This is a genomic window from Pseudophaeobacter arcticus DSM 23566, from assembly GCF_000473205.1.
GTDB lineage: Bacteria > Pseudomonadota > Alphaproteobacteria > Rhodobacterales > Rhodobacteraceae > Pseudophaeobacter > Pseudophaeobacter arcticus.
Window position 1 is genome coordinate 2339166 of the sequence record NZ_KI421507.1, and the last position, 454530, is coordinate 2793695.

The 454530-nt window shown below is 59.2% G+C and carries 430 protein-coding genes, 11 tRNA genes, 3 rRNA genes, 1 other RNA gene, 2 pseudogenes and 1 riboswitch (2 of these 448 running past the window's edge); of the genes and pseudogenes, 185 read left to right on the top strand and 262 right to left on the bottom strand.

The window, feature by feature from the left end; all coding sequences use genetic code 11:
• A protein-coding gene (gene mgtE, locus ARCT_RS0115455) for a magnesium transporter (RefSeq protein ID WP_027240875.1) crosses the window boundary here: on the bottom strand, positions 1–749 show its 5' portion. 643 nt of this gene lie to the left of the window's left edge; 749 of the gene's 1392 nt are visible here — the first part of the coding sequence; its start codon is at positions 747–749; the stop codon falls past the left edge of the window.
• A gap of 138 nt (positions 750–887) precedes the next feature.
• On the opposite strand from mgtE, the gene guaD reads away from it, so the two are divergent.
• On the top strand, positions 888–2174 hold the full coding sequence (gene guaD / locus ARCT_RS0115460) for a guanine deaminase (protein ID WP_027240876.1): 1287 nt from the start codon (positions 888–890) through the stop codon (positions 2172–2174).
• A 235-nt stretch (positions 2175–2409) separates the two neighbouring features.
• On the opposite strand, the gene ARCT_RS0115465 is transcribed toward guaD, so the two are convergent.
• The 3 genes from ARCT_RS0115465 to ARCT_RS0115475 form a co-directional block, all read right to left on the bottom strand.
• Positions 2410–3765, bottom strand: coding sequence for an 8-oxoguanine deaminase (locus ARCT_RS0115465; RefSeq protein ID WP_027240877.1), 1356 nt, complete (start codon positions 3763–3765; stop codon positions 2410–2412).
• A 218-nt stretch (positions 3766–3983) separates the two neighbouring features.
• Positions 3984–4796 (bottom strand): histidinol-phosphatase, encoded by an 813-nt coding sequence (gene hisN / locus ARCT_RS0115470; RefSeq protein ID WP_027240878.1) that lies wholly within the window; start codon positions 4794–4796, stop codon positions 3984–3986.
• A 229-nt stretch (positions 4797–5025) separates the two neighbouring features.
• Complete coding sequence (locus ARCT_RS0115475; protein WP_027240879.1) at positions 5026–5394, bottom strand: helix-turn-helix domain-containing protein; 369 nt, start codon at positions 5392–5394, stop codon at positions 5026–5028.
• A gap of 350 nt (positions 5395–5744) precedes the next feature.
• Here ARCT_RS0115475 and ARCT_RS0115485 point away from each other — a divergent pair, with 350 nt between their 5' ends.
• A complete protein-coding gene (locus ARCT_RS0115485; RefSeq protein WP_027240880.1) occupies positions 5745–6701 on the top strand; it encodes an NADPH:quinone oxidoreductase family protein in 957 nt (318 codons plus the stop codon).
• 278 nt (positions 6702–6979) lie between these two features.
• Here ARCT_RS0115485 and ARCT_RS0115490 read toward each other — a convergent pair whose 3' ends face one another.
• Complete coding sequence (locus ARCT_RS0115490) at positions 6980–7861, bottom strand: LysR family transcriptional regulator (protein WP_027240881.1); 882 nt, start codon at positions 7859–7861, stop codon at positions 6980–6982.
• A 124-nt stretch (positions 7862–7985) separates the two neighbouring features.
• Between ARCT_RS0115490 and ARCT_RS0115495 the strand changes: the two genes are divergently transcribed.
• The 3 genes from ARCT_RS0115495 (at position 7986) to ARCT_RS0115505 (ending at position 9830) form a co-directional block, all read left to right on the top strand.
• On the top strand, positions 7986–8207 hold the full coding sequence (locus tag ARCT_RS0115495; RefSeq protein ID WP_027240882.1) for a DUF1127 domain-containing protein: 222 nt from the start codon (positions 7986–7988) through the stop codon (positions 8205–8207).
• A gap of 266 nt (positions 8208–8473) precedes the next feature.
• Entirely contained in the window at positions 8474–9250 is a 777-nt protein-coding gene (locus ARCT_RS0115500; RefSeq protein ID WP_027240883.1) for a Bax inhibitor-1/YccA family protein, read from the top strand.
• 106 nt (positions 9251–9356) lie between these two features.
• A complete protein-coding gene (locus ARCT_RS0115505) occupies positions 9357–9830 on the top strand; it encodes a GNAT family N-acetyltransferase (RefSeq protein ID WP_027240884.1) in 474 nt (157 codons plus the stop codon).
• 356 nt (positions 9831–10186) lie between these two features.
• Here the strand turns inward: ARCT_RS0115505 and ARCT_RS0115515 are convergent, their stop codons facing one another.
• The 7 genes from ARCT_RS0115515 to gatC form a co-directional block, all read right to left on the bottom strand.
• Entirely contained in the window at positions 10187–10627 is a 441-nt protein-coding gene (locus tag ARCT_RS0115515) for a hypothetical protein (protein ID WP_161631329.1), read from the bottom strand.
• 304 nt (positions 10628–10931) lie between these two features.
• Positions 10932–11099 carry a 50S ribosomal protein L33 gene (rpmG, locus tag ARCT_RS0115520; protein WP_008206879.1) on the bottom strand — a complete coding sequence of 56 codons (168 nt, stop codon included), beginning with the start codon at positions 11097–11099 and terminating at the stop codon, positions 10932–10934.
• A 208-nt stretch (positions 11100–11307) separates the two neighbouring features.
• Positions 11308–11730, bottom strand: an RNA gene (rnpB, locus tag ARCT_RS27295) — RNase P RNA component class A.
• Positions 11731–11905: 175 nt separating this feature from the next.
• Entirely contained in the window at positions 11906–12634 is a 729-nt protein-coding gene (locus ARCT_RS0115530; RefSeq protein ID WP_051360802.1) for an N-acetylmuramoyl-L-alanine amidase, read from the bottom strand.
• Positions 12634–13443, bottom strand: coding sequence for a hypothetical protein (locus ARCT_RS0115535; RefSeq protein WP_027240889.1), 810 nt, complete (start codon positions 13441–13443; stop codon positions 12634–12636). The genes ARCT_RS0115530 and ARCT_RS0115535 overlap by 1 nt, the downstream gene beginning before the upstream one ends.
• A 39-nt stretch (positions 13444–13482) precedes the next feature.
• Positions 13483–14970: an Asp-tRNA(Asn)/Glu-tRNA(Gln) amidotransferase subunit GatA gene (gene gatA, locus ARCT_RS0115540; protein ID WP_027240890.1), complete on the bottom strand. Its 1488-nt coding sequence runs from the start codon at positions 14968–14970 to the stop codon at positions 13483–13485.
• Positions 14971–14973: 3 nt separating this feature from the next.
• Positions 14974–15261 (bottom strand): Asp-tRNA(Asn)/Glu-tRNA(Gln) amidotransferase subunit GatC, encoded by a 288-nt coding sequence (gene gatC, locus ARCT_RS0115545; protein WP_027240891.1) that lies wholly within the window; start codon positions 15259–15261, stop codon positions 14974–14976.
• Positions 15262–15556: 295 nt separating this feature from the next.
• Here gatC and ARCT_RS0115555 point away from each other — a divergent pair, with 295 nt between their 5' ends.
• On the top strand, positions 15557–16249 hold the full coding sequence (locus tag ARCT_RS0115555) for a metal-dependent hydrolase (protein ID WP_027240893.1): 693 nt from the start codon (positions 15557–15559) through the stop codon (positions 16247–16249).
• Positions 16250–16418: 169 nt separating this feature from the next.
• On the opposite strand, the gene ARCT_RS0115560 is transcribed toward ARCT_RS0115555, so the two are convergent.
• Positions 16419–17048 (bottom strand): DNA-3-methyladenine glycosylase I, encoded by a 630-nt coding sequence (locus tag ARCT_RS0115560; protein WP_036785004.1) that lies wholly within the window; start codon positions 17046–17048, stop codon positions 16419–16421.
• Positions 17049–17202: 154 nt separating this feature from the next.
• Positions 17203–17649 carry a nucleoside deaminase gene (locus ARCT_RS0115565; RefSeq protein ID WP_027240895.1) on the bottom strand — a complete coding sequence of 149 codons (447 nt, stop codon included), beginning with the start codon at positions 17647–17649 and terminating at the stop codon, positions 17203–17205.
• An 81-nt stretch (positions 17650–17730) separates the two neighbouring features.
• On the opposite strand from ARCT_RS0115565, the gene ARCT_RS26290 reads away from it, so the two are divergent.
• The 5 genes from ARCT_RS26290 (at position 17731) to ARCT_RS0115590 (ending at position 23540) form a co-directional block, all read left to right on the top strand.
• The gene (locus ARCT_RS26290) at positions 17731–18993 is read left to right on the top strand and encodes a pseudouridine synthase (protein ID WP_036785006.1); all 1263 of its coding nucleotides are present in this window, start codon (positions 17731–17733) and stop codon (positions 18991–18993) included.
• A 171-nt stretch (positions 18994–19164) separates the two neighbouring features.
• On the top strand, positions 19165–20100 hold the full coding sequence (locus ARCT_RS0115575) for a 5-bromo-4-chloroindolyl phosphate hydrolysis family protein (RefSeq protein ID WP_027240896.1): 936 nt from the start codon (positions 19165–19167) through the stop codon (positions 20098–20100).
• Between the two features lie 38 nt (positions 20101–20138).
• Entirely contained in the window at positions 20139–21329 is a 1191-nt protein-coding gene (locus ARCT_RS0115580) for a toxic anion resistance protein (RefSeq protein ID WP_027240897.1), read from the top strand.
• A gap of 3 nt (positions 21330–21332) precedes the next feature.
• Entirely contained in the window at positions 21333–22298 is a 966-nt protein-coding gene (locus ARCT_RS0115585) for a DUF2927 domain-containing protein (protein ID WP_084300886.1), read from the top strand.
• A 54-nt stretch (positions 22299–22352) separates the two neighbouring features.
• Positions 22353–23540 (top strand): SPFH domain-containing protein, encoded by a 1188-nt coding sequence (locus ARCT_RS0115590; RefSeq protein WP_027240899.1) that lies wholly within the window; start codon positions 22353–22355, stop codon positions 23538–23540.
• A 78-nt stretch (positions 23541–23618) separates the two neighbouring features.
• Here the strand turns inward: ARCT_RS0115590 and ARCT_RS0115595 are convergent, their stop codons facing one another.
• The gene (locus ARCT_RS0115595) at positions 23619–24155 is read right to left on the bottom strand and encodes a CZB domain-containing protein (protein WP_161631330.1); all 537 of its coding nucleotides are present in this window, start codon (positions 24153–24155) and stop codon (positions 23619–23621) included.
• Positions 24156–24261: 106 nt separating this feature from the next.
• On the opposite strand from ARCT_RS0115595, the gene ARCT_RS0115600 reads away from it, so the two are divergent.
• A complete protein-coding gene (locus ARCT_RS0115600; protein WP_036785010.1) occupies positions 24262–25371 on the top strand; it encodes a TFIIB-type zinc finger domain-containing protein in 1110 nt (369 codons plus the stop codon).
• Between the two features lie 39 nt (positions 25372–25410).
• On the opposite strand, the gene ARCT_RS0115605 is transcribed toward ARCT_RS0115600, so the two are convergent.
• Positions 25411–25830, bottom strand: a complete 420-nt coding sequence (locus tag ARCT_RS0115605) for an Hsp20/alpha crystallin family protein (RefSeq protein ID WP_027240902.1) — start codon at positions 25828–25830, stop codon at positions 25411–25413.
• Between the two features lie 152 nt (positions 25831–25982).
• On the opposite strand from ARCT_RS0115605, the gene ARCT_RS0115610 reads away from it, so the two are divergent.
• From ARCT_RS0115610 to ARCT_RS0115650, 9 genes are all read left to right on the top strand, one after another.
• A complete protein-coding gene (locus ARCT_RS0115610; RefSeq protein WP_027240903.1) occupies positions 25983–26657 on the top strand; it encodes a nitroreductase in 675 nt (224 codons plus the stop codon).
• 103 nt (positions 26658–26760) lie between these two features.
• Positions 26761–27207, top strand: a complete 447-nt coding sequence (gene dtd / locus ARCT_RS0115615; protein WP_027240904.1) for a D-aminoacyl-tRNA deacylase — start codon at positions 26761–26763, stop codon at positions 27205–27207.
• A gap of 531 nt (positions 27208–27738) precedes the next feature.
• A complete protein-coding gene (locus ARCT_RS0115620) occupies positions 27739–29322 on the top strand; it encodes an ABC transporter substrate-binding protein (protein ID WP_027240905.1) in 1584 nt (527 codons plus the stop codon).
• Position 29323: 1 nt separating this feature from the next.
• Positions 29324–30280 carry an ABC transporter permease gene (locus ARCT_RS0115625; protein WP_027240906.1) on the top strand — a complete coding sequence of 319 codons (957 nt, stop codon included), beginning with the start codon at positions 29324–29326 and terminating at the stop codon, positions 30278–30280.
• Positions 30277–31134, top strand: a complete 858-nt coding sequence (locus ARCT_RS0115630) for an ABC transporter permease (RefSeq protein WP_027240907.1) — start codon at positions 30277–30279, stop codon at positions 31132–31134. Before ARCT_RS0115625 ends, ARCT_RS0115630 begins: the two co-directional genes overlap by 4 nt.
• Positions 31131–32768: an ABC transporter ATP-binding protein gene (locus ARCT_RS0115635; RefSeq protein WP_027240908.1), complete on the top strand. Its 1638-nt coding sequence runs from the start codon at positions 31131–31133 to the stop codon at positions 32766–32768. The genes ARCT_RS0115630 and ARCT_RS0115635 overlap by 4 nt, the downstream gene beginning before the upstream one ends.
• Positions 32769–32910: 142 nt before the next feature.
• Positions 32911–34140, top strand: coding sequence for a TsoY family (seleno)protein (locus ARCT_RS0115640; RefSeq protein ID WP_027240909.1), 1230 nt, complete (start codon positions 32911–32913; stop codon positions 34138–34140).
• A gap of 146 nt (positions 34141–34286) precedes the next feature.
• Positions 34287–35123, top strand: a complete 837-nt coding sequence (locus tag ARCT_RS0115645) for an alkaline phosphatase family protein (RefSeq protein ID WP_027240910.1) — start codon at positions 34287–34289, stop codon at positions 35121–35123.
• A gap of 78 nt (positions 35124–35201) precedes the next feature.
• The gene (locus ARCT_RS0115650) at positions 35202–35780 is read left to right on the top strand and encodes a DUF4453 domain-containing protein (RefSeq protein ID WP_027240911.1); all 579 of its coding nucleotides are present in this window, start codon (positions 35202–35204) and stop codon (positions 35778–35780) included.
• 42 nt (positions 35781–35822) lie between these two features.
• Here the strand turns inward: ARCT_RS0115650 and ARCT_RS0115655 are convergent, their stop codons facing one another.
• The 5 genes from ARCT_RS0115655 to ARCT_RS0115675 form a co-directional block, all read right to left on the bottom strand.
• Positions 35823–36755 (bottom strand): alpha/beta hydrolase fold domain-containing protein, encoded by a 933-nt coding sequence (locus ARCT_RS0115655; protein ID WP_027240912.1) that lies wholly within the window; start codon positions 36753–36755, stop codon positions 35823–35825.
• A gap of 152 nt (positions 36756–36907) precedes the next feature.
• Positions 36908–38815 (bottom strand): acyl-CoA synthetase, encoded by a 1908-nt coding sequence (locus ARCT_RS0115660; protein WP_027240913.1) that lies wholly within the window; start codon positions 38813–38815, stop codon positions 36908–36910.
• A gap of 166 nt (positions 38816–38981) precedes the next feature.
• Entirely contained in the window at positions 38982–40781 is a 1800-nt protein-coding gene (locus ARCT_RS0115665) for an ABC transporter transmembrane domain-containing protein (protein WP_027240914.1), read from the bottom strand.
• 467 nt (positions 40782–41248) lie between these two features.
• The gene (locus tag ARCT_RS0115670) at positions 41249–42286 is read right to left on the bottom strand and encodes a TRAP transporter substrate-binding protein (protein ID WP_027240915.1); all 1038 of its coding nucleotides are present in this window, start codon (positions 42284–42286) and stop codon (positions 41249–41251) included.
• 35 nt (positions 42287–42321) lie between these two features.
• Positions 42322–43512: a cytochrome P450 gene (locus tag ARCT_RS0115675; RefSeq protein ID WP_036785015.1), complete on the bottom strand. Its 1191-nt coding sequence runs from the start codon at positions 43510–43512 to the stop codon at positions 42322–42324.
• Positions 43513–43619: 107 nt separating this feature from the next.
• On the opposite strand from ARCT_RS0115675, the gene ARCT_RS0115680 reads away from it, so the two are divergent.
• The gene (locus ARCT_RS0115680; protein WP_027240917.1) at positions 43620–44522 is read left to right on the top strand and encodes a LysR family transcriptional regulator; all 903 of its coding nucleotides are present in this window, start codon (positions 43620–43622) and stop codon (positions 44520–44522) included.
• An 85-nt stretch (positions 44523–44607) separates the two neighbouring features.
• On the opposite strand, the gene ARCT_RS0115685 is transcribed toward ARCT_RS0115680, so the two are convergent.
• From ARCT_RS0115685 to ARCT_RS0115695, 3 genes are all read right to left on the bottom strand, one after another.
• Positions 44608–44681, bottom strand: a tRNA-Gly gene (locus ARCT_RS0115685).
• Between the two features lie 194 nt (positions 44682–44875).
• Positions 44876–45634, bottom strand: a complete 759-nt coding sequence (locus ARCT_RS0115690) for a hypothetical protein (protein WP_027240918.1) — start codon at positions 45632–45634, stop codon at positions 44876–44878.
• A gap of 1 nt (position 45635) precedes the next feature.
• Complete coding sequence (locus ARCT_RS0115695; protein ID WP_051360804.1) at positions 45636–46637, bottom strand: GSCFA domain-containing protein; 1002 nt, start codon at positions 46635–46637, stop codon at positions 45636–45638.
• Between the two features lie 687 nt (positions 46638–47324).
• Here ARCT_RS0115695 and ARCT_RS0115705 point away from each other — a divergent pair.
• The 4 genes from ARCT_RS0115705 (at position 47325) to ARCT_RS0115720 (ending at position 49752) form a co-directional block, all read left to right on the top strand.
• Positions 47325–47771: a DUF2852 domain-containing protein gene (locus tag ARCT_RS0115705; RefSeq protein WP_027240921.1), complete on the top strand. Its 447-nt coding sequence runs from the start codon at positions 47325–47327 to the stop codon at positions 47769–47771.
• 86 nt (positions 47772–47857) lie between these two features.
• A complete protein-coding gene (locus tag ARCT_RS0115710) occupies positions 47858–48289 on the top strand; it encodes an RDD family protein (RefSeq protein WP_027240922.1) in 432 nt (143 codons plus the stop codon).
• A gap of 234 nt (positions 48290–48523) precedes the next feature.
• Positions 48524–49348 (top strand): arginyltransferase, encoded by an 825-nt coding sequence (locus tag ARCT_RS0115715; protein ID WP_027240923.1) that lies wholly within the window; start codon positions 48524–48526, stop codon positions 49346–49348.
• Positions 49345–49752: a VOC family protein gene (locus ARCT_RS0115720; RefSeq protein WP_027240924.1), complete on the top strand. Its 408-nt coding sequence runs from the start codon at positions 49345–49347 to the stop codon at positions 49750–49752. The genes ARCT_RS0115715 and ARCT_RS0115720 overlap by 4 nt, the downstream gene beginning before the upstream one ends.
• Before the next feature lie 46 nt (positions 49753–49798).
• Here the strand turns inward: ARCT_RS0115720 and ARCT_RS0115725 are convergent, their stop codons facing one another.
• The 4 genes from ARCT_RS0115725 to ARCT_RS0115740 all read right to left on the bottom strand — a co-directional run bounded on the left by ARCT_RS0115725 (position 49799) and on the right by ARCT_RS0115740 (position 55068).
• Entirely contained in the window at positions 49799–50452 is a 654-nt protein-coding gene (locus ARCT_RS0115725) for a hypothetical protein (RefSeq protein ID WP_161631331.1), read from the bottom strand.
• Between the two features lie 81 nt (positions 50453–50533).
• On the bottom strand, positions 50534–52888 hold the full coding sequence (locus ARCT_RS0115730; protein ID WP_027240926.1) for a TRAP transporter large permease: 2355 nt from the start codon (positions 52886–52888) through the stop codon (positions 50534–50536).
• Positions 52889–52905: 17 nt separating this feature from the next.
• Positions 52906–53832, bottom strand: a complete 927-nt coding sequence (locus ARCT_RS0115735) for a TRAP transporter small permease subunit (protein WP_027240927.1) — start codon at positions 53830–53832, stop codon at positions 52906–52908.
• A gap of 153 nt (positions 53833–53985) precedes the next feature.
• Complete coding sequence (locus tag ARCT_RS0115740; protein ID WP_027240928.1) at positions 53986–55068, bottom strand: TRAP transporter substrate-binding protein; 1083 nt, start codon at positions 55066–55068, stop codon at positions 53986–53988.
• 249 nt (positions 55069–55317) lie between these two features.
• Here ARCT_RS0115740 and ARCT_RS0115745 point away from each other — a divergent pair, with 249 nt between their 5' ends.
• From ARCT_RS0115745 to ilvN, 4 genes are all read left to right on the top strand, one after another.
• A complete protein-coding gene (locus tag ARCT_RS0115745) occupies positions 55318–56757 on the top strand; it encodes a cache domain-containing protein (protein ID WP_027240929.1) in 1440 nt (479 codons plus the stop codon).
• A gap of 56 nt (positions 56758–56813) precedes the next feature.
• On the top strand, positions 56814–57458 hold the full coding sequence (locus tag ARCT_RS0115750) for a response regulator transcription factor (RefSeq protein WP_027240930.1): 645 nt from the start codon (positions 56814–56816) through the stop codon (positions 57456–57458).
• A gap of 470 nt (positions 57459–57928) precedes the next feature.
• Positions 57929–59680: an acetolactate synthase 3 large subunit gene (locus ARCT_RS0115755; RefSeq protein ID WP_027240931.1), complete on the top strand. Its 1752-nt coding sequence runs from the start codon at positions 57929–57931 to the stop codon at positions 59678–59680.
• Positions 59681–59757: 77 nt separating this feature from the next.
• On the top strand, positions 59758–60318 hold the full coding sequence (gene ilvN / locus ARCT_RS0115760) for an acetolactate synthase small subunit (RefSeq protein WP_027240932.1): 561 nt from the start codon (positions 59758–59760) through the stop codon (positions 60316–60318).
• Positions 60319–60490: 172 nt separating this feature from the next.
• On the opposite strand, the gene ARCT_RS27180 is transcribed toward ilvN, so the two are convergent.
• Complete coding sequence (locus ARCT_RS27180) at positions 60491–61000, bottom strand: hypothetical protein (RefSeq protein WP_051360806.1); 510 nt, start codon at positions 60998–61000, stop codon at positions 60491–60493.
• A 202-nt stretch (positions 61001–61202) separates the two neighbouring features.
• Between ARCT_RS27180 and ARCT_RS0115770 the strand changes: the two genes are divergently transcribed.
• On the top strand, positions 61203–62033 hold the full coding sequence (locus ARCT_RS0115770) for a helix-turn-helix domain-containing protein (protein WP_240476326.1): 831 nt from the start codon (positions 61203–61205) through the stop codon (positions 62031–62033).
• Between the two features lie 65 nt (positions 62034–62098).
• Here the strand turns inward: ARCT_RS0115770 and ARCT_RS0115775 are convergent, their stop codons facing one another.
• The 3 genes from ARCT_RS0115775 to prfB form a co-directional block, all read right to left on the bottom strand.
• Entirely contained in the window at positions 62099–62824 is a 726-nt protein-coding gene (locus tag ARCT_RS0115775) for a DUF2189 domain-containing protein (RefSeq protein WP_205855561.1), read from the bottom strand.
• A gap of 151 nt (positions 62825–62975) precedes the next feature.
• Complete coding sequence (locus ARCT_RS0115780) at positions 62976–64373, bottom strand: amidase (protein ID WP_027240935.1); 1398 nt, start codon at positions 64371–64373, stop codon at positions 62976–62978.
• 300 nt (positions 64374–64673) lie between these two features.
• The gene (gene prfB, locus ARCT_RS0115785; RefSeq protein ID WP_027240936.1) at positions 64674–65798 is read right to left on the bottom strand and encodes a peptide chain release factor 2; all 1125 of its coding nucleotides are present in this window, start codon (positions 65796–65798) and stop codon (positions 64674–64676) included.
• 300 nt (positions 65799–66098) lie between these two features.
• On the opposite strand from prfB, the gene ARCT_RS26300 reads away from it, so the two are divergent.
• Positions 66099–67946 carry a Hint domain-containing protein gene (locus ARCT_RS26300; RefSeq protein WP_051360808.1) on the top strand — a complete coding sequence of 616 codons (1848 nt, stop codon included), beginning with the start codon at positions 66099–66101 and terminating at the stop codon, positions 67944–67946.
• A gap of 158 nt (positions 67947–68104) precedes the next feature.
• Positions 68105–68614, top strand: coding sequence for an AAA family ATPase (locus ARCT_RS0115795; protein ID WP_027240937.1), 510 nt, complete (start codon positions 68105–68107; stop codon positions 68612–68614).
• 67 nt (positions 68615–68681) lie between these two features.
• Here ARCT_RS0115795 and ARCT_RS0115800 read toward each other — a convergent pair whose 3' ends face one another.
• The 3 genes from ARCT_RS0115800 to ARCT_RS0115810 all read right to left on the bottom strand — a co-directional run bounded on the left by ARCT_RS0115800 (position 68682) and on the right by ARCT_RS0115810 (position 73923).
• Positions 68682–71186 carry a penicillin-binding protein 1A gene (locus ARCT_RS0115800; protein WP_027240938.1) on the bottom strand — a complete coding sequence of 835 codons (2505 nt, stop codon included), beginning with the start codon at positions 71184–71186 and terminating at the stop codon, positions 68682–68684.
• Positions 71187–71437: 251 nt separating this feature from the next.
• Positions 71438–72673: an N-acetylmuramoyl-L-alanine amidase gene (locus tag ARCT_RS0115805; RefSeq protein ID WP_027240939.1), complete on the bottom strand. Its 1236-nt coding sequence runs from the start codon at positions 72671–72673 to the stop codon at positions 71438–71440.
• A 104-nt stretch (positions 72674–72777) separates the two neighbouring features.
• Positions 72778–73923, bottom strand: coding sequence for a pyridoxal phosphate-dependent aminotransferase (locus ARCT_RS0115810; protein ID WP_027240940.1), 1146 nt, complete (start codon positions 73921–73923; stop codon positions 72778–72780).
• On the opposite strand from ARCT_RS0115810, the gene ARCT_RS0115815 reads away from it, so the two are divergent.
• The gene (locus tag ARCT_RS0115815; protein ID WP_240476327.1) at positions 73886–75298 is read left to right on the top strand and encodes a M48 family metalloprotease; all 1413 of its coding nucleotides are present in this window, start codon (positions 73886–73888) and stop codon (positions 75296–75298) included. The two genes, ARCT_RS0115810 and ARCT_RS0115815, sit on opposite strands and share 38 nt — an antisense overlap.
• Entirely contained in the window at positions 75295–76065 is a 771-nt protein-coding gene (locus tag ARCT_RS0115820) for a DsbA family protein (protein ID WP_027240942.1), read from the top strand. Before ARCT_RS0115815 ends, ARCT_RS0115820 begins: the two co-directional genes overlap by 4 nt.
• Before the next feature lie 144 nt (positions 76066–76209).
• Here the strand turns inward: ARCT_RS0115820 and ispG are convergent, their stop codons facing one another.
• From ispG to hemA, 3 genes are all read right to left on the bottom strand, one after another.
• A complete protein-coding gene (ispG, locus tag ARCT_RS0115825) occupies positions 76210–77337 on the bottom strand; it encodes a flavodoxin-dependent (E)-4-hydroxy-3-methylbut-2-enyl-diphosphate synthase (protein WP_027240943.1) in 1128 nt (375 codons plus the stop codon).
• Positions 77338–77507: 170 nt separating this feature from the next.
• Positions 77508–78722, bottom strand: a complete 1215-nt coding sequence (locus ARCT_RS0115830; protein WP_027240944.1) for a helix-turn-helix domain-containing protein — start codon at positions 78720–78722, stop codon at positions 77508–77510.
• Positions 78723–78853: 131 nt separating this feature from the next.
• The gene (gene hemA, locus ARCT_RS0115835) at positions 78854–80077 is read right to left on the bottom strand and encodes a 5-aminolevulinate synthase (protein WP_027240945.1); all 1224 of its coding nucleotides are present in this window, start codon (positions 80075–80077) and stop codon (positions 78854–78856) included.
• Between the two features lie 534 nt (positions 80078–80611).
• Here hemA and ARCT_RS0115840 point away from each other — a divergent pair.
• A complete protein-coding gene (locus tag ARCT_RS0115840; protein WP_027240946.1) occupies positions 80612–82000 on the top strand; it encodes a M20/M25/M40 family metallo-hydrolase in 1389 nt (462 codons plus the stop codon).
• A gap of 215 nt (positions 82001–82215) precedes the next feature.
• Entirely contained in the window at positions 82216–82437 is a 222-nt protein-coding gene (locus ARCT_RS0115845; RefSeq protein ID WP_027240947.1) for a hypothetical protein, read from the top strand.
• A gap of 213 nt (positions 82438–82650) precedes the next feature.
• Here ARCT_RS0115845 and ARCT_RS0115850 read toward each other — a convergent pair.
• The 6 genes from ARCT_RS0115850 to ARCT_RS0115875 form a co-directional block, all read right to left on the bottom strand.
• A tRNA-Asp gene (locus ARCT_RS0115850) sits at positions 82651–82727 on the bottom strand.
• Positions 82728–82773: 46 nt separating this feature from the next.
• Positions 82774–82850 (bottom strand) — tRNA-Asp (locus tag ARCT_RS0115855).
• A gap of 93 nt (positions 82851–82943) precedes the next feature.
• Positions 82944–83020: transfer RNA gene (locus tag ARCT_RS0115860), tRNA-Asp, on the bottom strand.
• 424 nt (positions 83021–83444) lie between these two features.
• Positions 83445–84188 carry a hypothetical protein gene (locus ARCT_RS0115865; protein ID WP_154665376.1) on the bottom strand — a complete coding sequence of 248 codons (744 nt, stop codon included), beginning with the start codon at positions 84186–84188 and terminating at the stop codon, positions 83445–83447.
• A gap of 151 nt (positions 84189–84339) precedes the next feature.
• A tRNA-Val gene (locus tag ARCT_RS0115870) sits at positions 84340–84415 on the bottom strand.
• Between the two features lie 73 nt (positions 84416–84488).
• Positions 84489–85061: a histidine phosphatase family protein gene (locus ARCT_RS0115875; protein WP_027240949.1), complete on the bottom strand. Its 573-nt coding sequence runs from the start codon at positions 85059–85061 to the stop codon at positions 84489–84491.
• 190 nt (positions 85062–85251) lie between these two features.
• On the opposite strand from ARCT_RS0115875, the gene ARCT_RS0115880 reads away from it, so the two are divergent.
• Positions 85252–85869 (top strand): glutathione S-transferase, encoded by a 618-nt coding sequence (locus ARCT_RS0115880; RefSeq protein ID WP_027240950.1) that lies wholly within the window; start codon positions 85252–85254, stop codon positions 85867–85869.
• A gap of 30 nt (positions 85870–85899) precedes the next feature.
• Here ARCT_RS0115880 and ARCT_RS0115885 read toward each other — a convergent pair whose 3' ends face one another.
• Positions 85900–86466, bottom strand: a complete 567-nt coding sequence (locus tag ARCT_RS0115885) for a TetR/AcrR family transcriptional regulator (RefSeq protein ID WP_084300888.1) — start codon at positions 86464–86466, stop codon at positions 85900–85902.
• A 161-nt stretch (positions 86467–86627) separates the two neighbouring features.
• Between ARCT_RS0115885 and ARCT_RS0115890 the strand changes: the two genes are divergently transcribed.
• On the top strand, positions 86628–87212 hold the full coding sequence (locus ARCT_RS0115890) for an NAD(P)H-dependent oxidoreductase (protein ID WP_027240952.1): 585 nt from the start codon (positions 86628–86630) through the stop codon (positions 87210–87212).
• A gap of 67 nt (positions 87213–87279) precedes the next feature.
• Here ARCT_RS0115890 and ARCT_RS0115895 read toward each other — a convergent pair whose 3' ends face one another.
• From ARCT_RS0115895 to metZ, 11 genes are all read right to left on the bottom strand, one after another.
• Entirely contained in the window at positions 87280–88899 is a 1620-nt protein-coding gene (locus ARCT_RS0115895) for an AMP-binding protein (protein WP_027240953.1), read from the bottom strand.
• A gap of 1 nt (position 88900) precedes the next feature.
• A complete protein-coding gene (locus ARCT_RS0115900) occupies positions 88901–90061 on the bottom strand; it encodes an acyl-CoA dehydrogenase family protein (RefSeq protein ID WP_027240954.1) in 1161 nt (386 codons plus the stop codon).
• A gap of 83 nt (positions 90062–90144) precedes the next feature.
• Positions 90145–90963: an enoyl-CoA hydratase family protein gene (locus ARCT_RS0115905; RefSeq protein WP_027240955.1), complete on the bottom strand. Its 819-nt coding sequence runs from the start codon at positions 90961–90963 to the stop codon at positions 90145–90147.
• Entirely contained in the window at positions 90960–91421 is a 462-nt protein-coding gene (locus ARCT_RS0115910) for a MarR family winged helix-turn-helix transcriptional regulator (RefSeq protein ID WP_027240956.1), read from the bottom strand. Before ARCT_RS0115910 ends, ARCT_RS0115905 begins: the two co-directional genes overlap by 4 nt.
• A complete protein-coding gene (locus ARCT_RS0115915) occupies positions 91418–92173 on the bottom strand; it encodes an SDR family NAD(P)-dependent oxidoreductase (RefSeq protein ID WP_027240957.1) in 756 nt (251 codons plus the stop codon). The genes ARCT_RS0115910 and ARCT_RS0115915 overlap by 4 nt, the downstream gene beginning before the upstream one ends.
• A complete protein-coding gene (locus ARCT_RS0115920; protein ID WP_027240958.1) occupies positions 92170–94464 on the bottom strand; it encodes a bifunctional salicylyl-CoA 5-hydroxylase/oxidoreductase in 2295 nt (764 codons plus the stop codon). The genes ARCT_RS0115915 and ARCT_RS0115920 overlap by 4 nt, the downstream gene beginning before the upstream one ends.
• Before the next feature lie 617 nt (positions 94465–95081).
• Entirely contained in the window at positions 95082–97322 is a 2241-nt protein-coding gene (gene ptsP / locus ARCT_RS0115925; RefSeq protein WP_027240959.1) for a phosphoenolpyruvate--protein phosphotransferase, read from the bottom strand.
• A 47-nt stretch (positions 97323–97369) separates the two neighbouring features.
• The gene (locus ARCT_RS0115930) at positions 97370–98608 is read right to left on the bottom strand and encodes an aspartate kinase (RefSeq protein WP_027240960.1); all 1239 of its coding nucleotides are present in this window, start codon (positions 98606–98608) and stop codon (positions 97370–97372) included.
• A 157-nt stretch (positions 98609–98765) separates the two neighbouring features.
• Complete coding sequence (locus ARCT_RS0115935) at positions 98766–100214, bottom strand: TrkH family potassium uptake protein (RefSeq protein WP_027240961.1); 1449 nt, start codon at positions 100212–100214, stop codon at positions 98766–98768.
• Between the two features lie 146 nt (positions 100215–100360).
• Positions 100361–101464 (bottom strand): GTP cyclohydrolase FolE2, encoded by a 1104-nt coding sequence (gene folE2 / locus ARCT_RS0115940; protein ID WP_027240962.1) that lies wholly within the window; start codon positions 101462–101464, stop codon positions 100361–100363.
• 160 nt (positions 101465–101624) lie between these two features.
• Positions 101625–102815 (bottom strand): O-succinylhomoserine sulfhydrylase, encoded by a 1191-nt coding sequence (gene metZ, locus ARCT_RS0115945; protein ID WP_027240963.1) that lies wholly within the window; start codon positions 102813–102815, stop codon positions 101625–101627.
• A gap of 59 nt (positions 102816–102874) precedes the next feature.
• A riboswitch (SAM riboswitch) is annotated at positions 102875–102953 on the bottom strand.
• Between the two features lie 166 nt (positions 102954–103119).
• Here metZ and ARCT_RS0115950 point away from each other — a divergent pair.
• Positions 103120–104193, top strand: a complete 1074-nt coding sequence (locus tag ARCT_RS0115950; RefSeq protein WP_027240964.1) for a site-specific integrase — start codon at positions 103120–103122, stop codon at positions 104191–104193.
• Positions 104194–104208: 15 nt separating this feature from the next.
• Here the strand turns inward: ARCT_RS0115950 and ARCT_RS0115955 are convergent, their stop codons facing one another.
• The 32 genes from ARCT_RS0115955 to ARCT_RS0116115 form a co-directional block, all read right to left on the bottom strand.
• Positions 104209–104640, bottom strand: a complete 432-nt coding sequence (locus ARCT_RS0115955) for a hypothetical protein (protein ID WP_027240965.1) — start codon at positions 104638–104640, stop codon at positions 104209–104211.
• Positions 104637–106076 carry a hypothetical protein gene (locus tag ARCT_RS0115960; protein ID WP_027240966.1) on the bottom strand — a complete coding sequence of 480 codons (1440 nt, stop codon included), beginning with the start codon at positions 106074–106076 and terminating at the stop codon, positions 104637–104639. The genes ARCT_RS0115955 and ARCT_RS0115960 overlap by 4 nt, the downstream gene beginning before the upstream one ends.
• The gene (locus ARCT_RS0115965; protein ID WP_027240967.1) at positions 106076–106339 is read right to left on the bottom strand and encodes a spike base protein, RCAP_Rcc01079 family; all 264 of its coding nucleotides are present in this window, start codon (positions 106337–106339) and stop codon (positions 106076–106078) included. The genes ARCT_RS0115960 and ARCT_RS0115965 overlap by 1 nt, the downstream gene beginning before the upstream one ends.
• 29 nt (positions 106340–106368) lie before the next feature.
• Positions 106369–106557 carry a hypothetical protein gene (locus ARCT_RS26305; RefSeq protein WP_154665377.1) on the bottom strand — a complete coding sequence of 63 codons (189 nt, stop codon included), beginning with the start codon at positions 106555–106557 and terminating at the stop codon, positions 106369–106371.
• A gap of 4 nt (positions 106558–106561) precedes the next feature.
• Entirely contained in the window at positions 106562–106909 is a 348-nt protein-coding gene (locus ARCT_RS0115975) for a hypothetical protein (protein WP_154665378.1), read from the bottom strand.
• Positions 106906–107631, bottom strand: a complete 726-nt coding sequence (locus ARCT_RS26310; protein WP_036785027.1) for a lysozyme — start codon at positions 107629–107631, stop codon at positions 106906–106908. The genes ARCT_RS0115975 and ARCT_RS26310 overlap by 4 nt, the downstream gene beginning before the upstream one ends.
• A 77-nt stretch (positions 107632–107708) precedes the next feature.
• Positions 107709–108023: a phage holin family protein gene (locus tag ARCT_RS0115985; RefSeq protein ID WP_027240970.1), complete on the bottom strand. Its 315-nt coding sequence runs from the start codon at positions 108021–108023 to the stop codon at positions 107709–107711.
• Positions 108023–108457 carry a hypothetical protein gene (locus ARCT_RS0115990; protein ID WP_027240971.1) on the bottom strand — a complete coding sequence of 145 codons (435 nt, stop codon included), beginning with the start codon at positions 108455–108457 and terminating at the stop codon, positions 108023–108025. The genes ARCT_RS0115985 and ARCT_RS0115990 overlap by 1 nt, the downstream gene beginning before the upstream one ends.
• A gap of 4 nt (positions 108458–108461) precedes the next feature.
• Positions 108462–108803 carry a hypothetical protein gene (locus tag ARCT_RS26315; protein WP_036785030.1) on the bottom strand — a complete coding sequence of 114 codons (342 nt, stop codon included), beginning with the start codon at positions 108801–108803 and terminating at the stop codon, positions 108462–108464.
• Positions 108804–108815: 12 nt separating this feature from the next.
• Entirely contained in the window at positions 108816–109325 is a 510-nt protein-coding gene (locus tag ARCT_RS28415) for a hypothetical protein (RefSeq protein WP_027240972.1), read from the bottom strand.
• A 12-nt stretch (positions 109326–109337) separates the two neighbouring features.
• Complete coding sequence (locus ARCT_RS27190; RefSeq protein ID WP_051360809.1) at positions 109338–110249, bottom strand: hypothetical protein; 912 nt, start codon at positions 110247–110249, stop codon at positions 109338–109340.
• A complete protein-coding gene (locus ARCT_RS27195; RefSeq protein WP_027240974.1) occupies positions 110249–115420 on the bottom strand; it encodes a hypothetical protein in 5172 nt (1723 codons plus the stop codon). Before ARCT_RS27195 ends, ARCT_RS27190 begins: the two co-directional genes overlap by 1 nt.
• Entirely contained in the window at positions 115421–115726 is a 306-nt protein-coding gene (locus tag ARCT_RS26330) for a hypothetical protein (protein ID WP_036785033.1), read from the bottom strand.
• Positions 115727–115737: 11 nt separating this feature from the next.
• Positions 115738–116124 (bottom strand): hypothetical protein, encoded by a 387-nt coding sequence (locus ARCT_RS0116025; protein ID WP_027240975.1) that lies wholly within the window; start codon positions 116122–116124, stop codon positions 115738–115740.
• A complete protein-coding gene (locus ARCT_RS0116030) occupies positions 116121–116561 on the bottom strand; it encodes a phage tail protein (protein WP_027240976.1) in 441 nt (146 codons plus the stop codon). Before ARCT_RS0116030 ends, ARCT_RS0116025 begins: the two co-directional genes overlap by 4 nt.
• Positions 116562–116614: 53 nt before the next feature.
• Positions 116615–116977, bottom strand: coding sequence for a hypothetical protein (locus tag ARCT_RS0116035; protein ID WP_027240977.1), 363 nt, complete (start codon positions 116975–116977; stop codon positions 116615–116617).
• Positions 116974–117459 (bottom strand): hypothetical protein, encoded by a 486-nt coding sequence (locus tag ARCT_RS0116040; protein ID WP_027240978.1) that lies wholly within the window; start codon positions 117457–117459, stop codon positions 116974–116976. The genes ARCT_RS0116035 and ARCT_RS0116040 overlap by 4 nt, the downstream gene beginning before the upstream one ends.
• Position 117460: 1 nt before the next feature.
• Positions 117461–117796: a phage head closure protein gene (locus ARCT_RS26335; RefSeq protein WP_051360810.1), complete on the bottom strand. Its 336-nt coding sequence runs from the start codon at positions 117794–117796 to the stop codon at positions 117461–117463.
• Complete coding sequence (locus ARCT_RS0116050) at positions 117796–118371, bottom strand: head-tail connector protein (protein ID WP_027240979.1); 576 nt, start codon at positions 118369–118371, stop codon at positions 117796–117798. Before ARCT_RS0116050 ends, ARCT_RS26335 begins: the two co-directional genes overlap by 1 nt.
• Before the next feature lie 12 nt (positions 118372–118383).
• Positions 118384–118836, bottom strand: a complete 453-nt coding sequence (locus tag ARCT_RS0116055) for a hypothetical protein (RefSeq protein ID WP_027240980.1) — start codon at positions 118834–118836, stop codon at positions 118384–118386.
• Between the two features lie 74 nt (positions 118837–118910).
• Positions 118911–120209 carry a phage major capsid protein gene (locus ARCT_RS0116060; protein WP_027240981.1) on the bottom strand — a complete coding sequence of 433 codons (1299 nt, stop codon included), beginning with the start codon at positions 120207–120209 and terminating at the stop codon, positions 118911–118913.
• A 111-nt stretch (positions 120210–120320) separates the two neighbouring features.
• A complete protein-coding gene (locus ARCT_RS0116065) occupies positions 120321–121244 on the bottom strand; it encodes a S49 family peptidase (RefSeq protein WP_027240982.1) in 924 nt (307 codons plus the stop codon).
• Entirely contained in the window at positions 121241–122521 is a 1281-nt protein-coding gene (locus tag ARCT_RS0116070; protein ID WP_051360813.1) for a phage portal protein, read from the bottom strand. Before ARCT_RS0116070 ends, ARCT_RS0116065 begins: the two co-directional genes overlap by 4 nt.
• Positions 122518–124185: a terminase large subunit gene (locus ARCT_RS0116075; RefSeq protein WP_027240984.1), complete on the bottom strand. Its 1668-nt coding sequence runs from the start codon at positions 124183–124185 to the stop codon at positions 122518–122520. The genes ARCT_RS0116070 and ARCT_RS0116075 overlap by 4 nt, the downstream gene beginning before the upstream one ends.
• The gene (locus tag ARCT_RS0116080) at positions 124172–124612 is read right to left on the bottom strand and encodes a phage terminase small subunit P27 family (protein WP_027240985.1); all 441 of its coding nucleotides are present in this window, start codon (positions 124610–124612) and stop codon (positions 124172–124174) included. Before ARCT_RS0116080 ends, ARCT_RS0116075 begins: the two co-directional genes overlap by 14 nt.
• A 110-nt stretch (positions 124613–124722) precedes the next feature.
• On the bottom strand, positions 124723–125103 hold the full coding sequence (locus ARCT_RS27615) for an HNH endonuclease (RefSeq protein ID WP_027240986.1): 381 nt from the start codon (positions 125101–125103) through the stop codon (positions 124723–124725).
• Positions 125104–125206: 103 nt separating this feature from the next.
• Positions 125207–125989 carry a hypothetical protein gene (locus tag ARCT_RS26340; protein ID WP_051360817.1) on the bottom strand — a complete coding sequence of 261 codons (783 nt, stop codon included), beginning with the start codon at positions 125987–125989 and terminating at the stop codon, positions 125207–125209.
• Positions 125986–126513, bottom strand: coding sequence for a hypothetical protein (locus ARCT_RS0116095; protein ID WP_161631332.1), 528 nt, complete (start codon positions 126511–126513; stop codon positions 125986–125988). Before ARCT_RS0116095 ends, ARCT_RS26340 begins: the two co-directional genes overlap by 4 nt.
• Positions 126514–126757: 244 nt before the next feature.
• On the bottom strand, positions 126758–127414 hold the full coding sequence (locus ARCT_RS26345) for a hypothetical protein (protein ID WP_051360819.1): 657 nt from the start codon (positions 127412–127414) through the stop codon (positions 126758–126760).
• Positions 127402–128649 (bottom strand): helix-turn-helix domain-containing protein, encoded by a 1248-nt coding sequence (locus tag ARCT_RS28685; protein ID WP_036785036.1) that lies wholly within the window; start codon positions 128647–128649, stop codon positions 127402–127404. The genes ARCT_RS26345 and ARCT_RS28685 overlap by 13 nt, the downstream gene beginning before the upstream one ends.
• The gene (locus ARCT_RS0116110) at positions 128649–129086 is read right to left on the bottom strand and encodes a hypothetical protein (protein ID WP_027240988.1); all 438 of its coding nucleotides are present in this window, start codon (positions 129084–129086) and stop codon (positions 128649–128651) included. The genes ARCT_RS28685 and ARCT_RS0116110 overlap by 1 nt, the downstream gene beginning before the upstream one ends.
• Complete coding sequence (locus tag ARCT_RS0116115; RefSeq protein ID WP_027240989.1) at positions 129083–129415, bottom strand: HNH endonuclease signature motif containing protein; 333 nt, start codon at positions 129413–129415, stop codon at positions 129083–129085. Before ARCT_RS0116115 ends, ARCT_RS0116110 begins: the two co-directional genes overlap by 4 nt.
• Before the next feature lie 217 nt (positions 129416–129632).
• Here ARCT_RS0116115 and ARCT_RS0116120 point away from each other — a divergent pair, with 217 nt between their 5' ends.
• Positions 129633–129983, top strand: coding sequence for a hypothetical protein (locus tag ARCT_RS0116120; protein WP_027240990.1), 351 nt, complete (start codon positions 129633–129635; stop codon positions 129981–129983).
• Positions 129984–129988: 5 nt separating this feature from the next.
• On the opposite strand, the gene ARCT_RS0116125 is transcribed toward ARCT_RS0116120, so the two are convergent.
• A complete protein-coding gene (locus ARCT_RS0116125; protein ID WP_027240991.1) occupies positions 129989–130312 on the bottom strand; it encodes a hypothetical protein in 324 nt (107 codons plus the stop codon).
• A complete protein-coding gene (locus ARCT_RS0116130; RefSeq protein ID WP_240476329.1) occupies positions 130309–130560 on the bottom strand; it encodes a helix-turn-helix domain-containing protein in 252 nt (83 codons plus the stop codon). Before ARCT_RS0116130 ends, ARCT_RS0116125 begins: the two co-directional genes overlap by 4 nt.
• A gap of 49 nt (positions 130561–130609) precedes the next feature.
• Here ARCT_RS0116130 and ARCT_RS0116135 point away from each other — a divergent pair, with 49 nt between their 5' ends.
• From ARCT_RS0116135 to ARCT_RS0116145, 3 genes are all read left to right on the top strand, one after another.
• Entirely contained in the window at positions 130610–130969 is a 360-nt protein-coding gene (locus ARCT_RS0116135; RefSeq protein ID WP_027240993.1) for a helix-turn-helix domain-containing protein, read from the top strand.
• Positions 130970–131093: 124 nt separating this feature from the next.
• Positions 131094–131558: a hypothetical protein gene (locus ARCT_RS0116140; protein ID WP_027240994.1), complete on the top strand. Its 465-nt coding sequence runs from the start codon at positions 131094–131096 to the stop codon at positions 131556–131558.
• A 173-nt stretch (positions 131559–131731) separates the two neighbouring features.
• Complete coding sequence (locus ARCT_RS0116145; RefSeq protein WP_027240995.1) at positions 131732–132013, top strand: hypothetical protein; 282 nt, start codon at positions 131732–131734, stop codon at positions 132011–132013.
• 381 nt (positions 132014–132394) lie between these two features.
• On the opposite strand, the gene ARCT_RS28065 is transcribed toward ARCT_RS0116145, so the two are convergent.
• Both ARCT_RS28065 and ARCT_RS28070 read right to left on the bottom strand, forming a co-directional pair.
• Positions 132395–132544 (bottom strand): hypothetical protein, encoded by a 150-nt coding sequence (locus tag ARCT_RS28065; RefSeq protein ID WP_154665380.1) that lies wholly within the window; start codon positions 132542–132544, stop codon positions 132395–132397.
• A 46-nt stretch (positions 132545–132590) separates the two neighbouring features.
• Positions 132591–132863 carry a hypothetical protein gene (locus tag ARCT_RS28070; RefSeq protein ID WP_154665381.1) on the bottom strand — a complete coding sequence of 91 codons (273 nt, stop codon included), beginning with the start codon at positions 132861–132863 and terminating at the stop codon, positions 132591–132593.
• A 146-nt stretch (positions 132864–133009) separates the two neighbouring features.
• On the opposite strand from ARCT_RS28070, the gene ARCT_RS0116155 reads away from it, so the two are divergent.
• The 8 genes from ARCT_RS0116155 (at position 133010) to ARCT_RS0116190 (ending at position 137379) form a co-directional block, all read left to right on the top strand.
• A complete protein-coding gene (locus ARCT_RS0116155) occupies positions 133010–133270 on the top strand; it encodes a hypothetical protein (RefSeq protein ID WP_027240997.1) in 261 nt (86 codons plus the stop codon).
• Between the two features lie 20 nt (positions 133271–133290).
• Positions 133291–133707 carry a hypothetical protein gene (locus ARCT_RS0116160; protein WP_027240998.1) on the top strand — a complete coding sequence of 139 codons (417 nt, stop codon included), beginning with the start codon at positions 133291–133293 and terminating at the stop codon, positions 133705–133707.
• 41 nt (positions 133708–133748) lie between these two features.
• Positions 133749–134741, top strand: coding sequence for a DUF2303 family protein (locus ARCT_RS0116165; protein WP_027240999.1), 993 nt, complete (start codon positions 133749–133751; stop codon positions 134739–134741).
• 92 nt (positions 134742–134833) lie between these two features.
• Positions 134834–134995: a hypothetical protein gene (locus ARCT_RS28275; protein WP_161631333.1), complete on the top strand. Its 162-nt coding sequence runs from the start codon at positions 134834–134836 to the stop codon at positions 134993–134995.
• A 21-nt stretch (positions 134996–135016) separates the two neighbouring features.
• On the top strand, positions 135017–135391 hold the full coding sequence (locus tag ARCT_RS26355; RefSeq protein ID WP_205855533.1) for a hypothetical protein: 375 nt from the start codon (positions 135017–135019) through the stop codon (positions 135389–135391).
• Between the two features lie 40 nt (positions 135392–135431).
• A complete protein-coding gene (locus ARCT_RS26360) occupies positions 135432–136103 on the top strand; it encodes a recombinase family protein (RefSeq protein ID WP_051360824.1) in 672 nt (223 codons plus the stop codon).
• Positions 136100–136360 (top strand): pyocin activator PrtN family protein, encoded by a 261-nt coding sequence (locus ARCT_RS0116185; RefSeq protein ID WP_027241000.1) that lies wholly within the window; start codon positions 136100–136102, stop codon positions 136358–136360. The genes ARCT_RS26360 and ARCT_RS0116185 overlap by 4 nt, the downstream gene beginning before the upstream one ends.
• A gap of 320 nt (positions 136361–136680) precedes the next feature.
• Positions 136681–137379: a glutathione S-transferase N-terminal domain-containing protein gene (locus ARCT_RS0116190; protein WP_027241001.1), complete on the top strand. Its 699-nt coding sequence runs from the start codon at positions 136681–136683 to the stop codon at positions 137377–137379.
• Between the two features lie 38 nt (positions 137380–137417).
• Here ARCT_RS0116190 and ARCT_RS0116195 read toward each other — a convergent pair whose 3' ends face one another.
• The 4 genes from ARCT_RS0116195 to ARCT_RS0116210 all read right to left on the bottom strand — a co-directional run bounded on the left by ARCT_RS0116195 (position 137418) and on the right by ARCT_RS0116210 (position 140896).
• Positions 137418–138038 carry an inner membrane-spanning protein YciB gene (locus tag ARCT_RS0116195; RefSeq protein WP_027241002.1) on the bottom strand — a complete coding sequence of 207 codons (621 nt, stop codon included), beginning with the start codon at positions 138036–138038 and terminating at the stop codon, positions 137418–137420.
• Positions 138039–138089: 51 nt separating this feature from the next.
• Complete coding sequence (locus tag ARCT_RS0116200; RefSeq protein WP_027241003.1) at positions 138090–138992, bottom strand: EamA family transporter; 903 nt, start codon at positions 138990–138992, stop codon at positions 138090–138092.
• Between the two features lie 103 nt (positions 138993–139095).
• Positions 139096–140172: a signal recognition particle-docking protein FtsY gene (gene ftsY / locus ARCT_RS0116205; protein ID WP_027241004.1), complete on the bottom strand. Its 1077-nt coding sequence runs from the start codon at positions 140170–140172 to the stop codon at positions 139096–139098.
• Between the two features lie 76 nt (positions 140173–140248).
• Positions 140249–140896: a lysoplasmalogenase gene (locus tag ARCT_RS0116210; protein WP_027241005.1), complete on the bottom strand. Its 648-nt coding sequence runs from the start codon at positions 140894–140896 to the stop codon at positions 140249–140251.
• A 185-nt stretch (positions 140897–141081) separates the two neighbouring features.
• Here ARCT_RS0116210 and ARCT_RS0116215 point away from each other — a divergent pair, with 185 nt between their 5' ends.
• A complete protein-coding gene (locus tag ARCT_RS0116215; protein WP_027241006.1) occupies positions 141082–141483 on the top strand; it encodes a hypothetical protein in 402 nt (133 codons plus the stop codon).
• Positions 141484–141504: 21 nt separating this feature from the next.
• Here the strand turns inward: ARCT_RS0116215 and xseA are convergent, their stop codons facing one another.
• The gene (gene xseA / locus ARCT_RS26365) at positions 141505–143007 is read right to left on the bottom strand and encodes an exodeoxyribonuclease VII large subunit (protein ID WP_379573736.1); all 1503 of its coding nucleotides are present in this window, start codon (positions 143005–143007) and stop codon (positions 141505–141507) included.
• 189 nt (positions 143008–143196) lie between these two features.
• Between xseA and purD the strand changes: the two genes are divergently transcribed.
• The 3 genes from purD (at position 143197) to ARCT_RS0116235 (ending at position 146318) form a co-directional block, all read left to right on the top strand.
• On the top strand, positions 143197–144462 hold the full coding sequence (gene purD, locus ARCT_RS0116225) for a phosphoribosylamine--glycine ligase (RefSeq protein ID WP_027241007.1): 1266 nt from the start codon (positions 143197–143199) through the stop codon (positions 144460–144462).
• Between the two features lie 256 nt (positions 144463–144718).
• Positions 144719–145600, top strand: coding sequence for a bestrophin family protein (locus tag ARCT_RS0116230; RefSeq protein ID WP_027241008.1), 882 nt, complete (start codon positions 144719–144721; stop codon positions 145598–145600).
• Positions 145601–145700: 100 nt separating this feature from the next.
• Entirely contained in the window at positions 145701–146318 is a 618-nt protein-coding gene (locus ARCT_RS0116235) for a LuxR C-terminal-related transcriptional regulator (protein WP_027241009.1), read from the top strand.
• A 273-nt stretch (positions 146319–146591) separates the two neighbouring features.
• Here the strand turns inward: ARCT_RS0116235 and ARCT_RS0116240 are convergent, their stop codons facing one another.
• Complete coding sequence (locus ARCT_RS0116240) at positions 146592–147419, bottom strand: FG-GAP repeat domain-containing protein (RefSeq protein ID WP_027241010.1); 828 nt, start codon at positions 147417–147419, stop codon at positions 146592–146594.
• A complete protein-coding gene (locus tag ARCT_RS0116245) occupies positions 147419–147742 on the bottom strand; it encodes a 2Fe-2S iron-sulfur cluster-binding protein (protein WP_027241011.1) in 324 nt (107 codons plus the stop codon). The genes ARCT_RS0116240 and ARCT_RS0116245 overlap by 1 nt, the downstream gene beginning before the upstream one ends.
• 613 nt (positions 147743–148355) lie before the next feature.
• Here ARCT_RS0116245 and ARCT_RS0116255 point away from each other — a divergent pair.
• Positions 148356–148874 carry a peptidoglycan-binding domain-containing protein gene (locus ARCT_RS0116255; protein ID WP_027241012.1) on the top strand — a complete coding sequence of 173 codons (519 nt, stop codon included), beginning with the start codon at positions 148356–148358 and terminating at the stop codon, positions 148872–148874.
• Positions 148875–149175: 301 nt separating this feature from the next.
• Positions 149176–149844 carry a Crp/Fnr family transcriptional regulator gene (locus ARCT_RS0116260; protein ID WP_027241013.1) on the top strand — a complete coding sequence of 223 codons (669 nt, stop codon included), beginning with the start codon at positions 149176–149178 and terminating at the stop codon, positions 149842–149844.
• 63 nt (positions 149845–149907) lie between these two features.
• Here ARCT_RS0116260 and ARCT_RS27210 read toward each other — a convergent pair whose 3' ends face one another.
• The 6 genes from ARCT_RS27210 to rpiA form a co-directional block, all read right to left on the bottom strand.
• Positions 149908–150474, bottom strand: a complete 567-nt coding sequence (locus tag ARCT_RS27210) for a thermonuclease family protein (protein ID WP_084300890.1) — start codon at positions 150472–150474, stop codon at positions 149908–149910.
• Positions 150475–150901: 427 nt separating this feature from the next.
• Positions 150902–152407, bottom strand: a complete 1506-nt coding sequence (locus ARCT_RS0116270; RefSeq protein ID WP_027241014.1) for a Do family serine endopeptidase — start codon at positions 152405–152407, stop codon at positions 150902–150904.
• 470 nt (positions 152408–152877) lie between these two features.
• A complete protein-coding gene (gene hflC, locus ARCT_RS0116280) occupies positions 152878–153759 on the bottom strand; it encodes a protease modulator HflC (protein ID WP_027241015.1) in 882 nt (293 codons plus the stop codon).
• Positions 153759–154919, bottom strand: a complete 1161-nt coding sequence (hflK, locus tag ARCT_RS0116285) for an FtsH protease activity modulator HflK (RefSeq protein WP_027241016.1) — start codon at positions 154917–154919, stop codon at positions 153759–153761. Before hflK ends, hflC begins: the two co-directional genes overlap by 1 nt.
• A 69-nt stretch (positions 154920–154988) precedes the next feature.
• Positions 154989–156344 (bottom strand): glutathione-disulfide reductase, encoded by a 1356-nt coding sequence (gor, locus tag ARCT_RS0116290; protein ID WP_027241017.1) that lies wholly within the window; start codon positions 156342–156344, stop codon positions 154989–154991.
• A gap of 14 nt (positions 156345–156358) precedes the next feature.
• Positions 156359–157147: a ribose-5-phosphate isomerase RpiA gene (gene rpiA / locus ARCT_RS0116295; protein WP_027241018.1), complete on the bottom strand. Its 789-nt coding sequence runs from the start codon at positions 157145–157147 to the stop codon at positions 156359–156361.
• A gap of 190 nt (positions 157148–157337) precedes the next feature.
• Here rpiA and ARCT_RS0116305 point away from each other — a divergent pair, with 190 nt between their 5' ends.
• From ARCT_RS0116305 to ARCT_RS0116315, 3 genes are all read left to right on the top strand, one after another.
• Entirely contained in the window at positions 157338–158045 is a 708-nt protein-coding gene (locus ARCT_RS0116305) for a glutathione S-transferase family protein (RefSeq protein WP_027241019.1), read from the top strand.
• Positions 158045–159418, top strand: coding sequence for an L-serine ammonia-lyase (locus ARCT_RS0116310; RefSeq protein WP_027241020.1), 1374 nt, complete (start codon positions 158045–158047; stop codon positions 159416–159418). The genes ARCT_RS0116305 and ARCT_RS0116310 overlap by 1 nt, the downstream gene beginning before the upstream one ends.
• Positions 159419–159490: 72 nt before the next feature.
• Positions 159491–160441 carry a DMT family transporter gene (locus ARCT_RS0116315; protein ID WP_027241021.1) on the top strand — a complete coding sequence of 317 codons (951 nt, stop codon included), beginning with the start codon at positions 159491–159493 and terminating at the stop codon, positions 160439–160441.
• Here ARCT_RS0116315 and ARCT_RS0116320 read toward each other — a convergent pair.
• Entirely contained in the window at positions 160422–161078 is a 657-nt protein-coding gene (locus tag ARCT_RS0116320) for a thiamine diphosphokinase (RefSeq protein WP_027241022.1), read from the bottom strand. The genes ARCT_RS0116315 and ARCT_RS0116320 overlap by 20 nt on opposite strands.
• A gap of 139 nt (positions 161079–161217) precedes the next feature.
• On the opposite strand from ARCT_RS0116320, the gene ARCT_RS0116325 reads away from it, so the two are divergent.
• On the top strand, positions 161218–163572 hold the full coding sequence (locus tag ARCT_RS0116325; RefSeq protein WP_027241023.1) for a hypothetical protein: 2355 nt from the start codon (positions 161218–161220) through the stop codon (positions 163570–163572).
• A 115-nt stretch (positions 163573–163687) separates the two neighbouring features.
• Here ARCT_RS0116325 and ARCT_RS0116330 read toward each other — a convergent pair whose 3' ends face one another.
• The 5 genes from ARCT_RS0116330 to nthA all read right to left on the bottom strand — a co-directional run bounded on the left by ARCT_RS0116330 (position 163688) and on the right by nthA (position 167046).
• The gene (locus ARCT_RS0116330) at positions 163688–163924 is read right to left on the bottom strand and encodes a DUF2842 domain-containing protein (protein ID WP_027241024.1); all 237 of its coding nucleotides are present in this window, start codon (positions 163922–163924) and stop codon (positions 163688–163690) included.
• On the bottom strand, positions 163924–165237 hold the full coding sequence (locus ARCT_RS0116335) for an adenylosuccinate synthase (RefSeq protein ID WP_027241025.1): 1314 nt from the start codon (positions 165235–165237) through the stop codon (positions 163924–163926). Before ARCT_RS0116335 ends, ARCT_RS0116330 begins: the two co-directional genes overlap by 1 nt.
• Positions 165238–165377: 140 nt before the next feature.
• Positions 165378–165710, bottom strand: coding sequence for a nitrile hydratase accessory protein (locus ARCT_RS0116340; RefSeq protein ID WP_027241026.1), 333 nt, complete (start codon positions 165708–165710; stop codon positions 165378–165380).
• Positions 165707–166402: a nitrile hydratase subunit beta gene (gene nthB, locus ARCT_RS0116345; protein ID WP_027241027.1), complete on the bottom strand. Its 696-nt coding sequence runs from the start codon at positions 166400–166402 to the stop codon at positions 165707–165709. Before nthB ends, ARCT_RS0116340 begins: the two co-directional genes overlap by 4 nt.
• On the bottom strand, positions 166399–167046 hold the full coding sequence (nthA, locus tag ARCT_RS26380) for a nitrile hydratase subunit alpha (RefSeq protein ID WP_036785988.1): 648 nt from the start codon (positions 167044–167046) through the stop codon (positions 166399–166401). Before nthA ends, nthB begins: the two co-directional genes overlap by 4 nt.
• 195 nt (positions 167047–167241) lie before the next feature.
• On the opposite strand from nthA, the gene secG reads away from it, so the two are divergent.
• From secG to ARCT_RS0116365, 3 genes are all read left to right on the top strand, one after another.
• Complete coding sequence (gene secG, locus ARCT_RS0116355) at positions 167242–167613, top strand: preprotein translocase subunit SecG (RefSeq protein WP_027241028.1); 372 nt, start codon at positions 167242–167244, stop codon at positions 167611–167613.
• Between the two features lie 165 nt (positions 167614–167778).
• Positions 167779–169422 carry a CTP synthase gene (locus tag ARCT_RS0116360; RefSeq protein ID WP_027241029.1) on the top strand — a complete coding sequence of 548 codons (1644 nt, stop codon included), beginning with the start codon at positions 167779–167781 and terminating at the stop codon, positions 169420–169422.
• 205 nt (positions 169423–169627) lie between these two features.
• Complete coding sequence (locus ARCT_RS0116365) at positions 169628–170524, top strand: fructose bisphosphate aldolase (protein ID WP_027241030.1); 897 nt, start codon at positions 169628–169630, stop codon at positions 170522–170524.
• Between the two features lie 235 nt (positions 170525–170759).
• Here ARCT_RS0116365 and ARCT_RS0116370 read toward each other — a convergent pair whose 3' ends face one another.
• Positions 170760–171653, bottom strand: coding sequence for a LysR substrate-binding domain-containing protein (locus ARCT_RS0116370; protein ID WP_027241031.1), 894 nt, complete (start codon positions 171651–171653; stop codon positions 170760–170762).
• A gap of 110 nt (positions 171654–171763) precedes the next feature.
• Between ARCT_RS0116370 and ARCT_RS0116375 the strand changes: the two genes are divergently transcribed.
• Positions 171764–172768 (top strand): NAD(P)-dependent oxidoreductase, encoded by a 1005-nt coding sequence (locus ARCT_RS0116375; protein ID WP_154665382.1) that lies wholly within the window; start codon positions 171764–171766, stop codon positions 172766–172768.
• 144 nt (positions 172769–172912) lie between these two features.
• Here ARCT_RS0116375 and ARCT_RS0116380 read toward each other — a convergent pair whose 3' ends face one another.
• Together ARCT_RS0116380 and ARCT_RS0116385 are read right to left on the bottom strand one after the other, a co-directional pair.
• The gene (locus tag ARCT_RS0116380; RefSeq protein WP_027241033.1) at positions 172913–173698 is read right to left on the bottom strand and encodes a crotonase/enoyl-CoA hydratase family protein; all 786 of its coding nucleotides are present in this window, start codon (positions 173696–173698) and stop codon (positions 172913–172915) included.
• 125 nt (positions 173699–173823) lie between these two features.
• Entirely contained in the window at positions 173824–174906 is a 1083-nt protein-coding gene (locus tag ARCT_RS0116385) for an SMP-30/gluconolactonase/LRE family protein (RefSeq protein WP_027241034.1), read from the bottom strand.
• Between the two features lie 92 nt (positions 174907–174998).
• Here ARCT_RS0116385 and ARCT_RS0116390 point away from each other — a divergent pair, with 92 nt between their 5' ends.
• The gene (locus ARCT_RS0116390) at positions 174999–176120 is read left to right on the top strand and encodes a pyridoxal phosphate-dependent aminotransferase (RefSeq protein WP_027241035.1); all 1122 of its coding nucleotides are present in this window, start codon (positions 174999–175001) and stop codon (positions 176118–176120) included.
• A 124-nt stretch (positions 176121–176244) separates the two neighbouring features.
• The gene (locus tag ARCT_RS0116395) at positions 176245–176472 is read left to right on the top strand and encodes a hypothetical protein (protein ID WP_027241036.1); all 228 of its coding nucleotides are present in this window, start codon (positions 176245–176247) and stop codon (positions 176470–176472) included.
• Positions 176473–176652: 180 nt separating this feature from the next.
• On the opposite strand, the gene ARCT_RS0116400 is transcribed toward ARCT_RS0116395, so the two are convergent.
• Positions 176653–177882, bottom strand: coding sequence for a pyridoxal-phosphate-dependent aminotransferase family protein (locus ARCT_RS0116400; RefSeq protein ID WP_027241037.1), 1230 nt, complete (start codon positions 177880–177882; stop codon positions 176653–176655).
• A 274-nt stretch (positions 177883–178156) separates the two neighbouring features.
• Here ARCT_RS0116400 and ARCT_RS26385 point away from each other — a divergent pair, with 274 nt between their 5' ends.
• On the top strand, positions 178157–180016 hold the full coding sequence (locus tag ARCT_RS26385) for an ABC transporter ATP-binding protein (protein ID WP_036785049.1): 1860 nt from the start codon (positions 178157–178159) through the stop codon (positions 180014–180016).
• A gap of 39 nt (positions 180017–180055) precedes the next feature.
• Here ARCT_RS26385 and ARCT_RS0116410 read toward each other — a convergent pair whose 3' ends face one another.
• Positions 180056–180745 carry a TIGR04283 family arsenosugar biosynthesis glycosyltransferase gene (locus ARCT_RS0116410; RefSeq protein ID WP_027241038.1) on the bottom strand — a complete coding sequence of 230 codons (690 nt, stop codon included), beginning with the start codon at positions 180743–180745 and terminating at the stop codon, positions 180056–180058.
• Between the two features lie 154 nt (positions 180746–180899).
• On the opposite strand from ARCT_RS0116410, the gene ygfZ reads away from it, so the two are divergent.
• Positions 180900–181634 carry a CAF17-like 4Fe-4S cluster assembly/insertion protein YgfZ gene (gene ygfZ, locus ARCT_RS0116415; RefSeq protein WP_027241039.1) on the top strand — a complete coding sequence of 245 codons (735 nt, stop codon included), beginning with the start codon at positions 180900–180902 and terminating at the stop codon, positions 181632–181634.
• A 165-nt stretch (positions 181635–181799) separates the two neighbouring features.
• Positions 181800–182360 carry an invasion associated locus B family protein gene (locus ARCT_RS0116420; RefSeq protein ID WP_027241040.1) on the top strand — a complete coding sequence of 187 codons (561 nt, stop codon included), beginning with the start codon at positions 181800–181802 and terminating at the stop codon, positions 182358–182360.
• Between the two features lie 54 nt (positions 182361–182414).
• Here the strand turns inward: ARCT_RS0116420 and ARCT_RS0116425 are convergent, their stop codons facing one another.
• The 6 genes from ARCT_RS0116425 to ARCT_RS0116450 are packed head-to-tail and all read right to left on the bottom strand — an operon-like array spanning position 182415 to position 188223.
• Positions 182415–182879 (bottom strand): phosphatase domain-containing protein, encoded by a 465-nt coding sequence (locus ARCT_RS0116425; RefSeq protein WP_027241041.1) that lies wholly within the window; start codon positions 182877–182879, stop codon positions 182415–182417.
• A complete protein-coding gene (locus tag ARCT_RS0116430) occupies positions 182869–183435 on the bottom strand; it encodes a histidine phosphatase family protein (protein WP_027241042.1) in 567 nt (188 codons plus the stop codon). Before ARCT_RS0116430 ends, ARCT_RS0116425 begins: the two co-directional genes overlap by 11 nt.
• Positions 183432–184502 carry an MBL fold metallo-hydrolase gene (locus ARCT_RS0116435; protein WP_027241043.1) on the bottom strand — a complete coding sequence of 357 codons (1071 nt, stop codon included), beginning with the start codon at positions 184500–184502 and terminating at the stop codon, positions 183432–183434. Before ARCT_RS0116435 ends, ARCT_RS0116430 begins: the two co-directional genes overlap by 4 nt.
• Entirely contained in the window at positions 184503–185564 is a 1062-nt protein-coding gene (locus ARCT_RS0116440) for an ABC transporter ATP-binding protein (RefSeq protein WP_027241044.1), read from the bottom strand.
• On the bottom strand, positions 185552–187255 hold the full coding sequence (locus ARCT_RS0116445) for an ABC transporter permease (protein WP_027241045.1): 1704 nt from the start codon (positions 187253–187255) through the stop codon (positions 185552–185554). Before ARCT_RS0116445 ends, ARCT_RS0116440 begins: the two co-directional genes overlap by 13 nt.
• The gene (locus ARCT_RS0116450) at positions 187255–188223 is read right to left on the bottom strand and encodes an ABC transporter substrate-binding protein (protein WP_027241046.1); all 969 of its coding nucleotides are present in this window, start codon (positions 188221–188223) and stop codon (positions 187255–187257) included. The genes ARCT_RS0116445 and ARCT_RS0116450 overlap by 1 nt, the downstream gene beginning before the upstream one ends.
• A gap of 166 nt (positions 188224–188389) precedes the next feature.
• Between ARCT_RS0116450 and ARCT_RS0116455 the strand changes: the two genes are divergently transcribed.
• Positions 188390–189169 carry a DeoR/GlpR family DNA-binding transcription regulator gene (locus tag ARCT_RS0116455; RefSeq protein WP_027241047.1) on the top strand — a complete coding sequence of 260 codons (780 nt, stop codon included), beginning with the start codon at positions 188390–188392 and terminating at the stop codon, positions 189167–189169.
• 68 nt (positions 189170–189237) lie between these two features.
• Here the strand turns inward: ARCT_RS0116455 and efp are convergent, their stop codons facing one another.
• Complete coding sequence (gene efp, locus ARCT_RS0116460; RefSeq protein ID WP_027241048.1) at positions 189238–189801, bottom strand: elongation factor P; 564 nt, start codon at positions 189799–189801, stop codon at positions 189238–189240.
• Positions 189802–190019: 218 nt separating this feature from the next.
• On the opposite strand from efp, the gene ARCT_RS0116465 reads away from it, so the two are divergent.
• Both ARCT_RS0116465 and ARCT_RS0116470 read left to right on the top strand, forming a co-directional pair.
• Positions 190020–190337, top strand: a complete 318-nt coding sequence (locus ARCT_RS0116465; protein ID WP_009811619.1) for a DUF6280 family protein — start codon at positions 190020–190022, stop codon at positions 190335–190337.
• 253 nt (positions 190338–190590) lie between these two features.
• Positions 190591–192051, top strand: coding sequence for a cobyric acid synthase (locus tag ARCT_RS0116470; RefSeq protein WP_027241049.1), 1461 nt, complete (start codon positions 190591–190593; stop codon positions 192049–192051).
• Positions 192052–192250: 199 nt separating this feature from the next.
• Here the strand turns inward: ARCT_RS0116470 and ARCT_RS27215 are convergent, their stop codons facing one another.
• From ARCT_RS27215 to lepA, 6 genes are all read right to left on the bottom strand, one after another.
• Complete coding sequence (locus ARCT_RS27215; RefSeq protein ID WP_051360829.1) at positions 192251–193354, bottom strand: hypothetical protein; 1104 nt, start codon at positions 193352–193354, stop codon at positions 192251–192253.
• Between the two features lie 121 nt (positions 193355–193475).
• Entirely contained in the window at positions 193476–194891 is a 1416-nt protein-coding gene (locus ARCT_RS0116480) for a TolC family outer membrane protein (RefSeq protein WP_027241050.1), read from the bottom strand.
• Between the two features lie 307 nt (positions 194892–195198).
• Entirely contained in the window at positions 195199–195852 is a 654-nt protein-coding gene (locus ARCT_RS0116485) for a protein-L-isoaspartate O-methyltransferase family protein (protein ID WP_027241051.1), read from the bottom strand.
• A 113-nt stretch (positions 195853–195965) separates the two neighbouring features.
• On the bottom strand, positions 195966–196475 hold the full coding sequence (locus tag ARCT_RS0116490; RefSeq protein WP_027241052.1) for a PhnA domain-containing protein: 510 nt from the start codon (positions 196473–196475) through the stop codon (positions 195966–195968).
• Between the two features lie 144 nt (positions 196476–196619).
• Positions 196620–196934, bottom strand: a complete 315-nt coding sequence (locus ARCT_RS0116495; RefSeq protein WP_027241053.1) for a TraR/DksA family transcriptional regulator — start codon at positions 196932–196934, stop codon at positions 196620–196622.
• A gap of 429 nt (positions 196935–197363) precedes the next feature.
• Positions 197364–199163, bottom strand: coding sequence for a translation elongation factor 4 (gene lepA, locus ARCT_RS0116500; RefSeq protein WP_027241054.1), 1800 nt, complete (start codon positions 199161–199163; stop codon positions 197364–197366).
• A gap of 361 nt (positions 199164–199524) precedes the next feature.
• Here lepA and ARCT_RS0116505 point away from each other — a divergent pair, with 361 nt between their 5' ends.
• Both ARCT_RS0116505 and ARCT_RS0116510 read left to right on the top strand, forming a co-directional pair.
• On the top strand, positions 199525–199866 hold the full coding sequence (locus ARCT_RS0116505) for a hypothetical protein (protein WP_027241055.1): 342 nt from the start codon (positions 199525–199527) through the stop codon (positions 199864–199866).
• A 258-nt stretch (positions 199867–200124) separates the two neighbouring features.
• Entirely contained in the window at positions 200125–201096 is a 972-nt protein-coding gene (locus ARCT_RS0116510) for a LysR family transcriptional regulator (RefSeq protein WP_027241056.1), read from the top strand.
• An 87-nt stretch (positions 201097–201183) separates the two neighbouring features.
• Here the strand turns inward: ARCT_RS0116510 and ARCT_RS26395 are convergent.
• From ARCT_RS26395 to meaB, 5 genes and pseudogenes are all read right to left on the bottom strand, one after another.
• A pseudogene (locus ARCT_RS26395) lies at positions 201184–201656 on the bottom strand (low molecular weight protein-tyrosine-phosphatase).
• A 198-nt stretch (positions 201657–201854) separates the two neighbouring features.
• Complete coding sequence (locus ARCT_RS0116520; protein WP_027241057.1) at positions 201855–202334, bottom strand: copper chaperone PCu(A)C; 480 nt, start codon at positions 202332–202334, stop codon at positions 201855–201857.
• 109 nt (positions 202335–202443) lie between these two features.
• On the bottom strand, positions 202444–202794 hold the full coding sequence (locus ARCT_RS0116525; protein WP_027241058.1) for a hypothetical protein: 351 nt from the start codon (positions 202792–202794) through the stop codon (positions 202444–202446).
• 119 nt (positions 202795–202913) lie between these two features.
• Positions 202914–203204, bottom strand: coding sequence for a 50S ribosomal protein L28 (gene rpmB / locus ARCT_RS0116530; RefSeq protein WP_027241059.1), 291 nt, complete (start codon positions 203202–203204; stop codon positions 202914–202916).
• A 273-nt stretch (positions 203205–203477) separates the two neighbouring features.
• A complete protein-coding gene (gene meaB, locus ARCT_RS0116535; RefSeq protein ID WP_027241060.1) occupies positions 203478–204458 on the bottom strand; it encodes a methylmalonyl Co-A mutase-associated GTPase MeaB in 981 nt (326 codons plus the stop codon).
• Between the two features lie 157 nt (positions 204459–204615).
• On the opposite strand from meaB, the gene hrpB reads away from it, so the two are divergent.
• Positions 204616–207090, top strand: a complete 2475-nt coding sequence (gene hrpB, locus ARCT_RS0116540) for an ATP-dependent helicase HrpB (RefSeq protein ID WP_027241061.1) — start codon at positions 204616–204618, stop codon at positions 207088–207090.
• A gap of 184 nt (positions 207091–207274) precedes the next feature.
• On the opposite strand, the gene ARCT_RS0116545 is transcribed toward hrpB, so the two are convergent.
• Entirely contained in the window at positions 207275–208024 is a 750-nt protein-coding gene (locus ARCT_RS0116545; protein WP_027241062.1) for an SDR family NAD(P)-dependent oxidoreductase, read from the bottom strand.
• Between the two features lie 323 nt (positions 208025–208347).
• On the opposite strand from ARCT_RS0116545, the gene ARCT_RS0116550 reads away from it, so the two are divergent.
• Both ARCT_RS0116550 and ARCT_RS0116555 read left to right on the top strand, forming a co-directional pair.
• Positions 208348–208806, top strand: coding sequence for an NUDIX hydrolase (locus ARCT_RS0116550; protein ID WP_027241063.1), 459 nt, complete (start codon positions 208348–208350; stop codon positions 208804–208806).
• A 93-nt stretch (positions 208807–208899) separates the two neighbouring features.
• Positions 208900–210384: an inorganic phosphate transporter gene (locus tag ARCT_RS0116555; RefSeq protein WP_027241064.1), complete on the top strand. Its 1485-nt coding sequence runs from the start codon at positions 208900–208902 to the stop codon at positions 210382–210384.
• A 59-nt stretch (positions 210385–210443) separates the two neighbouring features.
• On the opposite strand, the gene ARCT_RS0116560 is transcribed toward ARCT_RS0116555, so the two are convergent.
• The 4 genes from ARCT_RS0116560 to ARCT_RS0116575 form a co-directional block, all read right to left on the bottom strand.
• On the bottom strand, positions 210444–211481 hold the full coding sequence (locus ARCT_RS0116560; RefSeq protein ID WP_036785054.1) for a 2-dehydropantoate 2-reductase: 1038 nt from the start codon (positions 211479–211481) through the stop codon (positions 210444–210446).
• Entirely contained in the window at positions 211478–212026 is a 549-nt protein-coding gene (locus tag ARCT_RS0116565; protein WP_240476330.1) for an isochorismatase family protein, read from the bottom strand. The genes ARCT_RS0116560 and ARCT_RS0116565 overlap by 4 nt, the downstream gene beginning before the upstream one ends.
• A gap of 179 nt (positions 212027–212205) precedes the next feature.
• The gene (gene argF / locus ARCT_RS0116570; protein ID WP_027241067.1) at positions 212206–213132 is read right to left on the bottom strand and encodes an ornithine carbamoyltransferase; all 927 of its coding nucleotides are present in this window, start codon (positions 213130–213132) and stop codon (positions 212206–212208) included.
• Positions 213133–213224: 92 nt separating this feature from the next.
• Positions 213225–214430, bottom strand: coding sequence for an aspartate aminotransferase family protein (locus ARCT_RS0116575; RefSeq protein ID WP_027241068.1), 1206 nt, complete (start codon positions 214428–214430; stop codon positions 213225–213227).
• 355 nt (positions 214431–214785) lie between these two features.
• On the opposite strand from ARCT_RS0116575, the gene ARCT_RS0116580 reads away from it, so the two are divergent.
• Positions 214786–215703: a DMT family transporter gene (locus ARCT_RS0116580; RefSeq protein ID WP_036785997.1), complete on the top strand. Its 918-nt coding sequence runs from the start codon at positions 214786–214788 to the stop codon at positions 215701–215703.
• On the opposite strand, the gene ARCT_RS0116585 is transcribed toward ARCT_RS0116580, so the two are convergent.
• Positions 215693–216523, bottom strand: coding sequence for an ABC transporter permease (locus ARCT_RS0116585; protein WP_051360831.1), 831 nt, complete (start codon positions 216521–216523; stop codon positions 215693–215695). The genes ARCT_RS0116580 and ARCT_RS0116585 overlap by 11 nt on opposite strands.
• Positions 216524–216684: 161 nt before the next feature.
• Between ARCT_RS0116585 and ARCT_RS0116590 the strand changes: the two genes are divergently transcribed.
• Entirely contained in the window at positions 216685–217275 is a 591-nt protein-coding gene (locus ARCT_RS0116590) for a GcrA family cell cycle regulator (protein WP_027241071.1), read from the top strand.
• Positions 217276–217901: 626 nt separating this feature from the next.
• Here the strand turns inward: ARCT_RS0116590 and ARCT_RS0116605 are convergent.
• The gene (locus ARCT_RS0116605; protein WP_027241073.1) at positions 217902–218417 is read right to left on the bottom strand and encodes a YHS domain-containing (seleno)protein; all 516 of its coding nucleotides are present in this window, start codon (positions 218415–218417) and stop codon (positions 217902–217904) included.
• A 296-nt stretch (positions 218418–218713) separates the two neighbouring features.
• Between ARCT_RS0116605 and yghU the strand changes: the two genes are divergently transcribed.
• On the top strand, positions 218714–219595 hold the full coding sequence (yghU, locus tag ARCT_RS0116610; protein WP_027241074.1) for a glutathione-dependent disulfide-bond oxidoreductase: 882 nt from the start codon (positions 218714–218716) through the stop codon (positions 219593–219595).
• A gap of 275 nt (positions 219596–219870) precedes the next feature.
• Here the strand turns inward: yghU and ARCT_RS0116615 are convergent, their stop codons facing one another.
• The gene (locus ARCT_RS0116615; RefSeq protein ID WP_027241075.1) at positions 219871–220677 is read right to left on the bottom strand and encodes an SseB family protein; all 807 of its coding nucleotides are present in this window, start codon (positions 220675–220677) and stop codon (positions 219871–219873) included.
• Entirely contained in the window at positions 220674–221264 is a 591-nt protein-coding gene (locus ARCT_RS0116620; RefSeq protein ID WP_027241076.1) for a uracil-DNA glycosylase family protein, read from the bottom strand. Before ARCT_RS0116620 ends, ARCT_RS0116615 begins: the two co-directional genes overlap by 4 nt.
• Positions 221265–221650: 386 nt before the next feature.
• Between ARCT_RS0116620 and ARCT_RS0116625 the strand changes: the two genes are divergently transcribed.
• From ARCT_RS0116625 to ARCT_RS0116640, 4 genes are read left to right on the top strand one after another with little or no spacing between them, the layout of a single operon-like run.
• Complete coding sequence (locus ARCT_RS0116625; RefSeq protein ID WP_027241077.1) at positions 221651–222310, top strand: ABC transporter ATP-binding protein; 660 nt, start codon at positions 221651–221653, stop codon at positions 222308–222310.
• Positions 222288–224009: a capsule biosynthesis protein gene (locus ARCT_RS0116630; RefSeq protein ID WP_027241078.1), complete on the top strand. Its 1722-nt coding sequence runs from the start codon at positions 222288–222290 to the stop codon at positions 224007–224009. Before ARCT_RS0116625 ends, ARCT_RS0116630 begins: the two co-directional genes overlap by 23 nt.
• Positions 224010–224012: 3 nt before the next feature.
• Positions 224013–224846 (top strand): 3-deoxy-8-phosphooctulonate synthase, encoded by an 834-nt coding sequence (gene kdsA, locus ARCT_RS0116635; RefSeq protein ID WP_027241079.1) that lies wholly within the window; start codon positions 224013–224015, stop codon positions 224844–224846.
• Positions 224847–224868: 22 nt separating this feature from the next.
• Positions 224869–226365, top strand: coding sequence for a phosphomannomutase/phosphoglucomutase (locus ARCT_RS0116640; protein WP_027241080.1), 1497 nt, complete (start codon positions 224869–224871; stop codon positions 226363–226365).
• Between the two features lie 288 nt (positions 226366–226653).
• Here ARCT_RS0116640 and ARCT_RS0116645 read toward each other — a convergent pair whose 3' ends face one another.
• A complete protein-coding gene (locus ARCT_RS0116645; protein ID WP_027241081.1) occupies positions 226654–228594 on the bottom strand; it encodes an AsmA family protein in 1941 nt (646 codons plus the stop codon).
• 321 nt (positions 228595–228915) lie between these two features.
• On the opposite strand from ARCT_RS0116645, the gene rimO reads away from it, so the two are divergent.
• On the top strand, positions 228916–230319 hold the full coding sequence (gene rimO, locus ARCT_RS0116650) for a 30S ribosomal protein S12 methylthiotransferase RimO (RefSeq protein WP_027241082.1): 1404 nt from the start codon (positions 228916–228918) through the stop codon (positions 230317–230319).
• Positions 230320–230553: 234 nt separating this feature from the next.
• Complete coding sequence (locus ARCT_RS0116655; RefSeq protein WP_027241083.1) at positions 230554–230799, top strand: CDGSH iron-sulfur domain-containing protein; 246 nt, start codon at positions 230554–230556, stop codon at positions 230797–230799.
• 124 nt (positions 230800–230923) lie between these two features.
• Here the strand turns inward: ARCT_RS0116655 and ARCT_RS0116660 are convergent, their stop codons facing one another.
• The 3 genes from ARCT_RS0116660 to ARCT_RS0116670 all read right to left on the bottom strand — a co-directional run bounded on the left by ARCT_RS0116660 (position 230924) and on the right by ARCT_RS0116670 (position 231971).
• Positions 230924–231202 (bottom strand): DUF6455 family protein, encoded by a 279-nt coding sequence (locus ARCT_RS0116660; RefSeq protein WP_027241084.1) that lies wholly within the window; start codon positions 231200–231202, stop codon positions 230924–230926.
• 45 nt (positions 231203–231247) lie between these two features.
• Positions 231248–231556 (bottom strand): DUF6455 family protein, encoded by a 309-nt coding sequence (locus ARCT_RS0116665; protein WP_027241085.1) that lies wholly within the window; start codon positions 231554–231556, stop codon positions 231248–231250.
• A gap of 79 nt (positions 231557–231635) precedes the next feature.
• Positions 231636–231971 (bottom strand): YigZ family protein, encoded by a 336-nt coding sequence (locus ARCT_RS0116670; RefSeq protein ID WP_036786000.1) that lies wholly within the window; start codon positions 231969–231971, stop codon positions 231636–231638.
• Between the two features lie 359 nt (positions 231972–232330).
• Here ARCT_RS0116670 and ARCT_RS0116675 point away from each other — a divergent pair, with 359 nt between their 5' ends.
• Positions 232331–232582 carry a hypothetical protein gene (locus tag ARCT_RS0116675; protein ID WP_027241087.1) on the top strand — a complete coding sequence of 84 codons (252 nt, stop codon included), beginning with the start codon at positions 232331–232333 and terminating at the stop codon, positions 232580–232582.
• 108 nt (positions 232583–232690) lie between these two features.
• Here ARCT_RS0116675 and ARCT_RS0116680 read toward each other — a convergent pair whose 3' ends face one another.
• The gene (locus ARCT_RS0116680; RefSeq protein ID WP_027241088.1) at positions 232691–232972 is read right to left on the bottom strand and encodes a DUF167 domain-containing protein; all 282 of its coding nucleotides are present in this window, start codon (positions 232970–232972) and stop codon (positions 232691–232693) included.
• A 232-nt stretch (positions 232973–233204) separates the two neighbouring features.
• Between ARCT_RS0116680 and ARCT_RS0116685 the strand changes: the two genes are divergently transcribed.
• The gene (locus ARCT_RS0116685; protein ID WP_027241089.1) at positions 233205–233798 is read left to right on the top strand and encodes a nitroreductase family protein; all 594 of its coding nucleotides are present in this window, start codon (positions 233205–233207) and stop codon (positions 233796–233798) included.
• On the top strand, positions 233795–234487 hold the full coding sequence (locus tag ARCT_RS0116690; RefSeq protein WP_027241090.1) for an EI24 domain-containing protein: 693 nt from the start codon (positions 233795–233797) through the stop codon (positions 234485–234487). The genes ARCT_RS0116685 and ARCT_RS0116690 overlap by 4 nt, the downstream gene beginning before the upstream one ends.
• A 348-nt stretch (positions 234488–234835) precedes the next feature.
• Here the strand turns inward: ARCT_RS0116690 and ARCT_RS0116695 are convergent, their stop codons facing one another.
• Both ARCT_RS0116695 and mce read right to left on the bottom strand, forming a co-directional pair.
• On the bottom strand, positions 234836–235111 hold the full coding sequence (locus ARCT_RS0116695) for a DUF1467 family protein (protein WP_027241091.1): 276 nt from the start codon (positions 235109–235111) through the stop codon (positions 234836–234838).
• A gap of 68 nt (positions 235112–235179) precedes the next feature.
• Positions 235180–235584: a methylmalonyl-CoA epimerase gene (gene mce / locus ARCT_RS0116700; protein ID WP_009811569.1), complete on the bottom strand. Its 405-nt coding sequence runs from the start codon at positions 235582–235584 to the stop codon at positions 235180–235182.
• A gap of 237 nt (positions 235585–235821) precedes the next feature.
• Here mce and ARCT_RS0116705 point away from each other — a divergent pair, with 237 nt between their 5' ends.
• Positions 235822–236541: a response regulator gene (locus tag ARCT_RS0116705; protein ID WP_027241092.1), complete on the top strand. Its 720-nt coding sequence runs from the start codon at positions 235822–235824 to the stop codon at positions 236539–236541.
• 2 nt (positions 236542–236543) lie between these two features.
• Entirely contained in the window at positions 236544–236696 is a 153-nt protein-coding gene (locus ARCT_RS28075; protein WP_154665384.1) for a hypothetical protein, read from the top strand.
• A gap of 51 nt (positions 236697–236747) precedes the next feature.
• On the opposite strand, the gene ARCT_RS0116715 is transcribed toward ARCT_RS28075, so the two are convergent.
• The 5 genes from ARCT_RS0116715 to ARCT_RS26400 form a co-directional block, all read right to left on the bottom strand.
• Positions 236748–237986 (bottom strand): DUF1501 domain-containing protein, encoded by a 1239-nt coding sequence (locus ARCT_RS0116715; RefSeq protein ID WP_027241093.1) that lies wholly within the window; start codon positions 237984–237986, stop codon positions 236748–236750.
• A gap of 22 nt (positions 237987–238008) precedes the next feature.
• On the bottom strand, positions 238009–239394 hold the full coding sequence (locus tag ARCT_RS0116720; protein WP_027241094.1) for a DUF1800 domain-containing protein: 1386 nt from the start codon (positions 239392–239394) through the stop codon (positions 238009–238011).
• Positions 239395–239817: 423 nt separating this feature from the next.
• Entirely contained in the window at positions 239818–241671 is a 1854-nt protein-coding gene (gene aspS, locus ARCT_RS0116725; RefSeq protein WP_027241095.1) for an aspartate--tRNA ligase, read from the bottom strand.
• A 442-nt stretch (positions 241672–242113) separates the two neighbouring features.
• Positions 242114–242803, bottom strand: coding sequence for an aminotransferase class IV family protein (locus ARCT_RS0116730; RefSeq protein ID WP_027241096.1), 690 nt, complete (start codon positions 242801–242803; stop codon positions 242114–242116).
• Complete coding sequence (locus ARCT_RS26400; protein WP_379573700.1) at positions 242737–243984, bottom strand: aminodeoxychorismate synthase component I; 1248 nt, start codon at positions 243982–243984, stop codon at positions 242737–242739. The genes ARCT_RS0116730 and ARCT_RS26400 overlap by 67 nt, the downstream gene beginning before the upstream one ends.
• Positions 243985–244227: 243 nt before the next feature.
• On the opposite strand from ARCT_RS26400, the gene carB reads away from it, so the two are divergent.
• Positions 244228–247596, top strand: coding sequence for a carbamoyl-phosphate synthase large subunit (gene carB / locus ARCT_RS0116740; protein WP_027241097.1), 3369 nt, complete (start codon positions 244228–244230; stop codon positions 247594–247596).
• Between the two features lie 110 nt (positions 247597–247706).
• On the opposite strand, the gene ARCT_RS0116745 is transcribed toward carB, so the two are convergent.
• The 4 genes from ARCT_RS0116745 to ARCT_RS0116760 form a co-directional block, all read right to left on the bottom strand.
• Positions 247707–248588 (bottom strand): delta-class carbonic anhydrase, encoded by an 882-nt coding sequence (locus ARCT_RS0116745; protein ID WP_027241098.1) that lies wholly within the window; start codon positions 248586–248588, stop codon positions 247707–247709.
• A 161-nt stretch (positions 248589–248749) separates the two neighbouring features.
• Entirely contained in the window at positions 248750–251791 is a 3042-nt protein-coding gene (locus ARCT_RS0116750; RefSeq protein ID WP_027241099.1) for an efflux RND transporter permease subunit, read from the bottom strand.
• 10 nt (positions 251792–251801) lie between these two features.
• Positions 251802–252875: an efflux RND transporter periplasmic adaptor subunit gene (locus ARCT_RS0116755; RefSeq protein WP_084300892.1), complete on the bottom strand. Its 1074-nt coding sequence runs from the start codon at positions 252873–252875 to the stop codon at positions 251802–251804.
• Positions 252876–252878: 3 nt separating this feature from the next.
• Complete coding sequence (locus tag ARCT_RS0116760; protein WP_027241101.1) at positions 252879–253361, bottom strand: MarR family winged helix-turn-helix transcriptional regulator; 483 nt, start codon at positions 253359–253361, stop codon at positions 252879–252881.
• A 176-nt stretch (positions 253362–253537) separates the two neighbouring features.
• Here ARCT_RS0116760 and ARCT_RS0116765 point away from each other — a divergent pair, with 176 nt between their 5' ends.
• Positions 253538–254665, top strand: coding sequence for a beta-ketoacyl-ACP synthase III (locus tag ARCT_RS0116765; protein WP_027241102.1), 1128 nt, complete (start codon positions 253538–253540; stop codon positions 254663–254665).
• 77 nt (positions 254666–254742) lie between these two features.
• Here ARCT_RS0116765 and ARCT_RS0116770 read toward each other — a convergent pair whose 3' ends face one another.
• On the bottom strand, positions 254743–255219 hold the full coding sequence (locus ARCT_RS0116770; RefSeq protein WP_027241103.1) for a hypothetical protein: 477 nt from the start codon (positions 255217–255219) through the stop codon (positions 254743–254745).
• A gap of 546 nt (positions 255220–255765) precedes the next feature.
• Here ARCT_RS0116770 and ARCT_RS0116775 point away from each other — a divergent pair.
• Entirely contained in the window at positions 255766–256350 is a 585-nt protein-coding gene (locus tag ARCT_RS0116775) for a thymidine kinase (protein WP_027241104.1), read from the top strand.
• A 96-nt stretch (positions 256351–256446) separates the two neighbouring features.
• Here the strand turns inward: ARCT_RS0116775 and ARCT_RS0116780 are convergent, their stop codons facing one another.
• From ARCT_RS0116780 to ARCT_RS0116800, 5 genes are all read right to left on the bottom strand, one after another.
• Positions 256447–257397 (bottom strand): 2-hydroxyacid dehydrogenase, encoded by a 951-nt coding sequence (locus ARCT_RS0116780; protein ID WP_027241105.1) that lies wholly within the window; start codon positions 257395–257397, stop codon positions 256447–256449.
• A gap of 2 nt (positions 257398–257399) precedes the next feature.
• The gene (locus ARCT_RS0116785; RefSeq protein WP_027241106.1) at positions 257400–257738 is read right to left on the bottom strand and encodes a tRNA-binding protein; all 339 of its coding nucleotides are present in this window, start codon (positions 257736–257738) and stop codon (positions 257400–257402) included.
• A complete protein-coding gene (gene proC, locus ARCT_RS0116790; RefSeq protein WP_027241107.1) occupies positions 257731–258546 on the bottom strand; it encodes a pyrroline-5-carboxylate reductase in 816 nt (271 codons plus the stop codon). Before proC ends, ARCT_RS0116785 begins: the two co-directional genes overlap by 8 nt.
• A gap of 43 nt (positions 258547–258589) precedes the next feature.
• Positions 258590–259090 (bottom strand): type III secretion system chaperone family protein, encoded by a 501-nt coding sequence (locus ARCT_RS0116795; protein ID WP_027241108.1) that lies wholly within the window; start codon positions 259088–259090, stop codon positions 258590–258592.
• Between the two features lie 674 nt (positions 259091–259764).
• Positions 259765–260007 (bottom strand): accessory factor UbiK family protein, encoded by a 243-nt coding sequence (locus tag ARCT_RS0116800; RefSeq protein WP_027241109.1) that lies wholly within the window; start codon positions 260005–260007, stop codon positions 259765–259767.
• Between the two features lie 97 nt (positions 260008–260104).
• On the opposite strand from ARCT_RS0116800, the gene lgt reads away from it, so the two are divergent.
• The 4 genes from lgt (at position 260105) to ARCT_RS0116820 (ending at position 264455) form a co-directional block, all read left to right on the top strand.
• Positions 260105–261004: a prolipoprotein diacylglyceryl transferase gene (gene lgt / locus ARCT_RS0116805; RefSeq protein ID WP_027241110.1), complete on the top strand. Its 900-nt coding sequence runs from the start codon at positions 260105–260107 to the stop codon at positions 261002–261004.
• Positions 261001–262071: a class I SAM-dependent methyltransferase gene (locus ARCT_RS0116810; RefSeq protein WP_027241111.1), complete on the top strand. Its 1071-nt coding sequence runs from the start codon at positions 261001–261003 to the stop codon at positions 262069–262071. Before lgt ends, ARCT_RS0116810 begins: the two co-directional genes overlap by 4 nt.
• Entirely contained in the window at positions 262068–262823 is a 756-nt protein-coding gene (gene pgeF, locus ARCT_RS0116815; protein ID WP_027241112.1) for a peptidoglycan editing factor PgeF, read from the top strand. The genes ARCT_RS0116810 and pgeF overlap by 4 nt, the downstream gene beginning before the upstream one ends.
• An 849-nt stretch (positions 262824–263672) precedes the next feature.
• A complete protein-coding gene (locus tag ARCT_RS0116820) occupies positions 263673–264455 on the top strand; it encodes a Hint domain-containing protein (RefSeq protein WP_036785063.1) in 783 nt (260 codons plus the stop codon).
• Positions 264456–264524: 69 nt separating this feature from the next.
• Here ARCT_RS0116820 and ARCT_RS0116825 read toward each other — a convergent pair whose 3' ends face one another.
• Positions 264525–265025, bottom strand: a complete 501-nt coding sequence (locus ARCT_RS0116825; protein ID WP_027241114.1) for an Lrp/AsnC family transcriptional regulator — start codon at positions 265023–265025, stop codon at positions 264525–264527.
• A gap of 308 nt (positions 265026–265333) precedes the next feature.
• On the opposite strand from ARCT_RS0116825, the gene trxB reads away from it, so the two are divergent.
• From trxB to ARCT_RS0116840, 3 genes are all read left to right on the top strand, one after another.
• Complete coding sequence (gene trxB / locus ARCT_RS0116830; protein ID WP_027241115.1) at positions 265334–266278, top strand: thioredoxin-disulfide reductase; 945 nt, start codon at positions 265334–265336, stop codon at positions 266276–266278.
• Between the two features lie 183 nt (positions 266279–266461).
• Positions 266462–268186: an adenylate/guanylate cyclase domain-containing protein gene (locus ARCT_RS26405; protein WP_084300893.1), complete on the top strand. Its 1725-nt coding sequence runs from the start codon at positions 266462–266464 to the stop codon at positions 268184–268186.
• Positions 268187–268460: 274 nt separating this feature from the next.
• Positions 268461–270536, top strand: a complete 2076-nt coding sequence (locus tag ARCT_RS0116840) for a bifunctional sulfate adenylyltransferase/adenylylsulfate kinase (protein ID WP_027241116.1) — start codon at positions 268461–268463, stop codon at positions 270534–270536.
• Positions 270537–270807: 271 nt separating this feature from the next.
• Here ARCT_RS0116840 and ARCT_RS0116845 read toward each other — a convergent pair whose 3' ends face one another.
• The 4 genes from ARCT_RS0116845 to ARCT_RS0116860 all read right to left on the bottom strand — a co-directional run bounded on the left by ARCT_RS0116845 (position 270808) and on the right by ARCT_RS0116860 (position 273396).
• The gene (locus ARCT_RS0116845) at positions 270808–271698 is read right to left on the bottom strand and encodes a hypothetical protein (RefSeq protein ID WP_036785066.1); all 891 of its coding nucleotides are present in this window, start codon (positions 271696–271698) and stop codon (positions 270808–270810) included.
• A 27-nt stretch (positions 271699–271725) separates the two neighbouring features.
• On the bottom strand, positions 271726–272610 hold the full coding sequence (locus tag ARCT_RS0116850) for a PhzF family phenazine biosynthesis protein (protein WP_027241118.1): 885 nt from the start codon (positions 272608–272610) through the stop codon (positions 271726–271728).
• 133 nt (positions 272611–272743) lie between these two features.
• Positions 272744–272977, bottom strand: coding sequence for a DUF1150 family protein (locus ARCT_RS0116855; RefSeq protein ID WP_027241119.1), 234 nt, complete (start codon positions 272975–272977; stop codon positions 272744–272746).
• A 5-nt stretch (positions 272978–272982) separates the two neighbouring features.
• A complete protein-coding gene (locus ARCT_RS0116860; protein ID WP_027241120.1) occupies positions 272983–273396 on the bottom strand; it encodes an Hsp20 family protein in 414 nt (137 codons plus the stop codon).
• 178 nt (positions 273397–273574) lie between these two features.
• Here ARCT_RS0116860 and ARCT_RS0116865 point away from each other — a divergent pair, with 178 nt between their 5' ends.
• From ARCT_RS0116865 to ARCT_RS0116875, 3 genes are all read left to right on the top strand, one after another.
• Positions 273575–273799 carry a YdcH family protein gene (locus ARCT_RS0116865; protein WP_027241121.1) on the top strand — a complete coding sequence of 75 codons (225 nt, stop codon included), beginning with the start codon at positions 273575–273577 and terminating at the stop codon, positions 273797–273799.
• A gap of 422 nt (positions 273800–274221) precedes the next feature.
• Positions 274222–274722, top strand: a complete 501-nt coding sequence (gene purE, locus ARCT_RS0116870; protein ID WP_027241122.1) for a 5-(carboxyamino)imidazole ribonucleotide mutase — start codon at positions 274222–274224, stop codon at positions 274720–274722.
• Positions 274715–275791: a 5-(carboxyamino)imidazole ribonucleotide synthase gene (locus ARCT_RS0116875; RefSeq protein ID WP_027241123.1), complete on the top strand. Its 1077-nt coding sequence runs from the start codon at positions 274715–274717 to the stop codon at positions 275789–275791. The genes purE and ARCT_RS0116875 overlap by 8 nt, the downstream gene beginning before the upstream one ends.
• Before the next feature lie 138 nt (positions 275792–275929).
• Here the strand turns inward: ARCT_RS0116875 and ARCT_RS0116880 are convergent, their stop codons facing one another.
• The 8 genes from ARCT_RS0116880 to ARCT_RS0116920 all read right to left on the bottom strand — a co-directional run bounded on the left by ARCT_RS0116880 (position 275930) and on the right by ARCT_RS0116920 (position 283550).
• The gene (locus tag ARCT_RS0116880) at positions 275930–277081 is read right to left on the bottom strand and encodes an alpha-D-ribose 1-methylphosphonate 5-triphosphate diphosphatase (protein WP_027241124.1); all 1152 of its coding nucleotides are present in this window, start codon (positions 277079–277081) and stop codon (positions 275930–275932) included.
• 13 nt (positions 277082–277094) lie between these two features.
• Complete coding sequence (locus ARCT_RS0116885) at positions 277095–277886, bottom strand: alpha/beta fold hydrolase (RefSeq protein WP_036785069.1); 792 nt, start codon at positions 277884–277886, stop codon at positions 277095–277097.
• A 73-nt stretch (positions 277887–277959) separates the two neighbouring features.
• On the bottom strand, positions 277960–278814 hold the full coding sequence (locus ARCT_RS0116890) for a DMT family transporter (RefSeq protein ID WP_027241126.1): 855 nt from the start codon (positions 278812–278814) through the stop codon (positions 277960–277962).
• A gap of 116 nt (positions 278815–278930) precedes the next feature.
• Positions 278931–279512 carry a GNAT family N-acetyltransferase gene (locus tag ARCT_RS0116895; RefSeq protein ID WP_027241127.1) on the bottom strand — a complete coding sequence of 194 codons (582 nt, stop codon included), beginning with the start codon at positions 279510–279512 and terminating at the stop codon, positions 278931–278933.
• Positions 279513–279610: 98 nt separating this feature from the next.
• The gene (locus tag ARCT_RS26410) at positions 279611–280501 is read right to left on the bottom strand and encodes an HNH endonuclease (protein ID WP_036786006.1); all 891 of its coding nucleotides are present in this window, start codon (positions 280499–280501) and stop codon (positions 279611–279613) included.
• Positions 280502–280653: 152 nt separating this feature from the next.
• Positions 280654–282303 (bottom strand): chaperonin GroEL, encoded by a 1650-nt coding sequence (groL, locus tag ARCT_RS0116910; RefSeq protein ID WP_027241130.1) that lies wholly within the window; start codon positions 282301–282303, stop codon positions 280654–280656.
• A gap of 66 nt (positions 282304–282369) precedes the next feature.
• Positions 282370–282657 carry a co-chaperone GroES gene (groES, locus tag ARCT_RS0116915; RefSeq protein WP_027241131.1) on the bottom strand — a complete coding sequence of 96 codons (288 nt, stop codon included), beginning with the start codon at positions 282655–282657 and terminating at the stop codon, positions 282370–282372.
• Positions 282658–282848: 191 nt separating this feature from the next.
• The gene (locus tag ARCT_RS0116920) at positions 282849–283550 is read right to left on the bottom strand and encodes a DUF2161 domain-containing phosphodiesterase (protein WP_036785072.1); all 702 of its coding nucleotides are present in this window, start codon (positions 283548–283550) and stop codon (positions 282849–282851) included.
• Between the two features lie 146 nt (positions 283551–283696).
• On the opposite strand from ARCT_RS0116920, the gene ARCT_RS0116925 reads away from it, so the two are divergent.
• From ARCT_RS0116925 to ARCT_RS0116970, 10 genes are all read left to right on the top strand, one after another.
• Entirely contained in the window at positions 283697–284686 is a 990-nt protein-coding gene (locus tag ARCT_RS0116925) for a TraB/GumN family protein (protein ID WP_027241133.1), read from the top strand.
• Positions 284687–284757: 71 nt separating this feature from the next.
• Positions 284758–285750 (top strand): TraB/GumN family protein, encoded by a 993-nt coding sequence (locus tag ARCT_RS0116930; RefSeq protein WP_027241134.1) that lies wholly within the window; start codon positions 284758–284760, stop codon positions 285748–285750.
• Positions 285751–285920: 170 nt separating this feature from the next.
• Entirely contained in the window at positions 285921–286841 is a 921-nt protein-coding gene (locus ARCT_RS0116935) for a manganese-dependent inorganic pyrophosphatase (protein ID WP_027241135.1), read from the top strand.
• A gap of 224 nt (positions 286842–287065) precedes the next feature.
• Complete coding sequence (locus ARCT_RS0116940; RefSeq protein WP_027241136.1) at positions 287066–287251, top strand: hypothetical protein; 186 nt, start codon at positions 287066–287068, stop codon at positions 287249–287251.
• Between the two features lie 16 nt (positions 287252–287267).
• Complete coding sequence (locus ARCT_RS28815; RefSeq protein ID WP_276202247.1) at positions 287268–287402, top strand: hypothetical protein; 135 nt, start codon at positions 287268–287270, stop codon at positions 287400–287402.
• 265 nt (positions 287403–287667) lie between these two features.
• Positions 287668–288543: a TIGR01459 family HAD-type hydrolase gene (locus tag ARCT_RS0116950; RefSeq protein WP_027241137.1), complete on the top strand. Its 876-nt coding sequence runs from the start codon at positions 287668–287670 to the stop codon at positions 288541–288543.
• Positions 288544–288780: 237 nt separating this feature from the next.
• On the top strand, positions 288781–289224 hold the full coding sequence (locus ARCT_RS0116955) for a MaoC family dehydratase (protein ID WP_027241138.1): 444 nt from the start codon (positions 288781–288783) through the stop codon (positions 289222–289224).
• Positions 289225–289318: 94 nt separating this feature from the next.
• Positions 289319–290302: a bifunctional riboflavin kinase/FAD synthetase gene (locus tag ARCT_RS0116960; protein ID WP_027241139.1), complete on the top strand. Its 984-nt coding sequence runs from the start codon at positions 289319–289321 to the stop codon at positions 290300–290302.
• Positions 290299–290769, top strand: a complete 471-nt coding sequence (locus ARCT_RS0116965) for a YcgN family cysteine cluster protein (RefSeq protein WP_027241140.1) — start codon at positions 290299–290301, stop codon at positions 290767–290769. Before ARCT_RS0116960 ends, ARCT_RS0116965 begins: the two co-directional genes overlap by 4 nt.
• Positions 290769–291818: a threonine aldolase family protein gene (locus ARCT_RS0116970; RefSeq protein ID WP_027241141.1), complete on the top strand. Its 1050-nt coding sequence runs from the start codon at positions 290769–290771 to the stop codon at positions 291816–291818. The genes ARCT_RS0116965 and ARCT_RS0116970 overlap by 1 nt, the downstream gene beginning before the upstream one ends.
• Before the next feature lie 104 nt (positions 291819–291922).
• On the opposite strand, the gene ARCT_RS0116975 is transcribed toward ARCT_RS0116970, so the two are convergent.
• A complete protein-coding gene (locus ARCT_RS0116975) occupies positions 291923–292738 on the bottom strand; it encodes an alpha/beta fold hydrolase (RefSeq protein ID WP_036786009.1) in 816 nt (271 codons plus the stop codon).
• Positions 292739–292829: 91 nt separating this feature from the next.
• The gene (locus tag ARCT_RS0116980) at positions 292830–293423 is read right to left on the bottom strand and encodes a 2-hydroxychromene-2-carboxylate isomerase (RefSeq protein ID WP_027241143.1); all 594 of its coding nucleotides are present in this window, start codon (positions 293421–293423) and stop codon (positions 292830–292832) included.
• A gap of 107 nt (positions 293424–293530) precedes the next feature.
• Between ARCT_RS0116980 and ARCT_RS0116985 the strand changes: the two genes are divergently transcribed.
• On the top strand, positions 293531–294553 hold the full coding sequence (locus ARCT_RS0116985; RefSeq protein ID WP_027241144.1) for a ribose-phosphate pyrophosphokinase: 1023 nt from the start codon (positions 293531–293533) through the stop codon (positions 294551–294553).
• A 134-nt stretch (positions 294554–294687) separates the two neighbouring features.
• On the opposite strand, the gene ARCT_RS0116990 is transcribed toward ARCT_RS0116985, so the two are convergent.
• The 8 genes from ARCT_RS0116990 to ARCT_RS0117025 form a co-directional block, all read right to left on the bottom strand.
• Positions 294688–295134, bottom strand: a complete 447-nt coding sequence (locus ARCT_RS0116990; RefSeq protein WP_027241145.1) for a hypothetical protein — start codon at positions 295132–295134, stop codon at positions 294688–294690.
• 119 nt (positions 295135–295253) lie between these two features.
• Complete coding sequence (locus tag ARCT_RS0116995) at positions 295254–295607, bottom strand: H-type lectin domain-containing protein (protein WP_027241146.1); 354 nt, start codon at positions 295605–295607, stop codon at positions 295254–295256.
• A 156-nt stretch (positions 295608–295763) separates the two neighbouring features.
• Positions 295764–296177, bottom strand: coding sequence for a F0F1 ATP synthase subunit epsilon (locus ARCT_RS0117000; protein WP_027241147.1), 414 nt, complete (start codon positions 296175–296177; stop codon positions 295764–295766).
• Between the two features lie 11 nt (positions 296178–296188).
• Positions 296189–297613 carry a F0F1 ATP synthase subunit beta gene (gene atpD, locus ARCT_RS0117005; protein WP_027241148.1) on the bottom strand — a complete coding sequence of 475 codons (1425 nt, stop codon included), beginning with the start codon at positions 297611–297613 and terminating at the stop codon, positions 296189–296191.
• A 21-nt stretch (positions 297614–297634) separates the two neighbouring features.
• Entirely contained in the window at positions 297635–298513 is an 879-nt protein-coding gene (locus ARCT_RS0117010; protein WP_027241149.1) for a F0F1 ATP synthase subunit gamma, read from the bottom strand.
• 12 nt (positions 298514–298525) lie between these two features.
• A complete protein-coding gene (gene atpA, locus ARCT_RS0117015) occupies positions 298526–300064 on the bottom strand; it encodes a F0F1 ATP synthase subunit alpha (protein WP_027241150.1) in 1539 nt (512 codons plus the stop codon).
• Positions 300065–300625 carry a F0F1 ATP synthase subunit delta gene (locus ARCT_RS0117020; protein WP_027241151.1) on the bottom strand — a complete coding sequence of 187 codons (561 nt, stop codon included), beginning with the start codon at positions 300623–300625 and terminating at the stop codon, positions 300065–300067.
• 442 nt (positions 300626–301067) lie between these two features.
• A complete protein-coding gene (locus ARCT_RS0117025) occupies positions 301068–301814 on the bottom strand; it encodes a class I SAM-dependent methyltransferase (protein ID WP_027241152.1) in 747 nt (248 codons plus the stop codon).
• A gap of 61 nt (positions 301815–301875) precedes the next feature.
• Here ARCT_RS0117025 and gloB point away from each other — a divergent pair, with 61 nt between their 5' ends.
• From gloB to ARCT_RS0117040, 3 genes are all read left to right on the top strand, one after another.
• Positions 301876–302643, top strand: coding sequence for a hydroxyacylglutathione hydrolase (gene gloB, locus ARCT_RS0117030; protein ID WP_027241153.1), 768 nt, complete (start codon positions 301876–301878; stop codon positions 302641–302643).
• Positions 302644–302844: 201 nt separating this feature from the next.
• Positions 302845–305175 carry an ATP-dependent Clp protease ATP-binding subunit ClpA gene (gene clpA / locus ARCT_RS0117035; RefSeq protein ID WP_027241154.1) on the top strand — a complete coding sequence of 777 codons (2331 nt, stop codon included), beginning with the start codon at positions 302845–302847 and terminating at the stop codon, positions 305173–305175.
• A gap of 2 nt (positions 305176–305177) precedes the next feature.
• Positions 305178–306155 (top strand): M23 family metallopeptidase, encoded by a 978-nt coding sequence (locus ARCT_RS0117040; RefSeq protein ID WP_027241155.1) that lies wholly within the window; start codon positions 305178–305180, stop codon positions 306153–306155.
• A 187-nt stretch (positions 306156–306342) separates the two neighbouring features.
• On the opposite strand, the gene ARCT_RS0117045 is transcribed toward ARCT_RS0117040, so the two are convergent.
• The 3 genes from ARCT_RS0117045 to ARCT_RS0117055 all read right to left on the bottom strand — a co-directional run bounded on the left by ARCT_RS0117045 (position 306343) and on the right by ARCT_RS0117055 (position 310544).
• A complete protein-coding gene (locus ARCT_RS0117045) occupies positions 306343–308718 on the bottom strand; it encodes a peptidoglycan -binding protein (RefSeq protein WP_027241156.1) in 2376 nt (791 codons plus the stop codon).
• A gap of 3 nt (positions 308719–308721) precedes the next feature.
• Entirely contained in the window at positions 308722–309936 is a 1215-nt protein-coding gene (locus ARCT_RS0117050; protein ID WP_027241157.1) for a biopolymer transporter ExbB, read from the bottom strand.
• A gap of 77 nt (positions 309937–310013) precedes the next feature.
• Positions 310014–310544 carry a gamma-glutamylcyclotransferase gene (locus ARCT_RS0117055; RefSeq protein WP_027241158.1) on the bottom strand — a complete coding sequence of 177 codons (531 nt, stop codon included), beginning with the start codon at positions 310542–310544 and terminating at the stop codon, positions 310014–310016.
• Between the two features lie 71 nt (positions 310545–310615).
• On the opposite strand from ARCT_RS0117055, the gene ARCT_RS28820 reads away from it, so the two are divergent.
• Together ARCT_RS28820 and ARCT_RS28825 are read left to right on the top strand one after the other, a co-directional pair.
• Positions 310616–311167: a DUF2125 domain-containing protein gene (locus ARCT_RS28820; RefSeq protein WP_051360839.1), complete on the top strand. Its 552-nt coding sequence runs from the start codon at positions 310616–310618 to the stop codon at positions 311165–311167.
• Positions 311168–311184: 17 nt separating this feature from the next.
• On the top strand, positions 311185–311625 hold the full coding sequence (locus ARCT_RS28825) for a DUF2125 domain-containing protein (RefSeq protein ID WP_051360841.1): 441 nt from the start codon (positions 311185–311187) through the stop codon (positions 311623–311625).
• A gap of 234 nt (positions 311626–311859) precedes the next feature.
• Here the strand turns inward: ARCT_RS28825 and ARCT_RS0117065 are convergent, their stop codons facing one another.
• The 5 genes from ARCT_RS0117065 to ARCT_RS0117085 form a co-directional block, all read right to left on the bottom strand.
• Complete coding sequence (locus ARCT_RS0117065) at positions 311860–312795, bottom strand: extensin-like domain-containing protein (protein WP_027241159.1); 936 nt, start codon at positions 312793–312795, stop codon at positions 311860–311862.
• Positions 312792–313712 carry a prephenate/arogenate dehydrogenase family protein gene (locus ARCT_RS0117070; RefSeq protein ID WP_027241160.1) on the bottom strand — a complete coding sequence of 307 codons (921 nt, stop codon included), beginning with the start codon at positions 313710–313712 and terminating at the stop codon, positions 312792–312794. The genes ARCT_RS0117065 and ARCT_RS0117070 overlap by 4 nt, the downstream gene beginning before the upstream one ends.
• The gene (gene hisC / locus ARCT_RS0117075) at positions 313709–314800 is read right to left on the bottom strand and encodes a histidinol-phosphate transaminase (RefSeq protein ID WP_027241161.1); all 1092 of its coding nucleotides are present in this window, start codon (positions 314798–314800) and stop codon (positions 313709–313711) included. The genes ARCT_RS0117070 and hisC overlap by 4 nt, the downstream gene beginning before the upstream one ends.
• Positions 314801–314956: 156 nt before the next feature.
• Positions 314957–316606, bottom strand: coding sequence for a peptidoglycan-binding domain-containing protein (locus ARCT_RS0117080; RefSeq protein WP_027241162.1), 1650 nt, complete (start codon positions 316604–316606; stop codon positions 314957–314959).
• A 95-nt stretch (positions 316607–316701) separates the two neighbouring features.
• Positions 316702–318144: an aminotransferase class V-fold PLP-dependent enzyme gene (locus ARCT_RS0117085; RefSeq protein ID WP_027241163.1), complete on the bottom strand. Its 1443-nt coding sequence runs from the start codon at positions 318142–318144 to the stop codon at positions 316702–316704.
• Between the two features lie 106 nt (positions 318145–318250).
• On the opposite strand from ARCT_RS0117085, the gene ARCT_RS0117090 reads away from it, so the two are divergent.
• Complete coding sequence (locus tag ARCT_RS0117090; protein ID WP_027241164.1) at positions 318251–318712, top strand: Lrp/AsnC family transcriptional regulator; 462 nt, start codon at positions 318251–318253, stop codon at positions 318710–318712.
• A gap of 61 nt (positions 318713–318773) precedes the next feature.
• On the opposite strand, the gene ARCT_RS0117095 is transcribed toward ARCT_RS0117090, so the two are convergent.
• From ARCT_RS0117095 to ARCT_RS0117125, 5 genes are all read right to left on the bottom strand, one after another.
• Entirely contained in the window at positions 318774–319346 is a 573-nt protein-coding gene (locus ARCT_RS0117095; RefSeq protein ID WP_027241165.1) for a PA14 domain-containing protein, read from the bottom strand.
• Positions 319347–319591: 245 nt separating this feature from the next.
• Positions 319592–320212 carry a 30S ribosomal protein S4 gene (gene rpsD / locus ARCT_RS0117100; protein ID WP_027241166.1) on the bottom strand — a complete coding sequence of 207 codons (621 nt, stop codon included), beginning with the start codon at positions 320210–320212 and terminating at the stop codon, positions 319592–319594.
• Between the two features lie 285 nt (positions 320213–320497).
• Entirely contained in the window at positions 320498–321571 is a 1074-nt protein-coding gene (locus tag ARCT_RS0117110) for a Hint domain-containing protein (protein ID WP_027241168.1), read from the bottom strand.
• A 111-nt stretch (positions 321572–321682) separates the two neighbouring features.
• On the bottom strand, positions 321683–322612 hold the full coding sequence (locus ARCT_RS0117115; RefSeq protein WP_027241169.1) for a lipid A-modifier LpxR family protein: 930 nt from the start codon (positions 322610–322612) through the stop codon (positions 321683–321685).
• A 419-nt stretch (positions 322613–323031) separates the two neighbouring features.
• On the bottom strand, positions 323032–323664 hold the full coding sequence (locus ARCT_RS0117125; protein ID WP_027241170.1) for a TetR/AcrR family transcriptional regulator: 633 nt from the start codon (positions 323662–323664) through the stop codon (positions 323032–323034).
• A 90-nt stretch (positions 323665–323754) separates the two neighbouring features.
• Between ARCT_RS0117125 and ARCT_RS0117130 the strand changes: the two genes are divergently transcribed.
• The 4 genes from ARCT_RS0117130 to ARCT_RS0117145 are packed head-to-tail and all read left to right on the top strand — an operon-like array spanning position 323755 to position 326917.
• A complete protein-coding gene (locus ARCT_RS0117130; protein ID WP_027241171.1) occupies positions 323755–324576 on the top strand; it encodes an ABC transporter ATP-binding protein in 822 nt (273 codons plus the stop codon).
• A 38-nt stretch (positions 324577–324614) separates the two neighbouring features.
• Positions 324615–325379 (top strand): transporter substrate-binding domain-containing protein, encoded by a 765-nt coding sequence (locus ARCT_RS0117135; RefSeq protein WP_027241172.1) that lies wholly within the window; start codon positions 324615–324617, stop codon positions 325377–325379.
• An 18-nt stretch (positions 325380–325397) separates the two neighbouring features.
• On the top strand, positions 325398–326144 hold the full coding sequence (locus tag ARCT_RS0117140; protein ID WP_379573821.1) for an ABC transporter permease: 747 nt from the start codon (positions 325398–325400) through the stop codon (positions 326142–326144).
• Entirely contained in the window at positions 326141–326917 is a 777-nt protein-coding gene (locus tag ARCT_RS0117145) for an ABC transporter permease (RefSeq protein WP_027241174.1), read from the top strand. The genes ARCT_RS0117140 and ARCT_RS0117145 overlap by 4 nt, the downstream gene beginning before the upstream one ends.
• A 172-nt stretch (positions 326918–327089) precedes the next feature.
• Here ARCT_RS0117145 and ARCT_RS0117150 read toward each other — a convergent pair whose 3' ends face one another.
• From ARCT_RS0117150 to ARCT_RS0117170, 5 genes are all read right to left on the bottom strand, one after another.
• Entirely contained in the window at positions 327090–329591 is a 2502-nt protein-coding gene (locus ARCT_RS0117150; RefSeq protein ID WP_027241175.1) for a GcvT family protein, read from the bottom strand.
• Between the two features lie 193 nt (positions 329592–329784).
• The gene (locus tag ARCT_RS0117155) at positions 329785–330144 is read right to left on the bottom strand and encodes a hypothetical protein (RefSeq protein WP_154665385.1); all 360 of its coding nucleotides are present in this window, start codon (positions 330142–330144) and stop codon (positions 329785–329787) included.
• A gap of 131 nt (positions 330145–330275) precedes the next feature.
• Positions 330276–331685 carry an FAD-binding oxidoreductase gene (locus ARCT_RS0117160; protein WP_027241177.1) on the bottom strand — a complete coding sequence of 470 codons (1410 nt, stop codon included), beginning with the start codon at positions 331683–331685 and terminating at the stop codon, positions 330276–330278.
• 172 nt (positions 331686–331857) lie between these two features.
• Positions 331858–333663: a gamma-glutamyltransferase gene (gene ggt / locus ARCT_RS0117165; RefSeq protein ID WP_027241178.1), complete on the bottom strand. Its 1806-nt coding sequence runs from the start codon at positions 333661–333663 to the stop codon at positions 331858–331860.
• A gap of 35 nt (positions 333664–333698) precedes the next feature.
• A complete protein-coding gene (locus ARCT_RS0117170) occupies positions 333699–334685 on the bottom strand; it encodes a 2-hydroxyacid dehydrogenase (RefSeq protein WP_027241179.1) in 987 nt (328 codons plus the stop codon).
• Between the two features lie 269 nt (positions 334686–334954).
• Between ARCT_RS0117170 and ARCT_RS0117175 the strand changes: the two genes are divergently transcribed.
• The gene (locus tag ARCT_RS0117175) at positions 334955–335398 is read left to right on the top strand and encodes an SH3 domain-containing protein (protein WP_154665457.1); all 444 of its coding nucleotides are present in this window, start codon (positions 334955–334957) and stop codon (positions 335396–335398) included.
• Positions 335399–335446: 48 nt separating this feature from the next.
• On the opposite strand, the gene ARCT_RS0117180 is transcribed toward ARCT_RS0117175, so the two are convergent.
• A complete protein-coding gene (locus ARCT_RS0117180; RefSeq protein ID WP_027241181.1) occupies positions 335447–338077 on the bottom strand; it encodes an AAA family ATPase in 2631 nt (876 codons plus the stop codon).
• Positions 338074–339225 carry a metallophosphoesterase family protein gene (locus ARCT_RS0117185; protein WP_027241182.1) on the bottom strand — a complete coding sequence of 384 codons (1152 nt, stop codon included), beginning with the start codon at positions 339223–339225 and terminating at the stop codon, positions 338074–338076. Before ARCT_RS0117185 ends, ARCT_RS0117180 begins: the two co-directional genes overlap by 4 nt.
• 199 nt (positions 339226–339424) lie before the next feature.
• Between ARCT_RS0117185 and ARCT_RS0117190 the strand changes: the two genes are divergently transcribed.
• The 4 genes from ARCT_RS0117190 (at position 339425) to ARCT_RS0117205 (ending at position 342840) form a co-directional block, all read left to right on the top strand.
• Positions 339425–340090, top strand: a complete 666-nt coding sequence (locus ARCT_RS0117190; RefSeq protein WP_027241183.1) for an FCD domain-containing protein — start codon at positions 339425–339427, stop codon at positions 340088–340090.
• 44 nt (positions 340091–340134) lie between these two features.
• The gene (locus ARCT_RS0117195) at positions 340135–341154 is read left to right on the top strand and encodes an ABC transporter substrate-binding protein (protein WP_027241184.1); all 1020 of its coding nucleotides are present in this window, start codon (positions 340135–340137) and stop codon (positions 341152–341154) included.
• An 83-nt stretch (positions 341155–341237) separates the two neighbouring features.
• Positions 341238–342005: an ABC transporter ATP-binding protein gene (locus ARCT_RS0117200; protein ID WP_027241185.1), complete on the top strand. Its 768-nt coding sequence runs from the start codon at positions 341238–341240 to the stop codon at positions 342003–342005.
• Positions 341998–342840 carry an ABC transporter permease gene (locus ARCT_RS0117205; RefSeq protein WP_027241186.1) on the top strand — a complete coding sequence of 281 codons (843 nt, stop codon included), beginning with the start codon at positions 341998–342000 and terminating at the stop codon, positions 342838–342840. Before ARCT_RS0117200 ends, ARCT_RS0117205 begins: the two co-directional genes overlap by 8 nt.
• A 50-nt stretch (positions 342841–342890) precedes the next feature.
• Here the strand turns inward: ARCT_RS0117205 and ARCT_RS0117210 are convergent, their stop codons facing one another.
• Positions 342891–344216 (bottom strand): glycosyltransferase, encoded by a 1326-nt coding sequence (locus tag ARCT_RS0117210; protein ID WP_027241187.1) that lies wholly within the window; start codon positions 344214–344216, stop codon positions 342891–342893.
• A gap of 359 nt (positions 344217–344575) precedes the next feature.
• On the opposite strand from ARCT_RS0117210, the gene ARCT_RS0117220 reads away from it, so the two are divergent.
• Positions 344576–346789 (top strand): NADP-dependent isocitrate dehydrogenase, encoded by a 2214-nt coding sequence (locus tag ARCT_RS0117220; RefSeq protein ID WP_027241188.1) that lies wholly within the window; start codon positions 344576–344578, stop codon positions 346787–346789.
• A gap of 153 nt (positions 346790–346942) precedes the next feature.
• Here ARCT_RS0117220 and ARCT_RS0117225 read toward each other — a convergent pair whose 3' ends face one another.
• The gene (locus ARCT_RS0117225; protein ID WP_027241189.1) at positions 346943–348847 is read right to left on the bottom strand and encodes a methyl-accepting chemotaxis protein; all 1905 of its coding nucleotides are present in this window, start codon (positions 348845–348847) and stop codon (positions 346943–346945) included.
• A 234-nt stretch (positions 348848–349081) separates the two neighbouring features.
• Complete coding sequence (gene pdxR, locus ARCT_RS0117230; RefSeq protein WP_027241190.1) at positions 349082–350551, bottom strand: MocR-like pyridoxine biosynthesis transcription factor PdxR; 1470 nt, start codon at positions 350549–350551, stop codon at positions 349082–349084.
• Between the two features lie 455 nt (positions 350552–351006).
• Between pdxR and ARCT_RS0117235 the strand changes: the two genes are divergently transcribed.
• From ARCT_RS0117235 to ARCT_RS27230, 3 genes are all read left to right on the top strand, one after another.
• Complete coding sequence (locus ARCT_RS0117235; protein WP_036786012.1) at positions 351007–352308, top strand: alpha/beta hydrolase family protein; 1302 nt, start codon at positions 351007–351009, stop codon at positions 352306–352308.
• Positions 352309–352627: 319 nt separating this feature from the next.
• Positions 352628–352990, top strand: coding sequence for a hypothetical protein (locus tag ARCT_RS0117240; RefSeq protein WP_154665386.1), 363 nt, complete (start codon positions 352628–352630; stop codon positions 352988–352990).
• 135 nt (positions 352991–353125) lie between these two features.
• Complete coding sequence (locus tag ARCT_RS27230; RefSeq protein WP_051360843.1) at positions 353126–355408, top strand: M10 family metallopeptidase; 2283 nt, start codon at positions 353126–353128, stop codon at positions 355406–355408.
• A 112-nt stretch (positions 355409–355520) separates the two neighbouring features.
• Here ARCT_RS27230 and ARCT_RS0117255 read toward each other — a convergent pair whose 3' ends face one another.
• The 6 genes from ARCT_RS0117255 to ARCT_RS0117290 all read right to left on the bottom strand — a co-directional run bounded on the left by ARCT_RS0117255 (position 355521) and on the right by ARCT_RS0117290 (position 363753).
• The gene (locus ARCT_RS0117255) at positions 355521–358454 is read right to left on the bottom strand and encodes a DUF2339 domain-containing protein (protein ID WP_027241193.1); all 2934 of its coding nucleotides are present in this window, start codon (positions 358452–358454) and stop codon (positions 355521–355523) included.
• Positions 358455–358876: 422 nt separating this feature from the next.
• Positions 358877–359251 (bottom strand): VOC family protein, encoded by a 375-nt coding sequence (locus ARCT_RS0117265; RefSeq protein WP_240476331.1) that lies wholly within the window; start codon positions 359249–359251, stop codon positions 358877–358879.
• Positions 359252–359393: 142 nt separating this feature from the next.
• Positions 359394–361172 carry a methyl-accepting chemotaxis protein gene (locus tag ARCT_RS26425; RefSeq protein WP_051360846.1) on the bottom strand — a complete coding sequence of 593 codons (1779 nt, stop codon included), beginning with the start codon at positions 361170–361172 and terminating at the stop codon, positions 359394–359396.
• A gap of 305 nt (positions 361173–361477) precedes the next feature.
• Positions 361478–362254 carry a substrate-binding periplasmic protein gene (locus ARCT_RS0117275; RefSeq protein ID WP_036785089.1) on the bottom strand — a complete coding sequence of 259 codons (777 nt, stop codon included), beginning with the start codon at positions 362252–362254 and terminating at the stop codon, positions 361478–361480.
• Between the two features lie 424 nt (positions 362255–362678).
• Positions 362679–363101, bottom strand: coding sequence for a response regulator (locus ARCT_RS27235; protein ID WP_051360848.1), 423 nt, complete (start codon positions 363099–363101; stop codon positions 362679–362681).
• A 562-nt stretch (positions 363102–363663) separates the two neighbouring features.
• Positions 363664–363753: transfer RNA gene (locus ARCT_RS0117290), tRNA-Ser, on the bottom strand.
• 277 nt (positions 363754–364030) lie between these two features.
• On the opposite strand from ARCT_RS0117290, the gene ARCT_RS0117295 reads away from it, so the two are divergent.
• The 7 genes from ARCT_RS0117295 (at position 364031) to ARCT_RS0117325 (ending at position 370722) form a co-directional block, all read left to right on the top strand.
• The gene (locus tag ARCT_RS0117295) at positions 364031–364942 is read left to right on the top strand and encodes an SPOR domain-containing protein (RefSeq protein WP_027241198.1); all 912 of its coding nucleotides are present in this window, start codon (positions 364031–364033) and stop codon (positions 364940–364942) included.
• 40 nt (positions 364943–364982) lie between these two features.
• Positions 364983–366155, top strand: a complete 1173-nt coding sequence (locus ARCT_RS0117300; protein ID WP_154665460.1) for a D-alanyl-D-alanine carboxypeptidase family protein — start codon at positions 364983–364985, stop codon at positions 366153–366155.
• Positions 366152–366820, top strand: coding sequence for a dTMP kinase (tmk, locus tag ARCT_RS0117305; RefSeq protein ID WP_027241200.1), 669 nt, complete (start codon positions 366152–366154; stop codon positions 366818–366820). Before ARCT_RS0117300 ends, tmk begins: the two co-directional genes overlap by 4 nt.
• Entirely contained in the window at positions 366817–367953 is a 1137-nt protein-coding gene (locus ARCT_RS0117310) for a DNA polymerase III subunit delta' (RefSeq protein ID WP_027241201.1), read from the top strand. The genes tmk and ARCT_RS0117310 overlap by 4 nt, the downstream gene beginning before the upstream one ends.
• A 49-nt stretch (positions 367954–368002) precedes the next feature.
• On the top strand, positions 368003–368812 hold the full coding sequence (locus tag ARCT_RS0117315; protein WP_027241202.1) for a TatD family hydrolase: 810 nt from the start codon (positions 368003–368005) through the stop codon (positions 368810–368812).
• Positions 368812–369609, top strand: coding sequence for an MBL fold metallo-hydrolase (locus ARCT_RS0117320; RefSeq protein WP_027241203.1), 798 nt, complete (start codon positions 368812–368814; stop codon positions 369607–369609). Before ARCT_RS0117315 ends, ARCT_RS0117320 begins: the two co-directional genes overlap by 1 nt.
• Before the next feature lie 180 nt (positions 369610–369789).
• Entirely contained in the window at positions 369790–370722 is a 933-nt protein-coding gene (locus ARCT_RS0117325) for an AEC family transporter (protein ID WP_027241204.1), read from the top strand.
• Between the two features lie 28 nt (positions 370723–370750).
• Here ARCT_RS0117325 and ARCT_RS0117330 read toward each other — a convergent pair whose 3' ends face one another.
• Together ARCT_RS0117330 and ARCT_RS0117335 are read right to left on the bottom strand one after the other, a co-directional pair.
• Complete coding sequence (locus ARCT_RS0117330) at positions 370751–371485, bottom strand: aspartate/glutamate racemase family protein (protein WP_027241205.1); 735 nt, start codon at positions 371483–371485, stop codon at positions 370751–370753.
• A 52-nt stretch (positions 371486–371537) separates the two neighbouring features.
• The gene (locus tag ARCT_RS0117335; protein WP_027241206.1) at positions 371538–372233 is read right to left on the bottom strand and encodes a GntR family transcriptional regulator; all 696 of its coding nucleotides are present in this window, start codon (positions 372231–372233) and stop codon (positions 371538–371540) included.
• Between the two features lie 212 nt (positions 372234–372445).
• On the opposite strand from ARCT_RS0117335, the gene ARCT_RS0117340 reads away from it, so the two are divergent.
• Positions 372446–374137, top strand: a complete 1692-nt coding sequence (locus ARCT_RS0117340; protein WP_027241207.1) for a thiamine pyrophosphate-binding protein — start codon at positions 372446–372448, stop codon at positions 374135–374137.
• A 319-nt stretch (positions 374138–374456) separates the two neighbouring features.
• On the opposite strand, the gene ARCT_RS0117345 is transcribed toward ARCT_RS0117340, so the two are convergent.
• Positions 374457–375353: a LysR substrate-binding domain-containing protein gene (locus ARCT_RS0117345; protein ID WP_027241208.1), complete on the bottom strand. Its 897-nt coding sequence runs from the start codon at positions 375351–375353 to the stop codon at positions 374457–374459.
• A 189-nt stretch (positions 375354–375542) separates the two neighbouring features.
• Here ARCT_RS0117345 and ARCT_RS0117350 point away from each other — a divergent pair, with 189 nt between their 5' ends.
• The 5 genes from ARCT_RS0117350 to ARCT_RS0117370 all read left to right on the top strand — a co-directional run bounded on the left by ARCT_RS0117350 (position 375543) and on the right by ARCT_RS0117370 (position 380910).
• Positions 375543–376784, top strand: coding sequence for an NAD(P)/FAD-dependent oxidoreductase (locus tag ARCT_RS0117350; RefSeq protein ID WP_027241209.1), 1242 nt, complete (start codon positions 375543–375545; stop codon positions 376782–376784).
• A 94-nt stretch (positions 376785–376878) separates the two neighbouring features.
• The gene (locus tag ARCT_RS0117355) at positions 376879–377859 is read left to right on the top strand and encodes a TRAP transporter substrate-binding protein (protein ID WP_027241210.1); all 981 of its coding nucleotides are present in this window, start codon (positions 376879–376881) and stop codon (positions 377857–377859) included.
• Between the two features lie 78 nt (positions 377860–377937).
• Positions 377938–378651 (top strand): TRAP transporter small permease, encoded by a 714-nt coding sequence (locus tag ARCT_RS0117360; RefSeq protein WP_027241211.1) that lies wholly within the window; start codon positions 377938–377940, stop codon positions 378649–378651.
• Positions 378651–379967 carry a TRAP transporter large permease gene (locus ARCT_RS0117365; protein ID WP_027241212.1) on the top strand — a complete coding sequence of 439 codons (1317 nt, stop codon included), beginning with the start codon at positions 378651–378653 and terminating at the stop codon, positions 379965–379967. Before ARCT_RS0117360 ends, ARCT_RS0117365 begins: the two co-directional genes overlap by 1 nt.
• A gap of 49 nt (positions 379968–380016) precedes the next feature.
• Positions 380017–380910, top strand: a complete 894-nt coding sequence (locus ARCT_RS0117370) for a hypothetical protein (protein ID WP_051361098.1) — start codon at positions 380017–380019, stop codon at positions 380908–380910.
• Positions 380911–380973: 63 nt separating this feature from the next.
• Here ARCT_RS0117370 and ARCT_RS0117375 read toward each other — a convergent pair whose 3' ends face one another.
• Positions 380974–381759, bottom strand: coding sequence for a lysozyme family protein (locus tag ARCT_RS0117375; RefSeq protein WP_027241214.1), 786 nt, complete (start codon positions 381757–381759; stop codon positions 380974–380976).
• A gap of 294 nt (positions 381760–382053) precedes the next feature.
• On the opposite strand from ARCT_RS0117375, the gene ARCT_RS0117380 reads away from it, so the two are divergent.
• Complete coding sequence (locus tag ARCT_RS0117380; protein ID WP_027241215.1) at positions 382054–382980, top strand: carbohydrate kinase family protein; 927 nt, start codon at positions 382054–382056, stop codon at positions 382978–382980.
• A 138-nt stretch (positions 382981–383118) separates the two neighbouring features.
• On the opposite strand, the gene ARCT_RS0117385 is transcribed toward ARCT_RS0117380, so the two are convergent.
• On the bottom strand, positions 383119–384306 hold the full coding sequence (locus tag ARCT_RS0117385) for an aromatic amino acid transaminase (RefSeq protein ID WP_027241216.1): 1188 nt from the start codon (positions 384304–384306) through the stop codon (positions 383119–383121).
• Between the two features lie 71 nt (positions 384307–384377).
• A complete protein-coding gene (locus ARCT_RS0117390; protein WP_027241217.1) occupies positions 384378–385415 on the bottom strand; it encodes a zinc-dependent alcohol dehydrogenase family protein in 1038 nt (345 codons plus the stop codon).
• A 140-nt stretch (positions 385416–385555) separates the two neighbouring features.
• Here ARCT_RS0117390 and ARCT_RS0117395 point away from each other — a divergent pair, with 140 nt between their 5' ends.
• The 3 genes from ARCT_RS0117395 (at position 385556) to ARCT_RS28080 (ending at position 387392) form a co-directional block, all read left to right on the top strand.
• Positions 385556–386035, top strand: coding sequence for an Lrp/AsnC family transcriptional regulator (locus ARCT_RS0117395; protein ID WP_027241218.1), 480 nt, complete (start codon positions 385556–385558; stop codon positions 386033–386035).
• 528 nt (positions 386036–386563) lie between these two features.
• A tRNA-Thr gene (locus ARCT_RS0117405) sits at positions 386564–386639 on the top strand.
• 81 nt (positions 386640–386720) lie between these two features.
• Positions 386721–387392 (top strand): DUF6538 domain-containing protein, encoded by a 672-nt coding sequence (locus tag ARCT_RS28080; RefSeq protein ID WP_154665388.1) that lies wholly within the window; start codon positions 386721–386723, stop codon positions 387390–387392.
• Here ARCT_RS28080 and ARCT_RS0117410 read toward each other — a convergent pair.
• Positions 387310–388481 (bottom strand): IS3 family transposase gene (locus ARCT_RS0117410; protein ID WP_154665302.1). Its coding sequence is split into 2 segments (ribosomal slippage): positions 387310–388250 and positions 388250–388481, totalling 1173 coding nucleotides; the frame shifts between segments, so codons are not numbered across the junction. The genes ARCT_RS28080 and ARCT_RS0117410 overlap by 83 nt on opposite strands.
• 127 nt (positions 388482–388608) lie before the next feature.
• On the opposite strand from ARCT_RS0117410, the gene ARCT_RS0117420 reads away from it, so the two are divergent.
• Positions 388609–388815 (top strand): hypothetical protein, encoded by a 207-nt coding sequence (locus tag ARCT_RS0117420; protein WP_205855535.1) that lies wholly within the window; start codon positions 388609–388611, stop codon positions 388813–388815.
• Positions 388812–389684 (top strand): hypothetical protein, encoded by an 873-nt coding sequence (locus ARCT_RS0117425; RefSeq protein ID WP_027239009.1) that lies wholly within the window; start codon positions 388812–388814, stop codon positions 389682–389684. The genes ARCT_RS0117420 and ARCT_RS0117425 overlap by 4 nt, the downstream gene beginning before the upstream one ends.
• Positions 389685–389769: 85 nt before the next feature.
• On the opposite strand, the gene ARCT_RS0117430 is transcribed toward ARCT_RS0117425, so the two are convergent.
• The 9 genes from ARCT_RS0117430 to ARCT_RS0117480 form a co-directional block, all read right to left on the bottom strand.
• Positions 389770–389846, bottom strand: a tRNA-Met gene (locus ARCT_RS0117430).
• Between the two features lie 210 nt (positions 389847–390056).
• A 5S ribosomal RNA gene (gene rrf, locus ARCT_RS0117435) occupies positions 390057–390171 on the bottom strand.
• A gap of 275 nt (positions 390172–390446) precedes the next feature.
• Positions 390447–393311, bottom strand: a 23S ribosomal RNA gene (locus ARCT_RS0117440).
• Between the two features lie 559 nt (positions 393312–393870).
• A tRNA-Ala gene (locus ARCT_RS0117450) sits at positions 393871–393946 on the bottom strand.
• 21 nt (positions 393947–393967) lie between these two features.
• Positions 393968–394044, bottom strand: a tRNA-Ile gene (locus ARCT_RS0117455).
• Between the two features lie 313 nt (positions 394045–394357).
• Positions 394358–395821 (bottom strand): 16S ribosomal RNA (locus ARCT_RS0117460).
• The 16S, 23S and 5S rRNA genes sit together here with 3 tRNA genes alongside, the layout of an rRNA operon.
• 823 nt (positions 395822–396644) lie before the next feature.
• A complete protein-coding gene (locus ARCT_RS0117470; RefSeq protein ID WP_027241220.1) occupies positions 396645–397370 on the bottom strand; it encodes an NAD(P)-binding domain-containing protein in 726 nt (241 codons plus the stop codon).
• 1 nt (position 397371) lies between these two features.
• The gene (locus ARCT_RS0117475; protein WP_027241221.1) at positions 397372–399417 is read right to left on the bottom strand and encodes an NADH:flavin oxidoreductase; all 2046 of its coding nucleotides are present in this window, start codon (positions 399415–399417) and stop codon (positions 397372–397374) included.
• Between the two features lie 88 nt (positions 399418–399505).
• A complete protein-coding gene (locus ARCT_RS0117480; RefSeq protein WP_027241222.1) occupies positions 399506–401068 on the bottom strand; it encodes a trimethylamine methyltransferase family protein in 1563 nt (520 codons plus the stop codon).
• Between the two features lie 104 nt (positions 401069–401172).
• On the opposite strand from ARCT_RS0117480, the gene ARCT_RS0117485 reads away from it, so the two are divergent.
• Positions 401173–401814 (top strand): TetR/AcrR family transcriptional regulator, encoded by a 642-nt coding sequence (locus tag ARCT_RS0117485; protein ID WP_027241223.1) that lies wholly within the window; start codon positions 401173–401175, stop codon positions 401812–401814.
• Here the strand turns inward: ARCT_RS0117485 and ARCT_RS0117490 are convergent.
• Complete coding sequence (locus ARCT_RS0117490; RefSeq protein WP_027241224.1) at positions 401801–402676, bottom strand: LysR family transcriptional regulator; 876 nt, start codon at positions 402674–402676, stop codon at positions 401801–401803. The genes ARCT_RS0117485 and ARCT_RS0117490 overlap by 14 nt on opposite strands.
• 96 nt (positions 402677–402772) lie before the next feature.
• On the opposite strand from ARCT_RS0117490, the gene ARCT_RS0117495 reads away from it, so the two are divergent.
• The gene (locus tag ARCT_RS0117495) at positions 402773–403054 is read left to right on the top strand and encodes a DUF1330 domain-containing protein (protein WP_027241225.1); all 282 of its coding nucleotides are present in this window, start codon (positions 402773–402775) and stop codon (positions 403052–403054) included.
• Between the two features lie 318 nt (positions 403055–403372).
• Here the strand turns inward: ARCT_RS0117495 and fdhF are convergent, their stop codons facing one another.
• The 4 genes from fdhF to ARCT_RS28085 form a co-directional block, all read right to left on the bottom strand.
• On the bottom strand, positions 403373–406147 hold the full coding sequence (fdhF, locus tag ARCT_RS0117500; RefSeq protein WP_027241226.1) for a formate dehydrogenase subunit alpha: 2775 nt from the start codon (positions 406145–406147) through the stop codon (positions 403373–403375).
• A gap of 3 nt (positions 406148–406150) precedes the next feature.
• Positions 406151–407839, bottom strand: coding sequence for an NAD(P)H-dependent oxidoreductase subunit E (locus ARCT_RS0117505; protein WP_027241227.1), 1689 nt, complete (start codon positions 407837–407839; stop codon positions 406151–406153).
• Between the two features lie 97 nt (positions 407840–407936).
• Positions 407937–408836 carry a LysR family transcriptional regulator gene (locus ARCT_RS0117510; RefSeq protein ID WP_027241228.1) on the bottom strand — a complete coding sequence of 300 codons (900 nt, stop codon included), beginning with the start codon at positions 408834–408836 and terminating at the stop codon, positions 407937–407939.
• Between the two features lie 300 nt (positions 408837–409136).
• Entirely contained in the window at positions 409137–409493 is a 357-nt protein-coding gene (locus tag ARCT_RS28085; protein WP_154665389.1) for a hypothetical protein, read from the bottom strand.
• 3 nt (positions 409494–409496) lie between these two features.
• Here ARCT_RS28085 and ARCT_RS0117515 point away from each other — a divergent pair, with 3 nt between their 5' ends.
• The 5 genes from ARCT_RS0117515 (at position 409497) to ARCT_RS0117535 (ending at position 413727) form a co-directional block, all read left to right on the top strand.
• Entirely contained in the window at positions 409497–410066 is a 570-nt protein-coding gene (locus tag ARCT_RS0117515) for a hypothetical protein (RefSeq protein ID WP_027241229.1), read from the top strand.
• Between the two features lie 49 nt (positions 410067–410115).
• Positions 410116–411960 (top strand): methyl-accepting chemotaxis protein, encoded by a 1845-nt coding sequence (locus ARCT_RS0117520; RefSeq protein ID WP_027241230.1) that lies wholly within the window; start codon positions 410116–410118, stop codon positions 411958–411960.
• 248 nt (positions 411961–412208) lie between these two features.
• The gene (locus tag ARCT_RS0117525) at positions 412209–412898 is read left to right on the top strand and encodes a DsbA family oxidoreductase (protein WP_027241231.1); all 690 of its coding nucleotides are present in this window, start codon (positions 412209–412211) and stop codon (positions 412896–412898) included.
• Between the two features lie 41 nt (positions 412899–412939).
• Positions 412940–413137: an SDR family oxidoreductase gene (locus tag ARCT_RS0117530; protein ID WP_322786447.1), complete on the top strand. Its 198-nt coding sequence runs from the start codon at positions 412940–412942 to the stop codon at positions 413135–413137.
• 200 nt (positions 413138–413337) lie between these two features.
• Complete coding sequence (locus tag ARCT_RS0117535) at positions 413338–413727, top strand: hypothetical protein (protein WP_027241233.1); 390 nt, start codon at positions 413338–413340, stop codon at positions 413725–413727.
• Here ARCT_RS0117535 and ARCT_RS0117540 read toward each other — a convergent pair.
• Positions 413717–414214 (bottom strand): YdcF family protein, encoded by a 498-nt coding sequence (locus ARCT_RS0117540; RefSeq protein WP_027241234.1) that lies wholly within the window; start codon positions 414212–414214, stop codon positions 413717–413719. The two genes, ARCT_RS0117535 and ARCT_RS0117540, sit on opposite strands and share 11 nt — an antisense overlap.
• Positions 414215–414391: 177 nt before the next feature.
• Positions 414392–416614 carry an excinuclease ABC subunit UvrB gene (gene uvrB / locus ARCT_RS0117545; RefSeq protein WP_027241235.1) on the bottom strand — a complete coding sequence of 741 codons (2223 nt, stop codon included), beginning with the start codon at positions 416612–416614 and terminating at the stop codon, positions 414392–414394.
• A 188-nt stretch (positions 416615–416802) separates the two neighbouring features.
• On the opposite strand from uvrB, the gene ARCT_RS0117550 reads away from it, so the two are divergent.
• The 4 genes from ARCT_RS0117550 to ARCT_RS0117565 all read left to right on the top strand — a co-directional run bounded on the left by ARCT_RS0117550 (position 416803) and on the right by ARCT_RS0117565 (position 419114).
• Positions 416803–417114, top strand: coding sequence for an ETC complex I subunit (locus ARCT_RS0117550; RefSeq protein WP_027241236.1), 312 nt, complete (start codon positions 416803–416805; stop codon positions 417112–417114).
• A 15-nt stretch (positions 417115–417129) separates the two neighbouring features.
• Positions 417130–417603, top strand: coding sequence for a GNAT family N-acetyltransferase (locus tag ARCT_RS0117555; RefSeq protein ID WP_027241237.1), 474 nt, complete (start codon positions 417130–417132; stop codon positions 417601–417603).
• Positions 417604–417941: 338 nt separating this feature from the next.
• Positions 417942–418478, top strand: a complete 537-nt coding sequence (locus tag ARCT_RS0117560) for a sigma-70 family RNA polymerase sigma factor (protein WP_036785098.1) — start codon at positions 417942–417944, stop codon at positions 418476–418478.
• Complete coding sequence (locus tag ARCT_RS0117565) at positions 418479–419114, top strand: ChrR family anti-sigma-E factor (RefSeq protein WP_027241239.1); 636 nt, start codon at positions 418479–418481, stop codon at positions 419112–419114.
• Between the two features lie 90 nt (positions 419115–419204).
• Here ARCT_RS0117565 and ARCT_RS0117570 read toward each other — a convergent pair whose 3' ends face one another.
• A complete protein-coding gene (locus tag ARCT_RS0117570; protein WP_027241240.1) occupies positions 419205–419930 on the bottom strand; it encodes an SDR family NAD(P)-dependent oxidoreductase in 726 nt (241 codons plus the stop codon).
• Complete coding sequence (locus tag ARCT_RS0117575) at positions 419927–420694, bottom strand: DUF1365 domain-containing protein (RefSeq protein WP_027241241.1); 768 nt, start codon at positions 420692–420694, stop codon at positions 419927–419929. The genes ARCT_RS0117570 and ARCT_RS0117575 overlap by 4 nt, the downstream gene beginning before the upstream one ends.
• 122 nt (positions 420695–420816) lie before the next feature.
• On the opposite strand from ARCT_RS0117575, the gene ARCT_RS0117580 reads away from it, so the two are divergent.
• From ARCT_RS0117580 to ARCT_RS0117595, 4 genes are all read left to right on the top strand, one after another.
• Positions 420817–422166, top strand: coding sequence for an NAD(P)/FAD-dependent oxidoreductase (locus ARCT_RS0117580; RefSeq protein ID WP_027241242.1), 1350 nt, complete (start codon positions 420817–420819; stop codon positions 422164–422166).
• Positions 422105–423262 carry an SAM-dependent methyltransferase gene (locus ARCT_RS0117585; RefSeq protein ID WP_027241243.1) on the top strand — a complete coding sequence of 386 codons (1158 nt, stop codon included), beginning with the start codon at positions 422105–422107 and terminating at the stop codon, positions 423260–423262. Before ARCT_RS0117580 ends, ARCT_RS0117585 begins: the two co-directional genes overlap by 62 nt.
• A 115-nt stretch (positions 423263–423377) precedes the next feature.
• Entirely contained in the window at positions 423378–423923 is a 546-nt protein-coding gene (locus ARCT_RS0117590; protein WP_027241244.1) for a DUF3833 domain-containing protein, read from the top strand.
• A gap of 216 nt (positions 423924–424139) precedes the next feature.
• Positions 424140–424217: transfer RNA gene (locus tag ARCT_RS0117595), tRNA-Arg, on the top strand.
• A gap of 10 nt (positions 424218–424227) precedes the next feature.
• Here ARCT_RS0117595 and ARCT_RS27240 read toward each other — a convergent pair.
• The 3 genes from ARCT_RS27240 to ARCT_RS0117605 form a co-directional block, all read right to left on the bottom strand.
• Entirely contained in the window at positions 424228–424752 is a 525-nt protein-coding gene (locus ARCT_RS27240) for a tyrosine-type recombinase/integrase (RefSeq protein ID WP_051360852.1), read from the bottom strand.
• Positions 424752–425090: a hypothetical protein gene (locus ARCT_RS27245; RefSeq protein ID WP_051360854.1), complete on the bottom strand. Its 339-nt coding sequence runs from the start codon at positions 425088–425090 to the stop codon at positions 424752–424754. Before ARCT_RS27245 ends, ARCT_RS27240 begins: the two co-directional genes overlap by 1 nt.
• A gap of 139 nt (positions 425091–425229) precedes the next feature.
• Positions 425230–426111 carry a LysR family transcriptional regulator gene (locus ARCT_RS0117605; protein ID WP_027241245.1) on the bottom strand — a complete coding sequence of 294 codons (882 nt, stop codon included), beginning with the start codon at positions 426109–426111 and terminating at the stop codon, positions 425230–425232.
• 102 nt (positions 426112–426213) lie between these two features.
• Between ARCT_RS0117605 and ARCT_RS0117610 the strand changes: the two genes are divergently transcribed.
• From ARCT_RS0117610 to ARCT_RS0117635, 6 genes are read left to right on the top strand one after another with little or no spacing between them, the layout of a single operon-like run.
• Positions 426214–426612 (top strand): VOC family protein, encoded by a 399-nt coding sequence (locus ARCT_RS0117610; protein ID WP_027241246.1) that lies wholly within the window; start codon positions 426214–426216, stop codon positions 426610–426612.
• Positions 426609–427280, top strand: a complete 672-nt coding sequence (locus ARCT_RS0117615; RefSeq protein WP_027241247.1) for an SDR family oxidoreductase — start codon at positions 426609–426611, stop codon at positions 427278–427280. The genes ARCT_RS0117610 and ARCT_RS0117615 overlap by 4 nt, the downstream gene beginning before the upstream one ends.
• Positions 427281–427294: 14 nt before the next feature.
• The gene (locus ARCT_RS0117620; RefSeq protein WP_027241248.1) at positions 427295–428470 is read left to right on the top strand and encodes an MFS transporter; all 1176 of its coding nucleotides are present in this window, start codon (positions 427295–427297) and stop codon (positions 428468–428470) included.
• A gap of 18 nt (positions 428471–428488) precedes the next feature.
• On the top strand, positions 428489–429577 hold the full coding sequence (locus ARCT_RS0117625) for an alkene reductase (RefSeq protein ID WP_027241249.1): 1089 nt from the start codon (positions 428489–428491) through the stop codon (positions 429575–429577).
• Positions 429574–429933 carry a cupin domain-containing protein gene (locus ARCT_RS0117630; protein WP_027241250.1) on the top strand — a complete coding sequence of 120 codons (360 nt, stop codon included), beginning with the start codon at positions 429574–429576 and terminating at the stop codon, positions 429931–429933. Before ARCT_RS0117625 ends, ARCT_RS0117630 begins: the two co-directional genes overlap by 4 nt.
• Positions 429930–430940 (top strand): zinc-binding alcohol dehydrogenase family protein, encoded by a 1011-nt coding sequence (locus tag ARCT_RS0117635; protein WP_027241251.1) that lies wholly within the window; start codon positions 429930–429932, stop codon positions 430938–430940. The genes ARCT_RS0117630 and ARCT_RS0117635 overlap by 4 nt, the downstream gene beginning before the upstream one ends.
• Before the next feature lie 326 nt (positions 430941–431266).
• Here the strand turns inward: ARCT_RS0117635 and ARCT_RS0117640 are convergent, their stop codons facing one another.
• The gene (locus ARCT_RS0117640; RefSeq protein WP_027241252.1) at positions 431267–431695 is read right to left on the bottom strand and encodes a DUF4399 domain-containing protein; all 429 of its coding nucleotides are present in this window, start codon (positions 431693–431695) and stop codon (positions 431267–431269) included.
• A gap of 794 nt (positions 431696–432489) precedes the next feature.
• Positions 432490–433206 carry an MBL fold metallo-hydrolase gene (locus ARCT_RS0117655; protein ID WP_027241254.1) on the bottom strand — a complete coding sequence of 239 codons (717 nt, stop codon included), beginning with the start codon at positions 433204–433206 and terminating at the stop codon, positions 432490–432492.
• A gap of 91 nt (positions 433207–433297) precedes the next feature.
• Between ARCT_RS0117655 and ARCT_RS0117660 the strand changes: the two genes are divergently transcribed.
• Positions 433298–433639 carry a winged helix-turn-helix transcriptional regulator gene (locus ARCT_RS0117660; RefSeq protein ID WP_051360856.1) on the top strand — a complete coding sequence of 114 codons (342 nt, stop codon included), beginning with the start codon at positions 433298–433300 and terminating at the stop codon, positions 433637–433639.
• 716 nt (positions 433640–434355) lie between these two features.
• Here the strand turns inward: ARCT_RS0117660 and ARCT_RS26440 are convergent.
• From ARCT_RS26440 to ARCT_RS28280, 3 genes are all read right to left on the bottom strand, one after another.
• Positions 434356–434859, bottom strand: coding sequence for a TetR/AcrR family transcriptional regulator (locus ARCT_RS26440; RefSeq protein WP_084300896.1), 504 nt, complete (start codon positions 434857–434859; stop codon positions 434356–434358).
• The gene (locus ARCT_RS28090; protein ID WP_240476332.1) at positions 434829–434966 is read right to left on the bottom strand and encodes a thioredoxin domain-containing protein; all 138 of its coding nucleotides are present in this window, start codon (positions 434964–434966) and stop codon (positions 434829–434831) included. Before ARCT_RS28090 ends, ARCT_RS26440 begins: the two co-directional genes overlap by 31 nt.
• 61 nt (positions 434967–435027) lie before the next feature.
• Positions 435028–435204, bottom strand: a complete 177-nt coding sequence (locus tag ARCT_RS28280) for a hypothetical protein (RefSeq protein ID WP_161631334.1) — start codon at positions 435202–435204, stop codon at positions 435028–435030.
• 424 nt (positions 435205–435628) lie between these two features.
• On the opposite strand from ARCT_RS28280, the gene ARCT_RS28095 reads away from it, so the two are divergent.
• A complete protein-coding gene (locus ARCT_RS28095) occupies positions 435629–436021 on the top strand; it encodes a hypothetical protein (protein ID WP_154665392.1) in 393 nt (130 codons plus the stop codon).
• A gap of 701 nt (positions 436022–436722) precedes the next feature.
• Here the strand turns inward: ARCT_RS28095 and ARCT_RS0117685 are convergent.
• The 3 genes and pseudogenes from ARCT_RS0117685 to ARCT_RS0117700 form a co-directional block, all read right to left on the bottom strand.
• Positions 436723–437922, bottom strand: a complete 1200-nt coding sequence (locus ARCT_RS0117685) for an IS91 family transposase (RefSeq protein ID WP_027241258.1) — start codon at positions 437920–437922, stop codon at positions 436723–436725.
• Positions 437923–437934: 12 nt separating this feature from the next.
• Positions 437935–438307, bottom strand: a pseudogene (locus ARCT_RS0117690) (tyrosine-type recombinase/integrase); the annotation flags it as partial.
• 757 nt (positions 438308–439064) lie between these two features.
• The gene (locus ARCT_RS0117700; RefSeq protein WP_027241260.1) at positions 439065–439733 is read right to left on the bottom strand and encodes a TetR/AcrR family transcriptional regulator; all 669 of its coding nucleotides are present in this window, start codon (positions 439731–439733) and stop codon (positions 439065–439067) included.
• A 145-nt stretch (positions 439734–439878) separates the two neighbouring features.
• Between ARCT_RS0117700 and ARCT_RS0117705 the strand changes: the two genes are divergently transcribed.
• From ARCT_RS0117705 to ARCT_RS0117725, 5 genes are read left to right on the top strand one after another with little or no spacing between them, the layout of a single operon-like run.
• Positions 439879–440943, top strand: coding sequence for a C4-dicarboxylate TRAP transporter substrate-binding protein (locus ARCT_RS0117705; protein ID WP_027241261.1), 1065 nt, complete (start codon positions 439879–439881; stop codon positions 440941–440943).
• A complete protein-coding gene (locus ARCT_RS26450) occupies positions 440940–441479 on the top strand; it encodes a TRAP transporter small permease subunit (RefSeq protein ID WP_084300897.1) in 540 nt (179 codons plus the stop codon). The genes ARCT_RS0117705 and ARCT_RS26450 overlap by 4 nt, the downstream gene beginning before the upstream one ends.
• Before the next feature lie 2 nt (positions 441480–441481).
• Positions 441482–442783: a TRAP transporter large permease gene (locus tag ARCT_RS0117715; protein ID WP_027241262.1), complete on the top strand. Its 1302-nt coding sequence runs from the start codon at positions 441482–441484 to the stop codon at positions 442781–442783.
• Positions 442784–442796: 13 nt separating this feature from the next.
• Entirely contained in the window at positions 442797–443567 is a 771-nt protein-coding gene (locus tag ARCT_RS0117720; RefSeq protein ID WP_027241263.1) for a cyclase family protein, read from the top strand.
• Between the two features lie 13 nt (positions 443568–443580).
• A complete protein-coding gene (locus ARCT_RS0117725; RefSeq protein WP_027241264.1) occupies positions 443581–444522 on the top strand; it encodes a fumarylacetoacetate hydrolase family protein in 942 nt (313 codons plus the stop codon).
• Between the two features lie 411 nt (positions 444523–444933).
• On the opposite strand, the gene ARCT_RS0117730 is transcribed toward ARCT_RS0117725, so the two are convergent.
• Positions 444934–445194 (bottom strand): hypothetical protein, encoded by a 261-nt coding sequence (locus ARCT_RS0117730; protein ID WP_051360859.1) that lies wholly within the window; start codon positions 445192–445194, stop codon positions 444934–444936.
• Positions 445195–445719: 525 nt separating this feature from the next.
• Here ARCT_RS0117730 and ARCT_RS0117735 point away from each other — a divergent pair.
• A complete protein-coding gene (locus tag ARCT_RS0117735) occupies positions 445720–446301 on the top strand; it encodes a hypothetical protein (RefSeq protein WP_036785103.1) in 582 nt (193 codons plus the stop codon).
• Positions 446302–446631: 330 nt separating this feature from the next.
• On the opposite strand, the gene ARCT_RS0117740 is transcribed toward ARCT_RS0117735, so the two are convergent.
• The 4 genes from ARCT_RS0117740 to ARCT_RS28980 all read right to left on the bottom strand — a co-directional run bounded on the left by ARCT_RS0117740 (position 446632) and on the right by ARCT_RS28980 (position 450193).
• Entirely contained in the window at positions 446632–447654 is a 1023-nt protein-coding gene (locus tag ARCT_RS0117740; RefSeq protein WP_051360861.1) for a helix-turn-helix domain-containing protein, read from the bottom strand.
• A 147-nt stretch (positions 447655–447801) separates the two neighbouring features.
• Positions 447802–448227, bottom strand: coding sequence for a GNAT family N-acetyltransferase (locus ARCT_RS0117745; RefSeq protein WP_240476334.1), 426 nt, complete (start codon positions 448225–448227; stop codon positions 447802–447804).
• A gap of 7 nt (positions 448228–448234) precedes the next feature.
• On the bottom strand, positions 448235–449311 hold the full coding sequence (gene rsgA, locus ARCT_RS0117750) for a ribosome small subunit-dependent GTPase A (protein ID WP_027241269.1): 1077 nt from the start codon (positions 449309–449311) through the stop codon (positions 448235–448237).
• Positions 449312–449977: 666 nt separating this feature from the next.
• Positions 449978–450193 carry a LysR family transcriptional regulator gene (locus ARCT_RS28980; protein ID WP_379574750.1) on the bottom strand — a complete coding sequence of 72 codons (216 nt, stop codon included), beginning with the start codon at positions 450191–450193 and terminating at the stop codon, positions 449978–449980.
• A gap of 88 nt (positions 450194–450281) precedes the next feature.
• Between ARCT_RS28980 and ARCT_RS0117760 the strand changes: the two genes are divergently transcribed.
• Positions 450282–450950, top strand: a complete 669-nt coding sequence (locus tag ARCT_RS0117760) for an FMN-dependent NADH-azoreductase (protein ID WP_027241270.1) — start codon at positions 450282–450284, stop codon at positions 450948–450950.
• A gap of 74 nt (positions 450951–451024) precedes the next feature.
• Here ARCT_RS0117760 and ARCT_RS0117765 read toward each other — a convergent pair whose 3' ends face one another.
• The 4 genes in view from ARCT_RS0117765 to ARCT_RS0117780 are tightly spaced (each overlapping or abutting the next) and all read right to left on the bottom strand, a layout consistent with a single transcriptional unit that may run on beyond the window.
• Complete coding sequence (locus tag ARCT_RS0117765) at positions 451025–451729, bottom strand: urea carboxylase-associated family protein (RefSeq protein ID WP_322786436.1); 705 nt, start codon at positions 451727–451729, stop codon at positions 451025–451027.
• A complete protein-coding gene (locus tag ARCT_RS0117770) occupies positions 451729–452622 on the bottom strand; it encodes a polysaccharide deacetylase family protein (protein ID WP_027241272.1) in 894 nt (297 codons plus the stop codon). Before ARCT_RS0117770 ends, ARCT_RS0117765 begins: the two co-directional genes overlap by 1 nt.
• Positions 452619–453887, bottom strand: coding sequence for an amidase family protein (locus tag ARCT_RS0117775; RefSeq protein ID WP_036785106.1), 1269 nt, complete (start codon positions 453885–453887; stop codon positions 452619–452621). The genes ARCT_RS0117770 and ARCT_RS0117775 overlap by 4 nt, the downstream gene beginning before the upstream one ends.
• Positions 453884–454530, bottom strand: the 3' portion of a protein-coding gene (locus tag ARCT_RS0117780; RefSeq protein ID WP_027241274.1) for an ABC transporter ATP-binding protein. 472 nt of this gene lie beyond the right edge of the window; 647 of the gene's 1119 nt are visible here — the last part of the coding sequence; its start codon lies beyond the right edge, outside the window; it ends in the stop codon at positions 453884–453886. The genes ARCT_RS0117775 and ARCT_RS0117780 overlap by 4 nt, the downstream gene beginning before the upstream one ends.

The following is a 454530-nucleotide window of genomic DNA, read 5'->3' on the forward strand; positions in this document are numbered from 1 at the left end:
TCCACAACGGGGGCGGAAATCAAGTGGTACTGGTTAAAGGCATAGGCCACGTCTTCTTCATCCTGATCGGCGGGAATGACCTGAAAGGTCTCCTCCAGCAGATCGGTGAGCGGCACCTCGCGCTTGGTGCCCATAATCCGGCCAAGGGTCACATTGCCGATGGGGCGCAGACGCGGGTCCACCAACACCATGTGGTAGAACTGTTCCGGCAGATCCTCCGAATCGCGCATAAAGTCGATGGCCTGGCCGACGTTCCAATGTTCGGGCGCCATCACCACTTCGCGCTGCATCAGGCGGCCTGCGGAATTCTCCGGATAGCTCAGAGATTGTTCGACCGCGACCCGGTCGGAATCCTCCAGCGCCTCCAGAATGGCTTCTTGCTGAGGCTCTTCCAGGTCTTCGAGCAGATCCACAACATCATCGGTTTCCAGTTCGCGCACCGCATCGGCCAGAACCGATGGGGTCAGCGTGGCAATCACCTCTTCACGGATGCTCTCATCCAGTTCCGAGAGGATCTCGCCGTCAAATTCGCGATCATAAAGCCGGATCAGCCGGGCCCGGTCATAGCTGTTGATCTGCTCCAGAAGGTCGGCGATATCCGCCGCGTGCAGATCCTCCATCAGCGTGGTAAGCGCATCCTTGTCATCGCGGTCTACCGCAAACAGGATACTTGCAACGAGCCGCCTGTCGAGATCATAGCCGTCGTCTTTGGGCTGATCACTGCGGAAGGTATCGTTGCCTGTGCTCATGTGCTGCCCTTTGCTAAGATTGGTTGCAAATTACTAGAAGCAGTTACCAGAAAACAATGACAATGAGATAATTTACCGGAACTGTGGGCGCGGGTATCCTGCGCGCTGCGATTTGGCAAGAAAAGGACGGCCCAAAAAATGCAGAGCGAGTATATCCTGCGCGGACATGTGCTGTCCTTTACCACCTCGCCCTTTGCGGCGGCCGCGCCCGAGGAGGCGGTGCAGATCAGCGCCGCCGTGGCGCTGGCCCGGGGGCGGGTTGTCGGCTGTGGCAGCTTTGAGGACATGCAGGCCCTGCAGCCACAGGCCGAGGTGATCGACCACGGGGCCAAGCTGATCCTGGCCGGCTTTGTGGATGCCCATGTGCATTACCCGCAGACCGCCATTATCGCCAGCTGGGGCAAGCGGCTGATCGACTGGTTGAACAGCTACACCTTCCCCGAAGAAATGCGTTTTGGCGACGCCGCCTATGCCCAGGAGATCGCCGAACGTTATCTGGATCTGACCCAGGCCAATGGCACCACCACGGTCTGCAGCTTTGCCACCATCCACCCCGAAAGCGTCGATGCCTTCTTTGGTGCTGCACAGGCCCGTGGCCAAAGGGTGGTCACCGGCAAGACCTGCATGGATCGCAACGCACCCACGGGGCTGCGCGATACCGCCCAGTCCGCCTATGACGACAGCAAGGCGCTGATTCAGCGCTGGCACGGAGTTGACCGGCTGGAATATGCCATCACCCCCCGGTTTTCCCCGACCTCCACGCCTGAGCAGCTAGAGGCCATGGGGGCGCTCTGGTCCGAACACCCCGAATGCCTGATGCAAACCCACCTGAGCGAACAGCTTGACGAGATCGAATGGGTCAAATCCCTGTTCCCCCAGGCGCGGGACTATCTGGATACCTACGAAGAATTTGGCCTGCTTGGCGCCCGTGGTTTGTATGGCCACGCCATCCACCTGGAAGAGCGTGAACGCCACCGGCTGCGCGAATACGGCGCCGCATTGGTGCATTGTCCCACCTCAAACACCTTTATTGGCTCTGGCCTGTTCGACATGGACGGGTTGATGGCCGAAGGCCAGCGCATTGGTCTGGCAACAGACACCGGCGGCGGCTCCAGCTTTTCGATGCTGCGCACCATGGCCGCCGCCTATGAGATCGGCCAGTTGCGTGGTCGCCCGCTCCATGCCGCAGAGCTGATCTGGCTGGCCACCCAGGGCTCCGCCACCGCATTGCGCATGGAGGACAAGATTGGCAATATCGCCCCCGGAATGGAGGCGGATCTGGTAGTGCTGGACCTTGCCTCTACCCCTGCCATTGCCCAGCGCAGCGCCCGTGCTGGCGACCTCTGGGAGGCGGTGTTCCCAACCCTGATGATGGGGGACGACCGCGCCATATCCGAGGTCTGGATCAGCGGCCTGCGTCAGTAGCCACCTGTTCCTGTTTGGCGGCACAGCGCGGCTCAGCCACCAGCCGCGCAGCACAGCACAGGCGTCACCTGCCCCTGCAGAAGCTGCAGGCCCCGTGCTGGGCCCGCAGGCCATTCAAGGCCGGTATTGCTGCCGCGCAACCGACAGGTATTTGCAAAATCAGCGGCTATGCACAGCCTCACCCAGGCAAGAGAGTTGCAAACTGCCCCCTGGCCCAGTCAGTCTTAGCCCCCTGTCAGTCGCTGGCCATCAGATGCTCTGCCAGGCCGCGGTGGCGCTCCAAAAGGACTGGCAGATCCAGTGTGGTCACTTCGCCATTGTCGATCACCTGGCGGCCCTCCACAAACAGGTGTTTGACCTGCGAAGGCCCCGCCAACAACAGCGCTGCTGGATCCCAACTGCCGCTGGAGCCGACGCCCGAGACATCCCAGATCGCCACATCACCCCGCTTGCCTGTCGCCAGCCGCCCGCAGTCGGGACGCCCCAGCACATCGGCACCGCCACGGGTGGCAATCTTTAGCGCCTCATAGGGGCTCATGGCGTCAGCCCCCTGGGCCACACGCTGCAACAGCAATGTCTGGCGCGCCTCCCCCATCAGATTGGCCATATCGTTGCTGGCAGAGCCATCAACCCCCAGCCCCACCGGCACCCCCGCATCCCGCATCTGGCGCACCGGCGCGATGCCCGACCCCAGGCGGCAATTGGAACAGGGGCAATGCGCCACCCCGGTACGGCTGCGGGCAAAGAGATCAATCTCCGCCGGGTTCAGCTTGACACAATGGGCATGCCAGACATCCGGCCCGGTCCAGCCCAGGTCCTCGGCGTATTGGCCGGGACGACAGCCAAACTGGGCCTGTGAATATGCGATGTCCTCTTCGTTTTCAGCCAGATGCGTGTGCAACATCACCCCCTTGTCGCGCGCCAGTACAGCCGTGTCGCGCATCAGCTCCCGGCTGACCGAAAAGGGCGAACAAGGCGCCAGCCCCACCCGGCACATCGCGCCTTCACCGCTATCGTGAAACCCATCCACAACCCGGATCATATCGTTCAGAATGGCCGCCTCGGCCTCTACCAGATGATCCGGCGGCAACCCGCCATTGCTCTCGCCAATGCTCATGGCACCGCGGGTCGGGTGAAACCGAAGTCCCACCTCGGCAGCGGCATGGATGGTATCCTCCAGCCGGGCGCCATTGGGATAGAGGTACAGATGATCCGAGCTCAGCGTGCAGCCAGAAAGGGCCAGTTCAACCAATCCCAACTGAGCGGAGACAAACATCTCCTCCGGGCCAAAGCGGCTCCAGATTGGATATAGCCGCTGCAACCAGCCAAAGAGCAGCGCATCCTGGGCGCCGGGCACCGCCCGTGTCAGGTTCTGATAGAGATGATGATGGGTATTGACCAATCCCGGCGTCACAATGCAGCCTTCACCGCGCAACACCTGCCCCCCATAGCCCCGGTCAGTTGCGGCAAGCCCCTGCCCCACAGCGACAATCACCCCATCGCGGATCAGCACATCCGCCTGGTGAAACACCCGGTCATCATCATCCATTGTCAGGACGGTATCGGCATTTTGAATAAGGGTTTCGCCCATAAAGCACACTCCATTTAGGCCCGACTCGGTTCATGGAGCTGCAAGGAGGCCGACAGAGAACGGGCAAAGGACTCGGCCTGTGCCAGAATCTACCCCAGACCAGGCAATTGTCTCAAGCCTGAAAACCAGCGAAGGCCAGCCCCCTGGATTTCATATTTCCCAAAATATTTCGGGGCGCGGCTGCAGTGCTGCGGGGGCAAAGCCCCACGGGCTCTGCCTTAGTCTTGCCAGTTCAGCAGTTGAATGGCCGCCGCGTGCAATTCCGGTGTCGCAGCAGCCAGCGCCCGCCCGCCCGCATGGACCGGCCCGCCCTGCCAATCCGTGACCAGGCCTCCTGCCGCCTCAATCACCGCAATGGGCGCCTGAATATCATAGGCGTTGAGCCCCGCCTCGATCACCAGATCAATCTGGCCGGCAGCCAGCAGGGCATAGGCGTAGCAATCCATACCGTAGCGGGTCAGCTTGACCTGTTGCGCCACGCGTTCAAAGCCTGCGCGCTCTGCTGCGCTGCCAACTTCCGGAAAGGTGGTGAACAAAGTCGCCTGGCTCAGATCCTGTGTTGCGCGGGTTTTTAAATCCTTACGCCCCATAGGCCCGGTCATTTCAGCCACTGCGGCCATGTCAGCCAGCGCAGCGCTGCCAGAGAACCGTTCAGCGGTATAGGGCTGATCAATCACCCCCAGAATGGGTCCCGCGTCTTCCGACAGGGCAATCAAAACGCCCCAGGTCGGGGTGCCGCTGATAAAGCCACGGGTGCCATCAATGGGGTCCAGCACCCAGGTGCGTCCCGAAGTGCCCGCCTTGGCCGGGAACTCCTCGCCCAGAATACCATCCTGTGGCCGCAACTCGGCCAGCAGGGCCCGCATCGTTTCCTCTGCAGCGCGATCAGCAACCGTCACCGGATCAAACCCCTCGCTCAGCTTGTTCTCCGCCCCAAGATCGCTGCTGCGAAAATACGGCAGGATCACCGCTCCGGCGGCATCAGCCAATTGGTGCGCAACCTGCATGTCGCTCAAAGCTGTCTGTGTCATCTATCCACCTGAAATACGTTTATCTGCAATACTCGGGCCTCAGAACAGCCCAGCAAAGCAGCCATGCCTACCCTGCCATACCCTACCAGCCATGCCCAACCAGTTAGGCCAAATCAGTCATGCAAAAACCGGTGCCACTCTCGTGGCGCCGGTTCAAGCAAAATATGCAACAGCCTTGGATCTTGCAGCCACTGGGCCGCCTCAGGCAAAGAGCATCAGGCCGGGAAGATTAAGCAACGTCACTCAGAACGCGGGCCAGTTCAAACAGGCGCCGACGCTGGTTTTCCGGGATCGCATAGTAAGAGCGCACCAGATCCAGAGCCTCTTTGTCGCCCATCAGATCGTCAGGTACTGCGGATTTTCCGCCAGACTTGCTCTCTTCATCCAGCCCTTCAAAGAAAAAGCTGACGGGAACATCCATCGCATCCGATATGTCCCAGAGCCGGGAAGCGCTAACACGGTTTGCTCCGGTTTCGTATTTCTGGATCTGCTGGAACTTGATGCCGACCTGCTCGGCCAGCTGTTGTTGAGTTTTACCAATAAGCCACCGACGGTGACGGATACGCTTACCAACATGAACATCTACAGGATGAGCCATTCGCTATCTCCTAGTTAATCAAAAAACCCCTGCCCGGATACGGCATCGTATTTCAGCAGCAGCGCGTAGTGTTCAAACCATCCGCCACCAGTGACATACTCAACCATCACGATCAGAGCTCAACCTCAGCTCCAACAGTAAGACCTTCGCAGTTGAATTCAAGCCTGACACTTCGCCCGCATGCCTACAACGAGGCAAATGTATGATTTCACCTATCATTTTGATGGGGTTATATATACTTTTGGATACCTATTTATGCCTCCCCATAAATAGCGAGGTGCAAAAAATGTCACGGATGCGCTGGTTCAACGGCGAATCACCCGCCCACAGGAAGAAAGACGGACAAAAACATGCTGGCCTATCGCATCAACAGTTTCGGCACTCCTCCCCTCCTCGAAGAGATCGCCAGCCCCTCCCCCGCGGCGCATGAGGTCAAGATCAGGATCCGGGCCTGCGGGCTCAACTTCGCGGATTTGCTTTTACAAAAAGGCACATACCAAGACACCCCCGCCCCTCCCTTCACCCCGGGTCTGGAAGCTGCAGGTGAGGTGATCGACTGTGGTTCATCGGTGGAAAACCTGGCCCCCGGTGACCGGGTTGCGGTGTTTGGTGGTCAGGGTGGTTTGGCTCAGGAAGGTGTCTTTGATGCGGCCCGTGTTCTCCGCATCCCTGACAGCATGAGTTTTGAGGATGCCGCAGCCTTGCAGATCGCCTATGGCACCAGTCACGTTGCACTGGACCATTGCGCAGGCCTGCAGCCAGGAGAGACCCTTTTGGTCACCGGCGCTGCCGGCGGCGTCGGATTGACGGCGGTTGAGATCGGTAAGCTGATGGGCGCCCGTGTCATTGCCCATGCACGTGGAGCGGGAAAATTGGAGGTTGCACGGGCTGCAGGCGCGGATCACCTGATTGACGCAAATGCGGACCTGCGCGGCCAAGTCAAATCCTTTGGCGGTGCGGATGTGGTTTATGATGCGGTGGGCGGAGATGTCTGGAAGGCCGCCTTTCGTGCCACCAACCCCGGAGGCCGGTTGTTGCCTATTGGTTTTGCCAGTGGTGAGGTACCGCAAATCCCTGCAAACCATCTGCTGGTCAAGAACCTCACCGTAATCGGGTTTTACATCGGCGGGTATATGAAGTCCCACCCAGAGGTAATCCAACGCTCGCTGTCGACCTTGATGGAATGGCACAGCGCCGGTCGCATCTCGCCCCATATCAGCCATGTTCTGCCGCTTGCGCAGGTCGACGAAGGCATGGAACTGCTGCGCAGCCGGGCCTCAACCGGCAAAGTGGTGATCACCCCCTGAACGCTCCCGAGCGGCCAGACAGCCAAGCCCGGCCATTGCGGGCAGAGCTCCCAAAGAAATACAGAGCTTCCAAAGGAATGAGGTGCCCTCCCTGGGGCGCGTGCATAGAAATTCTGCGCAACGCACAGCAATAGGGGCAGCAAAAAGGGGCAGCGCCTTGCTGCCCCTTTTGTATTTCCATCGCTTTCTGCCCGCGCTGTGACACTCGCGCCTCTACTCAGACTGTAACGGCCTGCCGCCAACAGGTCCCCAGATTAGCCAGTCGCTTAGCCAGTCGTTTAGCCAGTCGCGCGCAGATGAACCGGACGCAGGGCGGAATAGCCCTGGCGGATAACCCGGGCGAGATCCCCAACAAAGCTGGCCCTTACACTGTCTGCCCCATAGAGGTTGATATGCTGGATTGGCAGCTCCGGCAGCAGGCCACCATGGTCAATGGCCTCCTGATGGGCTGGGATTGTCCCCTCCAGCAACACGCCAACCGCCAGATCGGCACTGATTGTTGCCTCCACCGTGCGATCAGATTCGCTATCCACCGCCATATCCCATTCAGTCCCAACCTCATCCAGCTTTGCCGTGGCCACCGGGCGAAAGATGCAGGCCCGGCAAAACCCCAGCCGCAGGGGCTTTTGCCGCCAGGCAGAGCCATTCGGCGCGCCAACCCAGCGCAGGGGCATCTCGTGGATGGTTTCCCCGCCCTCGCTGGCGCCGCTTTCGGTGGTCAGAATAAGGTCGTAAGTGCCCTTGGCAAAGCCGGCCTTCAAATCACGTGTGTTTGAGGTCACCAGATTGACATTCACCCGCGGGAAACTGGCATTGAAGCGCTGCAACACCTGCGGAATGACCGGGTAGACCACATCATGGGGCACCCCCAGCACCACCTCGCCTTCATAGGCTTGGTCCGTCAAACGCCCTATGACCTCATCGTTCAGGGCAACCATACGCCGGGCATACCCCAACAGCTGTTCCCCCGAGGGAGTCAAAGCGATGGTCCGTCCCGAGCGATCCAACAGCGCCAGTCCCAGAAGCTCTTCCAACCGCTTGAGCTGCATTGAGACCGCCGACTGGGTCAGATGCAAAAACCCAGCCGCCCGCGTTACGCCGCCATAATCCGCCACAGCAACAAAAGACCGTAGCGTGGTGATATCCAAATTACGTGCCATCACAACTCCTGATGTGTTTCATCAAAAACATTCGCTTTCAAAATAGATCATAAGCCCGCATATACATCAACAGAAATGATGAAGACCCAAAGACACATCAATCTTTAACGAAAGGACAAGAAAGATGACCTATAGTGCAAACGCCTGCCATTCAGCCCGTGCGATCCCACGCGCCCGCTTTCGCCTGCTGTCCTTTGTGACAAACCGCCTGGCACTGCTGCACCAGCGGCGCTCCCTGAAAGCCCTGGACGCCCGCGCTCTGGACGATATCGGCATCAGCCGCCGCGACGCCCTGCAAGAGGCCGGTCGGTCGGTCTGGGACGCCCCCGAGAGCTGGAAAGACTAACCAGTTGATCCGACACATCTTGCCTGAAGCCCGCAGGCAGTTTTGCTCCTCTCAGGCTTGCCAGCCTCGGTTTGATCCAAAAACAACGCCAGCAAAAAGACCTGCTCATTTTATGAGGCAGGTCTTTTTACGTTTTTAACGGGTTTCTCGGCACAGAGCCTTGAACGCTGGGCCAAGACATCCGATATTTAGCGGGAACGCCACCCGGCACACGGCATGCCGAACCGGGGTCGGCGAGGGAGAATTTGGAACGGAGACCATGATACATGGCACAGTTTGACACTATGAGATCCGCAGCAGGCGTTAGCTCTGCTCGAATCGACGCGGGGCTGCGCGCCCATATGAATAAGGTCTACGGCACAATGTCGGCAGGCCTGTTTATCACCTTCTTGGCTGCTTGGGCGCTGTCCAATCTGGCAGTGACGTCTGATCCATCCAGCGCCACAGTCATGATCGGCGAAGGCAAATTTCTGACCAGCTTTGGCAATGCGATTTACCTGTCGCCGCTGAAATGGGTCATCATGCTGGCTCCGCTGGCCTTCATCTTTGGCTTTGGCGCCGCCGCTAACCGCATGCCCGCCGCTGGTGTGCAGCTGCTGTTTTACGCCTTTGCCGCCGTCATGGGCCTGTCGCTCAGCTCGATCTTCCTGGTCTACACCGGCCAGTCGATCATTCAGGTCTTCCTGATCACAGCGATCTCTTTTGCTGGTCTGTCCCTGGTGGGCTACACCACCAAAAAGGATCTCAGCGCCATGGGCGCATTCCTGATCATGGGCCTCATCGGTCTGATCGTGGCCTCCATCGTCAACATGTTCATGCAGTCCGGCGCCGTGGCCTTTGCGATCTCTGTTGTTGGCGTGCTGATCTTTGCGGGTCTCACCGCCTATGACACCCAGAAGATCAAAACCACCTATCTTGAAATGGCCCATACCGGCGATCAGGACTGGCTGGGCAAAGCCGCGATCATGGGCGCGCTGAGCCTCTATCTGGACTTCATCAACCTCTTCGTCATGCTGCTCCAGCTGCTTGGAAACCGCGATTAAGCGGCACAAACATTCCAAGACCTACAGCGAGGGGCGGATCACAACGATCCGCCCCTCTTTGTTTTTGAGCAACCATTCGGTCACAAATTGATACACAGGACAGCCAATGGAAATTTTGGATCTACCGCCAGGGGAGGCAAGCCGCCTTGTCCCGCTATTGCAAGACCTGCACGCCCTGCATGTTGAACATCAGCCCGCCCGCTACCCCGCTGCGCCCTCTGACGCGGCGCTGGGGCAGTGGCTGCACGAGTGGCTGCAGCAGGAGGATATCACTGCGCTGATAGCCGAAAGCCCACAGGGCGCGCTCCTGGGCTATGTCCTCTTTGGCATTGAGCACCGTCCGCCGCTGCCCGTCCGGTTTGAAGAGACCCGCGTTATGGTGCACCATATCATCACCGCTAAGGATTTTCGCCGCATGGGCGTAGGCCAGGCCCTGCTCACGGCGGTCAGACAGCGGGCAGAGACCCAGGGTATCGGCACCATCGCCACCACCTACGCACCCTTCAACAAGGCCTCTGCGGGCCTGTTTGAAAGTCAGGGATTGCGGCCGGCCCTGACCATGGCCGAGTGGCGGGCCTAAATGACTGCCTTTATTTGACAGCCTCTAATTGGCAGCCCTATAGGCGCTTCGTCTCTGCCCAGCTGCGTTCGGCCCAAAATCTATGTACCGGCTGCTGTTCGCAAATGACTTCCGGCATGTTCTCGGAAGTCGCTCATATCTGTCCGGCCTGTTGTCTGTCTGGCCTGTTGTCTGTCTGGCCTGTTGATCGACATGCGGGTCGTTGCCTTGTTGGGGGTACCCACGAGGCAACGCGGCAGTTTTTCAAATGTCACGACGAAGGCGAGGCGCCTGATTTGTTTGCAAAAACAGGCTCAGCCTAACCTGCCGGGTGAAGCAGCCGATACCTCCCATTGGCAGAGCGAAACGCCAGCCCGCTAGCTGCAGGACAGCCCTGTTGCAAGCGCCAGCGTGCCGCCTCTACCGCCGACCACCTGAACCTGCCCAACTGGGCGACAGCCCGATTCCACCGCCACCAGGCTGCGAAAGGCATCGGGCTCCAGGTGAGGCAGGCTGGAAATGACACTCCGCTTTGGCACGCTGAGAACCGCCAATCCCATGCGATCTGCCCGCATCAGTGAGAGAGACAACGACCGACCCAAAACCTGTACCACCCGCTGCTGACTGCCAGAGGCAACTGGTTCACTTTCTTCGGTGGGTTGCCCGGCAAAAGAATCCAGATCTCTTGACGCGCCCCCGGCCTCCAGGCCCGTGGCAGAAACCTCTATGGGCGGGGGAACAACATTTGCCAAAACCGGACTTGGCTCGGGGCCAACCGCAAACATAAATGCGGCGCTAAACAACACACTCTTCACCATCACAACACCTGTTATCACCATTCCACGCTCTCTACCTAGGCAGAGAATGGGGCAAAATCAGGCCTTACCGATTTGAGAATGTTGCGCTTTTTCGGCAGTTTCCAATTGAATTTTAGCGACCATCCCGGATGGTTGTAAGGATCAGAGACATGCCCAGTTTCTTTGCACTCCGCGTAAAAGAAATGCTACGCGGCGCCGGGTGATGGGTGATGGGTGATGGGCTTGCCCTCTGGTATCGAACAGCACAAACGCAAAAGGGCCACGCAATGCGTGACCCTTAATACCAAGTAAGACCAAGAAAGACTTACTTGATTTTGCCTTCTTTGTACTCAACGTGCTTGCGCACAACCGGGTCATACTTACGAATAACCATTTTCTCGGTCATGGTGCGTGCGTTCTTTTTGGTCACGTAAAAGTGGCCAGTGCCCGCGGTCGAGTTCAGGCGGATCTTGATTGTGGTAGGCTTCGCCATGGTGCTTCTCCTGCGTCCGAAAAGGCAGGGGCCTCTCGGTAAATTCCTATACGAGCGTGGCTTGTACCCTTCCCAGCCTCCAAGTCAATAGGATTCCCACCGCTTGGCCTTGGAATTCGCCATCCTGCTCTTCTTTCTGCCTCTCGCCGTATAAAATGCAGCGCAACGACCTCCCCGTGGCCGCAACCAAGGGGGTTTTGTCGGTAAAATGCGCAGAAGGCCTGTAAGCCGGATTTTGTCCCAGAGCCTGGGCTCCTTGGACGACCATTCCTCTGCGGTACATATTGCTATGCACCTCTAGCTGCCAACCCGGTCCCTCTCGGCTAAAGCGAGCCTAGCAGCGGTTTCGGCTGACGCCGACCTGCCTGCGCGGGGACCCTATTTGGCATTGCTCCCGGTGGGGCTTGCCTTGCCACCCCTGTTACCAGCGGCGCGGTGGGCTCTTACTCCACCGTTTCACCCTTACCACACCAGATGCGTTTGCCCTAAGGCCCCCGCGGTGTGGCGGTTTGTTTCTGTGGCGCTATCCGTCGGGTTGCCCCGCCCGGGCGTTACCCGGCACCGTTGCTTTAGGGAGTCCGGACTTTCCTCGCGAAGGGCAAGCCTTCAACGCGGCCGTCCAGCCTTCTGCGCCCTCTCCGCCTATTCCTCCTGATAGCGTGCGTCAAGGTGCAAGCGGACAGGGGCTCTGCCCCTCTTGGCCTTTAGCCAATTCACCCCGGGATACTTCTAGCCAAATGAAGCGGCTATAAGATTTCATTTGGCTAAAAATATCCCGGAGCGCGAGGCAGCGCCTCGCATATACTTCAAAGCCAGATATCGGACTGCGCCAATGGGGCAAGATCTTCCGCGACCAACGGCCCCTGCGCCCAGGGACGATAGCGGGATCGCAGAGCTGACAAGAGCGTCGCGTCATCAACGGAAGAAGTATATCCAAGGTCGCGCGCATAGCGGCGGAACAGAACTTCAAGCGCCACATCAGGATCGTACAGGCTTACTCCAGTAGCTGCCCGAGCCGCCCGCGCCAATCCAAGCTTTGCAAGCCGCGCCCAGTCGAAGCGCGGGCCCGGGTCGCTCTTGCGCCCTGGTGCCATGTCTGAGTGCCCAATGACCCCTTCAGGTGCAATCGACCAGCGCTGCAGGATTTGAGCCAGTAACATCTCCAGCATTGCCATTTGCGGTTCGGAAAAGGGATGAGCGCCGGTATTGTCCAGCTCAATGCCAATGGACCGTGAATTGATGTCATCCAGACCAGACCATTCACCCGCACCCGCATGCCAGGCACGCTGGTTTTCAGCCACCATCTGCCAAAGACGCCCATCGCGACCAATCAGGTAATGTGCAGAGACTTCAGCGGCAGGATCACAGAGCCGGTCCAGCGCCTCTTGGGCGCTTTGCATCGCGGTATAGTGCAAGACAACCAGAGAAGGCCGCAGCCCGTCCCGCCGCGCCCCTTGATTGGGGCTGGGGCACCACTGGGCCTGCAGAGGTGAGACCGGATCAACCGAGGCAGGAATTTCCCCCGGATCCGGCATCAGGACTTGCCGCGCACTGCCAGCCGGAAAGGGCTGGGATCCCAGCCGCAAGCATAGCCGTCCCCATCCGGGTCCAGCGCCTGACGATCCCGCTTTGGCCCGCCAGCCTGAAGAAAGGCGATCTGAGCCTGATCAGGAGAGCGGAAGCCGGCGCAATTGCGGGCTGAACGGCTGCGCAGATTGATCCCGGCACGGCTATGGATCTTGGTTCCAACCGGATGAGAGGTGCTCAGGGCGTATTGGACGATATTGGGATCGCGGCTGCCTGTCTGAGACGGCAAGGCAGTGGGCGCGACCTGTTGGTATTGCGAGCGCTGATTGGCCAGGCGTTGGGCGTCACTTTCGATGGTTTGGCGCGCGGCGACCGCGTCAAAGTTGTTTTCATCGGAAATGCCAGGATTGCCAATCAGGGCCGGTGCCGGGTTTGACGGGCTGGCCTCAACCGGGGCCTGCCCGGAATTGGACCCGGCGGCCTGTAGGGCGGCCCGGGTTTCCGCAGCAATATCAGCGGCCGCAGCGCCGCTATCCGCGGCCGCTGCAGATCCCGATCCATAGCTCGCGGCAATACTGCTGCTGGCGGCACTGCGTTGCGCAGTGGGCAGCGGCTCATTTGCCAGCGGCAGAGCCTCGCTGGAGATCCGCGCTGGCGGCACCAGAGGATCACCAGTGATCGTGGTCCCCGCCACAGGCGGCGGGGCGAAGGGGTCACCATCAATGCCAACGCCCGCCGCACTATCCGGTACTGGTGGGCTACAGGCTGCAAGGGAAAGAATACTGCCAAGGGCAACAACTGTAACGATGACACGCATGGGATCTACCTGTTTATCTGCTCGTCTTTGAGCCGATCCTTACCACCATTTTCCAGGCTTTGCCACAAATCCAGTGGATTGCTCCAGTGCATAGGCGGTATTGAGCAAATCCCCCTCTTCCCAAGGGCGGCCAATCAGCTGCAGTCCAAGCGGCAAGCCCTGGCTGTCGAGCCCTGCAGGCAGAGCAATGCCCGGCAGCCCTGCAAGGTTCACCGTGACGGTGAAGACATCCAGTAGATACATTGCAACCGGATCAGCATCCGACATCTCCCCCAGACCAAAGGCGGCCGAAGGCGTGGCCGGCGTCAGGATCGCATCCACCCCCGCCGCAAAGACATTTTCAAAGTCTTGCTTGATCAGGCTGCGCACCCGGCGCGCCCGGTTGTAATAGGCGTCATAAAAGCCTGCCGAGAGCACATAGGTGCCAACCATGACCCGGCGCTGAACCTCATCGCCAAAGCCCTGAGCGCGGGTTTTTTCATACATCTCGGTGATGCCATCGCCGGCCTCAAGCGTGGCGCGGTTGCCGTAGCGCACACCGTCATAGCGGGCCAGATTGGACGAAGCTTCGGCAGGGGCAATCACATAGTAGGCTGGCAGCGCGTATTTGGTATGGGGCAGCGAGATATCAACAATCTCGGCGCCGGCAGCTTTTAGCATCGCAGCGCCTTCGGACCAGAGCTTTTCGATCTCTGCCGGCATGCCATCCATGTGGTATTCCTTGGGGATACCAATCTTTTTGCCACGAATATCGCCGGTCAGCATGGCCTCAAAATTTGGCACCGCCAGATCGGCGCTGGTGCTGTCCTTGGGGTCATGACCCGCCATTGCCTCGAGCATGATGGCTGCATCACGTACCGATTTGGTCATTGGACCGGCCTGATCCAGGGAGGAGGCAAAGGCAACAACCCCCCAGCGCGAGCAACGCCCATAGGTGGGTTTGATACCAACGGTACCGGTAAAGGCCGCAGGCTGGCGGATCGAGCCGCCCGTATCCGTGCCGGTTGCCGCCAGGCAGAGATCAGCGGCAACAGCCGCCGCAGAACCACCAGAGGAGCCACCAGGTGTCAGTGGGGCGTCATCATTGCCACGGCGCCAGGGGCTGACGGCATTGCCATAGGTCGAGGTCTCGTTCGACGAGCCCATGGCAAATTCATCCATGTTCAGCTTGCCCAGCATCACCGCACCGTTGTCGGCCAGTTGCTGCGACACGGTACTTTCATACTCTGGCACAAAACCTTCGAGGATTTTGGAGGCCGCCTGGCTGGCGACACCTTTGGTGCAAAACAGATCTTTGATCCCCACCGGCAGGCCACACATGGCCGGGGCATCGCCCTGCTGCAGCCGGGCATCCGCTGCCGCCGCGCGCTCCAGCGCGATCTCGGGTGTTTTATGCACAAATGCATTCAGCGCATCCGCCTTGTCGATGGCGCTGAGGCAAGCTTTGGTCAGCTCAACGGAGGTTGTTTCCCCCTTGCGGAGCGCATCACGGGCCTCTGCCAGGCCCAGTTTGTTCAGATCGCTCATCTCTTACTCCATCACTTTGGGCACGGCAAAAAAGCCTTCGCGCGCATCCGGCGCGTTTGACAGTATCTTGTCCTGCTGGTTGCCATCGGTGACCACATCCTCGCGCCGCTTCAGCCGCTGCGGTGTGACCGAGGTCATCGGCTCGACCCCTTCGACATCGACTTCGTTCAGCTGTTCGATGAATTCCAGGATCGTGTTGAATTCGGCGGCCAGGGCTGGCAGCGCCTCGTCTTCAACCTTGATCCGGGCCAGTTTGGCCACTTTGGCGGCGGTGTTTTGGTCAATCGACATGGAAACCCTCATCTCGTGTTCAATCTGGCATTTACCGGGGTGGCGGCTCAGCCGCAAGCCTGAGGTGGCTGGCGGTGGTCGCTTTCTCGGCGAAAACCAGGGGATTTTGCAGGATTGCCCAAAATCCCACCCCGGCAAATTGCCCGATCACATCCCGCCCGAAAAATCTGCCGCCGCAATCTGCTGTCGCATATGTGCTCAAACTTTTGTTTTGTCCCTGTTGCCCCATGGCAAACCGGGGGGACACTGCTAGGCTGTGTGCCGGAAGAAAGACATTCGAACAGGAGTAGACGAGATGAAGATCATCTGGCTGGGTCATGGCGGCTTTCGCATCGAGGTAGAAAATCAGGTACTGTTGATTGATCCCTGGCTCAGCGGCAATCCCATGTTGGCCGAGAGCCAGCATGAGGCGGCTCTCTCTGGTGCCACCCATATTGTTCTCACCCACGCCCATTTTGACCATGTTGCTGATGTTTTGCCGCTGGCCAGGGCGCGCAACATACCGGTGGTGGGCCAGTACGACCTGATGGGCTATTGGGGCGAAAGCGAAGGCATTGCCACCATCGGCTTCAACAAGGGCGGCACGATAGATCTGGGTGGGCCAAAGCTGGCGATGGTACCCGCCTCGCACAGCTCGACCTTCACCACCGAGGAGGGATTGCGGGCCGGCGGGTCTGAAGTGGGATACGTGCTGATGAGTGAAGACAAGACCGTCTATATCTCAGGTGATACCAGCATCATGGCAGATATGGACTGGATTGGGGATTACTATAAACCCGAGGTCGGTATCCTGAGTGCCGGGGGGCATTTCACCATGGACATGAAACAGGCCGCCTATGCGGCCAAACGCTATTTCAATTTCAAAACCCTGATCCCCTGCCACTATAGAACCTTCCCCATACTGGAGCAGAATGCAGATCATCTGGTCAAAGCCCTGCCCGGTGTCGCGGTGATCGAACCAAAGGTCCTGCAGGCGATTGAAATATGAAACCTGTTGGATTGAAACCTGCCGGACACCAAACCGCGAGACAGTGATATTGCAAAACGGGGGGCTCCCGCCCGTCGCCGGATCTGCGCTGCAGATCCGCTCCCGTTGGGCCCAGCGCCGGGCTGGCGCCCGGCGCTGGGGCGCTATCTTCAGCGGGAGGGACTGGACCTCAGCGGGAAGAAGCCGGGGGCGCAACCGGGGGGATGAATTTTGCACGGGCCGCATCGGCCCTGGCGCGGCACATACATCCCCTGGCGTGATCATTGATCAGCCCCATGGCCTGCATAAAGGCAAAGGCGGTGGTGGGGCCGACAAATTTCCAACCGCGTTTTTTCAGGGCCTTGGAGAGCGCCACCGAGTCGGCACTGGTGGTCTGCGTCTGTGGCTCGGGGCGCGTCGCGGGATCGGGTTCAAAACTCCAGAAAAAGGCCGCAAGAGAGCCAAACTCAGCAACCATCTCCTGGGCGCGACGGGCGTTGTTTATTGCGGCTTCGATTTTGCCCCGGTGACGGATGATACCGGCGTCCTGCAACAACCGCGCCACATCTCCGTCGTCAAACTCCGCCACCTTATTCCAGTCAAAGCCGCAGAAGGCGGCGCGAAAGTTTTCCCGCTTGGCCAATATGGTCCGCCAGCTTAAGCCTGATTGAAAACTCTCAAGACAGACCTTTTCAAACAGCCGGATGTCATCCCCCACGGGATACCCCCATTCGCTGTCATGATAGGCGTCGAACTCTGGTGCCGAGGCGCTCCAGGCGCAGCGCGGCTGACCATCCTGGCCACTGATCAGTTTACTCACTCTAGCTTGCTCACTCTGTCTGCTTGCTCACTCTGTGCCCACTTTTGGCATCACTTGATACCACGACATAGAGCCGCCCCCCCGGTATAAACCCGCCCCCTGTGCTTGCATAGCTGTCTTGGCGGGCGCGGTATGCTGACATCAGCCTTACATTTTAACGCCGTGTGGCGAAAAACTGCCGCAAAATCTCAGCCGCTTCCAGCTCTGCTATTCCCTCATAAACCTCTGGCATGTGATGCGCCTGGGGGTGCGAGAAAACGCAGGCCCCATGAGCCACCCCGCCGGATTTGGGATCGCCAGCCCCATAGTAGACGCGCCGGATACGCGCCGCAGCGATGGCAGCGGCGCACATGGCGCAGGGTTCCAGCGTCACATAGAGATCAAAGCCCTGCAGGCGCTCGGTTTCCCCTGTGGCACAGGCCTGTCGCAGCACCAGAATTTCGGCATGGGCCGTGGGATCAGACAGCTCGCGGGTGCGATTGCCCGCACGGGCAACGACGATGCCGTTTGGATCAACCAAAACCGCCCCCACTGGCACCTCGCCACGGGTCGCTGCAGCGCGCGCCTCTGCCAGGGCGGCATCCATATGCGACTTGAACATAGCGGCTTTGTCCTCCTGAGGCTTTCCTGCCCCGCAATGGGAGCTTTCGCAAGCCAAAGGAATGCTCTATGTCCCAGATCCATGAGCAAATCACCCGGATCCCCCAAAGGCAAGGCCCCCGCACAGGCCAAAACCTCCGCGCAGGCCCCAGCCGCCGCCAAATCAGCCGCCAAAGCGGCTTCCGTCGCGCCAACCAACGGTGACAGCGCCCCCACCGGGGACCGCATCGCCAAGGTGCTATCGCGCGCAGGCGTTGCCTCGCGCCGGGAGGCCGAGCGCATGATCGCCGAGGGCCGCGTCAAGGTGAACGGCGCCAAGATCGACAGCCCCGCACTGAACGTGACGGACCGCGACCGCATCATCGTGGATGGCAAGCCCCTGCCCCAGGCCGAGGCCCCGCGTCTGTGGCTGTACAACAAGCCCGCCGGGCTGGTGACCAGCAACAGCGATGAAAAGGGTCGGCGCACCATTTTTGACGAATTGCCCGAGGATCTGCCGCGGGTGATGACGGTGGGACGGCTTGACCTGAACTCTGAGGGGCTGTTGCTGCTGACAAATGATGGCGGCATAAAGAGGCGGCTTGAGCTGCCCTCGACGGGCTGGTTGCGACGCTACCGGGTGCGGATCAATGGCCGCCCCCAAGAAGCAGATTTTGAACCCCTGCGCAAAGGCATGGTAATTGACGGCGAACGCTTTCAGCCGATGACTGTGGCGCTGGATCGCCAGCAGGGCGCCAATGCCTGGCTGACCATTGGGTTGCGCGAGGGCAAAAACCGCGAAATTCGCCGCGCGCTGGAAGACATCGGCTTTACCGTGAACCGTTTGCTGCGCCTGTCCTATGGGCCTTTCCAACTGGGCACGCTGAAGCTGGGCGAAGTGGAAGAATTGCGCCCGCGCGTTGTGCGTGACCAGCTTGGGCTGGAAAGCGAAGACATAGAAGAGGCACCAGCCGCGCGCCCGACACGCGGGCGGCCAGGGGCAAAACCGGGCCAAAGGCCCAGTGGAAAACCTGGTGGCAAACCTGGCCAAAGACACAGTGGCAAACCAGGCGGAAAACCTGGCCCAAAAACAAGCGAGCTGACCTTTGGGAAACCAGCGGGAAAACCAACTGGCAGACCTGCTGGCAGACCTGTTGACGGGCCAACAGGAAGGCCCACGGGCAGACCAACAGGCAAATACAGTGGAAAGCCTGAAGGCAAACCCGGCTCAAGATCTGCCGACCGTTTTGGCGACAAACCTAGCGGCGCTGGGGGCACCAACCGCACTGGCAAACCCGGCCCCCGTGGCGGGGCTGGCGGCGGCGGCTCAAAATTGCGCCCCAGCGGCAAAAATTCCCGCCGTTGAGACGGTTCAACAAGACTTCCCCCTAGCAAGTGCCCTTCGCATCCCTTAGTTTCTTGGTAACGAGAGATCTGATTGTTGCGAGGGGGACCCGCGTGCAGAAACTTGCCTTTGTCGCTTTGCTATTCCTGATGTTCGGCCTCAGCACTGGCTGGATTGTAGGGAGCTAAAAACATGGCACAACAGTTTGGCGGCAAATTCAGCCCCCGAGGCAAATCAACCACGCCCCCTTCAGACAGCGCCCAGTCCGGCAGTGCAGCCCCCCAAGGCACATCGCGCCCAAGTGCTGCACTCCGCAACGCCACCCCGGATCCTGTTGGGCTGCGCTCCAATCTGATGTTTGTCCCCGCAGGCCTGCTGGTGCTGCTCTCCCTCGGCGATGGCGCCAATGGCTTGGCCTTGGGGTTGATCGCCGCCTGTTTCTGGACGGCTGGCGCTTATATGCTGCGCGAAGGTCTGCGCGCCACCGCCGCCTATGCGACGCGACGCGTTGCCCGCAAACCCGCCCTGCCCCGCAAAATCCTGGCCGCTGTTCTGGTTGGCCTCGGGGCGGCCCTTGCGGCCTGGAAAGCAGAGCCTGGGGTTGTGAGTGCAGCAATCTACGGGCTGGCGGCCTGCGGTTTGCATCTGGCCGCCTTTGGGCTTGATCCGCTGAAGGACAAGGGCACCGAAGGGATTGATGATTTCCAGCAAAGCCGGGTCGCCCGCGCCGTGGAAGAAGCCGAATTCAGCCTGGATGCGATGACAGACGCCGCCATTCGGGCCCGTGACCGCGAAGTTGAAGAGCGCGTTGAACAGTTTCAGGCCGTCGCCCGCGAGCTGTTTCGCACCGTCGAAGAAGATCCCCGTGATCTGACAGCCGCCCGCAAATATCTCACGGTTTATTTGCAGGGCGCCAAGGACGCGACTGTGAAATTTGCCGATATTTACAGCCGCAGCGGCGATGCAACTGCGCGGGCGGATTACCTCTCGCTGCTCACCGATCTGGAAGACAACTTTGCCGCCCGAACCCGCAAATTGCTGCTCGAAGACCGCAGCGATCTTACCGTTGAAATCGATGTGCTGCGCGACCGTTTGCAGCGCGAAGGCGTCCATCTGGACCGCAGTTAACTCATTGCCTTATTTTCCTCTTTTGCAAGGAACCCTAGATGTCTGAGACCATTCAAAAACAAGCCGTCGAAGCCGAAGCCCAGGTTATGGCTGTCGCGGCAAATACCCTGCCCGAACCCGTCGAAGAGGTGCAGCCGCTCGCGGCCGCCACGCCCGAGGTCAGCGCTGAGATCACCGCCCGCATTGGTGAGATCGACATGGGCGACAGCAATTCGATTATCCGTTTTGGCTCCGGCGCTCAGGCGGAACTGCAGACCATCAGCCAGGCGATGCTGGCGGATGTGCGCAACAAGGACGTCGGCCCGGCCGGCGATTCTCTGCGCGGCATTGTCACCACCATTCGCGGCTTTTCTGTCTCGGAACTGGATGTGCGCCGCAAACCCACTTTCTGGGAGCGCCTGTTGGGCCGCGCCGCGCCCTTTGCGAAGTTCACCGCCCGGTTTGAGACCATCCAGAGCCAGATCGACAAGATCACCGACGACCTGTTGGGTCATGAGCACACCCTGCTGAAAGACATCAAGTCGCTGGATATGCTCTATGAAAAAACCCTGAACTTCTATGACGAGCTGGCGCTTTATATTGCCGCCGGCGAGGCCAAGCTGGACGATCTGGACGCGAATGATATCCCCGCCCTGGAGGCTGCCGTCGCCGCCGCACCAGAGGCCGATCAGGTGATGCGCGCCCAAGAGCTGCGGGACCTGCGCGCCGCGCGCGATGATCTGGAACGCCGGGTGCATGATCTCAAACTCACCCGTCAGGTGACCATGCAATCGCTGCCTTCGATCCGTTTGGTCCAGGAAAACGACAAGAGCCTAGTCACCAAGATCAACTCGACCCTGGTCAACACCGTGCCACTCTGGGAGACCCAACTGGCCCAGGCGGTGACCATCCAGCGCTCTGCTGAGGCCGCCCAGGCCGTCAGTGCCGCCAATGACCTCACCAATGAGCTGTTGACATCGAATGCGGCCAACCTGCGCCAGAGCAACAAGATGATCCGCCAGGAGATGGAGCGCGGTGTCTTTGACATTGAGGCGGTAAAACAGGCCAATGCCGATCTGATTGGCACCATCCAGGAAAGCCTGCAGATCGCAGACGAAGGCAAGGCCCGTCGTGCCGCCGCCGAGGCAGAGCTGAAAAAGATGGAAGGCGAATTGCGCGATACCCTGGCCGCTGCCAAGGCGCGCAAAGACGGGGTTGGCGACAATGCTGGCACCGCTGTTCCCGGCTGAACGATGGCACAGGCAGTCCCGGCAGCACAGGTCATTTTGCGGGCGATGCGCCCCCTCGTGGTGGCGGCCCTTGGCGGGGTCGCCCTGACCGCCTGCCTGCCCAACAGCCCGGGGACGTCTCTGGTGCCAGCACAGCGCCCCGAAGTGGTCCCGGCCGCCTATCGCCCGCCCTCGGTCGAAAGCGCTGAACTGCGCAATTATTACCGGGTGCTGCAACAGGATCTGCTGACCCGTGGATTGCTGCGCACCGATGGGGGTGGGCCGGAAACGCCCTTTGACGCCGATGATCTGGCGGAACATTTTGAAGAAATCGCCTTTTACAATGAATATGCCGGGCGCAGTGGCAGCGGTCTGACTGGAGGGTTGAGCCGCTGGTCCGGGCCGGTCAGGCTGGTGGCGGATTTTGGCCCCTCGGTCCCGGAGGGACAGCGCCAACGCGACCAAAGCGTATTGAATGCCTATGGGGCGCGCCTGTCACGCGTTACCGGCCATAGCATCACCACCACGGCCAGGCAGGGCAACTTTCACGTGATTTTTGCCAGCGCCGATGATCGCGCCTATGTGGCTGAAAAAGTGCGCGATCTTTTGCCAAATCTGAGCGACAATGACCTGCAGCTTTTTGTCAATCTGCCGCGCAGCCACTATTGTTTTGTGCTGGCCGGTGGGCCACAGGATGCGCCTTTTGACTATATCCGTGGCGTTGCGCTTATTCGCGCCGAACACCCTGATCTGGTCCGCGACAGCTGCATCCACGAGGAAGTGGCGCAGGGGTTGGGACTGCTGAATGACAGCCCCAAGGTGCGGCCCTCGATCTTCAACGACGATGACGAATTTGCCTTTCTGACCAGCCACGACGAATTGCTGCTCAAAATGCTGTATGATCCCAGGCTGCGCACGGGCATGCGCCTCGAAGAAGCCCGGCCCATCATTCGCATCCTCGCCCGCGACGTAATGGGGCAACCGCTTTGAGCGCGGTGCCCGTTTAGTTTCCGATTTAGACGACAAGAGAAAAGGACCAGAAACATGGGAATATTTGACTTTCTCAAAGGCGAATTCATTGATGTCATCCACTGGGCCGATGATAGCCGCGACACCATGGTCTGGCGTTTTGAGCGCGAGGCGCATGAGATCAAATATGGCGCCAAACTGACCGTCCGCGAAGGTCAGGCGGCGGTTTTTGTACACGAAGGCCAGCTGGCGGATGTCTTTACCCCCGGTCTCTATATGCTTGAGACCAACAATATGCCGGTGATGACAACCCTGCAGCACTGGGATCATGGGTTCCAGTCGCCGTTTAAATCCGAGATCTACTACGTCAACACCACCCGTTTCAACAATCTGAAATGGGGCACCAAGAACCCCATCATCTGCCGCGACCCCGAGTTTGGCCCGGTGCGCCTGCGCGCCTTTGGCAGCTACTCGATCCGGGTGGTGGATGCGGCCCGTTTTCTGACCGAAATCGTCGGCACCGATGGTGAATTCACCATGGATGAGATCTCGTTCCAGATCCGCAATATCATCGTGCAGGAGTTTTCCCGCGCGGTGGCAGGATCAGGCATTCCGGTGCTGGATATGGCGGCCAATACCGCCGACTTGGGCAAACTGGTCGCGGCTGAAATTGCACCAACCCTGGCCGAATATGGCCTCTCCATTCCCGAACTCTATATCGAGAACATCTCGCTGCCCCCGGCCGTGGAGCAAGCCATGGACAAGCGCACCCAGATGGGCATCGTCGGTGATCTGGGCCGCTATACCCAGTTTGCCGCCGCCGAAGCCATGGGCGCTGCGGCGCAGACCCCCAACAGTGGCATGGGAGCCGGGCTTGGCATGGGCATGGGGCTGGCGATGGCTCAGCAGATGGGGCAACAGATGCAGTCAGAGGCAGCGGGGCAAGCCGCAGGCCCCTGGGGCGCCCGTCCCGCGCCCGCTGCAGCCGGACCCACAGCGCAAGCGGCAACGCCCCATGCGGCCCCTGTCACCCCGCCACCGCCGCCGGTGGAACATGTCTGGCATACGGCTGAAAATGGCACCACCTCTGGCCCATTCTCCAAGGCCCGCCTGGGGCGCATGGCGCAGGACGGCACGCTGAGCCGCGAGACCCATGTCTGGACCCCGGGCCAGGACGGCTGGATGCGGGCTGGTGATGTTGCTGAGCTGGCGCAGCTGTTTACCATTCTGCCACCACCGCCGCCCCCGGCGCCTGCCCCGTAAAGACACGGCCAACACATGCGGGGCCCCTTCAGACAGAAGGAGCCCCGTGAATTTGGCCTGCTGAAAAAGCGCCGAAATTCAGCCGCTTACCTTCCACTCCATAAGAGCAGCCGTCAGCTCCTTGCTCTTTTTGTTAAAAGTGCTCCCATCCAAAGCAGCTAGGGCCTCTGCGGAGTTCCCATCCGCAATTGTCTGCGCAACCTGCCCTGCGTTCTTGTGAAAATCGCCATGCAGAGTTTTGATTTTGTTGACACGCTCCCGATTGCGTTCGTTTGGCGAAATGTCCGCCAGCCATTTCCCAAATCGGCATTTGTCGTCCCGACAGATATCTTGAACAGGCAAATTGGTCTCGTTTTTCATCGCCGCAGTGCGCAACCGGTACTTCCAGGCACCATGCGCGCGAATGGCCTCAGAGATCTCTTCGCGAAAAACAGTATCGGACATAATCATAACTCCAGGTAGTGTCGATAATTTCATCTGTGACGCAAAAATCCTAACAGACCATTCTGGCCCCACCTCCGGAGTTGCGGTTTCGAACAATTTCACCAGAAAATTTATTGCAATTGGCGCAGACCATTTATCGACACGGCGCGGGTCAATAAAGTGGAGATCCACTGACGACATCCGTCGTAGCGGCTGCTATAAACCCTCAAACACCTCGCTAGATTTCGGAGCTTCTGTGACCGACACACCTCCCCCCGCCCCGGAGGCCATGCCTCAAATGGCCCCCACTGCACCCCAAAATGCGCCCCGTGAAACCAATCGGTTCCCCTGTGAGCAATGCGGCGCTGATTACCGGTTCGACCCAAAGGCAGGCAGTCTGATCTGTAGCCATTGTGGCCATAGCCAGGTTGTACGTGACAAGGCCGATCACGGCAGCGCCCTGCGTGAGCTGGACTTCAAGGCGGCGCTGTCACAGCAGCTACCTGAGGCAGAGATGGAGGTGACACGGGTCACCAACTGCCCCAACTGTGCCGCACAGGTGGAGTTTTCCGGTGGAACCCATGCTCTTGAATGCCCCTTTTGCGCGACACCCGTGGTGGCGGATACCGGCGAAAGCCGCCATATCAAACCCAAAGGCGTGGTGCCTTTTGAACTGGAGGAGCGCGCCGCCCATGCGGCCATGAGCACCTGGCTGGGTCGGCTGTGGTTTGCCCCCAATGGGCTGCAGGCCTATGCCCGCAAGGGGCGCGCAATGGAGGGGATCTATGTCCCCTTCTGGACCTATGATGCGGAAAGCCAGAGCCGCTATTCAGGTGCCCGGGGCACCACCTACTATGTAACAGAAACAGTCATGGTCGATGGCAAGCAAGAGAGCCGCCGGGTTGCCAAGATCCGCTGGACACCCGTTTCTGGCCGCGTGCGCCGTTTCTTTGATGACGTGCTGGTGCTGGCCTCAAAAAGCCTTCCCAAGCGCTACACCGATGCGCTGGAGCCCTGGGATCTGTCGGCGCTTACCCCCTATCAGCCGCAGTTTCTCGCCGGCTTCCGCGCCGAGGCCTATGCTGTGGATCTGGAAGAGGGGTTTCAGGAAGCCCGGGCGCATATGGACCGGGTTATCGAACGGGACGTCCGCTTTGACATTGGCGGCGACCGCCAGCGCATTGCCCAGATCGACACCCAATTGTCCGACATCACCTTTAAGCATGTGCTGCTGCCGGTCTGGCTGGCCGCCTATAAATACCGTGGCAAAACCTATCGCTTTGTGGTCAACGGCCAAAGCGGTCGCGTCCAGGGCGAACGGCCCTATTCCGCCTGGAAGATTGCTACCGCAGTCACCCTTGGCCTCGCCCTTTTGGCGGTCGCGGCCTATTTCGGCGCGCAGCAATAACCGACTGGCGCCGAAACACTTTTGTCCCCTCAGCTGGAATTACCCGTTGCTGATCTCGATCTTGCGCGCGGTGTCGGACGCACCCAGGGCTTTTTTGGGAACCGAGACATGCAGCACGCCCTCGACCATCTTGGCGCTGGCGGCCTGGCCATCCGCGTCATCAGGCAGGCGAAAGGACCGGCGAAAGGCGCCGTACTGACGCTCGCTAAAGTACCAGGTATCGCCCTTTTTCTCAGATTGGGTGCGCTTTTCACCGCGAATGGTCAACATATTGTTGTCCACCGTCAATTCCACATCCTCCTGAGAGACCCCCGGCAACTCCATCGCGATGTCATAGGCCTCTTTTCCGCTTGAGGCCTCGGCGGCTGGGCTCAACCAGTCGGCCACGCGCGCCCCAAAGCTGCGGAAGGGATCATAGAGCGATGGCCAGAAACCACCGGTTTCAGATTTTTCTACCATTTTCCATCTCCTTGTAGAGTGACAGCAGACTCGCATAATTGGTCTTCAATGACCTTGATCACTGTCAAATTGCCCGACCTATCCCCTTGCACCGCTCCGGGTCAGAGGCCAATCTGCTGGCAGATTTGCAGCCAAATTTTCCAGGAGCCACCATGACCACCACGCTGTCAGACCTTCAGGAGCTGTTCACCGCACGCCACAGCTGTCGCGCCTTTTTGCCCGATCCGGTGCCGCGGCAGGTGATCGAAGATATCCTGACCTGTGCCCAAAAGGTGCCCTCCTGGTGCAATGCGCAGCCCTGGAGCGTGACCATTACAAATGGCGCTGAAACCGACCGGCTGCGACAAGCACTGATGCAGGCGGCTCAAGCTGGTGTGCACAGCCCCGACCTCGCCTTTCCGACCGCCTACGAGGATGAATACCAGACCCGCCGCCGCAATTGCGGCTGGGCGCTCTATGAGGCTGTTGGGGTGCAAAAGGGCGATCGCGCCGCCTCAGAGCGGCAAATGATGGAGAATTTCTCGCTCTTTGGCGCCCCCCATTGCGCCGTTTTGTCGACGCCGGTCGCGCTGGGAGGATACGGGGCGATGGATTGTGGCGGCTTTGTCGCCGGCTTTACCCTGGCAGCCCAGGCGGCTGGGGTTGCATCCATTCCCCAGGCGGCCGTGGCATCATACGCGCCCCTGCTGCACGAGATGCTGGACATCCCCCAGAACCGGCAAATTCTCTGCGCCATTTCCTTTGGCTATGGTGACCCGGACCACCCGGCCAACAGCTTTCGTACCAGCCGCGCACCTCTGAGCGAATTTTCCGAGTGGCGGGGCTGAGTGGCGAGGCTGATCACCCGTCAGACTGTGCCGCCCGGTCCTGGGCGGAGCAGCTCACCAATGGGGCTTTTGCCCGTATCATTCGACAAGTGGAGCCAGCCCCATGCGTGCAGTCATTCAACGCGTATCCGAAGCCTCGGTCACGGTGGATCATCAGGTCATCGGCGAGATCGGCGCCGGGCTTTTGGTGCTGATCTGCGCCATGCAGGGAGATGACAAGGCCCAGGCCGACTATCTGGCCAAGAAGATCGCCAAACTCCGTATATTCCAGGACGAGGCGGGGAAAATGAACCGCTCCGTCACCGATATCGCGGGCGCGGTTCTGGTAATCAGCCAATTCACCCTGGCTGGCGAAACCCATCGCGGCAACCGGCCAGGCTTTTCCAATGCCGCCCCACCGGCAGAAGGTGAGGTGCTTTATACCTATTTTGCCGACCAGCTCGCGGCTCTGGGAGTACCGGTGCAGCGGGGGGCCTTTGGTGCAGATATGAAAGTCAGATTGCTGAACGATGGTCCGGTCACCATTTGGATGGACAGCGCTGAGCGCTGAGCCTCTCTCCTGACGCCAGCCCGCGTTCCACCTGTCAGTCCGCTGTTGGCCGCCAGTCTGCCCGCTGTCAGCAACCTGTCAGCCACCTGTCGCAGCCCCATCCCGACGCGGTTTGCCGGTTTCAACCCTGCGTCTTGCAGGGCAAATCACGATGTCGCAGACGAACCACGCGACACAAAGGGGGGGATTAGCGACCGCGGATTCTTTGCATTTTTGTGACAAAAAATGCCATTCGCGGCCTCACAGAGAGCGAAAAACACCCCCGTGACGTCACAAAACCCAAAAACTTATCCGTATGGAAAAATAGGGTCCGAATGCCGGTTTACCTCACAAATGCGGCATGACACCCTAAGAAGACGACACCAATTGGATTTCGGGACTTTGCAGAAGTTTCGTCAAACCAGGCATGTCGTTATTAAAGCTTGCGAGGTCGCGGCAAATGCGCAAATCTTGGTGCATCATACAAGAAATAAGCCGCTGAGATCGCAAACCGTGATTGCAAGCTGCAGGAAGTAAAACTGGGAGACTTCGATGAACGATCACCTTCATTATCTGGCGCGCCATGCCGCAGCCGGTAAACTGAGCCGCCGTGATTTTATGGCAAAGGCCGCCGCACTGGGCTTTAGCGCCGCGGCAGCCGGCACCCTGCTGACCACCGAGGCCCGCGCCGCAGGTCCGCAAAAAGGCGGTACCATCCGTATGGGTCTGCAGGGCGGTAGCACCACCGACAGCCTGGATCCAGCCCTGTCGACCAATATGGTCGCCCTGATGATGATCCGCCTTTGGGGTGAATCACTGCTTGAACTGAACGACGATGGCGGCCTGGATGGCAAAGTAGCAGAAAGCTATGAGGCCTCGGCTGATGCCCGCGTCTGGACCTTCAAGATCCGCGAAGGCATCACCTTCTCCAACGGGAAATCCGTCACCGCAGAAGACGTTGTCAAAACCATGGAACGCCATTCGGGTGAAGACACCAAGTCTGGTGCGCTTGGCATCATGCGCGGCATCAAGAACGTCTCGGCTGAGGGCAACAATGTTGTCATTGAGCTGGAATCACCCAATGCTGACCTTCCCTATCTGATGGCTGACTATCACCTGGTGATTCAACCCGGTGGCGGCATGGATGAACCGGCAGCCGCAATTGGTACTGGCCCCTATATCCTCAAGGATGTGGACATGGGTGTGCGCATCGTCGCCGAGAAGAACCCCAACTACTGGGGCGACCTGGGCTATGCCGACACCATCGAGCTGATCGTGATCAACGACAACACCGCCCGCGTTGCTGCCCTGCAGTCCGGTCAGGTGGACATGATCGACCGGGTACCGCCCCGCACAGCGAAACTGGTAGACCGCGCACCAAACATCAATGTGCATTCCACATCCGGCCCTGGCCACTATGTGTTCATCATGCACTGCAACACCGCCCCGTTTGACAACAATGATGTACGGATGGCGCTGAAATACGGCATCAATCGTCAGGAAATGGTCGACAAGGTTCTGAACGGCTATGGCTCGATTGGCAACGACAGCCCGATCAACTCTTCCTATCCGATGTTCACCCCTGCCGAGCAGCGTGAATATGACCCGGATAAAGCAATGTTCCACCTGAAAAAATCAGGCCACGACGGTGAAATCCTGCTGCGCACTTCGGACAACTCCTTCCCTGGTGCACCTGATGCTTCAGCCCTGTTCCAGCAGTCCTGTGCCAGCGCCGGCATCAACCTGAACGTCAAGCGCGAGCCCAATGACGGGTACTGGTCCGAGGTCTGGAATGCGCAGCCCTTCTGCACCAGCTACTGGGGCGGCCGTCCGACCCAGGACCAGATGTTCACCACCGCCTACCTGTCAACGGCGGACTGGAACGACACCCGGTTCAACAACGAACAGTTCGACCAGCTGCTGCTGGCGGCTCGTGCCGAGCTGGACACTGCCAAGCGGACGCAAATGTATGCGGACATGGGCGAAATCCAGCGCAACGAAGGCGGCTTGATCTGTCCGATGTTCAACGATTTTGTTGATGCGACATCAGATCGCCTGGAGGGCTGGGTCGAAAGCACCAAAGGCCAGCCGCTGATGAACGCCTACGCCCCGATGAAAATGTGGGTGAAGGCATAAGATGCCTCTCATTATCAAACTGTTGGCCCAGCGCATTGCGCTGGGCCTCATCCTGTTGCTCCTCGTTTCCGGTCTGATCTTTGCCGGAACGATGATCCTACCGGGTGATGTCGCACAGTCGATCCTGGGCCAGTCGGCCACTCCTGAGGCGCTGGCAAACCTGCGCGCAGAGCTGGGGCTGAATGATCCTCCGCTGCAGCGCTATATCCAATGGCTCGGCGGTGCGATTACCGGCGATCTGGGCACTGCTCTGACCAGTGGCGCCGACATTACCGAAAGCATCGGCAAACGCCTGTCCAATACGCTCTTCCTGGCTTTCTGGGCTGCAATTGTTGCAGTGCCGCTGGCGATCTTCCTTGGCCTTTTGGCAGTGCGATACAAAGACCGCTGGCCGGACAAGCTGATCTCGGCGGTGACCCTGGCCTCTATCTCCATTCCTGAATTCCTCATCGGCTATGTGCTGATGTATCTGATCGCGGTCAAGCTGCGCTGGTTCCCCTCGGTGGCGATGATCAACGACAGCATGTCCCTGGGCGAAAAGCTCAGCTCCATTGCCCTGCCCGTCACGGTACTGACCCTGGTGGTCCTGGCCCATATGATGCGCATGACCCGCGCTGCGATCCTGAACGTGATGCAATCGGCCTATATTGAAACGGCTGAACTGAAAGGCCTCAACGGCTTTCAGGTGATTTTCCGCCATGCCTTCCCCAATGCGATTGCGCCTATCGTCAACGTCGTGATGCTGAACCTCGCCTATCTGGTAGTCGGCGTCGTGGTGATCGAGGTGGTGTTTGTCTATCCTGGCATGGGCCAGTATCTGGTAGACCACGTCTCTAAACGCGATGTGCCGGTTGTGCAGGCCTGCGGTCTGATCTTTGCCGCCGTCTATATCGGTCTCAACATGGTGGCTGATGTCGTCGCCATCCTGTCGAACCCCCGTCTGAGGCATCCAAAATGAAGAATATCCCAATCTCCGCTATGATCGGGTTGTTCTTCACGGCCCTCTATTTTCTGGCAGCAATCTTTGCGCCACTGATCGCCCCCTATGGCATGGCCGAAGTGGTCGGTGATGTCTGGGAGACCTCGCGCGTCGAGATCATGCTGGGCATCGCCCCTGATGGTGTCACCGAAGCCAACTACTGGCTTGGCACTGACAATATCGGTCGCGACCTGCTGAGCCGGATGATCTACGGTGGGCGCACCACCATCTTTATCGCCACTGCAGCGACGATCCTGTCCTTCACGCTGGGCGCCACTTTGGGCTTTTTTGCCGCCGTGGCCGGTGGCTGGGTTGATCAGGCGCTGTCGCGCTTTGTTGATCTGGTGATGTCGATCCCAACGCTGATCTTTGCCCTGGTGGTTCTGTCAGTGATGCCGGTGACAATCCCTGTGCTGATCCTGGTCATGGGGCTGCTGGATTCCACCCGTGTCTACCGTCTGGCCCGCGCCGTTGCTGTGGACATCGAAGTCATGGACTATGTCGAAGCAGCCCGCCTGCGGGGCGAGAAAACCGCCTGGATCATCTTTCGCGAAATCCTGCCCAATGCGCTGTCGCCCCTGGTGGCCGAAATGGGGCTGCGGTTTATCTTTATGGTTCTCTTTGTCTCCACCCTCTCCTTCCTTGGGCTTGGCATTCAGCCTCCCGAAGCGGACTGGGGCGGTATCGTGAAAGAAAACAAAGACGGTATCGTCTATGGCATTCCCGCTGCCCTGATGCCTGCCTTTGCCATTGCCACACTGGCCATCTCGGTCAACCTGGTGGCTGACTGGGTGCTGAACAGAACCACCTCTCTGAAAGGAGGCCGCGGATGAGCGAACCCCTGCTAAAAGTACGCGGCCTGAAGATCGGCGCCACTGTCTATCCTCCGGGTGAAAAACCCCATGACATCGACATCGTGCATGGGGTCGATTTTGACGTCGAAAAAGGCAAGGTGCTGGGGCTCATCGGCGAGTCCGGTGCCGGCAAATCCACCATCGGACTTGCCTCCATGGCCTATGGCCGTGGCGGTGTAAAAATCACCGGTGGCGAGGTCTGGGTCAATGGCCGCGACATCCTGCAGTCTGGCCTGGGCGATATCCGCAAGCTGCGCGGCGGTGAGGTGACATATGTCTCGCAGTCCGCAGCCGCATCCTTTAATCCCGCCAAAAAGATCATTGATCAGGTGGTCGAAGCCGCCGTCGAGCAGAAGAAATTCACCCGCAGTGAGGCCGAAGCGCGCGCCCGGGTGCTGTTTGACAAGCTTGGCCTGCCGGATCCGGACAACATTGGTGACCGCTTTCCGCATCAGGTTTCAGGTGGTCAGTTGCAACGTTGCATGACGGCGCTGGCGCTCTGTCCTGAGCCGGATCTGGTGGTCTTTGATGAGCCGACAACGGCGCTGGATGTGACCACTCAGATCGATGTGCTGATGGCGATCAAGGAAGCCATCCGCGAAACCGGTGTTGCTGCATTGTATATCACCCATGATCTGGCCGTTGTGGCCCAGGTCAGCGATGACATCATGGTGCTGCGACACGGCAATATGGTTGAATACGGGCCGGTTGATCAGATCATCAACAACCCGCAGGAAGAGTATACCCAGGCGCTGGTTTCGGTCCGCTCGATCGATCACGAGGAAAAAGCCCCCAGTGGCGATCCGGTCCTGAGCGTGCGCAATATCACCGCGCGCTACAAGGGCACCCAGTTCGACGTTTTGCATAACGTGAATGTTGATCTCTACCCTGGCCAGACCCTGGCCGTGGTGGGCGAATCCGGGTCGGGGAAATCGACCCTCGCCCGTGTCATCACCGGTCTGTTACCCCCCCGCGAGGGTGAGATTGAGTTCGCCGGACGTGTCCTATCGCCTGATCTGCCGGGACGGTCCCGTGAGGATCTGCGTGAATTGCAGATGATCTACCAGATGGCGGATGTGGCGATGAACCCGCGCCAGACCGTGGGCACCATCATCGGCCGCCCACTGGAGTTTTATTTCGATATGAAAGGCCGCGAGAAACGCAAGCGGATCATCGAACTTCTGGACGAAATCGAACTGGGCGAAGACTTCATTGATCGCTATCCGGCCGAACTGTCTGGCGGGCAAAAGCAACGTGTTTGCATCGCCCGTGCCCTGGCGGCCAAGCCCAAGATGATCATCTGCGACGAGGTCACCTCGGCGCTGGATCCCCTGGTGGCCGACGGCATTCTCAAGCTGCTGCTAGAGCTGCAAAAGATCGAGGATGTCGCCTTTCTCTTCATTACCCACGATCTGGCCACCGTGCGCGCCATCTCTGACTCCATTGCGGTGATGTATCAGGGCAAGGTGCAGCGCTATGGCGGCAAGAACCAGGTGCTCAGCCCGCCCTTTGATGACTATACCGATCTCTTGCTCAGTTCGGTGCCCGAGATGCGTCTGGGCTGGCTGGAAGAGGTCATTTCCAACCGTAAAATGGAAAGCGCTGGCAACTGATCCAGCTGCTCTTTTTGTTCTATATTCACGCAGGCCCGTGCACTTTGCGCGGGCCTGCGTCGTTTTGGCCCTATACATTCCAATTTTTGCATGATTACATATTCCATAGTTGGAATGTTATTGTCATGTTAGGAATAGGCCGATGACCAAATCTCGCTCCGCTACGGGCGCCGCCGCAGATCAGAGTTACTCTCCGCTCTACTTTCTTGCCTCCCTTGGCGCAGGTGGTCTTGTGGTCACCTTCTTTATGTATCTGATGTTCTGGGTGCCGCACCCTGGCCGCCCCGTCCCCGTCTTTGAGGACATCATGGCGGTGCTCGCCAAGGACAGCCTGCCGTTGAAAGGCGCGGTTGTGGTGGCAATGCTGGGGATTGCTGTCTTTGTCGTTTTGAACGTGAAGCTGTTGCTGTGGAACTTTGCCGCTCTGTCACGGTTCAAAAAAACCGATGCCTATACCACCCTGCGCAAAACCAATGGCGAGACCACCCTGCTGGCCGGTCCATTGGCCACCGCGATGAGCATCAATGGCGGCTTTATTGTCGGTCTGGTCTTTGTGCCGCAACTCTGGAGCGTGGTTGAATATCTGTTCCCAGCCGCAATAGCTGCCTTTCTGATTGTGGGGATCTGGGCCTTCCGCCTGATCGGAAATTTCCTGGGCCGGGTGCTGGCCGAAGGCGGCGCCTTTGACATGACCGCCCATAATTCCTTTGCTCAGCTGCTGCCTGCCTTTGCGCTGTCGATGGTCGCCGTAGGCCTGTCCGCGCCAGCAGCGATGAGCGCCAACACCCTTGTGGTTGGCCTTTCTCTGGTGCTTTCGACCTTCTTTGGGGTTACCGCAATGCTCTATGCGGCCTATGCCTCGGTTACCGCCTTCTCCTCCATGCTGATGCATGGCACCGCGCGCGAAGCAGGCCCCACCTTGATGGTTATCGTGCCGCTGCTGACCGTGCTTGGCATCATGATGCTGCGCCAGAACCATGGGCTGCATGCCGCCTTTGATGTGCATGGCACCCCGGCAGAAACGCTGATCATGCTGGCGCGGATCCTGACAATCCAGATTGTCTTTTCCCTGCTTGGTCTTTTGGTGATGTCCCGTCAGAAATACTTTGCCGACTTTGTCTTTGGCGACAAACTGTCTCCTGGCTCCTATGCGCTGGTCTGCCCCGGTGTGGCCCTGTCGGTGATGCTGCATTTCTTTATCAACAAGGGCCTGGTTGCCACGCAGATCGTTGACAAGTTCAGCCTCGCCTACTGGGCTCTCACAGCTTTGGCGTTGACCTTCCAATGGGCGATGATTGCGCTGGTGCTGCGTCTGAACCGGCAGCATTTCAGGGCTTCTGCGACAGCCGCCGCAGCTGTTCCAGCAGAGTAACCCTGGCAATTCCCCCTGCTAATTGACCTTAGGAAAACGAAAAAATAGACGGATGGCGGTCTCGCCATCCGATTTTTGAATGGTAATTCAAGTTTTCCGCGCAATGATGTGCCCAAGGAGCCCTGCGGAACAAAAGGATTCGGGTCATGAACACTAAGTTACTTCTCATCATTCTGGATGGGGTCCCCTATCGCAACTTCCGCCGTCTGTTTGGCAACCTGGAAGGCTGGGTCGACAGTGGTGAGGCCCGGGTGTGGAAACTGCGCTCGATACTGCCCTCCATTTCTGCCAGCTGCTATGCCTCGATCCACACAGGTGTCACCCCGGCAGAGCACGGCTGCACCGGCAATGGCAATGTCTTCAAGCTAAGCCACAAAGACGTCTTCTCGCAGGTGCGCGAGGCCGGAGGTACAACCGGCGCAGTGGCCCATAGCTTTTGGTCGCAGTTCTTTAACCGCCATCCCTTCGACTATGTGCGTGACATCGAATACGACGAGCCAGACAACGCCACCATCAACCACGGTCGGTTCCATACCATGACCGGTTATGGCCACGACAACCAGATGACGCCTTCGGATGTGGATCTGTTTGGCACCCTTACCAATCTCTGCCTGCGCTTTGGTCTGAACTACGGCATGCTGCATACCTGCACCCTGGACAGCATGGGGCATCGGTTCTTTCATGATTGCCAGCAGATGGATCACGCCTGTTTTGTAATGGACGAAATGCTGGCCCCCTTTGTCACCCAATGGCGACAGCTGGGCTATGAGGTGATCGTCACCGCAGACCATGGCCAGGATGAGCGCGGTCATCACGGCGGGCGCAGTGCGCTCCAGCAAGAAACCGCGCTCTACTACTTTGGCGAGGCCGAGGGCCCAGCCCAGGACGATGTCATTGACCAGCGCCAGCTGGCCCCGACCATCCTGCACAGGCTTGGCGCCCCGATTGCCGAAACCATGAAGGCAAAGCCCTTTTTGAAATAGCCCAAAATTAGCGAGCCTGCCCCCCTTGGCCAGTGCCACCAAAGGAGCGAGGCTCGCACCGCAAGCGAAGGATTTTATATGCGCCGTTTTTGCTCTCTTGTTCTTTCAGGCCTTGGCGCGGTACTGCCTGCCGCCTCCTCTGCCTCCGCCAATGACTATTGCGAAGATCTCTGGTTCACGCGCAATGCTATCATGGATCGGGCGGGTTATTGCTTTGGCTCGAATCTGGGCAAGGCCGTGTTTGACAATAGCGATTGCATTGGCAAAACGGTTGAGATCAGCCCGACAGACCAGAAAGTTGTTGCCCATATTCAAAACGCAGAGCGCGACGCCGACTGCCGGATAGATACAAGCAACCGCCAACTCTCGCTGCGCGACCTTGACCGGCGCAAAAACCTTTGGGATCTGCCTGTCCGTTCGGAGGATGCGCTTGCCTGTATGGGCTGGCGCAGCGAACAATTGCCATTGCGCGCGGGCCATAGCAATTCAGCCCCGGTCACTGGCAAGGTAAACCATGGTGACATCGTCGGGATGAACTTTGTTGGAGATCAGGGCTGGGAGTACCTACAGGTATTGACCCGCGACTGGGAGGTTGTGACCGCAGGCTGGGCTAAGGTCGAGTTTTCCCCAGATGTTTGCGATGGTATCATCCCATAAGCACTGCAATATGGCTGCTGGACCAAGGTCCAGGCGCATATTTCAGTCATAGGGCCAGATCCCCTGCCCCAGCGCTTCTACCGCTGCTGAGATACGCTCGAAACTGTCACGCGCACGCCCAACCGAGTGGCGGGCGCGCAGAAACCCGTGCACCAGCCCCGGCTCGTTGATCCAATAGGCCTTGCCCCCGGCAGCCAGGATCCGGTCCCGGTAATCCCGGCTATCATCGCGTACCGGGTCACAATCCGCTGAGACCAGCACCGTCGGCGGCAAGCCGGTAAAATCCTTGTCCTGCAGCGGCGCGTAAGTGGCGTCAGGCCCCAGATCCCCCTTGGGGCGGCGCACATCCATATAGAACAAAATCTCGTCGCGGGTCAGCATAGGCGCCTGCGCGTGCTCCAGATAGGAACCGGCATTGATGTCGCCTCCAAAGGCGCCGTAGACCAACACCTGTCCCATGATGGCCGAAGACAGTTCAGTATCCGCCCGTGCGGCATGTGCCAGCGCCGCACAAAGGTTTGCCCCGGCGCTATCGCCCATCAGCACAACGCCTTTGCCATAGGTTGCAACCACCCACCTGAGCGCCGTCCAGGCGTCTTCGAACATGGCCGGATGCTGGTGCTCCGGCGCCAGACGGTAGTCGACCGCAACCACGCGGTATCCGGTTTGCGCGCAGATCTCGGCGCAGACATCATCGTGACTGTCGAGGCCGCCAACAACAAAGCCGCCGCCATGACAAAACAGAACCGTGCGGCTGGGGTCACCCGCCGTATAAATCCGCAGTGGAACCTCGGATACGATGCGGCCTTCGCTGCTCACCAGATCGGGGCGCGGTGCCAGGAATTCCCGCGCCATGTCGTTATAGACCCTGCGCTGTTCTTCAATGCTGAGCTCAACAGCATCCTCAGGATAACACTCTCCGGTCTTGCGGATGAAGGCCCAGGTTTCCTCGTCTATCAGTCTTTCATAATCCATGCCGAGCCCTTCAGTATCGTGGTCCTGAGCAACAGCCTAGGCCAGAGCACCGGGTCAAGGGAATGGGCAAAGCGCAAAAAAGGGCACGCCCGCTGGCGCGCCCTTTCAAGTTCTTGTTGCGTTATCTTGGCGGGGTCTGGTTCAGCCTGCAATCAGCTGGCAACTGCCGCTGCGGCCATGTGCTCCCAGGGGCGGGTAAAGCCACCCAGCACAGCTGAGATATCAGCGTCACTGGCGCCATTGGCCTCCAGCTGCGCCACCAGACCGCGTTTCTTGTCGTCAATCACGGCGACGACCCGCGCCGGCGAGGAGGCCTTCAACAAAGCCTCGTTATAGACGCGCGTGATGGCGTGTTTGCGCAGATCCGGTTTAAACACCTTGCCAACGGCAGTTTTTGGCAGCTCGTCCAACACGGTGAGATGTTTTGGAATGGCGGCACGCTCATGCACGTGGATCTTGCAATAGTCCAGCAGCTCCTCGGCTGTGGCACTTGCCCCCTCGACAAGTTCGACAAAGGCACAGGGCAGCTCGCCAGCATGGGCATCGGGCTGGCCAATAGCACCTGCAAAGGCAACGGCCTCGTGCCCCAAAAGCGCCTCTTCGATCTCAGCCGGGTCGATATTATGACCACCACGGATGATCAGATCCTTGGCACGCCCCGTGATCCAAAGGTAGCTGTCTTCGTCAAACCGCCCCAGATCGCCGGTACGCAGATATTTGTCCTTGTAGTAGAGATCGACGTTTTTCGCCGCCTCGGTATAGGTGTGTCCTGCGTAGACACCGGGGTTCGAGATGCAGATTTCGCCCACCTCATCAACGCCGCATTCCACCAGCCCTTCTGCGGTGCCCTTGACGATCTTTACATCCGTATAGGGGAAGGTGATCCCGATTGAGCCGATCTTCTTTTCCCCGTCGACCGGGTTGCAAGATACCAAGCAGGTGGCTTCGGTCAGACCGTAGCCCTCAATGATATTGATGCCCGTGGCTTCCTGGAACCGGCGGTACAGTTCAATCGGTAGCGGAGCGGAGCCGGAAAAGGCAGTTTTTACAGTCGAGATATCCGCATCCACCGGGCGCTGCATCTTGGCCGAAATAGCCGTGGGCACTGTGATGATAAAGGTGATCTTCCAGCGTTCGATCAGCTTCCAGAAATTGTCAAAAACACCTTCGCCACGATAGCCCTGCGGTGTCGGGAACACCACATGCGCCCCCGAAGCAATCGAAGCCATGATGATCACATGGCAGGCAAAGACGTGGAACAGCGGCAGCGGACACATGATATTGTCGTTCTCAGTGTAAAGCAGCGTGCTGCCGATCCAGCCGTTGTAGATCATGCCAGAATATTTGTGCTGCGCCACCTTGGGCATGCCAGTGGTGCCGCCGGTATGAAAATAGCAGGCGACGCGGTCTGTGGTGCTGTCGGCAAAAGTCAGTGTGGTTGGCTGTTTGCGCATCTCGCGGCGGAAGGATTTGTAATCCGCGTGGGCGATCTTGTCCTTGTTTTCCAACTTGGGGCGCAGCAGTGGCACGATCCAGGATTTTGGCGGCGTCAGGTAGCGGTTCAGGTCGACTTCCAGAACGGTATTCACCCCCGGAGCGTGGCGCACGGCCTCGACCACTTTCTGGGCCACGTCGGTCTTGGGGAAGGGCTTCAGCGTCACCACGACCTTGGCCTTGGTCTCGCGCAGAATTGATGCGATCTGCTCGGGCTCCAACAACGGGTTGATCGGATTGACGATCCCCGCAACAGCCCCTCCCAACAGGGTGACAAGCGTCTCGTTACAGTTGGGCAGCACATAGGCCACCACGTCTTTTTCGCCAATGCCCAGCTCGCGGAACATATTGGCTGCCTGGGTCACCTGATCCTTAAGCTGGCTCCAGGTCAGGGTTTCCGCCTTGTCGGTGGGCCCAGACAAGATCTGATAGCTTACCGCATTGTTATTGGGAAACTTGCCTGTTGTACGTGACAACAACTGGTACAGAGTGACCGGGTTATCCCGTTCCTCCCAGCTGGCCTCGTTCTCCATTGCGATGCAGTCTTCTATCGTGGCAAATGCCATTGTAATCCTCCCCTGCCCTGGCAATCGCCTGGGTTTTCCTCTTCGAGGTCAATCTGAGGCCAAAAGCCTGATCGTGCAAGCGAATGGGCAGGATCACGTCAAGGCAACGCGCCAGTTTGACGTGGCGACACAAGCAACCTGTCCCCCAGACCGCTTGCACTTGATGCTATTCTGCGGCCAGCCCGTCGGTGAACTGTAGCCGCGCCAGCCGGGCATATAGCCCGCCTTCGGCAACCAGCGCGTCATGGGTGCCGGTGGCAACCACCTGGCCCTCTTCCATCACGACAATACGGTCGGCCTTTTTGACGGTGGCAAGACGATGCGCCACGATCAGAGTGGTGCGGCTTTGGCTCAGCTCATCCACTGCAGCCTGCACCAACCGCTCGCTTTCGGCATCCAGCGCCGAGGTCGCCTCATCCAGCAGCAGGACCGGCGCATCACGCAGGATGGCGCGGGCGATGGCGATCCGCTGTTTCTGCCCCCCCGACAGCATCACGCCGCGCTCGCCAACAAAACTGTCATAGCCTTCCGGCAGGTTCGAGATGAACTCATGCGCTGCGGCCGCTGCGGCGGCAGCTTCGACCTCTGCATCCGTTGCATCAGGGCGACCAAACCGGATGTTTTCCCGCGCCGAGGCGGCAAAGATAACCGGATCCTGTGGCACCATGGCCAGATGCTGACGGAAATCGTTGCGCTGCAAATCCGTCAGGGCGACACCATCCAGCAGAATGGCCCCCTTGTCGGGATCATAAAACCGTTGGATCATCTGGATGATAGTGGTCTTGCCCGCGCCAGACGGCCCGACAAACGCAACCGTTTCCCCTGGCCGCACGGTCAGATTAACCCCATTCAGCGCCTGCACTCCGGGGCGGGAGGGGTAGGCAAAGCTGACATTGTCAAACGTGATCTCGCCGCGCACCGGCTGTGGCAAGGCCTTGGCTGCCTGCGGATCTTTTACGGTATCCGTTGCGTTCAGCAGCTCAATCAGCCGTTCGGTGGCCCCGGCCGCGCGTTGCAGCTCGCTCCAGATTTCCGACAGGGCGGCCACGGATCCGGCGACCAGCACCGCATAGATCACAAACTGGATCAGGGTGCCTTCGCTCATCAGACCGGCGCGCACATCATTTGCCCCCATCCACAACACCCCAACGACACCGGAAAACACCAGAAAGATCACAATAACCGTCAGATAGGCGCGGGTCTTTATCCGGGTGATCGAGACATCAAAGGCGGTTTCGGTCATCTGGGAAAACTGCGCACGGCTGGCGTTTTCATGGGTAAAGGCCTGCACCGTTTGCACCGCGCCAAGCGCCTCGCCCGCATTGCCAGAGGAGGCCGCGATCCAGTCCTGGTTCTCGCGGCTAATGCCGCGCAAACGCCGCCCCAGAACCATGATCGGCACAATCACCGCAGGCACAATAAGCAAGACCAGACCGGTAAGTTTGGCCGAGGTAAGCAGCATCAAGACCATACCGCCGATAAAAATCAACAGGTTGCGCAGGGCAATGGACACCGAAGAGCCCAGAACCGACTGGATCAGCGTGGTATCGGTGGTGATCCGGCTCAGCACTTCACCGGTCATGATCTTTTCAAAAAAGGCCGGGCTCATGCCGATGACGCGGTCAAAGACGGCCTTGCGGATGTCGGAGACCACCCGCTCACCCAATCGGGTCACCAGCGCATAGCGCAGCCCGGTCCCAACCGCCAGCAGTGCCGCAATGACCAAAGCGGCCAGAAAATACTGATTGAGCAAGGCGCTTTCGGAAATCCGAAAATTATCCACCACACGGCGCACCGCCAGGGGCAGCGTCAAAGACAGACCCGCCGTCAGGACCAGGGCGCAGGTGGCCGCAAACATCAACAGCCAATAGGGACGCATAAAGGGCCACAAGGCCCCAAGAACACCTATTTCGCGAGAGCCTTCGCGGTCTTCTTCTGTTTTCGGAGCTGTCTGATTTCGCGCCATACCCGGTCCCTTTGACAGTTTTCCATGCTCGGGCCTGGTGCCCTGCGGTCCAAACTGGTTCATGACCCCCTCAGCCCAGCAGGTCAAGCGACTCTCGCCCCATTGCTGAGAACAAACCGGGAGCATGGGCTGGTGAATGGCCGCTTCGGACAAAAAGACGCAATATAATTTCGCCTGCAAGACTCTGCAGTCATGGCACCCGAACAAATCAGGGGCTTGTCTCTTTGCCCGTTCAAAGACTTCACTGCTTCGCGCGACAAAGGGGCTTTGCCCAAGCGCCACTGGCGAACAGGAACGGTGATCTGCATGTTTTTTGAGAGCCGTCATGCAAAAAACACTCACAGCGGCCTTCGGGTGTGCCTGCCCTGACCGCCAGGCACACCGTGATCAGGCGGGACCAATCACCAGGTTGCCCCTTTGTGGAGCGTGAAGGCACCGCGAGGCGCCTTCACTTTGTTTTTGCAGGCTTAGCCGCCATATTCCTTGATCAGGTTTTTGGCCGTTTCAATCAACGCACGGCCATCAATGCCGCGCCCTTCCATTTCGCTGACCCAGCGGTCGATAACGGGCACGGATCTCTCCTTAAACCGGGCAACCTCTGCCTCTGACAACTGGAGGATGGAGTTCCCGGCATCTTCGGCAATTTGCCGCCCCCGGGCATCCTTGCTCCACATGACCTGGGCAGCCATCTGCGAAAGCTTCTGTCCGGATTCTGCGTCGATCGCGGCGCGAAGATCCTCGGGCAGGCTGTCGTATTTGGCCCGGTTCATCACCAGGACAATCGTTGCGGTATACAACGCTTCGTCTCCGACAAACTCTGTGTGATTTCGTACCAGTTCGGAGAGCTTGATCGCGGGTGTCACCTCCCAAGGGATCACCGTGCCCGATACCACGCCTTTGGACAGGGCCTCGGGAATTGCAGGCAGCGGCAATCCAACCGGAATTGCACCCAGTTCCTGCAGGTAGTCATTGATCACACGGGTTGGCCCCCGCATTTTCACCCCTTCCAGGTCTTCAGGTCTGGTCACACCATCTGTGGTGTGAATGACCCCAGGGCCGTGAACCCACGCGCCCAGGACCTTCACGTCCTTGTACTCCCCCTCCTGCAGATCGGTTTCGACCAAATGCTGGAAGGCTTGCGAGGTGGCCACCGGGCTGGTCATCATGAAGGGCAACTCAAACACTTCGGTTTTGGGGAACCGGCCCGGGGTATAGCCAACCACGGTCATGATGATATCTGCCACACCATCAACCGCCTGATCCATCAGGCCCGGGGGTTTGCCACCCAGCGCCATGGAATCAAAATGTTCGATCTTAATCCTGCCACCACTGCGCTCCTCCACAGCAGCCCCCCAGGGTTTGAGTATGTGCTTTGGCACTGTTGCTGGCGCTGGCAGAAACTGGTGCAGGCGCAGTGTCACCTCTTGTGCCAGCGTGGTGCTGGGCACAAGACCAATGGCCAGTGCAACTGCTGCTGCAGACTTGAGAATATTGCGACGCTTCATGAAATACCTCCCTCGTTTATCATGTCGTGTTCTTGTCAGTTTAGTGTGACCGGCAGGCTGAGCGGCCCGCGAAAGCCAAACCCCCAAAAGGTGACCGCCTCGGGATCTGGTAAACGCATGTCGGGGAACCGGTCGAACAGCATTGGAAGAATAATCTGTGCCAGCATCCGCCGGGCGATATGGGTCCCTTGGCAGAAATGAGGACCATTCCCAAAAGCCTGGTGGGATGTCTTGGGCCGAAAGATATTAAACACTTCGGGGCTGTCATACAGGTCTTCGTCGTGACAGGCCGAGGCCTGAGCAGTCATCACCACCTCACCTTTGGCAATGGCATGACCGCGAATTTCGGTGTCTTCCATCACCAGCCGCGAGCTGGCCTGAATTGGTGCAACCCAGCGCACGCCTTCCTCAAACGCGGCATTCCATAGACCTTCAGCTTTGCAGGCCTCCAGCTGCTCGGGGTTTGTCAGCAACCCATAAAGGATGGTCAGCAGCGCGTCCCTCGGCTCGTTGATACCGCCGCCAATTGCGATTTTGACATTGGAATAGATCTGGCTTTTCTCAATCGGATCTTCCGCGTTCACCATGGCGGACAACGCCGATTGATCCGGTGCGGTTTTGACCCGGCTGACGCAGGTATCAAAGAGCGCGTTCATTTCCGCATTGGCCCTGTCCGAGCGCTCATAAAGCTCAGGCGCATTGCCGAAATTTCCAGCCCCATCAATCAGCGCCTGCGACCATCGGATCATCTCTGGGTCTGATGCCTCTGGAATTCCCAGCAGATGCGTCAGGCAGCGGGCGGCATAGGGCGCAGCCAGTGCAGTAAAGAGATCAACAGTGTCGCCGCGCTGCAACCCTCCGACATAGTCCTGTGCCACTTTGGTATAGAGCTCTTGCCAACATCCGGTGATGTTGCGGGGGGCAAAGGCCGGCGCCATGGCATTGCGCTCACGCTTATGTGCTTCTCCGTCCTTGCGCATCAGAGTCTGAGCCTGAAACGCCCGCGCCATCGGGGTACGCGGATCGTCCGAGCTGAAAAGCTCCCAGTTTTCTTTCACATGTTTTGTGTCGGCCGCTTTGGTCAGCAATATTCTTTGGATGCTGGGAATACGCACAACGGGCGCTTCGGCGCGCAACCGCTTGTAGATCGCATAGGGGTTTTCCGTCAGCTGCGCGATGGTGATCTGATCCTCCACAGGGATCGCCGACAAAGCAGTTGGGGTCATGATTATTCCTAACAAAACGACAGTTCTGCGACGTTATCCAGTGAATAGGTATTGGGCAATCCGATGGATTTGATACAGTTGTTCGAAAAATTCGATAGGACGCACTCATGACCTCAGACCCCTTTGCTTTGGATTTTGCAGCGCTGCGCACCCTGCGCCTGGTCTATGCCCACGGCAGCTTTTCGCGGGCGGCCGAAACCCTGGGAGTCACGCAATCAACAATAAGCTACACGATGACCCGCCTGCGCGAGGTGTTCAGTGATCCGCTGTTTGTGCGGCAAGGTGCCGGTATGGTGCCCACTGATCGCTGCAACGAGATCGTGGCCCAGGCAGGTGAGTTGATTGACCGGTTTGAAACCCTGACCGCGCAACGACAGTTCGACCCGGCGCAAGCCTCGGTCGAAATCGGGATCAGCTGCAATTTTTACGAGAGGGTGACAATCCTCCCCCACGTGACCCGCATTCTGCGTCGCGAGGCACCAGGCATCAAACTCAAGGTGATTTCATCCTCCGCGCAGGGCAAACAACAGCTGTTGCGCTCGGAAAGTGATATCTTGATTGGCCCGATCAGGATCGAGGACAGCGGATACTACCGAAGATCGCTTTTACGCGAAGAATACACCTGCGTCATGGATCCGTCGAACCCTCTTGCTCAGGACCCACTGACCATTGAACGTTTCGTCAAGGCACCGCAGGTGGTGGTGAACTATGGCGGCAATTTCAGGTCCCGGTTTCTGGTGGTGATGGAGGCCGCTGGCCATGTGCCGAACACAGTGATGGAAGTGCCAAGCCCGGCAAACCTGCCCGATATTCTGCTGCAGACCGATATGATTGCCACCGTCCCCTCACGTATCAGCCAGATGTTCGGAGATGCGGTGGCATCGGTCCCCTGCCCCCTTCCCGCAGAGTTCTCAATCGACCTCTATTGGACAGCACGGACCCATGTTTCGGCGCCGCATATGTGGTTGCGCTCAAAAATCGCCGAGGCCGCATCCCGCATTGCAACCTAGGGCCAGGACCCATTTATGAGGATCACAGGGGGTGGGGGCCAGAATGCGACCAGACCCAATTTGTGCAATCTTATCAAAGGGAGATTGGAGCGGGCGGCGGGAATCGAACCCGCGTCATTAGCTTGGAAGGCTAAGGTCTTACCATTACACAACGCCCGCGCTACAGGTTATCCACCTATTTCAAAGGAAAAACGAGGTCAAGCCTACCCGTGCCTTCTTTTGAAATTTAAACCAGTTCTCTTTGCACTGGCCCGTCTTATAACGCACTGGCCCATCTTGTAACGCATTGGCCCAATACTTCTTAAGTTCCAGATCAAAAAAACCAACTACTCCGCATGTTGCAACCAGTTTTCTCAACTGGCGGAACCCCGCCAGGGAAGCAACTTTTTGCGCCACCCCGCAGCCAGGTCTGAAACCGCCCAGCGTTCAACCGCAGACACCATCAAAGCGCCGAACTCAGCATTGGCGTGATGCTCATCCTCCGGGTCTTCGTGGCGGAACTTTTGCAACATGAACCCTTCGGCGTCGCAACAGTCGCGAGGCAGGTCAATCACAGGGACAGAACGCGCTTTCAGCTCTGCTTTCATGATCTCCAGATAGGTATCAAAACACGTTCGCGCCTGTGTCGCAGGCAAGAACTTTAAGGTTGAATGGTCACGGAACATTCGCGGCGGCGAGACCGCAGCAACGGGAATTCCAATCCGACCCAAAAGATCAATCAGCTCCAGGACATATTTTTGATCCTGAAGAACCAGTGTCTTGAAGACCAGATGCGAGATCGTCTTGCGCCCCTCCAGATGTTCAGCAAGGGCAAATTTCCCCCAGGTGATCTGGTGCTGCACCCGCATTGGCCAAAGCGGCATGGACAAGACAACGGCGTCAAACTTTGGCGAAGCGGGAGGAAGACGTGACATATGCCGCTGGTAGTCCGGTGCAACCATTTCTGCATGATCTCCGGCATCGCGGAAGAAGGGCGTCGGTAGCAAATGTCCGCCACCAAGCGGTAGAATTGAGATATCAACAGAGCGGTCCGTTTTCCGCGCAGCCAGTAGCTGCTGCAAGCCACGGTTCAAGGCACCGATATGAGAGTCGCCGGTAACAAGAATTTTCATATCAGTTGTCACCAAAGGAATTCAGCAGTTCTTCGTCACATTTGACCTGTTCAAGGCGCGCTGCCTCTGCACGGCCCAGATGGTCAGTTTGCGCCCGTGGGGTGGTCGCCCCCTGCTGTGCCCCAGGTGGGACATGCTGAGAAAAGAAGACACTCATGACATGATCAACCCCATGCGGCGAAACCTCGCGCGCATCCGGCTGGAAAAAATACCCCTTCATAAAGGGGGAGGTGATGATCTCGTAAGACGGGAAATAATCAACAAAACCATGATCCTGGTACAGCTCGCCCGCAACCGCGCGCAGAACCGATTTGGAATGCATGGTGGCAACCGCCACCTGGTGCTGGGTTGCCGTCGCCATCAAAGGCACCGGGCTAACGGTAAGAAACAGGCGGATATTGGGGTTGATACGCCGAACGATGGAGATAAATTCCTCCATGTCACCGCGCACCTCGGCGCTGGTCAGATTGCGGAAAGCATAGGACTTGTCGTCATATCTGCCCCCTGCGGTCCCCGGACAAAGCGGAAACACAGCACCGTCCTTGCGCGCCTCCCAGGTCTCGGTCAGACCGAGGGTGAACACAAAAACATCCGCAGTTTGAAACAGTTCAACCACTGCCTCCAGATGGCTTTTCTGCAGGGCCATCAGCTCGCGCACGCTGGAAAAGGGCTCCGGTTCGAGCGTTGGCCGGAATGGATCGACAACGCCGCCGTCTTTTTCCCAGTACTGTTCAGCCGGAGAGAACTGGCCAAAGGCGCGTTTTATGAGCTGAAGCAATTGACGCGACGTGTAGAGGTTTCCATAGCGCGCAGAATACATCCCATAGCCAAAATCCAACGCCCGTTCTGCCGGAAAGGCCTCGGGAGCGGGCTCTGTATCCAGGTAATCAAAGCCGCATTTTCGCAGATTTCGCCCGATGTGCTGCGCAAAGCAACTGCCAGCCGTTGCAATTTTCTGCCCCTCAAACTCGAACCGTTTCTGGTACCAGTCCCCAATGTCCATTGGATGGAATGGCGAGATCGTTTTTTTCCAAAAAGCCTTTTTTTCTTGGCACTTATAAGGGTGATCAGACAAACAGAAGTCCTCAATATGAAAACAATCACTTCCCCCATACCGCCCTCCATTCGTCTATTCAAGGAACAATGAAACCGCACGCGGGCAATCAGAATGCCGATGTCTGTCAGTCCGTTTCTTGGACCCCGACCATCGGGGGGACGAGGCAACCGACCACACGTCCCAGCCTGGGGAGCAGGTAGAAACAATTACCCTGCGCGCCCATGCGTGGACATGCGCGGGACATGCGTGGACATTCAATTTGCTGCACCTGGGGCCGCTAGAAGAACGCGGGAATCATGATGTCGGCTGGTTCGGAATTCTCCGGGAAGTCAGCGCAAAAGACGCCTGCCCCAGGTTGATACGGCGCAGAGCCACCGCCAGCCACACCGCCAGACACACCAGGCAGGCACACCAGGCAGCCACAGGTTTCGCTCTCCATTGTCATGCGCTCTGCGCCCTGTTCGCGCCCCTTTCTCATATGACTCCAGAGCCTAAATCAAGAAATGTGAAAAAGATTCACATACGGGCTTGAAGCAGAGCCGTGCCACTCCAATATGAAGTAATGTGAACGGGATTTACATTCTCACAATCACAGTTACCTAGTCGCAAGACTGCAAACCCTGGAGACGAATTATGACAGCAATGACCTCCCCCAACCCTGCCCACAGTCAACAGGGTTGGTTTACCCGTAGCGAAGCCTGGCTGGATCAAAAGGGCAAAGGGGCCTGGATCGCAGCAATGGTTCTTGGCTTTGTCTTTTTCTGGCCCATTGGCCTGGCCCTTCTCTTCTACATGATCTGGAGCAAACGTATGTTCAACAAGTCCTGCCGCACTCACAGCCGCAAACCCTGGGCCAGCCATGGTATGTCGGCAATGAAGCCCTCTGGGAACTCTGCCTTTGACGCCTACAAGGAAGACACTCTGCGGCGCCTTGAGCAGGAACAAAGCGATTTTGAAGGCTTTATGCAGCGTCTGCGCGATGCCAAGGACAAGGCCGAGTTTGACCAGTTTATGGATGAACGCAGCACTATGCCGACGGAAGAGACCAGCGACGAAGACAGCACGCAGAAGTCCCACTAAGCTCTTTGCAAAACGAATCCGTCCCCCAGCCTGGCCAGCAGGGGGCGGATCTACCCCTGCCAAACACAGACGTAAAAGGACCAATCATGACCTCCCTGCCCGACCCCGATTATCAGGCTGAGTTTTATGCGTTCACCGCACCCAAGCGCCTGGTGGCATGGGTTGTCGATAGTATTCTGATTGTCGTGTTGAGCCTTATTACCGTGGTGATGACGGCCTTTGTTGGCTTGCTCATTTGGCCGCTGCTCTATCTGGTGATTGGCTTTGTCTATCGGGCCGCGACCCTCTCGAGCAGCTCTGCCACCCTGGGCATGCGCTTTGCCGGGATTGAGCTGCGCGACCTTTCCGGGCGCCGCTTGGACTCGCAACAGGCTGTGCTGCACTCCCTCGGCTTTAGCATTTCTATCGCGGTGCCCGTGTTGCAGGTGATTTCGATCATCCTGATGCTCACCACCGCCAAAGGACAGGGGCTGAGCGACTCCCTTTTGGGGACGGTCATGCTCAACCGGCGCGCATAAACCACCACCTGGCAGAGACGCCAGAGGCCAGACGAGATGGGGCGAGGCGGGACGGGGCGGGACTTCAATCCAGGGCGTGACTGGCGGGCCATAGGCACCGCATTCCGCCTCCTGCGCCAGTTCTTCTCCCGATCTTAACCAGTTTCTATTGGCTGCTTGGAGTCTGGCTTGCCCATTGCTATCTTGCTGTTGTTTCTTATGATCAAGATATCTTCTTAGTTAGTCTAGCTCCAGATGCGTCACACACTTCCCATTGCTCCACAGTTCTATGTCACGGCCCCCCAGCCCTGTCCCTATCTGGAAAACCGGATGGAGCGGAAGCTTTTCACCTCCCTACAGGGGGACGGTGCCGACCAGTTGAACAATAGCCTGTCGCATCAGGGATTTCGCCGCTCGCAAAATGTGCTGTACCGGCCCTCCTGCTCGGACTGTTGTGCCTGCATGTCTGCCCGCATTGATGTCAGCGCATTTGTTAAGACCCGCAGCCAGAAACGTATCCTCAAGCGCAATGCGTCCTTGATGCGTCGCGCGACCTCTCCCTGGGCGACAGAAGATCAATATGCACTGTTCCGGCGCTACCTCGACAGTCGCCACTCTGACGGCGGCATGGCGGATATGGATGTGTTTGAATATGCCGCGATGATTGAGGAAACTCCGATTCGCAGCCGGGTCATCGAATATACCGAACCGCAGTACAGCAGCCTTGTTGCCGTCTCTCTTACAGATGTTCTGGAAGACGGGTTGAGCATGGTCTATTCCTTCTACGACCCGGATCAGCCGCAAAACTCCATTGGCACCTACATGATCCTTGATCATATCGCCATCGCGCTGGAGAGTGGACTTCCCTATGTCTATCTTGGCTATTGGGTGCCCGGCAGCGCCAAGATGAGCTACAAAGAAAAGTTCTCCGGTCTGGAGGTCTATCACCAGGGAACCTGGAAAAAGATGCGTGACCCGGCCGAATTTGCCGATAGCAGCCACCCATTGTCCACAGATCCCATTGCGGAACAGGTGGCCAATATTCAGCTGCCAGAACAGCCGGTCCATCGCCACAAATGACCCCTCCTGGCCCCGTACAGGCCCTGCATGCGGTTGCTCTGCTGGTGCCGGACTATGATGCGGCGATTGCCTTTTATTGTGATCTGTTGGGCTGGCAACTGGCCGAGGATATCGACCAGGGCCACAAACGTTGGGTGCGCATCCTGCCACCGGGCGCCACGCAGGGCAGTCTGATCCTGGCGCAGGCAACAGGCCCCGCGCAAAGTGCGGCGATTGGAAACCAGTTTGGCGGCCGCGTCGGATTGTTCCTGACAACGGATGATTTTGCCCGTGACCATGCCCGGATGCTTGCCCTTGGCGTCCTGTTTGAAGAGCCCCCACGGCACGAACCCTATGGCACAGTTGCCGTTTGGCAGGATCCCTTTGGCAATCGCTGGGATCTGCTGGAGTTCACCCCCAGCTAGCGCCGCATCCCGCCCGCGCCGCACTCAGCCAAGGACCAGCCAGGGATCAACCAGGGATCTCGTTGCGCAGAAGATAGTCATGCACAGCGCGGCTGCGTTGGGTGAGTTTTTTCAAGATCGCGGCATGATCCAGCCGCAGCGCCAATTTCTCTTCCATATTTGCCCGCTTGTTGATGAATTCCTCAAAAACATCACCGGCATCCATCAGCCTGTGGGCGCTGCGGTCATAGACTTCCCGGTATTGGCTCCATTGGGCCGCGGAGACATCTCCCTTGGCCATCAGTTCTTCCGCGGCTTCCAGGATTTGTTCCAATGCTCCAAGGGTTCTTTCAATTCCGGACTGGGGGCGTAACTCGACTGCAGTCAGATTTTCCAGCTCTCGGAACAGTTTGGTTTGAATTTCCTCGATACTGTCGGGGGAAAACTCATCCAGATAGGCATCAATCTTGCGCATATGCGCCTTATCGGAGAGCTTCTTGTCGCGCAGCGCATGTAGATAATACTCCACCGCTGCGAGCTTGGTATTTAAGGTGCGTATCCGCTTTTGCGCCTGGGCATGGGCCGCATCATACTGCTTTTTGGCCAGACGCCAATCTCGCACCAAGGACATGGAATACCACTCCTTTTTGATTGCACCTTTGGTCCCCACCGGAACACGAGCCCTAGAGTAATGCGTCTCATGATTTTGTAAAGCCACCACATGTTCCGCCCATCGGGCAATAGCAAAAGGGGCCCCAAAACGGAGCCCCTTTGCAAAGGTATTGTCCCAGGATCAACTTGATCAGTTGGGGATCAGTGCCGGAATGATGGTCACGATCGACGGGAAGAACCAGAGAATCCCCAGACCTGCCACCTGGATCAGCACGAAGGGCAGAACCCCGCGATAGATATGTCCGGTGGTCACCTCTTTTGGCGCAACCCCGCGCAGATAGAACAGCGCAAAGCCAAAAGGTGGTGTCAGGAAGGACGTCTGCAGGTTCACCGCAACCATGATGGTCACCCATTTTGGATCAAAGGAACCGCCATAGATAACCGGCCCGACAATCGGGATCACGATGTAGATGATCTCGAGGAAGTCGAGCACAAAGCCCAGGAAGAACAGAACCATCATCACGATCAGGAAGACCGTCATCTCATTGTCAAAGCTCTTCAGGAACTGCTGGATGTAGTGTTCACCGCCAAAGGAAATCACCACCAGATTGAGCAGCTGAGAGCCGATCAGGATGGTAAAGACCATGGATGTGACCTTGGCGGTTTCACGAACGATGGGCGTCAAAACCGCGCCCTTGTATAGAACCCAGCAGCCATAGAGCAGACCAAACAGAGCAAAGAGATAGGCCCCATAGGCAACACCAAAGGCGATCCAGCTTTCAACGGTGACGTTGGACTGGTTGATCCGCAGATCAAAGTTCACCCCGATCAGGATCGCAATCATCACGGCAAGGGTGGCCCAGATGATGATCTTGCCCGATTTGCCTTGGTCCTGCAGCTTGCGGTAGGCCGCCAGCATGATCGCACCACCGGCGCCAAGCGCCGCAGCGGGCGTTGGGTTGGTAATGCCACCAAGGATTGACCCAAGCACGGCAACAATCAGAACCAGCGGTGGGAAAACCACCCGGATCAGATCATTGCGCGCACAGCGGGCCGCAGCTTCGCGCGCGCCATACAGTGCCAACACCGCGGGCAGCGCCAACAACAGAACCGTGACCCCCGGCGTTGTCGTTGGAGCAATCAGCAGCACATCGACCAGCAAAACCAGCAACAGGCCAATGGCGCCCAGGATCAGTGGCTTGGTATCACGCGACGGTGCCACCCCGCGACCAATGGCCAGAACCAGAGCCAGCATGATCACCAGGATGGTGACGCCAGTACCAATCGGAGCTGCCGCCGCAATCTTGTCGACCTGCGCCTGAGCAAACTCCTCTTCGGTCAGCTTGGTTGCCTGCGCAACACCACCGGCAGCATCAATCACCTTCTGTTCCGCAACAGCGGCGTCCCAGGCGTCTTGGCCGTGCAGATCAATCATCGCCGCCTGACACTGAGGCCCGACCGTGGTCCGCAAAGACGCGGTTTGACCCGCGTCAGAGAAAGCCGAAATCGTGGTGTTTTGCGAACCGATCACCCCAAAGGAGCCCAGCAGCATGGCACCGGCAAGAATGGCAGCAGGTGCGCCCAGGAACCACAGCAGCGCTTCGTTGCGCGTCACCGGCTCATTGGTGCTGGCCTCCAGCGCGACAGCGGGTGCCTTTTCCGGATTCAACATCGCATAGCCAAAGGCATAAAGCGCATAGAGCAGCGCCAGCATGATCCCCGGCAACAGCGCCGCCTGGAACAATGTACCCACGGAAACAACCGCCGGTTCGCCCAGATAGGTCAAAGCATCCGAACAGCCTGCCTCCAACGCCCGGTTTTCCTGCGCGGTGGAGTAAAGATCCCCCGCCAGGGTGCCAAGCAGAACGATCACGATCGATGGTGGAATGATCTGCCCCAGAGTACCAGAGGCCGCAATCACACCGGTTGCCAGTTCGGGCGAGTAGTTGTTGCGCAGCATGGTGGGCAGGGCCAGCAGGCCCATGGTCACCACGGTGGCCCCAACGATCCCGGTGGAGGCCGCCAGGAAGGCGCCAACCACAACGATGGACACCGCAAGACCACCCGGCAGCGGGCCAAAAACCCGCGCCATTGTTGTCAGCAAGTCATTGGCAATTTTGGACCGTTCCAGGGTGATCCCCATCAGAACAAACATCAAAACCGCCAGCAGGGTTTCAATGGAAGCCCCCGCCAGAACACGCTCGTTCATCCGGTTCACAATAAAGGAGATATTGCGATCCATTGCATATTCCCAGCCCTGTACAAAAACGGGCTCGGCGATGCGCGGCAATTCCGGGTATCGGAAGATGGAAATGGCATCGGGTTTCACCCCGCCGGCCACCAGATCCTGATACACCGTGGACGACGTATCGATAGCTTGGTGGATCAGCAGTCCAGCACTGTCCAGCGCTGCGATGATCCCGAAGGAAATGATACCAGCACCACCGATGGCAAAGGCCACCGGGAAGCCAGAAAGGATGCCTCCGAAAAGACATAGGAATACGATGAGCAGGCCGAGTTCGACGCCATCAAGACCGAAAAGCATATCAGCTGTCCCTTAGGTTAATGTGCGCCTTCATAGGCTTCTTCGCCCTCACCAAGAGTATCCTTGTCGAGGTATTTGTTTTCACTGCCCTGACCTTCGATGAACTCCAGCAAGGAGCGATAGAAGAAGGCAATAGCATGCACAAAGACGATTGCGGCAAAGGTCACCAGCAAGATCTTAAAGAGGAAATAGCCGTTAAATCCGTTCGGGCTAAAGCCGATGGTTTCAACGTTCCAGCGCAGCGCACGGGCTTTCATCACCAGGCGCTCCAACTGATCCGAGGCCGAGGGCTTTGGCACGATCAGGTGCCGCCATAGGAAGAACCAGCCATACATCCAGGTCAGAACGGCTACGGGCATCATAAAGATCAGTGACCCCAGCATGTCGATAACCCGTTTGGCACGGAAGCTGATGCCGGAATAGACCAGGTCAACCCGCACATGCCCGCCTTGAACAAAGGTGTAGGTCACACAAAGGCAGACCACCAAGGCATTGTAGAGCTTCAGCTCTTCCGCAAACCAGGAGATGTCTTTCTCCAGCGCGATGCCAAGCCCGAAGCTCATCTCCGGCCGGGCAAAGATCCGCTGCATAAAGACGATGACGATCTGTTGGATCACCATGAGCAGACCAGCCCAGGCAAAGAACCGCCCGATGCCATTGGCAAAGCCTTCAAACACCCGAACCATGCCCCACATGAACTGGCGCCGAAACAGGCCAATCGCAGTCAGGATCAGGAACAAAGTAAAGACTACAAAAAAGAACTCCGCCGAGCCGCCATAGTAGACAAAGCGCATGATCGAAGCCTTGTCAGACCAATCGAGCCAAAGCTGCGGGTGAGTTACGGCGTAGCCGAAATTGTAAAAGGCGCCAGCGATGTTCTGAACCAGCCAGATCAGACCGTTGAACAGGGCGCCGAAAAAGGAAATGCCTGTATCGTCCTGCATTGTTCCCTCGGATGATTATATGCGACGGGTCGGAAACGTGGCCCCGCCCAAAACGCATGTCGCGTGGACGGCCACGACCTTCTGGCCAGCGGCAAAAATGAAAAAGGGATCCCCCGCACCCGGCGGGGGATCCAACAGAGGCTTCGGGTTGTGTTAACCCAGAACGCGGTCGCGCTGTGCGGTGTAGACACCGGACGACAGGTTCTGCCAGGCGGAAGAAGACTTCATCGACTTCATGGCGCTATCGTAGATTTTCTTGAACAGCTCGTCGCCCATGTTTTCGTCCATGACTTCTTTCGAAGCCGCACCAAAAGCATCCCAGACGGAGTCAGGGAATTCCATGACCTTGACGCCACCAGCCTGCAGACGCTGCAGCGCAGCACCGTTGTTGGCCAGGAACTGTGTCAGGTTCCACTGGTGGCATTCACCAGAGGCGATCTCGATGATCTTCTGATGCGCAGGCGACAGGCTTTCAAAGACGTCACGGTTGGTCGCAACCGACAGACCGGCACCTGGCTCGTGGAAGCCGGCGGTGTAATAGGTCTTGGTGATTTCCTGGAAACCAGCTTTTTCATCCGCCCAGGGGCCGATCCACTCTGTCCCGTCGATGGCACCGGAAGACAGCGCCTGATACACTTCGGAACCAGGGATGTTCTGAACGGAAGCACCCAGTTTACCCAGGGCTTTACCGCCGAGGCCAGGCATACGGAACTTCAGACCGTTGAAATCTTCGGGGCTGTTGATCTCTTTGGAGAACCAGCCGCCAGCCTGGGCACCGGTGTTGCCGCCGAGGAAGGATTTCAGACCAAAGATCTGGCCCAGCTCGTCGTGCAGCTCCATGCCGCCGTCCTGGTAGTACCAGTTGGCCAGTTCCTGCGCGGTCATGCCCATGGGCACGGCGGTGAAGAAGGCATAGCCTGGGTGCTGACCAACAAAGTAGTAGTCGGCGCCGTGATACATATCGGCCTGACCGGAAGACACCGCGTCAAACACTTCAAACGCGCCAACCAGCTCGCCTGCGGCTTTGATGTCAACGGTCAGCTGACCATCGGACATGGCGGTGATATTGTCGGCAACGCGCTGTGCCGCGTCAAACACGCCTGCCAGACCGCGGCCCCAGGTGGTGACCATGGTCAGGGTGCGGTTACCCTGTGCGTATGCCGGTGCGGCCAGAGTGGTTGCAGCTGCGGCGGTCCCGCCCAGCGCAGAGGTTTTCAAAAAAGAACGACGATCCATTATAGTGCTCCTCCCATAAGTAGTCCCTATGTCCGGCTTTTGCCGAACGGATCTTTTCGAGTGGCGTCAGCCTAGCGACGGAATGGCGGTTGTGAATACCTAGTACTGCGTAGGCGGCGCAAAAATTGGCCATTCCTGAATGTTGGGCCGCCGATTTTTGCGAATCCATCGCGAATTCACGGCGCAACATGGCAAAATGGCCAAGCCAGACCTTTGATTCGGTTGCAAGATTGCGTAACGATTCGGCGCATGGCCAATTTTCGCACGATTTTTCGACCGAACTACGCACAGAAGCTCTCGATTCTGGCCGCGCTGCCGCTTGTGGTTGCGGTGGCGGCAATTGCCCTCCTGATCGCCTTTGAGTCGCGCAGTTCCGCCGAGCGCGAAATTCAGGCGCTACAACAGCAGCTCCTGGCCGCCAAAAAGGCCGAGCTGCGCAACTATGTGACCCAGGCGCGCAACGGGTTTTCCTTTATCTATGGCCGCGCCTCGCCCGACGATGAAGAGGCCAAGCAACAGGTCACCCAGATCCTGTCCTCGATGATTTATGGCACGGACGGGTTCTTTTTTGTCTACGACTACGATGGCACCAATCTGGTCAGCCCGCGCCAGACAGAGTTCATCACCCGCAACTGGTCTGGTCTGAAGGACAGCCAGGGCACGCCGGTGGTGGATGAATTCATCCGCCTGGCACGGCAAGGCGCCGGGTGGCACACCTTTATGTGGCAAAAGCCCTCCACCGGAGAAGAAGCCCAGATGGTTGCCTATGTTGTTGGCCTGCAGGATTGGCAATGGGCTGTCGGCACTGGCGTCTTTATCGACGATGTGCTGGCCACGGTTGCAACCGCCCGCGCCGAGGTGGAATCGCGGGTGCAGCGCACGTTCTTTTATACCGGGGCAATCGCGCTGGCAGCGCTGATCGTGGTCTTTGCCTCTGGTATGGTGCTCAATATCCGCGAGCGCCGTTTGGCCGATGCCAAACTAAAAGAGCTGACCCAACGGGTCTTTGACACCCAAGAAGAAGAGCGCGGCCGGGTGGCGCGGGAATTGCACGACGGGATCAGCCAAATCCTGGTTGGGGTGCGCTATGCGCTGGACAATGCCAGTCGCCGTCTCAAGCGGGGTGAGCTGGACAGAGCGTTGCCCCCCCTGGACAAGGGTATCGACGATCTGGCCAATGCCATCACCGAGGTGCGTCGCATCAGTCGTGATCTGCGCCCCGGTGTGCTGGATGATCTGGGGCTGGGCCCTGCTCTCAAGGCCCTGACGGATGACTTTGCCACCCGAACCGGCATCAAATCCGAATTCACCACCGTCGTCTTTCGCAACCGGCTCGACCCGGAGGCCAAGATCGCGCTCTACCGGATTGCCCAGGAAGCCCTGATGAACATCGAGCGCCACGCCGACGCCTCCGTCATGACCATGGACCTGCGCGGCCATATCAAGGGGGCGACCCTGCGGATCACTGACAATGGCCGTGGATTGCCCTCGGATCAGGATCGCATGGGGCCGGGCATTGGGCTGCGCAATATGCAAGAGCGGATAGAGCAGCTTGACGGCACCTTACGCATTCTGTCATCACGTGGCACCCACAGCGGTACCGTTGTCGAAGCCATCCTGCCTCTGAGCCATCTGCTGTCCCCAGGCGAAACACTTGGAGAAGAACAGCGAAACAGAACGGTCCAGTAAAACAAACCGAGCTTTGCCACGGCACACTGCACCGCATCACATAAGAGGGGAAAGACATGAGCACTCCAGTGCGTGTATTAATCGTCGATGATCATCCGATGGTCGCCGAAGGCATCCAATCTATCCTCGAAAGCTATGACGACATAGAGGTGCTCGCCTGTCTCAAGGATGGCGCCGAAGCGGTGGAACAGGCCCCGGCTCTCGCCCCCGATGTCATTTTGATGGACCTGAACATGCCCCGGCTAGGCGGGTTGAGCGCCACTGAGATGATTTTGGAGCGCCTGCCTGAAACCCGGATTGTAATCCTGACGATGCATGACAGCCCTGAGTATATCTCTACTGCGCTGAACCACGGCGCGCTGGGGTATATCCTCAAAGATGTGCCCACCGAAGAAATCAAACAGGCTATTGATACAGTGATGAGCGGTGAACCCTATCTCTGTACTGGTGCCAAGGGCTCGCTTAAGCCCAAGGACGGCGAAACCCGCGAAGCGCTCACCGGGCGCGAGCAGACCATCCTGCTGGAACTGGCCCAGGGTAAATCCAACAAGGAAGTCGCCCTGGTGCTGGATATCTCGGTGCGCACCGTCGAGACCCATCGCAAGAACATCAAGCGTAAGCTGGGCATTTCCTCGACGGCAGGCCTGACCCGCTATGCACTGGAACATGGCGTCTTGCAGGGAACCGGCCACGAATTCTGAAGCCGCCAGCGCGGCCCGCGCAGGCCATCGGGCGCGGGCAGATTTTGCCGCAAGCGCAATGTCACCCTGCCCGCTTTGCCCATGTCAGCCGCACAACAATCGCAAAACCTTGGAAGGCGCGTTTTCAACCGTTCAAAATGCGCCAGCGGAGAAAATCCGGCAGCAATAGGTCACAAAAGGCGACCTGTTTTTCCAAAAATGTCCAAAAACAACACCCGAACGCAAGAAAATGTCCAAAATGGGGGAATTTTCAATCCCTTTGCCTGTTGACGCCCTCTCTCAGCAGTCATAATGTCCGCTGCAACGCAGTAAAGGAGAGCCTGGTAATGACCAGCCTAGTCGTAATTGTAGGAACCAAGCGCATGGGCCGGTAACGGTAGACCACAATCAAACCCATGCGCCTCCCCTTGAATAAGCGGAGGCTTTTTTTATGCGTAATGGACGATGCCGCCAATTGGAGCAAAAAGCAGATGACACGTGAAATGACCGGCGCAAAGATGGTAGTAGAAGCCCTGAAGGAACAGGGCGTCGACACAATTTTCGGCTACCCAGGTGGCGCCGTACTTCCGATCTATGATGAAATTTTCCTGCAAAATGACATTCGCCACATTCTGGTGCGTCACGAGCAGGGCGCGGTCCATGCCGCCGAAGGCTATGCCCGCTCCACCGGCAAGCCCGGCGTTGTCCTGGTGACCTCGGGGCCTGGGGCCACCAATGCGGTGACCGGCCTGACGGATGCGCTGCTGGACTCCATTCCGCTGGTGGTTCTCACCGGCCAGGTTCCCACCTTCATGATCGGCTCGGATGCCTTTCAGGAGGCCGACACTGTTGGCATCACCCGCCCCTGCACCAAACACAACTGGCTGGTGAAAGACACCGACAAGCTGGCTGCAACCCTGCACGAAGGCTTTCATGTCGCCACCTCTGGCCGCCCCGGCCCCGTTTTGATCGACATTCCCAAGGATGTGCAGTTTGCCACTGGCACCTATCAGCCGGCCAAGCCAAGCGCCTCGCGCTATCAGCCCACCGTCAAGGGCAACATGGAAGAAATCACCGAACTGGTTGCCGCTATTGAGGCCGCTGAACGTCCCGTTTTCTATACCGGTGGTGGCGTGATCAACTCCGGCCCTGCCGCCTGCCAGCTGCTGCGCGAATTGGTGGATGGCACCGGTATTCCGATCACCTCTACCTTGATGGGGCTGGGTGCCTATCCGGCCTCGGGCGACAACTGGCTGGGCATGTTGGGGATGCATGGGCTTTATGAAGCCAACCTGGCGATGCATGACTGTGATCTGATGATCAATGTCGGCGCCCGCTTTGATGACCGGATCACTGGCCGGATCGACGCCTTCAGCCCAAACTCCAAAAAGGCCCATATCGATATCGACCCCTCCTCGATCAACAAGGTGATCCGCATCGACATCCCAATTGTGGGTGACGTGGGGCACGTGCTGGAGGACCTGCTCAAGGTTTGGAAGGCGCGCGGCCGCAAAGTAAACCGCGAAGCCATTGCCAAATGGCAAAAACAGATCAGCGAGTGGCGCGGCGTGAATTGCCTGGCCTATACGGGGTCGCAAAAGACCATCAAGCCGCAATATGCCCTGCAGCGGTTGGAGGCCCTGACCAAGGACCATGATCGCTATATCACCACCGAGGTTGGCCAGCACCAGATGTGGGCGGCGCAATATCTCAACTTTGAAGACCCCAACCGCTGGATGACCTCCGGCGGGCTTGGCACCATGGGCTACGGCTTCCCGGCCTCGATCGGGGTGCAGATGGCACATCCGGACGCACTGGTGATCAACGTCGCTGGTGAAGCCTCTTGGCTGATGAACATGCAGGAGATGGGCACCGCCGCCCAGTATCGCCTGCCGGTGAAACAGTTCATCCTCAACAACGAACGTCTGGGCATGGTGCGCCAGTGGCAGGAACTGCTGCACGGCGAACGTTACAGCCACTCCTGGTCGGAATCGCTGCCTGACTTTGTAAAACTGGCCGAGGCCTTTGGCGCCAAGGGTATCCTGTGTTCCGATCCCGCAGATCTGGACGACGCCATCATGGAGATGATCACCTACGACGGGCCAGTGATCTTTGACTGCCTGGTGGAAAAGCACGAGAACTGCTTCCCGATGATCCCATCAGGCAAGGCCCATAACGAGATGCTGATGGGCGAAGCCGACACCCAGGGTGTGATCCAGTCCAGCGGCGCGGTTTTGGTCTAAAACCCGCCCAGCAACAGAATTTGCAGGGCGGTTGCGCCCTGCCCCGAACTTTGGCCCGAATTCAGAAAGGGACATAAATGTCTGCCCTACATATCAAAAAAGGCTCCACCCGCCATTCTGCCTATAACCTACGTCCAACGTTTTCGGATGTTCAGGAAAAACACACTCTGGCAGTTCTGGTTGAAAACGAACCCGGCGTTCTAGCGCGTGTCATCGGCCTGTTCGCGGGTCGTGGCTATAACATCGAAAGCCTCACCGTCGCCGAAGTCGATCACACCGGGCATATGTCACGCATCACTGTTGTGACCACTGGCACCCCCCAGGTGATCGAACAGATCAAGGCCCAGCTTGGCCGTATCGTATCGGTGCATGAGGTGCATGATCTCACCGTTGAGGGCGCATCGGTCGAGCGCGAGCTGGCCATTTTCAAAGTGGCCGGTGACGGAGAAAAACGGGTCGAAGCCCTGCGTCTGGCCGATATCTTCCGGGCCAATGTGGTCGACAGCACCTTGAACAGCTTCATCTTTGAAATCACCGGAGCGCCGGAGAAGATCGACGCCTTTGCCGATCTGATGCGCCCGCTGGGCCTGACAGAAGTGGCGCGGACCGGCGTTGCAGCGCTGCTGCGCGGCGCCTGACACCCCTTCAGGGTGGCAAGATGTAACAACAAAGGCCGGTCCAGTGACCGGCCTTTTGTATGTTTGCCCTGTCGTCGCCCCCAGGTCTTTTGCCTCCTCCTGGCGATCCCGCGTTTCAAAAGCGCGACACAGCCTCAAGCCATTTCCCGGGTTCAGTGATCAGAGGCAACGATCACGCGCGGCGCAGCCGACCTGCTGCATCCATTGGGAAAGCAATGATGTTCTGCGCCCTATCCTCTGCGGGCAACGACCCAAAACGGCCTGACTTTGACAGGCCTTCCTTCACCTTCCCCCTCGCGGCGCCTGGTTGGCCTAACCGAGATGAGGTGCCAGGCCTTTCTGCCACCGGTGCGCACATGGCAGCGGTGACGTTGACAGAGGGATCGCGTGACGCAGTCCCGATCGCCACCAGCTTGAGAGACGAGGCCGCCCCTGCCTTCTTGTCGGCAACTGCAAGATTCTCTGCCAGATGAGGGCAGCCAGGCTCCCGAAGGACCTGAATATCCAACGCCACACGCAGATCACTTTTTAGTTTCAGATCGAACGACACCCAATCGCCAACACGGATTGCAAAATTTTCAGTGGTGCCGACATGGGAATAAAAAGCCAATTCCCCCTGATCTTCGCACCAAATCACTGCTTTCCCGGCTGTGGTGTCACTCCAAAGAACAATTCCAATCATAACGGTCCCCGTATCCTGGACAGGTTAAGTTTGGTTCAAAAGGCTCCATTTCAACATCGTCAAAAATGCGTCGACCCATTGCTTTTTGTGTCTGCTCCCCTAAGGTTCTGACACAATCTAGCGACGACATGATACAAGTTAGCATCTACTCGCCCGAAGCTCGTGGCTTTTCCGGCCACAATAATAGGATACCTAGGCTGCTATGTCAGACTCACTGGACATCACCGGTCAAGCAGACGCTGAGTCTGCACGGTCGCCGGCACAGCTGCGCAATATGTTTGGCACCAATCTGCGTCACCTGGCGCAGAACTACCCTTCGGTTTCTGAACTGTCGCGGCGGCTTGGGATCAACAGAACCCAGTTCAACCGCTATATGTCCGGCGAAAGCTTTCCACGGCCCGACATACTTGACCGGATCTGTTCTTTTTTCGAGGTTGATGCCCGCATATTGTTGGAACCCGTTGAGACAATAGAACATCAGGGGCAAATCCTGAACGGTCCGTTTCTCGCCGATTTCCTCGGCCACGGTATCCGCCAGGTCAACGAGGAGATGTTCCCAAGCGGGTTCTACCGGTTCACACGACGTAGTTTTGTCAGCAGCGACAAATTTGTCGTCGGGCTGGTCTACGTGTTCCGCTCTGGCAAGGCCGCCACCTTTATCAAAGGCTACGAGGCGCGCGAAGCAATGCGCTATCAGGGGTTACCGGAAGGCCCCAAGGTGCGCGAATTTCGCGGCATTCTGACCTCCCATGAGGACGGCGTTGCCTTTGTGATCTCGCGACGCCATGCCATGACATATTCCTTCAACTATCTGGCGCGGGTTGGCTCGTTGGAGAACAACTTCTGGCTGGGCTATGTGGCACGGACCGTGCGCGACGGCAGCGGCGAGCGGGTGACCCGTATGGCCTACGAATATCTTGGACGGGACATGGGCAGCGCCCTCAAGGCGGCGCGCACCGCCGGATTTTCCACCGCCGAAGATCTGTTGCCCTATCATCGCCATCTGCTGCGCCCGGATGAAGCCTTCCGCTGAGCCCTACCCCAGCCCCTTTCCAGAGACCAGACCCCTTCCAGTGGCTGTTACCCGACATTGGTGGGTCAATGGGCGATCTGGCGGTAGATATGCCAAGTGGCATGCCCCAGCAGAGGCAGCACAAGAAACAGCCCGGCAAACCCCGGCAAAAGGGCTGCAAAGGTCAATACCGAGATCGTACCAGCCCAGAGCATCATCAGCAGGAAGTTTCTCTGCACATAGGTGAAACTGGCGATCATCGCGGTGACAAAATCAACTTCGCGGTCCAGCAACAGCGGCAGCGAAATCACCGTGATCATATACAGCAGCAGCGCAAAAAGGGCCCCGACCAGACTGCCGACGCCCAGCATCAGCATCCCGCTCAGCGACAGGAAAACCTCCAGCGAGCTGGAGATATTGGTCATCGTCGACAACCCCAAAAACAGCGCAAAGATCATATGTCCCAGAAAGAACCAGAACAGAAACACCACAATAATAATGGCACAGATCGAGGGCAGCTGACGGCGGCTCTGATGCAGGATGACGCCCAGAATACCCCCCGTACTCATAGGCTCGCCCTGCTCCAGACGATGCGAGACCTCATAGAGCCCAACCGCAGCAAAGGGACCGATCAATGGAAAGCCGATGGCCGCCAGGACCAGCCAGAACGTGGTTCCGGTCTCCAGGGTGATCCAGATCATCGCCCAGCCGGCCAGCACATAGACCCCGGCGAAAAACAGCCCGTACCCGGGCTTTTTGCAAAAATCCCGCCAGCCACATTTTAGCGCCTGTATCAAAATATCGACCCGCATTGGCTGCAGGTCCGGCACTCCAAAAAGTTTGTCGCTCACTCAATTCTCCTCCCCAGAAAAATTCCCCGTGTTTCTGCGCGTTTTGTGCTTTTGGGGTCCCCTCTCCCCCGGATCACCCCGGATCCCCCCAGTCACCCCGGGATCATCCGCATCACCCCAGTGGCGGTGGGGCGGTCTGGGGCAGCAGACTTGCCTGGTGATAGCCCTGCCCCAGTGCCAGCAGGGTGCGATCCTGCCCCTGCGCCGCAAAGATCTGTACCCCCATTGGCAGCCCGGTTTCGCCAAAACCGGCAGGAACCGCCAGACAGGGCAGCCCCAACAGGCTGACCGGCGTAACCACCTGCATCCAACGGTGATAGCTGTCCATCGCGGTGCCATTGATGTCACGCGGATAGTCCAGATCCAGCGGGAAGGGCCAGCACTGCGCCGTTGGCAGGACCAGCGCATCATAGGTCTGAAACAGCTCTGTGGCCCGGCGCTGCCAATTGGAGCGCAGATCCGAGGCCCGCTGTATATCCTGAGCGCTAAACGACAGCCCCCGGTCCAACTCCCAGATCGCCGTATCTTTCAGGCCTGCACGCTGCCCCTCCAAGGCGCGCAAGCCAGCAGCCACTGCAAAAGACCGCAGGGTAATCCAGGACTCCCAGATCTGCTCTGCCGAAAACGGTGCTGGCAGGGGCTCAACCCGGTGACCCAGGTTGGACAGATGCGCCAGGGCCTTTTTGCTGGTCTCTAAAACACCAGGCTCCATCGGGAAGGCCCCGTCCCAATCCCCCAGCCAGCCAATACGCATTGGCGCAGATTCTGGCAGAGGCAACATTGTCTCGCGGCTCCGGGACAGCGGCTGGCGCGGATCGGGGCCGGACATCACATCCAACAGCAGGGCGATATCTTCGGGGCTGCGTGCCATCGGACCAGCGGTCGCCAACTGGTGCAGGAACAGGTCTCCGGTTGGTTCATCCGGGATCATGCCCCAGGTCGGGCGGAAGCCGTAGACATTGTTCCAGCCCGCCGGGTTGCGCAGGGACCCCATCATGTCCGAGCCATCCGCCAATGCGACCAACCCGGCAGACAGCGCCACCGCAGCCCCGCCTGAGGACCCGCCGCAACTGCGCCCCAGATCAAAGGGGTTGCCGGTGGCGCCATAGACCGGATTGAACGTATGAGAGCCAAGCCCGAACTCCGGCGTGTTGGTTTTGCCGATAAAAATGGCGCCCGCTGCGCGCAGCCGCGCCACAAAAAGTTCATCCTGCTGCGGCACAAAATCCCTGAACAAGGGAGACCCCTGCGAAGACGCTATGCCTTTGACATTGGCCAGATCCTTGATCGCCATTGGCAAACCATGCAGCACCCCACGGGATTTGGCCCGATCAGCTGCGGCCGCTTCGGCCATCAGATCATCCCGGTCACGCAGGGCCACAATGGCATTCAGCTGCGGATTAAGCGCATCAATCCGGTCCAGCGTTGCCTGCATCACCTGCACGGCGCTTAGCGCGCCACTGCGCAGCTTTGTCACCAGCTCCTGGGCTGATCCAAAGGGCTCATACATTAAATCACGCTCCTGCTGTATTTACAGATCAGCCTAGCGCCGGATTTCACATCTGAAAAGCCGCACCCAGGGCTAACCTTTTAAATAGCTTGAAAAAACGATCCGGTCCGGCAGAAAGCCCGCCGACACCAGCCGGGATCAGAGGCTGGGCTGGAAAAACAGCCAGGTGGGCACCAAACAGACAGGTCGGTAGCAAACAGGCAGACGACAAAAAAGGGTGCGGGAAATTTCCCCGCACCCCTGATACTGTTTTTCGCCGCAATCGACCGCGCCCTGTTTACGGAAACAAAGCGAAACAGGTCAGTCGCCCTGTGCCTCTGACCGGCTTTTGCCCGCCACGTTCATGGCCAGCGTCGCCGCCATAAACCCATCCAGATCCCCGTCGAGCACCCCTTTGGTGTCAGAGGTCTCGTGGCTGGTGCGCAGATCTTTGACCATCTGATAGGGCTGCAACACGTAAGACCGGATCTGGCTGCCCCAGCCCGCATCGCCTTTGTTTTCATGGGCTTCGTTGATGGCTGCGTTGCGGCGGTCCAGCTCTTGTTGATACAGCCGGGATTTCAGCGCTTTCATGGCGATGTCACGGTTTTGGTGCTGTGACTTCTCAGACGAGGTCACCACGATGCCGGTGGGGTGGTGGGTAATCCGTACGGCCGAGTCGGTGGTGTTCACGTGCTGACCGCCCGCCCCCGAGGACCGGTAGGTATCAATGCGAATATCCGCCGGGTTCACATCAATCTCGATATTGTCGTCCACCACCGGGTAGACCCAAACCGAGCAAAAAGACGTATGGCGTTTGGCGGCGGAATCAAAGGGAGAGATCCGCACCAGGCGATGCACGCCGCTTTCGGATTTCAGCCAGCCATAGGCATTATGGCCGCTGATCTTGTAAGCGGCGGATTTAATGCCGGCTTCTTCGCCCGCACTTTCGGATTGCAGCTCGACCTTGTAGCCTTTTTTCTCGGCCCAGCGCACATACATCCGCGCCAGCATCGAGGCCCAATCGCAGCTTTCCGTGCCGCCGGCGCCCGAGTTGATCTCAAGGAAGGTGTCATTGCTGTCGGCCTCCCCATCCAGCAGGGCTTCCAGCTCTTTTTCGGCGGCAGAAACCTGGAGCGTTTTCAGCGCGTCTTCGGCGTCGGAGATGACTTCTTGGTCCTCTTCCATTTCGCCCAGTTCGATCAGCTCTATATTATCTGCCAGCTCCTGCTTGATGCCCTTGTAGATGTTGATCGCATCCACCAGATTCTGACGTTCGCGCATCAGTTTTTGCGCCGCCTCGGCGTCGTCCCACAGGTTGGGGTCTTCGACACGGGCGTTGAATTCTTCCAGTCGGTACTCGGCTGTTTCCCAATTCAGACGCTGGGCCAGAAGCTCCAGAGACTTCTCGATCTCGGCCACGGTATTTTGGGTCTCAGCGCGCATGTGATGTCCTTGAACTTACGTATCCAGCATGGGTGATAGACCACAGCGCCCCTGCGAGCAAGCAGAGCCGGGGACAAAGCGACGGGACCCCTGCTGCTCCCATTCACTCAAACCTTGTTAAAAGTAGAAATAGATTCCCACCCCGCGAAAACCCTCAGGAAATTTTTTGCCAATAAGGATGGTCAGGTCCCAACCAGGAGGTCACTGCGTCAAATCTGGGCCGATCTGGAATGACGCCCGCGCTACAAAAGCTCAGGAAGCCGCAAAGGTGGCTCTCTGGATCAGTAAAGGAATACCAACGTGCCATTTGGTTACTTAGTTTCGCTTGGCGATACCAGCCTGGACTCCGGAGATACCATCTCTGGGGGCTATACCCCCTTTACGGTGGATCAAACACTTGGCTCCGGTAGCTGGACCTGGAGTGGCTGGGCCGGTGGTTACTACTACACCAACGCAGTCGAATCCGGCACCTACTCCCTGGGCACGGATGGCAACGTCTATTTCAATCCCGACGCAGGACAGGTTGATACCATCTCCTCCGCCTCGGCGACCAATCCCCCCTCTTACTCCACCTCCCCCCCCGATGGCATCGTCGACGGTACCGCCTCGGACGACTATATTTCGGCAACCCATACTGACGCCGAGGGTGACAGCATGAACGATGGCGTTGGTGGTGGCGCCTCGGGAAATGGCGACACTGTTCTGGCTGGCGCAGGCAACGACACAGTCCTTAGCGGGGTCGGTGATGATTCACTATCAGGCGGTGCAGGAAACGACTCGCTTTACGGCGAGGATGGCAATGACACGCTGGAAGGCGGCGTCGGCGCAGACTACCTGAATGGCGGCACCGGGCTCGACTATGCCGATTATTCCAACTCTGCGGATCCCGTGAACATTAATTTGGCAACGGGTACAGCCAGTGGCGGCGACGCTACTGGTGATACCTATTCCGGCATTGATGGCGTCATCGGCACAGATGGCAACGACACGATTATCGGCTTTGACAACGAAAGCACCGGCGCGGGTGACACCTATTCCAATGACTTCTTTGGCGGCGATGGCGATGACTACCTGGATGGAGCCGGCGGCGGCGACACCCTGCATGGGGACGGCGGCAACGACACGCTGCTTGGAGGGGCTGGCGACGATAGCCTGTTTGGCGGCGACGGCGATGACAGTATGCTTGGTGGCAGCGAAAACGACTGGCTGGACGGCAATGCGGGTCATGACACAATGTTCGGCGGCACTGGCAGCGACACGATGTCTGGTGGCGCCGGAAAGGACCAGATCGAGGTCGCTCAGGGGGATACCGCCTATGGCGGCGACGATCAGGACACCTTCACCATTGTCGACCTGGGTGAAACCGGCAATGCCGATATTTTTATTGATGGCAATGAAGGCGGCACCGATTGGGACACACTGGATCTTGGCGGATTGGTGGACCGTAGCACGCTGGATGTAACCACAACAGCAGATGGCACCATGAGCGGCACCGCCACCTTGTTTGATGGCTCGGCCCTGACCTTTAGCAATATTGAAAAGATCATTTGCTTTGTCGCCGGGAGCAGGATCTCCACCGCTGCCGGCGCGATCCCTGTCGAAGAGCTGGTCCAGGGCGATCTTGTTCTCACCCGTGACAATGGCTTTCAACCGGTGCGCTGGGTGGGCAAAACCACAGTTCCGGCGATGGGGGACTGGGCGCCGATCTGTATCACGGCTGGCACGCTCGGCACCAGCCGTGATCTGTTGGTGTCGCCACAGCACCGTATGTTGCTCACTGGGGCGACAACCCGGATGCTGTTTGACACCAATGAAGTTCTGTCAGCGGCGCATCATCTGGTCAACGACCACAGCATTCGCCGCCAGCCCGGCGGCATGGTCACCTATATTCATCTCTTGCTGGATCAGCATGAGATCATCTATGCCGAAAACTGCCCGACCGAGAGCTTCTTTCCCGGCGATCAGGCGCTTGAGGCCCTGGGCCCCCCAGCCCTGTTCAGCCTGTTTGATTGCATGCCGGAACTGCGCGGCCACCCCCAGGGTTTTGGCCCCACAGCGCGGCACTGTCTAACGCGCCCCGAAACGCTGGCTTTGATGGCCACAGCCCCCGCGACATTAGCCGCCCCCCTGGCCCCGACACCGGGATAAGAGACCGCCAATCAACAGGTTTTAAGGGACGCTTTGGTGAGTTCACTGCACCGGGGTGGATGCTACAGATCGGATGTGCGAACACTTTCACCGGTTCATCTGGCGCGGTGCACACCAAAGTTTCAAACCCGCCCCATATCAAAAAAATGGTGTTCTAAATGACCCCTGCATCACCAGTTTTGCACCTGCTCTGCGGAAAAATTGCCGCTGGAAAATCCACCTTGGCGGCCCGGCTTGCGGCCCCGGCTGGAACGATCTTGCTGTCCGAGGACGCCTGGCTAGAAGCGTTGTTTTCCGACCAGATGACCTCAGTCGCGGACTATGTGCGCTGCACAGAAAAACTGCGCACCATCCTGGGGCCACATGTCTCGGCGCTGCTGGAGGCAGGGGTCTCGGTGGTCTTGGACTTTCCCGCAAACACGGTTGAGACCCGCAAATGGATGAAAACGATCCTGAAAGAGACCGCAGCCTTCCATCAGCTTCACGTGCTAACGACGCCCGAGAAAGACTGCTTGGCCAGACTGCACAGCCGAAACGCCGGAGGGGGTCACCCCTTTGCCGCAACTGAGGAACAGTTTCACCAGTTTTCAAGCCACTATGTCGCGCCATCCCCCGAAGAAGGCTTCAACGTGATAGTTCACTCTGCCGCGAAAGAGGCTGCGGTGTAAGCACATGCAGCGCCCGGAGCTGGGCATCACCTGTCTGTGGCATGTCCAGGGTGCGAGGTCTGAGCGCCTAATACTGGCCGCCCGATGTCACAGTCCCAAAGGTGGCCTTGGGTCCCAGAACCGCCGTACCCCCACTTGAGGTGGTCACCTGACGTCCCGATTGCTGCACCTCTTCCAGAAGCGGCAGATCAGAGCCCATGGCAAAGCCGCCGTCAAAAGCCAGACCAAAGATTGGCTCAGCCCCGTCGCGGAAATACTCGGCCACTACATTGGCCCCCGAAGCACTGTCGGGCAGACGCGCCCCGGTATAGCGGTCGATCTTGATAAAGTGACCGCCCTCGGGCACTTCAAAGGGTCCGCCGCCAAATTTCTCGGTGGCAACCTTCATGAACTGCTGGAACACCGGACCACACATGGTGCCGCCATAGGCGCCCCGCCCCATCGGACGGGGTTGGTCGAACCCCATGTAGCAACCCGCGACGATATTGGAGGTAAAGCCCACAAACCAGACATCGCGGGAATCATTGGTTGTCCCGGTCTTGCCAGCCGTCGGCACCGGCAGGTCGATCACACTGGAGGCGGTGCCTCGCTCCACGACGCCCCGCATCATCGAGCTGAGCTGGTAGGCGGTGATCGGATCCATCACCTGTTCGCGGTCGGTGGCGATACGTGGCGATTGCCCCGTTGGCAGGTCTGGCGAGGCGCAGTCAACGCAGTCACGATCATCATGCCGGTAGATGGTGCGCCCAAAGCGATCCTGCACCCGGTCCACCAGGGTTGGCTGTACCCGCTGGCCGCCATTGGCAAACATCGCATAGGCCGCCACCATCTTGTAAAGCGTGGTTTCCTCTGCGCCCAACGAGTTGGCCAGGAACGTGCCCATGTTGTCGTAGACCCCAAAGCGTTCAGCATACCCTGCGACAACCGGCATGCCGACCTCTTGGGCCAGACGAATGGTCATCAGGTTCCGGCTCTGCTCAATGCCGGTCCGCAGCGGCGTCGGGCCATAGAATTTATGCGAAGAGTTCTTGGGACGCCACAGCCCCTGTGGGGTGTTGATCTCGATCGGGGCGTCAATAACGATGGTCGCCGGGCTATAGCCGCTGTCCAGGGCCGCCGCATAGACAAAAGGTTTAAAGCTGGAGCCCGGCTGGCGTTGCGCCTGTGTTGCCCGGTTGAACACGGAATCCTGATAGGAAAACCCACCCTGCATCGCCAGAACCCGGCCAGTGTTCACATCCATCGCCACAAAGCCGCCCTGAACCTCGGGCACCTGACGCAGCGACCAGTGTCTGATGCTGCCGTCATCCGCTTTTACAGCGCGCACCAAGACCACATCCCCACGGGTGATATTGTCCTTAAAGCTGCCCTTCATCCATTTGATGTCCTCGCGCGGCACCGCACCGGTGCCGGTCTGGCCCTCGACGCCGACAACGAGGCTCTTGTCACCAACCTCCAGCGCTACAGCCGGATACCATGTGCCGCCCAGAGTAATGTCGCGGGGGACTTCGGCCTCTGCCAGGGCTCCGCGCCAGCGTGCCTCATCTGCCAGCACGTCCTCTTCCAGGGTAACGCCGGTGCCGATCCAGATCCCGCGCGAGCGGTCATATTTCTGCAGCCCCGTGCGCAGCGCATCCGCAGCCTCTGTCTGCATCTCGGCATCAATGGTCGCGCGCACCGACAGGCCGCCCGTGAAAAACTCGCCTTCGCCAAAGTTCTCGGACAGCTGGCGGCGGATCTCATCGGAAAAATAGTCACGAGGCGGCAGGGTGGTGCGGAAACTGGGGAAATCACCATTCTGCACCGAGCGCAGCGGCTGCTGGACCTCGACGTTATAAACAGCTTCTGAGATGTAGCCGTTTTCAAACATTTCCCGCAGCACATAATCGCGCCGTTCCTTGAGGCGCTCTTTTCCGCGCACCGGATGGAATTTTCCCGGTGCCTTGGGCATCGAGGCCAGCGTCGCCGCCTCATGCGGGGCCAGCTCGCCCAGGGTCTTGTTGAAATAGCTCTGCGCTGCGGCCGTCACCCCATAGGAATTTTGCCCGAGGAAAATCTCGTTGAGATACAGCTCAAGGATCTGATCCTTGTTCAATGTCTCCTCCAGCCGGGTGGCGAGGATAATCTCTTTGATCTTGCGCGCGGCCTTACGGTCGCCGGACAGCAGGAAGTTCTTCATCACCTGTTGCGTGATCGTCGAGGCCCCCCGCACGTTACCCCCGCGCGAGCGCACCGCCTCAACCGCAGCGGCGGCAATACCACGGGCATCATAGCCATTGTGGGAATAAAAATTCTTGTCCTCAGCCGAGATAAAAGCCTGCTTTACCAAATCCGGGATATCCGCCGAAGGCGTAAACAGGCGCCGTTCCTTGGCAAATTCATCAATCATCCGCCCCTCGCCTGAATAAATTCGGCTGATGGTTGGCGGCTGATACTGCGACAGGGATTCATGACTGGGAAGGTCGCGCCCGTAGATCCAGAAAATTGCCCCAAGAGTCAGCGCCACCATGGCAATGCCAAGGGTAATGGTACTGAAGATGGAACCAAAGAAGGATAGAATATACCTAAGCACGGATGCGGCCTTTCACGCGGGGTGCCGCCTATATAGGAGGGCATGAGCCTGGGGTCAAAAGCGGAAACAGCGGAAAAATGCCGCCAAGGGGGGAAAAACACCTCTCAAGGCCCACTCAAGGCGCCAGCCCCCCTTTGCCTGTCCTGCCGAAATCTGGAATCGCCCACCTAATCGCCCACCAAGAAGGGCGAAACCAAAGCTGCCACATTGGCTGCCGGGTCTATCGCGTGACGCCCCGCAACTGACGCCCTTTACTGACGCACAAGGGCGCGGCGCGCCTCATCTTCTATACGCCAGTTAATCAATCCCTTTAGCATCGCAGTTGCTGTTTGTCGGCGCCATTCAGGGTCCTGCAAATTGGCCAGATCACGGGCGCTGGACAAAAAACCGATCTCAACCAGAACCGAAGGGATATCGGCGGATTTCAACACCGAAAACCCCGCAGATCGCAATGGCTTACGATTGAGCGGCCCGCCCTGCTCCTTCAACCCGGCAACCAGGGCCCGCGCCAGGGCCTGGCTGCGGGGCTGGGTCTCCTGGCGTGCCAGATCCAGCATCACCCCGACAACCAGATCATCGGTTTGGCTCAGATCGGTTCCCGACAGCAGATCAGCGCGATCATGGCGCTCTGCCAGGCTGGCCGAGGCGGCATCGGTGGCTTCTTGCGACAGGGTGTAGACGGTGGAGCCATGGGCGTGACCCTGGGTCAGCGAATCTGCATGTAGGGAAATAAACAAATCCGCCCCGGCCTGATGCGCCAGCGCCGTGCGCCGCTCAAGCGAGACAAAGTAATCCCCATCCCGGGTGACCTGAACCGCAAACTGACCCGAGCGCACCAGAACCTCACCCAGCTCCAGCGCAAACTGCAACATCAGGTCTTTCTCGACGATACCGCCCGCGGCCTTGGCCCCCGGATCAATACCGCCGTGCCCCGGATCCAGCACCACCAGCAGTGGCGCGTTTTCATCCCGGTACGGCAGCACATCCAAAGCCTGCGGTGCAGGCAGATCCCAACGGGCATCCTGCGGCGCACCGGCCGCTTTGGCAAAGTCCTCTGGTGTACTGGGCTGCAACTCCACCTTGAGCACCGCCGCCGCCGTCACCGGGTCGACCTCAAGCGCTGCTGCTGCGACAACCATCGGCTCGGCAAGTTCCAGCACCATCCGCGACCAGCCGGGAACATAGGTGCCAAATTGAACCGAAGCGACAGCCTCGCCGCTCAAAAACGCATCCGGGTCGAGCCCGGTCCAGTCGACCTCCTGAAAATCCAGCACCAGCCGCGCAGGCCCATCCAAGGTGAACAGCCGGTAGGGCACCCCCTGGCTAAGTCCAAGCTGAAAATCCACGCCCCGACCGGTATCGCTGATCCGCGAGACCTCGCTGGTGACGCGGGCCAGACCGCTGAACTCCTGCGCCGAAGCAAAAGACCCCATGAGGCAAAGCCCCGCCAGCCAGAGAGCTGTCATCGCCGCGTTTAATCTGCCCATATCCTGCCCCTGCCCTTTGCCTATGGCCTTTGTGTTATCCTAGTCGCCACGCCAGGAAGAGATCAAACCGCCTGCGCGCCAGTTTGCCGCTTTATCCGCCTCGTTCAGCCACGCGCCGCCATAAACCGTTTGAGACGGCTAAGACCCTCCTCGATGTCAGCGGTGCCGCGTGCATAGGAAAACCGCAGCGTTGTGGCGCCACGCACCGGATCAAAGTCCAGACCCGGTGTCACAGCCACGCCCGCCTTTTCAAGGATTTCAGCGGCAAAGCTGCGGCTGTCCGTGGTCAGGTCAGACACATCGGCATAGACATAAAAGGCACCATCCGGTGGCGCGATCTTGTCAAAGCCGGCAGCGGGCAGCCCCTCCAGCATCAGCTGGCGGTTGCGGGCATAAACCGCAAGGTTTTCGCGCATCTCGTCCTGGCAATCCAGCGCCGCCAGAGCGGCGACCTGGCTGGCATGGGGCGCGCAGATAAACATGTTCTGCGCCAGACGTTCGATCACCCGCACATGATCTTCGGGCACCACCATCCAGCCAACCCGCCAGCCGGTCATGGAAAAAAACTTGGAAAAGGAGTTGATGACATAGCAGTCATCGGTGAGTTCCAGCGCGGTGACCGCCTTGGCCTCATACTCCAGACCGTGGTAGATCTCATCCGAAATAAATGCGGCGTCCTGCGCCCTGGCGGCGTCAATGAGGCTGCTCATTGCCCCGTGATCAAGCATCGTGCCCGTGGGATTGCCCGGCGAGGCCACCATCAGCCCGGCCAGATTCAGCCCCTCCAGATCAGCGGCCACCGGTTGCAGCCGGTTTTCCGGCGCGGTCTCGATATCAACAGGGGTCAGCCCCAGCGCCGACAAGATCTGACGATAGGAGGGATAGCCCGGTGCGCCAATGCCGACCCGGTCGCCGCTGTCAAACAGCGCAGTAAAACCCAGCAGAAAAGCCCCGGAAGAGCCGGGTGTGACCACCACCCGGTCCGGGTTCAGGTCAACATCATACCATTCCCCATACAGCTGCGCGATGCGGCGTCTCAGGGCCGGTAAACCCAGCGCCACGGTATAGCCCAGGCTATTGTCATCCAGCGCATCAGCCAGAGCCCGCCGCGCCGCCATTGGCGCCCCGGTCGAGGGCTGGCCCACTTCCATATGGATGATGTGGCGCCCCTGCTCTTCGGCCTGACGGGCGGCCTCCATCACATCCATCACAATGAAGGGATCGACGTTTGATCTGCTTGAGTTTCGCATGATGATCTCCCATGGTGCGCGCATGACTTTTGACCGTTTCTCTCGGCTGGCGTCAATCCCGGCTGTGGTGTTTTGCCTGCTCGTCTACACCGCCACCTGTGTCCAGGCGGCGACGATTACGCTATTGCGGGATGCGGATATCGAACAGGGCCTGTCCCGGCTGGCCGCGCCTGTGCTGCGCGCCGCCGGGCTGAATGCAAAACGCCTGCGCGTTCTGGTGGTGAATGACTCCCAGTTTAATGCCTTTGTTTTGGACAGCCGCACAATTTTTATCAACTATGGCCTGATCCTGAAGGTCACCAGCCCTGAAATGCTGCAGGCGGTGATTGCCCATGAGGCGGCCCATATTTCCAATGGGCATCTGGCCCGAAGAATGCAGAATCTGCAATCCGCCGGCACTGCAGCCGGGCTGGGCCTGGCCCTCGCCGCCCTGGCTGCCGCTGCCGGAGCCAGCGAGGCCGCGGGCGGGATCGCAATTGGCACCCAGAGCTCAGCCTTGCGTGGCTTCCTGTCTCATACCCGCGCCGAAGAATCCTCGGCGGATCGCGCCGCCGCCCGCTATCTCAAGGCGGCTGGCATTGACCCACAGGGGCTGGTGGATCTGCACAAGATTTTTGCCGGCCAGGAAGTGCTGAGCGTGGCAAACCAGGACCCCTACATGCGGTCCCATCCCCTGAGCCGGGACCGCATCCGCGCCGCCGAGGCCTTTGTCACCTCACATGGCCACACCAGCGCGGCCGATCCGCAGGCCGAGTATTGGTTTGCCCGGATCCGCGGCAAGCTCTCTGCCTTCAAACGCGCCCCCAAATGGAGCCTGCGCCGCGCCAAGGAAGAGCTCCACAGGGACATTCGCCTGATGCGTGAGGCCATTGCCTACCACCGGCGCAATGATCTGCAAAAGGCGCTGCGCAGTATGAATGGCGCCCTGTCCATCCGTCCCGATGATGCCTTCTACCACGAGCTCAAAGGCCAGATTTTGTTTGAAAACCGCCGCTGGAACGACGCCAAGAATAGCTTTGCCCGTGCGGTTCAGCTCTCGCCTTCCGACCCTCTGGTTCTGGCCAGCTATGGCCGGGCGCAATTGGCAGCAGGGGCGCCAACTGCGGCCCTGAAAACAATGGAAAAGTCCCGCAGTCTGGATTTTCGCAATGCACTCTTGCTGCGGGATATGTCACAGGCCTATGCCAAGGCCGGACAAAACGGTATGGCAGCTTTGGTGACTGCCGAACGCTACGCTCTTGCCGGGCGTTTCGAAGATGCAGGCCTGCACGCAAAACGCGCTGTCGCGCTTCTGCCACGTGGGTCTGCCACCTGGCGCCGCGCTCAGGATGTTGTGTTGGCCTATGAACAAAGTCAAAAAAGGAAACGACGATGAAACCTCTTTCGCGCATGGCCTCCGGGGTCGCAACCGCTGCGGCGCTCGTATTGGGCAGCCTTCCGGCGCAGGCCTTTGACCTAGGCGCTATGACCGCAGAGGAACGCGCTGCCTTTGGAGCCGAAGTGCGCGCCTATCTGATGGAGCACCCCGAAGTGATCCTGGAGGCGGTCAATCTGCTGGAGCAGCAGCAGGCCGCAGATGAGGCCAACCGGGATGTGGCCCTGGTCGCCGCCAATCAGGACGAGCTGTACAACGATGGCTATTCCTGGGTTGGGGGCAACCCCGAGGGCGATATTACCCTGGTTGAATTTATGGACTACCGCTGTGGCTACTGCCGCAAAGCCGCCCCAGAAGTTGCCGAGCTGCTGCAGGCAGACGGAAATATCCGGCTCATCGTCAAAGAATTCCCCATTCTGGGAGAGGCCTCGGTCTTTGCCTCCCGGTTTGCGGTTGCCACAAAACAAATCGCGGGGGATGAGGCCTATGAACAGGTCCATGACGCCCTGATCACAATAAGCAGCGAGTTGAATGAGGTCACCATGCGCCGCCTGGCAGAGGGGCTGTCGCTCGACGCGGATGCCATCTTGGCCGCGATGGATTCAGAAGCCGTCACCAACGAGCTGCGCCGCACCCGCGCTCTGGCGCAGAACCTGGCCATTTCCGGCACGCCGACCTTTGTGCTCGGCAACCAGCTGCTGCGGGGCTACCTGCCTGCTGATCAGCTGAAAATCATGGTCGATGAGCAGCGCGAAGAAAACAGCTGATCCAGCTGACAAGACAAATAAAGGGCGCCCAAACAGGCGCCCTTTATTTTATTGCAGACAGGTATTGAGTGCAGACAGGTATTGAGTGCAGACGGGTTTGAGTGCAGACGGGCCTTTATTGAAACCGGGCCGGTTTGCGAGCGATCAGTCCCCGACTTCCAGCGCCTCCTTGGCAGCGATCTCAGAAGCCTTTTTCTCCACCTCTTCAACGATGTGATCCACCATGGCTTCGTTGCTCATCTTGTGGCTCGCCTTGCCGGCCAAATAGACCATACCAGCCCCGGCGCCGCCACCGGTAAAGCCAACATCGGTCATCAGTGCCTCGCCCGGGCCATTCACCACGCAGCCGATGATCGACAGGCTCAGCGGTGTGTGGATGTGGGCCAGTCGGTCTTCCAGCGCCTCAACGGTTTTGATCACGTCAAACCCCTGCCGCGCGCAGGAGGGGCAGGAGATGATGTTTACGCCGCGATGGCGCAGCCCCAGGGATTTGAGGATCTCAAAGCCCACCTTAACCTCTTCGACCGGATCCGCCGAAAGACTGACACGCAGGGTGTCGCCAATGCCCATCCACAACAGCTGACCCAGACCGATGGCCGATTTGATGGTGCCGGACACAAAGCCGCCTGCCTCGGTCACCCCGATATGGATCGGCGCGTCGGTGGCATCGGCCAGTTGTTGATAGGCGGCGGCAGTCATAAAGACATCCGAAGCCTTGAGGGAAATCTTGAAATTGTGGAAATCATGATCCTCCAGGATCCTGATATGATCCAGGCCGCTTTCAACCATGGCAGCCGGACAGGGCTCAGCATATTTGTCCAACAGGTGCTTTTCCAACGAGCCCGCGTTGACGCCAATGCGAATGGCACAATCATGGTCGCGGGCCGCCCGGATGACCTCAGCGACGCGTTTCTCATCGCCGATATTGCCGGGATTGATCCGCAGGCAGGCCGCGCCCGCCTCGGCGGCCTCAATGCCACGTTTGTAGTGGAAATGGATATCCGCAACAATTGGAACCGGGCTTTCGGCAACAATCTCTTTCAAGGCCTTGGAGGAGGCCTCATCCGGCACCGAGACCCGCACCAGATCCGCACCCGCCTCGGCTGCAGCCAGAACCTGGGCAATGGTGCCGGGAATATCCGTGGTCAGCGTATTGGTCATGGTCTGCACTGCGATGGGGGCATCCCCACCAATGGCAACCTTGCCAACGTGAATCTGACGGCTTTTACGGCGCTCGATATTGCGCCAGGGGCGAATGTGATTCATCGACATGCAGGCTGATCCCGGTTGACCCTCGTTGGGTGTTAATTAAGGGCTCTGCACTGGCGCTGCAATGGGGCGTGCAGGCCCGCACCCCCAAGAGATCGGTTTTCTTTTACTGTGAAGAAGACATAGCAGCGCAAATTGGCGGAACCTGCCAAGATACCCGCATTTCGTCGCCCCTATTCGGAGGCGGGCGAGGTTTGCAGGGCGGCAACCATGGTTGCCAAGGCGCTGTTTTTCCCATCGGTCAAATCGGCAACCTCAAAGCGTTCCAACACGCCATCCACCGACAGATCGACATTTTTGCTCACCTGACCGCGTTTGCCGACCGGGCCAAAATGATCGCCATTGACAGCAAAGTAGATTGCGCCGCTTTCGCCGGTGCGCAGCTTTGGCGCCTCTTCGGTCAGGGGAACCGAAAAACTGTCGCCTGCGTTCATGATGGCTTCAAAGATAACCGAGCCATCCGCCGCGGTGACCTGCACCCAAGAGGGGCGCACGGCCACCATTTCGACACCGGGAGATACACTTTCAACAACCTGTGGAACCGCAAGCCCCAGAGGCCCGGCAGAGGGTTGGCTTGCTTCGGCGAGGGTCAGGCTGGGCAGTTCAGGCACGGCAAAGTTGCCCAGGCTTCCGGGGTTCAGCGTCGCGATAGGGGCATCGCGTGCCACCAGAACCGGTACATCCAGCGCCCGTGGGCGATACAGACGATCCAGCGCCGCCGCAGCCATATCGGTTTCATTGACAGAATAAGACGCGGCACCGGAACTGCGCTGCGCGCCCTGAAGCGGGTCGACATCAGCCAAAACCAACGGCGTCTGCTCAACAGGAGCATATTGCACCTGTTGCACTTCTTTCAGGATGCTCAACCCGCCGTATCCAATCCCGGCGATCAATCCCACCAGCACCATCAGCGAGCCAATGGCACGAGGTTCAATCTGGGCAAAAACGCCACTAGCAGCGGGGGCAAAGGGCGTGGTTGGTGCAGTAAATGCGCCGCTTCCCAGCCCCCCGCTTTTGGTGATTGGTGCGACAACTATCTTGCGAGAAGAGGCTTGCGACGACATGCCATGGGCAACGGCAAAGCCGCTTTCGCGGCAGAAGGTATCAAAGGCAACTTCAGCATCCATATTCAGATACCGTGCGTAGGACCGCACATAGCCCGCGATAAAACCGGGGGTATCAAAAACCGAAGGATCCGAATTTTCGATTGCAGCTATATAGGAAGCTTTGATGCGGAGCTCACGTTGGACGTCCAGCAGGGATTTCCCCATGGTCGCCCGCTCGCCGCGCATCATATCGCCGAGGCGCAATTCATAGTCATCGAAACTCTTCGGAGCTGAGATTTGCTCATGCTCCATCGACTTGCGCAAAGTGAGGCGCCTAATCATGCCCGCTGTCCCATCATAGCCTGCCGCATTCGACATCTTATGGCACTAAACGAATCACCCCGCGATTCGTCCGCACCTTTTCATTAAGGGAAATATAGCACACTCAACTATTTTGAACACAAATCTGTGCTCTAGCCCGCCAGTTCGGCACGATTCAGCGCACAATGCGACCAAAGACTGTCCATCGCCTGCACCAGGTGATCGACTTCTGAGGGACCATGCACGGGTGATGGTGTAAACCGCAGCCGTTCGGTACCGCGTGGCACTGTGGGGAAATTGATCGGCTGCACGTAGAGGCCGAACTCGGACAGCAGCATATCGCTGAGCTTTTTTGTATGAACAGGATCGCCAACAATCACCGGAACGATGTGGCTGCCATGGTCAATAATCGGGAGCCCCAATCCTTTCAGGCGAAGTTTCAGAGCCTTGGCCAATTCCTGGTGCTTCTCTCGCAGCTCTGGATGCTCTTTGAGATAAGCCACCGAAGCTGCGGCACCTGCTGCAACCGCAGGGGACAGGGACGTGGTGAAGATAAAGCCGGGCGCATAAGAGCGAATCGCGTCGCACATTTTCTCCGAGGCAGCGATATATCCGCCCATAACCCCGTAAGCCTTGGCCAGGGTACCGTTGATGATATCAATGCGATGGGCCAGATTGTCCCGCTCGGCAACACCACCACCGCGGGGGCCATAAAGCCCAACGGCATGGACCTCATCAATATAGGTCAATGCGCCAAATTCATCGGCCAGATCACAGATTTCCTTAATCGGGCCAAAATCACCGTCCATTGAATAAACAGATTCAAAGGCGATCAATTTGGGCGCGGCAGGATCGTCTGCTTGCAGCAGTTCTCGCAGATGCGCGACGTCATTGTGGCGGAACACCCGCTTGTCGCCACCATTGCGGCGCACACCTTCGATCATCGAGGCATGGTTCAGCGCATCCGAATAGATGATCAACCCGGGAAACAGTTTTGGCAGCGTCGAAAGCGTCGCATCATTGGCGATATAGGCGGAGGTAAACAGCAGGGCGGCCTCTTTGCGGTGCAGATCCGCCAGCTCGGCCTCCAGGCGTTTGTGATAAACCGTGGTGCCCGAAATATTGCGGGTGCCGCCAGATCCGGCGCCGGTGGCATCAATGGCCTCGTGCATGGCCTGCAACACAACCGGGTTCTGCCCCATGCCAAGATAGTCGTTGCCACACCAAACCGTGATGTCCTGACGGCTGCCATCGGGCCGCGTCCAAACCGCATGCGGAAACTGACCGTTTTTGCGTTCGATGTCGATAAAGGTGCGGTACCGCCCCTCTTCGTGTAGACGATCAATGGCGGCGTCGAGTTTCGCGGAATAGTCCACCGGCTTCTCCATAGCTATCAAGGGCGCCTATCGTAAAGCAGCGCAGGCTGTGTATATGTCACGCAGTTTGCAGGTCGCTCACCCATTCGCATTCATGAATGAGTAACAAATGCGCACTCTTAGATCAACCGGATACGCACCGCAGCCCTGCACAACTTTGATACAGGTCAAATAGACCTATAGCAAAAGCCCGACAAGAAGCCCTGCGCCCCCTTTCCCGCCATTTGCGCCGTATCGGCTGCGACAAAAGCGGCGATTGCCGCCTATTGGAAACCCAATCTCCCCTCCTCTGCCCCCGCATCTGCGCCTCACAACACGGAAATCTGTGGCAGATTCCGGGGCTGACTTGCAGATTCGCCCCGCCAGCCCCCCCACCAGCCCCCCCACCAGGCGACACCTGGAAATGGCGCTGCGCGGGCCTTTGCGCGCCCAGGCTTATTTCTCCCCTTCGCAGATCTGGCTCCCTCCCAGGGAGGCTGCTAGGGTCCCGGGCAGGGATCCCCCTTGAACCCAGGACAATGACCGGAGACTAAAATGTCGCTTAACGATGTGCTTGATCGGATTGACACAGACCTAGAGGCCGCAACCCAGCGGTTGCTGGAACTTTTGCGTATCCAATCCATTTCCACTGATCCCGCCTATAAGGCCGAATGTGACAAGGCCGCTGACTGGCTGGTTTCGGACCTGAAAAGCATTGGGATCAAAGCCGAAAAACGCCCCACCCCCGGGCATCCCATGGTGGTGGGCCATTTTGGCGAAGATAACAGTGACACCCCCCATGTGCTGTTTTACGGCCACTATGACGTGCAACCGGTCGACCCCCTGGAGCTGTGGAAAACACCCCCCTTTGACCCCAAGCTGGAAGAGACCAAAAATGGCACCGTGATCCGGGGCCGTGGCGCTTCGGATGACAAGGGGCAGCTGATGACATTTGTCGAAGCCTGCCGCGCCTGGAAAGCCATCCATGGCACCCTGCCCTGCCGCATCACCTTTTTCTTTGAAGGTGAGGAAGAGAGCGGCTCTCCCTCGCTGGTGCCGTTCATGCAAGAGCACGCAGCAGAACTGAAAGCGGATCTCGCCCTGATCTGCGACACCTCGATGGTGTCACGCGGGGTGCCGTCGATTTCGTCGCAGCTGCGTGGCATGCTGAAGGATGAATTCACCCTGGTCGGCCCCCGGATTGATCTGCATTCCGGCCATTACGGCGGTCCCGGTCTCAACCCGCTGCGGGAAATCTCGCGCATTATAGCCTCTTTCTACGATGAAGAGACCGGCGCCGTTGCGGTGGAGGGATTCTATGAGGGGGTAGAGCCCGTTCCCGCCGAGCTGCTGCGCCAGTGGGAGGCATCTGGTTTCACCGCCAAAGACTACCTCGACAATGCAGGCTACACCCAGGCCCATGGCGAAAAGGACTATTCCATCCTCGAGCAGCAATGGGCCCGCCCAACGCTGGAAATCAACGGTATCTGGGGCGGCTACAATGGCGCGGGCTCCAAAACCGTGATCCCCTCCGAGGCCCACTGCAAGATCACCTGCCGTCTGGTGGGGGACATGGATCCGGACGCCCTGCGCGCCAAGCTGCGCAAACACGTCGAGGCCCAGCTGAAACCCGATAGCAAAGTCATCTGGGACAATGATCTGGAAGGATCGCGGGCCTCGGTGATGGACATTACCCGCCCCGAATTTGAAGCCGCGCGCGGCGCTCTTAGCGATGAATGGAACCGCGAAGCCGTATTCTGTGGCATGGGTGGTTCCATCCCGATTGCGGGATTCTTCAAATCCATTCTGGGCATGGAATCCATGTTGGTTGGCTATGCCAACGAAGATGACGCCATCCATTCCCCCAATGAGAAATACGACCTCAAGAGCTTCCACAAGGGCACCCGGTCCTGGGCGCGCATCCTGGACGCCCTGACAAAATAAGCAAAGACGCAGGGGCTGGTCGCGACACCAGCCCCTGCCCCCTGCAAGACAAGTGATCTGTCGTAGATTTGGCATCTTGCCCGGGCAGAAACGCGAATTTACGCGCGATATACGCTCATATTCTCTCTCCAGACCAATCCGCTTAAGACTTGTTTAGCCAGTTCTTGCGAGACTGCGCTGAACAGCACAGATTGTTGCAAATGGAGAAACAGGCAATGCCACATAGCAAATACAAACGTCCCGCCGGCTTTGAAGGCATCCAGAGCGACCCAGAAGAAAGCTACCGCGCGGGCTATCAACATGGGGTGCGGGTGATGCTACGCCACCTGGAAACCGAACAGAATCTGGATATGGAACGGCTGACCAAATGGGTCAATTCCGAGCTGACCTCCTGGCGCCATGACACGCAGGCAGAACCTACCCCACCCGCCCCCTAAAGAGGGGCAAGAGCGCTCCCCCATATGTTGCAATGGATCGACATCACGCAGCCCCTTCGGGGGCTGTTTGGCGTTTCGCAGGCGCATAGCATTCGACAGACCAGACCACCCGGATCGCGCCGACCACCAGATAGCGCCGACCAAAGGGCGGCACATGAAGCAGCGGCTGCTGGCCAATTTGCTTAGATGTTCAAGACAGACTATTGAGAAAAGTGGCGCGGTTGACGGGGCTCGAACCCGCGACCCCCGGCGTGACAGGCCGGTACTCTAACCAGCTGAGCTACAACCGCGCATCTATACCTTTTCAGGCGCCCTAAGAGGGGCAAAGTGAAGAAGTGGCGCGGTTGACGGGGCTCGAACCCGCGACCCCCGGCGTGACAGGCCGGTACTCTAACCAGCTGAGCTACAACCGCGCATTTTCTTCGTAGTGGCCTTGGCCACATCCCTCATCCGAGGCGGCCCCATCCGGAGCGGGATTTGATATGTCCAAATCAGACAGGCAGCAGTGGCGCGGTTGACGGGGCTCGAACCCGCGACCCCCGGCGTGACAGGCCGGTACTCTAACCAGCTGAGCTACAACCGCGTGCTGCCCATCCAGCATCGCTGCTGAATGTTGGGCTGTAATATTCCCAGCGCTCGGGGATCGTCAAGCGGTGTTTTGGCATTTTCGCGGCTTTGGTCGAAAAAAATGGCCAGAACATTGTAACCATTTGATTTTCATCACTTCAAATAGGGCGTTCCCAGCCGCAAAAGGATCCGCCACTTCCGGCGCCCACCTTTCTCGCCCCCCGCTGACAGCGCCCCGAGCATTTTACCGCCTGTCTGCAGCAGCAAAGCGGCGAACGATGTGCAAGGGCGATCTGGAACAATAGCGGGCCAATAGCAAAGGGGGGCCAAAGCCCCCCACCATGCCACAAACCTCTGTGTCGGTGATTTGCCGTCTGACAAATCAAATCCATTGCAGCAGTACCTGCAAAAGACGGCTAGAACTGTGGGATCAAAAGCGATCAGTCGATGCAGATCTCCTGCAAAACCTGCATCATCGCATCATAGTTTGGAATGAAGCCTTCGATCTGAAAGGAACTCTGCTTGCCTCTTTCCGTCAGCTTATCCAATTTGGCACCCTCCGCTGACACATCCATGCCAATCTGTGTTGCCAGTTTTTTCGCATGTACAGAAACCGGTTCCTCCCCCTGATAGACCTCCTCAAAGACCAACCACTCATAGTCGATCTGTTGGTACCTCAGTTGCGCAATGACACGTCCAAGCACCAATTGGTCACTCCAATACTGCCTGCGCACCATATCCAGATCGATGGGGGCAGGCACAATTTCACCAGAAAGGATCGCCGGATACCGCTCGGCCTCCTGCTCCGGCCCCCAGGCTCCGGTAGAGAAGGCCAGGAAAAGAGACCTCAACCTGCGAATGCTGTTGCTGCGGGTCAGGACGATGAAAAAATAGCCATGCTTTTTGGCGCATTTGATCAGCGTCTTTGTCACCTGAGGAGGGGGAACCTCGATGCAGTGTTTGATATTGACCTTTTGCTGCAACAGTGAGTCGATGCTTGCCTCGAGGGCGGATAGATCTTTGTCTTCCTGGAATTTTTTGACAACATGCCCCCAGAGCCGCCCTGGGTTAAAGGGCTCATGCTCAACCGTCCGGAACGGAGAAACCTGCGCTAGAAAATTCTGCAAAGAGGTCCCACCAGTGCGGCGCAAGGTCAGGGTCAATGTTGGACGAGGGTTAGACAAGCCTTGTCTCCTATAGATTTGGGAGCGCTACCCAATTTGGAATGGCAAATTCTAACATTGTCTCTATCCGGCAGCAACATATGGCTCTGCCAAATGCCCTAGGCAACCCACCCCGAAAGAGATGTTATTCCGTCAATTTCAAGGGGTTGCATGGTGGGTGATGAGAGGCTCGAACTCCCGACATCTTCGGTGTAAACGAAGCGCTCTACCAACTGAGCTAATCACCCGATATGCGGGGATTTAGACAAAGACAGGGGCAGGCGCAAGAGGGGAAAAGGCATTTTTTGCAAAAAAGTCAGTTTACTGCAAAAGCTGTTCACGGCCCTCCTCCAGAACATAGATACAGCCCTGCTGGTTTGACAGTTTTGCCATCTCCTGACGCGACAAGCCCAGAACAATTCCGCGCATCACCTGCCCCAGCAATCCATGGGCCACAACAACCGAGGGGCCCGTCAAAGCCTGCATGAACGACAGGATACGGGCATGGAAGCTGGCATAGCCTTCGCCATTGGGGGCGGCACAGAACAGGTCCAGATGAGAGGGGTTTGCAGCCCAGATATCTGGGAACCGCACCTCCACCTCCGGTAAGGTCATCCCCTGCAGATCGCCGGCATGGGCCTCAGCCAAGCGAGGGTCGATGGTGATATCGGCCCCGGCCAGGGCAATCTCTGCCGTTTCCCGCGCCCGGCCCAATGGCGACACGTAGCACGTCGGAACCTGTGCCAAGATCGGCCGCATCAGCGCTGCCTGTTGGCGCGCATGGGATTGACCCAGGGGGCTCAATTGCGATTCCAATTGCCCCTGAATGCGTTTCTCTGCGTTCCACTCGGTTTGCCCGTGACGCAAAAACCAGATTTTGGGAAAGGAAGTCATGTGACTACAGATCCTCATGCTAATAACTTGGTGATAATCCCGTTACAGTTAGCGCTGCGCCGCCCGGAATGAAAGGCCCCGAGATCTTGAACCGCCCAAGACCTGCCTCTCGACAAGGGGAAAGAACTGCGGCCTTGTGGAGCTGCTGCAAAGACCTGCACTTACCTGAAACAAAAAAACCAACGGCCCCATGACCCACACGCTATATTCCTTTCGCAGATGTCCCTATGCCATGCGCGCCCGTCTGGCCCTGGCCTCAGCTGCGCAGCCTGTTGAGCTGCGCGAAATTGTGCTGCGTGATAAGCCTGACGCGTTTTTAGATGCCTCCCCCAGCGCCACGGTGCCCTGTTTGACCACCCCCGAGCAGGTGATTGATGAAAGTCTCGAGATTATGATCTGGGCACTTCGCCAGAATGACCCGGAACACTGGCTGGCGATGCCTGATGCTGGCTGGGACTGGATTGCCAGAGCCGACGGCCCCTTCAAACAGGCCCTGGACCGAACCAAATATGCCAGCCGCTACCCGGATGAGGACGCAACGGCACAGCGCCAAAAGGCCGCTGAGTTTCTCTCAGACCTGGATCAGCAGATTGACACATGGATTTTTGACCAAGCTTCCATCGCGGACTACGCCATATTGCCCTTCGTACGGCAATTCGCATTTATCGACAAAGCCTGGTTTGACCAGCAGCTCTGGCCCAACCTTCAGGCCTGGTTGGAGCGCTTTCTGACCAGCAGCAGGTTTGAAGCAGTCATGCTGAAATACCCCCAATGGCAGGACGGCGACGCTGCGACGACATTTCCTTAGCCGCAATTGGAGGCCAAGCAGATCACAACCTTACCCCCCAGGACACAGCCAGGCCCGGAGGTAGACAGTGAGCCTGGCCTCCATAGTTTGATCCTCGTGCAGGGCACAAAAATGCAGAGCCATCGCCTGAGTCAGAAAGGCCTGCATACCCTCGGCCTGTAATTCGGCGGAAATATCCTGGCGGAACTGGCCTGTCTCGAACCAAAGGGCCGTGAGGGTCAAATACCGGTCAAAGGTCGTGGCAATTGCACCAATCTCAGCCACAGCAGCCGCGCCGGACAATCGCAGGATCACATCAAAAACATAGCGCTCCTGTGTCATGTAGCGCAGCAACGGCTGCTGCAAGGCAACCAGGTCCTCAACAGTTCTGGGCGCAGGCGCCTTGGCCAGTTGATCCAGATGCTGGTCGATGCCAGCCCCGATCAGCAGATCCATCAAAGCGTCCTTGTCTTTGAAATGCGCAAAGAACGTCCCCTTGGCGACACCAGCCCCCTGAACCACTTCGTCGGTCCGCAGGGCTGCATAGCCATTTTCCGCCACCAGCGCTGTGGCCACAGCGACAAGTCGGGCCCGTGTCTCAAGAGTTCTCTTCTGCATTTGTCTCACCATGCTCTCCTGCTGCCATGTTCGGCCGGAATGGTCAAATTGCCAACCCAAACATCAACTAAAAGTGACCGTAGTCATTTTCTAATTGACCATAGTCATTTTTTACCTCAATAAATGACCGTAGTCAATTAATAGCCAGTTTGGAGCCCCCAATGACCCGCATCTTCATCTTGAACGGCCACCCCGCTGAGACGTCTCTCAACAAAGCGCTGAGCCTTGCCTATGCCCGCGCCGCAGAGGCACATGGCCACGAGGTTCGCATCCTGCATCTGCATGATCTGGAGTTTGACATCGACTATGGCTTTGCCGGTTATACTGAGGTCAAACCTCTGGAGCCGAATTTACAGAGCTTTTTCAACAATCTGGAATGGTGCGAGCACTTTGTGATGACCACCCCTATGTGGTGGGGGGGATTGCCTGGAAAATTGAAAGGCCTGTTTGACCGCGCATTGCTGCCGGGCAGAGCCTTTGACACCCAAAACACCAAGATGGGCATGCCGGCCCCGATGCTAAAGGGGCGCAGTGGCCGCGTCATTGTTACCGCAGACACCCCAAAGTTTCTGATGTGGCTGCTTTACAGCAATGCCATGTTGCGCCAGACCGAACGCCAGATTCTTGGGTTTATCGGTCTGAAACCGGTCAAGAGCAACTTTTTTGCAGCGGCATCCCACCCAAAGCCCAAAGCCGTAAACCGCTGGCTTGCTCAGGTCGAAAAACTGGCTGCAAAAGCCGCATGAGCGGGACAAAGGATTGGGGCCGGTTCTGCCACATCAGTGCGCCGACATTTTCCGGCCCCGCCTCTGTCTACTGCGCCGCTTTCAAGCGAAAGCGCTGGATTTTGCCGGTTTCGGTCTTTGGCAGCTCCTTGGTAAAAACCACCGAGCGGGGATATTTGAACGGCGCGATACTGGCCTTCACGTGGTCCTGCAAGATCTTTACCAAATCCTGCGAGGGCACATGCCCGGCGGTCAGCACGATATGCGCCTCGACAATAGAGCCACGGGCCTCGTTTGGCGCTGCAATCACCGCGCATTCCGCCACCGCCTCATGGGACAGCAGCGCCGCCTCCACCTCAGGACCCGCGATATTATAGCCGGCCGAGACAATCATATCATCGTTGCGGGCGGCAAAATGCAGATAGCCCGCCTCATCCATTCTGAAACTGTCCCCGGTCACATTCCAGCCATCCTGAACATAGGCTGACTGGCGGTCATCAGCCAGATAGCGACAGCCCGTCGGACCTTTCACAGCCAGACGTCCAATCTCCCCGCGCGGCGCCTCGGTGCCGTCGCTGTTCAGGATGCGCACCTGATAGCCGCTCACAGGCTTGCCGGTACAGGCCGGGCGGTGATCAGAAAACCGGTTGGTGATAAAGATATGCAGCATCTCGGTGGCGCCAATCCCGTCCAGCATCGGCTTGCCCGTCTTGGCGATCCAGGCCTCATAAACCGGCGAAGGCAGCGTCTCACCCGCGGAAACAGCGGCCCGCAACGAAGACAGATCCGCCCCCTCATCCATCGCCTGCAACATCACACGGTAGGCCGTCGGCGCGGTAAAACAAACCGTCGCCCGGTATTTTTCGATGATCTCTATCAGATTGGGGGGCGATGCGTTCTCCAACAGGGTTGCAGCGGCACCAAACCGCAGCGGGAAAATCGCCAACCCACCCAGCCCAAAGGTAAAGGCCAAAGGCGGCGAGCCAACAAAGACATCTTCGGGCTGCACATCCAGAACTTCGCGGGCATAGCCATCGGCAATGATCAACAGATCCCGGTGAAAATGCATCGTCGCCTTGGGCGACCCGGTGGTTCCCGAGGTAAAGCCCAACAGCGCCACATCATCACGCCCGGTCTTCACCGCGTCATAGCTCACCGGCTTTTCCAGCGCCAAACGGTCCAGCTCGGCGTCATGGTTAGAGGTGCCGTCAAAGCCAACCACCGATTTCAGATACTTGGAGGTTTTGGCACAGGTGACCAATTCCTCCATCAACCGGGTATCACAAAGCGCATGGGTGATTTCGGCCTTGTCAACAATCTGCCCCAGCTCCCCGGCGCGCAGCATCGGCATGGTATTGACCACCACCGCGCCAACCTTGGTGGCAGCCAGCCAGCAGGCCACCATCGCCGGGTTATTGGCAGAGCGGATCAAGACACGATTGCCCGGCACTACCCCCAGATCTTCGCTCAGCACATGGGCCAGCCGATTGGTCCAATCTGCCAGCTCCTTATAGGTGCGCCGTCGGCCATTGCCGATCAGCGCAATGTGATCGCCAAATCCTTTGGCCACCATGGCATCCGTCAGCTCAACCCCGACATTCAGCCGGTCCGGGTAGGCAAACCCCTCCAGCATGAACTCCGGCCATTGATCCTCTGGTGGTAGGTTGTCGCGGGTGAATGTATCGCTATGTGCAGAAACTCCCAGCATCTTACGCCCCTCCTTGATAGGCACCAAGGGTCTGACGGGCAATCACCACCCGTTGCACATCCGAGGCGCCCTCATAGATGCGCAAAGCTCTGATATCGCGGTACAGCTCCTCGACTTTCTGACCGTGGCGCACCCCATCCCCGCCATGCAGCTGCACCGCCTTGTCGATAACCTGCTGCGCCTGATCCGTCGAAAACAGCTTGGCCATGGCGGCCTCGCGGGTGACACGCGCCGCGCCGCTGTCCTTGGCCCAGGCGGCCCGGTAGACCAGCAGCGCCGCCGCATCCACGTCCAGCGCCATATCGGCAATATGGCCCTGCACCATCTGCAAATCAAACAGCGGCGCCCCCTGCACCTGCCGGGTTGAAACCCGCTGCAGCGCCTCATCCAACGCCCGCCGGGCAAAGCCAAGCGCCGCCGCCGCCACCGTCGAGCGGAACACATCCAGCACCGACATGGCGATTTTGAAACCGCCCCCCGCCTGACCCAACAGGGCGGATTTGGGGATGCGACAGTCGGTAAATCGCAGGGTGGCCAGCGGATGCGGCGCAATCACCTGCTGGCGCTCCACCACTTCAAACCCTGGCAGGCCAGCAGGCACGATAAAGGCGGACAATCCCCTGGCCCCCGGCGCCTCGCCGCTGCGGGCAAACACCGTGTAAACATCCGCAATGCCACCATTGGAAATCCAGGTCTTTTCCCCATTCAGCACATAGTCATCGCCATCCACTGTCGCGGTCATGGTGGAATTGGCCACATCCGATCCCGACTGCGGCTCGGTGAGCGCAAAGGCCGAAATCGCCCTGCCGCTGCGGGTCAGCGGCAACCATTCCGCCTGCTGGGCCTCAGAGCCAAACAGCGAAATCGCCCCGGTGCCAAGCCCCTGCATCGCAAAGGCAAAATCAGCCAGCCCGTCATGGCGCGCCAGGGTTTCGCGGATCAGGCAGAGGCTGCGCACATCCAGGCTCTCCCCCGCCATCGCACCACTGTGCTGCGCCCATCCAGCCTCCCCAAGGGCGGCAACCAGGTTGCGACAGGCCGCGTCCACATCACCGTGATCAATGCCAGCCAGGTTCTGCCCGGCCCAAAGGTCCAACTCATGCGCCAGCACCCGGTGCCGGTCCTCAAAGAACGGCCAGCTCAAAAATGTCCGGTCTGCCATCTGTCACCCCTTCTCTTCATCTTTCCCTAAAATACCTCCGCCGGAGGCATCCAACCGCCGCATCACGCGCTGCGGCTTGCGGCTTAATCGCCCTCAAACACCGGTTTTTCCTTGTTCACAAAGGCCCGGTAGGCGCGTTCAAAATCCGCAGTCTGCATGCAGATTGCCTGGGCCTGCGCCTCGGCCTCTATGGCCTGTTCAATCGACATGGACCATTCCTGCGCCAGCATTGTCTTTGTCATCATATTGCCAAAGTTCGGCCCCGCCGCGATACGCTGCGCCAGCGCCCGCGCCTGCACTTCCAGATCCGGGGCCTCTACCAGCTTGTTGTGAAACCCCCAGGCAAGGCCTTCTTCAGCACTCATGGAGCGCCCGGTATATAGCAGCTCGGCAGCGCGCCCCTGGCCAATGATCCGGGGCAGGATGGCGCAGGCGCCCATGTCACAGCCGGCAAGACCAACACGGGTAAATAAAAAGGCCGTCTTGGCCTCGGGCGTGGCAATCCGCAGATCTGACGCCATGGCGATAATCGCGCCGGCCCCAACACAAATACCATCAATCGCGGCGATCACCGGCTTGCCGCAATTGACAATCGCCTTCACAAGATCCCCGGTCATACGGGTAAAGGCCAGCAGCTCTTTCATGCTCATCTTGGTCAGCGGGCCAATGATATCATGCACATCGCCGCCCGAGCTAAAGTTGCCGCCATTTGAGGCAAAGACTACCGCCTTGACCTCATCATCATAGTGCAAATCGCGAAACCAATCGCGCAGCTCTGCATAGCTGTCAAAGGTCAGCGGGTTCTTGCGCTCTGGCCGATCCAAAGCGACGGTGGCAATGCCCTCTTCGATCTTGCAGAGAAAATGCTTGGGCTCGAAATGCGGGGAGGAGACCTGGGTCATGGCGCGCTATCCTTGTTTTCCAATCGCCGGGCCACTGCATCCAGTGCCTCGGCCATAGCCTGGGTCGCCTCGGGGGCGACGCCGGTAAAAATCTGATCAATCCAGCTCTCATGCGCCTTGGCCTGACGGGCAAACTCCGCTTCGCCCGCCGGGGTCAGCCGCACCCGGCTGGCGCGGCGGTCTCCGGGGACTTTTTCGCGCAGCACATGGCCATCCTCGACCAGACGCTCGACGATACCGGTCACATTGCCATTGGAGACCTTCAGCACGCTGGACAATTCGCTCATCTTGAGCCCCTGTCGATGCTGCGACAGCGCCGCCATCACGTCAAAGCGCGGCAGCGTGGTGGTAAACTCCTGGCGCAGGTTTTCACGCAGCGCGCTCTCCACACTGCGTGTCGCCTTGAGCAGCCGCAGCCAAAGCCGCAACCGATCCTTTGAGATATCTGTCTCGCTCAAATTTCACCTCCAGAAATGGGCAATGCTGTACCATTCACCGACCCTGCCCCGTCGCCAGCCAACCAAAGCGCGGCCTCGGCCACCTCCATCGGTTGGATAAAGCGATCCTGCGGGTTCCCGCGACGCAGCGATTTTTCCGCCTGCGCCCGTGACATGCCGGTCTTTGTCACAATAAGGTCCAGCGAGGTCTGCAACAGTGGCGTCTCGATAAACCCAGGGCACAGGGCATTCACCGTTACCCCGGTTTTTGCCAGCTCGATTGCCAGTGACCGGGTCAAGCCCAGCACACCATGTTTTGCCGCGCAATAGCCAGAAACATAGGGATATCCCTTGAGCCCGGCAGTGGAGGCCACGGCGATCAATCGCCCCCAGCCCGCGGCCTTCATCCCCGGAAGGCAGGCCTGCCAGAGGTTGAACACCCCCAGCAGGTTAACCCCCAAAGCATCGGTGAAATCCTCCACCGCCATCTGTTCAAAAGCCATGGAAGGTGCCGCCCCCGCATTGGCCAGGGCAATATCTACCGCGCCGTTTACAGCGCCCGCTTGCGCAATTGCCTGATCAAGGCTCTGCCTCTTGGTCACATCACAGGTCAGCGGCAGGGCGCCTGTCTCTGCCGCAACCTGCTGCAGCGCCTCCAGACGGCGGCCAAGGATTGTCACCTTGGCATCTTGGGCCGCAAATTGCCGGGCAAGTTCAGCGCCAACACCGGAACCTCCGCCAGTGATAACAACGTGTTTGCCGTGAAAGCTCATGCCCGGATCACCTCTGCCTCGCGGTCCGCAAGCCGCCAGGCCTGATCGCGCCCCGCCTCATAGGGCAAGGGCCAATGGCCAGATCGGTCGCCAATCTTGGTTGCCTCGTGCAATGTCCAATACGGATCTGCCAGATGCGGGCGGCCAACACAGACCAAATCGGCCCGCCCCGCCATCAGGATGGAATTGGCGTGATCCGCCTCGTAGATATTGCCCACAGCCATGGTCGCCAGGCCCGCCTCATTGCGAATACGGTCGGAAAAGGGCGTCTGGAACATACGGCCATAGACCGGCTGGGCGTCAATCGACGTCTGTCCCGCCGACACATCAATGATATCAACGCCGACCTCCGCAAAGGCACGGGCGATCCCCACCGCCTCTTCCGGCGTCACCCCGTCCTGCCCCAACCAATCGGTTGCAGATATCCGCACCGACATAGGCCTGTCTGCGGGCCAGACTGCCCGCATCGCGGCAAAGACCTCAAGCGGATAGCGCATCCGGTTTTCCAGAGACCCACCATAGGAATCCACACGGATGTTCGATTTTGGCGAAATGAAGGAGGAAATCAGGTAGCCATGTGCGGCATGCAGTTCGATCATGTCAAAGCCACAGCGCGCTGCCATTTGGGCCGAGGCCACGAACTCCGCCTTGACCTGATCCATTTCTGCCAAACTGATCTCACGCGGGGTGGCATTGTCCGGCGACCAGGGCAAGGCCGATGCCGAGACCAGATCCCAGTTATCAGCCGCCAGCGGTGCATCCATGGTTTCCCAGCCAACCTGGGTCGACCCCTTGCGCCCCGAATGACCAATCTGACAACAGATCTTTGCATCGGTCTCTTGATGCACAAACTCCACCAGCCGTTTCCAGGCCGCCTCATGCTCTGGCGCATAAAGACCCGGACATCCCGGCGTGATCCGCCCCGCAGGGCTGACACAGGTCATTTCGGTATAAACCAGTCCCGCGCCGCCTTTGGCACGTTCGCCATAGTGGATCAGATGCCAGTCGGTTGGGCAGCCATTTACCGCTTTGTACTGCGCCATCGGCGAGACCACGATGCGGTTTTTCAACCGCATATCCCGCAGCTGGTAGGGCGCAAACATTGGTGCCCGCACAGGCGCATCGCTCGGCGTGCCTGACTTTTCCTGAAACCATTTTTCAGCCGAGGCTAACCACTTAGGGTCACGCAGACGTAGGTTTTCATGAGAAATTCGCTGACTGCGGGTGAGCAGAGAATAGTTGAACTGCACCGGATCCATGCCAAGATAGCGTTCGACATCCTCAAACCATTCCAGCGAATTGCGCGCTGCCGATTGCAGCCGCAGCACATCCAGACGACGTTCCTCCTGGTAGCGTTCAAAGGCCCGCTCCAGACTGTCTTCGCTGGTGATCAGCTCCGCCAGGGCAATGGCGCTGTCAAAGGCCAGCCGAGAGCCGGAACCAATGGAAAAATGCGCCGTCGCCGAGGCATCGCCCAAAAGCACCACGTTTTCGTGGTGCCATTTATCACAGAGCACCCTGGGGAAGTTGATCCAAACCGCCGAGCCCCGCAGGTGATCGGCGTTGGACATCAGGGCGTGACCGCCAAGGTGATCTGCAAAGATCTCTTCGCAGGTGCGAATAATCTCTTCCTTGGACATATCTTCAAACCCCCAGCGATCCCAAGTCTCGCCAGAGCACTCAACAATCACTGTCGCGGTCTCATCATCAAATTGATAAGCGTGGATCCAGACCCAGCCATGTTTGGTTTTTTCAAACACAAAGGTAAAAGCATCATCAAATTTTTGATGAGTACCCAGCCAGATAAACTTGCAGGGGCGTACATCAATATTAGGCTTGAAGTGATCCGCAAATTCACTGCGCACTGCCGAGTTCAGCCCATCACAGCCAACCACCACGTCATAGTCTTGCTGATAGGCCGAGGCAGGTTTGGCCCGCGTTTCAAAGCGCAGGTCAACACCAAGTTCCCGCGCCCGGTCTTGCAGGATCAAGAGCATCTTCTTGCGACCAATTCCCGCAAAACCATGCCCTTCGGAGACAGTTCTCACCCCCTCCTGCACCACGGCGATGTCATCCCAATAGGCGAAGTTATCTTTGATGGCCTGCGCGGTTTGGGGATCATTGCGGCTTAGGTTGTCGAGGGCATCATCAGAAAGCACCACCCCCCAGCCAAAGGTATCATCCGCTTTGTTTTGCTCAAAAACAGTCACTTCGGCCTCAGGTTGCCGCAGCTTTAGCGAGATTGCAAAATAGAGCCCCGCAGGCCCTCCTCCCAAACATGCAATTTTCATGACCGTTCTTCCCTGAAACCAGAATATGAGATCAGGATAGGTCAGCAGGAAAAACTTTCAAGCTTAAAGTTTTATACTTGAAGGTTTATTCAGTCTCTTTTTACAGTCACCTGCTAAGGTAATGGGTATCCAGCGCCTCAGATCCGGTAGGCGACGAAATTATGAATAACCCATACTTTCTTTTATTAACAATTTATTAAGACCTTTTCTTATGTGGATAACCCTGTGAACATACAGGGGAAAGAATGCTCAACACACACTGTTTGAAGCGGCATCTGTACGCCTAACTCCCCGGACGGGCCTTCTCCGGGTCGACAATTTCCCGCAACAGAGCTGCAATCCCACGCGCAAGGCTTCAAAACATCGTAAACAGGCCAAAAATATTGAATAAATGTAATTTTCTTGGCGAAACTACCAGAAAAACCGCAATGTAGTACGATTATTTGAAACGTGGCATTCCACAAAATCAGGTAAAATCTTAGGTTTCCAGCAATTATACCGGCCTGAAGGTCACCCCCTGCGGCGCGCCCCCTGCGCCACGAAAAGACCAATTGCCGCCCGGCACGTGGACACGAGATGCGCGAAGGATGACATTTCAATACGGACGGGGTAGCGCGTCAGGTTTCGCGCAGATAGCGCATCACGGACTCGCGTGCGGATTGATCACCACGCTGTTGAGACTCGAGGATCACCTGCCTCATTTTGGCAAGATCAACACGCATTAACAAAGACTTAACAGGCCCAATTGAAGCAGGTCGCATTGAAAGCGTACGCATCCCCATTGCCGCAAGACAGGCCGCCTCAACCGGGCGCCCGGCATCTTCACCACAAAAACTGAGCGGAGTTTTTGAGATGGAACAGCGCTCGACGATTTGTTCCATAAAGCTGAGAAAGCTCACATTCAGGCTGTCATACCGCTTGCGGACGCGCTCATTCTCACGGTCTGCGGCAAAGAAAAACTGTTTCAGATCGTTGCCGCCGATCGAAATAAAGTCGACCTCATCAAAGAACTTTTGCGGTGCAAAAGCCAGCGAGGGCGTTTCGAGCATGGCGCCAATCTCCAGGCTTTCAGGCAGCGCATGTCCCAGGATGCGTTCCCGTTCAAGTGTCTTGTTCACCTCGTTGCGTGCGGCACGAAACTCCTCGGCCTGCGCCACAAAGGGGAACATCACTGTCAGCGGGCGTCCCTCGGCCGCGCGCATAAGGGCCTGCAACTGCATCCGCATGATGCCCGGCTTGTCCAGGCCAACCCGAATAGCACGCCAGCCCAGGGCCGGGTTGGGCTCGTCATTTGGTTTCATATAGGGCAGGACTTTGTCTGAGCCGATATCCAAGGTTCGAAAGACGACGCGCTTGCCCTGCGCTGCATCCAGGACCCGTTTATACAGTACCACCAGTTCAGACCGGCGCGGCATCTGGTTGCGCACCAGGAACTGCAGCTCGGTACGGAACAGGCCAACCCCCTCGGCACCGGAGCTCTCCAGCGAGGGGAGATCGGCCATCAGGCCCGCATTCATCACCAGGTCGATCTTGTGCCCATCCAGCGTCACCGCCGGTTTGTCACGGATCGAGACATAGCGTTTCTGCGCCTGGGCCAGCATGGCGATCTTGTCACGAAAGGCGCTCACGACACTGTCGTCGGGACGCAGATGCACCACGCCCTGCTCCCCGTCCACCATGATATGGTCGCCGTTCAGGGCCTCATTGGTGATGCGTTTGGCATTCACCACCAGTGGAATTGCCAGGGCCCGGGCCACGATGGCCGCGTGCGAGCCAACCGAGCCCTCTTCAAGCACGATACCTTTGAGATTACGGCCATATTCCAGCAGTTCCGCCGGGCCGATATTGCGCGCAATCAAAATGGGATCATCCGGCAGATCGGCGCCGGTTTCGGCCCCCTGCCCGGTTAAAATACGCAGCAGACGATTGGACAGGTCGTCCAGATCGCTGAGCCGCTCGCGCAGGTAGGCATCCTGCACCTGCGACAGCCGGGACCGCGCCTGCGACTGCTCTTTTTCCACTGCGGCCTCAGCGCTCAGCCCACGGGAGATATCCTCTTCCATGCGCCGCATCCAGCCCTTGGAATTGGCAAACATGCGATAAGCCTCAAGAACTTGCAGCTGCTCCTTATCGCCGTTTTGCGAGATCTCAAGCATCTTGTCGACACCAACGCGCAGCTGCTCAACCGCCTCATTGAGACGCACCAGTTCTTTCTCCGGGTCATCCGCAATGGGGTTGGTCACCAGCACGCGGGGCTCATGCAGCCAGACATGGCCCTCAGCCGCGCCCTCCTGCGCTGCCGTCCCTGGTAACAAAACCGGCTGTTGATGCAGCGGCGACAGGCCGGACTCTTCGCCCACAAAGGCGCCAAGCTCGGTCATCTCGGCGATGACCATGGCAACAACTTCCAGGGCATAGACCGCATCGGCGGAAAACTCGCGCGCCTCTTTGGACTGTACAACCAAAACGCCCAGCATTTCACCAAGCCGTTGAATCGGAATACCTAGAAAGGAAGAGAACCGCTCTTCGCCGGTTTCCGGCATATAGCGAAAGCCCTTGGAGCTGGGCGCATCGGGGGTGTTGATTACCTTGCCGAACTTGGCCACCCGCCCCACCAGGCCCTCGCCAATACGCATCCGGGTCTGGTGAACGGATTCAACATTCAGGCCTTCACTGGCACAAAGTTCCAGGGTCTCATCATCGCGAAACAGATAGACCGAGCAGACCTCGGTACCCATGCTGTCGCCTATGAGATGGGTGATCTTGTCCAGACGGGCCTGGCCAGGGTTGTCCCCGGCCATGGCCTCGCGCAAGCGGCCAAGCAGCTTGCGGCTTTCAGATTCAGTAGAGTCGACCATGGGTCCTGTTCACATATTCTTTTGTTGTGGCAGGCAATCCAAAGGTATCAGGCTGCCTTGTCCAATTCAAAAGCATCATGCAGTGCTTGGACTGCAAGTTCCATGTATTTTCGGTCGACAAGTACGGAAATCTTAATCTCTGAGGTTGTAATGACCTTGATATTGATCCCCTCATCCGAGAGCACCTTGAACATTTTGGCCGCCACTCCAGATTGCGAGCGCATTCCAATGCCCACAACCGACACCTTGGCAACCTCGGTATCGGCAACCAGTTCGGCGTAGTTCAGATCACCTGCTTCCCGGATGCCCAGCAGCGCCTTTTCAGCACGGGTCACCTGATCGGTGGGGCAGGAAAAGGTCATATCGGTGCGGCCATCTTCCGAAATGTTCTGCACGATCATATCGACATTCACCCCACCTTCAGACAGGGCGTTAAAGATGATCGCCGCAATGCCTGGGCGGTCGGCAACCGACATCAGGGTCATCTTGGCTTCGTCGCGGGAATAGGCCACACCGGCCACAATATTGGATTCCATGATTTCCTCCTCGTCGCAGACCAGCGTGCCGGCCTCGTCGGATTGTTCTTCAAAACTAGAGAGAACGCGCAGTTTCACCTTATAGCGCATGGCCAGTTCAACCGAACGGGTCTGCAGCACCTTGGCCCCCAGCGAGGCCAGTTCCAGCATTTCTTCAAAGGCGATCTTGTCAAGCTTGCGCGCCTTGCCACAGATGCGCGGATCGGTGGTGTAGACCCCGTCCACATCGGTGTAGATATCGCAGCGCTCGGCTTCAAAAGCGGCGGCAAAGGCAACAGCAGTGGTATCAGATCCACCGCGCCCCAGCGTGGTGATGCGGCCCTCAGGGCTAATGCCCTGGAACCCGGCAACCACGGCCACCCGCATGCCTTCGCCAAACTTGGCATTGATGTTATCCGTCGGGATTTCTTCGATCCGCGCCTGGCTATGGGCGCTGGTGGTTTTCAACGGCACCTGCCAGCCCTGCCAGCTACGCGCGGGCACATCCATTTCCTGCAGCGTCAGCGCCATCAGCCCGGCGGTGACGTTTTCACCAGAGGATACCACCGCGTCATATTCACGGGCATCAAACATCGGCGAAGTCTCATTGACCCAGCCAACCATTTCATTGGTCTTACCGGACATGGCAGAGACAATGACGATAACGTCATAGCCCTTGGCCACTTCGACGCCAACGCGTTTGGCTGCGCGCCGGATCCGGTCGAGGTTGGCGACCGAAGTGCCGCCGAATTTCATTACTAGAACGGGCATGGGCAAAAGTCTCCGTGCGCTCGCTGTTTCCGATCACTGCCTCATAGGCGGTCAGGGTTTCAAGGGCAAGGCTGCGTATTGTAGCGATACAAGCCCCCAGCCCGGGTCGCGCCCCGTTTCTGGCGATCAGGTCACAAAAATGGCAACGATATCAGACTCAAGCGCGCCAGAACCGCAGCGTCAAAATGGCATAGACTGCCATCAGCTCCAGCCGCCCGATCAGCATGGCGCAGCTGAGGATCCATTTGGCCGCGTCATTGAGCGATGAGAAATTTCCTGCGGGGCCGATGGTCTCCCCCAGCCCCGGCCCCACATTGGCCACCGCCGTGGCAGCGCCGGAAATCGCGGTGACAAAGTCCAATCCCGTAAGCGCCAGCGCCCAGGCCACGATGCCCATGGTCACAATAAAGAACATGAAAAAGGAAATCACCGAGGTCAAAACATCCTGGCCCACAGCGCGGCCGTCAAACCGGGGCACAAAGATCCCATGCGGCGAGCGGATCCGCTGGATCTGCACCCGGATCGAGGCAAAGAGCAGCTGGTAGCGAAAGATCTTGACCGAACAGGCGGTAGAGCCCGCACAGCCGCCAATCAACCCGATAAAGAAGAACACCATAATGAGGAAATTGCCCCATTCCATATAGTCGACACTGGCATAACCTGTGCCAGAAATAATGGAGGTGATATTGAACAAAGCCTCCCGGACGGCCTGTTCGGGATGATGGGGAAAGATCGTGATCAGAACGCCCGATGTTACCACGACAAGAACAACAATCGTTCCGAGAAACGCGCGTATCTGGCTATCGCGAAACAAAGGTGTCGCCTTGCCATTGACCAATTGCACATACCGCACAAATGGCATGGCAGCAAAGATCATAAATATGGATGCCGCGTATTCGGCCGGCCCCGAAAAGGTCCCAAAAGAGGCATCATAGTTGGAAAATCCCCCCGTGGACATGGTGGTCATCGCATGCACAAGCGCATCAAAGAACCCCATGCCCAAGATCAGGTAGACCACCATGCAGGTTATCGTGAGCCCTAGGTAGATCAGGGAGATCTGTTTGGCGATAGCCTGCGCACGTGGGAGAATTTTCCCCATAGTGTCAAAGGCTTCCGACCTAAATATCTGCATACCGCCAACGCGCAATTCAGGCAGGAAGACCATGGCGACAACAATAATCCCGATCCCCCCCAGCCATTGCAGGATCCCGCGCCACAGCAGCAGCCCCTTTGGCAGGTCGTCCAATCCCGAAATCACTGTTGAGCCGGTGGTGGTCATGCCAGACATGGCCTCAAAAAACGCATCCGTAAAGCTGAGTTCCGTCGCCCCCAACATCAGGGGCAAGGCGCCAAAAATCGGCAGCGCCCCCCAGACAGTGGTGGTCAGCAAAAAGGTCTGCTGGATGCTCAACCCACGACCATTTCCACTGCCGCAGCTCAGCGCCAAAAGCGCCCCGGCCAGCATGGTAATGATGCCACTTTCCAAAAACACGGGCCATTCGCCCCGCCCCTCGATGAGGTCGGCGAGAAAGGGAAACACCATCATGGCGCCAAGGATCAAAACCAGAAGGCCGATCACATATCCAATGGGTCGAAAATCCAACATAGGCGCGAGCGTTGGCCCTCTTGGCGGAAACTGTCAAGCCAAAGCCCGCGCGCAGCGCTGGTGACGTGCTCGACAAACAACGGTTTGTGTCAGCTCCGCCGGATGGGCTTTCAGCCCGCCAGTCAGCCAACCTGTCAAGCGACCTGTCAGCCTTGGTGAATCAAGGTGGAAAACAGCTGCGGATCCAGGCTTTTGTTGGCAAAAAGCGGGCCTTGGGTCAGGATGCTGATGGCATCATGGCTGTGCAGGCTTTCCTGATGGCTGGCAACGATGCGGAAATCCTTGATTCGGGCATCCTCTTGCAAGGCCTCGCAGAACAGCCGCGCCGCATCCTCGACAAAGATCGGATTAGAGGCGTTCAGCTCGGCAAAGGCCTGTTCATCCTCGCGCTTGACCATCACCTGCGTCTCGGTTGGCACCGCCCTGCGGCAATGTTCAATCAGATCCTCAAACCAGAGACATTCGCCCTCGGGGTCCGTTGCAACCGAAATCCGTGCCACCGAGCGCTGCGAATGCGGCGTGGCCAGTTGCCCCCGCGACTGGCGCGCATGTTCACTCAGCTCCAGCGAACAAGGGCAGGTCGAGGAATAGACATAGTCCAGATGCATCACCTTGTGGCGCAGCCCCTCAGACTGCACCAGCTCCAGCGCGATGTCGTAATACTGATAGCCAGACAGGCCAGAGCGCAGACTTTCAATCCGCACCGGGAAGGAAAACCGCATCTGTAGCCGCGCATCCATGCTTTCCAGATCCCTAAGGTAATCGCTCAGCGCTGCCTCCATCACCTCAAAACTAAAGGTTTTTTCCGCGTGCTTGTAAAAGGACCGCATGATCCGGGACATGTTGATGCCCTTTTTGTCGGCCTCCAGGCTGACGGACCCGGTGATGCTGGTCTCCAATGTTTGATCGCCGCCATCGCGGCTATGGAACCGGATCGGCAGACGGAAATTCGATATACCGACGTGCTGTATCTGTTCCTTGGCGCCGCGAATGAGGCTGGCAGGCCCGTTTTGCAGATCCGGCAGGGTGGCGCGGTAGGCTTCGTCGGACACAAAATCTGCCGGGTAGTTGCGCGACAGCTCAGGGTAGTTGCCCACTTCACGTCCCGGCAACAGGCGTGCAACAGCCGGATCCAGCTGCGCCACCTCGGTGGGGTTTGCAGATTCGGCCCACTGCCGCAGCAGGGCCAGAGCCGCTTCGGCAGCTTGACGATCGGGGGCCTCGGACAGATCACGCGTGGGAATATTCATGGCAATACGCACTCCGGTAGCGCCGCCCTGCAGGGGCCGCGTTCAACTGTTTAGACCTTTACGGCGCAAAACTCAAAACGGATCAGTCAAATACGTCAGGTTTGACCCCGGATCGGACGAAAGCCTCCAATCCGGGGGTGCCTAAAGGTCAGAGCCGGCCTTAGCCCTGTGCCGCCGCAAGCGCCTGTTTCAGGTCCGCGATCAGGTCAGCACTGTCTTCCAGCCCCACTGAAAAGCGTACCAGACCGGGGGTGATTCCCAAGGCAGTCTTTTGGTCATCCGGCAGGCGCTGGTGAGTGGTGGTTGCCGGGTGGGTGGCAATGGATTTGGCATCCCCAAGGTTGTTGGAGATCACCGGAATCGTCAGTGCATTGAGGAAACGGAACGCCGCCGCCTTGCCACCTTTGAGATCCAGCGACAGCACCGTTCCGCCCTTGCCACCAAGTTGGCTTTGCACCAGCGCATGCTGCGCATGGGTCGCAAGCCCGGGGTAGATGGTGCGCTCCAGCGCCGCGTGACCGGCAAAAGCCTGCGCAATCAACAGCGCGCTTTCAGCCTGCGCCCTGACCCGCAGATCAATGGTTTCCAGGCCTTTGAGCAGGGTCCAGGCATTAAAGGGGCTGAGAGAGCCGCCAGTGTGTTTCATGTAGGGTTCCAAGGTGCCGCGAATATAGTCCTTGGTGCCCAGAACCACACCGCCCAGCACCCGGCCCTGGCCGTCGATATGCTTGGTAGCGGAGTAAACAACCACATCGGCGCCCTGCGCGATGGCCTTGGAAAACACCGGGGTCGAGAACACATTGTCCACCACCACCGTGGCGCCGACCTCATGTGCCAGCGCGGCAACCGCCGTGATGTCGATGACCTCCAATGTGGGGTTCGACATGCTTTCAAAAAACACTGCCTTGGTGTCAGGGCGCAGGGCCGCGCGCCACTGGTCCAGATCGGTGCCATCCACAAACGTCACCTCAACCCCAAAGCGGGCCAGGACATTTTCCAGAATGTACAGACAGGACCCAAACAGCGCCTTGGCAGAAACAACGTGATCGCCCGCCTTGAGCAGTGAGGTCAGCGCGCCGCTGACAGCCGCCATACCGGAAGCGGTTGCAAAGGCATCCTCCGCGCCTTCCAACAGCGCGATACGCTCTTCGAACATTGCCACGGTTGGGTTGCCATAGCGCGCATAGATGAACTCATCCGGGCCGGTTTCCAGGAACCGCGCCTCTGCCTGCTCGGCGCTGTCATAGACAAAGCCCTGGGTCAGGAAGATCGCTTCGCTCACTTCGTTGTATTGGCTGCGGCGGGTGCCGCCATGCACCAGTTTGGTGCGGTTGTTCCAAGTCTCGCTCATCTCAAATCCTCCGCGCTTTTCGCGCAACAAAAAACCCCCGTCCGGCCAAGCGAAAGGGGGTCCTTCACATCCTGACCTCTTTAGCGGAATATTTAACGTGGCCCGCAATCCGGTTACAAATCTACCACATTCAGGAAGATTATACCTGAAATTTCAACACATTAGCGCCAATTTTCCAACCAGATCAAGCCTAAAAGCTCGCATCTTTTCCGCATATTTACCAGCGTTTACGAGCATTCCATTTTGATGGTATGCCCCTAAGGCATACCTGAGCACTCAGGGCATACCAGACAGCAGGGGTACCATGGGAACGATTGCAGAGCGCAAGTTATCCAACGGACGCACCGCCTATAAGGCTCAGATTATTCTGAAACGCAAGGGTGAACCAACTTACAGAGAATCCCGGCAGTTTCCGCGCCGAGCCACGGCAAACGCTTGGATGCAGCGGCGCGAAAAGGAATTACGCCAACCCGGCGCCTTAGAAAAAGCCAGGGCGCCCCGGCCAACTCTATCTGACGCCATCAACAGGTATATTGACGACCACAAAAAGAGTTATGGGAAGTCAAAAGCCCAAGTCCTTGCAAAACTAGCACAAACCGATCTTGCCCAAATTGCTTGCGAAGAAGTCACCAGCCAGAAAATCGTGGACTTTGCGAGAGAGTTCGGACACAAACGCGCGGCATCCACAGTAGGGAACTACCTTACACACCTTTCCCCCGTCTTTAAGCTCGCCCGCCCCGCCTGGAACCTAGATCTTGACCCCGCCGCTATGGCGGATGCACTCGTTGTTTGCAAACAGCTCGGGATAATCTCTAAATCGAATCGCCGTAATAGACGCCCCACGCTAGATGAGCTGGACAAGCTACTAGCCCACTACGAAGACAGCGCCATACGGGGCCACATGCCCATGCACAAAATCATTGCTTTCGCGATATTCTCCACGCGCCGACAGGACGAGATTGTGCGGATCAAATGGGAGGACCTAGAACCAGAGAACAATCGAGTTTTGGTAAAGGACATGAAAAATCCGGGTGAAAAAATTGGCAATGATGTTTGGTGCGAACTTACCCCAGAGGCCATGAGGATCATCAACTCAATGCCTACCGGCCCTGCTGACGCTTCGATATTCCCCTACCGCGCCAACAACATTTCTGCGTCCTTCATTCGAACCTGCGCCCTTCTTGGCATCGTGGATCTTCGCTTTCATGATCTGCGGCATGAAGGCGTCACCCGACTATTTGAAATGGGCCGCACAATCCCGCTTGCGGCCAGCGTTTCTGGCCACCGCAGTTGGCAAAGCCTGCAGCGATACAGCCACATTAAAACGCCTGGTGACAAGTATGATGGGTGGCCTTGGCTAGATCGAGTATGCGGATAGGCTTCGCCAGCCAAATCACTCCGCCCAGACCCGGTGCGGGGTCTGCACCGCCTTGCCGTCGATCTGGCGCACCCCATGCAGCTCGTAGGCGCGCAGGGCGTCTGTGAGATGCACTGTTACCCCTTGCAGCGCCCAGGCGGCGCAGGTGAGCTGCCATAGCTCAAAGCCGTCCTCATCGCGCCCCAGCTGGTCGCGCGGGCCTAGGCGCCAGTTCACCAGATAGTCAGACCCCGGCGCGGGGTGGCCGATCCAGGAGCTGACACAGTTTGGCGCGTCCCGCAGGGTGCCGTCCTCATCTTGAACCAGCAGGTTTGAGGCCAGGGCCACCTGTTCAAGGATCTCGCGGCTGGGGGCCGAAACCATGACGTCGACCACCTCCAGCGCGCCGGTCATGGTGATTTTGGCAAAGGCTTCGAACTCGGTGCCATTCTTGTCCTGAAGGATCATGATGTTGCCCCTACCATTGCCGCACTCGGCAGGGCGTTGGGCCATAGCCGGAGGTCTTTGATTGTGGCGCTGCCCACCGGGAAGAGCTGCATTGGCGCCGCCAAAAGGGCAGCCATGCCACCGTGGGCGGTCTGCCCGGTGGACACCCCGTTGTAAAAGCCTTCGATGTGGGTGGCGTCCAGGACAAAAGCCAGCGCAAAGGCTTCCTCAGAGCCAAGGGCCATGGCGTCGTCTGCCCCCAGTACCTCAGTCAAAACGCCCCCGACCTTGCTGCGGAAACTTGGTTTGCCCGTATGCGCCCCGGCTGTTGAGACACAAAGGTCAATGAAATTGTCGGCGTCACTCTCCCACTGCAAGGGGATAGCGTTGCTGGAGCTCTCAGGTTCCTTCGCCCGCGTCATGGTCCCCGTCATCATGAAGGTCAGCGCCTCTGGCATGGTGACCACACGGGCAGAAAACCGACTGACAACTGCATTTGTCGGGGCAGTATCTGCATATACACCGATTGTGGAGGCGGCAGTGGTTGCCGGGATCAAGAACGAATATTTTCCCGCCGCCAAGGCGTAATTGTTTGCACCACCTATGGCGAACCTCAAAGCCCCCGAGGTCAAATCATCAACGTCAACTTCAAGAAGAATGGTATCCCCAGCCGTTGCCGGTGACCGGACGACAAACGAACGGTCATTCACCGCCACATCCTCAAAGATCAATTTGCCATCGGCAGCAGAAATACCACCGTCGGCAGTATTCCACACAGTCGCAAAAGACGGGTCAGGGTTCAGCTCGGGACCAAACACGCCAACAGCCCTGGCCAGTTCCACAGGGGCAATCTGCAGGCTCTCAGCGGCGGTAGAGACCTGCGCCGCTTCGGTGCTGATGTAGTCTGTGGCAAAGGGCCCGGCCTCAAGCTGGGCGGTTTGAACATCGCCCGAGACCGTCAGGGTTAGCGATCCTCCGCTGGGGGTGAAGGCCAGGCGGACGCTGTTCACCTCGCCAGTTCCCGCCCCGATCAGCGGCCCATCTGTTGCCGCACCAGAGAGGGTGACTGTTCCGGTTCCGGTGAAGCTCAGAACATGTTCCACCGCCGCAACTGTTACCACCTGCGTCGACAGGGCGTCACTGTTCAGCAGCAGGTTTGTCCGCACCTCAGAACAGACAGCCAGCCCGGCAGGCACCAGCTTGCCGCCCTGCCAGATGTGGTGCCCCCTGCGCGGCTCCCCCGCCAGCGCCTTGACCCAATGCCCCAGGGCGTTCAGCTTCCAGGCCGCTGACAGCCGCGCAAAGTCGAACAGCCCGCCAAAGGTGACGGCGCGGCCATCAAGCCCATAGACCCCGGCAGAATAATCCGCGACCACAGCGGGAGCCTTGCCGCCGATATTATAGCGCGCCAGCGGTAGGGCCTGCCCCGCGCCGATGCCCAAACCGAGCCCCAGCATCAGAGCCAGCCTGCAACTGTCGCGGTGGTCCCGGTGGCCTCGACGCCGATTGCCGAAATCTGCAGTGTTTCGCCTGCTGAAACCGCATAGGTGATCACCACGCCATTGACGTCCCGAATGGCGACATCGCCCGAGGTGAGAACCCGCAAGACGCGGGGCCGCAGCGGCAGGTCGACACCATCGGCCGGCACAATGGCAAAATGCTCTGTGGCGGGGCTGGTCAAGCTGCGGCTCAGCGCGGCAAAAGGATCAGTCTGGGGCATGGTTTGGCCTCGTAATTTAATGTGAGTTTTCAGCCCTCGTGCGGGCTGGATGGATTCAGAATGTCAGCCACGGTGGCCAGCTTGCCATTGGCGCAGGACCGCCCCCGCGCCTCGGCAATCAGGGCATCCGAGATCTGGCCCTCAGATTGCGGCAGCGGGCCGGTGTATCCGGCGCAGGGCTGCAGCAGATCGGCCGGCACATTTGGTGGCGGTATCACCACCTCACTGGCTGGTTGAGAACAACCGGCCAGCAGTAGCGGCAAGCAAAGGGGATAAAGGCGCATCGCGGCCCTCCATCTGTTGCAGATCATTGGAAAGCGCCACCCAGGCGCGCGCCTCATCGGCGGCGCGGTCCAGGTGGGCGCGGTGAATGCGGGCGGTCTCGGCAGCCTGCTGCAGGCTGGCCTGTGCCGTTGCCAGATCCGCTTGCGTAGCCGCCAGCTCGGCCCGCAGGTGGGTGCGGTCCTGGAAGGCATCCGCCACAGTCCAGACCACCCCGGCCAGCACGGACACCAGGGCAAGCCCTGGCAGATTGCGCAGCACCCAACCCCATATCCTAACCGGGATCATGCCGCCTCTTTTAGCGCCTGATGGCACATGGCGCGCTCGGCGCCGCGCCGGTTGCCCAGCCCCGGTATGATCCGCCCGCCTGCCCTGTTCCAGCGCGGCAGCTCATTGCAGGCGCCTGTCAGATCCCCGGCATTGGCGCGGCGCACCAGGGTAGATTTGCAGGCGGCCCCTGCCCCGACGTTGTAGGTCCAGCTGACCAGGGCGATCTTCATGCCGACCGGCACCTGGTGTTTCAGGCATTTGTCCAGCGCCACCTCATAGGCGACGATCTCACGCGCCAGCATGGCGTCGCACTCAGCCTTGCTGTAGCGATCACCGGGCTGCACCCCCTTGGTTTCGCCATAGCAGACCGTCCAGACGTTAACTACATCGCGGTAGGCTTGCGTCCGCAGCCCCTCCCACTGGCCAATGAAGCCAATGGCCGTGCTCATGGCGATCCCGCTGCCCGCGATCAGCCCAACCGTGCGCCGCCGCACGGCGCCGCCCGTCTCCCGGCGGAAGGCAGCAAGGCTGGACAAGCCGTTCTGGAGCACCAGCCGCGCCGGGATCGCCAGCGCCTGGCATGTGGCCGAGGCCATGGCAAAATACAGCGGATCCCAGCCGAGCATGCCGGGTTGGACCAGGGCCAGAAAATATCCGCCCAGCAGAACCAGGCTCGCCAAAATGAGCCGGACAGACCAGGACTTGCCGAGAGTGGGGCGCCAGTTTGAGATCAGTTTCATATGATGTCTCCAATGCAAAAGACCCCGCCAGCGGCAGGGTTGGGTTCAGGTTTTGGATTTTGGGTTTTGTGGTAGTTTTACGGCTTGGTACGCATCAGCCATTTGGTCAGCATCACCTCAGCCCCGCGCGGGCCGCTCCAGCCCGCCAGCGCCACGATGCCGGTGGTCACGGTTGGACCTACACCCATGTAGCTGGCAATGGCCTCGCCAATGATGGCCATGCCAATGGCCACCGGGATTTCCCAGAGCAGCTCCGGGCCAAAGAAACGCCGCCGACCTTTGCGCACCTCGCCGGAATGCCACATCAAACGGCCTATGGTGGCCCCGACCAGCGTGGTGGCAGCACCACCCAGCAGGTTCGACATCCAGTCGATCAGCCCCGGCTCAGGCATCACCCCGCCCCCAGAGTGTTCAGCGCCGCATCAAGCGCCACCAGGGCGGCCTGCACCTGCGCAGGCGTTGTCGCGACCTCAATTGCCGCGCGGGTTTTGCGCCGCAGACCGGCCAGCTGTGCCGCGATGTCGGCGTAGCTCTCAGCCATCGCGACAATCGCTGCTGCCAGATCCGCAACCGCCTCGCCAGTAATGTCCGCCTCGGCCTGCAGCATTGCCAGCTGATCGGCGCTGGCCGCATCCGCCAGACAGGCCCGCGCCGCCACGGCCTTGGTGGCCCAGCTGTCGCGTTCCGCCTGGGGCACCTGGCCTGTGATTTCCGAGGCCGCCGCTGCGAGCTGCTGCAGCGCCCGCGCCAGGCCGTCAGCCTTGGCCTGCGCCAGGGCTTGGGCAGCGTGGGTTTCTGCGGTGGTGATCGTGAGCAAGAATGTCATGGGCCTATGCCTCCGGCGTGGCAGGTTTGCGAATGATGGGATCGGGCACGGCCCCGGCGACAACGCTCAGAACCGGCGCCGCTGTTGGCTGGTGCGCCTCGGCTGTGGCTGCGTCATAGCGCCAGCGCAGCGACAGGCTCAGCACGCCGCCACTGCGCCTGATGCGCCCCACGAAAGGATGATCACCCTTGGGCTCAGCAAAGCCGCCCTCGGGCACGGCGGAGAGATCATAATCCACCCCGTCAACCGTGAGCGTGTCGCCTGCAACGCTGGCGGAGGTTTCAGGTTGGCCGGGAAGACCAGGCAGACTGGGCAGACTGGCGCTGCAGATAAAAGTGATATGCATGGGAGCGTTCCTTTAGAACCAGCGGCCAGTGGCTGTCATGTGAAGTAAAACGGTATCGGAGGCACCAAAGCCCGTGGCGCCGATCTGGTTGCGCAGGCCCAGGTGGCCCACAGAAGCAGTTGCAACATCCACGAAGACCTGCCCAAGCTCATTTCTTGTGGGCGTCAGGTTTGCAGTCGCGCTGTCGTTGTCGACACTCCCCTCCAAAACCAGCCCAGTGACGGTGCTGAAGGCCGCGGGGAATGCCCAAATCCCAAACATAAGATCCGGCACCGAATAACTCAGCTCGACCAGATGGGTGCAGATCTGAGTGCCATCAGGGAAGCGCACATAGGCGCCATTGGCATTGCTGCCCCTTATGACCCCGGCGCCGCTGTCCAGGTAGCTGCGCCAGTCTTCCATGAAGCCGACAAAATCATCGGTGGCCCATTTGAACAGAGCAAACATCTTGGCGTCAAAATCTGCCTCTGGCGCAGAGCGTGACGGAATATCCGGCAAAGCCGGGGCAATGGGTGCTGCCATGGTTGCGCACTCCTATTTGATGGTTTTGAGAACAAGGGTGAAGATTGAATCGCCAGCCGCATCCAGCGGCTGCGTGTGGTCATCGACAAAGCCAAGGCCCTCGATGCCGTAGTTTGGTGCGTATTCGCTGGAGCCATAAAAGGCGGTCACCAGACCATCCACCTCGGCCACCAGATCCATCACACGCGGCGCCTGCACCGTCGGCACCCGCAAAGGCACCGTCACCTTGCGGGTGGAGCCGCGCTTGATCAGCAGCTCATCGCCAAACTGGTCAAACTCCTTGCGGCTGTGGCTGACATGGCCGACCTCGGCGCCATCCATGATACTGCCCAGAATATGGTTGCGGCCCAGCACGATATGGCCAACCTCGGCCACCGCACCCGGTGCGGAGATGGTGATATCGATCTGATGACCGATATAGCCGGGAAAGCCGTTCAGCACCTTCTGGCGCGCATAAAAAATGCCGCCAAAGAAATAGGTGTACATGCTGACCACATGGCCGGTGTCTGCCAGCACAAAGGTCTGATCATAAATCAGGGTGCCGCCGTCGCGCACCTCGATCTGCACCGCCCCCGCCGTGAGGCCAAACAGCGAGATCGCATCGCAGTCCCGCGTTGGCACAATGGAATAGGTGATCTCATCGGCGCGGCTGGCCTTGTTTGAGCGGCGATTGTCAAAGGCCGACCAGCGCCGGGTGGCAAGCCGCAGATCCAGCCACCAGCTGCCAGCATCCGAGACCGGGTCATGACCCAGATTGCCGGGCTGCACGCTCTCATAGATGCGGTGGGTCACCAGCGATATCACCCGATCCCCCAGGGCATAGGTGACGCCCACATCCCAGACCGGATGATCATCCTCGGCAATATTGGAGCCCACCAGCTCAACATCCGTGACCGGCATCGGCGCAATAATATTGAAGTCCATCACGCCACCTCTTTGGGCAAGCCCGCATCGTTCCAGTTTTCAACGACACGGGCGATTGTCTTGATCAGCAGTTCCACCTTCTGGCCCTGCACCCCGGCCTGGCGCGCCAGGTTATCAACGCTCTCCACCACCCGGCGATTGTCCAGCATGGCCCTGGAATCGGAATGGCTGATCACCCGGCTGGATCCGGTATTCTCCAGCTCCCAGCCGCGCTCCCCAACCACACGCCAGCCCCCGGCATGCACACCGCCAGCGGCAAACTGCGGCACCCCGCCCAGATCGCGGATCTGTTCGCGCAAGCGCGCCAGTCTGGATTTCTTCTCGGTTGTTGAGCGGTTCACCCGCCGCATCACCTCGCCATAGGAGGCCGATCCCAGCTGTTCCTGCAGCGCCGCCTTGAAGGCCGCGAGATTGGCTGCGGTGCCGCCGTAATAATCAAAGGAGGAGGTCAGATAGCCGTTTGGCCCCAGGCCAACGCTTTGATCCTGCCCCACCAGAGAGATGCCGTATTGCCGCCGCAGCGCCTCGAATGTAGCCAGGGTGCCCTCTGACTGGCTCTTCTGTTGCCCGGCGATCTCCACCCCTTCGGTCTGCAACCCAACAAGTTTGAGCTGGCCTTTGCGTTGATCCACATCTTCCTGCACCGCATCCCGCAGCGCGCTCAGCATGGTCTGCAAGGCGCTCAGAGGGGCCGTCAGCCCGCTGGTCGAAGCCACCAGATCGCTGAACACGCTGTCAGCGGTCAGGGTGACGCCACCGTCAAAGGTGAGATTGCCGCCCGTGCTGCCGATCAGATCCTGCAGCTCGGTCAGCCGGCCAATGGCGGCATTGCCCTCCTCGGTCAGGGCAACATTCACCTGGCGCGACAGCGTTGCGGCCTGTGTCAGCAACAAAGCGCGCGTCTCCCCATCCAGATCCTGCACCAGCTTCAGCCGCATATCGCGCCGGATCTCTGCATCGGTGCTCAGCGCCAGCCGCCGGGTCTCGACATCAAGATCCTGCCCCAACATCAGATCCAGCGTTGCCACATGTTCCGACAGGGCATTGGTGGCGATCCAGCGATCCGCCGCTGTCAGATCATCGCGGCGAATGACAAAATCCAGCGTTGTCTGGATCCCCGTCCCGGCGTTCTCCACCAGGTGGCGCAGCCAGAACGGCGCGGTGTCATCCAGCGCCACCGCCACATCAAGACGCCCCACCAGATCATCATAGGAGAAGGCCTCAGCATCCTTGATCGCATCCTCCAGCGCCCCCAATGACGACTGGAACGCCTCCACCGTGCCATCCCAATCCGCATGCAGCGCCTGCACCCCGTCGCTCAGCTCGCCAACCTGATCACTGGTCAGGCCTTTCAGTTGCAGGAAGTTACCCAGATCAGTCAGCACCTCGATCTGCTGTTTATACAGCGCTTCCAGCACCTCCTCATTGCCGCTTTCCAGCTCAGAGACCCCGGCGACAAAGTTCAGCTTGCCCTGCACCAGGGCGGCAAGACGGCGATACTCCAATGAGGATCTGGCTGTCCCCTGTGCCGATTGCAGATAGTCCCGCGCCAGACCGGACAGGCTCGCCGCCGCCTCCTGATCGCCGCCGCGCGCCGCCTCATAGGCCTCCTCAAACCGGCGCCGCTGGGCTGCCGCCGCCTGCTCGCGGCTGGCACCGCCCAGCTCGGAGGTGCCCAGTCCAGACAGATAGTCCCGCAGGCTCTCCGCCGTGCGCGCCCAGAGCGTGGCCGCAGCCCGTGCATCCGCCGCCATATCGCGCGCGGTTTCGATCTGCAGGCCAATCTCTCCGCCAATCTCATCCAGCATGCCCGCCATCGACAGGGTGAAGCTGTCCACCTGCGGCAACACCTGATCCATTGCCCCCGACATCTGCAACAGGCTGGCGTAAAGTTTCCGCCCGTGTTCAGTGGTGAGATCCAGGCTCTCGACCAGCTCCCGGAACCCGGCCCGGCTTTCTGGCATCGCGACGCCAATATCGTCAAAGCGCTCCCGCAGGCGGCGCAGGATGGTTTCGGTCTGCTCGCCTTCGGAATAAAACCCGGCAAAATAGCTGTTGGCCGCCGCACTCAACCCCTCGGCACCGCCAAAGAGATCCACCAGCGCCGAGGCATTATCGCCGCCCGTCAGGGACATATCAAAGCTCTGATGCCCCAGCAGATCCGCCACATCATTGAAGGCCAGCAGACTGCCCGATAGCCGCGCCATCGTCTCCAGCGCGTTTTCTCCGGCGCGGCTGAACGCATCCGTGCCCAGGATCAGCTCGGCCATGGCATTGCCAGTGGCCTCGATCTGCTCCTGCAGCGCTTGCTGGATCTCTTCCTGGGTTTTGCCATTGATCCAAAGGGTGAAGCCCTCGCCGGTGAAGCCTTCCAGCGCATCCGTGCTCAGCCCCAGGGTTTCCGCCATATCCGTCAGGCCCGTGGTCAGCCCGGCCATGCTGTCATCCAGCATCTCTTCGAACTCAGCCTCCAGCGGTTTGTAGTAGGTCCGGTTGGAGCGCAGAAAGCCGCCTTTGTAAAAATCAAACTGGCCGCCATTGAAGCCCTCAGCGTCAAAGCTGCCGCGAATGCCGGTGCCGACGTATTTGCGGCTCAGCCCCTTGGCCAGCAGCGCAATCACGCCCACAATAATCCCGAGTGCCGGCAGGGCCGCGCCAATTGCGCCCCAGCCGCCCGTGGCCCCCGAGAGCAACCCGCCGATATTGGCAAAGCTGGAGCCAAGACCACCCCCAGACAAGACCCCCAAGAAGCCCGATCCAACCCCCGACAGTGCACTGCCTGCGCCGGTCAGTTTCAGCAAGCCACCGGCCCCATTCAGCAAACCTCCCAGGCCGCCCCCCAGGCCGCCACCGCCACCGCCGCCACCAAGGGCCGCGCCAACACCACCACCGCCACCAAGGTTCAGACCGCCAAGCCCCAGAATGCCCGAGATCGAGGCCACCACCGGCAGCACAATCCTGGAATTGGCAAACTGATAGGCAATATCCTTGAGCATGCCCTTGATGGTGTCGCTCAGGCTGCCGCCCTCAAAGGCGGTGCGGGTGATGTTTTCGGCCCAACGCTCCTGTTGATCCCGCACCCGGTCCAGCGCGGCATCGACCCGGTCCAGCTCAATCACCTGATCCGCCAGCGCCTCGATCTGCGCCTTGCCAAGGCCCGCACCTTCCTTGCCAAGTTTCTGCTGAACCGCGCGCACCGCCTCCAGTTTCCGACGCTGCTCATCGGTCAGCCCCACCAGGGCGCGCCGCTCGCGGATCTCTTTTTGCAGAGCCGCCACCGCGCTCTTGCTGGCCGCGCCACCGGCAGAACTCACCTTGTTCAGGGCTGTGATCTGCGCGCGGTATTCGCCGCTCAGGCGCTGGTTTTCCTCAAACAGGCGCACCTGCTGATTGATCCCCTCTTCCACGTTGCGGCGCTGGCCGTCGTGCATCTCTTCCAACGGCGGCAGGGCCGCGACCAGCTCGGCGCGGTACTTGGCAACATTCGCCGCCGCCTCGCCGCCACCGCTTGCCAATACGGCCATGCCAGCCTTCAGCCCCGCAATATTGGCCTGCGCCCCCGCCAATGCCCCAGGCAGGCCAGAGAGATAGCCGCGCAGAGCCGCCGCCTGCCCCGCAGCGCCGCCAAGCCCCTGCGCCAGTTGACCAGCCGCCACTGTGCCGCGATCGGTCAGAGTGACATTCTCAGAAGTAATTCCGTTCAGCTCATTCCAGCGCCGCTGGAGCTCAGCAAGATTGGCTTGGATCTGCTGCAGGTTGGCCCGCTCTTCCTCGGTCAGATGATTCTGGCTGCGCACCCCTTCTAGCAAACGCTGCTGTTCAACCAGGAGCGCCGCAAGGCTCTGCTCGGTCTCTTCATAAGAAGCCCGAAGACGGGCAGGCATTTGCTCCAGATCATCCCCTGGCGTCCGCATCGCCGCCAAGGCCTGCTGATATTGTCCCATCGACTCCAGCAGCTTGTAATAACCAAGCGCCTCCAGCTCCTTTTCCTGCCGCTCACGCACCAGTTCTGCGGTCACCGCGCGGCGCGCCGCCGCCTCTGCCATCTTTGCTTCAATTGCAGCCAGTGTGACCGGCCCGCCTTTGCGCAGGGCATCTGACAGCCGCGCGGTTGCGTGGATCTGATCGCCCATCGCAATGGTCACATTATCCATTGCGATCTCATGGGCCTCTGCAAAGGAGACTGCCCCAGATGCGCTACCGGCAAGCGCCGTGCTTGCAACCGTCAACGCCGCGAACCCAGCCACCACCAGACCAACCGGGGAGACCAGAGACGCCACCACCCCAACCAGCGGCGCGGCAACTTTCAAAACCAAGCCCAGGCCGATCGCGACAGGCCCGATGGCAGCGGTCAACGCTGCCCCCTTGGCAATCATCCCCTTGGTGCCATCGGACAGATTGGTAAACCACTCCGCTGCGCTGGCCGCCTTGTCGCTCAGCTCTTCCAGAAACGGCGCCAGCGCCACCGTCAGCTGGTTGGCCATGCCACGACCAACAACACCCATGCGCGACAGCGCGTCATTGGTGCGCTCGATCTGGTCCGCATCCACCTCGGAGACCGCAACGCCAAAGCGCATCACGTCCTCAGTCGCCAGACGCAGAGCGCTGCTATCGATGCGGGTAAAGATCAGCCCGGCCCGGCTGCCAAACAGCTCAGAGGCCACCGCGCCCCGCTCTGCCTCTGGCACAAATTGCGCGATGGCGCCCTGGATCCTGGCCAGACGCTCATCCAGCGGCAGCCGCTGCAGGGCCTCAGCACTGAGATGCAGCCGGTCCAGCGCCTTCACCGCAGGGCCACTGCCCGCCGCCGCCTGGCTGAGCCGCTTGGTCAGCTGGATGGTGGCCTGCTCAACCTCCCCAATTGACACCCCCGACAGATCCGCCGCCCGCTCCAGCACCTGCATCGACTGCACTGTAGTCCCCAGCGACTGCGCCATCTTGGCCTGGGCATCGACAATTTTGAGACTGGATTTCACCGCAAGTGCCGCCGCGCCCACCATCGGCACAGTGAGGCCAAGCGCCAGCCGACGCCCCTGGCGCTCAACCGTATTGCCTAAGCGCACCATGCGCCGCTCGACATTGCCCATGGCCGCAATGCCACGCTTGGCACCGCTTTCAAAGGCAGTGGATTCCAGCGACAACAGCCCCCGGAGCGAACCAATAATGGCCATCTATTTTCCCTTTTTGCTTTGAAAGTGCAGCGCCATCAGACCCGCGCGCAGCTTGTCCAGATCCTGCGCTCTATCCCGGCTTGCCGGTTTTGCAGGCTCCGCCGCCCTGGTGAAGTCCGGCATTTTTTTGGGATCATGGAAGGCAAACTGCACCAGAATGCCCAGTTCCTGATTAAGCACCCGCCAGGCTTTGAACTCCTGATCCTTGGCCTCGATCCTGCCGGTGGTGATCAGATCGTATTCCCGCAGGGTGACCTCCCAGAAGTCGCCGTGGTGCAGGCCCAGCCCGCACCACGTCGAGAACATCGCCTCCCAGTCTACGCCTCTGCGGCGGCACTGCCCTTTCCCGGCGCCGCCTCGCCTGCCTCGCTGGTCTCATCAACCTGGCCGTCCTCATCAGCCGCGGATTTGACGTCAAAGGCGGCGCCAATGGCCTGCGCAACCAGCGGGACCAACTTGCGAACCCCGCCCGCCTGGTCGATCAGGTCCAGGGCCTGGTCGGGGTCGATGCCCTTGCCATCATTGAGCCCCGCCCCCAAAGCCGAGGCCATAAGGGTCACGCCCCCGGCGCCGGTGATCAGCTGATCCAGCAGGGTGTCAAAAGACTGACCGCCGTTTTCCGCTTCAATGCGGATCAGGGCACGGGTCGAGAACTTCAGCTTGAGGGTCTTTTTCCCCAGCTTCATACTTGCGCTGCGGATCATACGACTGGATCCCCTTTGGTCCATCCAACCACACCCGTCGGGCGCAGTTTGAGATCGGTCATCAAATCGCCATCCACGTCCACAGACGGAATAGACGGGTTCACGAAGGCCTTGTAATCAAAGGCATCCCCGGTGAGCTGCTCGCCTTCAACAGCGGGCAGATCCACCTTGAAGAAGATCACCTTGCCCTTGCGGGCCAGCGCCTGCTCATAGAGATCTGCCGAGTAAAAACAGCTCAGCGTCAGCTCGCCCGTATCGGTCAGGCCGACGCCGTATTCCTTGTTGCGGCCGGGGCTGTCCAGCGAGGTCCGGTCCCGGTATTCCGGGCTTTCCTCGGGGATGCCAACTGTTTTGCACCCCTTGATCACCTCCCAGGCAACCCCGTCTTCAGACCACTGCACATCGCACAGATCGCCCGGAATGACATTTTCTGCCATTGGCTTATTCCTTTCAGATTGTCAGAGTATTCAGCCGGTCACCCGGCCATTATTCAGGTGCGGTAGCGCACCTGGAGATCCAGCATTTGACGCCGGACCACTTCCCCGCCGGTCTCGGAGGACCCGTCCCGGCGCGAGAGTTCCTTGCAGCGGATCACCGACCCGCTGCGATAACCTGTCAAAAGGTGGGACACTGCAGGCCCCAGCGAGATCAGCTCGCCGTAAGACAGGGCATCGATATTCACCTGCACCCGCGCGGTTTCCACATCTGCCCGGCCCCGCAGCGCGTAGCGCGTCACCGTGCCAACCCGGCGCAGGCTGACCCGGGGAAAGCCCACGTCGCTGTCAAACAGGCCCCAGACAACGGGAACCCCAAGGGTCTTGAGCAGGTCTTTCAACTCGCGTTCCAGGCTCATTTGCCAGCCCTCAAAGCCTTGCGCCGCGCCCGCTCCAGCGTCTTGTCGATATCCTTGCGGATCTCCAGCCCAAGCGCCTGCAGCATCCCCGGCGCATAGAGATCCCAGGCAGGCCGCAGGAAGGGATTGGCTGGCATCTCGCCGGTAAATTTGCCGGAGGATTTATGGTAGCGCGGCGCGGTGCCATCCTCATAAAGATGCGCATGCGGGGAATGACTGCCATCCACCTGCACCGGCCCCACATACATCGCCACCCGATTGCGCCCCTGATCTCCGCGCGCGCCCCGTTTCTGCCCCTTGTCCAGCTTGCTGGTCACGGCAACTTTGAACTTGCCGCCCGCCATGGTTTCAGCCGTTGCTGCTACCGGCTTCAAAACCTTTTTGAGAGCGCGCCGACCAGAGGCTTTCGACTGCCCCCGCGTGAGCTGCACCAGGGCGCGCTCAATATCGCCAGAACCTTCAATCCGCAGTTTTGCAACCATATCAGCCCCCTGCTTTCTTCAGACGCCAGGCGGTGATCTCCAAGCCACGGCGGCGACCAATTTCCTTGATCCCGGTAATGTGCCAATCCGTACCGTCGAAACGCAGCCTGTTTTCACCATCTACACCCGCAAGGCCCGGATGCCACCGGACAACAAAGCGCGCGTCGGCCTTCTGCTGGACAGCAGCCGCTTGAAGGCGCTCACCATCAGAGACAGGCGTATAGCTGGCCCATGCTTTCCGGCCTTCCTGCCACTCCGTTGCCACCATTTCCCCTGCGTCATTTTCCTCAACAACAGCGGTCAGAAAGGTGACCTTTCGGTCAAGCCGAAGCCCCATCACGCCACCTCACATGGGCGACGATAGCGCGCCTGTTTTAGCAGCCGATGCACCCCGAAAGACATGCGTGGCGCATCCTCATTCTCGATCGAGATCCCGGCCTCAAACCATTCCTTGGCCAGCAGAATAATCGCCTGTCGCAAACGGGAAATTGTCTGCACATCGGCACCGCCAACCCGCGCTTGCACCCGCAGCAGATCCCCACTTGCCGATCGCCCGCCCCAGGCATCGCTAAGAACAAGCTGGGGTTCATCATGTGCCTGTTGCACCCAAGCCCCCTGCAAGGGCTGATCAACCCAGCCCCCAGCCCCATCATCAAGCGCTAGGCCAACCAGCTCCTGCACCGGCAGAATAGGGAACCACCAGCGATGCCAGCCGCCCCGCGTAACGTTAAACTCAACCAGACGCGGGGTAAGCGGGCAACCGGTGGCCGTGGCGACTGCGGCCTCCGCCGACTGCAAAGCAAGGTGCAACGCAGCCTCTTCATCAGGATCATCCACCAGAAAGTGGATCGACCTCTTGAAGTCATCCAAGACCACGCCCGGCTGAATAGGATTCTCATCAATCACCCGCATATCCCGCGCCCCTTACGCTTTGGCGCCCTGTTTGGGCGGCGCGCCCGGTGCCTTTTCTTTTGGGCCAGGATCGGAATCGACCTGCTCAATTGATTCCCCACCAGCATCAAGCGCCGCCTGCAGCTCACGCTCACGCTCAATCAGGGCCGCCTCACGGGCCACCAGATCCTGCTCACGTGTATCAAGGCCGGACAAGCCAACAGCCAGATCCCGCTCGCGGCGTTCAACGCTCGCCAATTGGTCCGCCATATTCAATCCAGCCAGGGCCAGTTCCTGGCGTTCACGGTCCAGCAGATTAATGTCTTCACTGGTCACAACCGCCGCTTGCTTCACCGGGCCAACCAGCCGCGCGACCGGGGCCTTGCCGCTGCAGAGTTGCTCTGCCTTCGCCTTATCAAAACCAGCGGTTTCGCCTTTGTTGTACCGGGAATACCCGGTCAGGAATTTCACCAAAACACGTGTCATTTCACGTCTCCGAATCTAAAGAATAGAAAAGGGCGACCTCATGGCCGCCCCGTAGTTGCTGCGCTAGCCGCGCCTTAGAGGCCCCAACCGGTGCCTGTCAGCACCGAGATCGCCTCATCATGTGCAGGTGCCAGATCATGGCGCGACACCGCCCGCATCAGCGTCAGATCGCGCTGGAAGGCCGAGATCGTATTGCCGCCGGTATCGACAAAGGAGGCCTCGGTCGAAGACGCCACCCGGATTTCCTGATCATCGCCAATCATGATTTCGGCAAAATCTGCAAAGGTGATCTCGGTATCGTCCCCGGTGCCCAGATTGTTCGGCACCTGCGATGTGGTCTCGATTGGGTAGCCGTGCAGCGTATTGCTGGCCTCGATCGAGGGATACATTTTGGCGCCCGATGGATCGCGCAGACTGGCCAGGAAATGCTTTGTCGCGCCGCGCATGATCCAGCCAGGCTGCTGCATGGCCACATTGGCATCCTCCACCACGCTCACCATCCAGCGCAGATTAGTTTCAACCACCGCAACCGTATTGGCCAGCGCAAGACGGACGTTGCCAGGCAGGCACCAGTTGCGCAGACCCTTTGGGGTTTCGCCGGTGCCATCACCGCGAATGAACGCCAGATCTTCGCGCAGCGCCATATAGTCCAGCAGCAAATCCCGCACCGTGGCCCCGACGCTGGCGCTGGAATGCGACAACAGCGCATTGCCGATCGGCACCAGCGCGGTCAGAGTTTTGAAATCCTGATCCACCTTGTCAAAGCTGGGTTCACTTTCAACAATCGGGGCGTTTTCCCCGATGTAGCCCGCCGTGGGGGCCGAGGCGACACGACCCATGCGCAGCTTGCCCGCAGGCATATCCTGCACCCGTGCGCCCAACTTGCGCACAACAACGCGCGGGGTCAGCAGATTAATCAGAACAGTGCTTTGCGCCCGAGGGATCAGGATCCCCCCTGCGCCATCGCTGGCACCGGATAGGGTGGCCGCAATACCGCTGTGCCCCTCGGCCTCAAGGAACGTGACAGCCTGATCCTTGTTACCCTTGGCATTGGCCAGCGCCGCCACCATCAGGCCAGTATCAGCGCCCTTATCATCGGCCTTGGCAACCTGCCCCGGCAGAGGGGAGCCACCGCCAGGGTTCAGCTCAGATCCAGCCGTGCTGGCTTTGGCGGCCTCGACATCCTCGGCCCGTGCAACCCGCACCTTCAGGCCTTCAAATTCCGCCTTGGCCGCATCAAAGGCAGCAGTCGCCGCCTCGATCGCGCTGGCCTCGGCAGTGCCGCTGGCTTCCAAATCATCCAGCGCCTGCGCCGTGGTTCCCATGGTTTCAGCCGCCGCTTTCAGCATGCGGCGCAGATCATTGATATCCATGTTGGTTTTCCTTTTCAGTCATGGAAAGGCTGCGAATGCGCAGCCCAATTGGCCCCGCCGCAAATGCGCGAGGTGAACACAGGCAAAATTGCCGGTGGTTTTCAGTGTTTTCTAAAGAGAGGCTTGGGCCTGAGCCGCTTCTGCCAGCGCCATTGCAGCGCGTGTTTTACTCCGAGGCTTGGGCGCATAAAGCCCGCCAATACGGGCCAGAAAGTCAGGCAGGGTTTCTTCGGCATCAACCAGTCCGCGGCTGATTGCATCCGCCCCCCAGAACACATCGCCACCATCGGCGGCATTGTCCGTGCGGCTCATCCGGCCCGGAACATCGTCAACAGCAATCCCGCGCCCCTCAGCAACCGCCGCCAGAAATTCGCCTTCCATTGTATCAAGGCGCACCTGCGTGAGCTGCTTCCCCTCATCCGTCGAAGGGTCTGGACGCTTGGCCCCGGCATGGGCCGAGGTCTGAATAAAGACCTGATCGCCACCGCCGCCCGGCTGCATCGGCTGAACACTGGTGGCCATGGTGCCGACAGACCCCACCCAGGATCCTGGCGTGGCCGACAAATCACTGCACTGGCTGGCGATCCAATATCCCGCCGAGGCCGCCAGCGGATGCACCAGGCCATGCACCGGCTTGATAGATGCGGCGCCGCGAACGGCCTCAACCGCCGCCTGAATACCCACGACCGAGCCGCCCGGCGTATCAAACAGCATAACCGTGGCCTGCACCTCATCGCTGGCCGTGACCGCCGCCATGGTTTCAGCCAACCCGTGATAGGTGGCCCAGCCAAGATAGCGCTCCAGCATGGCAGAATTTGGCGTCAACACGCCCCGCACCGGCACAAAGGCAACCCCGCGATGCACGGCAAACCGCTGGCCGCGCTCAAACTGGATCGCCTCACCGCCCAGAGCCGAGATCTCGACCGGTGCCACAGCTCCCTCTTTTGGCAGATCCATAGCCAGCATGGGCAAGCCATGCTCACAAATCGCCATCGGTGCCGCGCCAACCAGCGCCGCAATAGTGGTCTCTGTCATTGCTCTTTTCCTTTTTGTTTCGGCGCGTCCTCGCGGGTCATGTTGGGCGCGGGGTTCATGGTGTTGCCATCCGCAGTGGGCGGCAGACCAACCTTTTGACGCCCCTCATTCGGGGTATAGATCGGCCCCCCAACCGCCTTGGTAACGGCCTCGATCTGGTTTTTGATCGTGGGCTGCAACAGCGCACCGAAGTCATGGCGCAGGAACATCCCGCTCTCACGCTCCCCCCGCGTCAGCACCGACATGGCCAGCGCTTCCTCTGCCAGCCCCGACCAATGCAGCAGACAATCCGTCAGATAGTCGATCGCCTGCTGCTCGCCATTTGCCTTCACGCCGTTTTCCAGCATCTGCAATTTGCTCGGTGGCATCCGGTAGATCGCGGCCAGTTGCTCGCGGTCAAACTTGCGGCTGGCCAGTAGCTCCTGATCCGCCGCCGTCAGATCAAGGCTCTTGATATCGTCATCCGGCCCCAGCACTGGAATGCCGTCAGAATTGGGATTGGTGATGTGGTTTTTCAGACGGCGCGCATTTCGCGTCCGCGCCTCATCGTCTTCATAACCTTCACCAAGTTTCAGAAAGGCCTTGGCATGAGCACCAGAGACCGACCGACCCGCCGCCTCTTGCCCCGCGAAAGCAAGGCCAACGCTTTCAGAGGCGACCTGCAAGGGAGAGCGCCCCGTCCAGCCATCCAGCGCCAGATAGCGCAGATGCACCATCGACCGGCTGGCCACGCGCCGCTGCACATCCGCCCCATCGGTAAAATCATAGAACCGCGACCGGCCAGAACGCAGCATTGTGCAGCTGTCCTGATTGATCACCTCGATCAGCTCCAGCTCGCCGCCGCCATCACGAGGACCATAGGCATAGCTATTGCCGCGCAGCGCCCAGGCGTAGATCAGAGCCAGCCGCATCACCTTGGCCGGCACACCATCCGAGGCCTCGACATTCAAGAGATAGGCCGCCGGATGATCGCGCACCCGCACCTCTTGCCCGTCGCCTTTGCGCTGCCAGATTTTAAGAGGCACCTTGGACAGATCACCGGCGATATTGTTGCAGCAGGCAAACACCGTGGCATGTTGTTCGCCCCGCTGTGGCGAAACGCGCGGCAAATGTTTGGCCAAACGCCCGACCGACCCGCCCCAACCAATGTCAGACAACCAGGGCTCTGGCTCCATGGTGCCAGAGGTCGCGGCCTCTGCAGACATCACCGGCGGCTCCACCCGCTGCACAACGGTCTCATCTGAACCGCGCGCAATATCCCATCCAAAGAACCTCATACCACTTCAACTTCCCGTGCTTTGCGTTTCTGTTCGCCCGCCTCGGCGCGCCCCAGCGCCATGATCGCGGCAACCGCTGCATCGATCCGACCCGATGATTTCTTTTTGTTCGGCTTCACATTCTCCGAGGCATCCTCATCCCGGTGAACATTGCCAACCTGCCAGGCCAGCATGGGATTGCCGCCGTGGCGGATTTTGTTTTCCATGACCTTCTCTTCAAACCGCTTCATCGGGTTTGACATCGACTGATAGCCCTGCCGATGCTCCACCATCGGGAACCGGCGCTTGTCCAGCTTGTCGGCCAGATACTTCATGCCCCAGGGGTCATAGGCCACTTCCTGCAGATCAAAGTGCTGGCGGATCCATTCCAACCGGGTGGCCAGCTCATCCTCATCAATGGTTCCGCCCTTGTGGATCTCCAGCCACCCCTGATCCCGCCAGCCGACATATTCCCGCTTTTCCGACTGCGCCCGCTGGATGAACCCCTTGGGCCCCTCTGGCAGAAAGGTGAAGGCAACCAGGTAGATCAGCCCATCCACCGGCACCGCAATCACGATTGCCGTGGTGTCGATCTTGTTGGACAAATCCAGCCCGACCCAGGCCTTGCGGCCAAACAGGCTCTCAATATCAAACGGCGCGCTGGCCATGCCCTTGTCCCAGACATCCCGCGCAATCCAGGTCTCGGCACCTTCGGTCCAGAGGTTCAAGTGAAAGCGCTTGAAGTTGGGCATGCGCCCCGCGATCGCCAGCGCCTTTTTCAGCGTCGTCTGCATCGCATCAATCTTTTTGCTCACCCCCAAATTGGGGTTTCCCATGGCCCAGAACTGCGGATCCGCCGGATCACAATCCGCTGGCGGCTCTGCGATATAGCCAAAAAAGGCATCATCCTCGACGCCACCGCGCAACACGCTTTCGCCGTAGTCACGCAGCTCACCGCAGAGCGAAGCCCGGTCCTGCCCCGCTGTGGTAATCACCCAATCGATCGGCTGTGCCCGTGCGATCATGCTTTCAACAATCGTGTCGGCCAGCTCACGATCGGTCCAGCGGTGCATTTCGTCCCGCGCCAGAAAGCTGGGGTTGATCCCATCTGAGGAATCGCCATCCCGACTGAGGCAGGCAATCAAACCGTCTGTTTTGGCAGTCTCGATCGCGGTGCGCGAGACATCCATGAATTCACGCAACAGCGGCGATCGCTTGATCATCCGCTTCATTTCTTTGAACAGCAGCCCCGCCTGGTTCTTGGTGGTGGCCGCGCAATAGCCCTGCGGCGCCGCCTCACCATCAAACAACTGGGTATAGAGCATCGGCACCGCCGTATCCGTGGTTTTGCCGTTCTTCTTTCCCACCTGATGATAGGTGGACTGGAACCGGCGCAGCCCCGTTTCCGATCGCTTCCAGCCAAAGACAGAGCCATGCCTAAATTCCTGCCAGGGTTCCAGCTTCAGAGGCTGGCCAGCCATCGGCCCGGTTGTGTGCTGCAGCATGCCGCCCCAGTTGATAATCCGGCTGGCGGCCTGGCAATCAAAATACAGCCCGCGATCGGCCCCGGTTTCCAGATCCATCAGGTGGCGCTCGCAGGCCATCCGCACCAGATCACCCGCAACTACATCCCCCTCAACAACCCCCAGAGCGTAGCGGCTGACAGGGTGGTCAATCGGTTCCATTCAGCTGCGCCATGACCTGATCAAACAGATCCCCCTGGCCACCTGCGCCAAGCCGCGCCTCATCTACAGGAGACAACCCGAACAAAGCAGCATCTCGCCGCATCGTGTTCATCGCAGTTTCCTGAAGCGTCAATGCGGGGTGCTTGCGTTTCTGGTTGCCGTTCCGCCCCTTGCCCGTGTCATAAAACTGGCCTTCCATCGCCACGGTATTGGTTGAGGTAATGAAGTTCGACACGGCGGCGCAGTAGCTGGCGAACTGGTATTTATAAAGCAGCTCCATCCGCTCTTTGCGCACCAGTTCAGGCACCAGTTCATCCCAGACATCGCGGGCGATATCGTCTAGAAAATCAGGTGCAGATGGGGTCTCTTTTTGGATCCCCCCCTTCATCGGGATGACATTTTGCAGATCCGGCTTGCGTCCCTTCATCCTTCATCCCTCCTTTCAAAGTGGGTTTTTTTCTCCAATTTCCCGGTCGCGTAAAAAAAGGTTATCCCACCGGTTTGTCTCTGGGGGCGTCAGTTTTCAGATACCCCCCCCTATCGGTGGAACACCTCACGCGCCGTCTTTCGGCTGTGGCATCGGTGGCAAAGGCTCTGCCAATTCCTGCGGTCCCAAAACAATTTGCGATCGCCCTTGTGCGGCGTGATGTGATCCACATCCGTGGCCACCTCAACAACGCCCAACTCATCGCAGTCCTTGCAAATCGGATGCTGGCGAAGATGAACCAGCCGCGCCGCCTTCCATTTGGGATCCGCGTACAACCGCCGCGCGGCGATCGCGGCTGGCGAGGTCTGCGCCTTATCCCGGCGCGCCTTCAGCTTAGCCTTGCGCCGCGCCTCATGATCTTCGCAATGCGACAGCCCAGGCAAAGCGATATCATCGCAACCTGCCGCCACGCAGATCTTCGATCGCGCCACCGGATAATCCCAACTCTGTTTGAAAGCCCACAACGCAAAAACGCCCGCCAGTTTCCCGTGGGCGCATTTGTTGATGATGCACTATTCATGCTCTGCAGGTGACCTAACTGTCAACACCATTTTTTGCATCAGTAAGATCATATCCCTGCATTCGATCTAGCGCCGCGCAAAGAGCCACCCGCAACGCTTTGATTGCATCGCCTTTTTTCTCCCACCCGTGCATATTCAACACCTCATGCAGCGACATATCACCCAGACAAACCATATCGACCAGCCGACGCACATAGATGGCCCGGCGCCTCACCCCACCATTCTTTGATGGCCGGATGCGTCTGACCTCCTTTGCCAGCCCATCGCCAATGCGGCGATGCAAAGCCCGCAACCGCTGAAAGTCCCGAAAGATTGCAGCCTCTCGATCGCCGCCACCACCGCCACCACCGGAATGAATATCCTCAAGAGACGAACATTTGACACCAGACGCACTGACCCGCTCGACCAGCGCCGCATAGTCTCGCGCCGCACTGATCTGACCCGGTGTGAACAATGCGCTATAGGACTGCGGATCCTGCCCTGCCGAGGCCCGCCTGACTTCTGCCGCCCGATGCGCCTTTAGTGAAGCCCGCTCCATCGCATCGAACGCATCAGCTACCCGCGCGGCATCCCGGCCAGCCTCACCAGTCTTGACCGAGACAAAGCCGCCACATTCGGTCTGGCGCATTTCGCGCGGCGTAAAGCGCATCATTGGCCCACGACCTGGGGCCATCGGCATCTCTGGACCACATTCAACCGGGACGCAGCCGCGCGCCTTGATCTTTGCAATGCGCTCCGCCTCTTCCTGCAGACGCGCCACACCGGAAGAGGTCACAATTACCACCTGGTCATTCATTGCTGCACCTCAATTTCTTCCAGAATCCGTCGGCACTTTTGAGCCGCAGCCGCGCGCATTTCCATCAATTTTCGATCAGGTTCAGGGATCGCATGGCCGCGCTCTTCAAGCTCCTTTGCCTTGGCAATCCGGTGCCGCGCAGCCTCGGCCCTTTCCTTAATAGCAGTCAGGTAAGGCCCTTTCGGCCAAATCCTGTACTTGCGCAAATGTGACAGCAGTTCCGGCGCCCAGTCTTCGGCCATTGCCTCCCGGCCAATCTCCCCGGAGAACGCGGCAAGCATCAGCGGCGAGGCCCCTTCATCTGGTCTTTGAATATCCGCACCCCAGGCGAGGATCTTGGCCGCAATAGGAAACCGCGAACCATCCTTGCCACCGGGTCGCACCGCCGCCTGATCTGCCAAGGCCTTGAGGTTCAGATCAGTCATGTAAGACAAGCGACCGCATAGCTCATCGGTCATTTCATCGAACTGCTTAACCGTCATGCCCGTTGGCCGACGCAGCCCCAAACGCAGCAGAGGATCCACCAGATGCGCCCTGACCCGCTTCTTTGCTTCTTTCAGGCCTGTTGACCCCATCGCCCCTAATCCTTCTCAGCAATTCCAGGCTATCCATACACGCCACACCTTCGGTTTTTCGCCAGTAAGGTGTTTTGTATTCTTCTGTATTTTTTTGTTCTGTCCTGTAGGGCAATTTCACCTGCAGGCCGAAATCGTACTGAAATCTAGGTGAAATCGTTTCACTTCATTTCAGTTGTATTGCAGTTCAATTTCACCGGTCCCGCGCCGCGCTGATCGGGGTCACATCTCCCGTATAGCCAAGCACTTCGACCATCGCCGCCCGCACGTTGTCTGGCGTGATGTATAGTTCTGAGTGCTCAAAGTGTTCAGCCAGCAGGGTGACCGCCCGGTCATCCGTAATGACATGATCCCGCACCCCCATTTCGCGCATCTTCTTGCGGATCTTGTGCTTCTTGAGCGCAAGACGCCCGGCCTCGCGCGCAGCATCGCGGCCCCGCTTGCGCTTGTGCATGTCCTGCACAATTTCCTCAATCAAACCGGGATGGCCGAGGCGGGTTTCATATTCGCCCGTGCGCGCATCTTCCACCAGAACGGGAACCCAACCGCGCAGGACATTCTCCTTTGCTTCCTGCCACTCCACAATTGAGCGGAACCGGGCAAGGTCGGCCAAATCCATATCATCCGGCGGCAGGGTGCCAGCGGGATCCTGCCGCATGGCCTCGGTCCACAGGATCAGAGCTGATCCAATGTCCTCACGCCGCCCCGTCATCACGCATCTGCTAAGGAAGCGAGACCCCAAGAACTTGTGCCCGAAGAAGGGAAACCAGTCGTGAGAGGACAGGGTATCGCCGCGCCGCAGCGGCCAAACATCCGCAGGTTCATTCTGGCCTTCAATCAGATCCGACATTGGCCCACCTCCCTTTTTCTGACTGAAACAAACGGCTTGCCCCAGATGTGTTCGCGCCGGACATAGGATCGCCCCAAGGCCAGCTCGACCCGGCGTTCAATTTCGACAAATTCAGCAGCGCACTGCCGATCAGCCTTGCGCCGATCCGCAACAGCGCGCAGCGCATGCATGACCGTGGTGTGATCCCGCCCCCCAAAGCACTTGCCGATATCCGGCAGGCTGTGGTTGGTCCGCTGTTTGACCAGCGCCATGGCCACCTGGCGAGGCCAAGATATGCGCCGAACACGGCTAGGACCCAGCAAATCGCGCTTTGAGATATGATAAAAATCGCGCACGATTGACTGAATGACTGACACCGGATTACTGGATGTCACCGTAGGCATCCGCTGCTGCATCCGCCCATCTTGACTAGGCTGCATCACCCCCCCCTCCAATAGGTTGCCCTGCACCCATCGGGGCGCGTCTAGCAGGCTCATCTGCACAATCGGGACACTCTGCACACCCAGGTCTCGGGCGCCGCGCACGGCCTTTTCGACGCGATGACAGGCCATTTCAAAATAGTCGGAGCGCAGCTCGATACCGATGGCACGACGCCCGGTCAGCGCTGCGGCCACCAACGTGGTACCCCCACCCATGAAGAAATCCGCGATCAGATCTCCAGGGTTGGTGAAATCAAACAGAAGAGAACGCATTAGCCGCCATGGCTTTTCGGTCGGGTGACCACCGTGGCGATCCTTGGGATTGGTCATTTCAGTATAGACGCCGCGCTTTCCGCCTGCATTCCAGCGCGAAAACCCGGTACCGGCCCAGGCAGTAACAAAATGCTCCGCCCCTTGTGCTGGGCACTGGCCATTCAACTGTGGCGTGGAGTCCGGTTTGATCCAGTGGCAGGCGCGTTTGTACTTCATTGGGCTTGCGTTGATCGCGGCAGCCCAGGGGCCAATGCCCTCCGACGTACAGAAGGCCGCAAACCAGCCATCGACCTGCTGCCCCAAGGCCACTACGTCATCGCGGATCTCATCGATCCCAGCAAAAGGAAGTGTTTCAAGCTCTTTGCCACCATCCTTGCGCAGCTTGCGAGCCTTCCCCGCCGATTTGGCATCATGCAGTGATTGTTCATATGGCGGGTCAAATATGGCATGATCAAACCGCCCCAGCGCTGGGGCAAGGTCTAGGCAATTAGCCTGGTACAGCGTCATGTCCCCGATCACCTCTTTGCGCTGATATCCAGCCATCACGCGCAGCCCTCAACCAGATAGACCGGCTTGACGGACGCCAGCGCCAAGCAAACAGCAGCCCAAACATCGGGAGCCTCTTGCCAGCCGACAGCCGGAGGAACCACCACACATGCACTAACCCGAACTGCAGGCGCAGGCTGAGCGGCCTTGAGCCCACCCCAACCGGCCAAAAACGCTGGCGAAATCGTCATGATCCCGGCGGTGGCGAGGTCTTGCATCCATGCGCCGGCACAATCCGCGCCCAGCACCGGGCCACCCTCGGAATAACTGTAGGGCGTTGCCAAACAGGCAAGTTGATCCTTTTCGCGCACCGCTATGTCCGCCAACGGCACCCCCTCATGCAGGCATGGCATGCCCTGCCAGTACCACCGCAGCCAGGTCCAATCTGGCGCGGCGGGGAATTGACAGCGCCGGGTTGCTAGGAGCGCGGTCATTCTGCCGCAACCCTCTGCGCCCGATCACGCCGCCGTTGATTTTCCTTGTGAGTTACCATTTCCAAATGGTCAGGATTGACGCAGCGCCGGTTCCGACACTTGTGGTCAATCTGCTTTTTACCAGGAATGAAGCCGTTTTTATTGGTGTACATCACCCGATGCACCGCGACAGTCTGACCATCCAGGCACATCCGAGGATAATCGCCGCCCCGCCCATCGCCAGAATCCGGGCCGGTCCACTGCCAGCAATCGCTCCCCAAGGCCGCACAAAAGACGGGTTCAATCCGCGCCTTAACCTTAGCCTCAATCGCAGTCCGCCGATCAGCCATGAGGCCCCCCCAAAAAAACGGGACGCGCGGCTTTCACACCACCAGCGCGCCCCAAGTTTGACAGGGAGGACATGGGGGCCACTTGCAGGCGCGCCTGCCCCCGGTCAGCGAAGGCGTCGGATGGCGATCCGCGTCCTGCAGTGTTTTGAATTGCGTCCTTGACTTTCCACACCAAGATTGTGCGAACTTTGTCCAGTAAATAATTCGAGGATATTTGATGAAACGTCTTGCACTTCTGGCCGCCCTGGCAACCCCAGCCTGTTCTTATTCCGTGCCAATTAACGGCCAATTTGACGGCCAACCAGCTCAAGGAACAGCGACGGCAGCCCTGTCCGGTGGAACATTTCATGTGCTGAACACATCGGGCCTGTCCTGCACTGGCACCTACGACGCAAACACCACCGCAATCACCATTCCTGCGAAAACAACCTGCAATGATGGCCGTCATGGCAACGCGATCATCACCCGTAAAACCAACCTTATTTCCGGCACAGTCATTGTTCGCTTGAACGATGGATCGACCGGTGAATTTGTCTTTGGCGATCTTCAATTCGATCAAGAGTTTTGATCCAATCATGCCGCCTGCCCTAGCTGCGCACCAAAGAAACGCGGGGCCCCCGGATCTGTTAGCATGACCAGCAAGGCGATGTGGCTGGCGGGCGCGGTGACTGCGCCCCACCAGTTCAGCGCGGTTTGAAAGCTGACGTCACAGAACAGCGCTACCTCGCGCGGGCTGTTGAACCGGGCGCGGAAATACCTGGACCATAGATCCGGCGCGCTGGCCTTTAGGGCGTAGGGGTCAAATTGATTTGACCAAGAGGTTTGCACCTGCCCCGCGCTAGAATCTGGGCATGACAGATCATTGTTCACAATCAGGGTCAGGCGGGGGCGGCTCATGCGGCGTCCTCCGCACGGTCAGCATCCGGCGGCGGATTTTTCGCCATATAGTCACGCAGACGATCGACTGTGCGCAGCGTCGGGCTGCCGTCTCCGCTTTCCCACTTAACCCAGGTGCCGCCACCGCCGACCCCAGCCTTCTGGATGACGGTCGACGGGGAGATCCCGAACTGCGCCGCATAGGCGCGCACATTGGCCATGAATTGTTCCATGGCCCATGGGTAGTTCTTTTGATCTACTCGCGTCAAGATGAATATAACGATACCATAGATGCATATATCTAGGCAAAATTACGACATGCCTACAAACCAACCCCAAGAACCTTTCCTAATCAGACTGCAGGCGGCAATTGATGCCGACCCAAGCCTAAACGTCTCGAACCTTGCGGTTAAGGCGGGCTTGGGTAACAGCGCAATTAGGCTAATGTTCAAAAGAAACACCAACCCACGTGTTAGCACGATGCGTCAAATATGCGCCGCCCTGGGGACGACGCTGGAAGAGTTCATGAGCAATGCTCAGACCTCAGAAGAGCAAGAAATTGTGCGTCTATTTGCCCAGCTACCCGAACCACTAAAGCAGCAGCTTCTGGGCTACGGGCGAGGTCTCGCTGCCGCTGCGGATCAGTCTCAGCCAAAAGACGCCTCAGAAAACGAATAAGTTCAATATCAGTCACGGAAATCTCCTCCTGCCACCCACCGGCAAAACAAGAACGAGACTGACACCCAACCACAATCTGAAATTGTGCAAACCACAACACCAAACAGAAAACAGAAAACCCAAGATGATCGCGAACCTTGCTAAATCCCTGGAAGTATGGACCCCCACGGCGCTTTCATTATTTTCACTCGCCGTATCATTTGCTGCTATCCGGCGCACCACGCCACCCCCCAAGACGCCAAGGGGATGGACAGAGGTCGTAGGTCACGGCGAAAAAGGTAGCACCTACCTGGTCTGCATTGAGAACCATACAGACAAGCCTTTTGGCCTGCTGTCTCTAACCAGCACAAGCGGCCCCTTCCTGATATCAATAAAGAATGAGGGGCAAGAAGGGTTTCACAGTGAAGAGCTTTCCGAGATAAAATTAAACAAACAACTTCTCCCAAATGAACTAATCAAAGAAAAGTTTGCCATACCAATTCTAGCTGAGAGAACCGCCCCCGCCGTCAAAGTGCACCTTTCGACGGGCAGACGTTACCGCAAAAGAGCAACTATCGAAATTCCGATACTGATACCCGAAAGGACGTAAGGCGCCACGTCCTGTAGCACCCACAATAAAATATCCATCCGCTAGCTCCTTTTCCAGTGAACCCCGCCCCGTGCGGGGTTTTTGATTCGCTCAAATAGATGTTTTGTTCTATTTTGAGTTGACATAGTTCTTTTGATCTATACATTCCCCTTCATCAACCGATGGAGGATTGAATGCAAGAGAAATCAAATACCGTGCTGCGCGATGCCCAGCAGATTGCCGGAACACCCGAAGATCACATTGACGATCCGGCCCTGTTCACCACCGCCTGGGCAGCAATGAAGGCCGCGCGCGGCCAGGGTTTTGACCCACAGCGCCTGCGCCCCCAACATCTGATCGACCGGCCCGAACCCGCGCCGGAACCGATCGACCAGACCCTGATCCGGGTGGGCGAAACCGTGCGCTGCTATGCCGAAAAACAGGGATACCGGGTTCACCACCGCCATGCCGCGTGATCTGAACATGCCCCGCCACGCTGCCTGCCCTATCATCCGGCACGGCACCTTGCCGCCCGCATCCCAGCGGGCACCACCCCCGCCCCACTAGCAACACCAGGCCTGCGATAGGAGGACATCGCAGGTCTTGTTTCACCCAGTTTCCGCGTATTTTCCGATCACTGCGCGGGATAGTGCGGGCGGTTTCAGTCCTCCTCCAAAGTACCCACCGCCCGCACACCAACCCACCGAGGTCATACAATGCCCGCACACAGCCTTGCCGCCGCCGCGGCTGAAATCGCCGCCCAGCAGGGCATTTGCAAAATTCTGAAATTTCAGGATCTGGGCGGTGAACTGACCCCGCCCAGCGATGATCCGCAGGACTGGTGGGAGCCGGAAAACCTAACGCACCGCGCCGAATTGCACGGCATCAAGGCAAGCTCCGACAACTTCTTTGACGCCATAACCGCCTGGACCAAAGCCGCCCATCAGGCCAGCGCCCGAAATCGCCGCGCCACCGATGGCCGCCCGGATTGCCCCTACAACGGGCAAGGCCTCGCGCCAGAAGCGTCAAAGGTTTCAAAATCTGCCGATCAGATTAATTGCCAGGATCCTCTGGTATCTGACGCGCAGCCGCGCTCAAGCGAAGAAGATCTTGGGCCAACTGATCGGCCTGCTCTGGCGTCAAGACGATTTGAAGCGCATCAAGTTTCGCCTGTGTATTCGCTACCGCCACCAGATGTTCAACTGATTGAACCGTCTCAAGTCGCAATAGACACGACATCCCAAATCCAACAGCGGGCGTCCAGCCCACCACCGGACAAAGAGTGATGTTTCCCGACTTATCCGTATCCCAACCTGCAGCTGTCATGAATGCTCTCCCTCAAAAAGCAAAACAATCGCAGCAAGAAACATTTTCAGCAACACCCGCAGCGTGAGCGCTGCACTGGGGCGCGGCACAGAAAGCCATCACTCACGGACAACCGCCGCGCCCCAACCGATCAACAGGAGGCACCCATGCAACAGATAACCCAGGACAAGGCCCCCATGCGCGCCGCCATGCTGGCCCATGATGTCGCCTTTCAGCGCTACGCTGCCACTCGCAACGGGATGCACGGCGAACAGTTCAGCCCGACAGCGGCGACCGAACACCTGCGCACCGTCTGTCGGATCCAGAGCCGCAAGGAACTGGCGACCGATGCCGCAGCCTTCCAACGATTTCTGCGCCTGCACACTGATTTTGAAATCAGCGCTGGCCGCTTGCCGACCCCACGCTAACCCGAAAGGAACCTCAAGTGATGACCGCCCACCTGCCCCCCGCCATGACCAAACCAGAGCCAAACGACCCCTACAAAATGCGCTCCATTGAACAGATTTTGTCGCTGTTTGATGGGGGCAACTTCCTACAGCAACTCATGACCGATCACCGTCAGTTGCAAATGGATCTGCTGGAACACAAGGCAGAGCATGGCGCCAAGGGCTGCAGCGGCAGCATGACCATCACGCTGAACTACGCCCTGGGCAATTCCGGCGATGTGGCGATGGGCGCAACGGCCAACTTCAAAGGGCCAAAGAAACCCCCATCCAGCGCCGCAGCCTTCATCAACGAAAAGGGCGAACTGACGCTCTACAGCCCATTCATGAAGCAGATGCACCAACCGCGTGATGTCACCGACTACGACCCCGAAACCGGCGAAATCCGAGATCTGGATTAAGCAGCCACGAAACAAACAACTCAGCGCCAAAGGAAAACCAAATGGCATATGACGACCCAGACGTAATGCAAAACCCGGCTGAAACCATGCGCAAGGTCATGGAAGAAATCGGCAATCACACTCCAGTCACCTTACCCGATGCACTGGACCTGACCAAACCCGCCATCATCAGCAGCCCAAAGCACCGCGACACCAAGAACCTGACAGGCGAGATCCGCGCCGCTGCCGAGTTCCTGAAACCAGCCAGGCGCAAGGGCACAGCGCAACTGGAAGATCTGCAAAGCCTGATCGACTGGGCCAATCGGTTCAAAGGCGATACCTCTGCCCTGTTTGCGCGCGCTGATATGAAGGCCCCCAAATTGACCTGCATTGCGGATTACCACGCGGGCGGCGCGATCGACCCCGTGTCCGCCACCGGAGACGCAACAGCGCGCCACTGCCATCACAAAGCCATCTACAGCTTCCCCCTGTCAGATGAATGGGAGGCCTGGATGAATATCTCAGGCGAGGCACTGGCCAAGGATGAAATGGGGGAATTCATCGAAATTCATGCCCTCGAGGTCATGGACCCAACCCCAGCGATTATCAAAGGATCTGCCTCCGACAAGAACCAAGGTTGGGAAAACCGCCTGATCGAAACCGCAGACAAGATCGAGGGCCGGTTTGGCCAGCTGCACCAGCTGCTGCAGATGAGCCGACAGTTTCAGGTGTTTGAGACCAGCGACCTGAAGGTCAGCACCAACCGCGACTCCGGCGAATCTCAGATCAGCTTTCTGAATGAGCATAAGGACGCAGAGGGCGCACCATTGCAAATTCCCAACCTGATCATCATCGCCATCCCCGTGTTCCGGGGCGGTGCCCCTTATCGCATGGCCGTGCGCTTTCGCTACCGCAAAAGCGGCAGCACCGTGAAATTCATCATGACGGTTTTCAATCCTGAAAAATACTTTGAAGACGCCTACCGCGAGGCGGTGGCGAAAGCCCGAGAAGGGACGGAACTCCCCCTTTTCTATGGCAGCCCAGAAGCCAGCTAAACCCGCCTGACTTCTCTTTTTGCCCCCTCATCAACAGAGGGGGCAGCGACGGAAACCAGCATCGAAACCCACACCAATCTAAGGAGGACGGCATGAAAGATCTGCGAGTTTGTGAAGGCTGTGGCGGGTGGCGTGAAAAATATCGCGTCTGCGAAGAATGCGGCTGGGGCGACATGCGAGAAATGGCCCCGCCAGAACCCGAGGGAAACAGCCGCAGTTTGCGCCGATTGCTCAAGAATAAGCGCCGCAAGTAATGCCAACCCACCCCCACTTTGATGGAGCGACCTATGAACGGAATCGAGAGCATCGCCGCAGAGCGCAAGCGGCAGATCGAGGTAGAGGGCTGGACGCCCGAGCATGACGACGCCCACAGCGACGGGGAAATGGCCGGGGCCGCTGCCTGCTACGCGATGCAGGTTGCGCTTGACTGCATTGGTCGCAACGACCTGCACCAGACTGTCAGCCGGACAATCCGAGAACTGTGGCCATGGTCATCGCACTGGTGGAAGCCGAAGAACCGACGCGCCGATCTTGTCAGAGCTGGCGCTCTGATCGCCGCCGAGATCGACCGCATCGACCGCGCCGAGAATGCCCGGATCAACGCCGAGGGGTGGCAGGACGCACCCGGGCGCATTCCAGACTACGACTAAATCCAGTTACCCCCGAAACCGCACTTTTCGCAGGAAAACCGTGACCAAGCCTGAGATTGTCAAAGTGGGTTACGCCCGCGTTTCCACCATAGAGCAGAACCTAGACATGCAAATCACAGCCCTCAAACAATACGGCGTCAAAGATGCAATGATCTTTACCGACAAAATGAGCGGCGCAAAGCACAACCGGCCCGGCTTGAAAGCGGCGATCTCTGCAGCTTCAAAACTTGGGGGTGAATTTGTGGTCTGGAAGCTCGACAGGCTGGGACGCACATTGCTCGGCATATTGGATTCGATGCAAACGTTTGAGGCCAATAACGTCCTGCTGGTGAGCCTGACAGAGCGCTTTGACCTCGCCAACCCCATGGGTAAGGGGATGTTTCACATCATGGCATCCCTAGCGCAAATGGAGCGTGACCTGATCAGGGAGCGCACGATCGCAGGCATGAAGGCGGCAAAGGAGCGCGGCGAGCGTCACGGCAGACCACAGACGATGACACCAGAGCGGATCAGGAAGGCAACAGAACTGATTGGAGCTGGTGTATCGGCCACACAGATCATTCCCGCAATGCAGGCGTTGCCAGGGCCTCCCATCAACAAGTCCCGCGTCTATCAATGGGTCAGGGACTTCAAAAAACGGCAGACCAAAACGCCACCAGCTCCATGCCTAAAAGAAATAACCGACAAAACTGAAAAAGGGATCTCCCGATGAACACTCTTTGGCTACTAACAGCAAAGTATGAAGGCAAGCCAGTGGTGTCAGCCGATGAGGTGCGCCAAGATTATTTTGGCGGAATGAACCGCGAGGTATTCCTCAAAAAAGTGGACAGTGGAGAAATCCCCCTGCCCCTTACACGTTTAGGGTCCGGTCAGAAGGCTGCCAAATGTGTCCACATCACAGATCTAGCCAAGTACATCGACGCTTGCGCTCTACAGGCAAGAAAAGAGCTGCAACGAAAGATTAGTTAAGCAACTCAGCGGGGAAAGTATGCCCCGCAGTATGCCCTAATAAGAAATGTTATTTTTACTATTTAATTACAAATACTTACACAATATGAAATCCGGTTACAAATCGCCACGATGTTGATGCAAAATCCGATACGCCGGTTGGCCCCCTCAGTCAAGAGGCGCGCGCGTACTGAGCACGCAATCACTGCCCTGTGATCTGTCACACTTGCCGCCAGGCTTGCGTGCCCGGGGTGCCCATGCTGTTATCAAGCCTTGAGTGTTGCACACAGGTTTTACACCAGCCTAACCAGGTTTTCCACCGGCTTAACAAAGGGCAGATCATGCAGGATCCAATCGCGCTATATTACTGGCCAACGCCAAACGGCTGGAAGATTTCCATCGCGCTGGAAGAAATGGGCCTGCCCTATACGGTCAACCTGATTGATATTTCTGCTGGTGATCAGTTTGCAGCGGAGTTTCTAACGATCTCGCCCAACAATCGTATGCCCGCCATTACCGATCCGGATGGCCCCGATGGCAAACCCGTTTCCCTGTTTGAGAGCGGCGCGATTCTGCAATATCTGGCGCGCAAAACCGGGCAGTTCTACGGCGAAACCGAACGGCAGCGCCTGGTGGTGGAGCAATGGCTGATGTGGCAGATGGGCGGTCTGGGGCCGATGGCCGGTCAGGCGCATCATTTCCTGAAATACGCACCAGAGCCAATCCCCTATGCCAAGGACCGCTATCGCGCCGAGGTTGCCCGGCTGTACGGTGTGCTCGACCGGCAATTGGCGCAAAACCAATATGTGGCGGGTGACAGCTTTACCATTGCCGATATGGCCATCTGGCCCTGGGCCTCATTGTGGGAAGGTCAGGAGCAGTCTCTGGATGACAAACCGCATATGGCACGCTGGCTGGATCACCTTTGGGCCCGCCCCTGTATCATCGCCGGACGAAGCCTGGAGGCTGCGCGGCGCGGCGATCGCTCTGACAGCCGCGCACAAGAGGTGATCTTTGGCAAAGACCCCGCTGGGCAATAGACCCGCCTGTGCTGGTGCCCAGGTTCTGATCCTGGTGCTCAGGCCTCGTCTTCATCGGACAGGCCGTATTGCTGCAACACCCGCCCCTGGAACATAAAAAAGGCAAACATCGCCACCGGCAGGCCAAAGGTTTTGAAATAGACCCAGGTATCTGTGCTAAAGCTGCGCCAGATCGCCTCGTTCGCCAGCGCAAGTGCCAGGAAAAACAGGCAAAAACGCCGGGTGAGGATCATCCAGCCCTCCTGTTCCAGCGGCATGAGCTCTTCCATCACCAGCTTGAGATAGCTTTGACCGCGCAGCAGGCCTATCCCCAGAGCCCCGCCAAACAGCAGGTAGATCAGCGTTGGTTTCATCTTGAAAAATCGCTCATCATTGAGCCAGACCGACAGCCCCCCCATAAAGACCACCAGCACCAGCGTGGCCAGCTGCATCTTTGACAGATGGCCCGTGAGCTTCCACAGCGCCAGCGTCGAGAGCACCATCAGCGGGATAAAGGCCGCCGTCACGATGATAAAGCCCTTGTACTCCTGCCCGGCGATCAGAAACACCTCTTCGCGCAGTTTGATGTAGCCGATAAAAAACAGAACAACAGGGCCAAGCTCCAGCACCAGTTTCAGGGTTGGATTGATCTTCTTGGCTGCACTTGTGTCGCGCGTCATGGAATCTCCTGTAGGTCTATGCCGCTCTGGGCATTTTGGGGCAGGCTGATGTCAGCCCCCCATCTCCACTATCACGGCGCCCAGCGCGATCAAAGCCATCAAGGCAATGCGCCGGGGACCAACGGTTTCTTTCAGCACCAGCCAGCCGATGAGGGCGGCAAAGACGGTTGAGGTCTCGCGCAGCACGGCCGCCTCGCCGACCTTGTCCAGTCGGGTGGCCAGCATCACCGCGCCAAAGGAGGCAAAGGCCACAAATCCGCCAAAGATGCCTTTGACCACCAGAGGGGCCAGGTCAGGTTTTTTGGTCATGCGGCGCCAGCGCAGACAGGCATAGGGCGGCATCACCAGACCGTCGATCATGAAGAACCAGGCGAGAAAGGTGAAAGGATCGGCAGTGGCGCGGATACCATAGGCGTCATAGGTGGTGTAAAGCGCCACAAACAGCCCGGTGATCAGCGCCAGAAACATCGCCAATCCCAGGGTTTCGCGGTGGGTCTCCAAGTAGCGGTAGTTATAAGCGGCAAGACCAAAGATCCCCGCCAGCAGCACCCCGACCCCGGCCCATTGCACCAGCGAAAAGACCTCTCCAAACAGATAGTAGGAACCGATCACCGTGAACAGTGGTCCGGTGCCGCGCACCACCGGATAGACCACCGTATAGCTGCCCTTGGTATAGGCCAGCGCCTGCAAGACCTTGTAGGCCACGTGAATCCCCCAGACCACGGCAAATATTGGCCACATATGGGGTTCCGGCCAGGGCACCACAAAAAGCGCAAAGGGGGCAGCCATCAGCCCATAGGAGGCATCAATGGCGCCGCGTGACAGCCAGGGGTCGTAGCGCCCCTTTTGCAACGCGCCAAAGACCGCATGCAGGAAGGCCGCCATCAGGGCCAGCCCCAGCGCGGCCTGATGCCCGGCCTCGGTGCCTTCCAGGGAGATTAACCATTCGCTCATTTGGGCAGCTCAATCTGTTTTTGAAGAGGCAAAGTTGGGGGTTTTCCACCCCCAAACCCCCGGAGGATATTTACAGCCAAATGAAAGGTGGCGGGGCATTTTGTCAGGGTTGGTCCAGACCGGTCAGGGCAGCAGCGAACTCTTCGGGGTCAAAAGGGGCAAGGTCGTCGATCTGTTCGCCCACGCCGATGGCGTGGATGGGCAGGGCAAATTTATCTGCCAGCGCCACCAGCACGCCGCCTTTGGCGGTGCCATCCAGTTTGGTCATCACCAGCCCCGAGACATCCGCCAGTTTCTGAAAGGTCTCAACCTGGTTCAGTGCGTTCTGACCGGTGGTGGCGTCCAGCACCAGCAGGGTATTATGCGGCGCGGTCTCGTCCTTTTTGCGGATGACACGGATGATCTTGGAGAGTTCCTCCATCAGGTCGGCCCGGTTCTGCAGACGCCCAGCGGTGTCGATCAACAGCAGATCAGCGCCATCTTCCTGGGCGCGGGTCATGGCGTCATAGGCGAGGCTGGCCGGATCAGAACCTTCGGGGGCGGTCAAAACCGGCACCCCGGCGCGATCGCCCCAGACCTGAAGCTGTTCAACAGCCGCCGCGCGGAAGGTATCACCTGCAGCGATCACCACGTTTTTTCCCGCAGCCTTGAACTGGCTGGCCAGTTTGCCAATTGTGGTGGTCTTGCCCGAGCCATTGACCCCGACCACCAGAACCACCTGAGGGCGATGCGCATAGAGTGGCATCGGTTTGGCCACCTGTTCCATCACCCGCGCCACCTCGGCGGCCAGCAATTCCTTGATCTCGCGGGCGGAGAGTTTCTTGCCCAGGCGTCCTTCGGCCATATTGGCGGTCACCCGCAGCGCCGTGTCCACCCCCATGTCGGCGGCGATCAGCAGCTCTTCGAGTTGCTCCAGCATCTCGTCATCCAGGGTTCGACGCTGTTCGCTGCCAGTGCTGCGTCCCACAAGACGCCCCAAAAGACCTGCGGGTTTTTCTGGTATCACTGCTGTGTCCTGCGAGCGCCCATTGGGCGCCGCCTCCGCACCGGCTGACTCCTCTGCGGTGGGCAGCGACGCGACCTCTGCTGGGCCGCCCTCATCAACAATTGCCTCCAGCCCCTCGTCCAGTTTTGACGAGGATTTGAACAAGCGCTCCTTGAGCTTTGAGAAAAACGCCATCAGGGCCTCCGCAAAAGGGTTTCCCCCTCACCTAATGCGGATTGCACCGGGTTGCAAAGCGGATGCAGCGCCACAGTCAGGAAAAAGACAGATAAAAACCCGCCTGTGCGCCCCAATAGAGCGGCCAGACCAGATAGGGCGTATACCGGCGCAGCGGGTGATCTTCTGGCAGGACAAAGGTTTCAAAGGCCAGGATCACGTCAGAGGCCATAAAGGCCAGAGCTGCAGGCACAACCCAGATCAGCGCTGGATCAGTCAGCGTGAGCGCCGCAAGCCCCATGGAGAGAATGATCGGAATGTAGAGCAGGACCGGGATTTTCAAATCACCCGCTCTGGGAGCCAGAACAGGCACCATCACCAGGCCCAGCGCAACAATGGCACCGGTGAGCCCCAGGCCCGGCATCGCCCAGATCTGGCCCAGGTCACTACTGGGATGCCCTAGAAACAGGACCACATACGCCAGATGACCAAGGGCAAAGGCCCCCACCCCGCCCATGAAGGCTTGCTCCCCCTCCAGCGACAGGAAAAAATCACCCAAGGCACAAAGTGCCAGCCCCAGGACCAGCCAGAGCGGCGCGCCCAGACCCGAGGCTGCAATCGCCAGGGCCGCCACCGAGAAGGTTTTGAGCAGGCTGCGCAGGGCGCTTGGCCTGCAGGCGGTGAAACCGAGATAGCCCAGGGCCGCGCAAACCGCTGCGGCCTCCAAGATGCCTGTGCCTGTCATCTGTTGTTCTCCTGTCTGAGCTGCCGTTTTGTTATGCCAACAGGCGCTATGCTTGCCTCTCCCTATGCTTGCCTCTCTTGGCAGGTCTGGTCAAAGGTGACCCGAGGAAAGGCAAAAGCGATAGTCGGGTGCAAATGGGGCTGAGGGTCTTTGCCTATCGACGGGCCTCTGTCACAGTCTTGGATATGCGCCAGCTTTTGATTCTCTTTACCGTCCTTGCCCTTCTGCCGCTCTCCAGCCAGGCCGCCGACCCGATGGGAGCCGAGGAATTCGATCGCTACACCAAAGGCAAGACCCTGTTTTACGGCTTTGACGGCACCGCCTATGGGGTGGAACGTTACCTGCCCGGGCGACGTGTCCTCTGGTCGTTTCTGGATGGACATTGCCAAACAGGCATCTGGTACGAAGACGCTGGACAGATCTGCTTTGTCTATGAGGACAACACCACGCCACAGTGCTGGAGCTTTTCCCTCACCCCCGATGGTCTGAATGCGCAGTTCCAGAACGATCCGCAAGCCACCGAACTGTATGAATCCGGTGAAATGGGCGAGGAAATGCTCTGCCTTGGGCCAGAGGTCGGGGTCTAATGCCGCTAAGGTCTGCAGTTCTTATTTCTGAGCCGCTTCTTTTGCATCCAGATCCAGGACCCCATCCGAAAATTCGATGCTGAGCGCGGGGGCCGCAGCGGCCTGTGCCCGAGTGGTAAGAACCTCTGCGCCGCTGCGCACCACAGCATAGCCACGCGACAGGGTCGCCTTGTAGCTGAGGATATCCAGCTGACGCCCCGAGGCCTCCAGCTGTTGGCTTTGCCGGGCAATGCGCACCGCCTGCGCTGCAACCATGCGAGCGTTCAGCTTCTCCAGATCGGTCTTTTGCCGGGCAATTTCCCGTGCAATCGGATAGGGGGACAGTTTGGCAATCGCCGTTTCAAACTGTCCGCGCCGTCTTTGCACCAGGCTGCGCAGGGTGGCAGGCCGCAGCCCGGCAGAGGCCTTGCCCAGCCCCACCTGCCGCTGGTGCACCGCCGACATCAGGGCGCGCGGTAGATTATAGCCCGCCTGATCCAGGCGCTGGCGCGGGGTTTCAAGCAGGCTGTCGGGCCGCGGCATGGCGCGGGACAGATCGTTCAGCCGCTGACGGCGTTGCTGCACCGCCTGGCCGGTGCCGCGCAGCAGCCGCGCCCCCTGATCCTCGACCCAGGCCATCAGTTCCAGCCGCACCGGTACCGCCAGCTCTGCCGCCGCAGTTGGGGTTGGCGCACGGCGATCCGAGACATAGTCGATCAAGGTGGTATCCGTCTCGTGGCCCACCGCCGAAATCAGCGGAATATCCGAGGCCGCAGCAGCGCGGGCCACAACCTCTTCGTTGAACCCCCAGAGATCCTCGATCGCGCCGCCGCCACGGGCGACAATGATCAGATCCGGGCGCGGCAAGGCGCCCCCTGGGGTCATCCGGTTGAAACCTTCGATGGCACGCGCCACCTCTGGCGCGCAATTGGCCCCCTGTACCGCCACCGGCCAGACCAGCACCTTGCGCGGGAAACGTTCCCGCAGGCGATGCAGAATATCGCGGATCACCGCCCCGGAGGGCGAGGTCACCACACCGATGATATGTGGAAGATAGGGCAGTGGTTTCTTGCGCTCGGGCGCAAACAACCCCTCAGATTCGAGCTGTTTCTTGCGCTTTTCCAGCAGTGCCATCAGGGCGCCCTGCCCGGCAACGGCCACCTCGTCGACGTTCATGTTGTATTTTGACTGCGCGCCAAAGGCCGTCAGCCGCCCGGTAACAACCACCTCCAGGCCTTCTTCTGGCACCACTGACAGGCTGGAAATCTGCCCTTTCCAGGTGGTGCAGGCCAGAACCGAGCGGTCGTCCTTGATATCATAATACAGATGGCCCGAGCGCGCCTTGAACACCCGCCCCACTTCTCCGCGCACGCGAATGCGGCCAAAGGTGCTTTCCAGCGTGCGTTTTACCTCACCAGAGATCTCTGAGACGCTGAATTCCGGCGCGTTCTGGCCAGAAGATTCGCCCGCTGTCTGGCCTGATGTCTGGCCCGGTGTCTGGCCTGCTGTCTGGCCGGGAGTTGGATCTTCAAATAGGTCGGACACGAAAACAGCGCTCCTGCGGCAAAGTTGGCGTTCTGAGCCTGCATCGGGTGCAGGTTCTTGTTTTGCGGGCTCGCGCAGCATAGAACCCGCGGCAAGCAAGGCAAGCCCCGACAATTCGCTTTGGGGTCCACGGGTACACCTGATCCCGTCCTGGGCGACAGGCGAGATCAGCAGATCGGAGACGACACGATGAATATTCTTATCCTTGGCAGTGGCGGGCGCGAACATGCCCTGGCCTGGGCCGTGATGCAGAACCCAAAATGTGACAAGCTGATCGTCGCGCCCGGCAATGCCGGTATCGCCCAGATCGCCGAATGTGCCAGTCTCGACATCATGGACGGGGCCGCAGTCACCATCTTTGTCGAACAAAATGCCATCGGCTTTGTCATCATTGGCCCCGAAGCGCCACTGGCCGCAGGGGTGGCCGACCGGCTGCGCGACGCTGGCGTCCTGGTCTTTGGCCCCTCCGAAGCTGCCGCGCGGCTTGAAGCCTCCAAAAGCTTTACCAAGGAAGTCTGCGATGCGGCACAGGCCCCAACTGCGGGCTATGGCCATTTCACCGAGGCCGAGGCCGCCAAGGCCCATATTCGCCTGCATGGCGCGCCGACCGTGGTCAAGGCGGATGGCCTGGCCGCCGGCAAGGGCGTGATCATCGCCATGACCGAAGAAGAAGCGCTGGCGGCGATTGACGATATGTTTGGCGGCGCCTTTGGTGGCGCTGGCGCAGAGGTGGTGATCGAAGAGTTCATGGAGGGCGAAGAGGCCTCGCTCTTTGTCCTGGTCGATGGGGAAGAGGTGCTGTCGATTGGATCCGCCCAGGACCACAAACGCGTTGGCGAAGGCGACACCGGCCCCAATACCGGCGGCATGGGGGCCTATTCCCCAGCGCCGGTGTTGACTGCCGAGATCGAAGCCAAAGCGATGGAGGAGATTGTCAAACCCACCATGAAGGTCATGGCAGAACGCGGCATGCCCTATCAGGGCGTGCTCTATGCTGGCCTGATGATCAAGGACGGCCAGCCCCGTCTGGTGGAATACAACGTGCGCTTTGGCGATCCAGAATGTCAGGTGCTGATGATGCGCCTGGGGGCCCAGGCGCTGGACCTGATGCAGGCCGCTGCCGAGGGTCGCCTCGCCGAGGCCCAGGTCAACTGGGGCGATGACCATGCCATCACCGTGGTCATGGCGGCCAATGGCTACCCGGGGTCTTATGAAAAGGGCACCGTGATCAAGGGATTGGATGCCCTGCCTGAAGACAGCTCCAACATGGTGTTTCATGCGGGCACTGCCGCAAAGGATGGCAACATTGTTGCCACCGGGGGACGCGTTCTCAATGTGACCGCACGGGGCAATAGCCTGAACGAAGCCCGCGACCGCGCCTATGCCATGGCGGATCAGATTGACTGGCCTGAGGGCTTCTTGCGCCGCGACATCGGCTGGCGGGCACTGGGCTAAGCCTTCGAGTCCATGGATTGAACACCAAAGGCCCGGGACTCTCGGGCCTTTTCCCTTTGCCCTGTTTCATAGCGCCCTGTTTCATAGCGCCGTGTTTCAGGGTGCCGTGTTTCAGGGTGCATTGTTTCGGGGCGCTATTGCACCATTTGGCAACGGGCTGACGGGAATGGCAGATTTTTGGACGCCTTTACGAGGTGCATGCGACTCTGCTTAAGGCTTTACTGCCTCAAGATCCTCTTATTTGAACGGGCCTCCCATGATTATCCGCGAAAAAACCGGCCTCTTTGAGCTGCTCTTTGCCACCAAGGGCTCAGTCTTGCCCCACATTCTGCCGCGTATCCTTACGGTTTCGATTTTGGCCATGCTCATCGTCTGGATTGATGGCTGGGTCATTTCCCTGCCCCATCTTGATGCGGCCCCCTTTGCGGTCTTTGGCATTGCGCTCTCACTGTTTCTCGGCTTTCGCAACAATGCCGCCTATGAACGTTGGTGGGAGGGGCGCAGGCTCTGGGGGCAGCTGGTCGCGGATATGCGCTCTCTGGCCCGCGACAGCAGGATGTTTTTGCCTGAAGACGCCGCCCGCCAGGAGGTGCTAAAACTGGCCCTGGACTTTTTGCATCTGCACCGAGTCAATCTGCGCAAGCTAAAGATCAGCGAGACGAAACAGAACTGGTCCGGGATGGATTTCAGCCAGGCCGCCCATCCGCCCTGTGCCGCCCTCAACGCCGCCACCGCCACGGCGGTCAAGGCCGCCCCGGATGGCTTTGCCCGCAAGGCCCTTTCAGAGCGGCTGGCCTCAATCGCGCTGGCCCAGGCAGGCTGCGAGCGCATTGCGACCACCCCGCTGCCCTATGTCTATTCGCTCTTGGTGTTTCGCACCACCTATCTCTATTGCCTGCTCATTCCCTTTGCCCTGCTGGAAGATGCCGCCTGGATAACGCCGATCTTTGTTGCCATCATTGCCTATGTGTTTTTTGGCCTGGCGGAGGTCACCGAAGAGCTGGCCCGTCCCTTTGGCGAGACGGTCAATGGCCTGCCGCTGGATGCCATCTGCCGCACCGTGGAGATCTCCATGGCGCCTCATCTGGACATCAAAGCACCGCCAGCGCTGCAAGCTCAGGGCTATTATCTAAGCTAACGCCCCGTAACATCCTCATTTTCCAGAAGCCGGTCTCTGTCAAAGCTGTTTCCATGCCGCCCTTCCAAAGCTACAGTCGTCACAAGATCTTGGAGGGACGATGGAACAACAGCCCTGTTCGGACACGCTGGACCAGCTTTTCGGTGCGGGAGATCTGGCCAAACTGGCCTTTGACTTTGCTCCTGTTGGCATCGTGGTCACGGAAAACCGGGTCCTGCGCGAATGCAATCAGCGCTTTTGCCAGATGTTTGGCTATAGGCATGCAGAGCTCGTGGATCAGCTTTTTGCCTTTCTCTACCCCTCTGAAGAAGAGTTTCAGAATCTGCGCACCCGCGGCGACAAACTCCTGAGCCAGGGCAACCCCTATTGGGATGAACGTGTCATGCGGCGCAAAAATGGAGAGCTGTTCTGGGTCCGGGTACGCGGGCATACCTTTACCCCCGACGCCCCGCTTGGGCGTGCGGTCTGGAGCTTTGCCGATCTGTCCTCACAGCGCCCTTATCTGCCGCTGACCCGACGCGAACGCGAAGTCTATTCGCTGCTAGGCGAGGGTCAGACCAGCAAGGAAATCGCCCGCTCCTTGAACCTCAGCTACCGCACGGTCGAGGTGCATCGCGCGCGTTTGCTCAAAAAGATGGGGGTCAACAATACCGCCAGTCTGTTTTCCTCGCTGGGCGATATTGGCGGCGACCATGTGGTGCGCAGCAACAACTCCTAATCGCCGACTTGCAGCTTCGACAAACAGCCCAGGCTCCCCGGAGTATAGGAAAGCCACCCGCCAAAGGTCCGGCCCCAACCTTCGATAAATAGCCAGCTCCAACAGGGGTTCAGCTAGGCCTTGCTCCCCAAAAAAGGGGGGGCTCCCGCGCGCTTTGGCATTCAAGGAATGCCACACCCTTGGGCCCGGCGCCGCGCTCACGCGCGGCGCGGTTGCAGCTAGCGCATCTCCTCCGCAGCACGTGAAAAGGACGGCGCACAGAAGGGGCAAAAACTACGGACAGTCCAGTGTGGCCTCTAGGCTGGCCAGTCCGGAAAAGGAACCGATATCACGACTGCTGATCTGGTCTGCTGCCAACTGCACGGCTATCAATCTCTGCCAATCGGCATCAACAAGGAGTAACTCCGGAGGTTGCGCACAGCCCTGCAGGCTTGAAGTGATAAAATCGTCACCAATTTGATGGTTGGTCAGGCCTGACAGGGCAGCAACCGGGGTGAGAGCGCCCGCCTCAAACCGCCAGATCCGCAGGGTTTTTGCCAGATGCGGCCGGTCAACATAGGCAAGCTCAACCCGTCCGTCACCGTCAAGGTCACCCGCAGCGACTGGCGCCAGCCAGCGGTTGGCACGGCCAATATGAGGCGTCTCGGCAATCTTGCCATCACCCCCATGCAAAGCCAGCGCTGCGCCCTGTGCCATGTCGGTCTCCACCACCATCGCCGCATCTGGACGCCCATCCAGATTGAGGTCGACCAGCCGTGGGCGCAGGTCTTCAAAGACGTGGTCCTGCGGCAGATCTATCGCCATGCCAAAAGGCACCTGCCCCGGCCCCGCAAAGCGCAGCATCAGGCCAGACCACTCCAGCGCGTCGCCCAGAACACCATGACCATAACGGGCTGTGGGATTGATGAATTCCGCCCGCAACACTTCGGCAGGCCAGACCGGAGGGGACCAATGTCCGATATCATCCGGCCCCATCCCTTCGGCCGCGAGAGATTGGCCAAGGACGATCGCCAGCCACAGGAGCATCCCCTGCCCCGCGCGGCGCTTCAAACCGAACCACAGGCGCGACATCAGACGCCGCGCCATGGTCCGCGCGCGCATCAGATCTGTTTTTCAGGCATCTGGACGATCAGGCCTTCCAGCTCATCCGTCACCTTCACCTGGCAGGTCAGACGCGAGCGCGCCGGATCCGGCTCAAAGGCAAAATCCAACATGTCTTCCTCCATGTCATCTTTCGCCGGAAGCTTTTCGACCCAATCCGGGTGAATATAGACATGGCAGGTGGAGCAGGCACAGGCGCCACCACAATCTGCCTCAATGCCCGGAATATTGTTATCGCGGGCACCTTCCATCACGGTCAGGCCATTGGCTACTTCCACAACATGTTCAGTGCCGTTGTGTTCGACATAGGTAATCTTTGCCATCGTTTGCTCTTCCCCTTCTCGGTATTTAGCTGAATATGTAGCCAAGCCCCTGCGCCTGCACCAGCCCAATTTGCACAGATCAATGACAGGGCTGGGCCCTCGCTGCAAATGTTCTATGTTTGTTCCTTTTGTCGCACTTACCATCCCCGGTACCCACGGTTCTGCCGCCCCCGCCCGTCTGACCACAACGCAACTATAGTCCGCACCCAAGAATGCCACGGGACCCCTTGTCAGGCTGGTGATGCTCTACCAATGCCCAGGTGCCGCCAAGGGCGGAGTGTTTGCCCCCCTGGAAGATGAAACCGACACTGCCCCCACCATGCTCTGGCAACATCATCATCTGGCGCAAAACGCCGCGCGCCTTTGCCGCTCAGTAATGTCTGGCCGCCTGGTGCGCGTCATCGGCAGGGGGCAAAGGCGCGCATTCAGTCCCTCATGGCATCGCCCAAGCGGTCGAGGATTTTCGCCTATGCTGGATCTTTTGCCTACCGAACGGTGGCGGCAGGGTGATCCTGCCTTTGCGCCCACTCAGGATCTGGTCTAGTCTGGTTTCAAATGGCCGTGCACAGGGATGGCCCAAAGGATCGTCAAAAGAAATCGAGCACCCGCAGGCATGACCACTCCATACGCCCCCCTTGTTGCGAGCCTGTCGCTTTTTATGGCCATTGGCCTTGGCGCCTGCCTCCCCCTGGATCCGGCAGTCGGCAGCGGGACAGCCCCCCCAGAGGCCCCGCCCGGCGCGCCGCCGGGCACCTGTTGGCACCGCAACACCAGCCCGGCCGTTATTCAAACCGTCACCGACCAGGTTCTGGTCACCCCTGCTGTTGTGGATGCGACGGGTCAGATCACCCAGCCAGCGGTGTTTCGCACCGTCACCCGCCAGGATATCGTCCAACCCCGGCGCGACACCTGGCTTGAAACGCCCTGCCCGGAGCAGCTGACGCCGGAATTCACCGCCTCGCTACAACGCGCCCTTGCGGTACGCGGCTATTATCGGGGCACGACAACCGGACAGATGGACCGCGCAACCAGAATAGCCATCCGCCGCTACCAAAAAGAGACTGGACTGGACAGCAGCACCCTGTCGTTGGACACCGCCCGACAGCTGGGTCTGATCGCCATCGCACAGTAGCCCGCACAATAGCCCGCACAGCAGCCCACACAGTGTCATGTCGCCTCCAGGACCTGCGCAGACCTGGACCTCTCAGCTGCGCCACGGTTGGTTTCGCTCAACGCCCGATGCCCTGCGGTATCCCACATGTTGAAGCAAAATCTGAGAAAGCAACAGAAAGACGCAGCACGGCAAGATCCGGCACAGAGTTCCCCAAACCGTTCCGCTCTGCTAGAACCCCTGCAAGGCGCTGGATCCAGCCACTGGGCCAGCCCCGCCCGGAACGCTCATCTGGCACAAAAAGACGGAGACCAGAGACACAATGCGAAACGACCGCCTGCCAAAGACCGGCTTTTTGTCTGCCGCCTCGGCCCCGCTGCGGGAAATGCTGGAAAGTCAGGCCAGCGAAGTGCGGCTCTCCAATGGCGAGGTCCTGTTTGAACAGGGCGACACGGGTGACGCCTTTTATGCCATCATCCAGGGGTCTTTGGAGTTCTCCATCCTCTCGGCCGCGGGACGCAAGCTCTCGCTTGACCTGATGCGGCCCGGTGCTGTCTTTGGCGAGATCGTCTTGTTTGATCCCGGCCCGCGCACCGCCACGGTGACTGCGGCAGAGCCCAGCCGTTTGCTGCGCCTGCGCAACCGCGACATTCTCACCCAGATCCAGAAACAACCGGAACTGGCCGGGGACCTTTTGCGGCTGGCCGGGCAACGCATGAGATGGATGAATATGCAGCTGAACGAGCAGGTGTTCCTGCCGATGCCGGTCCGCCTGGCGCGCAAGCTGCTCTATCTGGTGCCGGACAGTGGCAATGGCCGACTGGCCCTGTCACAGACAGAACTGGCGGAATATGTTGGGGCGACCCGCGAAGCCGTGTCAAAGACCTTGTCAAACTGGAAGCGCAGCCAGCTGATCGAAATCAGCCGCGGCGGCTTGCAGATCCTGGATCGCAGCGCCCTTGGGCTGCTGGCCGAACCAGAATCAATCTAACACAGCAAGCGTTTTTGCAGACAGCCCCTTCGGGCCATCCCTGCAATTGTCCAATCGGACAGCCTAGTTCTGTAGCTTGCGCCATTCAGAAGGCGTAGGTGTCTGGGCCTGCCAGATCCCTATGTGGGCAGCCTGCGCCTGAGCAGCCTCTGGAAGATAATAGCCCTGATCCTGATCGGGCCAGGCCAGGCCCTCAGCCACCAAACGCGCGCCCACATCCAGACCGTCTGCCTTGCAGGAGGCCAGGTAGTGACCATAGCTGTCGCGTTCATTGCCAAAGCACTCGATCCGCTCAGCAGAGCCCAGCATGTCCCGAATCCGATCTTCCGCCTCTGCCGCGCATTCCCAGTAATCGCCATTTGCAGAGTTGCACTGCTGAGCAACTTCTGGCGCTTCAATGCCCATCAGACGAATTCTCAGATTGCCCAGTGCCAGAAAATCCCCCTCGACAATGCGAAAGGCACCACCCGGCACCGAAAGCAGAGGATCCAATACAGCGGAGAGGCGTTGAATATTGTGCAATTCCATAAACACCCGTGCCGATACGGAATCGCCTTTGGGCAAATCTGCGGCAGATACCGCGCCTGCCATAAACGCAAAGACAGTACTTACAATGGTTCGTTTTATCATCAGGTGGCCATTCTGGTTGTGGGAATGAGTAACATCTGCCCAGACTGTGCAATCCAAGAGGCCAAGAATATGTTAACTCACGTCATTTTTTCCGCTTCACGGGTGCAAAAATCACAAACAGGACCGCAGGCGAGCCCGATGCTGGCCTAAATCTGGCCCGGCATCTGGCCTGGGATCCGGAAATTTATATTTCTTTTTGCCCCCTGTGAACCAGTTCACAGAACCGCGTCGCAGGCGCTGCCATAACTCCCCCACGGCAGCATTATCATTCCATCCCGATGACTGCCTGTTCCATAAAAGAGCCATATGCCCGCCAGCATATGGCTCTTTCCCTTTTGGCCAGAGGCATAGTTGCCACCCGGAACAGCATGCAAAAAGGCCGAGGAAAACCCCGGCCTTTTGTCTGAGTTGGCTCTGCTGAACGCCGCTATTTGAGCAGGTTCAAAGCAACAAACCGCGGATCCCCATTGCGACGCACCAAAAGCAGAAGCGACTTGCGCCCAGCCTCTTTGGCTTCGGAAATACGGGCTTCCAATTCGCTGATCGTCGCCACCTTCTGTTGACCCGCCTCGGTGATGACATCACCGGCGCGCAGACCTTTTTCCCAGGCCTCAGACACTTCATTGACGGATAGAATAACAAGCCCATCAGTGCCGGCAGGCAGGTTCAATTCTCCGCGGATCTGGTCGGTCAAGATCCCGACAGACAGGCCAAGCAACTCTTTCTCGGTGACTTTTGGCTCCTCGGAGTTGTCATCCGTGGTGGTGCTCGACTGACGCTCGGCATCTTCGCGACGGCCAAGGGTGACTTTCAGGGTCTCGGTTTTGCCTTCACGATAGACAACCACCCGAACCGTCTTACCAACCTCTGTATTGCCAACGGTGCGCACCAGACTGCGGGTGTTTTTCACCTCTTCGCCATCAAAGCTGAGGATCACATCCCCCGCCTGCAGGCCAGCCTCTTTGGAGGGGCCCTCCGGCACATCGGTAACCAGTGCGCCCTTTGCTTCGTCCAGGCCCATGGCCTCAGCCACGTCATCACTGACGTCCTGAATGCGCACGCCCAGCCAGCCGCGACGGGTCTCGCCGAACTCTTTCAGCTGCACAACAACCTTGCTCACCACATTGGAGGCCATCGAGAAGCCGATGCCAATGGAGCCACCATTGGGAGAAAGGATTGCAGTATTCACCCCAACCACTTCGCCGTCCATGTTGAACAGGGGGCCGCCAGAGTTGCCTCGGTTGATCGCCGCATCCGTTTGAATGTAGTCGTCATAAGACCCCGACAGCTCACGGTTACGGGCAGAGACGATACCGGCAGAGAGCGAAAACCCCTGGCCAAGCGGGTTCCCCATGGCCACAACCCAATCACCAACGCGGGCGGTATCGCTGTCGCCAAAGCTGACAAACTTCAGCGGCGCCGGAGCCTCTACCTTGAGCAGGGCAATATCGGTATTGGGGTCGGTGCCGATTACCTTGGCAGGCAACAGCTCTTTGGGCTGGCCGTCGCCGGGGAAGAATTCGATCTCGATCTCATCGGCATCGGCAATCACGTGGTTATTGGTAACGATATAGCCGTCTTCCGAGATCACAAAGCCGGAGCCAAGCGCCGAGGAGCGCTGCGGGCGATTGCCGTTGTCGCCATTGTTGCCACCATTGCGATCCTGAAAATCGCGGAAAAAATCCTCAAAGGGAGAGCCCTCGGGCACAATGCCCTGCGGGCCAGTGCGACCTTCGATTACCATGGTGGTGGTGATATTCACCACCGCCGGGCTGACCTCATCGGCCAGCGGTGCCAGACTTTCCGGGCGGGCCTGTGCAGACAGCATCTGCGCCATGACCAACACCAAGCTGAGCATCCCCAGCCAAAGCACCCGCCACATGGTGGCCTGTCCGTTTTGTTCTTTTGAAACTGCAATTGCCTGAGGCTGCACGGAACTACTCCTTGTCATCGCCATTCCTGTTTTCGCCATATTCTTGTTCTGCCCTCATCCCCAAATCTGACTATCAAGAGCTGTAGGATACAGACCCGATCCAAATACAAGCTGAATCCTACAGCAGTTATATTTCAATGTAGGGGGAGAATTTCGTTTCACAACACCTGCAAGAGCCAATCAATTCGTTGTGAAGAAACCCGATCATGTTTTCGCGCCCCCAAAAGGCCTGGCTTCTGCGTGCAACATTAGCACTGTTGCTGCCGAAAACAGCCCGAAAAAGCAAACCCGGCGGAGAGCCGCCCAAAAACAACGACTTACAGCAACAGATCCCAGAAGCTCCAAAAGGCTCACCGCTGGGAAAATAGACTGGACAATTATGCTGGGCCAATAGGCTGGACAAATAAAAAAGGGGCCGACCGTCAGGTCAGCCCCTTTTGTGATTTTTCAAACCCTCACACCAGAGGGGATTACTGCGAGGCAGCGGTACCGCGAGAAGACTTCAGATAGTTGAAGAACTCGGAATCCGGTGACAGCACCAGCGATGAGTTGCTCCCCTTGAGAGCGCCCTCATAGGCGTTCAGGCTGCGATAGAATTCAAAGAATTCCGGATCACGACCATAGGCCTCGGCAAAGATGGCGTTACGTTCCGCATCGGCTTCACCACGGATCACCTCGGCTTCGCGTTCTGCGTCAGAGACCAGCTCTACCTCGGTCCGGTCTGCCAAAGCACGCACACGTTGCGCGGCCTCGTCACCACGGGCGATTTCATCCGCAGCTTCCCGCTCACGTTCAGCGCGCATCCGGGAAAAGGTTGCTTCCAGGTTGGCCTGCGGCAGGTCGGTGCGCTTCAGGCGAACATCAACCACCTCCAGGCCAAAGCCCTCAGCCTGGATGATTGCACCATTGCGGATCCGCAGCATCAGCGCCGCCCGGTCAGACGACAGGATATCATTGGAGCTGACAGAGCCCAGAACCTCACGGGTTGCGGCCCGCATGATCTTGTCCAGGCGGGTTTCACCACCGCTAATACCGCTGGCACCAACCGCTTGGCGGAACTGTTTGACGTCAACAATTCTGTAGCGTGCAAAGGCATCCACCACCAGACGACGATCATCGAGCGGAGTGATTTCCAGCGGACCAACCTCAAGGCTGAGGATACGGTCATCATAGCTCACCACCTCGTCGATCAGAGGCACCTTAAAGGCAAGACCCGGATCTTCCTTGACGGCAACCACACGACCAAAACGAAGCACCAGCGCCTTTTCAGTTTCTGTCACGATAAAGATCGAAGACAGCATACCAACAACGGCAAGAACCAGAACAGGCAGAAGGAAAGTTGTCTTATTCATCAGTTGGTCCCTCCCGAACGGCGCAACTCATTGAGCGGCAGATAGGGCACAACACCCTGGCCACCTTCGCCGGTGGATTGATCAAGAATGATCTTGTCCACATTGCCCAGAACCGTCTCCATGGTTTCCAGATAGAGCCGCTTGCGGGTCACCTCGGGTGCCTTTTGGTATTCGGTCAGAACCGCCGTGAAACGGCTGGCTTCACCCTGGGCCTCGTTGACCACCTGGGCGCGATAGCCTTCGGCTTCTTCCAATGTCTGTGCCGATTGACCACGGGCTGCCGCCAGTTTGCGGTTGGCGTAGGCATCCGCTTGTTTCTCCAACCGGTCACGTTCCTGGCCGGCCGACTGTACGTCGCGGAAGGCGTCTTTCACAGGCTCTGGCGGATCTGCACCGTCAAAGTTCACCCGGACGACATTCACGCCGCTGTCATAGCTGTCGAGCGTCGACTGGACCAGCTCTTCCAGACGGGCAGTAATGGCGCCACGATCCCGGTTCAGGATTGGGGCCAGTTCCGACTGCGCAATGATTTCGCGCATCGCCGATTCAGACACCGCCTGAATTGTCGCCTGCGGGTCGCGCAGGTTGAACAGATACAGGGTCGGGTCACTGATATTCCAGACCACCTGGAAATCCACGTCGATGATGTTTTCATCCCCGGTCAGCATCAAACCTGCATCGCTGCCGCGCGAGCCTGCACCGATGTTTTCGGTTTGCTCAACCCGCACCGGGATCACGTCGTAGGTGACAAACGGCCAGGGGGCAAAGTTCAGACCCGGCAGGCCGGTTTTCCAGTATTCACCCAAGAACAGCTCAACAGACTGCTCTTCGGTTTTGACTGAATAAAAGCTGTTCATGCCCCAGAGCCCAACACCAACAACCGCAGCAATTGCCAGGGTGCCTTTGGTGAACAGCGGGGAGCCACCGCCCTGGCCGCCACGGTTACCACCGCCTTGGCCAGTGCCGCCACGACCGCCCATCAGGACGCGCAGTTGTTCCTGGCCCTTTTTGACCAGCTCGTCGATTTCAGGGATCTGGGGGTCTTCGGGACGTCGGCCACCGCCGCCACCCTTGTTCCCACCACCATTGTTACCACCCTGGTTGCCTCCGCCGCCAGAAGAGCCTCCGCCCCCCCAGGGGCCACCGCTATTGCCCGCCATATGTCTCCTATCCCTTTTCTGCCGCATGTCGCGGCATGTTCTTCAAACCTGTGGTCAAACTTTGTAAAATCAAGTCGTCCGGCTTGGTTGTTTCATTGTGACCAATTCTTCCGACATGGTGGGGTGAACCGCAACCGTCCGATCGAAATCTTCCTTGGTTGCTCCCATTTTTATCGCAATACCGGCCAGTTGGATCATCTCGCCTGCCCCCGGCGCCACGATGTGGCAGCCCAGAACCTTGCGGTTTGCCTTGCTGACGATCAGTTTCATCAGGACTTTTTGCGCCCGCCCGGCAAAGCTCTGTTGCATCGGCTTGAAGCTGGCGGAATAGACCTCGATTGGTTCCTGTGCCGCTGCCTCTTCTTCGCTCAAACCGACGGTGCCCATTTCCGGCTGGGTAAAGATCGCCGTTGGGATCAACTCGTGGTCGGGGCTGGTCGGATTGCCCTTGAACACGGTCTCGACAAAGGCCATGCCTTCGCGGATCGCAACCGGCGTCAAATTGGCACGGTCGGTGACATCGCCAATGGCATAGACCGAGGGCACCCCCGTCTGGCTGTAAGCATCAACCAGGATTTCACCCTTTTCACCCCGTGCAACGCCCAGGTCCTCAAGCCCCAGATTGTCGGCATTGGGGTGGCGGCCGGTGGCATACATCACCTGATCAAACAGGCTCTCATTGCCCTTGGTATCGGTGACGCGGATCTTGTCGCCGTCCTTGACCATGGACACCACATTGGTTTCCAGCTGCAGATCAATGCCATTCTCGATCATGCCTGCCGCGACCACGTTGCGGGCCTCTTCGTCAAAGCCGCGCAGGATCTGCGTGCCGCGATAGAACTGCGTGGTCTTGACACCAAGCCCATTCATGATGCCGGCAAACTCTGATGCGATATAGCCGCCGCCCACAATCAGGATTGCCTCAGGCAATTTATCCAGGTGGAACATCTCGTTCGAAGTGATCGCCAAGTCCGAGCCGGGGAATTCCGGCACGGTGGGCCAGCCGCCCGTAGCGATCAGGATATGTTTTGCGGTCTTTTGCGTGCCATCCGCCAACGCCACGGTATGCGCGTCTACCAGGGTGGCGCGGCTGTCGTAATTGGTGACCGAATTGTTCTTTAGGATGCCGCGATAGATGCCTTCCAAGCGGTCCAGCTCGGCGTGCAGCTTGACCTTGAAGCTGTCCCAATCAAAGGCGCCGCCCTTGATGTCCCAGCCATAGGCCCGGGCCTCCCCCACCATGGCAGAATACTCAGAGGCAAAAACCATCAGCTTTTTGGGCACGCAGCCGCGAATGACGCAGGTGCCGCCATAGCGGTCTTCTTCGGCCAGGGCGACATTGGCGCCTTCCTGTGCGGCCACACGCGCGGCGCGCACCCCGCCAGAGCCACCGCCAATAACAAAAAGATCGTAGTCAAAGCTCATTCTAATTCTGCCTTTTAGTCGGAGAGATCGGAAAACAGATTGTCCGTTTCGACAAAATCCAGCTTTTCCCGCTCTACCGTGCCTTCGTTGATATCTCGCACTTCCACATTGCCATCCCCATAGCCGATGATGACGGTGTCACAGATATCAATGAACAAGCCGTTTTCAACCACGCCGGGGATCTGGTTGATCACCAGCGCCAGCTGACGTGCGTTGCCAATCCGGTTCAGATGCAGGTCCAGAATATAATTGCCCTCATCGGTCACAAAGGCCCGGTCCGCATTCATCCGCAGGGTGGCGGAGCGCCCCAAAACATCCATAGAAACAAGAGTTTCCTCGATCAAAGCCTGACTGGTCTGCCAGCCAAAGGGAATGACCTCTACCGGCAGTGGAAAGGCCCCAAGGTTTTCAACCTCTTTGCCCGCATCTGCGATCACCACCATTTGATCAGAGGCCGTGGCGACGATCTTTTCCTGCAACAGGGCACCGCCGCCGCCCTTGATCAGGTTGAGATCCCGGTCGAACTCATCGGCGCCGTCAATGGTCAGGTCCAGCCACCTGGCCTCATCCAGCGAGGTCACGGGGATGCCCACCTCACGGGCCAGCTCAGCGGTGCGGGTCGAAGTGGGCACGGCGGTGAACTTCAGCCCCTCTTCGCGCACCATTTCCCCAAGGCAACGCACCAGCCAGGCCGCGGTTGAGCCCGTGCCCAAGCCAACACGCATACCATCCTCAACCAAGCCCACCGCACGTTTGGCCGCAACAAATTTTGCCTTGTCGATAGGGGACAGTTCTCCGGTCATTGGCTGGGCTCCGTGATCAGGTGTTTGCCTGCTTATAGGCAAAGCCCCGCTCTTAGGCGAGCAGCAATTGGGCGTCCCGACCACCTGCAGCCCCTCGCAGCAGGTAAACATGTCGCTGAAAGGCGTGTTTCCTATTGGAAACGCCGGAATCGGGCGCTATTTGCATTTCAGCGAGATTTAGAAAGTCCCCATGACAGATCCATACCGCCTCCATTACGCCCCCGACAACGCCTCGCTGGTGATCCGGCTGGTGCTTGAGGAGCTTGGCCTGCCCTATGTGACCAGCCTGGTGGATCGCCGAGCCGGGGCGCAGGAGAGCGCCGCCTACCGGGCGATCAATCCCAATGGGCTGATCCCTGTTCTGGAAACACCCGATGGGGCGATTTTTGAGACCGCAGCGATCCTGTTGTGGCTTGCGGATCGCCACGGCCAGCTTGCCCCCGCCCCCAGCAGCCCAGAGCGCGCCGGTTTCCTCAAATGGCTGTTCTTTGCTTCCAACACCCTGCATGCGGATCTCAGGATATCGTTCTATCCAGAGAAATACATAGGCGCCGAGCCACAGGATCAGGCAGCTCTGACGCGCAGCATCCAGCAGCGTCTTGCCGTGCATCTTCGCCATCTCGACGATCTGGCCGCCACCAAACCCAGTTGGTTTGGCAATAGGGAGCCATCGGTGCTGGACTATTATCTCGGCTGCATGATGCGCTGGATGGCGCTGTACCCTGCCCAAAGCGATCGCAGCTGGTACCGTCTGACAGACTACCCCCATCTGCTTCAGCTTTTGAAGCAGCTGGAACACCGCCCCGCCACCCAGATCGCGCAACAGGCCGAAGGGCTTGGCGACACGCCCTTTACCCAGCCAATTCTCGCAAATCCCCCAGAAGGATCCGCCACCTGATGTTCCTCTCCGTTTTTGACATGTTCAAAGTGGGCATTGGCCCCTCTTCTTCGCATACCATGGGCCCGATGGTCGCGGCGGCGCGATTTCTCGATATGATGCGCGCCTCACCCTTTGAGTTCCACGGGCTGCGCGCCTCGCTGCATGGCTCGCTGGCCTTTACCGGTGTCGGCCATGCCACCGACCGCGCCACCATTCTGGGGCTGGGCGGCTTTGTGCCTGATACCTATGATGACGAAAAAGCCGAGGCCTTTTTGGCGGAGCTGGCCAAGACCCATTCGCTGCAGCCCGAGGGTCTGCCGCCGCTGCATTTCAATCCCAAAAGCGATATGGTCTTTGACTATGACCACGCGCTGGAAGGCCACGCCAATGGCATGATTCTGATGGCCACGGATGCCCAGGGCGATGTGATCCTGCGGCAGGTGTTTTATTCCATCGGCGGCGGCTTTGTCGTCACCGAAGAAGAACTGGCCCAGGGCAAGGACACCGACGAGGGCGCCCCGGTTCCCTATCCGTTCAAATCCGCCAATGAGATGCTGGCCATGGCCAAATCCAGCGGCAAGAGCATTGCCCAGATGAAGCGGGCCAATGAATTGGCCCGTGGTTGCCCTGAAAGCCTGTCCAAAGGCACCGCACGGATCTGGCAGGTGATGAACGACTGCATCAATCGCGGGTTGGAGCGCGACGGCATCCTGCCCGGCGGCCTGTTTGTGCGCCGCCGCGCCAAGGCCATCCATGACAGCCTGCAGGCGGAACGTGGCATGAACCAGAGCCCGCCCCATACCATCAACGACTGGATGAGCGTCTATGCCATGGCGGTGAACGAGGAAAACGCTGCTGGTGGTCAGGTTGTCACCGCGCCCACCAATGGCGCGGCCGGCACCCTGCCTGCGGTGATCCGCTACTATCTCGATCATGTGCCCGGTGCGTCAGAATCGCATGTAGAGGATTTCCTGCTGACCGCTGCCGCCATTGCCGGGTTGGTGAAATTCAACGCCTCTATCTCTGGTGCCGAAGCCGGTTGCCAGGCCGAGGTCGGCTCGGCAGCGGCGATGTCGGCCGCGGGTCTCTGTGCGGTGATGGGCGGCACCCCCGAACAGGTGGAAAACGCCGCCGAAATTGCGCTGGAACATCACCTTGGCATGACCTGCGACCCGGTCAAGGGCCTGGTGCAGGTGCCCTGCATCGAGCGCAACGGGCTGGCAGCGATCAAGGCGGTCTCGGCTGCCTCGCTGGCCCTGCGCGGTGACGGGCAGCATTTTGTGCCGCTGGATGCCTGTATCGAAACCATGCGTCAGACCGGCGCCGACATGCATGAGAAATACAAAGAGACCTCGCTTGGCGGGCTGGCCGTCAACGTGCCAAACTGCTGACACCAGTGTATTCTCCCCTTGCGTAAGCAACCAGAGCTTGAACCTTTCTGGCGCCGCCCCTAGCGTGGCGCCATGACACAAAGCACCTCTCATGATCGGCCGTTGCTTGGCATCTCCCTGATGCTGGGCTTCTGCATTCTTATCCCGCTGGGCGACGCCATTGCCAAACTGCTGGCAGAAAGCGTGCCAGTTGGGCAGATCGTCTTTGTGCGCTTTGCCTCCCAGGCACTGATTCTGCTGCCTGTCTCGATCCTGTTGGGGCAAAGCCTGCGCCTGTCGCGCCGCCTGCTGCCGCCGGTACTGCTGCGCACCCTGCTGCAGATGGCCGGGATCACCGCCATGTTCAACGCCCTGCGCTACCTGCCGCTGGCGGATGCGGTGGCGATTGCTTTTGTGATGCCCTTTATCATGTTGCTGCTGGGCAAATACGTGTTGGGCGAAGAGGTTGGCTTTCGCCGCCTTGCCGCCTGTGTTGTTGGCTTCCTTGGCACGCTATTGGTGATCCAGCCCAGCTTTGCCGTGGTTGGGCTCAATGCGCTGTGGCCGCTGGCAGTGGCGCTGATCTTTGCCCTGTTCATGCTGGTCACCCGCAAAATAGCCAAAGAGACCTCGCCGATCCCACTGCAGGCGCTGTCCGGCCTCATTGCCTCGGCGCTGATGCTGCCGCTGTTCTGGCTGGGGGACCACTGGGAGATCGCCACGCTCAGTCCCGTCCTGCCATCACAAGACAGCTGGACCCTGCTGGCCCTGGCCGGAGGGCTGGGCACCCTGGCGCATCTGTTGATGACCTGGAGCCTGCGCTACGCCCCTGCCTCGACGCTGGCCTCGATGCAGTATCTGGAGATTCCAATCGCCACCATTGTGGGCTGGATGATCTTTAATGAGCTGCCCAATACCCTGGCCAGCCTTGGTATTGGCCTCACCGTGGCGGCCGGGCTTTATACGATCCTGCGCGAACATAGCGTCGCAAAAGGCGCCGCCCGCGCCAAATCCGAAACCACAGCTACAAAAGCGCCCGTATAAGCGCTGGCAGATGGTGGCGTGGTACCAGCCCCAACAGCCCCGGCCCGTCAGAACTGAGTGTCACCGGGCCAAGCGCCCGGTTTGAGGTGCCGATCTGCCCGCCCGGGCGCATCACCAGCCCCTCAAGCGGCCACTCCAACCCAGTGGACTGCGCGCGCACCTCGCGCAGGGGAAACAGTGATACGGTCTCGCCCGCCAGCAAGGGCAGCGAGATCCGGGCAGGCAGGTGAAAAATCACCTCATGCGCGCCCAAGAGAAGACATGGCGGGCCAATGTCCTGCACCAGCGCGTTGAGAACCGCCAGTTGATGATCCACCCTGCCACCAAGAAACCCAACTGCAACAACCAAGGGCGCCCGGATTGCCCGCAGGGCTTTTTCAAAATCCGTGCTGTCCTGCTCGGCCACGCGAAACAGCCGGTCCGGTGGAATCTGTGCCAAGGTTTGTGGTGAAATCGAATCAAAATCTCCGATCACGGCGCTTGGCAGCTGGTTCAAAGCCAGCGCATGGCAGGCCCCCCCGTCCGCAGCGACCAAACAACCGGTTAAGGAAAGCGCCCAATTCAGGTCGCCCTCCCCCAGGTCACCACCACCGACCAGCGCGACTGGCCTCGTTTCGTCTACAATCAGCTTGTTCATGCCGAGATTATTCGCAGATCTAGAAACCAGCCACAATCTAAACACAAAATGATACGATCAATTGCACGGATTCGAGCAGAATTTGACGAGCTAGCCCATATTGTAAATTGCAATTACTTTGGCGAGGACGAGCAAACCGATGGTACACAATAACAAAGTTCTGACGGTTTCCTATGGAACCTTCTCTTGCACCCTGGAAGGGTTTGAAGATTCCTTTGGCACGATGAAGGCCATTGCCGAGTATTTCCGCGACCTGGCATCGGATGACCGCTACTTTGGCGCCGAACCTCCGCAGCCCGACGCCGAGATGCTGGCCCGCATTGCCCAGCGCGAGGTAGCGCGTCAGGTTGAGGCCCGCACCAGCAGCGATGGCATTCACCTGCGCACGACCGCCGCCCCCAGAGAGGCCCCATCGCAGCCCGCGATTGCCCCCTCCCCAGCGGCGCCAACCGCGACCACCGCAGAGCCTGATCAGGAAGCTGCGACAGAGACAGACCGCCCCGTGCGTCTGGCTCAGGACACCGTCGATGTTGCCCCCAGCGAAGTTGACCTGTTTGAAGAAGTTGACCTGTTTGAAGAGGACGACACCCAGCCCGAGGCCCTTGGCGAAGCCAACACCCCCGCGTTGGAGGACACAACCCCCCAGGAGCCAGCACCGCGCGCTGAACCTCAAGCTGAACCAGAAGAAAAGCCACAGGCCAGCCCGGCTGCCTCGGTTGATCTGGCGACCATTGCGGCCATTTCCGCAGCCGTTTCCGAGGCGCCAGCCGCCGAAGAGTCCACCGTGGAAGACACCGCCGCAGTTGAGGCGGAAGGCAGGGTAGAATTCTTTGAAGAGGAGGCGCCCGCAGCCCCCCTGATCTCCTCGCGTAGCAATGACACCGTTCCAGCCGTTGATAGCATCGCGGCCAAGCTACAACGCATTCGCGCCGTGGTTTCCCAAACCCCGGAAGAGGAATTCTCTGAGGACGAACACGCCGAGGCCTTTGTCGAAACCGCCCGTGCGGAACTGGTGCAGGTTGAAGAGGAAGACCTGGAAGATATCGACGCCGAAAGCGATGAAATTTCGCGGGTTCTGGATCGTCTTGATCTGACCGGGAAGCGCGCCACAGCAGCACCTGCGGCGCAGGAAAAAGGCGACGCAGCGGACCCCCAAACATCTGCGGCCTCCAGCGAGGCGCTGATTGCCTCGGTGTTGCAGGAGCCAGCCAGTGATCAAGCACCGGCCCCCGCCCCTGCAGAAACCAAGGACGCGGAAGAGGCCTCTCAGAGCCGCAAACACGGGACCATACGCCTGAGCCGTCGCAAAGCTCCCGAACAGGCGCCCCTCGGCGCCGCAGAGGACACTCCCGCAGCAGAGGCCCGCCTGCAGCAAGGCACCACCGCAGCGGAAGACAAAACAGCGACGGCAAGCCCGGCAGAAAACCCAGCGCAAACCGCTCCCGAGACCGCAAAACCGCTGCGCGCCCGCATCATCAAGGTAAAGCGGGCGGATCTGGAAAAAGCGATGGCTTCTGGCAACCTGGAAGAGGTCACCGAAACATCAACAGACGAGACGCCAACAGACGAAACGCAGGAGATCACCTCTTCGGTTGAAAGCTCGCTGGACGCGGATGAAGAGGCTGATCTGCTGCGCGAACTTGCAGAGGTCGAAGCTGAGCTGCTTGCCAGTAATCAGGATGCAGAGCTGTCCTCTGATGAGCACGCGGAAACCGAGGCTTCCGGGCCCCAGGATACTCCTCAGCACGCGCCGCAAGACGCGCCCGAGCAAACCGCTGCCCCATCGCGTGAGACTGCCAGCGCTCAGACTACCCTGTCCCCGGATAGCGATGTTACCCGCCTGATGGAGGCCGCCGAAAGCAAACTCGGAGACCCCGACAATGCCACCTCGCGGGAGACCTACAGCCATCTGCGCGCCGCCGTGGCCGCCGCCGAGGCAGATCGCTCGGCTGGCGGTAACAGCGTAAAAATGGATGAGGCAGAACCCTACCGTGAGGATCTCGCCAGTGTGGTACGCCCCCGTCGCCCAGGTACTGGTGGCATCGCCAAGGCACCGCGCCCCCGTGGCGCGAGCAGCCGTCCTGCGCCGCTGAAACTGGTAGCAGAACAACGCATTGACCCAGAGGTGAAATCCCCGGCCGCACCAGTGCGCCCACGTCGCATTTCTATGGCTGTCGAAGACACGCCTCCTGCTCAGGCCCAAGCCTTTGGCAGCTTTATCGACTATGCGCAGGATCTGGGCGCCACCGAGCTGCACGAGTTGCTGGAGGCCGCCGCCTCCTACCTCAGCTTTGTCGAAGGGCGCGATCAGTTTTCGCGGCCCCAGTTGATGAACACGGTGCGCAGTGTTGGACATGGTGACTTCAACCGCGAAAACGGGCTGCGCTCCATTGGCCAGTTGCTGCGGGAGGGCAAGATCGAGCGCTCCGACAATGGCCAGTTCACCGCCACCGATGATATTGGCTTTCGCCCCCGCAAACGCGCTGCAGGCTAGCCGCAGGCCACTATGATCCGCCCCTGAGGGGCGACCAGTTACTGCTGCCGTCACATAGAAAAGGCCCGACCGGAATATTTTCCGATCGGGCCTTATTTTTGGCTAAACGCCCGCGCTACTTGTCTTCGGCATCGGGGTCTTCCTTGCCGACGCCCCGAAAGACAAACTTGAAGGGCAGCACCCAAAGCACCCCCAACACCGCGTAGATCAACAGCTCTACCAGGATTGATGGGCGCTCAAACAGGCTCACCACGTTGACCGCAGCGATGATATAGAGCGGCATGCCGACCAGAAGGATGATCAGCGCCCAGCGGCGACGCGCTTTGTAGCTGAGGCCCGGTTTATCCGACATCAGTCAGCAAAGGGGTCAGTCACCAGAATGGTGTCTTCCCGCTCCGGGCTGGTGGAAAGCAATGCCACCGGGCAGTCGATCAGCTCTTCCACGCGTTTGACATATTTGATGGCATTGGCAGGCAGATCGTTCCAGCTGCGCGCGCCCTCAGTCGACTCGGACCAGCCGGGCATTTCCTCATAGACCGGGGTGCAGCGCGCCTGCTGATCGGCGGCGGTGGGCAGATAGTCCAGACGGGTCCCATCCAGATCATAGCCGACACAGATCTTCAGGGTTTCAAACCCATCCAGCACGTCCAGCTTGGTCAGGGAGATCCCGGTGATACCGGAGGTGGCGCAGGTCTGGCGCACCAGGCAGGCATCAAACCAGCCGCAGCGACGCTGACGGCCCGTGGTGGTGCCAAATTCATGGCCACGTGTCCCCAGACGCTCACCATCGGCGTCAGGCTTGCCATTGGCATCCAGCAGTTCGGTGGGGAACGGGCCTTCACCTACGCGGGTGGTATAGGCTTTGACGATCCCAAGCACATAATCAATCGAGCCTGGACCGATACCCACACCGGTGGCGGCCTGGCCTGCGATCACATTTGACGAGGTGACAAAGGGATAGGTGCCAAAATCAATGTCCAGCAACGCACCCTGGGCGCCTTCAAACAGGATCCGTTTGCCGGCTTTGCGCTTTTCGTTCAGCACTTTCCACACGGGGGCGGCAAATTTCAGAATCGCAGGCGCAACCTCGCGCAGCTGGGCAATCAGCGCATCGCGGTCAACCGGCTCAAAGCCCAGACCTTTGCGCAGCGGATCATGGTGCTGCAAGGCGCGATCAACGCGAGCTTCCAAGGTGGCGTCATCGGCCAGATCGGCAACCCGGATGGCACGACGGCCAACCTTGTCTTCGTAGGCGGGGCCGATGCCGCGACCGGTGGTGCCGATCTTGGTGCCCTTGGAGGCCGCCTCTTCGCGGGCGCGGTCCAGCTCACCGTGGATAGGCAGAATCAGCGGTGTGTTCTCTGCGATCATCAGGGTCTCGGGGTTGATATCAACGCCCTGCGCCTGCACCGTTTCGATCTCTTTCAGCAGGTGCCATGGGTCCAGAACCACGCCATTGCCGATCACGCTCAGCTTGCCACCACGGACAACGCCCGAGGGCAACGCGTGCAGCTTGTAGACTTTGCCGTCAATGACCAGCGTATGGCCGGCATTGTGACCGCCCTGAAAACGCGCAATCACATCGGCACGTTCGCTGAGCCAGTCAACGATCTTGCCTTTTCCTTCATCGCCCCACTGGGCGCCGACTACCACGACATTGGCCATCTCAGGTCCTTTGTATGCTGGTTAGAATGTATGCTGGTGGAAACCAGAGCCCCGTATAGCGATGCCGCGTCCGCGTGGAAACCGCTAAATCGACGCAGAAGCGTTACATTCGGGCAAGGCCTTGCAGATCAACGGGCCAATCAGCGCGCCAGATGCACTGGTTCACCGTGCGGCGTGCTCAGATAGGCCTCTTCCCAGTCGCGCCGCACCAAAGCCACCTCTTGCGGACTGGCATTGCCAGCCGCAGCAAGAATCGCCTCCAGCGTTTCCAGCCAGGCGTTAAAATAGTCAGCCCCGCCGTCCAGTTCCCGCGACAGCCCATTGCGGCGCAGGGTGGCAGAAAACTGCGCAACCCAGTCCGCCCAGCTAAACCGCCCCGCTTCATTCAATGAAACCGTGAGCGCAAAGACCTGCGCATGCCAGGGTTCCAGAAAGACCGGCTCTGGCGCCGAGTGGCTGATACAATCGCTCATGTTTGGCCCTCTGGTTCCAGCGGTTGCAGATAGCTTTGCCAGAGGTCCAGCACCACCTCATCATTGGGATGCTCTGGATGAGCCCACAGCTCTGATGCCGGAAAGGCCACCGCATATAGCGGCTCTGGCGCCTCGCCCAGCCCATGGGCATTGCTGTCCGGCAGCACATGGGCACCGTGTTGGCGCAGAATCTGACCACAGGCGCCGGCAGCGTAGTCTGGCAGACGAGTATGACCGCCATTCACCAGAGCGCTGCCACCGGGGTGGCGGGTTTTCACCCTGTCACCGGGCGCAAAGATCGGCGCGATAGCGCTGGGACGATTGGCAGGGCCGCCCTTGGCCAGAACCGCCGCCACGGCCTCCGCCTTGAGCGCCGCTGAGGCCAGCGTATGCAGCCCCTCCCCGCCCTGGCCTTTCAGATCCTCACGGGTCAGCACGCCAGTCTCGACCAGCAGATCCGCCAGCGCCGAGATCCATTTCTCATAATAGGAAAATCGGGTGTAATCCTTGGGCGACAGGCGTTCGCGAGCATGGCGCGAGACATCAATGTTCCATTTCCCCAAGGCGCCGCAGGCCAGGGTGACGGCCAGGGCACGGGCGTGCCAGTCGGTAGCAAAGATCGGCGCATCCGGGGCATCCGGCACCACGGCGCCATCACCGAATCGCCCGCCCATGTCGTGCAAACGGCTCATGTTTGATCCCCGCCGTTTTGATCCACGCCGTCGCCGGGCTTTGCTGCAAGCGCAGTGCCAATCATCGAATCACGGGACACCAGCGCGGCAAGGGCCGCCTCATCCAGATCTTCGCTGCCAGCCGGGCGCATAGGCAGCACCAGATAGCGGACCTCTGCGGTGGAATCCCAGACCCGCACCGCAGTCTCGGTGGGTAGGGTCACACCAAAATCGGCCAGAACCCCGCGCGGTTCACGCACCGCGCGGGCGCGATAGGCATCGGATTTATACCAGCCCGGCGGGATGCCCAGCAGCGGCCACGGGTAACAGCTGCACAGGGTGCAGACGACCATATTATGCCGCTCAGGCGTGTTCTCCACCACCACCATATGTTCGCCCTGGCGCCCATAATAGCCAAGCTCTGCCAGAACCGGATCCGCATCTGCCAGCAGCGCCGCCTTGAACACCGGATCACTCCAGGCGCGGGCAACAACGCGGGCGCCGTTTTGCGGCCCGATCTTGTTTTGATAGGTATCTATGATCTCATCCAGCGCCGCCGGATCAATCAGCCCCTTGCGGGTGAGAATCGTTTCCAGCGCTTTGACCCGCAAAGCAGGGTCAGACGGAAGAACGGCGTGCGGGTGGTTGGAATGATCATGAGGCATGACCACAGCCTGCCCCAGCCCCAAGGCCCGCGTCCAGTCACTTTTCCTGTGTTTACCCAGGGTTTCACCCAGCCAGCCCCCGTCTGTAGCTAGTCTGTACCAAGTCTGTACCAACAATCGAAACTGAGCCCTTGCCCCTGTCGGCATTCTTGCCTATTTACCGCCCGATAGTTTAGCCAACAGCCGCAGGAACCTATGGAAAACGTTGTTCTCATCATCCATCTTCTCTTGGCTCTTGGCCTGATTGCCGTCGTGCTGTTGCAGCGCTCCGAAGGCGGGGGCCTGGGTATGGGCAGCGGCGGTGGTGGCGGCGCCATGTCTGGCCGGTCCGCAGCGACCGCACTGGGCAAAGTGACCTGGGTCCTCGCGATCTGCTTTATCTGCACCTCAATCACCCTGACCGTATTGGCCGCCCAAAAATCCGCTGGATCTTCGGTTGCCGACGGCATCGTGCCTGCCGCGACTGAAGGTGGTGATGAGCCGGCAGCTCCTGTCGCGCCGCTGGGCAGCGATCTGTTGCCACCCGCCGAAGGTGACAATGCGCCGCTGGTTCCCAGCGCCGACTAAAATAACTACAAGACTTAGAATTCTGGTAGGGAACCGTAACAGCATCTTGCGGTTCTCTTGCGCATGTCGCGCGAATCCTATATATGTGTAGCCCCGTGGTGCAGCGGTTTTTCACGACCGCCGGGCAGCTATTTTCTGACTTCTCACGGGGGCAGCCGAACACTCATGGCGCGTTTCATCTTTATTACTGGTGGTGTGGTTTCATCGCTTGGCAAGGGCCTGGCGTCCGCCGCTCTTGGTGCTCTTTTGCAGGCGCGTGGCTATTCCGTCCGCCTGCGCAAACTGGACCCCTATCTTAACGTCGACCCCGGCACCATGAGCCCCTTTGAACATGGCGAAGTCTTTGTCACCGATGACGGTGCCGAGACCGATCTGGATCTGGGCCATTACGAACGCTTTACCGGGGTTCCCGCGCGCAAGACCGACTCGATCTCGTCGGGGCGCGTCTACACCAATGTGTTGGAAAAAGAGCGTCGGGGCGACTATCTGGGCAAGACCATTCAGGTCATCCCGCATGTGACAAACGAAATCAAAGACTTCATCTCGATTGGCGAAGATGAGGTTGATTTTATGCTCTGCGAGATCGGCGGCACCGTTGGCGACATCGAAGGCCTGCCCTTCTTTGAAGCCATTCGCCAGTTCAGCCAGGATAAAGAGCGCGGCCAGTGCCTGTTCATGCACCTCACCCTGCTGCCCTATATCAAGGCCAGCGGTGAGCTGAAGACCAAGCCAACCCAGCACTCGGTCAAGGAGCTGCGCTCGATTGGTCTGGCACCCGATATCCTGGTCTGCCGGTCTGAGGGCCCTATCCCCAAGAAAGAGCGCGAAAAACTGGCGCTGTTCTGCAACGTGCGTCCCGATGCGGTGATTGCAGCCCAGGATCTGAAATCCATCTACGAGGCCCCCCTGGCCTATCACCGCGAAGGTATGGACCAGGCGGTTCTGGATGCCTTTGGCATCTCCCCGGCGCCAAAACCAAACTTGGCGCGCTGGGAAGATGTGGCGGATCGTATCTACAATCCCGAAGGCGAAGTACGGGTGGCCATCGTCGGCAAATACACCCAGCTGGAAGATGCCTATAAATCCATCGCCGAGGCACTGACCCATGGCGGCATGTCCAACCGGGTGAAGGTCAAGATCGAATGGGTCGATGCCGAGCTGTTTGACCGCGAGGATGCCACCCCGCATTTGCAGGGCTTCCATGCGATTCTGGTTCCCGGCGGCTTTGGCGAGCGCGGTACCGAGGGCAAGATCAAAGCGGCGCAATATGCCCGCGAACATAAGGTCCCCTACCTTGGCATCTGCCTTGGCATGCAGATGGCGGTCATCGAGGCCGCCCGCAATGTCGCCGGCATTGCCGAGGCCGGATCGGAAGAATTTGACCACGAGGCCGGTAAAAAGCGGTTTGAGCCCGTTGTCTATCACCTGAAAGAATGGGTGCAGGGCAACCACAAGGTTCAGCGCAAGGCCGATGACGACAAGGGCGGCACCATGCGTCTGGGCGCCTATGACGCCACCCTGACCGAGGGCTCGCATGTGGCCAGCGTCTATGGCAGCACCCATATCGAAGAGCGCCACCGTCACCGCTATGAGGTCGACACCAAATACAAAGAGAAACTGGAAGCCTGCGGCTTGAAATTCTCTGGCATGTCGCCCGATGGCCGTTTGCCCGAAATCGTGGAATGGAGCGATCATCCCTGGTTTATCGGCGTCCAGTTCCACCCCGAGCTGAAATCCAAACCCTTTGCTCCGCATCCGCTGTTTGACGGTTTTGTGCGCGCCGCAAAAGAAGCCTCGCGTCTGGTCTGATCCGACGCTGACGTTTTGACTTTAAAAACGGGCTCCTCTTGGGGCCCGTTTTTCATTCTGTCAGGCAATTTGCCGCGGCTTTGCCCTGATGTGCACAAAACCCTATCCGTTAGCGCAAGCGCATGCAGCCACAACTTGTTTCTTGCGACAGGCACGCTATAGACAGGGCCAGATTAGAAACGATTTTTCGCGGAGAGACCGGATCATGGCGCACAAGATTAACCAGGAACAGTTTGACCGTATCGCCAATGGCGGGGGCTTTATTGCAGCACTGGATCAATCCGGCGGTTCTACCCCAAAGGCGCTTGGCCTCTATGGCGTCACCGAAGACGCCTATTCCAACGACGAAGAAATGTTTGGCGAAATTCAGAAGATGCGCGCCCGTATCATCTGCTCCCCCGATTTCAGCTCGGGTAAGATCCTGGGCGCCATCCTGTTTGAAAAGACCATGGACAATGCCATCGACGGCACCCCGGTACCGACCTATCTGTGGGAAAAATGCGGCGTTGTGCCTTTCCTGAAGGTCGACAAAGGCCTGGCTGATGATGTCGACGGCGTGCAGCTGATGAAGCCGATGCCTGACCTTGACGCGCTGCTGTCGCGTGCCGTTAAAAAAGGCATCTTTGGCACCAAGATGCGCTCGGTCGTGAAAGAGGCCAACCCACAGGGTATCAAAGCCGTGGTGGCCCAGCAGTTCGAAGTGGGCAAACAGATCGCAGCCGCTGGTCTGGTGCCAATCATCGAGCCCGAGGTCGACATCAACTCCCCCACCAAGGGCGAGGCCGAAATCTTTCTGAAAGCAGAAATCAAAGACCAGCTCGACGCGCTGCCCGAGGGCACCAAGGTCGCGCTGAAGCTGACCATTCCCAATGAAGCGGGGCTGTATGATTCGCTGGCGGATCACCCGGCCGTGGTGCGCGTTGTAGCCCTGTCCGGTGGCTACAGCACCGATGACGCCTGCGAGAAACTGGCCAAAAATGCCAAGATGATCGCCTCTTTCAGCCGCGCGCTGACCGAAGGGCTGAATGTCGCGATGTCCGACGAGGAATACAACGCGGCACTGGGGTCCAACATCGAAAAGATCTATCAGTCCTCGCTTTAAGCAGAGCCACACCGGCCACAGGTTACTGGCCCGCAGGTTTCAGGCCTACAAGTTTCTGGCCCACAGGTTTCTGGCCGCCCCACCGGGGCGGTCTTTTTCATCCGCCTTTTCCCTGTTTTCACTGTTTTCCCTGAGACACCACGGATCAACCATCAGGCGGTGACGCAGTGCATACCACCAAACCGTGCCGCGCGGCGCGGAGTGGGAAAACGACACCAGAAAATTCTGACCCGGTCTAGTCGTCAGAACGCGCAAAAATCTCTGTCAGCCAAGCTTCGAACAGCTGCACTTCGGGTCTGAGCGGCCCGCTGGCCTTGCGGCGGATCAGATAGTGGGACTGTTGAAACGGCATCTCAGGGCCGGCGATGGCAATCCCCATGCCCCGTATGATCGACAGCTTGGCAAAGCGCGCCAGCACTGTTGCATAGCCGCCGCCCCCCGCAACCAACTGCAGGGCAGAGACCGTGGTATCCACGCTAAACCGCGCATGTTCACTGGCATAGGGCAATTCATGAGCGGCAAAATAGCGGGCCCAGTGGTCCTCGTAGCCCAGAATATGGATCAAAGGCCCCTGCAGCAGCTCTGACACCAAAACTGGCTGTTCACGGCTGGCGGCACAGACCGGCACGATGGTTTCCTGCGACAGGCGCAGCGCCGTCCCGTCCTCCCAATTGCCCTGTCCCAGGCGGATTTCCACATCTGCATCCATATCGTCGCGCGGCTCTGGCGCGGTCCAGATGTTGGAAACCAGACGAATATTGATTGCGGGATGGCGCGCGGCAAATTCGGGCAGCAGATGCGCCAGCCACAGCGCCGAGGTCGAAACAGGCACCCGCACCGTCAGGGTCTGTGCCGTCTCAGCGCCAAACAGCCGCGTGGTGGCGAGCGCAATATCCCCCAGCGCCTGACGCACCGTCAGCGCATAGGCCTGGCCAACCTCGGTCAACTCCAACCGCCGCGCCTGCCGGTAAAACAGCTTGCTGCCCAACCGCGCCTCCAGCGCGCGGATATGCAGGCTGACAGCGGTCTGTGTCAGCCCCAGCTCCTGCCCGGTTTTGGTGAAGTTCAACAGCCGGGCAGCGGCCTCGAAGGTGCGCAACCAGGTCAGGTTTGAGAGGCGTTCATCCATTTATCACCAAATATTTTTGGGTATTTGAGCGAATAATTATCATTTCCCTTTTCCCACGTCGCCAGCTTTCTTTGCAGGCAGACAAGCGGACAGACAGGCAGGCAGACAAAATGCAAAAGCCCGCGCGAACTGCCGCGACACGGATCTGGGAGAACAAAATGAAAGTTGGATTTATTGGCCTGGGCAATGTGGGAGCCAAGCTCGCAGGTTCCTTGCTGCGCAATGGCATTGACCTGACGGTGCATGATCTGAACCCCGATCTGGTGGCGCAGTTTGTGGCCAGGGGCGCCAGGGCGGGTGAAACCCCAGCCCAGTTGATGCGCGATTGTGATACGGTGATCACCTGCCTGCCCTCGCCCGCCATCTCGGATGTGGTGATGCAGGAGATGCTGCCGGAAGTACGCGAGGGCAAGATCTGGATGGAGATGTCCACCACCGACGAGGCCGAGGCAAAGCGATTGGGCGCCCTGGTCATCGCGGCGGGCGGCGCGGCCGTGGATTGCCCGGTTTCTGGCGGCTGCCACCGCGCCGATACCGGCAATATCGCCATCTTTGCCGGCTGTGGGCGCGCCACCTTTGACCGTATTCTGCCCCTCCTCACCACCATGGGACGGCGCATTCTGCACACCGGAGAGCTCGGCTCTGCCTCGGTGCTGAAGGTGCTGACCAACTATCTGGCCACGGTGCATCTGGTGGCCAATGCCGAGGCCCTGGTGACCGCCAAAGCGGCCGGCATGGATCTCAACACCGCCTATGAGGCGATCAAGATCAGTTCCGGCAACTCCTTTAGCCATGTCACCGAAAGCCAGGTCATTTTGAACGGCAGCCGCGATATCTCCTTCACCATGGATCTGGTGAAAAAGGACGTGGGCCTGTTTCAGGAGATTGCCGAGCGCAACAATGTGCCCTTGGAACTCAGCCCGATGATCGTGCAGATTTTTGACGATGGCATTGCCAGATACGGCGCGCGTGAACTGTCGCCAAATATCATTCGCCGCCTCGAAGACGCCACCGGGCTGCAGATCCTGGCTCCGGGCTTCCCGCCGCAAATGACCGATAATGAGCCCGAAGAGCCCGGCTATGAGGTGATCCCACAGGGCAAGAGGCCAAGCTGAAACCAGACAAAGAAGTGGCGGTGCCAGAAGGCTGGGGTTGGGGCTGGCACCGCCGCTTTTGTCTTCATCCCAATCAAGACGGGGAGAGACGTCAAAACAGTCCGGGAGGGAGGACTGTTAAAACCGATATAAGATGATCTGGGTCTATTTAAAGACCGGAGCACGTTTTTGCATCTGGGCGGCGATCACTTCCATTTGTTCGGGCTTACCGATCAGCTTTACCTGTTCGGCACTCTCGCGCAGCAACACTTCGGCTTGCGAGGCACCGGATTCGGCAAATTCAATCATCCGTTTGGCGGCGCGCATTGCCGTTGGTCCCTTCCCCGCAATTTCTGTCGCCAGGGCCTGTGCGGCCGCAAGGGGATCATCCGAAATGGATGTCACCATCCCCCAGGCCTCAGCCTGCTGTGCAGAGATGGGTGCCGCCGTATAGGTCAGCTGACGCAGCACATCCGAGCGCACCAGTTTGGGCAACAGCGCCATGCCGCCCATATCGGGGATGAGTCCCCATTTCATCTCCATCACCGCCAGTTTGGTATCGGGAGCGGCAATCCGGATATCGGCCCCCAGCGCCAGCTGCAAACCGCCGCCATAGGTGGCACCCTGCAGGGCCGCAATCACCGGGATCTCCAGGCGGCGCCAGATCATTGACACCTCCTGCATCTCATTGGCATCGTGATGGCTGCGCTCCATCAGCCAGGCCGCTGAATCGGTCTTGCCCATCGACATGAAACTCATCAGATCCAGCCCCGCGCAGAAACTCTTGCCCTCCCCCGAGAGCACCACAACCCGCGCGTCCGAGCCCGCCACCTGCGCGCCAGCGGCCAGGATCCCCTTGACCATGGCATCATCCAGGGCATTCATCTTGTCGCCACGCGTCAGCGTGACATGGGCAATATGATCTTTGATCTCAACGGAAACCCGCGCCATTGTGGCACCTCCAGCCTGTTTCATGTGCCGACAGACTGCCCCGATTGGTCCCGGTGATCCAGCATAACGCCGGGGCAAAGCAGCCCCGGCGCCAGCCAGCTTGGCATCCAATCACGCCCCTAGCATTACTGCATGGCAGGCAGGTCAGCGACCGCTCCACGCCCAAAGCCGCGTCCGTCCAGTGACATCACATAAAACTGCTCCCCCACCTCCAGAGCGCTGGTGGTGACGCCGAACCGTCCCGTGGGATCCTGCAGGTTGCGCAGGATATTGCCGCTTTCATCAAACTGGATAACCATGCCCCGATGCACCGGAGCCGGGCGCACCAGCTCTCCCAGACGCCAAATGACCTTGCGCAAGAAGGGATAGGGCATCAGCTTCTCCGACGGCAGGCGCGGGCTGGCAAAGGCCAGCCAAAAGGTTCCATCCCCCTGGGCCTCAAGGTTATCGGGATAGCCAGGGAGATTACCCAGAAACAGCTCCAGCTCTCCGGCCTTTGCACCGGTCAGCCAGAGTTTATGCACCTGCGCCCGGCCGGTTTCGTTGATCAACAGAAAATCCTCGGCCTGCGACAGGGCGATCCCATTGGTATAGACAAACCCACTGGCGATTTTCTCCACCCTGCCATCAGGCAGGCGGCGGGCAACATAGCCGCTATTGGATTGCTCCCAGACCGTCATCACCGATGTTGGCTTGGTGCCACCCAAGATTTCCGGGTCAAAACGATCTGACGAATTGGAGAAATAGATCGTGCCGTCGCGCGCGATATCAAGTTGATTCGCATAGATCAGCGGCGCGCCTTCCACCTCTGTCACCAGGGTTTCCAGACTGCCCGGCCCGGTCCAGCGCAAAATTCCGCGATAGCTGTCAGCAATATACAGCGCCCCGTCCGGCCCCGCTTTGAGCCCAAGAGGCCGCCCCCCCAGATCCTCGGTCAGCTCAGGCGCCGGACCGTCGATCCGGTATAGTTTGCCAGCCAGATCAGTGGTATAGACCCTGCCATCCGGCATAACCGCCAGATCCTCGGGGCCAACCGCCCCCTCTGGCAGCAAGACCAGCTCCAGCGCCGCCATGGCGTCATTGGCCTCAAACTCGCCGGTAAAGGCCGGGGGCTGCAACGGCTCATAGACCTCAGGGGTCAGAGGAACCGGCCAAAAGGTCAAATAGCCGAGGCCCAAGGCGAGCATCGCCAGCAAAATCTTTCGCATTCCAAATCTCCCTAAATTTGCGGCAGTCTGCTCTGGGTTGAAGCAGCACGCAAGCCTTGCCGCAGGCTAGCACTTTGCGCTATCTGCGCTGCATGAAAACGCCTCGCTACACCCCGCTTGCCCTGTCCCTGCCCTCCACTGTGCCGTTTGTCGGCCCTGAAACGCAGGAGCGCAGCCGTGGCAAAGCCTTTGCCGCCCGGCTGGGGGCCAATGAAAACATCTTTGGCCCCTCGCCGCTGGCGATTGAAGCCATGCAGCAGGCCGCCGAGGAAATCTGGAAATATGGCGACGCCCAAAGCCATGATTTGATCCAGGCGCTGGCCGCCCATCACGGCATCCCGGCGCAAAACATCATTGTTGGTGAAGGCATCGACGGGTTGCTGGGCTATCTGGTGCGGTTGCTGATTGGCCCCGGTGATGCGGTTGTCACCTCGCAGGGCGCCTACCCCACCTTCAACTACCATGTGGCCGGTTTTGGCGGCGCCCTGCATATGGTGCCCTACAGGGACGACCACGAAGACATCCAGGCGCTCTTTGCCAAGGCGGCTGAGGTGGATGCAAAGCTGGTCTATCTCTCCAACCCCGATAACCCGATGGGCAGCTGGTACCGGGGGCAGGAAATTGTCGAGGCCTTGGCGCATCTGCCTGAGGGCGCTTTGCTGTTGCTGGACGAGGCCTATGTGGAATGCGCGCCTGAAGGCACCGCGGCACCGGTCGATATCAATGACCCCCGTGTCATCCGCATGCGCACCTTCTCCAAGGCCTATGGCATGGCGGGCGCCCGCGTAGGCTACGCGCTGGCGCAGGCGGATCTGATCCTTGCCTTCAACAAGGTGCGCAACCACTTTGGCATGAACCGCGCCGCTCAGGCCGGGGCGCTGGCCGCCCTGCAGGATCAGAACTGGTTGGCCCATGTTCAAGGTGAAATTGCCACCGCCCGCAAGCATATCACCGATATTGCTGCGGAAAACGGTCTCACCGCCCTGCCCTCGGCCACCAATTTTGTAGCGATCGACTGTGGCCGGGACGGGGATTTTGCCAAATCCGTTCTTGAATCCCTATTGGCGCAGGATGTCTTTGTGCGCATGCCCTTTGCCGCGCCGCAAAACCGCTGCATCCGGGTCAGCTGCGGCCCGGACGAAGACCTGGCGCTTTTTGCTGCTGCCCTGCCCGTTGCCCTCGCCACCGCCCGTGCCGGTCTCACCTCCGAATAGCGGCCCCTGCAGGGCACCCCTTCAGCGGGTCAAGCCGAAGCGATTTTAGAAATCGCGGTGGTTTTACCGGACTTTCATCCCTGGCGCGCTAGGTTCTAGGGGGAGACCCCCAGGAGGCCACGCCATGGACTATAATCAGGACAACAGAAAGTCACCACAGACAGGCTCTGCCCAACCGCAGGAGCCGATTGATCTCTTTGCCGCCGCACTTTCCTTCATCGGCATAAACCTGATGTGGATATTCTTTGCCGGTTGGATGCTGTTTGGCATGGTGCCAGTGCTGATGTTTGCACTGTTTCTCAACCATCTCATTGACCGACTCGAAGACCACCTGCAGCACCCAGAGACCTGACAGGCACCCTCACAGGCCCCTGACGGGCCCCAAGAATTCACAAGACAGCTCCCCAGCCCGCAGCTGCGCGCTGGGGGGGCCATGCCCCATGTTTTAGAGGTAACATGGTCTAGGCCCCCGCTAGATACCCCTTCTCGGAGCCCTCAGACTGGGCCGCGCCAGGAGCCTCGCATCCTCTGCCTAGCGCTGCACGCCCTCTGCCAAGGCCTGCGCCGCTGCACTCAGCGCGCCCGCCCCATGTGGGAGCTTCAGCGCCTGCAGGCCGGTTTCGATCCCGCCCAGCAATCCCATGATCATCTGTCCGTTTACATGTCCCATATGGCCAAGGCGGAAATGGCCGTGCCACTCCGGGCTGGCCGGTCGCGCCAGCCCCAGGCCAATCCCCAGCGTCAACCCGAGGTTATGTTCCAGCCAGTGGCGCAGCTCGCTGGCGCGCGGCGCAGGCAGATGCAATGCCGTGACCGCATGAGAACGCAGCGAGGGATCGCTCACATTCATCCGCAGCCCCTGCTCGGGCGCATCAATCTGTCCCCAGGCCTCGCAGGCGGCCCAGATGGCCTTTGCCAGGCTTTCATGCCGGGCCCAAACCTGCTCCAGACCTTCGCCGTGGATCAGATCAAGGGCGGCGCGCAACCCATACAGGTGATGCGTCGGGGCGGTGCCGCCAAAATACTGGTAGAATTCCTGCGGGTTGGCCCGAGGGGTCCAATCCCAATAGCGGCTGATCCGTGGCAGTCTGGCGCGGGCCTCGGCCGCCCTGTTGTTGAAGAACACAAAGCTGACACCCGCCGGCGTCATCAGCCCCTTCTGACAGGCGGCCACCATGACATCGACGCCCCAGGCATCCATCTCAAACCGATCGCACCCCAATGAGGCGATACAATCCGTCATCAGCAAGGCCGGGTGTCCTGCCGCATCCATCACCGCGCGCAGGGCCGCGATATCATTGCGAATGGAGCTGGAGGTATCCACATGCACGCCCAAAACCGCCTTGATTTCATGCGCCTTATCCGCAGCCAGCCGCTCCGCCACCTGAGACAGGTCCCAGGCCGCAGCGGTGCCAAAGTCAAGCACCTCCACCTCGATCCCCAGGGCCTCGGCCATTTCAGACCAGCCGATGGCAAAACGCCCCGAGGCCGGCACCAGCACCCTGTCTCCCGGTTGCAAGGTATTCATCAGCGCCGCTTCCCAGGCGCCATGGCCATTGGCGATATAGATCGCCACAAAATGGGCGGTCCCGGCCAAAGCCTTGAGATCCGGCACCAAACTGTCGGTGAGGGTCAAAAGCTCACCTGCATAAATATTGGGTGAAGGCCGATGCATTGCCTGCAGCACCGGATCCGGGATCACAGAGGGGCCCGGAATTGCCAAATAGGGCCGTCCGCCCGATGGGTTTGAGGTTGCACGCATCTTTATTGTCCCAAATGAGATCGAGAGCCGCCCCTTGCGGCCCCCGAGCAGGTGAATTCAGCCGCAACCCTAGCCTGCACCTTGGCGAGGTCAATTGCGGAAAAGCCACCCCTCTCAGCCCGGCAACAGCTTTCAGCGCCGGGGGAGTGGCCGCCAAGAGGAGGTGCACAACGCTTGCACCCCGGCCATGAGCTGCTTAAATGGCCCAATCAAGTCACGAGAAGGCGCCAGATGACAATTGAGTTTCGACGCTCTCCAGCCGGGCAATCCCATCATGAGCAATGAACATACCTCCTCCCGCGAGTTGCTGGGCTGGCTTTGGCGCGGTTATCTGCGTCAGTACATGGGGCTTTTGGGCATCGCGGTCATCTTTATGCTCGTCGAAGGGGCCACCATGGGTGCGCTTGGCTACATGATGCAGCCGATGTTCGATCTGGTCTTTGTCGCCGGCAATACCACCGCACTCTTCTGGGTCAGCCTGGCCTTTCTCGCCATCTTCTCTCTGCGCGGTATTTCCAGCGTCACCCAGAAGGTGCTGCTGAGCAAGGTCTCGCAGACCTCCGCTGCGGGGCTGCGCAAGGATATGCTGGCCCGTCTGATCCGCCAGGATCCCTCCTTTCATCAGTCCCATGCACCCGGGTTGCTGTTGCAGCGGGTGCAAAGCGATGTCGGCGCAATCAATGCTGTCTGGCAGGCAATGATCACTGGCGCCGGCCGCGATCTGGTGGCGCTGATCGCTGTGCTCAGCGTTGCCGTCAGCATTGACTGGCGCTGGACCGCCATTTTGCTCATCGGCGTTCCGGGGCTGTTGCTGCCGATCTCCCTGTTGCAGAAATATGTCCGCCGCAGGGCCTCGGAAGCGCGCGACCTTGGCGCCACCCTGGCCACCCGGCTGGATGAGATCTTTCACGGCATTGTGCCGATCAAGCTGAACAGTCTCGAAGAATACCAGCTCAAGCGGTTCTCCGATCACACCGACAATTTTGTCAAGGCCGAGGTGAAATCTGCCTTTGGCACCTCGGCGATCTCCGGCATGACCGATATCATGGCTGGCGTCGGCTTTATGGCGGTGCTGCTCTATGGTGGTTCGGAAATCATTGCCGGCGAAAAATCCGTTGGCCAGTTCATGAGTTTCTTCACCTCGATTGGTCTGTCCTTTGAACCCATGCGCCGCCTTGCCAATATCTCCGGCATCTGGCAGGCCGCCGCCGCCGCGCTGGAACGTATCAAGGCGCTGATGGATGCGCCGATCCTGCTGACCTCCCCCGAAAACCCCAAACCCGCCCCCAAGGGCCTGCCCGGCATTCACCTGAAAGATGTCAATCTGAACTACGGCGAGGCAGAAATCCTGCGCGGGCTGACGCTCGACGCCGAAGCAGGCAAGACCACCGCCCTGGTGGGGGCCTCCGGGGCTGGTAAGTCCACCATTTTCAACCTGTTGACCCGCATGGTGGATCCGCAGGTCGGCACGGTGCAGATCAATGACACCAGCGTTGCAGATCTGGCCACCAAAGATCTGCGCGGGATGTTTTCCGTGGTCACCCAAGAGGGCCTGCTGTTTGATGAAACCCTGCGCGAAAACATCGTTCTGGGCCGTACAGATGTCAGCGACGAGGCTTTGGCCAAAGCGCTTGAGGACTCCCATGTGGCGGATTTCCTTGAAAAACTTCCCGATGGGCTGGAAACTCTTGTGGGGCCGCGTGGCTCAGCGCTCTCTGGCGGGCAACGCCAGCGGGTGGTGATTGCCCGCGCCCTGTTGCGTGACACGCCCGTGCTGTTGCTGGACGAAGCCACCTCGGCGCTGGATGCGCAGTCTGAAAAGGTGGTGCAACAGGCGCTGGACAGCCTGGCCGGCGGGCGCACCACCCTGGTGATCGCCCATCGCCTGTCCACCGTGCGCAACGCCGACAAGATCATCGTGATGGAGCGTGGTCAGGTTGCCGATCAGGGCACCCACCAGGAGCTGATTGAACGCGGCGGTATCTATGCCGATCTCTACCGGTTGCAGTTTCAGGATGGCAAAACCCTGCTCGACCCCAAAGGCATTGCCGCGCAGCTTCCCACGGCGCAGGCGCAGGTGCAAACTGCGCAATCCGGCTGGTTCCGGCGTCTGCTGACGCGGATCATGAGCTAACCCCCCCTCTTCCCGGAGAGGCACAACAGTAAGCAGCGGCTATTTTTGATAGCCGCGCGCCAGTTTGTCGGGATCCGCCCCCAGGAAATAGCGCAACAGGGTCCAGAGATTGCCCGCGCCGCGCCGCAGCCAGCCTTCGCGTTGATAGCGCGCGGCGCTGGTCAGGGCGATAACCGGCAAAGCGGTCAGGCCCGTGAGGCGGCGCACCAGGGCCACATCCTCCATCAAGGGCTGATCGGGGTATTCTCCGGCCGACACATAGGCTGCGCGCGAAATCAGCAACCCCTGATCCCCATAGGGCAGCCCAAAGACCCGCGCCCTGACGTTCGCCCAGCCTGCAACCAGTGTTGGCCATGGCCCCTTGGCGCGAAATTTCAGCTGGAAATAGGCAGGCTGTCCTGGCTCTCCTTGGCCCGCCTGCAAATGCGCCGCCACCACTGCGGCCCAGCCCGGGGCCAGCTGCGTATCCGCATGCAGCACCAGCAACCACTCCCCACGGGCCGCAGCACAGCCCCGGCGCAGCTGGCCGCCGCGCGATGCAGTGCCGCTGACCAGCTCTGCCCCGGCCTCCGCAGCCAATTGCAGCGTTGCATCGCTAGAGCCACCATCGCTGATCACCACCTCCCGGATCAGCCCCTCCGCCAGCCCCTCCATCAAGGCCCCCAGACTGCCCGGCAGCTCTGCAGCGGCGTTCAAGGTGGGTATCACAACAGTAATCGGCGCGGGCATGGTGTTTTCCTGGTTCAACTCGGATCTCATTCCTATATCACTAGGCCTAGTGATATAGGAATGGGCTTGGCCATGCCTCGATGGACAGGCCCGCCCTCAGACCAAGTCCACCGCCCGCAGGCAATCCAGCCCGGGCCGCTTTGGAGACCACGCCATGCGTCCGCGCAAGATTCTTCGCCTATCCGGGGCCGATGCCCGCGACTTTCTACAGGGGCTGATCACCAGTGACGTCAACAAGATAGACCAGGGTCTGGTCTACGCCGCCCTGCTGACGCCACAGGGCAAATATCTTGCCGATTTCTTTCTGGCAGCCGATGGCGCGGATGTGCTGCTGGATGCAGATGCGGAACAGGCCGAGGCCCTGCTCAAGCGGCTCACCATGTATCGTCTGCGCGCCAAGGTGGACATCACCCCCACCGATCTGCAGGTGATGCGCGGCACCGGCCCCGCCCCCGCAGGCGCCCTGGCAGATCCGCGCCATGCGGATCTTGGCTGGCGGCTGATCGGGGCCGAGGGCGGCGAGGATGGCACCGACTGGGACGCGCTGCATGTTGCCCATTGCATCCCGCGCAGCGGTATCGAGCTGGGCCCGGACAGCTATATTCTGGAGGCCGGGTTCGAAGCCCTCAACGGGGTGGATTTCCGCAAAGGCTGCTATGTCGGCCAAGAGGTCACCGCCCGCATGAAACACAAGACCGAGCTGCGCAAGGGGTTGCGCCAGGTCGAGATCAGCGGCACCGCGCCCGTGGGCAGCGACATCACCGCCGGTGGCAAGGTGGTCGGAACCCTGTTCACCCAATCCGGTGGCCGCGCGATTGCCTATCTGCGCTTAGACCGCGCCAAGGGAGAGATGGCCGCTGGTGACGCCCTGTTGCACTGGCAACCCTAACTGGCTAGGCTCCGCCCCATCTACAGACTGTTTTTTTTCTTTCGTCTTATCATTTTGTTACACCTTTGCAGTGAAGCCTGTCCCCATCCTGTGCCCCATAAAGACTCCCCTCTTGTTGAGCCGGGGAGAGGCACTTTCCAGCTATCAATTCACCTCGGAGATCTCATGCACCGCCACTGCCTTGCACTTGCCCTGACCATCCTGCCTGCCCTGCCTGCCTCAGCCCAGTACTGGGAATTTGGCGACTGGCGTGTCTTTGTTGAAACCCATGAATCCACCGAACACACCAGCCATACCTGCACCGCCTCGACCGGTGGCGATGGCGACCCCTCGCTGAGACTCTCTGTCTATGATCTGGATGGCGGCCCTCCCGACAGCTATCCGGCGCCAACGCTCTACGAATCTGCCGTCCGCGGCTATCCTACGCAGCTGCAAAACGGCCAGGCGGTGGGCTTTGTCTTTGACCAGAAGGCCGCCTATTATGGTATCACCAATGGCTATTTTGACGCCGACGGCTTTGCCCAGGCCGAGGTCGCACCGCGCTGGCAAGACACCATTGGCATGCTGCGCTGGATGAAGGCCAGCCAGAGCATCGACATCCGCACGGTCCAGCCCTACGGCCCCGGTCAGCCGGTCATGCAGGCCTCGCTGCGGGGATTTACCGCCGCCTATGGCAAGATGATGGATGAATGTGGCTTCTCGATCGAGATCACCGATCCCAACTGACAGCTGAACCCTATCCCTGGCAGTCCTTCCCGCAAAGACGGGTTTTGCCTCGGATCAGAAATCCCCCGGCGTGCATTGCAGGCAGGTCAGCCCCTCTGCGCGCCACAGATCCACCACCGAGCTGCGGTCATCCACAACGATCCAGGGCTCAAATCCATCCGCCCGAATCTCTGCCAGCAACAGCCGCTTCACATCCGGGTCGCTCATCTCGTCCTGCCCGTCCGGCCGCAGATAGAGCGCCGCACAGGCCAGGTCGTTTGCGGCCAGCCAGGCCTCGGTGTAATGGGTCCAGCCCGCAGGGCGCCCCGAACAGATCACTATGGTTTCGCCAACCTGATTGAGCCGTCTCAGCAGATGCGCCACGGGGGCGATGACCTCGGCCCCGGCCATGGCCTGATGAAAGGCCTCCCAGTTCTTCACCGCGCCATGCACCAAATGCCCCAGCCGGGAGGCATCAAATGTGGCAAGGGTGCCATCGACATCAAAAACGACACAGGGCCGCCCGGTTTCAGAGCGCATGTGCGATCTCCTTATGGCTATCATCCAACCAGACAAATGAAATGGGATGGGCATTGGCAGGGCGCCTGCCAGAGCTCTGCTGCCCCGCCAACAGGCGGGTGGCGCGGATCACCCCGGAGTGACAGACCAGGACCGGCAGGCGGTCTTGGGCCTGCGCGCAACAGGTGGTTATGGCCCGCGCCACCCGGGTGATCATCTCTGACCAGTCTTCGCCGCCTTCCGGCCGCCCCTCGCGCGGAGGCAGCTCTGACAGCGGCGCGCCTTCAAAACGTCCCCAGTTTCTTTCTCGCAGGCCGGGGTGGCAGTGGAAGTTCTGATCCGGAAAGCCCAGACGGCAGGTCTCTTGCGCACGCTCCAAGGGGCTGGAAAACAGCGCAATGGCGCCCGGCCATGGATACGCCTGCAAAGCCCGGGCCTGCTGGCGCCCCAGATCGGTGAGCGCAACATCCAACCGCCCGGCAATGATGCCATCGCGGTTTGCCGTGGTCTCCCCGTGACGGATGAGGCAAATGCTCCGCGGTGGCAGCTTTGGCCACGATAGGTCCGCCGCGCTCATAGCGGGATGCTCTCATGCATAAAGACCTCGGCGCCCAGCCCCTCTTCCACCAGATAGTCCTCGGGGCTGATGCAAAAGGCCGGGGCAAAGCGTTTTGCCCCAAGGCGCCGCAGCATCTTGATCTGATCCCCAAGCGGAGGATGAACGTTCCAGCGTTGGAAATACCCGCCGGGTACGGCGCAGATACCGCGGGCATGGGCGGTCATATGGCCGGTGAAAACCACATGAGCATCGCGCCCCAGTCGTCCACTTTCACGCCAGGCCCGCACATAGCCCCAGGCCGCGCCACCATCCGCATTGGGGGTGTCGCAGATCAAAAACCGCGCCTGCTCCAGATCGCCACGCTGCAACAACGGCGCAATCTCCTGCGCACGCGGGCTTAGGCCGCCGCGCGCCAGCGCTGCCGTCAGCGCGGCGCGGCATTCGGGATCAAGGATCACCGCCTCCACCCCAAAGCGCTGCACCAGATGCAGCGCCATTTCCCCGGCCCGTCCCGAAGGCGGCACCGGCAGCAGGATTTGCCCCGGCAGCCGGTCGATCAACTGATCCAAAGCGGCAAACCGATCACGCTGCGGGATCGGGTCCAGATGATAAGAGCAATCCAGAATGGCCGTGTCGGCGGGCGGCGGTGGATCAAAGGCAAACCAGTTGGATTCCTCGGACCAATCGCCGGAATAAAACAGCCCCGCACCAATATCAAAATGCATCCAGATGCCCCCCAGTGCGTGCCCATTGCGCCCGGTGGTCAGGCGGATGCCGTCAATCAGCACCTCGCCCTGTTCCGGCAAGACCCGCACCTCAGCCGCCGGCGGCAGCGCCTGGGCGGTCTGCGCCGTGGCATAGATCGGCAATCCGGCCTCAACCGCATAGGCGGCTCCGCCGATGTGGTCGATATGGTCATGGGTGATAAACACCGCATCCGCCCCGACCAGCCAGGCCGGGTCAAAATGTGCGTTGGCCTCTGGCCCAAACCCACAGTCCAACAGCCAGGTTTTGCCCTCAACACAGAGCCGCATACAGGCAGGGCCTTTGTCGCCAATGCCTGACAATACTTCGATGGTGTCCATTTAGTCCTCGTAAAACGCCCAGGGAGTTGCGATGCTGAGCCCCAGCTGGCTGCCTTCGCGGCAGCGCGCGCGGCTTTCGGCCATCAGCTCGGCCCCCTCAGGGGTCTGAAGTGCAAGCCGGTAACGCCCGCCCAGATAGGTGCTGCGGGCCACTGTCGCCCGCAGATCACCCGTTTCGGTGATGGTGATATCTTCGGGACGCAGGCACAGCTGATTGGGCCTGCCGCCATCGGTTTGCACCGTGATTTGCCTGCCAAACAGCCGTGCTGTACCGCTGCCATTTCCATTGCCCAAAGACCCGCCGGGGGTGAAATCACTGATTGGCAGCACCGTGCCCTCCCCCACAAAGCCCGCAACAAAGCGGTTGCAGGGGCGGCTGTACAGCGCCTCGGGGGTGTCGAACTGCACGATGCGCCCCTCATGCATCACCGCGATCCGGTCGGCCATTGCCATGGCCTCTGCCTGATCATGGGTCACATAGACCATGGTGGCGCCAGTGCGGTGATGGAAATCCAAAAACACCTGCTGCATCGAGGCACGCAGCGCCACATCCAGATTGGCCAGAGGTTCATCCAGCAACACCGCCTGCGGGTCCGACACCAGGCACCGTGCCAGAGCCACCCGCTGCCGCTGCCCGCCGGACAGATCCGCAGGCATGCGGTCGGCAAAGGCCACCAGCCCGGTGGCCTGCAGGGCGGCTTCGGTTTGGCGGCTTTGCTCGGATTTTGACAGGCCACGGACCTCCAGCGCAAAGGAGACATTGCGGCGCACGGTCATATGCGGCCAGAGCGCATAGGACTGAAAGACAAAGCCGATATTGCGCGCCTCGGGCGGCACCGCCCGTCCTGTCGCGGCATTGGCCATCTCTTGCGCGCCTATGGACAGGGCACCAGCGGTGGGGGCCTCAAACCCTGCCAGCAGGCGCAGCAGGGTAGATTTTCCACAGCCGGAGGGGCCCAGAAGGGCGACAAATTCACCATCTTGGATGGTGGCGCTGATGGCATGCAGGGCGGCTGTGCCTGCAAAATGCTTTGCAACAGCGTTCAGTTTTATGTCTGCCATGGCAGGCTTCCTTTTGGCAGGTGACGCGCCGAGATCTGCAGGCCGGCCATCAAGCCCATCACCACCAGAACAATGGTCATGGCCAGCGCCGATGCCATCACAGTCTCACCGCTGTCATCCAGGTTGAAAATCATCACGCCGAGGGTCTCTGTCCCCGAGGACCACAACAGGGCGGAAACGGTCAGCTCGTTAAAGGCGGTCAGGAAAACCAGGATGGCCCCCGCCGCCGCCGCCGGAGCAGAGAGCGGCAGGATGATCAGGCGCAGGCGTTGAAACAGCGTGGCGCCAACGGATTGCGCGGCTTCGTTCATTGCCGGGTCAAGCTGGCGGATGCTGGCCTGAATGGGGCGAAACATCACCACCAGAAACCGCGCCAGATAGGCGAGGAAGATAATCCAGATGGTGCCATACAGCGTGGCATCCGTGAACGGCAGATTGATCAGCAACAGGATCATCGCAATCGCCAGCACCACCCCCGGCAGCGCATAGGGCAGATCGACAAGCGCATCAAACAACCGTCCCAACCGCGAGGGCGTGCGCTCCATCAGCCAGGCCAGCGGCAGGCAGATCAGCACCAGCACCAAAGCGGCACCTCCGGCCAGGCCCAGCGAGTTCACAAAGGCCCGCGCCGTGGAGGGTTGGCGAAACAGCGCCTCATGCCAGGAGGCCAGGGTTACGGTCTCAAAGCTCAGCGGCACGCCATAGGCCGGCACCAGAGAGGTCGCTATCAGCCCCAGCATCGGCAGCACCAGAATGGCGCAGACAATCAGCCAGAGGCAAATCTCGACGGGCAGCCGCGCGCGCCCCAGCGGCATAGCCAGCGGCCGCGAGGTAGAGCCCACCAGATGCACCCGTTGGCGCGACTGGAAGAACCGCTGCAACAGGATACCGCAGATGGCAACACATCCAATCACCATGGCCAGCACCGCCACCTCGGCCAGCACTGTCGAGGACAGGCCGGACAGGCGCTGATAAATCAGTGTTGGCAGGGTGGAATAACCCGCTGGAATGCCCAGCATCGCCGGAATACCAAAATTGCCCAGGGCGGTCACAAAGGTAATGGCAATGCCCGCCGCCAGACTGGGGAGACACAGCGGCAGGATGATTTGCCACCACACCCGCAGCCCGCTGGCACCACTGATCCGGGCCGCCTCGACCACGTCCTGTGGGATGGCGCGCAGACCGGCACGCAGGGTCAAAAAGATGATTGCGGTATGCTGGATACCCAGCAGCAGGATAATCCCCCCCTGCGAATACAGCGGTTGCGGCGCGCCCATCGCTGGCGCGACCCCCAGCGTTTTGAGCAATACCGACGAGGGTCCCATGATCTGCGTCCAGGACAGCGCAGTGATCTGCGGCGGGATCATCATCGGGATCATCAGGCAGAAAACCAGGGTAGTCTTTGCCCGCAGATCGGTCAGGGCCACCAGAAAGGCAAAGGCACTGCCAATCAGCAGCGACACCAGGGTGCCAAACCCCGCCGTGATCAGCGAGTGTTTCAGCGCCAACTGGGTCTGCCCCTGCGTCAACACGTCTGAAAACAGGCTCAGGTTCAGTCGGTCGTCAATCGTGACGCCCTCAACAAACAGGCGCACAACAGGGGTCAGCGTCAGGGCAATCGCGACAAAGAGGATAAAGGAAAGCAGCCGATGTTCGGACCGGCTGCCTCCCGCTGTTTGGGGCATGAACATTAGTTGGCCCCAAAGATCTCAGCAAATTTGGCCTTGTTGGCCTCGGCATTTTGCAAGGCAACCACCGGGTCAAAATCCATCAGCTTGATATCGGCACGGGCCGGGAAGCCGGCAGGCACGCCCATGTCATTGCGCGCGGGGATATATCCCATCTCAAGAACCAGATCCTGGCCCTTTTGGCTCAGCACAAAATCAACAAAGCGTTGGGCCGCATCGGTATTTTTGGCCGAAGACAGGATGGCCACTGGCTCGGTCACATAAGAAACGCCCTCTTTTGGGAAGACAAATTCCACCGGTGAGCCCTTGGCCTGGTTGCGGATGGCGAGGAAATCAACAACCATACCGTAGGGCTTTTCGCCTGCGGCAACGGCCTTGAAGGTGCCGCCATTGCCACCTTTGGCGCGGGCCTCATTTGCGGCCAGATCGCTGTAGTAGTCCCAGCCCAGGTCCTTGTCGCCCGTCAGGGTTGCCAGGTGAATCAGCGCGGCACCGGAATACAGCGGCGATGGCATGGCGATCTGCCCCTTCAGCGCCGCATCGTTCAGATCGGCCCAGGAGGTTGGCGCCGTCTCAACACCGGTGTTGTACACGATGCCTGTGGTGATCAATTTGGTCGAGTGGTAGAACCCTGCCGCGCTATACAGCGCCGGGTCATAGGCTGTGGCTTCGGGCGACTGATAGGCGGCCAGCAGACCCTCCTGCGCCATGCCTTCCAGGGTCACGGTATCGGCAATAAGCAAAACGTCGGGCTGCGGATTTCCGGCTTCGATTTCGGCACGCAGACGGGCCATCAGCTTGGTGGTGCCATCGCGCACCCAGGCAACCTCGGTGCCGGGGTTGGCAGCCATAAAGGCATCAACGGTCTTTTGTGCATCGGCATTGGGCTGCGAGGTATACAGCGTCAGGGTATCCGCAAAGCTGGCCGTGGACACACAGGCAAGGGCGGCGGCAGTCAGAAAGCTCTTCATCATAAATCTCCTGAGATTTTGCCTTTCGAACGAAAGGCAGGTGATGAGGAGCTTATTGCCGCCTGATGCAACAGATTCATGACGTCTATGTATATGTTTTATTACTGTTTTCGCAGAGACGGCTTTGCTGTAAACGACAGGCAGGACCACTTTCGAAAGAAACCTGATGAAGCGCAGTGACTTGGACATTCGACGCGACCAGATTGTCGCCTTGCTGGCAGAAAACGGCAGCCTGTCAGCCCAGGAGCTGTGCCAGCGCCTGAAGGTTTCCGTGCAGACGATCCGCGCCGATCTGCGCGATCTGGACGAGGCTTCACTGGTGCAACGTCGCAATGGCGTCGCCCGATTGCGGCAGCAGGCGGAAAACATCGGTTATCTGCCGCGCCTCACGGTCTCCCATAGCGAGAAACACCACATAGCACAGGCGGTTCAGCATCTGGTCACCAATGGCGCCAGGGTGGCGCTGGGAACAGGAACCACCGTCGCACAATGCGCCCTGCTGCTGGCAACCCGGCAGGGCCTCTTTGTTGCCACCAATTCCATTCACGCGGTCATGGCGCTGCAAAATGCGCCAGGGGCACAGGTCGAAATGGCGGGCGGCTCTGTGCGGTTGCGGGATTTGGACGTGATCAGCCCGGCCAGCATCGCGTTTTTTGCCCGTTACCGCATGGAGCAGGCCATCTTTAGCTGTGGAGGGGTCTCGCAGAGCGGTGAAGTTCTGGATTACAACACCGAAGAAGTCACCGCCCGTCAGGCCATTGCCGACTGCGCCAAACAAAAGATCCTGGTGGTGGACAGCGCCAAGTTCGACCGCGACCTGCCCTGCCAGATGCAAAACCTCTGGGACTATGATGTGGTGGTGACAGGGGCCAAGCTAGCGCCAAAACTGCGCAATAAATGCGCCACATCGGGGTGCAGGATTATCCAGGTTTCACTCCCGGATTAGCAGCAGGCAAAAAGAAACCCCCGCTGGCCTCGGCGGCCTGCGAGGGTCAAATTTGTCAGCACCTGAACTCAGGCGCGTTCGGAGTATTCCATGGTTTCGGTATTGACCACGATCATCTCGTCTTGGCCAACAAACGGCGGCACCATGACCTTGACCCCATTCTCAAGCACCGCAGGCTTAAAGGAGTTGGCAGCGGTCTGCCCCTTTACCACCGGCTCGGTCTCGACAATTTTGCAGGTCACTTTTTGTGGCAATGTCGCGTTCAGGGCTTCTTCTTCGTAGAACTCCATCACAATTGTCATACCGTCCTGCAAGAAGGGACGACGGTCGCCCAGCAGCTCGGCAGACAATTCGATCTGCTCATAGGTTTCGGTATCCATGAACACCAGCATGCCGTCGCTCTCATAGAGAAACTGCTGGTCTTTTTGCTCCAGGCGCACGCGCTCAACCTTGTCGGCGCTGCGGAAGCGTTCGTTCAGTTTTGAGCCATTGCGCAGGTTGCGCAGCTCGACTTGGGCAAAAGCGCCCCCTTTGCCAGGCTTTACGTGATCGACCTTGACTGCGGCCCAAAGACCACCGTTGTGCTCCAGAACATTGCCTGGGCGGATCTCGTTACCATTGATCTTGGGCATCTGAAAAATCCATCTGGGAAGGTTGATGATATATTAAGCGTCCCTATATCTGTCGTGGTCACCCCTGGCAAGACAACGATATCTCGTAGTTGCGCCACAAAAGCTATGCATTTCACGCATGAAAGCTATGCATATACAGGCTATCCGAATCGTCATAGTTCCGTCATAAGGAACGCCACGCCGAGAATTGCAATAGCAAGAACAATAAAGGAAACGGGATGCGAGATTTCGTTGACGGCACTGCATACAATAATGAACAGGGCAACCGAGCACGCAAGCTCTTTGCTGCTGTTGTATTGGCTGCGTTGGATGATGCCATTGCCGATGATAAAAAATATGGCAACGGCCCCGAACAGATCGCCCGCTGGGCGCGCTCACGCGATGGTCGCGAAGTGCTCAGCTGCGCTGGCATCGACCCCAATGAGCGGGTTGTCGGTGGATTGATGGATTTTGTTGGTCGGGGTGTACGCACCTCTGTTGCCCTGTCGCGCGAAGAAAGCGAACGGCGCAACGCAGCACAGGCCGAAGCCGCCTGAAGCTGACCAAGGCCAAAATGGCCAAGCCGATGATCACTGATCTATAGAAAAGCGCGTCCTGGGGGGCGCGTTTTTCTTTTGCAGGCCCGCCGGACACAGATCTGTCGCAGAAAACCTGTCGCAGATCCCCCTCCCCAAGGCGGTTTTCCCCGCGCCCTGCCCCCACAATTTACTAGATTGCCCAGAAAACCCTTTTCCTTGCTGACCCAATCGGCAATCAGACAGGGGGCACAGACCACATAAGGAGAGAGCCATGACGGCACGCGCACTGATGATCCAGGGCACCGGCAGCAATGTCGGGAAATCTCTCCTTGTTGCCGGGCTGGCGCGGGCCTTTGTGCGCCGTGGCCTGAAAGTGGCACCGTTCAAATCCCAGAACATGTCCAACAATGCGGCCGTCACCCCTGAGGGCGGCGAAATCGGCCGCGCCCAGGCACTGCAGGCGCGGGCCGCCGGACTGGCGCCCCATGTGGATATGAACCCGGTGCTGCTCAAACCCGAGACCGACACCGGCGCACAGCTTATCGTCCAGGGCAAACGGCGTGGCACCCAGTCGGCCGGCTCTTTCATGCGCGACAAAACCGGGCTGCTGGAGGCGGCGCTGGAGAGCTATCACCGTCTGGCTGCGGGTGTTGATCTGGTGCTGATCGAGGGTGCGGGCTCACCAGCCGAAACCAACCTGCGCCGGGGCGATATCGCCAATATGGGCTTTGCCTGCGCGGTACAGGCGCCTGTTGTTCTGGTCGGGGATATTCACCGTGGCGGCGTCATTGCCCAGATTGTCGGCACCCAGGCTGTGCTTGACCCAACGGACCTGGAGCGCATTGTCGGCTTTGCCGTGAACCGGTTTCGCGGTGATGTCAGCCTGTTTGATACAGGCCGCGATGATATTGCCCGGCGCACCGACTGGCCCTCGCTGGGGGTGATTCCGTGGTTCTGGGAGGCCTGGAAACTGCCTGCCGAAGACATGATGGATATCGCTTCGCGCCGGGGTGGCGCCTGCAAGGTGGTTGTGCCGCAACTGGAGCGCATGGCCAATTTTGACGATCTTGACCCGCTGGCAGCTGAACCCGAGGTCACGGTTGAGATCGTGCCCCCAGGGCGGGCTCTGCCAGGGGATGCGGATCTGGTACTGATCCCAGGCAGCAAATCCACCATTGGCGACCTTGCCTACCTGCGCGCTCAGGGCTGGGATATCGACATTCTGGCCCATCACCGGCGCGGCGGCCATGTGCTGGGTCTATGCGGCGGCTATCAGATGCTGGGCAAGACCATCGACGACCCTCTGGGGGTTGAGGGGGCTCCGGGCAAGGTGGCTGGCCTGGGCCTGCTTGATGTTCACACCGTCATGTCAGACGACAAACGCGTCACCCTGACAGAGGCCACCAGCCTGGAAGGCGGATTGCCCGTGCAGGGCTATGAAATCCACATGGGGCGCACCACCGGTGCCGATTGCAAACGGGGCTGGCTGCAGATTGCCGATCGGGTTGAGGGCGCCGCCTCAGCGGATGGGCGGGTGCTGGGCTCCTATCTGCATGGGTTGTTCAGCGCCGATGGGTTTCGGGGGCACTACCTGTCCCGGCTTGGCTATGACAGCTCCACCCAATATGAAGACAGCGTCGAAGAAACGCTGGATGCCCTGGCCGACCATCTGGAGCAGCATATGGACCTGGATCATCTGCTCTCGCTGGCGACAGAGGTGCCTGCCCGATAGGCGCCCCCGATTGGCACCGAGGAGCCCACGGGTTTTGGCGACCGCATGCCTCTGGCGACCGCAGACAAGTGATAAGGGGTTCTGGGCGGATCAGACAGATAGCAGCATCTGCGCTTGGTCGCACTGGGTTACACTGCAGTCCCGCGAATAGCGGTCAGGCGCAGTCCGGCCTGGCGCAATCCGGCCTGGCGCAGTCCGGTCAGATCAAATCCTGAGCAGCAAGTGCGCGCTGGATTTCACGGCGCACCAGCTTGCGCACATTCCGGGTGATTCTCTCTCCCAGCGCGCCCTGCAATTCGCTGCGCACGATATCGGCAACCAGCTCGCGCAGGCTCTCCTCATCGAGATAGCTCTCCTCCGCACCACCGGCATCCAGGGCATCCATAGTGGCGCCGGTCACGGCCTCTTCAGCCAGGGCTGCGGCATCAAAATTGGTGTCGGTTTCATCGTGACCCTGCGAGGCCTGATCTGCGTCGAACTCCGCCTCGGCCTCATCCATGTGATCCTGCCATTCAAGCGTTTCGATATTGGTACCGGCATAGGGGTCACTGGAGGCGCCATCCGGCTCCCACTGTCCGCTCGCGCGGGCCACTTTGGCCTCCAGCTCGGCAATTTTCTGTACCACTGCCGAAACGCGCTGGCTGCCATACAGCTCCTCGGCCTGATCCTCACTGGCCTGATCCCCACTGGCCTGATCTGCGTCCAGGTTCGCCTCAGCTGCGTCCTCAGACGAGGGCTCCACGGCGCCAAAGAGTGTCGCCTCGGGGTCGCACCATGGCGCAGTTTCCTCCTGCTCCACGCCCTCAGCCGCCTGATCGGGCGATGCCTCTGGCCGGTCAAGCAATGCCTCTGGCTGCTCAGCTGCGCTGTGCTGCACGACGGGCTCATGGGCAGCAGCTCTGTCTGATTCGACAGTGTCGTTGCGGCGGAAAGCAAGAACCTCGCCCGGGTCCAGTTCTGGCTCAACCTCAAGATCCATGTAGCTGCCATCCGGCAGATCACAGGCTGGCTCCCTGCCCTCTGACACCTCGGCCTCAGCCGACACAACAGCGGCTTCGGGCTGGTTGGCGTTCCGCTCAGCAGCATTCGAGACATTCTCCGCCACCCGCAAAGCAGGTGTCAGAACCAGACGCGATGTCGGCTTTGGCAGCTCCTGCGCTGTGGCTACCGGCTGGCTCTGCCCCCGGTTTTCCACGGCCTGCGCAGACACCGGGCGCGGCGCAACGCGACCATCCTCACTCACCAAACGTCGGATTGAGGACAGGACATCTTCGATTTCAGCCTGCGTTACAGGATCGGACATTATGTTTGAACCACTCTAGCCTTTGCGACAAGTGTAGCTCTCCTACCGCAATCGCACAACATTTAGAGAGACTTTTAGTTTCTACTCAGTCTGGTTTATGCCCGGACCAGTTTTTTCCGGTTCAGTTCCTGCCCAAGGCCCGCAGCACCCGGTCGAGGTCCCGGCTCTGGCGACTGACCTGCGCTGGCGCGCCTTTGACCAGATTGTAATACAGGGTTGGATCATAAATCTCGACGGCCAGCCCCAGATGTTCTGCAGTCAAAAGCCCCTGAGCTTGCAGCAGGGCATAGGCCGCAGTGGCCTGGCTCGCCCGTGCCCGCACCCGCGCGGTCAGCGCATTCAGCAGATCCTGTTCCGCCTGCAACACGTCCAGCGTGGTGCGCGCGCCCAATGTGGCCTCTTCACGGATCCCGTCAAAGGCAACCTGCGCCGCCCGCACGCTCTCACTAGAGGACACAAGGCTGGCAGATGCAGCTTCCAGTGTCACATAGGCCTCAGAAACATCCTGAGCCACCGCACGCTGCGTCGAGAGTAACTGCCCCCGCGCAGCATCAGCGGAAGCAATGGCAGACCGCACCGATGAAGCAAGACGGCCACCAGCATAGATCGGCTGGGTGTAGGTGATGCTGGCGCCAGTGCTGTCGGATTCAAAATTATTGCTCAGGCTGGTGGTGGCACTAATTTCCGCGCCGAATTTCACATTTGGCCCCAGACCTTTTCGCGCCGCATCCGTGGCAAAATCAGCAGCCTTAACCGTATGCTGCTGCCCCAGAAGAATGGGGTGATTGCGCACAGCAATGGACTCGGCGGCCTGCAAAGACGCAACCCGCTTGGGCAAGGGAGGTTGACCAGCAGTTGTTCCAATGGGATGGCCAACGGCCTCCACATAGGAGGCCTGCGCCGTCAGCAGATCGCCGCGACTTTGAATCAGAGTGGCCCGCGCCGAGGCAAGACGGCTCTGCGCCAGGGCGACATCGGTGCGGGTCACTTCGCCGACTTCAAATCTGTCCTGCGAGGCCTTCAGCTCTTCTTGCAACAGGCGCAGGTTGTTGCCTTGCAGACGCACCGTCTCTTGCTGCGACAAGACATTGACATAGGCCTGCACCGCACCAAACAACACCTGCTGCTCAACATTCAGCAGGCTTTGGCGCGTCGCCAGAACGGTTTGCTGGGCGGCAAGTTGCTTTAGCCGGGTTGCCCCACCATCATACAACAACAATTCCAGGGCCAAGCCGGTGCTCAAGCGGTCCGCACTTGATGAGGCTGTCGGACCGTTCACATTATGCGTATTCTGCGTGGCTGCCGTAATGGTCCAGTTGATAATAGGCCGCAGCCCGGCAACCGCCGCTGCTACGTTTTCATCCTGAACCCGCAACAAGGCCCGGTTCTGTTCCAGCAATCCGCTGCTCTTGTAGGCGCCAATCAGCGCGTCAGACAGGTTGTCCGCACTCGCGGGTTTTGGCAGCGTAAAAGCAAGCGCAACAGAGCCTACAAATACAAACGTCTTTAACAAACTTGCCGAATTCTTCTTCAACATCGGTCGCCCTATTCGTTTGCCGCGCCGCCAGCCGCGGGAGTTTGGTTATGGTTCAACCCCTACCTGCAGTAGGGGCTGCCAGTCTTGATGTCCCTCGCGTCATGTAGCGCGATTGGATCTGAGTGCAACATCACAGGCAAATCCTGACAGGCAAATCCTGACAGGCAAATCCTGACAGCGCTTTCCGCCCCAGGATGTAACAGACTAAGCCCACCGTACCAGGTCCAAAACATGGCCCCGTATTTGGCTCCTTATTTGGCCTGGCATCATTTGGCCCCTTATCCGGCCTGGCATCTTTACCCCGGCCTCACAGAGAAAAGGCAGCAGCCCGATCAAATCCAGGCATGATTTCGGCGCCCGCATTAAATTCAAAGCGCCAGGAGATCTGGCCTCCCTGCTTATAGCCAACTTTTACCTCGCCCAGCGCGCCGCTCATGAAAATGACGGCAATACGCCCCCCATCCTTGAGTTGCTCCAGCAGCGTCGCAGGCAACTCTTCGACGCCGCCCTGCACCATGATGACGTCATAGGGGCCATGTTCAGCAGCGCCCTCCGCAAGCGGGCCGAGGTGAACAATCGCATTGTCAGCGCCAGCCTCGGACAGTTGCGCCTGCGCCTCTGCAAACATGGTTTCATCTGCCTCGACGCCAATCACCATCTCGGCCATCTGCGCCGCAACAGCGGTGGAGTACCCCAACCCGCAGCCCACATCGAGCACCAGCTCATTGCGCTGAATATCCAGCGCATCCAGCATCTTTGCCAGGGTACGGACCTCAATCAGGGTGCGGTGCCCCCCAAGATCCATATTCCGATCCGCATAAGCCCCTTCACGCTGCGCGACGGGGACAAAATCCTCACGCGCAACAGAAAGCAGAGCTTCGATGATCGGGTATTTGGTCACGTCCGAAGGACGGACCTGTGTGTCAACCATCATGCGGCGACGTTCGGCAAAGTCAGTCATAAGCTAAACTCTTTTGTTCAGTCTGTTTACAGGAATTGTGCCATATCACTCCACATACGGCAACGGCCCATAGTGAAGCTGCGGGTGAATTGCAGCCCCTGTTGCCATGGCACCTATTTCTTTTTCACAAACTTGGTCAAAATAACGATCCGCTGGCCTTCGACACGGCCCTCGATATGCTCGGGGTTATCCTGCACCAGCGAAATGCCACGCACCGCAGTGCCCCGCTTGGCGGTAAAGCCCGCACCTTTGACCGGCAGATCCTTGATCAGGACGACATTGTCACCTGCTGCAAGCGCCGCGCCGTTGCTGTCAACATGGCCACCACCGCTGGCCTCGTTATCGGCCCAGGCCCGCGTTTCATCATCCAGCCACAGCTGATCGGCCAGATCCCGCGCCCAATCATAAGTCGCAAGCCGCGCCAAGAGACGTGTCGCCAGGACCTGTACTGCGGGTTCCTGTGACCACATGGACGAGGCCAAGCAGCGCCAGTGATCTGGCTCCAGCTCGCCCTCAATCTGCGTCTGACAGGTGTCGCAGATCTGCACTCCAGCCTCTTCAGGGCCACCGACAACAGCAAAAAACCGGGTCGCACCCTCGGCAGAACACAATTCACAAGACATGGGGAAACCCTCCAAGAGAAATAGTCTCCCCCGCCTTACCGCCTTCCCTGCCGGATGAAAAGCCACCCAAGGCCGCTGTCCCGCTGCCAAACACACAGAACCCTGACAGAAACACCCGTCAGCCCCTCAAGGTAGCGGCATCCCTCAGGAGGCGCAGCCGCTGCAAAACGGTGTCGCAGGTATCAGATCCAGGCGCTTTTCCGCGATGGCATCGCCGCAAATCTGACAGTAGCCGTAAGAGCCTTCGACCAAACGCGCCAGTGCTGCATCAATCTGGCGCAGCTCTTCCATCTCGTTGAGACCCAGCGTTTCCAGCACCTCATCCCCCTGGCGCTCAGACGAGCGATCCTCCCAGTCTTTTGGCATCGGTGCGTCCAGAGTGTGTTCGACCTCACGCAAATGCCCGGCCAGAGCCACCCTGCGCGCTTCAAGTGCTTGCTTGCGTTCTGTAAAGTCCATGCCTAACCCTCCCAAATCAGCGGCGTTGTGCCACCATAGCCAAGGTCAATGCTACGGCATTGACCGAAGTCAAAAACACTCGCGGGATCTGGGGAGTGTTGCGCGCGTTTAACGCAAGAAACGCCTGAAGCGCGTAACCTATGATCCGCAAGCACAAATTTAGGGCAAATCAGGAACAGCTCAAGCCCGACAGCCAAGGGGTGAACGCCAGAGTTTCGCCCTAGTAATTCGACCAGAGAACAGGACAAATGCCCCGTATTGATCTGTTGAGTATGGCTATGCTTTCAACGCAAAACGTTCGGGGGAGTTCGCAAATTGACGACACCAACCGCTGCCGCTCTCTTGCATTGAAAATGCCACTGACGAGGCCGCACCTTCGCGCCTCAATCGCTCCCCCGGAGCGATAGCCGAGCAAGCCCGGACCGGTGCTCAGCTGTCCATTTTGAGCGCTGAAATAAACGCTTCCTGCGGGATGTCGACCTTGCCGAACTGACGCATTTTTTTCTTACCCTTCTTCTGCTTCTCCAGCAGTTTCTTCTTCCGGGTTGCGTCGCCGCCATAACATTTGGCTGTCACATCCTTGCGCATCGCCGACAGGGTCTCGCGGGCGATCACCTTGCCACCAATGGCCGCCTGGATTGGAATCTTGAACATGTGGCGCGGGATCAGGTCTTTCAGCTTTTCAACCATGGCGCGGCCACGGGCTTCGGCCCGGTCGCGGTGCACCATCATCGACAGCGCATCCACTGGCTCGTCGTTCACCAGCACCGACATCTTGACCAGATTGTCGGTTTGGTAGCCCGTCAGCTGATAGTCAAAGGAGGCATAGCCCTTGGTCACCGACTTGAGCCTGTCGTAGAAATCAAACACCACCTCGTTGAGCGGCAGGTCATAGACGGCCATGGCGCGGCTGCCGGCATAGGTCAGATCCAGCTGGATGCCACGCCGGTCCTGACACAGCTTCAGCACATCGCCCAGATACTCGTCCGGCACCAGAATGGTCGCCTTGATGCGCGGCTCTTCCAGGTGATCCACATGGGTCAGGTCCGGCATATCTGCCGGATTGTGCAGCTCGACCATCGTCCCATCACGCATATAGATATGATAGACCACCGAGGGCGCCGTGGTGATCAGCTCGATATCATACTCGCGCTCCACCCGGTCGCGGATCACCTCGAGGTGCAAAAGGCCCAGGAAGCCACAGCGGAAGCCAAAGCCCAGCGCCGCCGAGGTTTCCATCTCAAAGCTGAAGGAGGCATCGTTCAGTGCCAGCTTGTCGATGGCATCGCGCAGATCTTCAAATTCGGAACTATCCACCGGGAACAAGCCACAGAACACCACCGGCTGCGCAGGCTTAAAGCCCGGCAATGCCGCGTCGGTGCCCTTTTTCTCATGGGTGATGGTATCGCCCACACGGGTGTCGCGCACCTGTTTGATTGACGCCGTAAGAAAGCCAATCTCGCCCGGCCCCAGCTCGTCAATCACTTCCATCGCAGGCCGGAACACCCCAATGCGGTCCACATGGTGGGTCGTGCCATTGGAGAGCATCTTGATCCGCTCCCCCTTTTTCAGCACCCCGTCCATGATCCGCACCAGAACGATCACCCCGAGATAGGCGTCATACCAGCTGTCCACCAGCATTGCCTTCAACGGCGCATCGCGGGTGCCGGTTGGCGCGGGCAGTTCGTTGACGATGGCTTCCAGCGTTTCATGGATGCCTTCGCCTGTTTTGGCCGAAACCCGAATGGCGCCGGTGGCCTCGATGCCGATGACATCTTCAATCTGCTCTGCCACACGGTCACAGTCCGAGGCCGGCAGGTCGATCTTGTTCAGCACCGGCACGATCTCGTGGTCGGCCTCCATGGCGTGATAGACATTGGCCAATGTCTGCGCCTCAACGCCCTGGGTGCTGTCGACCACCAAAAGCGAGCCCTCAACCGCGCGCATCGAGCGGGAGACCTCATAGGCAAAATCGACGTGACCCGGCGTGTCGATGAGGTTGAGCACATAGGTCTCGCCGTCATCCGCCTTGTACTCAATACGCACCGTATTGGCCTTGATGGTGATGCCGCGCTCGCGCTCGATATCCATCGAGTCCAAGAGCTGCGCCTTCATATCACGCACCTCCACCGTGCCCGTCTCTTGGATGAGCCGGTCAGCGAGGGTGGATTTGCCATGGTCGATATGGGCGACGATGGAGAAATTGCGGATTTTGGCGAGATCAGTCATGATCAGGCATATGATTTGGATTCTTGTCTTGGTCAAGCGCGCGTCTATGCTGCGATGAAGTTATTTATCCAAATCGACAGTCAAAGGTGAATTTGAGTTTGGCAGATGCGGACAAGATCGAAGATCTCGACCTGCCAACGGCCTAGCTGCAAGCCCAATATCTGCGGATCAGCCGCGCCATCGCCGCCCTTCCCCTAGGTTAGGCACGCCCCTCACCATCTCTTCAACACGAGACCAAAACCCGGCAAAATCCTGCGCATTTATAAATGGATTTTAACCAATGTTGAATCTCGTCACGCCTTTCGCCATATTCGCACAAATCTGGACATGCGATCCGGGGCTAAAACATAAGGGACATCTGATGAAATTGCTGCCCACCTCCCTGCGCTCTGCGGGGCTTTGTGCCGTCTTGGCTGCTCAGGTCTTCTCCGCGCAGTTCGTCTTGGTGCAGCCCGCCCAGGCCGGGGCCATTGAACGCGCTTGCCGCAGCTCTGATCGCTCTGCCGCCAGCCCCTCCCTGTGCCGCTGCATCCAGAAGGTGGCCAATGTGCAGCTCACCTCTTCTGAGCGCAAAACCGTGTCAAAATGGTTTGGCGATCCGCATCAGGCCCAGGTCGTGCGCCAATCCAGCAACCGCCGCGATGAGCAGCTGTGGGAGCGCTATAAGCTCTTTGGCGACACCGCGGCCAAAACCTGCGGCTAACCACCACAGGTCCTTTGGCTGTTTTGATCCCTGCGACGCAGCATCCCGCCCTGCTGCGCCCAGAGACAGATTTTACAAAACAAAATCCCTGTTCTGTGTTACCATCTCTCCTATACCCATCACGGGTCAGGCCCGGCAAATATGGCTTGCCTGTCCCTGGCACTACTTTAGGGGGAACAGCGACCAGATTGGCACCCTTGACCCAGCGACAGGCTCTGGGGAAACTACGCTGAAATAATAGTTTTTTGGAGTGTTGGCATGTTGATCAAGGGGGTCACTCTCAGGGGGCTGGAGGTTTTTGAAACTCTGGCAAAGACCGGATCCGTTGCACAGACCGCCGAAGTGACGGGGCTGAGCCAACCCGCCGTCAGCCAACAATTGCGAAACCTTGAAAAGGCGCTGGGAACGGATCTGGTCGATCACGGCCGCCGCCCCATGGTGCCAACCGCCGCCGGGCGCAATTTCCTGGCCCGCACCCATGCGGTTCTGTCAGAGCTGCGCCTGGCGCAGAGCGAGCTGTCGATGATGGATCTGAGCCACCTGCCCGCGCTCTCCATCGGGTTGATTGACGACTTTGACAACGACCTGACCCCGCGCCTGGTGACCGCCCTCGCCGAAAGCCTCACTGAGTGCCGCTTCAAGATGATTACCGCCTCCAGCCATGACATCCTGCGCACCATCGAAGCGGGTGAAATCCACCTTGCTGTTACCGCCACAACGGACGCGCCACAGGAAGGGCTGATCGAATTTCCGCTGGTCCGCGATCCCTTTATTCTTGTTGCGCCCAAAGGCTTTATTCACGATCCACAGGCGCCAATGGGCCAGCTCGAACAGCTGCCCTTTCTGCGCTATGCTGCCGACCAGCTGATCTCGCAACAAATCGAAGCGCAGATCAGTCAGCAGCAAATCGCGTTTGAAAACCGGTTTGAAATTGGCTCCCACCTGGCGCTGATGGCCATGGTCGCACGCCATATTGGCTGGGCCGTGACAACCCCGCTTGGCTATATGCGGGCGGCGCGGTTTCATGATGAAATCGACGCCTTTCCGCTGCCTTTTGGCCGGGCCGCACGGCGGATTTCGCTCTTTGCCAGCAAGGACTGGGCTGATCAGTTGCCCCGTACCGTTGCCCAAACCATCCAGGGGTTGATCAAACGTAAAATGGTTGATCCAGCCATCACCAAACTGCCCTGGCTGGCACAGGATTTCCACCTGCTTGACGAATTGAACTGACCCTTTCTGTGACCAATTTCACAACAGCTCCCCTGTGGAGCCTTTTGCATCACAGGAGGGAGGGACGCCATGCTTTCCCTAGGGGGCCTAGCCTTCGCCCTCCGTCAAAGCCCGCTTCAGCCCTGCTGCGGCCAGTTCGATCAGGTCAAGGCAGCCGTCAAAATCCCGCGTGTAATAGCGGTCCGGGACATGATCCAGTGCCGCCTCTGGCGCAAAACAGGTGAACAGGCAAACCGGGATCTGATTGCCCGCGGGTCTCTGGGCCTCAATGCTGTCCAGGTTGTTTTGATCCATCGCCAGGATCAGGTCAAAATTGCTGAAATCCGCTCAGCTGAACTGGCGCGCCTGCAGTTCCGAGACATCAAGGCCACGCCGCATCAAGGCCCCCTGCATTGCCCCACAGGGCGGCGCGCCCACATGGTCGCCGGCAGCCCCCGCGGGTCGCATTCAACGCTGGGGCAAAGGGCACGAAATCCCCCTTCCGCTGCCGGAGAGCGGCAGATATTGCCCAGGCAGACAAACAGAATTTTCCTCGGATTTTGACCGAAGTCTTGACCCAGGTTTTGTCCCCTGTTGTGACTGGGTACACGGCTTGTGGGACGCTGGCGCATGCCCCTCTGGGTAGCGGAAGTCCTGGGATAGTACTGGCGGACAGATGCTGGGCGGCAAAAAGCCCGCCACCAGGGCGGGCTTTGGGCGCGAAGGAGGGCTGCAGCGCAGCCTGACGCCGCGCCCGCCCCCTCTGTCATGTCACCCGCTTAGTTAGAGTGCTTCATATGGCCGCCTTGGCCCGGCTTACGTTCCAGGTCAACCGGGATTTCGATGCTGATCTCACCGGCATTTTTGAACACCAGGGTGACAGGCACCATATCGCCATGTTCCAGCGCCCGGTTCAGACCCATGAACATCACGTGATCCCCACCGCGCTGCAACATGTGGCTGCCCTCGGCGGGGATCACAAACCCCTCCTCCACATGCATCATCTTCATCACACCATCGCCGCTTTCCATATGGGTGTGCAGTTCAACACGCTTGGCAATGTCAGAGCGCGCGTCGATCAGTTGATCGTCCTCGGTGCTCATATTCATGATCTCCATGAAGGCCGCCCCACTCGAGGACATTTTTGCCGACACGCGGGCATATTGGTCCTGCACCATGATCTTGGCGCCTTCAGCAGTCGCGGCACCAGCAACCGACACAGCGGCAACCGCCGCAAACAATACGGATCTCAGGGACATTTCTGTCTCCTTTCTCTTAGGGTTAGGAAATTTTGGGTAGATTGTGCAGTCCGCACACCCTCAGCCGATCAGGCGTCCAGGTGATCAGACCCTTCGTCGAACAGGGATATCAGGTGCAGAGCGGTGGCGCCCGTGCGGTCGCGGCAACCCGCATCAAATGGCTGCAGCCCACAGCCCCCAAAAGGCGGTCAAAGGCCTGCCCGCCATAGGCTGGCACCACCAAAGCATCCGGCCCCGCAACTGCATCCAGCAAATGCATCACACAGTCCGGACAGAAATGCGGCGCCTTGGTCGGCTGGCCGTCCTTATCGACATAGATGGTAACCGGACCACTTCCGGAACAAATCACCATCTGCCCGCTGGCATCACGGGCGCCCTGCGCACTGGCCGAGACATGCCCCGTCAGGGTCACCACCAGGGCCAGCATCAAGGCCAGAGATATCCGCAGGAATCGTGCCATGGCAAATGATATGCCTATCCGGCAGCAGAGCTGCAAGGTGAAATTGCCCTGGCCCTGAATGGCAAAACGCCGCGCATCTCACGGATGCACGGCGTTTCAAATTCTCATGTGATCAAAGATCAAGCCTCGGCGGATTGTGCCTTGGCGATCTCTTTTTTCACTTTCAGTGCGCTTGTGGACAGCTCGTCGTCCTTGGCTTTTGCCAGGAAAGCGTCCAGGCCACCGCGGTGGTCAACAGTGCGCAGCGCAGCAGCTGAGATCTTCAGCTTGATGCCACGACCCAGAGTCTCGGACTGCAGGGTCACATCGTTCAGGTTTGGCAGAAACCGACGACGAGTTCTGTTTTTAGCATGGCTGACATTGTTGCCAGTCATCGGGCCTTTTCCGGTCAGTTCGCAACGGCGCGACATAGGTTCATCCTTCGTATCTGGGGCAGCACCCGAGGAACCCCCCGAATCATCTGCAAATCTCAAAGGGCGCGGCCAAGAGGCAACGCCCGAAAACTGGTTGGATGCGTTTAGGAGGAATCGCCCCAAGGGTCAAGCCAAATGCTGGGGTTTTATGCCCCCCCGCCAATGAAATGGCTCAGGCCCGCTGCAACCTGTGATTTTCAAAGGATCTATAGGCCTTTCTCGCCCTCTTGGCCAGAGCCCACAACCGCGCTGTTGCCGCCTGCGGGGGGCCTAGCCCGCAACGCCAAGCCCTGCGAGCAATTCCTGCGCCGCAGCGGTGGGCGACACCGCCCCCTTTGCCACCTGATCCGACAGGGCTTCCATGCGGTCCTGCGCCCAGGGGGTCTTGAGCCGCGCCAACAGGGCCTGACGCACATCTTCGCCAAACCAATAGCGCGCCTGCTCGGCGCGGCTGCTGCTCCAGTGACCTTTTTCTCGGCGCCATTCCACCAGGGTCTTCATATCCTCCCAGGCGCTGTCCAATCCGGCCTCTTCGAGGGCCGAAACCGTCTGCGCCTTGGGAAAGCCTTCGGGATCCTGGGGACGTTTGCGCAGCAGCCGCAGCGCACCGGAATAATCGGCACAGGTGCGCATGGCGGCGGATTTCAGATCGCCATCGGCCTTGTTGACCAGAATGATATCCGCCATTTCCATGATACCACGCTTGACCCCCTGCAATTCATCGCCCCCCGCAGGCGCCAGCAGCAGCAGGAACAGATCCGACATCTGCGCCACCACGGTTTCGGACTGGCCAACGCCCACGGTCTCAATCAGAACCACATCAAATCCGGCTGCCTCGCACAGAGCCACCGCTTCGCGGCTGCGCCGCGCCACCCCGCCCAGATTGGTCTGGCTCGGCGAGGGCCGGATAAAGGCAGCCTTCTGGCGGCTCAGATGTTCCATCCGGGTTTTGTCGCCCAGAATAGACCCGCCGGTGCGGGCTGAGCTCGGATCCACCGCCAGCACCGCCACCCGCAGGCCCTCGGCGACCAACATCATGCCAAAGCTTTCGATAAAGGTGGATTTTCCCACCCCCGGCGTGCCCGACAGACCAATGCGCAGCGCTTGCCGCCCGGATTTTGCCAGGCGCTCCAACAGTTCGGTCGCGGCAACCCGGTGATCTTCGCGGCCGCTTTCTACCAAAGTGATGGCCCGCGCCAGCGCCCGGCGATCCCCGCTTAGGATTTTCTCACTCAGCTCAGCGGTCTTCATGCCCGGTCTCCAGTATTGAACAGCTCGCAAAATTTCCGCCCTAATTGACGCAGGCCTGAACCCCTTGTCCAGTGCGAAGCTGCCGCAGGGGCCATTGTGCAGCAGACTGGACCCCGGCGCGCTCTTTGGCGATAAGCAGGCCATGACAAAACCCGCCATGCCACGCCTGCCCATTGATGACGCCCTGCCGGATCTGATTGCCGCCCTGCTCCAGGGCGGCCGCGCCGTGCTGCAGGCGCCCCCCGGTGCCGGCAAAACCACCAAGGTGCCGCTGGCCATGCTCAGCGCCGGGTTGACCGCCCAGCGCATCGTGATGCTGGAGCCCCGCCGCCTTGCCGCCCGTGCCGCGGCTGAGCGCATGGCAGAAACTCTGGGCGAAGCGGTGGGCCAAACCGTCGGCTATCGTATTCGCGGCGAGGCAAAGACCAGCAAGGCAACCCGCATCGAGGTGGTGACCGAAGGCATTCTCACCCGGATGCTGCAATCGGACCCGGACCTGCCCGGCATCGGCGCGGTGATCTTTGACGAATTCCACGAGCGCTCCCTCAACGCCGATCTTGGCCTGGCCCTGTGTCTGGAGGTGGCAGAGGCGCTGCGCGATGATCTGATCCTGCTGGCCATGTCCGCCACCCTGGACGCCGCCCCGGTAGCCGCATTGATGCAGGCGCCGCTTGTCACCTCCGAGGGACGCAGTTTCCCGGTGCAGACCCGCTGGCTGGAGCGCCCGCTGGGCCCTCTGGCCCGCCGGTTGGATGCGCTCTGCGATCTGGTGGTGCAGGCGGAAAAAGACAGCCGCGACACCGCCAGGGGCGCGCAGATGGGCGGGGGCATTCTGGTGTTTCTGCCCGGCGAGGGCGAAATCCGCCGCGCGGCGCAAAATCTGGACAGGCGTTTGCCCGGCGATTGCCTGATCCAGCCGCTGTTTGGCGCCCTGCCCTTCAAGGACCAGCAGGCCGCCATCCGCCCCGCCACCACGGGGCGCAAGATTGTGCTGGCCACCTCAATTGCCGAAACCTCGCTCACCATTCAGGATATTCGCGTGGTGATCGACATGGGGCAGGCCCGGCGCGCCCGCTTTGATCCCGGCTCAGGCATGTCGCGGCTGATCACCGAAAAGGTCACCCGTGCCGAGGCCACCCAGCGACAGGGCCGCGCCGGTCGTGTGGCCCCAGGCACCGCCTACCGGCTCTGGACCAAGGGCGAAGAGGGCGCGCTGGCCGCTTTTCCCCCACCTGAAATCGCCTCGGCGGATCTCACCGGTCTGGCGCTGGAACTGGCGCTCTGGGGGGCAGATATAGGGGATCTCGCCTTTCTCACCATGCCGCCCGGCGGCACCATGGCAGAGGCGCGCAAATTGCTGCAGATGCTGGGCGCATTGGACGGGCGCGGTCAGATGACCCCTCACGGCAAGGCGCTTGCCCGATTGCCACTGCATCCGCGTTTGGGCCATATGCTGCTGACCGCCGGCCCCAGGGCAGCCGAGCTGGCCGCGCTATTGGCCGAGCGCGATCCCCTGCGCGGCGCACCGACGGATTTGGCGCTGCGCCTGGAGGCCCTGAAAGATACCAAGGGCTTTCAGCGCAAACGCCCCTATCAGCTCTCCTATCCGGTGCTGGACCGTATTCGCAGCGAGGCACGCCGTTTGCAAAAACAGGGCCCTCCTCTTCAGAGGGGGGCAGAGCGCCTCTCGGCCGCCGCCATGGCCGCGCTGGCCTATCCCGACCGCATTGGCCAACGCCGCAAAGGCGATCAGCCGCGCTATGTGCTCTCGGGCGGCAAGGGGGTGCTGCTGGACCCCGGCGATCCCCTGGCCGCAGCCCCCTTCATTGTGGCGCTGGACACGGACGGCAACCCGCGCGAGGCCCGTGTGCGCATGGCCGCGCAGATCACCCCAGGTGAAATCCGCGATCTCTTTTGGGATCAAATTGCCTGGCAGGACAACTGCCACTGGTCCAAGCGCGACCGGCGGGTGGTTGCCCGCCAACAAGAATGCCTGGGCGCCATCACCCTGGAAGACCGCATGTGGAAAGATGCACCAGAGAGCCAGATCGCAGCTGCCATGCTCGACGGGGTGCGCGACATCGGACTGCGCCTCGACGGGGCTGCGGCACGGCTGGCGGCGCGGGTTGAACTGCTGCGCGCCGATGGCTTTGACCTGCCTGATTTTTCAACCGAGGGCCTGCTGGCGCGATTGGAAGACTGGCTGCTCCCAATGCTCGGCGGGGTCAAATCCTCTGCTGCCTGGAAACAGTTCGACCTGGTTCCGCCCCTGCGCGCCGCGCTCACCTGGGAACAGACGCAACTGCTGGACCGTGAGGCTCCGGGCAGTTTCACCACCCCGTTGGGACGCAAGATCCCAATCACCTATAGTGCAGAGGCGCCAGAAATCTCGGTGCGCCTGCAAGAGCTGTTTGGCGTCACCCACCACCCGAGCATCGGCGGCGTGCCTCTCAAGATCACCCTGCTGTCCCCGGCCCAGCGCCCAATCCAGATCACCCGTGACCTACCCGGGTTTTGGTCCGGATCTTATGCGGACGTGCGCAAAGACATGCGCGCGCAATACCCGCGCCACCCCTGGCCCGAGGATCCCACCCAAGAAGACCCCACCCTGCGGGCAAAAAAGCGCCGGTGATACCAGGACTACTCTGCCAAATGAGGGGGCTTTGCCCCCTCGCGTGCAAGACGCTCACCCCCAGGATATTTCTGGCCAAATGAAAACAGCCGCCTCTTCATTTGGCCTCAAATATCCCGGAGCGCGAGGCAGGGCCTCGCATCAAAAGGCCAGCGCGCAACATATGAAACAATTTACCGCTCTGTCAGGACCGCAACGCTGGCAAACCAATACCGGTCGCCTCAAAGCCCCCATCGGCAGCCAGGATCTGGCCGGTGATGAAACTCGCCTTGTCGGATAGCAGAAAATTGATTGCCGCTGCAATTTCATCCTCCGAGCCATAGCGATTCAGCGGCAGCGCATCGTGGTAGGCCGCAATGATCTCCGGGCTGTGGACCGCCATGGCGAGCTTTGTCGCCACCGGCCCCGGCGCAACACCATTGACGCGAATACCCAATTCTCCCAGTTCCACCGCCTGCTGCAGAGTCAGCTGCGCCAGCGCCGCCTTAGAGGTGCCATAGGCGACCCGCAGCGTGCTGGCCCGCAGACCAGAGATTGAGGTGATGTTCACCACAGCACCACCGCCTTCAGCTGCCAGCAGATCTGTAAACCCCTGGGTCATCAGAAAGGGGCCATCCAGATTGGTCTCCATCACCCGGCGCCAGCGTTCAAATGTCGTTTCGCGGATCGGGCCAAAATCTGCCACGCCTGCGTTATTGACCAGACCATCCAAACGGCCAAACCGTGCTGTGACCTCGGCAACCGCCCCGGCCACATCATGGGGCTTGGAGACATCGCCCTCAATCACCAGCGCCTCTGGCAACTGGGCCGCCGCCTTTGCCAGCTCTGGCCCGTCCCAGTCCATCAGCGCGACCCGCCATCCTGCCTCTTGCAGCCCCCGCGCCGTGGCCAGGCCAATTCCGCGCGCCGCGCCTGTAATCAGTGCTGTTTTCATCTTTTTGCCCATTCAAAACCCTAGTCTCGTCACTGAGCCCCCCAGCCTTTGCAGAGTCAACCCAGCCTTTGCAAAGGCATCAAGACCCCGCCCTATCCCCCAGGCACGCCCCCCCACACACAGAGCGGCAGGAGCTGCATTGCCTGTTTTTGGAGCGGCAGCGCCTCATAACATGTAAATGGGCTATACTTTAACCTGTTGAAGGGTTGTACTTTATCCACAAAGCCCTAATTTAATGGCAGTTAAGAAAAACGCAGCGGCTGTGATGTCTCACACTCAACCAGCACTGTTGCCAAAAAAAGTTACGATTAAGGCAGTTCAAGATGAGCAACATTCTCGCCCAGGCTTGGGAAGAAATGATCAAGCCTATTCTGTTTCGCCCCAAGCGCGTTCAGGTTGCTGCCCTGTGCCACCGGACAACCAGCAGCGAAACCGAAGTTCTGATGATCACCAGTCGCGGCACCGGACGCTGGATCCTGCCCAAGGGCTGGCCAATCAACGGCAAAGATGGCGGTGAATCCGCCCTTCAGGAAGCCTGGGAAGAGGCTGGCGTACAAAACGGTCGTGTCGAAGGCGCGCCCATTGGTGCCTTCAGCTATGAAAAAGAGTTGAAGACCGGCCTGCCGATCCCGGTGCAGACCTATGTCTATACAGTTGGCGACGTAGAGCTGTCAGATACCTACCCCGAGTCACACCAACGGCAGCGCAAATGGTTTTCTGCGCAAGAGGCTGCAAATCTGGTCCGCGAACCCGAGCTGCAGGAAATCCTGCGTCAATTGTAACACGCGCGCGACATTTTTACGACAGCTCAGCTTGCCTCATCCGGCGGGCTCACTTAGTGCGTCCCCAAACTGCCTGCCAAAGGGACGATCATTGTGAGCACCCCATCAGACGACGCCAATCACCACGAAACGCTTGACCGGGACTTGCACCGGTTTTCGCACCTTGAATCCGCAACCCAATATGTCGCCCGCCCCATGGTCGCCCCCGGTATCGCCCTGGTGTTCATGGTTTTGGCCGGCCTTGGGGCTGCCATGCTCTTTGGGGGAAGCCAGACCAATCTGATCGTGGTGGCTGCTGCAGTCTTTGGTGCCTATATGGCGATCAATATCGGCGCCAATGACGTGGCAAACAACATGGGGCCGGCAGTGGGTGCCAATGCGCTCACCATGGGTGGCGCCATCGTCATCGCCGCCGTGTTCGAAAGCGCCGGCGCGCTCCTGGCGGGCGGCGACGTGGTCTCCACCATCTCCAAGGGCATCATCGACCCGCAGGTGGTCGCCACCTCGGAAATTTTCATCTGGGCCATGATGGCCGCGCTGGTCTCTTCGGCGCTTTGGGTCAACCTTGCCACCTGGATTGGGGCGCCGGTCTCCACCACACATTCGGTTGTTGGCGGCGTCATGGGCGCAGGTATTGCCGCGGCTGGCTTTGCCGCGGTGAACTGGGCAACCATGGGCAAGATCGCCGCCAGCTGGGTGATTTCGCCACTTCTGGGCGGTCTTGTCGCCGCCCTGTTCCTGGCCTTGATCAAAGCAAAGATCATCTATCAGGACGACAAAATCGCCGCCGCACGGCGCTGGGTGCCAGTTCTGGTCGGCATCATGGCTGGTGCCTTTGCCTCCTATCTGGCTCTGAAAGGTCTGAAACGTATCATCAAGATTGACCTGCAGACGGCTTTGTTGATCGGTACCATGATTGGGGCGCTGGCCTATGTCATCACTGCCCCGCTGATCCGGCGCCAGTCCGAGGGCATGGAGAACCGCAACAAATCCCTGAAGGTTTTGTTCCGGATCCCGCTGGTCATTTCCGCCGCGCTGCTGTCCTTTGCCCATGGGGCCAATGATGTGGCCAATGCGGTTGGCCCGCTGGCTGCCATCGTACATGCCTCCGAGTTTGGCGACTTTGCCTCCAAGGTGGCGATCCCCACCTGGGTCATGGTTATTGGCGCCTTTGGGATTTCCTTTGGTCTGTTCCTGTTTGGCCCCAAGCTGATCCGCATGGTCGGCAGCCAGATCACCAAGCTGAACCCGATGCGCGCCTTCTGCGTGTCGCTTTCGGCTGCGATCACGGTGATTGTCGCCAGCTGGCTGGGGCTGCCGGTTTCCTCGACCCATATTGCGGTTGGGGCAGTCTTTGGTGTTGGCTTCTTCCGCGAATGGCATCACGAGCGCCGCTCGCGTCAATCCGCCGTGAGCCGCCCGGTAGAAAAACGCATCGCCCCTGAAGAACGCCGCCGCCGCAAGTTGGTCCGGCGCAGCCACTTTATGACCATTGCCGCCGCCTGGGTGATCACAGTGCCCGCCGCGGCGCTGCTGTCTGGCTGCATCTATCTGTTGCTGGCAACTCTCACCCAATAACCCACCCGAGGGTCGCGTCAGGGTTGCCCCGGGGTCATCTCAGCGAACCTGGACCAAAACTAGATCTGGCCGGGCTGCAGTTTTGGCAGCCCGGTCTTTTTCATTTCCGCCTGCCGGATCAATTGTATCACCACATCGCAAACTGGCGTGGCCACACCATGGGCCAGGCCCAGGCGCTGGATTTCACCCTGCAGCGCATCCACTTCGGTGATCCGCCCCTGCAGCAGATCCTGCGCCATAGAGCTGCGCGCGGCTGGATCAATTGTCAGCATCTGCGCCGCAATCCGGGTAAACGCCCAATTGGGCAGGCGCAGGATATGCGGGATTGTCCAGGCTGGCAGCGGTGTCGTCGACACAGGCCGCAGGCCAGCCGCCCGCATCACCCGCAGGGCCTCGGACATCTGATCGGCCATCAGCCGACGCCAGGCACGGCTTTGCAGCTGCGTCTTCAAAGGCAGACCAGAGAGAGCATTCAAGGCGTTGTTGAGATTGATCAGTAACTTGCCCCATTGCACCCCGGTTATATCCGGGGTCTCACCCACCGGCAGCCCCGGCGCCGTCAGAAACCTGGCCCAATGCCCGCTACCTTCGGCAATCAGGATCTCTCCGGAGGAGGCCCGGTGATATCCGGGCAGCACTGCTGCGCCCTCTGCCGCTTCAGGGGGGTCTGCGGGCACCACGTTAAAGGGCACCATCGCGGCACGCAGATCCCGCCCCGGCAACATCTGGCGCAGCAGGTCCACATTTGTCACCCCATTCTGAAAGCTGAGCACCGGCGCATTTGGGGGCGCATATTGCGCAATCAACTGCCCCATCGCCGCGGTGCCATTTGACTTCACCGCAACAACCACCAGATCGGCCTCTGCCAGCACCGCCGGGTCTTCGCTACAGCGCAGCTGCCGCGCCTCAACCCGCTGATCTAGCCCCGCGTAATCCGTCAGCCGCAGACCGCGCTGCGCAATGGGCCCCAGGATGCGGCCACGCCCCAGCAAAGTGACGCTATGCCCCGCTGCCGCCCAGAGCCCGCCGCAAAAGCAGCCAATAGCACCGGCACCGGCAATCACGATACGCAGCGATCTCCCGCCCGGGCGGCTCATGCCGCAACGGGTAGTCGGGCAAGAACCTCTTGGGTGGGCAATACGTCTCCAAATCCCGCAGCCAGAGAGGAAAGCGTCACCTCCAGCACCACCTCGGCATCCAGATCACCACCTTTGCGGGCGGGCATGGCAAAGGCGATCAGCGCGTCTTCGACCACCGCAACGCCAAAGCCCAGATTGGCCGCAGAGCGCGCGGTGGAATTGACACAGAAGGCCGCAACGCCCCCCACAATCACCAGATTGCGGATGCCACGGGCCTGCAACGCCTCTGCCAGCCCGGTACCGACAAAGCCAGAGGAACCGGTTTTCCAAAACACCGTCTCCCCCTCCTGGGGCTGGGCGCAGGGCATTGGCTGGCCCGAGGGCAGATCGCGGCGAAATTTGCTCTCGGCCCGTGGATCATCATGCATCACATGCAGCACCGGCAGGCCAGCACCGCGAAAACCCGCCATAAGCTGGGCAATGTTGTCTTCGGCATCCGGGGTGGCACGCGGGCGCCCTGCCGCGGTGGCATTTGCCATCTCCATCTGCATATCAACACTCAAGAGGGCCCAGCCTTGGTCCATCTGCTGCGGTTGATCGGTGCTCACAATAAAACCCTCGCGCTAAACTGAATAACGCGAGGGTTGCAGAAGTTTTTCAAAATGACCAGTCCCCAGTCGTGCCCAAGGCACGCGCATGCGGCGTCTGGGACACCGGCCAATGGGTCAAGGACAGCGCCGGGTTAAACCCCGAGACACCAGCGCATGACGGCCTTTTGCGCATGCAGGCGGTTTTCGGCCTCGTCAAAGATCACCGACTGCGGACCATCCATCACCGCCGAGGTCACCTCTTCTTCGCGGTGGGCTGGCAGGCAATGCATGAACAAGGCGTCGGGTTTGGCATGGGACATCAGCTCCTCATTGACCTGATAGGGGCGCAGCATGTTATGGCGCCGCTCTTTCGAGGACTGGCTGTCATGCATGCTGACCCAGGTATCGGCCACCACCAGATCGGCGCCCTCAACCGCTTTAAACGCATCGCGCTCGATCACCACTTTGGAGCCAGCCTTGCGGGCCAGACCAACAAATTCCTCTTCCGGGTCCAGCTGCGACGGGCCGGTAAAGGTGAGGTCAAAACCAAATTTGGCCGCCGCATGCAAAAAGGAGGCGCAAACATTGTTGCCGTCGCCGGCCCAGACGACCTTTTTGCCTTTGATCGAGCCGCGTTGTTCCTCGTAGGTCTGGATATCGGCCATGATCTGGCAGGGGTGGGTGCGGTCAGTCAGGCCATTGATCACCGGCACATCGGCATATTCTGCCATCTCATGCAGGACGGCTTCGTCAAAGGTTCGGATCATGATCAGATCCACATAGCGCGACATCACCCGCGCAGTATCGGCAATGGTCTCGCCGTGGCCCAACTGCATGTCCTTGCCCGAAAGCACCATGCTCTGGCCACCCATCTGCCGCACCCCGACATCAAAGGAAATGCGGGTCCGGGTTGAGGGTTTTTCAAAAATCAGCGCCACCATCTGGCCCGCCAGCGGCTGTTCATCGTCAGCCATGCCCTTGGGGCGGCCCTGACGGGCCAGTTTCATCACCTTTGCCTGGTCGATAATGCCGTGCAGATCTTCGCTGCTGGTTGTATGAATATCAAGGAAGTGGTTCATATCATGTCGCTTTTTGGTTACGTACCGGGGCAGAAAAAATTGCGGGGGCTGCCTGTCCCCGCCCCCCCGGTACTATATGGGGAAGATGAAACTCAGTCCTGAGTAACTTGGGCCTGACTGGCCAGGCTTTGCTCTACCTGAGTGGCGGCCTTGTCCAGGCGGGTAATGGCCTCGCCAATGTCCTCATCGCTGAGGGTCAGAGGCGGCAGGAGACGGATCACATTATCGGCTGCAGGCACCGTGATGACCGCGTTGTCATACCCCGCCTGCACGACATCCATATTCGCCGCCTTACATTTCAGCCCCAGCATCAGTCCAGCGCCGCGCAGCTCTTCAAACACCTCTGGGTGGGCGGCCACCAGCCCCTCCAGCCGTTGGCGAAACAGGCCTGCGCGACGGTTCACATCCGCCAGGAAACCCGGTGCCATCACCTCTTCGATCACCGCACAGCCAACGGCGCAGCCCAGCGGGTTGCCGCCATAGGTCGAGCCATGGGTGCCAGCGGTCATGCCGGACGCGGCCTCTTCGGTGGCCAGAACCGCGCCCAGGGGGAAGCCACCGCCGATGCCCTTGGCCACCATCATGATGTCGGGGATGATGCCAGCCCATTCATGGGCAAAGAGCTTGCCGGTCCGGCCAACGCCGCATTGCACCTCATCCAGGATCAGCAGGATGCCCTTGTCGTCGCAGATCTGGCGCAGCGCCTTGAGCTCGGCATCCGGCACCGGACGAATACCGCCCTCGCCCTGTATCGGCTCGATCAGCACCGCCGCGGTTTGATCCGTTATCGCATTGGTCAGCCCGTCCATGTCGCCAAAGGTGAGATGCACAAAGCCCGGCAGCAGCGGGCCAAAGCCCTTGACCATCTTTTCCGTGCCTGCCGCGGCAATACCCGCAGAGGAGCGACCGTGGAACGACCCGTCAAAGGTGATGATCTCAACCCGTTCGGGCTGGTCTTTCTCATAGAAATACTTGCGCGCCATCTTGACCGCCAGCTCGCAGGCCTCGGTGCCGGAGTTGGTGAAAAACACTGTATCGGCAAATGTGTGCTCCACCAGCAGATCCGCCAGCTTTTCCTGCTGCGGGATCCTGTAGAGGTTGGAGACATGCCAGAGGTTCTGGGCCTGGGTGCTCAGCACCTCGACCAGTTTGGGATGGGCATGGCCCAGCGCGTTGACAGCGATGCCCGAGCCCAGATCCAAAAATCGGCGCCCGTCCGCCTCGAACAGCCAGGAACCTTCGCCTTTTACGAACTCAAGCGGAGCACGGTTATAGGTGGGCAGTACGGACGGGATCATTGGATCATCCTTTTTGGAAAGTTAAGGCCAAAGCAGTGCATGAGCCGGGCCTGAGGGTCAATAATGAGAGGTTGGTTTTGTGCCATTACGCCGCAAAAGCGCACAGGCCATAGATCAAACGCGCCAGATTACGCCAATCGGCGTCGGCGTCGCAACAAGGGGATATGTGTAGCTTTGATCATAGTTGGGCTCCATATCGGAGCATTTGGCAAAAAGAAACCCCTTTTGCCACCAAAATCCGACATTATGTCCTTGCCATCGCAGTGAAGCCCCCCGGCCTTAACTCTCCCCCTGGCCACTCGCCTTGCTGTAATAGATCTTGCAAATGCGCGGCAAGCAGCGCAGCAGGGACCACATGAGCATCACCCCCACACAGAACCCGCCGCTTGCGGCGGCCCTGATTATCCTGGCCACCGTTTTTATTGCCGCGACCACGCTATTGGCCAAGGCGCTGGGAACCGAGGCATTGGGACCACCCCTGCATCCTTTGCACATCAGCCAGGGGCGGTTTTTATTTGCCTTCGTGGTGATTTCCATGGCCGTGGCGGGGCTGCGGTTCAAACTGCGCCCACCACAGTGGCGGCTGCATATCGGGCGGACCAGCTGTGGCTGGATGGGCATCACGCTGATGTTCGCCTCGGTGGCCTATATCCCGCTGGCGGACGCCACCGCGATTGCCTTTTTGAACCCGGTTTTTGGTATGTTGCTGGCAATTCCCTTGCTGGGCGAACGGGTTGGCCGCTGGCGTTGGGGCGCGGCCGGCCTCGCCCTGGTGGGGGCCATGATCCTGTTGCGACCAACGCCGGACAGTTTTCAACCTGCCGCGCTTTTGGCACTGGCGGCTGCGGCCATCATGGGGCTGGAGCTGATATTTATCAAAAAGCTCGCAGGGCGCGAACGCCCGCTGCAGATTTTGTGGTTCAACAATGCCTTGGGGATGATGATTGCCAGCGCAGCAGTGGTGCCGGTCTGGCAGGCGCCCACTGCGCTGCAATGGGCGGCATTGGCCGCACTTGGCACCCTGATGGCCTGTGCCCAGGCCTGTTTTGTCAATGGCATGGCCCGGGCCGATGCCTCATTTGTGGCACCTTTCAGCTATGCGACGCTGATCTTTGCCACGCTGTATGATTTCTTTGGCTTTGGCGTGATCCCGGATTGGATCACCCTCATCGGCGCCGCCGTTATCCTCTCGGGGGCGGCGATTCTAGCCTGGCGTGAGGGGCGGCGGTCCCCTATGGAACAGCCTGTGAAACAGGTCGCACTCAAGCCTTGAGACGATAGCCGCTGCGCAGCATCGCCCAGGCCAGCAGGCAAATGGCAAAACTCGCTCCGGCGCAGATCGTCATGCCAATAAAAGGCGCCCCATCCGAGGTGCCGATCATGCCATAGCGCAGCCCGTCAATCAGGTAGAACACCGGATTCACCTGCGCCAAAGCATGCAGAACAGGCGGCAGCGCATCAATCGAATAGAAGGTGCCGGACAAAAATGCCAAGGGGGTGACGATAAAATTGGTGATCGCCGCCATCTGGTCAAATTTATTGGCAAAAATCCCGGCAACAATGCCAAGCCCCCCCAGGAACAAAGCCCCCAGAACGATAAATGCAAGGGCAATCAACGGATGCGCCGGAATGATCTGCAACGCCAAAGCCAGGCCCGCTGCGATCCCGCAGGCCACCATGGTGCCGCGCACAACGGCTCCGGCAAGATAGCCCAGCAAGATCTCCAAACCGGACAGCGGCGGCATCAGCGTATCAACGATATTGCCCTGCACCTTGGAAATCACCAGCGAGGAAGAGGTATTGGCAAAGGCGTTCTGGATCACTGTCATCATCATGATGCCCGGAGCGAGAAAATGCAGAAAGGGCACCCCCATGACATCGCCGCGTTTGGGACCAATGGCGAGGTTGAAGATCAGCAAAAACAGGGCCGCTGTCACCAGTGGCGCCAGCAGGGTCTGCGTCCAGACCACCAGAAACCGGGTAATTTCGCGCTGTGCCAGCGTTTGCAGCCCCAGCCAGTTCACCCGTCCAAACCGGCGCGCGCCGAGTGCATTCTGATAGCCCACCTGGCCGTTTGCCGCTTGCTCAGACATGATTTCCCCGCGTTTGTTGTGCTTTCACTGCATAGCGCTTGGGTTCTGAGGCGCAAGGTCTCTTGTAACTCTCTGCCCATTGACTAAGATAGGGACCTGAATACGGAACTCGATGGCGGCCGCAGGATTCTGGGGCCGCTATTAGCTTGGAAAGGCAACAGATGTCCTGGACAGACGATCGCGTCGAATTGCTCAAGAAGATGTGGGGCGAAGGTCAGTCGGCCAGCCAGATCGCAAAAGAACTGGGTGGGGTGACCCGCAATGCTGTGATTGGCAAGGTGCATCGCCTCGGCCTGTCCAACCGCGCCACCAATGGCGCCAAGGCCGCAGCCGAACCAAAAGAAAAGCCCGCAGCGGCCGCCAAACCGGCGCCCAAGCCCAAACCGCAGCCCAAGACCGAGCCTGCGCGCCCGATCACCCCGGCGCCTGCGGCAACACCTGCGTCGGATGCGCGGCCAATGGTGCCCGCGCGCAAACAGATCATCCCCGCGGGTCAACCGCTGCCACCGCAGCCCTCGGCCAACGAGATCAGCCCCGAGGCCCTGGCCAAGGTCAATGAGATCGAAAAGAAGGCCAAGAAGCTGTCGCTGATGGAACTGACCGAGCGCACCTGCAAATGGCCCGTTGGCGACCCCGCAACCGAGGATTTCTGGTTCTGTGGTCTGCCCGTGCAACAGGGCAAACCCTATTGCGAGGCCCATGTCGGCGTCGCCTTCCAGCCAATGAGCGCACGCCGCGATCGCAAACGGTAGCAGGCAGTCGCACTGGCAACAGATTTAAACCTTCAAGCCCTGCTCCTTTTTGGTGCGGGGCTTTTTTGAATTTGGTGCGGGGCTTTTTTAAAATTCACGCGTTAAACTGCACAGCCATCGTCAGAGAACTACCCATCAGAGGTCTACCCAAGGGGGACCCGCCTCGGGTGAGGCGTCTAAAAGAGACCTTTGACTGCCACCCGTTATACTTTGGCTTCTATGAAAACATGTTTGAGGAAACCTCACTTGCCTCCTTGATCGACGTCTTGGGGATCGCGCTTCCCGACCTGAATGTGAACCAAAAATTAAATGTTCCCAATATCCTAGAGCCCCCCGAAGGGCAGGCTGCTGAGTGTCGATCATTCTACAACGGTCTGTATGACTATTGCCGATCCGAAGTCCCTGTTTCGCAAACGCTGTGGAATTAGGCGCCAGGCCAGCCACCAACCAGGCCAGCCACCAACCTGGCCTCCGCCACACTGGCTGCGACACTGGCTGCGACACTGGCCGTCATAATCTGCGCCCAGATCGGGTGAGGAGGCCCCTGACCCCAGCGCGGTGCCAAGGTCAGGACCAGTTACAGAAAATCAGACCCGGTCAGTGCACAGGTGGTCAGTGCGCTGGGGTCAGTGGTCAGGTGCGCTGGAGGTGAAATTCGGGATGGGATTGCTCGAAGCCTCCTTGGGCTCGATATCCGTCCAGTTGCCTTCGGCAAGGCTGATGTTTCCGGGAATATCCTCTTCCCAAAAACCAACGACGTTTTTGGTAATGTTGAGGTAGAGCCGATCGTCAACAATCCGCCAGAGGTTGGGGTTGCCGGGCACCTTGCCCCCCTTGGAGACACCATAGGCGCAGTGACCATCGTATTGCGGCACAAAATACGCAGGGTTCTCAAGAAATTTTGCCCGGTTTTCTGCGCTGGCAAAGGCAAACTTGGCCCCATTGTATTCCGCTGTGGTATCCGCCCGCCCCGGCACTGCCGCCGCCTGTGGCTGCCCAACGGCACTCTGATCCAGGCTGCGATAGGCAACCACATCATAGCCAGACACCGCATAGCCCGTCTGGTCGACAAACTGTGGCCCGGCAAAGACTGGCAGACCAAAACTGATGGCCGCAAGGGCGGCAAATGCAAATCGCTTCATCTGTATCATTCTCCTGAGTTAAATCGCCGCCTGGTCTCAGGCGGCTGGATCATCGGGCTGGCTCTGACCCACAGCCCCGTTGAAAACCAAACTAGCCCGTTGTGCACAGCCGCGAAACGGGGCTCACGTGACTGTGTTTGAACAGCGCAATTGCGTGAACGCGCAAAAAGTTGATGGGTTCAGACCTTCCAGTCATTGGAATTTTGAACAAAGCCCCTATTCTCAGTAGACATCGCGCATGGGCGCTGGGCGTCGCGCGCCTCTTGACACCACTAGAAAAGACAGGGCTCCTCCAGATGAGTGATACAACCTACACCCCACCGCAGGTTTGGACTTGGGAAAAGGACAACGGTGGGCGGTTTGCCTCGATCAACCGTCCAATTGCCGGGGCAACCCATGACAAGGAGCTGCCTGTGGGCAAGCATCCGTTCCAGCTCTATTCCCTGGCCACGCCCAATGGGGTCAAGGTCACGGTAATGCTGGAAGAACTTCTGGCAAAGGGCCATTCGGGCGCCGAATATGATGCCTGGTTGATCAATATCGGCGAAGGCGACCAGTTTGGCTCTGGCTTTGTGGCGGTCAACCCAAACTCCAAGATCCCCGCCCTGCATGACCTGAGCGGCGCGGCGCCGCTCAGGGTGTTTGAATCCGGCTCCATGCTGGTGCATCTGGCCGAGAAATTTGGCGAGTTCCTGCCCAAGGAAGGCGCGGCACGCACCGAGGTGATGAACTGGCTGTTCTGGCAGATGGGCAGCGCGCCTTATCTGGGCGGTGGCTTTGGCCATTTCTACGCCTATGCGCCGGAAAAGTGGCAATATCCCATCGACCGCTTCTCCATGGAGGTCAAACGCCAGCTTGACGTTCTGGACCGGCAGCTGGCCGAGAACAGGTTTATCGCAGGCGACGACTACAGTATCGCCGATATTGCCATCTGGCCTTGGTACGGCCAGCTGGTGCTGGGGCGGCTTTATGAGGCGGCTGAGTTCCTGGATGTGGAAAGCTATACCCATGTGATGCGTTGGGCCAAAGAGATCGACGCCCGCCCCGCGGTCAGTCGTGGCCGCATGGTGAACCGGTCCTTTGGCGCGTTGCATACCCAACTGCGCGAGCGCCACGACGCAGGTGATTTTGACAGCCGGACCCAGGACAAGCTGGAACCTGCCGAAAGCGACAGCTGATCAAGGCAAGGGAGCGCTCCCGCCCCCAGGCCCCTATTGGCCAATGCCAATAGGGGCAGCTGGCGTTGGGCCCGGCACTGCGCGCAAGCGCGCAGTGCTGTAGCGAAATCCGGCAAAGCATTGCGCGCTGGCGCTTTTGTTGAAGAGATCAACGCGCCATCCCCACGCGCGCGCCGCGCCTTGCGCGGCGCTGGGCCCAACGGGAAGAGCCCTGCAAGGGGCGATGACGGGCGGGAGCCCCCCCCCTTTTTTTGTCTTTTTCTTCTGAGACGGGATTATTTCAGGATCGGAGGCTTCTCTGGGTCGCTGCCAGGAATGACCGGCTGATAGATCTTTGGCTCTTCCAGCTTGGGCAGATCAAATCGCAATCCGACACGTGCCAGGCTTGCGGCCATCGGGTCTGAGGCTGCAAAAAATCCAACATCCAGCGCGCCGGCCTCGATCCCGGAAAAGGTCAAGGCTTCGCTCACCGCCTGCGCCAGCGCCGCCTCGGCCTCTGGCTGTGCCGCAACAAAACCCAGCAAATGCCCTTGCCCGCCCCCCGTGTAGCGCAGCGACACCAGATAGGCCGCCGCAGCCAGTCCGGCAGCTGTTGCCAGTTTGGCATCCAGAGCCGTCAGCAACACTTCTGGCAGCCCGGCCGGCGGCAGTAGCTCTTTGATCGCGGCTTCCACCTGATCAGGTGCATTCTGCAGGGTCTCCTGCAGCCACCCCACCGCCTCCGAAGCCAGCAGCGTCGACGAGGGCGCCACCTCCAGGTTCACGCCCAGACCAATGCCCTGCCCGGCCAGCATTTCAACCACGCCGCGCCCGGCAAGCCCGGCATAGGGCACCGCGCCCCCGGCAAATTGCGCCAGCCGCTCTTCGCGGTCGAACACCAGAGCAAAACACCCATCGGGGGTTTCAAACAGCTCTGGTGAGATCCTGTCGCCTTCCGGCTCTTTGCTCAGCATCATGAACAGCTCGCTATCGGCCAGGCGTTCATAAAACCGCAGCCGCGCCGCACCATCCTCCGGAGCCTCCTGCATCTGCGCATGGGCCCGGTCCAGCGGGGTGATTTCCTCAGGGGGTGTCGCACTCATTTCATCAGCTCCTTTACCCGCCCACGAAGCACTGGCAACAGCTCGGCTTCGAACCAGGGGTTTCGTTTCAGCCACCCGGTATTGCGCCAAGAGGGATGAGGCAAGGGAAAGACGCGCGGCGCATGGTCCCGCCAGGCCGCCACCCGGTGGCCAACCGGCATTTTGCCGCCCAGATGGAAGGCCTGGGCAGGGCCGCCAATTGCCAGGGTCAGCGCCACATGTGGCAGGCTCTGCATCACCCGCTCACGCCAGGTTCTGGCACAGATGGGCGGTGGCGGCAGGTCGGCTTTCTGGGCGGTATAGCCGGGAAAGCAAAACCCCATGGGTACAATCGCCACCCGGTCCCGGTCATAAAACTCCGCCTCCCCAAGCCCCAGCCAGTGCCGCAGCCGGTCCCCGGAAGGGTCGGTAAAAGGCCTGCCGCTATTGTGGACCCGCAACCCAGGCGCCTGACCGGCGATCAGGATTCGCGCCGAAGAGGCAAACCAGGCGATGGGGCGCGGCTGATGCTGGGTATGCGTCGCGGCAAACCGGTCCGCACAGATCCTGCAAGCGCGGATCTCTTCACATAGTTTTTCTACCTGCACATTTTTGCTCCCCTGATCCCTCTGGTCGTGTCCTGCCCAGACATGTCCAGGCCTGGCCCCGGCCCTGTCCACCCCTGGCCAGCCCTGTTGCATCAAGTCGAAACCTCACCCCCGCCATTGCAGCCATTGTTTCCAAAACAAAAACAGTTAGAAAGCAGGCGCTGAGATCGTTTCCGGACATATGGGCATCGGTTTTCACCAGAATGGTTAATCAATCCTTGAAGATTTATGCCACAATTCGACATAATAAAGCCAAAATAGGACCCCATACCCTTAACAATCTTAGGATATTCCAGAAACGCAGAGGATCCGGCCGTCCCCATGGCTGCCAGACACTCCGCCGAATACCACCCTTCTGGGCAACAGATGAAAAACCGGAACAAGCAATGCTTGAGTTTGAAAATGTCAGCAAGTCCTTCTGGACTGGAAGTCAGCGCAAGGTCATTCTTGACCGGGTGTCCTTTCGGGTTGAGCTGGGCAAATCGCTTGGCATCCTGGCTCCAAACGGCACTGGCAAGACAACGCTCATCAATATGATGGCTGGTCTGGAAAAACCCGACGAAGGTGAAATCCGTCGCGGCTGTAAAATCTCCTTTCCGCTGGGTTTTATGGGCGGCGTGGTCAATCGGCTTTCGGCACTGGCCAATGCCCGCTACATTGCCAATCTCTATGGGCTGGATCCCGACTATGTTGAGGCCTATTGCCGTTGGCTCTGTGGCTTAGGTGAATATTTTGACCAGCCGCTGGGCACCTATTCCTCTGGGATGCGGGCCCGGTTCAGCTTTTCGCTGATGCTGGCCTTGGATTTTGATGTCTACCTGATTGATGAAGGCATGCCGAGCACCACGGATGTGGAGTTCAACAAAAAAGCCGGGGCGATCCTGCAGGAACGCCTGCAGACCACAACCATCATCATCGTCTCGCACCAGGCCAAGACCCTGGAAAAATTCGCCCGCTCCGCCGCAGTTCTGCTGGATGGGCAACTCAATATGTTTGAAACCTTGGAAGAAGCGAAGCAGCTCTATGACTATCAAACCCAAGGCTAAGAAGTTCAGAATTCGCCGCAGCCCGGCCGCTCCTGATGCCGGACCCGGAGGCGAGGCTGCAGCTGCACGCCCTGTACCAGCACCCGATATGCACAGCAGTGCAAGCGCGGCCAGTGCCTCGGCTCAGCCACAGCCACAGCACTCAAACGCCGCTGCGCAGGCAGCGCCAGCGGCCGACAAGTCGCCACAGTTCGGCAGCCAGACAGGTGACCCGTCCGGCGCCCTGTCCGGGCAGGTGAGCTCGGCGCGCGAAACCCGTCTGGAAACAGATATCGACGCCATCCGCCAAGAGGGGCTCACCGGGCGCCAGCTGCGCATGGCGCGGCGCGTGGCGCAAAAACATGATCTGCCTGCAACCTCGGATTTTGATGCGGTTCGCCTGCTGCGTGAAAAGGGCATAGATCCCTTCAAGCGCGCCAATATGCTGGAACTGGTGGTGCCTCAGAACAAGGCACAGCCCGACAACACCCCGGCAGTGGGCCAGAACGTGCAACTGCCCCAGACTGTGCCTGCGGCAAAAATCAACTTGCCCTCGACCGAACTCAGCCCCGCCGAGCGACGCCAGCACGAGATTTCGGAAATGCAGCGCGCGATCGCTGGACGGCGTCGGCGCAAGCTGGTTCTGCTCATGGCCCGCCTGGCCTTTTTTGTCCTGCTGCCGACCCTCATCACCGGCTATTTCTTTTATGCGGTTGCCACCCCGATGTATGCGACCAAATCCGAATTCCTGGTGCTCAAGGCCGATGGCGCCGGCGCGGTCAGCAGCTTGCTGAGCGGCACCCAGTTTGCCACCAGCCAGGACTCCATCGCCGTACAGGGCTATCTCCAATCCAAGGGGGCCATGCTGCGGCTGGAAAGCGAAATGGGGTTCAAGACCCACTTCAGCCAGGATTGGATCGACCCCATTCAGCGGCTCGACCCCAATGCGACCAATGAACAGGCCTACAAGATCTACAAGCGCAACGTCAAAATCGGCTATGACCCCACCGAAGGTGTGGTACGCATGGAAGTCTCTGCCGCAGATCCCGAGATTTCTGCCGAGTTTTCCCGCCGTCTCATCAGCTATGCCCAGGACGAGGTGAATCACCTGTCCGAACAAAAGCGCTCTGATCAGGTCAGCGAAGCTGAGGCGGCTTTGGAACTGGCGGAAAACAAACGCCGTGAGGCGCAGCGGCATCTGGTAGAGCTGCAACAGGACGGCATGGTGCTGGACCCGGAAGGCGTCATCCTGTCGCTGCGGTCGCAGATCAACACCTTTGAAATGCAGGTGCAGCAAAAGGAGCTGGAACTGGCAGCCCTGTTGGACAACACCCGCCCCAACCGCGCCAAGGTTGCAGGCGTCGAGGCCGACATCAATCGTCTGAGCGAAGTGATCAAACGGCTGAATGACCGGATGACCGATGCCTCGGAAGGCGAAAACTCGCTTGCCAATCACCGGGTCCAGATCCAGATGGCCCAGGCCGATCTCGCCACCCGTGATCTGATGCTGCAATCCGCCTTGCAGCAAGTGGAATCCACCCGCATGGAGGCCAACCGCCAGGTCCGGTATCTGACCACCGCCGTTGCCCCCGTTGCCAGCGAAGAAGCCAGTTATCCGCGCAAGTTCGAAAATACGATTTTGGCATTCCTGATTTTTTCCGGTATCTACCTGTTGTGTTCACTCACAGCATCCATTCTCCGGGAACAGGTTTCGTCGTAAGTCATGAAAAACATCCAAGTCGCCAACCTCACCATTGGCAATGATCGCCCCCTGACCATTCTTGCCGGCCCCTGCCAGCTGGAGAGCGCAGATCACGCCCAGATGATCGCCGGCACCCTGAAAGAGGCCTGCGACAAGGTTGGTGCGCAATATGTCTTCAAGGGTTCGTACGACAAGGCCAACCGTACCTCGATCAACGCCAAACCCGCCCTGGGGATGGAAAAAGGTCTGCAGGTGCTGCAATCGGTCAAGGATACAATTGGCGTGCCGGTGCTGACCGACATTCACGAGGCAGACCATTGTGACCCGGTTGCCCAGGTGGTTGACATCCTGCAGATCCCGGCCTTTTTGTGCCGCCAGACCTCGCTTTTGCTCGCGGCCGGGCGCACCGGCGCGGTGATCAATGTCAAGAAGGGCCAGTTTCTGGCGCCCTGGGACATGCCCAATGTGGTGGCCAAGATCGAAAGCACCGGCAACACACGCATCATGCTGACCGAGCGCGGCGTTTCTTTTGGCTACAATCGCCTTGTGGTCGACATGCAAAGCCTGCCGGAAATGGCCCGCACCGGCTATCCGGTGGTGATGGATGCCACCCATGCCGTGGCCCAGCCCGGCGGATTGGGCGGCGCCTCGGGGGGGCAGCGCGAATTTGCGCCGGTCCTGGCGCGCGCAGCAGTCGCAACCGGCATTGCCTCCGTCTTTATGGAAACCCATCAGGATCCGGACAACGCCCCCTGTGACGGCCCCAATATGATTTACCTGGATCAGATGCCAAAGCTTATTGAGACATTGATGGCATTTGACGCCCTCGCCAAAGCCAACCCTATTTCGATCTGACCCCTCAAGGGACTATTTACCGATGAAAAAGCCAAGCTCCCCGGTGCAGCCAAACACCTGGAATTTTCTGCGCGACCCAATGATCGCTCCAACGGGGTTTCGCGAATATGACGCCCGCTGGAAATACCCCGAAGAGATCAACCTGCCCGGCATGACCGCTCTGGGTCTGGGCCTGGGAACGCAGATGTATCGCCGGGGCATTCCCCCGGTCATTGCCGTTGCCAATGATTACCGCGATTATTCCCTGGCCATCAAACAGGCGCTTATTTTGGGGCTGATGCAGGCGGGTATTCAGGTCAAGGACATCGGCCCGGCGGTGTCGCCCATGGCCTATTTCGCCCAGTTTCACCTGGACGTGCCTGCGGTCGCCATGGTCACCGCCAGCCACAATCCCAATGGCTGGACCGGCGTTAAAATGGGCTTTGAACGCCCCCTCACCCACGGCCCCGACGAGATGAGCGAATTGCGCGACATCGTGCTGAACGGCGACGGCGCGGCCCGCCCCGGTGGCTCTTACGAATTTGTCGATGGTGTCAAAGAGGCCTATCTTGACGATCTGGTGGGCGACTTCAAAATGACCCGCAAGCTCAAGGTTGTCTGCGCCACCGGCAATGGCACCGCCTCGGCCTTTGCGCCAGAGCTGTTTGAACGCATCGGCGTCGAAGTGGTGCCCAGCCACAACAGGCTGGACTACACCTTCCCCCACTACAACCCCAACCCCGAAGCCATGGAGATGCTGCACGACATGTCTGCCAGCGTCAAAGCCTCCGGCGCTGATATGGCGCTGGGGTTTGATGGCGACGGTGATCGCTGTGGCGTGGTGGATGACGAGGGCGAAGAGATTTTTGCCGATAAGGTTGGCGTCATCATGGCGCGGGATCTCAGCAAGATTTACCCCAACGCGATCTTTGTGGCCGATGTCAAATCCACCGGGCTCTTTGCCTCAGATCCGGAACTGATCAAAAACGGCGCAACGGCAGACTACTGGAAAACCGGCCATAGCCATATGAAACGCCGGGTCAAGGAAATTGGTGCCCTGGCTGGCTTTGAGAAATCCGGCCACTATTTCCTGGCCGAGCCCATAGGCCGCGGTTACGACTGTGGCATGCGCGTCGCCGTTGAAATCTGCAAACTGATGGACCGCAACCCGGAAATGTCGATGTCGGACCTGCGCAAGGCACTGCCCAAGACCTGGTCGACGCCCACCATGTCCCCCTATTGTGCGGACACCGAAAAATACGCAGTGCTGGACCGGCTGGTGGCCAAGCTGGTAGCCAAACACGAGGCCGGAGAGCTGCTGGCAGGCCACCGCATCAAAGAGGTGGTGACGGTGAATGGCGCCCGGGTAATCCTGGACAACGGCTCCTGGGGGCTGGTGCGCGCCTCTTCCAATACGCCCAACCTGGTTGTGGTCTGTGAAAGCTCTGACAGCGAAGACGAAATGCGCGCCATCTTTGCCGATATTGATGCTGTCATCCGCACCGAACCCCTGGTGGGCGACTACGACCAGACCATCTAAGGCTGGGCCTCTTCTCAACGAAGCCAAATGGTTTCCCCTGCCTTGCGGCAGGCGACCCGGGCCCGCCTAACGGCGGGCCCTTTTCCCTTTCAAACCTGTCTCGCCGTGAGGCGAGCCCATTGAGATACGGAAACCACAAAGAGATAAAAATGGCGAGAGACGGGAACCACCATACCAACAGGCGGGCGCCCCTTCCCCCGCGGACCTGTCTCGCCCCCCGGGGCGAGCCTATATGGCAAGGATACCCCCAGACAGGCGGTGTAAAATCCGGCCACAGCCAGGCAGTCCTCAATCCCTCCGCAGCAATCGCAGCAACTGATCCTTGGCCTCTTGCTCGATACGATCGCGGATCACCTGGTTGAGATCCTGTTCCGGGGTAACCTCCATATCCAGCTCCTCGCTGAGCTTTTCAATCACCCGGTCCTTGGCTTCCTGCTCCACCGCATCAATCTCTGGCTGCAGGGCGTTTTTCAAATCGGGGCGAATTTTGGGATCCGCCCAGGGGCCGGTGATCAGCACCGGAATGGTCAGCCCCGCCGCCCCATTGATCCCCGAAATCGTCGGCGTAAACCGGTAGTCCAGATCCTGCGCCCCTAGCCCAATCCGCCCAGTCCCTTCCGCACGGATCCCTTTCAGCGTCATAAGAAGGTCCTGGTTCACCAGATTACCCTTTTCAATGGTATAGCTGCCCGACAGCTGGTCAAACACGGTACTGCCGCCATTGCCCTGCCCCGAGCGCATCAGCTTTTCAAGGTCAAAGCCGGTAAAGAACCCCTTGCTGACCTCCAGCCAGCCCTTGCCCGACAGCGAGCGCATCAGCGCATCCAGACTGCCGCCAGAGGCCAGATACTCCAGCTCGCCCAGCGCCTCGCCATTCAACCGGTCATATCCGGCCAGCTGCCCCAGACCCTTCTCCAACCGGATGCGACTAAAACTGAGCTTGCCACCCGCAGAAAACCCGTTGCGGTTATTGGCCACCACCTGCCCCAGCACCTGACCACCAAACAGCGCCGCAGGCTGCAGTTTCAGCACCCCGCGGGACCGATCCAAAGACAGCGACAGCTTGCTGGCGCCAAACTCCAACCCAGCCGCCGACAGGCTGTCAAAACTCATCACTGCAGTGCCATTGGCCAGGGCCAAGGCCGAGGCGTCAATTGGCGCCTTTGACCAGCCCGAGGCAGCCGCCTCGCTGCCGTCACCCGCCGCCGCAGCCGTTGCGGCAGAGGTCAGACCAGGCACCGTCAGATTTCCCCCATTCAGCTGCGCCGTAAACTGCGGCACATCCGAGAACGCAATATCCAGGGCCCCTTCCAGCTTGTTGCCGTCCAGATCCAGCGCCATATCGCGCAGGGCCAGGCGTCCATCGGTGGTATAGGTGGCATCAGCACCGATCACCATCGCTTGCCCCAGCCCCTGCGGCAGCGCAATGCCGCTCTGGCCAAAGGCCGCCAGAAAGGCTTCCGTATCCGTGGTCTTTGCGGTGATCCGCCCCGTTGCAGCCCCGGTGAGATCCGCGCGCCCGTCAAAGCGCAGGCTGCCGCCGTCAGCCGCGACCGAAGCCCCCACCGAAGAGACCGCGCCGTTCAGGAAGTCCGCAAAGGTGCCCACCTCGGCCTGCACCTGCAAAGCTGCCCCCGCCGGTCTGAGGGTCAGATCAACATTCACCGTGCCACTGGGATCCGGCCAGCGCAGCACCATGTCAACCTTAGACATCTCCAGCGGCGCGCCCTGACGTGGCTGATAGCGCAGCGAGGCCCCGGTCAGGGTCAGCTTTTCGATACTGATCGGCAAAGCAGCCGCCTGGGTTTCCCCAGCCCCCGCCGCAGGGCTCGCCCCTTCGCCCTCACCACCCAGCACCCAGTTGCCCCGGCCATCCGCGCGTTCCGACAGGTTCAGATGCGGCAGCACCGCCGAGACCTCGGTCACCCGCACCTTGCCCCGCAGCAGATCCCCGGCAGAGATGCCAATCGACAGGCGCTCGGCGGTCAACATCGGCTCTGGCCCGGCCCAATCGGCATTGGACAGCGCCACCCCATCGGATTTCACCCCCAGCACCGGCCAAAGCGTAAAGCGCACCTTACCCTGAAACGTCAGCTTGCGGCCGGTCTGTGCCTCAATCTGGTCGGCGGCCAGCCCTGCAACCTTCTCGCCGGGGAGCATGAACAGCACCACAACCAAAACCACCAGCGTCGCGACCACCGCGCTCAAGATCCGCATAATCAGCTTCATCTGCCCACTCCTCCTGTCTTTTCCCCTGGCCTTAGGGGCTTACCACCAGCTTAGCCGCTCCACCCTTGGGCGCAATGCTTGACTGCGGCAAAGAGGTTCCGCTGCTGCGGTACACCTTGCAAGTGAGGGCCGCGCTTGACCTTGGGGAGGCGCGTAGCGCCTTCCCAGGGGGAAGGTCAGGCGCTGCCCGGCCTGTCGGCCGGGCGGTGGGTCCTCGCGAACTGACCAATGCACATGCGATGCACAAAAATGCACAAGGGAGGGACGCCACGAACCTCCGTTTTTCTTGCCTCGCGCCGCATTCCTGTTATATGCGCGATCATGACCAGCAATCCGCCAGACCTGCGCCCCGACCTCGCCCCCAAAGCCCTGATGGGCGATAGCCCCCGTGCCGGCCAGCCAACGCTTGGCATGGTCTCGCTTGGCTGCCCCAAGGCGCTGGTGGACAGTGAGCGCATCCTCACCCGGCTGCGGGCCGAGGGCTATGGCATCTCGCCCGATTACGCCGGCGCCGATGCGGTGATCGTCAACACCTGCGGCTTTCTGGATAGCGCCAAGGCCGAAAGCCTGGAGGCCATCGGCGAAGCCCTGAAGGAAAACGGCAAGGTCATTGTCACCGGCTGTCTGGGGGCCGAGCCCGACTACATTCGCGAACATCACCCGCGCATTCTGGCCGTCACCGGCCCGCATCAGTATGAGCAGGTGCTGGACGCCGTCCATGCCGCCGTGCCGGCTGATCCCCACCCCTTTATTGATCTGCTGCCTGCCACCGGCGTGCAGCTGACCCCGCGCCATTTCAGCTATCTGAAGATCTCGGAAGGCTGCAATCACAAGTGCAAATTCTGCATCATCCCCGATATGCGTGGGCGCCTGGCCTCAAGGCCCGCCCATGCGGTGCTGCGCGAGGCCGACAAGCTGGTCAAGGCAGGCGTACGCGAGCTTTTGGTGATCAGCCAGGATACCTCGGCCTATGGGCTGGACCGCAAATACGACGTGAACCCGTGGAACGGCGAAGAGGTCCGCAGCCATATCCTGGATCTGTCGCGCGAGCTGGGCAAGCTGGCCCCGGCGGATGAGCTGTGGATCCGGCTGCACTATGTCTATCCCTATCCGCATGTGCGTGATCTGATCCCGCTGATGGCGGACCCGGAGAATGCGCTGCTGCCCTATTTGGATATCCCCTTCCAGCACTCCCACCCGGATGTGCTGAAACGGATGGCGCGCCCCGCCCATACCGCCAAAACCCTGACCGAGATCGCCGCCTGGCGCGCGATCTGCCCCGATATCACCCTGCGCTCGACCTTTATCGTTGGCTACCCCGGTGAAACCGAGGCTGAGTTCCAGCACCTTCTGGACTGGATGGAGGAGGCCCAGCTGGATCGGGTGGGCTGCTTTAAGTACGAAAACGTCGATGGCGCGCGCTCCAACGCGCTGCCCGATCATGTGGGCGAAGACGTCAAGCAAGCGCGCTGGGAGCGCTTCATGGAGAAGGCACAGGCCATTTCCGAGGCCAAGCTGCAGGCCAAGGTCGGTCAGACCATGCAGGTCATCGTGGATGACATCGACGCAGAGGGCATCGCCACCTGCCGCACCAAGGCCGACGCGCCAGAGATCGACGGCAACCTGTTCATCGACGAGGGCACCGAAGCGCTATCCGTCGGGGATCTGGTCACTGTCGAGGTGGACGAGGCCGGAGACTACGACCTGTGGGGACAAATACAGTAGCGCGCCTGCACAGACACCTTAGTCTCTGACCTCTGCGCCGTGACCCTGGGTGTATGACCCTGAGTGTGTGACCCTGGGGGGGGCGGGCGCTCAGGTGCGTTTTGGCGGCAGCCTCAGCTCCTGATCCATGCCTTGTCTGGGCTTTTCTTCCAGTTTCCTGCTACGCTCTGCGCAGACCAACCATGCCGTACCTTCAGCCAGTATAATCACCCGCCAGGGAGAAAGACCCAAGCCATGTCAGATGAAATTCCCGTAATCGCCCAGAAGAGTCCTTTTGCCGTCGAAGTCACCGAAGGGAAAAGCTATTTCTGGTGCTCCTGCGGAAAATCGCAAAAACAGCCCTTTTGCGATGGCAGCCATAAGGGCAGCGCCTTTGCGCCAGTAAAATACACTGCGCAAAAGACAGGTAAGCTGTTCTTTTGCGGCTGCAAACACTCAGCCAAACAGCCGCTCTGTGATGGCAGCCACTCCGGACTATAGGGTCAGGCCCCGCACGGCGTGTTGAGCGCCGCGCGGGCAGTTGCTTCACCTGCGGCTTGCGCTCTCCATAGGCGTGATGCGCCACGCCTCAGCCTGTCCTGTTCGTGTTAGCCTGCTCGCGTTATTAGTTGGAGCCTGCCCGCAGGCGCAGCAGACGCGCGGCGTTGCAGCAATAGTCCGGGGGCTCAACCGATCCACCGGCGCCCGCTGCCCCGTCCTGCGTTTCGAGCCAGCGTTTGCAGCTTTCCGGCGCATCGCAGCCGCGACAGGAGGTGATCATCTCCGCCCAGTCCTCTGCGCTGATTTTGCCTGCTTCAAAAGCCTCGGCCAGATCCGTGCCAAGATGTTTGCCCATGCGGGCCATAAGCTGCAGATGCTGCATCGCGTCCCCAAGAGGGTGCATGAGAAAGCTCCTTTGTTTGCGACGGTTTGGCGCGCTGGCGCAGACCTAGACGACAGCTTCTTTCAGATACCCCAGCAGATCCCGGTTGCGGCAATAATCCGGTGCGGTGGCCAGATCAGCCGCCGCCAGCACGTCGCCCGCCAGACCGTTGCTCTTTGGACGGCCCCGCAACAGGGCCAGCCGCGCCGAGCACCGCACCGGATGGGCACATCGGCGACAGCGCAGCACCGCTTCTGAAATTTCGTCAAACGCCAAACGCCCCGCGATGGCCTCTTCCTGCAGATCCAGCCCCAGGGCCTGGCTCATGTGGTCAAACAGGGCTGCATGTGTCTTGAGGGTGGATTGCGCGCGCACAGAGAGACTCCTGCCAATGATGATGGGCAAAAACTATGAGAGCACGCCCCCGCCTGCTTTGATGCAAATCAACGCCTGTTCAGCCAGAGTGTTGATCCAGATAAGCCCGCACCGCATCCTGGACCCGGCGAAACCGGTCGCCCCCCAGCTTTTTACCGCCATACCAGCGCGTTACGACAATTACATGGTCTCGCAAACCTTCGCGTTCCAACATCCGCAAAATGACCATACCGGCACCGCTTTCGCCATCATCCGCCTTCAGCCCCCCGGTCGGCAGCAGCGCCGCCCAGGTGTTATGGGTGGCCTTGGCATAGCTGCGATCCCGTTTCAGACTTGCCAGCACCTGATCGACCTCTGCCCGCGAGGTGACCCTGGCACCACTCACCGCATAGCGCGAGCCCCGGTCCGTCAACACGACGCCAAGCTGGGTCACTGTCGGGGCCAGGGGAGCAGACTGGGGTGCAGACTGGGGTGCAGACTGGGGCGCAGACTGGGGCGCGGGAATGGCAGGGATATCGGATGAGGTCATCGTGGTGGGGGTCCGTTTGTCAAAGTCTATGGCTCCGCCCTCTTCATATCGGTCAATTCAGATCTGCACCAGCGGCAGCAGAGCGAAGGTCCAGCACCAGATGGCGCGCTCTTGATCTGCCCTCCTCGTCCGGGCGTTACAGGCAAATATGGGCCAAGGCCGTCAAGGCGCTACTCTGTTGAAAGAGGGCTGCTTTGTCACTGCAGCGCTTGCAAAGCTCCACGGATGGGGGCAGTCTGATGCTTATGTTTAGCATCGAACATGATTTTGATTGCACCATTGTTACCCTTGTCGACGAAGGGGAACACCCGCTGTTGGAAGATCTGACGCTGCATGCCTTTGCAGAATGCGTGACCATCGAACAATTGGATACACGCACCGATCAGGTACAGAAAATCACCCTTTCCTATACCCAGGTCCGCGATCTGGCTGCGGCCCTGGATCTGCCAGAAGGCGTCTATCGGCTGGTGCCGGACGAGGCAAAAGACCAAACCTAAAGCAGTGCGACCAAAGTGCCTGCCCCAATCATGCGGCAGGCAACCCCGTCTGACTCCAGTCCGGACTGGTGTCAGTCCTGACTGGTGTCAGTTCTGGCCAGACAGGGGTCAGCCGCTCCCCGTGTAAACAAAGACCTTGTTGCGCGATGTTGCCCCTTGGTGCAGCTCCAGCTTTGAGGCTGCCACCCCCATGGCCTTGGCCAGAAGGCTGCGCACAGCTTCGGTGGCCTTGCCATTTTCGGGAACGCAGGTAACGGTCACCTTCAACCCGGTCTCAGACTGCAAAATAGCATTGGCTGCCGCCTTCGGCGTCACTTTGACCGCGATCTTCGCACCGGTGACGGCCAGATCGGAAAGGTCTGGCAGGTTTTTTCTCTTTGGCTTGCCCATGTTGTCACTGTTGCCTGTTGATCGTCCGATTGGCCACAGGAAAATTCCCCGGCAGCGCGTGAAACCCAGGCTCCACCCCCGGCCCAAGGCCGCCCCGCCGCCCCGCGCGGCATCAAAAATCGGGACCAAAGGACGAGAGTTGGCAAAAACTGAGCTACAGCGCCCCTCTGCCCCTTGAATTATCACCGCCGGGTGTTGAGATTGGCCCCATTGATGTAAAAAGGCTTTACATATGACCACAGACTCCCAGACCCAGGCCAATGACGCAGCTCTGGACTTTCTCTTGTCGCGCCGCTCTCGCCCCGCCAAAACGCTGATTGCCCCGGCCCCCACCCGCGCAGAGCTCATGCCGCTCCTCACTGCGGCGGCGCGGACGCCGGACCATGGCATGCTGACACCCTGGAGGTTTGTGGTCATCGAGAAGGCAGCCATGCCCCGATTGGCAGCGCTGACCGAGCAGGCCGGCGCCCGGTTGGGCAAATCAGAGGCAGACATCGTCAAGGCCCGTAGCCAGTTTGATCTCGGCCAGTTGGCCGTGGTGGTTGTCGAGGTGCAAAAAGAAAGCGCAAAAATTCCCGCCATCGAGCAGAGCTACAGCGCCGGGGCGGTCTGCCTTGCGCTGCTCAATGCGGCCCTTGCCTCGGGCTGGGGGGCCAATTGGCTGTCGGGCTGGGCCAGCCATGATCCTGTGTTCTGCCAACAGGGTTTTGCCCTGCAAGAGAATGAGCGCGTGGCCGGGATCGTACATATCGCCACCCAAAGCACCACGCCCCCCGAGCGCCCGCGCCCGGAGCTTTCAGATCTGACCACTTGGATGCAGAAATGATTTTTGACGCCTTTTTCAAAACCCTGAATCAGATCACAGATCCGCGCTTTCTACGGGTGTTCTTTCTTGGCATCGGCTTGACCCTGGCGCTTTTGATCGGGGCCACCGTTGGCTTTCTGCTGCTGGTTCAATGGCTGACCTCGGCCACGGTAGACCTGCCGCTGATTGGCGAGGTCACCTGGCTTGATGATCTGTTCTCTGCCGGGTCGGTTCTGTTGATGATGGTCCTGTCGATCTTCCTGATGGTGCCTGTGGCCTCGGCCATCACCTCGATGTTTCTGGACGAGGTGGCACAGGCGGTTGAGGACAAACATTTCCCCCATCTGCCACAGGTCGCGCCCGTGCCCCTGTGGTCAGCGATAAAGGACACGGTGAATTTTCTGGGCGTCTTGATCGGCGCCAATACTCTGGCGCTGATCCTGTATGTGATCTTTACCCCTGCTGCGCCCTTTATCTTTTGGGCGCTGAATGGCTATCTCTTGGGGCGCGAGTATTTCACCCTCGCCGCCAGCCGCCGTGTCGGGCCGGTTGAAGCCAGAAAACTCTGCCGCAAACACACCGGGACGATCTGGATGGCCGGTATTTTGATGGCGATGCCGCTGTCTATCCCGCTGCTGAACCTGGTGATCCCAATCCTTGGGGCTGCCACCTACACGCATCTGTTTCATGCGCTCTGGCGTCATGGCTAACCCCGGCGCCGCAGTCTTTTGCTTGCACGCCCTCTGTCAAATTGCGGCAACGGCACAAATCAGCCCCGCCAAGCTCTCCCGCGCCCGCAGGTGCCTCGGCTTCACCGCCGCCCCTTTGCGGCCTTGGGCCCGGCAGCGCACCATAGGTGCGCTGCCGGGCCCAACGGGAGGCAGGTCTTTTGCAAAAAGGCCAACGACGGGCGGGAGCCCCCCCCGAGCAGCCAAAAGCCGCGATCGCGGTGATAACCCCAGACAGATCCGACCAGGCAAATCCGACCTGGCAGATCCCAGCAGACTAACCCCAGACGATCTGGAAACGGGGCCCACCGAACAGTTTCAGACCAAGATCTATGAGGGATCCGGCAACCGGTCGAACCAGTCAAAGTCATTCACGCTGATCACGCCGGACAGGATAATCCCCGCGATCACGGCCCACAACAGGATGGTGACCCCTGTGGTGATCATCGCCTTTTGCTTCAGGTAGTGGTTCTCTGGCGCGCCAGCATGGGTTCCAGGTTCAACCCTGCCCTTTTCGCCCTGCGTCTCGATCCGAATCGGGATGATGACCAGAAAGGTCATGAACCAGATCACAGCAAACAGAACCAAACCGGATGTAATCGCCATTATTTCTCTTCCTTAAAAGCAACGGGCTGCACAAGGTCCACAGCCTGTAGAACCTGTGCAACCTAGACTCAAACCTGTTCGAGTTCCACCAGGCAACCGTTGAAGTCTTTTGGATGCAGGAACAAGACCGGCTTGCCATGCGCCCCGATCTTTGGTTCGCCACTGCCCAGAACCCGAGCACCCTCGGCTTGCAGATGGTCGCGCGCAGCCAGGATGTCATCAACCTCATAACAGATATGGTGAATGCCACCGGCCGGGTTCTTTTCCAGGAAGCCATTGATCGGAGAGTTATCCCCCAGCGGGTAGAGCAGCTCGATCTTGGTATTTGGCAATTCGATAAAAACAACTGTTACCCCGTGGTCCGGCTCATCCTGCGGCGCGCCCACCTTGGCGCCGAGCGTGCTGCGGTACTGGGCCGATGCGGCCTCAAGGTCGGGAACGGCGATGGCTACGTGGTTCAGGCGCCCAATCATGATGTGACTTCTCCTTGGTAAGATTAGTGTTGCTGACTTATGCTCAATTGCGGCAATCCGGCGCAAGTGCGCCAATGCGCCCAGCCCCCCACAGATCCCGCAGGGACTGGGCCGCGCCCGCCCTCCAGCCTCCCCGCGTAGCGTTGCATCGGGTCCAACAGTCCTTTGGGGCGCTGTTAACTTCGAATTAGCCTCAAATTTATAGCGTCATATCCTATCCGGTAAGGAGTAAGAGTTATGGACGATTCGGAACTGTTTGCAGCCGCCCAAAGACTACCAAGTACCCGCCGCCCCTTGTTGGGGCTGACCATTTTGGTCATCGAAGACAGCCGCTATGCCTGCGAGGCCCTGCGCCTGCTCTGTCTGCGCAGCGGCGCACGTATTCGACGGGCAGACTGCCTTAAATCTGCCCGCCGCCATCTGCAGGTCTATCGTCCCTCGGTGGTGATTACAGATGTTGGCTTGCCGGATGGCTCCGGAATTGACCTGATCAGGGAAATGAATGTTGCCCGCCCGCGGGTCAGGATCATTCTGGCGATCTCGGGCGATGAAAACGTCGAAGACGCCAGCCTTGCTGCTGGTGCCGATGGTTTCCTGGCCAAACCCATCACCTCACTGGCGGCCTTTCAGAATGCCATTCTGTCGCGCCTCCCGGACGACAACCAACCCAGCGGCCCGCGCCAGATCACCGACGAGACGGTGGAGCCAGATCCAATCGCCTTTCTTGATGACATGGCCCATGCAGCAGATGTGCTGAACCAAACACGGGAAGAAAAATCCCTGGATTATCTGGCCCAGTTCATTGGCGGGGTTGCCCGCAGCGCCGGAGACCACCCCCTGGCCAAGGCCGCAGAAAATCTGGCCCGCGCCAGATCCGAAGGCCGCCCCGTCGCCGGCGTTGCCGCCGTGGTCGCCGGGCTGGTCCAAGAGCGTCTAGAACGAAAGATTGCCATCTGATCATGTTCGAATTCTTTTCGACCGCCCTGGCGACCCTCGCCATTGTTCTGTACCTGCAGGCGCGCCATTGCGCCCGGATCATTCGTCGCAACCGTGACAATGCGCCAAACGCCGTGAGATCCTTGCAGATCGACCCAAACGAGTTGCCGCGGTAGTGTAGTGTGCGCTGATCCCCGCGCACAGGGCCGCACGACAACAGGCAGCCCCTATCGTAAAAACCCGGGATCCTGCCCCATCTGCAAACCTGGGAAAACCTGCTGCTCGAGATCGGTTTGCCCGGTGCCTGTCAGCCCCCGCATGATCCAGGCCGAGACCGCCCGGACATCCCCGGTGGGCATCAGATCGCGCCGATTATAAAGCGCGGCTTCCTCCAGTCCCGGCCAGCGCCCATAGACCCTGCCTCCCCGGATGGCACCGCCGGCCAGAACCATCGCCCCGCCAGTGCCGTGATCCGTGCCGCCTGTGCCATTCTCGCGCACCGTGCGCCCAAATTCGGTCATTGCCACAATCGCCGTCTTATCCCAGATCAAGGGTCCAACCCCTTGTTTCAAAGCCAAGATACAGCCGGAAAGCCGCTTCAAAGCGGCCCCCAACCCGCGCTTTTGCTGGCTATGGGTATCCCAGCCATTTAATGAAAACGACGCAATTCGGGTGTCCCCACGCAGTTGTTTGGCGGCAAATTCCGCCAGTTTCAGATGCGCCTTGCCGGGGGTCACACCTGGCATCCCCTGCGGCTGCGCCGCGCTGCCCGCTCCTGTGGTGACCTGCTCCGCATCCAAGCGCGACAGGGCAAGCGCCTCTGACAGGGCGGCGGAAAACAGCGGATCATCCTGCATCATCACCCCGGCCAGCCGTTCCGCCTGCGGGCTCAGCGCCAGATCCGCATCCGGCGACCAGTCAGAGACCGGCGCCGCCCCGTGCAACAGCTGTAGATCCCCGTGACCAATGGCAAAAGCAGTGCGGGCGGCGACCCCACTGTGCAATTGCAAAAGCCGGTTGAGCCAGCCATCGCGCCGCTCCCCCAGGCCCATGGTCCCCGCTTCCAGCAGGTCCTGGCCATCAAAATGGCTGCGCCGGTCCCGGTAGGGGGTTGAAACCGCCTGCACAAAGGCAAGCTCCCCCTGCTGCCAAAGCGGCATCACCCCTGCCAGATCCGGGTGCATCGCAAAAAAACCGTCAAGATCCAGACCAACCTCAGCCTCCTGTCCGGGCTGCCCCGCCCGCCTCACAAGGCCGGGGCGGAGACCGGCAAAATTCACATCCCCATAGGGCCGGATCGCATCCAGCCCATCCATGCCGCCGCGCAGGATGATCACCACCAGACGCTGATCCCAGGGTGCTGCGGCAAGGCTCACCGGGGTGATCAGCGGGCTCGCGGCAAGCGAACAGCCCAAAAGGCCACTGCGGGTCAGGAATGTTCTGCGCGAAAGTGCCGAATCTGCCATGTCAAATCCCTTTGATTGCCGGTTATCGCCGCTGAAAGGCGGGTGAGCAAAGCACCAGCCCAAGTGCTTCCCCCCGGGTTTCGGCAGCCGAGGCGACAAATTGCACCCCTGGATTGGCCCGCGCCCCAAGGCACTGCTGCGCAAAGCCCAGTGGATCCGGTAAGGGCTCCACCAGCCGCTGCGGCGCCGCCATGGCCCAGCGTAGCCGCGCCGATAGCCCCTGCGGGGTGATCCAGGCCGCATCCGCCTCGGCCCAGCCATCCGGCCCCACCGGCGACTGCCAGTCCTGCCCCATGAGCTTTAGGGGCGCGATAAAGCCGCGGCGGATCTGCTTTGGTGTCCAACCTGCCAAAAGCGCCGGGGCAACCCCCAGGCCACGGCAGGCAGAAGCCAGAAAATCAAAGGGAGGTTTCACATTGCGCAGCTCAGGCTGCCAGGATGTGGCATGGCTCAGCAGCGCCGTATAGACCTCAAGCAGATCCCCACCGCTGTCGTGATAGGCCGTTGTCAGATCCGCAACCAGATCCGGATCGGGCTGGTCTTGGGTGAAATGCACCGCCAGTTTTTGGGCGATATGCGCGGCCGTCGCGGGATGGCGCGCCAGATCCCGCAGCACCTGCAGCACTGGTGCCAGTGCTGGCTCAGCCCCGCCATAGACCCGGCCCAGAACGGTTTCTGCGCCGGGTTCAGCCATCCGTTGATCAAAGACAAAGCCCTTTTCGACCCCGTAGCTGAGCCCGGTGAACAATTCGGCCAGTTGCCGCACGTCCTTTTGACCATAGGGGCCATCAACGCCAAGGGTGTGCAGCTCCAGCACCTCGCGGGCCAGATTTTCATTCAAGCCACCGCGCCCGCCCTGCCGCCGCGACAGGGCGCTGTTTTCCCCGCGCGAGCGAAATTGATCAAGGTAGTGCAACATCAAAGGATTGGTGAGCGCCGCAATCAACAGATCCTCAAAACGGCCCGTGATATTGGGCCGAATAGCGCTTTCGACATAGCCATAGGCCAGCGGCCGCATCGCCCTGTTCTTACCCTTTGCGGTAAAATGATCCGCCCAGAACAGGGTCAACCGCTCGCGAAAGCCGTCTTGTGTTGTCACATGCCGCAACAACAGCTGGCGAAACCACAGGTCGCGCTGTTGCAGATACTCCCGGCGAAAGCGTTTAAAGGCCTTTTCCGCCAGTTTGGCCTCTGGCGTTGTGCGCTTGCTGCGGTTGAGTTTTCGCAGTTTGGCAAAGACACGCACCAAGGCCAGGATCTCATCCGTTTTTGCGATAGGAAAGTGATCTGCAGCCCTGTCTGGCCCCTGAAGCCGGGCCAGCATCACATCGGCCGAGGTGACGGGCGCAAGTGTTGGCGACAGGCCGCTGCCAAACCGGATTTCGGCCAACTGCGGATCAAATACCATCGCCTTACTCCCCTGCTCACCCGCGAGCTCCCTCTGGCGGTGCAGAGTACGCCAGATCAGGGGCGTTTCCGGATCACCTCTGGATCTCAGCTTACCCTAGGCTGTTGCGGTGAGACTGGCACCCCGTTTTGTCGCGATACGCATGATCCAGCTCAGTGTGGTGGGTCAGGCCGTATTATCTGGTCCATACATCTGGGGCGGGTATCTGGGGCGGGTAACAGAAACAGGCATCTGGGGCTCTGCCCCCGCGCCCAAGGGCGCTCCCCCGGGATATTTTGGGCCAAATGAAAGCTATGGCGGCTCTAGATCTAGGGGGGGGCCGCTCCGCAAGACCGCGCGTGACAGGGGGGGGGCGATAGAAAAGCCCCCCCGAGAGCTGGGCTTTCGGGGGGGGGGAAGCTGTTGCGCCGCGGTGTTTGCCGCTTACTGGTCCTGAGGGATCAGCCGCAGGCCGAGCTCCATCAGCTGGTCAGACATTGGCTCGGAGGGGGCGGACATCATCAAGTCTTCGGCGCGTTGGTTCATCGGGAACATGATGACCTCGCGAATATTGGCCTCATCCGCCAGGAGCATCACCATACGGTCGATACCAGCGGCGCAGCCCCCGTGGGGCGGGGCACCATATTGGAAGGCATTGACCATGCCGCCAAAGCGTTTTTCGACCTCGTCCTTGCCGTAGCCGGCGATTTCAAAGGCTTTGAACATGATTTCGGGGCGGTGGTTGCGGATCGCACCCGAGACCAGCTCGTAGCCGTTGCAGGCCAGGTCATATTGGTAGCCCAGCACCTCAAGCGGGTTGCCCTCAAGCGCCTCCATGCCGCCCTGCGGCATCGAGAAAGGGTTATGCTCAAAGTCGATCTTGCCGGTTTCGTCGTCGGCCTCATAGATCGGGAAGTCGACAACCCAGGCAAAGGCAAAACGGTCCTTGTCGGTGAGGCCCAGCTCTTCGCCGATCACGTTGCGGGCACGACCAGCAACGCCTTCGAAGGCTTTGGGCTTGCCGCCGAGGAAGAAGGCAGCATCGCCCACGTCAAGGCCGAGCTGCTGGCGGATCGCTTCGGTGCGCTCGGGGCCGATGTTCTTGGCCAGGGGGCCTGCGGCTTCGTTGCCCAGGGTGATCTCGCCGGATTTGACCAGGGCGTTGACCTCTTTGACGGTGATGCCGCGCTCCTGAGCAATGCTGTCGGGCGACTGTTTGCGCCAGAAGATATAGCCCATGCCGGGCAGGCCTTCTTTTTGTGCAAAGGCGTTCATGCGGTCGCAGAACTTGCGGCTGCCGCCGGTGGGTGCAGGAATGGCGCGCACTTCGGTGCCGTCCTGTTCCAGCAGTTTGGCAAAGATGGCAAAGCCGGAGCCGCGGAAGTGCTCGGAGACCACCTGCATCTTGATCGGGTTGCGCAGGTCGGGCTTGTCGGAGCCATACCAAAGCGCCGCATCGCGGTAAGAGATCTGTGGCCAGTCCGTGTCGACCTTGCGACCCCCGCCGAACTCCTCAAAGACGCCCTGCATCACCGGCTGGATGGTATCAAAGACATCCTGCTGGGTGACAAAGGACATCTCCAGGTCGAGCTGGTAGAAATCGGTGGGCGAGCGGTCGGCGCGCGGGTCCTCGTCGCGGAAACAGGGCGCGATCTGGAAGTATTTGTCAAAGCCCGAGACCATCATCAGCTGCTTGAACTGCTGCGGCGCCTGCGGCAGCGCGTAGAACTTGCCCGGGTGCAGACGTGAGGGCACCAGGAAGTCGCGCGCGCCTTCGGGGGAGGAGGCGGTGATGATCGGGGTTTGGTATTCGTTGAAGCCCTTGTTCCACATGCGCTTGCGGATTGACTGCACCATGTTGGAGCGCAGCAGCATGTTTGCCTGCATCTTCTCGCGGCGCAGGTCGAGGTAGCGATAGCGCAGACGGGTTTCCTCGGGGTATTCCTGCTCGCCAAAGACCATCAGCGGCAGCTCTTCGGCTTTGCCCAGGACTTCGATGTCGCGGATAAAGACCTCGATCTCACCGGTGGGCAGCTTGTCGTTGACCAGGCTTTCGTCGCGCGCCAGCACGTTGCCGTCGATGCGGATACACCATTCTGAGCGGACCTTTTCGATCTCGGCAAAGACCGGGCTGTCGGGGTCGGCCATCACCTGGGTGATGCCATAGTGGTCGCGCAGGTCGATGAACAGCAACCCGCCATGATCGCGGACGCGGTGGACCCAGCCGGAGAGGCGGACGGTGTCGCCCACGTTGGATTTGTTCAGTTCGGCGCAGGTATGGCTGCGATAGGCATGCATGGCGTGACCTTTCGGTATGCGGGTCTAGTCTTGGGGCGGGCCGTCATTCGGAAAATGCACATTGGCACGCTGAATTCGGCGCAGAATTCGTCTGGGCCGATACACAGGGTTGTGCCGCTGTTGTCAAGCAAACTGCGACGTTTTCCCCCTATTGAGGGCCCAGAGGGGCAACAGAGGGGGGACACTCTGCCAAGGTAGCGCTCCCGCAGCCCCTGAAACCCTGCCGCCAAGGCGGCAGCGCTGTCGGGCTTTGGGCCCAGCGCCGCGCCTCTGGCGCGGCGCAGTTGGCGCCTTACAGTCTGGTTTTTTCCAGATCCGCCCGCGATCGCAGACCCACCGCAGCGCGCCGCAGGCGCGCTGCCACCCCCAAGGGCAGGCCTGGTCTGGCGCCAGCCGGACATGGCCTGCGCGCGGGAGCCCCCCCCCCCTTTTGTTCGAGCGATCAGGCCAGCGGCTCTGATGACCCCTGGTAGAGTGCCGGGATCTCACCACGTAGGGAATTGCCCAAGGTAACCGCCTGAGCCTGACGCAGATCACGCGGGGTGACCAGCTGTTCCTCAACCTGACCCGTGTCCAACAGGTGCTGACGCAACACCCCAGGCAGCAGCCCCGAGGACAGCGGTGGGGTCACGCGCCTGCCTGAGCGCAGGGTTACAAAGAGATTTGTTATCGTGCCTTCACATATTTCGCCGCGCTCATTCAAGAACACCAGCTCATCAAGCCCGCGCGGCATCTGTTGCCGAACCCGGTCATATAGCGCGCGACGAGTGGTTTTATGGCGCAGAAACACATCATCGGACCGGAGCGTGTTTGCGGCGGCGATGGCAAACCGCCACTGCGCCGGCCTGGGCGGCATCGGTGCATACTCCAGGGCCAAGGTGCCATCCATTGCCAGTGTCAGACGACAGCGCAGGGCCGTTTTACCGGCCGCCAGCGCCGCAATCCGCTGCGCGGCCGCCTGCCGGTCAAAGCCAATCAAAAACACCTGCGCTGAGGCCGCCATACGCGCCAGATGCAGGTTTTGACGAATTGCCCCCTGCCCAGGATAATGGCCAAAGGTTTCGATCAGGCGGAACGTGGCATCGTCTTTGAGGGCAGCGAGGAGGTCAGTTGGGCAAAACGCGCTTTCCATAGGGCTTCCTCATACTCCGACTGGGCGGTACTATCCCAGACAACACCGCCGCCAACATTCAACCTGGCGCGGCCCGCATCAACCATCAGCGTGCGAATGCCCACGTTGAAACTGCTCGCCCCATCCGGAGCCATCCAGCCGATGCTGCCACAATAGATATCGCGCGCCCAGGGCTCCAGTTCCGACAGGATCTCCATCGCGCGGATCTTTGGCGCACCGGTGATCGAGCCGCAGGGGAACAGCGCCTGCAGGATCTGCCCCAGCCCCACATCCGGGCGCAGCTGCGCCTGCACGGTCGAGACCATCTGATGCACCGTGGCGTAGCTTTCTACCGCAAAGAGCTCTGGCACGGTGACCGAGCCCAGTTTGGCGATACGCGAGATATCATTGCGCAACAGATCCACAATCATCAAATTCTCGGCGCGGTTCTTTTCGTCCTGACGCAGAAAATCCCGCGCCTTGTTATCCTCAACCGGATCAGCGCTGCGCGGCTGGGTGCCTTTCATTGGCCGGGTCTCAATCCGGCCCTCGGCATCGGTGCGAAAAAACAGCTCAGGCGAGCGCGACAGCAGATCCGGCAAGCCTTCCTGCAGCACCAGGGCGCCGTGGCCCACCTGCTGGCGCGCCGTCAAAGCCGCATACAGATCTTCCGAACTGCCCCAGATCTCTGCATCAATCGGGAAGGTCAGATTGGCCTGATAGATATCCCCCGCCCCGATGGCCTCCTTCACCGTGCCAAAGGCCTTGGCGTAGGCGGCAAAACTCCAGCGCGGCCGCAGATCGCCCAGGCCACCCAGATCGCTCAGGCCACCCAGATCGCCCAGGCCACCCCGCGCAGGGGCCTCCGGCGGGTGTTTCGCGCGCGAAACAGTTTGCGGCTGCGCATAGACACCAAAGCACAGCAGCGGCAGGCAGCGATTATCGGGCATCCGCGTCGCCAGACTGGGCTCCAGCGCATATCCAAGCTCATAGGTGGCATAGCCCGCCAGCCAATGCCCCTGCTGCTGCACCGCGTCCAGAGCGGCGAGTGCTGCGGGGACCTGTTGCGCAGAATCAGCGCGGATCACCCGCAGGGGATTGGAGAACTGCATCCCCTGCCCCCGGTCCGGTCCCCAGTGCTGCCCTCGGTCCGACCCCCGGTGATTCCACTGATCTGGTCCCTGATCAAAACGGATCTGCACAGATCACCTCTCATTATTTGGATATTTCTCTTGCCCCCGCATATATCCGTTCGCTATGCGAACAAAAGCAATAAAAGCGGCAATTCGAAGCGCGTGTCCGATCCCTCTTGCACCTTTTTGCGCTACCCCTATAACGCAGGACAATTTGGGCGCTTGGGGGGACCCGACTCGCCATTGAACTCAGAACGTCTGCCAACCTGCTTTGGCCTCGCCGCTCGCACTTAATCGAAGGAAACACTTCCCATGCCAAAAAGAACCGACATCCAGTCGATCATGATCATTGGTGCGGGGCCCATCATCATTGGGCAGGCCTGCGAATTCGACTATTCCGGTGCCCAGGCCTGCAAGGCCCTCAAGGAAGAGGGCTACCGGGTTATCCTGGTGAACTCCAACCCGGCCACCATCATGACCGACCCCGGTCTGGCGGATGCCACCTATATCGAACCAATCACCCCCGAGGTGGTTGCCAAGATCATCGAAAAAGAACGCCCCGACGCGCTGCTGCCCACCATGGGCGGCCAGACGGGGCTCAACACCTCGCTGGCGCTGGAAGAAATGGGTGTGCTGGCGGAATTTGGCGTCGAGATGATTGGGGCCACCCGCGAAGCCATCGAGATGGCCGAGGATCGCAAACTGTTCCGCGATGCGATGGATCGTCTGGGCATTGAAAACCCCCGCGCCACCATCGTCACCGCGCCAAAGCTGGAAGACGGCAAGGCCGATCTCAATGAAGGCGTGCGCATCGCTTTGGAAACGCTCGAAGATATCGGCTTGCCCGCGATTATCCGCCCCGCCTTTACCATGGGCGGCACCGGCGGTGGTGTTGCCTATAACCGGGAAGACTATGAACATTTCTGCCGCACCGGCATGGATGCCTCGCCGGTCAATCAGATCCTGGTCGACGAGAGTCTGCTGGGCTGGAAAGAATTTGAGATGGAGGTGGTCCGTGACAAGGCGGATAACGCCATCATCGTCTGCGCCATTGAAAACATCGACCCCATGGGCGTGCACACCGGCGATTCGATCACCGTGGCCCCGGCGCTGACGCTGACGGACAAAGAATACCAGATCATGCGGACCCATTCGATCAACGTGCTGCGCGAGATCGGCGTCGAAACCGGCGGCTCCAACGTGCAATGGGCGGTGAACCCCGCCGATGGCCGTATGGTGGTCATCGAGATGAACCCACGGGTGTCGCGTTCTTCGGCGCTGGCCTCCAAGGCCACCGGCTTCCCGATTGCCAAGATTGCCGCCAAACTGGCTGTGGGCTACACGCTGGACGAGCTGGACAACGACATCACCAAGGTCACACCGGCCTCGTTTGAGCCTTCGATCGACTATGTGGTCACCAAGATCCCCAAATTCGCCTTTGAGAAATTCCCCGGCTCCGAACCCTATCTGACCACCGCGATGAAATCCGTGGGCGAAGCCATGTCGATTGGCCGCACCATCCACGAATCGATGCAAAAGGCGCTGGCCTCGATGGAATCGGGCCTCACCGGCTTTGATGAGATCGAAATCCCTGGTCTGACCATCGGCACCTGGGACATCGCCACCGACAGTGCCACCGACAAGGCCGCGGTGATCAAGGCGATCAGCCAGCAGACCCCGGACCGGCTGCGCACCATCGCCCAGGCGATGCGTCATGGCCTCAGCAACGATGAGATCCACGGTGTCACCAAATTTGACCCCTGGTTCCTGGATCGTATCCGCGAGATCGTCGAAGCCGAAGCAGAGGTGTGCAGCAACGGTCTGCCAAGCGATGAGAAGGCGCTGCGCCACCTCAAGATGCTTGGCTTTACCGATGCCCGTCTGGCCAACCTGACCAAGGCCACGGAAAAATCCGTGCGCGACACACGGATTGCCAAAGGCGTGACGGCCGTGTTCAAGCGCATCGACACCTGCGCCGCCGAATTTGAGGCCCAGACCCCCTATATGTATTCCACCTATGAGACCCCGATGATGGGCGACGTGGAATGTGAGGCACGGCCCTCGGATCGCAAAAAGGTTGTCATCCTGGGTGGTGGTCCCAACCGGATTGGTCAGGGCATCGAGTTTGACTACTGCTGCTGTCACGCCTGCTACGCGCTGACGGACGCGGGCTATGAGACCATCATGGTCAACTGCAACCCCGAAACGGTGTCGACCGACTATGACACCTCGGATCGTCTGTATTTTGAACCGCTGACGTTTGAACACGTGATGGAAATCCTGCGGGTCGAGCAGGAAAACGGCACCCTGCACGGGGTCATCGTACAGTTTGGCGGTCAGACCCCGCTGAAACTGGCCAACGCGCTGCAGGACGAGGGCATTCCAATCCTGGGCACCACCCCGGACGCCATTGATCTGGCCGAAGACCGCGAGCGGTTCCAGGAGCTGGTCAACAATCTGGGGCTGAAGCAGCCGCATAACGGCATTGCCTCGACTGATGAGCAAGCCCTGGAAATCGCCGAAGAAATTGGTTTCCCGCTGGTGATCCGCCCCTCCTATGTGCTGGGGGGCCGGGCGATGGAGATCGTCCGCGATATGGATCAGCTGCGCCGCTACATCGCGGAAGCCGTGGTGGTCTCCGGCGACAGCCCGGTGCTGCTGGACAGCTATCTCTCTGGCGCGGTTGAACTGGACGTGGATGCGATCTGCGACGGCACCGACGTGCATGTGGCAGGCATCATGCAGCATATCGAGGAGGCCGGTGTGCACTCGGGCGACAGTGCCTGTTCGCTGCCCCCCTACTCCCTGTCCAAGGATCTGATCGAAGAGGTCAAGACCCAGACCTATGCGCTGGCCAAGGCGCTGAATGTTGTCGGCCTGATGAACATCCAGTTTGCCATCAAGGACGGCGAAATCTTCCTCATTGAGGTAAACCCCCGCGCCAGCCGCACCGTGCCCTTTGTGGCCAAGGCCACCGACAGCGCCATTGCATCTATTGCGGCGCGGGTGATGGCGGGTGAGAAACTCACCGCCTTCCCGCACCGTGGCCCCTACAAGCCTGATGCCGGCTATGATGTGAACACGCCAATGGCGGATCCGATGACCCTGGCCGATCCCGATATGCCCTGGTTCTCGGTGAAAGAAGCGGTGCTGCCCTTTGCCCGTTTCCCCGGCGTTGACACCATTCTGGGGCCAGAGATGCGCTCGACTGGTGAAGTCATGGGCTGGGACCGCGACTTCCCACGTGCCTTCCTCAAGGCGCAGATGGGGGCTGGCATGGTGCTGCCATCTGAAGGCCGTGCCTTTATCTCGATCAAGGACGCCGACAAGGGCGCCCCGATGCTGGAAGCGGCCACTGTGCTGATCGAGCAAGGCTTTACCCTGATGGCCACCAGTGGCACCCATAAATGGCTCGATGGTCACGGCGTTGCCTGTGAGCTGGTCAACAAGGTCTATGAGGGCCGCCCGCATGTGGTGGATCTGCTGAAAGATGGCCATGTGCAGCTGTTGATGAACACCACCGAGGGTGCGCAGGCTGTGGAAGACAGCAAGGAAATGCGCTCGGTGGCGCTCTATGACAAGATCCCCTACTTCACCACCGCCGCAGCCTCGAACGCTGCCGCGCTGGCGATCAAGGCCCAGGCCGAAGGCGATGTGGAAGTGAAGAGCCTACAGGGCTAGTTGGCGCATTTTCAAAGCAGAAAAACAAAACCCCGGTTCATTGAGCCGGGGTTTCGTTTTTTGGCAGGTCCCAATCCTCGCCTTCAAAGCTTTGTGTAAATCGCGCGCCGTTAGTGCTCGATCACAGACAGCAGGTCGCGGTTGATCACCAGATTGCGCACCCCATGGGCATGGTCTTCGTCAAACCTGTTGTAAGACAGCCATTTGGCAACAGACTGAATGCTGACCTTGGCGACCTTGGGCCGCACGCCCCAGGTCACCTGAAAGGGGGAGCCCTTCTCATTGTAGCTGGGGCCGGTTGTTGACCCGGAATACTCCACCACCGGCCCGGTGTTTGTGGGAATATTGATGGCCTGGGTCAGGCCGTTTTGCTGTTGCAGCCGGGTCAGCTTGGTGAAATCCAGCGCGGTTTCGTCATTCACCAGCACATAGACCTGAGCCTCGACGCGCAGCTGTGGGTTCTTGATCGCCTCGCTGAGGCACGACCCAAGGGTCGGGCCCGGATCAACCCGCGCCGTGGTATGGACGTAGTGCACCTCGATGGTGTCACCAGGGACCAGGCTGCCATGTTCGGTGACGCCGACCTCCGCCTCCAGCGGCATGAGTTCAGCCGGGCTCAGCGTGCCTGAGTATTTGTAGCCACTGCCATAGCCATGCCCGTCACCATTGCCGGCAAATGTCGTGAACTCGCCCCCGCGATGCTCCGCATTCTCATGGAAATGGATGTTGCACAGGTTCATCTCGGTGTAGGGCGGCGCCGCTTCGAATTCCACGTGGTTGGTCCCGGCGGGGCTGTCGATATCACGTGGCGACTGGGGGCCAAAACCTGCAAAAAGCGTATTTTCCAGCAGATGTGCGCGCTGCGTTTCCACAACCGAGTTCGGCACGGCTTCCGCCTCGCCGCCATGCCCCTCCGACGCGGCATGAGCACCGCCATTCCAGGCGGCCATCGTGACAAGAGACGCGGCAATCAAAGATATTGGTTTTTGCATTGGGTGTCCCCTGAGTGGATACGGTGTAGTTAACTTGCCCAGCAGCATAACCTCAGGCTCTTAAATTTTCGTTTTAGTGCCGCTTAGCCCCTCACAATTAGACCCTCACAATGCAAAAAGGCCCCGAACGCCGGGGCCTTTTCTTTTCCTGATTGGAGATGTCAGGCAGCTGCCAACCTGCGTTTTTCATCGCGGGCAAAGAAGATCAGGTAGAACACCGGCGCCGCCACCAGGGTCAGCACGGTGGCAAAGGCCAGACCGCCCATGATGGTCACCGCCATGGAAACAAAGAAGGCGTCCCACAACAGTGGGATCATGCCAAGGATGGTGGTCACTGCCGCCAGCATTACCGGACGCAGACGCGACACCGAAGCCTCGACAATGGCGTCGCGCAGGGGTTTGCCCTCTTCGCGCACCAGATCGATTTCCTCGACCAGAACGATACCGTTCTTGATCAACATGCCAGATAGGCTGAGCAGCCCCAGAAGCGCGGTGAAGGTGAAGGGCAGACCGGTTCCCAGCAAACCCATAGCCACGCCATTGACGGACATGGGCACCAAGAGCCAGATGATGATCGGCTGGCGGATGGCGTTGAACAGGAAGACCGAGATCATCACCATGATCAGCGCCGTCACCGGCAACTGCTTGCCCAGGCTCTTGTTGGCGTCGCCCGAGCTTTCATGATCGCCGCCCCATTCCATGGTGTAGCCCTGCGGCAGTTGCATCTCTTCGATGGTCGACTGGATCTCGGTAAAAACCGACGCCGCTGTCAGATCAACCGGAATATCGGCACCTACCGTGAGCGTAGGAACCCGGTCACGGCGGTACAACAAAGTGTCTTCCAGCTTCAGATCCACCCCGTCGATCATCTGCTCCATCGGCAGGAACTTCTGGGCGGTACTCGAATAGACCACCTGATCCATGAAGTTGTAGCTGCCCTCTTGTGGACGGCGGACAACAATCGGGATCAGCCGGTCCTGCTCGCGAAACACCCCGGCTTGCAACCCATCGGTTGAAAACAACAGCGTATCGGCGATGTCTTCGCGGGCGATGCCGGCAGTCTGCGCCCGGTCGGTGGCATAGCGCGGGGTCAGGACGAACTCGCGTTCCCGCCAATTCTGCCGGGTGTTGAGGATATTGGGCGAGGCCGCCTCCAGGCGCCGCATGGCCTCGTCTGCCAGCTGTCGCAGAACAGTTGAGTCGGGACCAGAAAAGCGCACCTGGATCGGATCACCGCCCCCGGGGCCAAAGACCAGCCGCTTGGTGCGGAATTCACCCTCTGGCAACTGTGCCTGGCCAAAGGCTTCGAGATCCGCCTGAAGCGGTGGAATTACCGAAATATCCGCGGTGCGAATGATCATGTGACCATAGCTCGGGTTTGGTTTCTCGGCATCATAGGTCAACAAAAAGCGCGAGGCCCCCTGCCCGACATAGGTGGAGAACTCCACCACGTCGTCGCGTTTGGACAGCCAGTCTTCAACCCGTTTCATATGGGCTGAGGTCGTCTCGATCGTGCTGCCCTGTGGCAGTTTGTAGTGCACAAAGAACAAAGGTGTATTGGAGTTCGGAAAGAACTGCTGTTTGACGGTGCCAAAGGCGGCAAAGCACACAACCGTCAGGCCGATCAGCCCGGCCACCACAAGCCAGCGCAGCTTGAGCGAGATCCGCAGCAGGCCACCATAGGCGCGAAACAGCAGGCCGCCATAGGCATCCGCACCCCCCTCTTGTCCCTGTTTGAAAAAGTAATGGCCCAAGATCGGCGTCGCCGTCAGCGCCAAAACCCAGCTCAGGAGCAGCGAAATGCCAATCACCGCAAAGAGCGAGAACAGGAATTCACCAGCCGAATCCGGGCTAAGCCCGATGCCGGCAAAGGCCATGATGCCAATAACCGTCGCCCCCAATAGCGGGATCTGGGTCTTGGCAGCCGCATCATGCGCCGCGTCGCGTGAATTCCGCCCGCGCTGCATGGAAATCTGCATGCCTTCGGCCACAACAATGGCGTTGTCCACCAGCATCCCCATGGCAATGATCAGCGCGCCCAGCGAAATCCTTTCCATTTCAATGGAAAACAGGTTCATGAACAGCAGCGTGCCCACCACCGTCAACAACAGCGTGGCACCAACGACCACAGACGCCCGCCAGCCCATGAACAAGGCCAGAACCGCCACAACAATTGCAACCGAGGTCGCCAGGTTGACCAAAAAGTCATTGGAGGCCTGATCCACCACCAGGTGCTGCTGGTAGATCGGCAAAAGCTCTACCCCAAAGGGGATTTGCGCATCCAGCTCGGCCAGACGGTCGTCAACCCGGTTGCCGACCTCGACGATATTTTCGCTGGCCAGGCCCGCGATTCCAAGGGTGAAGGCTTCGACACCATTAAAGCGGATCATCAGATCGGGATTGCTGACCCGCCCGCGGTAAACCTTTGCCATATCGACGACATTGATCACCTCCCCCTGAGAGCCAATGGACAGACCGGCAATCTGGGACACGGTATCCGACCCTTCCGGAGCGCTGATGCGGGTTTCGGCGGTTTCACCGTCCAAATACCCGGCCGAGCGCACCGTATTGGAGGTGGCGATAGAATTCGCAATCGCCGCAATCGAGATGTTCTGGTTGACCGAAATTGCCATATCTGGCTCAACAAAAACCGCCTCATCCGGCAGGCCCGAGATTTCGACATCGGCGACACCCTCCACGGCCAATAGCTCCCGGCGCAGGAAGGTGGCGAGTTGGTGCCGCTCCGCATCGGTGTAGCCTTCGGCGGTGACGGCATAAAACAACCCGAACACATCGCCAAAGCTGTCATTGACATAGGGCTGCGACACCCCATCCGGCAGCCCGCGCGACGCATCGCGGATCTTGGCGCGCAGATCGGTCCAGATGGCTGGCAGCTCGGTGCCGTCATAGGTGTCCTGCATCTCCACTTCGATCAATGAGTTGCCGGGGCGGTTGATCGAGGTGATGGTTTTCACTTCCCCCATTTTCTGAATGGCGGATTCCAGCGGCTCGGTGACTTCCCGCGCCACCTGTTCGGCGCTGGCGCCGGGGTAGTGGGTGACCACCACCGCCTGTTTGATGGTAAAGGCCGGGTCTTCCAGACGTCCGAGGTTCAAAAACCCCCAGATGCCGCCCAGCAAGGCCACCAGCATGATAATCCAAGTGTAAAGCGGCCGATCAATTGAGGCGCGTGCGATATCCATGCTCTCGACCTCAGTTCGTAAAGCCGGTGAACCGGCGGACCTTTTGTCCGTCGATCAGCGCACTGCCACCGGTGGAGACAATCTCCTCGCCACCTTGCAGCCCGGAAGAAATGGCAAAATTGCCATGTTGAGTTGCCGTCAGCTCAACCTTGACCCAGGTCACTTCACCGGTTTCGCCGCCTTTGGGGGTAAAGATCATAACCCCGGTTTCGCCTTCTGGTGTGGTCACAATCGCGGTGGAGGGCACCAGAATACCCTGTTCACCGGTATCAACCTTGACCCGTACTGCGGCTGAGGCCCCCGGCAGGATCTGGCGACCCTCGGGCGGCTGCATGCTAAAGGTCACCCGGTAAGTCTGGCCAATATTGCTGGCCTCAGCGGTAAATTCGAGAATTTCCAGCGGAAAGCTCTCGTCGCTGCCGGGGAAGGTGGCGATGGTGGCGACATTGTCACCGCGATCGGCGCGCTGAAACAGGACCTCCGGGACATCAACTTCGATATGCAGCTCCGACATGTCATGCAGACGCACAATCGGAGCCCCGGCTGCAACGGTGGTGAAATTCTCGACTTCGCGGGTGGACACCAGGGCCTCAAACGGGGCGTTCAACGTGGCATGGCGCAGTTCATATTCCGCATTGCGCAGGGCGACGCGAGCCAGCCCCGCCTGGGTCGTGGCATCCTCGATAGAAACCGCACTTACGGTGCCTTTCAGCTGCTGCAGACGGCTGACTGTTCTGTCCGCCTGCTCTTTTTGCAGCCGTGCCTGTTCGAGGTTCAGCTCAAAAGGTTCCAGATCCAATTCGGCGATCAACTGACCCTCGGGCACGATATAGCCTTCGGCAACCGGGAAGCGCATCACCTGACCGGGCACCTGAAAGGCCAGGTCAACCGTCTGTCTTGCCGCCACCTGGCCAAAGAACTGCCGTTCCAGCAAGCGGGTGCCGGATTGTGTTGTCATCAGTTTCACCGGCTTGAGCATTTCTTCTGCCTGCACGGGTCCGGGAACAGCGATCCCCGACACCACCAGCGCTGGCCCGGCCAACACCGGCATCAGGGCCACGGCTATCTTTTGCAATAGGTGCATGTCTTATTTCTCCTTGCCGGGACAGCGGTTGGCAGCCCCCAGAAACTTCTTTTGTAGCTTATCGGATAACACAGCAAATTGCTGAATATCGTCTTCATCTAGATCACAGATTTCTCGAAATGCCTGCTCTGCCCGTTTTTCCAGCGCATCGCGCAGGCTGTGCCCCTTGGCGGTGAGCTGCAGCAACAGGGCGCGCCGGTCCAGGGTATCCCGCACCCGCACTGCCAGGCCATCTTGTTCCAGCCGGTCAGCGGCCATGGTCACGCTCGAAGGCACCAGCATCAATGTCTTTGCCAGCTCCCCCATGCGACGGGGATCTGCCAGCTGCAGCAAAAGATAACATTCCACCCGCCCCAACCCGCTGATGATCTCCTGTTTTGCCAGGGCATCCTCCATACGCCAGTACAGAGCGAACATCGCAAGCAACGCCCGCATTTCGGGGCTGGTCTGCCTGGGAACAGTGGAGGGCGGTGCGGTGTTTGACATCTGGTCCGGATCAATTTGTTGTGATTCTTCTGCTATACTTCAGTTGCTGAACCTTTCATGTGATGAACATCACACTTGTGTTGACGAATCCGGGCTGCAGTACCTTTCGTAAACCTTGACCTTTGGGTAACAAAAGCGTCACAAATACAGCGTTTCTTCCCCATAGGGTCTCTGTCATGTACACAGCCGCAATCACCGGCACCGGGGTCTTTACCCCCTCCGAAACCATCACCAATGCTGAGCTGGTCGAGGCCTATAACGCCTATGCCGACAAGATAAACGCCGAAAACGCCGAGGCCATTGCCGCAGGCAGCTTTACCGCCCTGCCGCAGTCCTCGGAAGAGTTCATCTTTAAGGCCTCTGGCATCGAACAGCGCTATGTGATGGACAAGGCGGGGATTCTCAACCCCGAGATCATGTACCCCCAGCTGCGCCAACGGGACGATTCAGAGCCCGGCATCATGGCCGAAATCGCCCTGGACGCGGCTAAAAAGGCCCTGAAACAGGCCGGTAAAACCGCCGAAGACGTTGATCTGGTGATCTGTGCTGCCTCCAATATGGAGCGCGCCTACCCTGCGGTTGCCATCGAAATCCAGGACCTGTTGGGCATCAAGGGCTTTGCCTTTGACATGAATGTCGCCTGTTCCTCTGCCACCTTTGGCATTCAGACGGCCGTCGATATGATCCGCTCGGGCAGCATTCGCGCCGCGCTGGTGGTCAACCCCGAGATCTGTTCCGGCCACCTGGAATGGCGCGACCGCGACTGCCATTTCATCTTTGGCGATGTGGCTACCGCCACCCTGGTGGAACGGATCGAGGATGCCAAAGGCGACCATTTTGAGGTTCTCTCAACCCGCTGCGCCACTGAGTTTTCCAACAATATCCGCAACAACAACGGCTTTCTGCGGCGCTCGCGTCCCGATGGGGTGAAAGACCGGCGCGATATGCAGTTCATGCAGAACGGCCGCAAGGTGTTCAAGGAAGTGCTGCCCATGGTCAGCCAGCATATTGCCGATCATATGGCGGATGAGGGCATCCAGCGCCAAGAGCTGAAACGGCTCTGGCTGCATCAGGCCAACAAATCCATGAATGACTTCATTGGCAAAAAGACCCTGGGGCGGACGCCCGTTGCGGATGAGCAGCCCAATATCCTGCAGGACTATGCCAATACCTCTTCTGCCGGCTCAATTATTGCCTTTTCAAAATATTCCGACGATCTCAGCACAGGCGATCTGGGGCTGATCTGCTCCTTTGGGGCCGGCTATTCGGTGGGGTCGGTTATTCTGCGGCGTCACAGCGCCTAGACTGATTTGGTCACAAATAAAAACTGCGCGCCACCGGCGCGCAGGAAGCCTGCAGCAAGGCTTTCAAACCAACAGGTTTAGGCGCTTTCTTCTTCCAGGTGGAGCTTCATGTCGAGCAGCACATGCTGCAACATGACAGTTTCACGCAGCAGCCTCTTGGCCTCGTTCACCGTGATGATTCCGTCTTCGATGGCGGTTTGATATTCACTCATCAAAAAGGCAAATCGCTGGCTTAGCGCGATAACATCGGCATTCACCCCACCGCTGCGCGCGGTGTTGCTGCCTTCGCTATTGCTGCCGTTTTTGGTGCCATAGGACAGCGTGATGTTTTTCAGATCGGCCAGCGCAGAGGTCACATGCGGATACGACGCCTCTTTCTCCAGCTTGGCCACGGCATCAACCGGCATAAACCGGTCTGTATGCTCTGAATTGTCGGAATAATATCGCCCCAAAGTCGCCTTGGACTTACCGGTGATCTGGCAGGCTGCCTCGATCCCAACATCCTTTACCAGGGCCTCAGTATGCTTTTTCAGGTAGGTACCAATCTCTGCCATAAATTCTCACCAGCCATGCCGTGCCAAAAGGGGAAGGTCGGGAATAATTTCCCATGATGGTGTTGTAAAGTATTTGCTAATATTTCACCATCCCTAAGGTTTTCAGGGATTTAGCAAGTAACGGTGGGTATATTTTAGCCTGCCACGGTGTTTCAGAGCCAACTTAGTGAGTGGGTTTGGTTATGACACGGGACGCATTTTCCCGTGCTGTTAGAGTGGGCAACGTTTTTCGCCTGAGTACCCTTCCTGATGTGTCGGCATTACACGCCGAACAGCCCTTTGGATAAAACTCCTGGGTGTCAGGGGGGGTATGATTCCTGTTAGGCAGCCTGCAAACTCACCTAATCCGGCACCCAAAATACGCCTTAACATCCTAAAAATAAGTGATATTTTAAAACCCGGCCCGGGCGATCAGAGCAGTCTTGGACAGGGGCTTTCACCCCGTCAAAGCCGCTCTGCCCCTGCTGTGCCTTGGTATTGGATCTGTCTATTTGACCCTGCGCCAACCTCTTGCTCCCCCTGGCTCGGACACGGTAAAGGGAGGCCATGGCAAAGCTCTATTTCAACTACTCGACCATGAATGCCGGCAAATCGGCGGTTCTTTTGCAGGCGTCTCACAACTACCGCGAAAACCACATGGATACCTATCTGCTGACGGCGCAGATCGACTCGCGCGCGGGCCAAGGGAGAATCGCTTCGCGCATTGGCATCAGCGAAGCGGCCGACACCTTTGCCCCCGGCGAGGACCTGTTTGCCAAGATCAAGGCCCGTCTTGCCCAGGGCGAAGTCGCCAGTATCTTTGTTGATGAAGCCCAGTTTCTGACCGCTGATCAGGTCTGGCAGCTGGCCAGGGTGGTGGACGATCTTCGGGTGCCTGTGCTGTGCTACGGGCTGCGCGTGGATTTCCAGGGGCAGCTGTTTCCCGGCTCCGCCGCCCTTCTGGCGCTGGCCGATGAAATGCGCGAGGTGCGCACCATCTGTCATTGCGGCAAGAAGGCGACCATGGTGATCCGTCAGGATGCCACGGGCCGCGCCATCACCAAAGGTGACCAGGTCCAGATCGGCGGCAATGAAAGCTATGTCTCGCTGTGCCGCCGCCACTGGCGCGCTGCTGTCGCCGCAGAGAGCTAGACCAAGCCGCTTGAGGCGCTTGACGCCTGCGGGCTGGCTTTGTTTCGTCCGGGTTTTGATATCGGGGGGCCTCCAGCCCCCCTCACATTGACCGGCTCAGACCGCGTTTGGCAGCGGGTTTCCCGCCATAAAGGCGGCAATATTGTCCAAGGCCATATGCCCCATGGCGCTGCGCACCTCATCGGTTGCAGTCCCCAGATGCGGCAATAGCGTCACATTATCGAGATCCCGCAGCGCCTGCGGCACCTCCGGTTCGAACTCATAGACATCCAGGCCCGCTCCGGCGATACGCTGCTCTTGCAGGGCGGCAATCAAGGCCTCCTGCTGCACCACTTCACCGCGCGCGATATTGATCAGATGCGCGTTTGGCTGCATGGCCCCCAACACCTGTGCATCCACCAGATGCCGTGTCTCTGCCCCGCCTGGCACCGCCACCACCAGAAAATCCACCTGGGCTGCCAGCTGCTCAAGGTCGGGCAGCCGTGTGACAGGAAATCCTGGGGATTTGTCGCTGCGCGCGGCGTAAAACACCTGCATGCCAAAGCCAAAATGGCAGCGCCGGGCAATGGCGGCACCGATGCGCCCCATGCCGATCACCCCCAGCGTCTTTCCGGTCACATGCTGACCCAGCATCTGGGTCGGGTGCCATCCGGGCCAGTTGCCACTGCGCACCAGGCGTTCGCCCTCAGCGGCGCGACGCGCTGACATCAGTAGCAGCGTCAGAGCGATATCCGCTGTCGCATCGGTCACCGCGCCGGGGGTATTGCTGACCAAAACCCCCGAGGCCGCGGCCGCCGCGACGTCTATGTGGTTAAATCCAACACCAAAATTGGCCAGAAGCCTGCACCGTGGCTTTGCCACCTCAGCAAAGATCCCGGCATCAAAGCCATCGCCAAGCGTTGGCATCACCAGATCATAGTCCCGCAGCGCGCTGACCATCTCGTCATGGCTGAGCACCGTGGTCTCCGAACGGATCACCACGTCAAACTCTGCCCGCGCCCGCGCCTCTACCGCCGCAGTCATCGGGCGGGTAATCAACAGGTTCATTATCAGTGCATCCTACCACCCAAAGGCACCGGACCATCGGGGCCAACCAATCGGATCTCGCCTGCTTCATCCGGCAGGCCCAGCACCAGCACCTCGGACATGAATTTGCCGATCTGGCGCGGCGGAAAGTTCACCACAGCCATGACCTGTTTGCCAATCAAGGCCTCGGGCGTGTAATGCGCCGTCACCTGGGCCGAGGTCTTTTTCTCGCCAATCTCGGGTCCAAAGTCGATCCAGATCTTGATCGCCGGTTTGCGCGCCTCCGGGTAGGCTTCGGCCCGGATAACCTCGCCGACGCGAATATCCACCTTCATAAAGTCGTCAAATGTAATCTCAGCCACGCGAAAGCTCCTTGGACCGCTGGGTTGCCGCAGCCACCGCGCGGGTCAGCAGATCGGGAAAGCCGCTCTCTTCATTCATCAGCACCTCAAGCGCCGCCTGGGTGGTGCCATTGGGACTGGTGACATTGACGCGCAGCTGGCTGGGGCTTTCCTCAGCCGCTTGTGCCAGTGCCCCGGCCCCGGCCACCGTCGCCTTGGCCAGTTGCATCGCCAGATCTGCAGGCAGCCCCTGTGCCTCCCCGGCGGCAGCGAGGGTCTCAATCAGGTGAAACACATAGGCCGGACCAGAGCCGCTGACCCCGGTGACCGCATCTATCTGCGCCTCACTGTCCAGCCGCACAGTCTGGCCAATGGCAGCCAGCAAAGCCTCAGCCATGTCCAGATTGGCCGCCGAGGCATGGTCATTGCCAATGATCGCGCTGATCCCCTGACCAATGGCAGCCGGGGTATTGGGCATGGCACGCACAATGGGGGTCTGGGCGCCCAAGGTCTCCTCGAAGCTGGCAATTGATGTCCCCGCTGCAACCGAGACAAACAGCGTCTCGCCATTGCCCAGCGTCTGGAGTTTTGGCAGGGCGGCGCCCATCATCTGCGGTTTAACCGCCACCAGAACCAGGGCAGGCGCTGCAGGCAGATCAACATTGATATGCACGCCTGTGGCTTGCAGCCAATCTGAAGGATAAGGATCCAGCACCCAGACCGAAGAGGCAGGCAATCCCCCCTTCAGCCAGCCCGCCAGCATGGCAGAGCCCATTTTACCGCAGCCCAGCAGCACCAGCCCACGTGTTTCAATATCACTAGTGATCATCCACTCACCCTTTGCCACTAAATTATCATCTCAGGGCAGAGATTTACGCCCGACCATAGGCCTCTGCAATGGCAACCTGTATTGCATCACGTGGGGATTTGTCCGCCCAGGTGGCGAGCTGGATCGCCGGATAGTAGCGTTCGCAATTGGACACCGCCGCATGGATCATGGCGTCAACCTGTTCCGGACTGGCGGACTGCCCTCCGGCCAGAACCAGGCCATAGCGATACAGCATGACCTTGTGATCCGCCCAATAGGTAAAGCCTCCCGCCCAGCATTGATCATTCATCAGATTGATCAGCTCATACAGCTGCGGGATCTTGGACGCGGGAGGTTCCATCTCGTAGCTGCAGACCAGCCGCAGCGTTTCTTCATAGGCCGACCAGGCCAGTGTCAGGGAATATGTGCGCCACTGGCCCTCTACGGCCATGGCGATCTGATCGTCTCCGATGCGATCAAAATCCCAGTCGTGATGGGCTGCCAGGTTTTCGACGATATCAATTGGATGAATGTCGTCGTCCAGATGAAATTCGGAAAGGGCCATGTCTCACCTCTCAGGTCTCTAGCCGTTGGGGCCGAATTCGCCCCCTACAGCTAGGTTTCTGGTCAAGGGACCGGGGAGCATCCCCGCCTCCATACTAGATATGGTGGCAAGGGGTGTAGACTCTGGCAACCCTTTATTTGGGGATATCTTCAATAAGTTGTGGACGAATGACTATTGGCCGCAAGATATCGGCGGAATCGCGCGACAAATACGCTGTTTGGAGAAATTCCGCCGCCCGGCTCCAATCTGGTCATTTAACGTAACGGGCACTAAAGGCGGGCCAATGGCCCCGACCCTGCCCGGCAGCCACCCCACCGTTGACGCGCCACAATCCTTGCACAACCCCCCAAGCTGGCGCCGCGCAGGGGCAGGCCACATCACCCACAGCTCAAAACAAGACAGGTCAACAGCAAGACTGCCCAACAGCAACCTCAGGCCAACACCGAAACGGATACCTCTACAGGGGCTTTTGTTTCATCTTTCTACAAATACCTCCGCCGGAGGCATCCCAGATCTCGACGTGATGCGGCCAACAGCTCTGAAGCGACACAGGCAAATCTTGTTACCCCACAGGCCCTTCTTGTCACGACACGGGCTCATCCAGCCGGGACTATTTCAAACTGAAAGCTCCGCCGCGTCTCCCGCCAGGACGCCTGCCGGGACACACAGGACTGTCAGACTTTACTGTCGAGCGCGTCCAGACGTGCCTTCAAGGCTTCATTCTCTTCCCGCGCCTTCTGAGCCATGGCGCGCACCGCATCAAATTCTTCGCGGGTGACAAAGTCGCGATCCGCCAGCCAGCGGTCCATCAGGCTCTTCATCGCGGTTTCCGCCTCATCCTTTGCGCCCTGGGCCACGCCCATCGCATTGGTCATCAGCTGCGAAATGTCGTCCATGATCTTGTTTCGGCTCTGCATCATCTTCTCCGTATCACTCATTCACCCTATATGGGGGCGTAATGGGTCGCGGGCAAGCCGTTGACTTTCAATTGCGCGCAAAGGCATTCAGGACCACATGCAGGCCATGATCCACTTCCCCGATATTTCGCCCGAGATTTTCTCGATTCCCCTGTTTGGCATCGAGTTTGCCCTGCGCTGGTACGCTTTGGCCTATATCGCAGGCATTGTGATTGCCTGGCGGCTTGCCGTTGCCGCGCTCAAATCGCCGCTGCTCTGGCCGGGGCAAAAGCCGCCGATGCGCCCGGATCAGGTCGAAGATCTGCTGACCTGGATCATTCTGGGGGTGATTCTCGGCGGGCGTCTTGGCTTTGTGCTGTTCTATCAGCCCAACTACTACCTGTCGCATCCCAGCGAGATCCTGCGGATCTGGCAGGGCGGCATGGCCTTTCATGGTGGCTTGCTCGGGGTGATTACCGCCGCCTGGGCCTATGCCCGCCACCACCGGATTTCCAAACTGCAGATGGCCGATCTGGTGGCCTATACTGTTCCCTGCGGGCTGCTGCTGGGGCGCCTGGCCAATTTTGTCAATGCCGAACTCTGGGGCCGCCCCACCGATTTGCCCTGGGGCGTCGCCTTTCCCGGACAGGCGGCGCAGGCCTGTGGTCAGGCCCTGGGAGAGCTCTGCGCCCGCCATCCGTCGCAGCTATATGAGGCCGCGATGGAGGGACTGTTGCTTGGGGCGGTGCTGATCTGGCTGACCTGGCGAGGCCAAAGCCTGCTGCGGCCAGGGATGAACCTGGGCGTGTTTCTGGCCGGCTATGGCCTGGCCCGGTTCACCGTCGAGTTCTTTCGCCAGCCGGACGCGCAGTTTGTCACCCCCGGCAACCCGCTGGGCCTGGCCTGGCAGCTGGGGGGCTATGGGCTCACCATGGGGCAGGCCCTCTCCTTGCCGATGATCGCGCTGGGGCTTTACTTTGCCCTGCGGCGCAAACCCAGCCAGGACCCGGCCCCATGAGCCCGCTCAAAGACCAGCTGGTGGCCCGGATCACCAGCGACGGCCCAATCAGCCTGGCCGACTATATGGCCGAATGCCTGCTGCACCCCGAACTGGGCTACTACACCAGCCAAACCCCCTTTGGGGCCCAGGGCGATTTCACCACCGCACCGGAAATCAGCCAGATGTTTGGCGAGCTCATCGGTCTGTCATTGGCGCAGTGCTGGTTAGATCAGGGCGCCCCGGCCCCCTTTACCCTGGCAGAGCTTGGCCCCGGACGCGGCACCCTGATGGCCGATCTGCTGCGGGCCACCCGCAGCGTGCCCGGCTTTCATGCAGGCCTGCAGCTGCATCTGGTCGAGGCCTCTCCCAATCTGCAGCAGCAACAGGCAAAGGCACTGACCGGCTATGACGTCACCTGGGTCACGCAGGTTGATGACCTGCCGCAGCAACCGCTGTTTCTGGTGGCCAACGAGTTTTTTGACGCCCTGCCGATCCGCCAGTTTGTCCGCGACTCCGAGGGCTGGCGCGAAAAGCGTATCGGCCTGGTTGCGGACGATCTGAGCTTTGGGCTGGGGCCGGAAGCACCGCAACCGGCGTTGGAGCATCGGCTCATCGACACCAAAGCCGATGATCTGGTGGAGCTGAGCCCGGCAACCGCCCCCCTCACCGCCACTCTGGCGCAGCGCATTGCCAGCCATGGCGGCGGCGCGTTGATCATCGACTACGGCGATTGGCGCTCTTTGGGCGACACCCTGCAGGCGCTGAAATCACATGCGCCCATTGACCCGCTGCAAACCCCCGGCGAGGCGGATCTTACCGCTCATGTTGATTTTGAGGTGCTCTGTTCTGTCGCGGCGGGGGCCGGCTGCGCCTATAGCAAGCTCACCCCTCAGGGTGTGTTTCTGGAACGGCTGGGCATCACCGATCGCGCCCGCGCGCTGGCCGCAGGGCTGGAGGGCGCGGCCCTGGAAAGCCTCATCGCGGCACATCGACGGTTGACGCACCCGACGGAAATGGGAAACCTGTTCAAAGTACTGGGGCTCACCCCTGTTCATATCGCGCCACCACCAGGATTAAATGCATGACGCTGGAAATACTCACCTCTGAGCTTTTGGGTCCCGTGCACCACGGGTTTTTCACCCGTCGCGGCGGCGCCTCCTCGGGGATTTTTCACGGGTTGAACTGCGGCGTCGGCTCTAGCGACCAGCGTGAGGCTGTGATGCTCAATCGCGCCCGTGTCGCCGAAGCGATGAATGTGGCCCCCACGGCCCTGGTTGGCGTGCATCAAATTCATTCAGCCGATGTGGCAGTGATCACCGGCCCCACCACAGAGCGCCCCCACGCTGATGCAATGGTCACAAAGACCCCCGGTGTGGCGCTTGGCATTCTGACCGCAGATTGCCAGCCGGTGCTGTTTGCCGACGCCGAGGCCGGCGTCATTGGTGCGGCCCATGCCGGCTGGCGCGGTGCGCTTGATGGGGTATTGGAGGCGACCTTGGACGCGATGGAGGATCTGGGCGCGGATCGCGCCAATACCTGTGCGGTCATCGGCCCGTCGATCTCTCAGCGCGCTTACGAAGTCGGGCCCGAGTTTTTTGAGGATTTCCTGCAAAAAGATCCCGATCATAGCCGCTTCTTTGCCCAAGGCCGGGAGGGGCGGTATCAGTTTGACCTGCCGGGCCTGGGGCTGCACCTGTTGCGCCAGGCGGGCATTGGGCAGGCCGAGTGGACGCGCCACTGCACCTATAGCGATGCGGAGCTGTTTTACTCCTACCGCCGCACCACCCATGCCGGGGAAGCCGACTACGGAAGGTTAATATCCTGCATTACCCTGTGAGGGCAGATCTGGGCACTGCTGCGCCGTTTTTGCCCCAATCCCCCCGTTTCAACGCGGGGGAGTCATTAAAAGTACCAAGAATTTTATATAAAACCCAATAACTTGCCCCCAGGCATTCCCGGTCAGTTACCGGCGCAGCTTTGCCAGTCGGGCAGCCACACAATTCCACCTCCGGGCCACATTCAGGGCGTAATGATTACCGATAAAGGGATCAACAGAGCCAAGGTAACACCGCCCGCGCCAGGTAGGAGACGCATTATGAAAGCCAGAGATCGGTTTTTGAAATCGGTAATTTCGACTGCAAAATCAGAGACTACGCAAATGCCCTGGAGCCGAGGAGTGGTCCGTGAGGCGCATCTGATCCAGCGTCGGACATTGCAAAATAGCCAGCCTGCGCCGAAGCCTTTGAAACGCGCCTAGGCGCAGCCTCTATTGGCCAAACATCCGCGCGCCCCAGGCAAGACAGCCTCATAGAATTTTATATGAGGCCGCTGCGGCACCGGGATCCGACCATGGCCATCCTTTTGCGGTGACCCTTTTTTAGTCAATGGCCGCCACAGTCTTTTCGGAACCAGCCTCCAGACCGCCTCGATGCATTAACTTCTGGCAATACCTACTGGAAATGACGTCTGGGCCGTTGAGACATTACAACCAGGGCACCATCGTGCACATTTTTACTATGCAAAACACAGCGCACTCATCCGGCCCGTCACAGGCCAAATCACAGGCCCAGTCACTGGCCCAGTTACAGGCCCAGTCACTGGCCCCCGCAACGGCCCCCAGGTCCCTCCATTCTCTGCCAATGGGGGGCGCACTCGTGACGCGTTTTGCAAGAAAGGTCTTCAGCCAATGACACTTCCGCATTCCCTGCAACAGGCCGCTGCCAAGGCCACAGAGAGCAGTGCACTTTTGCAGGACCCCGCCGTGCTGCGCCTGCCCAACAAACCGCAATTGCGGCGCTACGAGGTGAGCAGCCTGCTGCCCAATGGCGGCATCGCAGAGACCCGCCACATCGCCCCTGCCCTGCCGATATTTGAGGACGCCTTTTGCGCCTTCACGCGGGGATCGCTGGTGGAAACCACCCAAGGCCCCATTGCGGTAGAAGACCTGCTGCCCGGCGACAACATCATGACCCAGGGCGGCGGCAGTCAACCGCTGGTCTGGAAAGGCTCCACCAGCCTGGTGCCCTCGCGCAGTGATGCCAAGGGGCGTTGCCATCGGCTGACCAGTTTTATGCCCGACAGTCTGGGGCTGCAAAAGCCCGCCTCCTGCGTTGTGGCCGGACCGGCGGCGCGCCTGCTGCGGATGCCGCCGCATATGCGAATCACCACCGGCACACCGCAGCTGCTGACCCTGGCTGAAGAATTCCGGGATGGCATGAACATTTTTGAAACCGCCCCCCCCACTGTCGTGGATCTGTTCCACCTCTGTCTGCCAAACCATGCAGTGATCAAAGTCGGCGGCTTGGAGTTTGAGACCTATCACCCCGGCCCGGAGGCGCTAAAACTGGTGAGCTATGCGATCAAAACGCTCTATTTCAACCTTTTCAGCCATGTGGAATCGCTGAGCGGATTTGGCCCATTGGCCTATGAGCGGGCAACCGGGATGCCAGAAAATTCGCTGCGGGGCTAAACCTGACAGGGCGGCCGCCTGGGGCCCCCCAAAGGAGCGCTGCAACAAACGGCTACGGCCTTGCCACCCTTAGGCTTCGCGTTGCAGGCGTTCTTCCAGCACATCAAAGGGAACACCTGGTTCATCCTTGGCACCGCGAATGACCAGCGATGTCTTGACGCTGGCCACATTGGGCGTGGTCAAAAGCTCCGAGGTGAGAAAGCTTTGAAAGGTGCTGAGATCGGGCGAGACACATTTCAAGATGAAATCCACCTCACCGTTCAGCATATGGCATTCGCGCACCAGCGGCCAGCTGCGGCACTGGTCCTCAAAAGCGGAGAGCTCTACCTCGGCCTGGCTTTCCAGCCCGACCATGGCAAAAACCTGCACCTCAAAGCCCAGCTCGCGGGCGTTGACATCGGCATGGTAGCCGCCAATCAGACCAGCCTCTTCCAAAGCACGGACCCGGCGCAGACAGGGCGGTGCCGAAATGCCAACCCGTTTGGCCAGTTCGACATTGGTCATGCGCCCATCGGCCTGCAATTCCGAGAGTATCTTGCGATCAATCGGATCAAGACGGGTTGTGACCATGTGCAAAGCTCCTGTCGATTTTCGTTTCTTATAGCACCGCCGCCGGGCCGCGCAATATTATTTCACAGCGGCGACCTAATCTTTGCAACAGCCAGATACAAGCGCCAAAATACGCGCCAAAACAGGACGTAAAACTGGGCGGCGACAAAATCGCAAAAGCGTGATCCCTTCGCGCTCCCGCCGGGTCCTCAGCGCGTCATCAGGGGTTTAAGAGCCGCAGCCCTGCCGCTATATGCAATGGCGACGGTGGCCACAGCCGCCACTTACAGCATCATGTGCAGCATTGCTTGCAAATTTGGGGATACGAGATGAGCGACACGCGTCACACCAAGGTTCTGATCATTGGCTCCGGCCCGGCGGGCTACACCGCCGGTGTCTATGCCGCCCGCGCCATGCTGGAACCGGTTCTGGTTCAGGGCATCGAACCCGGCGGTCAGCTGACCACCACCACCGAGGTGGAAAACTACCCCGGTTTTACCGAGGTTCAGGGCCCCGATCTGATGATCAAGATGCAGGAACATGCTGCTGCCATGGGCTGTGACATTGTCGGCGATATCATCACCTCACTGGACACCTCGCAGCGGCCTTTTGTGGCCAAAGGCGATAGCGGCACCACCTATACTGCGGATGCGGTGATCCTGGCCACTGGCGCCCGCGCCAAATGGCTGGGGCTGGAAACCGAAGAAAAGTTCAAAGGCTTTGGGGTTTCTGCCTGCGCCACCTGCGACGGATTTTTCTATCGCGGCCAGGAGATCGTGGTCATCGGCGGCGGCAATACCGCCGTGGAAGAAGCGCTGTTTTTGACCAATTTTGCCTCCAAGGTCACCCTGGTGCACCGCCGCGACGAGCTGCGCTCGGAGAAGATCCTGCAGGACCGCCTGTTCAAGAACAAAAAGATCGAAACCCTGTGGTTCCATGAGCTGGAAGAGGTTTATGGCACCGACAGCCCGCTGGGCGTGGAGGGCATCAAGGTCAAAAACGTAAAGACCGGCGAGATCAGTGATATCGCCTGCAAAGGCGTCTTTGTTGCCATCGGCCATGCGCCCGCCAATGAGCTGGTGAAAGACACCCTGGAGCTGCACAATGGCGGCTATGTCTCGGTCAAGCCCGGCACGACTGAGACTTCGGTGCCCGGCATCTTTGCGGCCGGCGATCTGACCGATCACAAATACCGCCAGGCGGTGACCTCGGCTGGCATGGGCTGCATGGCCGCGCTGGACGCTGAACGCTTTATCGCGGAACAGCAAGACTGACCCCCAAAATCTGCAACAGGCAGACGATAGACCTGCTGGTTTCTGGTCGACCAAGGCAAACGCTGGTCGACCAGGACATTTGACAGCCAGGCGGGTCACGACCCTCTCCAAAATGCCGAAAGACCTTGACCTGCATAGGCACATCCAACACCCTGACGTGGTGCAACCGGAGGGGCCGTTCACGTGACACATGCACTCTGGCGCGGAGATTTCATTCAACGCAGTCGCTCCGCGAGCGGTATTTTCCTGCTCGTTTATGTCTTTTTGCATTTCTTGAATATTGCCGCCGGGCTTGTCTCCCCTGACTTCATGTTTCAGATGCAGGAGTTCCGTCGCCTGCTCACCGGCCACCTCCCCGGCCAGATCCTGTTGTTTCTGGCTCTTTTGACCCATTTCGCCCTGGCCCTGTGGCAGGTTGCCAGCCGCCGGACCCTGCGAATGAGCCTGCGGCAGGCCCTGCAGCTGGCCCTGGGGCTGTTGATCCCCTTCCAGCTGATCCAGCATCTCGTTGTCGCCAGCTACGCGCCCAGCGCCTATGGGCTGGATGACGACATGACCTCGATCATATTGCTGATGTGGAATTCCCCAGAAATCTGGCAACAGTATCTGCTGCTTTTGGTGGTCTGGGTGCATGGCTGTATTGGGCTGCATATGTGGCTGCGGATCACCGCATGGTGGCCACGGGTGCTGCCCTACATGATCGGCCTGGCCGTTCTTGTGCCCGCTCTTGCCCTGGCGGGACTGCTGACCGAAGGCCGCCGCATCTGGTCGGTCTTTATCCGTCCCGGCAATGCAGCGGTGATCCGGGACGCGTTCAACTGGCCCAACAACACCGCCTTTGCCCGCCTGTATGAGATCTATGACATCAGTTTCTGGCTGTTTATTGTCCTGCTCAGCGCGGCCGTGGCGACCTTTTATCTGCGCCGCTTTTTCCGCAAGCGGAAATCGCTGCAGATCCGCTATGAAGATGGCACCCGGATCACCATCGAAAACGGGCTCACCCTGCTGGAGATATCTCAGCTCAACGGCATCCCCCATACCTCGCTTTGTGGGGGCAAGGGGCGCTGCACCACCTGCCGGATCGAGGTGACCAAGGGCCTGGAAAACCTGCCCCCGCCCAGCACCGCCGAGGCGCGGACGCTCAAGGCCATCAAAGCCCGGGAAAACGTGCGGCTGGCCTGCCAGGTCCGGCCCACCTCGTCGCTTGCCATTCAGCGTGTCTACCAGCCAAAGGGGCGCCGTCAGACCCATTCAGCCCAGGGCGTGGAAAAAACCATCGCGGTGCTGTTTCTGGACATTCGCGGCTTTACCGCGCGCTCTGCCGGCTTGCTCCCCTATGATATCGTCTTTCTGTTGAACCGGTTCTTTGATGCAATTGTTCCTGAAATCACCAAGGCCGGAGGCACCGTAGACAAATATATGGGCGACGGGCTGCTGGCGCTTTTTGAAATGGACAATACGGAACACTCGGCGCAGGCGGGTATCACTGCTGCGGGCAACATTGGCGTCGCTCTGGCCCGGTTCAACAGATTGCTGGCATCCGAAGGCGAAGACCCTGTGCGCATCGGCATGGGACTGCATACCGGAACCGTTGTGCTGGGGGAAATTGGCACCACCGGCAATGCGCCCCGCACCCTGATCGGCTCTGCAGTGAATGCCGCCAGTCGGCTTGAGGCCAAAACCAAGGAACTGGGTGTCGAGCTGCTGATCTCTGACACAGTGGTGCAGGCGGCGGGCATGGCAGCGCCACAGGATCTGTTTCAGGATTTCGCCCTGCGCGGCGTCGATCACCCGGTCCGCGCCCTGCCGGTGGCCCGGGCCTCTAGTCTGGAACAACTGCTGACAGCACAGACAGATCCGGAAGCGACAATACTTGCACCAGACATGCACCAGCAGCCGGCAAGGTAAGCGAAGGTCTTCACAGCCCGCCGCTGGCGCTTTTCCACCGCTCAATTAGGCGCCCGGCCCCATCGTTCCAAAGTTTTACCAGCTTGTGGTCCAGTGTTTCGCCCGCCAAGAGCCGACTGGAACAGCGTCCACGCAAAACCAGACAAATCAAACCAGACAGCGTTGCAGCCCAACAACGCTGGCCTTTTGCGCTGTTTCCGGGCATTTTCCCCCTTTGCTCGTGCAGCAATTTATGCGATGCGTTCACGCCTGAACGCACATTGACCAGCACATCATGACCGCACCCGACTCAAATCTTACCCCAGATGAAGAAGACCTGCTCTTCCGCCTCCTGCGCCAGTTGGATCTGGCACCGGAAGCCTCGCAACGCGCGACGGCTTCTGCCTTGGGTATGTCCTTGGGGGGGTTGAACACCCAGCTCCGCGCAGCAGCCGATGCCGGGCTGATCGCAATCAGCGACCGCCCCGGACCCGACAAACGGCAGCGCTACACCTACACACTGACCCGGCGTGGCGCCGCTGAGAAACGCCGCCTCACCGATCAATTCCTTTCTCGCAAGCTCGCTGAATACAACGTGCTGCATGCGGAACTTACCGGCACAGCCAGCGGCTTGCCTCACATCAAACACAGGACTCATCCAATGCAGAACAATCTGGCTCCTATCCCCGAGCTCTATGTCTCTTATGACTCTGCTCAGAAGCTGAAAATCGACGCCGGTCAGCTGAAAAGCCACGACCTGACACCCCGCCAGATCTGCGATCTTGAGCTGCTGATGAACGGCGGTTTCAACCCGCTCAAGGGCTTCCTGAGCGAGGAAGACTACAACGGCGTTGTGGAAAACATGCGCCTGGCTGATGGCTCTTTGTGGCCGATGCCGATCAACCTGGATGTCTCCGAAGAGTTTGCCGCCACGCTGGAAGTGGGCGAAGATATCGCACTGCGCGATCAGGAAGGCGTGATCCTGGCCACCATGACGGTGACAGACCGCTGGACCCCAAACAAAGCGCGCGAAGCCGAAATGGTCTTTGGGGCCGACGACGATGCGCATCCTGCCGTCAACTACCTGCACAACCAGGCTGGCGACATCTATCTGGGCGGCCCTGTCACCGGCATCCAGCAACCTGTGCACTATGATTTCCGCGGTCGTCGCGACACCCCAAATGAGTTGCGCGCCTATTTCCGCAAGCTGGGCTGGCGTAAGGTCGTAGCCTTCCAGACCCGCAACCCGCTGCACCGCGCCCACCAGGAGCTGACCTTCCGCGCCGCGCGTGAAGCCCAGGCCAACCTGCTGATCCATCCGGTTGTCGGCATGACCAAACCCGGCGATGTCGATCACTTTACCCGCGTGCGCTGCTACGAGGCCGTACTGGACAAATATCCAGCCTCCACCACCGCGATGAGCCTGCTGAACCTGGCAATGCGTATGGCCGGCCCCCGCGAAGCGGTCTGGCACGGGTTGATCCGCAAGAACCACGGCTGCACCCATTTCATCGTTGGCCGCGACCACGCTGGCCCCGGCAAGAACTCTGCCGGTGACGATTTCTACGGCCCCTATGATGCGCAGGATCTGTTCCGCACCCATCAGGAAGAAATGGGCATCGAAATGGTCGACTTCAAACATATGGTTTGGGTGTCGGAGCGCGCACAGTATGAGGCCATCGACGAGATCAAAGACAAGGATGATGTGACCATCCTCAACATCTCGGGCACCGAGCTGCGCCGCCGCCTGTCCGAGGGTCTGGAAATCCCCGAGTGGTTCTCCTTCCCCGAGGTGGTCAAGGAACTGCGCCGCACCAAGCCACCGCGCTCCAAACAGGGCTTCACCGTCTTCCTGACCGGCCTGTCCGGGTCCGGCAAATCCACCATCGCCAACGCGCTGATGGTCAAGCTGATGGAAATGGGTGGCCGTCCGGTAACCTTGCTGGATGGGGATATCGTGCGTAAAAACCTCAGCTCCGAGCTGGGTTTCTCCAAAGCGCACCGGGATCTCAACATCCGCCGCATCGGCTATGTCGCCTCTGAGATCACCAAAAACGGTGGCATCGCCATCTGCGCGCCCATTGCCCCCTATGCAACCACCCGCCGCGCCGTGCGCGAAGACGTGGAAGCCTTTGGCGCCTTTGTTGAAATCCATGTCGCCACCTCGCTGGAAGAATGCGAACGCCGCGACCGCAAGGGCCTGTACAAACTGGCCCGCGAAGGCAAGATCAAAGAGTTTACCGGGATCTCCGACCCCTATGATGTCCCCGTCAGCCCAGAGCTGAGCGTGGAAACAGAAAATGTCGATGTCGACAACTGCGCCCATCAGGTTCTGCTCAAGCTGGAAAACATGGGTTTGATCGCAGGCTAAGCTGCCCGCCGGGCCTATGCCCGACACAGGCCGCTAACTGGCTGGCACCAGGCCAACGGCCCGCCCTTTTTTGAGGGCGGGCCGTTTTTCGTGGCGGACTGTTTTATGGCGGACTGTTTTATGGCAATTGCAGATTTTGCGACGGCGCGACATTGGCAAGGCAGAAGCCCCCAGCGCGGTCGTCCCTCTGCCATGCCAAACATTGCACACAGATAGGCGTCTGGGTTCTAGGCGTCTAACTTCTAGGCGTCTGGGTTCGGGCAGATGTCGGCTAAAGACTGTCGCGCAGGGCAAGGGCGGCGCGCAAAGACAGATCGCCATAGTCCGCCGCCGCCTGTTTCAAGCGCCGCAAAGCGGGCAATCGACGGGCATAATCCTCTGGGCCGATCTTCTGAAACGCTGCCTCGAACTCCGCTTGGTTGCGGCAAAGAATGATCCCCTCGCCCTCAAAGAAATCACTGATATTCGGACAGCCCCAATACAGCGGCACCGTCTCACAAAGGATCGCATCAATCAGTTTTTCGGTGAAGCAGTTTTGCTCGCGCACATTTTCGATCACCACGGAATAGCGGTACGGGGCCAGCCCTTCTGATTTGTTCTCAAAGGCCTTGTAGCCGCGCCCCAGAATCTCTGCTTCGGGCATCTGCGCCTGCAGGTAGGCCACAATCTGATGGCGCAGCTTGTGGCCGGGGTGATCATTCTTGGCTGAGGCGATAAGCGACAGCTCCCTGGTCTTGGTGATCTGCAGCTGCTGCCACTCTGGCACCCAGGTGGTGCCAAAGGGCAGCATCAGCCCATTGGGCAGCCGCGCCAATAGCTGGGGATCATAGGTAAAGACCCGGAAGAACCGCCGCGCGCTCAGCCGCAATATGCGGTGATGATCCGCAGACATGATCTTGGGCTCTGCCACGATCATCGAAATCCGCGCCGGGCAGCAGCGGTGCGACTGGATATGCATCGCCCGTTTGGCAAAGACGATCAGGTGATCCTCTGGCGCCATGTGTTTGATCTGCTTTCCAAGCAGCCGATCCGGGCAGCCCAGCGGCCATTCCATCTCGCTGAGCGGGCGCTCGGCCAGCGCTTTACCCAGTTTGCCGCCATAGGGCATAACTGCAATCGCGGGCGGCGCGACACCGGCTGTTTCAGGACGCGTCATAGTCATCAGTTTCCGTCATTTCTGGATCTCAGATCAGCTTTGATCCGGCAGGTCAACCGAACCGCGCATCAAGACAAAGCCGGTGCCGGAAACCTTTATGCCCTGCAAAGCGTCACAACTGCCCAGTCGGCTGACGCGCGCCATACCTGGCCGCCCCATGCCATGGCCCTGTTCAGCGACAAAACTGTCTTTCTGCATCAGGCCATTGCGCCACAGGTAGGCCGCCATCGCCCCGGTGGCTGACCCGGTAAAGGGATCTTCGGGCGGGCTGGGCGGCGCCATCAACAGCCTCGAATAGGTATCCCCCAGCTCCGTTGCCCCCTGCAGGGTCACCAGAAACGGCTCCATCATATCAATGCCATCGGCCCCCAGCGCCTGGCCCAGCTTGGCCAGCGCCGGAAGGTCAAGGCGCGCCTGCGCCAATGCGCTGTGATCTTTGAGCACGGTAATACAGAAGGGCAATCCCGTTGACACTTTTTGGGGGGTGCCCAGAATGGCCTCTACCGGCAAGGAAATTGCCGCCGCCACCAGGGCAGGATCGGGTTTTGGCCCAAACTCTGGCGCGATCTGGGTCATTTCGATCTGATCGCCCGCAATGGTCACCGGCACGATCCCGGCGCCGGTTTCCAGGTGGATCTGACCGTCGCCAATCAGCCCACGGTCGCGCAGGGCGGCCACGGTGGCAATTGTGGGATGGCCAGCAAAGGGGATCTCGCGGCTGGCCAGGAAATAGCGCACCCGGATGTCAGCCAGATCAGAAGGGCCGGTAAAGGTGCATTCAACCAATGAGGTTTCACGCACATAGGCGGTGCAGGTCTCTACCGGCAGATGGGCCCCGCCATGCACCACAGCGCAGCCATTGCCACCAAAGGCCCGGTCCGAGAAGGCATCCACCCAGTCAAAGTCAAATCTGCTCATCGAGCCTACCCTATCCGCTTGTTTCACTTGCGGGGAGCCTAGCCAAGATCGGGCTGAGGTTAAACCTCCCGCAAGAGCCAAGCCAATCGCTCAGGACAGGCTCAGTTCAGGAATGACCCGCGCGATCTGCGCCTTAATGCACTGCAACCGGAGAGAAATCGTTTTGCCGGGCCAGGACAAAGGCCAGCTTGCGGTCGGTCACCACGGCAAGCTGCTCGCCTTCGGCGTCATGCACCGCATAGAGCTGTTCGCGGCCCTCGGCGCTGGCCTGCATGTCTTTGGGCAGGTCACCAACGGCAACCGTTTTCACATAGACAATGCGCGGACCAGAAGTGGCAGAGGTGGAGCTGTCAAAAGGAGTCTGCATGTTTCTTAACCCTTCTTGATATTGATTGTTTGAACCACGGTTTCCGGACGCGACCGCGTAAGATCCACGTGCAAAAGCCCGTTTTCCATTACCGCTTCGCCAACGTCGACACCATCAGCCAGCACAAACATGCGCTGAAACTGTCGGGCAGCGATTCCACGGTGCAGGAAGACCCGCCCGTCACTGTCTTCGCCCTGGCGGCCCCGGATCACCAATTGGCGATCTTCGACCGTTATCGCCAGATCCGCCTCAGAAAATCCGGCCACCGCGAGGGTGATACGATAGGAAAAATCAGAGGTTTGTTCAATGTTATAAGGCGGGTAGCCTTCGTTACCGGATTTGGCCGAGCGTTCCAGAAGGCGTTCCAACTGCTCAAACCCCAGCATATGCGGGTAAGACCCCAGAGTGAGTTTCGACACGTATATCGTCCTTTTGCTTCAAAGCGACGTTGATCAGCAGTCCCATGGCGGCAACTGCTTTTCTAGAATATGGTAAGTTTTCTCGACTTCTCAAGACTATGGCTGCAAGGTCTAGCGGAAAAGACGTTAAAGAAGTATCTTGATCCCTACCCAAACCCTTCTGTATTTTGAGTCGCACATGAATGCATCTGCCGATATTTCCATGAAAACCGATGAGGTTCTCAAAGTGGAGCTGGAAGTGTTTCGCAGGCAGCACCGGGATCTGGACGAGGCGATTACCGCCCTGCAAGAGCGCGGCACCAGCGATCAGTTGACAATCCGGCGGCTGAAAAAGCAAAAGCTGGGGCTGAAGGATAGAATTTCCCAAATCGAAGACCGGCTGACCCCTGATATCATCGCCTAGGTCCCACCCCTTGACACCAGGACAGTCCGCGGGCTACTCCGCCCCGCAAAGCCAACTCTCCCGCGCAGCTGCTGGGGTGGTAAAGCCACCCCACAGGCCCCTTGGGCCCGGCAGCGCGCCTTTCGGCGCGCTGCCTTGGCGCGACATGTCGCGCCGCACCGCGCAACGCGCGGTGCCATGCCCAACCGGGCATATGGCAGCTTGCTGCCATTTTGCCTGGGCGGGAGCCCCCCCTTTTTTTGATCCAGGCTGGAGCGCCATCTTTTGCCATCTGCCGACAGCTCGATCCAAAGCCACACCCGCGTAGCTCCAACCTCGCAGCATTGTCGCATTGCACCACGGGGAAGTTTGACTATAGTGCGCCTTCCTTCCACCCCAGCAGCTCTCCACCTTGGGGACTGCGGCATGACAGGACAGATCACATGCCAAACACCCCCAGCGATATCAAAGTGGGCATCATCATGGGCAGCCAATCCGATTGGCCGACAATGAAAGAAGCCGCCACGCTCCTGGATGACCTCGGCATCCCCTATGAAGCCAAGATCGTCTCGGCCCACCGCACCCCTGACCGCCTGTGGTCCTACGGCAAATCGGCGGCGGAGCGTGGCTTGCAGGTGATTATCGCCGGTGCCGGCGGGGCTGCGCATCTGCCGGGCATGGTGGCCTCCAAAACACGGGTGCCGGTTGTTGGCGTGCCAGTTCAGACCCGCGCGCTCTCTGGTGTCGACTCGCTTTATTCCATCCTCCAGATGCCCAAGGGCTTTCCCGTGGCCACAATGGCCATCGGGGCTGCAGGGGCCGCAAATGCCGGGCTCATGGCCGCTGGTATCCTTGCCCTGCAGGATCCCGCCCTGGCCGCACGTCTGGACGCCTGGCGCTCGGCGCTCTCGGCCTCGATCCCCGAGGAGCCCGTTGATGACTGATGCATTAAAACCCGGCGCCACCATTGGCATCCTGGGCGGTGGTCAGCTGGGCCGCATGCTGTCGGTTGCCGCCTCCCGCCTGGGCTTTAAAACCCATATCTTTGAACCCGGCGCCAATCCCCCTGCAGGCCAGGTCGCAGATCAGGTTACCACCGCCGGCTATGAGGACAGCGCCGCCCTGCTCGCCTTTGCCAATTCGGTCGACGTGATCACCTATGAGTTTGAAAACATCCCCACAGCGGCCCTAGACATCATCGAGGCCCATGGCCCCATTCGTCCCGGCCGCGAGGCTCTGCGGATTTCGCAGGACCGGTTGACCGAAAAGACCTTCCTGCAAAGCCTCGGCCTGCACATCGCGCCATTTGCCGATATCACCGATGCCGCCAGCCTGCAGGCAGCCCTTGCCGAGATCGGCACGCCTGCAATCCTGAAAACCCGGCGCTTTGGCTATGATGGCAAGGGCCAGGCCCGCATCATGTCGCCAGAACAGGCGGAGGAGGCCCTCACGGCCATGGCGGGGGCGCCGTCGGTGCTGGAGGGCTTTGTCAATTTCAGCCATGAGGTTTCAGTCATTGCCGCCCGTGGCATCACCGGCGAGGTCGCCTGTTTTGACCCCGGTGAGAACGTCCACCGCGATGGCATTTTGCACACCACCACAGTGCCCGCCCGCCTCAGCGCCAGCCAGCGCATGGACGCGGTGCTTCTGGCCGCCAAAGTACTGAACGCGCTTGATTATGTTGGCGTGCTTGGGGTTGAGCTGTTTGTCACCCCGCAGGGGCTGGTGGTGAATGAGATTGCGCCACGGGTGCATAACTCAGGCCACTGGACCCAAAATGGCTGCGCCGTTGACCAGTTTGAACAGCACATCCGCGCAGTGGCAGGCTGGCCCCTGGGCGATGGACAGCGCCATTCGGACGTGGTGATGGAAAACCTCATCGGCGACGATATGGACCGCCTGCCCGAGCTGGCCAAAGAGCGCGACTGCGCCCTGCATCTGTACGGCAAGGCCGAGGCCAAGCCAGGCCGCAAGATGGCCCATGTAAACCGGATTACCCGTCCGCAGAAGTAATCCGCACAACACAGCCCAGATCGCAAGCGTCCGCCCTCATTCGAGAGCGGGCGCTTTTTAGTCCCTGCTGCATCCACAGGCCGCAGAGCAATCTCCAACTGCAGATCTACCGGGAAGCAGATCTTTCCCCCTCGGCCCTCACCCCATGAACCGGGATGCAATTTCACCGGACATATAGCTCACCCGCCCGCCGGACAGAGTGGCGGCGACCCGTTCGCTCGCCTTGTCGAGGATCACCATATCGGCGCGTTTACCAGGCGTGAAATCGCCGCGATCCGCCAGCCCCAACAGACCAGCCGGACCAGAGGATACCAGCCCCCAGGCGGCAGACAGATCCAACAGGCCAGAGCGTGCCAGCATCAGCGCGGCGCGGCGCGGGCTGGGGTAGTGATAATCCGAGGCCAGCGCATCACACAGCCCCATGGCAATCAGATCCAGCGCCGAGGCATTGCCCTTGTGCGAGCCGCCCCGCACCACATTGGGCGCGCCCAGAATGATATGATCCCCCCCTGCCCGCGCCGCCTCGGCGGCCTCCAGCGTTTCGGGGAACTCACTGATCTCAGCCCCGCGCGCCCGCCAAGTGGCACGATCTGCCGCTGTCTGGTCATCATGGCTGCCTATGCGCAGGCCTGCGCTGCGCAGCTGCTTGCACAGCACATCAAGCGCAGCAGGCACCTCGGCACTACGGCCATGCATATCCAGCAGCATTTCAAAATGCCTGTCGGGATTGCGCCCGGCCTTGAGCGCCTGTCCCGTCAGCCGGGGTGGCTTTTTGCCCTGCGCCAAACGGTCATGCGGCAGATGGTCGTTAAAGACGATATAAGACAGGCCCCATTTTGCGATCCGCTCTGGCAGCGCGGCGTAGTCGTCCAACATATGGGTTTCAAACCTGAGCTGCGGCAGCAGATCCGTCACCAGATCGCCGCGCACCTCAGCCAGGGCTTCAAAAACCTGGCCAGCGTAGTCCGGGCTGCGCAAGCCGCCTTCCCAGCTGTAAAACTGCGCCAACACGGCGGTGGTCATGCCATTGGCGGCCAGCTCGGCCTCGGTGGCGACAACCCCCTCGGCCATTTGTTTCATCGCCCCGCGCCGGGGCGCCAGATGCCGTTCGAACCCATCCCCATGCGGATCAATAATGCCCGGCAGCACCAGATATCCGGTCAGATCCACCCGACGCCCGCAGGGCATCGCGGTGATTGCTCCACCCGAGAGTGCAATTTCACCCGATTGATCCAGCCCTGCTGGTGTCAACACATCCGCCCCCTGAAGGGTCAATTCCAGCCTCGTCATTGGCGCAGGGCTCCTACTTATTTCTGGTCAAACCATAGCCGCAATCCGTCCCGATACAGGTGCCCGCGATTGCGTCATTCAGTGCATCAAGCCAGGTAATATCCGGATCAAACCTTCCCTGTTGCAGAAAGGCCATCACCTGGGCAATGACCAGCGGGTCATTCATCATGAAGGTATGGGTGACGGGCAGGACCAGATGATCCTGCATCCCGGCAACCCGGGTGCTATCAACCGAGACCTTACCGTCATCCTCGCCCGGAATAAGCGCCGAAAACACCGGGCTGACGGATTGATTTCCCGCAATGACACCCAGCAAAAAATCCACTGGCGGCAGCATCTTGGGCAGGCTATCCGCCCCGGTGCCAAGGCTCGCGCCTGCGGGGCCGTTGATCAGGCCAAAAACCGCCCAATCGCCCAGTTCATCCACCACTTCGCTGCCCTGATTGGGTGGGCCCAGCATGACCGTAGCCCCCAGGTTTGGCGGCTGATGTGCCGCAGCCTGAAAATACTGCCGCAGCAAGATGCCCCCCATGGAGTGGGTCACAAAATGGATGGGCGCATTTGCGCCGCACTCAGCAATCGCTGCCGGCAGGGTTCGTTCGGCCAGCGTGGCGACGGGAAAGGCCGTCGACTCATATCCCGGTCGCACCACCTGATAGCCGCGGTTTTCCAGAACCTGCTCCATCACCACAAATGAGCTCTCTGATCGCGCCAGCCCATGCAGCAGCACGACGCAATCGGCCAGAGCCTGGCTTGGGATCACTGCCAAAGCGGTAAAAATCAGAGGTTTGATCAGGTTTTTCATTCCCCCTGAGATAGGGTTTGCGGCGGCGCGAGAAAACCCCTTTTTGCAGGCGCTTTGTCTACAGGCACCTTGCCTACAGGCGTCTTGGGGTCCAGATCACCAGCGCGATGCCTGCCAGAACCACCAGCGTGCCCAAAATCAACCGTGCCCCCACAGGTTCCGCCAGGAAAATGATGCCGCCCAGGATTGCCAGCACCGGTACGCTCAATTGAATGGTTGCAGCGACGGCTGGTTGCAACTGCGGCAACACCCGGTACCACAGCGCATAGCCAAGCCCCGAAGTGACCGCCCCAGAAATTGCGGCCAGAACAATACCCGGTCCCGTGATCAGCCCAGTGATCAAGCCGCTGCCCCACGCGGCCCAGACAAAGGGCAGTATCATCGCCGTGGCCCAAAGAAAATTCACCGCACTAGAGGCCAATGGATCACGCACGCCGCGTCCTATCAGACTGTAGGCCGCCCAGCCCAGACCGCTCAGCCCCATGAGCACCGCATCCCACAGCGACACCTGCAGGCTTTGGTCCGGCCAGACCACATAGGCAAGCCCGGCAAAGGCCACCCCGGCGCCAATCATCTGTCCGACACTGGGGTTGCTGCCCCGGACAGCCCCCCAGCCAAACATGGCAATCTGCACCACGCCAAACAGAATAAGGGCGCCAAGCCCGGCATCAAGCCCCTGATATGCCAGACAAAAGCCGATCATATAGAGCGTCAGCGCCGCGCCACCTTTCAGACTGGGCACCAGCGGTTGGCGCAGGCTCCGCCGCCGCAGCACACAGAGCACCCCCAACATGGCCGCCCCCGAGGCCAGCCGCAAAAGCCCAAATCCCAGCGCATCCATATAGCCCCAGCTGATCGCCATCCGGCCCAGAACCGAATTGGCTGCAAAGGCGATCAATACAAGAAGAACAAATAGGACAAGCTGCATCATCAGGCCTCGATCAGGCCGACAGTCCCGGCGCAGATATGACATTTCATGTGATCGCTACCGCAAGCTCCGCGACGGAGCAACCACCCCAGGACCCGCTTCGCGGAACATGGGCCTCACATCTTCGAGAAGGCCGCAGGATAGACCAGCCCTTCCTCTGGCACATCCACACCGCGCTTCAGGATCAGGGTATGCGACAACGGATAGGGGCTGTGCAGTTTTTGCGCCCGCGCCAAGCTAAAGCCACAACACCCATAAAATGACGGCTCACCAAGCACGACAATCGCTTCCGGCAGGCGCGGTTCCTGTTCTCCCGTGGCACCATCAATAAGCGCAGCCAACTCCCAAAGCATGCGACTGCCAAACCGCCAGGGTCTGCGGCAGGCCTCCTCCTGCGCCGCGCCAACCTCCATATTCGGGTTGTTTTCGGCCAGTCTGCCTCTCTGCCACTCAGGGCGCACGGCCATCGGCGCCAGACAGGCCCAGCCCAAAGGCGCCTGCATCCGGCTCAGCGCCAAGTACCCGCCGATTTTGCCCTGCCAGGGCTTTTGAACCTCAACAAGCATATCGCCATCCGCCCGTAGCCGCCGCACCAGCCGCGCCTCTGCGTCCGTGGGAAAAGCCACCTTGAGCAGCGCCTCCACCTCATCAAACTGCGCCTCAGTGACATCTCTTGAAACATCCGGCCCCACTCCCATATCGCGCCCTTTTTTTAACTTTCCAAAAACAGTCCCGCCGAAGACAAGCCCGCATTGAAAAGGAGTTTAACAGGGACTCTCGTTCGAATCCGGTTCATTTATCCTTTAAAAACATTGTCACGGTGCCATTTCAGGTAGCTAGGGTGCGGTTGGAAAACTGGATTGTCCGGCACGATGAGGCGCCTGTCCGGGACAATCAGCCTCTCCAGAACCCGGTCCTCAACTGCATCTTGCGCTACAAGGATTTCGTTGCTGTCGCTGATTGAAAGCAAACCGCGATCAAACATCCAATGCACCGTCCCTGATAGAGCGATCCCGTTTCGCACAGTGTCCGGGCCATTCTCAGAGACTGGGATGATATGTGCCGCTTCAACTTCAGGTCGACCGCCTCCGTTTCTCAACTCCAATCCCGAAATAGAGCACCGACCTGCATAGGCATGTTTCACCTGTCGAGCAAAGCTACGATCCCTGAATGCTCTTTGACTGAGCAAAACCTCCCTCGACGGTCCCGCGTGCAAAAACGGTTCCGGATCATCGGAAAACCCTTGCTGGAGGCTTTCCCCGCTGCGCGGCAAAGTGTCAGGCTCCATTCTTGCGGCCAACCCAGCCTGAATGATTTTGGAAAAATCATTGTCAGAGATTAGACGAACCGCGCTTGTGTTGCTGCCTCTTGATCGTGGCAAACCTGTTTCAAAAGGCCCCAAGTCCGGTCGCCACCTTGGGACATAATTCTCAAATGACAATTCGCTTCCAGGGTCAAGCAGAGCATAGGCTTGGCTATCATCATTCGGATCCTCAATAACCTGTAAAACCTTCTGCACCGCATGATACCCAAGGTTTCCCCCTCGTGTCCCTGCATAGAAAATCACCCAATCTCCGACTGTTTGTTCAACACGACCGAGATATTGCCGTTTGGGGAAATGATAGGCCCTCCCTGGCTGATCATCATACGGCGAATGGGAGGATTGGATAAAAACAGCTTTGACCATAGGGAATGAATACTGATCACAATCCAAAAGAAAAGGGGCCGCCTTGACAGGCGACCCCAAAATCATCCGGTAGGATGGCGTGATGACCGGCTCGGCAGGTCTTGCAAAAGGAAGACCGCCTGCCCGGCGTCACAAGTCCAAAGGACTTGTGATTACATCATGCCGCCCATGCCGCCCATGCCACCCATGTCGGGCATGCCGCCACCTGCGCCGCCGTCTTTCGACGGTTTGTCAGCGATCATGGCTTCGGTGGTGATCAGCAGACCAGCAATCGAGGCTGCATCTTCCAGGGCAGTCCGTGCCACTTTGGCAGGGTCGATCACACCAAAGGCAAACATATCGCCATATTCTTCGGTCTGAGCGTTGAAGCCAAAGTTCTTGTCTTCGCTTTCGCGCACTTTGCCAGCAACCACAGCACCGTCAACACCGGCGTTTTCAGCGATCTGACGCAGAGGCGCCTCAACCGCTTTACGCACGATCACGATACCTGCGGTCTGGTCAGCGTTTGCGCCTTCCATGCCGTAGAGTGCTTTACCGGCTTGAACCAGAGCAACACCACCGCCAACGATCACGCCTTCTTGCACAGCCGCGCGGGTTGCGTTCAGGGCATCGTCAACGCGGTCTTTGCGCTCTTTCACTTCAACTTCGGTCATGCCGCCAACGCGGATAACAGCAACACCGCCGGCCAGTTTGGCAACGCGCTCTTGCAGTTTTTCACGGTCATAATCGGAAGTGGTTTCTTCGATCTGAGCGCGGATCTGGCCAACACGGGCTTCGATTTCGGCTTTGGCGCCGGCACCGTCAACGATGGTGGTCTCGTCTTTGGTGATTTCGACCTTCTTGGCCGTGCCCAGCATGTCCATGGTGACGGACTCAAGCTTCATGCCCAGATCTTCGGAGATCACCTGACCACCGGTCAGAATGGCCAGATCCTGCATCATCGCTTTGCGGCGATCGCCAAAACCAGGCGCTTTGACAGCAGCAATTTTCAGGCCGCCGCGCAGTTTGTTGACAACCAAGGTCGCCAGCGCTTCGCCTTCAACGTCCTCAGCAATGATCAGCAGAGGCTTTTGCGACTGGATCACCTGCTCGAGCAGTGGCACCATTGCCTGCAGCGAAGACAGCTTCTTCTCGTGCAGCAGGATCATGCAGTCTTCGAGCTCTGCAACCATCTTGTCAGCGTTGGTGACAAAGTAGGGCGACAGGTAGCCGCGGTCGAACTGCATGCCTTCGACAACATCGGTCTCTGTTTCCAGGCCTTTGTTTTCTTCGACAGTGATCACGCCTTCGTTGCCAACTTTTTGCATCGCATCTGCGATCTGCTGGCCGATGGCGGTTTCACCGTTGGCGGAGATGGTGCCAACCTGTGCAACTTCGGCGGAGTCTTTGACTTCGCGTGCCATGTCTTTGATGCCCTGAACGACAGTGGCAGTTGCCAAGTCGATACCGCGCTTCAGATCCATTGGGTTCAGACCAGCAGCAACCTGCTTCAGGCCTTCTTTGACAATCGCCTGAGCCAGAACGGTGGCAGTAGTGGTGCCGTCGCCTGCTTCGTCATTGGTGCGGGAAGCAACTTCCTTGACCATCTGGGCGCCCATGTTTTCGAACTTGTCTTCCAGTTCGATCTCTTTGGCAACGGAAACACCATCTTTGGTGATGCGGGGTGCGCCAAAGCTTTTGTCCAGAATGACATTACGGCCTTTGGGGCCCAGGGTCACTTTGACAGCGTCAGCCAGAATGTTTACGCCAGCCAGCATACGGTTGCGGGCATCGGTGTCGAATTTGACGTCCTTAGCAGCCATGTTTTACTCTCCTCGAGAAAATTCTATGTAATTCAGCGTGATATGGGATCAGAGAAGCGGCAAAGCTTACTCGATGATGCCCATGATGTCGCTTTCTTTCATCATCAGCAGCTCTTCGCCTTCGACGGTGACTTCGGTGCCGGACCATTTGCCGAACAAAATGGTGTCGCCAGCTTTGACAGCCATTGCGATCAGCTCACCATTGTCCTTGCGTGCACCTTCGCCGGTTGCGACGACCTGGCCTTCGCTGGGCTTTTCCTTGGCGGATTCAGGAATGATCAGACCACCAGCAGTTTTTTCTTCGCTTTCGGTACGACGAACCAGCACGCGATCGTGGAGTGGTTTCAATGCCATCTTTGCAGCTCCTTATAAGGCTCAAAGGTTGTTATCCTTGTCCCCCTGCTCCCCGCAGAGGGCGTTATCACTCACACCTAGTGAGTGCTAACGAACGAATAGCTAGGCAGCAGCGCCGCATGAGTCAACCAAAATGGGAAAGAAAATTTCAGCAATTTTCTGCGCCCCGCTCCGCAGGCCTCTGGGGCCGATCACCCTGGGCTGTTATCCGCCGTCAGCCCGGCCTCCGGCTCCCAACTATAGGCCCAGTGCTTCAGCCCGTCACTGCCCGCCTCGGTCAGCTGGTAAATGCCGGTCGAGACCCGCTCGAACCAGCCATAGTGATTGGCGGACATCAGCGCAGTGGCCCGGCCAACCCCGGTTGCCTTGGCCACCGCTGAGCCCTTGGTGGCGCCGGCTTCGGCCAGATGGGCGGCGCAGCGCAGCGCATCCTGGCGATAGGCGGTCACAATCCCATGTCGGGTCGCGCCGCCTGCATTGGGGTCTCCGCGCAGCTTTTCAAACTCGCGCAGCAGCCGCTGCTGGCGCTTCTTGGATTTGCGCGGCGCATAGGGGCCAGGGTCGCAATGCACCTCGCAGCGCCCGTCCGGCAACACGGTGATCAGCCCCAGGGCCAACCGGCGACAAAGCGCCAGATTTTCCTTCAGCATCCGTTTGGCCTGCCGTCCCTTTGGCCGGGGCACCGCAATATAGACCAGATCGGTGATGGATTGGCGGGCGATGGCCTGATGAAACAGCGACAGTGAAAACCGCAACTTCAGCTCAACAATTACCGGATCCTCGCCGCCGCGCCGCGCCATCACATCAGCGGCCCCGATCTCGCCCTTGACCTCATAGCCTTGAGCCTGAAGCAGAGCCTTTACGGGTGGGTAGAGTTGATCTTCGCGGTCCATGGGGGATGCTTGGCAGGTTGCAGAGCACAGTTCAAGCCGCGCTGCCGTGTAGCGCCGGGGTCGCCTTCGCGTCAAAGGTGAGTTATCTCCTTGCAATTTGAACCCCGACACTAGCCTTTGACACCGAATCCAACGAGACTGAGCCTATGATCCGTATATTTGCATTTCTCTTCGCGGTTTTGCTGGCTGTTCAGCCTGCCAATGCAGCCTGTCGTGGCGCCGATTTTCGCGATCACCTGCCGCCCAGCGAAAAGACATGGCTCGCGCGCCAGATGGCTGCGACCCCCTATTCCACCGGCAACCATTGGATCGCCCGCAAAGGCGGCCAGTCGCTGCATATCATCGGCACCATGCACAGTGGCGACAGCCGCATGGCACGGGTGATGAGCCGCCTGCGCCCCATCATTGCCCAGGCTGATGCGGTGTATTTTGAAGTCACCCGCGCGGAAATGAGACGGGTCAAGGATCAGGTAAAAGAAAGACCAGAGGCCTTCCTGCTACCTTCTGGGCGCCGGTTGCAGCAGCTGATGAGTCCAAAAACATGGGAGCAGTTTGAGATCTTTGCCGCGATGTCCAATGCGGATATGGAAACCATTCAAAGAATGCAGCCCTGGGCCGTGAGCCTTTTTCTGATCCCCGGTGGTTGCCGCCCCTTTGGATTTGGCCTCAATCGGGGGTTGGATGACCGGATTGAACGCTTTGCCATCCGCAAACGCATTCCCCTTGGCGGTTTGGAAACGGCCGCCACCGGTTTTTCCGCCCTGTCCCGCCTGCCCCTGCGGGACCAGGTGCGCATACTCGAAAACGAGGTGGCATTCCTGCTCTCGGATGCGCCCGAAAACGCAACAGCCGTAGAAGCCTATTTTGACGAAAGCGTGTGGCAGGCCTTCCTTCTGGAGCCCCGCATTGCCAGCCAGTATATCGGCGTTTCATCCAAAGAACTCACCCGGTTGGATCGTGCATTTTATGGCAATATGCTGGGCTGGCGAAACAAGCTCTGGGTCAAGACCATCCAGCAGATCAAAGGCGAGCAGGTGGTGATCGCCGTTGGTGCCGCGCATCTGCCGGGCAAAGAGGGCCTCCTTAACCTGCTCAAGCAGCGCGGCTACAGCTTGGAACGCGCAGCCTTTAATTAGAATCATTTCCCCTTTTCAAAAGGCGCGCCCCATCGGGCAAGCCGACACCACAACACATTTCCGGAGCAACCATGCGGCTGATTTTTTCTGTACTGATCCTCCTGCTACCAGCCCTGATCCCCGCCTGGGCGCAGGCCGCCTGTACCGGCACCGACCTGCGTACAACCACCACGCCCCAGGACCGGAGCTGGATTGACGCCAGAATTGCCGATGCTCCCTTTGCTGAGGGCAATCACTGGATCGCCCAGCGAGGGGACCGCAGGATCCATGTGATTGGAACCATGCATTTGAATGACCCCCGGCTCGATGCCATCACTGCCCGCCTGGAACCGGTCCTTGCCGCTGCCGACACGCTGCTGTTGGAGATCACCCCAGAGGATGAAGCAGAGTTGCAATCGCGCTTGGGGAAAACCCCTGAGCTGATATTCATTACCCAAGGTCCGTCCTTGATTGACCGATTGTCCGCCGAAGACTGGGCCACCCTGTCCGGCATGGCGCAGAAACACGGTATCCCCGGCTGGATGGCGGCAAAAATGCGGCCTTGGTTTTTGGCCATGTCGATGTCCGTTCCGCCCTGCCTCAGGGGCAGCAAGGCCAGCAAGCTGGGCCTTGATAAGCGCCTGCAACAGCAGGCCAACACCGCCAATATTCCGATGCTCTCCCTCGAGGACCCAATGCCCCTGTTGCAAGCGTTCAATGAAGACTCGCTGGACGAACAGCTCCGCCAGATGCAGCTCTCTCTCAGCCTGATGGGACAGGGCGCGGACGAATTCGTCACACTGACGCACAGCTATTTTGAGCAAACCACCTGGCGCTACCTCGCCATGGTGGAACGGCGGTTTTACCAAAACTCTGCCTATGAGGAAGACGAGGCCAGACAGCTGTGGGATGAGACAATGGACCTGATGCTGGTGCGCCGCAACGCAGCCTGGATCCCAGTGATCGAAGCCACCGAGGGCAACAACCTGGTGGTGGCTGTTGGCACCCTGCATCTGCCTGGAAAAACCGGCGTATTGAACCTGCTGAAACAACAGGGATACAGCCTGACGCGCGCCGCGTTTTGATCCCGCATTTTGACCGCCCTGCCCAGGATCGCGCGAGCCAAAGCGCACCAGCCTGCACGCATGACACTGCGTTTACCACATTGCCGCATTGCGGCCCTGGTGGGGTGACAAGGGATATTACCCTGCTATAAGGCGCTCAAACTCTCCCTTTTTGTTCACAGGATAGCATCATGACCGTCCAAGTTCTTGGCCACAAATCCCCAGACACCGATTCCACCGGCTCCCCAATCATCTGGGCCTGGTACCTGAACGAGATCAAAGGTATCTCCGCCGAAGCCAAGCTGCTGGGGGAACCCAACACCGAAGCTGCCTTTATGCTGCAGCGCTGGAACCTGGACAAACCTGAAATCATTGCCGATGTGGCTGACGATCAACCGGTTGTCATCGTCGACACCAACAACCCAGCCGAGCTGCCCGCCAATATCAATGGCGCCGACGTTCAGGCCATCATCGACCACCACAAACTGGTTGGCGGGTTGGAGACCAAAGGTCCCATCGACATCACCATCCGGCCGCTCGCCTGCACCGCCACCATCATGTATGATCTGATCGGTGACGACATGGCAAAGATGCCCGAAGCCATCAAAGGCGCGGCGCTGACCTGCATCCTGTCGGACACGCTGGAATTCCGCTCGCCCACCACCACCGATCATGATCGTGCCGTTGCCGAAAAGCTGGCCGCGGATCTGGGCATTGATATCGCCGCCTATGCCGCCGATATGTTTGCCGCCAAATCCGACGTCTCGTCTTTCTCGGACGCCGAATTGCTGCGCATGGACAGCAAGGAATACGCGGTTGAGGGCACCAAGTTCCGTGTCTCGGTGCTGGAAACCACAGCCCCTGCCGTGGTGCTGGACCGTCAGGCCAGCCTGATGGAGACCATGACCACCGTGGCCACCGAAGACGGTGTTGATCAGGTTCTGCTCTTTGTGGTGGATATCCTCAACGAAGAAGCCACCCTGATGGTACCCAATGATCTGGTGAAATCCGTCGCCGAGAAGAGCTTTGGTGTCACTGTTGAAGGCGACTCGGTTGTCCTGCCCGGCGTCATGAGCCGCAAAAAGCAGATCATTCCGAACCTCAAACTCTGAGCAGGCTGTCACCCACAGCATCTGACTGCTGACTGTTTCAGGGCGTCCCAATGGGGCGCCCTTTTTTTGTGCCCGCCTGATTAATACCAGCCTGTTTTATACCCGCCTGTTTATACCGGCCTGTTCGATTGGGAACGGATAAAATCGCCCACCGGGGAGTTTTTGTATATACAAACGATATTCATTGTAGTAACAAAATCACGCTTACTTAGGAGCCGCCACAGATGGCCAAAGCAGAAAAGACCAAAAAGGTCCGCAAGGATGCCCAGCTTATCATTCGGATCTCGAAGGAAGAGCGGGATGCATTTGTTGATCTTTGCGACGGGCTGGACACCAGTGCCGCCCGCGAAATTCGCCGCTTCATCCGTGGGTTCCTGCGTGAGCATGACACCACTACTTCTGAAACTTGAGACAAGGACAAACGTCATGAGCAAAAAAGCCGACGCCAAAAAAGCAAAAATCAAAGACCTGAAAAAAGAAGTCAAACTGCGCGCAGCCAAGGTTGCCCGTCAGGAAGACAAACTGAAGGCCGCTAAAAAAGCGCTGAAAAAAGCCGCCTAAGCGCTGCTTGTTACCTCTGGCCAGCGGCGCCTTGGTGCCGCCGGTCCACCTACCCCCGGCTTGTACTCAGCCTGTGCTCAGCCTGTACTCAGCCTGTACTCTCCCCGGCTTTTCCCGGATGTCGGTTTGCAGGCGATTCCCCCTGCGCCAGTGCGGCCTGCACGTTTCGCGGTGGCATCAGCCGGGGAACTCGGTCATATCTAGCCCCGCACAGCCCAGCCCCGTCATAACCAGACGGCGCGGCGCAGACAGGAAAGGCGCATATATGACCCGCATCATCCAATCCCTCGCAGAGGTCTCTGACCGCTACAGCGCGCTTTTTGTTGATCTCTGGGGCTGCGTCCACAATGGGGTTACCGCCTTTCCCGAAGCCGTCGCCGCGTTGCAGGCCTACCGCGCCCGTGGCGGTATCGTGGTGCTGGTGACCAATTCGCCAAAACCGCGTGCCGGGGTGGCCGGGCAGTTGGCCGAATTTGGCGTACCAGAGGATGCCTATGACACCATCGCCACCTCTGGCGATTCTGCCCGTTCGGCGATGTTTACGGGCGCTGTTGGCAGCAAGGTCTATTTCATGGGTGAATGGCAGCGTGATGCCGGCTTTTTTGAGCCCCTGAACGTGATTCACAACCCGGTTGAAATCAGCCGCGTTCCCCTGGCCGAGGCCGAGGGCATTGTCTGCTGCGGTCCCTTCGACACCATGGCCGACCCCGATGTGAACCGGGCCGATTTCCTGCTGGCCAAACAAAAGGGCATGAAACTGCTTTGTGCCAATCCCGATATCATCGTTGATCGCGGCGAAAAGCGGGAGTGGTGTGCCGGTGCGCTGGCGCGGCTTTATACCGAGATGGGCGGCGAGAGCCTTTACTTTGGCAAGCCCTACCCGCCGATCTATGACCTTGCCCGCCGTCGTCTGGCCGAGCTGGGCACTGATATTCCCGATGGTGACATTCTGGCCATTGGCGACGGTCCCCATACGGATATCGCCGGCGGCATGGGGGAGGGGATCGATTCCCTCTTTATCACCGGCGGTCTGGCAGCCCGTGAAACAAAAACAACCACCCAGCCCGATGCTGCAGCGCTAAAAGCCTATCTCGAACAAGAAAAATCAGCCCCGACCTTTAGCATCGGCTTTCTTAGGTAGAGAACTTACCTTTTATTTACATGCACCTGACAGGAGTTTTTACCTCGGCGCCACCGCCACTGGCGCCGATTTTCTTTGGCCCGACACTGCCCCCTGCACAATTCTGAGCAGACAAGTCGCTGCCAAAAACCTCTTGATTTTCTGCACCTGCAAAGTAATAAAGTTGCCAACAGGCTCCGTTTGGCGCTTGAAAATTTCAAGACCCCCTTTGAAAGGGGAGATCTCATGGAGGATCAAATGTTGGACAACCTGCCGCGCGGAACCATCTGCATCGAAGACATCGAAATGGGTATGACGCGCTTTGTCCGCAAAGTGATCACCGACGAAGACATCGAGATGTTCAGCCAGGTCTCCACTGATCGCAACCCGGTGCATCTGGATGACGCTTACGCTCAGGACACCATCTTTCAGGGTCGCATTGCCCACGGCATGCTTACGGCCGGCCTGATCTCTGCGGTCATTGGCGAACAACTGCCCGGACATGGCACCATCTACATGAGCCAATCGCTGAAATTTCTCGCCCCGGTGCGGCCCGGCGATCTGGTGCTGGCCGAGGTTGAGGTAACGGATATCGTCATCGACAAACGCCGGGTCAAACTGGATTGCCGCTGCATGGTAGATGGCAAAAAGGTCCTGGTCGGCGAAGCCATGGTCATGGCCCCTTCGCGTAAGTTCGACTAAGTTGCCTCCCCCGGCAGGAGGGGATTGCAGCCTCTTGCAAACTTCCGCAACGCCGACACTTGCAAGCCTCTTTGCAGAGCGCTAGGCAGGCGACATGCGCATCATCCGAGACTATCAATTTGTAGAACAGCAAGACCGTGGCGCCAGCGTCGCGATCGGCAATTTTGACGGCGTCCACCGGGGCCATCAATCGGTTATTGATCTGGCCCGCGCCGCCGCGCCGGATGCTCCGCTGGGGGTGATGACCTTTGAACCCCACCCGCGCGCCTTCTTTGCACCCAACGCCCCGCCCTTCCGCCTGATGTCGCCCGAGGCCCGCGCCTCGCGATTGGAAAAACTGGGAGTCGAGCGGCTGTATCAGCTGAACTTCAACGCAGCCCTGTCCAGCCTGACCCCCGAAGAGTTTGCCCGCAAAGTCATTTCCGAGGGCCTGGGCCTTACCCATGTGGTGGTTGGCGCCGATTTCTGCTTTGGCAAGGGCCGCAGCGGCACCGCAGCCGACCTGCAGCGCTTTGGCGCCGAGATGGGCTTTGGTGTCACCATTGCCCCCCTGATGGAACATTCCGACGATACCGTGTCCTCCACCGCCATCCGCACCGCTCTCAGCGAAGGCCGGCCCCGCGATGCCGCCGCCATGCTCAGCCATTGGCACCGGATCGAGGGCGAAGTCATCGGCGGCGAGCAACGCGGGCGTGACCTCGGCTTTCCCACTGCCAATATGTCCATCGACGGGCTGCACCCACCCGCCTTTGGCGTCTATGCGGTGCTGGTGGATGTGTTGAATGGCCCACATCAGGGCCGCTATCAGGGCGCGGCCTCTGTTGGGGTGCGGCCGATGTTTGACGGCGCCCATCCCAATATCGAGACCTTCCTGTTTGATTTCACTGGTAATCTCTATGGCGCGACCCTTTCGGTTGCCTTGGTGGACTACCTGCGCCCCGAAATGAAATTTGACGGGCTGCAAGCGCTCATTGACCAGATGACGGCCGATTGCGCCCGTGCCCGCGACATCCTCACCGCCGAAATGCAGGCAGAAACGCAGGCCGAAACCCCGGCTAGAACGCAGGCCGAAACATGAGCAATGGTATTGATCGCAAAGGCCTGAAAGCGCGGTTCTGGGAAAAGACGCCTCTGGAGCTGCTCAACCAGCAGGAATGGGAAGCTCTGTGTGATGGCTGCGGCAAATGCTGCCTCAACAAGCTGGAAGACGAGGACAGCGGCGAGATAGCCCTGACCCGGGTTGCCTGCCGGTTGCTCGACGACAACAGCTGCCAATGCGCCCATTATGAAAGCCGCCATCAGTTCATTCCCGAATGTATCGTGCTCAGGCCCGATAACCTGGACAGCCACGCCTATTGGATGCCGCAGACCTGCGCCTATCGCCTGCTCTGGGAGGGCAAGCCCCTGCCCCAATGGCACCCACTGCTGACCGGCGACCCCAATAGCCCTCACGCCGCAGGCGTCACAGTGCGCGGCTGGACGGTTTCCGAATTCGACACCCCCGAAGAAGACTGGGAAGACCATATCATCGAGGAACCTATCTGATGTTTTTTGCCTCTGACAACTCCGGCCCGGTGCCACCACAGGTCCTGACCGCCCTGACAGAGGCAAACAGTGGCTACGCCATGGGCTATGGCGCCGATGCAGAAATGACAGAGGTCACCGCCCGGATCCGCGAGATCTTTGAAGCCCCCGAGGCTGCGGTCTATCTGGTGGCCACCGGCACCGCCGCCAATGCCCTGGCGCTTTCGACGCTCTGCCAGCCTTTTGAGACCATATTTTGCACCCCCACCGCTCATATCCACGAGGATGAATGCAACGCGCCCGAATTCTACAGCGGTGGTGCCAAACTGACCCTGGTGCCCGGAGCGCCCGGGTTTGACGACAAGATGACGCCACAGGCTCTGCGCGCCACCATCGCCAAGGAGGAAACCCGCGGCGTCCACGGGCCGCAGCGCGGGCCGGTCTCGCTCACCCAGGTGACCGAACGCGGGACGATCTACTCCCTGGCCGAACTGCAGGCGCTCTCCGCCGTGACCAAAGAGTTCGCCCTGCCCCTGCACATGGATGGCGCCCGCTTTGCCAATGCCATGGTGGCCCTGGGCTGCACGCCGGCAGAAATGACCTGGAAGGCCGGAATAGACGCTGTCTCCTTTGGCGGCACCAAAAACGGCCTTCTTGGAGTCGAGGCGGTGATCTTCTTTGATCCTCAAAAAGCCCGGGAGTTTGAGCTGCGGCGCAAACGCGGCGGCCATCTGTTCTCCAAGCACCGTTACCTTTCGGCCCAGATGCTGGCCTATCTCACCGATGATCTCTGGCGCGACAATGCTGTCAAAGCCAATGACAGCTGCGCCTATCTAGCCCAGGGGCTGCGCCGTGCCGAGGCCCCCTTGCTGCATGATCCACAAGCCAACATGATCTTTGCCGCGCTGCCCCGCGCAACGCACCAGCGCCTGTTTGACGCAGGTGCGGCCTACCATCTCTGGGATGGCCCACTGGACGGCGATCCCCAAGAGCAGGTTGCCGCCCGCTTTGTCTGTGACTGGGCAATTAAAAAAGAGCAGATCGATCAGTTCTTGGCCCTGATCCTCTAATCAGAATACCCTGCCGCCCCGCTTTCATCTTTGCAAAAACATTCCGGGGGCCGCGCCCCCTCCCTGGTCCTCAGGCCATGCCAGCGTTCAGGCTATCCCAGCGCTCAGGCCATCCCAGCCCAGAACTGAGAGAGAAGACCCGCTGTAACTGCGGCATGGGTGATGGGCAACATATGGCCAGCCTCAGCAACCACCTCGCAGCGGGCCTGCGGCAGGCGCCGCGCCAGCCCCTCATTGATCACTGGCATCACCGGCTGGCTGGCACCGCCGCTGAGCAAAAGAACCGGCATCTTTACCGGATCCAGGGCGCCGGGCTCCAAGACCCCCTTGTCGTCCAGATAGAGCGTTTTATAGCTCGTGGGGACCGCACGCATCGCCCGCACCATGGCAGCCCGCGCCTGCTCCGGCATGTCCTCCCATTTTGGCTTTCCCGTGCCCCAGGTGCGATTGAACAGGCGTGTCGCCTGTTCCACATCACCGGACTTAAAAAGCGCGTTGAATGGCGCTTCTTTTGCCTCCAGCGCCGCCTGCAGCTCTGGTGCCTCCTGGCGGGCAATTGCAAAGAGCACCGGTTCGATCAGCACCAGGCTCCTGACCCGCTCGGGGCGGGCCTGGGCCATACGCAGGGCCACGGTTGCCCCAAAAGAGTGGCCGATCAGGTCAACCTGCCCTGCCTCCCGGTCCAGCAAAGCCAAGCCCGCCGTCACATTGGCGTCCTGAAAATCCATCGTTTCATCCCAATCCGGGCTGCGACCATGGGCGAACATGTCAAATGCCGTGATTGTGATCTCATCCCTCATCACCTCCGCCAGACCACGCCAGGCCCCGGAATGCGCCAGCGAGCAATGCACCGCCAGAACCCGGCGGGGTCCCGCGCCAAAACTGCGGCAATAAACTTCGCTCAACCTGCCATCCTTCATCACTTGCTCTCTCACTTGTTCGGATCTTTTGCCGCGCCAGTTTGCCCAGGCCAGCATAGGGGCCTGGGCCAAAGTGTCCGTATGGGCGGGATTACCCCGCCAGATGCTGTTCCAGATCCTCGATCCGATCCTGGCCCCAGAACCGCGCCCCATCCTCGGTAATATAGAAAGGCGCGCCAAAGACCCCCGCCTTAAGTGCATCCTCGAGGTTTTGCGCATATCTCTCCGCGCCGGCCAAGAGCCCGCTATCCGCCAGCGCCGGATCAAAGCCGGCGCTTTGCAGGCAGGATTTGATCACCTCATCCTGTGCAATATCGCGCTCCTCCACCCAGACTGCCTGCATCAGCCCATGCACCAATGCGCCCGTATCACCGCCCCCTGCGGATTGCGCCGCTATGATTGCATAAGACGAAGGCGCGGCATTGGTCGGCCAATGCGCCGGATGCAGATTGATCGCCAGCCCATTCTTTTTCGCCTGACGCTGCAGCTCGATCAACCGGTACTCCTGCCGCGAGACGTGACGTTCCTTGGGCGGCGTGCCACCGGTGCTGCCATAGAGCGCCACAATATCCATCGGTTTGTAATTGATCTGGACATTCTGCCGCGCCGCGGCCGCCTCCAACCGTGTGCCAGCCAGGTACGCATAGGGCGACAGGGTCGAAAAGTAATAATCAATCGTGGCCATTTCTGGTTTTCTCCCGCTTAGAACTAGGCTGAAAGCTACGCACATGTTAAGCGGTGAGCAAGATCACGAATCTGTCACATTGCCATTGCTGCCGGGGATATCAGCCAATGCCGACCTTGCACGAACCCAAGCTCATCGCTGGGAACGCCAACCTCCCGCTTGCCACTTCCATTACCCGCCGTATGAGTATGCATCGCGGCATCGACCAAGGCCTGGTTGATGCCCGCGTTGAACGCTTCAACGACGGCGAGATCTTTGTCGAGGTCTACGAGAACGTGCGCGGCGAAGATATGTTTATCATTCAGCCGACCTCCAATCCGGCCAACGACAACCTGATGGAGCTTTTGATCATTTCGGATGCCCTGCGCCGCTCATCCGCGCAACGGATCACCGCAGTGATCCCCTATTTCGGCTATGCCCGTCAGGACCGCCGCACCAAGGCGCGCACACCGATCTCTGCCAAGCTGGTTGCAAATATGCTGACCGGTGCTGGCATCGAGCGGGTCCTGACCATGGATCTGCATGCCGCGCAGATCCAGGGCTTCTTTGATATTCCGGTGGACAACCTCTACGCCTCGCCGATTTTTGCACTGGATGTCAAAAGCCAGTTCAAGGACAGCATGGAGGATCTGATGGTGGTCTCTCCCGATGTGGGCGGCGTTGCCCGCGCCCGCGAGCTGGCCAAGCGCATCAACGCGCCGCTGTCGATCGTCGACAAACGCCGCGAAAAAGCCGGCGAAGTGGCCGAGATGACCGTCATCGGCAATGTGCAGGACAAGATCTGCCTGATCATCGACGACATGTGCGACACGGCCGGCACCCTGTGCAAGGCCGCCCAGGTGCTGCTGGACAATGGCGCCAAGGAGGTTCACGCCTATATCACCCACGGCGTGATGAGCGGCCCTGCAGTGGAGCGTGTCACCAACTCAGTGATGAAATCGCTGGTGCTGACCGATACCATTCAGCCCACCGAGGCCGTGCGCAATGCCCCCAACATCCGCATCCTGCCCACAGCGCCGCTGTTCACCCAGGCGATCCTGAACATCTGGCACGGCACTTCGGTGTCGTCGCTGTTTGAGGACAAGACCCTGATCCCGATCTACGAGTCGCTGTATTCTAACGGCGTCTGAACTATTATTCAGACCAGAGAGGGCTCCGCGCAGCAATCTGCCGGAGCCCTTTTTGCATTAAGTGTAAGTGGCAATGCTGCAAGAGCACAGCTTCCATCTCAAGGTCAGCAATGAGCCCAAACCTACCTGCTTAGTCAGTCCAAAGGTGCGTCGAGAATTTTCGGACGGCGCCTTCCAAGGTCATCTAGCGTCTCGGAGCGTTTTCCCTTGTTCCCAACATATTCACGCGAGGTTCGTCGTCCGCTGCGATCCTCAATCGTAATCACATAGCTGTTGCCGTTTTTGCTCGCAATGAAGCGAACCAAGAACGCCGTGAAGTCCGAAAACTCGACGTCGTGCTTTTCGCAAAAGTTAGGAAAAGCGTTTTTGAACAACGGCAAAGCGTATTCGACTTCTCCGTCGAGACAGGCGCCTTCCACTTCTCCCGTCAAAAAGTTTGCCACGATAAATCCATTTTCGTTCGCAGCAGCTTCCGCAAAAACGTGCGTGTAAATAACATGATGTGGCACCACGAAACTCAATCCTCCCGCAAGGGAGTCAGTGTAATTGTGGGCAACGCCATGGAGTTTGTTGTGTTTCATATGCGCAAAGTTATCCAAAAGACCAACGACAGCAAAGTCCGCTTAGTGCACCTTCGCGATCACACAACCCACAGCAATAGCCGAAGTGGGTTCACGCAAGCCCCCAATACCCGCAACCCTCAGTCCACGTCATCCCAGTCGTCGTCAAAGGGCAGCTCGCCCATCGCGGTCCAGGCGGTGCGCAGGCGGGCGATGCGGCTGTCGCCCCAGGTGCGGAACACCACTTCAAAATCCGTTGTGGTGATATTTTCCGCCACCAGTTCGGCCCGGATGGCGGCGCTGGTATCCATATCCCAGAGCGAGATCGAGACCTGCACCGCTGGGGGGCGGCGGTAAGCCTCCCTAAAGGTCACCCGTTTGCGCCGCTCGCGGGCGCCTTCGCCGGTCCACATGCTGCCGCCACTGTCGAATTCGGAAAACAGCACCAGATCGCCCTGGTCAATTCCAATCCGAGGATTGCGTAGTCTTTGCATATCTTACCGTTCCAATATCAACCTGGCCGCGCGCAAACCACGGTTCGGCCATTAAAAACCAAAACTTTCTAAGATTCAAAAAACAAAACCGGCCCATCACAACGGAGGGCCGGTTTCTAAGTCTTGAGAACACACTGGGCGTGCATCCATGGGCCGTTACAGGCTCATATGTGTGCCCAGGGCCTCCATGTCCGACAGGAGCTTGGCGGCTTCCTCGACGATGTCGTGGGGCTGCTCCGCGTCCTGCGCGGTTTTGTACATGTTACGAGCCTCTTCGATCAGCTCGTCCAGTTGGGCGCGGGTCATCTCATCCATTGGGATTGCCTTCTCAGCGAGGACCGAAAGGGCCTCAGCGCTGATTTCGGCAAACCCGCCGGTGACCACGAACTCCGAAGTGCCTTGCGAGCTTTCAACCCGCAGGACACCCGGACGCAGGGTGGTAATGGTGGGTGCATGCATCGGCATCGCCGTCATGTCACCCTCCGCGCCGGGGATCAGAACCGCATTCACCTGGAGCGACGCTAGGCTGCGCTCCGGGCTTACGAGGTCAAATTGCATGGTATCAGCCATCAGGGCCCTCCTTAGGCCGCGTCAGCAGCCATTTTCTCGGCTTTTGCGATCACTTCGTCGATGCCGCCAACCATGTAGAAGGCGCCTTCGGGAAGGTGGTCGTATTCGCCAGCCACAACGGCCTTGAACGATGCGATAGTGTCTTCCAGCGGAACCTGCTTACCGTCGGCACCGGTGAAGATTTTAGCAACGTCAAACGGCTGGGACAGGAAGCGTTCGATCTTACGCGCACGGGCCACGGCCAGTTTGTCGTCTTCTGACAGCTCGTCCATGCCGAGAATGGCGATGATGTCCTGCAGGGACTTGTAGCGCTGCAGGATCTGCTGAACGTCAGTGGCAACTTTGTAGTGCTCGTCACCAATGATCAGGGGATCCAGCAGACGCGATGTCGACCCCAGAGGGTCAACCGCAGGGTAGATACCCTTTTCCGAAATCGCACGATCCAGAACGGTTGTCGCATCCAGGTGCGCAAACGAGGTTGCAGGCGCAGGGTCGGTAAGGTCATCCGCAGGAACGTAGACGGCCTGAACGGAGGTAATCGAACCGTTTTTGGTCGACGAGATCCGTTCCTGCATCGCACCCATGTCGGTGGCCAGTGTTGGCTGGTAGCCAACCGCCGAAGGAATACGACCCAGCAGAGCCGAAACTTCGGAACCGGCCTGGGTGAAGCGGAAGATGTTGTCCACAAAGAACAGAACGTCCGAACCGCTGTCGTCACGGAACTGTTCCGCCAGGGTCAGACCCGACAGAGCAACCCGCATACGCGCACCGGGAGGTTCGTTCATCTGGCCGTAGACCAGCGCAATTTTGGACTCGACCAGGTTATCGGGAACGATAACACCGGATTCGATCATCTCGTGATACAGGTCGTTGCCTTCACGGGTCCGCTCACCAACACCGGCGAACACGGACACACCAGAGTGCACCTTCGCGATGTTGTTGATCAGTTCCATGATCAGAACGGTTTTGCCAACGCCGGCACCGCCGAACAGACCAATTTTACCACCCTTGGTGTAGGGGGCCAGAAGGTCGATAACCTTGATACCTGTGGTCAGGATCTCGGTGGCAGTCGACTGCTCTGAGAATGCAGGCGCGTCGCCGTGGATGCCCCGGGTTTCGGTGGCGTCTACGGGGCCCTTTTCGTCAACGGGTTCGCCGATGACGTTGAGGATACGACCCAGTGTGGCATTGCCAACTGGAACCGAGATAGGCGCGCCGGTGTCGGTCACGTCCTGACCGCGCACCAGACCTTCGGTTGCGTCCATAGCGATGGTACGGACTGTGTTCTCACCCAGGTGCTGAGCAACCTCGAGAACCAGTTTCTTACCATTGTTGTCGGTGGTCACAGCGTTGAGGATTTCCGGCAGGGCATCCTCGAACTGCACGTCCACAACGGCGCCAATCACCTGCGTGATTTTGCCTTTTGCGTTTGCCATGTGTTTGTCTCCGGTTGTCTCTTAGAGCGCCTCAGCGCCCGAAATGATTTCAATCAGCTCGTTGGTGATGACGGCCTGACGCGAGCGGTTGAACTCGATTGTCAGCTTGTCGATCATCTCGCCAGCGTTACGGGTGGCGTTATCCATCGCACTCATCCGGGCACCCTGTTCGGATGCACCGTTTTCCAGCAGCGCCGAAAAGATCTGGGTCGATACGCCACGGGGCAGCAGATCGGCGAGGATCGCCTCTTCGCTGGGTTCGTAGTCGTAAACGGCCAAAGAAGTCTCTTCAGCGGCACCGCCCTCGTAAGAGGCCGGAATGATCTGCTGCGCTGTTGGCACCTGGGTCACAACATTGACGAACCCGGCATAGAACAGGGTCGCAACATCAAATTCACCAGCGTCAAAGCAGGTCAGGATATCCTTTGCGATGTCCTGCGCATTGGCATAGCCGATGCGTTTGACTTCGCTCAGGTCCACGTGGCCGATGAAATCATCGGCAAAGTCGCGACGCAGTGCGTCGCGGCCCTTTTTACCAACGGTCAGGATCTTGACCGTCTTGCCAGCAGCCTTCAGCTCTTGCGCCTTGAGGCGCGCCAGCTTGGAAATATTGGCGTTGAAGCCACCGCACAGACCGCGCTCAGAGGTCATGACGACCAGCAGCTGAACTTGATCGCTCCCGGTGCCGCGAAGCAGCTTGGGCGCGGAGTCACTGCCGCCAACCGAAGCGGCCAGCCCTGCCATCACGGCATTGAACCGTTTGGTGTAGGGGCGTGAATCTTCGGCAGCTTCCTGGGCGCGGCGAAGTTTCGCCGCGGCCACCATTTGCATGGCTTTAGTGATCTTACGGGTGCTTTTGACACTCGCGATCCTGTTTTTCAGGTCCTTGAGATTTGGCATTGCCTTATCCCCTTAAGCGAAATCTGCGGCGAATTCGTCCAGCGCTGCTTTGATCTTGTCGGCAGCATCGCCCTTGATCTTTGGATCTTCTGTGGAAATCCACTCGAGCAGATCAGCGTGCTTGCCACGCAGATGCGCCAGCATGCCTTCCTCGTAGCGGCCAACGGCCTTTACGTCGATCTTGTCGAGGTAACCCTGCGTACCGGCGAAGATCACGCAGACGATTTCCGCGTTGGTCAGCGGCGAGTACTGCGCCTGCTTCATCAGCTCGGTCAGACGGGCACCACGGTTCAGCAGCTGCTGTGTGGCGGCGTCGAGATCGGAGCCAAACTGAGCAAAGGCCGCCATTTCGCGGTACTGAGCCAGTTCCAGTTTCACCGGACCCGCAACAGACTTCATCGAGTTCGTCTGTGCAGAGGAGCCAACACGCGAAACCGACAGACCGGTGTTCACAGCAGGACGGATGCCCTGGTAGAACAGTTCGGTTTCCAGGAAGATCTGGCCATCGGTGATCGAAATCACGTTGGTTGGAATAAAGGCGGAAACGTCACCACCCTGGGTTTCAATAACGGGCAGAGCCGTCAGCGAACCAGCGCCGAAGTCTTCGTTCAGTTTGGCCGAACGTTCCAGCAGGCGGGAGTGCAGATAGAAAACGTCACCAGGATAGGCTTCACGTCCGGGCGGACGACGCAGCAGCAGCGACATCTGGCGATAGGCAACGGCCTGTTTGGAAAGGTCATCATAGATGATCAGACCGTGCTTGCCGCTGTCGCGGAAATATTCAGCCATCGCGGTCGCGGCATAGGGGGCCAGGAACTGCAGAGGCGCAGGATCGGAGGCAGTTGCAGCAACCACGATCGAATATTCCATCGCGCCGGCTTCTTCCAGCTTTTTCACCAGCTGCGCAACAGTCGAACGCTTTTGACCAATCGCTACGTAAACGCAGTACAGTTTTTTCGACTCATCGTCGCCTGCTGCGTCGTTGTAGGATTTCTGGTTCAGAATGGTGTCCAGCGCGATGGCTGTTTTACCGGTCTGACGGTCACCAATGATCAGCTCACGCTGGCCACGGCCAACGGGGATCATCGCATCAACAGATTTCAGGCCTGTCGCCATCGGCTCATGAACCGATTTACGTGGGATAATGCCAGGTGCCTTGACGTCGGCAACGCCACGCTTTGCAGCGTTGATCGGGCCTTTGCCGTCCAGCGGGTTACCCAGACCGTCAACAACGCGACCCAGCAGCTCGGGGCCAACGGGAACGTCCACGATCGAGTTGGTGCGCTTGACAGTGTCACCTTCTTTGATGTCGCGGTCGGAGCCAAAGATAACGATACCTACGTTATCGGACTCCAAGTTCAGCGCCATGCCCATAATTCCGCCAGGGAATTCGACCATTTCACCAGCCTGAACATTGTCAAGGCCATATACGCGGGCGATACCATCGCCAACGCTCAGCACGCGACCAATTTCAGCCACCTCGGCTTCCTGACCAAAGTTTTTGATCTGGTCTTTTAGGATCGCAGAAATTTCTGCTGCTTGGATACCCATTTATCCGACCTCTTTCATTGCATTCTGTAGGGAGTTGAGCTTGGAGCGGATCGAGCTATCGATCATCTTCGAGCCCACTTTAACGACGAGACCGCCAATGATGCTTTCATCGACGGTTGCATTGATGGTAATCTTTTTGCCCACGCGCTCGGCCAAAGTCTTGGCCAGCTTTTCGCTCTGGGTCTTGGTCAGCGCCTTGGCAGAGACGACATCGGCAGTCACTTCACCGCGGGCCTCAGCCAGACGATCCCGCAAGGCGGAGATCAGCGCTGGCACCACAAACAGACGGCGCTTTTGCGCCATCAGAGCCAGAGTATTGCGCAGAACGGGCGCCAGGCCCATTTTATCCGCAACAGCCGCAATCGCGGCCCCCTGCTCATTACGAGAAATCAGCGGCGAGCTGATCAGGGTTTGCAGATCGTCACTGTCAGCCAGGGCAGCTGCCAGATCATTGATGCTGGTTTCAAGGCTATCGAGCGCCTTGCTTTCTTCGGCGATCTGAAAGACCGCAGTGGCATAGCGCGCAGCAATGCCTGCTGAAATCGAAGCTGGTTCGGACACGTCCACCCTTCCGACATTTGGCCCCGGTTGGCATGTCTGCGGGCAGACGGCGTCCGGGGGCGTGAGCAAGCCCCACCAAAGCGGCAGGGCGTTAAAATCAGCGTGGATGTAACAGAGCGTTAGCATCCTATCAACTGTCTATAGTCTCTAGGGTGAATTCAGTGATTTCAATGTTTTCAATTAGTTAGCCAAAGTGCGGCCGTTTGCCCTCCTAAACAACAGCATTTTTATCTACGTTACGGCAGCAAATTACGATTCCTGACCGAGTAAAAACGACAATATTGCCCCGTATTCTCCTGACGGATGCCGTCGGAATTCAAGCCCCTGTTGCAAAAAGTTACAAACAGAATCATCTTCGCGATGATCCGCCTCCAGCGCCAATGCGCCCCAATATCCGTAAACGCTCTCGCTGGATTGGGTCGGCGGTTTCAGGCTGGCGGGGTCAGACGGGGTCCGGCAGGGGATTCGACAACCCCTCAAGAACCCGGATCGGATTGGCGCGCTTGACCTTGGTCATATGCCCATGTTGCGGATGGGTCTGCTTGCTGACCTCAACCAGAAACACGCCCCCCGCCAACATGGTCGGCAACTGCCGCCCCACCCGCTCAAACAGGGCGCCGGACTTGAGCCAGAACCGCTTTTGGCTTGGCAGCCGGTACAGGGCAGCGGCATGGCGTTCGATGGTGAACTCATGCAGGCGCAGCTGATTTTCGAGCTGGATAAGCGTATAGGGGCGGCCATAGCCAAAGGGGGTCTTGTCTGACCGCGCCCAGAACCCGGCCCGGTTAGGCACCACAAAGATAGCCCGCCCCCCCGGCCCCAGAACCCGGCGGCATTCCTCCAGCACCTGGGTTGGCCGTTCCGAGGTCTCTAACCCATGCATGACCACCAGACGATCCACCCGGCCAGTTTCAATGGGCCAGGTGGTCTCTTCGCACAGGACCGAGACATTGGGCATGCCTGCAGGCCATTGCATCACCCCCTGAGGGCCCGGCATCAGGGCAATGACCCGCCGCGCCTCGGCCAGATAGGGCCGCATCAAAGGGGCGGCAAAGCCAAACCCCGCCATGGTCTGCCCAGCGGCCTCTGGCCAGAGTTCCAGCAGTCGGTTGCGCACCGAGGCCTGCGCCGCCCGGCCCAGGGTACTGCGGTAATAGAAATTCCTAAGATCCTGAACATCAAGATGCATTGCGGGTGCCTGCTGCTTGGGCCAATCTATGCGCAGTGTAACAATGGTGAGGCGAAAGACCATGCCCCTGGAAATCATTACCCTGCCCTGTCTCTCGGACAACTATGCCTATCTGCTGCATGATGCCAAGAGCGGCCAAACCGCTTTGGTGGATGCGCCAGAGGCCGCAGCGGTGAAATCTGCGCTGAGCGCCCGAGGCTGGGGCCTGGACGCCATCCTGCTGACCCATCACCACTACGACCATATCGACGGCGTTGAAGAGCTACGGCGCAGCTATGGCGCCAGGGTCTATGGCGCCAAACCCGACGCCCACCGCCTGCCGCCGCTTGACCATGCGCTGGACTATGGCGCGCGCTTTGATCTGTTTGGCGAAGAGGTCCAGGTGCTGGATGTCTCTGGCCACACAATTGGGCACATCGCCTTTTTCCTGCCCGAGAGCCAGGCTGTCTTTACCGCTGACAGCCTGATGGCGCTTGGCTGTGGTCGCCTGTTTGAAGGCGCGCCAAAGATGATGTGGGAAAGTCTCAACCGCCTGATGGCCCTGCCGCCGCAGACCATGGTCTACTCTGGCCATGAATACACCCAGTCCAACGCCCGTTTTGCCGTGACAATCGAACCGGACAATAGCGCTTTGCATCTGCGCGTTGATGAAATAAACGCAAAACGCGCCAAAGGCGAAGCCACTGTTCCGTCACTTTTACAGCTGGAACTGGACACAAATCCGTTTCTGCGGGCTCATCTGGATGAGGTGAAATCAGCCATCGGCATGGAAGGTGCTGAAAACGCAGATGTTTTTGCAGAGATTCGGCAGCGAAAGGACCAGTTCTAACGCTTCAGATCAGGGTCTTGGCCGGCAAAGATGGGGTGCAATTCAACCGCTTTAAAAAGAAATGTGACCTAAATTTGAAAGAAAGTCCTTGAAGCTGCCGCTCTATCAACCAAACTCTAATACTATGACGACATGGTTGATGCATGGGGAAGAGGCAGAAAGCCAATGTCCCGGTCAACCCAAGAACAGAGGAGCACGCCCGTGCCTTCATTCTCGAGCACACTAGAACAAGCCATTCACGCCGCGCTCGCGCTGGCGAATGAGCGGCGCCATGAGTTTGCCACGCTGGAACACCTGCTGCTGGCATTGATCGAAGAACCCGAAGCCGCCCGTGTGATGCGCGCCTGTGGCGTTGAGCTGGGTCAGCTACGCGCCTCGCTGATTGAATTTGTCGAAGAAGATCTCGCCAATCTGGTGACGGATGTCGATGGATCGGAAGCGGTCCCGACAGCGGCCTTCCAACGGGTCATTCAGCGCGCCGCCATCCATGTGCAAAGCTCCGGCCGTACCGAAGTGACCGGCGCCAATGTCTTGGTCGCGATCTTTGCAGAACGCGAGAGCGACGCCGCCTATTTCCTGCAGGATCAGGATATGACCCGCTATGATGCGGTGAATTTCATCGCTCATGGCGTGGCCAAGGATCCCGCCTTTGGCGAATCCCGCCCGGTCACCGGCGCGCCCGAAAGCGAAGATGACGCCATGGGCTCTGTCCCTCCCGGCGAAAGCGACAAAAAAGAGAGCGCGCTGGATAAATACTGCGTCGATCTCAACGCCAAATCGCGCGAAGGCGACATTGACCCGCTGATCGGTCGCAGCCATGAGGTAGAGCGCTGCATCCAGGTGCTGTGCCGCCGCCGCAAGAACAACCCGCTGCTGGTGGGCGATCCCGGCGTTGGCAAAACCGCAATCGCCGAAGGTCTTGCGCGTAAAATCGTACAGGGCGAAGTCCCCGAGGTTCTCTCCAAAACCACCATCTTCTCGCTCGACATGGGGGCGCTGCTGGCCGGCACCCGCTATCGCGGCGACTTTGAGGAGCGCCTCAAGGCTGTGGTGACCGAACTGGAAGCCCACCCCGATGGCGTGCTCTTTATTGATGAGATCCACACCGTGATTGGTGCGGGTGCCACTTCTGGCGGTGCCATGGATGCCTCCAACCTGCTGAAACCTGCCCTGCAGGGCGGCAAGCTGCGCACCATGGGCTCCACCACCTACAAAGAGTTCCGCCAGCATTTTGAGAAAGACCGTGCCCTGGCACGGCGTTTCCAGAAGATCGACGTCAATGAACCCTCGGTGCAGGATTCTGTTGAAATCCTCAAAGGGCTGAAACCCTATTTTGAGGAACATCACAGCGTCAAGTTCACGGCGGACGCGATCAAATCCGCCGTGGAACTGGCGGCACGGTATATCAACGACCGCAAATTGCCCGACAAGGCGATCGACGTGATCGACGAAGCAGGTGCGGCACAGCATTTGCTGCCGGAAAGCAAGCGCCGCAAAACCATTGGCGTCAAGGAAATCGAAGCCGTGGTGGCCAAGATCGCCCGCATTCCGCCCAAGAGCGTCACCAAAGACGATGCCGAGGTGCTGAAGGATCTGGAGAAGAGCCTGAAGCGGGTTGTTTTTGGCCAGGACGACGCCATCGACGCGCTGGCCAGTGCCATCAAATTGTCCCGTGCAGGGCTGCGCGAACCGGAAAAACCCATCGGCAACTACCTCTTTGCGGGCCCCACCGGGGTTGGCAAAACCGAGGTCGCCAAACAGTTGGCCGACACATTGGGGGTGGAGCTGCTGCGTTTTGACATGTCGGAATACATGGAGAAACACGCGGTCTCCCGTCTGATCGGCGCGCCTCCCGGCTATGTCGGCTTTGATCAGGGTGGCCTGCTCACCGATGGGGTTGATCAGCACCCGCACTGCGTGCTGCTGCTTGATGAGATCGAAAAGGCGCATCCGGATGTGTTCAACATCCTGTTGCAGGTGATGGATAACGGTCAGCTCACGGATCACAACGGCCGCGCGGTGAACTTCCGCAACGTGGTTTTGATCATGACCTCCAACGCCGGTGCTTCGGATATGGCAAAGGCTGCGATTGGCTTTGGCCGTGATCGCCGCGAAGGTGAAGACACCGCCGCGATTGAGCGCACCTTCACGCCGGAATTCCGCAACCGCCTGGACGCCGTGATTGCCTTTGCGCCACTGCCCAAAGAGGTGATCCTGCAAGTGGTCGAGAAGTTCGTTCTGCAGCTGGAAGCCCAGTTGATGGACCGCAATGTCTCGATTGAGCTGACCCGCAAGGCTGCGGAATGGCTGGCAGACCGGGGCTATGATGATCGCATGGGGGCACGGCCACTTGGCCGCGTCATTCAGGAGCACATCAAGAAACCTCTCGCCGAAGAACTGCTCTTTGGCAAGCTGGCAAAGGGTGGGCTGGTCAAGGTTGGCATCAAGGATGGCAAGCTGGATCTGCGGATCGAAGGGCCCATCAAGCCACGGATCTCTGGCGACAAACCGCCATTGCTAACTGCCGACTGACCATGCGGCTATCTGTCGGAGCCTTCCTCCTCTCGCTCGTCACGGGTCCTGCCGTGGCGGGCGATTTCACCTTGCAATGGCCGCTGGACTGTCGCTTGGGCGAAACCTGCCATATCCAGCAATATGTCGATCATCTCCCCGGCCCCGCCACTCAGGATTATCGGTGTCAGGGGCTCAGCTACTCGGGACATAAAGGCACGGATATCGCCCTCCCCTACCTGAGCGACATGCAGGCCGGCGTCACAGTCCGTGCGGCTGCATCAGGAGTTGTTCAGGGGACGCGAAACACCATGCCTGATGCCTATTCCACCCAGGATAACGCCGAGATGCTGCAAGGCCGCGAATGTGGCAACGGCGTTGTGCTGCGCCATGCGGACGGCTGGGAAACCCAGTATTGCCATATGAAGCAGGGCTCTGTTCTGGTGCAAAAGGGACAGCAGGTTGAGGCCGGCACCGACTTGGGCGAAGTTGGACTTTCTGGCAAAACCCAGTTCCCCCATCTGCACCTGTCGCTGCGCCGAAACGGCACTGTTGTAGACCCCTTTGCCCCCGAAGGCCGCCAATCCTGCGACACCCCTGCGGATCCAGCCGCCCCCAGCCTCTGGGCCGAACCGCTGCCCTATCAGCCCGGCGGCTTTCTGGGGGCTGGGTTTTCGACCCAGGTTCCGGAGTTCCAGACGATCAAGTCCGGCGAGGCCGCGCGCACGCGGCTGACCACCAAGTCACCGGCGCTGGTGTTTTGGGCCTATGCCTTTGGTGGCCAAATGGGCGACCGCGTGCGCCTGACCATTTCCGGCCCCAAAGGGGTCTTTTCCGTTCATGAGATCACCCTGGAGCGCGATCAAGCGCAGTTCTTTCGGGCCTCTGGCAAACGGTTGCGGAACGCAGCCTGGGACTATGGGCGCTATACTGCACTGGCGGTATTGCTGCGCGATGATGAGGAAATCGACAGGATCGAAGAGGTCATCGACCTCAGATAGGGATCAGCCCTCCATCATGACTGGTGATCACCTACCATGCCCCCCCCTGCGAGGTGGGCTATCTGCACGCCTTCCGAAACGCACAGTGCTCTTCTGGTCGGGGGGATCCGCAGCAGACCCGCACCCAGTCCCAGGCCCTCACTCAGGTTCTAAGCCCGCACTCAGTCATGGTACAGGCAGCATCTGGTCAGCGTTCGGTGAACTTTAGCTCAATCCGGCGGTTTTGGGCGCGGGCTTGCGGGGTATCATCGGTATTCACTGGCTGGAACTCGCCAAAGCCATTGGCCGCCAGGCGATCCGGCGCTATGCCGAGATTTTCGATCATAAAGCGCACCACCGACAGCGCCCTGCCCTGGCTCAGCTCCCAGTTATCACTGTATTTGTCGCTGCCCGCCATGGCCGTGTTGTCGGTATGGCCATCCACCCGGATGATCCAGTTCAGCTCTGGTGGGATCTCGGCGGCAACGCTCTGCAAGATCTTCGCCACCTTGGTAATCTCCCCCTTACCTGCGCTCGACAGATCCGCACTGCCCGAGGCAAACAGCACCTCGGAGGCAAAGACAAAGCGGTCGCCCTCGATCCGGACGCCTTCCTGGTTGCCCAGAACATTGCGCAGGCGACCAAAGAACTCAGACCGGTAACGCTCCAATTCCTCTGCCTTGGTTTCCAGGCTCTCTGCCTTGCTGGCCAGTTCTGCCGCTGCAATCTCCAGCCGCTTGCGTTCGCTTTCTTCCAGCAGGCGGCGGCGGCGCTCTTCGGAGGCAGCCCGCGCCAGTGCCGAATTCAAATCTTGGCCGAGGTTTTGCAACTGCACCTGCTGCGCCGCATCGCGCTCTTGATAATCGTCCAGAATGGCCTGCAACCCGCCCAGTTGCTCGCGCAGGGCGGCAACCTGCTGGTTCAGCAAGGCGGTCTCGCGTTGGGCCTTTGCCGAGATGCTTTCCTGATCGGACAAGGCCGCCTGCGCCTGAGCCAGCAGAGCCGCACGGTCCTGCGCCAGGCTACGCTCCGTTTCAGCGCGGCTTTCAGCATCTTGCTGGGCATTCAAAGCCGCCAAAAGCCGTTGCTGCAAAACCGCCTGATCGCTGGCCGCCGCCTGGGCTGTCTCCAAAGCATCCAGGGCCTCCAACAGACGCAACTCGACTGACGCGCGGTCCTCAGCGGTTGAGTTAGCGGCGCTCCGGGCTGCAGCCAGTTCGTTTTGCGCCTGCAACAGTTCCGCCTCCAGCCCGGACATCACCGAAGCCGTATCGGCCTGCAACCGGGCCAGTTGGGTTTCCAGCCGACGCTGGGCGTCATCTGCCGCAGCCCGTTGTGCCGCCAGTTGCTGCTCCAGCTGCAAGACAGCTTTGGCCTGCTGCCGCTGCAGGCTGGCCAGCTCGCTTTGATACTGGGTTTCGGTTTCAACATTGGCGGCGCGTTGCCGCGCCAGCTCCGCCTCTAAGGCGGCCTTGTTTTCAGCCGCCAAGCGACGGGCGCCATCCAGTTCGGTGTTCAGGCGGTCCTGCGTGGCGTTGCTGTCCTGGCGCAGCCGGTTCAGCTCAATTTCCAGCGCCGCGACACGGCCTTCGGCGGCGGATTGCGAGACCTGCATCTGCGCCAGCACCCGGGTCAGACGCTCGGCCAGCTCATCCCGTTGCTGCCCCTGTGCCTTGGCCGCCTCCAGGGTTGCCAGGGCCTGTTCCAGATCACTGTTCAACCGCTCCTTTGCCTGCTCCGCTGCCGCCAAGAGCGTCAGCGTGTCCTCCGCCTCCTGCCTCTGGCGTTCCAGCGACAGGGTCATCGCCGTCAGCTCTGCATCCGCAGTTTCAAGACGCGCCCGCAGGGCTTCGGCGGCGGCGGCTTCCACCAGACGGGCTTCTTCCTCGGCGCTCAGCTGCGCGGTCAAGGCCGAAACCGCGCTTGCCTGCTGCTCCCCCTGTGTTTCAAGATCGGCGATCAGCGCCTCCAGGGCTTCGCGCTTGGCCGCTGCAAGGCGGGCGTTTTCAACACCGGCATCAATCTCTTTGCGCGCCTGCGCCAGGGCGATATTCATCGCCTCCGCTTCACTCAGCAATGTGCTGCGCTCGGTTTCAAGCGCCGCGCGGTTTTCTGTCAGTTCAGCGATCTGCGCCTCAGCGGCATCCCGCCCGGCAATAAAGGCCGCAACCTGCGCCTCAAAGGCGGTGATCTGGCTTTGTGCCTGCGCCAGGGCTGCGAGTTGCTGATCCCGTTCAGCCGTCAGCCCGGCAATCACCGCACGCTGCTGATCCAGGGCGTCTTGCGCCTGTGCCAGATCCCCCTGGGTAGTGGAAAGCGTCGCGCTGAGCGCCCCTAGCCGCGCATTCAGGCGGTTGTTGTCGCGTTCCTCCAGACCCAGCGCATTGGCCAGCGCCTGCACCTCAGACGATAGCTCATCCAGCTCGCTTTCCTGGCCGTTGATGGTCTCTCGCAGCACAAATTGCACCACCATAAAGATGGTCAGCAGGAACATCAGAACCAACAGCAGGCCCGTCATCGCATCGACAAACCCGGGCCAGATCGAATGCTGGAACCGCTGCCCGCTGCGCCGCGACAGAGCCATGGCCTAGTCCTCGCCCTGCAGGAAGGAAGCAGCGGCACTTTGCTCGGGCTCGGGCGCCTGACGCCCGCGCCCGCGCGGCACCGCAAAAGCCCTGACCATGAGGTCGATATCTTTGCGCAGCTCAGCCAGGCTTTCCTGACGGCCTGCGGATATCTCTTCCAGGATACGCAGCATCTGCACGTCGATCGAGCGCAACCGCATACGGCTTTCGGCATCCATGCCAACATCGCCATGGGCGCGCATGATCTCGGTCAGGGTCTCCTGCCCCACCGCCACCCGGTCCAGCGCGCTGGAAAGGCTCGCCGTCTGGTCCTGACGGGCGTTCATATCGGTAATCGCATCCACCAACTGCGACAGCTTATTGTCAACCTCGGCCCGGCTGGCGGCATTCTGGGCAAACATCGCCTGTAGCGCATCCATCTGTTCCGCCATGGTATCCAGCACTTCGGAGACCACACCTGTTTCGCCACCGCCGCCCTCCTCGCCGGAGGAAAAGCTCACCCGGGTGAAGGAAGACAGCCATTCCTCCAGCTCGCGGTAAAACCGGTTCTGGCCGTGACCGGCAAACAGCTCCAGCAGCCCGACGATCAGTGACCCCGCCAGCCCCAAGAGAGACGAGGCAAAGGCAACCCCCATGCCCCCCAACTGGGCCTCAAGCCCGGTCATCAGACGGTTAAACACCGCAATGCTTTCTTCGCCCTCCTGTGGGGCCAGGCTGCGAATGGTATCCACCACCGCAGGAACCGTGGTCGCAAGACCGTAAAATGTCCCCAAAAGTCCAAGGAAAATCAGGAGGTTAACGATATATCGCGTAATTTCGCGCTCTTCATCCACCCGCTGCGCCACAGAATCCAGAATGGAGCGCGTCGAAGACGAGCCCAGCTGCATCCGCGCCGCCCGCGAGCGCAGCAGCGCCGCCAGCGGGGCCAACAGCGACGGTGCGCGTTTTTCCCCGCGGCTGCCACCAGTGGCAAAGCTTTCGATCCAGCGGACCGAGCCGATCAACTGCAGCACCTGCCAGAAACAGGACAGAACACCGATGACAAAAACAAAGACAATAAAGCCGTTGAGCCAGGGATTGGCCTGAAACACCGGCAGCACCTTGGGCAGGGCGACAAAGATGCCAAAGCCTGCCAGGCCAAGGGCAATCAGCATCAGGATGATTTGCCGGACGGGTTGCGAAAACTGCGGCCTGGTCTTGCGCTCGGTATGGGCCATATTCGGTGCGATCCTGTCAGGTTTTTGGCTTAATTCCCTTCGGAGCTTAAAGGCAAAGAGGCAAAAGCACCAAGGCTTTATCCCGTAATTTGCCGCACGCGCATCATCAGCCACTCCAGTTCGGCGTCGCCCAGGCCTATCTCGCGTAGATGTTCGGCAGTATTGTACAGATATTCTGTATTGGGACCGCGCCCACCCACCGCTGTGGCGATGATCTGCGCCTGTTTTTCCAGCGCCAGACCGCCGCAATACTGCGCGTGATGCGGGTCGATGACATAGGTCACCGCCTCGACCTCTTCGCCTGTGTGCAGGGCAACCGTCAGATCGCGCTCCAGATAGGCAGAGGAAATCAATTCACGTTCGCGCAGATAGGCCAGGGTTTTGTCTTCTTCGCCGGCGGCAACCGCCAGTGCCAGCCCCTGACACTGTGATCCTTTCACCTCATCCAGGGCAAGCACCAAGCCCGGCGCCTCTTCGCTGCCCCGGTGATGGATCGAGGACATGCAAAAGGAGCGGGCATAGCCCTGCAGGGTTGCAACCTCGCGACGCGCCACTGGAAACCCCGGGTTCCACAGCAGCGATCCATATCCAAATACCCACATTGTCATGATCTATGGCCCTTTATATCCGCCGTCTATAAACAGCAAAATGCAGGCTAGAAAAAGAGGGTCTTTGCAGAATGCGACTGCTGAAATGGCTCAGCCTTGGGGCTGCTGTCTGGATAGTGTACTGGGGGTTGGCAGCCTGGGGGCTGCGCGGTGGGTTCGAGACCTGGTTTAACGAACAGCAACGCCAGGGCTGGCAGGTCTCCTATGGTCCAATGATCACCCGTGGGTTTCCCCTGCGCCATGTCACCCGGCTGGAGCAACCGCTGCTTGCCGATCCCGGCACCGGCGCCGCCTGGAGCGCTGACTGGATCGAATTTGACAGCCCGGCCATCTGGCCCGGTGCACAAAGCCTCCGGTTTCCGGCAACGCCGCAACACTATTCCTATTTTGACCAGACCCGCCGGTTGACGGCAGCAGAGATGCGCGCGGATTTACAACTGGCCCCCGGGCTGGCGCTGGAGCTGGAGCAGCTGTCGCTGACCAGCCAGGCCTGGCAGATCGCTGATGCCGACGGAGTCTTGTGGCAGGCTCAGGATCTTGTGCTGGAGATGCGGCAGATGGCGCAGGCAGAACAATACCACCTGAACGCCGAAGCGAGGCAGTTCTCGCCCAGGGGCTACTGAGAGCTGGTTTTGGCGGCTTGACCCCTGCCAGGGATGATCTGCCGTCCTGGTTTGAGGCCCTGCGTCTGCGGGCAGATCTGGGGTTTGAGTCCCCCTGGGACCGGCGGGCCATCGAATTGCGGCGACCGCAGCTTCGCCAGATCAATCTGGATCTGGTCGAGGCCCATTGGGGCGACATGCTGTTCCGGGCCTCGGGAGAGCTGGAGGTTGATGAAAAAGGCCGTCTCAGCGGTGAGCTGGCTCTGCGCGCGGAAAACTGGCCCGCGATTCTCGACATGGCCGAACGGCTGAGCCTGCTGCCGCCAAGCACCCGCAGCGCGGTAGAGAAAGTTCTGGAGTTGTTTTCAACCGGAACCGGACGCGCGGCAAAGATAGACATCCCCTTGCGCTTTCACCAGGGGCAGGTCTGGGCTGGCCCGCTGCCAATCGGCACTGCGCCGCCATTGGTGCTTCGCTGAGAGACGACCAGTCCCACTGGCCGTCCAGCTATCGATCCAGGAATGTAAAAAAGAGCGGGGGGCTCCCGCCTGATCTGCGGCATTCTTGCAGAATGCCACGCCTCAGTTGGGCCGGGCGCCGCGCGAGACGCGCGGCGCGGTTCCGCTTGGGGCAAATGGTTTGCAGCGCGTAAAGCATTGGGCCAGATCAAACGGCGGCCAAGATTACCGCACAGCTTACCTGAGATCAGGCCCCTAGCGGCAATAGGAACCGCTGCGGTAACTGGCGACATCCAGATGGAAATGATCGCGGTGATGACGGTCCGCCTTGGGGCCAAGCACGGTGCCAAAGGGGCCACAGGCCGCCTTCCAGATCCGTGCCAAGGGTTTGCGGGTTTGGCCTGCGTCCCAGCCATTGAGCACAGTTACCAGGGTACCGTCTTCCAGTTTGAAGCCAGAAATATCAATCGCCTTGCCCCGGCCGTGCTCCGAGATCCGGGCCCCGGGGCGATTGTTGCGGGTGCGGCAGGCGTAATGCGCCGCGACGCGCAGGCTGACGACCTTGTTGCGGCGGCCAAAGGCCGTTTCAACATCTTTGGACACCCAGCGTTTCAACGCCTCAGCCGTCTCGCAGGTCATCACCGAGGCCTGGCTCAGCCTGACGCCTGCCACGGAAGTCACCTGCACCGCGTCCCTGGCACCACAGCCCGGCAGTGTCGCCACCACTCCGCCAATGACCTTGCCCTGGATTTCAATATCCCCACAGACAGAGCCTTTGCGCAGGTGGCGGCGTTTGAACAAAGCCTGCTCGGCAATGGTATCCGGACGCACAAAAGGCACCAGGGACTGATCCAAAACGCGTGGCACCAGATCCGCAGGCAAAGCGGCCGCTGCCAGAAGCTGGGCTGAAACCGGGCGCTCAACTGGGCGCAGATCCGCGCCCAAGGCTGGAGCGAGCTGTTCCAGATCCGCCAGCACGGCACCCGAGGACTGCGGCAGCACAGCCGCCGAGGCTGCAATATTGGACAACGGGCGATCAGACAACGGGCGATCAGAAAATGGGCGATCAATGGGGCGCAGCGAGACCTCGGGCGCCGAGGCTTGCAGCGGTGCAATGCCCGCCACACAGAGCAGCCCAGCGGCCCAGGCCCTGGTGGCAACACCCGATGCAAAACGCCGCCACCCGATCATGGTTTATGCGCCCGGCCAAAGTCAGGCGCAGCAGTGTCCTGCCCGGCCTCGATAATGCCGCGACGGATGGCGCGGGTACGGGTGAAGTAGTCATGCAGGTGATCCCCGTCGCCGGTGCGGATGGCCCTTTGCAGCGCAAAAAGCTCCTCGGTAAAACGGCCAAGGATTTCCAGCGTGGCCTCTTTGTTGGTCAAAAAGACATCGCGCCACATGGTTGGATCCGAGGCGGCAATCCGGGTGAAATCACGAAACCCCGCCGCCGAATATTTGATCACTTCGCTGTCAGTCACCCGGCGCAGATCATCCGCCACCCCAACCATGGTATAGGCAATAAGATGCGGCGCATGGCTGGTCACGGCCAGCACCAGATCATGGTGATCCGCATCCATTTCATCCACATTGGCGCCCATTCCTTCCCAAAGAGAGCGCAACCGTTCAACCGCGTCCCCGTCACTGCCTTCGGCCGGAACCAGCAGGCACCAACGGTTGTCAAACAGCTCGGCAAAGCCCGCTTCCGGCCCGGAATGTTCGGTCCCCGCCAAAGGGTGCGCCGGGACAAAATGCACGCCCTCGGGAATATGCGGCCCCACGGCCTCGATCACATGGGCCTTGACCGAGCCCACATCGGACACGGTGGCGCCGGGTTTTAACAGCGGGCCGATCTCGGCCATCACCGGCCCCATGGCGCCGACGGGCACGCAAAGCACCACCAGATCGGCGCCCTCGATGGCCTCGGCGGCGCTGTCGCAGACCCGGTCACACAGCCCGATGCGGCGGGCGGTATCGCGAGTCTCGGCGCTGCGGGCGTAGCCGGTGACCTCGCCTGCCAAGCCGCCCCGCTTCATCGCCCAGAACATCGAGGAGGCAATCAGGCCCAGACCAATCAGGGCCACCCGGTTGTAGATGACAGTACTCATACGGCAGCCTGCTGTGTCTTGAACTCTGAGATGGCAGCGATCAACCGACGGCAGGCGGCCTCGTCCCCAATGGTGATGCGCAAGGCGGTGGGCAGGTTATAGCCGCCCACCCGGCGCACGATCAGCCCCTGGGTCTGCAGATAGGCGTCACAGGCCTCGGCCTCGGCCTGGCTGGCAAACCGCGCCAGAATGAAATTGGTGCAGGAGGTATCCGACGCCACCCCCAGCTCTGCCAGCGCTGCCGCCAGCCAGCTGCGCCATTTGGCATTTTCACTGCGGCAGTGGTCGATATAGGCGCGATCACGCACTGCGGCCTCGGCCCCGGCCAATGCGGAGGAAGAGACATTAAAAGGTCCGCGCACCCGGTTCAGCACATCAATGATCGCCGCAGGCCCATAGCCCCAGCCAATACGCGCGCCGCCCAATCCGTAGATCTTGGAAAAGGTCCGCGTCATGAAGATATTGTCACGGGTAGCCATCAGCGCCGCGCCGGCATCAAAGCCTTCGACATATTCCGCATAGGCACCATCCAATACCAACAGCACACCTTTGGGCAGCCCATCGGCCAGGCGCGCCACCTCAGCGGCGGAAATCATCGTGCCGGTGGGGTTGTTGGGATTGGCGATAAACACCAGTTTGGTGTGTTCGGTACAACCGGCCAGCAGGGCGTCAACATCGGTCACGCGCTCGCGTTCCTTGACCTCCACCGGAGTGGCACCAGCGGCCAGGGCGCTGATGCGATACATGGCAAAGCCGTGCTCGGTATAAAGCACCTCATCGCCGGGACCGGCAAAGCACTGGCACAAAAAGGCGATGATCTCATCGCTGCCTGCACCACAGATGATCTGCTCAGGGTTCAGCCCCTCGACCTCACCGATTGCCTGACGCAGCGCCTGATGCTCGGAGCTGGGATAGCGATGCATATTGGCCGCCGCCTCTTGCATGGCTGTAATCGCAAGCGGGCTTGGCCCCAGTGGGTTTTCATTGGAGGAGAGCTTTACTGTGTTGCTCACCCCCGCCACATGGGCCGCGCCGCTCTGATAGAGAGCGATATCCATAATACCGGGCTGCGGCGTAATCTGGGTCATACTTTCGGGCTCCTTGGTTCCCATTGGTAATAGCGAAGCACAAACCAATGGGAAAGCCGCAAGATGCCCCCTGTCAGATCCAGCCCCCAATAACAGCGCTGCAGGGGTGTGAAATAGTCAGCTGGCCCGCTGGAATCACGCCCCGGAGCAGGTCGATTACTTGGCCTTCTCCAGCTTTTTCAGCTTGGCTGCGGCCTGCTTTTCCACCATATCTGTCAGCTCTTTGCGCAGTTTTGCGTCCTTGCGCATGGCCTCCTCCATGGTTTTTTGCAGAACCTTGGCAGATTGCGACCCGTCCGAACCTTCAAGAGCCTTATTGGCGTAGGCGACAAAGACCTTGTCCTGAAGCCCGCCGGCGATATCGGCATAGATTTGTGGTCCGTGTTTTTTGGCAAATTCCTCCACGGCATCCGCACCATATTTTTTGACCAAATCCCCTTTCCAAACCGAATCCATCGCCCGGGGGATCAGTTTCTGCGCCAAAAAGCCCTGGGAATTTGCCACATAGTTTGAGCCAAATTGCGAAACCGCTTTCATCGGTCCCGAGGCCATAATGCCCCCCGACAGGATCTTGACCACCGCGTCGGTGACCTCTTTTTTGTTGGGGGCGCGCCCCTTTTCCACCAGCGGTTTGAACAGCATGATCGCCTCTTTGGTGGCATTTTTGATCATTTCCTGTCCGACAGTGGTGGTGAACATCTTCTCCATAAAGACGGTCAGCGACTTTTGTGAGAAGGTCTGGAACATCTTGGACGGCAGTTGCGCGGCGACCTTGCCAGCAACACCTTTCAGGAAAGTGCCGCCCAGCTTGCCCCCCGCAGCGCCCGCGATCCCTGCAAACAGAGTATCCAGGGCGACTTTCTTGGCTGCACCGTCCCAGGTGACCTTATTGCCGGCAAGGTATTCGCCGTACTGGCCAGCGCTGGATTTCATCGCCTCGGTGCCGGCGGCTGCTATCGCATGGGCCTTGACCGGGTTCATGCCTTTGGTCGCCACCAAACGCGCGGTGGCATAGACCTCGATCACCGCAAAGGAGGTCTCGCGCACGATCTCCAGGGTGAAAACCGCCTTGCTGGCCGTGCCAATGCGGGCCTTGATAAATTTGTCAAAGGCCTTTTGCCCGGTATTGTAGACCCGCGTCGCCTTGGCATCCTGCTTTTGCACCTTGGCCCAATCCGGCTTGGACCGGCTCACCAGGGCTTTTAGGCTGCCAGCTTCGGAGCGGGCATTCAAAATCGGCGTCCAGGGCGGGTCGGTGTCAGCGTTCAGCGTCGACATGGTAAATTCGGCAATCGCCATCATCATGCCATCCTCGGCCTGGCGGGTTTTTTCCACATCATTGCAGAAATCCACCCAGCATTCCGCCTGCCCCAGCATCATATTGGCCTTGGACAGGATCTCATGTTTGAGCGCCTTTTCTTTGGCCTCAAACTCGCGCACCTCGACCTGTTTGGTCTTGCCCTCTTCCTTGACCTCATAGACCGAGACCTTTTGGTCACTGGCAATCATCGCCTGCAGCTTGGCCAGCCCCGCCTTCCAGGTCCGCATTCCGGGGTCAACGATACCGTCCGGCTTTTTGAACCCCAGCGCATTTTTCTGGAAACTGCGGATGTCCTTGATCAGGCCCGCGTCACATTTCTGGGAGATGGTGATATTGTCATAGCCATTTGCCTTGAGCATCAAACGCACCAGTTCCACATCGGCGGGGGCATTCTTTACCGGCTTGAATTTTCCATCGCCAGATTTTGCGTCGGGTTTGGTAATACGGTTCTTATCCCCCACAGGGGCCGATAGGGTAACTGCCATAACAAGGCTCCGACCAATTAACAGAATAAATAACGCCTCAACCCTGCCATAAAAGCCTTAGCCCTGTCATGGGCATTTGACCTGCGCTTTCCCCGTCAGGCGGCGCGGGGCTGAAACCGCGCGGTTTTGGGGTCCGCCAGATAGCTTTGGGCCAGATCTTCGGCCCGCTGTGTCAGCTCATTCACGCTGTCGATGATATATTGCACTGTGTCATCCGTCATCAGATAGGAAAAGTTGAGCCTGACCCAGCCAGGTTTTTGCAGCTCTTGTCCCGACTGAAGTGCCGCAAACAATGCCTCGGACTCGGCCTGGTCAATCTCCAGCAGGCGATGCGCATAGGGGCCGGCGCAGGCACAGCCGCCACGGGCCTGAATACCGTAGTGGTCGCTCAGCATGCGGGTAAACAGCTGCTGATGCACAGGCGCGCCTGAGCCTCCCCTGACCGTGAAAGAGTAGATGGGCAAGCGATGCGCCTGCGCGTGTCCCAGAACTGTGAGCTGCGGATTATCCGCCCAGCCCGCGCGCGCCATTTTGGCAAACCGCGCCTCTTTCGCTGCAATCTCTGCCTCGCCCACGGCCTCCTTGACCAAAAACGCCAGGGCGGCGCGGATATCGCCAATCACATTGGGCGTTCCCGCCTCCTCGCGGGCCACCAGATCCTCGCTGTATTCGTGCCCCCAAGGGGAAACAAAGCTGACGGTTCCGCCACCGGGCCAGGACGGGCACTGGCGCTGAACGGCCTGTCTATTGACAAGCAACACCCCAGATGCCCCCGGCCCGCCCGCAAATTTATGCGGCGAGACAACAACCGCATCCTTATGGGCGCCATGATCCCCGGCCATCGAGATCGGCAGATAGGGTCCACCGCCCGCATAGTCCCAGATCACCAGCCCGCCCGCAGCATGCAGCAGACGGCTGATCGGGTCAGGGTCGGTGAGGATCCCTGTGACATTGGACGCAGCCGAAAAGCTGCCAATCATCAAATCAGAGCTGGCGTGCTGCAACAGCGCCTGTTGCAAAGCCTCCAGATCAATTCCCCCCTCCGCCGCCTCCGGGATCTCGACGACCTTTGCCTTGCTCTCGCGCCAGGGCAGAATGTTGGAATGGTGTTCATAGGGGCCGATAAAGACCACTGGATCATGCGCCTCATTGACCCCAAACAGGCTGACAAGCCGATTGAGCCCGGCAGTGGCTCCGGCGCCGGCAAAGATCACCGCATCCTGCGCACCACATTGGGTCACCCGCGCGATCTCTTGCCGGGCGGCGCGGCGCATCCGGGTGACGTAAGAGCCACAAAACGACGCCTCGGTGTGGGAGTTTGCGTAAAACGGCAGGACCTGTGTGGCGATGAACTCCTCCACCTGTCGCAGGCTCCGCCCTGAGGCCACATAGTCGGCATAGACCAGCGGCACATCACCGCCGGGGCCTGGGATCATCATTCCCTCGCCAATCTGCCCCTGTGCCAGGGTTCCGTCACAGGCGGCCTGGGCCAGGTCATTTTTGAAATCCGCCAGAGTTTTGAATACTGCCGAGGTCATGCACGCGTCTCCTGAAGGGGCTTTTGCCTAATCTCCTATGTAATCTGCGCGAAATCACCACCAATGACTGATTGATTTACCCAATTTATGTGTCATATGATCGCCTATGGGTAATTCTATAGATCATATCGACCTCCACATCCTGCGCGCGCTGCAACGGGACGCCAGCCTGTCCCAACGCGAACTGGCAGATGAGGTCGGGCTGTCGCAAAACGCCTGCTGGCGGCGGTTGAAAAGTTTGAATGACAGGAAAATCCTACAGGGCGCCACGATGCGCGTGGACCGCGCCCAGTTGGGGCTGGATCTGGTGGTCTTTGTGATGCTGCGGACCCGGCATCACTCTGCCGAATGGCTCGATACCTTTCGCCGCCACGTGCTGACCATCCCCGAAGTGGTGGATTTCCACCGTATCGGCGGAGATTACGACTATCAGCTCAAAGTGGTGACCCAGGATATGGGCAGTTATGACCGGGTCTATCAACGACTGATCAGCGGCATCGAACTAGACAGCGTCACCTCATATTTTGCGATGGAGACCATCGCCGAGGCGCGCCCGCTGCCGCTGTGACATCGGATTTACAACAGTCACAACACCAGCAGGGCTAAACCTTCGGGTTTGAGAGGGGTCATTAATGGCCAAAGGCCTTGTCTGGCATCCAGGACAGGCGCTTTCCCGCGGCGCCCATGCGCATGTGTAAACAGGCTGTACCAAGGCGCTGAAAATACAGGATATCCAATTTATACCACCCGGCCGAGGGCACTTCGACCTCGCTCATCACCGTAGAGTCGCAGGCTTGGCGACCGTCAAATTTCCCGACCACCTGCCCGCCAATTCTGGCGCGCAGCCCATCATTGGTTAGAAAATCAATATTGTGAATCCCCGGCTTGGCAAAATGCACATAGCCGTTGATCCCGGCCACCACATGCTCTGACCGTTTTGAGGTCAGGGTAATGTCGCCCTCATTGGTGTCGCGGTGATCCAACCCCGCCAAAGGACGGCCACGTTCCGCGCTAATCTTCAAAGCCGCAGAGGCCTCGTCCAGGGTTCGGACATCCACCGGATAGGCATAGCGCACTGCAAGCCCCGGCTTTAGGCCCGACGGTTGCGGATTGGCAGGCTGCAGTTTCAACGGCGCCGCACTAAGCGCGGTGGCACAGGTCACAACGATGGCGGCAATTGCACCGGTCAAAAGGCGTTTCATTTTAGTCTCCCGTTTTGCCCGGCTCCCGACAGGCCCGGCTCGTTTTCCCCACGGTAGCGACGAGTCCCGGCAAAAGACAACCGCTTTTCCGATTTGAACAGATCGCAAGAATAGCATCATCTGGAAACTGCGCGCCCTGATCTGGCGCAGCCCCAGGAGACTTCGGAGCCAAACCAAGGAGCAAAATGCAAAAAGGGCCGCCCGAAGGCAGCCCTTTTCTCCAACACCCGCAAAGGGCGTCAGGATTAGTTTTTGGCGTAGAATTCCACAACCAGGTTTGGTTCCATGACAACCGGATAAGGCACATCGGCCAGACCAGGCGCGCGCACAAAAGTGGCGGTCATTTTGGAGTGGTCGGCTTCGATGTAGTCAGGAACGTCACGCTCTGCCAGGGCAACGGCTTCCAGCAGAACTGCCAGTTGCTTGGACTTGTCACGAACGGCGATAACGTCGCCTTCTTTGACACGGTAGGAGGCGATGTTGACGCGCTGACCGTTTACGGTGACGTGGCCGTGGTTGACGAACTGACGTGCGGCAAAAACGGTAGGAACAAATTTGGCGCGATAGACAACGGCGTCCAGGCGGCGCTCAAGCAGGCCGATCAGGTTTTCACCGGTATCGCCTTTTACACGCTCAGCTTCGGCATAGATGCGGCGGAATTGCTTCTCGGTGATATCGCCGTAGTAGCCCTTCAGCTTCTGCTTGGCACGCAGCTGAATGCCAAAATCGGACAGCTTGCCCTTGCGGCGCTGACCGTGCTGGCCGGGGCCATATTCACGACGATTAACTGGGGACTTAGGACGGCCCCAGATGTTTTCGCCCATGCGGCGGTCAATTTTATACTTGGCAGACGTACGTTTAGTCACGGCTGTTCTCCTTTTTAGTGGCTCCGCAATCTACCCGAAAACCGGTTCCCACTTTTCGGATTGCGGACGCAGGCGCCTACAGTCATGATCAGCCAGAACGCAGCCAGGAAAACGGCGGCTATAAAGGGCGTTGTCCTCTTAGGGTTAAATCTTGCGATCCGCGCCTATGACAGGAATCCCCTTGCGGGGCCCACCAACACCAATGAAGTGGCGCTTATATGCGCAAAGGAAGCAGAGTCAACAGCGCTTCCCTTGCTTCCTTGGTTTTTTTGAGCACCTGACAGATTAAGCCGCTTCATGCATCAGAATTGCGGCCTCGGACCTGCTGAGATTGCGGCGCGCATAGACGCCATAGCTCATCGGGTCCTGTTCGACCTGCGGCAGCAGCCCACCCAATCGAATGCGATCCTGCGTATCCAGTGCCGACATCGAGGCACTGGCGGGATGAAAGCTTTCGCTTTCCACCCCATTGGCCCAGAGCACCTGATGCGAGTCCAGCAACAGATGGATATAGGTCACTTCGCGCACTGCGGTATCCGCCGCAATGGTATGGCCATTGATCAGGTCACGCGCCGCCACCAGCACCTCGCTGGTGTTGAACAGCGCCTGGACCTGGCGCCCCCGCAACAACATACGATGCTCTGGCGAGACCAGCAGCTCCTGTTCCGGCCGGTCGATGCCCAGAGCGCCGGCGCAAATACGCACAGGCCGCAGCTTTGGCACCACAAAAAGCCGGGCACCGCTGATCCGGCGGGCGCCAATCCACTGGATTTCCCGGGCGCCACTATCGCGGGTCTGCACCCTATCGCCTTCGCGCAGGTCCTCGATCCGGCGCGGGCCACTTGGGGTGGCAATCTGGGTTCCCGGGGTAAAGCAAATCACCCCACTGCCCGGCTGTCCCGGCATCGTGTCACCTGGGCAGCCAATACTTCCCAGCGAGTGATGCACCACCCATAGATCCGTGCCTTTAGGCGGGACTTCATTTACAAACATCAAAAGAGGCCGCGCGCTGTCGCTGACCTCAATCAAGGTGACGGTGTAGCTTTGAACACCATTTGTCACCACAAAACTCTTATCCAACAGCGGGTCTTGGACCGCGATCTCGCGCAGGTCCGTTCTGTTCTGGACCGCTGCCCCCACCAATCTGCGTACCGAGCGCGCCGCCCGACGTCTCAGATCCGCTTCTCCATTCGCCATACCCAAACGCAACAGTTCAGCCGGGCCATCAACCCGCACTGCTTCACCTTGCCACGACCACGCGGCCCCGACATCGATAGACTCGACCGGTGCGGCCCAAAGACCATCTACTTCTGTTTGCGACCAAGAAATGACGAACGTGCCCTGAAAGCCCGTTTTCATCTGCCTGTCTGCCTGCTCTTTTTATATTATTAAGGAAAACTTAACAAAACGGGTCGTTCAGATAAAGAGCAAAGTCACCCCCGCAAGCCGAGCCCGGCGCCGGGTGTGTTTTCAAAACCTCAATTGCACCTGCAAGGCGCCCGTCAGCTGACCTTCGCTTTGGCTGGAGAATTCCTTACCCAGATAGGACAGCCCATAAAAGGCCGAGACCCCTTGCCCCTGCCAGCGCAGGCCCAACCGGGCCCGATGGCGGTTGTGTTCCAGAGAATAGCCGCTTGTTTCAGGCAAAAATGCCGATTTTGCGACATAGGCAATATCCGCCCCCGCCGTCAGTGTCAGCCCCGTCGCCTCGCCCTGCAGGGTGTGATAGCGCTGTCCAGTGACGGTTTCACGGATCAAAAGCCCGCCCTGCGCCAACTGCCCATAGGTGACATCCACCCCGGCCCGAAGATAGGTCTCGTCTCCGGCGCGTGCCTCGACAAAAGGACGCAGAGCAGCGTGGTTGGACAGGGAAAACGAATGGCCAACTGCGGCTGAAATCACCGGCCTGAATGTATTGCCAATCTGCCCATTCAAAACAGCATCCGAAGGCTGAGGCGCACCTGCCAGATCATGAAACCATCCCTGCATCTCGTCCAACTGGGTCTGCGGCCCCAGGACGGCCAGACCACCGCCCAGCGAAATCTCGGTTCCGCGCCGCTGCATGTGGCTGTTCAGCTCCACCGTCAAGACACCGGCCCAGGGGCGATCCGCCGGGTTCGCGACAACCAGATCGGCAGGCGCCAGGATTTGCCCCTGAAACCGCAGCTCCAGCAGCTCTCCAAAGCCGACAGGGGCCTGACCCTGCCAAACCTGACCATAGATCCGCGAAGAGGTCACAGCCCCGGTGCGCCAGCGGTCTTTGCCGTCTCCCAACAGATCGTTGGAAAACATCAACCCGTATCCGATTTTGTGGCGCCTTGGCTGTTGATCCGGCGTCTCCGCCGCCCCCTGTAGAGGCAGGACAAGAGCCAAGAACATTGCGGCGAACTTTTGGAACATCAAATTTATCCTGCTCTTTGCGCCCACTTGTCCCCGCCCCTACCTATCAAAAAGATCTGGCCTATCAAAAAGATCTGGCCGATAACAAAGATCTGGGACTGATTTTTGGCGCGGGCCGAGGCACGTGGTTAACACTGCGTTAACACCCATACGGAGCCGCGAACTAGTGCACCAAAGCCACAGCTTTGAGATATGGTCAAAGCCCCTGCCCGCCTGTCGCCACAGAGTTGCCGCAGTTCCGGACCCAGGCACAAACCGGACCATAAAAACCCCGCTCCGGGCCACCAGCAGGCAAAAATCCCCTATGCCTTCGCCACAGATCGCCTGCCACAATTGCTGCGGGCTCTTGCAAGAAAATTTGCCGTTTTGTGGGGGTGCTCACCCAGACGCACACCCATGGCGCGCCAGACCAGTCGCCTCTAGGGCTCAAGTGGCAGGCCAATGATGGCCCCAACCGAGGTGAGACCAATCTGCGACAGCTCCCCGGGTGCAAAGGCCTCCGGCAAGGCGCCACCCTCCATCCACAGCCCATCAATCAGCGCATTGCAGGCGGTCGCCAACTGGTACAGCCGCGCGGGCTCGGCTTCGAGACCGGCCTCCTCCAGCGCCGCACGAATCAGGTTTTCCAGACGGTCGCGAAACTGGACATAGGTTCTGGCGTGAGTCTCTTTCATCTGTGCGTCATGCTGCACCTTGTTGAGAAACCCAGCCCAGAGCGCAATCGAGCGCGGATCCACCACAGGCGGCATCAAGGACGACTGCACAAACACCCGAAGCTGGTCACGCGCGGATCCTTTCACATCGGCAACCGGGGCAAAGGTCAGGTCGGTCATCTGCGTCATGTGGTGTTCAAAAGCAGCCGTGATCAGGTCTTCCTTTGAGGAAAAATAATGCCTTATCAACCCCTGCGTCACCTGCGCCCGATCGGCTATGCCGCGCACAGTCGCCCCCTGGACGCCCTTTTCCGCCACCAGTTCCAGCGTTGCTTCAATCAGAGTACGCTTGCGCTGCTGCGCGCTTTCACGCGTAAATTTTCGGCGTTCGTCATTCATCCCTGTCTCCACAACGGCTCGATCTAATTATACACTTGCGTAACTACCGCGATTACGCCTTACTAACCCAATACCCAAGGACGTCCAAGCATGCCAACAGTTGCCTCCACCGAGCAAGACATTGCAGCCGCCCCCTCTTCCACCCAGAGCGCATCACTGGGCAAGGATGCCGTGCGCATCGAAGAGCTGCACAAATCATTTGGCACATTGGAGGTTCTCAAGGGGGTTTCACTCACCGCCCGACAGGGGGATGTCGTGGCCATTATTGGCGGCAGCGGCTCTGGCAAATCCACCATGCTGCGCTGTATCAATTTCCTGGAAACCCCGTCCAGTGGCAAAATCATGATTGACGGGGAAGAGGTGAAGATGCGCGCCGATGGCACCCCCGCTGACCGCCGCCAGATCGAACGCATTCGCACCCGGCTGGCCATGGTGTTTCAGTCCTTCAATCTCTGGACCCATCGCACATTGCTGGAAAATGTCATCGAAGTGCCGATTCATGTGCTCAAGATCCCGCGCGCAGAGGCCATTGCCCAGGCGCGCGTCCTGCTCGCGCGGGTTGGGCTGGCCGAAAAGGAAGACGCCTTTCCCGCCTTCCTGTCCGGGGGGCAGCAGCAACGCGCCGCCATCGCACGCGCCCTGGCCGTGGATCCATCTGTTATGCTGTTTGACGAACCAACCAGCGCCCTGGACCCCGAATTGGTGGGCGAAGTTCTGACGGTGATCCGCGATCTGGCCGCCGAGGGGCGCACCATGTTGCTGGTCACCCACGAAATGCGCTTTGCCCGTGAAGTCGCGGATCACGTCGTCTATCTTTATCAGGGACGCATCGAAGAGCAGGGTCCACCTGCCGAGGTCTTTGGCAATCCAAAATCGGAGCGCCTGCAGCAATTCCTGAAATCCGTTTCATAATAAAACCAAAACTAAAATCCAAAACAGGGAGATCAAAAATGAAACTCAAAACACTTCTGGCCACCGGCCTGACCCTCGCCACCCTGACTGCAGGCGCAGCCCAGGCCGAGCAAGTCAAAATCGGCATCGCCGCTGAGCCCTATCCACCCTTTGCCTCGCTGGATTCCTCGGGCACATGGGTTGGCTGGGAAGTTGAAGTGATTGATGCGGTCTGCGCAGCGGCTGAACTGGATTGCGTGCTAACGCCCGTTGCCTGGGATGGCATCATTCCCTCTTTGACCGGCCAGCAGATCGACGCCATCATGGCCTCTATGTCGATCACCGAAGAGCGGCTGAAAACCATCGATTTCTCTGATGCCTATTACAACACCCCTGCGGTGATTGTGGCGGATAAATCCATGGATATCGCCCCCACCCCAGAAGGTCTGGAAGGCAAGATCCTCGGCATTCAGGCCTCCACAATTCACCAAACCTATGCGCAAGAGTATTTCACCGGCGCCGAAATCCGCGTCTATCAGACCCAGGATGAGGCCAACCAGGATCTATTTGCGGGCCGCATCGACGCCGTCCAGGCCGACAGCATCGCCATGGCAGATTTTGTCGGCTCCGAGGCCGGGGCCTGCTGCGAGATCAAAGGCGCCGTTGCGGATGATCCGGCCATCCTGGGACGGGGTGTTGGCGCGGGCCTGCGCAAGGGCGACGAGGCCCTGGCGGCAAAGATCAACATGGGCATCGCCAAGATCCTTGCAGATGGCACCCATGACAAAATCACCGCGCGCTATTTCTCTGCCAGCATCTACTAAGGCACCAGCGACGTGACGATGATCCTCGAATGGCTCGGTCTGACCGAGAGCGCAGCACTGCTGTCGCTCTCGGCTCCCGGCTGGGGCAGCAACCTGTTGCGCGGTCTGGCAAATTCGCTGCAAATCGCCTTTGGTGCCTTTGGCATGGGACTGATAATCGGGCTTTTCGGGGCCTATGGAAAACTTTATGGCGGGCCAATCCTGCGGGATCTGCTCGCCATTTATACCACCGTAATCCGGGCGGTTCCGGAACTGGTTCTTATCCTGATCCTTTATTACGTTGGCACCGATCTGATTAATAAGCTCGCGCTGATGATGGGCTATGGCCGGGTCGAGATCAGCGGCGTTGTGGCTGGTATCTGGGTTCTGGGCATTGTCCAGGGCGCCTATGCCACCGAGATCCTGCGCGGCGCCATCCAAGCCGTGCCTCCTGGCCAGATCGAAGCCGCCCGCGCCTATGGCATGCCGGCGCTGATGACCATGCGCCGTGTGACCATTCCCGCGATGATGGCCTTTGCCACGCCGGGACTGGCCAATCTGTGGCTGATTGCCACCAAGGATACCGCCCTTTTGGCCGTCGTCGGCTTTAACGAGCTGACGCTGGAAACCAAACAGGCCGCAAGCAGCACACGGGCCTATTTCACCTTTTTCCTCGCCGCCGGCGGGCTTTACCTGCTGGTGACGCTCTGTTCCGGCGCGGTCTTTGCCCGCATCGAGAAATGGGCCCGCCGTGGCCAGCCCTCGTTGAAGGAGGGCAAGACATGAACAGCCTCAAATCCCTGATGCAACCCCATCGTATCGTGCTGATGGCGCTCTTTGCCGGGTTGCTCATGTGGAGTGCGCTGACGATGCGCTGGGACTGGATCCCAAAATACGCCCCCCTGGCCCTGCAAGGGTTGTGGACCACCCTTTGGATTCTGCTGGTCACCACGGTCCTGGGGTTCTTGCTCGCCATCCCGCTGGGGCTCGCGCAGGCGATTGGGCCCTGGTATCTCTCCCTGCCCGCGCGGGTCTTTTGCACGGTCATTCGCGGCACTCCGCTCTTGTTGCAGATCTGGCTGCTTTATTATGGGCTTGGCTCGCTGTTTCCGCAGTTTCCCTGGATCCGCTCCAGCGAGCTGTGGCCCTATCTGCGTCAGGCCTGGCCCTATGCGGTGCTGGCGCTCACCCTGTCCTATGCAGGCTATGAGGGCGAAGTGATGCGTGGCGCCTTTTCTGGCGTGGCCAAGGGCCAGCTGGAGGCCGCCAAGAGCTTTGGCATGCCCCGCTTTACCATGTTCCGCCGTATCTGGCTGCCCCAGGCGATCCGCAATGTCCTGCCAACCCTGGGGGGCGAAACCATCCTGCAGCTGAAAGCCACCCCGCTGGTGGCCACCATCACCGTGGTCGAGATCTACGCCGTCTCCTCCAGAGTGCGCTCTGATACCTTTATTGTCTACGAGCCGCTGCTGCTGCTTGCCTTGGTCTATATGATCATTGCCGGGCTGATCGGGCTGGCCTTCAAGCGATTTGAAAACCAGATCCCCTCTGGCCGCTAATACATCTGACAGCGGAGCCTAAACTGCTACCTGGATAGGCCAGTAGATCTGCAACCAGCCCCCGGCACAACAGGTCCTTAATAAAAAAGGCCCCGGTGACATCATCACCGGGGCCTTTCTTTTCTCGCAAAGCCTAACCCTGCGGTTTTAGCTTTGCGTTTCCTGCTGCGCCTTAGCCGTTTTGACGGATGGTGGCGTTTGTCGGATCATAGGGGCTGTCGCATGTCACAACCGCATCCCAGAGTTTATCCTGCAGTTTCACTTTCAGTTTGGTACCCTCGACCGCCAGCTCTGGCGGCACATAGCCCATGCCAATCGACTTTTCAAAAGCCACCGAATAGCCGCCCGAGGTCAGGCGCCCGACGCGGGTTGCACCATCTTCGGTATAGAGCGCCTCGCGGCCCCATGGATCGGCATCGTCAGGCCCGTCAATCAGCAGGGTGCAGCATTTAACCCGCACGCCCTTTTCAATCATCGCCTCTTTACCGTGGAAGTCTTTTTCCAGGTCGATAAAGCGGGGCAGATCGGCCTCGGCCGGGGTGGCGTCGCGGCCCAGCTCGGTGCCAAAGGCGCGATAGCTTTTCTCCATCCGCAGCCAGTTTTGTGCCCGGGCGCCAACCAGCTTCATGCCGTGTTTCTCGCCAGCTTTTTCCAGCAGATCGAACAGGTAGTTCTGCATCTCGATCGGGTGGTGCAGCTCCCAGCCCAGCTCACCGGTGTAGGCCACACGGATCGCATTGACGGGGCACATGCCCAGTTCGATCTGACGCGCCGACAGCCAGGGGAAGCGCTTGTTGCTGAGTGCGGTTTCCGGATCGGCGTCAACGATGATCTCTTTCAGGATATCGCGCGACTTGGGTCCGGCGATGGCAAAGACGCCCCACTGGGTGGTGACATCCTGGATCTCGATATAGCCGAACTCCTCCATCTTGTCCTCGGCCGCCTTGCGCAGGAAGTCGGCGTCATATTCGCTCCAGGCCCCGGCGGAGACCAGATAGTAGTTGTTCTCGCCGTTGCGCACGATGGTGTATTCGGTGCGGGTGGTGCCCGCCGAGGTCAGCGCGTAGGTCAGGTTGATACGACCAACCTTGGGCAGTTTGTTGCAGGTGAACCAGTCGAGGAACTGGGTGGCACCGGGGCCCTTGACCACATGTTTGGTAAAGGCGGTTGCATCCACCAGGCCAGCAGTTTCGCGGATCGCCTTGGCTTCGTCCACGGCATACTGCCACCAGCCCCCACGGCGGAAGCTGCGGGCCTCTTCGTCGTTGAAACCTACTGGCGCGTAGTAGTTGGGACGTTCCCAGCCATTGACCCAGCCAAACTGTGCACCGCGCTCTTTTTGGCGATCATAGGCTGGCGAGCAGCGCAGGCCGCGCGCGGCGGGGCGCTCTTCGTCCGGGTGGTGCAGGATGTAGACGTGCTCGTAGCATTCTTCGTTCTTGCGGGCGGCAAATTCGGTGGTCAGCCAGTTGGAGGAATACCGTTTGGGATCCAGCGATGCCATGTCGATTTCGGCTTCGCCATCCACCATCATCTGCGCCAGGTAGTAGCCGGTGCCGCCTGCGGCGGTGATGCCAAAGGAGAAACCTTCTGCCAGCCACATGTTGCGCAGACCAGGTGCCGGGCCAACCAGCGGGTTGCCATCAGGCGTGTAGCAGATCGGGCCGTTGAAGTCGTCCTTCAGGCCAGAGTCGGCGCAGGAGGGAACGCGCTCTGCCATCGCCATGTACTGATCCGCAATCCGGTCCAGATCCAGCGGGAACAGGTCGGCGCGGAAGCTGTCGGGCACGCCATGTTCAAACCGTGCGGGCGCGCCGTGCTCGTAGATGCCGAGGATCCAGCCGCCGCGCTCTTCGCGGGCGTAGGATTCATTGTCGGCGTCGCGGATGACGGGGTGCTCGGGGTTGCCGGCTTCGCGCCATTTGACCAGCTCGGGGTCCTTGTCCATGACGATAAAGGTGTGCTCGACCGGGATCGCAGGCATTTTGATGCCCAGCAACTTGGCGGTGCGCTGCGCGTGGTTGCCCGACGCGGTCACGACGTGCTCGGCGGTGATCACCACTTGCTCGTCGGAGGGGACCAGGTTGCCGCCCTTTTCCACCATCTTGGTGCAGGTGACTTCCCAATGGGTACCGGTCCAGTGGAAGGCATCGGCTTGCAGTTTGCGCACGATATCGACGCCGCGCTGACGGGCACCCTTGGCCATCGCCTGGGTCACATCTGCGGGGTTAATATAGCCGTCTTCGGTGTGATAGATCGCGCCTTTCAGGTCGCCGGTCTCAATCAGCGGCCAGCGCTCCTTGATCTGCTCAGGGGTGAGCCACTCATAATCAACATCGCAGGTTTCCGCAGTCGAAGCGTAAAGCTTGTACTCATCCATACGCTCGTCGGTCTGCGCCATGCGCAGGTTGCCAACAACGGCAAAACCGGCGTTCAGGCCTGTCTCTTCCTCAAGCTGTTTGTAAAAATCAACCGAGTATTTGTGGATATGGGTGGTCGCATAGGACATGTTGAACAGCGGCAAAAGCCCCGCCGCATGCCATGTGGACCCCGAGGTCAACTCATCACGCTCGATCAGCATGACGTCGTCCCAGCCGGCTTTGGCGAGGTGATAGGCAATTGAGGTTCCAACGGCGCCGCCGCCGACAACCAATGCTTTGACTTGGGTTTTCATGAGGCCGTTCTCCGGAACAAGTGACTCGGTTTCTGCATTGGTTATGCCCAAAGCCCGTGAAACCGGTCTAAATCCATCCGACGCAAATATAGTCAAAACCGACCTTTTGGCGCCAACCGTCCCCGGTTCCGAGCAATAGTCCCTGCCTAGCCCATGTCCGCTGTCATGCCGGGTCCTGGCCCGGTGATCCAGACTACTGACAGTTCAAGGCGGTCCCGCGGCGAATACAGACACTGGCAGGCACCTGCTCCTGCGCCGCAACATCCGCTTCTGCCACATCATCACCACCAGAAAGGCGCGCGCCGATTGCAGAGCCAAGGCCAGTTTCAAAGCCAAGGCCTGTGGCCTTTTGCCAAAGCCCATCTCGCTGGCCTTCCGTTGCAATGCGATCAGCCGGCTCGGTCTTATAGCGCTTTTGCACGATGGCCGCATAATCTTTCATGCTCAGCTCACCCGGCCCCAGCCCGGCTTTCTGGCTTTGCATATTGTAGTCTACTGCAACAACCGCCTGGGTGCTAAATACAAGTATCCCCAAGGTTTTTCGTAAACTCATCTACTCACTCCCGAACCAAAACCGGACTCTCAGGGCGAGAATACAGGGGAAGTTGGGGCAAATTATGACATTCCCATGCCATGCCCCCCGCAAGCAGGGCATGGGAGCATGGCATGGGAAGGATCTTATCCTCAGCCCTTATCGGCGAGGATTTTACCAGGATTGAGGATATCGTCCGGATCCAGCGCGGCCTTGATCGCCGCCATATAGCGGGTTGCGGCCCCCAGTTCTTTTTGCAGATAGGGGCGTTTGCCCTGACCTATCCCGTGTTCGCCGGTGCAGGTCCCATCCAGCGAGATCGCCAGGTCATTCAGCCAGCTGATAAATTCGTCAGCCTTCTGGCGCTCCTCTGCACTTTCCATGTCCACCAAGACCAAGGAGTGGAAATTGCCATCGCCCACATGGCCAACGATAGGGGCAACTAGCCCCAGATCTTCGGCCTTTTGCTGGGTGGCACCGACACATTCGGCCAGTTTTGAAATCGGCACACAGACATCGGTGGAAATTCCCTTGGCACCGGGGCGGATCTGCATGCAGGCCCAATACATGTCATGGCGCGCCTGCCACAGCTTGTTGCGCTCCTCTGCCGAGGACGTGGCCTCGATATCAAAACCGCCAAACTCATCCGCAATGGCTGCAAAAGTCTCGCTCTGTTCCACCACAGAGGCATCCGAGCCGTGGAATTCCAGCAGCAGCAGCGGTGTTTCCGGCAGCGAGAGCTTGGAATAGCTGTTGGCAGCCGCAACGCTCATCTCGTCGAGCAGTTCCATACGAGCAATGGGAATGCCGTATTGAATGGTCATCATCACGGCGCGACAGGCGTCATCCACGGTGCGGAACGAACAGCGCGCCGAGCGGATCGCCTCGGGGATGCCCTGCAGGCGCAGGGTGATTTCGGTCATCAGGCCCAGCGTCCCTTCGGAACCGACCATCAGCCGCGTCAAGTCATAGCCCGCCGAAGACTTCTTGGCCCGTTGCGCGGTGCGGATCACCTCGCCATCCGCCATCACCACTTCCAGGGCCAGAACATTATCCTTCATGGTGCCATAACGCACCGCATTGGTGCCCGAGGCCCGGGTCGCGGCCATGCCACCAAGCGAGGCATTGGCACCGGGGTCAATCGGGAAGAACAACCCCTGGTCGCGCAGAAAAGTATTGAGCTGTTCACGGGTGACACCGGGCTGCACCACCACATCCAGATCCTCGGCATGGACCGCCAGAATCTGATCCATCCGCATCATGTCGACACAGATCCCACCGGCGGGCGCGTTGACATGCCCTTCCAGCGAGGTGCCAGTGCCAAAAGGAATGACCGGCACGCCATATTTGGCGCAGGTTTTGACTATGGCGGCGACCTCGGCGGTGGAGGTTGGAAAGACCACCGCATCAGGGGCCTGATTGGTGATCCAGGTGGTCGTATGGCCATGCTGCTCGCGGATCGCCTGACCGGTCTGCAGCTGCTTTCCGAACTGCTGTTTCAAGACGCTGATGGCAGCCTCGATGCCGGCTTCATTACGTGGCAATGCTGTTGCTTGCACCATGGTGTGATCCTCTTCCTTTCCCCGGCGGTATGATGTCGCCGCTGTCCTCGCCCTCGTGTTGTCATGACAACACGTGCGCCTCTTATGATGTAAAAAAGGGGTGCAGACAAGACATTGCCGCACCCCTTATTCTCTGCATGCTGGCCCAGCCCTTGGGCCAGGTTACATCCCGCTATTGCCCCAGCGCAATGCCCTCGCGGCGCGGGTCGGCGCCGCCTTTCAGGGTTTCACCAATTTCAATGGCATGCAGGCCCGAGTTCAGATCGCGGATATTGACCTTATAACCCATCTCGGTCAGGCGCGGCTCCAGATCCGCTGCGCCAGTGTCTGCCTCCAGATCATAGGTGCCAAACCGGTTCACCGCATGCGGCAGGCTCAGCGCCTGCTGCACATCCATGCCCCAATCAGCCCAGGCCACGATGGCCGTTGCCACATAGCCGATAATGCGGCTGCCACCGGGAGAGCCAATCGCCAGAACAGGCGTGCCCTCTTTCATCACAATGGTCGGCGCCATAGAAGACCGTGGCCGTTTGCCCGGCTCCAACCGATTGGCGATGGGAACCCCGTCGCGATGGCTGCGAAAGGAGAAATCGGTCAGTTCGTTGTTGAGCAGGAAACCATTGCTCATCAAGCGGGAGCCAAAGCCATTTTCAATGGTCGTGGTCATCGACAGCACATTGCCATATTGATCGACAATCACCAGATGCGAGGTCGAAGGGAACTCGATCGAGGCATCATCAGCCCAAAGCGGTGCCAATCCGGCATGATCAAACTCTGGCTTGCCCGGGGCCACTTCGGCCAGGGCCGTATCGCTTGCCAGCAGCGCCGCCCGGCTGGCCAGATAATCAGGGTCGACCAGACCCTTGGCCGGAACCGGCACATAATCGCTATCCGCCATGTAGCGTCCACGATCCGCAAAGGCGAGCCGTGATGCATCGCCGATCAACCGCCAGGATTGTGGATTTTCAGCCCCCAGTGCCGCCAGATCATAGCCGCCCAACATGCCCAGGATTTGCCCCACGGTCAGCGCCCCCGAAGACGGCGGCCCCATGCCGCAGACCTCAAAGACGCGGTAGCTGGCGCAGCTCGCAGGGCGCTCTTTCACCTGATACAGCGCCAGATCCAGTGCCGAGAGAACACCAGGATTGCCCTCGGCCTCCTGCACTGTGCGCACAATATCGGCTGCAACAGGCCCGGTATAAAACCCCTGGGCACCTTCAGCCGCAAGGCGGCGCAGCACATCAGCATAGGCGGTATTGGTCAGGATGTCCCCTGCGGCCAGCGGCGTGCCCCCCGGCAGGAAATAGTCAGCCGTGGCAGGGAAACGCCCCAGCCGGTCCGCATCGCGCGCGATCGACCCGGCCATACGGGGCGAGACCTCAAAGCCCTCTTCGGCCAAAGAAATGCCTGCCGCAAACAGCGAGGCCCAATTGGCCTGCCCCCATTTGCGATGCGCCGCCTCCAGCAAGGCCGGGGTGCCGGGGGTGCCAACGGATCGCCCGCCAACAACAGCGTCAAAAAACTTTAGCGGCTCGCCCGCTTCATCCTGGAAAAGCTGTGGCGTTGCCGCCAAAGGCGCTGTTTCGCGCGCATCCAGCGTGGTGATTGCGCCCGACTCGGCGTCATACCAGACCAGAAAGGAACCGCCCCCCAGCCCCGAAGACTGCGGCTCGACCAGTCCTAAAACGGTCTGTACCGCTACCATGGCATCTGCGGCGGTGCCGCCCTGACGCAAGATAGCAGCGCCCGCTTCAACCGCATGTGGATTGGCCGCTGCGATCATCCAGTTTTGTGCCTCAACCGGCGCGCCGGCCGCCTTGGTGGCAAGCGAGGCGGCAACCGCTTCTGAAATGGCCGCGACCGGGCCAGCACTGGCCCCTTCAGGAGCAACCGCATCCGCCGCCTCCTGCGCAACAGCGCCGACGGAAAACAGGGTTAGGCCCGACAAGGTAAGGCAAGTCAGTAGAACAGATTTCATGGAACGCCCTCACAATCGAAAGATGCAGATGGCCCTTACAACATGGCAGGCACAACCTGATCCGGTGGCCGGTGCCCATCCTCGAAGGTTTTGATATTCAACAGGACTTTTTCACCCATCTCAATCCGGCCTTCCAGGGTTGCAGAACCCATATGCGGCAGAAGTACCACATTTGGCAACTCGCGCAACCTTGGATTGATACGGGTGCCCTTTTCGTAGACATCCAGACCGGCGCCGGCAATTTCGTCACTGCGCAGCATCCGCGTCAAGGCCAGTTCGTCGATCACCTCGCCGCGTGAGGTGTTGACCACCACCGCCGAGGGTTTCATCAGCTTCAGCCGCCGGGCGTTCAGCAGATGGAAGGTCGAGGGCGTCGAGGGGCAATTGACCGAAATCACATCCATGCGCGCCACCATCTGATCCAGGCTTTCCCAATAGGTGGCCTCCAGATCGGCCTCGATTTCGGGGCGCAGGCGACGGCGGTTGTGATAGTGGATCTGCATGCCAAAGGCGCGGGCCCGGCGCGCCACAGCTTGACCAATCTGACCCATACCCAGAATACCCAGACGCCGCCCTGCCAGACGCCCCCCAAGCATCGCTGTTGGCGCCCAGCCCTGCCAGTCGCCCTTTTGCATCACGGCAAGCCCTTCGGGGATACGGCGCACCACCGCCATGATCAAAGCCATTGCCATATCGGCGGTGTCATCGGTCAATACACCCGGCGTATTGGACACCAGAATGCCGCGCTGACGGGCCGTGGCCACATCAATGTGATCGACCCCTGCACCATAGTTTGCAATCAGTTTCAGCTTATCGCCGGCCTGACCCAGAAGGGCGGCATCAATGGTATCCGTGACCGTTGGCACCAGCACATCCGCCGCTTTCATCGCGGCGGCCAGTTCCTGGCGGCTCATCGGCGTATCATCGCTGCGCAACTGAACATCAAACAGCTCGCTCAGCCGAGTCTCTACCGGCTCTGGCAACCGTCGCGTTACGACAACACTCAGACGTTCTCTTGCCACTTTTGCTCTCCCCTGGCTTTTCATTTCATCTGCCTTGATGGCATGGTGGCGCAGGACGGAACCGGGCACAAGAACCGATCCGCCAGAACCGGAACAAGTGACGCAGCTTTTTGCCCTTTCAGGCAGGAAAGCCTCCAGGATTTCGGAACCAAGATTTAGCAGGCTTAACCACGAGCAGAAGTGAGCAGGCAGTGATTAAAACATTTTTGCATCAGCGTGGCCTCGTGGCGGCGCTCTGTCTGGCGTTGGGCTGTGGCTCATTGACCTCGATGGCTGCGGCCTCTGAACGCGGCCCGGTAACCAATCTGCCGCTGCCGCGCTATGTCTCCATGAAGGCCGCCGAGGGCAATGTGCGCCGCGGCCCCTCTCTGACCCACCGCATCGACTGGGTGTTCAAACGCCGCGGCATGCCGCTGGAGATCACCGCCGAGTTTGGTCACTGGCGCCGCGTGCGCGATCAGGATGGCGCCGGAGGCTGGGTCCATTACGCTTTGCTGTCCGGAGCTCGAACGGTGCTGATCCAGGAAGACATGCTGACCCTGCACGCCCAGGCCAATGAACAGTCAGCGGTCACCGCCGCGCTGGAATACGGGGTGGTGGCACGGCTGGGCAAATGCGTGCCCGCCTGGTGCGAAGTCTCGGTTGGCGGCTTCAGCGGCTGGGCGCCCAAGGGTAAGTTGTGGGGCGTGATGCCGGAAGAGATCCGCGACTAGCTCTGCCCCTGCTCTCCCCTGTCTTCCCCCGTCAGCCCTGCTGGCAACTTATACAGAATCTGATACCGGACGAATACTCAGCTGGGTGCCGCCCAAGGCACGAAAGCTTTTTTGCCGACAGGTAAAGACCAGAATCTGCATCTCATCCGCCTGCAGGGTCAGCGCATCAAAGATCTTCTCGATGCGGGCATCATCGGTGTAGACAATCGCATCGTCCAGAATGATCGGAGCCGCCTGGCCTTTGCGTGCCAACAGCCGCGCAAAGGCCAGGCGCACCAGCAGGGCGATCTGTTCCTGGGTGCCTCCCGACAGGCTGTCGAAGGCCTCTTCCTGGCCGGCGCGCATCAGCTGATCCGGCAAGACCTGCCCGGCATCAAGCCCCAGACGTGCCTCGGGCCAAAGCAGCCGCAACAGCGGTTGCAGCTCTTGCAGCACTGGCCCGATATAGGCCTCTTGCGCGGCGCTGCGCGCCTGTTCCAGCGCCTGGTCAAGCCGCCGCAACACCGAAACCTCAAACTCCACCGCCGCCAGCCGGTTTTGCGCCGCAATAAGCTGATCCCGCACCTCGGCCAGCTCCTCCTCGACGGCCATGCCTGCGGTGGTGGCAATGCGGCTGTCCAAAACGGCAAGGTCGCGCAGATGCGCCTGGATGGCCTCGCGGGTCGCGGCCTGCTCGGATTTGGCCCGCGCAGCCCGGGCCCGCGCCGGGGCCAGGTCCGGCGCCTCCTGCTGCAAGGCCAGATACTGCGCTTGTTGCGCCGCCAGATCCTGCTGCAACTCCGCCTGACGGTGCTGCAACTCCGCCAGCCTTTCCGGCGTGTCGCTTTGTCCCGCCAGCGCAGCCTCGGCACGCTCCAGCCGTTGCAGCGCCGCCTGATGGCTGACGCGCGCACCTTCCAGATCCAACCGGTGACGGGCTTCGCTTTGACGTGCCTGGTCCAGTGCAACAGCTGCCCGGTCCAGTTCTGTGCGCTGCGAAACAAGCCTGGTTTCCAGCTGCTCCAGGCTTTCATCCTCAGGCCCGGTTTGCGGCATGCCCGCCTCTACCGGGGAGGTATCAACCGGCAGAGCATCAAGGTGTTGCATCAGTACCAGCACCCCTTCGGGCGCCAGAACCTGCAGCTGGCCTTCGGCCTCTTCCAGCCGGATGCGTGCTTCTTGGCGGGCCTGATGGGCCGCACGGGCCAGCGCGACACTGTCGCACTGCGCCGCCTCCAACGCCGCAGCCAGCGCCCGCTGCGCCTGATCCAGTTGATCGCGTCCAGCGCCATCGCCCGGGTGCAGATCAATACGGCCCAGACCAGGCGCATCCAGGCGCCCCCCCTCTGGCAGGGGAATGCGAGTACCGCCAGCCAGCGGCACCCCATCCAGCGTCAAGCGCCCCTCCTGGCCCGTCTCATAGGTGACTGTGAGGGCAAAGGCCCCCAGCTGCTGCGCCTGATCCGCCAGAGCCAGGGCGTCGCGGGCGGTTTCGATCCGCTCCATCGCAGCCTTGTCGGGGCCATGACCCATCTGCTCCTTTAGCGCGGCAACCTGCTGCATGACACCGCGGGCCTGCTCCAGCGTCTTTTGCAAGGCACGGCGCTGATCTGCAGCCTGCTCCAAGCGTGCAGCCCGCTGCATCTGGGCCAGTTGCGCTTCCAGCGCCTGGGTTTTGGCCTTGGCCGCCGCCAAAACCTGCTCCGCCTGCTGGGCCTCGGCATGGGCCGGGTCGAGAACGTCGGAGATCCGTTTCAGGGTTTCCGCCGCCTCACTGCGGGCCTGCTCGGCCTCGGCACGGTCCTGGCGACGCGCCAGAAACCCGGCCAAGGCGCTGTTGTGATTGTCCAGCACCAGGGTGGCATTGCGCAGCGCCTGCTCTGCGACGGTCAGCTTTTCCTGATAGTGCTCAGCGGCCTGCAGCTCTTGCTGAGACTGGCGCAGACGCGTCTCCAGCGATTGCTGTGCTTCGGGATCCTGCAGATCCGCCAGCTCGCGGCGCAGATCCTGGCGCTGGTCAAGCTGCCCGCGCAGCTCGTGCACCTTGGCCGCGAGCTCTTCTTCGCGCGCCGCAAGCGTAGTAACCTCGGTCATCGCCTGGTCCAGCGCGCCGCCTTTTTTTGCCCCGCGCGAAGTCACCAGCCGATCCAGTGACTGTCGCACATCGCGCCGGATCACATCCATGCGCTGGCCGCCGGTGATGCTATCCACCTCCCCCGCGACCGACGACATCAGATCCTGCCGCGCCGCCAGGGTTTCCTTTGCGTCGGCAAAATTGGTCAACCCCTGACGCACCCAGAGCAACCCGGAGGGGCCGCCCTCTTTGGGGGATTTGATAAGGTTTTGCAGCCAGGCCTCTGCCGCATCCGATTGCAGATAAAGCTGCGCCCCCTGCCAGATCCGCAGGTCGCCCTTGCCCGAGGTCTTTTGGAACTGCTTGGCCAGGCGATAACAGCTGCCGTCCAGTTCAATCTCCACCTCAACCCGAGGCTCTCCCCCGGCGCGCGGGGCCAAGGCGCGAATGTCCTTGTCCCAGGATTTGGCATCTTTGAAAAAGACCGCATGCAGCGCGTCAAAAATGGTCGATTTCCCCTGTTCATTGGGGGCGGCCAACACATTAAGCCCCGCGCCAATGCCAGTGATCTCCACCGGGTCGGTAAAACGGCGGACGTTTTCCAGACGGATGGCACGGATCCTCATGCCCCCCCCTCCCCGGTCGCAACATCTTCCTGTGCATAGGCGAACAGCCGGTTCAAAGCCGCCGAAGCGATATCACGCGCGCTTTGCGCCTGGCCTGTGTCCTCTGCCGAGCGCATCAGCTCTTCGGCAGCGGCCCGCAGCGCCCCATTGGTGGCAATCAGATCCAGATCAGACAGCTGGTATTCGCTGCGCAGCCCTGATGTTTCCAGGCTGAAATGACAGAACTCAGGCGCGACCTGCGTCACGGCCTGTTCCAGGGCCAGGCGCTGCGGCGCAGTAATCCAGCCCTCGGCCCTGAGCCGCAGCAGATGCAGGCGCCACTCGGCACGGCTGGCAGGCAACAGGGCCTGCAGTTGCGCGGCAACATCGCTCGCCGGAGTGACCTGCAACAGCTGTTCCTGCCAGTGGTAGGCGCCGGTTCCCTGTGCGGTGACAGTCGGCGGCTGACCTGGCGTGGTCAGCTCGACCAACAGGCACTGCCCCCAACCGGCGTGTTTGAAGCGATCGGCCTCTGGCGTGCCGCTGTAGCGGCTGCGGTCATTCAGGGTAAACGCGCCATGCCAATCGCCCAGCGCCAGATAATCAAGCCGGGCAGAACTGGCGCGATTGGGCGAAATCACCTCGCCGCCGGCCTCGTCACTGCCAAAATCAAGCACCCCGCCATGGGCCAGACCGATGCGCAGATCCCCCGCCGGGGTCTCGCAGCCATCCATCCAGGCGGTCAGGTCCTGGCCGGCAAAGCGATGACGGCAGGGCGCGGGCAACAGATGCACCCCCGGCGCCATCTGCACCGGCTCGGGCTGCATCAAAAGATGTGTGTTTTCTGCAGCATGCCGTGCCATCCCGGCCCAAAGCGTTTCTGCAGCCGCGCTGTCGTGGTTGCCCGGAATGATCCACCATTGCAGATCCGGTGCCGCGCCCATCGCCGCCAGCGCCTGGCGCTGCACCCGTTCCGAGGGCGTTTCGGTATCAAACATATCCCCCGCGACCAAGATATGCTGCGCGCCCTGCTCCTGCGCCAGAGTGGCCAGAGTGGCAATTGTCTTCTGACGCGCCTGCTGCAAATCTGCACGCACCTCTTCGGGCATCTGACCAAACCGCTTGCCAAGATGCAGGTCTGAGGTGTGAAGAAAGCGAAAGGGGGTCATTCAGGCTCCGGGTCAGGTAGTCAGGCAGTCAGGTCGTCATTTGGTCCCGCCATGAGTGGCAGAGCCACGACGAAGGGTCAACGCGGCTGGGGGCGGAACACCTGAGAAAGGCGCAGGAAAGTACCACGCAAATACAGGCGATTGACACAGGGCGCCCGCTGCGGCAAAAATATCCAACATTTTTGAAAATCGGGTTCAAATGCTATTTGGTTCAAGACAAGACGCGGATGAAACGGTGGTGGCGATGCTGGCCTCGGTGTTGCGGCGCGACATATCCTTTGGCCTGCTCAGACCCGATGAAAAGCTGAAACTGAACGACCTGCGGCAACGCTATGGCGGGTCCAATCATTCGATGCGCGAAACCCTGCGGCTGCTCAGCGCCGAAGGCCTGGTCGCGGCCACCGCCCAGCGCGGGTTCCGCGTCACCTCTGCCACCGAGGCTGACCTTCAGGACATTCTGTTCATGCGCATTCAGGTTGAAAAGATGGCGCTGGAGAAAGCCATGGCGCTGGGGGATGTCGCCTGGGAGGGGCGCGTCCTGGCGGCGCATCATGCCATGCGTCACTGCGAAGCTGTTGTTCAAGGCGATCTCAGCGATCTTGCCGCCTTGGAGTGGGACAATGCCTGCCGCGCGTTTTTCTACAGCCTCTGCGAGGCCTCGGGCTCTCCCCGGCTGCTGGATACGCAACAAAAATTCTACGACCAGTCCCGCCGCTTTCGGCTGGCGCTGTTGCGCGAAGGGCGTCTGGATTTTCCCGATCGAGCCGCGCAGCATCAATCACTGCTCAGGGCTGTGCTCGACCGGGACACCCCAGCAGCGCTTGGCGGTTTGGAGAGACTCATCACAACGGAAATACAGGCCTGAGGGATAAGGATCAGGCCAATACTGTTCACTAGGGAGGAACACTCATGACCACATTTACCCGCCGCAAGGCATTGGCACTACTCGGCGGCAGCGCCGCTGCTGCTGGACTGGCAAGCCCGGCTCTGGCCTCAAACCGCAAAATCACCGTCGGGGCGCTGCGCTTTACCAGCCATTCTGGCAGCTTCATCGGTTTTGAACGCGGCTATTTTGCCGAAGCAGGCCTGGACGTGGAATTCAAGTTCTTCCAGGCCGCGACACCAATGGCGGTTGCCATTGCCTCTGGTGATGTGGACTACGCGGTGACAGCAATGTCTGGCGGTCTGGTATCGCTGGCCGACAAAGGCGCGGTCAAGGTGATCGGCGGCGCCCTGTCCGAAGAGGCAGGCATTGACGGGCAAAAGTTCCTGGTTTCCGATGCCGCCTATCAGGCAGGTGTGACCAGCCCCGCACAGCTGGCAGGCAAAAGCTACGGCATCACCACTGCGGGCTCCTCCTTCCACTACATGGGCTCCAAGATGGCCCAGGCCGAAGGGATTGAACTGAAGTTCAAGCCGCTGCAAAAAGTCGGCGCCATCATTGGCGCGCTGAAATCGGGCCAGATCGACGCCTGGTCCATCGTGCCACATCTGGCCAAGCCGCTGGCCGGGTCTGGCAAGGTGCATATCATTGGCAATGTGTCGGACTACCTGCCGAACTATCAGGTGACCACAGTCTTTACCTCAGCCCAAAACGCCTCGGGCGAGCAGCAGATGACCCGCGATTTCCTGGCCGGCTATTCCAAAGGTGTGAGCGACTATAACAGCACCATGATCGACAAGGCCCATGGCGACGCGGGCGTAGAAGAGCTGGTCGACCTGATCCACAAATATGTCTATGCGGATCGCCCTCGTGAAAAAGCTGCCAAGTCGATCATCAATGGCACCATGCGCCTGAATGAGGGCGCAGCGATGAACACCACCTCGCTGCAGGACCAGCTGAGCTGGTTCCAGTCCGAAGGCCTGATCGACCAGAGCATCAGCCTGGATACCGTCATTGACCCCAGCTATGTGCAGATACTCGGCTAAAGCCGGCTGTGAAATTTTTCTCGGGGCGGGATCTGAACCCGCCCCGAACATCGTTTTATCCCCATCCTCTGGAGCGCTCCCGCATGGATATTCGCCTCTCTGGCGTCAGCCATTCCTATGATGATTTTGAGGTGCTCCGCGATATCTCGCTAGAGATCCCCTCGGGCAAGATTGTCTGCATCGTTGGCCCCTCTGGCTGCGGCAAGTCCACGCTCCTGCGCTTTATTGGCGGCTTAGAGCAGCCGACCCGGGGCGAGGTGCTGCAAATTGGTGCTGCGCCCAAGGATTGCCTCAACCCGCTCACCTACATCTTTCAGGACTTTGCCCTGCTGCCTTGGCGCTCGGTGCGGGGTAATATCTCTTTGGTGCTGGAGGATCACGGCATTCGCGGCGCGCGCGCCGATGCGATCATTGCCGATGTGCTGGCCCGCACCAAGCTGAGCGAGTTCCACAAGGCCCTGCCCAAGCAGCTCTCGGGGGGGATGAAACAACGGGTGGCCATTGCCCGCGCCCTGGCGGTGAACCCGGCGGTGATGCTGATGGATGAACCGCTCTCGGCGCTGGACAGCCAGACCCGTGAATTGCTGATGGATGATCTGGTCAGCCTCTGGACCCGGACGCCGTTTACGGCGGTCTATGTCACCCACAACCTGGCCGAAGCCGTGCGACTGGGCCACTCCATCGTGGTGATGTCGCGCCGCCCTGGCGAGATCCGCGAAGTGGTGCATCTGGAGACCCCGCTGGATCAACGTCACTATGGTGACAGCGCCCTGGAAGAAAAACAAAAATACCTATGGCAATTGATGCGCGAAGAGGCCCGCGCGGCAGATGCGGAGCTGGTTCATGTCTGATCTCAAACCCAACACAGCCAGCCTGCCCCAGCCGCAATCCAGCCAGCCGCAAGCCCGTCAGGTCACCTTTCGCGGAGGTGGCTTTGCCCCGGCCAATCATCGCTGGATCGGTGTCTTGGTCTTTGTCCTGTTACTGACCGTTGCGGAACTCGGCACCCGTCAGGGCTGGATTTCATCGCTCACCCTGCCGCTGCCCAGTGATGTGCTCAAAACCTTTGGCGAGCTCTATGCCTCGGGGCTGTTGTGGGCACATATGAGCGTGTCTTTGACGCGACTGTTTATCGGCGCATTGCTTGGCGCCAGCCTGGGCGTTGCGGTCGGCGTGTTGATCGGGTTGTTTTCCTATGTCCGCGCCGGATTGGTGCCGCTGACAGCAGCGCTGTTCCCAATCCCCAAGATCGCGCTTTTGCCGCTGTTTGTGATCTGGTTTGGCATTGATGAGGCCTCAAAATACGCGCTGATCGCCTTTGGCACCTTCACCCCCACGGTGGTGGCCACCTATGGCGCGGTGGACAATGTTGACCGCAGCCTGATCCGCATGGGGCAGAGCTTTAACCTGTCGTGGATGTCGATCGTACGCAAGATTGTGCTGCCTGGGGCCATGCCCGGTATCCTGTCTGGGCTCCGCATCAGTCTGGCCATTGCCATCATCTTGCTGGTTGCGGCCGAAATGCTGGGAGCGGAATACGGCATCGGCGCCTATATCCTTGAGGCCGGTTCGCTCTATGATCTGGAGCGCCTGTTTGCCGGCGTCACCATCCTATCGCTGCTGGGGGTCACCCTGAGCGCCACAATCGGATTGATTGAACGTCGGGTGCTGAACTGGCGCCAATAGCAGCACCTGCAAACTGCTGCCTTGGCCGGGGCCGTCGGCTCGGGTGTCGCTCAGTTTCGGGCCGCGTCCCAGCCCTGCCCCAGGGTCGGCCTGCGCCTATGTGGCGGCAGGGGCCGACCAACTGGCAGATGCTGTCGGAGAATCTCGGCGCGTTGAGCAAAGGCCAGCGCAGCACAAAAGGGCATCCCATCAGCGCGGGCATTTATCATGCGCCGCGCCAGCCTGTCGCGATCCGCATCCAACTCAGCGATCCGCTGCGCCAAAGCTGCGGTGTCGCCGCAGGGCACCAGACCATCACCGCCCTGCCCCGAGATCAGCTCCCGCGCAGAGGTGCAGTCATAGCCCAGAACTGGCGTGCCACAGGTCAAAGCCTCGATCAGGCAGCGCGGCGTTTCAGCTGTCTTGTGGCAAAACATAAAGATATCGGCCTGCAGCACAGCCTGTAGCACGGCCCCGTGATCCTCGACAAAACCGGGGAAATCAACACACTCGGTCAGTCCCGCCCGCTGAATACGCGCGTGCATCTGTGGCAGGGCCGCACCGTCGCCAATCCAGGTTGCGTTGAAATCGACGACCAGCCCATTGAGACGCTCCAGAACCGTGATCCAGTCGGTTGGCCCCGACATGGCCTCTGCCTGGCCGGTGTAGATCAGCCGCAGTGGGCGTTTGCCCGCAACACCAGCGGCCTTTTTCACCAGGGCGCTGTCGCTGATGTGATCCGCTTCAGCGACGTGAATATCTTGAACCAGATGTGAGTTCCGGCACAGCCCCTGATTGGCCTGAAAGGTCTCGCCCCCGTGGAACAGCCCCAAATCGGCCCGCTGGATCGCGGCCTTTTCAAGCCAGGCCATGGGCCGATGATACAGCCGCCCCTGCAGGCGACTGCGCCAGGGGGGCTGCTCCGGCGCCTTGTCCCTTGGGGGCTTTTGCGACTGTGGCATGACTTTGGAGTCCACCCGATCCGTCCACACCGCATAGGGTCGCTGCCTGTGATGCGCGACCAGACAGGACACCGCCCCCCAATCGCCAACCCCGCCACCAATTGCAAAGCTGAGATAATCCGCCTCTGCGATCAGCCTCCCTATTCGATGTAACGCACGCGGCAGGACCCGCAGGAACTGACCCGGGTGACTGGCCATGGGCAGGGGCTCGATGCGGATCCGCGACAGCTCTTGCTGATAGCTGTGCAAAGGAGCCCAGCCCGCCGGAGGTGCACCGGCGCTGACCGGCATCATCACCGTGACCCAGTCAAAATACCGGGCCCAAAGCTGCAGCCCATTGACCGCCTGGCCTTCGATATAAAGAGAGCCCTCAAAGAGATACAGCGGAACCGGGGCATAGAGCAAAAGGCTGGTCTGTGATGCAGTCCTGGGCATCGGTATCGTCCTTATCCGTGGAGATCACACTGGCTCCTTGCAGGTTAGCTTAGCTAAAATTTTGCTAAAATCCCCAGCCACCTAAGCAGAGCCACAAAGCGCAAAAGGATTAGGCCGCACTCCAAAAGGCGAAGGAAGACATCCAAAACTGCGGAAAAATGCGGCACCGCGTCAATCTGACGGGGCAAAATTCGCATGCTAATGATTGCACCGCCCGCGCTCCTGCTCTACATGGGGGCCTAAATGGACCTGCCCGGAAACCAATTTCGACGCCTGCTCCGTTCAGTCTCATACATGAGATGTAGTGCTGCTACATTATAGTCACCAAAGCTTCCGATATCGCTGAAAGGTAGAGAAACATGACAGAAAATTCAAACCCCGACATTCTGTATACCATCGTAGACGAAGCCCCCGAGCTGGCCTCGGCGTCCTTTCTGCCGATCATCCGCAAGTTCGCCGCTGCCGCCGATGTCAGCGTTGGCACCAAAGACATTTCCCTGGCCGGCCGCATCATCTCGACCTTCCCAGAGAAGCTGAGCCCAGAACAGCGTCAATCCGACGATCTGGCAGAATTGGGCGAGCTGGTCAAAACGCCCGACGCCAATGTCATCAAGCTGCCAAATGTTTCGGCCTCTGTGCCGCAGCTGGTCGCCGCCATCGAAGAACTGCAGGCCCTGGGCTATGACATCCCTTCGTATCCCGAAGAACCCACAACCGATGCTGAAAAAGACGCGCGCGCGCGGTATGACGGCCTGAAAGGCTCTGCCGTGAACCCGGTTCTGCGCGAAGGCAATTCGGACCGCCGCGCGGCCCGCGCCGTGAAGAACTACGCCCAGAACAACCCGCACTCGATGGGCGCCTGGACTGGCGACAGCAAAACCAAAGTCTCGTCTATGACCGACGGCGATTTTTATGCCAATGAGAAAGCTGCCACCATCACCGCCGCCCAGGCTGGTGACGCCAAGATCGAATTTGTCGCCAAGGATGGCGCGGTCACCGTGCTGAAAGACGGCTGGATGCTGGAGGCCGGTACAATTGCAGATGCAACATTCATGTCCGCTGCTGCCCTGTCCGCCTTCCTGGCTGAAGCCATTGAAGACACCAAGGCAGACGGTACCATGTTTTCGCTACACCTGAAGGCCACCATGATGAAGGTCTCCGACCCGATCATCTTTGGTCACGCGGTCAAGGCCTGGCTGGCACCGGTGTTCGACAAATTTGGCGCAGAAATGGAAGCCCTGGGTGTCAATGCCAACTCCGGCATGGGGGATCTGCTGGACCGTGTTGCCGGCAACGCCGACATCATGGCCGCGATCAAAGCCGTCACCGCAGAGCGTCCCGCCATGTATATGGTCGACAGCGACAAGGGCATCACCAACCTTCACGTGCCCTCCGATGTGATCATCGACGCCTCGATGCCCGCCGTGATCCGCGCCGGCGGCAAGGGCTGGGATGCCGCAGGCAACAAAGGCGACACCAACTGTGTCATCCCCGATCGTTGCTATGCCACCATCTACGACGAGGCGATCAATTTCTTCAAAGCCAATGGCGCGCTGGACGTGACCACGGTAGGCTCTGTCGCCAACGTTGGTCTGATGGCGCAAAAGGCCGAAGAATACGGCAGCCACCCAACCACATTCGAGGCCCCTGCCGATGGCACCATCCGGGTGGTTCTGGCCAATGGCGAAATCCTGCATTCACAGGATGTGGAGGCTGGCGATATCTGGCGTGCCTGCACCGCCAAACAGGCGCCGATTGAAAACTGGATCGAACTGGCGCTGGATCGCCAGCGTCTGACCGGATCCGAGGCGATCTTCTGGCTGGATGAAAACCGCGCCCATGACGCCGAGCTGATCAAATATGTCAAACCCGCGCTGGAAGCGGCAGGCAAGGCGGATCTGTTCCAGATCATGGCCCCACGGGAAGCAACAGCCCAGTCGCTGAAGACCATCACCGCAGGCAAGGACAGCATCGCCATCACCGGCAACGTGCTGCGCGACTATCTGACCGATCTGTTCCCGATCCTGGAACTGGGCACCTCGGCCAAGATGCTGTCGATCGTGAAGCTGATGAAAGGTGGCGGCCTGTTTGAAACCGGGGCCGGTGGCTCCGCGCCCAAACACGTGCAGCAGCTGGTAGAGCAAAACCACCTGCGCTGGGACTCGATGGGGGAATTCTGCGCCCTGAGCGAAAGCCTGAAATTCCTGGCAGACAGCAAGGGCAACGCCAAAGCCGGCGTGCTGGGCGCTGCAGCCGAGGTGGCAACCCAGGGTATTCTGGACAACAACAAATCGCCCTCGCGCAAAGTTGGTGAACCCGACAACCGCGACAGCCATTACTGGTTTGCCCGCTACTGGGCCGAGGCCCTGGCAGCGCAGGGTGACGACGCAGATCTGGCCGCAGAATTTGCCCCCATTGCCAAGGCGCTGGCTGACGGCGAAGAGGCCATTCTTGCGGAACTGGCAGCAGTACAGGGCCCGGCTGCGGATATTGGCGGCTATTACCGGCCCTCAGCCGAGCTGAAAGCCAAGGTGATGCGCCCCTCGGCAACGCTGAATGCCATTATTGGCTAAGCGTCTCACACCCCTTAGGTAAAACGCAGGAGCGCCCGGCAGATCTGCCGGGCGCTTTGTTTTTATAAAGCCTGTTGCAGGGGCTCTGCCCCCGCGCCCCTGCAGGGCGCTCCCCCGAGGTATTTTAGGGAAAGATGAAAGCCACAGCGAGGATCAGAAGTCCTGCCACATATCCTTGGCCGTATTGCCGTCAGAGCCCACGCGGACCGGAGTTGGTGCCGGGCTCATGGCCGCCAGATCCCAGTCGTCATTCCCATGTGCCGAAGGCGCGACAACTGGTGCAACCGAAGACGCTGCTGTTGGCATCTGCACAACCGAGGCGCTGCCATCGACCTTAAAGATCGCAACCAGCTCGGCCAGTTTCGAGGAGTCGGTATTGAGCAGATGCCCGGCAGCTGTTGCCTCTTCAACCATGGCGGCGTTTTGCTGGGTAACCTGGTCCAGCTGTGTCACGCCGGTGTTGATCTCGTTCAGGCCAGTTGATTGCTCCACCGCGCCTTCGGCAATGCCCGATACCAGCTTGGAGATATGGCTCACCTGACCCACGATGCTTTCGAGAGCTTCGCCTGCCTTGCCAACCAGATCCACCCCACGGGCAACCTGTTTCGAGCTGTCGCCAATCAGTGTTTTGATTTCCATCGCCGCATCCGAAGAGCGCTGCGCCAGCGCCCGTACTTCAGAGGCCACAACCGCAAAGCCTTTGCCCGCTTCACCAGCACGGGCCGCTTCGACCCCGGCGTTGAGGGCCAGCAGGTTGGTCTGGAACGCGATGTCATCAATCACCGAAATGATCTGGCTGATGTGGTTCGAACTCTGCTCGATCTCGGTCATTGCGGAAACCGCGCTTTGCACAACTTCGCCACTGACTTCGGCTTCTTGCTTGGCAGCCTCCATGGTGGCCTCAACGCTGCGGGCGCCTTCGGCGGCAGATTTCACGCTCGCGGTCAGCTCATCCAGCGCCGCGGCGGTCTCTTCCAGGGTTGCGGCCTGGCTTTCGGTCCGGTGCGACAGGTCATCCGAAGCCTGGCTGATTTCAGCCGCGCCATTGCGGATCGAGGTGGTGGCTTCGACCATACGCGACATTGTCCCGCTCAGCGTTTCAGTCGTTTGGTTGAAGTCCCGACGCAGCTGGCTGTAATCCTCTGGGAAATCACTGGTGATCTTAACCGTCAGATCCCCCTGTGACAGCTTGGACAGGCTGCTGCTGAGAATGGATACAACTTTGACCTGCTCTGCTTCGCGTTCTTTCTGTTCGCCTTCCAATTCTTTTTGGCGGATCAAAGACTGCCGGAAGAGTTCCAAGCGGCGCGCCATATCGCCAATTTCGCTTTTGTTGTTGGTGGCCGGGATATCAGCATCGGTGTCGCCCTCGGCCATGGTGCGCATCCGGTTGTTCAAAGCAGTTACAGGAACGGTCACGCTGCGGGTGATCACAGTGGCCCCAATTGCAAGAATTGCGAGGCTAATTGCGAGAGCACTCAGGGCAGTCCAGCGCATGATATTCAGCTCAGCTTCGATATCTTCAACATAGGCCCCAGTCCCGATAATCCATTTCCAGGGCGCGAAGGCCTTGACGTACCCCATTTTGGCTTGGGGGATTTCCGAGTCTGGCTTGTTGAAGTGATAGATGACCGCCCCAGAGCCCTTCTCTTTGATGACCTTGTTGAATTCCTGAAAAACCAGAACTCCGTTTACATCTTCGAAGTCAGTCTGCACATTGCCAATAAGCTGTTTGGCAACAGCATGAGCGCGCATGACGTCGTTTTCGTCAAAGGCAAAGAAATAGCCTACAGAACCAAACCGCAGCAGTTCAATTTGGGTTTTGCCCTGCTCTTGGGCTTCCTCTAGCGTCAAAGTGCCTGCCTGCACCTGCTCATCCAGGTTTGCGAGAGAGCTAATCACGGCATCGGTCAGGCTGCTGAGTTCTTTTTCACGCATTTCATATGCGTTGTCCACGGCACGGGATAAGAGAACAAAAGTCAAAGCTGCGGCCAGCCCCACCGCTAAAGCGGCTAGGGCGTATATCCGTACAGGCAATCGGAACAGAAACTGGGGCATTTTCGGATGGTCCTATAAAACTAACGCTACTCCTCTACCTATGTTGAGCATCCTAATATTCTATTATGACCACCTGTGCTGCTTAATGCTTCAGCAGAAAAACTAGCCAATATTCGACCTAGTTCCCAAACGCGATGCCCTAAAGGGAAGTGAAATGTCACACAATCAACCTATGGGTTGATTGATCTTCACCCGGGCAAGACCACGCTCCGCCCTCCTGCAAGGCCCATACCCTCAGCGGGAAACCAGTTGCAGAATCTGCTGCAACAGACCCAGGCCCTGTTGCAGCTCTGCCTCGCTATAGCCGCAGAACCCCAAAACCAATCCGTTGTAACCCCCATCACCTGGGCGCGGGGTCTGAACAAATCCCGAAAGGGCCTCAATGCTCAACCCCAGTTCTGCCGCCCGAATGCAAACCTCCCGGTCCTGCAGTGCGCAGGTCAAATGGAACACCACCTGCATTCCGGCCTGGTGATCGACGCAATATCCATAAGCGCCAAAATCCTGACTCAATTGATCCAGAAGAAAGCGACGACGCTCAGCGTAGATCCGTCTGACCCGACGCAGATGCCGGTAGAACTCACCGCTGTCGATAAAATCTGCGAGCGGCTGTTGTGGCATGCTGCTGGCCTTTGGGCCAAAGCGTTGAATGCTGTTGGCAAAGCTTGCCACAAGAGGTTCGGGAAGGATCAGATAGCCCAGACGCAGCGCGTTGGAAAAGATTTTGGAGAAACTACCAATATAGAGAGTGCGGTGCAAATGATCAAAACCAGCCATCGCCGGGATCGGTCGCCCGGCGTAGCGAAACTCGCTGTCATAGTCATCTTCAATGATCCAGGCCTCTGTCTTGATCGCCCATCGAATAAACTCCATCCGGCGTGCCGGGGACATGGCGCCACCCAGCGGAAACTGATGTGAGGGCGTCAGAATGGCCAGCCGCGGGGCAACCGGCCCAGAGGGGAGAACCGCGCCACTGTCATCAACGCGCAGATACTCTGGCGTCAATCCCTGCGCGGTGATGAAATACTGCAAGGGTCTATAGCCAGGATCCTCAAGCGCGACGCTATCGCCGGATTGTGCCAGCGCATGCAAGCAGATCTCCAGGGCATCCGTGGCACCGGCTGTGACAATCACCTGCTCGGGTCTGGCCGAAATGCCCCGCCACTCCGCCACATGATCACAGATAGACTGACGCAGAGCCAAAGAGCCAAATCCGCGACTGCCGACAAACATGGCCTGCGGGTCAGAGCGACAAATCCGTGCCACTGTCTTGGCCCATTGCCGATACGGAAACAGCCGCATATCCGGGGTGCCCGCCCGAAAGATGTGCGCCTCCACCATTTGGGGCGGGGAGGCAGAGCCAGGGCCCTGCGCGCCACCTCTGCGCGCCGCTGCTCCCGATTTTGGGTCAGCCGCAGGGGCCTGTCGCTGCGCCATCTCAACTTCGCCAGAGGCACAGAGCCGATACCCAGAGCCCTGCTGGCTGCTGAGGTATCCTTCGGCAACCAGTTGTTCGTAAGCGGTGACGATGGTGGAACGCGACACCCCCAGTTCGGTGGCAAACACCCGGGTTGGCGGCAGTTTGCTGCCCGGCGCCATATCCCCCGAAGCGGCGCGCAGGCGAATGGCGGCACAGATTTGCTCAAACACCGGAGTGCTGGCGGCACGATCAATGGAAAAACCCAACCAAGGTGTCTGTTTCATCGGTGATCTCGCAAAATTGGCCTGCTGAAAATGTGAATATCCTAACAGTATAGAGCATCCAAAATAAGGACAATCTGCGCTGTAGGGCCACTGCACATGTCCTGCCCCTTGGAGACTGCTTTTGCGGGCTTTTGCTAACCGCCGGCCCCTGTGAAAGAAACGCTGCGTTATTGCAGCCAGCCCCATGCTGAGACTTGACCCAGAGCGCGACTCTTTAGTCATCTGAGAAAAGGTGACGCGCGATCGCCCTGAAATGTGTCGTGACGGCTGTTTATAGATGCCTGTAGCCCAGCAGCAGATCTGGCTTTTTGCCGGAAGAGCCATTGGGAATCCTTTGGCCATCAAACGCAGCCTGCGGGACAGTTTGTTACATTGTGATCCTAAGACCAGCGCGCGCCCCGCACTGAAGCTGCGGGGCATTTCAAATGGATACCAAACTGGGAGAAAGAAAAGATATGTCTAAGAAAAATTTGGCTGTTGGTATCGGGCTTGCCTTGGCAGCCACAAGCCTGCCTCTTGCGAGCGCGGCTGAGAACCGCATCGACCGCATCCGCCCAGACGCCCCGGAACTTGCCGCCTTTGGCACCCATCCAATTGGGGTGCAGACGCTGGAGTTCACCAATCCCGGTCAAAATGACATTTTGAACACCACTGACGCCGACCAGCCGCTGTATGATCGTGATCTCACGGTTGAGGTCTGGTATCCGGCGGCGGCAGGAACCGAACAAGGCGGCAGCTATCGCGCCATCCTGCGGGACGGCAAGACCGAAGTCACCCTGCAGGGCCGTGCCGCACGTGATGCCGCGCCAGCCAGTGGTGAAACCTATCCTCTGGTGGTGATTTCACATGGCTACCCCGGCAACCGCTATCTGCTGTCCCATCTGGGGGAAAACCTCGCAACCAAGGGCTATGTCACCGTCTCGATTGACCACCGCGACAGCACCTACTCGGACAAGGCCGCCTTTGGCTCTACCCTGCTGAACCGCCCGCTGGATCAGCGTTTTGTCATTGATCAGATGGAGGCGCTGGAAGGCCCGCTGGGAGCGATCATCAATACGGATCAGACCGGTGTTATCGGCTATTCTATGGGCGGCTACGGCGCGGTTATCTTTGCCGGTGCCGGCGTGACCGAGGCCTCGACCCAGTATAGCTGGGGCACGCCAGCTGGTCTGCTGGCCCGTCATCAGGCGGGCTCAGAAAGCCACGCAGCCTTGATTGATGACCGCGTCAAAGCGGTGATTGCCATTGGGCCTTGGGGCATGAACACTGGCTTCTGGGATGCAACAGGCCTGGCCGGGATCCGCAAACCACTGATGATGATGGCAGGCAGCGCCGATGATGTCTCTGTCTATTCGGCAATCCGAAAAATCTTTGAGGGCGCGGTCAATACCAACCGTCACCTGCTGACCTTTGAGGGGGCCAATCACAATGCGGCCGCCCCGATGCCTGCCCCAATCGAAAGCTGGGAGCCCGTTGATAACCTCGACTTCATCCCGTTTGAACACTACGCCGATGCGGTTTGGGACACCAACCGGATGAACAATATCACCCAGCACTTTGCCACCGCCTTTATGGGGCTGCACCTCAAGGCTGAGACCGATAAGGCACAATACCTGGAGCTGGTACCGCACGCCATCGACGGCGTTATCTCAAAAGATGATGCAGGCAAGGAACTGCCGGATCACACCTACTGGAAAGGTTTTGCACCGCGCACCGCCGTTGGTCTGAACTTCGAGACCCTTACAGCCGACCAGTAACCGCGAGAAATGAAACAGGCCTTCTCTCCAACACAGATCACCCCAGCTGGGCTGATCTTGTTGGGGAGAGGCATTTTGCACAGGCTGGCAAAGCTCACATCGGCCCAGGCAGAATACGGGTGTTTTACCGTTTATCGGGGTCCGGCATAATTTTGCCCAGATAATGCCCTCCAAATTACCAAAATCTTAAACTATTTGACAATGAGCCTGAAAATTTGTGAAGACTGACCCGGCGCAACCCTGAGTAAAACCATTGCTTCGATTTATACCTGCCCTTCATACCCTTGCTGCTGCCCTTGTTTTTAGCGTGGTCTCTCCTGTGTCCAGTAAAGAATTGCCGAAAGTCCTGTTCCAGTGTGATTTTGAACAGCACCCTTCAATCTGCAAAGCCCTGGTGGAGGCGCTAAAAAGCAAAACGCCGGAACTAGATCTGACAGTAGAGAAGGTCAGCGACCCGTCCGCCACTGAACTGGCCAATCACTTCTCGGGTCTGACCCTTCGTTACCATGAACAAAGTCGCGCCAAAGATCGGCTCTCTGGACAGCTGGTTTGGCAAGATCAAGAGGGCCAACCTGTGGACGGCCCCTTGTTGGAGTTATCAATCATGGACAGCAATTTGGAGGGCCAGAACCTGACACCTTTTGCACATGCTTTGATTGAGGTCTCTGACCTTCCCATATAGAAACCCCACCATATAGTCCGGTCTCTGCGACCGAAATCAATTTTGTAGTACATACAGAGGATTGTTACATGCCTGCCAGCACCGACACCCAGACCCTTTCACCCCCTGTGAATTCAGCCCGGTCAGGAGAGTTCCATGTGTGAGTTTTGTGGCAACCGCGATCATCGCCTCTTTGTTGAAGACACGACACATACGCCCACCGTCGAAACAAGCTATGCGGCCAAGCCAACAAACACCGTTGATGAGATTGCAGACTATCTGACAACTGGCTACTGGGAAGCGAACGGTTCGACGCCACGCTCCTTCGCCGAAACGACTGGCGACCAGCTCACGGTAAATCTGTCCGGTTTGACCTCCTCTGCCAAGGCAGTCGCGCGACAGGCTCTGGAAGCCTGGGAAGCAGTGTCCGGATTGGAATTTGTCGAAACCACATCCAGCATCGTGGATATCAGTTTTGACGACGAGGACCAAAGGGGGGCCTACGCGCAATCCTACGTGTTTTCATCAGGTGAAATCTACAGATCCTGGGTCAATATTCCCACCTGGTGGGATGCAAATCCGGAATACTACGTCCAGACCTACATCCATGAAATCGGCCATGCTCTTGGCCTGGGGCATGCGGGGCTCTACAATGGCACCGGGACCTATGAAGACGATGCGGAATATGCCAACGACAGCTGGCAGATGAGCATCATGTCCTATTTCTCACAGGATGAGGCCACAGGGGTTGATGCCGATTTTGCCTATGTCTACACGCCCCAGATCGCCGACATTGCCGCCATTCAGGATCTCTATGGCGTCCCGACCAATGTGGAAACCGGCGATACCACCTATGGCGATGGCAACACCACTGGCCGCAGTATCATGGATATGGATCACGACTATGCCTTTACCATCGTCGACAGCGGCGGCATTGATACCATTGATCTGAGCTCGCGCAGCTATAACCAAAACCTAAGTCTGGTAGTTGATACATTCTCGGATCTGAACGGCAAGATCGGCAACTTTGCCATCGGTCGCGGCACCGTGATTGAGAAAGCCTTCACCGGCTCTGGCCACGATACAATCACCGGCAATGACGCAAATAACGTTTTTGATACCAGCTCTGGCAACGATCAGATCTTTGCAGGCGCAGGCGTCGATATAATCTATGCAGGCGCAGGCGATGACACGATCTACGGTGGCGCTGATGCAGATTTGATTAGCGGTGGTGAAGGCGATGACAGTATGGTCGGCGGCACCGGAGATGATCTTTACTATGTGGACTCCGCCAACGACCAGGTCATCGAACTGGCCGGCGAAGGCAACGACACAATTTTGTCCTCAATCAGTATTGCCCTGTACGACAGCAGCGCCTATGTCGAAAATCTGACTCTGAGTGGCACGGATAACCTGAACGGGACCGGCAACGGTCTGAACAATGTGATCACCGGCAACAACGGCAACAACATTCTGAACGGCGCCTGGGGCAATGACTCTCTGACCGGCGGCGCGGGCAACGACACTTTCCAGGATGACCAGGGCGTTGACACGATGGTCGGCGGTACGGGCAATGACACTTACCATTTGGACGATGCAGGCGACCGCATTGTTGAAAACTTCGGAGAGGGGGCGGATCATGCGATCTTCTCATTTGACGACAAAATTAAGCTGTGGGAATACAGCAAAAATGTCGAATCCCTCGCTCTCACCGGAGATGCAGACTGGGCGACCGGCAATGGGTTGAATAATACCATTTATGGCAACACCACCAAAAACAACATCCTGAACGGCGCCTGGGGCAATGACACCCTTTATGGCGGAGCCGGAAACGATACCCTGCGCGATGACCATGGCACTGACCTGATGGTTGGGGGGGCTGGCAATGACATCTATTTCCTGGACGATGCAGCTGACCGCGTCGTTGAAAGTTTCGGTGAGGGCTGGGACTACATCGTTGCCTCATTTGCAGACAATTTGAAGCTGTGGGAGTACAGCAAAAATGTCGAAGTTGTCATTCTCAAAGGGGATGCAGACTGGGTGGCTGGCAATGGGTTGAATAACCTCATCAAGGGCAACGCCACCAAAGCCAGCGTCCTGAATGGCGCCTGGGGCAACGACACCCTCTATGGCGGTACCGGCGATGATACCCTGCGAGATGATCATGGAAACGATCATTTCACCGGTGGAGCTGGTGCTGACAGCTTTATCTTTGCCGGAAGTTTTGGAACCGACATCATCCATGACTTCACCACCAGCGAAGTCGGCGAGATCATTGACCTCGCAGGCGTCTCTGAGATCACCGACTACTCAGACCTGGTGCAGAACCACCTGAGCGAAGTGAACGGGAATGCCGTGATCAGCGATAATCTTGGCAACAGTATCACTCTGGCGGGTGTTGGCCTGGGTGATCTGACAGCGGATGACTTTCTGTTCTAGAAAATCGCATGTTACTGATGCGGGACAACTGCCCCCTGTCAGTTCATTGCAAACAAAAAGGCGGGCCGCTCTGGCCCGCCTTTTTTGCAGATCTTCCCCTGATGTAGTCTGGTCAGGTCTCTTGCCTTGCGGGCGGCGGTATTTTCCCTTTGTCCCATTGGGCATTCATGATGCGGTTCAGCCAGGCAAGCCCGACCAGCGCCAGCCCAAGCCCCATAAAGGAAAATACCCGCGTCAGGCCGGACAACCCGCTCATATCCACCAGGAACACCTTGGCAATTGTCAGCACCACCCCGGCCATGGCCAGCCGCCGCAGCAGGTCCGAACGGCGCCAGAAGGCCAACATCAGCCCCCCGCCCGAGGCAACCAGCAAAGCCACCGTATAGGAATAGAGCTCAGCGTCGATCACCCCAGGGAGGCTCAGATCCTCGCCACGCCAGAACCGGCGGATCTCAAACGTGATATAGACCGCGCCCAGCATACTCGCGGCGCTACCAAACCCGATCCGAACCCAGCGGTTCAGATGGTCCAGCCGCAGCGCTGCAGCGGCGCAGACCGCCGCCAGCGGCAGATAGGCCGCTGCCAAACTGTCCAGGATCAGCGGCCCTCGCACGATTTCGTCACTGGACAACAGTGGATTGGCAAAGGCAAACAGCCCACTCATGCAGCCAATGGCAGAGACCCCATAGCCCAGGATCAAGACCCCACGCAGCAGAGCTGAAAACGTACCGCTCAGGCGTATCCGATGCAGCTGGTTCACCAGAGAGGCGACCCAGACAGTAGCCATCAGCCCCATGCCCGCATGACCATAGCGCATCTGTTCTGGCAGCAGCCGCAGGATCAGCACAGCCAGGAACACCGCGCCAATCAATGCAGCGGCGCTTTCCAGCATCACCGTGGTTTTCTCACGCTGCTGTTGCCGTGCCAGCAGCCAGCCGGTTCCCAGCAGCGCAAAGCTGCCAAGATAGCCAAGGACAATTTGCACCAGCGGTGTCACATACTGCCAGCCCTCGTCGATATAGTCGCGGTCCAGCGCCCAGGCCACGCCAGGATCCAGCACCAGCCGATAGACAATGACCGCCACCGCAACCTGCACAAACAGCGCCAGGCCGGGCAGATCGTATTTCCGGTCGATCAGGACCACCAGCAGCGCCATGACAGCCAGGGCCAGGGTCAGCGCGGTTTGCGCCAGCACCAGAAAGAGCGCAAAGGCAATGAGGGTCAGCGCCGAAATGGCAAACAGCGCCACCCGCATCTCTTTTTGCCGCGCCCCCGGTCCACGGGCTGACCGCTCTGTCAAAAAGGTCATGCCTGCCGCCATGGCCAGCACCACCAAGGCCCAGGTATAAAGACCATGCACAGCGGCGGGCCTCCAGGTGAACTCGAGGATCAGGAGCAAGGCCGGAGCAAAACTCGCCGCACAGAGCGCCCAGAATACCGGGAGGTTTGCGGAATGTGCCTCAGGCGCTTCGGCATCCCCCTCAGGCCCAGTCAGGCTCCACTGCATGCGCAGATAGGCCAGCCCCGAGCCCAGCGCGCCAATTGCCACCAGAAACCACAGGATTTTCGGGGCCGGAGTCTCTGGCGGGCGGAGCGCGGCGGCATCAAATTCGCTGAACAGGGGGCCAAAGCTGAGCCCTTGAAGCAGGATAACTGCCAGGATCGCCAGTCCAGGTACCAAAGCATGATCAAACAATGCCGGGGCCTGCCGCATCCAAAGCAGGCTGGCGAGCAACAGCACCATCAGTGTGAGCAAGGCAAAAACAACCACCGCCGCCTGATCTGTCTGCACAGCCACCAGAAGCGCAGCCGCCGCCGCCGCGCAGGTGGCAACCGCAGAAATCCGGGTGGGGAATTCAGGATAGATCCGTCGCCCCTGTTGCGGCAACAAGATCTCCGTCACCGCCGGGCCGGAATGATGTGGCCAGAGGCTGCGCTCGGGCAGGATCACCGCAGCGGCGGCAATCACCAACAGGGCGGTCAGGAAATGCGGCTCCCCTTCCCCTGACAGGTAGAGCAACAGACAGGCGGTGAGCGGCGCGGCCAGGGCAAGCCCTGAGATCCAGGCCCAGCGCTTGACCGTGTCCACCCCCAGCCCCACCGTCGCAATCAAGGCAAAGTAGTAGTAGAGAATCCAGGCGTCCTGCGATTGCCCCCCCACCAGAAAGGGAACTGCGCTGGCGCCCAACAGCCCCAGAGCGGTGAGGAAGGCGCCATAGAACCAGCCCAGAACCAGGGCCAGCAGCGACACCAGACAGAGGGCAACAAAGCTGGGGCCAGGATCAATCAGCTGATACATCACGCGTGCCGACAGCAGCCCGGCAAAAAGAGTTATCAACCCAGCCCCTGCCAATGCAGAGGGAAGATGCTGCGCAGCTCCATCCGTCGCATCGCCCAAACGACGCCGGATCGTTTCGGCGCCAAGAATGAGCGCCACGCCAAAGCCCAAAGAGGCCATGACCCGCCAGAAGGGCGTCAGAAGGCCGTTTTCAACGCCGTATTGCACCATAAAGAGCCCTGCCAGGGCCAGAGACGCGGCCCCTGCCACCAGAACCCAGTTCTCCCGCAGCCAGCCGCTGAGACCGGCAACAAGATCTGCCCGCAGAACAAAAGCGCGTGGCGGCTGAACCTGATCAATAGCGGGCTCGGCGGTCTCTTCGGCGCGCGGTGCCAACCCGGACTGATCCGTCTGTGTTGTACTGGCAAATGCGCCGGTGCTTTGCTCCGCTTGCGTCGGCGGCAGCAAACCCTCAGAACCGCCCCTGTCGTCTTCCACCCTGTCTTCGATCTGCGTGGCTGTGGTTTCTTCCTGACGTGCCTCTCCCCAAGGATCTGCAGATTTGGCCGACAAAGCTGCCTCTTGCTGCGGCGTTTGCAGCTCTGCTGAGACCTTACTATTTGAGAGGCTGCTTTGCAGGGAGCGCATTTTGGCTTCCAAAGCACGCACCTGCGATTTCAGGCGCGTATGCGATACCAGAAGATAGGGAACACCAAGCAGAAAAAGCAGGCCAAGAAGCCCAATCAAACCCAAACCAAAATCAAGCATAAACAGATCATTTCAAAGAGACAAAGTTGACGACAACGCTATTCAAGTTCCCGGCTTCTGGCAAGCAAAGGACCGCAGGTCAGGCGCACCGCCGCTGACCATTTCAGCAAAGATCACAGCTTTGAGCGTTCCAGAGCAGCCGGTCCTGCGGACAACGCCAGGAGTAACGGTTTTGATATCCTGCATTTTGGAAGTTGTCAGCGTTTGGGACCCAATGCGGCTCTCTACGCCATTGGGCAGCCGGGTTGCAGCAGAGAGCGTCACCTGTCAGATCCAGAGGCTATGCCGCCTCCTGTCTCGCGGCAAACCCTGCCGTCCTCTGGATGGGAAGGCTGCGGCAAAAGCAGGCCCCGGATCAGGTCCTGTCAAACATGAGGTATAAAACGGTCTGGCGGGATGCCCGACCAGACCGCTGCAGGTGTTTAGCCAAACACATAGAAGGTCATTTTATTGCCATCAAGGTCACGCACATAGGCCCCGTAGAACCGATCCGGAATACGCTGGCCGGGCGCACCTTCGCAGGTCGCGCCAAGGGAAATTGCCTTGGCATATAGCGCATCAACCTCTTCTTTGTTCTTTGCCGCAAAGGCAACCATGTTGCCATTCCCCGGCTGCGGATCCTTTTTGTCATAGGGCACACAGACCGAAATCATCGGTTCCTTTGGCGTCGCCCCAATCATCGCAATGCGGCCCCCATCAATAATCACCTTCGCGCCGCGATCCGCAAAAAGATCACAGTAAAACGCCTTGGCTTTGTCCATATCCGAAGCGCCGACAGTTACATATCCTATCATCATATTTCCTTTGTTTTTCCATAGGCTAGACATCACAAGGCACAGGTCAAGATCCAAAAAAAATTACCCCCCGTCCACAATCAAGTGGACGGGGGGATCTGGTGGTACCAGCGGGTGTCAGACCTCTAGGCGGCGTGGGAAAGGATCACCCAACCAGCCGGTCACTGTCAAAGTCATCTGCGCCAAAACCCGTGTCATCAAAGTCATCCGGGCCGAAGGTGTCGCCATGGACCATGTCTTGCGGACTCTGGGTTGCCCCCCCCGTTGCAAGGCTCTGCGAGGTTGGCTTGAGCCCCGAAACAAGTTGCGCCAATTCCGAAGCCGCCCGCTGCAGGCTTTTGCCCTGATCGCTGGATTTCAGAACCATGCTGGCGTTCTGCTGGGTCACCCGGTCCAGTTCGATCATGCCGGCATTGATTTCTGATATGGTCGAAGCCTGTTCCCCGGAGGAGGCCGCAATTTGGGTGGTAAGAGCTGACACTGACTGGATTTTCTCGATAATCTCATCCAAAGACCGACCTGCTTCGTCCACCAGCTCCACGCCAACTTTCACTTTTTCGGAACTGGTCCGGATCAGTTCGCGAATTTCATTGGCCGAGGTCGCAGATTTCAACGCCAAAGAGCGCACCTCGGAGGCAACCACTGCAAAACCGCGCCCGACTTCACCTGCACGTGCGGCCTCGACCCCTGCGTTCAGAGCCAGCAGGCTGGTCTGGAAGGAAATATCATCAATCACGCTGTTGATCTCAGAGATCTTCTCGGAGGATTCATCAATTTCCTTCATCGCCTGCACGGTACGCTGGACGATATCTCCGCTGCGCTGGGCAACTTTGCTGGTCTCAGAAATGGTGCCTTCGACCTCTTGCGTCTGCGTGGTGGCAGAGCGCACGTTTGAGGTGATGCTATCCAGTGCGGCGGCGGTCTCTTCCAGGGTTGCCGCCTGGTTTTCGGTCCGCTGCGACAGATCATCCGTGCCGGTAGCCATTTCGCCAATCTGTTGGTCCATCTGCGAAATGGTCACCAAAACGCGCCCAATCAAATCATCCAGGGTTTCAGCCGTCTGGTTAAAGTCCGAACGCAGAGCGGTGTATTCCGGGCTCATTTCCTTTTTGATCCGGTAAGACAGATCGCCTTTGGACAGTTGATTCAACCCGTTTGCCAGCTCTCGGACAACCCCGGCCTGCTCTTCGGCAGCGGCTTTGGAGTTTTCTTCCAGTTCGGCATTGGCCCGCATGGCATCGACAAATTCCACAACGGCAGCGGCCAGACGGCCAAGCTCATCACCGCGACGCTTTTCTGGGACCGGGCTATGGGTGTCGCCGCTACGCAGGGCGTCAATCCGGTCAACAATCCGGTCCAGCGGCCGGGTCACCGAGGCTGCGGACAAATAAACGATCACACCAATCAGCAAGCAGATGGCGAGGCCAATGATAGCCGACTGCAGATAGAGCGAGGAAACAGTTGCGTGAATGGCGCCATTACTAAACCCCATGACCATCTGGCCAACATTTGTGCCATCAGGCTGTGTCAAAGGAAACTTCGCATAGACAACATTATTGACCTCAACTGATTTCTCAGCCGCTTCATCCTGCAAGAGACCCGCGACCTGCTCGGTCAGCTCTGCCCGGCGGTCTTCGTCGACAAAGATCTCCGAGAAGCTCTCGCCATCGACAATGACCTGCACAAATAGGGCGTTTTCCATGTCAGCGATGCCCTGGATTGCCCCCATGGCCGCATCGCTGTTAAAGTCCCAAACCGCTGCAGCAACTGGCGGAACAACAAATCGCTGAGCCAGTTTTACCTCTTCATCAAAAGCGGCAAGCAAGGCTGTACTGTGCTTGGAGGCCCAAAAAACCGTATAGGCAAAATTCGACAGAACGATACAGGCCAGAATGGGCAGAAGTAGCTTCTTCTTTATGGACATGCCCAATATCCGTTTTAGGTATCCCATCATTTCACGCTCCGATTACTTAAGTCTACTTGTCTTGTTTCTAGGGTTCAGTCTCGCAGGGACTGTTCGTGTCGGCTGAAAATCATCATGTCATAGGGTGACAATCGAACCGTTTTCAAAGCCATCGGTGATATGCTCGGGGGCCCACCTTTGAGGAGGCTGGTGGCTCATCTGACTAAACTGAAGTCCCGGTCCCGTTTCTTGCTGTCTTGCAACGGGAAGGCTGCGCTGCCCCGCAGTCTACCCTTGCGGGCAGATCCCGGAACAGCGGCAATCACTTAGTAAGACATGTAGTTGCCTTCGAGGGCATCACGATACTTGTCAGTCCATTTGGTGTTGATTTCGGCAATGGTCCCGGCCGCATCCAGCTCAGCAAAACAGCGGTCAAAATCGGCAGCCAATGCCGGATCCCTAAAGCTCATTGCATAGGGGCTGGGGTCAAAAATAGCCCGGAATTCAATTGACTGGCTGGCGTCCACGCCCGAAGACGCCCCCCCTTCGCGCAACTGGCGCGCGAACTCGGCGAACAGCATACCATCGCCCAGGATACCATCTACCCGCTTACCATAAAGCAGTTTGCTCTGGGTTTTCTGGTCGGCCATTTCGCGGTAGGATTTAAACGTAGAGGTGCCACCGCCCAGACCTGGAATGATGTTGCTGGCGCCTTCAAAGGCAACGATATTCCAGCCTTCCAGATCAGAAAGCGCGGAGGCCTCATGGTCTGATGAGGTCAGATAGGACACGCCATTTTGATAGGAGATATAGGACTGAGTTTGTGTCCCCGCAGTTGGCATGCCCACGGGTACGGTCGCCACAGCATCCCCAGAGCCTTTCTCAAAAGACTGCCAATGGCGTGTGAAGGGTTGAACGGTAAATTTCGCGGTATGGCCACAATGCCCCAGCACGGCAGAAATAATTTCCGCCTCGCGACCGGTTCCATCCTTTTGAACCATTGGCGGCAGATCACCCGCCATAACTTCGATTTCGGCGGCCGTTGCGGCGCCAGAAAGGGAAACCAGTGAGGCAGACACGGCTGCCACAATTCCGAACTTCATGTTTCGCTCCTAAAAAACTGCCCTCCCAAAGAAGCATGTTAGTCTTAAGACTGGATTACTTTTGGTCCAATAGCGCATGGAAGAACTCTTTAATGTTCACCCAATTGAATTCTTTACTTTGATATTAATTAAAACTGTAATCTTCCATTCAACCCTTTGGAGACTGATCTGCAGCGGACAAAGCCGGTGCCCTGTTTCCCGCGCCAGGCAGATGGCTCTGTCCTGTGACCTACGAGCCCTGCACAAGCAGGGCTAGCCACAGATAGGGGCTATCGCGTCGAGGATACCAGGATCAGCCCACAGATAAGCGCGACCTGCGCGTTACCAATTGTCTGAACCGCGCGTTAAAGGACGCAGGATGTGAAGAGAGTTGCCGCCGTGGGCACACTGCAATCACTTTCGTCTGACGAAAGAGACAGCTTGCTCACTCAGCAGGAAGATTTGGTGCTTTTTCCAATTGCAAAAGCGCGTCCCATTCATCCACCAACACCCGTTTCAAATTGTCCATTGGAATCGGTTTGTAGAGATTGCGCCCAACCGAGAGATTTCTAGCCCGCGCCATCAGTTTTGCCGCCAACATCGGGGCATCGGCACCGCCCGTCATAAACCGAAACCGCAGCGGACGGGACACTTCCGACAATCCTTCGATTACCTCTATGCCATCTTTTTCCGGCATATTTATATCGACCAAGACCACCGCCGGGCCATCGCCTGAGTACAACAAGGCAAGCAGTTCATTTCCGTTTGAACAGGTTTGCACGGTCCATCCCAACCGCTGTGCAACCGTCATAAGGTATTCTGCGAATTCAAAATTATCATCCGCTATATAGAGTTTTCGCTCAGACATTTCCGAAAACCAACTCCACTAAATTCCGCTTTCATTCACCCTGCAGGCTCTCGACACGCCAAAAAATCCACTTTTGTCGTGGTTTTCAAAGCCTTGACTATAGCGCTCCCGCCTTCACAGCATAGATGCACAGAATTCAATATTAAACACATTTTTTCATCCGGAACCTTACAAAACTCCAGAATGTCAAGCCATTGATGTATTTGGCACTCTGCAGTCAAAGGGGAAAGAGGCAGAGGAACCCCCCGCTGCCCTTTTTCTGTGAATTCACGCTTGCACCAGCGCCAAGAGCCGGCGCCTCCGCTCCATGGCGCACTGAGGCCTACTGAGGCCCACTGTCTCGGGCAACTTGGGGCATGCACCCGCAGCAGCCACAGCCCCCCCTATCAGGGAAACTCGCGCCAGATCAAACCCGCCAAAAGGCCGTGCGGTGGCGTCAACGCAATTGTCGAAGGCCATGGGCGCCCGAACGGAAGTCTCATTTCAAAACCACAGCGTATGGCCATCTGAAATCACGCAAAACGCATCCGGTGAGGTGGGGGTAAGTTGAGACAGATGTGAGTGGCGGGGAGACAGGGATTCGAACCCTGGGAACGCTCTCACGTTCAACGGTTTTCAAGACCGCCGCATTCGACCACTCTGCCACCTCCCCGGTCTGGGGGCGGTTTAAGGTGCTGCAGGACAACACGCAAGAGGAAATTATTCCTGCTCGCAAATGCCCTGGAGATCTCCCCCAGTGAGGGGCAAGACCGTGCTGAGCCCGCAGGAAACGCGCGGGATCGCGCCCATCACCCAGCTTTTACAAACCACGCTCGGGCATAGGGTTTTCATGACTGCCGCCGCAGGCTATCATTCGCCAAATCATAACGACGACCGGGAAATCCGGCGAGGTGCGCTTTGGCGCAATGAGCACAGGCAAGGAAATGATCATGACACCAACCATGCCGAAATGGAGACCAAGATCTGGCCTCGCATTGATGGCGATCTCAGTGCTGGCACTCTCGGCCTGCGAAGAAGGCGCCAATCTCGGGTTTCTGAAGCCCAGGGCGGCAGAGACTGCAGTAACCGGCTCCAGCAGAACACAATTGGTCGAACGCGACGTCGAGGCCCCTGATGTGTTTCAGGTCAGTGAAGCCGGGCTCTGGGATGGTCGGCCATCGCTGGGCGGTGTCTGGGTGGCGCATCCAGATGCCAAAGACCCCGAACGCGTGATCATCCGCAACACCTCCAATGGGAAATTTGTCATCGGCGCCCTGTTCCGCCGCGAGCGCGAAATCCCCGGCCCCCGGTTGCAGATCTCTTCGGATGCGGCGGCGGCTCTGGGCATACTGGCAGGTGCTCCAATTGATTTGAATGTCACCGCCCTGCGCCGTGAAGCCGAAGAACAGCCAGAACCCGCGCTGGCGGACGCCACCCTGCAGGACAGCCCCCTGGAAGAGGCGGCAACCACAGCGCTTGGCGCGGATGAAATCGAAGCCACGCCGCTGGATCCGATTGCTGGCGCCGCCGCTGCGATTGAGGCCGCACCAGCGCCCAGTCCACAGGCGCCCAGTCCACAGGCTCCACGCCCGCAGGCGCCCGTTGCCCCGGCGCCGCGTGTCTCTTCGCTGGGCAAACCCTACATTCAAATTGGCATTTTCAGCGTTGAAAGCAACGCAAAGAACACCGCCGCGCAGATGCGCAATGCCGGTTTGATCCCCACCGTGCTGGCGCAAACCGGGAATGGGAAACCATTCTGGCGCGTTGTGGTCGGCCCCGCCAAATCCAAGTCAGAACGCAGCCAGCTGCTGAAAAAGATTCAGGAAACCGGCTTTACCGATGCCTATGCTGTCACCAATTAACACCATCCCCACCCCCAAGGAGGTCGCAGGCATGAAATCAATGGTCAGCCCCTTTGCCAAACTTGCCCTGGCCGCCAGCTTTGGACTTTGCCTGACGGCGCTGCCGCTTGCCGCTTTTGACACCAAGGCGCGGGCCGCCTACGTGGTGGATCAGGGGACCGACACCGTGCTTTTGTCCAAGAATGCCGATGTTCCGCTGCCCCCGGCTTCGATGTCGAAACTGATGACGCTGTATGTCGCCTTTGAAGCGCTGCGCGATGGCCGGCTGTCTTTGGATGAGCGTCTGCCTGTCAGTGCCCATGCCATGAGCTATGGCGGCTCAACCATGTTTCTGGACACCACCGACCGGGTGCGTGTCGAAGACCTGCTGCGCGGCATTATCGTTTTGTCGGGCAATGACGCCTGTGTGGTCATCGCCGAGGCGCTCAGCCCCGATGGCACAGAGGCCGGTTTTGCCCGCTACATGACCAAACGCGCCCATGAGATGGGCATGAGTGATGCCAGTTTTGCCAATGCCAACGGCTGGCCCGCTATTGGCCACCGCATGTCGATGCGTGACCTTGGCATCCTTGCCGAACATCTAATCGAAGACTTCCCACAGTATTACCCTCTGTTTTCAGAGAAGAGTTTTGCCTTTGATGGTCGTGCGCCCTCCAATACCCACAACCGCAATCCCCTGCTCGGGCTTGGCATCGGTGCGGATGGGCTGAAGACCGGTCACACCTCTGAGGCAGGCTATGGCCTGGTCGGGTCCGCCGTGCAGGGGGATCGCCGGGTGATCTTTGTGGTGACCGGATTGGACAGCACAAAGGCCCGCGCAGAGGAGGCTGAGGCCATTGTTAACTGGTCGTTTCGCCAATTTGCCAAAAAGATCGTCGCCAAGGCCGGTGTCTCGGTTGCCAGCGCCGAAGTTTGGCGGGGAGCGGAACGATCGGTAGGCCTGGTGCCTGAAACCGATCTGGAAATCCTGCTGCCTGCCCTCGCAGGCTCTGAAATCCCGGCTGAGGTGGTCTATTCCGGCCCAATCAATGCCCCCATCAGCAAAGGTCAACAACTGGCAGAGCTGGTTCTGCAGCCGGAGGGGCTGCCCGAAATCCGCCTGCCCCTGGTGGCTGAACAGGATGTCGCCAATGCGGGGTTCTTTCAGCGGGTGCAAAATGCAGCAAAGGTTCTGTCCAGACGCCTGATTGCTGGTCCCGAGGCACAACAGTGAGCGAGAATAGCATACGCCTGCCGACCGGCCTGTTCCTGACCTTTGAAGGTATTGACGGCTCGGGCAAATCAAGCCAGTGCAAACGCCTGGCCGAAGCTCTGCGCGCGGCGGGCTACGATGTTGTCCTCACCCGCGAGCCCGGCGGCTCTGAGGGGGCCGAGGATATCCGCCGCCTGGTGCTGGAAGGCGACCCAGACAAGTGGTCCGCCGAGACCGAGATCCTGTTGTTCACCGCCGCACGGCGCGACCACCTGGAACGCACCATTCTGCCCGCTCTGGCTGCGGGCAAGGTGGTGATATGTGACCGCTTTGCCGATAGCACCCGGATGTACCAGGGCATGTCGCGGGGCGATTTGCGCGCCACGGTGGATCAGCTGCATGCGCTCATGATTGGACGTGAACCGGACCTGACCCTGCTTATTGATATGGATCCCGCCACCGGCCTGTCCCGCGCCAAGGGGCGCCAGGGCACCGAAGAACGGTTTGAGGATTTTGGCCTCGGCCTGCAGGAGAAAATGCGCGCGGGCTTTTTGTCTCTGGCGTCTGAGTTTCCCGACCGTTTCAGAGTTGTGGATGGTGCCCGGGATATCGACACCGTTGCTGCTGATGTTTTGCGCCTCACTGAGGCCGCACTGGCGGCCCGTACCAAAGCAGCGCAGCAATGAGCCGCGCCCCCAAGGCAAAAGCCGACGAAGAGCTGCCGCGCGCCGATCAGGCCCCAGGCGCGCCGCACCCGCGCGAGACCACCCAGCTCTTTGGGCAGGATCAGGCAGAGCAGGATTTTCTCACCGCCTTCAACTCCAACCGGCTGCATCACGGCTGGTTGCTCACCGGACCGCAGGGCGTCGGCAAGGCGACCCTGGCCTGGCGCATCGCCCGGTTCCTGCTGGCGACGCCAGCCGCCGAGGAAGGCTTGTTTGGTGCACCGCCCCCAGCCACCTCGCTGTCGATTGACCCCGAACACCCGGTGTCACACCGCATTCAGGCCCTGGCCGAGCCCGGGCTGGTCGCCATCAGCCGCAGCTACAACGACAAGGGCAAGCTGCGCGATCAGATCGTGGTCGATGATATCCGCAAACTGAACCGCTTTTTTGGCCTGTCCTCCACCGACGGCGGCCGCCGCGTGGTGATTGTGGATGCCGCAGACGACATGAACATAAGTGCGGCCAACGCCTTGCTGAAAATGCTCGAAGAGCCCCCTGCCCGCACCACTTTGCTGTTGATCTCCCATCAGCCCTCGCGCCTGCTGCCGACGATCCGGTCCCGCTGCCGCACCCTGCGACTGGGGCCGCTTTTGCCGGAAGATATGCAATCTGCCTTGGCGCAGGCCGGAGCCGAACTGCCTGAAAACACCGCCCATCTCACCGCCCTGGCGGCGGGGTCTGTTGGGGCCGCCCTGCGAATGTTGAACCTTGGCGGGCTAAGGATCTACGCCGAGCTGGTACAGATCCTGAACACCATGCCCCGGTTGGATCGCCAACGCGCCATCGCTCTGGCTGAGGCCTCAGCCCAGCGCGGCGCAGCCGAGAAGTTTGAACTGCTGCTCACCCTGATCGAGGTCGCCCTGTCGCGGCTTGCCCGAACCGGCGCCACAGGTCAGCCGCCACAGCCCGAAGCCGCAGCAGGCGAGGCCGCAATGCTGACCCGACTGGCCGCAACGCCGCTGCAGGGGCGCGCCTGGGCTGATCTCTCGGCTGAGGCCACGACGCGCGCACGCCACGGGCAGGCCGTGAACCTTGACCCGGCTTCACTTGTCCTAGATACGGTTTTCAAGATGCAAGAGACCGCATCCCGGTGACCTATAGACAGGCCATCCCGGATCCGGCCAGACACACGACGAGGCAGGCATGAGCACCACAATTCCACAGATCACCGATAGCCATTGCCATCTGGATTTCCCCGATTTTGAGGGCGAGCTGGATGCGGTCATTGCCCGCGCTGCCGAGGCAGGCGTGACCCGCATGGTCACCATCTGCACCAAGCTCAGGAACGAGCCTGCTGTGCGCGCCATCGCCGAGACCCATGCACCGGTGTTCTACGCCGCAGGCACCCACCCGATGAGCGTCGCCTCAGAACCCATGGCCAGCTATGATGATCTGGTTGCCCTGGCGGATCATCCAAAATTTGTCGGTATTGGCGAGACCGGGCTCGACTATCACTATACGGCCGAAAGCGCCGAAATTCAGCAGCAGTCCCTGCGCACCCATATTGCCGCCGCCCGCGACACCAAACTGCCGCTGATCATCCACGCCCGTGCCGCCGATGACGATATGGCGCGGATCCTGCGCGAAGAGATGCAAAACGGTGCCTTCAGCTGCGTCATGCACTGTTTCTCCTCTTCGGTTGAACTGGGCCGGGCGGCGCTGGACCTTGGGTTTTACCTGTCGATGTCAGGTATTTCAGCCTTCCCCAAAAGCCAGGAGCTGCGCGACATCTTTGCCGAAGCGCCACTCGACCGTATCCTGGTGGAAACCGACGCCCCCTATCTGGCGCCACCGCCCCATCGCGGCAAACGCAACGAACCGGCATATTCGGCCCTCACCGCGCAGGTTGGGGCCCAGGTCTTTGATCTGGACTATGGTGATTTTGCCGCGCAGACCCAGGCCAATTTTGACCGCCTGTTCTGGAAGGCCGCCCGGTATGAGGCCGCTGCCTGATGGCTGAGCTGCGCTATACAATTCTGGGCTGCGGCTCTTCCGGTGGGGTGCCCCGCCTGGGCGGTCATTGGGGCGACTGCGACCCTGACAACCCACGCAACCGTCGCCGCCGCTGTTCCATGCTGGTGGAACGCGACGGGCCGGATGGCACCACCTCGGTGCTGATCGACACCTCGCCTGACATGCGCAGCCAGTTGCTGGATGCCGGGGTGGGACGGCTGGACGCGGTGGTCTATACCCATTCCCATGCCGATCATGTGCATGGCATGGATGACCTGCGGATGATCGTCTTCAACATGCGCGCCCGCGTGCCCGTCTACGCCGATGGCGATACGCAAAATGCGCTGCTGTCGCGCTTTGGCTATGCCTTTGTGCAGCCCGAAGGCTCCCCCTATCCGCCGATCCTGGATCTGCGGACCATTGATGGCGCCTTTTCCATTGGTGGCCCCGGCGGCGAGATCCCTTTCCTGCCCTTTGAGGTCAATCACGGGGCCATGGATGCCCTGGGGTTCCGCATTGGCAATCTCGCCTATCTGCCGGATGTTGCCGAAATCTCCGAGGATGTCACCGAGGTGCTGGAAGGGCTGGATTATTGGGTTCTGGATGCCCTGCGTCGCAGCCCACACCCCACCCATTTCAGTCTTGAGCAGGCCTTGGCCTGGATCGAGCGGATGCAGCCAAAACGCGCGGTGCTGACCAATATGCATGTTGATCTGGACTATGCCACGCTTGAGGCCGAGACCGCCGATCACATCACCCCGGCCTATGACGGCATGGTCATTCGCTGCCCGCTGTAGGCAAGGTTTTCTCCGGGCGGCCCTGCCGCCCGCAGTAAGTGCAGAACCTGATTTTTTCTGCCTGGCCAGTCTGACCAGTCCCGCCAGTCTCGCCGCCGACCACATTGCCCAACGGGCCCGCCACTTTTCAAAGCCCGCCATTTTTCAAAGCCCAAAGTGACTGCTCCAAAGGAAACCGCGATGTTGCAAAGTCTGATTGATGTCATCCTGCCGGTCTTTCTGGTAGTGGCTGCAGGCTATGTCGCAACGCTAAAGGAGGTTTTCTCCGCCTCTCATATTGAGGGGCTGATGAAATTCACCCAGGGCTTTGCCATCCCCTGCCTGCTGTTTCACGCCATGGCCAATCTTGACCTGTCCAACAGTTTTGATCCCAAGTTGCTCATCAGCTTTTATACCGGAGCCGCAACCTGTTTTGGCATCGGTCTGACGGGCGCCCGGCTGCTGTTCAAACGCGACTGGGAAGACTGCGTGGCCATCGGGTTCTGCTGCCTGTTCTCCAATTCCGTTCTGTTGGGGCTGCCCATTACCGAACGCGCCTTTGGACCTGAGAACCTGACCGGCAACTATGCGATCATCGCCTTTCACTCTCCTTTTTGCTACGGGCTGGGCATCACCGCGATGGAGGTGGTGCGCAACCGCGGGGCTGGTGGGGTCAAAACCGTCTCTTCGGTGCTGACGGCGATGTTCAAAAACGTGCTGATCCTCGCCATCGCGCTTGGCTTTGCTTTCAACCTCGCGGGAGTGACGATCCCCACGGCTGTTGATGAAGCCCTGCAATTGGTCATTCGGGCCGCCCTGCCCGCAGCACTGTTTGCCCTGGGCGGCGTCTTGGTTCAGTACCGCCCCGAAGGCGATTTGCGCACCATTGGCTTTGTCTGCGTCATCGCGCTGATGGTGCATCCCAGCATTGTCTGGCTGCTGGGGGGATCGCTGGGGCTGAAACAGGATCTGTTCCGCTCTGGTGTGCTGAACGCTGCCATGGCGCCGGGGTTCAACGCCTATATCTTTGCCAATATGTACGGGCGCGCCAAACGGGTCGCCGCCTCTTCGGTGCTGATTGCCACTGCCGCTTCGGTGATGACAGTCTGGTTCTGGCTGCTGGTGCTCAGCTAACGCCCCCTCACAGGAGGGAGCCCCTGAGCTACCAGCGGGGGTCATCCAGCTCCAGATCAAAGCGACGCGGCATCAGCCCGGCCTGAAACCAGGTGACAAAGCTTTGGATGGAGAACACCGGCAGGCCCGTCACCCGGCGCAGATCGCGGGCATAGGGCACCATATTGGTGCATTCCAACACGATCGCCCCCAGATCCGGATTATCCGCCACCAGCGCCCGGGCGCTGTCAATCATGTCCAGCCGACAGGCTTCAAAGTCTATCGCCGCAGCATCCCCAAGTATATCACGGGTAAAGCAGCGCAGCCCCTCTGTGCCGCCAACCGGCGTATCCCCCGGCGCGCCCGCAGCACGCAGGTGGGCGGGGGTCAGTGTCTCCTTGGAAATGGTCAGGACGCCAACCCGCTTATCCCTAGGCAAAAGCGCCTGCACCATCGGCACCTGCATCAGCGAAGACGTCGCCACCGGCACCCCCAGCGCGGCTTTGACCTGATCCTGGATCAGCGCCAGAAAGCCGCAATTGGTGGTGATGCCATCACAGCCCATCGCAATCAGGTCACGCCCTGCCTCGATGAACAAATCCACCAGTTTGGTCGGATCATTGCGCACCACCAAATCCGGAGTAGCACCGCGTACCACCCGGTAATGCACCGGAAAATCCCAGGTCAGGACATTGCCCATATCGCCGTGAATACGCGGGAACTGTGTTTCCAACATCAAGATCCCCACCGCAGCCCCATAGACCGTCTTGCCACCCTGTTCCATCCCGTCTCCTTTTGAGTAATGCCCGCCGCGCCCAGTGATTAGCGTCCAGTGCCTAGTCTTCGTCCGGCACATAGAGCTGGGAAAAGGCGATGCGCACCGCCTCGGTTGCCTCTTCACGGCGCTTTTCAATATGCCCCCGCAGGGCTTTGGTTGCAGCCTCAACGTCCCGTGCGGCCAGCCCCTGTAGCACCTGCCGATGGGCCGAAACATCGCCCGGCGGGCGCCCCTCAGCCTGATCGCGCATCCGCTTTAGATCAATCAAGCGGATATAGCGGATCCGCCCATTGAGGTTCTTCAGCATCCGTTGCAGTTCACTATTGCCGGACAATTGCACCAGGCGATTATGAAAACTCTCGTCCAGCGCCAACAGCTCTTCCAAATCGGTGGCGCTTTCATAGTCCGGCTCCATCCGGTCCAGATAGTCGGAAAATGCGGAGATATCTTGCTCTGGTGCGCGCAGGCAAGCAATGCGCAGGGCTTCACATTCGATCGCCACACGCGCCTCATACAGGTCAAGAATATAGCCTGGCGTCAGCGGGCGGCAAAAGAATCCCCGGTTGATCTGAAAGGTCAAAAACCCCTCGGCCACCAGCCGGTTCAGCGCCTCCCGCAACGGCGTGCGGCTGGCCCCCAGCACCTCGGACACGGCACTTTCATTGATCCGCTGGTCAGGCTTGAAGGCAAAATCCGCTGCCATCCGGCGCAGCGCCTCATAGACCCGATCAACATTGCTTTCCCGTTTGGCCATCTTGTTCCGCTCGCATCCTGATCTTGGCGCAGTTCCCTGCTGATTTGAGGCCACGCTAGAGCAGACTTGACTTGTCCGCAATAATGAACTCCAAACTGTATACAGTTGTGAGCACACGACTTGATTCCATTGGTGATGCAATGAACAAAACGCGGCACCCGTAGAGAGCTGCACAATGACCAAAACAGATTGATCAAACCCGGGAGAGTAAAATGAGCAATGCGATGAACGGCGCCGAGGCCCTGGTGCGGATGTTGGAAGCCCACGGCGTGCGCCATGTCTTTGGTCTGTGCGGCGACACCACCCTGCCCTTTTATGACGCGCTTTATGGCCTGGATCACGGCATAACCCATGTGCTTACCCGCGACGAGCGCTCTGCGACCTATATGGCCGATGGCTATTCCCGCGTCACTGGTCGCCCCGGCGTGGCCGAGGGTCCCTCCGGTGGCGGCGCCACCTATATCCTGCCCGGCCTCATTGAAGCCACCGAAAGCTCCTACGCGGTTCTTGGCATCACCACCGACATCTCGGTTGCGTCTTATGGAAAATACCCGCTGACAGAGGTCGACCAGGAGGCCCTGATGCGGCCCCTGACCAAGTGGAACACGGTGATCAAACAGTCCCAACACATCCCCCGGATGGTGCGCACCGCTTTCAAGGCCATGACCACTGGCCGGTCAGGTGCGGCTCATCTTGGCCTGCCATATGATGTGCAATATGATGCGGTTGACCCCAGTGATATCTGGGCAGACCCAAAACACCAAAGCTATCCCGCCTACCCGCAGGCGCCCGAACCCGGCGCTGCAGAGGCGGCGATTGATGCAATTTTATCGGCAAAATCGCCGCTGATCATCTGTGGCGGCGGCATTGTGATTGCCGGCGCCATGGAGGAGCTCTCCCGGCTTGCCACCCGCCTGGATATTCCAGTCGCAACCTCGATCTCAGGTCAGGGATCCCTGGCCGAGACCCATGCCAATTGCCTGGGTGTTGTGGGCTCAAACGGCGGCACCGATGAAACCTGGGAAATGATGGAGGCGGCGGATCTGGTGGTGTTCATGGGCTGTCGTGCAGGCTCTACCACCACCTCGCGCTGGGAGGCCCCGGCACCCGGCACCCGTATCGTGCATTTTGACAATGACCCGATGGTGATCGGCGCCAATTACCGCACCGAGGTGGGGGTGGTGGGCGACCTGCGGCTCTCGCTGGCTGCGGTCAACGCGGTGCTGGATCGCCGGGCGCAGGGCGCGGATAGCTTTGGCGGTGCTGCTGCCATCGCACAGATCAAAGCGCGCAAGTTTGAAAGGTTTCATCACCTGGCCCAAAGCACCGAGACCCCAATCCGCCCCGAGCGCGTGGTTGATGCGCTGATGAAAGTGCTGCCGCCGGATGCCACTGTGGTTTCTGATCCCGGGACCAGTTGTCCGTATTTTTCGGCCTATTACCAATTGCAGCAACCGGGGCGCTATTTCATCACCAACCGGGCGCATGGCGCCCTTGGCTACGCGCTTTCGGCTTCCTTGGGGGCATGGTTCGGGCGGCCCGCATCAAAAACCGTGGCCTTGATGGGAGATGGATCCTTTGGATTTACCGTGGGTGAGCTGGAGACCGTCTGTCGCGCCCGCGCGCCCATCACCTTTGTGGTGTTCTCCAATTCAAACTTCGGCTGGATCAAGGCCAGCCAGTTCGCGGACAAGGGCGCGCGGTACTACAACGTCGATTTCAACCGCACCGACCATGCCGCCATCGCTGCCGCCTATGGTATCAAAAGCTGGCGTGTGGACAAGCCCGAGGACCTGGAGCGGGTGATGCGCGAGGCGGTTAATCACGACGGCCCCACCCTGGTGGATGTGGTCTGTCAGCCCCTGGAGGAAAGCAACGCCCCTGTTCGGCGCTGGATGGGGTGAGGCCCGTCTCGGAAAGGCTCTGGGAGAGCCTTTCAGGGCCGAACGGGCGGAGCCCTGGGGGACTATGCCAAACGGGCGGAGCCCTGGGGGATCATGCCAGACGGGCAAAGCCCTGGGGGTCGGACAAAGACGACAAAAGATGCCCGTTCCAGTGCCATGTCCCGGAAAAGATATCGGCCCACCCTGAAACTCCGTTCCGCACTCCCTGAGCTCCAGTCACCAACCGCGCCGCGCCTTGGCGCGGCGCCCGGCCCAAGGGGAGAGAGGTCATCTTTGATGGCCTTGATCTGCGCGGGAGCCCCTCCTTATTTGAACACTGTCAGTCCACACAATAGGGCGCCAGTTCCGACTGCAAAAGCGCCAGAAACTCTTGCCCGATTGAAGACAGCGGTCGCGCGGCAGAGGTAATCACTGCCATCTCCATCAGGATCTGCGGGCGAAAACAGCGCGAGACAAAGCCGCCCTCCTTGTCAAAATCCAGCACAAAGGGATCCAGCAAGGCCACGCCCATTCCCTCTTTGACAAAGCTCAGCAGGTTCTTGAACAACTGCGCATGAACCCGCGTCTTGAGCGGCACCCCCGCCTGTACAAAGGCTTCGCGAATGTTCCGGTGGGTGATGTGATCAGGCCCCATGACCAGAAATGGCGCACCTTCCAAGAGCGCCGGGGTAAGAACCTCATGTTGCGCCAGCGGGCTGTCAGCGGGAAGCGCCAGGGATGTTTCAACCCGGATAGGATAGGCCTGCAGCCCATCATGCAGCAGCGGCGTTTCGCAGATACCAATTTCAAACAGGCCCGAGATCACCCATTCCTGGATCTTCGATGAATACTGCGACTGGAACGAGATCGACATATCCGGCCGGTCGCGGGCGAATTTGGCAATCAGCTTTGGCATAAACCCAAAGGACATCGAATGCTGCGAGGCCACCTGCAGCTGCCCTGCCTGCTTGTTCTGCAGATCAATCACTGCATGGGTCACGTGATCAAAGCCACGCACCACCGTATCAATCTCACGAAACAACAGATTGGCTTCTGGCGTCGCCCGCAACCGGCCGCGATCACGCTCAAACAATTTGAACCGGGTCTGCCGTTCCAACTGATGCAAAAGGTTTGAGACCGCAGGCTGGGAAATTCCCAAAAGTGCAGCCGCGCCGGTCACTGTTCCGGTCTCAATCACCGAATGAAACGCCTGTAACTGTCTAAAACGTAGGTTCATGCGCCCTCTGTATCATTTTTTGTTATGGAGCGCATCGATAATTATATTTGAAATGATGTGACTGACTGGGCATGGTCAGCAAACGATCTGTGCTTTTTGCAGCATGTCCCAAGGGGCTGGGCAGGCGATTTTTGCAACGCCCTGCTGCTGATACCTGCACAACCAACAGGACAACCAAAGCGACGTTGAATGAAAACAGAACACATCATCATTGTTGGCGCTGGCATTGTGGGCGCCGCCACTGCGCTCTGGCTGAAACGTGCCGGATACAACGTCACCCTGATTGACAAAGGAGAGCCCGGCATGGGCGCCTCCTACGGCAATGGCTGTCTGCTGGCCAGCTGCGCCATGGTGCCGGTGACCACGCCAGGGTTGCTCTCCAAGGGGCCAAAATATCTGTTGGACCCAAAGTTTCCGCTGTTCATGCGTTGGGGCTACACACCAAGGCTGTTGCCCTGGCTGATAAAGTACCTGTCACATGCCAATGACAACGACACCCGCCGCATTGCAAAATCTCTTACCCATATTGTTGGTGACAGTGTCGAACAGCATCAGGCCCTGACCGCCGACACCCCAGCTGCAAAATGGATCAAAGAGACCAATTACAACTTTGCCTACAAGGACCGCGCAGCCTTTGAGGAAGATGCCTATGTCTGGGAGCTGCGCCGCGAGGCGGGGTTCATACCAGAGATCATCGAGGGCGCGGCGGTTCAGGAGTACGAGCCGATCCTGGGCAAGAACACTTCCCTTCTGGCGGTGAACAAAAACCACGGTTTTATCCTAAACCCCGCCAACTACGTCAAAGATCTGGTCAAACTCCTGGTCGAAATGGGCGGCAGCTTTGTCCAGGCGGAAGTGAAGGATTTCGACCTCAGCGGTGGCCGCATTTCTGCGGTAGACACTGACCAGGGGCGCTTTGACTGTGACAAGGTGGTGATTTCTGCCGGGATCTGGTCCAAGCCCCTGATGCAGAAACTGGGCCTCAAGGTGCCGATGGAAGCAGAACGGGGCTATCACATTCTGTTCAAATCCCCCAGCATCACCCCACGCTATCCGATGATGGTGGCGGCCGGCAAATTTGTCGCCACCCCGATGGATCAGGGCCTGCGCTGCGCCGGTGTTGTGGAATTTGGTGGCTTGGATGAAACCCCGTCCAAGGCGCCCCTGGCGCTGCTTCGACGCACGGTGGCAGAGACCTTCCCGCAGATGCAGGCCGTTGAGGAGGAAGAATGGCTCGGCTTTCGCCCCGCCCCGACCGACAGCCTGCCACTGATTGGCGAGGTCGCCGGCTCGGGCGTCTTTACCGCCTTTGGCCACCACCATATTGGCCTGACCGGCGGCGCAAAAACGGGGCGTATGGTGGCCAGTCTGATTTCCGGCCAGCCCATGAACCTTGACATGCGTCCCTTTGAACCGGATCGTTTTGCCTAACGCCTGTTAGGCCCCCAATTCCAAACAAACCGGCAAAGACAAGCCGGCAATAGCAAGCTGAAAAACAGCACCACCAACCTCCAGGGAGATTACCATGACATCTAAAACTTCTATCAAAATGGCCTTTACAGCCTCGGCGCTGGCGTTTGCCGCCTCAGGCGCTGTGGCGGAAAGCTGGGATATGCCAATGGCCTATTCCGCATCCAATTATCACTCAGAGATGGGGGTTGTTTTTGCCGATAAGGTCCGCGACTACACTGGCGGCGATATTGACATCACCGTGCATCCCGGTGGCTCCCTGTTCAAGGGTGGCGAGATCAAACGCGCGGTGCAGACCGGCCAGGCCCCGATTGGTGAACGCTTCATGTCCGCCCATGCCAATGAGGCGCCGTTGCTGGGCTGGGATAACCTGCCCTTTATTGCCACCACCTATGCCGACAACGAAAAGCTCTGGCATGCCGCAAAAGACCGGGTGAATAGTCAGCTTGGCGAGCTGAACCTTGTTGCGCTTTATACCTGCCCCTGGCCAGGCCAGGGCTTTTACTTCAACAAAGAGGTCTCCTCCTCTGCCGACACCCAGGGCGTCAAGTTCCGCAGCTACAACACCGCAACAGCAACCTTTGCCGAAGAACTGGGCATGATCCCGGTACAGGTCGAAGCCGCCGAGTTGAGCCAGGCACTGGCCACCGGCGTTGCCGAGGCATTCATCTCGTCGGGCTCGACCGGGTATGACCGCAAGGTCTGGGAAAACCTGAGCCATTATTACAAGGTCAACGCCTGGCTGCCACGCAACTATGTCATCGTCAACAAACAGGTCTGGGAAGACCTGAGCCCCGAGACCCAGGCCCAGGTGCAAAAGGCCGCCGACGAGACCGGGGCCGCCTGCGCTGCCAAATCCGAAGAGCTGGCCAACTGGTACTTTGAACAACTGTCAGACAATGGCATGACCGTGGCTGACGCAGGCCCCGAATTCCTCGCCGAGCTGCAGGAAATTGGCACCAAGATGACAGCCGAATGGCTGGCAGCAGCCGGTGACGACGGCCAGGCCATTCTGGACGCCTATAACGCCAAATAACCTCACGACCTCTCACCTGACGGCTCCTGCTTTTACCGGGTAGGGGCCGTCTTTTATGACCACATTTGGGGGATGGGCATGCGTGACTGGCAACCGTTTCTGGGCCTGCCGCTCTGGGCTTGGCTTTTTGTTATTCCAACCGTTTTGGCACTAACCTGTCTGGCTGCACCGGCTCCAATGGGCCGTGCTCTGCGGCCACTGCAGGCCCTGCTGGATCGGATCTATCTGTCTGCAGGTGTGTTGGCCGCAGTCTGCATGATCACCATCCTGCTGCTGATCGTCGCCCAGATGGGCGCCCGCTGGAGCAACCTGACCTTCCCAGGCTCCACCGAATATGCAGGCTATGCCATGGCGGCGACCTCTTTTTTTGCCTTGGCCCATGCGCTAACCCGTGGCGCCCATATCCGGGTGTCGATCTTTCTCAACATGGGGCATCACTTTGGCCTGTGGCTGGATGCATTCGCCATGTGGATCGCAGCCATCACCGCAACCTATTTTGCCCGTTTTGCCATCAAGACCAATATCATGTCCGAGATGCTGAATGACCGCACCCAGGGGCAGGACTTTACCCCGGAGTGGCTGATCGCCGTCTTCAAGATGTTTGTCACCGCCCCCGCTCACTGGGGCAAGCTTTGGGCCGAAACCGGGTCTGACTGGGTCTATACCCCGGTCTGGCTGCCACAGCTGCCAATGTCGATCGGCACCGTGCTGCTGGCGCTGGCGCTGTGGGACTATCTGTGTCGCCTGCTGATCACCCGCCGGGCCAGCATTACTTCGGAGGCCGTGGAATAATGGGCGAGATCTATACAACCCTTATCTTTGTTTTTGTGCTCTTTGCCCTGCTGGGCAGTTCCGTCTGGATTGGTCTGGCGCTGATGGGCGTCGCCTGGTTTGGCATGGAGCTGTTCACCACCCGCCCCGCCGGGGACGCGATGATCACCACCATCTGGACCGGAGCCTCCAGCTGGACCCTGACGGCGCTGCCGCTGTTCATCTGGATGGGTGAGATCCTCTATCGCACCCGCCTGTCACAGGACATGTTTCGCGGCCTTGCCCCCTGGATGCGCTGGCTGCCTGGCGGGTTGCTGCACACCAATATTGCCGGCTGCACCATCTTTGCCGCCGTGTCCGGCTCATCCGCAGCAACCCTGACCACCGTCGGCAAGATGTCGATCCCCGAGCTGCGCAAACGCGGCTACCCGGAATATATGATCGTTGGCACCCTGGCGGGAGCCGCAACGCTGGGGCTGATGATTCCGCCCTCGCTGACGCTGATCGTCTATGGCGTGTCGATCAATGAATCGATTACCAAGCTGTTCATGGCCGGCATTTTCCCCGGACTGGTGCTGGCCAGCCTGTTCATGGCCTATATCATCGGCTGGCATTTCTTTGCCAAAGACCAGCGTCCCGAACCAGAGCCCGCCATGTCCTTTGGGGAAATGATGTCAGAGAGCCGGTTTCTGATCCCGGTGCTGACGCTGGTCACCGTGGTGATCGGTTCGATGTATCTAGGCCTTGCCACCGCCACCGAGGCCGCTGCGGTAGGCGTGCTTGGTGCCTTGACGCTGGCACTGTTTCAGGGCTCGCTGGGCTGGTCCACCTTTACCGAGTCATTGATGGGCGCCACGCGTACCTCTGCAATGATTGCGCTGATCCTGATGGGAGCGTCGTTCCTATCGCTGTCCATGGGCTTTACCGGATTGCCCCGGGCGCTTGCAGCCTGGATCGACCAGATGAACCTGTCACCGCTGGTACTGATTGTGGCGCTCACCCTGTTTTACGTGGTGTTGGGCATGTTCCTGGATGGGATTTCTTCGGTGGTGCTGACCATGGCCATCGTTGAGCCGATGATCCGTCAGGCCGGTATTGATGTGATCTGGTTTGGCATCTTCATCGTGGTGGTCGTTGAAATGGCCCAGGTGACGCCGCCAATTGGGTTCAACCTCTTTGTGCTGCAAAGCATGACCCGCCACGAGATCTCCTATATTGCCAAGACCGCGATCCCCATGGTCGGCCTGATGCTGGTGATGGTGGTGATCCTGGTCGCCTGGCCCGAGCTGGCAACATGGCTCCCCAATAATCTGCGCAGCGGACCAGCTGGCGGGTAACACAGTGATAGGCCTGCTGAATATTGTGGCCCGCCATGGGCGGGCTGCAATGGTGCTTGGACTGCTGGCAGGATTTGCCCTGCCGCACCTGGCCGCAATACTAAAACCCTGGTTGCCAGAGATGGTGGCCGGCCTGTTGTTTCTGACCGCGTTTCGCATTGGCGCGTCGCGCGCCCTGGGTGGGCTGCGCGATGGCATCTCCAGTCTCAAGGCCGTTGTGGTCTTGCAAATGGCCCTGCCGCTGGGAGCGCTGGTCTGTTTTGCCGGGCTGGGGCTGCTGGCTACGCCGCTGGCCATTGCCGTGATCCTGATGCTGTCGGCGCCCTCCCTGACCGGCAGCCCCAATATCACCCTGTTGATGGGGCATGCACCTGAACCCGCCTTTCGGTTGATGATCCTTGGCACCGCCCTGATGCCATTGACGGTTTTGCCGGTATTGTTGCTGCTGCCCGAGCTCGGCGATCTTAAATCGGTTCTGCATGCTTCACTGCGACTGACCGGCACCATCGCCCTGACGGTTGGGCTGGCTTTTTTCTGTCGGCACTGGCTCGCACGCGATCTGAATGAGCGCATGGGCCGCGCTGTAGATGGGGTCACCATTCTGGCGCTGGTGGTGATCGTGATAGGTCTGATGGCGGCCCTGGGCCCGGCTCTGCATAGCGCGCCCTGGCCTGTCGCTCAGTGGATGCTGTTGGCCCTGAGCCTCAACTTTGGCCTGCAATATGCCTGCTTTCGCTGGCTGATGTGGCGCGGAGCATTCCAAATCGCAGCGCCCTGCTCTGTGGTGGCTGGAAACCGGAACTTTGCGCTGTTTCTCATCGCCCTGCCCGCCAGCACCACGGATCCGCTGCTGATCTTTCTTGGATGTTATCAAGTCCCGATGTATTTAACCGCTTTTGTCATGCGACCGATCTACGCAAGAGCCCTGACCACGGCCCCGTGACAGACAGTTTACAGGCAGTTTACAGGCTGTTTTCAGGTTGTTTACAGGTTGTTTACAGGGCCACTAGCCGGGGAAAATGCGCGCCATCTCTGCGTCGAATTTGGCCCAGCTGAGCACCGCCCGATTGCCCGCCAACCCGTGATAATAGGATTTCCCACTTGGCGTCGGCAGCCCGGCCCAGATCTTGGCCAGATTGTGCATGAAATCCTTGCGGCTCATGTCATCGGCCATCATCGCGCTCAGGCCCGCTTCTTCAAGCAGCTGATGCGCCAGACGGTCCTGCAGTTGAGGCGAAAACACATCGTCGCGTTTGGCACCCACATGATCGGCAAGACGTTTCAGCGTCGCGGGAATAAACTGGTAGCGGCCAATGGCATGTTGTTGCCCCGGGGTGCGGGCGATCCAGTCGTAGATCTCACCCAGGGTCATTGCGGTTGGGCGCTTGTTCGGCTTGACAGCAGCCGCATGTTGCACCGCATCATACTGCGCCCCGCCGGCCTCGGCGCTGGCGATCAGCTGCATCAGCTTTGCCACCGCCCCTTTGGCCACTGCTCCTTTGGCCACGCCCCGTGGCAGCGCCCGGAACAGACTGGTGCCGCGACGATCCGCAAACAGGCTGGCAAGATTGGCCTGCACCGCCTCCATCTCGGCCTCCAGCCCCTGTGGAGCTGGATTGGCCGTCAACACAGAAACCGGGCTATGGCGCGCCAACACAGGCTGCACCGCTGAATTTCCCTGGCCAAAGAAATCCTCATTCACAATGGAAAACCGCTCTGTGGCGCCGCATTGCACCGCGCTGAGTGCAAGAACGATATAGGTTAGAGGCAAAGCCAAGCAGGTTTTGTTCATATCAGCCTTCTGTCTGAAACTGCGGTCTTTCACAAAATAGCCCCGCGGAATTGAGATTTCCTTTACCGCGTTCCTTTTGGTCGCAACCTGCTGGCCCGATGTTCGAGAATGGCGGCTCAGAACAGCAAAGATCGCCCCTCGCTCGGCTGTTGCAGCCGAAAACCTACGGCGATATCGTGAGGCACAGCCGAATTGCAACGGCGTTAGGGTCTTGGCTGCAGATGCGCTGACAACAGGACATGCAGCCAATGCAGAGCACCTAATCTCGGCCCCCAAAGCCCCCGGAGTGTGGCAATGATCCTTTGTTGCGGTGACGCTTTGATCGACATGATCCCGATGACATCAAAGCCGGGCACCGAAGCCTATGTGCCAAGACCCGGCGGAGCGGTGCTCAATACTGCCGTTGCCCTGGGCCGTCTTGGGGCTCCGGCAGGCCTGCTTACCGGGGTGTCACATGACATATTTGGCCAGAAACTGGCGGCGCATTTGACCCAATCCCATGTGGATACCTCGCATATCCTCTGGTCAGACCGCCCCACAACCCTGGCCTTTGTACAGCTGATGGAAGGTCAGGCATCCTATTGTTTTTATGATGAAAACTCTGCCGGGCGGATGCTGAATATTGCCCAAATCCCAGCTCTGCCCAATGCGATCACAGCCCTGTTTTTTGGCGGTATCAGCCTTGCCAGTGAACCCGCTAGTGACTGCTACGCCGCGCTATTGGCCCGCGAAGCTGGGTCGCGCGTGATCATGATTGATCCCAATATCCGCCCAGGTTTCATCAAGGACGCCGCCCGATACCGTCAGCGCTTGGGTCACATGATGGCGCAGGCGGATATTGTAAAAGTCTCCGACGAGGACCTGAACTGGCTGTTCCCTGCGCCCCAAAGCGACGAGCAGAAAGTAAAGCAGCTGTTGGCGCTGGGGCCGTCGCTGGTGGTTCTCACACGTGGCGGCGATGGCGCGGATGGTTTTCTGGCCAATGGCAGCCAAATTCACGTGCCAGCAACACCAGCTGAAATCGTGGATACCGTTGGCGCTGGCGACACCTTCAACGCGGGCCTTCTGGCCAAGCTGTCCGAGCTGAACTGCCTCAGCAAGGATCAGGTACAGACCCTGTCGCCCGAGACGCTCCAACTTGCTTTGGAGCATGGCGCCAGGGCCGCTGCCAAAACGGTTGCCCGGGAAGGCGCTGATCCCCCCTGGGCCGGGGACCTTTGACCCAGGTTTGAGCCGATTTTTGGCCTGCCCCTCCCCCATGTGTGCCAGGCCAGTCTGGCCTGAAGTAGGTTTTCAAGCCTAACACTGCCCCCACCTCCCGCACTCTGGTCAGGCCAGCACTCAGGCTGGCACCTACACTCAGGAAGGGGCTGTCACCACCTCGTGCACCGCCCGAATGAGCCAACCAATATCCTCCGGCCCAAGCCGCGCGACGTTGACCCGGGCGCCCTTTACCACATGGATGCCGTGATAGCGTGTTAAGGCTGTTTCCTGGCGCTCGGTCAGCGGCAGCAAAGAAAACATCCCCGATTGCTGGGCCAGATATGCCAAATCCCGGGTGCCAAAAGCCTCTGCCTCAGCCTGGGCGATGTCTGCGCGCACCTGTGCGACGCGGGCGCGCATCTGATCTAACTCTTGCAGCCAAAGGTCCTTCAACTTTTGGTCCTGCAGAATTTCGCGCACCACAGAGGGGCCATGATCCGGCGCATGAGAGGCCCCCGCGCGCACAATCGCCGAGATCGCCCTATGCATCCTGGGGTGGTCCGCCTGGCCTGTTTTGACAAATAACGCCCCGGCCCGGTCGCGGTAGATACCAAAGGATTTGGACAGCGTGATGCAGACAATACATTCCGCAAAGCGCGCGGCAATCTGCTGGGCCATTGCGCAATCCGCCTCGAAACTCTGCGCAAAGCCAAGATAGGCAAGGTCGATCCACGGCACGATGCCCCGCGCTTCCAGCACAGTCAGCAAAGCCTCGAACTGTTCCGGCGTCATATCCGCGCCCGTGGGATTGTGGCAGACCCCTTGCATCAGGAAGACATCGCCGGATTTGGCGGCACTTAACCCGTCGAGCATCTGATCAAAGGTGATCGCGCGCCGGATCGTGTCATAGTAGGGCACCTGCCTGAACCGCGCGCCTGCAGCCTGCAGGATCGGGATGTAGTTCCCGTAGGTCGGCGTTTGCAGCCAGACCGTGGGCGCATCGGGCATCTGAGCCAGAAGATCCGCCATCACCCGCAGTGCCACCGCCCCGCCTGAGGTCTGTGCCGCGACCCAATCGCGCCCCCAGGTTTCCCCCAGGATCTCCTGCCCCAAGAGCGCGCAGTAGTCGGCATCTCCGGTCAGAGCCAGGTAGGATTTACTCGCCTGCGTCTCAACCAGCCGCTGCTCTGCCTCTTTGACGGCCCGCAGGACCGGGGTTTTTCCATCCGCGTCCTGATAAATCCCAACGGTCAGGTTGAGCTTGTCCAAGCGTGGATCTTGCGCAAAATAGTCTGCCCCGATCATGATCGGGTCGACGGGGTATTCCTCAACTTTTTCAAACATCGTCTCGCCCTCTCGCTATTCGATTGCGCCCGCCAGGCTCACTGCCTCTCGCACGCAAACCTCCACACATCTCAGAACCGAGTGATGACTGTCGCGCCGACGGACTGGAATTTATTCATGTTCATCAGGGCCTCGGGCGCATCCGCAAGGCTGATTTGGCTCCCCACCAGCCGGGCCGGATCAAGCTTGCCGCTGGCGACCATATCCAGCATCGCGCCATAGCGATGCGCCTGCATCCCATGCGAGCCCAGCAGTTCTATCTCCTGGCCAACAATCTTGGGCATCGGTATCGCGGGGGCTGCGTGCTCTCCCAGCATCAGGCCAACCTGGATATGTTTGCCCCGCGGACGCAGGCAGAGGATGGAATTGGTCATGGTCACGGGATGCCCCAATGCGTCCAGCGACACATGGGCCCCCCCGCGCGTGATTTCTTGGATGGCGGCAGGCACATCGGCTTCGGTGCCGTTGATGACGGCCACGGCGCCAAGATCCTGCGCAAGGGACAGTTTGGCAGGGTCAAGGTCCACACCAATCACATTCGCCCCGGCAGCGGCCGCGATCATGACGGCTGACAGGCCAACGCCGCCACAGCCATGCACTGCCACCCATTGACCTGCACTGACTTTGCCTTGATCAATCACCGCTCGAAAGGACGTGGCGAACCGACATCCAAGACTGGCAGCAGTTGCAAAATCCATACTCTCAGGCAGCGCAACAAGGTTCAGATCAGCCTGGTGGATGCCGACATATTCGGCAAAGGATCCCCAGTGCGTAAAGCCAGGTTGCTCCTGATACAAACATACCTGTTGATGACCTGCGTGGCATTCGGAGCAGCTGCCGCAACCGCAGATAAAGGGCACAGTCACCTTGTCCCCCACCTTCCAGTTGGTAACATCCTTGCCGACCGCCTCAACGACGCCCGCCAGTTCATGCCCCGGGATATGCGGCAGCTCGATGTCGCTGTCATGTCCCATCCAGCCATGCCAGTCACTGCGGCATACGCCAGTTGCAGCGACCTTCAACACAACACCATGGGCTTTGGGGCTTGGGTCATCGACCGTCACCAGCTTGGGCGTGTCTTGGAACTTTTCAAACAGAACAGCTTTCATGGCAGGGTCTTTCCGCTTCGGTTGTGGCTGGAGCCGATCATAATGCCCCGCAAGGAAATAACTTTGCTATTCCCGCGTGAAATTCTGCATAATGGAGGAGAAACCCCTCACAAATTGCCAATTACCGAAAGACTTCCCCCTTGCCCGATATCGATGCTGTGAACGCCCAGATCCTGACCCTGCTGCAGAACGACGGACGCATGACAAATGCTAAGCTGTCCGAAACCCTGGGGATGAGCGAGACCCCTTGTTGGCGACGCCTGAAACGGCTGGAGGAAAAAGGTATCATCGACGGGTATCAGGCCAATCTGAACCGCCGCAAGCTGGGGCTGGGTGTCATGGCCTTCGTCCAGTTGCGCTGTTCTGAACACGATCAGGCCGCAACGGCGGAATTCCAACGGATTGTCGAAGTAACCCCCAACATACTTGCCTGTCACAACACCACCGGTGCGGACGACTTCCTGCTGATCGTTGTGGCGCGAGACCTGGATGACTACAGCGCCTTTGTCGACGGTACCCTGCGCCGCTTGCCAGGCGTGACCAGCATCCGCTCAAATCTCTCGCTAAAGGAGATGAAAGCATCAAGCAAATTGCCAATCATTACCCACGCGACATCATGAGTATAACGCACCAGCCCTACCCCCACCGAGATCATGTACATGGCTTCACAGGATGCTGGCGGTAAGATTCCGCGTGCACAGAGCCATAAAGAAATTTGTCCCCTGGACCGCCCAGTGTCATCTACCAGTGTCATCTACCAGTTTCATCTATATCTCATCATCTATTGTGCTGTTCTGATTGAATTTTGCCTTGCTTTCACCTGATCCCGTATTTCCCGCCCCGCTTGCCAAAGGGGGCCGAGCCAGGCGCACTGAGCCTTGCAACCTATGCGCCAAGCCGCACCGTTCCCAGCCAGCACCCCAAGCCGCGCTATCATTTCGACCCTCTCCAACAAAGGGCCAATCATCTGAAAGCATAGGGCAACATGAGGCCAAAATTGGGGTGTAGTCAGCGGAGCGAGAACAAAGAATTCAGTCCGGACAAATTTCTTCCTGAGAGGTCTTGCAAACAGAGTTGTTTGGTGTAGAAGGGCGCAGCAACAGCAAAGCACCCGCCAAATGGCGCTTCGCAGCTGCAAAACAAAGAGTGCCCCTATAGCTCAGCTGGTAGAGCAACTGATTTGTAATCAGTAGGTCCGCGGTTCGAGTCCGTGTGGGGGCACCATTTATCATTGAAATTGCAGTACTTTCATGGTGTTAGTGGTCATGCCACTACACAAACGCTACACATTCTGCGGTGGCGCACATGAGGATTGCCTTGGATCTACCGCATCTCAAACCCGCTACAGCAACAGCAAATGCCAAATATCGCAGGCGTGTCCCTGAAGATCTCCGAGGCGTTTTTGGGAAAAATGCTGTGGAGTGGTCTCTCGGTACAAAAGATCCCGCCGAAATCTATGAGGCATGGAAGATTGCTCACGCCAAGTATGAAGCAATGGCTGGTAGACGTTCAAAGGTTTCCACCGAACAAATCAGATGGGAGATCGCTCAGAAGGCAGCAATTGAGCATGGTCTTGCGACCCCTCGAGACAAACGTATTGGGCCCGTTGATTTAGAGCTTGAGCAAGGAAAGTATCAGGACTTCACCGATGCAGTCCGCAAGGAAGCCGAGAAACTGTCATCTCAGCAATTGGGAGCAAAGTTCGCTAACAATCCAGCTCCCTCAAGTTTTGACGTGCTCTTGGAGGCGCAGCTCAAAGGCATAGAGCGCCCTCCAGTGACCCTAAGAGACGCTGCTGACAGCTATCTGAAGGACCGAGAGGCCCGAGCAACCTACCGGGATATTTCAAAGCAGGTTGGACCTGTCACGCTTTCGTGCCGCTCCACGTGCTCGTTTAAGCCACCTTTCGTTCGAAGGCGACAGGGCTTTTCCAGCCCAGTGCTGAATGGCGGCGGCGCGGATTGTAGAAGCCGTTGATGTATTCGAAGATCGCCATCTCGGCCTGCCGCCGTGTTTCCCATGAATGCCGCCAAATCAGTTCGGCCTTGATGGTTTTGAAGAACGTCTCGACTGCAGCGTTATCGTAGCAATTGCCTTTGCCACTCATGGACACTTTGAAGCCGTGCTGTCGCAAGATCTGTCGATAGTCGTGCGAACAATATTGCGATCCGCGATCCGTGTGATGGATGCAGCCCTTCGGCGGCCCCCGGAAGGCTATTGCCATGTTCAACGCACGGATCGCCAGGTCCCGCTTCATCCTGTTACTCACCGCCCAGCCGATCACGCGCCTTGAATGCAGATCCAGTATCACAGCGAGATACAACCAACCTTCACGCGTCCAGATATAGCTGATGTCCATTGCCCGGCAGGGTATTTCCGTAGGAAATGTCCCGAGAGGGGCCGCCCACTTCTGGTTTGGCCCATCAGCGTTGAAGTCCCGGTCCAACAGGTTCGGCGCGATGTTGAACTTATGATTGCTGTCTGTAGTCACCTTGTGTTTGCGCGTTCTGATGACCGATATGCCGTTCTGGCGCATCAAGCGACCCACGCGACGATGACCAATAACCAGTCCGATCTCTTTCAATTCCTCAGTCATGCGCGGCCTGCCATAACTGCCAAGGCTGAGACGGGATTGTTCTTTGATATGCGCCAGCGTGACCAGGTCGGACCGTTGTCTGCGGCTGGCAGGGCGACTGCGGAATGCCCGCAACCCACGTGAACTGACCCCCATGACACCGCACATCCGGCCGATAGAGAACGCAGATCGGTGTTCCTCAATGAACCTAAACCTCACGGCTTTTGGCTCGCGAAGAACACCGTGGCCTTTTTTAAGATTTCCCGCTCCTCCTTGAGAATGCGGTTCTCGCGCCGAAGCCGGTCATTCTCTTGGGCGAGGCCTAAATCCTCTTTCGTCACCACACCCGTGTCTCTGTATGCCGTGATCCATTTGTTCAGCGTCGACATGCCCACACCTAGGTCATCAGCTACCTGATTGCGCGTTAGCCCACTGGTCAGTGCTATCCGCACCGCATCCTGGCGAAATTCGTCCGTCCGTTTCAGTCCCATAGTTCATCTCCTTTGTTGCAGTAAATGCTATCAAAGGAGCGGCATCAAACCGCGACAGGTCCAGTCCAACCTGTGCCGGGTCAACCTGCACAGCCTTCTGGCGGAATGGCTGCCCGATGGGCGGCGTATGGGGCGCGATTGGGTGGCGTTAAACCCCACCCGCGCGGATCGCTCGCCAGGGTCGTTCCGGATCAACATGGATAATTGTCTTTGGGCGGACTTTGCCACCGACGACAGGGGCGGCGATGCCATCAGCCTCTTTGCCTACCTGAATGGGCTACAGCAGGGACAGGCCGCACGCGCACTGGCGCAGCGCTTTGGGGTGCAGCCATGAGCGCGCTGCAAGATCTGCGCCACCCCTCTGCGGGTCTGGCTGACAAACAGCATATCTACACCGACCAAACAGGAACACCCCTTCTGGTCGCCAATCGCTATGAAGGAAACGGCACGGGACAGCGCAAGTTCTTCCTGCCCTATGATGTGGCCAAAGCTGCATGGAAAGCACCGCAATCACGCCCCATCTACAACCTGGACAAAATCGCCCAGGCCGCGCCAGACCAGCCGATCTTTTGGGTGGAAGGTGAGACCTGCGCCGATGCGCTCACAGATCTCGGATACCTGGCCTCCACCAGCTTTGGCGGCAGCAAGGCCCTGGCAAAAACCGACCTGTCGCCACTGGCAGGGCGCAGGGTCATCATCTGGCCTGATCTTGACGCGCCAGGGCAGGATTATGCCAAACAGCTCGCACAAGATCTCGTTACGTTACATAAAGCGACGCCGCTCTTGCTGCCGATCACCGACGCCCTGATTAAATCCCATGATCGGACCGGGGTCCTCCCCCAACCGCTGCCCAAGGGGTGGGACGTTGCCGATGCTATCACGGCGGGCTGGGGCTGTGGCGAGATTGACAGCCTGATCAACGGGGTGTTCTGCGACCTTCCCGATGCAACGATCCCGTACGTTACGATACAGGCTGGAACAGCGGCAAATGCGCCGCTCGCCCCTACGTATAGGTATAGGGGGGACAGCGCCGAGGAAGCCGCCCTACGTATAGGTAACGATACGGACCAGGACCGGGCACGGGTTGATGACCTGGAGCTGTGGAAGACACCACAGGGCGAACCTTACGTAACCCTTCCCCGCCAGGGGCATCTTGAGAACTGGGCCACCGGCTCCAAGGTGTTTCGCGATTACCTGGCCTAGCACCGTTGTAGCACTGCGCATATAGCAGCAACGCGTAAAGCCACCCGTAGGTGGCTGCAAGTATCTGTTATTGATATGTAAATTTTGGTTGCGGGAGTAGGATTTGAACCTACGACCTTCAGGTTATGAGCCTGACGAGCTACCGGGCTGCTCCATCCCGCGACAGTATTCTTGTCCTATCGCCTATTGGCTACTTGAGGACATATGTTTGTCCTATCGCCTATCGGCTACTTGAGGACCTTATGTTTGGGCTATCGCTTTCGCTAGTTAAGCCCTTTGTTGTCTTTACCGTTAGGTTTAGAGACGATTGTTCCTTCAGTGATTTGGTATCTGAAGGNTATTTTATCGTTTAGAGTTTTTGGATTTTACTAGGTTTGGCAGTGACCTACTCTCCCACGCCTTAAGACGCAGTACCATTGGCGCAAAGGCACTTAACTTCCGGGTTCGGGATGGGACCGGGTGTTTTGCTCTCGCTATCGCCACCAAACCAAGAAAAATCCAAGAACCTGCGGTTCTTGGATTTTTTTTGGTTGGCGGTCGGCAGGGTATTTGCTTTAGCAAATGCCCGAGAGACCGCGCCCCAGTTATGTCACGAGGACATTTCCAAGATCGCAGGGAAACAATCAACACTGACGACGTTACGCAAGTAAAGTCTGTCAGGCAGCAGGCAGAGTATTTGCATTGCAAATGCACGTTGCTGCACCTTTGTTATGTCACAAGTCAATTGGTGCTTATTTGGTTCTTGGCTGTCTATTACTAGATCAGATCAAGCCAATCGGGCGATTAGTACCAGTCAACTGAACGTGTTACCACGCTTACATCTCTGGCCTATTGACGAGGTGGTCTACCTCGGCCCTCAGGGATACCTTGTTTTGAGGGGGGCTTCCCGCTTAGATGCCTTCAGCGGTTATCCTGTCCGAACATAGCTACCCAGCACTGCCGTTGGCACGACAACTGGTCCACCAGTGGTTCGTTCACCCCGGTCCTCTCGTACTAGGGGCAACTCCTCTCAAGTATCCTACACCCACGGCAGATAGGGACCGAACTGTCTCACGACGTTCTAAACCCAGCTCACGTACCTCTTTAAACGGCGAACAGCCGTACCCTTGGGACCTGCTCCAGCCCCAGGATGAGATGAGCCGACATCGAGGTGCCAAACACTGCCGTCGATATGGACTCTTGGGCAGTATCAGCCTGTTATCCCCGGCGTACCTTTTATCCGTTGAGCGATGGCCCTTCCACTCGGGACCACCGGATCACTATGGCCGACTTTCGTCTCTGCTCGACTTGTCAGTCTCGCAGTCAGGCTGGCTTTTGCCATTGCACTCAACGAGCGATTTCCGACCGCTCTGAGCCAACCTTCGCGCGCCTCCGTTACGCTTTAGGAGGCGACCGCCCCAGTCAAACTACCCGCCACGCAGGGTCCCGGATCCGGATAACGGACCGCGGTTAGACATCAAGAGTGCGAAGGGTGGTATCTCAAGGGAGGCTCCACCGAGACTAGCGTCTCGGTTTCGATGCCTACCACCTATCCTGCACGTCACAATCCTGATGCCAGTGCGAAGCTGTAGTAAAGGTGCACGGGGTCTTTCCGTCTAACCGCGGGAAGCCTGCATCTTGACAGGCAATTCAATTTCGCTGAGTCGATGTTGGAGACAGCGGGGAAGTCGTTACGCCATTCGTGCAGGTCGGAACTTACCCGACAAGGAATTTCGCTACCTTAGGACCGTTATAGTTACGGCCGCCGTTTACCTGGGCTTCAATTCAGAGCTCTCACCCCTCCTTTTAACCTTCAGGCACCGGGCAGGCGTCAGACCCTATACGTCGTCTTGCGACTTCGCAGAGCCCTGTGTTTTTAATAAACAGTCGCCACCCCCTGGTTTGTGCCCCCGGATTCCACTTGCGTAGGACCCGGGCCTCCTTCTCGCGAACTTACGGAGGTATTTTGCCGAGTTCCTTCAACATCGTTCTCTCAAGCGCCTTGGTATTCTCTACCAGTCCACCTGTGTCGGTTTAGGGTACGATCTTATAGAGGGGCTATTTCCAGGAACCGCTCAGCTGCTCATTCAATCCAATAAGGATGAACAACACCCGCGATCCGTCACCACCTCATGGCCCAGGAATATTAACCTGGTTCCCATCGACTACGCCTTTCGGCCTCGCCTTAGGGGTCGGCTTACCCTGCTCAGATTAGCTTTAAGCAGGAACCCTTGGACTTTCGGCGAGAGTGTCTCTCACACTCTTTGTCGCTACTCATGTCATCATTCTCGCTAGTGATCTCTCCACGGGATCGCTCACGCGCCCGCTTCATCGAAAGGATTTATGTCTGTGCTACCGCTTCGCTACTTGAGCACGTTTGACCGCGCCCTCATATCTCAGCGATAAAGCAGACAAAATCCTGTGTCACACTACGCTCTGCTACCATGCACTATGTGCATCCTCAGCTTCGGCTCATGGCTTGAGCCCCGTTACATCTTCGCCGCAGGACGTCTTAATTAGACCAGTGAGCTGTTACGCTATCTTTAAAAGATGGCTGCTTCTAAGCCAACTTCCTGGTTGTTTTGGACATCCCACCTGCTTTCCCACTTAGCCATGAATTAGGGGCCTTAGCTGGAGGTCAGGGTTGTTTCCCTCTCCACTACGGACGTTAGCATCCGCAGTGTGTCTGCCGTATAGTACTCCCGGGTATTCGGAGTTTGGTTAGGATCAGTAAGACGGTGAGTCCCCATTACCCATCCAGTGCTCTACCCCCCGGGGTATTCGTACGACGCTCTACCTAAATAGATTTCGCAGAGAACCAGCTATCTCCGAGTTTGATTGGCCTTTCACCCCTAGGCACAGCTCATCCCGATCTTTTTCAACAGATGTGGGTTCGGTCCTCCAGTGCATGTTACTGCACCTTCAACCTGGCCATGCCTAGATCACTCGGTTTCGGGTCTGATCCCACGAACTCATTCGCCCTATTAAGACTCGCTTTCGCTGCGCCTACACCTAACGGTTTAAGCTTGCTCGTGAGACCAAGTCGATGACCCATTATACAAAAGGTACGCTGTCAGGCCGCAAGGGCCCTCCAACTGATTGTAGGCGTTCGGTTTCAGGTACTGTTTCACTCCCCTCGTCGGGGTGCTTTTCACCTTTCCCTCACGGTACTGGTTCACTATCGGTCAGTAAGGAGTACTTAGCCTTCGAAGGTGGTCCTCCGATCTTCAGACAGAATTTCACGTGTTCCGCCCTACTTAATACGTCCTCTCATGCTTCGAATACGGGACTATCACCCGCTATGGTCCTGCTTCCCAACAGGTTCTTCTCACACTCAAGGCTCGGCTGGTCCCCGTTCGCTCGCCGCTACTAGGGGAGTATCAATTGATTTCCTTTCCTCCGGGTACTTAGATGTTTCAGTTCCCCGGGTTTGCTCTTATAAACCTATGTATTCAGTTCATAAGTACCTGGTTAAGAACATTATAAATTACCGAAGCAATTATAATGAACTTTCAGGTGGGTTGCCCCATTCAGAAATTCATGGATCAAAGCTTATTCTCAGCTCCCCATGACTTATCGCAGAGTATCACGTCTTTCATCGCCTCTTACTGCCAAGGCATTCACCAAACGCCCTTCTCGCGCTTGATCTGATCCAGAAATAGAGAGCCACGTTATTTGCGCTACCGCCTATTCGGCTACTTGAGCGCAGATATGATCTCCTGCCGCTTCGCTACTTGAGGACTTGATTAAGTCTCAAACACCGAGCGCCAAAACATCAATGGCAATCAGGATCCAGCCGCTGGTAAGTAGCCGGACCACAATCTCTGAACCAAAAAGCATACTTTCCCATGTTTGATGCCCTATCGCTTCGCTACTTGAGGGCCTGATGTCGGTCAGACCCGGTATCAAAACAGGCGTCAAACATATGTGGTTCCAAAACCTATGCGGAATTGGAACCGGGTTAGTGTACTTGACTTGGACAACTCTGTCGTTTCAAACCGGCATACTCATGGACGTCCGAGGAAACAGACGTGTTCATAAGCTCGCTGTGTAAAACCCGAAGATCTCACCCAGCACCAATCTGAGATCATCCCCACACTCGGGGCGATCAACAGTGTTGTTGATTGTTTCTCTCTTTACGATATCAATTCGTCCAATTGGACGGTTAAGAACTGCGCACAGTGCTTAACGATCTAATTGTCTGTAATGGTGGAGCCTAGGAGGATCGAACTCCTGACCTCCTGAATGCAAATCAGGCGCTCTCCCAGCTGAGCTAAGGCCCCATCTTAATCCCGAAGGATGAGTGGTGGGTCGAGGAGGACTTGAACCTCCGACCTCACGCTTATCAGGCGTGCGCTCTAACCACCTGAGCTACCGACCCGGTTTTCGATTTGCAAAGCAAATCAAAACCCGTGTGCGACAGGGTATTGCAAAGCAATGCCCGAGAGCAGCACTCAGTGGTTATGTCACCAGGCAGCGCCAGATAACGGCTGCTGCCGCGACTTGTCTGAAGAGATATGAGGACGGCTCGGTCCATGTTAGTGTCCTACCGCCTTGCGGCGACGTAAGGACCTAACTGATGTTGAACAGTTTTGATTACTGTTCATTGCTAAGTGTATCACGACTTTTATGCGCTACCGCTTCGCTACTTGAGCGCGTTGGTAACTCAACCAAGTATCTAGATACATCCTTAGAAAGGAGGTGATCCAGCCGCAGGTTCCCCTACGGCTACCTTGTTACGACTTCACCCCAGTCGCTGAACCCACCGTGGTCCGCTGCCCCCTCGAAAGGTTGGCGCACGGCCTTCGGGTAGATCCAACTCCCATGGTGTGACGGGCGGTGTGTACAAGGCCCGGGAACGTATTCACCGCGTCATGCTGTTACGCGATTACTAGCGATTCCGACTTCATGGGGTCGAGTTGCAGACCCCAATCCGAACTGAGACATCTTTTTGGGATTAACCCATTGTTGATGCCATTGTAGCACGTGTGTAGCCCAACCCGTAAGGGCCATGAGGACTTGACGTCATCCACACCTTCCTCCCGCTTATCACGGGCAGTTTCCCTAGAGTGCCCAGCCGAACTGCTGGCAACTAAGGATGTGGGTTGCGCTCGTTGCCGGACTTAACCGAACATCTCACGACACGAGCTGACGACAGCCATGCAGCACCTGTCACTTGGTCTCTTGCGAGAAAACCAGATCTCTCTGGCGGGCCAAGGATGTCAAGGGTTGGTAAGGTTCTGCGCGTTGCTTCGAATTAAACCACATGCTCCACCGCTTGTGCGGGCCCCCGTCAATTCCTTTGAGTTTTAATCTTGCGACCGTACTCCCCAGGCGGAATGCTTAATCCGTTAGGTGTGACACCAACAAGCATGCTTGCTGACGTCTGGCATTCATCGTTTACGGTGTGGACTACCAGGGTATCTAATCCTGTTTGCTCCCCACACTTTCGCACCTCAGCGTCAGTATCGAGCCAGTAAGCCGCCTTCGCCACTGGTGTTCCTCCGAATATCTACGAATTTCACCTCTACACTCGGAATTCCACTTACCTCTCTCGAACTCAAGATCAGGAGTTTACAAGGCAGTTCCAGGGTTGAGCCCTGGGATTTCACCCTATACTTTCTGATCCGCCTACGTGCGCTTTACGCCCAGTAATTCCGAACAACGCTAACCCCCTCCGTATTACCGCGGCTGCTGGCACGGAGTTAGCCGGGGTTTCTTTACCAGATACTGTCATTATCATCTCTGGCGAAAGAGCTTTACGACCCTAAGGCCTTCATCACTCACGCGGCATGGCTGGATCAGGCTTGCGCCCATTGTCCAAGATTCCCCACTGCTGCCTCCCGTAGGAGTCTGGGCCGTGTCTCAGTCCCAGTGTTGCTGATCATCCTCTAAAACCAGCTATAGATCGTAGACTTGGTAGGCCATTACCCCACCAACTATCTAATCTAACGCGGGCCGATCCTTCTCCGATAAATCTTTCCCCCGAAGGGCGTATAAGGTATTACTCACCGTTTCCAGTGGCTATTCCTTAGAGAAGGGCACGTTCCCACGCGTTACTAACCCGTCCGCCGCTCACTCCGAAGAGTGCGCTCGACTTGCATGTGTTAAGCCTGCCGCCAGCGTTCGTTCTGAGCCAGGATCAAACTCTCAAGTTGAAAAGCAATCGCTTGCTTATCCTTGACGTTCGAACCTCTGCACATCTCCAATACTCAGGGCCACCCTTGGGGGCAGGCCCATATGTTCACCCGGCTAAGGATTGAACACGCATTGGAAGTCATCTGTTTGATGTACACAGTTTTCATAAGAAAACAGTGAACCGTTCAAACAGTGAAGCTGACACTCTATCATCGCGCTACCGCTGCGCTACTTGAGCGCCGCAATATTACTAAGAGCGTTGATATACAGACGTTGATCCATCGAAACGAACCAAACCGCCCACATATCTCTTCAGTTATCATCAATGTCAAAGAGCAACACCCAAAGGCCAAAAACAAGACCACCGCGCCAATTCCTTAGCGCAACCGCCTCATCACACCCCTCAGATGCCCCGGTCTCTCCCGAGCGTCACAACCGTCTCTCCGGCCCGTCCGGCCGCCGAAGCAACCCACCAAACCGCGTCGCCGCTGCCGGTAGAGGGGGTTCTAAGTATAACCCGCAGGACCCGCAACCCAAAAACCAATCAAATCACAACTTTCTGCAAAAGAAATGTGAAAATCAAACAATAACAATATCTTACATGTAAAATTCCCGGCAAGCAAACCCCAAAAAACAGACCCGACACCCCTGCCCCAAACCACAAACACCCCAAACCGGCACTTACCCACAACATTACCCACAGACTCACAACAAGGAATCAAATTCCAGACACACAAAACAACGCAAAAACACAAAACAGACGATGAATGCATGGCTGGCGCCGCCCACATAGAACGGCTGGGCAGCCAAATGCGGGGCATTTGCATCGCCTAGAGAACAGGGTCAGCCCTCCAGAGCGTCCAGACCGGCGACAAGATCTTTGTCCATGCCTGCCTCCTCCATATGTTGGCGCAGGCGTTGATTGTAGCCGCCAGGAGTATTCAGGGCTTCGAGTAAATCATCAGCAGAGCTGCCTGCCAGTGCGCTGGAAATCAGCATCCGCAAAAAGGCCTCTCCCTGGGCCGGGTCCGATACACGCTGCCCCAGCCAGTTGGCCGCCTCAGCCGTGAGCCGCGCCACAGGCGACAGGACAGCCTGAGCACAAAGATAGGCGTCCAGCTCGCCTGCGTCGCGCAGCATGAACAGGGTGTTTTGTGGCGCAAAGATCTGTTCCAGCAGCTCACCATCGCCCAGCGCCATAATGGCAGATCCCCCCTGCGCAATACCAGGAAAGGGCATCATCACCGCCGCGGCCTGGGCCGGGGCGACCAGCCCGGCGACCTGATCCAGGTCAGCACCTGCCATAAAGGAGACCACCCGCAGATCACCAGGGAAGGTCAGCGCCGCAAGAATGGCAGGGGCGGCCTGCACCATCAGGCCGAGGAAAACCACCTCGCTGTGATCCAGGATCTCTTGCAGCCCGGCGATCTGCACTTCTGGGATTGCCGCCGCGAGGGCCTCTGCGCGCGTCTTGCTGCGGGCACTGATGCGGATTTCATGACCGTGCCCGGCCAATCCACGCACAACAGCAGAGGCAATGGTGCCGGTGCCGATAAACCCGAGACGCATGTCAGATATCCTTTAGCAGGCGCAGGGCGTCATAGATGGCCGCATGGGTATTGCGCGCCGCCACAGCATCGCCGATGCGAAACAGCTGAAAGCCGCCTTCGGGGTTGCTGTTGACGCCCTGCGGGCGCCCTTCGATCAAGGCGCTTTGGTCCACTTCTCCCCGGTTGGACGACAGCTCTTTGAGGTCAAAATACAGCTCGTCCAGCGGTAGGGTGCCGTAGTTCACCACCACCTGATCATACTGGGCTTTGGTTGTGTGGCTACTGTAGTCGGTGCCAATGGTTGCTGTCAGCTGGTTACCGCTGGGCGTGACCGCAAGCAGCCGCCGGGTGACGGTAAAACGCACATCCTTGTCTTGCAACGCCCGCATATAGGGCACCAGGTTCATCGCCATGATATCAGGTGCAAAGGTGCGATCCGGGGTCATCACCTCTACCTTGGCACCGGCATTGGCGGCCACCTCTGCCGCCATCAGCCCCGGGTGATCACCGCTTTCGTCATAGATCAGTACATTTTCGCCCGGCTTCACATCGCCCGAGATGATGTCCCAGCTGGTCACCACATTGGCGGCCTCTTCGCGGGTTTCATGCAACATGCTATTGGGCATGCCGCCAGTGGCGACAATCACCACATCGGGATCAAGCGCCGTGACATCTGCGGCCTCGGCCCAGGTGTTGAAGCGGAACTCCACATCGCGCGCCGCACATTGCGCCATGCGCCAGTCGATGATCGAGATCATCTCGGCGCGGCGCGGGTTCTGCACCGTCAGGCGGATCTGGCCACCAGGATCGGGCTGTGCCTCAAACACTGTCACCGTATGACCGCGCTCTGCCGCCACCCGCGCTGCCTCCAGCCCGCCGGGGCCGGCACCGATGACCACGACGTTCTTTTTCACCGGCGCGGGTGGGATATCATGGGGCATGGTCATTTCGCGCCCGGTCGCCGGGTTGTGAATGCACAGGGCCTCGCCGGCCTGATAGATCCGGTCCAGACAATAGGTGGCGCCAACGCAGGGGCGGATGTCATCCTCGCGGCCTTCGATGATTTTGCGCACCACATGCGGATCCGCCATATGCGCCCGCGTCATCCCCACCATATCAAGCAACCCAGCCGAGACCGCGTGGCGCGCCGTGGCCACATCGGGGATCTTGGAGGCATGGAACACCGGCATACCCGTGGCGGCGCGCACCGATCCGGCAAAATCCAGATGCGGCGCATTCTTCATCCCCTGCACCGGGATCATATCGGTCATCGCCGGATCGGTATGGATACGCCCGCGGTTGACGTTGAGAAAATCCACCTGGCCGGTCTGTTTCAGGATCTTGGCAATCTCCACGCCCATTTCGGGGGTGATGCCGCCTTCGTGGGCCTCATCCGGGGCAAAGCGCACCCCAAGCACAAACTCCTGCCCCACCCGCGCACGCACGGCGGCAATGATATCGGTGGTGAGCCGCATCCGGTCCTCCAGATGTGCCCGGCCATAGGGGCCGTCCAGGTCATTGGTCAGCGGCGAGATGAACTGATCCAGCAGATGGCCATGGGTCATGATCTCAACCCCGTCCATACCACCGGCCTGCATCCGCTCTGCCGCATCGGCAAAATCGGAAATGATACGGGAGATATCCCAGTCTTCCGCCAATTTTGGGAAGGCATGATGGGCCGGCTCGCGGTGGCGGGTCGAGGACACCGCCGGCAGCCAGTCGCCCTTGTTCCAATGGGTGCGCCGCCCCAGGTGAGTGAGCTGGATCATCACCGCTGCGCCATGGTCATGGATCTGATCGGTCATATTGCGGATCCACGGCACCACTTCGTCCTTGTAGGCGAGGATATTGTTGAACACCGGCGGGCTGTTGCGCGACACCGCCGCCGAGCCCGCCGTCATGGTCAGCGCCACTCCGGCCTTGGCCCGTTCAGCGTGATAGGCCGCGTAGCGCTGTTTTGGCATGCCCTCTTCGGGATAGGCAGGTTCATGGCTGGTGGTCATGATCCGATTGCGCAGGGTCAGGTGTTTCAGAGTGTAGGGCTGCAAAAGCGGGTCGTTGGACATCGGGTCTTCTTTCCTCGGGAGGGCCTAGGGGTGGTAACAGTGAACCGGCACCCGGTGGATAAGTACACCCCCGGATACGAAAACAGGGTCAATACCAGGCGTCTGGCATTGCGGTTTTGGTTTTGGAGATGAACTCCTGCAGCGCCTCATCGGTGCCAGGATCCATATAGGGAGCTTGATAACTGGCCAGCTGTGCCTTCCAGCGGCTGTTGGCGCGGGTGGCAGCATCAATGCCGCCCTGCTCATCCCAGGTTTCCCAGGGCTGCTGGTCATCCAGGGCACTGTCCCAATAGGCGCTCTGATAGTGGCGCAGGGTATGCTGGGTGGCAAACAGGTGCTGCCCCGGCCCGCCTTCGGCCAGCGCCTCAAATCCCAGAGTATCCTCGTTCACCTCAAAGCCTTTGAGGTAGGCGTGCAGCGCGCCGCAAAGATCCGCATCCAGCATGAATTTCTCGTAGGACATCGACAACAGCCCATCCAGGAACCCTGCCGAATGCAGGATGAAATTGGCCCCACATTGGACCGCAGACATCATCGACATCATCGCCTGCTGCATCGCCTGCCCATCCGGCAGTTTCGAAGTCGAAAAGTTGCCCGCACAGCGCAGCGGCAGCCGCAACCGACGCGCCAATTGCCCCATGGCAAGCGAGCCCAACGCGGGCTCCGGCGTGCCAAAGGTGGGCGAACCTGTGCGCAGCGACATAGAGCTGATGAAAGAGCCCAGCACCGCAGGTGATCCGGGGCGCACCAACTGGGTAATGGCGCAGGACACCATGCTTTCTGCCAGACATTGCGCCACCGACCCGGCAGTGGTCAGCGGCGACACCGCGCCGCCCAGCAGAAACGGCAGATGGATCGACCCCTGCCCCGCCGCCGCATAGGCACGGATACCCCGCGTCGTCACCCCGTCCATCACCAACGGAGAGGTGGTATTGAAGTTGCCCATGATCACGCAGTTCTGGTCGACAAAATCGGCGCCAAACAGAATGCGGCACATCTCGATACTGTCCTCGGCCCGTTCGGGCGCGGTGATCGACCCCAGAAAGGCGCGATCGGAATAGCGCATATGGGCGTAGACCATATCGAGATGGCGCTTGTTCACCGCCACATCCGTCGGCTCGCAGATAGTGCCCCCCGAGTGGTGCAGGTTGGGGCTCATCTGTGCCAGTTTAACGAAATTCTCAAAATCCGCGATGGTGCCATAGCGCCGCCCCCTATCGAGATCCATCACAAAGGGCGATCCATAGGAGGGGGCAAAGACCATGGCGTCGCCGCCGATTTCAACCGTGTTGGCGGGATTGCGCGCCACCTGTGTAAACCGCGCGGGCGCCGTGGACAGGATCTGGCGGATCATCCCCGGCTCGAACTTCAAATTCCAGCTCTCGGCGGTCAGGTCTGTGACCTGGGCCCCGGCGGCACGAAACAGCGCCACCACCTCCGGGTCGTCGCGAAACTCGATGCCAATCTCCGCCATGATCCGCTCTGCCGTGGCCTCGATCCGCTCCAGGCTTTCCTCAGACAGGATATCATAGGTCGGGATGTTGCGGGTGATGAAGGCGGTCTTCAAATAGGCATTCTGACCCGGCTCGGCAGAGCGGCCTTCGCCGCGACGGGACCGGCGTCCCCGTGTTTTTAACTGCGCGTCACTCATGACTTTGGTCTCCCGGAAAAATGTCTCTCGACACATGTGTCGATTACATGGTCATATCTGTCAACTCCATTGCGACAAAGCTATGTCGGTGCTAGGACATTGGCATGAATATTCAGAACCCTTCCCGCCCGCCGACCTCGGAAGAGGCCTGGCTCACGGCCGCCTATGACGAGCTGACCAACAATGGTGTGGAGGCGGTGAAGATCATGACGCTTGCCAAACGGCTTGGGGTCTCGCGCACCAGCTTTTACTGGCACTTCAAGGATCGTGAAGCGCTGCTGGAGGCGATGATCCGGCACTGGGAAGACAAGAACACCGGCAATCTGGTTGCCCGAACTGAGGCCTATGCGGCCAATGTCTCGGAGGCGATCTTCAACCTGTTTGACTGCTGGCTGGATGTGGAGCTGTTTGATTCAGCTCTGGATCTGGCGATACGCAACTGGGCCCGCAACGACGCCGCACTGCAATTGCGACTGAATCAGGCGGATGCCCGCCGTGAGGCGGCGATGACGGCAATGCTGCAGCGGTTTGGCTATAGTTTAGACACTGCCCTGGTGCGGGCGCGGACCATGATCTACACCCAGATCGGCTATATCTCGATGCAAATCCAACAGCCTGAAGACCGCCGGATGGCGCGGATGCCCGACTATATCGAAGTCTTCACCGGCCAACGCCCGGCGCAGGTGGATATTGACCGCTTTATGGCGCGTCACCAGACCAAAGATATGCCAGCTACAACTGAGTGAAATCAGCCCGACAGGCACGAAAGAACCGCTTCAAAGCTGCTTTCAAGGTCCGGACCTTGGCTGATTGCAGCAGGTCCTGATGGCTCAGCACCCAGATCGGGGCATAGTCCTGTGGCGCCAGCCCCTGCAAAGGCTGCAACTCCGGATCACTCCGCCCCAGATAGACCGGCATGCGCGCCACCCCCATACCGGCCTTGGCCGCTGCGATCAGCGAGGTCATATCGTCAAACCGCGCCCGGATCCGATAGTTCGGATAGAGCGCCAGCGCCGCCCTGGGCGGGGCCTCCTGCTCACTGTAGATCACCCAATCCAGAACGGCTTGTGGATCCGATTTGGCCTGCGCAATGGTTTCAGGCAGGGCAAAACAGGTGGTTTTCTGATCCGCCAGATGTAACCCCACCAGACTATCCCCTGGCGATTTGCTGATACGGATCGCCAGGTCAGCCTCGCGGCGGGTCAGGTCCAGCACGTCATTGGTGGCGCGAACCGTCAGCTCGATTCCGGGGTTATCCCGGCAAAACTCCGCCAGAAAAGGCGCCAGATGGGTCTGGATCAACAGTTGCGGCGCGGTGAGCGTCAGGGGACCACAAAGCCCCTGGTCCCGCCCCGACAACCGGCGCAGTGCCGCCTGCTCCTGCTGTTCCATCCGGGCGGCGGCCCTGGCCAGATCTTTGGCTTCAGGACTGGCCAGATAGCCTTCGGGGCGGCGCTCAAACAAGGGGCGTCCCAGCATATCCTCGGCGCGCTGAACCCGGCGCGCCACGGTGGTGTAGCTCACCGAAAGCGCCTCGGCGGCCCCGGCCAGTGTTCCGGCGCGTACCAGCGCCAGGATCGTGCGCATGTCATCCCAATTGATCTGCATATCATGCGTTTTTGCATGAATGACACGCAAATGCATGTGTTTTCTTGCGCCCCCCTCTCCCCCATCTGTTTGCCATAACTTTGGAAAGGACAAATCATGGCATATGTATATGTGAACCTGGTACTGGAAGACCCCGAAACCATGGCAGCCTACCGTGAAAAAGCCGGGGCAGCCTTGCAAAAGCACGGAGCCAAACCCCTGGTTTCCACCCCCAACCAGACCGTCATCGAGGGCAGCCGCGACAAAACCGGCATTGGGGTGATTTTGCAATTCCCGGACGTTGCGGCAGCCAAGGCCTGGATCAATGACCCTGACTTGCAGGAAACCCATGCCCTGCGCCGCGCCGCTGGTCAGTCCGCCATCACACTGTTGGCTTGACCCCAAAAGCGCGCGCTCCCGCCCGTCGGGCGCAGGGGCAAAGCCCCGCCCCCTCCCGTTGGGCCCAGCGCCGGGCTCTGCCCGGCGAAGAAAAGAAAATGTGCTGAGATGCGATTGAGGGGCAAAACTGCCCCTCAATGCGCCTGATCAATTTTAAGATCTGGAGCTCTACCCTCAAGGACAAGCCGCGCAACGCGCGGGCCCTACCGGGCTCCTTGACCGCAGATCTCCACAGTGGGCACAGAAGGTACGGCCAAAAGAAAGGGCACGACATCCAAGATGTCGCGCCCAATTCTATGTGGTGCAGGAAAACGCCCGCTATTGTGCTGCGATCTGGCCTTCGACCTTTTCGATTCTCACCGCCGCAAATTTGAACTCCGGGATCTTTCCGTAGGGGTCCAGCGCCGGGTTGGTGAGGATATTGGCTGCCGCCTCGACATAGGCGAAGGGAACAAAAACCATATCCTCGGCGATGGCGCGATCTGCACGGGCCATGATCTCAATCGAGCCACGACGCGTTGACAGCAGGACCATTTCCCCAGGCTCCACCCCCAGAGCGCGCAGCGTTTTGGGATGCAGCGAGCAGTTTGCTTCGGGTTCGACCGCGTCCAGCACCAGCGAGCGCCGGGTCATCGAGCCGGTATGCCAATGCTCCAGCTGCCGCCCTGTGGTCATGATCATCGGATACTCCGCATCCGGGGCCTCATCCGGGGCAATCACGCTGGCTGGCGTGAACCGCGCCCGCCCGTCAACCCGGGGGAAACCATCGCCAAAGACAATCGCCTGACCAGGGTCGGTCGCATGCAGCGACGGATAGGTGATGGTCTCGGTCTCCAGACGCTCCCAGGTGATATTGTCGAGCGACTTCATGTTGAGCTTCATCTCGGCAAAGACTTCGGACACATCGTCGTAGGCCCAGGGCAGGCCAATGCGCTGTGCCAGCTCAACGGTGACTTTCCAATCCTCGCGCGCCTCCCCCGGAGGCGCCACGGCGGGACGGACCCGCTGCACCTGACGGTTGGTGTTGGAGACGGTGCCGTTCTTTTCATAAAGCGCCGAGGCTGGCAGGATGATATCGGCAAAGTTTGCCGTTTCCGTCAGGAAGATATCCTGCACGATCATCAGCTCCAGTTTGGCAAAAGCCTCGCGGGCGTGATCGGCATCAGGGTCGGACATGGCCGGGTTTTCACCCTGGATATACATGCCCTTGATGTTGCCCGCATAGGCCTGATCAACGATCTCGGTCACGGTGAGGCCCTTCTCATTCGAGAAATCGCCACCGCCCCAGACATCGGTAAAGCTTTTGCGGATGCCGTCATCCGTGACCGACTGATAGTCCGGCAGGAACATCGGGATCAGCCCCGCATCAGAGGCGCCCTGCACGTTGTTCTGCCCCCGCAGCGGGTGCAGACCAGCGCCCGGTTTGCCGACGTTGCCGGTCATCAGCGCCAGGCTGATCAGGCAGCGTGAATTGTCGGTTCCGTGGATATGCTGGGAAACCCCCATGCCCCAGAAAATCATGCCCGCATTCGCCTGCGCAAAAAGACGCGCGGTGCGGCGCAGCTGTTCTGGCGCGATGCCGCAGATCTCGGACATCTTTTCCGGGGTGAAGTCTTTCAGGTGGGCCTTCTCGGCCTCCCAGTTTTCAGTACGCAGCTTGATGTAGTCGGCATCGTAGAGCTCTTCTTCGACGATGACATGCATGATTGCGTTCAACATCGACACATCCGCACCAGGGCGGAATTGCAGCATCTCGGTCGCGTAGCGACGCATGCCGACGCCGCGCGGATCCATCACAATCAGCTTGCCACCACGTTTGGTGAACTGTTTGAAATAGGTCGCCGCGACCGGGTGGTTCTCGATCGGGTTGGAGCCGATGATGATGGCCACATCGGCGTTTTCAATCTCGTTGAAGGTCGCAGTCACCGCGCCTGAACCAACGTTTTCGATCAGCGCCGTAACTGACGAGGCATGGCAGAGCCGGGTACAGTGGTCGACGTTGTTGTGCTTGAAGCCCTGGCGGATGAACTTCTGGAAGAGATAGGCCTCTTCGTTGGTACATTTGGCCGAGCCAAACCCGGCAACCGATTTGGGGTCTTCGTCGCGCAGGGCTTTCAGGCGGGTGCCTGCCAACTCCATGGCTTCATCCCAGCTGGCTTCGCGGAAATGGGTCGCCAGATCACCGGGATCGACGTTCAGCCCCTTGGCGGGGGCATCATCGCGGCGGATCAGCGGTTTGGTCAGGCGGTGCGGGTGGTGAATGTAGTCAAAGCCAAAGCGGCCTTTGACACAGAGCCGCCCCTCATTGGCGGGACCGTTGATGCCCTCCACATGTTTGACCTTGCCATCCTTGACCTTGAGGCTGACCTTGCAGCCCACACCACAGAAGGGGCAGACGCTTTCGGTCGCGGAATCATAGTCCTGCAGGTCGCCAACACCCTGATCATCCAGCACGGCGGCGGGCATCAGCGCCCCTGTGGGGCAGGCCTGCACACATTCACCGCAGGCCACGCAGGACGAGCCGCCCATGGGATCCGCGATATCAAAGGTTGGATAGGCGTCATGGCCACGGCCGGCCATGCCGATCACGTCATTGACCTGAACTTCGCGGCAGGCTCGCACACAAAGCCCGCAGGAAATACAGGCGTCCAGGTTGACGCTCATCGCCACATGGCTGTCGTCAAGCAGCGGAATCCGGCCCTCTTCCAGCTTGGGGAAGCGCGACTCGGAAACCCCGTTGAGCGCCGCCATATCCCACAGATGCGAGGACTTGTCATGCGCCTCTTCCTGCTTGGGCTGGTCCGCGACAAGCAGCTCCATCACCATTTTGCGGGCGCTGGTCGCGCGGGCGTTATTGGTGGTGACCACCATGCCTGCGCTGGGTTCGCGAATGCAGGACGCAGCCAATGTGCGCTCGCCCTCGATCTCGACCATGCAGGCCCGACAGTTCCCGTCAGGGCGATAGCCCGGTTGTGGCTTGTGGCACAGATGCGGAATTTTCAAACCCCGGCCATTGGCGACTTCCCAGATGGTCAGGCCGACCTCGGCGGTGACCTGTTCGCCATCAAGGGTAAAGGTTATTTGCTCAGACATGGCTCAGACCTCCTCGGGGAAGTGTTTGATGGTCAGACGGATGGGATTCGGGGCAGCCTGGCCCAGACCGCAGATCGAGGTATCAACCATCGCGGCGCTGAGCTCTTCCAGCAGGCCCTGGTCCCATTTCTTTTCGCCCATCAGTTTGACGGCTTTTTCGCAGCCTACCCGGCAGGGGGTGCACTGGCCGCAGCTTTCGTCTTCAAAGAAGCGCAGCATGTTCAGCGCCGCATCGCGGGCAGAATCCTGATCTGACAGAACCACAACAGCGGCGGAGCCAATGAAGGTGCCATGGGGCTGCAGGGTATCAAAATCCAAGGGCACATCATGCATGGAAGCAGGCAACAGACCCGAAGAGGGGCCACCTGGCTGATAGGCCTTAAAGGCGTGTCCGTCGAGCACGCCGCCACAGGCCGCAATGATATCCGTGATCGTGGAGCCCGCTGGCAGCAGATGTACGCCCGGGTTCTTGACCCGACCGGATACCGAATAGCTGCGCAGTCCCTTGCGGCCGTTCTTTTCAACCGAATTCAGGCACTCGGGGCCTTCGCGGTTGATCTTGCAGACCCAGTACAGGGTCTCGACGTTATGCACGAGCGTTGGCCGGCCAAAGATACCCACCTGCGCCACAAAGGGCGGGCGATGACGTGGCTCGCCGCGTTTGCCCTCAATGGACTCGATCATGGCGCTCTCTTCGCCGCAGATATAGGCCCCCGCACCACGGCGCAGATCAATGTAGCCGGGCTCGACAAGGCCTGCCTGTTCCAGCGCCTTGATCTCGGTTGCCAGGATCGCCAGCACCGCCGGATATTCGTCGCGCATGTAGATAAAGGCTTTTTCCGCCTCGACCGCCCAGGCCGCCATCAGCATGCCTTCAAGGAAGACATGTGGGGTGCGCTCCAGATAGTAGCGGTCCTTGAAGGTGCCCGGCTCGCCCTCGTCACCGTTGACCGCCAGATAGCGGGGGCCTGCATTGGCGCGCACAAAGCCCCATTTGGTGCCCGAGGGGAACCCCGCGCCGCCAAGGCCACGCAGGCCGGCCTCTTTGATCTTGGCCTGAACCGCTTCCCAATCCCCGTTGGCACGCAGGTCTTTCAGCACCGCATAGCCGCCTTCGGCCTCGTAGGCTGCAAAGGTTTCATATGCGGGGACATGCGCGTGGGTATCATCTGCTGCAATTGCGGCCTGCACCTTTTCGACGGTGGCGTGGTCGATGTGGTTATGGCCGATTTCCAGCACTGGCGCGGTGTCGCAACGGCCCATGCAGGGGGCGCGCAGCACACGTACCTGTGATGTATCCAGCCCGTCTGCCAGTGCCTTTTGCAGCTGCTGGGCGCCGGCCAGTTCGCAGGACAGGGAATCGCAGACCCGGATGGTCAGCGCGGGCGGAGGTGTCTCGCCTTCCTTGACCACATCAAAATGGGCATAGAACGAGGCCACCTCGTAGATCTCTGCCTGGCCAGTGCGCATCTCTTCCGCAAGCGCACGGATATGCGCAGCGCTGAGATGGCCATAGGCATCCTGAATCAGGTGCAAAAACTCGATCAACAAGTCCCGGTCACGGGGCCGATCACCGATAAGTGCCAGAACCTCGCTATGTGCCTGATCATCCAGCTGGCGGCCCTTGGGGGTTTTGCGCCCCTTGCCTTTGCCGGATTTCCAGACGCCCTTGCTATTGTCCAATGGTGCCACGCTGACCTCCAAAAATTCGCACGTGCCTTTTCTCGGCAGATGTCATCAGGAAATCATATCGTCAAATTGAATGTGTGGAATGCGCAATAACGAAAGCTTATTGCACAAAGGCGGCAACAACGCGGCGCAAAGAGGCAACTGTGGTCAGCTCCGGCGTGCGCTGCAGACAGGCAAGACAGATCGGACGGGCCTGGGTTTCCATGTCACCAGCCTCCACCAGGTCAAGCGCACGGGTGCCGGTGATCTCGCCCAAAGCCTCCGCCAGGGCGCGCGGCAAAATGGTGGCCACCGCGCCTTGGCGCGCCATGATGATCGCCGACATAAAGCCACTGGATTCGGACATCACTTCGGGCTTGACCGCCAGACCCGCAAAGATACGGTCAAGAATACGTCGGTTCTGCATCCCCGGTTCCAGCAGGCTGAGCGGCAGAGCGGCGGCGGCCTGCCAGCTGATGCTATCGCCCAGATGCGCCACCATGGCCTCCGGGGCCAGCAGCACATAGCTTTCTTCATACAGATGGGTGATTGTGACCAATCCCGGTGGCACGCTGTCGCTATAGGTCACACCCGCGTCGATGGTGCCATCCAGGATCCGCTGCTGGATCGCCATGGAGGTGGTGACATCAATATGGACCAAGACACGTGGATGCACCTCGTGCAAGCGGTTCACCACTTGGGCCGCAAAAGCGGTTGCTGTGGGCACCACTCCCATCATCAGAGTTCCGGTCACTTGCCCCCGCGAGGCTGCCACCTCTTGCTCCAGCGCCTTGGCGTCGTCCAAAATCCCGCGCGCCCGGCGCACGATCATCTCGCCTTCACTGGTCAGCCCCTGGAACCGATTGCCCCGCCGTACAATCGAAAGTCCCAGCTTTTCCTCCAGGTTGCGAATGCGCATGGAGAAGGCCGGCTGCGACATGCCGCAGTCTTTGGCCGCCTTGGCAAAATGCTTGTGCCGGGCAAGAGCCGTCAACAACTGTAAATCTCTGAGTTCTATCATCCTGTGACCATAGGGCCGAGACCCGACCAGACGCAATCAGAGTACGATGTCTTGCACGCTGATCAGAGAGATTGGACAGGTAGGATCGTCGGGTGGGATGGGCAGGCAGGGTGGTCACTGGATGGGCAGGCAGGATGGCCGGCCCCCTGGCCTGGCCACACAGATAGCCTGACCACACAGGTTTTCTTATCCGTGCCACAAGCCGCATTTTGGTAAAACCGTTCAAGACAGGCTCAAACGGTCGCGGGTGTTCAAACCGATTCTGCCCTTTCTAGGGTTTCTCAATCAAGAAACACCCCCCTAAGATGTATGTATTTTTTGGCAAAGTCCCCAATTTCGGGTGCAAGAACAGTGCAAAGTACAAAGAAATGTCTCTAATTTTTGTGCAAATACCGCACCTCGCCACAGCATAACAGCGCCAAAAAACGCGCTCCATGCGGCAACAAAACAACGCAAAATCAAATGCTTAAAACTTTGTCGCCATATTAAATCTTGGGAAAAGGCAGCTTTCATAAAAGACCATTCCTGCACGAGGGCCATGCCTCTTGCCCCTTCCAGACCTGCCCAGCCCGCCCTGCCTTGATCAGTTAAGACCTCGGTAAGCCACAAACCATACTCTTTAACGACCCTTTCTGGACGAACAATGCTGAGGAGCATCCAATGCGTACTCTTATGGTTTCATCTTTTTTTGCCCTAATAGCCCTGCCCGCTGTTGCTACTGACTATCAGGTGGCGATGGACAACTATCTTGAAACCAATATCCGCAGCTGGGCTCAAAACCCGGTGCTGGTCGAGGCTATATCCAGCCAAAACCAGGAAACAAATGGATTGGGTCAAGCCGATGTCGACGCCCTGGACACCCAATGGCGCGCTGAAGTTGGCACCGATGGATCAGCTTTGATCAACGACGTGCTGAACAATGACGCTGCAGAGTTCCTGCGTGCTCAGGTTGAAGCCTCAGGCGGCCGGATCACCGAGGTCTTTGTCATGGATGCACAGGGTCTGAATGTCGCCGCCTCCAGCGCTACATCTGACATGTGGCAGGGTGACGAAGCCAAATTTCAGATGACCTATAGCGTTGGCTCGGATGCCGTCCATTTTGGCGAAGTTGAATTGGATGAATCCAGCCGCCGATATCAAGCCCAGATTTCCCTGACCATCGTTGATGCGGAAACTGGTGCCGCAATTGGTGCGATGACCGTCGGCGTCGACGCTGACTCCCTAATGTAAAGTCTCACCAGCAAACAGCTTAGCGAATGTTATTTATGAAGGTAAAAAAATGAAAGCCCGCATACCCTCGATCCCTCTATTCAAAGGCATGTCAGTCTTCATGAAGTGCTGTTTGCTGATTGCCGCGACCACTCTGGTGGTATCTGGCGCTCTAATGGTCAGGACCGACGCCACCTTTAAGGCCGCCGTCGAAAAGGGTGTACATACCCTTGGCAATGGCGTCACCATAACAGTGGCCGCCCGCAGCGGTGGCTCAATTCGCTTTGGCGACGCTGATCGCCTCTCGGCGGATATCGCCAACATCCTGGAACTCTCCGACGGGCGTGCCATGTTTGGTGCAGCCATAAACAGCAAGGGCAAAGCCATCGCCTCCGCAGGCGAAGCCAGTGAAGCAGATATCGAAACGCTGACCCTTTTGGGCATTGCCTCTGCGGAATCCGGTCAGTTGGAAGTCAGCCCGGACGGTTTCTTTATCGCGGCACCTGCCATGGCTGGGGCCAATGCTGACGTACTTGTTGGGTCCATTGCAATGATCTGGTCCCCCGAACGCGCCTTTGCCGAGGCTGCCCCCGGTCAGACAATGACGCATATCTTTGCAGGCACCGCCTTTGTCATCATGTGTCTGCTCTCTGTTATTGCCCTGCGCAGAATCCTGTCGCAACCGCTGAAAACTGTCGGCGCGACCATCGATGTGATTGCGGATGGCGATTATACGCAACCGGTTCCGCTGCTGGACCGACGTGACGAAATGGGCGCCATCGCCCGCACCATCGACAATTTGAAGACCCAGCTCACGGCGGCACAGGCGGTTGAAGAAGAACGCCAGAAAGCTCAGGAAGCTCAGAAACATGTGGTAGAGCGGCTGAACCAGGCCCTGCAAAGCATGTCGGAAGGTGATCTTACCAAAGCCATCAATACGCCATTCGAGGGCGAATACGAAAGCCTGCGCACCAACTATAACACCACGTTGTCTACATTGGTCGGGATTATGAATGCGGTTGTGGAAAGCACCACCCGGATCCGCGCCAGTGCAGAAGAGATCAGCCAATCCTCCAGCGATCTGTCGCAACGGACCGAAAGCCAAGCGGCCACTCTGGAAGAAACCGCCGCCGCGATGGAACAGCTCACCGTGAGCGTGAAATCCGCAGCAGAGGGGGCAAAACAGGTCGAAGTCATCGTTGAGAAAGCCCAGAGCGGCGCCAAGCAAAGCGGTCAGGTTGTAACCGATGCGGTCAATGCAATGTCCGAGATCGAAACCTCTTCGAACCAGATTTCGCAGATCATCTCGGTGATTGACGACATCTCCTTCCAGACCAATCTTCTGGCGCTGAATGCCGGGGTTGAAGCCGCCCGGGCAGGCGAAGCCGGACGTGGGTTTGCGGTGGTTGCCTCCGAGGTTCGTGCTCTGGCGCAGCGGTCTTCTGATGCGGCACAGGAAATCAAGCAATTGATCTCCGAAAGCTCGCAGCATGTTGCCAAAGGTGTGGATCTGGTCGGCAAGGCCGGCAGCGAATTGGAAAGCATCATCAGTCGCGTTGGCACCATCTCCAACCATGTGGCCGAGATCGCCCAGGGCGCCAGCGAACAGTCCACCACACTGCTTGAGATCAACACCGGCGTTTCGCAACTGGATCACGTGACCCAGCACAATGCTGCCATGGTCGAAGAAAGCACCGCTGCCAGCCAGATCCTGCGCAACGATGCAAGTGAGCTGGCCAAACAGGTTGCGGTCTTCAAGACCGGCGAAAACCGGGCTGTCACTCCCCTGCGGTCGGCCTCTCCGGCTCCTGCTCCGGCAGCACATAGCCAGTTCCACGAACCCGAGGATGATTTCTTCGCCGAAGACACCTCCTCATCAGCGCTGCCAGCGGCTGTCGGCTGGGACGATTTCTAGCCCGATCACAATAGCCCATCTACAAAACCGCGCAGGCCCCGGCCCGCGCGGTTTTTATTTGGAAAAACACAGCGACAACTTTCAAATTGCAGTGATCCCGCGCGCCTCCTATGGAACTTCGCCCCCTCGCGGCATATCTTGGCCGCACAAAACAACGCCCGCCAGTCGCCGCAAAATGCCAAGGGCATTGCCTCACAACAAAGGCGCCCCAAAGCTGACCTTCGGCAGCCGCACAAAAGGATCCCCGCATGAACACGCAAGACAGCGCATCGGCACACCCAACAGCCCAAAGCCCCACCCCGCTGCGTATCGACGTGGTTTCAGACGTGATGTGCCCCTGGTGCATCATTGGCTATCGCCAGCTTGCTTCAGCGCTGCAGGCCACCGACACAGACTATGAGCTGCACTGGCACCCCTTTGAGCTGAACCCCGACATGCCCGCCGAGGGTCAGAACCTGCGGGAACATCTCGCCGAGAAATACGGCGCCACCCCCGCGCAATCCGAGCAGAACCGCGCCCAGATTACCAAACTGGGCGATGATCTGGGATTTGACTTCCAGTTTGTTCCCGAGATGCGGATGCACAATACCTTTAACGCCCACCAACTGCTGCACTGGGCCGAGACCCAAAACCGCAAGCATGATTTGAAACAGGCGCTGTTCTCCGCCCATTTCACCCACCAGCGCGATCTGTCGGACGTCTCTGTGCTGGCCGATATTGCCGCAGAGATCGGGTTGGACCGGGACCAAGCCCTGGCCGTGCTGCAGGATCAGCGTTTTGCAGCCCCTGTGCGGGAGGTGCAGAATTTCTGGCGTAGCCAGGACATTAACGGCGTGCCTGCAGTGATTTTTGATCAGAAACATCTGGTCAGCGGCGCCCAGGGTATCGAGAACTTCACCCATATTCTAAAGCAACTGGCCGAAATGCGTCAGGCCTGATCCCGCCCCCCTGCATCTCGGCCCCAAGTGGCGCCCAAAACCTGCGTATGAACGACATCCTGCCCGGCTTTGTCGACTGCCTGCCCGAGACCAAAAAGCGCCGGTCACCCATGCCGATGGGCCGCTATGGCCGCACCGAAGAGATCCGCTCGTTGATTTTCTGGCTGGCCTCCGAGCAGGGCAGCTTTATGACGGCTCAGAATCTGCGCCTGGATGGCGGATTGACGCGGGGGGCCTGACAAAGGCGGCCTGACAGGGGCCGTCTGGCGGGGGCCGTCTGGCAGGGGCTCTCTGGTAGGACTGGGGGCGCAGCCCTGTCCCGACATCTGATCTGCCAAAAAAAGGGCCAGCGTGTCGCAGCCTTTGGCATCAAGTTTCGCTTGTTCTGGGCGGTGGTTTCCTCAAACATATGCGCCATATTTGACTGGAGGATTTTGGGATGAAACTTGCACAAACGCTACTTGGAGCCGTTGCGGCGCTGGCTCTTTCCGCTCCCCTGGCGATGGCCGATGACCTGTTGGCCGATTATGTGGCCTTTATCGGGCGCGATGACCTGCATAATTCCAAAGGTGCGCGGCTGAGCGAGCCCTGGCAGATCCTGCGCCAGGACCGGGCCAACTATCACCGCTTTGGCATTTCGCAGCCCGGCGATGAGTGGGATCCGATTTTCAAGGACAAAAGCAATCGCGCCGTGATGGAACGTATGATCCAGCACGGGTCTATCTCTGCTTCAGCCGGGCGGGACATCGTTCGCGGCGGTGTCATGGTGCGGGTCCAGGTCTATGACGGCGGCAAACACGACTACGTGCGCGTCACCGTTACCCGCTAGGCTGTCCCCGGTCTGAACCGCGCAGGCGCCACAGATAGTAGATCAGCGCCGGAATTTCTCGCAGCCAGGATTTCACCACTCTGCGCCCTGCAGTCCCCGACATTGCAGGGCAAGCGACCTGCGCCCCAAAGCCAAAATGGCGCGCCGTCAGCAGCGCCCGCCATTTGTGATAGCCATCGGTCACAATCAAGATCTCCGGCTGGTCCAGATCAGCCAGTATAGGGCGAATATTGCCCAGGTTTTCCAAGGTGGTATGAGACTGATCTTCCAGCAGGATTGCAGCATCAGGCACCCCTTCTTCACGACAAATCCGCCGCATGACTTCTGCCTCGCGCGGCGGGAACCGCCCCAGTCCGCCACAGCAAATTACATGGGTGACCCGTCCCTGCCGGAACATCTCGACGGCATGCAACGCCCGTCGCCGCAGAGTTGGAGAGGGGGTGCCATCACTTTGCACAGCAGCCCCGAGGATTACCGCAACGGTCATGCGCGTCCCTTCACCTTGCTTTTTCCTTTCGGGCTTTGTCGCTCCCAGGCCTACAATACGGGGCCTACAATACGGGATCCACAGTACAGGGGCCCACAGTACAGGGGCCCACAGTACAGGCAGCGCCTGACCTTCCCACCGGAAAACCACCCCGCAATAATACCCTGCAAAATACCGTCAGGAGAACTTCTTTTGCGACTTGCCCCGATAGGCCCGCGTGCCCGCCTTGCCCGCGCTGGAGCGACCGCGTGTTTTCACTGCCGCCTCAGAAGCCTTCTCCACCGCATACTGCCGCGCCATTGGATCGTCCGACACGACCAGATCCACCGCCTCCAGCCGCTTCACCTCGTCGCGCAGGCGGGCGGCTTCTTCGAATTCCAGATTTTCGGCAGCCTTGCGCATCTCGTCGCGCAGCCCTGCCAGATGGGCTTCAAGGTTGGCGCCATGCATCGGCTTGTCGATGCTGGCGGTGACGCGGTTCATGTCGACATCGCCCTGATACAGCCCCGCCAGAACATCCTCGACGTTCTTTTTCACGGTGGCCGGTGTGATGCCGTGTTCCAGATTATAGGCGACCTGCTTTTCACGGCGCCGATTGGTCTCGCTCAGGGCGCGCTCCATCGAGCCGGTGATCCTATCGGCATACATGATAACGCGACCTTCGGCGTTGCGCGCGGCGCGGCCAATGGTCTGCACCAGTGAGGTCTCGGAGCGCAGGAAGCCTTCTTTATCGGCGTCCAGAATAGCCACAAGACCGCATTCGGGAATATCCAGCCCCTCGCGTAGCAGGTTGATGCCAATCAGCACGTCAAACGCGCCAAGACGCAAGTCGCGCAGGATTTCGATCCGCTCCAGCGTGTCGATATCCGAATGCATATAGCGCACCTTGATGCCCTGTTCGTGCAGATATTCGGTCAGATCCTCGGCCATGCGTTTGGTCAGCGTGGTGACCAGCGTGCGCATGCCGTTCTCAGTCACCTTGCGGACTTCATCCAGCAGGTCATCCACCTGCATCTTGACCGGGCGGATCTCGATCTCTGGCTCCAGCAGGCCGGTGGGGCGGATCACCTGCTCGGTGAAGACACCGCCCGCCTGCTCCATTTCCCAGGACGCAGGCGTTGCCGAGACAAAGACCGATTGCGGCCGCATCGCGTCCCATTCCTCAAACTTGAGCGGCCGGTTGTCCATGCAGGAGGGCAGCCGAAAGCCATGTTCCGCCAGGGTGGATTTACGCCGAAAGTCGCCTTTGTACATGCCGCCAATCTGCGGCACCGAGACATGGCTTTCATCGGCAAAGACAATGGCATTGTCGGGGATGAACTCAAACAGGGTTGGCGGTGGCTCACCCGGGCCACGGCCGGTCAGATAGCGCGAGTAGTTTTCGATACCGTTGCAATGGCCGGTGGCCTCCAGCATCTCGATATCAAAGTTGCAGCGCTGTTCCAGGCGCTGTGCCTCCAGCAGTTTGCCCTCACCGTTGAATTGATCCAGCCGCCGCTTCAGCTCTTCCTTGATCGAAATAACCGCCTGATTAAGTGTTGGTTTTGGCGTCACATAGTGAGAGTTCGCATAGACGCGGATCTGTTCAAAGGCCCCGGTCCGCTCACCTGTTAGCGGGTCAAACTCGGTGATTGCCTCCAGCTCCTCGCCAAAGAAGGACAGTTTCCAGGCGCGATCCTCCAGGTGGGCGGGAAAGATCTCCAGCGTGTCGCCCCGCACCCGGAATGACCCGCGCTGGAAGGCCTGATCGTTGCGTTTGTACTGCTGCGCCACCAGATCCGCCATCACCTGGCGCTGGTCGTATTCCTCACCGACCTTCAGATCCTGGGTCATCGCCGAATAGGTCTCAACCGAGCCGATCCCGTAGATACAGCTGACCGAGGCGATGATGATGACATCGTCACGTTCCAAGAGGGCACGGGTGGCCGAATGGCGCATCCGGTCGATCTGTTCGTTGATCTGGCTTTCTTTCTCGATGAAGGTATCCGAGCGCGCCACATAGGCCTCGGGCTGGTAGTAGTCGTAGAAGGAGACAAAGTATTCCACCGCGTTGTCGGGAAAGAAGCCTTTGAATTCGCCATAGAGCTGCGCCGCCAGGGTCTTGTTCGGGGCCAGAATGATCGCCGGGCGCTGGGTCTCTTCGATGACCTTGGCCATGGTAAAGGTTTTGCCGGTGCCGGTGGCCCCCAGCAGCACCTGATTGCGCTCGCCCTCCTTTACCCCGGCGCTAAGCTCCGCAATTGCGGTGGGCTGGTCCCCGGCTGGCGAGAACTCAGTCTGCATGACAAAGGCCTTGCCCCCTTCCAGCTTGGGGCGCTGGACGGCATCCCGTTCCACCATATGCACAGACTGCTGATCTGGCATTCTGGCTTCGGATTTGTCTGAATGGGCGTAGGGCATCCGGCTCTCCTGTGAGTCGCGCTGATTTTGATCTGTTTTTGTTCTTGTTCAAGGGGCATTTGTTGCAATTTCGGGCGCGGGCCTGTTGCTGCGGTGCAAAACCTGTTGAATGCACGGGATTTGTCACCTTGTGGCAAAGGTCAATTGGGCGCATAAATGCGCCACGTCGAGTCACCAGGAGAGCCCATATGCGAGCGCGGATTTACCGGCCAGCCCGAAACGCCATGACATCCGGAATGGCCAAGACCCGCAAATGGGTATTGGACTACGCCCAGGCAAGTGCACGCGAAGTCGATCCTCTGATGGGCTGGACCTCTTCCTCTGATACGCAAAGCCAGGTCCGCCTGCGGTTTGACAGCAAAGAGGCCGCGCTGGAATATGCTCAGGACCACGGCATTGACGCCGAAGTGATCGAGCCAAAGGCGCGCAAGGCCAATATCCGCAACGGGGGCTATGGTGAAAACTTCGCCACCAACCGGCGCGTTCCCTGGACCCACTGACGGACCCCCGATCGGATGGAAATCCGTAAAACAGACCCAACGCTTCCTTCGCTGCGCTCTTTGATTGAGGGCAGTCAAAGCCATGGCGCAGCTGCAACCTCTGCAGAAAGCGACCATACCTTAGGTGTCGCAGAGCTAAGCCACCCGGCGGTACAGTTCTTTGCAGCCTTTGAGGATGAAACAGCCCTGGGCTGTGGTGCTTTCAAAGCGCTGCGGGATGGTACGGCAGAGGTGAAATCTGTTTTTGTCAGCAAAGCCGCACGGGGCCGCGGTTTGGCACAACGGCTGATGGATCATCTGGCAAGCCAGGCTGCAGAGGCAGGGTTTTCTGCGCTGGTGCTTGAGACAGGATCGTCGCTATGCCCGGAATATGACGCCGCCCGTGCCCTATATGAACGCCTGGGCTACGCCTATTGCCCGCCGATTGAAGGGTATAGCGCAGACCCGATGAGCGCCTTTATGCGGATTTCCCTTCCTGTCAAAACCTAACCGCGAATTCGGCAGGCAATCCGGGGCCTGTGGCGGTGCAACAGACATACGCAGAGGCCCCGCAAAGCGTTTCGCGACTTGTGTTGGATACCGTCGCAGGTGGCATAGGTAAACGCGGATCGTTGCTCAGCGGGGCGAGCGCTTGGAATCTCTGCCTCTTTGGCCAAAGCCCCCCCACGCATGCCGCCCCTGAAGTTTTTTCCTCATTGGGTGATCCAAAATTTGCACCGACCCGTAGTCTTGCTATGGTCGAGTTAGTATTAGAACATCACTCTGCTGGCCCCGCAAAAAAGGGGTCGCTCAGAACAGGAAGAGCCGTGCCGCGACAAGAGCAGCCAATGTCTCAACTGACGGTCTGGCTTGTCGCGGTGCGGGATCACCGGGACCGCGATGCCTTTGGCGGGCTGTTCGACTACTTTGCGCCTCGGCTCAAGGGATTTATCATGCGTAGTGGTACCAGCGCAGCCCAAGCAGAAGAAATTGTTCAGGATGTGATGCTGACAGTTTGGCGCAAGGCGGCGATGTTCGATCCCCACCGCGCCCAGGCCTCGGCCTGGATTTATCAAATCGCGCGAAATCGGCAGATAGATATAATCCGCAAGGAAAACCGGCCTGTGCCTGATGAGTTGGCGCAGGACCCCGGGTCAGAACCGGATGCCAGCCAAATCCTGGCTTTGGGCCAAGAGGCCGAACAGCTCAAAAGCGCCTTGGGCCTGCTGCAGCCTGATCAAAAAGAGATGATCGAGAAAGCCTATATGGGGGATCTCACGCATCAGGAAATCAGCATTCAAACCGGACTGCCACTGGGCACTGTAAAATCACGTATTCGCCTGGGCCTTAACCGTTTGCGCAAAGAACTGAAGGGGTTGCGCTAGATGTCTGCAATCACACACCATATTCCAGATCCCATGATGGCAGCCTATGTCTCTGGCACTCTGCCTCACCCTTTTGCAATGGTTGTCGCAACCCATATTTCGCTTTGTGCGGACTGCCGCGCGGCGCATGGTGCACATCAAACGCTGGGCGGGGCATTGCTGGAGCGCGGTGACAATGTTGCGGTGACTGACGGCTTGAAGTCCAATGTTATGGCGCGGCTTGATGATCCCGTGCGACCAGAACCGATATACGACGCGCGGGATATCTATCCGGGTCCGGTCATGGCGGCCTTGAAAGGCCGATCACCGCGCTGGAAAACGCTCGGCATGGGGGTCAGGCAAAGCATCCTGTCTGCAACAAAAACGGGGTCGGTCCGGTTATTGTACATCCCGGCAGGGCAAGCGGTTCCCGACCATAGCCACAACGGGCTGGAGCTGACACTGGTTCTGCAAGGGAGCTTTAGTGATGAAACCGGACGCTATGGCGCTGGTGATGTTGAAATCGCTGATGAAGACCTGGAACACACCCCAATAGCGGATGCAGGGGATGCCTGTATTTGCCTGGCAGCAACGGATGCACCACTGCGGTTCAACGCCTTTATGCCGCGACTGCTGCAACCCTTTTTCCGCATATAAGCTCCGCCCGCACCGTCGCCGCAAGTGCCCGCAACTGACATGTTTCCACATCAAGACACTGCATTGAGTGCGCACAATGGTGGGGCCGACCTATTTACCGCGATAGACCAGCCAATCGGGCAGCAGTGTCAAAGCCTTGATTGCCCAGCAAAAGGGCCGTGGAAAATCAGTGCGAAACCGCCGCTGTTGCATCGCCCGAAGCACATGTTGCGCAGCCACCTCTGCTGGCATCAGCTGCGGCATTGTAAAATCGTTCTTGTCAGTCAGACGGGTTTTTATAAAGCCGGGATTGACGATCCGAACAGTCACACCGCTGCCTCTCAAATCGTGGCGCATGGTCTCTGCCAGGCTGATCAGCGCTGCTTTGCTTGCGCCATAACCAACTGCTGCGGGCAATCCCTGGTACCCGGCCAGCGATCCAATCAATGTGATATCGCCGCTCTCCTTTGCGACAAATTCAGGCAGGATATGACCCAGAACCCGCACCGCTCCGGAAAAATTCACATCCAGCATGTCCAGGGCTGCTTGGCTATTCCACGCCTGGCTGCGCAGGGGGGCATAGGTGCCCGCGTTGTAGACTATACCGTCAATCGGGCCGAGGTTTTTCACCGCATCCGCAACTGAGACCGCATCGGTCACGTCCATCACCAGCGGCCTTGCGGCTCCAAGAGTCCAAGCGAGCTGTTGCAACCCTCGGCCTGATCTGGCGGAAAGAACCACATGCGCCCCGGCATCAACCAGACCTTTGGCAATCTCCCGGCCCAGCCCTTCGCTTGCGCCAATCACCCAATACCTCTTCCCCTCCAGCGGACTCATGATCCGAAACGCGACGTCTTACCGTCGGAAACCAGCGGCTTGGGTGGTTTGGGTTTGCGCAAAAACGGTGCGCCCTTGAGCCAGAGCTTCAAGGCCTGCCAATAAATCAGTGCCACAACGCGCACCGCCCCCAACGGACGACGGATGGCCACCCTGGCCAAGGCCCCAGGTGTTGCCGGGGTCCTCAATCCATTCAAGGTAGCCAGAACACCCTGATCCCCATGTTCATATGAAATGCGGATGTTGAAGGCGCGATCCGTCATATCAAAGGTAAAGAGATACCGGCCAGCGACCTGCTGAAACGGCGACACATGCATCAGTTTTTCTGCCTCAATCTGGTCTGATCGCGCGATGGCGCGAAAATCGGAATGGGCGCAAAAATAGCAATGGCGATGGCCAAAGGTGTTGTTCACCTCCGCAATGAAGGCGCGCGGCGTGCCATCGACTAGCGCAATCCAAAAGCTCACAGGGTTGAAATGAAACCACAAAAAGCTCGGCTGGGTCAAAAGCAGGAGTTGCGCCTGTTCAACCGGGAAGCCGCGCTGATGCAGTTCGTTGCGAAACCAGCCCACCCCCTGCCCCTGTCCACGTGGTCCACCATGATGATGGTCGTGTAGCGAGAACAAATTGAAGCTGTTGCGCGACAACAGTGGCGCAACAGCCTGTGTCATGTCCGTCAACACGTAGTCGACCCCATAGCGAAAGGCGTTGGTCACGCTGCCCCGGCGGCAGTGATAGGTTTGGGCGGAGACAAGTTCAATCATAGACCCATTACGGAAAAGACCTGGCTCTGGATCACTCCACCGCCAATTTCCGTCATCAATAGTGATCCGCTTGTACGGCCCCCGCGTACTGCTTGCACATCCTAACCACACATGAGGACCGCATGCTGGATCAAACCCAAGGCCCGCGCCGCAAGATCGCGATCATCGGAGGTGGCATTTCCGGACTGTCTGCAGCCTACTACCTGTCTGCAAGGCATGACGTGACCCTATATGAGGCGGCGCCGCGTTTGGGAGGGCATGCGCGCACGGTTCTGGCCGGAAAAAATGGCGATCAACCGGTCGATACGGGGTTTATCGTCTTCAACTACGCCACATACCCCTATCTGACCCGTCTCTTTCGCGAGCTCGACGTGCCGGTGATCAAAAGCGAAATGAGCTTTTGCGCCAGTATTGACGATGGCAGCATCGAATATGGGCTCAACAGCTTTGCAGCGATCACGGCACAAAAACAAAACCTGATCCGGCCACAGTTTTACAAGATGGTTTTGGATATCCTGCGGTTTGGCAAAGAGGCCGAAGCGGCAGCGACCGATGACAGCAAAACCATCGGTGAGCTGGTCGATGAACTAGGGCTGGGGCGCTGGTTCCGGGATCACTACCTCATGCCCATGTGTGGCGCGATCTGGTCCACTCCGGTGACCGATGTGGATGCCTTTCCGGCAAAATCCCTGGTCGAATTTTTCCGCAACCACGCCCTGTTGGCCGGGGCCGGTCAACACCAGTGGTGGACGGTCAAAGGCGGCAGCATCGAATATGTGCGCCGACTTGAGGCGGCCCTGTTGGCACGCGGCTGCACAATTCACGTGAAGACACCAGCCGAGCAGGTCACGCGGGATGCACGTGGCGTAACCCTAAAGACACCCGGCCAGGACAGCCAGCGCTTTGATGAGGTGGTCTTTGCCTGCCATTCGGATCAGGCCCTGAATATCCTTGGTCAGACTGCCACAGCTGCTGAAAGAGCCGCCCTGGGCGCGATCCGCTACCAATCTAATACCGCTGTTCTACATTGTGACCATGGGCAAATGCCCAAACGGCGCAGCTGCTGGTCCAGCTGGGCTTATCGCAGCCAAGATGGGGGTGTTGGTGTGACCTACTGGATGAACCGCTTGCAAAATATTCCCGAAAGCGATCCGCTGTTTGTGACCTTGAATCCAACCCGTCCCATTGCTGCGGAAAAGATTTACGATAAAGTTGCGTTTGCGCATCCTGTCTTTGACCAGGCTGCCCTGCAGGCGCAACGCGACCTGCGCACCCTGCAGGGCCAGAACAACAGCTGGTTCGTTGGCGCATACAACCGCCACGGCTTTCACGAAGATGGCATCGCCAGCGCCATGCGCATCGTTCGTATGATGAATTCGCCCGCTCCACTGCTTAACAAAGGAACTCAGCATGACATTGACCCACAAAACGATGAAATCGCAATTCCTGGAAACCTGCGCGCAACTGCGTGAAGGGCGGCTGACACTGCGCACACCTGATGGAGAACGCTATCAGTTTGGTGATCACGGACCAGAGGCCGAAATGCATATCCGCGATTGGGCAGCGGTTTCGGCAATGGCGGCCCATGGACAGGTCGGATTGGGCGAGGCCTATGTTCAGGGGCTTTGGGACACGCCCTCAATTGAGGGTCTGACCTCGCTTGCCATGCTGAACCGCGAACACCTGGGCAGTTATGAACAGGCCAGCCTCTTTAACCGCGTAAAGTTCCAATTTGTTGATCGCGTGTTACGCGCCAATTCCAAACGGGGCTCACGCAAGAATATCCGTGCCCACTACGATGTTGGTAACGAGTTCTACCAACTGTGGCTCGACGAAGGCATGACCTATTCCTCAGGTATTTTTGGCACAACTGGCGATGATCTTTCCCAGGCACAATCGCGCAAAAACGAACGGGTTTTGTCCCATCTCAACGACGGTGAGCGGGTGCTGGAAATCGGCTGTGGTTGGGGCGGGTTTGCCGAACAGGCCAGCGCCGAAGGGCGCGCGGTGACAGGTGTCACCATTTCACGCAATCAGCACAGCTATGCCAATTGCCGTCTTGATGGCCGCGCGGACATTCAGCTGCGGGACTACCGCGATGTGCAGGGGAAATTCGACAATATCGTCTCTATCGAGATGATCGAAGCTGTAGGTGAAAAATACTGGCCCAGCTATTTTGCGGCTCTGAAACAAAACCTGTCGGCAGGTGGCCGCGTCATGTTGCAGGCCATAACTGTCCCGGATTCGTTTTTTGAGACTTACCGCACCTCCTCCGACTACATTCGCCAGTATGTTTTCCCTGGCGGCATGCTGCTGTCAGACCAGATTATCGCAGCCCAGGCCAAGGCGGCTGGCCTGCAGGTGAAAAACAGTTTTGCCTTTGGTCAGGACTACGGCAAAACCTGCCGGATCTGGGCCCAGCGTCTGGTCGCGCAGAAACGCAAAATCAAAGAACAGGGGCACGACGAAGGATTTTTCCGCAACTGGCAGTACTACCTTGAAATCTGCGCGGCATCCTTTGCGATTGGGCACACAAATGTCGTGCAGGTCGAACTGACCCATGCCTAGCCTCGTACCTGGCATCTGCTTTTGTTTGGCGCCGCTTAGGCCACCATCCTTCCTTGTCTTGTGAAAACCGCAGCGTTTGCTACGCGCTCAGCCTGCCCCGTGAAAGCCCTTCGGTATGAAACTGCTTGTCGCCTGTCTTGTGATCCTTCTTGTGGCCATGATTGCCAAAACCTACCTGTTTAGTTTCCGGTTTCAATCCCCCCGGGATTACGCTGAAACCGGGCCGCAATTTGATATCACGACGCATCTGTCTGGCGAGATACTTTCGGAAGGGCTGATCTTTGGACCAACTGGAAAAATGACCAACAGCTTTGTTGCCAGGATGGTTGGCAGCTGGGACGGCAACACCGGCACATTGACCGAGGAATTCAGATATTCAAATGGCACAACTCAAAACCGGAAGTGGTATCTGACCCTCGGCCCAGACAATACCTTTACGGGCACGGCTGATGACCTGGTGGGAGAAGCGCAGGGCGTTGTGTCCGGATCGACCCTTCGCTTGAGCTATGAGATCACTCTTCCCGCAGAGTCAGGCGGGCACATCTTGCAGGCCACAGACTGGATGTATCTTACGGCAGATGGCGCGATCATGAACAAGTCAGAAATGCGCAAATTTGGCCTAAAGGTCGCGGAACTGGTCGCGACAATGCGGCCAAATTAGTGGCCGCCCTGAGCAGTCCCCATTGGTTGAAGGCTATGCAGCAGTCTGAAGGCAAAACTCAATCTGATAGGTCTGATACAATGGCTCCCAGAGCAGAGCCATGCCACCGCTGCTGCAGGAAAGCGTCTGAAAGTAAGTTCTTTTCCAGGTCGGCATGCCGCTTCTCTACCAAGTTGACAAGGCAGGGGAATTGACTGATACAGCCAAGAGAAGTGCGGGCCGTTAGCTCAGCTGGATTAGAGCAGGGAACTTCTAATTCTCAGGTCGGGGGTTCGAGTCCTCCACGGCTCGCCATTTTCTTCCATTATTCCTGTCCTTTCACATACTTATCAGCGCTCTTGGCGAACTTTCCTGCTCGGTTCGTCACGTTTTTATTTCCGTTTGGGCGGGCAATCAGCTTTTCCATTGCAAAATTTGCCAATTCTTCGCAACCGGCTGCTTCGGTATAGAGCTGCACCAAAGCCAGTGTTTTGTAGCCGGTTACAGATGCGATTTCATGCGTGGTGGCTTGGGCCTCTGCCAATCTGCGGGCACAGGCTTTACGCAAGCCATGTGAGCTGCATTTGGGCAGGCCTGCTTCATTGCACCAGTCCCGCATCGCATTGCCCAATCCAGCCGCAGAGCGTGTTTTGCCATTGCTTGTTGCCAGAAAGGACCCGGCCTCCGGCAATGCATCCAAGACTTCTGCCAGATCGGCGTGAAGGGGGATGTTTACCTTGATACCACCCGAACGGGATGTTTTCTGGCGGCGATATTCAATTCGGTCACCCCGCAAGTTTTCAGGACCAAGTTGCACGGCATCCACGCGGGCCGCACCAGTGTAGAGCATCAAGGTAACTGCTCGGTGGGCCAATGTGCCGGGTTTGTGGATCGCAAAAACTGCGCGATCTCTTTTTCTTCCCAAGAATGGAAACCAGTCCCGGTGTTACGATAGGGCTTAGTCGCCCGAACGGGATTGTCCCCACGCCAATCCAAACTGATAGCGTGATCCAATAGCTGGATCAGTCGCTTGCGAAGGTTATTCGCTGCGGCAGGGGTTTCCGCTTTTTCCGCAAGCATCGCCTGGACGTGGCGGCGTTCAAGTTGAGCAATCGGTTTCTTGCCATGCCGGTCCTGGTAAGGAGTTGCGCCGGGATATTGAATTTTGTGCTTCACGGCTTGTCCCATGGGTTATCATTTTCCCGGCGGCTACCCCGAACCGGCCATCGGCGGCATCATGCAGCATTATCTGGCACGACAAGGTCCGCACCGCGGACGAAAACTACCGTTGAGTCGCTAGGCGTGAGTGTCCGGTTTCGCCACTACGCTATTCCAACCGTGCCACTAAAAACTCCATCAGCGCTCTTACGCGCCGTGGCTGGACCGCTCCTGCTGGATAAACCATGTTAAGCGCGCTCGGTTCTGATGCAAACGCCTCCAGAACCTCGACAAGATCACCAGTTGCCAGATCGGCACGGATGTCCCATTCGGATTTACGTGCAATTCCGTCACCAGACAAACACCACCACCGAATGAGCCCCCCATCATTGGCAATACGGTTCCCAAAGACCCGCTGCGTTTTCATCTGCCCGTCGATTGCAAAAGACCAGTCCTGATCAGTATTGGCTCCAAAGCGCATGATCAGGCAGTTGTGGTGACCCAGATCATCGGGATGCATGGGTGTTCCGTTGCGCTTCAGATAGTCGGGTGCTGCGCAGACGATCCGACGGTTTGTCCCGAGCTTGCGCGACTTCATCGTGCTGTCGGACAATTCGCCAAAGCGCAGCGCAAGATCGATACCGAGCCCCGCCAAATCGACATAACCATCGCTGAGTGTCAGGTCTATCGCGATTTCAGGGTTCTCTTCGATGAACCTGTCCAGCAACGGCGCGATCTGATTGCGTCCCAGATCGCTGGGGGCACTTATGTGGATCGTTCCCGAGATCTTTTCGACACCCAGCCTGATCCTTGCCTCTGTTTCCTCCGTCTCTGCCAATATGCGCCGCGCGCCTGTGACCAGCTCGCGGCCCTCGTCTGTCAAACTGATCGAGCGTGTCGTTCTTGTCAGCAGGCGCGCTCCGTAATGAGCTTCGAGTGCAGCGAGCCGCTCTGTGACCGTTGCGGGCGACAATCCAACCTCACGACCCGCAGCCGCAAGCCCGCCTTTTTCCACTATCAGCAGGAACAGCTTGAGATTTTCAATCAGCATGGATGCCTCATTATTCGATCATTCCGAATTATCAATTGGGAATTTAGGCAATTATTTGCCCCAAGGATAGGCGGTAGTTGAGGTCAACGAAAGGAGATCACCATGCATCTCGACCACATCACCATCCGTACACGCGATTTGCCTGGGACACGGGCATTCTTGCTTAAGGTCTTTGATGAGTTGCAAGAGCGCGCAAGGCCCGAGGCGATCCACCGTATTCCGGGTCACTGGCTCTATGCTGGTGACAAGCCAATCATCCATCTGATCGGCGCGCGAGGCTACGGCACGGATACCGCCGCCGAAGCCTACGATCATGTGGGCATCCACCTTGATGACTACAAAGGCTTTCGCGCCAAGCTCGAAGCTCTGGATATCCGCTATTCAACGATGGACCTGGAAGAGCTGGATGAGCGGAGACTGTTTTTCCGCACACCTTCCGGTCCGCTCATCGAAGCTGTTTTCCATGACCCGATGCCTCAGCGAGAGGAGACACTCCAATGACTTTTACCAAGGAAACCAAAACCATTGTGATCGGGGGTACATCCGGGATCGGCAAAGCCGTTGCAACTGCGCTTGCAAACCGCGACGGAACTATTGAAGTGGCAAGCCGGTCCACTGGCCTTGATGTGAAAGATGAAGCTGCGATTGCAGATTACTTCGATGCGCAAGGTCCGGTCGATCATGTCGTTTTCACCGCAGGGTCATCAGCACCGGGCGGTGCGGTCACCGACGTGTCGTTTGATACTGCGAAGCAAGCCTTTGACACAAAGTTCTGGGGTGCGGTCGCGGTTGCCAAAGCAGCGGCGCGCCACATCAAACCCGGCGGAACAATCACGCTGACCTCCGGGTTCCTCGCCCGGCGCACGGTGCCCGGCACCTACGTCAAAACTGCAATTAATACGGCCCTTGAGGCCGTGGCCAAAATTCTGGCCAAAGAGCTGGCCCCGATCCGCGTCAATGTCGTCAGCCCCGGCCTGACCGATACCGAAGCCTATGCCGGTATGACGATCGAGGCGCGATTGGCGATGCTCAATAACGCAGCGAAATCGCTGCCTGCGGGCAAGGTCGGCTGTGCCCATGATCTGGCCGCTGGCTACCTCTTCGCAATCGACAACCCCTTCGTCACCGGTGCCGTCATCGACATCGACGGTGGCGCATTGATCAACTGAAGGAGGCCCAAATCATGTCCCTCAAATCGAAAATGCCACTGCAAGTCTGGATATTGACGCTCGCAGCATTCGCCATCGGCACGGCAGAATTTGTCATTGCCGGGATTCTGACCCAAGTGGCCGAAAGCCTGAATGTCTCTGAAGGTCAGGCGGGCCACCTCATCACTGCCTACGCGATGGCTATCGTCATTGGTGGGCCGATCCTGACACTCTGGCTGGCACGCTATCGCAAGCGCGTTGTACTGATCGGTCTGATGGCGCTCTTCGTCGTCTCGAACCTGATCACAGCCTTTGCGACAGATTACATGACACTGATGATCAGCCGGGTCATGGCTGGTCTGACACAGGGGCCATTCTACGGCATCGGAGCCGTTGTTGCGACGCGGCTGGTTGCAAAGGACATGGAAGGCCAGGCGGTCGGCCAGATGTTCGCAGGCCTAACGCTGGCCAATGTACTGGGTGTTCCCGGTGGCGCGTGGATCGGCAATATGTTCGGCTGGAACACGACCTTCATCGTCGTCGCCATACTTGGTGCAATTGCTGCCGCAGCTATTGCAGTCGCTGTCCCGCCGCAAGGTGCTGAAGAGCCGAAATCCATCCGCTCGCAAATCGGCGCGTTCCGCAATTCGCAACTGCTGGCCAGTTTGGTCATCACAACGCTTGGCTGGGTCGGCTTCATGACCTTCTACGGCTACATCGCGCCAATCGCAGAGCAGGTTGCAGGCTTTGAACGGTCGTCCCTGACATGGATTCTGGTCATCATCGGGCTGGGTCTGGTTCTGGGCAACACGCTGGGTGGTAAGACTGCCGACAAGAACCTCAGCGCGTCCCTGATCGGCTGGCCTGCCGCAATGATCGCCTCCCTGATCGTGGTCGGTCTGGTGGCCTCGCAACCCTACCTGTTCGTTGCTGCGGCCTTCGTCTTTGGCGTCGTCTCTTTCGCCAACGTCCCGCCGATGCAGATGCGCGTTATGAAGCATGGCGGTGAAGCGCCTGAGCTTGCCGCGACGGCCAATATCTCGGCCTTCAATATCGCCAACGCCCTGGGCGGCATCATCGGTGGCGCGGTTGTCGATAGCACACTGGGGGCAGCCTACATCCCCTTCGCTGCGATCATCGTGCCTGCAATCGGCCTCGTCTTCATCATCTGGCAGGAGCGAAAACCCGCGCCCGCCCCCACCAACGCCTGAGAGTGAAAGGACCCTAACATGACACTCTTCAACCCCGTATCCATCGGCGCGATCAATCTGCCCAACAGGGTGATTATGGCCCCGATGACCCGCTCACGGTCGACCCAACCAGGCGATGTGCCGAACGCCATGATAGCAGAGTACTACGCACAACGCGCCAGCGCTGGCATGATCATCACGGAAGCCACGCAAATCACACCGGAAGGCAAGGGGTACTCCTTCACGCCGGGCATCCATTCCGAGGCACAGATTACCGGATGGAAACATGTGACCGACGCAGTTCATGCCAAAGGCGGGCGCATCGTATTGCAACTCTGGCATGTCGGACGAATGAGCCATCCGATGTTCCACGCAGATGGCAAGCCTGTTGCACCATCTGCCATTGCCCCGGATGCGACCGTCTGGATAGTGGATCCCGAGACCGGCGAAGGCGGCATGGTTGAATGCCCTGTTCCGCGCGCGCTTGAAACAGATGAGATCGCCCGCGTTGTCGAGGACTACCGCCTCGCGGCCCGCAACGCCAAGGCCGCCGGTTTCGATAGTGTCGAGATTCACGCAGCCAATGGATACCTCATCGACGAGTTCCTGCGCAGCACATCCAACCATCGCGCGGACGCCTATGGTGGTTCAGTGGAAAACCGCATCCGTTTTGCGGTGGCTGTTGCCGAAGCAGTTACATCGCAGATGGGTGCAGACCGGACGGGCATTCGTTTCTCTCCCTTTATCACGCAGCGCGGGATGGATGATCCAGATGCGCCGCAGACCATCCTGACCCTGGCAAAAAAGCTGGACCAGATCGGATTGGCCTACATCCACCTGGCCGAAGCCGATTGGGACGATGCGCCGGAGACGCCGGAATGGTTCCGCAAAGAGTTACGCAAAGCCTATTCAGGGTCGATCATCGTCGCAGGTGGTTACACGCCGGACATGGCCGACGCTGTTATCGGCAGCGGCTATGTCGATGCTGTGGCCTTTGGACGCCCGTTCATCGCCAACCCAGATTTGCCAGACCGCTTGGCTGAAAACCTGCCGCTGTCTCCCTTTGATAGCGACACGCTCTTCGGCGGCGATGCGCAGGGTTACACCACCTATGGGGTTTCAGCATGACCGCCCCGCTCACAAATCTCGAGATCACCGAAGGCCGGGCGAATCATCGGATCGGCACTGCGCTTGTCGCTGAAGCAGACGGAATGCGCATCTGGCACCTCCGGGTGCCGCCGGGCGAAACCCATCCTCCCCATCGTCACGACCACCCCTATTTCTGGACAGTGCTGACCGATGGCACGGCGCGATCCCGCTCGGATGACGGTCGCGTGGTCGATATGACCTACACCAACGGCCAGACGCAGCATTTCCCTGACCTGTCACCCGACAATGCCTTTGTCCACGACCTGATCAACACCGGCGAGACGGAACTTGTCTTCGTCACCGTCGAATTTACCAAACAAGGAGAAGACCTATGAAAGCTGTCGGATTTACACACTACCTGCCCATTGAGGACGAGAGTGCGTTTCTCGATCTCAACGTTGAAAAACCACAGCCCGAAGGCCGAGATATTCTGGTGAACATCAAGGCAGTTGCCATCAATCCGGTGGACACAAAGGTGCGCGCACCCAAAGAAAAGGTGGAAGAGACACCACGCATCATCGGCTATGATGCGTCCGGCGTGGTCGAAGCCGTCGGTTCGGATGTGACTCTCTTCAAGCCGGGAGATGAGGTGTATTATGCGGGCGACATCACCCGCTCGGGCACCAATGCGGAGTTTCATCTTGTCGATGAGCGGATCGTCGGCCGTAAGCCTGCGTCCCTGTCGCATGCCGAAGCCGCCGCGCTCCCTCTGACGACAATCACAGCTTACGAGGCGTTCTTTGATCGTCTGGGCATAGACCGCGACGGGGCGGATGCCGGACAATCACTACTTATCATAGGTGCGGGTGGTGGTGTCGGCTCCATTGGTATCCAGCTTGCCAAACAGGCCGGGTTAACAGTGATCGCCACCGCATCCCGTTCCGAAACTTCGGATTGGGTGAAATCGCTTGGCGCGGATCACGTCGTCAACCACCGCAAAGATATGGTTGCGCAGGTGCAAGCAATTGGCATCAAGCACGTCGATCATATCGCGATATTCAACGACATGCGGCACTGGAACACGGCGGTTGAATTGATCCGCCCGCAAGGCGGCATTGTCAGTATCGACGACACCGATCTGCCCATGCCAATGGGTGGAATGAAGACCAAGGCCGCGAGCTTTCATTGGGAGTTCATGTTTGCCCGCTCAATGCACCATACACCGGACATGATCGAGCAGCATCACCTTCTATCCTACGTGGCCGGTCAAATTGATGCGGGAAGCATCAAGACAACCCTCTCCGAGGTTCTGTCCCCGATCAATGCCGCCAACATGCGTGAAGCGCACAGGCTGGTCGAAACGGGTCAAGCCAAGGGGAAGATCGTAATCGAAGGATTTTAACCATCGTCACGGAACGGCGCCAGACCGTTCCGTACAACCAATTTAGGCAAGCAGCCCTTCATGCATCTTGCAGCATCGGTAACTCCGGGCTCGAACCGGTCATGCGACAGCACGGCAGGCTCCTCGCCCAGGTGAGCCGGACCCGCGCTGCGCTCCCGGCTCTTTGCTGCCGTTGACCGACGGGGCGAGATGCTGCAGTTGCAGCCCGCATTGCCGCCGTTTGCTGCGGATGCGAACTCAAGCCCAACGCCAACTGGTCGCGTGCAGGATGAAGCGGACTACTCCGCTTCATCCTCTGAGCTGTAGGCTGCTGTGGCGAATCCGGTTTAGTTCACCGTGATTGTAATAACCTCGCTCATCACAGGCGGGTTGTGTGGAACGTGGCTCCAATCGCCAAGCAACAGTTGCAGCGTATGCGTGCCTGCAGGCAGTTCTTTGGTCACCTGTGTCTGGCCCCCCCCGAAATGGACGATCTGGTCGGTTGCGGGCAGTCCGGAATCCATGTCCAGCGTACTTGGGTCGGCGTCGATCAGAAGATGATGGTGACCGGTGTTGTCCGCGTCTGTTCCGGCCGGGGCGACGCCCATACCCTCCAATCCAAAAACGATAGTAACCGGATTTGACACCGTTGATCCATCCGCCGGCGAAACAATGTACGCGCTGGCACCTTCGGGCGCCGGGCGCCGGTGAGAGTCAGCGGACGCAGTCCCGGCAATCAGAAGTCCTGCTGTAGCAGCGATTATCAAATGCTTCATGTTATCCTCCCAGAAAAATAGCCGATTGGCCCACTTGTAACAGTATAGCACGCCAGTCCACTTGGCCAAAAAAACGCTATGTACGAGCCTGGTCGGCCCAGAGGTATGTACCGGCTGCTGTTCGCAAGTGATTTTCTGGCATGTTCTCGGAAGTCGCTCATATGTATCCGGCCTGTTGATCGGCACGCGGGTCGTGGCCTTGTTGGGGTTACGTACGCGCCGTGATCTCATTAGCGGACAGGTCGATCATGACCTAATGGGCCGTCAGATTCTGGAGGCGTAATTTTTCCGGTCCATGCTTTCTATCAATCGCGAACTCCTTTGGATTGCTTTCGTGTTGTTAGACGCCGATTGCAACCTCGTCTCTTTGCACGTCGAACGCGGTCTTGTGTCTCAGTATGCTCCAGCCCATGCGCACCAGTGTATTGGCAAGGGCGACGGCTGCCTTATTGCGATGCATGCGTTCGGAAAGCGCGTGCGAGCCATTCACCAAAACTGAAGTCGGGCCAGCGGTGGGGTCGCATCATGATGATCTTTGCTACCTTAAGATCACAGCCGCCCACGCAATTGATGAAACAGGTAGGCATTGGCGATCGTCGCGTTTTGAGCCCCTGGGCTGACCAATGCGCCAAAAGTCATTTTCTCACCCAAATCCAAAATCCGAGAACCGCTGTTCAATATCAGTCCCAACTTCAACTAGGCCGTGTTGACGAAAGGGATTCACAACGCTCTGTTGGCGTGATTCAAGCTGGTATCTGCTATGGAGACCAGCTTGGCACGTGGGGTCGCATAATTCACGCTTGAACGCGTCTCAGAGTTGACACGTGTTTTTCGATCCGATCAGCATTCAAAGGCCCTCCGTGGCCAAGGTAGAAGGTCTTGCACCCTCGCTGCAACAAGAGCTCCAGTGAGGTTGCCACCGCCAAGCGATCTTCTTCAAAAGGGGGGCGCTTGGGCTTGTTTCGCAATGCGATACCACCGAGCAGCACGCCAGAGGCTGCCAAATCTCCCGCAATAACGCGGTCATTTTCCAACAGAACCGAAACCGATCCCGGCGTGTGGCCAGGAGTGTGGATGATTTTCAGTGGAAACCCGCGATCCTCCAGGCCTATCTCCCCAGCCGTCATGATCTCATCCGGTTTGAAATAGGGAAACGGTCTTTCGATCGCCCCGGTCTTTTGGAATGTCCACCCAAACGGACCCGTTGCTGCGAGCTTGGGGGGCTGACCAGAACAGTATGGAACTTCACGTGCATGGGCCCAAATAGGAGCAGAGGTCAAAGCCTTTATCGCGACGGCAGATCCGGCATGATCGATATGCGCATGCGTCAGAACAATCAATTTTACATTGGACCAACTCAGGCCAAGTTTCTTCAACGTCTTGAATATCTTTGCTTCGGACTTGGGTAGCCCCGTATCCACAAGAATGGCATCGTCTCCATGTACGATGAGGAAAGAATTAAGCATCCCGAAAGGCAGAATTGGGATAGTCTCAATTTGGATCTTGGTCATGAGCGCGTTCCGCTGTTGCTAAGGTCCAGCAACACTGCCTCGAATCGCACCGCCGCGAAATTGGGCACCTTTTTGTAACCGGAGATCAGAGATGAAAGACGCAATTGCGACGACCCGCCCCTGGGCTGACCCGGTGACCGGGCAATGTCCGGTGGCAGATACTTTGCGCGTTTTGGGCGGAAAGCATGGGGCAAAAATCCTTCATTGCCTCACCGCAGGAGAGCGGCACTTTCTTGAGCTTCAGCGGGAGATGGATGGCGTCAGCCGAAAGGTGCTGCGGGCCCAGTTGAAAGAGTTTGAAGAGAGCGGGCTGGTTGCGCGCACCCCCAAAGGTGACGCGCGTCAACGTGTCGGTTACGCCCTGACGCGCAAAGGATCCGCGCTTGGTGATATCCTCGGACAACTCTACGACTGGCAACAGACCTTCGGTTGACGGCTTTCCACGCGGCTCGCTGCGCTGTCACGTCTGCCACAGCAGTGCTTGAGTTCTGTATGATCAATGTCCGTTTCGTCCGCCTATGCATCGAAAGATTGAAGTGCAGACAAACAGCGGAACGAAAGCCACAGTTTGCTAGGCGGGACAAAGCAATCGATTTGTTTATTCGAATCTTCCTTGCTTGCCTGGCCACGTCCAGATCGCTTCATCCGCCACAATGTCGGCCACGACAGATTCTGCCTGCGCCTGGGTTATCGGGCTTATTCCTGGACCCATGTGATCGAATTCGATCTGGACAAGTTAGTCGACCACCTAAACGCTCGCCCCCCCTCTACGAGGCTGAGAGGCCGCAGAAATCAGAGAGTTATCGTAATCATCTGAAAACCATCGGTTCGCCTCATCTGTCCATCTACCGGGAAAAGATCCGTCCACAGGCAAGAGCCCGATTGGATGCCATAGGCTCCAGCCAATGTCGCGGAGCTTCGATAGTTTGATCCTTGGCTGGGGCCGGCTGGTTTCAGGGGGCATAGGCACCCCCCGGAGAGGTAATATTATGGATCATGTCACGGTCACGGGATGAAGCTGCAGTAGAGTGCGGCACGATGAATGCCAGCGTAAATGTGGAACTTTGCCCGCACTTCGATGCAGCGCCAGGATTCATAGTCTCTTTCGACTGGTTGCGGAGCAAGGCCAGCAGTTGATCGCCGGAGTCGCTAAAGCGAAACGTCAACGCAGCCGAGCGCCAGTTCCACCACACCGTGTAAATCATCTGCTGTCGCCCCATCGCGGGCCTGTGCGGCCAGCCCTTGAATCAGTACAGAAACGTATTTCGCCAACAGGTCCGGATCTGTGGCCGAGGGCATGTCTCCATCCTCAATTCCGCGCCGGATCCGACCGGCGATCATTGCTTCGCTGGCCTGCCTGTATCCGGCGAGCAGATCCTGCGCGCCCCGGCCGCCTTTGCCGCAATTGGTTGCCGCGCTGACAAGCAGACAGCCTTTGGGCCGCTCTTCGGCAGAAAACGCTTCGACGGCCTCAGACAGATAGCGATGCAGTGCTTTGGCAGCGGTTGCTTCCTCGTCGATCGCGCGCGGCGCATAGGCCGCAACACTCTGTGCATAATGGCCGGCGCAGCGTTCGAATAGCGCCTGCTTGTTGCCGAAAGCCGCGTAGATGCTGGGCGGATTCAGCCCCATTGCAGCGCTGAGCTCGGCCATGGATGCGGCCTCATATCAATGGCTTCGATTTCAAACCGGTGGCCGGTTTCATGTAGGGCGATATGGCTGGCCATCGGGCAGGCGCCAGATTGGTAGTGGAGTTTCATGGCAATCTCCTGTGTTGGGCGGCGCCCTCTGGCTACCTCCCGGTCATTGATCGTCACTAGTTCACAGTCGCTCCCACCCGCGCAGGTAGCTGTTGTTGCAGGTGTTCAGCGAGGGTTGTGCCGATCCATCCAAGCTGCGCATGATCGCTTCCTGCCCACAGCGATCATCGACAGGGAGTGCCAAGCCATCCATGCCGCAGCTGCGAGGTTTGCGGGTCAGTTTCCCAAAAGCGGACATCGAACCACCCAAGGGTTGGATCGCCAATGCTGCAGCCAGTGGTCTCTATGCGCAGGATATCCGCGCCCTCAAGCCACACGCCGAGGCCTGCATGACGGCCATCACAACGAAGTCGGGACAAATGCGGTTTGATAGTTGCGTCTTGACGCTGCCCAAATGAGCCAAAATCCAAGAAAAGCGCGAAAAATGCGCTTGTGCCCCCCCCTGCTTGTGGCCCCCGGCTTGTGGCCCCACCAGAGATCGATGATCTTGCAGCCGACACCGCCGTCATAGTCGAAAACATCCACGAAAGCGCGCAGGCTCCTCAAAACACAACGTTACTTGGGAAATATCGGTCAACCTTCTCGTACTGACGAACCTTTTCAGATTGCCCCCCAAAATCATCTCTGCTTAAGGTATAGCATATATTTTCAAAGGACCCAAAATGAAGAAATTGTCTTTTGCTCTGCTATCTGGTGTGATCTTGGCGAGCTGCGGATCAAACGATGTGTCAATACGCTCCGGACCTCAGGACCTACACCCCGTCACAGGCCTACCAATCGGAACGACAGTTTCTTCTGCCGAAACCGCGCCATCGGTAACCACCGTTTCGTCTGCAACATCTGACGCCTGCGGAGCGGCCCAATACCAATACATCGTCGGCCAGCCTTCTAAAAACACACTGGGCCTCAACATTCCGGGCGACTCGCGCCACTACGGAAGTACCGAGCGCGTTGCGACCAACAATCCCAACCGCTTGAATTTCGTGCACAGCGGAACAGCGATGGAGTCGGTCACGGATCCGAACTCAACCGTTATCAAAGTGTTCTGCGGCTAAACAAAACTCTGCAGCCTCCTTTATAGGAAGAGGCTGCCTTGGGAATGATTTTGGGCGAAACAGCATTAAGGCCAGCCTTTGTCGTTTCTCCATTCAAGCAAGATGTTGGTTTCGGAATTGTCAGCATAGCTTCCCTCCACTACAAATCTTCCCGAAAATCTCACCAATTACCGCTTCTCGTGCGGCAACGCAGCGAATGCAGGCTGAGTTCGCTGCGCTGACGCACCGACTTTGCAAAGGCCACAACCTGCGCACAACCGACCTTGATGTGTTGCGCAGCATTTGGCGCTGGTCTGTGAGGACTTGAATGGCCGCTTTTACCAGTCTGTAAAGGAACACTCGCAGGTGCAGCGAATGCCCGCAATCCTGAAGGTTTTTCGATGCTGGCCGGGGTGCAACTTTGCCGTCAGAGCTGCGTTCGGCCCGCGTTGGCAAACCTCGGAAGGAGGAAGCCGCGGGGCTGGTTGCGGCCTATGGGGAAAGAGCGCAGGCGGGCGAGACTGACATTGCCGCGGGCGGTCGGTCGACTGTGTTTGATGGGCTTTTTGCAGTCATTTTCCGCCATCGTAGTCGCATGCATTTTGCCGATTGAGCGCTGATACTGCAATTCGAACCGTCATTCTGGCCGATGGCCGCAAGCGGTTTTGGCCGATCGGCCAAAGACGACCGGAGCATATCGAAGTATGTGATCAAGCATCTGATCATGCGGCCTGCTCCCGTGGTGGCGCGCGCGACATTGGCTTCTGGCCTCGCCGGAAGATCTCGACAATGCGCATTTGGCCACCGCAGCATGGGCATGGCTCACGAAGAGTGAGAGGGTTTGTCTCGGGTCCCGGCTCTGGTTCGTTGGTGACAACAGGGCGTTTAACATCAAGCAAAACCTGGATCTTCGAGATGTTTGTTTTGCGTTTTGCGCTGGCCAAGAAGCCATAGTGCCGGATGCGGTGGAACCCCTCGGGCAGAACATGGATCAGGAAATGGCGAATGAACTCGGACGTTGCCAATCGCATGACCTTTTGGCGATCACCGGATTTGATACGGTAGTCCTTCCAGCGGAAAGCCACAGTATTGGCATCCGCACCAATCAGTCGGCGGTTAGAGATTGCGACCCGGTGGGTATAGCGGCTGAGATAGGCCAGAACTGCCTCGGGCCCGCCGAACGGGGGGTTGGCATAGACCACCCAGTCAGTATTGCGGAACGGAGCAAGCCACGTCGCGAAGGCATCCGTCTGCCCCAAGTACCCAAGATCGCCAAAGAAGGTGAGCTGGCCCGCTCGCTGCAACTCCATCCCCCCTTCCGGGAACAGGCGGCGGAACAGTCGTGCCAGCACCCGCACATGCAGAAAGAACCCCGGTCGGCAGGCGACCCAACGTTTGCCATCAGGTGACAGACCGCCACCGGGGGCGATCATGTGGATGTGAGGGTGATGCGTGAGCCCGGATCCCCAGGTGTGCAGGACGCTGGTTATGCCTGCCTTTGCGCCGAGGCGCTTGCGGTCGGCGGCGATGGTCGTCACGGTTTGCGCTGATGCGCGGAACAACAGACCGTAGACCGCCTTCTGGTTCCAGTAGGCGATGCGAGCGATTTCTGCGGGCATCGTGAAGACGACGTGGAAGTACTCGACCGGCAGCAAATCTTCGGCGCGCGCCGCCATCCAATCCCGCGCGGCGGCGCCCTGGCACTTGGGACAATGCCGGTTCTTGCAAGAGTTATAGGCGATGTGATGGTGGCCGTATTTGGCGCATCCCGCCACATGCCCGCCGAGAGCTTCGGTTCGGCAGGCTTCAATCGCCGACATCACCTTGAGTTGGCCGAGACGGACATGACCGGCATTGGCCCGCCGCCACGCGGGGCCATAGTTCCGAAAGATATCTGCGATCTCCAGCCTTGGGCGCGGCAACCGCCGGGGCCGTTACTCCAACCCTCGCCTGACGGTGTGATCCTGCAGCTTCTCCAACATCTCATACGGGCTGACAGTGCCGCGAATGGTTTTGGTCGCGACATGCGCGTAGCGCGCCGTTGTGCTAAGCTTGGAATGGCCCAGAAGAACCTGGATAACCCGGACATCCGTTCCGGCCTCGAGCAGGTGCGTGGCGAAGCTGTGGCGAAAGGTGTGGTGCAAGGTGTCGCGCAAGCTGTGCAGGGTGGCTGGTTTATTGATCCCGGCCATATGCTTGGCCGAGGTAAACGCCCGGTTCAACTGGCGCGGTGACAATGCCATGATTTTGGGTTTGCCCGGAAACAGCCGGGCCCTCAGGTCGCGCGTCCCGCCAGTAGTCACGCAGCGGGCTCATCTTCTCCTCTTTCATGAGATCCTCCTGTCATCAGATTGAGAAACCCCAATCGTCAAACAGGTCAGCCAGATTACAAAATGCGCGCCGTCAGGGTCGGTTCAATACGCCAGCCACAAGCGCCATTGCCGCGCGAGCGGCTTCGTCCTTCCAACCGAAGGCGTCGATCGAAGCGAACGGCCCTGACCTGCTGTTTTAAATGGACAAGTTTTGCCGCTGTGCGATGGGGTTATTCGGTTATTCTCTGTACTCGCTCAGTTCGGGGCATCAGGTGTCCGCAAACAAAGCTTTCCGATCGGTTCCATCCCATCCCAAGTAAAATCGATCCCCGTCACGGATGATCGGAGGTGCCATTATCTTGGGTTGGGCAGCGACCTGCGCTTCTGCCTCCGAATTCTTCAGCCAGTCATTGAGCGCTCGGTAGTCATTCGATGTGCCGTCCACGAGCCGATCCCCGAACCTTCTATCAGGACCGATAGCCCTGCGTCGTTCAACGGCTCCGCCCGAACATCGCGGAACGAGAAATCCTGTCCTTCCGCCTCTAATGCTCTGCGGGACTTCTGACAAAGCGCGCAAGTCTGCACGCCGTAGATCATCATGTAGAAACCTCCCTCGGCGTCACCCCGCAACTGCCGCAATCGCCACACCGTAAGCAATCGTCTGAGCGGCAGTTGTTGCGTTAGACGAGAGCGTTCGGCCGGAACGCCTATTGTCGCCCTTTACTCCTGCCCGAAAGAAAATCGCCCTCGCGTCAGTGCCCGGCCAGCGCCTGTTCGATGCCACCGGTGCAAAAGTCCACGAGAGTAGAACGGTAATCGAGCGCACTTTCGCTGGCGGGTTCGCCTGACAGTCCTGCAATTCTGACGCGACTGGCAACAATCGACAGCATCGACGCAACCGTCAGCGTCAAAACAGTTGCAACTGCCTTGGCCGAAGCACCTGGGTGGATGCGCCTGATTTCCGCGATGTAATCCCGTGCGACCGGATCATAGAGATCACGCACCTGCATATAATACTGATCGTCGGACACAATCCGCGCGATCAGTTGCGCATAGGCGCGCCACTGCGGGTCTCCGCGCGATGCGATCTCAAGATAGGGGGTCAGATAGGCGTCGACCAAGTCCCTGATGGTAATCCCCCCCCGAGCTTGCAGGGCGTCGAGCGCGTCGGTGCGCAATGCATTCAGTGTGGCGGTGCGGCGGGCAAGAACGGTGCCAAACAGAAGTTCTTTCGATCCGCCATGAAAGCTGACAACGCCCAATGTCACCTCGGCCTCGCGGGCGATCTGTCGAATCGTGACAGCGGCAAACCCGTGAGCGGCAAAGCAGCGCTCTGCAGCATCCAGAACGCGGTCTTTGGTTGCTTCTCCACGCGCGAGCCTTCCGTCTGTATTGCCGGGGAGCTCTTTGTGATCAGGCATTTGAGGCACTTGGCAGGTCTCCTGTTTGGGCCCGTGTCGCGAAAGCAAAAACCACGGATTGACTTTTTATACGGACGTTCAGATAGTTTGTCCTGAGGGCAGAATGCCGGAGGAGAGGCTCCGGCGCAACTGGGAGGAAACTTTGATGAGACTGAATACGATTCTGGCCAGCACTTCGCTGGCTGTCGCCATTTCGCTGGCCCCTGCGCTGCACGCCGAAGAACTGGACGTGACGGCGGTGGCCGGGCATCCGCCGGTGTTCTTGTGGGTGAACACCCTGTCGGAATCTTATATTCCGGCAGTGGATGCTGCTCTGGAAGGCACCGATTTCTCCGTTAATTGGACCGAAGCCTATGGCGGCACCCTGGCCAAGGTTGGAGGTGAGCGTGAAGCGATGGAAGACGGCCTGGCGCAGGTCGGCATAGTGTCCTCCCTGTTCGAGCCATCGTTGTTGAGCCTGCAAAACGTCACCTATGTCACGCCTTTCGGTTCGCCCGACGTTGACCTGGTTCTGTCCACTGTTGACGGTATGCACGATGAAATCCCCGCAATGCGTAAGCTGTGGGAGGATCTTGACCTTGAGTATCTTGGCGGCGGTTTCGGGCTGGAAGACTATCTGCTGATGACAACCTTTCCCGTCACAAGTCTGGATGACCTTCAGGGGCGCAAAATCAACGCGCCCGGACCAGCGGTGAACTGGCTAAAGGATACAGGTGCAGTAGGAGTTTCGGGAAACCTTACGACCTATTACAACGACATCCAGTCCGGTGTTGCAGAGGGGGTGATCGTGTTCCCAACGGCGGCAGCGGCCGCCAAATTGCACGAGGTTGCACCCTACGTGACGCGCGTGCATTTCGGTGCGCAGTTTGCTGGCGGCATCGTTGCGCAGAAAAGCTGGTTTGACGAACAGGATCCGGTGGTGCAGGCGGCCTTGCGCGACAGCGCCGATGTGTTTGCGGCAGACTATCGCTTGGGGTTGGAAACCCGTGTGGCCGGTGCATTCAAGGCAATGGAAAAGGGCGGAGCCGAGATCAGCGAGCTGTCCGAAGGCCAGCGCGTTGCGTGGGCAGACGCGCTACCGAATATCGCTAAGGATTGGGCGAAGGATCTCGACAGCAAGGGACTACCCGGCACAGAGGTTCTGACGACCTATATCGACCACCTCAAGGCTGCGGGCGTTTCGCTGCCGCGTGACTGGTCTGTTGAATGACACACGACACGACATCAAGGGATAAGGCGCGCGGGCGTCTTGTCCGAACTGCGGACGCGGTCATGGGCACAGCCAATGTGGTCGCTACCATGTGGATACTAGGTTTGATGGTTCTGATCGTCTGCGACATCCTTGGGCGCGAAACACTGGGCCGCCCAATCGCGGGGGTGCCCGAGATGGTGAAATATTCGATCGTCGGCATTGTTTTCCTGCAAATCGCCCACACCCACCGCAAAGGCGAGATGATACGCTCTGACGGAGTATTGGGCATGGTGCGCCGTCGCTGGCCCGCAGCAGGTCTTGTGATGGACCTCGTCGCACAGCTTTGCGGTGCAGCTTTTGCCGCGACGCTCGCATGGGCGGTCTGGCCAAAGGCAGTACGCGCCTATGAACGCGGCGAAATGGAAGGCGTGCAGGGGCATTTCACGCTGCCGGTCTGGCCCTTTCTGTCGCTGATCGTCCTGGGTTCCGCACTGCTGGCACTGTCATTTTTACTGACGGCCCTTGCAACATTGAATGAAAAGCGGGGCATTTAGACATGGACCCGATTATCGTGGGCTATCTGTCGCTGGGTGCGATTGCGCTTGCCATTTACGCAGGTATTCATGTTGCCATCGCCTTGGCGGGAGTGTCTCTTTTCGGCGTCTGGGCCATCACGGGCAAGCTGTCGCTGGCCATGAACTTTGTGGCACTTGCCGCAACAGACAGCATTGCAGATTATACATTCGGTGTTGTTCCGCTGTTTGTTCTGATGGGGCTGGCCGTATCGGAAAGCGGCATGGGACGTGACACCTTTGCCGTTATCTCGCGCGGGTTGCGGCGCTGGCGTGGCGGGCTGGGGGTGGCGACCGTGTTGTCGAATGCCGTGTTTGCGGCCATCACCGGAATTTCAATTGCTTCGGCTGCCGTGTTTTCCAAGATTGCCGTGCCGGAAATGGTGCGCGCAGGCACCAACCGCAGCATCGCGGTGGGTGTCGTGGCGGGGTCATCGGTGCTGGGCATGCTTATTCCGCCGTCGCTTCTGTTGATCCTGTTTGCGGTCCTGACGGATTCGTCCATCGGCGATCTGTTCATCGGTGGCATCGGTCCAGGAGTTCTGCTGGCGTTTGCCTATATCGTATATCTTAGTGGGCTCGGCATCTTACGCCCGCACCTGTTCGACGGAATCAAGGCCTCCGAAGAGACACAGCGCACGCCTGCTTGGGCCATTCTGCCGGTGTTCGGTCTGGCCACGCTGGTTCTGGCCGGAATCTACATGGGCTTTTTCACACCAACCGAAGCCGGGGCCGTGGGCGCCGCTGCGGCACTGGCCATCGGCTTCGCCATGCGACGGATCGGAACGACTGCGGGATGGCGGATTGCGGTGCAGACCGGCCATATTACGGCAGCTGTGTGCTTTCTGATTATCGGGGCATCCATCTACAGTCGGATGCTGGCCTATTCCGGTTTGCCCGCGTCGATTACTGAAATGGCAATAAATTCCGGCATCGGACCGACCGGGTTCTTGCTGTTGTTTGCGGGGCTTCTGGTGGTGCTGGGCACGGTGTTGGACAGCTCGTCCATCATGTTGGTTACAGTACCTCTGGCCTTTCCCGTGACCCAGCAAATGGGCATCGACATCGTGCATTTCGGCCTGATTACCGTGCTCGCCGTTGAAGTGGGCCTGCTGACGCCACCGCTGGGTCTGTCTGTCTTTGTGGTTCACGCCACGCTCAAAGATACCGGCATCACCCTCGGCGAAGTCTTCCGCGGCGCAGCCCCCTTCGCCCTCATTATGGCGCTGACCCTAGTCGCGCTGGTCTTCATCCCACAAATTGCGACCGGCCTCCTGGGCCGTTGAACAAGGATACGAAATGCAACTGATTGATCTAGCCCGACCTCTGGAAAACACCGAATACGCTGACCCGCCGGGGTTGGCGCCCATAATTACATATTTTGCCCATGATGAAACCGCTGATCAGGTGCTTTCATTCTTTCCCGGTGTCGGTCGAGACGGCTTACCGGGGGGCGAAGGCTGGGCAGTCGAACAGGTGACGCTTTCGACCCACAATGGCACTCATCTTGATGCGCCTTACCATTATCACTCCACGATGGACGGCGGCAAGCGCGCCATCACCATCGACGAGGTGCCACTTGACTGGTGTATCGGGCGCGGCGTCAAGCTGGACTTCCGGTCGATGCCTGATGGCCATGTTGTCACGGCCCAAGAGGTCGAGGCAGAATTCGACCGGATCGGCCACAGCTTGCAAGCGGGCGACATCGTTCTGGTCAACACCGGCGCTGCTGCCCATTACGGCACACCCGCTTATGTCCCTAGCGGCTGTGGCATCGGGCGCGAAGCGACAAACTGGATGACCGCGCGTGGTATGCGCGTATGCGGCACCGATGCATGGAGTTGGGACGCGCCCTTCGTGCATACAGCAAAAAAAGTCGCGGAAACCGGCGATGCCTCCCTGATCTGGGAAGGGCACCGCGCTAGCATGGACCGCGCCTATTGCCACATGGAGAAGCTTGCCAATCTCGAAACCCTGCCTGCGACGGGGTTCGAGGTGCAGTGCTTTCCGGTCAAGATTAAAGGCGCCTCGGCTGGCTGGTGCCGCCCTGTCGCGATCATCAGGGATTAAGGAGTAATATGCGATGAAACTTGCAACATTCGATAGCGGGCAGGGTCCGCGCCTTGGGGTGCTGACGGCGTCCGGAACAGACCTGATCGATCTCACCGCCACCGGCACGGCTGCCTTGGCGAACATGCAGTCGCTGATTGATGCCGGGCAGGAGGGTCTCGCCGCCGCGCATGAAGCGCTGGATGTGGCGGGAGTTTCGGTGCCCCTGACTGATGTGCGGCTGTTGGCACCTTTGCCATGCCCGCCGCAGATCCGCGACGCATCCACCGCGCCACGTCACATCGCACATGCTCCGGTCGGCATGCGCCGACTTGCGGCCGCAATAGCAGGCGAGCCTGATCCCGGTCATGCAGAAGGTTCGGTGCCCGATATCTACAAAGCACAACCAATTTTCTACATCACCAACCGTTTTAGCGTCGCTGGTGATGGCGACACGATCGTCTGGCCGGACTATTCTAGCTATATGGATTATGAATTGGAGGTCGCCGTCGTCATCGGCAAGGGCGGGCGTGACATTGCGGCTGATGATGTGCTTGGGCATATCTTCGGGTTCACCATTTTTAACGATTTTTCGGCCCGCGATACGCAATTGCGCGAGATGCAAGGCATGCTTGGCCCCGCCAAAGGTAAAAGTTTCGACGCTGGCAACGTGTTTGGCCCGTGGATCGTGACCACGGACGAGATTGCGGATTACCGAAACCTGCGCTGCGTGGCCAAGATCAACGGGCGCACGGTCACTGACAGCCGTCTGGGCGAGATGCTGCACGGGTTCGAAGACATGATCGCCTTCATCTCGAATGCCGAAACCTTGCACGCGGGCGAAATCATTGGCGGTGGCACTGTCGATGACGGTTGCGGGCTGGAGCGGTTCGAATTTCTGGCAGACGGTGATGTTGTGGAACTCACGGTCGAGGGCATAGGTACGTTGACGAATACAGTTGTGCGTAACAGTTAAAACTAGCCTTGCACCAGAGGCCCCGCAGTCACCGGCGCTGGCGGGGCCTCTGGCTGTCTTTTCCTATGACCAATTGTTCAAAACGTCTTAACCGGATCAGACATCCAATGTCCCCTTCGCTTGGGAATTGGATAATTCTCGAGCCAGCAGCGAATGCCCGCAATCCACCCATGGCGTCGATCGAAGCGAACGGCCCCTTGCTGACCTTGGGACTGGATGGCCACGCCGCGGCGCAGCTTCACCGAACCGGTCGTTCGTGCGTCGCGCAGCAACCTCCGACGGCCAAGGGCGGCTGAGCGGACAAGGCTGCACTACAACGCAGGCCGCGCCGCTTTGTTCACGAGGAAGAAAAGTATGCCGGGGACTATCCTGAAGTAACGGATCCCCCCAAGACCCATGCTTCTGCTAGCATCAAAAGTGCGGATCACGCCAGATCCACGCAACGGCGAAAACACCTCCAAAAAGAGCTATCGCCATGATGGTGTAGCCAGCTTGCATGGCACCGAATGTGTCGGACAAAAAATTCAATGCCTCGGCCATCCACCGCATGATGCCTCGGTTGCCGCCCATGTTTTCGCCATGAGACATCCTGCTTCCAACATAAAAAACAAACGTAAAGAACAACGATGATGCAATCATCTGTGGCCCCTTGAAGCGAAGTTTATCCAGCAAAAAAAATTTCCTTTGACTTCCATTTCACCTAACGGTGTCCCTCGATTTGCCCAGCCACCAGGGCGGACGCTTGTGACTTCAATGCTCTCCGATCTGTGCGCATCTAATTCAGCGCCTCGATCTCTTGCAAGCTTTTTCCAGGGTTTGAACCTCCGCCTTTCGCAATCAGAGAATTATGTCAATTTGGGCTCAAAGCTGCCTTGCGGCGACGCAGCGGGGCCAAGCGCCTGGTCAATCATGGCGCGGTGTAGCACCCGGCCCTGACCTGCCGTTGGCCAATTGTCCTTACGCCGCGGCGCAGCTTTCGCATTGCTGCCTTTCGTGCGCCGCGCAGCAATTTCGTTTGCTCGAACGCAACAGTGCGGAACAAAGTGGAAATCGATGATTTTATGAAGACGTTCGAAATTGCGATTCCGAACGTTCTGAATCGCAATTTCGGTCTATTTACCCGGCGCCATCCGTCATGTGCAAGGCGTTGCTGCCAAGTGCGCAGCTCAACCAGCCATGCACAAAAGGACACCAGTCATGTCGATCCGCCAAACTTTCACTTTTCTCCTGACCGCCCCGGTCGCGCTGCTTCTCAACTCGCTCGAAGCAAGCGCCCAAGAGGCAGATCAGCATACCAACTGGCCCATGAGCGCCGCCGTTCAGACGGAGGCAGGGCAACAAATACCCGCCGGGGCCTATGGGGTTGCCTACATTGATGCGCCTCGCGTGGCGACGCTGTTACAGCTGAGGGGGGTCACGGGACGCGGCACCGCATTTTTGAAGAGCGATGATAGCCACGATTGCCTAAGCGTCCCCATACGTTTCGTGGCGGGCGATTTCGGAGGCGAAGGCATCTCCACCAACGAAACCCTTCCAATTCGCCTGATCCTCCGATCTCAGCGGGTTGCCGGTGCGCTGGCTTCTGGCGATGACGTGGTCAGCGATATGTACCGCATCAGCGCCCAGCTGAATGACCCTGAGGCGGACATCATCATTCAGACAGGATTGAGTGAAAGTCATGGGTTCGTTCTCAATCCGGGAAACTCCATCGTAGCCGACATATTCGGCGCAACGACAAGCAGGACCGCGTGCTCTGAGCTTCGGGGTCAGGGCTCGTGACTAGAAGATGACGGTCCCGGCGATGTGTCTGACCACGTTTTGCGTGCGCAGATCGTCGTGCAGCCATTTATCCTTCTGGTCGCTGGGGTCGGAGCAGGCGTGGCCCTTGGTGAACGTGTTGAACTTCGGTCCTGGGTAGCCGCGCGTTTACGGGGCGACCCGCCGCCTTTGATGCAGGTGGCGGGATTGGCCCTCGCAGCGCTTGTCGGCTTCGGCACGGGCGCGGTTTTCGTTGTGCTCGACAGAGTGTTTGCGCCCTCGATCGGGCTGCCCTCGGTCGCGAGCCTTCCGGACATAAGCACGGCGGTCATGGCGCTTTATCTGTGTCCATCAGTTGATCGCCGTTGCGGCGCGAAATTGTGACGGAGTTTGCCCGGTCACCCGGCGAAATTCGGTATTGAAACTCGATTTGCTGACAAATCCCGCTTCAAACATGACTTCCGTGATTGAAAGCTCGGTGTCACGCAGGGCGCGTTGCGCATGACGGATGCGAAAGCCGTTGATATAGCGAGAAAAATTCTCTCCCGTCGTTCTGTTTATGGCGTTAGAGACATCCCGCACAGGTACGGACAACCGCCGCGCGACCCGCGAAAGGGTCAGGTTGCTGTCCGCGTAGAGGTGCGTGTTATTCATGAGCGCATCAAGCGCCGCCTGTGTCGCGCTATCGTTGTCGGTCGGTCGCTCGACTTTGGTTGCATCGCCCTTTTTGACCTGAAGCAACATCGGTGCGCCGACAAGAGCAACAACAAAGACGAAGACCGTGAAGACACCTGACACCCCGGTCAGAAACGTCAGGATATAGGCATCGCCCGCGAACAGGCTGGCGGCCACGATCGAAAGATCCGTCGCCACCATCATGCCAAGCAGAACAAGGGTGGCCTTGATCGCGGAGCGCACGATTCTCAACGCGTGCGGCGCGACATGGACGAAGTCATCGGCCTGGCAGCGCAGCAGGCGGGCGATCAGAACAAGGTAAATGCTGTTGATCGCGAGGACAAATATGTCCGCCGAGATCGGCAGGTTTACCAGTATCGCCAACTGCGCGAAGGCGACCGGCACCACATTCAACGGAAGCGACTTGCGCCATTGTGTCCCCAAGTCCTGGGTCAGAGCCGAGAAGCCGAGATAGGCCGATGGCGCGACCATCACAGCCACCAACGGCTGAAGCCGAGCGGCCCAAGGCGCGTCAAAGGAAAGTCGGAGCCCGAGCAGCAGGCCGATGCTCGCCAAGGTCAGAAGAAAGACGCACAAGAAAAGACGCGCTTGAACAGGCATGCGGGTATCCTGCGCCAATGCAAACGCTGCGATTGTCGTCAGAGCGCTTACAAGCCAAACAAGGGGCAGAGTGATCATTGGTCTTCCTTCTTGCCAGACGGCGACTTGGCCGTCGCTATACCGAGGCTTTTTCGACTAATCACGTCGGGTCAACAACAGGTCAGGTTTCCTTGCGGCGAGCTCCGATGATGGGAGGCACTGAAAATCCGCGCCTCCCACAATTTGTTACGAAGTGGGCATAGCCATCTTGAAGGTTTCGTCGCCGCTGGCGTCAAACACGCCTTCGCCAGTTATAACAAAGCCATATCGCTCGTAGAACGGCAAACCAATCTTGTTGTCTTTGAAAACCTCGACTGTCAGCGGTCCTTTGATGGCAACGATATGGTCTACCATATGACGCCCCCTGCCTTTGCCTTGTTCAGAGGGGTCAAGGAACAAGCCCCCGATTTCCGTGCCGATCATGGCGATAAATCCCGCCGGAGCGCCATCGATTTCCAAAACCCATGTTTCGGCATTTGGCAGATAGATATTTCGCGTATCTTCGCGCACCTGCTTTCTGACTTCATCGGACAGGAAGGGGTGCGCGAGTGGTTCTGCGGTATCCCAGATTGAGATCAAGGCATCGGTATCTTCAGTTTTGTATTCACGCATCATTGTCTTATTTCCTGTTCTTCCGCTGGATCGCGTTAATCATTTTGCGAAGTGATTTATCGACTGTTTTGCGTTCGGCCAACGTAGAAGCGTTAAAGCGTTCCTCGGCTGCCAGCTTGTTCCATCGTGCTAGCCGGTCAGGATCAATCTCGCTGCGCTCCAATGCACCTTGGATGGCACAACCGGGTTCGGTTTCATGTCTGCAATCACTGAAACGACAGCGGCGCGCCAATGCAACGATGTCAGCAAACACATCTGCAATGCCAGCCTCAACATCGGTAAGTTGAAGCTCTCTCATGCCGGGTGTGTCCAGCACCGCGCAGCCATTGGGCGTGAAGTGCAATTGCCGCCGCGTCGTTGTGTGGCGCCCCTTGCTGTCATCTTCGCGAATGGCAGCCGTATCGGCGACACCTTCTTGAAGCAGAGCATTGACCAGTGTCGATTTCCCGACACCAGATGACCCCAGAAAGGCAACCGTTTGACCCGACTTGCACCATGGCGCCAACTTGGCAATCGGGTCTTCACTCAAGGCATTGAGCACTTCGACCAGAACGCGGTTTGAGATAGTGCTTGCCGCTTTCACGTAGGCATGCGGATCGTCGCAAAGGTCTGCCTTGGTCAGCAAAATCACCGGCGTCACCTCTGCCTCGAACGCCAACGCCACATAGCGCTCAAGCCGCGCGATGTTGAAGTCCTTGTTGCAGGACGACACGATAAAGACCGTATCCACGTTGGCAGCAATCAGTTGCCGTTTGCGGTCGGAGCCCGGCGCACGACGCTCAAAGACGCTCCTGCGTTCCAGAACCTTACTATTGGATGGCTTTTGCGGATCATAGAGCAGCCAGTCGCCAACCGTCGCATCCGGCCCCGGCGGGATGAGGGTATCAAGATTTTCACCCAGCACCCGCAGGCCGGTTCTGTGAACTTCAACAACGCGAACAGGCGGTGCATCAGCGGCCGCGTCAACGTCGGTTTGTTGGCTAAAGAAGGGTTTCCAGCCAAGCCTTTCCAAAGGAGAAGTCTCGCGTTTTGGGATCTCGCTCGAACCCGCAGGCGGCAAGAATTTGGAATAGTCCCGTTTCATTCTTGGGATCTTTCATGTTCGGAGGACGGGCTAGGCCCGCGCCATAAATTCGAATTGACCAGATTAGGCAAAGCTATTCATTCGCAGCCGTAACGCGGCGGCGTTGGGTTTTTGTTAGCTCTGCTTCGGGAGGGCGCTTTGCCTCCCCGCATTATCGGGTCATAAAATCTCCATGAACATGCTGCGGGGATAATTCAGTGCGCTGGTATTTGCAAGACTTTCGGTAGTGTGTAAGGGCGAGAGCGGTCGACCGCGCTCGGTGCGGCAGCAAGCAACAAAGGCTCGAAACAGCCTGTAGGCGGCGCAAAAAAACCGAACTTTGATGGTCGCCTGCATGTCAGCTTCACCTGATCGCCCCATGAGATTTCGCACTCGCGGAGAATGGCCGCAAACCGGCCTTTTCAAAGTCGCTTTTACAAGCGGTCAATTCCTCTACGAACACAAAACTCCTACTTGTGATCGACTGGAGGCATATCTTTACCTTCAGGGTTCTCTAAATCTCAGCGAAACATTCCAGTGATAGAAAAGTGTTCGCAAACAGATACATAAGGAGCTCCTTGCAAGAAGAAGATGGCACGAAGAAAACAGTTGGTACAGGGGGATCGCCTCCGAACATTCTGGGTGAGAGGTGCAAACTCCTTTGAACGATCAGCACCGCAGCGACTTTCACTGGGGAGCAGAGCTTGTTTGACAGCTGACGGCTTTGCAATGTTCGACATCCAGAACAATGATCGCGGTTGGCGTCAGGTGAAGCTCGGCCGCGGCTCGGGCGAAATGCAAATGCCGGGCGGCGGCTTCAAAAACACGTAGCGCGTGGAGCGGAGGCAGGCGCCGCATCGGTTCAATCCTTTCCGTTCGGGGTGGAGCCAGGGTGAATTTCATTCATCCTGACCATGAAAAATTCGCCTTCGCCAGAGAGTTGGCCGCTTGGTAGGCACAATGCGCAATGCATAAACTCAGGAGATTGCCCATGCCCACTCTGTTGCGAATCGATGCAAGCGCCCAGCTTGAAGAACGCTCCCTCACACGTCATCTGACCGGGCTGTTCACTCAGAACTTTCTGGCTCAGGCACCGGACACGAAAGTGATCACCCGGGATGTCGGCATGAACCCGATTCCTGCGATCGACCATAAATTCATCCATGCAGCCTTTACCCCCTCCGACGAACGTGAGCCGTGGATGAACGAGCGTCTGGCGCTGTCCGACGAATTGGTCGATGAGGTGATCGCGGCGGATATCATCGTCCTGGGCGCGCCGATGTACAACTACGGAATGCCGACCGCCCTGAAAGGCTGGATCGACCACATCGCGCGGATCGGTCGGACCTTTTCCTTTGACCTTGCCCGCGGCGACACGCCGATCGAGCCGATCCTGTCGGGAAAACGGCTGGTGGTGCTATCGTCGCGTGGCGAATTCGGCTTTGCCCCAGGTGGTGTGCGGGCCCATCTCAACGCGCTTGACCCGGCTCTGGCGGCTTGTGCGCATTACTTCGGCGTGGCGCAGGCGGATATCGAGACGATCGCTATCGAATATCAGGAATTCAAAGACGCGCGTCACGAGGCGTCGGTTGAATCTGCAGAGGCCCGCACCAGTAACCTGGCCGTGAAACTGGCCGGTGGGGCGGCCCAAGCGGCCTGAAACAAACCTTTGAAACTGAAAAGCTAGGTGGCGCGGATCGAAATCTGCGCCACCAATTCGTTTTGCAGTCAGGTTCATTCGGGCTCCCGGTGTAGCAGGACCTCCAGCGCGCTTGGCTCAGCATCTTCACCATTGATCGGCAGAAGGTCCATCGGGCAGCAGGAAATCACCACCACAGCGTCCATTTCAGCGCGGAACAGCACACGATCCCCTTTGGTCGAGACAGGGGGCCGCCACTCCATCGCGCCACCTTCGACGACAGGCGTGTTCATCCAGAGGTTCAGCGGGCAAGGCACTGATGCCGGACGCATGCCGATTGCCCCCAGCGCCATGCGCAGGTTGTCGGTGCAATTGTCGTGATAACCGTGATGTCCAAGTTGGGCATACCGGTGAATATCGCAGGACGCGACAAGCGTGTCATGAACGCCGGGCGAGGTGTCCTCAACCAGTGTCAGGATAGGGCGCCGCCGGTTGGTCACCAGCGCGTCGCCGGGGCGCGGCGAGACACGCTGCAGCGTCGGGCGCAGGTGCTCCATCGACAGATATTCGTTGCAGTCACCTTCGGCAAAGGCCCAGAAATCGCCGATCTGGCTGCCGTCGCGGTTGATAACCGACAGCATCTCCCCCTTTTTCACGCGCATCGCCCGACCCTGACGGGCGGGAATGGTGTAGGTGGTGTTGGGGCTGAGTCGGCCATCCTCTGCAAGCGTCTGATGTGCGCTCGGGTTTTCACCGTCGGGCTGTGCGGCATCAAAGGGTGTATTGAGGGTATCCATCATTATTTCTCCATCAGGACGGGATGTGGGTAGGGGGCTGCGGGTTCACGATGCGGCTGCCAGGCCCCTTCGGCCTCCTGGCTTGCGGCGTAGGCGGCGATCTCTTCCAGCGGTGCGAACCAGACATCGCCTCGCGACAGCACCTCTTCGAGCCACCGCTCCACCACCCGCCAGCGGGCCAGCCGCCCGGTCAGGAAAGGGTGCCATATCCCGATCCAGAGCCCGCCAGCCTCGTATTGCGCCTCAAACTCCTCAAAGGAGGCCTCCAGCCCGCGGCGCGGCGACATCACCGGCATCTTGTAGCCGATCTCGTCGAAATGCGCGAAAGGCGGCCAGTCATCGCTGCCCCAATGCACCGGCAGCTCATAGAGAGACCCGGATGCGGTGTCGATCCGATAGGGCAGATCGTCCGCCATCATCGAGCTTTCATAGGTCAGCCCGTGTTTCACCGCGAGCGACAGCACCTCGGGGGTGACATTGTAGACCGGGGCGCGATAACCGCGCGGGGTGCTGCCGGTCATCCGCCGGTGAACCTCAAGCGCGCGCTCGAACCAATAGGTCTGTTCCTCGGCGCTCTGTTCGGCAGGGTCTTCGTGCAGATACCCGTGGTGACCGATCTCATGCCCGCCGGCGAGAATTGCCTCGACCGTCTCGGGGTATTGCTCCATCACCCAGCCGGGCATGAAAAAGGACTGTTTGAGCCCCAGCCGCTGGTAGGTTTCAAGAATACGCGGCACACCGGAATTCGGACCATAGCGGCCCATGCTGATCGGGTAGAGGCGACGGTGCCCGTCCTCTGGACGCACGATGTGGATCAGGCTGTCGGCATCCACGTCAAACGTGATCGCACAGGCACAGCGGGCACCGTTTGGCCATTTTATCGGGTTACGGATCATGTCAGGGTTTCCTTTTGCATCAGCAGCGTTTCGACCATTGCCGCAGTGGCAAGCAGGGTGCGGTCACTGTCTGGCGGACCGACCAACTGCAATCCCACCCAAGCCCCCGCGTCCGTTTTCCCGGCTGGCAGAGAAATGGCGGGCAAATCCAGCAGGCTCGCTGGCATGGTCAGGCGTAGAGCCGCAGTATTTGCTGCGGCAAAGGTTTCGGGATCTTCCAGCAGCGGCGCCAGGTGCGGGGCTTCGATGGCAACCGTCGGCAGGAGGTAAATGGTATCGGAGGCCCGGACGGTTTCGCGCAACGCTCTGGCGCCCTGTCTGACGCGCGCGATCTTGTCCGGGTCCAGACAGGCCGACGCACGCAGCCGCGCCGCGACAAAGGGGTCAAGGTGATGAGCGTTCTCGGTTTCGAGCAGGTGCCCGTAGGTTTCGACCGCCTCAATGGCGCCCGGCCAGCCGCCCGCGCGGATCAGTGCCAGCGCCTCATCCAAAGGCGACTGTCTGATGTGCTCCATCAGGACGCCCGCCTGTTCGAGAGCTGTCACCGCCTCCTTGCAGCGCTGAGAGACCGGCGCGGCAACACCGCCCCCGTCGAGCATGTCGATGGCAACCGAAAGGCGGCAGACCGCGTCCGGGCTGGCTGCATCGCCGGACAGAACGGCATCCAGCTCGATGATATCGGCAACCGAACGAGCAAAGCTGCCAACCGTGTCATAGCTGGGCGCGAGTGGCAGCACGCCGCTCATCGGATACCGTCCGCGCGTGGGCCGAAAGCCCACCACGCCCTGAAACGCCGCAGGCACCCGGCAGGAGCCTGCAGTATCGGTGCCGACCGCCAGGCGGGTGATCCCGCGCGCGACAGAGGCCGCAGCCCCGGAGGACGAACCCCCCGGTACCCGCCCGTCGAGGAGCGGAGTGCCGTGATGCGGATTGTAGCCAATGCCAGAGAACGCCAGCTCGGATTGATTGGTGACACCGATGCTGACCAAACCGGCTTTGCTGGCCCGATCTACGACCTCTGCATCCGCAGCCGCGGGCGCCTCCGCACGCCAGTGCGATGAGCCTGCACGCGTGGTGACGCCCTTGATCGCGATCATATCCTTCCAAGAGACCGTGCTCCCATCCAGGGGACCCAATCTTTCGGTGCGATCATCGCTTTGACGCGCTTGCGCGCGGGCACGGTCCGGCAACAGGGACAGAAAAACCTCCCCTTCCCGCCCGGCTCGACGCAGAGCCTCCACGGTATTGTCGAGAACAGACCTCATGCAGCCCTCACCTTGGGACCCGGCCCCGATTGTCGCGCACTCTCCAGAAGAAAGCCGTCGTCGGAGTGCCAGGACGCATAGACCCGCGTGCCGATGCTGGCGTCCAACTGCTCGAGATCGCGCTGCTGAAGCTGCGCCACAAGGCTGTGGCCAGATGCGGTTTCCAGGTGCAAATTGACGACGGCCCCGGCAAATTCCTCAGAGATCAGCGTGCAGGCGATTTCGTTTTCGCCCCAGCCCGGCGCAACCGTCACGGAGATCCTGTCCGCCCGTACAGCCAGATCTGCGGCGGCGCCTTCGGCCAGCCCGCTGCTGTCGGAAAGCCGGACTTTGCCGTCGCGTGTGTCCAGGAAGCGTTTGCTGTCCTCCCTGCCCGAAACCTTTCCTTCCAGCAGGCTGATCCCGCCGACAAACTGCGCAACAAATTTGCTGCGGGGCCGCAGAAAGATGTCCTGCGGGCTGCCAATTTGCTCCACCCTGCCGGCGTTCATGATGACAACCCGATCGGCGAGCGAAAAGGCCTCTGAATGGCTGTGGGTGACATAGACAAAGGTGATGCCGAGCTCGCGCTGGAGCTTCTTCAGTTCGCCCTGCATCTTAATTGCCATATGGGCGTCCAGTGCCGAAAGCGGCTCGTCCAAGA

Excerpts from the sequence above, each read along its gene's own strand:
- ARCT_RS0117740 (WP_051360861.1), bottom strand. The coding sequence starts at position 447,654 with ATGATCACTCTGCCCCTTGTTTGGCTTGTAAGCGCTCTGACGACAATC.
- ARCT_RS0116980 (WP_027241143.1), bottom strand. The coding sequence starts at position 293,423 with ATGGCCACGATTGATTATTACTTTTCGACCCTGTCGCCCTATGCGTAC.
- ARCT_RS0117095 (WP_027241165.1), bottom strand. The coding sequence starts at position 319,346 with ATGAAACGCCTTTTGACCGGTGCAATTGCCGCCATCGTTGTGACCTGT.
- ARCT_RS0115465 (WP_027240877.1), bottom strand. The coding sequence starts at position 3,765 with ATGGGCGAAACCCTTATTCAAAATGCCGATACCGTCCTGACAATGGAT.
- hflK (WP_027241016.1), bottom strand. The coding sequence starts at position 154,919 with ATGGCGGGCAATAGCGGTGGCCCCTGGGGGGGCGGAGGCTCTTCTGGC.
- folE2 (WP_027240962.1), bottom strand. The coding sequence starts at position 101,464 with ATGAATATTCCCACGCGTGATCTGTCCGAGGCCCCCGATCGTCAAGCT.
- ARCT_RS28075 (WP_154665384.1), top strand. The coding sequence starts at position 236,544 with ATGTTCGAATTCTTTTCGACCGCCCTGGCGACCCTCGCCATTGTTCTG.
- groL (WP_027241130.1), bottom strand. The coding sequence starts at position 282,303 with ATGGCTGCTAAGGACGTCAAATTCGACACCGATGCCCGCAACCGTATG.
- ARCT_RS0117640 (WP_027241252.1), bottom strand. The coding sequence starts at position 431,695 with ATGAAGCATTTGATAATCGCTGCTACAGCAGGACTTCTGATTGCCGGG.
- ARCT_RS0117765 (WP_322786436.1), bottom strand. The coding sequence starts at position 451,729 with ATGATGGATACCCTCAATACACCCTTTGATGCCGCACAGCCCGACGGT.
- ARCT_RS0117130 (WP_027241171.1), top strand. The coding sequence starts at position 323,755 with ATGCCAACAGTTGCCTCCACCGAGCAAGACATTGCAGCCGCCCCCTCT.
- ARCT_RS26335 (WP_051360810.1), bottom strand. The coding sequence starts at position 117,796 with ATGGGGCTTCGGCTTGACCGAAAGGTCACCTTTCTGACCGCTGTTGTT.
- carB (WP_027241097.1), top strand. The coding sequence starts at position 244,228 with ATGCCAAAAAGAACCGACATCCAGTCGATCATGATCATTGGTGCGGGG.
- ARCT_RS0116850 (WP_027241118.1), bottom strand. The coding sequence starts at position 272,610 with ATGAGCAGATTTGACTTTGACTGGGTGGATGCCTTCTCGGACCGGGCC.
- ARCT_RS0116965 (WP_027241140.1), top strand. The coding sequence starts at position 290,299 with ATGAGCAATGGTATTGATCGCAAAGGCCTGAAAGCGCGGTTCTGGGAA.
- ARCT_RS26450 (WP_084300897.1), top strand. The coding sequence starts at position 440,940 with ATGACACACGACACGACATCAAGGGATAAGGCGCGCGGGCGTCTTGTC.
- ARCT_RS0116190 (WP_027241001.1), top strand. The coding sequence starts at position 136,681 with ATGCAGGATCCAATCGCGCTATATTACTGGCCAACGCCAAACGGCTGG.
- ARCT_RS0117575 (WP_027241241.1), bottom strand. The coding sequence starts at position 420,694 with ATGATTGAACTTGTCTCCGCCCAAACCTATCACTGCCGCCGGGGCAGC.
- ARCT_RS0116685 (WP_027241089.1), top strand. The coding sequence starts at position 233,205 with ATGACCACAGACTCCCAGACCCAGGCCAATGACGCAGCTCTGGACTTT.
- ARCT_RS28090 (WP_240476332.1), bottom strand. The coding sequence starts at position 434,966 with ATGAAACTCCACTACCAATCTGGCGCCTGCCCGATGGCCAGCCATATC.
- ARCT_RS0116950 (WP_027241137.1), top strand. The coding sequence starts at position 287,668 with ATGACCCGCATCATCCAATCCCTCGCAGAGGTCTCTGACCGCTACAGC.
- ARCT_RS0116935 (WP_027241135.1), top strand. The coding sequence starts at position 285,921 with ATGACCGTCCAAGTTCTTGGCCACAAATCCCCAGACACCGATTCCACC.
- ARCT_RS0117610 (WP_027241246.1), top strand. The coding sequence starts at position 426,214 with ATGCATCTCGACCACATCACCATCCGTACACGCGATTTGCCTGGGACA.
- ARCT_RS0116615 (WP_027241075.1), bottom strand. The coding sequence starts at position 220,677 with ATGAGTGCGACACCCCCTGAGGAAATCACCCCGCTGGACCGGGCCCAT.
- ARCT_RS0116495 (WP_027241053.1), bottom strand. The coding sequence starts at position 196,934 with ATGGACTTTACAGAACGCAAGCAAGCACTTGAAGCGCGCAGGGTGGCT.
- purD (WP_027241007.1), top strand. The coding sequence starts at position 143,197 with ATGAATATTCTTATCCTTGGCAGTGGCGGGCGCGAACATGCCCTGGCC.
- ARCT_RS0117425 (WP_027239009.1), top strand. The coding sequence starts at position 388,812 with ATGAGCGCGCTGCAAGATCTGCGCCACCCCTCTGCGGGTCTGGCTGAC.
- ARCT_RS0117510 (WP_027241228.1), bottom strand. The coding sequence starts at position 408,836 with ATGATAGAACTCAGAGATTTACAGTTGTTGACGGCTCTTGCCCGGCAC.
- ARCT_RS0115780 (WP_027240935.1), bottom strand. The coding sequence starts at position 64,373 with ATGTATGAGCCCTTTGGATCAGCCCAGGAGCTGGTGACAAAGCTGCGC.
- lgt (WP_027241110.1), top strand. The coding sequence starts at position 260,105 with ATGCAGGCCATGATCCACTTCCCCGATATTTCGCCCGAGATTTTCTCG.
- ARCT_RS0117140 (WP_379573821.1), top strand. The coding sequence starts at position 325,398 with ATGATCCTCGAATGGCTCGGTCTGACCGAGAGCGCAGCACTGCTGTCG.
- ARCT_RS0115890 (WP_027240952.1), top strand. The coding sequence starts at position 86,628 with ATGACCCGCATCTTCATCTTGAACGGCCACCCCGCTGAGACGTCTCTC.
- ARCT_RS26425 (WP_051360846.1), bottom strand. The coding sequence starts at position 361,172 with ATGTCCATAAAGAAGAAGCTACTTCTGCCCATTCTGGCCTGTATCGTT.
- ARCT_RS0115740 (WP_027240928.1), bottom strand. The coding sequence starts at position 55,068 with ATGGATCGTCGTTCTTTTTTGAAAACCTCTGCGCTGGGCGGGACCGCC.
- ARCT_RS0116875 (WP_027241123.1), top strand. The coding sequence starts at position 274,715 with ATGACTGATGCATTAAAACCCGGCGCCACCATTGGCATCCTGGGCGGT.
- ARCT_RS27180 (WP_051360806.1), bottom strand. The coding sequence starts at position 61,000 with ATGATTGGAATTGTTCTTTGGAGTGACACCACAGCCGGGAAAGCAGTG.
- ARCT_RS0115490 (WP_027240881.1), bottom strand. The coding sequence starts at position 7,861 with ATGGCACGTAATTTGGATATCACCACGCTACGGTCTTTTGTTGCTGTG.
- ARCT_RS27215 (WP_051360829.1), bottom strand. The coding sequence starts at position 193,354 with ATGTCCGATCCTGTAACGCAGGCTGAAATCGAAGATGTCCTGTCCTCA.
- ARCT_RS0115955 (WP_027240965.1), bottom strand. The coding sequence starts at position 104,640 with ATGATCCTTCAGGACAAGAATGGCACCGAGTTCGAAGCCTTTGCCAAA.
- proC (WP_027241107.1), bottom strand. The coding sequence starts at position 258,546 with ATGATCACTAGTGATATTGAAACACGTGGGCTGGTGCTGCTGGGCTGC.
- ARCT_RS0117320 (WP_027241203.1), top strand. The coding sequence starts at position 368,812 with ATGGCTGAGCTGCGCTATACAATTCTGGGCTGCGGCTCTTCCGGTGGG.
- ARCT_RS0115750 (WP_027240930.1), top strand. The coding sequence starts at position 56,814 with ATGAGCACTCCAGTGCGTGTATTAATCGTCGATGATCATCCGATGGTC.
- ARCT_RS0116490 (WP_027241052.1), bottom strand. The coding sequence starts at position 196,475 with ATGTCTTGTGAATTGTGTTCTGCCGAGGGTGCGACCCGGTTTTTTGCT.
- ARCT_RS0117085 (WP_027241163.1), bottom strand. The coding sequence starts at position 318,144 with ATGACCTCGGCAGTATTCAAAACTCTGGCGGATTTCAAAAATGACCTG.
- ARCT_RS0116240 (WP_027241010.1), bottom strand. The coding sequence starts at position 147,419 with ATGCGCGCGCGGACCATGGCGCGGCGTCTGATGTCGCGCCTGTGGTTC.
- ARCT_RS0117625 (WP_027241249.1), top strand. The coding sequence starts at position 428,489 with ATGACACTCTTCAACCCCGTATCCATCGGCGCGATCAATCTGCCCAAC.
- ARCT_RS0117495 (WP_027241225.1), top strand. The coding sequence starts at position 402,773 with ATGGCATATGTATATGTGAACCTGGTACTGGAAGACCCCGAAACCATG.
- ARCT_RS0115830 (WP_027240944.1), bottom strand. The coding sequence starts at position 78,722 with ATGATTAGGCGCCTCACTTTGCGCAAGTCGATGGAGCATGAGCAAATC.
- ARCT_RS0116215 (WP_027241006.1), top strand. The coding sequence starts at position 141,082 with ATGCGCCAGCTTTTGATTCTCTTTACCGTCCTTGCCCTTCTGCCGCTC.
- ARCT_RS0117330 (WP_027241205.1), bottom strand. The coding sequence starts at position 371,485 with ATGGAACAGGGTGGCAAGACGGTCTATGGGGCTGCGGTGGGGATCTTG.
- ARCT_RS0117535 (WP_027241233.1), top strand. The coding sequence starts at position 413,338 with ATGAAACTTGCACAAACGCTACTTGGAGCCGTTGCGGCGCTGGCTCTT.
- ARCT_RS0117300 (WP_154665460.1), top strand. The coding sequence starts at position 364,983 with ATGGTCAGCCCCTTTGCCAAACTTGCCCTGGCCGCCAGCTTTGGACTT.
- ARCT_RS0116890 (WP_027241126.1), bottom strand. The coding sequence starts at position 278,814 with ATGCAGCTTGTCCTATTTGTTCTTCTTGTATTGATCGCCTTTGCAGCC.
- ARCT_RS0117275 (WP_036785089.1), bottom strand. The coding sequence starts at position 362,254 with ATGAAGTTCGGAATTGTGGCAGCCGTGTCTGCCTCACTGGTTTCCCTT.
- ARCT_RS0116625 (WP_027241077.1), top strand. The coding sequence starts at position 221,651 with ATGCTTGAGTTTGAAAATGTCAGCAAGTCCTTCTGGACTGGAAGTCAG.
- ARCT_RS0117190 (WP_027241183.1), top strand. The coding sequence starts at position 339,425 with ATGCTATTTGGTTCAAGACAAGACGCGGATGAAACGGTGGTGGCGATG.
- nthA (WP_036785988.1), bottom strand. The coding sequence starts at position 167,046 with ATGCCTCATGATCATTCCAACCACCCGCACGCCGTTCTTCCGTCTGAC.
- ARCT_RS0117345 (WP_027241208.1), bottom strand. The coding sequence starts at position 375,353 with ATGAACCTACGTTTTAGACAGTTACAGGCGTTTCATTCGGTGATTGAG.
- argF (WP_027241067.1), bottom strand. The coding sequence starts at position 213,132 with ATGAACCACTTCCTTGATATTCATACAACCAGCAGCGAAGATCTGCAC.
- ARCT_RS0116165 (WP_027240999.1), top strand. The coding sequence starts at position 133,749 with ATGGCATATGACGACCCAGACGTAATGCAAAACCCGGCTGAAACCATG.
- mce (WP_009811569.1), bottom strand. The coding sequence starts at position 235,584 with ATGATTGGGCGCCTGAACCACGTAGCCATCGCCGTTCCCGACCTTGAG.
- ARCT_RS0115515 (WP_161631329.1), bottom strand. The coding sequence starts at position 10,627 with ATGGTGAAGAGTGTGTTGTTTAGCGCCGCATTTATGTTTGCGGTTGGC.
- ARCT_RS0116825 (WP_027241114.1), bottom strand. The coding sequence starts at position 265,025 with ATGGTCACAACCCGTCTTGATCCGATTGATCGCAAGATACTCTCGGAA.
- ARCT_RS0115660 (WP_027240913.1), bottom strand. The coding sequence starts at position 38,815 with ATGGCATTTGCCACGATAGAAGACTGCATCGCAATGGAGAACGAGGCC.
- ARCT_RS0117380 (WP_027241215.1), top strand. The coding sequence starts at position 382,054 with ATGATCCTTTGTTGCGGTGACGCTTTGATCGACATGATCCCGATGACA.
- dtd (WP_027240904.1), top strand. The coding sequence starts at position 26,761 with ATGCGTGCAGTCATTCAACGCGTATCCGAAGCCTCGGTCACGGTGGAT.
- ARCT_RS0115635 (WP_027240908.1), top strand. The coding sequence starts at position 31,131 with ATGAGCGAACCCCTGCTAAAAGTACGCGGCCTGAAGATCGGCGCCACT.
- ARCT_RS0117040 (WP_027241155.1), top strand. The coding sequence starts at position 305,178 with ATGCGGCTATCTGTCGGAGCCTTCCTCCTCTCGCTCGTCACGGGTCCT.
- rimO (WP_027241082.1), top strand. The coding sequence starts at position 228,916 with ATGACCAGCAATCCGCCAGACCTGCGCCCCGACCTCGCCCCCAAAGCC.
- ARCT_RS0116895 (WP_027241127.1), bottom strand. The coding sequence starts at position 279,512 with ATGGGAGTGGGGCCGGATGTTTCAAGAGATGTCACTGAGGCGCAGTTT.
- ARCT_RS0116390 (WP_027241035.1), top strand. The coding sequence starts at position 174,999 with ATGAAAACGCCTCGCTACACCCCGCTTGCCCTGTCCCTGCCCTCCACT.
- ARCT_RS0116920 (WP_036785072.1), bottom strand. The coding sequence starts at position 283,550 with ATGGACCGCGAAGATCAACTCTACCCACCCGTAAAGGCTCTGCTTCAG.
- ARCT_RS0115575 (WP_027240896.1), top strand. The coding sequence starts at position 19,165 with ATGGCACAACAGTTTGGCGGCAAATTCAGCCCCCGAGGCAAATCAACC.
- ARCT_RS0116375 (WP_154665382.1), top strand. The coding sequence starts at position 171,764 with ATGCAAAAGCCCGCGCGAACTGCCGCGACACGGATCTGGGAGAACAAA.
- hrpB (WP_027241061.1), top strand. The coding sequence starts at position 204,616 with ATGCCACGCCTGCCCATTGATGACGCCCTGCCGGATCTGATTGCCGCC.
- ARCT_RS0116080 (WP_027240985.1), bottom strand. The coding sequence starts at position 124,612 with ATGAAGGGACGCAAGCCGGATCTGCAAAATGTCATCCCGATGAAGGGG.
- ARCT_RS0117210 (WP_027241187.1), bottom strand. The coding sequence starts at position 344,216 with ATGCCCAGGACTGCATCACAGACCAGCCTTTTGCTCTATGCCCCGGTT.
- ARCT_RS0115715 (WP_027240923.1), top strand. The coding sequence starts at position 48,524 with ATGCGTCACACACTTCCCATTGCTCCACAGTTCTATGTCACGGCCCCC.
- ARCT_RS0115610 (WP_027240903.1), top strand. The coding sequence starts at position 25,983 with ATGACCACCACGCTGTCAGACCTTCAGGAGCTGTTCACCGCACGCCAC.
- pgeF (WP_027241112.1), top strand. The coding sequence starts at position 262,068 with ATGACGCTGGAAATACTCACCTCTGAGCTTTTGGGTCCCGTGCACCAC.
- ARCT_RS26315 (WP_036785030.1), bottom strand. The coding sequence starts at position 108,803 with ATGCATATCACTTTTATCTGCAGCGCCAGTCTGCCCAGTCTGCCTGGT.
- ARCT_RS0116575 (WP_027241068.1), bottom strand. The coding sequence starts at position 214,430 with ATGATCCCGTCCGTACTGCCCACCTATAACCGTGCTCCGCTTGAGTTC.
- ARCT_RS0115650 (WP_027240911.1), top strand. The coding sequence starts at position 35,202 with ATGCGCCGTTTTTGCTCTCTTGTTCTTTCAGGCCTTGGCGCGGTACTG.
- ARCT_RS27195 (WP_027240974.1), bottom strand. The coding sequence starts at position 115,420 with ATGGCCATTATTGGTTCGCTCCGGGGGCTGTTGTCGCTGGAATCCACT.
- ARCT_RS28820 (WP_051360839.1), top strand. The coding sequence starts at position 310,616 with ATGCGACTGCTGAAATGGCTCAGCCTTGGGGCTGCTGTCTGGATAGTG.
- ARCT_RS0116360 (WP_027241029.1), top strand. The coding sequence starts at position 167,779 with ATGGCGCGTTTCATCTTTATTACTGGTGGTGTGGTTTCATCGCTTGGC.
- ARCT_RS0116365 (WP_027241030.1), top strand. The coding sequence starts at position 169,628 with ATGGCGCACAAGATTAACCAGGAACAGTTTGACCGTATCGCCAATGGC.
- ARCT_RS0116990 (WP_027241145.1), bottom strand. The coding sequence starts at position 295,134 with ATGAAACACAACAAACTCCATGGCGTTGCCCACAATTACACTGACTCC.
- ARCT_RS0115985 (WP_027240970.1), bottom strand. The coding sequence starts at position 108,023 with ATGCCTGAGCCGGGGCTGATCGACTGGATGTCGAACCTGCTGGGTGGT.
- ARCT_RS0115655 (WP_027240912.1), bottom strand. The coding sequence starts at position 36,755 with ATGGATTATGAAAGACTGATAGACGAGGAAACCTGGGCCTTCATCCGC.
- ARCT_RS0116820 (WP_036785063.1), top strand. The coding sequence starts at position 263,673 with ATGACACTTCCGCATTCCCTGCAACAGGCCGCTGCCAAGGCCACAGAG.
- ARCT_RS0116125 (WP_027240991.1), bottom strand. The coding sequence starts at position 130,312 with ATGAGCCGCCCCCGCCTGACCCTGATTGTGAACAATGATCTGTCATGC.
- ARCT_RS0116235 (WP_027241009.1), top strand. The coding sequence starts at position 145,701 with ATGGAACAACAGCCCTGTTCGGACACGCTGGACCAGCTTTTCGGTGCG.
- ARCT_RS0117325 (WP_027241204.1), top strand. The coding sequence starts at position 369,790 with ATGTTGCAAAGTCTGATTGATGTCATCCTGCCGGTCTTTCTGGTAGTG.
- ARCT_RS0117635 (WP_027241251.1), top strand. The coding sequence starts at position 429,930 with ATGAAAGCTGTCGGATTTACACACTACCTGCCCATTGAGGACGAGAGT.
- ARCT_RS0116185 (WP_027241000.1), top strand. The coding sequence starts at position 136,100 with ATGAACACTCTTTGGCTACTAACAGCAAAGTATGAAGGCAAGCCAGTG.
- ARCT_RS0116320 (WP_027241022.1), bottom strand. The coding sequence starts at position 161,078 with ATGAACAAGCTGATTGTAGACGAAACGAGGCCAGTCGCGCTGGTCGGT.
- rsgA (WP_027241269.1), bottom strand. The coding sequence starts at position 449,311 with ATGAAACGGGACTATTCCAAATTCTTGCCGCCTGCGGGTTCGAGCGAG.
- ARCT_RS28095 (WP_154665392.1), top strand. The coding sequence starts at position 435,629 with ATGAAGAAATTGTCTTTTGCTCTGCTATCTGGTGTGATCTTGGCGAGC.
- ARCT_RS0116810 (WP_027241111.1), top strand. The coding sequence starts at position 261,001 with ATGAGCCCGCTCAAAGACCAGCTGGTGGCCCGGATCACCAGCGACGGC.
- guaD (WP_027240876.1), top strand. The coding sequence starts at position 888 with ATGCAGAGCGAGTATATCCTGCGCGGACATGTGCTGTCCTTTACCACC.
- ARCT_RS0115665 (WP_027240914.1), bottom strand. The coding sequence starts at position 40,781 with ATGGCGCGAAATCAGACAGCTCCGAAAACAGAAGAAGACCGCGAAGGC.
- ARCT_RS0115730 (WP_027240926.1), bottom strand. The coding sequence starts at position 52,888 with ATGCTTTTCGGTCTTGATGGCGTCGAACTCGGCCTGCTCATCGTATTC.
- ARCT_RS0116160 (WP_027240998.1), top strand. The coding sequence starts at position 133,291 with ATGACCGCCCACCTGCCCCCCGCCATGACCAAACCAGAGCCAAACGAC.
- ARCT_RS0115705 (WP_027240921.1), top strand. The coding sequence starts at position 47,325 with ATGACAGCAATGACCTCCCCCAACCCTGCCCACAGTCAACAGGGTTGG.
- ARCT_RS0117185 (WP_027241182.1), bottom strand. The coding sequence starts at position 339,225 with ATGACCCCCTTTCGCTTTCTTCACACCTCAGACCTGCATCTTGGCAAG.
- ARCT_RS0115720 (WP_027240924.1), top strand. The coding sequence starts at position 49,345 with ATGACCCCTCCTGGCCCCGTACAGGCCCTGCATGCGGTTGCTCTGCTG.
- ARCT_RS0116745 (WP_027241098.1), bottom strand. The coding sequence starts at position 248,588 with ATGCAAAAACCAATATCTTTGATTGCCGCGTCTCTTGTCACGATGGCC.
- ptsP (WP_027240959.1), bottom strand. The coding sequence starts at position 97,322 with ATGGTCGACTCTACTGAATCTGAAAGCCGCAAGCTGCTTGGCCGCTTG.
- ARCT_RS26410 (WP_036786006.1), bottom strand. The coding sequence starts at position 280,501 with ATGGTCAAAGCTGTTTTTATCCAATCCTCCCATTCGCCGTATGATGAT.
- ARCT_RS26330 (WP_036785033.1), bottom strand. The coding sequence starts at position 115,726 with ATGTTCTCGACGTGGTGCGGGCTGGGCCTGCACCACGGCGACTTCTGG.
- ARCT_RS0117150 (WP_027241175.1), bottom strand. The coding sequence starts at position 329,591 with ATGAAAACCCAAGTCAAAGCATTGGTTGTCGGCGGCGGCGCCGTTGGA.
- ARCT_RS0116675 (WP_027241087.1), top strand. The coding sequence starts at position 232,331 with ATGTTTAGCATCGAACATGATTTTGATTGCACCATTGTTACCCTTGTC.
- ARCT_RS0116325 (WP_027241023.1), top strand. The coding sequence starts at position 161,218 with ATGGTACACAATAACAAAGTTCTGACGGTTTCCTATGGAACCTTCTCT.
- ARCT_RS0116030 (WP_027240976.1), bottom strand. The coding sequence starts at position 116,561 with ATGGCAGAAAATGTCATTCCGGGCGATCTGTGCGATGTGCAGTGGTCT.
- ARCT_RS0117295 (WP_027241198.1), top strand. The coding sequence starts at position 364,031 with ATGACACCAACCATGCCGAAATGGAGACCAAGATCTGGCCTCGCATTG.
- ARCT_RS0117000 (WP_027241147.1), bottom strand. The coding sequence starts at position 296,177 with ATGGCTGATACCATGCAATTTGACCTCGTAAGCCCGGAGCGCAGCCTA.
- ARCT_RS0116310 (WP_027241020.1), top strand. The coding sequence starts at position 158,045 with ATGTTCCTCTCCGTTTTTGACATGTTCAAAGTGGGCATTGGCCCCTCT.
- ARCT_RS0117705 (WP_027241261.1), top strand. The coding sequence starts at position 439,879 with ATGAGACTGAATACGATTCTGGCCAGCACTTCGCTGGCTGTCGCCATT.
- ARCT_RS0116050 (WP_027240979.1), bottom strand. The coding sequence starts at position 118,371 with ATGCGGGTGATTGATGAGAATCCTATTCAGCCGGGCGTGGTCTTGGAT.
- ARCT_RS0116970 (WP_027241141.1), top strand. The coding sequence starts at position 290,769 with ATGTTTTTTGCCTCTGACAACTCCGGCCCGGTGCCACCACAGGTCCTG.
- ARCT_RS0116155 (WP_027240997.1), top strand. The coding sequence starts at position 133,010 with ATGCAACAGATAACCCAGGACAAGGCCCCCATGCGCGCCGCCATGCTG.
- ARCT_RS0115680 (WP_027240917.1), top strand. The coding sequence starts at position 43,620 with ATGACCTCAGACCCCTTTGCTTTGGATTTTGCAGCGCTGCGCACCCTG.
- ARCT_RS0116585 (WP_051360831.1), bottom strand. The coding sequence starts at position 216,523 with ATGTCTGAGCAAGCGGCAAACGGCCAGGTGGGCTATCAGAATGCACTC.
- ARCT_RS0116885 (WP_036785069.1), bottom strand. The coding sequence starts at position 277,886 with ATGAAAAACCTGATCAAACCTCTGATTTTTACCGCTTTGGCAGTGATC.
- ARCT_RS0115930 (WP_027240960.1), bottom strand. The coding sequence starts at position 98,608 with ATGCCCGTTCTAGTAATGAAATTCGGCGGCACTTCGGTCGCCAACCTC.
- ARCT_RS0115975 (WP_154665378.1), bottom strand. The coding sequence starts at position 106,909 with ATGATCCCGGTTAGGATATGGGGTTGGGTGCTGCGCAATCTGCCAGGG.
- ARCT_RS0116480 (WP_027241050.1), bottom strand. The coding sequence starts at position 194,891 with ATGTTGAAGAAGAATTCGGCAAGTTTGTTAAAGACGTTTGTATTTGTA.
- ARCT_RS28080 (WP_154665388.1), top strand. The coding sequence starts at position 386,721 with ATGAGGATTGCCTTGGATCTACCGCATCTCAAACCCGCTACAGCAACA.
- ARCT_RS0116260 (WP_027241013.1), top strand. The coding sequence starts at position 149,176 with ATGCGAAACGACCGCCTGCCAAAGACCGGCTTTTTGTCTGCCGCCTCG.
- ARCT_RS0116075 (WP_027240984.1), bottom strand. The coding sequence starts at position 124,185 with ATGGAACCGATTGACCACCCTGTCAGCCGCTACGCTCTGGGGGTTGTT.
- ARCT_RS0117235 (WP_036786012.1), top strand. The coding sequence starts at position 351,007 with ATGTCTAAGAAAAATTTGGCTGTTGGTATCGGGCTTGCCTTGGCAGCC.
- ARCT_RS0116400 (WP_027241037.1), bottom strand. The coding sequence starts at position 177,882 with ATGCGTGCAACCTCAAACCCATCGGGCGGACGGCCCTATTTGGCAATT.
- ARCT_RS0117010 (WP_027241149.1), bottom strand. The coding sequence starts at position 298,513 with ATGCCAAATCTCAAGGACCTGAAAAACAGGATCGCGAGTGTCAAAAGC.
- hisC (WP_027241161.1), bottom strand. The coding sequence starts at position 314,800 with ATGACCCAGATTACGCCGCAGCCCGGTATTATGGATATCGCTCTCTAT.
- ARCT_RS0116115 (WP_027240989.1), bottom strand. The coding sequence starts at position 129,415 with ATGGCTGATCGGCGGACTGCGATTGAGGCTAAGGTTAAGGCGCGGATT.
- ARCT_RS0116880 (WP_027241124.1), bottom strand. The coding sequence starts at position 277,081 with ATGACGAGGCTGGAATTGACCCTTCAGGGGGCGGATGTGTTGACACCA.
- ARCT_RS0116795 (WP_027241108.1), bottom strand. The coding sequence starts at position 259,090 with ATGGCCCTTTCCGAATTTCATCTGGACGACGACATTCATCCAATTGAT.
- ARCT_RS0117050 (WP_027241157.1), bottom strand. The coding sequence starts at position 309,936 with ATGGCCCATACCGAGCGCAAGACCAGGCCGCAGTTTTCGCAACCCGTC.
- ARCT_RS0116705 (WP_027241092.1), top strand. The coding sequence starts at position 235,822 with ATGGACGATTCGGAACTGTTTGCAGCCGCCCAAAGACTACCAAGTACC.
- ARCT_RS0117370 (WP_051361098.1), top strand. The coding sequence starts at position 380,017 with ATGGTGCTTGGACTGCTGGCAGGATTTGCCCTGCCGCACCTGGCCGCA.
- ARCT_RS0116960 (WP_027241139.1), top strand. The coding sequence starts at position 289,319 with ATGCGCATCATCCGAGACTATCAATTTGTAGAACAGCAAGACCGTGGC.
- ARCT_RS0116720 (WP_027241094.1), bottom strand. The coding sequence starts at position 239,394 with ATGGTATTTGATCCGCAGTTGGCCGAAATCCGGTTTGGCAGCGGCCTG.
- ARCT_RS0116845 (WP_036785066.1), bottom strand. The coding sequence starts at position 271,698 with ATGACTATGACGCGTCCTGAAACAGCCGGTGTCGCGCCGCCCGCGATT.
- ARCT_RS0115770 (WP_240476326.1), top strand. The coding sequence starts at position 61,203 with ATGTCAGACTCACTGGACATCACCGGTCAAGCAGACGCTGAGTCTGCA.
- ARCT_RS0116545 (WP_027241062.1), bottom strand. The coding sequence starts at position 208,024 with ATGAAAACAGCACTGATTACAGGCGCGGCGCGCGGAATTGGCCTGGCC.
- gatA (WP_027240890.1), bottom strand. The coding sequence starts at position 14,970 with ATGAGCGATCTGAACAAACTGGGCCTGGCAGAGGCCCGTGATGCGCTC.
- ftsY (WP_027241004.1), bottom strand. The coding sequence starts at position 140,172 with ATGGCGTTTTTCTCAAAGCTCAAGGAGCGCTTGTTCAAATCCTCGTCA.
- ARCT_RS0117420 (WP_205855535.1), top strand. The coding sequence starts at position 388,609 with ATGGGGCGCGATTGGGTGGCGTTAAACCCCACCCGCGCGGATCGCTCG.
- ARCT_RS0116380 (WP_027241033.1), bottom strand. The coding sequence starts at position 173,698 with ATGGCGCGGGTTTCCGTTGAGATCAAAGATCATATTGCCCATGTCACG.
- ARCT_RS0116645 (WP_027241081.1), bottom strand. The coding sequence starts at position 228,594 with ATGAAGCTGATTATGCGGATCTTGAGCGCGGTGGTCGCGACGCTGGTG.
- ARCT_RS0115710 (WP_027240922.1), top strand. The coding sequence starts at position 47,858 with ATGACCTCCCTGCCCGACCCCGATTATCAGGCTGAGTTTTATGCGTTC.
- ARCT_RS0117045 (WP_027241156.1), bottom strand. The coding sequence starts at position 308,718 with ATGGCTCTGTCGCGGCGCAGCGGGCAGCGGTTCCAGCATTCGATCTGG.
- ARCT_RS0116955 (WP_027241138.1), top strand. The coding sequence starts at position 288,781 with ATGTTGGACAACCTGCCGCGCGGAACCATCTGCATCGAAGACATCGAA.
- ARCT_RS0117055 (WP_027241158.1), bottom strand. The coding sequence starts at position 310,544 with ATGACAATGTGGGTATTTGGATATGGATCGCTGCTGTGGAACCCGGGG.
- yghU (WP_027241074.1), top strand. The coding sequence starts at position 218,714 with ATGAGTGATACAACCTACACCCCACCGCAGGTTTGGACTTGGGAAAAG.
- ARCT_RS0116465 (WP_009811619.1), top strand. The coding sequence starts at position 190,020 with ATGCGAGATTTCGTTGACGGCACTGCATACAATAATGAACAGGGCAAC.
- ARCT_RS0117470 (WP_027241220.1), bottom strand. The coding sequence starts at position 397,370 with ATGCGTCTCGGGTTTATCGGCACCGGCACCATTGCCTCTGCTGTTGTG.
- ARCT_RS0115935 (WP_027240961.1), bottom strand. The coding sequence starts at position 100,214 with ATGTTGGATTTTCGACCCATTGGATATGTGATCGGCCTTCTGGTTTTG.
- ARCT_RS0116865 (WP_027241121.1), top strand. The coding sequence starts at position 273,575 with ATGAATGCATCTGCCGATATTTCCATGAAAACCGATGAGGTTCTCAAA.
- ARCT_RS0116230 (WP_027241008.1), top strand. The coding sequence starts at position 144,719 with ATGATTATCCGCGAAAAAACCGGCCTCTTTGAGCTGCTCTTTGCCACC.
- ARCT_RS0116630 (WP_027241078.1), top strand. The coding sequence starts at position 222,288 with ATGACTATCAAACCCAAGGCTAAGAAGTTCAGAATTCGCCGCAGCCCG.
- prfB (WP_027240936.1), bottom strand. The coding sequence starts at position 65,798 with ATGCGCGCTGAGACCCAAAATACCGTGGCCGAGATCGAGAAGTCTCTG.
- ARCT_RS0117660 (WP_051360856.1), top strand. The coding sequence starts at position 433,298 with ATGAAAGACGCAATTGCGACGACCCGCCCCTGGGCTGACCCGGTGACC.
- ARCT_RS0117715 (WP_027241262.1), top strand. The coding sequence starts at position 441,482 with ATGGACCCGATTATCGTGGGCTATCTGTCGCTGGGTGCGATTGCGCTT.
- ARCT_RS26290 (WP_036785006.1), top strand. The coding sequence starts at position 17,731 with ATGAGCAAATCACCCGGATCCCCCAAAGGCAAGGCCCCCGCACAGGCC.
- gatC (WP_027240891.1), bottom strand. The coding sequence starts at position 15,261 with ATGTCGATTGACCAAAACACCGCCGCCAAAGTGGCCAAACTGGCCCGG.
- ARCT_RS0117385 (WP_027241216.1), bottom strand. The coding sequence starts at position 384,306 with ATGTTTGAAAAAGTTGAGGAATACCCCGTCGACCCGATCATGATCGGG.
- ARCT_RS0116940 (WP_027241136.1), top strand. The coding sequence starts at position 287,066 with ATGGCCAAAGCAGAAAAGACCAAAAAGGTCCGCAAGGATGCCCAGCTT.
- ARCT_RS0117340 (WP_027241207.1), top strand. The coding sequence starts at position 372,446 with ATGAGCAATGCGATGAACGGCGCCGAGGCCCTGGTGCGGATGTTGGAA.
- ARCT_RS0117485 (WP_027241223.1), top strand. The coding sequence starts at position 401,173 with ATGAATATTCAGAACCCTTCCCGCCCGCCGACCTCGGAAGAGGCCTGG.
- ARCT_RS0116470 (WP_027241049.1), top strand. The coding sequence starts at position 190,591 with ATGACGGCACGCGCACTGATGATCCAGGGCACCGGCAGCAATGTCGGG.
- ARCT_RS0116930 (WP_027241134.1), top strand. The coding sequence starts at position 284,758 with ATGCGGCTGATTTTTTCTGTACTGATCCTCCTGCTACCAGCCCTGATC.
- groES (WP_027241131.1), bottom strand. The coding sequence starts at position 282,657 with ATGGCATTGAAACCACTCCACGATCGCGTGCTGGTTCGTCGTACCGAA.
- ARCT_RS0115565 (WP_027240895.1), bottom strand. The coding sequence starts at position 17,649 with ATGTTCAAGTCGCATATGGATGCCGCCCTGGCAGAGGCGCGCGCTGCA.
- ARCT_RS0116925 (WP_027241133.1), top strand. The coding sequence starts at position 283,697 with ATGATCCGTATATTTGCATTTCTCTTCGCGGTTTTGCTGGCTGTTCAG.
- ARCT_RS0117365 (WP_027241212.1), top strand. The coding sequence starts at position 378,651 with ATGGGCGAGATCTATACAACCCTTATCTTTGTTTTTGTGCTCTTTGCC.
- ARCT_RS0115845 (WP_027240947.1), top strand. The coding sequence starts at position 82,216 with ATGCCACATAGCAAATACAAACGTCCCGCCGGCTTTGAAGGCATCCAG.
- ARCT_RS0115950 (WP_027240964.1), top strand. The coding sequence starts at position 103,120 with ATGGGAACGATTGCAGAGCGCAAGTTATCCAACGGACGCACCGCCTAT.
- ARCT_RS0117175 (WP_154665457.1), top strand. The coding sequence starts at position 334,955 with ATGGCTGCGGCCTCTGAACGCGGCCCGGTAACCAATCTGCCGCTGCCG.
- ARCT_RS0115880 (WP_027240950.1), top strand. The coding sequence starts at position 85,252 with ATGACCCACACGCTATATTCCTTTCGCAGATGTCCCTATGCCATGCGC.
- ARCT_RS0116730 (WP_027241096.1), bottom strand. The coding sequence starts at position 242,803 with ATGGAAAGCGCGTTTTGCCCAACTGACCTCCTCGCTGCCCTCAAAGAC.
- ARCT_RS0116140 (WP_027240994.1), top strand. The coding sequence starts at position 131,094 with ATGATCGCGAACCTTGCTAAATCCCTGGAAGTATGGACCCCCACGGCG.
- ARCT_RS0117225 (WP_027241189.1), bottom strand. The coding sequence starts at position 348,847 with ATGCCCCAGTTTCTGTTCCGATTGCCTGTACGGATATACGCCCTAGCC.
- rpmG (WP_008206879.1), bottom strand. The coding sequence starts at position 11,099 with ATGGCGAAGCCTACCACAATCAAGATCCGCCTGAACTCGACCGCGGGC.
- ARCT_RS0117620 (WP_027241248.1), top strand. The coding sequence starts at position 427,295 with ATGTCCCTCAAATCGAAAATGCCACTGCAAGTCTGGATATTGACGCTC.
- ARCT_RS0116370 (WP_027241031.1), bottom strand. The coding sequence starts at position 171,653 with ATGGATGAACGCCTCTCAAACCTGACCTGGTTGCGCACCTTCGAGGCC.
- ARCT_RS0116395 (WP_027241036.1), top strand. The coding sequence starts at position 176,245 with ATGGACTATAATCAGGACAACAGAAAGTCACCACAGACAGGCTCTGCC.
- ARCT_RS0116750 (WP_027241099.1), bottom strand. The coding sequence starts at position 251,791 with ATGGATATCGCACGCGCCTCAATTGATCGGCCGCTTTACACTTGGATT.
- ARCT_RS0116195 (WP_027241002.1), bottom strand. The coding sequence starts at position 138,038 with ATGACGCGCGACACAAGTGCAGCCAAGAAGATCAATCCAACCCTGAAA.
- atpA (WP_027241150.1), bottom strand. The coding sequence starts at position 300,064 with ATGGGTATCCAAGCAGCAGAAATTTCTGCGATCCTAAAAGACCAGATC.
- ARCT_RS0116995 (WP_027241146.1), bottom strand. The coding sequence starts at position 295,607 with ATGCAAAGACTACGCAATCCTCGGATTGGAATTGACCAGGGCGATCTG.
- ARCT_RS0115580 (WP_027240897.1), top strand. The coding sequence starts at position 20,139 with ATGTCTGAGACCATTCAAAAACAAGCCGTCGAAGCCGAAGCCCAGGTT.
- ARCT_RS0116455 (WP_027241047.1), top strand. The coding sequence starts at position 188,390 with ATGAAGCGCAGTGACTTGGACATTCGACGCGACCAGATTGTCGCCTTG.
- ispG (WP_027240943.1), bottom strand. The coding sequence starts at position 77,337 with ATGTCGATGAATCACATTCGCCCCTGGCGCAATATCGAGCGCCGTAAA.
- ARCT_RS0117590 (WP_027241244.1), top strand. The coding sequence starts at position 423,378 with ATGAAACTGCTTGTCGCCTGTCTTGTGATCCTTCTTGTGGCCATGATT.
- ggt (WP_027241178.1), bottom strand. The coding sequence starts at position 333,663 with ATGAAATCTGTTCTACTGACTTGCCTTACCTTGTCGGGCCTAACCCTG.
- ARCT_RS28815 (WP_276202247.1), top strand. The coding sequence starts at position 287,268 with ATGAGCAAAAAAGCCGACGCCAAAAAAGCAAAAATCAAAGACCTGAAA.
- ARCT_RS0115640 (WP_027240909.1), top strand. The coding sequence starts at position 32,911 with ATGACCAAATCTCGCTCCGCTACGGGCGCCGCCGCAGATCAGAGTTAC.
- ARCT_RS0115630 (WP_027240907.1), top strand. The coding sequence starts at position 30,277 with ATGAAGAATATCCCAATCTCCGCTATGATCGGGTTGTTCTTCACGGCC.
- ARCT_RS0117775 (WP_036785106.1), bottom strand. The coding sequence starts at position 453,887 with ATGAGGTCTGTTCTCGACAATACCGTGGAGGCTCTGCGTCGAGCCGGG.
- ARCT_RS0116975 (WP_036786009.1), bottom strand. The coding sequence starts at position 292,738 with ATGAAGGATGGCAGGTTGAGCGAAGTTTATTGCCGCAGTTTTGGCGCG.
- ARCT_RS0117025 (WP_027241152.1), bottom strand. The coding sequence starts at position 301,814 with ATGCATCTTGATGTTCAGGATCTTAGGAATTTCTATTACCGCAGTACC.
- ARCT_RS0115505 (WP_027240884.1), top strand. The coding sequence starts at position 9,357 with ATGGAAATTTTGGATCTACCGCCAGGGGAGGCAAGCCGCCTTGTCCCG.
- nthB (WP_027241027.1), bottom strand. The coding sequence starts at position 166,402 with ATGAGCCGTTTGCACGACATGGGCGGGCGATTCGGTGATGGCGCCGTG.
- ARCT_RS0117605 (WP_027241245.1), bottom strand. The coding sequence starts at position 426,111 with ATGCTGATTGAAAATCTCAAGCTGTTCCTGCTGATAGTGGAAAAAGGC.
- ARCT_RS0115690 (WP_027240918.1), bottom strand. The coding sequence starts at position 45,634 with ATGAAAATTCTTGTTACCGGCGACTCTCATATCGGTGCCTTGAACCGT.
- ARCT_RS0116445 (WP_027241045.1), bottom strand. The coding sequence starts at position 187,255 with ATGTTCATGCCCCAAACAGCGGGAGGCAGCCGGTCCGAACATCGGCTG.
- ARCT_RS26340 (WP_051360817.1), bottom strand. The coding sequence starts at position 125,989 with ATGAATGACCAGGTGGTAATTGTGACCTCTTCCGGTGTGGCGCGTCTG.
- ARCT_RS28415 (WP_027240972.1), bottom strand. The coding sequence starts at position 109,325 with ATGGCAGCACCCATTGCCCCGGCTTTGCCGGATATTCCGTCACGCTCT.
- ARCT_RS0117375 (WP_027241214.1), bottom strand. The coding sequence starts at position 381,759 with ATGAACAAAACCTGCTTGGCTTTGCCTCTAACCTATATCGTTCTTGCA.
- ARCT_RS0117135 (WP_027241172.1), top strand. The coding sequence starts at position 324,615 with ATGAAACTCAAAACACTTCTGGCCACCGGCCTGACCCTCGCCACCCTG.
- ARCT_RS0117540 (WP_027241234.1), bottom strand. The coding sequence starts at position 414,214 with ATGACCGTTGCGGTAATCCTCGGGGCTGCTGTGCAAAGTGATGGCACC.
- ARCT_RS0116770 (WP_027241103.1), bottom strand. The coding sequence starts at position 255,219 with ATGGCAGAGATTGGTACCTACCTGAAAAAGCATACTGAGGCCCTGGTA.
- ARCT_RS0116525 (WP_027241058.1), bottom strand. The coding sequence starts at position 202,794 with ATGGCACGATTCCTGCGGATATCTCTGGCCTTGATGCTGGCCCTGGTG.
- ARCT_RS0116385 (WP_027241034.1), bottom strand. The coding sequence starts at position 174,906 with ATGCGAAAGATTTTGCTGGCGATGCTCGCCTTGGGCCTCGGCTATTTG.
- gor (WP_027241017.1), bottom strand. The coding sequence starts at position 156,344 with ATGAGCTTTGACTACGATCTTTTTGTTATTGGCGGTGGCTCTGGCGGG.
- ARCT_RS0115745 (WP_027240929.1), top strand. The coding sequence starts at position 55,318 with ATGGCCAATTTTCGCACGATTTTTCGACCGAACTACGCACAGAAGCTC.
- ARCT_RS0116590 (WP_027241071.1), top strand. The coding sequence starts at position 216,685 with ATGTCCTGGACAGACGATCGCGTCGAATTGCTCAAGAAGATGTGGGGC.
- ARCT_RS0115535 (WP_027240889.1), bottom strand. The coding sequence starts at position 13,443 with ATGCGTGTCATCGTTACAGTTGTTGCCCTTGGCAGTATTCTTTCCCTT.
- ARCT_RS0117255 (WP_027241193.1), bottom strand. The coding sequence starts at position 358,454 with ATGCTTGATTTTGGTTTGGGTTTGATTGGGCTTCTTGGCCTGCTTTTT.
- ARCT_RS0116145 (WP_027240995.1), top strand. The coding sequence starts at position 131,732 with ATGCAAGAGAAATCAAATACCGTGCTGCGCGATGCCCAGCAGATTGCC.
- ARCT_RS0116505 (WP_027241055.1), top strand. The coding sequence starts at position 199,525 with ATGAAATTGCTGCCCACCTCCCTGCGCTCTGCGGGGCTTTGTGCCGTC.
- ARCT_RS0116800 (WP_027241109.1), bottom strand. The coding sequence starts at position 260,007 with ATGCAGAGCCGAAACAAGATCATGGACGACATTTCGCAGCTGATGACC.
- ARCT_RS0116410 (WP_027241038.1), bottom strand. The coding sequence starts at position 180,745 with ATGCCCGCGCCGATTACTGTTGTGATACCCACCTTGAACGCCGCTGCA.
- ARCT_RS0115965 (WP_027240967.1), bottom strand. The coding sequence starts at position 106,339 with ATGCCCCAGACTGATCCTTTTGCCGCGCTGAGCCGCAGCTTGACCAGC.
- ARCT_RS0115695 (WP_051360804.1), bottom strand. The coding sequence starts at position 46,637 with ATGGACATTGGGGACTGGTACCAGAAACGGTTCGAGTTTGAGGGGCAG.
- ARCT_RS0116760 (WP_027241101.1), bottom strand. The coding sequence starts at position 253,361 with ATGTCAAACACCGCACCGCCCTCCACTGTTCCCAGGCAGACCAGCCCC.
- ARCT_RS0117080 (WP_027241162.1), bottom strand. The coding sequence starts at position 316,606 with ATGGCAGTTACCCTATCGGCCCCTGTGGGGGATAAGAACCGTATTACC.
- ARCT_RS0117475 (WP_027241221.1), bottom strand. The coding sequence starts at position 399,417 with ATGTCCAACGACCCGCTTTTGCAGCCCTACACTCTGAAACACCTGACC.
- metZ (WP_027240963.1), bottom strand. The coding sequence starts at position 102,815 with ATGAGCGAGACTTGGAACAACCGCACCAAACTGGTGCATGGCGGCACC.
- ARCT_RS0116855 (WP_027241119.1), bottom strand. The coding sequence starts at position 272,977 with ATGCAGACTCCTTTTGACAGCTCCACCTCTGCCACTTCTGGTCCGCGC.
- ARCT_RS0117110 (WP_027241168.1), bottom strand. The coding sequence starts at position 321,571 with ATGAAAACGGGCTTTCAGGGCACGTTCGTCATTTCTTGGTCGCAAACA.
- ARCT_RS0117585 (WP_027241243.1), top strand. The coding sequence starts at position 422,105 with ATGACATTGACCCACAAAACGATGAAATCGCAATTCCTGGAAACCTGC.
- ARCT_RS0117560 (WP_036785098.1), top strand. The coding sequence starts at position 417,942 with ATGTCTCAACTGACGGTCTGGCTTGTCGCGGTGCGGGATCACCGGGAC.
- ARCT_RS28085 (WP_154665389.1), bottom strand. The coding sequence starts at position 409,493 with ATGCTCCTCAGCATTGTTCGTCCAGAAAGGGTCGTTAAAGAGTATGGT.
- ARCT_RS0116315 (WP_027241021.1), top strand. The coding sequence starts at position 159,491 with ATGACACAAAGCACCTCTCATGATCGGCCGTTGCTTGGCATCTCCCTG.
- ARCT_RS0117515 (WP_027241229.1), top strand. The coding sequence starts at position 409,497 with ATGCGTACTCTTATGGTTTCATCTTTTTTTGCCCTAATAGCCCTGCCC.
- ARCT_RS0117310 (WP_027241201.1), top strand. The coding sequence starts at position 366,817 with ATGAGCCGCGCCCCCAAGGCAAAAGCCGACGAAGAGCTGCCGCGCGCC.
- atpD (WP_027241148.1), bottom strand. The coding sequence starts at position 297,613 with ATGGCAAACGCAAAAGGCAAAATCACGCAGGTGATTGGCGCCGTTGTG.
- ARCT_RS0117160 (WP_027241177.1), bottom strand. The coding sequence starts at position 331,685 with ATGGTGCAAGCAACAGCATTGCCACGTAATGAAGCCGGCATCGAGGCT.
- ARCT_RS0116070 (WP_051360813.1), bottom strand. The coding sequence starts at position 122,521 with ATGAGGTTCTTTGGATGGGATATTGCGCGCGGTTCAGATGAGACCGTT.
- ARCT_RS0116040 (WP_027240978.1), bottom strand. The coding sequence starts at position 117,459 with ATGGTTGCAAAACTGCGGATTGAAGGTTCTGGCGATATTGAGCGCGCC.
- ARCT_RS0116110 (WP_027240988.1), bottom strand. The coding sequence starts at position 129,086 with ATGACCGCGCTCCTAGCAACCCGGCGCTGTCAATTCCCCGCCGCGCCA.
- ARCT_RS0116335 (WP_027241025.1), bottom strand. The coding sequence starts at position 165,237 with ATGGCCAATGTCGTGGTAGTCGGCGCCCAGTGGGGCGATGAAGGAAAA.
- rpmB (WP_027241059.1), bottom strand. The coding sequence starts at position 203,204 with ATGTCGCGCCGTTGCGAACTGACCGGAAAAGGCCCGATGACTGGCAAC.
- pdxR (WP_027241190.1), bottom strand. The coding sequence starts at position 350,551 with ATGAAACAGACACCTTGGTTGGGTTTTTCCATTGATCGTGCCGCCAGC.
- ARCT_RS0115675 (WP_036785015.1), bottom strand. The coding sequence starts at position 43,512 with ATGACCCCAACTGCTTTGTCGGCGATCCCTGTGGAGGATCAGATCACC.
- gloB (WP_027241153.1), top strand. The coding sequence starts at position 301,876 with ATGCCCCTGGAAATCATTACCCTGCCCTGTCTCTCGGACAACTATGCC.
- ARCT_RS0117770 (WP_027241272.1), bottom strand. The coding sequence starts at position 452,622 with ATGATCCGTAACCCGATAAAATGGCCAAACGGTGCCCGCTGTGCCTGT.
- ARCT_RS0116255 (WP_027241012.1), top strand. The coding sequence starts at position 148,356 with ATGACCACTCCATACGCCCCCCTTGTTGCGAGCCTGTCGCTTTTTATG.
- ARCT_RS0115820 (WP_027240942.1), top strand. The coding sequence starts at position 75,295 with ATGAAACCTCTTTCGCGCATGGCCTCCGGGGTCGCAACCGCTGCGGCG.
- kdsA (WP_027241079.1), top strand. The coding sequence starts at position 224,013 with ATGAAAAACATCCAAGTCGCCAACCTCACCATTGGCAATGATCGCCCC.
- ARCT_RS0116200 (WP_027241003.1), bottom strand. The coding sequence starts at position 138,992 with ATGAGCGAATGGTTAATCTCCCTGGAAGGCACCGAGGCCGGGCATCAG.
- ARCT_RS0116065 (WP_027240982.1), bottom strand. The coding sequence starts at position 121,244 with ATGACAGAGACCACTATTGCGGCGCTGGTTGGCGCGGCACCGATGGCG.
- ARCT_RS0116120 (WP_027240990.1), top strand. The coding sequence starts at position 129,633 with ATGAAACGTCTTGCACTTCTGGCCGCCCTGGCAACCCCAGCCTGTTCT.
- ARCT_RS0115905 (WP_027240955.1), bottom strand. The coding sequence starts at position 90,963 with ATGACCCAGGTCTCCTCCCCGCATTTCGAGCCCAAGCATTTTCTCTGC.
- ARCT_RS0116560 (WP_036785054.1), bottom strand. The coding sequence starts at position 211,481 with ATGAGCCGCCCGGGCGGGAGATCGCTGCGTATCGTGATTGCCGGTGCC.
- aspS (WP_027241095.1), bottom strand. The coding sequence starts at position 241,671 with ATGCATGCCTATCGCAGCCATACCTGCGCCGAACTGAACAAATCCAAC.
- ARCT_RS0115875 (WP_027240949.1), bottom strand. The coding sequence starts at position 85,061 with ATGACTTCCTTTCCCAAAATCTGGTTTTTGCGTCACGGGCAAACCGAG.
- ARCT_RS0116715 (WP_027241093.1), bottom strand. The coding sequence starts at position 237,986 with ATGGCAGATTCGGCACTTTCGCGCAGAACATTCCTGACCCGCAGTGGC.
- purE (WP_027241122.1), top strand. The coding sequence starts at position 274,222 with ATGCCAAACACCCCCAGCGATATCAAAGTGGGCATCATCATGGGCAGC.
- ARCT_RS0117355 (WP_027241210.1), top strand. The coding sequence starts at position 376,879 with ATGACATCTAAAACTTCTATCAAAATGGCCTTTACAGCCTCGGCGCTG.
- ARCT_RS0117520 (WP_027241230.1), top strand. The coding sequence starts at position 410,116 with ATGAAAGCCCGCATACCCTCGATCCCTCTATTCAAAGGCATGTCAGTC.
- ARCT_RS0117655 (WP_027241254.1), bottom strand. The coding sequence starts at position 433,206 with ATGACCAAGATCCAAATTGAGACTATCCCAATTCTGCCTTTCGGGATG.
- ARCT_RS0117180 (WP_027241181.1), bottom strand. The coding sequence starts at position 338,077 with ATGAGGATCCGTGCCATCCGTCTGGAAAACGTCCGCCGTTTTACCGAC.
- ARCT_RS0116340 (WP_027241026.1), bottom strand. The coding sequence starts at position 165,710 with ATGAGCGATTGTATCAGCCACTCGGCGCCAGAGCCGGTCTTTCTGGAA.
- ARCT_RS0117580 (WP_027241242.1), top strand. The coding sequence starts at position 420,817 with ATGCTGGATCAAACCCAAGGCCCGCGCCGCAAGATCGCGATCATCGGA.
- ARCT_RS27235 (WP_051360848.1), bottom strand. The coding sequence starts at position 363,101 with ATGTCTGAGCGAAAACTCTATATAGCGGATGATAATTTTGAATTCGCA.
- ARCT_RS0115840 (WP_027240946.1), top strand. The coding sequence starts at position 80,612 with ATGTCGCTTAACGATGTGCTTGATCGGATTGACACAGACCTAGAGGCC.
- ygfZ (WP_027241039.1), top strand. The coding sequence starts at position 180,900 with ATGCGTCCGCGCAAGATTCTTCGCCTATCCGGGGCCGATGCCCGCGAC.
- ARCT_RS0116680 (WP_027241088.1), bottom strand. The coding sequence starts at position 232,972 with ATGGGCAAGCCAAAGAGAAAAAACCTGCCAGACCTTTCCGATCTGGCC.
- ARCT_RS0115625 (WP_027240906.1), top strand. The coding sequence starts at position 29,324 with ATGCCTCTCATTATCAAACTGTTGGCCCAGCGCATTGCGCTGGGCCTC.
- ARCT_RS0117735 (WP_036785103.1), top strand. The coding sequence starts at position 445,720 with ATGTCGATCCGCCAAACTTTCACTTTTCTCCTGACCGCCCCGGTCGCG.
- ARCT_RS0116510 (WP_027241056.1), top strand. The coding sequence starts at position 200,125 with ATGTTGATCAAGGGGGTCACTCTCAGGGGGCTGGAGGTTTTTGAAACT.
- ARCT_RS0115590 (WP_027240899.1), top strand. The coding sequence starts at position 22,353 with ATGGGAATATTTGACTTTCTCAAAGGCGAATTCATTGATGTCATCCAC.
- trxB (WP_027241115.1), top strand. The coding sequence starts at position 265,334 with ATGAGCGACACGCGTCACACCAAGGTTCTGATCATTGGCTCCGGCCCG.
- ARCT_RS0116440 (WP_027241044.1), bottom strand. The coding sequence starts at position 185,564 with ATGGCAGACATAAAACTGAACGCTGTTGCAAAGCATTTTGCAGGCACA.
- ARCT_RS0115775 (WP_205855561.1), bottom strand. The coding sequence starts at position 62,824 with ATGCGGGTCGATATTTTGATACAGGCGCTAAAATGTGGCTGGCGGGAT.
- ARCT_RS0117220 (WP_027241188.1), top strand. The coding sequence starts at position 344,576 with ATGACAGAAAATTCAAACCCCGACATTCTGTATACCATCGTAGACGAA.
- ARCT_RS0115920 (WP_027240958.1), bottom strand. The coding sequence starts at position 94,464 with ATGAAAATTGCATGTTTGGGAGGAGGGCCTGCGGGGCTCTATTTTGCA.
- ARCT_RS0116695 (WP_027241091.1), bottom strand. The coding sequence starts at position 235,111 with ATGGCGATTACATCCGGTTTGGTTCTGTTTGCTGTGATCTGGTTCATG.
- ARCT_RS0115475 (WP_027240879.1), bottom strand. The coding sequence starts at position 5,394 with ATGGCTCATCCTGTAGATGTTCATGTTGGTAAGCGTATCCGTCACCGT.
- ARCT_RS0117570 (WP_027241240.1), bottom strand. The coding sequence starts at position 419,930 with ATGAGTCCGCTGGAGGGGAAGAGGTATTGGGTGATTGGCGCAAGCGAA.
- ARCT_RS0117205 (WP_027241186.1), top strand. The coding sequence starts at position 341,998 with ATGTCTGATCTCAAACCCAACACAGCCAGCCTGCCCCAGCCGCAATCC.
- ARCT_RS0116485 (WP_027241051.1), bottom strand. The coding sequence starts at position 195,852 with ATGACTGACTTTGCCGAACGTCGCCGCATGATGGTTGACACACAGGTC.
- ARCT_RS27190 (WP_051360809.1), bottom strand. The coding sequence starts at position 110,249 with ATGGACTTCAATATTATTGCGCCGATGCCGGTCACGGATGTTGAGCTG.
- ARCT_RS0117125 (WP_027241170.1), bottom strand. The coding sequence starts at position 323,664 with ATGAATGACGAACGCCGAAAATTTACGCGTGAAAGCGCGCAGCAGCGC.
- ARCT_RS0115915 (WP_027240957.1), bottom strand. The coding sequence starts at position 92,173 with ATGAGCTTTCACGGCAAACACGTTGTTATCACTGGCGGAGGTTCCGGT.
- ARCT_RS0117350 (WP_027241209.1), top strand. The coding sequence starts at position 375,543 with ATGAAAACAGAACACATCATCATTGTTGGCGCTGGCATTGTGGGCGCC.
- ARCT_RS0116655 (WP_027241083.1), top strand. The coding sequence starts at position 230,554 with ATGTCAGATGAAATTCCCGTAATCGCCCAGAAGAGTCCTTTTGCCGTC.
- ARCT_RS0117200 (WP_027241185.1), top strand. The coding sequence starts at position 341,238 with ATGGATATTCGCCTCTCTGGCGTCAGCCATTCCTATGATGATTTTGAG.
- ARCT_RS0116985 (WP_027241144.1), top strand. The coding sequence starts at position 293,531 with ATGCCGACCTTGCACGAACCCAAGCTCATCGCTGGGAACGCCAACCTC.
- ARCT_RS0116780 (WP_027241105.1), bottom strand. The coding sequence starts at position 257,397 with ATGAACCTGTTGATTACCCGCCCGATGACTGCGGCGGTAGAGGCGCGG.
- ARCT_RS0115555 (WP_027240893.1), top strand. The coding sequence starts at position 15,557 with ATGAAGATCATCTGGCTGGGTCATGGCGGCTTTCGCATCGAGGTAGAA.
- ARCT_RS0116840 (WP_027241116.1), top strand. The coding sequence starts at position 268,461 with ATGACCGCACCCGACTCAAATCTTACCCCAGATGAAGAAGACCTGCTC.
- ARCT_RS0115805 (WP_027240939.1), bottom strand. The coding sequence starts at position 72,673 with ATGGGCAGATTAAACGCGGCGATGACAGCTCTCTGGCTGGCGGGGCTT.
- ARCT_RS0116330 (WP_027241024.1), bottom strand. The coding sequence starts at position 163,924 with ATGTCGGATAAACCGGGCCTCAGCTACAAAGCGCGTCGCCGCTGGGCG.
- ARCT_RS0116640 (WP_027241080.1), top strand. The coding sequence starts at position 224,869 with ATGAAAAAGCCAAGCTCCCCGGTGCAGCCAAACACCTGGAATTTTCTG.
- ARCT_RS28280 (WP_161631334.1), bottom strand. The coding sequence starts at position 435,204 with ATGTCCGCTTTTGGGAAACTGACCCGCAAACCTCGCAGCTGCGGCATG.
- ARCT_RS0116420 (WP_027241040.1), top strand. The coding sequence starts at position 181,800 with ATGCACCGCCACTGCCTTGCACTTGCCCTGACCATCCTGCCTGCCCTG.
- ARCT_RS0116550 (WP_027241063.1), top strand. The coding sequence starts at position 208,348 with ATGAGCAACATTCTCGCCCAGGCTTGGGAAGAAATGATCAAGCCTATT.
- ARCT_RS26345 (WP_051360819.1), bottom strand. The coding sequence starts at position 127,414 with ATGTCGGATCTGATTGAAGGCCAGAATGAACCTGCGGATGTTTGGCCG.
- ARCT_RS0117615 (WP_027241247.1), top strand. The coding sequence starts at position 426,609 with ATGACTTTTACCAAGGAAACCAAAACCATTGTGATCGGGGGTACATCC.
- ARCT_RS0117480 (WP_027241222.1), bottom strand. The coding sequence starts at position 401,068 with ATGAGTGACGCGCAGTTAAAAACACGGGGACGCCGGTCCCGTCGCGGC.
- ARCT_RS27230 (WP_051360843.1), top strand. The coding sequence starts at position 353,126 with ATGTGTGAGTTTTGTGGCAACCGCGATCATCGCCTCTTTGTTGAAGAC.
- fdhF (WP_027241226.1), bottom strand. The coding sequence starts at position 406,147 with ATGTCTGAGCAAATAACCTTTACCCTTGATGGCGAACAGGTCACCGCC.
- ARCT_RS0116245 (WP_027241011.1), bottom strand. The coding sequence starts at position 147,742 with ATGGCAAAGATTACCTATGTCGAACACAACGGCACTGAACATGTTGTG.
- ARCT_RS0116060 (WP_027240981.1), bottom strand. The coding sequence starts at position 120,209 with ATGGATATCAATGATCTGCGCCGCATGCTGAAAGCGGCGGCTGAAACC.
- ARCT_RS0115885 (WP_084300888.1), bottom strand. The coding sequence starts at position 86,466 with ATGCAGAAGAGAACTCTTGAGACACGGGCCCGACTTGTCGCTGTGGCC.
- ARCT_RS0115990 (WP_027240971.1), bottom strand. The coding sequence starts at position 108,457 with ATGACATTCTTGCTCACGATCACCACCGCAGAAACCCACGCTGCCCAA.
- ARCT_RS0116035 (WP_027240977.1), bottom strand. The coding sequence starts at position 116,977 with ATGAGCCTGGAACGCGAGTTGAAAGACCTGCTCAAGACCCTTGGGGTT.
- ARCT_RS28070 (WP_154665381.1), bottom strand. The coding sequence starts at position 132,863 with ATGACAGCTGCAGGTTGGGATACGGATAAGTCGGGAAACATCACTCTT.
- ARCT_RS0116690 (WP_027241090.1), top strand. The coding sequence starts at position 233,795 with ATGATTTTTGACGCCTTTTTCAAAACCCTGAATCAGATCACAGATCCG.
- ARCT_RS0116025 (WP_027240975.1), bottom strand. The coding sequence starts at position 116,124 with ATGATCCGCAGCGCAAGTATGAAGCTGGGGAAAAAGACCCTCAAGCTG.
- ARCT_RS0115810 (WP_027240940.1), bottom strand. The coding sequence starts at position 73,923 with ATGCGAAACTCAAGCAGATCAAACGTCGATCCCTTCATTGTGATGGAT.
- ARCT_RS0117065 (WP_027241159.1), bottom strand. The coding sequence starts at position 312,795 with ATGATCGGGTGGCGGCGTTTTGCATCGGGTGTTGCCACCAGGGCCTGG.
- ARCT_RS27240 (WP_051360852.1), bottom strand. The coding sequence starts at position 424,752 with ATGCTCTACACTGGTGCGGCCCGCGTGGATGCCGTGCAACTTGGTCCT.
- ARCT_RS0115645 (WP_027240910.1), top strand. The coding sequence starts at position 34,287 with ATGAACACTAAGTTACTTCTCATCATTCTGGATGGGGTCCCCTATCGC.
- ARCT_RS0115895 (WP_027240953.1), bottom strand. The coding sequence starts at position 88,899 with ATGCTGGGAGTTTCTGCACATAGCGATACATTCACCCGCGACAACCTA.
- ARCT_RS0117565 (WP_027241239.1), top strand. The coding sequence starts at position 418,479 with ATGTCTGCAATCACACACCATATTCCAGATCCCATGATGGCAGCCTAT.
- ARCT_RS0117525 (WP_027241231.1), top strand. The coding sequence starts at position 412,209 with ATGAACACGCAAGACAGCGCATCGGCACACCCAACAGCCCAAAGCCCC.
- ARCT_RS0117090 (WP_027241164.1), top strand. The coding sequence starts at position 318,251 with ATGGGTAATTCTATAGATCATATCGACCTCCACATCCTGCGCGCGCTG.
- ARCT_RS0115735 (WP_027240927.1), bottom strand. The coding sequence starts at position 53,832 with ATGCAGGACGATACAGGCATTTCCTTTTTCGGCGCCCTGTTCAACGGT.
- ARCT_RS0116605 (WP_027241073.1), bottom strand. The coding sequence starts at position 218,417 with ATGAAGCGATTTGCATTTGCCGCCCTTGCGGCCATCAGTTTTGGTCTG.
- ARCT_RS0117360 (WP_027241211.1), top strand. The coding sequence starts at position 377,938 with ATGCGTGACTGGCAACCGTTTCTGGGCCTGCCGCTCTGGGCTTGGCTT.
- ARCT_RS0115585 (WP_084300886.1), top strand. The coding sequence starts at position 21,333 with ATGGCACAGGCAGTCCCGGCAGCACAGGTCATTTTGCGGGCGATGCGC.
- ARCT_RS0117115 (WP_027241169.1), bottom strand. The coding sequence starts at position 322,612 with ATGTTCCAAAAGTTCGCCGCAATGTTCTTGGCTCTTGTCCTGCCTCTA.
- lepA (WP_027241054.1), bottom strand. The coding sequence starts at position 199,163 with ATGACTGATCTCGCCAAAATCCGCAATTTCTCCATCGTCGCCCATATC.
- ARCT_RS0117070 (WP_027241160.1), bottom strand. The coding sequence starts at position 313,712 with ATGAGTACTGTCATCTACAACCGGGTGGCCCTGATTGGTCTGGGCCTG.
- ARCT_RS26310 (WP_036785027.1), bottom strand. The coding sequence starts at position 107,631 with ATGAAACTGATCTCAAACTGGCGCCCCACTCTCGGCAAGTCCTGGTCT.
- ARCT_RS0116450 (WP_027241046.1), bottom strand. The coding sequence starts at position 188,223 with ATGAAGAGCTTTCTGACTGCCGCCGCCCTTGCCTGTGTGTCCACGGCC.
- ARCT_RS0115670 (WP_027240915.1), bottom strand. The coding sequence starts at position 42,286 with ATGAAGCGTCGCAATATTCTCAAGTCTGCAGCAGCAGTTGCACTGGCC.
- ARCT_RS0116210 (WP_027241005.1), bottom strand. The coding sequence starts at position 140,896 with ATGACAGGCACAGGCATCTTGGAGGCCGCAGCGGTTTGCGCGGCCCTG.
- ARCT_RS0116430 (WP_027241042.1), bottom strand. The coding sequence starts at position 183,435 with ATGAGCGCGGCGGACCTATCGTGGCCAAAGCTGCCACCGCGGAGCATT.
- ARCT_RS0116425 (WP_027241041.1), bottom strand. The coding sequence starts at position 182,879 with ATGCGCTCTGAAACCGGGCGGCCCTGTGTCGTTTTTGATGTCGATGGC.
- ARCT_RS0115600 (WP_036785010.1), top strand. The coding sequence starts at position 24,262 with ATGGCCCCCACTGCACCCCAAAATGCGCCCCGTGAAACCAATCGGTTC.
- ARCT_RS0115500 (WP_027240883.1), top strand. The coding sequence starts at position 8,474 with ATGGCACAGTTTGACACTATGAGATCCGCAGCAGGCGTTAGCTCTGCT.
- ARCT_RS0116755 (WP_084300892.1), bottom strand. The coding sequence starts at position 252,875 with ATGCACCTATTGCAAAAGATAGCCGTGGCCCTGATGCCGGTGTTGGCC.
- ARCT_RS0117490 (WP_027241224.1), bottom strand. The coding sequence starts at position 402,676 with ATGCAGATCAATTGGGATGACATGCGCACGATCCTGGCGCTGGTACGC.
- ARCT_RS28275 (WP_161631333.1), top strand. The coding sequence starts at position 134,834 with ATGAAAGATCTGCGAGTTTGTGAAGGCTGTGGCGGGTGGCGTGAAAAA.
- ARCT_RS0116055 (WP_027240980.1), bottom strand. The coding sequence starts at position 118,836 with ATGACACGTGTTTTGGTGAAATTCCTGACCGGGTATTCCCGGTACAAC.
- ARCT_RS0117335 (WP_027241206.1), bottom strand. The coding sequence starts at position 372,233 with ATGGCCAAACGGGAAAGCAATGTTGATCGGGTCTATGAGGCGCTGCGC.
- ARCT_RS0117630 (WP_027241250.1), top strand. The coding sequence starts at position 429,574 with ATGACCGCCCCGCTCACAAATCTCGAGATCACCGAAGGCCGGGCGAAT.
- ARCT_RS0116435 (WP_027241043.1), bottom strand. The coding sequence starts at position 184,502 with ATGGACACCATCGAAGTATTGTCAGGCATTGGCGACAAAGGCCCTGCC.
- ARCT_RS0116135 (WP_027240993.1), top strand. The coding sequence starts at position 130,610 with ATGCCTACAAACCAACCCCAAGAACCTTTCCTAATCAGACTGCAGGCG.
- uvrB (WP_027241235.1), bottom strand. The coding sequence starts at position 416,614 with ATGCCCTACGCCCATTCAGACAAATCCGAAGCCAGAATGCCAGATCAG.
- ARCT_RS0117555 (WP_027241237.1), top strand. The coding sequence starts at position 417,130 with ATGGAAATCCGTAAAACAGACCCAACGCTTCCTTCGCTGCGCTCTTTG.
- ARCT_RS0117760 (WP_027241270.1), top strand. The coding sequence starts at position 450,282 with ATGCCCACTCTGTTGCGAATCGATGCAAGCGCCCAGCTTGAAGAACGC.
- efp (WP_027241048.1), bottom strand. The coding sequence starts at position 189,801 with ATGCCCAAGATCAATGGTAACGAGATCCGCCCAGGCAATGTTCTGGAG.
- ilvN (WP_027240932.1), top strand. The coding sequence starts at position 59,758 with ATGTCTGCCCTACATATCAAAAAAGGCTCCACCCGCCATTCTGCCTAT.
- hflC (WP_027241015.1), bottom strand. The coding sequence starts at position 153,759 with ATGAATAAGACAACTTTCCTTCTGCCTGTTCTGGTTCTTGCCGTTGTT.
- hisN (WP_027240878.1), bottom strand. The coding sequence starts at position 4,796 with ATGACACAGACAGCTTTGAGCGACATGCAGGTTGCGCACCAATTGGCT.
- ARCT_RS0117550 (WP_027241236.1), top strand. The coding sequence starts at position 416,803 with ATGCGAGCGCGGATTTACCGGCCAGCCCGAAACGCCATGACATCCGGA.
- ARCT_RS0117390 (WP_027241217.1), bottom strand. The coding sequence starts at position 385,415 with ATGAAAGCTGTTCTGTTTGAAAAGTTCCAAGACACGCCCAAGCTGGTG.
- ARCT_RS0116775 (WP_027241104.1), top strand. The coding sequence starts at position 255,766 with ATGGCAAAGCTCTATTTCAACTACTCGACCATGAATGCCGGCAAATCG.
- ARCT_RS28685 (WP_036785036.1), bottom strand. The coding sequence starts at position 128,649 with ATGGCTGGATATCAGCGCAAAGAGGTGATCGGGGACATGACGCTGTAC.
- ARCT_RS0115530 (WP_051360802.1), bottom strand. The coding sequence starts at position 12,634 with ATGCCGGATCCGGGGGAAATTCCTGCCTCGGTTGATCCGGTCTCACCT.
- secG (WP_027241028.1), top strand. The coding sequence starts at position 167,242 with ATGGAAAACGTTGTTCTCATCATCCATCTTCTCTTGGCTCTTGGCCTG.
- ARCT_RS0116580 (WP_036785997.1), top strand. The coding sequence starts at position 214,786 with ATGAGCATCACCCCCACACAGAACCCGCCGCTTGCGGCGGCCCTGATT.
- ARCT_RS0117265 (WP_240476331.1), bottom strand. The coding sequence starts at position 359,251 with ATGATGATAGGATATGTAACTGTCGGCGCTTCGGATATGGACAAAGCC.
- ARCT_RS0117700 (WP_027241260.1), bottom strand. The coding sequence starts at position 439,733 with ATGCCTGATCACAAAGAGCTCCCCGGCAATACAGACGGAAGGCTCGCG.
- ARCT_RS26385 (WP_036785049.1), top strand. The coding sequence starts at position 178,157 with ATGAGCAATGAACATACCTCCTCCCGCGAGTTGCTGGGCTGGCTTTGG.
- ARCT_RS27210 (WP_084300890.1), bottom strand. The coding sequence starts at position 150,474 with ATGATAAAACGAACCATTGTAAGTACTGTCTTTGCGTTTATGGCAGGC.
- ARCT_RS0115795 (WP_027240937.1), top strand. The coding sequence starts at position 68,105 with ATGACCCCTGCATCACCAGTTTTGCACCTGCTCTGCGGAAAAATTGCC.
- ARCT_RS27245 (WP_051360854.1), bottom strand. The coding sequence starts at position 425,090 with ATGGGACAAGCCGTGAAGCACAAAATTCAATATCCCGGCGCAACTCCT.
- ARCT_RS0115900 (WP_027240954.1), bottom strand. The coding sequence starts at position 90,061 with ATGGCAGACCGGACATTTTTGAGCTGGCCGTTCTTTGAGGACCGGCAC.
- ARCT_RS0117195 (WP_027241184.1), top strand. The coding sequence starts at position 340,135 with ATGACCACATTTACCCGCCGCAAGGCATTGGCACTACTCGGCGGCAGC.
- rpiA (WP_027241018.1), bottom strand. The coding sequence starts at position 157,147 with ATGACCGGAGAACTGTCCCCTATCGACAAGGCAAAATTTGTTGCGGCC.
- ARCT_RS26355 (WP_205855533.1), top strand. The coding sequence starts at position 135,017 with ATGGAGCGACCTATGAACGGAATCGAGAGCATCGCCGCAGAGCGCAAG.
- ARCT_RS0116305 (WP_027241019.1), top strand. The coding sequence starts at position 157,338 with ATGACAGATCCATACCGCCTCCATTACGCCCCCGACAACGCCTCGCTG.
- ARCT_RS0117725 (WP_027241264.1), top strand. The coding sequence starts at position 443,581 with ATGAAACTTGCAACATTCGATAGCGGGCAGGGTCCGCGCCTTGGGGTG.
- ARCT_RS0117155 (WP_154665385.1), bottom strand. The coding sequence starts at position 330,144 with ATGAGTTTACGAAAAACCTTGGGGATACTTGTATTTAGCACCCAGGCG.
- ARCT_RS0115495 (WP_027240882.1), top strand. The coding sequence starts at position 7,986 with ATGACCTATAGTGCAAACGCCTGCCATTCAGCCCGTGCGATCCCACGC.
- ARCT_RS0115960 (WP_027240966.1), bottom strand. The coding sequence starts at position 106,076 with ATGCTGGGGCTCGGTTTGGGCATCGGCGCGGGGCAGGCCCTACCGCTG.
- ARCT_RS0115620 (WP_027240905.1), top strand. The coding sequence starts at position 27,739 with ATGAACGATCACCTTCATTATCTGGCGCGCCATGCCGCAGCCGGTAAA.
- ARCT_RS0117745 (WP_240476334.1), bottom strand. The coding sequence starts at position 448,227 with ATGCGTGAATACAAAACTGAAGATACCGATGCCTTGATCTCAATCTGG.
- ARCT_RS0115485 (WP_027240880.1), top strand. The coding sequence starts at position 5,745 with ATGCTGGCCTATCGCATCAACAGTTTCGGCACTCCTCCCCTCCTCGAA.
- ARCT_RS0116520 (WP_027241057.1), bottom strand. The coding sequence starts at position 202,334 with ATGTCCCTGAGATCCGTATTGTTTGCGGCGGTTGCCGCTGTGTCGGTT.
- ARCT_RS26440 (WP_084300896.1), bottom strand. The coding sequence starts at position 434,859 with ATGGCCGAGCTCAGCGCTGCAATGGGGCTGAATCCGCCCAGCATCTAC.
- ARCT_RS0117315 (WP_027241202.1), top strand. The coding sequence starts at position 368,003 with ATGAGCACCACAATTCCACAGATCACCGATAGCCATTGCCATCTGGAT.
- ARCT_RS28980 (WP_379574750.1), bottom strand. The coding sequence starts at position 450,193 with ATGAAATTCACCCTGGCTCCACCCCGAACGGAAAGGATTGAACCGATG.
- ARCT_RS0115605 (WP_027240902.1), bottom strand. The coding sequence starts at position 25,830 with ATGGTAGAAAAATCTGAAACCGGTGGTTTCTGGCCATCGCTCTATGAT.
- meaB (WP_027241060.1), bottom strand. The coding sequence starts at position 204,458 with ATGAAGACCGCTGAGCTGAGTGAGAAAATCCTAAGCGGGGATCGCCGG.
- ARCT_RS0115755 (WP_027240931.1), top strand. The coding sequence starts at position 57,929 with ATGACACGTGAAATGACCGGCGCAAAGATGGTAGTAGAAGCCCTGAAG.
- ARCT_RS0115815 (WP_240476327.1), top strand. The coding sequence starts at position 73,886 with ATGAAGGGATCGACGTTTGATCTGCTTGAGTTTCGCATGATGATCTCC.
- ARCT_RS0117145 (WP_027241174.1), top strand. The coding sequence starts at position 326,141 with ATGAACAGCCTCAAATCCCTGATGCAACCCCATCGTATCGTGCTGATG.
- ARCT_RS0117720 (WP_027241263.1), top strand. The coding sequence starts at position 442,797 with ATGCAACTGATTGATCTAGCCCGACCTCTGGAAAACACCGAATACGCT.
- ARCT_RS0116660 (WP_027241084.1), bottom strand. The coding sequence starts at position 231,202 with ATGCACCCTCTTGGGGACGCGATGCAGCATCTGCAGCTTATGGCCCGC.
- ARCT_RS0116765 (WP_027241102.1), top strand. The coding sequence starts at position 253,538 with ATGTACACAGCCGCAATCACCGGCACCGGGGTCTTTACCCCCTCCGAA.